Below are 461,373 nucleotides of genomic sequence, written 5' to 3'. Positions count from 1 at the left end.
AACTGCTGAACACCGGTCAGACCGACTTCGGCACCGGGAGCTACGCCAGCCGCTCGACCGCCACCGCGGGATCCGCCGTTCACCTCGCCGCCAAGGGCGTGGTGGAGCGGGCGCGCATGGTGGCAGCCGACGAGCTCGGCACCACGCCGGCGAAGCTGAACTTCGCCGGGGGAGCTTCACCGGCTCCAAGGGAGCGTCCATCGACCTGGCGACCATCGCCGGCCTCCTCGAACCAGCGCGGGCAGCCCGTCTCGGGGTGCCGCCCGGCCTTCGCGTCGAGGAACACTTTCACGTCGAGAAGGTCACCTATCCCTACGGGGTCCACACCGCAGAGGTGTCGGTCGACGTCGAGACGGGCGAGGTGACCGTCGAACGGCTGGTGCTCGGCTTCGACGTGGGTCGCGCCGTGAACCCGGCATTGGTCGAAGGCCAGCTCCACGGCGGTGCGATCCAGGCCGTGGGCGGCGCTCTCTTCGAGGAGTTCACCTATGACGACTCCGGCAACCCGCAGGCAGCAACGTTCATGGACTACCTGCTCCCGACCATGGCGGAGACACCGGAGATGGTCACCGTGATCTCCGAGGACAGCCCGGCGATGCACAACCCATTGGGTGTCAAGGGTGCGGGAGAGGGCGGGATCACCGGAGTCGCGGCGGCGATCGCCGGCGCCGTCGACGACGCGCTCGGGCGACCGGGGTTGGTGCGCCAAGTGCCAATCACACCGTCACGGCTTCGTGCCGCGCTCCAGGAGGGAACCCCCGATGCCTGACCTCGACGGACGGACGGTGGTGGTGACCGGTGCCGCGCGCGGCATCGGCGCCGAGTACGCCCGAGGCCTCGCCGACGCGGGAGCCGCCGTGGTGCTCCTCGACCTGGCCGACGCCACGCCGGTCGCCCAGGCCATCACCGACGGCGGCGGCCTCGCCGCCGCCTACACGTGCGATGTCACCGATCAGGAGTCGGTCGAGTCGGCGTTCGCCGACAGCGCCGAGCAGTTCGGGGGGATCGACGTGGTCGTCGAACAACGCCGCGATCTTCGCCGACCTCACTCCCCAACGGTTCTCCGACATCCCCGACGCGCGGAGTGGGACGCGGTGATGCGGGTGAACGTGCGCGGCGTGGCGACGTGCAGCGCTGCGGCGCTCGACTTCTTCGCCGAGCGGGGAAGAGGCAAGATCGTGAACATCGCGTCGGCAACGGCGTTCAAGGGTGTGCCCCTGATGGCGCACTACGTTGCCTCCAAGGGCGCCGTCATCGCCCTGACCCGGGCCCTCGCCCGCGAGCTGGGCGCCATGAACGTCACCGTCAACGCCATCGCACCCGGCCTCACCGAGAGCGACGCCTTCGTGGAGAACGAGGCGTGGTCCGAGGAGATGTGGACCAGCAACGTGGCGACGCGGTGCCTCCAGCGGCCACAGGCCCCCAGCGACCTCGTCGGCACCCTGGTGTTCCTGGCGTCCGGGGCGTCGGACTTCATCACCGGCCAGACCATCGTCGTCGACGGCGGCTCCGTCACCCACTGACCGACCACCTGCACTCGGCTGTGGCCGGTCGGCTATCCGAGACCGAGGAGTTTGGCGGGACCGACTCGGGTGATGTGGTCGAAGCCGTGGGCATCCTCGCCGGTGGCGACGAGAGCCTGACGGACGAGGTCGATCGGGTCGTCCACCAGCATGGGGAACGGGTAGTCGGTGCCCAGGACGAGGCGGTCGTGGCCCAGCCGGGCGATGCCGAAGGCCAATACACCGGGGTCGTGGACCACGGTGTCGTAGGTGAAGCAGTTCAGGATCTCGTCGGCGTTCTCCGCCCCCCGGCGGCTGGCCGCACCGGCGGCGACGGCGCGCACGGCCCGACCGGCGAGCATCGGCAGCGTGCCCCCGCAGTGGGCGAGGAGGATCTTGAGGTCGGGGTACCGGTCGAAGGTGCCGTCGAAGAACAGGCTGAGCGCGGCGACGGTGGTCTCGAACGGGTTCCCGCACACGTTGGTGAGGAAGTCCTTCGACAGGCGTTCGGCGCCGAGGACCCGGTGGGGGTGGATGAACAACGGCACCCGCAACTCGGTGGCCGCAGCGAAGAGCGGGTCGAGTCCGGCATCGTCGAGGTTGCGACCACCCACCTGGGTGGGGATCGACCCGCCGAGGAAGCCGAGCTCGGTGACGGTGCGCCGAAGCTCGGCCGCTGCGGCGCCTCCGTCGACCACGGGGAGGGCGGCGAACGCTCCGAAGCCCACGTTGCCCTCGATGTCGGCCGCCGTGGCGTCGTTCATCGCGGCGGTCCACCGCACGGCGTCGTCGCCTTCGAGGTCGTCGCCGGCCACGTCGAGCCACGGCGACAGGACCTGGAGGTGGATGCTCCGCTGGGCGTTCCACCCGGATCGGGTGACCAGATCGGTCAGCGGCGCAGGCACCGGACGGGACGGTCCGGCTGGAAACGACAACCGCCGCTCCTCGGCGTCGTAGCCCACCACGAGCCCGGAGTCGGCCCCGGCGCGGTCGAGCAGGGAAGGGGGAAGATAGTGCGCGTGCACATCGATCATGATCGAGATCGGCTCTCCGGGCTCACAGTGCGTCGCCCTGATAGGTCAGCTGGTAGACATCGGTGCGGCGATCCTCACGGGGTCGATGCCCTCGCCCCGATGCTGGGCGCGGCCGACGTCGTCGAGGTCGACGACGACGGAGGCGAGGAGTCCTCAGTTCCAGGAAGCGGCCCGAGAACACGGGTGCCATCGGGGTCGACGACCAGCGACGACCCGAGGAACTCGAGCCCCGAGTGGGCCCCGGCCGCAGAGGCGCAGGCGATCACGACCTGGTCGAGGTTGGCCTGCAGCACCGCGCCGTGGGCCTGAGGACACATGCCCTCGTCGTCCCACCGGCGCGAGTCGAATCCGGGCAGCCACGCGGTGGGGACTGGCGACGATCTCGGCCCCGCGGAGTGCCATGACCCGGGCCACCTCGGGGAAGCGCAGGTCGTAGCAGACGCACACCCCGATCCGCCCGTGGGGGGTGTCCACGACCGGCAGACCCTGATCGCCGGGCAGAAAGATCTGCTTCTCGCCGGCGAAGAGGTGCAGCTTGCGATACAGGGCGAGCACCCCATCGGGACCGACGGTGATCGCGGAGTTGAACAACCCCTCGGTGCCACGCTCACAGATCCCGCCCACGACGACCGAACCGGAAGCCTTGGCGAGTGCGGTCCACTCCTGCACGGTCGGGCCGTCGAGGGTCTCGGCCCCTGCGGCGAGGTGGTCGGCATCCTCGGTGTAACCGGGAATCGCCAGCTCGGGCAGGATGACGACATCGGCGCCGTCGTCGAGAGCGGCGGTGATCATCTCCCGCGAACGCCGGCGACTCCGCGGCGGGTCATCTGCCTCGACGCCGTACTGGGCGAGCGCGAGGCTGACCTCCCTAGTCACCTTCGATGACCTGCTCGATGGCGTTGAGCAGTCCCTGGTCGGCGGGGCACGGACCCCCCACGCTTTCGATGTGGGATCCCTGGTCGGCCTTCACGGCGTGGCGAACACCAGGGGGAACGTGCACGACGTCGCCCGCTCCGAACTCCACGACGAACCCGTTCGTCAGGTCCTCGACGGTGCCTTTGCCGTCGAGGACGAAGATCGTGTCCTCCGAAACGGAATGGGCGTGCGGGGTGTTCGCCTCGCCAGGGTGCATGTCGACGTAGTTCATGTTGGCGGTCTGGGCGCCGACACCCGGCCACACGACGAGGCGGGCGTCCTCGGCAATCATCGGCAGCATGGCGCTGGGCCGGTCACGGTGGAACACATTGATGGCCATCGGGATTCTCCAGTTCGGGTCGCGGGCAGGTCGGGTCAGGAGGTGAGGTGGGTGTACAGGGCGGGATCCGCCGGGCAGGGCCCGCCGACGATCTCAGCGCCGTCATCGCCGGCGGTGAACACGTAGCCGGTCTCGGGTTCGATGTGGACCATCGAGCCGATCTGCAGCTCGGACTGCTCGTCGGCATCCGCGTCCCAGACGCGGGCCGAGCCGTCCTTGAGGTAGTAGACCGCTTCGCCCGGATGGCGTTGCAGCATCGTCCGGGAGCCGGAGGCGAGGACGAACCGGTGCAGTGAGCGCTCGTGGGCACCCACGCCAGGCCACACGATCGCCGTCGCCTCCCCTTCTCCGTCGATGAGTGGCAACGAGGGCGGTCACCGGTTGGCTTGAGGATGCGAACCTGGGCGGATTCGGTCACGGAAGGCTCCGAAGTAGATGTCGTGGACGCCCGTCGGCCGGGCGAATTGGTTTCACTGAGAGTTGACAGTACTTCACGCCGGTTCAATTCGCATGGAGGCAGCGTCCACCGAAACCCCGCGGCGTGGCGAGGTGAGCGGGGAGGATGACGTGGGGGCCGCGACCGAGCGGTCGGCAGGCGGGCTCGGAGTCGTCTCGCTCCGAGCCTCCGAACTCAGCGGTCGAGGTTCACCCAGACCGCCGACGCACGGCTGGAACCGGTGTTGAGCAACCGGTGCGGCGTGGTCGAGTCATAAGCGATGGAATCCCCAGGAGCGAGCCGGTAGGTCTTGTCCTCCAGCTCGACGGTCAGCTCGCCCTCGAGCACGATCCCGTACTCGAGACCGGAGTGATGGACCGGCACCGCCGCGCTGGCCGTGCCGGGGAGGTACTCGTTGACCACGAGCTCGACCCCTCGGACGTTGTCGTTCTGGGCCACACGGCGCAGAACACCCGCAGCGGTCTCGAACCGGGGCTGCTCGTCGAGCCGGTGGACCGGTTCGACGGGCTGCTCCTCGTCGTCGATGTCGAAGAGTGCCGACATGTGCACGCGCAGTGCCGAGGCGATGGCGACGAGGGTGCCGATCGAGGGCGACGTTCGGCCCCGCTCCACCATGCTCAGCATCGAGGCACTCAGCCCCGTCTTCGCGGAGAGCATCTGCAGGGTCAGCTGGCGCTCCGACCGGAGCTTTCTGATCCTGCTGCCCACCGCGACGACGGTCTCGTCGGTGTCGAGCTCGATGGGCGACTCCGCGACGAGCGGGGGCACCTCGGTGTCTTGTGTCAACTCAACTCACGCTCCCGATTCGCCTCGTCGGTCGGGCACCTGTGCCACCGAGCGTAGTCCGACTGAGAACTGCTCCCCCGCCTCCGATGGAACGGCCATCCCCGGGCCGGTCTCCGTGGGGAAACCGGAGCACGGCCCGGGGACGACGTCACGACGGACCCGACCTCGTCTCGATCAGCAGTCGGTCGGCAGCTCGTTGGCCATGTCGATGATCTCCTGCTGATCGAAGTCATTGATCTCATCGAGCAGGTCGGCCCGCACAAAGGGAGTCATGTCGAAGGTCTCCTCGAGGAGATCGCCCTGGAAGAAGATCTCGACGTAGGTGTTCCAACCCTCGGCGTCGAGGAAGCCGAACTGATACGTGCCGTCGTCGTTCTCGGGAGCGGTCGTGATCTCGAGCACCGCAGCGAGCGAGTCGCGGCCCGCCTGCTCGTCGGTGAACTCCTCGGGGATCTCCTGCTTCAGCACACAGACCGCAGCGTCCTGGCTGGTGTAGGCGATGAGCTGGCCCTTGGCGGTGGCACGACCCATGGCGATCAGCAGCTCGTCGTCGTCCTGTGCGTCGGCACTGGCCAACAGGCCCTCGGCGGGGAGGGTGTCGAGGCTGTCCGGGGCGATCGAGCGGAGCTCGACCCCCGCCGCGGTGATGGCTGCGATGTCGGACTTCGCGGTGGAGAAGGCGTCGATGTCGCCGTTCTCCAACGAGAGCCGCACCGTCGGGGCATCGGTGCCGACAGCGATGATCCGGACGTCGGAGTCGGGGTCGAGGCCGACCTCGGCCAGCAGTGCCCGCACCAGCGGGATCTCGACCACCGCCGAGCGAGGAGACTCCGAGGGTGAGACCGTCGAGGTCGGCGATCTCCTGGAGATCGGAGTCCTCGGGCACCACCACGTCGAAGACCTCGCCGTAGGCGTAGGTGAAGAACGGGTACCGGTCGGCACCGCGCTCCATCACCGGGAGCATCGCACCCGGGACTCCCATGCCGACCGGCACGTTGCCGGCGGCGAGGAGCTGGGCGACGTCGGACGAGCCGCCCGTGCCCTGCAGGCTGACGTTGTAGCCCTCGTCCTCGTAGAAGCCGAGGTTCTTGGCGATGTGGTATCCGTAGCCGAAGCCGCTCGTGGTCGACAGCGCCACGTCGACGCTGGTGAGCGATCCCGAATCTCCGGAGTCGTCGTCGCCCGAGTCGTCGCCGCCCGAGTCTTCTGAACCGTTGTCGCCCGAATCCGACACGGTGGTGCCCGGCTCCTCGTTCGCTGAGTCTCCGTCGTCGTTGCCGCATGCGGCAGCGATGAGGGTGAGACAGGTCAGTGCGGCTACCAGCCGCGGCAACCTCTTCCAGTGGGTGCGCTGTGTCATTGACTACTTCCCTTCGGTTGTTGCTGTCGGTCCCCGAATGCCCGGGAATGACTGTGGGTGGTGAACGTCGTGTGCCGCGAAGGCACGGGTGGATCTGGCTAGGCGTGCTCGCCGTCGCTGCCCGGCTGCCAGTAGACGACCTTGCGCTCGACGGCGTTCGCCAGGAGGTAGAGCGCCAGACCGAAGAGCGAGAGCAGGCCCAGGTAGGCGAACACGTCGTCCATGCGGAGCTGGAACGACGCCACCTCGATCAGGTGGCCTGCTCCTTCGTCGGTGGCCTTCAGCTCGCCGACGATCACACCGATGAGGGCGAAGGTGAGCGCAGCCTTGAGGCCGGCGAAGATGGTCGGAAGCGCCACGAAGATGCGCAGGTGGAAAAAGATCTGCCACCGCGACGCCTGCATCGACTTCATCAACAGGATGGCGTTCTCCCCGACCTGGTTGAGCCCGGTGATGGTGTTGACCAGCACGGGGAAGAAGCAGATCGTGGCGGCGAGGGCGATCTTGGAGGACATCCCGAAGCCGAACCAGGCGATGAACACCGGCGCCAGCGCGATGCGGGCATCGACTGGAACAGGATGACCACCGGATAGAAGGCCTGGGAGAACCACGGCACCAGGGCGAATGAAGAGCCCGAGCAGCAGCCCGCTCACCGCTCCGATGGCGAAGCCGATGACGGTCGCCTGGAAGGTGACGTAGAAGTTCTCCCACACGAAGCCGGTCTGGACTGCCTCCCAGAACGCCGGGGCGATCTCGGTCGGCTTGGAGAGGATGATCTCGGGCCAGAAGCTGGGATCGAGGGCGCTCATCACCTCCCAGATGAGGGCGAGGGCCCCGAAGGTGAGGGCACTGAGGACCGTCTGCACGGCCATCGCCTTCCGGCGCTTCTTGCGCTTGGAGCGTTTGAGCGCATCGGCGCGTTCGCGCAGCTCGTCCCTCGGCTCGGCGGTGATGGGCGGGTCCGCGAGGTCAGTCATGGTTCCTTCCTCAGTTCAGGCCGAGAATCGAGCGGATGGACACGCACACGTCGTTGAACTCGCGTGTGCCTCGGAGCTTGGCTTCGCGGGGTCGGGGCAATCCGGGTCGGACCAGCTCGAGCACCCGACCGGGACGGGTCCCCATGACCACGACCGTGTCCGAGAGGAAGACCGCCTCGGCGATGTTGTGGGTCACGAAGAGCGTCGTCTTGTGCTCGTGCTCGGAGATGCGCGCCAACTCGCTGTTCAGGTACTCCCTGGTGAACTCGTCGAGCGCACCGAAGGGCTCGTCGAGCAGCATGAGCTGCGGGTCCGAGATCAGCAGCCGGCACAACGCGACGCGCTGCTGCATCCCTCCCGACAGCTGCGGTGGGTAGTGGTTCTCGAACCCCACGAGGCCGACGAGCTCGAGCACCTGCCGGACCCGATCCTCGCGGTCCTTGGACTTGTCCTTGCGGATGTCGAGCGGCAGGCAGATGTTCTCCACGACGTTCCGCCAGGGGAACAGAGTCGAGGTCTGCAGCATCAGCCCGATGTCGGCGTCGGGTCCGGTGATCTCCTCATCACGGAACCGCGTGCTGCCGCTGGTCTGGTCCAGCAGCCCCGACGTGATCTTCAGAAGGGTCGACTTCCCGCAGCCCGATGGGCCGACCAGGCTGACGAACTCTCCTGGCGCGATGTCGAAGGTGACATCTTGCAGGGCGACGAGCTCGTCATCGCCAGACCCGAAGATCTTTCCCACGTTCTCATAGCTCAGCCCGGCTGTGATGCGATCTTCTCCCGCGTTCATGGCTTCCTGTGTTCGCACAAGGCCCCCGGTCTGTGACGGATTCAACGTCAGTGAATGTTAGAGGAATTCATTGTGAATGAAAAGGGGTTCACCACAATCGACTGCGATCCTTCACACCGCGGAAACGTTCGCGGGCATCGTTACAGGCGGAACATGGGGTCGACATCCCCAGGAGCCCCGATGTCGAACGCCTCCATGAGGGTGGCGAGGAGCTCGTAGTAGCCGACCAGCGACGCCAGCTCGAACACGCCCCGCTCGCCCAGGTGCTCGACGGCAGCGGCAAAGGTCTCGTCACCCAGGTGGCGCGAGCCGACCAGCTCGGCGACGACGGACCAGGCGGCGAGCTCGGCCGGTTCGGACAGCTCGGGCCGAGCTCTGGCACGCACGGCGTCGACGACCGCGTCGTCCAGGCCGATGTGGCGACCCAGTCGCTCGTGGGCGTACCACTCGAACTCGCTCGAGCGGTGTGACGCCACGACGAGGATCGCGAGCTCGCGGACCCGGTCGCTGAGGCTCGACTGGAAGCGGATGGCCTCACCGAGGGCGGACACGGCGGCTCCGAGCGACGGCTCGATGAGCAGCGGTGCAAACGGACCGAGCAGCGAGCCGTCGGAGGCGGTGAGGTCGAAGACTCGGGGCCCCTGAGCCCGCTTGCCGCCGGCGATCGAGTCGTACAACGCTCGCTGCTCCGGATCGAGCTCGTCGGGAGTACGGGGTGTGATCCTGCTCATGCCGCGCTTCCTCCAGAGGCCATGGCGTGGTTGACCCCACACGGCCGCTATGAATTACTGGTGACGGATGCTTCACTCCCATTGAACTACAGACCGGAGCGACACGTGCGACCGACCCCCAGCGAGCACACAGCCGACCACCTGTTCGAACGGGCATCGCTTCGGATGGTCGGCGACGGCATGCCCGCCCCGACCTCGAACGCATGCGGACAGAGATCGACCGGTTCTCGATCTGGTTCGACCGGGTGGGCTGTCCTCGCCGAGGAGTACGAGGAGCGGGCCGGTGCCGCGCGAGACATGCGGCCATCGGGTCACCGCCGGCGACCTGTGGTGGCACGCCTCCTTGTCGTGGCAGTACGCGCAGTTCATGTGGTTCCACGATCCCGACCAGCGACGGTACGGCCAGCAGCGCAAGGTCGCCGCGTACCGAAGGGCCGCGCCCAACCTGGTGCCCGAAGCGCACCCGGCCGATGTTCCGTTCGGAAACGATGCCCTCCCCGCGTGGCTCCGGCGCCCACGACACGTGACGGGAACCGTCCCCGTCGTCATCCTGATCGGCGGGCTCGAGAGCACCAAAGAGGAGAGCCTCCGGTTCGAGAACCTCCTCCTCGAACGGGGCATGGCCACCCTCGCGTTCGACGGGCCCGGTCAGGGCGAGTTCGCCGCGGTGCAACCGCTGGACGACCGCTTCGACCGCGCGACGAGCGCCGTGGTGGACGCCCTGCTCGAGCGCGACGACATCGATCCGGCTCGCATCGCGGTCCTCGGCCGCAGCCTCGGAGGGTTCCTCGCGCCGCTCTCGGCCGCGCGGGACGAACGGCTGTGTGCTGCCGCCGCGTTCGGCGCGCTCTTCGACCTTCGGTTCTTCGACGACATCCCACCGGTCCCAGCGAGCGGGTTCCGACAGCTGACCGGTATCGACGCCGATGACGCGGCCGAGCAGGAGGTCCGCCGGATCATCGATCTCTCCGGCGACATCGCATCGTTGCGCTGCCCCCTCTATGTGCAGCACGGGGAACAGGACGCGCTCATCCCGGTGGAGCAGGCCCACCTCACCGCCGCGCAGGCCGTCAACGCGGACGTGACCCTCGCCATCGACCCGGACGGGGATCACTGCTCACACAACCGCCACCACATCGTCCGGCCACAGCTCGCCGACTGGTTGGCTGATCAGCTCGAGTCGCAGCTGATCGTCGACACCCTGAAGTACCGTCCCCCGGCGGGTCGGCGTTGCGGTCGTCGCCACACGCCATGGGCACCAGCGCTGCCGCACACAGGCAGAGCATTGGTCCGACTCGCATCGAGGGGACGTTAGCGGCAGTTCCGAAGCGGGCCGCCGGCGACCGGGCCGATCGAGACGGCCTCACCTGCTGGTTGATACCGTCCCCGTGTGCGCACCGCCGTCGTCCGCGGCCAAAGCGTCCCGGTCGTGGTGTGGCTGGGCTTCGCGGCGTTCATCGGGCTCGGCCTGCCCGAGGCCACCCTCGGGGTCACCTGGCCCTCGATCCGGGCCGAGATGGACCGTCCGCTCGCCGCGGTCGGCCTCCTGCTCGGGGCGATCACCGTCGGCTACCTGCCGACCAGCGCGCTGTCGGGCCGGCTCACCACCAGGTTCGGCGCCGGCTGGATGCTCGCCGGCGCGTCGGTGGCCTTCGCCGCGGCCATGGCGTCGTACGCGGTCGGGCCGACGCTGCACTTCCTCGTCGCCGGGTCGCTGCTGAGCGGGATCGCCGCGGGAATCATCGACCCCGGCGTCAACACCCACTTCGCGCTCCGCCACGGCACCAGGGCCATGAACCTGCTCCACGCCTCGTTCGGAATCGGGGCCACCTCGGGACCCTTCATCGCCACCGTCGTGATCGGCACGAACGGCTCGTGGCGCATCCCATACGTTGTCTACCTGGTGGTCCAGGTCGCCCTACTCAGTGGGTTCGTCGCGACCCGCCATCGCTGGACGGCTGCACCTCAAGAGGCCGCCGCCCCGACCGCCGCGCCTGCCGACCCCGAGGACACACCGACACCCATGCGGAAGACCCGTCCCCGCGCGGTGATCGGACTCTCCACCCTGGTCTTCTTCGTGTACACCGGCTTGGAGGTCGGGGGCGGGGTGCTGGCGTTCACCCTCCTCGCCGAGGGTCGCGGCGTGTCCGACACCGCCGCCGGCCTGTGGGCGACGGCGTTCTGGGCCGGTCTCACCGTCGGACGGGCCGCCCTGGGGATCGGCGGCGCCAGGCTGCGACCCGAGCACATCGTTCGGGGCGGCACCATGGCGGCGGTGGCGGCGACGGCGGTCATCACCGTCGATCCGGGCGGTGCGGGCGCCATCGGGTTCCCGCTGCTCGGCGTGGCTCTCGCCGGCATCTACCCCAGTCTCGTCCTGCTCACCCCCGGCAGGGTCGGCCCGGCGCGCACGCCCAACGTCATGGGGATCCAGTTCAGCGTCGCCGCCATCGGGGCATCCGGCATCCCCGCCGCGATCACGCTCCTCGCCGAGGGTCACCTGGAGCGGATCGGGATCGCGCTCTTGACCCTCGCCGTGGTGGTCACCCTCCTCGATCTGGCCCTCACCCACCTCACACCGATCCGGCCAACAGGCATGACCGCCGGTGACGCGGGGTAGTGGCCTCTGCCATGACCACGACCAACGACGTCCCTGCTTCGGGCCGTCCCGTCCCTTCGGGTAGGTTCAACCACATGGCAAAGAACGTGTTCGTCGTCGCGATGGACGACTTCAACCTGGCGACCATGAAGGGGTTGCGTGAGGCCCACCGGTACGACTTCCACTCGCTGATCCCCACCGGCGACGTGCTCAAGGCCGAGGAGTACGACTTCGACGCCTTGCTGGCCACCGGCGAAGCCGAGCTGCGGGCCTTCGACGGCCCGGTCGACGGGATCGTCACCTGGTGGGACTTCCCGTCCTCGGCCCTGGTACCGATCCTGGCCGAACGGTGGGACATCCCCGGTCCCGAGCTGCGCAGCATCCTCATGCTCGAGCACAAGTACTGGAGCCGGATCTGCCAGCGGGCGGTGGCCGCCGACCACGTACCCGCGTTCGCGGCCTTCGACCCCTTCGCCGACACCGCCCTCGACCAGATCCTCGAACGGGGCGTCGACTTCCCGTTCTGGATCAAGCCGGTGAAGTCGGTCGGCTCCTACCTCGGGTTCCACATCGGCGGTCCCGACGACTGGGACCCGGCGATCACCGCCATGCGCGAGGAGGTCAACCAGTTCGGCGATCCGTTCGCCCAGGCGCTCAGCCGGGTCGAGATGCCCCACGACGTGGAGGCGATCGGCGGCGTGGCCTGCCTCGCCGAGGCCATCATCAGCGGCTTCCAGTGCACCGTCGAGGGCTACGTCGCGCAGGGAGACGTCCACGTCTACGGCCTGGTCGACTCGCTCCGCGAACCGGGCTCGTCGACCTTCCGCTCGTACCAGTATCCATCACAGCTGCCCACGCCGATCCAGCGGCGCATGGAGCAGATCTCGGTCGACATCATCGAGTACACGGGCCTGGACTTCAGCTGCTTCAACATCGAGTTCTTCTACGACGAGAACCAGGGCCAAATCTGGATCCTCGAGGTCAACACCCGGCTGTCGCAGTCCCACTGCGATCTCTTCGCCAAGGTCGACGGCGCGTCGAGCCAGCGGGCCATGCTCGGCGTCTCCCAGGGGCGCAAACCACGCATGCTGGATCACGCCGGCGACTTCGCGGTGGCGGGCAAGTACTTCCTGCGGGCCTTCGAGGACGGTGTGGTCCAGGCCGTCCCCTCCGAGGACGACATCGCCGCGGTCATCGAGCGCTTCCCCGGCACACGGGTCGAGATCGATCCCAAACCGGGCACCCGCCTGTCGGAGATGGCGGTGCAGGAGACCTACAGCTACGAGCTCGGCCGGGTGTTCATCGGCGGCGACGACCACGACCAGCTCGAGCAGCGGTTCGCCCAGATCGCCGAGATGCTGCCCTTCGCCATCGAGGTGGTCGGCGCCTGACCACGGTGTGAGGCGCCTGCGGGTCGGCGAGCCCCGCCTCAGGAGTAGTTCACGGTTCTGAAACCGTTGCGCTCGAGCGGGCAGGCATACTGGTGGCACGGAAGATCCACTCCTCTACCCCTTGCCTGGCGCCGAGGATGTCGGGGTACCGCGCGGTCTCACCCGCTACCAGTCGCCGATCGAGTTCGACGCCCCGCCCGACGAACGCCGCATCGGGGTCGTGGTCCCGTTCGACTTCACCCTCGACTGGGAGTACTGGCGCTACCTGCCCGAAGGGGTGGTGCTGCACTTCACCCGCACTCCGCACCTGCTGCGCGACGAGGGCATGTACCTGGCCCGCTCCAGCGGCAAGCCGTCGGTGGTGGCCAGGGCTGCCCGCTCGTTGCGCACCCTCCACCCCCACGCGGTGCTCTATGCGTGCACCTCGGGCAGCTTCATCAAGGGGGTGCAGGGCGAGGCCGAGCTGCGCAAGGCGATGGCAGCCGAGGGCTACCCGAACGCGGTCACCGCGTCCGGCGCCGCCGTCCACGCTCTGGGGCTCAGCGGGGCGCTGCGGGTCGCCATCGTCACCCCCTACTCCGGTGCCCTCACCCGCCGCCTGGTCGACTTCGTGGCCGAGGCCGGGTTCGATGTGGTCGCCACCCACTACCTCGGGTTGCACCGGGGCATCGCCGCGGTCAGCCAGAACACCATCGTCGATCTCGTCCGCCAGACCGCGGGGTCAGGCGCGGATGCGGTGTTCGTGAGCTGCACCTCCCTGCGAACCTTCGGCAAGGTGGCCCAGCTCGAGGGCGAGCTGGGCGTCCCGGTGTTCACCTCCAACCAGGTGTCGCTGTGGGCCGCACTCGACGCGGCCGACGCTCTGGTCGGACGCCAAGCGGGCGACGGCGGGCCGTGGCTGATGGGCGACGGTGCTCCGCCGGCGCTGTCGACACGCATCCTGCTCGCCGCCTCCGGCGTGCTGCCCCTCGCCGACTCCTGAGCCCGGCTCACCGAGCCCGGGAACCACTCAGGCGGTGACCTCGGGGTTGGCCGGGGCGAGGTGGGCTTCGATCCTGGCTCCCGCGGCGTCGACGTCGCCGTCGGCCAGGGCGGCCAGCAGGCCCCGATGCTCGGTGACGACCTCGGCCGGGTCGCGGTGCTGGGCAGGAAGGGTCTGCAGACACAAGCGGGTCTCGACCAGCAAGGTGGCGTACATGCGGCGGAGACGGGGGCTGTCGGCGCCGGCCACCAGGGCCTCGTGGAAGCGCAGGTCGATGTCGGCCACGTCGCTCCACCGCCCGGTGGTGGCCGCCGCGTCCATCTCGTCGACCAGGGCCTGCAGGCCGTCCAGGGTGGCGGGATCGCCGCGGCGGGCGACCCGCGCGGCGGCGGCGCGCTCGATGGTGACCCGGGCGAGCGCGATGTCGGCCGCGTCGTCGGCGTCGAGGGTGGTGACGAAGACGCCCCGGTGGGGCGCGGCCTCGATGAGCCCCTCCTGCAGCAGCCGCTGGAACGCTTCACGGACCGGTCCTCGCGACACCGCCAGCCGGTCGGCGAGCTGGGCCTCGGTGAGCTGCATCCCGGGTTCGAAGGTGCCGTCCATGATCCGTGCGCGGATGGTCTCGGCGATGATGGTGGAGGTCGCTCGCCGGGCGACGGGTTCGAGGTTGTCGAGCGGCATCGGCTGGCTCCCGGATCCGGGCCGGTCGGCGTCGTGCCCACCCCCGATCGGTCTATTGTCAACAATCCTACCACCGACTAGGCTCGGTGGGGTGAGCTGGACGCGACCACAGATCGTCACGCTGGTGGCGCCGGACGACCCCGACCCGCCGGGACTCGAACCGCTCCACGACACCAGCGACGTGCAGGTGGTGCGCACCGGCGACGAGCTGGCCGCGGCGCTCGACGGGGCCGACATCCTCGCGGTCTACGACTTCCGCACCCCGCTGGTGGCCGAGATGGGCGATCGGGCCGGCGAGCTGCACTGGATCCACGCCGCCAGCGCCGGGGTCGACGCGGTGCTCACCGCCGCGGTCCTCGGCTCCGACACGGTGGTCACCAACGCCCAGGGCGTGTTCGACGACGCCATCGCCGAGTGGGTCCTCGGCGCGTTGCTCGTCTTCGCCAAGGACCTGCACACCACCCGCGACCTGCAGCGCCGGCACATGTGGCGCCACCGCGAATCCGAACGTCTGGCCGGCCGCAGCGTGCTCGTCGTCGGCGCCGGTTCGATCGGCAGCTCCATCGCCCGGCTGTGCCGCGCCGCGGGGATGACCGTCCGCGGCGTCGCCCGCCGTGGGCGACCCGACGACCCCGACTTCGAGGCCGTCGTCGCCATCGACTCGCTCCACACCGAGCTGGCAAGTGCCGACGACGTGGTGCTGGCCACACCGCTCACCGCCGAGACCCACCACCTGATCGACACCGATGCCCTGGCCGCCATGCGACCCGGTGCCCGCCTGGTGAACATCGGGCGCGGACCGGTGGTCGACCAGGACGCACTGCTCGACGCCCTGCGAAGCGGCCACGTCGACGCCGCCGCGCTCGACGTCTTCGAGACCGAGCCCCTTCCCGCCGATCATCCCTTCTGGGACCTGGACCAGGTGCTGGTGTCACCCCACATGTCCGGCGACGTCGTCGGCTGGGTAGGAGCACTCGGCGCCCAGTTCGTCGCCAACGTGCAACGGTGGCAGGCCGGCGAGCCCCTTCTCCACACCGTCGACAAGCACGCACTGTCAGGAGCCGCAACATGACCGAGATCGAGTGGATGGGGGCCGCCGAGCTCCTGGCCGCCTACGCCGACCGCAGCCTCTCACCGGTCGAGGTCGCCGACCACCTGCTGGATCGCATCAACCGCCTGGATGGCGCGACCAACGCCTGGTGCTTCCTCGATCCCGACACCACCCGCGCGCAGGCCAAGGCCTCCGAGCAGCGGTGGGCCGATGGATTCACCTCGCGGCCGACTCGACGGAGTGCCGGTCGCGGTCAAGGACATCTTCCTCACCGCCGGATGGCCGACGCTTCGGGGCTCGCTCACCATCGACCCCGATCAACCCTGGGAGCACGACGCGCCAGCGGTCGCCGCGCTCCGCCGCAACAACGCGGTGCTGCTCGGAAAGACCACCACCCCCGAGCTGGCGTGGAAGGGCGTGACCGACTCGCCCCTGTGCGGCATCACCCGCAACCCGTGGAACACCGGTCGCACCCCCGGCGGCTCCAGCGGTGGCAGCACGGCCGCGCTGGCCGCGGGCATGGTCCCACTCGCCCTCGGCACCGACGGCGGCGGTTCCATCCGCATCCCCGCCGCGTTCTCCGGCTGCACCGGCATCAAGCCCACCTGGGGTCGGGTGCCGCACTGGCCGGTCAGCCCCTACGGCGGACTCGCCCATGCCGGGCCGATGGCCCGCACCGTCGCCGACACCGCCCTGCTGCTCGATGCGCTCGCCGAACCCGACTTCCGCGACACCGCGGCCCTGATGCCCGACGGCATCGACCACCACGCCCGTCACACCGACCCGATCGACGGCGTCCGCATCGCCTTCAGTCCCGACCTCGGATACGAAGCGGTCCACCCCGAGATCGCCACTGCGGTCGCCGACGCGGTCCAGGTGCTCGCCGACGCCGGTGCCCACGTCGAGACCACCGACCCCGGCTTCGAGAACCCGCTCGACGCGTTCCTCGTCCTGTGGAACTCCGGTGCCGCCCAGGCCACCAAGGCAGACACCGAGCCGGACCGGGCCAAGCGCGATCCCCTCCTCCAGGAGATCTGCGCCGACGGTGCGCGCTACTCCGCGGTCGATTACATCGACGCGCTCGCGGTCCGCGGCCAGGTCGCCATCGCCATGGGCGAGCTCCACCAGCGCTACGACCTGTTGGTCACACCGACCATGCCCATCCCCGCGTTCGAAGCCGGGCGCGACGTGCCTGCGGACTGGAACGACCACCGTTGGCCCACCTGGTGCGGGTTCATGTACCCGTTCAACATGACCCAGCAGCCCGCCGCATCCGTGCCGTGCGGGTTCACCAGCGACGGGCTCCCCATCGGCCTCCAGATCATCGGGCCGCGAGGCGCCGACGCGCTGGTGCTGCGCGCCGCCCACGCCTACGAATCGGCCCGATCGGGCCAGCCGCCCCGCCCCACTCTCACCGACGCACCCAGGAAGTAGCACTGCCATGGACCAGACCCCCGTCACCATCGCCGGCACACCAACCACCACCGCCGAGTCGGTCGAGGTCCTCAACCCCTTCACCCAGGAGGTCATCGCCGAGGTTCCGCTCTGCGGTGAGGCCGAGGTGGAACGAGCATGCGAGCACGCGCGCCAGGTGCTGCACCGCGACGATCTTCCCCAGCACCGCCGGGCGGAGATCCTCGACGCGGCCTCCCGGCTGATCGCCGACCGGGCAGACGAGCTGGCCCGCACCATCGCCACCGAGGCGGGAAAACCGATCCGAACCGCCAAGGTCGAGGTGTCCCGCGCCGTCGACACCTTCGCCTTCGCGGCCACCGAGGCCCGCAAGCTCGGGGGCGAGGTGGTGCCGCTCGGTGCCTCGGCCAGCGGCGCCGGAAAGCTCGGGTTCGCGCTCCGGGTACCCGCCGGGGTGGTGGCTGCGATCTCGCCGTTCAACTTCCCCCTGAACCTGGTGGCGCACAAGTTGGCACCCGCCATCGCCGCCGGGTGCCCGGTGGTGCTCAAGCCCGCGCCCCAGACCCCGCTCACCGCCATCGCCCTGGTCCAGCTGCTCGTCGACGCCGGGTTGCCGAACGACTGGATCTCGGTGGTGACCGACCGCCGGGCCGAGGCGGGTGCGCCCCTGGTCGAGCACGACGTCCCCGCGGTGGTGACCTTCACCGGGTCGGTCCCCGTCGGTTGGGGCATCGCCGCGGCGGCGCCCCGCAAGCGGGTGCTGCTCGAGCTGGGATCGAACTCGCCGCTGATCGTCCAGCCCGACGCCGACGTGGCCGACGTGGCCAAGCGGGCGGTGCCGGCGTCGTTCGGGTTCGCCGGCCAGAGCTGCATCTCGGTGCAGCGCCTGCTGGTGCACCAGGACGTCCACGACGACCTCGTGGCCGCCATCGCCGCTGCCGCCGACGAGCTGGTGGTCGGCGATCCGCTCGACGAGGCGACCGATGTCGGCCCGCTGATCGCCGCCGGCGAGATCGACCGAGTCCAGTCGTGGGTCGACGCCGCCACCCAGGCCGGCGGCCGCGTCGTGACCGGCGGCGTGGTCGAGGACGGCGTGCTGCGGCCAACCGTGTTCGACGGTGTCGACACCAGCAGCGACCTGTGGCGCAAGGAGGTGTTCGGACCCGTCGTGGCGGTGCGGTCCTACGCCGATCTCGACGAGGCGATCGATCTGGCCAACGACAGCGAGTTCGGTCTGCATGCCGGGGTGTTCACCAACGAGTTGTCGGTGGCGTTGCGGGCGGCCCGCGAGCTCGACTTCGGTGGTGTGCTCATCAACGAGGTCCCCACCTGGCGCGGCGACCAGCAGCCCTACGGCGGGGTCCGCGACGCCGGCAACACCCGCGAGGGACCGGCTTATGCCATCGAGGAGATGACCACCCTTCGCTTCATCAGCCTCCAGGCCTGAGGTTCGGATCGGTGACCACGACGGAGCTCAGCCCGATTCGACCTTGCTGAACGCGTCGTCGAGCATCTCGAGGCCGAGCGACACCTCGGCCTCCTGAACGACCAGGGGCGGGATGAGCCGGAGCACCTGACCGGTCGCCCCGCAGGGCAGCAGCAGCAGTCCCGCCTCGGCGGCGGCCATCCGCACGTCCTGGACCGTCTCGCCCCCGCTACGGGCGCCGGCACCACGGAGCTCGAGCCCGATCATGAGGCCGCGCCCCCGCACGTCGGCGATCGACGGGTGGCGGGAGGCGAGGTCGCCGCACCCGGCGATGAGCTGGTCGCCACGCGCGGCGGCGTTGTCGACCAGGCCCTCCTCCTCGACCACGGCGAGGGTGGCGACCGCGGCCGCACAGGCCACCGGGTTGCCGCCGTAGGTACCACCCTGGGAGCCGGGGAACCCGGCCGACATCAGCTCGGGGGTGGAGACGATGGCCGACAGCGGCATGCCGCTGGCCAGCCCCTTGGCCGTGATCACGACATCGGGCCGCACCCCGGAGTGGTCCATGCCCCACATCCGGCCGGTGCGGCCGACGCCGGTCTGGACCTCGTCGGCGATGAGCAGGATCCCGTGGCGGTCGCAGCGCTCCCGCAGGCCCTCCATGAACGAGTCGGGGACCGGCACGTAGCCGCCCTCGCCGAGGACGGGCTCGATGATGATCGCCGCGGTCTCGGCCGGGGCGGTGGTGGTGAGCAGGATCTGGTCGAGCTCGCGGAGGCAGAAGGCGACGGTCTCCTCCTCGGACCAGCCGTAGCGGTAGGCGTAGGGGAACGGGGCGAGGACGACGCCGCCCATGAGGGGTTGCAACCCCGCACGGACCGCGAGCTTGGAGGTGGTGAGCGACGCGGCACCCATGGAGCGACCGTGGAAGCCACCCTGGAAGGCGACGATGTTGGGACGCCCGGTGGCGTGGCGCGCCAGGCGGACCGCAGACTCGACGGCCTCGCTCCCCGAGTTGGAGACGAACACCGAACCGGTACCGGGAAGCGCGGCACACAGCGCGTCGGTGAGCTCGTCGAGGCGGGGGTGCATGACGGTGGTGACCTGGCCGTGGATGAGCTGCCCGGCCTGGTGTTGGATCGCCTCGACCACCCGCGGGTGGCAGTGACCGGTGCTGGTGACCCCGATGCCGGCGGTGAAGTCGAGGTGGCGGCGGCCGTCGTCGTCGTAGAGCCACACGCCCTCGCCGCGCACGGCCTGGAGCGGGGTCGCCTGGGTGAGCAGCGGGGAGCGGGTCGCCATGGTGCGGTCCCTTCATGGTAGGATTGTCGACAATCTACCAATGATGTGGGTGGCAGACAAGGAGCCACGAAGGAGGGCGAAGGTGCCGAGGGAAGTAGAGGTGGTCCTGCCGGGGCGAGGTGTGGTGGCGGTGGCCCAACTGCTCGACCACGAGGCTCCCCGCACGGCCCAGGCGGTGTGGGACGCCCTGCCCCAGGGTGGCGAGATGTTCCACGCCAAGTACGCCCGCAACGAGCTGTACACCTTCGTCCCACCGTTCGCCCCGGCACCGATCGGTCTCGAGCACCCCACGGTCACCCCCATCCCCGGTGACCTCGTCTACTTCGAGTTCGGCGCCGGCATGTTGCCCGCAAGCACCTACGGCTACGCCGACCACGAGGGAACCGCAGGTGCCGACTCGATCATCGACTTGGCCGTGTTCTACGAGCGCAACAACCTGTTGCTCAACGGCGACATCGGTTGGGTGCCCGGCAACGTGTTCGGCACCGTCATCAGCGGATTGGACGAGCTGGCCGCCGCCGGCAACGCCATCTGGCGCGAAGGCACCATCGGCGAATCGCTGCAGTTCCGACGCCGGGACGGGTCTCTCCAGTCCTGACCGCCGGCATCGGATCAGTCGCGGTCGAACAACGACCCGAGCCGGTCTGCACCGCGGAGCGACGCCAACCCACCGGACAGGGCGAGGGCGTGCCACATGGTGACGATGTTGGCGGTGAGCACCGGCTTGGCCAACGCCGCTTCGAGCTGGGCGACCACCGCGGCCGAGTGCAGGGCGGTGTCGGGGACCAGGACGGCCTGAGCATCGGGGTGATCGCCGGCGGTGACGAAGTCGAGCACCCGGTCGGAGTCGAAGGTCCCGACCTCGGTGGCGGTGATGATGTCCTGTGCATCGGAGGCCACGACACCGATGCCGGCCTCGCCCAGGAACGACACGAACGCCGCGGTCACGTCGGCCGGATAGGTGGCGGCCACCGCGACCCGATCCACGCCGAGCGACCGGATGGCCTCGACGAAGGCGAACGAGGTGGAGGACGCGGGCACACCCATCTGCTCGGCCACCGGTTCGACCTGGGCACGGGCGCCCTCCAACCCGAACACGAAGCTGCCCGAGGTGCACGCCCAGATCACCACGTCGACGTCGTCGAGCTGGGCGGCGCCGTCAGCGAGACGCCCCGGACCGCCGAGGTCGAGCAGGGCGTCGAGCCGGTGGGCGTCCTCGCCGACCGAGGTGTGGACCACCTGCACGTGGGGCGAGGGATCGAGGCGCGCGGCCATGGTCGGATAGTCGTCCTCGGCCGAGTATCCCGGGTAGAGGAACCCCAGCCGCACCTGGCGATCGGTCGTGTCACTCACCGCGCCGACCCTACCGCCCGAGGTCGTGGCTCGGCCGGTGCATGACAGCGGGCGCGTGGCACCCTGGGGGCATGACCGACACCGCCGCGCGAACCAACCCGCCCCGCTTCCCGCCGGGCTTCGTGTGGGGTGCGGCGACCTCGTCGTATCAGATCGAGGGCGGTGCCGACGTCGACGGCAAGGGCGAGAGCATCTGGGACCGCTTCTGCGCCGAACCCGGCCGGATCGTCGACGGTACGTCGGGTGCCGATGGGGTCGACCACTACCACCGGTGGCCCGAGGACGTGACCCTCATGGCCGAGCTCGGCCTCGACGCCTACCGGTTCTCCATCTCGTGGCCGCGGGTGATCCCCAACGGCACCGGCACGGTGAACAAGGCGGGGCTCGACTTCTACGACCGCCTCGTCGACGCGCTGCTCGCCAAGGGGATCACCCCGCTGCCCACCCTCTACCACTGGGACCTCCCCCAGGCCCTGCAGGACGCCGGCGGGTGGCCGGTCCGCGACACGGCCTACGCCTTCGCCGACTATGCCGAGGTGGTGTCCCGACGCCTCGGCGACCGCGTCGGCACCTGGTTGACCCTCAACGAGCCGTTCGTCGCCGCCCACCTCGGCCACGTGCTCGGCATCCACGCTCCCGGTCACACCTCCGAGGCCGAGGGCTTCGCCGCCAGCCACCATCTGCTGCTGGCCCACGGGCTCGCGGTCGAACGGCTGCGCCAGACCGCACCCGAGTCGCGAGTGGGCATCGTGTTGAACTTCACCCCCGCGGTCCCCGGGACCGGCAGCGACGCCGACCGGGCCGAGGCCGAGCGCATCAACGACCGCGAGAACCGCTGGTACGTCGAACCGATCGCGGGAATGGGCTACCCGGAGCGGAGCGACCACCACCGCGGCTGGGACCGTCGTGAGGTGCTCGACGGCGACCTCGACATCATCAGCGCACCCATCGATGTGCTCGGGGTCAACTACTACACCCGCCACGTGGCCTTCACCAACCCGCCCGCCGACGACAGCTGGCGGCAACCGACGACCGAGATGGGATGGGAGATCCACCCGCCCACCTTCGGCGACCTGCTGATCGACCTCCACCAGTCCTACGGCTTCGACACCATGGTCGTCACCGAGAACGGGGCGGCCATGCCCGACACCGAGCGCCGCGACGGCTACGTGGACGACCAGGATCGCATCGACTTCCTGCACGACCACATCGCCCAGGTCCACCGGGCGATGGTCGAGGGTGCACCGATCGAGGGCTACCTGGTGTGGTCGCTGCTCGACAACTTCGAGTGGGCCGAGGGGTTCGCCAAGCGCTTCGGCATCGTCGAGGTCGACTTCGAGACCTACGAGCGACGGCTCAAGTCGAGCGCCTTCTGGTACGCCGACCTGCTGCGGACCGGCGTGCTCACCCGCTGACGCCGCTCAGGAGCTGTGCGGGGTGGCGCCGGCGTTGCCCGAACCCGTAGGGGCATCGGCCTCGAGGTGGATGACCTCGGAGGAGTCGAGGTCGAGCATCCGGTGACGATGGTGGATGGCCGCCGCGACGTCCTCGGGACCGTGTTCGCCAGCGGCGTCGACATCAGCCCGAGCTGCGGCCTCATGGATGTCGGCGCAGACGTCGATGCACACCGCACCGGTGATGCGGGCCACCAGTTGGTCGGGGGTGGGCTCGGCCACGGGCGAACCGGCACAGATCCGGGCGATCTCGACGTCGAGGGCCGCGTCCAGCCAGCCGGGCAGCATGGGCGGCTTGCCGCGCTCGATGACCGTGGCGGGAGTGAGCCCTGCGGGGAGATCGGCCGCGGTGCTGGCATCGTTCACGAGCTCGACGATGTCGGGAAGCAGCGCGGAGGCCGCTGCCCGCAGCAAGGTCAGACGTGCATGTCGGTATCGGCCCTCGGCCACCGAGTGGACCGCGACTTCGAGGATGGCCGCGGCCGAGCCCGGTGTGGGCTTGGTGGTCGCGGACATGGCTCCTCCTGATTCGACGGTGCGGATCGCCCGACGGCGCATCCACCACCACAGGATACCGCAGGTAGGTCGAACGGATCACGCGCCGCGCCCGAGCTGTCACCCATGGTGGTGGAACGACCCGTCGAGAGGCCCCGCTTCAGATCCCGTCCCCGGTGGCGAGCCGGCGGTAGGCCAGTTCCTTGGCCCGGCGGTCGTTGCGCCGGCGCTTCCAGAACGGCTGCTTCCACGGTTTGAAGGTGGCCCCGGTGCTGGGAGCGATGTCACGTTCGCCAGGTTCGATGCGAGATCGGGTGGCCTTGGGTTCGGGCAGGACGACGTCGTCGAGCTCGTCGACGGCCGACTCGTGCAACGTCTGATGCACGGCGTGGCGCTGCGCTCGGTGCTGGGCCTTGCGCAGCTCACGTGCCTCGGTGGCGAACGCGGCCTGGTCGGCCTTCCGCTGCCGGTGACGTGCTCCCATGGTCCCTACCTCCATGCCCGTGCTCGGTCGCGCGGGCCCTCGTCGACCAGTGGTCGAACGACCCGGCAACCCGGTAGCGACGATCGAGGCCACTGCGGGCCCCGGGAGGTTCGATGCCGACCCTATCGGCCCCGGGTTCGCCCCGCTGAGGATGCGGACTGAGCAGGGTGTTCGCGGTGCCGGGAGGAGGAGAGGGTCAGGTCAACGGATGCCGACGATGCGCGCACAGCTCCATGGGCCCCAACCCTGCTCTGCCCAGATGTCGGCCGCGACCCGCGCGTTCTCCAACGGCAGCAGCATCTGATCCCAGGAGTAGCCCAGGTTGGCGACCCGCTGACGGTGGACGGTGTTGATCTGGAACAGACCCCAGTTGCCACCACCGGGGCTGATGGCATCGTGGCGGAGGGTCGATTCGCAGTGGGCGACGCGGATCGCTTGGTCCTGTTGGACAGCGGTCGCACCCCGCTCGGCAAAGGCATAGCGGATGAAGTCCTCGGCGCCGCAGCCACTGAGCACGAGCGCCAGCAGCAGGGGAACGAGAGCGCGACGGACGCGCGACAGGGTGAACATGGGGGAAACTCCTCTCGGCTCGTCCTGAGGGCGCTTCGTGGCACACCCGGGTTCGGGAGGCGCCAGCAGGAACGAGGCGGCGGTGCAGCGATCATCGGGGGAGGCGATGTCGCCGACCCGGTGGACCACCGGGCGGGCTATGGGTACGCGCTCAGGGCGCCGTACACGACAGCGGTCAGTATGGTCGAGCCGAGAGCAAAACGCAATCTGATCGCAACACAACTGTCATGATTTCGGTCACAGCTCCACCGCCCGTCCCGAGGCAGCCGAACCGTTCAGCCCGAGGCGCGGGTGCGGTCGGCCTCGAGGACCGAGTCCCGCATCGGGTCGCGGTTGATCTCCGCGGCGAAGAACCGGTCGAAGGCCTCGACCATCATCTCGTCCTCATCGGCGGCCCAGGCGTCGGCGAAGCGCGACGACGGACTCGGCCCACGCGGCGAGGCACTGCCGCTGTCCGGCTCGGCCTCGTCGGTGTCCATACCCACCTCGGCGAGCTCGGTCCGCGGCGGCGGAGGGGGCAACAGACGAGCAGCGGGGTCGGCCACGGCCGGGGTGGCACCCACATCGAGAGCCGGCTGCTGGTCCGCGCCGGCCCGGAGCTGCACGGCCGCGACCTTCGAGTCCAGCTCGGCACGTATCTGTTCGAGGCCCATCGCCTCGGCGGCGACCGCCATGCGCAGGGCATCGAGCTCGGCCGCTTCCTCGGCCAGCGCCCTCCGCTCGGCCGCGACCTCGCGTGCTGCCTGCTCACGGGCCTCTTCGATGATGGCGCGACCCCGTGTCCGAGCATCGCCCAGCAAGCCGTTGACGGTCCGCTGGCCCAGTGCCAACAGGTGGGGAAGCGCTCCCTCGGCATCGACCGCGCGTCGCTCGGCCTCCTCGAGGCGGCGACGGAGCTCGACGAGCTCGTCGGCCCGGGTGCTGCGCTCGCCGAGGAGCCATCCGGCAGGCGAGGTGCCGGTGGCGCGGGCCGAGGGCCACCGTGGCGGTTCGACCGCTCGCGGGTGGTCGCCCTCGGAGTTCGACACCGCGCTCATACGGTGTCTCTTCGGCAGGTGTAGTGGCCAGGTTGAGTTCTTCGCAGTGCGCGCCACGTGTGGGGGAGCCTCCGTCTCTGATGGCCCCTACCCGCGCCACGTCACTCTAGATCAACCGTCTGGGGCGATGTTGGACACCCTCACGCGCCGCCGAACATCGTCATCCACTGCTCGACCGACGATGGGCGGAACACGAAGTTGTGCTGGCGGATCTCGCCCAAGGGAGCGGAGGGATCGGGCGAGTACAGGTGCCCCGGGTACAGCACGGTGTCGTCGGGGACCTTGGCCAGGCGCTGGGTGAGCGAGTAGTAGAGCTCGCGGGCGTCGCCGCCGGGCAGATCGGTGCGACCGCAGCCCTCGAGGAACAAGGTGTCGCCCGACACCAGCAGTCCGTCGACCAGGAAGCACTGGCTGCCCGGGGTGTGTCCGGGTGTGTGGATGAGCTCGATGGGCAGCTCGCCCACCGCCACCCGATCGCCGGACGCGTGCTGCACCAGATCGCTGGCCGACGCACCGGTCATCTTCATGACCCCGGCGGTCTCCGGCTCCTGGATGTGGACCGGTACCGGCCGGTGGGCGAGCAGCTCGGCCACCCCCTGGATGCCGTAGCCCATCATCGATCCACCGATGTGGTCGGGGTGGTAGTGGGTGACGAGGGCGCCAGTGAGGGTCATGCCGTCGGCGTCGACCAGGTTGCAGATGCCCTCGATGTCATAGGCCGGGTCGACCACGACGGCCTCGCCGGTCTCGGTGTCGCCGATCAGGTAGACGAAGTTGACCATCTGGGTGGCGAGCGGGTCGCCGACGGCGATGTCGCGCCCGGCGAGCAGCTGGCGGAAGTACACACGATCGTCCATGCCTCCCAGCCTACGGAACAGCCGGGCCGGCCACGTCCACGGCGGGCCTCACGCAGAGTCGCCTCCATCGGGGTCGTGGGAAGGGGGCCCCTCGTCCAGCTCGTCGCCGGCCCGCTCGTCGCCGGCTGCCACCTGGGCCGCACCCTCGGCCTCGGCCCTGGCCAGCACCTCGCGCAGTGGGCGACCGATGGCCCTGGCCGCCCTGGCGGCGTCGTCGTGTTCGACCTTGACCCTGCCGGGGCTGACCTTCACCCGGATCGGCTCTCCGTCGACCTCGACCTCGCCCTCGACCCTGGCCAGGGGCCAGCGCTCGATGCGGGTTCCCCGCACGCCGAGCGAGCCGGTACCCGCCACCATCGCCGTGGCCACCTGATCGACCAGCGCGGGATCGGCCAAGGCGCTCACCACGTGGCCCGGGCGGCCCTTCTTCATCACCACCGGGGTGATCCAGGCGTCGTGGGCACCGGCATCGAGCAGCGCGGCCACCGCCGCTGCCAGCACCTCGCCGGTGGCGTCGTCGAGGTTGGCCTCGAGCAGCACCACCGGCTGGCCCCGTTCGCGCACGACCGACCGGGTACCGATCACCACCTGGGTGAGGTTCGGCCGGTCCTCGAGCTCGCGGGTACCGGCACCGAACCCCGACGCGGCGACGGTCATGTCCGGCAGCGGTCCCCACTCGACCGCCAACGCGGCCACGATGGCAGCACCGGTGGGGGTGGTGAGCTCGTAGGGCAGATCGAGCCCCACGGTCGGAGCGCCCCGGAGCAGCTCGACCACCGCGGGCGGTGGGTTGGGCAGTACCCCGTGGGCGGCGCGGATCGTGCCCAGACCGTGGGCGACGGGACTGCAGGCCACCTCGTCGACACCGAGCACCTCGAGCGCGGCGCAGGTGCCGACGATGTCGATGATGGCGTCGACCGCGCCGACCTCGTGGAAGTGGACCTGCTCGGGCGGCTGGCGGTGGAGGCGACCCTCGGCCTCGGCCAGTGCCCAGAAGATGGCGTGGGCGCGATGGCGGACCCGATCGGGGAGCACGGCCTCGTCGAGCATGGCGGTGATGTGGGCCGCGGTGCGGACCACGTTGGTGGTCTCGGCGATGACATGGGCCTTGGTGCCCGCGATGCCGTTGCGCAGCACCGGTTCGGCCTCGAGCCGCCAGCCGCCGACGGGCAACGTCTCGCACAGGTCGCGCACCTCGTCGAGGTCAGCGCCGGCATCGAGCAACGACCCCAACGCCATGTCGCCCGCGATACCGCCGAAGCAGTGGAACCAGGCGATCGTTCGCTGCGGGCCGGGCGTGGTCACCGGCGATCAACGCCCTCGGTCGGCGGGCGCGGCCCGGGGAGCGCACGGGACACGGCCATGGCCGCCCCGAAGCCGTTGTCGATGCCGACCACGCTCACGCCCGCCGCGCAGCTGGCGAGCATGCCCAGCAGCGCGGTCACGCCTTCGAGCCCGGCGCCGTACCCGACGCTGGTGGGGACCGCCACGACCGGAGCGGCAACGATTCCCCCGACCACGCTGGCCAGAGCACCCTCCATGCCGGCGATGACCACCACGGCGTCGGCCTCGGTGAGCACGTCGACGTGGGCGAGCAGCCGGTGGATGCCCGCCACGCCAACATCGGTCAGACGCACGGGGTCGAACCCCAACGCCCCGAGGGTGGCGATGCACTCGTCGGCGACAGGCTGATCCGCGGTGCCGGCGGTGGCCACGACCACTCGGTCCGGGCGCAGCGCCGCCGGTCGCCACACCACGGTGCTGCGGTGCACCACGCCCGAGGGATGGGCGGCGAGCACCGCCTTGACCTGGTCGTCGTCGGCCCTGGTGAGCAGCACCGGACCCGTGTCGAGACCGTCCAGGAGCTCGCCGACGATCCCTGCACACACCTCGGGAGCCTTGCCCGGCGCGTAGACGGCTTCGACCACGCCCTGGCGCAGCGCGCGGTGGTGATCGACCTTGGCCACGCCGATGTCGACGAAGGGCAGACGGGCGAGTCGGGTGGCGGCGGCGGCGGGCGACAGCTCGCCTCGCTCGACCTCGTCGAGCAACTCTCTCAGAGCCTGGTGGTCCACCTCACTATCCTGTCGCCCCGTGACGCCTCCCGCTGCATCGCCATCGCCCTCACCGCCACTCGACGCCGCCACGGTGGCCTATCTGGGACCGGAGGCGACCTTCACCCAGCAGGCCTTGCTGTCCCAACCCGACCTGGCCGCGCTGTCGATGACGGCGATGCCCACCATCTCCGACGTGCTCGCGGCCACCGCCGGCGGTGTGGTCGACCTCGGGTTCGTGCCCATCGAGAACGCCATCGAGGGTTCGGTCACGGTCACCCTCGACACCCTCGCCTTCGAGGCCGACCTCTACATCCAGCGCGAGGTCGTCATCGACGTGTCGCTCAACCTGCTGGGGTTGCCCGACGCCGACCTGGAGTCCATCACCAGGGTCGCGTCCTACCAGGTGGCCACCGCCCAGTGCCGCAACTTCCTGCTCACCCGACTGCCCGGCGTGGTCACCGAGGCCGCCAACTCCACCGCGGAGGCGGCGCGGCTGGTGGCCGAGCACGAGGATCCCACGGAGGCGGCGGTCGGCACTGCGCTCGCCGCCGAGGTCTACGGCCTGAAGGTGCTGGCCGAGGAGATCGAGGACCACCCCGGCAACCAGACACGGTTCGTCGCGGTGTCGGCCCACGGGATCCCCGCCCCGACCGGCCACGATCGGACCTCGATCGTGATCTTCCAGCGGGCCGACCGTCCGGGGAGCCTGCTGTCGATCCTGCAGGAGTTCGCGGCGCGGGCGATCAACCTCACCAAGCTCGAGTCGCGCCCGACCAAGAAGGGGCTGGGCGACTACTGCTTCATCATCGACCTCGAGGGCCACATCGACGACGAGCTGGTGGCCGACTGCCTGCGCGATCTCAAGAGCAAGCAGGCCGAGGTCAAGTTCCTGGGCTCGTACCCGGCTGCCGGCGATCAGGGGGTCAGCGTTCGGCGTGACGCCGAGGCCGCCTGGCGCGACGCCGACGACTGGTTGCAACAGCTCAGGAGCCAGGTGCGGCGCTGAGACGGCCTGCCGGTGTCGGTGCTCGCGTTCGTCGTCCACGTCGCCGCCGTGGTCCTGGCGGTGACCGGGACCCGCAAGGTCGTCGATCCTGCCGGGATCGTCGCCGCGCTCGACGCGGCCGGGCTTCCCAGCGGTGAGGCGATCGGTCGGGGCCTCGGGCTCATCGAGGTCGGCGTCGGCGTCTGGGTGCTCGTTGGCGGTGGGTCGGTCTCCGCGGCAGCGATGGCACTGCTCTATGGCGGGTTCGTGGCCTTCATCATCGCCAACCGGGTCCGTGGGCTCGACGTGCCGTGCGGGTGCATCGGCACCTCCACCGCCCCTCCCGGCCGCTACCACGTGACGATCGATCTCGTGGCCGTCGTGGCCGCCTCCTGGGCGATGGCCGCTCCCGTCGGCCCGGCCGCCGACTGGGCCGACCACGGTGCGGTGGGCCTGCTCGCCCTGGTCGGGGTCGTCGTGTCCGCTGCCCTCGTCGCGGTGGGGCTCGAAGCGTCGGCTCGATCACACGGCCTGTGACCACCGGATCGGACGGGACCGTCTCGCTGCTCCCCCGAGTTCTCGGTGGTCGCGCTGCGCGCCTCGACCCGGTCTGACAGGACCAGAGGCCATGACGGTGGCAGAACGGTGGCAGAGGTGAACGATCGGCCGTGGTGGAGCTGGGCGGCGATCGGCGGCGCTGTGGGCGGAGTCGTATCGCTGTTCCTGCCCTGGCGGGTGGTGCTCGCCTTCGGCCGGGTCGAGCTCTCGGGCATCGAGATTGACGACGGGAGGTTCGCAGCCGGATGCCTGGCGATCGCCACATTCTTGTTGTTCCCCTTGATCCAGAAGGTCGAACCGGTCGACAACACTCGTGCGGTTGGCGCCATGCGGGCCAGTGGGGCGATGGCAGCGATCGCCGGGTATCACGGCTTCAACCTCGCCGTCGAGCAGTCGAACGAGTTCGCCGATCTGCATCGAGCAGGCGCGGGCGCCTGGCTCGCCTTGGCTGCCGGGGTCGCGCTGCTGGCAGCCGCTATCGGCGGTCGAGCACCGGCACCGACAGAGCCGCAGCCGTTCTAGATCTCTTCAGAGGTTCGCTGGTCAGGTGCGGCGAGTGGTCCGGCCGCGGAGCTGCCGTTCGAACTCTGCTGGAGGCAGTGGTCGGTTGAAGTGATAACCCTGGGCCATGTCGCAGCCGAGCTCGGCGAGGATCTGCGCGTGGGCGTGGGTCTCGACGCCTTCGGCGATGGTGACCAGACCCATGTCAGAGGCGAGGGAGACGACCGCAGCGACGATGGATCGGCCACGTTCATCGTCGACCAGCGCGGTGATGAACGATCGGTCGATCTTGACGGTGTTGACCGGGAACCTGTGAAGGTAGCGCAGCGACGACTCCCCGGTTCCGAAGTCGTCGATCGCGAGTCGCACGCCGACACCGCGGAGGCGCTGCAGGCCACGCACCGCGACGTCCAGGTCGTCGATGAGGGCGGTCTCGGTGACCTCGAGGTGGATCCACGCGGCCGGGATCCGGGAGCCGATCACGGTGTCGCGAACCTTGTTCTCGAGCCGGTCACCTTGCAGCTCTGTGCCAGACACGTTGATCGCCAGCTTGAATCCGGTGTCGGCGTCGATCAGACCGATGGAGCGCCACTCGCGGAGTTGGTGGCTGACCTCGTCGAGCATGAAGTCCGACACCAGGTGCGCGAGCCCGGCGTCTTCGATAAGGGGGATGAACTCGTCGGGGTACCTGGGTCCTCGATCGGGATCGGTCCAGCGCACCAGGGCTTCGGCGCCGACGATGCGGCGAGTGGAGAGATCCACGATCGGTTGGTACTGGACATGAAGGTGGCGGGCATCGAGCGCGTGTCGAAGGTCGCGGCGCATGACGGTCTTGGCTATCTGGCCGCGAATCGACGGTCGTGAGTGGATCGTCAGGAACGCGGCCAGTTCGCCAATGAGGATGAACGCACCTGCCCGCAGCCCCCAGTTGAGCGGTTCTTGGCTGGTGCCGGCAGCGACGTCGAGAGGTAGTAGGGGCCCCGCGGCGAACCCTGCAGCCAGGCCCGCGGCGAGGGCGCCCCAGGGACCGAAGCGGACGGCGGCGAGGATCACCGGCACATAGAAGATGTGGGGGGCCACGGTTTGGGAGCCACCGGCCCCGTAGCAGACGATCCATGCGAGCAGCACCATGAGCGCGACGAGGGTCACCCCTGTCAGGGTGGCGCGTTGCGCGGTGGATTCCAGCAGGTGACTCCTGATCGAGCCACCTTGCCCGCCCACCGAGTCGGGGGGCGTTGGGGGGTTCACACTGTGCCGGTCGGCACCAACGCCAACTGAATGAGCGAAGCCATCAAACTTACCGACCAGGATCCTGTCGACGGGTCACAGGGCGAAGCGCCGTTCGATGTGATCGGCGCCGCACCGCCATGGCGACGTTGCGACGTGTGCACCTGGACGGCAAGCAGCGCGCTCGTTCATACCTCGCTGGGGTGATGTCGCGGCCGATTCGCCGGCGGGTCTCTCCGGCGGTGGAGGGTGCCCGGTCGAGGCTTTGGTGTGTTGCCAGCGTTCGAGGACCTCGGCGACGGTGGTCGTGTCGTCGAGTGTGGACCCGGCCTGGTTGCGGCATTCGACGATGAACTCGGGGAGGGCTCGCTGGGCGTCACGTTTGGTGCCGCGGATGGTGCGGGCGCGTCGTCGCCCGTCGACATAGACCTGTAGCTGCCACTGACCGGGTCCGCGTTCGCGTATCGTGCCTGCCATGGCCTCGATCCGACGTCCAGACAGTGACACGGTGGCAGCGACGGTGGCAGCCCCCAGCTGTCAGAAACAATTCGTCGCCGGAAAGGTGTTCTGACCTGGTTTTTGTGGTCTTGGAGGGATGGCAGAGTGGACGATTGCGACGGTCTTGAAAACCGTTGAGGGGCAACCCTCCGGGGGTTCGAATCCCCCTCCCTCCGCTCGCATCTCGGCGCTGCTGCACTAGCATCGACGAGTCACACGGAGAGGTGCCGGAGTCTGGTCGAACGGGCCTCCCTGCTAAGGAGGTGCTGGGGGTAACCCTGGCCGTGGGTTCGAATCCCACCCTCTCCGCTCCGAGTCCACCCCCGGCCATCGGCCGGGGGTGGACCGCGTCCGGCACCCGTTCCGTGCACGGCATAGGCCAAACGGCCTAGAGTGGCGCCTCAACCGAACCCGGGTCGTTCGGACCACCTCATTCCTCAACTGACCCCACCCACTGACCGATGTACGCAGTACGGGGCGAACCGGAGGATGCTGGACATGGACAGCGAGCGCGACCACGCGATGGCAGGGACCGACGAGTCCTTCGTCGACGCGCTCGACGTACCAGATCTTCCCGACCTCGATGGCGCTGACCCCTTGGCCCCGGTCGATGCCGCGGCATCCAACGGCAGCCACCCCGCCGACCCATCCGATCCGGGCGACCACGAGTTGGTCTCCGCCGACCCCCTCGCCGACGAGGCTGCCGACGATGTGCCCGAGGCCTGGCGGGTCACCCGGCTCTCCTACGGGCGTCACCTGCGGGTCCTGCTGGTCGAGTCCGACACCGACCGGGCCGATGCCTTCACCCGCGCCGCGATCGAGAGCGTGCTCGACGTCGCGGTCGAGCCGGCCGACGGGGTCGACGAGGCGCTCTCCCGCCTCGAGCGCAGCACCGGCGCGCTCCTTCGGCGGCCGATGCCCGATGTCGCGGTCGTCGGGGTCGACATGCCCGAGGCCCACCGGCTGCTCGAGATCCTCCGCAGCGACACCCGGTTCGACTCGCTGCCGGTGATCGTTCTGGCCGAGACCGCGTCGCCCGAGGCGGAGCGACGCTCGTTCGCCCTCGGTGCCACCGCTCACCTGGTGGCGCCTCGCCGCGACTACGAACGGGTCGCGCTCATCCATGCGCTCCCCGACTTCATCCCCCGCGCCCGGGCCGTGCACGCCAGCCTCGAACACCGACGCTGACCCCTGCTCGCGGCTCAGCCCGACGGCAACCCGATGCCGGGGTCGATGAAGCGGTTGGTGACCAGGTCCTCCGGCGTGAGGTCGTGACCGATCTCCATCACCGGCACGGCGGTGTCGAGCACCCCCTGCACCCGCTCGAGGTCGAAGTCGCCCACGGTGTCGTCGGGCCCGTTGCCGACGATGCCGAGCGACCGCTGCTGGTCGACCGACCAGTCGGCCAGCTCTTCCTCGTAGACCCAACCATCGTCGTAGCGGTCGGCGAGATCGGAGATGACCGCGTTGGTGGCCGAGGGCTCGGTGGCGTAGTCGACGATGGCCTGCTGGATGGCGGGCACCAGCTGTTCGAGGCAGTCGGCGTGGTCCTCGATCGCGTCTGGTCGTGCCGCCAGAGCCTGGGCATAGACCTCCCAGCCGGTGTCGTGGATGAGCTGGAAGCGCACCGGGCGCCCCCACTCGTCGATGAGGCGCTCGTAGCTGTAGGGCTCAGCGGTGGCGAACCCCTGTTGAGCGATCGTGCCGTCGGCGGCGACGAACCGAGCCGGTGTGCCGGTGTAGCCGCCGTCGAGCTGATCGCGATCGACGATGCCGCTGCCGACCAGGTGATCGAGGTAGGCATCGGGTCCGAACACGTTGACCACCGTGTCGTCGGGAAGCTCCGCGATGGTGTCGACGTCATAGGTCTCGGGGTCCCACATGATCATCTGCGGGCTGATCTCGAGCGGGGCGACGACGGCAACCGTGGGGAACCGGCTGTTGGTCTGGATCGCCTCATCGGTGCCGACGAAGCCGAGAACGACGTCTCGATCGGCGTGCATCTGGGCGGCGACCTGCTGGAAACCGATGGCCGGGCCACCGACCCGGACCTGGAGGTCGACTCCCATGGGCTCGCCGCCGGAGACCATCGGTGCGGTCACCCTCATGGTGTCGGTCTCGATCCGGAGGTGGTCGCGGTCGAGCAGGTGGTAGACCGAGCCGTGCTCGGCTTCGGGGTACCAGTCGGTCTGGATCACCAGCGGGTCGGGACAGATGCCCGTGAGCGGCCCCTCGGCTCGATCGGACGGTGACGGATCGTCGTCGGTGCAGCCCACGGCCACGAGGGCGAGGACGGCCAGCACTCCCAGGGCGGTCAGACGCAAGAGGTGCCAAGAGACGGATGGGGGCAGGTTCATCGAAGGCTTGGGTCGACGGGACGGAACTCGTGGTGCCAGTGTCCCACCACCCGACGCTGGACCCAGCCCGCGAGCCAGAAGGCAGCGACACCGAGCAGCGACGCCACGATGATGGCCGCGATCAGCTCCTCGCTGCGAAGCCGTGCTCCGTACCGATCGATCAGCTGGCCCAACCCTGGCGGTCCCTGGCGGAAGAAGAAGTCGCCGACGATGGCGCCAACCACCGACAACCCCGACGAGATCCGCACCCCGACGAAGAACGATGGCAACGCGTGGGGCAACTGCAGCTTCCAGAGACGATCCCGCGGCGAAGCCCGGTGGAGCGAGAACAGATCGTGCAGCGGCGGGGGCACCGACAGCAGGCCGAAGAGGGTGTTGGCGATGATCGGGAACAGCGAGATGATCACACAGACCACGACGCGTGCACCGAAGCCGTATCCGAACCACAAGGCGATGAGGGGAACGATGGCCAGGATCGGAACCGCTTGGAGGGCCACGGCGTAGGGATAGAGCGAGCGCTCGACCCAGGGGGCGCGACTCATCAGCACTGCCACCCCGACGCCGATGGCCACGGCGAGAACGAGGCCGAGCGCCGCGACCTGAGCGGTCAACCACGCTCCCTCGATGATCTCGGAGAGGTTGTCCCGGTCGGCGAACCCCACGGCCACCACCTCGTGCGGCGCCCGGAGCAGGAACCGTCGGTGGGGCTCGAGTACCAGATAGGTGATGGTGTACCAGAGGCCGATGACGCCGACCAGCACCCCGAGAGGTGGCACCGTCCGGAGCTCCCGAATCGAACGGCGGCTCATCGGGCCCCCGTTTCGAGCGCTTGGTGGACCTGCCCGCAGAGCTGCGCGAACGCCGGGTCGAAGCGAAGCTCGGGATCCCGGGGATGGGTCCAGGGGACCTCGATCTCGGCCGCCACCCGCGCCGGGCGGACTGAGAGGACGAGAACTCTGGTGCCGAGGTAGACCGCTTCGGGGATCGAGTGGGTGACGAACACACCGGCAACCCCCAGCTCGGCGAACAGGCCCGACCACAGATCCTGGAGCTTGCCCCTGGTGATCTCGTCGACCGCGGCGAAGGGCTCGTCCAACAGGAACAGTCCGGCAGCAGAGGTGAGCGACTGCGCCAACGAGGCACGCATCCGCATGCCCACCGACATCTGCGAGGGAAGCAGCTGCTCGACGTCGTCCAGCCCGACCGCATCCAACGCCCACCGTGCGGTCGCCCGCCTCTTGGATCGGTCCACCCCGGCCAGCTCCCCAGCGAGCTCGACGTTGCCGAGCACCGAGCGCCACGGCAACAGGGCCGGCTCCTGGAACACGTGGGCCACCTGATCGACCCACCGCTGGACGGCGCCCTCGCTCGGCTCGTCGAGCCCCGAACAGAGTCGCAGCAAGGTGGTCTTTCCGCAGCCCGACGGCCCGACCACCGACACCAGCTCGGAGCGCGCGACGGTGAGGTCGAACCGGTCGAGCGCAACGGTGCCGTCGGGGAACCGGCGGGTAGCGGCATCCACGTGGAGCACCGGGGGCTGCGGTGAGCCCACCTGGTCAGACCTCGGAACGGTTCCGCCCCGCCTGCTTGGCGCGGTAGAGCTTGCGATCAGCCTCGGCGAAGAGATCATCCTCGTCCCATCCCTCACGCCACTGGGCGGCGCCGATGCTGACCGTGCACACGGGAGAGCATTCGACCTCGGCCACGACGATCGCCTCGGTGGCCGCCCTGATGCGTTCGGCGATCAGCGCTGCCTCGTCGAGGCCGGTCTCGGGCAACAGCAGGGCGAACTCCTCACCCCCCATCCGGGCGAATCGATCCGAGGAGCGCAGGAACCCCGAGCAGATCCGGGCGAACTCCACGAGCACGGCGTCGCCCGCCAGATGCCCCCACTCGTCGTTGATGGACTTGAAGTGGTCGAGGTCGAGCACCAACAGCGTGAGATCGTGGCGATAGCGGGCAGTGCGCTCGATCTCCTCGGGGACGGCCTCGAGGAAGCGGCGCCGGTTGAGTGCTCCGGTGAGATCGTCGGTCGATGCGAGGCGTTCCAACCTGGCGACGGCGCGGCGCTGGTCGGTGACGTCCTGGACGATGGCCAGGTCGAGGGGGCGGCTTCCCAGGTTCATCGGTGTGGAGTGGATCTCGACGGTGCGGACATCGCCGTCGGCCAGCAGCTGCTGCTCGTCGATGATCGTCGTGCTCCCACCGGTGCGGGCCTCTCTCACCAGCTCGGCGAGCTCGGCACGGCTGTGGACGGTCAGCTCGTGCAGGTCCATCCCTGCCATGTCGCGCCGCTCGTGGCCGTAGAAGCTGGTCGCCGCCTCGTTGGCGTCGACGATGCGCAGGCTCACCGGGTCGATGAGGTACATGATGGCGCTGCTGTTCTCGAACAGGTCCCGGAACATCGCCTCGCTCTCGACCAGGGTCCGGTCGCTGCGCTCGCGCTGGAACGCCACCCCGATGATCTCCGCCGCATGTTCGAGGTAGTCGCGCTCGTCGCTGGACAACCTGCGGTCAGGACCGGTGCCCACCGTGAGCGCGCCGAGCAGCCGCTCGCCGGGTTGGAGGGCCAGGGTCAGACCTTCGGTGATGGCGGGCTCGACACGGGTCAGTTCGGCCTGGATCGCCAAGCGGTCGTCGACGACCTCGACCGCCGAGCGGGTGGTGTTGAGGGCGTTGACCCAGTTGGGGACCTGGTCGAGCGCCACGCTCCTGACCGGCAGGTTTCGGGTCGCTTCTGCAGCCCGGCCCGTCACCCACCGGGCCCGCAGCGTCATGGAACCACCGTCGTGGACCACCTCGTGGACCGCGACCACATCGGCCCTCACCGCCGAACCGACGCTCTCGACGACGGTCTCGAGCGCCTCCGACAGCCCACCGGGAGGCAGGGCCTGGAGCAGGAGGGCGGCAGAGACCAGCGAGTGCGACCGCTGTACCACCCTCGCGGCATCGAGGTCGGCCGCGTGTCGCCAGTCGACGTTGCGGAGACTGAGCGCCACCCGGGTCGGTTCAAGCGGAGCGGAGACGATGGCGCCGGTGACCTCGACCCACGCCACCGACTGATCGAACCGGACCACCCGCAGCGACACCGGCGACCGGTCCTCGCCGTCGGCGACGGTGGCCAAGCGTTCGGCGGCGTCGACGCGGTCGGGTTCGTGCACCCACTCGGTGCCGACACGGCCGATGAGATCGCCAGGCCCAGCAGCACCGACGAGGTCGGCGGTGGCCTGGTTGGCGCTGGTGATGACCATGCGGTCATCGACGACGACGACTGGGTCCGACAACCGGTCGAGGATGGCGCTCGGGTCGTCAGCGAAGCTGCTCACGATGCACCGTTCTCCTCCGGCTGGGGTCGTAGCGGTTCAGGATCCGGGACAGCCTCGCACGCCGCAGAAGGGCGGGGGCGAACTGCCGTTCATCACGCTAGACGCGAACGACGACCACGCGGTGATAACGCGTGGTTCCGGGAGTCGGGAGGTTCCGGGACAGCTGACTCCTGCCCCGGAGCGTGGCGGTCAAACCGAGCGGTGGTCAGGGCCGGTATCGTGCACTACGAGTCACAGCGAACGAACGGGGCAGGATGAACATCAACGTTGATCGGAACGACGCCCAAGTGGTCGTGACCATCGAAGGCGAGCTCGACGCCCACAACTGTTCGGAACTGGGAAAAGCCGTCCTCGGCGCGACGGGCCACGACGCCCGTTCGGTGGTGATCGACGCCTCCGACCTCGGGTTCATCGACTCCTCGGCGATCTCCGAGCTGCTCCGCGTCCGCCAAGAGGTGGTCGACCGCGACGGCGAGCTGACGATCCGCAACGCCGGTTCGAGCGTGCGGAGGGTGCTGGAGATCACGGGGCTCCTCGAGACCTTCGGCGTCACCTGAGCCGCGTCGCCTGGCGATCAGTCGATGCGGCCCTCGCCCTTGGCCTCGGCGCCCCGCTCGGTGGCTTCCTTGTAGGCCTCGGCCACCTCGGGATCGGGATCGGTGCTCTCCGCGAGCCCCTCCTCCTTCGAGGTCGGCGGTCGGTCGGCACCGCCCTGCTGGTGGGCTTCCTCTTCTTCGACCGAACGGGTCGTGTCGTCGACGAGGTCATCGGCCGGATCAGACATCGTGTCGCTCCTGGTGGGTTGGGGGGTCGATCACTGTCGAACTACCCGCCACCCGCCGAGACAAACCAGGTGAGGTGGGCACGTGAAGCCGGACCGGCCAGACTGTGACCATCCCCGCCGCCGACTCCGCTTGCGAGAGGACCCACCGTGGCCGACAACACCGTGACCCTGCGCTTTCCTGCGTCCACCGAGCGGGTCCGACTGGCCCGCACCCTCGTCGCCACTCTCGGTGATGATCTGGGTTTCGACCTCGACGAGGTCGAGGACGTGCGGATCGCGGTCGACGAGCTGTGCTTCGTCCTGCTCGACCTGTGCTCGACCGGTAGCCACATCGAGCTGGTGGGGCGAAGCGACGGCGACAAGCTGGTGGTCGAAGGCAGCTGCGGTGTGGCCGATGGTGGGAGCGTCGATGTCGGGTCCCTGCCCGAGCTCACCGGCCAGATCCTCGCCACCGTCGTCGACGACTACGAGGTCGGCGTCGACGGATCGAGCGCCAAGTTCCGCTTCGCCAAGACGAAGTCGTGAGCGAGCCCACCTTCGACATCGACGCGGCGTTCGTGGAGTACCGCCGAACCGGGAGCCGGCGGCTGCGCAACCAGCTCATCGAAGCCCACCGCCATGTGGCCGAACGGGTCGCCCGCCGGTTTCCCAACCGCAGTTTGCCCTGGGATGACGTGTTCCAAGTGGCCCAGCTCGGGCTGTTGAAGGCGGTCGAGCGCTTCGACCCGGACCGCGGGTTCAAGTTCTCCACCTTCGCCGAGCCGACGATCAGCGGCGAGTTGAAGCGGCACTTCCGCGACCACCTCTGGGACGTCCGCGTCCCCCGACGAGCCCACGACCTGCAGCAGTCGGTGAAGCGGATCTCCGAGGAGCTCACCCACGAGCTCGGTCGGGCACCGACGATCAGCGAGATCGCCGACCGGCTCGACGTGCTTCCCGACGACGTGATGATGGCGATGGAAGCCGACTCGGCGCGACGGGCGGCGTCGTTGTCGGCACCGGTCGGCGACAGCGAGGGGGCCCCACTGTCCGATCAGCTCGGCAAAGCCGACCCGGCCCTGGAGCGGGCGGCGGATCGGGTCACCCTCGTCGACCTCGTCTCCCAACTGCCCGAGCGTGAGCGCGAGATGATCCGGCTGCGCTTCGAGCACAACCTGTCGCAGTCAGAGATCGGCGAGCGGCTGGGGGTGAGCCAGATGCACGTGTCGCGGCTGCTGCGGAGGACCCTGACCGACCTGCGGGCCCAGCTCGGCGGGTCGAGCTGACCGGCCGGCCTCGCCCCCGGTTGCGCTCGCTCAGCAGGGCTGGCCCTCGGGATCGACACAGCGCAGCGACAGCGCCCCGGTGTCGTTGAGCGCGGCGACCGCGGCGTCGTGCGACTCCCGCTCGTCGTGGTGCGCACCGACGACCACCCGACCGTCGTCGAGGTCGATGAGCGCCTGCTCCCAACCGGGGCTCGACGGCGTTCCTGCCACCGCCCCGGCGAATCCGCCGACGCTGGTGCCGGCTGCAGCACCGCCGGCGGCGACAGCCAACATCCCCGCCCCGAGCACCGTGCCCAATCCGGGGACGGCCACGGCGATGGCGGCACCGCCGAGGGCGCCGGCCACCGCTCCGATAGCGGCACCATGGCCGACATCGGAACCGACCTTTCCCAGCATCTCGCGATCGCGCTCCACGGTCGCCCCCATGGTCGACTCGTCACCCGCCGCGGCTCCGCCGGAGGTGTCGAGAGCCAGCGCCGAGATGCTGGCACCGTCGATCCCTGCGCGTTCGAGGGAGACGACCGCGTCACGGGCGCGTTGCGGGTCGTCGTAGGTGGCGAAGGCGTTCAGCTCCTTCAGGGGCGGGAGCTCACTGCGCTCGGGGGCCACCGGGTCCACCGCATCGGCACTGGTCTCCCCGGCAACGTCCTCGGCGACCCGCTCGGTGTCGCGCGTGGGTTCGGTGTCCGACACCGCTGCTCCTCCTCGGGCTCTGCTTCGGGCACCGTCTACCCTCGGGCGCGGCCTGAGAAACCTGGCGCGGGGCCGGTGGTCGCCTCAGCGCTCGAGGATGGAGCGGTCCACGTCGGGAAGGGCCTGGCGGTCGGTGATGACCGGTTCGAACAGGTCGCCGAGATCATCGACCCGGTCGAGCACCTCGTGGGCGGTGAACGACCAACGGGTGCCGGCGGCGGCCTGGTCGACCTCGTCCCAGGTGAGCGGCGTGGATGCGGTGGCGTGCTCGCGGCCGCGCAGCGAGTACACGGCGACGGTGGTCTTGTGCTGGTGGTTCTGGCTCCAGTCGATGAAGACCTTGTTCGTGCGGGCCTGCTTGGCCATGGTGGTCACGACCCGGTCGGGGTGCTGTTCCTCGAGCTCGGCGGCCAGGGTGAGCGCGTAGGCCCTGGTCCGCTCGTAGGTGGGTGTGGCTCGCTTGAGTCCGGCACGGGGTTCGCCGTTGAGGGGGACATAGAGCTGCAGACCCTTGGAGCCCGAGGTCTTGGCCACACCCGCCAGGTCGTCGCGCTCGAGCAGCTCGGCGAGCTCGAGCGCCACCCCGGCGCAGTCGGTGATGTCGGTGCCGGGACCAGGGTCGAGATCGAACACCAGGGCGGTGGGATGCTCGGCATCCGACGCCAGGTGCAGCGGGGCGTGCAGCTCGATGGCGGCCAGGTTCGCGGCCCAGGCCAGGCTCGGCGCGTCGGCAATGACGCAGTAGTCGATGCCGTCGTCGCGTCCCTCACCGGGACCCGGAGCGACCTCGACCCAGTCTGGGCGGTGCCTGGGGCAGCGCTTCTCGAAGAACGAGTCCTCGTCGACCCCGTCGGGGAACCGGCGCAGGGTGACGCCGCGCCCGTCCAAGTGGGGGACGAGCGCCGGGGCGATGCCGACGTAGTAGTCGATGAGGTCGCCCTTGGTGAACCCGCTGGCGGGATACAGCACCTTGTCGAGGTTGGACACGCTGAGCCGGCGTCCTTCGAAGGTGACCTCGGTGCGCTCGCTCACGGTGGGCCCCGGGGATCAGGCCGACTTGCGGGCGGGCGGGGAGGTCTTCCGCTTGGCCGTCGCGCCGGTCTGCTTCTTGGCAGGGGCCTTCTTGGCGGTCTGCTTCTTGGCCGGGGCCTTCTTGGCGGTCTGCTTCTTGGCCGGCGCCTTCTTGGCGGGCGACTTGGCCGTTGCCGACCGGGTGCCCTTGGCGGTCTCGCTGCCCTCGGCTGTGGAGGAGGGATGGCGACCCTTGGCCCGGCGGCGACCTTCGACGCTGGCCTCGAGGGCAGCCATGAGGTCGACGACCTCGCCGCCGGTGCCGGCGGTCTCACCGGTCGTGACCACCTCCTCGTCGCCGCTGGCCTTGCGGTCGATGAGGGCCAGGACCTGCTCTCGGTGGGTGTCGTGGTACTTGGTGGGGTCCCAGTCGGCGGCGAGCGATTCGATGAGCTGTTCGGCGAGCTTCTGCTCGCGCTCGGACACCTCGAAATCATCAAGGGCGTCGAAGCCGGGCAGTTCGGCGGGGTCGACCAGTTCGTCGGCCCAGTTCATCGTGGACATGACGAGGCGGCCGTCGACGGCGCGGACGGCGGCGAGCTGCTGGCGGGACCGCATCACGAACCGGGCGATGGCCACCTTGTTCGACTCGGCCATGGTCCGGGCCAGCAGGGCATAGGGCTTGGCGGTGCCCGGGTCGGGTGCCAGCCAGTAGGGCCGGTCGAAGTAGATCGGGTCGATGTCGGCAAGATCGACGAACTCCTCGATGTCGATGGTGTGCTCGGCCTTGGGGTCGAGCGCCTCCAGTTCGCTGTCGTCGACCAGGACGTACTCGCCGGGACCGAGCTGATAGCCCTTGGCGATGTCGCTGCGGGGCACCTCTGCCCCGTCGGTCTCCGAGACCAGCCGTTGGCGCACGCGGGACCCGCTGCGGCGGTCGATCTGGTTGAAGCGCACGGTCTTGGACGAGACGGCGGTGAACAGCTTCACCGGGATGCTGACCAGCCCGAAGCTGATCGCTCCACTCCACACGGCACGGGGCATCGGGGACCTCCTGGGGCCGGAGCCATGCAGCACACAGGCCACAGACCCATGACTCTCTACCCTGAGGGTTCGGGGTTCAACATCTTACTGTCGGCACGACTGCATAGGCCTTGAGCGACCGGGTAGGGCGCGACCATGACTGCTGCAACGGTTCCCTCACCGACCCCACAACCCGCACCCCCGCCGATCGATCCCCCGCCGACACGCCCCCCACCGCCGGTGGAGCCGCCGCCCGACCCGGGGCCGGAGCCGCCGACGCCAGGCCCGGGTCAGCCCGATCCCAACCCGCCCATCCCCGATCCCTCGCCGGTGTGACCAATCGGGCACCACCGCTGCCGGTCGGTTTCGCCGGTCACGGTCGGGGGTAGTCACCGATCATCCGAGACGACCCCCGAGCAAACCCCCGAGGACGGAAGTGATGTCGGACGGTGATCCACAGGGCACAGTGCCCGGTTCCGGGCGGGACCCGATGGACACTCCACTGCTGGCGGTGCTGCGCCGCTACGAAGCGGACGGCTACACCCAGCAGTTCAACAGCCGCGAGGGAGCGGTCATCCACTGCTACAGCTGCGGAGAGGACTTCGCGGCCGGGGAGTGCCGCCACGGACCGGTGCGCCGGCTCGAGGGCGCCTCCGACCCCGCCGACATGCTGGCCGTCGTCCCGGTCCGGTGTCCCGGCTGCGGGGCGCTTGGCGTCGTGATCGCCAACTACGGTCCCGAGTCCACCCTCGCCGATGCCGAGGTGCTGGCGGCACTCGACCGGGCTCCGCCGAACACCACGGTCGACGATGGGGCGGTTGGGTGAGTGCCACGATGCCCGCTCGTCCCCAGGGGCGCTCCTCACGCCTCCCCGCGGACCAGGTTCGGTTCCCGTTCGCGGGTCGACACCCGATGGCGGTGAGGTTCGACCAGCCGCTCGAGGTCAGGTTGGTGGCCTCGGTCGACGCGGTCCCGACCGCCCGGCACCGGGTGAGCCGGTGGCTGGCGCAAGCCCGGACCGACCGAGTGATGAACGATGAGCTGGCCTTGGTGGTCACCGAGCTGGTGACCAACGCCGTCGAGGCATCGCCGGGGCCCGACGCCACCATCGAGGTCCATGGGCACTTCGACCGTGGCCCCACCGTCGTGCTGCAGGTGAGCGACCACGGCCGCGGCTTCGACCTCGCTCGGTCCCTCGAGTTCCCCGCCGTCCGCGCCGTGCGGGGACGTGGTCTCCCCATCGTCGATGCGCTGACCGATGACCTCGTCGTCGAGCGCCGAGGCGACACCACTGTCGTCGAGATCACCCGCAACCTCGGCGTTTCCCGCCGCTGACGACCTCGTCGTCACATGACCCGTGGCCCCCGGCTCCGCCCGCCGGGGGTCACGGACTGTTCGTTGCGAGCCCTTTGTCAACCGGCCCGACTGCCGACCATGCGCCCAGGAGGAGCCAGCACATCGCTACGGTAGATAGCGCGGTGCAATGAGATGTGACAAGAGGAACCATGACCGAGCGTCGTATGGGGGAGAGGGTGTCCCCAACCGACCTGACCGTCTTGTGGTGCCCCCCAGGTACGAAGGTGGGTGCACGCAGAGCGAGCAAGCAGCCGCTCGTCGCGCGCGTCCTCGACATCTCCCAGACCGGTGCGCAGGTGGTCGCCCAGGCCGACGACCGCATCAAACGGGGCAGCCACCTGGTGGTGATCCTGGCCGAGGTGCCCTGCGACATCCGGGTTCGGTGGCAACGGCCGACCAACGTCGAGGAGGTCCTGGCCTACGGCATCGAGTTCCTGCGACCGTCGCCGGAGTTCGCCCAGGCGATCGTCGACGTGTTCCGCGAGTGCTACCGGCGCGACGGGCTGGAACTGCGCCCGCCACCGATCGCCCGCCAGCACGGCTGGTGACCCGAGCCCGTTGTGGGTGGGCGCCTGCGATGTCCTACACTGCCAGTTCCTGCGCTCGTAGCTCAGCTGGATAGAGCATCTGACTACGGATCAGAAGGTCGGGGGTTCGACTCCCTCCGAGCGCGCTGAAGTCCCAGGTCACAGACTCGTGACTTGGGACTTTTGCTTTTCTCAGCCTTCTTGGCACTCCGTTGGCACTCCGCCGGCCTAGGAGACTGCTGAGCAATCGGCGGGCAGTCGGGCTCGATTCGCGATGTCGGTTCGGGTCGGCTGGACTGGGGGGATGCAGGGATCGTCTGTTCCGGATCGTGAGCTGCTGGATGCAGCGGCGCTGTGTTCGCATCTGCTCGGTGAGGGGTCGGTGCACGCGTTCTTGGCCGAGCACCGTCACCGGTTGTTCCCCGATGAGATGTTCGCCGATCTGTTCCCGACCCGCCGTGGTCGCCCGTCGGTGCCCGCTGATGTGGTGGCGACGGTGATGGTGCTGCAGGCGTTGGAGGGCCGCTCGGACCGCGAAGCGTGCCGGGCGTTGCAGACCGACATCGCGTGGAAGGCAGCCACGGGGCTGGCGTTGACCGACGAGGCGTTCCATCCGACCGTGCTCACCCTGTGGCGTAACAAGCTGCGTGGGTCGGACGCGCCACAGCGGATCTTCGACGCGGTGAAGGTGGTGATCACCGAGTCGGGTGTGATCGCCAGCAAGCACCGTCGGGCGTTGGACTCCACGGTGCTCGACGACGCGGTGGCGCGTCAGGACACGATCACGATGATCGCTACCCAGATTCGCCGCGTCCGCAAACTCGTGCCCGAACTCGGGTCGGTGTGGGTGCGCGAGCACAACCTCGAAGGCGGACGGCCGCCCTGCGATTGGAACGATCCGGCCGATCGTGACCGGCTCGTTTCCGAGCTCGTCGACGACGCCAACGAACTGCTGTGGGCCGTCGAAGATCTCCAAGGCGAGGGCCTGGAGCTGACCGAAGCCCAAGCCGACGCCGTTGGCTTGTTGGCTCTGGTCGCGGGCCAAGACGTCGAACCCGGCGACGGGCCCGGCCGCTGGCGCATCGCCCAACGCACCGCTAGCGACCGGGTCATCTCCACGGTCGATCCCGAGGCGCGTCACGCGCACAAGACCCGCTCGTCCTACCGCGACGGCTACAAGGCCCACGTCGCCGCCGAGCCCGACACCGGGCTGATCACCGCATGCGACATCGGGCCCGGCAACGCCGCCGACACCGACGCCGCCCCCGATCTGGTCGCCGACGAACCAGCAGGCACCGAGGTCCTCGGCGACTCCGCCTACGGATCGGGCGAGTTCCGCGACCACCTCAAGACCCACGACATGACCGCGGTGATCAAGCCCCCACCGCTACGCCCCGCCACCGTGGGCGGCTACACCCTCGACGACTTCACCATCGACCTCGACGCCAGAACCGTGACCTGCCCCGAAGACATCACCGTGACCATCACGGCGTCGGGTTCGGCCCGATTCGGCACCCACTGCGCCACCTGCCCGGTCCGGGGCCGCTGCACCACCGCCACACGCGGGCGGGTCATCACACTGCACCCCCATCATCGGCTGCTCGCTGCCGCCCGAGCCCAGGCCGGCACCGACGACTTCGACACCGTCTACCGCAACACCGGCCGATGATCGAACGCAGCATTGCCTGGCTCGGTCAAGAACAACCACCGACGGCTCCGCTACCGAGGGATCCAACGCAACCAGCTCGGCTGGTCACTGCGATGCGCGGCGGTGAACCTCGAACGACTCCTCGCGCTCGGCCTCACCCACAACAGCGGCTGGACCATCGCCCCAACGACCTGAGCGCCGGTCCTGAGCCGCTCCAGGCTCCCAACGCACCCTCGCCGAGCGACCCGCCAGCTCATCGCCCCCCACCACACGGCTCAACCAACCGATCCAGCTCGACACCGCGCCCGAACCCAGCGTCGCTCCCGCCAGCACACCTGCCAAGCGCCGTTGCTCAGCAGACTCCTAGTGGTCCGTCGCGGATTTGGTCTGGGCGGTCAGAGCGGCTCGGCCTCGGCGGACCTTGGCAAGGATCTCCTCGGCGGGCTTCTTCCAGATGAACGGTTCGGGGTCGTCGTTCCAGTGCTCGACCCAGGTCTCGATCGCTTCGACGGGACCACGTCGACGCTGGTGAACGCGCCGGCGGGCGTAGCCGCCGTTCGGTCAACAGCTTGAACCCAGCCCTCGACCAGGTTCAGCCACGAACTGGAGGTGGGAGTGAAGTGCAGGTGCCGCCGGGCCCCCTTTGGGTGCGCCAGCCACTTTCGCGACCGGTGGAGCCTTGTGCCGCCGGACAGGTTGTCCAACACGACGTGGATCTCCAGGTCCGGTTCGACGTGAAGATCGATCCACTTGAAGAACGCCGACGCGTCGGTTGCCCTGTGCGACTTGCGCGTGTCGGTCAACACCTCGCCCGGTGCCGACGTTCGACGCGGCGAACAGATCGGTGGTCCCGTTGCGCTTGTAGTCATGGGTCGTCGTCTCGCCCCGGCCCACGCTTCATCGGCAACGACGGCTGGGTTCGGTCCAACGCCTGGCACTGGGTCTTCTCATCGAAGCTGAACACCACGGCCCGCTCGAGGCGGGTTCAGGTAGAGGCCGACGACGTCGACGAGTTTCTCCTCGAACCGAGGATCGTTGGAGATCTTGAACGTCTCGACCTTCCACGGCTTGAGCTCGTGGCTCCCGCCAGATCCGCGCAACCGAGTCCTTGCCGATCCCATGACGTGCTGCCCATCGACCTGGTCGTCCAGTGCGTCGACCCGTCATCGGGCTTGGCATGCAACGTGTCATGCACCACCGCTTCGACCGTGCCCTCCGGCAACCACGACTTGCGCCCCCGACCCCGGAGCGATCCGCCCCACACCCTCAACACCATGCTCAGCGAACCGGCGCCGCCGTGACCGCACCGAATCCGCCGTGGTCCCACACTGCCCAGCCACCTCATCGGTCGCTACACCCTCGGCCGCCATCAGCAACGCCCTCGCTTGCACGACCTTGCGATGCGGCAACGACGACGACCGAGCCATCCGCTCCAACACCTCGCGCTGCTCATCCGACATCGACAACGGCTCTGCAATCACGACCGGCATCGTCACACACTACCCATCCGAGCTATTTCAACGACGGACCACTAGTAGTGCCGAGGAGGCCGACATGCGAGGACACATCCAGCAACGAGGACCGAAGAGCTGGCGGATCAAGGCGTACCTGGGGCGCTCCGCTGATGGCAGGAAGCGGTACTCCCAGCGGACGATCACCGGGACGCGCCACGAGGCCGAGCGGGAGCTGTCCCGGTTGCTCGTCGAGGTCGACGAGGGTCGCCACGCCGCCGCGGCGCCGCTGACCTTCGGCGAGCTGCTCGACCGGTGGCTGACGGTGAAGCGCCTGGCGGTGGAGCCGTCGACGGTGACGTCGTATGAGTGGGTGGCCCGCAAGTACCTGCGGCCGGCGCTCGGCGAGCGGAAGCTGGCGTCGCTGCGGCCGATCGAGCTCGACACGCTCTACGCCGAGCTGCGTGGCTCGGGGCTGTCGGCCCGGACGGTGCGGATCTGTCACACCGTGGTGCGCCAGTCGCTCGAGCAGGCCCGCAAGTGGGGACTGATCGCCCGGTCGCCGGCGGTGGATGCGACGCCGCCGCCGCAGACCCGGAAGACGGTGACGCCGCCGACGGTCGACGAGGTGCTGCTGTTGCTCTCGGCTGCTCGGGAGGACGATCCCGAGTTCGGTGCGTACCTGTGGGTGCTCGCCGCCACCGGGTGCCGACGGGGTGAGGGCTGCGGGCTGCGCTGGTCGGACATCGACCTCGACGGGGAGGAGCTGGTGATCCGCCGGGCGATCGCCATGGCCAACGGCGTGCCGTACGAGAAGTCGACCAAGACCCATGCGTCGCGGCGGGTGTCGCTCGACGAGGCGACGGTGCTCGTTCTGCGGGAGCACCGTCGGCGGATGCTCGAGCGGGCGCTGGCGCTCGGCGTGCGCCTGGCCGACGACGCCTACGTGTTCGCCGACGTCGAGGGTCGGCCGTGGCGGCCCGGACGTGTGCACCAACCGGTTCGGCCGGCTCCGGGCCCAGCTCGGCCTCGACCGGGTGCGCCTGCACGACCTGCGCCACTTCGTCGCCACCGTGCTCGGCGACGGCGGCGTCCCGATCGCCACGATCAGCTCCCGCCTCGGCCACCGCGACACCGCCACGACGCTCAACATCTACACCCACGCCCTCCCCGCCACCGACCGAGTCGCCGCCACCTACCTCGGCGCCCTGCTCTCCCCGAATGCAGGCGCCTCCTGAGATATCTGCACCCACGCCGGGCCCTGCCCTTCAAGGACGCATCGAGGGCAGACAGTGCGACGAGCTTCGACACCCGATACGGGCGACGTCGGCTCCATGTCCCCCAACAGAGCGGTCAGCGGGCTCGCGCGCGTGCCAGCTCGTGGCGGCATCGGCGGAGACCTCTTCGGGAAGCTCTCTGCGCCGTTGGATTCGTTCCAATGCGCCTCTCGCTCGCACCGCCGAGTCAGCAATCTGTCGCAGGATCGAAGCCGTCCGCGGGTATTCCATCAGCGAGGGCGCCAGCATCAGTACGGAACCCGTTCGCGAGTACCTGCTCCTTTGCACCGCCGTCTTCAAGGCCACGAGACGTGACACCTCGGCTGTTGAGAATTCGGGTGAGGTAGCCTTCCTCCAACTTGTTGTTCGCCAGTCTCTCGATTAGATCGCGCACCTCCTTCGGTGGCTGAACCCCGTCGTCGCCGGGCTGGGAAGGCCGTCAGAATGTGCCCGATGTGTAAGAGTCCGGCGTCAAGCCGACCGGCCTCCGTTCAGCTTCGTGATGACTTCGTCGACCCACTCGCTCAGTCCGGCTTCGTCGATTCCGTCTGAACTCATGCCGGGAGGATGGTTCCAGTTCGCCAACAGCCTGTTACGCGTGCTCCTGTGCAATAGCTGGATCACTCGGCGCCCTCGTTGGCGCTGTCACCTTCGCCATCGCTCTCTTCGTCGTAATCGTCACGATGTGAGCGATACACCGTGCTAATCACCTCGACGAACAGGTCCTGGAGACTGGGCAAGCTCGACCTCGGCGAGCGACGGAATCGTCGGCTCGAAGCCCCAGTGCAGGCGGACTATGCGCCCACTCCAACTCGGCAACTCGCTCAGAACTCCCACGACCCTCCCGCTGATTCTCGAGCAGTTCGAACAGCGACTTGAATCCGTGGTTTCCGAGGACGGCAATTTCGTTTTCGTTAGGTTGCTCTCTCTGAGCAACACCTCAAGACCCTCGGCGACCAGCAGTGCATACCTCTCGGCGCTCTCCTCGTCGCCGCGGTAGATGTTGATCAAATCCAAGGCGACAGCGTGGCGTCCAACATCCATGAGCCGTCGTGCCGCCTGCTGGACATACTCGAAGTCGCCGCAGACCCGTACGGGGACGGAACTCCTGCCAGAAGGCTGTGGCGGTCGCGGCCCCCTCCGAAATCGTCCGCCCGCTCCCATGCCTTCGGGAAGTCGCTAGATGCGAGGAGTAGGAGTCCGCGCCGCGCCGGGGAGAGATCGGGCGCTGCAATCGAAGCCCTCCCAAGCCAGTCCCATCCCTCGTTGGCGAAACGCTGAGCGAGATATGACCAGGGGCAGCGAGCGATCGCTGGCCTCTGGCGGAACCCCAGTGACGTCACAAGCTGGTCGTCAAACGTTGGGTGTTTGTCGGCTAGGAGTCTGCTGAGCAACGGCGCTTGGCAGGTGTGCTGGCGGGAGCGACGCTGGGTTCGGGCGCGGTGTCGAGCTGGATCGGTTGGTTGAGCCGTGTGGTGGGGGGCGATGAGCTGGCGGGTCGCTCGGCGAGGGTGCGTTGCCCTGTCTGTCAGGGTGAGTTGAGACACCTGCGGTACCCGATCTTCTGACCCGACGGGGCGAGACAGGAACTCGAGAACCATGACCATGACCACTGCATCGTTGAACGGCCGCGCCCACACTGGGGGTGTGACTGACGATGACGACATCGATCCTGCGGCGACGTCCGACGCGGCGGAGGTTCACCGCCGGGTACAAGGCGGAGATCCTCGCCGAGTACGACTCGTGGCCGAAGGGCTCGGAGGAGCGCGGAGCGATCCTGCGCCGCGAGGGGCTGTACAGCTCGCACATCTCGGAGTGGCGCAAGCAGGCCGAGGCCGGCGCCCGGGCGGGTCTGGCGGCCAAGTCGAAGAAGCGCCGCTCAGCGGAGCAGATCGAGCTCGACAGGTTGCGTCGCCAGAACCAACGGTTGAGTTCGGAGCTGGCCAAGACCCAGACCGCGTTGGAGATCACGGGAAAAGTGCACGCGCTCTGGAGCAGCTCTCCGAGAGCGCGGACACCGAGACCAGGTCGAAGCCGTGACCGCCGAGCATCTGCCCGCCCTGGAGGAGGCCACGTCGACCAAGCGGGCGTGTGAGCTGTTGGGCGTCAACCGTTCCACGGTGCTGCGTCGCCGTCGGGCACCGGTCCATGGGCCTGCGCCACCGCGGCCGGCGCCGCCGAACAAGCTGTCCGAGCCCGAACAACAGCACGTGTTGTCGGTGCTTCGCTCGCCCAAGTACCGGGACCTCGCCCCGGCTCAGGTGTGGGCCCAGCTCCTCGACGACGGCATCTACCTGTGTTCGATCCGCACCATGTACCGGCTCCTCGCCGCCGCCGGGGAGAACCGCGAACGTCGCCGCCAACGCACCCACCCGGCCCGCAAGCGCCCCGAGCTCATCGCGACCGCACCGAATGAGGTGTGGTCATGGGATATCACCAAGCTCCCCGGCCCCGAACGCGGCGTCTACTACGAGCTGTTCGTGATCATCGACATCTACTCCCGCTACGTCGTCGGCTGGTGTGTCGCCGCCGCTGAGACCGGCGAACTCGCCGAAGCGTTCATCGCCGACGCCCTCGACCAACAAGGCATCGACCGCAACCAGCTCACCCTGCATGCCGACCGCGGCACCTCGATGACCTCCAAACCCGTCGCCCAGCTCCTCGTCGACCTCGGCGTCACCCGCTCCCACAGCCGCCCATCGGTCTCCAACGACAACCCCTACAGCGAAGCCCAGTTCAAGACCCTCAAGTACTGCCCCGCGTTCCCCACCCGGTTCGGATCCATCGCCGATGCCCGCTCGTTCTGCGCCGCGTTCTTCGATCACTACAACCACACCCACCGCCACGCCGGCATCGGCCTGCACACCCCCGCATCGGTCCACTACGGCACCGCCACCGAGATCCGCGCCGCCCGAGCCGCCACCCTCACCGCCGCCTACAACACCAACCCCGCCCGATTCCGCCACCGCCCACCCACACCACCCAAGCTTCCCGAGGCAGCGTGGATCAACGACCCCAACCGAGAAGCACTCATCCAATCCGCGTAAGAAGTTGTCTCATCCCCCTTGACACGTTCCGTTGGGAGCCTGGAGCGGCTCAGGACCGGCGCTCAGGTCGTTGGGGCGATGGTCCAGCCGCTGTTGTGGGTGAGGCCGAGCGCGAGGAGTCGTTTGAGGTTCACCGCCGCGCATCGCAGTGACCAGCCGAGCTGGTTGCGTTGGATCCCTCGGTAGCGGAGCCGTCGGTGGTTGTTCTTGACCAGCCAGGCAATGCTGCGTTCGATCATCGGCCGGTGTTGCCGGTAGACGGTGTCGAAGTCGTCGGTGCCGGCCTGGGCTCGGGCGGCAGCGAGCTGCCGATGATGGGGGTGCAGTTTGATGACCCGCCCGCGTGTGGCGGTGGTGCAGCGGCCCCGGACCGGGCAGGTGGTGCAGTGGGTGCCGAATCGGGCCGAACCGGAGGTGGTGATGGTGACGGTGATGTCTTCGGGACAGGTCACGGTTCTGGCGTCGAGGTCGATGGTGAAGTCGTCGAGGGTGTAGCCGCCCACGGTGGCGGGGCGTAGCGGTGGGGGCTTGATCACCGCGGTCATGTCGTGGGTCTTGAGGTGGTCGCGGAACTCGCCCGATCCGTAGGCGGAGTCGCCGAGGACCTCGGTGCCTGCTGGTTCATCCGCAACCAGATCGGGGGCGGCGTCGGTGTCGGCGGCGTTGCCGGGGCCCAGATCACACGCGGTGATGAGCCCGGTGTCGGGCTCGGCGGCGACGTGGGCCTTGTAGCCGTCGCGGTAGGACGACCGGGTCTTGTGCGCGTGGCGGGACTCGGGATCGACCGTCGAGATGACCCGGTCGGTGGCGGTGCCCCGGGTGATGCGCCACTGACCGGGCCGGTCGCCGGGTTCGACGTCTTGGCCCGCGACCAGGGCCAACAACGCCACCGCATCAGCCTGCTTCTCGGTGAGCTCGAGACCGTCTTCGACGAGGTCCTCGGCGGCCCACACCAACTCGTTGGCATCATCGACCAGCTCAGACACCAGGCGGTCGCGATCGGCGGGGTCGTCCCAGTCACACGGCGGCCGGCCCGGCTCCAAGTTGTGCTCGCGGACCCACACCGACCCGAGTTCGGGAACCAGCTTGCGGACCCGACGGATCTGGGTAGCGATCATCGTGATCGTGTCCTGGCGGGCCACCGCGTCATCCAGCACCGTTGAGTCCAACGCCCGGCGGGTCTTGCCAGCGAGAACCCTGGACTCGTCCATCAAGGTGGCGACCGCTTCAAAGATCCGCTTCGGTCGGTCCGACGCGTTCAACTTGTTGCGCCACAACACCAGCACCGTCGAGTGGAACGCTTCGTCGGTCAACGCCAGCCCTGTCGCCGCCTTCCACGCGATGTTCGTCTCGAGCTGGCGGACCGCCTCTCGATCTGACAGGCCCTCCAACGCCTGCAGCACCATCACCGTGGCAACCACATCCGCTGGCACCGACGGCCGACCCCGCTTCGTCGGGAACAGGTCCACGAACATCTCATCGGGGAACAACCGGTGACGGTGCTCAGCCAAGAACGCGTGCACCGACCCCTCACCGAGTAGATGCGAACACAGCGCCGCTGCATCCAGCAGCTCACGATCCAAGCGAGACGATCCCTGCATCCCCACAGTCCACCCGATCCGAACCAACATCGCGAATCGAGCCCCCTCGCCCCCGATTGCTCAGCAGACTCCTAGTGGTCCGTCGCGGATTTGGTCTGGGCGGTCAGAGCGCGCTCGGCCTCGGCCGGACCTTGGCAAGGATCTCCTCGGCGGGCTTCTTCCAGATGAACGGTTTGGGGTCGTCGTTCCAGTGCTCGACCCAGGTCTCGATCGCTTCGATGAAGCTCGTCGACGCTGGTGAACGTGCCGCGGCGTAGCCGCCGTTCGGTCAACAGCTTGAACCAGCCCTCGACCAGGTTCAGCCACGAACTGGAGGTGGGAGTGAAGTGCAGGTGCCACCGGGCCCGCTTTGGGTGCGCCAGCCACTTCGCGACCGGTGGAGCCTTGTGCGCGGACAGGTTGTCCAACACGACGTGGATCTCCAGGTCCGGTTCGACGTGAAGATCGATCTCACTTGAAGAACGCGCAACACATCGGTTGCCTTGTGCGACTGCGCGTGTCGGTCAACACCTCGCCGGTGCCGACGTTCAAGCGCGGCGAACAGATCGGTGGTCCCGTTGCGCTTGTAGTCATGGGTCATCGCTCTCGCCCCGACCACGCTTCATCGGCAACGACGGCTGGGTTCGGTCGCAACGCCTGGCACTGGGTCTTCTCCATCGAAGCTGAACACCACGGCCCGCTCAGGCGGGTTCAGGTAGAGGCCGACGACGTCGACGAGTTTCTCCTCGAACCGAGGATCGTTGGAGATCTTGAACGTGTCGACCTTCCACGGCTTGAGCTTGTGGTCCCGCCAGATCCGCGCAACCGAGTCCTTGCCGATCCCATGACGTGCTGCCATCGACCTGGTCGTCCAGTGCGTCGACCCGTCATCGGGCTTGGCATGCAACGTGTCATGCACCACCGCTTCGACCGTGCCCTCCGGCAACCACGACTTGCGCCCCGACCCGGAGCGATCCGCCCCACACCCTCAACACCATGCTCAGCGAACCGGCGCCGCCATGACCGCACCGAATCCGCCGTGGTCCCACACTGCCGAGCCACCTCATTGGTCGCTACACCCTCGGCCGCCATCAGCAACGCCCTCGCTTGCACGACCTTGCGATGCGGCAGACGACGACGACCGAGCCATCCGCTCCAACACCTCGCTGCTGCTCATCCGACATCGACAACGGGCTCTGCAATCACGACCGGCATCGTCACACACTACCCATCCGAGCTATTTCAACGACGGACCACTAGGGCGATCCCAACGCTCCATGGCTGCTTCAGACTGTCCGCCAGCTGCTGAACGCCTGCAATCCCTTCCTCATCGAGGATGCGCCCGACCGCTTCGAGCCTGTTGAGGCGAATGACCTCCTTGTACCGCTCGCGGTCGTCTGTCCACCTCGCCTACCGTCGAGGTCCGGATGGTTGTCCTCGAACAGCCAACGATCCTCTGATTCGCGAGCTGGTCGGGGCAAGCTGACCAACCAACTCCTCGACAGGTACAAGCTCTTCTGCGGACAACGCCCAATCGGCATGCGGAGAACGAACGGTGCTTTCCGGCAACAGACCGAAGCTTTGCCCAGAGCTGAATGCGCTCAGGTTCATCGAACACATCGTCGTCGACTGTCTTCATCTTGAGTTCAGCTAGCACCTTTGATCTGTCACCGGGTAGCACGTCTTCGATCTTGTCGATGAGTTCCAGCCAGCGTGACGCGGATCTCCTTGCATCCCCCACGCATCTCTCGATTACTGACGCCACGAATGACCAGTACGCACTGGGGAACACGCTGATCTTCGAGGGTTTCCAGTCTCGCATACCCCGGCCCGTGCGTCGGCGAATGGATACCATATGCGCTGCACGGTTCGCGGCATCCAGCATCCACGGCCACGCAACGTTCGGATGTCGACGGCGGATTCGCGTCGATGCGATCCGTAGCCGGCTGTCATCCGTCGCCGTGTTCTCTGGATGCCAGGGGCAGGAGATCGACGACAAGCTGTTGGCTGGTCGGTTGCTCAGCCCGGCCAACAGGGTCGATCTCCGTGAGCTGGGCTAGCAGCTCAATAGCGAGGCCCAGGTGCGCCGATGACCAAGCCGCTGTCTCCAAAGCCCACAGCAGGCCGGTGTGGGGGGAAGCCGCTGCCGAAGAGTGGATCACCATCGTCAGTGAAGATCTCTGCGAGCAAGGGTTCATCGCCAGAAAGCCCCGTCTGTACGCCTTCGAGGAATGCGTCGGGAGCGGCCTCCGCCAGGAGAGGAAGGAGTTCAGCGATAGACGCCCAGCGTTGCCCACTTTCATCGCTGTTCGCATCGGCCAGCAACTTCCGCACTACGCCAATAGCAAGATCCGTACCTGGTCCACCTCCCGCAGCCCGGACTGTTCCGCCGAACTCTCCGAGGAGTGCGAGCGTGCTTGCGAGGCCCCGGCGGAGACTGAGCTGAGCAGTTCCTCTGCTTACCGTCGAAGGCTGCGCGCCACCAACGCTCATTCTGCGGTAGCTCCAGCGCTGGATCGACCTCTCCCAGAACGGCAGCCACCACGGTAGTGAGGCGTTGCAAGTCCTGCGGGCTCACGGCACTGCTGAGCTGCACCCAGGCGTCGAGCGCATCGGTGAGGTGCCATGCCCCGTTTAGACGGGAAACGAGCGGGTCTGCTGTTCCGCTGAGCGCCTGTGCGTCTTCGACAAACTGCTCGTAGCCGGTTCCAGCAAGCTCCGCGAGCGCCTCTTGATCTCCGTCCCGTCCGTCCGCCCAGGCACCCGCTAGTGGTCCGTCGCGGATTTGGTCTGGGCGGTCAGAGCGGCTCGGCCTCGGCGGACCTTGGCAAGGATCTCCTCGGCGGGCTTCTTCCAGATGAACGGTTTGGGGTCGTCGTTCCAGTGCTCGACCCAGGTCTCGATCGCTTCGATGAGCTCGTCGACGCTGGTGAACGTGCCGCGGCGTAGCCGCCGTTCGGTCAACAGCTTGAACCAGCCCTCGACCAGGTTCAGCCACGAACTGGAGGTGGGAGTGAAGTGCAGGTGCCACCGGGCCCGCTTCTGGGTGCGCCAGCCACTTCGCGACCGGTGGAGCCTTGTGCGCGGACAGGTTGTCCAACACGACGTGGATCTCCAGGTCCGGTTCGACGTGAAGATCGATCCACTTGAAGAACGCCAACACATCGGTTGCCTTGTGCGACTTGCGCGTGTCGGTCAACACCTCGCCGGTGCCGACGTTCAACGCGGCGAACAGATCGGTGGTCCCGTTGCGCTTGTAGTCATGGGTCATCGTCTCGCCCCGACCACGCTTCATCGGCAACGACGGCTGGGTTCGGTCCAACGCCTGGCACTGGGTCTTCTCATCGAAGCTGAACACCACGGCCCGCTCAGGCGGGTTCAGGTAGAGGCCGACGACGTCGACGAGTTTCTCCTCGAACCGAGGATCGTTGGAGATCTTGAACGTGTCGACCTTCCACGGCTTGAGCTTGTCGTCCCGCCAGATCCGCTGCAACCGAGTCCTTGCCGATCCCATGACGTGCTGCCATCGACCTGGTCGTCCAGTGCGTCGACCCGTCATCGGGCTTGGCATGCAACGTGTCATGCACCACCGCTTCGACCGTGCCCTCCGGCAACCACGACTTGCGCCCCCGACCCGGAGCGATCCGCCCCACACCCTCAACACCATGCTCAGCGAACCGGCGCCGCCATGACCGCACCGAATCCGCCGTGGTCCCACACTGCCGAGCCACCTCATTGGTCGCTACACCCTCGGCCGCCATCAGCAACGCCCTCGCTTGCACGACCTTGCGATGCGGCAACGACGACGACCGAGCCATCCGCTCCAACACCTCGCGCTGCTCATCCGACATCGACAACGGCTCTGCAATCACGACCGGCATCGTCACACACTACCCATCCGAGCTATTTCAACGACGGACCACTCAGGAGGCAGGCCCGTGTCGCTCGCGACACTGGGTGACGAGACCACTCCGGATCACTCAGCGCCGTGCCCAACTCCAAGCCGACGGCGAAGTGCGGTCAGACTCCGACGGGCGAGGCGACCGTACTCATCCGCCTCCTGATCGTCTTCGACACCAAGGCGCTTCAGCGCGTCTCGACCGCCTGAAGCGTCGAGGAGTGCAAGACTCATGTCGGCGACGTCTGGGCGATCAACCGGTACGAGTACATGGTGCGGTGAGTCCGGTGGAACCTCGGTGGCGAACCGCGGGTCAAGCGGAACGAGCACGAGAGGTTGCGTCCCGTCCAGCGACCTTCGCCATGCAGTTATGTCGTCAACGAAGACAGTTCGGGCGATCATGTCGCCGTTTCCAGATCGCTCCTGGGCAACTGCAAAGCCGGCAAGGAATGCGCAGACTTCGTCGCGAGATAGTCCACCGATTGTTGTTACGAAGCCTCCACCACCGAGACGGTCGGCGATTGCCGTCGCCGTTGCCTCCCGTCCAGCAAGCACCACCTCCGCAGACAACTTCGGATCTGTCTGTCTCGACCAGGTGTCCCACCAGGTCGAGACAGTTCGGAGACCATACGGGTTCAACCCGTTCTGCTCTGAGAACCACGCCCACGTCGCCGGTGCGTCCTCTAGCCACGTCTCGATGTTGTCCAGGCCGTAGGCACGAACATCCTTCCAGTAGCCCTGACCACGCCTTTCCTCAGCCCAGTCCCCTTGCTTCTTCCACGTACGCAGCGAACCAGCTACATACACGTGCTCGGACGGCTGGGCGACGCCCGGATTCGCGGACCGTCTTTCGTAGTCGCGGTCGGCCTTGACGCCGACGCTCCTCTCCGTGGACAGCTCCCACAGAGAACGCCCCTTCGGAACCCAGGCCGATCCTTCGGTCGATGTGACGACGCCATCCCATCCCCCCGTTGAAACACCGTCGCCCGCCGGAATTCCCAGCTCGACGAGTCCTGGCGTCGTTTCGAGAATTAATCGCCGAATGAGCCGAGGGAACTCTCCCTCAGATTCTCGCCTGTCCGCCCATGCCCGCAGCGCTGCGCGATCCGTATAACCCGGACGGCTCATTTGTACTGCTCAGCGACCAGTGGACCGGGGCGCTCACCCAAACCCCGCCCGGTCAACGACCAAGTTGCCGAAACTGAGTCGGCGTGCGCACTGTTGTAGACCCCTCCATGGCTCCCACCGTACGCCGATGGGGCTACAGCGACGTCCCGAGTCGATGCCCCGCGCCAATCGCGTTTCGGGTCGTCCTCGCGATCGTGGTCAGCCGCTCAGGACCCCTCGGCCGCTCATCGGGTCCGTGGCACACCCGGTAAGGCCGCCGACCGGCGAGTACATCGACTCTGTTCGCTGGGGTGGCGCCGTCGTCAGAACGTCGAAATCCCAACGGAGCGTCGCCACCACGGCCTACCCACGCAACCTTCCCCGCGAACAAGGCCTGCCGCTTCCACGCCCCGCCGCAGACATAGCGCAGCAGGCCTCCTGCCGACTCCAGCTCGAAGCCGGCAGCCTTCCCTGCCACTCAGCGCGACCGCTCCAGAAGCACGATCCGGCGCGCACACATTTGCAGGTTCCCCTGCGGGGAACCTGTTGGGTATCCGGTTGGCGTAATCCGGTTCACCCACGGTGGTGGACTGCACGGACTGATGAGCCTGGACGGCACGGATTCCTGCGCGGGATCCGGCACCGATCGCGGCCTACAAGGACATGAGCAACGATCGCCCCCTCACCATCACCGTCGAGCAGGCCGCCCAGGTCCTCGGCGTCGGCCGGTCCACCGCCTACGAGCTCGTCCGCAGCGGCGACATCAAGTGCATCCGCCTCCGCCGCCGCATCATCGTCCCCGTCGCCTACCTCGCCGAGTCCCTCGGCGTCGATCGCGACGCCGTGTGGGCGACGCTCTCCACGGACTCCGCCGAGCCACCGACTCCTGCCGTTCGAGGCACGGCCACCAGCGCCACAGGACTGCGCGAGCGGACTAGCACGGGCGAGCCTGCCACCTTGTTCTGAAGCCGGGGTCCGAGGTGGCACGGCCATCAGGGACCCGACTGCTTCAGACGTCTACCGTTGCGCCGATAGGAGGAGGACACGGGCAAGGATCGCTCCTGTCCCCATCCTCCCGCCAAGGTGCTGTGAGCGGGCCCGTGACCCACTGTCACTGGGGGCGCGTCGAATGAGACTCCAGGCAATGTTCGTCGCTGGCCTGGAGACCGTACAGTTGAGTTCAGGAGGCTTCCGTGGCTGCGACCGCTGATCACATCAAAGCACTCGTCAAGAGCCACTCGTCTGGCGATGACGAGAGCTTCTACGCGGTCGCCCTTCAAGTCGCTGCCAAAGCGGCGCGACAGGGTCACCATCGACTCGCGGGCGACCTGAAGGACCTCGTTGACGGGGCGCGGCGGCAGTCCGGTGGCACGGTAGTAACCCCTATTGCCCAGCCCCGCGGTGAAATTGCCGAACTCGTGACGGCGTCCTTCCCGGAGGTAGGCCTCAAGGATCTGGTCGTCGCCACCGAGGTCCGGGCACAACTCGACCAGGTGCTGGCCGAGCAACGTCAGCGTCACACCCTGATGGAACAGGGCTTCCACCCCGTGCACCGTCTGCTACTTGAGGGACCTCCAGGTACAGGCAAGACGATGACCGCCGCGGTCCTTGCCCACGAACTCGACCTGCCGCTCATGACAATCCGGCTGGACTCGGCGTCGAGCAAGTACCTCGGCGAGACCGGAAGCAAGCTCCGGCTGCTGTTCGACGCAGCGGCTACGCCAACGTGCCGTCTATCTCTTCGACGAGTTCGACGCGCCTGGTGGCGACCGAGCGGGCAACGACGTCGGCGCAGGGCGCTGCCGGATCCTCAACTCGTTCCTCGTCTTCCTCGAGGAGGCCAGTCCGGAGAGCATCGTCGTTGCCGCCACGAACCATCGGGCCATCCTCGATCGAGCGTTGTTCCGCCGGTTCGACATGCGTCATCAACTACAGACAACCCACGCCGGAGGAGGCCATCACTGTCCTCAAGGCCAGACTCGGACCGATGGGCAAGGGAATGCGGTGGGCGTCCGTGCGGGAGTCGACCAACGGGATGAGCCACGCCGAGCTGGTCAAGGCTGCCGAGACAGCTGCCAAGCGAAGTCTCCTCGCAGGCGACGACCGAGTCGCGGCGGCGACGCTGGTCGAGACGCTCAGCGAGCGGAACAACGCGAGCAGTGCCTGAGCCAGGGGAACACCTCACCCACCTCCTCGTCGTCGGCCAGGTCGAAGACCGGGAGTTCACGCGGCAGGGTCGAGGCGATCGGAAGATCCGGGATGTCGAACGCCGTGCCCATGGCGAGGCGATGCAGCGCGAGGTGGAATCGGCATTGGCCGTGCAGGACCAAGCCCACGACGAAGGATCGCTGGAGGAACTCGAGGCCCTCGGGGTCATCGTCACCATCGAGGCGAGTCCGGGCTTCCCGCTCAGTCTCGATTCGCTCGAACAGATGAGCCGCCACCGCGATGCTCCTCGGCCAAGATGGCTGTTGCTCAGCGTCTCGCCCGAGACGGAGGACTCGCCGGAACGAGCCCTTGTCTGGATCAGCGACGAGTACCGGGAGACGTTCCTTCGACTCTTCGAGGACTACCTCGATAGCGAGAAGGACACGCCCGGTGGGAAGCCACGCAACCGGGCCCTCATCGCCAACATGGCACGTATCCGCGCAACTGTCCTCCGCGACCTCTGGCAATCTGACGGGGACCCACCCACTACGGGCTTGCACTGGTGGGAGATCTGGCTACGCCCGGAACCCGATGCCGTAGATCTTGCACAGGAGTACGCCACCCGAGTGCAGCTTCGGATCGCTCCGAATCACTTGCGGTTCGACCGGCGCCACGTCATCTGGCTCGAAGCGCGTTGGGACCAGCTACAACTCCTGCCGTTCACCGCAGTGCCGGTCACGGAGCTACGTCGCCCCCAGTTTGTCGACACCATCCAGGATCTCGACGTCGCCGAACAGATGGAGTGGACCGACGACCTCGCCGGACGGATCACGCCCGCGGCCGCAACCGCACCGGCCGTATGCCTGCTCGACACCGGTGTGAGACGCACGCACGTCCTGCTCGACGCGTCGCTCGCCGAGTCCGACATGCACTCGATCGTCGGAGAGCCGGCAGGCGACCTCCACGGCCATGGCACCCTCATGGCTGGGCTGGCCCTGATCGGACCACTCGACAACGCACTCCTCGGCAACGACACCACCGTGACGCTCCGCCACCGACTCGAGTCGGTGAAGTTCCTGCCCGATAGGAGCAAGCCGCCACACGATCCACTGGCCTACGGCATCGTGACCGCCGAAGCGGTCGCCCGTCCGGCGATCGCGCACGCACGGCGTCGCGTGTTCTGTATGCCGATCACGAACCCCGCAGACCGCAAGGGAGAGCCCTCGCTATGGTCAGCGGCGGTCGCACGCTCGCCGCAGGCAGCGACGTCGGCCGGGTCGGACTTTGGGATCGAGCTGCTTGGCCCGCCAGACCCCGACTGCCGCGGCTGCTCATCGTTTCGGCCGGCAACGTCCGAGACGGATTCGACCTGGAGTACAGGCAACTCGCCGACCTGTCCCCAATCGAGGATCCCGCCCAGTCCTGGAACGCGCTGACCGTCGGTGCCCACACGGAGCTGACGCAGGTGCCGTCAGATCCCGCCTACGCGGGTTGGAGCGCGGTAGCCGACGAAGGCGGAATCTCTCCCCACAGCCGCACGGGCGTGATCGCTGGAGGGTCGCAGTGGCCGATCAAACCTGACATCTGTATGGAAGGCGGAAACGTCCTCACCGATGGAGCAGGGGACTTCCATGCCAACCATCCACTGCACTCGCTGCGGACGACGGACCGGCCGCGATGAGCTCGGCGCTGAGCTCAGCGAACGCCAGCAAGTGCGGCGACCGCACAGGCGGCCCGTCTCGCTGCGCTTGCGATGGCCACCTACCCGTCCTACTGGCCAGAGACGATTCGCGGCCTTCTCGACTGCACCACGCCGAGTGGACCCCGCTCATGCGAGCAGAGATCGACGCCGAACCCGGCAAGAAGCAGCGAAGGTCGCTACTCAAACGCTACGGCTGGGGCGTCCCGGACGAACAGAGCGTCCTGAGTTCGACAACAAACGCCGTCACGATGGTGGCTCAAGACGAGTTTGTGCCGTTCACCGGCGACGACTACCGGATGCGGAACTTCCGGCTGCACCAGCTGCCGTGGCCATCCGATGTGCTCGCTGACCTCGGTGCCGCCGACGTCGAGCTGCGGGTGACGCTCTCATACTTCATCGAACCGTCTGCCGCCCGGCGCGGTTGGCGGCGCCGCTACGCCTATGCCTCGCATGGGCTGCGCTTCGAGCTGCGAGCGCCGAACGAGACCACCCCGGAGTTCGTGCGACGGGTAAACCGCGAAGCCGCCGTCGAGGAGGAGCGCGGCGCATCGTCTGCCAGCGGCTCGGACAACTGGATGATCGGACCGAACCAACGCAACCAAGGCTGCCTGCATCAGGACATCTGGTCGGGCTACGGAGCCCAGCTCGCCGGGACCGGTGGCGTACTCGCGGTCCATGCCGTCGGCGGTTGGTGGAAGAACAACCGGCGCAAGGATCGCATCGAACTGCCAGTCCGCTACGCCCTCATCGTTTCGCTACGCACGAAGGCAGAGGATGTCGACATCTACTCGCCCATCGCGACCGCGCTGTCGATTCCAACCGATGCTGTCGCCATCGAGATCTAACGGTTCCAGCTTCAGAGTGGATCTCGATCGCGGCTCCTCAGGTCCCGCACATCCCAGACGAACTGGTCCAGACGCGGTGGCTAGGGACTTTCCGCCTTTTCGACCCTTGCCACTCCGACGACGTAGACGGGCAGCCGATCAGCACCCACCTTCGTCGCGAAGATCAACGCGCAGACCTACCCGCCACCCGGCACTGAGCGACCCGCCTGGCGAACAAAGTACGGTGCGACGAACGAGACTCGACGGAGCCCACCTTGACCGCAACGAATCACCCCGACCTTGCCCACGCAGAGACGCTTTGGAAGGCGGCCGATGCCCTTCGGGGCCAGATCGATGCCGCTGAGTACAAGCACGTGGTCCTCGGCCTGCTCTTCCTGAAATACATCTCGGACTCGTTCGAGGCCCGGCGCGACGAACTCAAGGACGAGCTCGCGTCCGACGGGATTCCTGCTCCTCAGCTCGAAAGCCTGCTGGAGAACCGCGACGAGTACACCGCCGAGCGCGTCTTCTGGGTGCCGCCCGAGGCGCGCTGGCAGAATCTCCAAGACCAGGCCGCACGTGCCGACATCGCCACTCTGCTCGATGATGCCATCCTCGCCGTCGAGCGCGACAACCAGAGTCTCAAGGGCAAACTGCCGCGCGACTACGCCCGCCGTGGCATCGCGCCCGAGAAGATGAAGGGGCTGATCGACCTCGTCGCCGATGTCGGCTTCAAGGACGACCGCGCCAGGGCCCGGGACATGTTGGGCCGCGTGTACGAGTACTTCCTAGGCAAGTTCGCTCAGGCCGAGGGCAAGCTCGGCGGCGAGTTCTTCACCCCGCGCTCCATCGTACGGCTGCTGGTCGAGATGCTCGAACCCTACGAAGGCCGCGTGTACGACCCGTGCTGCGGTTCGGCCGGCATGTTCGTGCAGTCCGAACGCTTCGTGGAGGCCCACGGCGGACAGAAAACCGACATCTCGATCTTCGGCCAGGAATCGAACCCCACCACCTGGCGGCTGGCGCACATGAACCTCGCCATCCGCGGCATCGAGGCCAACCTCGGCGTCGCAGCCCGCCGACAGCTTCCTGCGCAACCTGCACCCCGACCTCAAGGCCGACTACATACTCGCCAATCCACCGTTCAATGTCTCGGACTGGTCGGGCAAACTCCTGGCCGACGACGTGCGCTGGCGCTACGGCACACCGCCGGTCGGCAACGCCAACTACGCATGGATCCAGCACTTCATCCACCACCTTGCACCGCCCAACGGACGCGGAGGGGGGGTAGCTGGTTTCGTCATGGCCAACGGGTCGCTCTCCACTGGTACCAGTGGAGAGGGTGAGATTCGCCGACGCGTCGTCGAGGCCGACCTTGTCGACTGCATCGTCGCGCTGCCAGCCCAGCTCTTCCTCACCACTGGCATCCCCGCATGCCTCTGGTTCCTCACCCGCGACAAGACAGGAGACAACCTCAAGCATGGGGGGCGCGACCGTCCGGGCGAAACCCTGTTCATCGATGCACGCAAGCTGGGGACCATGCAGACCCGGACGCTACGCATTCTCACCGGCGGCGACGACGGCGAGAGCATGCTGGCTGACGGCATGGGCGACCCGAAGCCCGACTCGGACCTCGGCCGGATCGTCTACGCCTTCCGCCAATGGCGCGGTGAACCTGCGCCGGACTGGTGGAATGAGTCGCGGCATGGCGCATGGACCTATCGCGACATCCCTGGTTTCTGCAAGGTCGAGACGATCGAGGGAATCGGCAAGCAGGGCTTCGTGCTCACCCCCGGCCGCTACGTTGGCGCCGAGGAGCAAGGAGATGACGGTGAGCCCTTCACCGAGAAGTACCCACGCCTACTGGCTGATCTGGAGGAGTGCTTCGGAGAGGGTGAGCGATTGATGGCGGCAGTGCGGGAGCAGTTGCTACGGGTCGGTGAGTGATGTCCCGCACCTGGCCGGTGTCGACGGTTGCAGAACTACAAGCCGCAGACGCGTTGCTCGTTGAGGATGGCAATCATGGTGAGTACCGGCCGCGCAGCCATGAGTTCGGAGTGGGCGAGCTATGCCTTCATCCGAGCTGCTGATATCGACAGTGGGCGAATCCTGTTCGACTCCGCTCAGCGGATCGACGACACGGCGAGGGAGCGCATTCAGGAAGGGAATCGGGCGCGGTGGCGATGTACTCTTCTCCCACAAGGGAACCGTCGGCAAGCTCGCTCTAGCCCCGCTCGACTCACCACCATTCGTCTGTTCACCTCAGACAACCTTCTGGCGTGCTCTAGACCCAAGTGTTCTTGATCACCGATACCTGTACTACTTCATGCAGTCGCCGGCATTTCGCGACCAGCGGCACGGCACGCTCCAACGAAACTGACATGGCTGCGTACATCAGCCTCACGGCACAGCGCGAACTAAAGATCGTCGTACCGCCGATTGAAGAGCAACAGGCCATCGCCGCCGTCCTCGGCTCGTTGGATGACAAGATCGACCAGAACAGGCGGCACGGCACTGGCACTGGATCGGCTAACGCGGGAGATCTTCGAGTCGTGGTTCGTGGACTTCGAGCCGATTAGGGCCAAGGCCGCTGGCGCCACCGCCTTCCCCCCTGCCACAGCCTGTCTTCGAAACCCTGCCCGGCAGTTTCGTCGAGTCCGACATCGGCCCCATCCCTGAAGGGTGGCGAGTTAAGGCGATCGGCAACGTCGTCCAAGTGAAGGGTGGTGGAACCCCGGCAACAAAGAACCCTGCCTACTGGGATGGCGGCGACCACTGCTGGGCTACGCCGAAGGACATGTCACGTCTTCAGCATCCAGTGCTACTGGACACCGAACGGCGCATCACCAGACCTGGGCGTCGACGCGATCAGCTCCGGCACCCTGCCAGCCGGATCGATCTGACCGTCATCTCGCTGCTCCTGTCGGCTACTTGGCGATCGCGGGCGTCCCAACAGCCGTCAATCAAGGTTTCATTGCGATGGTGTGCGACGGCCCACTTCCGCCCACCTACGTGTTCAGTTGGGCCTCCACCTCGATTGGCATGATCAAGGCGCATTCCAGCGGAACTACATTTCCTGAGATCAGCAAGAAGGTCTTCCGGCCATTGCCAATAGTCGTGCCGGACCCTGCGGTTGTGGCAGCCTATCGAGCAGTGGCCGACCCACTCTTCGAACTGCTGACGTCCACCGTGAGAGAGAGCGAGCAGTTGGTACGCTTGCGGGACTACGTCCTGCCTCGCCTCCTATCGGGCACGGCGAGAGTCCGACCATGAGCACCACGCCTGCTCGCGACCACTGGGATGCAGAAGCTCTCGAACCCGACCGAGCGCTCGTTGATCGCCGATTAGCTAGAGACGAGCAGGACTACCGTGAGTGGTGCGAGCTGTCTTACGGAACAGTCAAGGTGGGACAAGAGGAGTTCCACCCCGCCGACGTGCTCGACCAGCTTGCGCCAGACGCTGCACGACGCGGACGCGATGATGCAGCGGCGCAAGCAGGATCGGACCTCGAGCAGATCGTCGCCGAGCAGTTTCCTGCGCCCATCGCAGTTCCGTTCTACGGGTTCCTCGAGGGCACACGCCAACCTCACCAGAGGCTATATCGGCTTCGCGATTCATGGGAGTCCTTGATTCGCCTTCTGGCTGCACTTGCTCTCGCCGAAGCTGCTCGACATGGTGACGGCCGTCGCGCCGCTAGTGCTCCGTCAGGGGAAGGACCAAGGGTGGCGGGACTGCAGAACGAGGCCGACCTATGTTCGGACAGGTTGGCGACACGCATTGGTTCTCGTTGAGGGCGTGTTGCATCGGTCGAAGGAGGTGGGCGCAGATCTCCGAATCGCATCGCTTGTCCCCCTAGATGTTATTAGCGAAATTCGAAGGCTCAATGTCGTCCGAAACGGCTTCTCTCATGACGAACGAAGTCTGAGGCCCAATTGGCAGGCAACTATCGATGAAGCGTACCGAGTCTTGCGAGATGTATTGCTGGATCTTCGTGCCATGCAAAGCGTCGAGCTTCTGAAGGGTATACTTCGATCAAACCAGGGCCACAGGTGGAGGTTGAAAGACTAACGCGACACTCGCAAAGCCGACGCATTCAGGAGCTTCAGGTCGACTCCAGAAGCTATCGCCGTTGCCATGTCCGCTACGCCAATAGATGGCATGTCGAGGTACTTGCCCGGCTTGATGATCTCACATTGGATCTAAGCCCGTTCCTATATGCAGCGGATGATGAGTCTGGGCATCGGACCCGGGTTTTTCACTTCAAGCGCAAGTCCGCAGATGAATGGCAAGTAGAGTGTATAGCGGATTCGATGACACGATCATCGGCTGCCGATCATCATGAGCACTTGCTTGCACCATTCGTGGCTCTGCTAGAAGAAAGTCGGTCGGGCTCCTGATGGCAGCGTTGGACGAAGAGTTTGTCGAGGGACTTGCATCCGGCCAATTCGAGGCGATTGGGGCCGTTGCCCAGCGCGGTATTGAGATCGATGATGCAGGGGGCGTGGCAACGCTAGACGGAGAGCAGTGCTACGAGGCCGGCTCGCTTCGGCGCTCCATCGTCGCTCAATCCTGGGCTGCCTCGCACGACACCGTCGAGGGGTGGTACGCCTCCTGGCGCGCCCACCGCATCCCACACTGGCCCAGAACAACCGGTGGTTCCATACCCTGCTCATCGGATGGTGTCGAGGTCGAGTATCGCGACTCGAAGAGCGCGAGTCGCGTGGTGGTCGCGCCGCGCCTGGTCGACTTCGAAGAATCCTGAAGCGAATGAGACTGCTGGCGGTGCGGCCAGCTCACCATCGCTGGGCCATCGGGCAGGAGTCATCCGCCCGGACCTGACGGTGTACTTGAACGGTCTCCCGGTCGCTGTCATCGAGCTGAAGGACCCGACCGATACGCAGGCCGACCTCGGCGTCGCCGTCGACCAACTCGACCGCTACATGGCAGATCGGCGCCTGACCTGTTCGCCCCGAACCTGCTGTTGGCGGTCTCGGACGGGATGCTGACTCGCGTCGGATCACTCACCAGCGGACGCAGCCGATTCATGCCCTGGCGGCCTCTGAACGATGAGGGCGGGGGGGCGCCGACGATGGAGGCACTGATCCGCGGCTTGTTCGATCCAACGCACGCTGGTGGACTACCTGCGGAACTGCGTCACCTTCGAGGAGGACGAGCGGGCGAGATCGCCAAGAAGATCGCTGGCTACCACCAGTTCCGCGCCGTGCGTAGGGCACGGGCTGGCGTGCTGGCCAACCTGCGGCCACCGTCTGGTGAGGGCGACGGTCGCGGCGGCGTGATCTGGCATACCCAGGGCTCGGGCAAGTCGCTGACCATGCTGATGCTGGCAGGAGCGCTGATCCGCGAGCCGGGCCTCACCAACCCCACGGTGGTCATGGTCACCGACCGCAACGATCTCGACGATCAGCTGTTCGAGACGTTCGCCGCCGGTCGAGCGTTGCTTCGGCAGGCTCCTGTCCAGGCGGAGGACCGGGACCATCTGAAGGTGCTGCTCGACCGAGCTGCGGGCGGCGTGGTGTTCACGACGATTCAGAAGTTCACCGAAGCGCACGGCGTGATCTCGGATCGCTCCAACCTGGTGGTCATGGCCGACGAAGCACACCGAAGCCAGTACGGCTTCGTCGACGGTGGCGCGCGCTGGATGCGCGAGGCGCTGCCCAACGCCACCTTCGTGGGCTTTACCGGTACGCCGTTGGAGCTCGTCGACAAGAACACGGCTCACGTTTTCGGCGACTACGCGGACATCTATGACATCCGTCAGGCAGTCGAGGATGGCGCAACCCGACCGCTCTACTACGAGTCGCGCATCATCAAGCTGACGGTGGACGAGGAAGGCGCACGAGTCGCCGAGGAAGAGGTCGACCTCCTCGTCAAGGCTGACCGCAGTGGGGAACTAGCGGACGACGAGATCCGCGTGCGACTGGAGTCACTTGTCGGCGCCCAAGAGCGCCTCAGCCAGCTAGCAGCCTTCGTCGTCGAGCACTGGGAGGAGCGCCGTGCCGCGATGGAGGGCAAGGCCATGGTTGTCACCATGAGCCGCGACATCGCGGCGCGGCTCTACGAGGCTATCCGCAAGTTGCGTCCCGATTGGCACGATGCCGACGATGAAGGTGGCGCGATGAAGGTGGTCGTAACCGGGACCGGCGACGAGCCCGAGCCGTTGCGCAACCACGTTAGGACCAAGGCAGCACGCAAGCGGCTGGCAGAGCGATTCAAGGCTCCCGACGATGACCTTCGGTTCGTGATCGTCTGCGACATGTGGCTGACCGGTTTCGACTGCCCGCCCGCACACACCATGTATCTGGACAAGCCCCTCGCCGGACACAACCTGATGCAGGCGATCGCACGTGTGAACCGCGTCCATGGTGACAAGCCCGGCGGCCTGATCGTGGATCTGCTTGGACTGGCCGACCAGTTCGCTGACGCGCTGGACACCTACACCAAAGCCGGTGGCACGGGTGAGGCAATACGGCAGGTGCAGGACGAGGCGGTGCCCGCAATGCTGGCAGCCTTCGAGAAACTCCGCGGCTTCTTCCACGGATGCGACTACGAGCAGGCGCTCGATGCCCCTCCCGGCGAAGTCCTGCAGGTGTACCTACAAGCCGTCAACCACGTGTTCGGGCAGGATGACGGCTGGCAACGCCTGAGGACGCTAGTCAAGGAGCTGTCAACGGCCTTCGCTTTGGCGGTCCCACGTCCAGAAGCCGAATCGATCGCTCCGCACCTGGGCTTCTTCCAGCGTGTGGTTGCGATGATCCGGAAGCGGCTGGCCGACGACTCCAGCGACGGGTTGGGCGACGCTCGCCAGCGCGATATCGACGCTGCTGTCCGTCAAGTGATCGGCGGTGCGGTCGCCGCCGACGAGGTGATCGACCTGTTCGCCGTGGCCGGATTGCCCGAGGCGCGCCTCGACATTCTCAGTGACGAATTTCTCGGCCGGGTGTCGGCGCTCGACCAGAAGAACCTCGCCCTTGAGACCCTGCGCAAGCTCCTGAACGACCAGATCCGCATCACCGAGCGTACGAACCTGGTGCAGAGCAAGAAGTTCCGTGAAGCGCTCGAGAACGCCCTGCTGGAATACACGAACAAGGCGATCACCACCGCCGAGATGATCTCCCGGCTCATCGATCTGGCCAGGGAACTCCGCGACGCCCAAAAGCATGGCGAGGAGCTTGGGCTAAGCGCGGAAGAGACAGCGTTCTACGACGCTCTCGCCGACAACGGCTCAGCAGTCGAGGTCATGAAGAGCGATGAGCTGCGCTTGATGGCGAGGGAGCTGACAGAGATGGTCAAGGCGATGCCGAAGCTCGATTGGACCCAGCGCGAGTCCGTGAGGGCAAACCTGCGGCGCAGTGTTCGCCGGCTATTGGCCAAGTACGGCTATCCCCCGGACCTAGCGGAAGGCGCAACCCAGCTCGTGCTGCGGCAGGCAGAGCTGTCGGTGAGCTCCGAGGCGTCGTAGTGGCCCTCGCACGCGTTGCAGCGTCCGAATGGGCAATCCTCCTGGCAATCCACGAGCCGACACGGGGACGGATTCGACAGCACCCGCCGGACCACGAACCGCACCTGACCTGCGATAACGTGTCTTGACAACACCCGACGGACCGGTCGGATGGGCCTACGGATCAGAAGGTCGGGGGTTCGACTCCCTCCGAGCGCGCTGGCTCTCGTGCCCCGAAACCCCCTGCCCCGCAGGGGGTTTCTGCGTTGTGTGGACCTGCGGGCGGCGTCGGGGCGACCTGCCCAGCCAAGAGAGCGTCGAGCGGTGCGGGTACCACGACGGTGCGTGGGTCAGCTGAGGTGCTGGACAAGCCGCGGAACCTCGGTGGAGGCGATCATCCAGACCTGTCAACTGGATCAGATCACGGTCGTCGTCCCAGGCTTGCCTACCACCGCCCACGACCTCGGCGATCTGTCGGGCAGCTTCGAGAATGTCGGTGATCCGCTCGTCGTCTGCTCGGCTCACAGGTCCACGGCCTCGGCCAGGATCCTCCTGTCGCGGTCCTTGAGTCCGCCCGTGGACACAACGTCGACTCGATGATTCAGCAGTTGCTCCAGCTCCTCGGTGAGATGGAGCAGATCGAAGAGGGAGCTGCCAGGCTCGAAGTCGACGAGCAGGTCGATGTCGCTGTTCTCACCGGCGTCTCCGCGAGCGACGCTGCCGAAGACCCGAACACTTCGGCCGCGATGCCGAGCTGCAACCTCGAGGATGCGGTCGCGGTACGCGTGGACAAGCGCACCCAGCGGCGATGAGGTATCGACCACGGCCATGACGTGTCCAGGCTACTGCAGCTCAAGATCGGTCCCGCTGCGATCACCCGCCCCGAACCAAGGGGTGCTACATGTTCACCCTGGCGGTGGCACAATGAGCGGCGGCTTCGCGGGCCAACACGACGGCGGCGTTGGTCATCGACCGAGCGAGGTTGCGAACTCCTCGATCTCGCGAGCCACCTCGGTGGGGCGCTCGTGTGGCAGGAAATGACCCGCTCCTTCGAAGAGACGCAGGCGCCCGTTGGCGACGGTGGCGGTCCGTTCTCCCTGTGCAACCGGAAAGAACGGATCGTGGTCGCCCCACCCGACGAGTGTCGGCACGTCGATGCCTTCCAGCGCCTCGGCGACGGGTGCGTACAACTCGTCCAGGCGCGTGAGCGCACCGGAGAAGATCGCCGCGATGGTTCGTCGCTGGCGGCGATCGCCGAGGTACACCCCGGCATCGGGTGGCGTCGATCCGGGTCCGGTTCCCTGACGCAACATGAAACCAAGCGACGGTCCCGAGAACAACAATCGCGAGAAGAGACCTCCGATGACGGGTGCGGTGGTGAGCGACAGCGGGAACGGGATCCGCGTGTCCGGGAAGGTGTTGCCCGACAGCAATGACAGAGCGGAGACGAGGTCCGGGCGCGCGCCGGCGAGCAGGACACCCACGGGAGCGCCGAAGTCATGGCCGACCACAATGGCGCTACGCACACCGAGGTCATCGAGCAGGCCCTCCAGCGCGGTTGCCTGGGCCGCAGGCCCGACACTCTCGATCGTCGGCCTGTTCGGCCCGTCGCTCTTCCCGAATCCGACGAGGTCGGGCGTCACGACGTCGAACGAACCCCGGAGGCCGGCCTCGACTCGCTCCCATGCCAGACCTTGTCCCGGAATCCCATGCACCAACACGACCGTCGGGCCGTCGCCAGCTCGTCGGTAGGCCATCCCATTGCTCGCCCGCTGCATGTCGCCTCCTCCATCTACTAGTGATTCTATAGTAGAATGACGCCCATGGAGGCACGCAAGTCGTATGGCCAGTTCTGCGGTCTCGCACGGGCACTCGACCGAGTTGGAGATCGGTGGACGTTGCTCATCGTGCGCGAGTTGTTGCTCGGGGACCGAACCTTTCGCGAACTGGAGGACGCTCTTTCGAGGATCAGCCCATCGCTGCTCACGAAACGTCTCAGCGAACTCGTCGACGACGGGCTCGTCATACGCAACGACGCGCCTCGGCGCTCGAAGAACGTCGAATACGGCCTCACCGACGACGGCCGAGGTCTCGAACCGGTCATCATCGAGCTGATCCGTTGGGGAAGCAGGTGGATGTTGAGCGGCCCGGCAGACGATCGGGTCGACCCACGGTGGGCGCCCCTCGCGCTGCGGGCGTTGCTCGAAGGTCAACCTGCCCGTCGGGGCCGCGTCCACCTCGACATCGACGGCGTCCAAGTCACAGTCGGCAGCTCTGCTGGGCGGCGACAGGTCACCGCCGGCCATCACGGGCGCCAGGACGCCACCATCGCAGCACCGCTACCGGTCCTGCTCGCGGTTGCCGCAGACGCCCTGAGGCTTCAGGACTCCGGTGCTGCAATCTCGGGAGACGCCGCTGTCGCCCGCAACCTCGTCACCGGAGGTGGAGGTTCGCAAACCGGATGTGGCAAGCTCGGCGCGGCACACGCCAAGGGGGCAGCGATGTCCGAGCTCGTGGAGATGTTCGACCGGTCGACCGCACGGTTCGGCGACCACGTCCGAGCCGTGGCCGACCACCAGTGGTCGGCGCCGACGCCGTGTGAGGAGTGGGACGTCCACGCCCTGGTCAACCACCTGGTCGGCGAACAGCTCTGGGCACCGCACCTGATCTCCGGTTCGACGATCGACGAGGTCGGCGACCGCTACGACGGAGACCTGCTCGGCGACGATCCGGTCGCCGCCTGGGATGCCGCCGTGGATCCGTCGGTGGCCGCGTTCGCCCAGCCCGGGGCGCTCGAGCGCACGGTGCACCTCTCCTATGGCGACGACGCCTGCCGCGAGTACCTCCTACAGATGCTCACCGACGCCGCGGTGCACGGATGGGATCTGGCCCGGGCGATCGGCATCGACGCCACCATCGACGACGACATCGCCAGGCACCTGCTCGCCGCGTGGACCGAGCGGCAGGCCATGCTCCGGGGCAGCGGCGTGTTCGCCGAGCCGGTCCGCGTGGCCGACGACGCCGACGCCACCGCACGCCTGGTGGCGCTCCTCGGCCGTCGACCCTGAGGACCGCCTGGCGGCCCCACCGGCACAGCTTACGAATCAGAGCCCGAGGCGGACGGGAGTGCGAGGTCGACCATGAGCTCGTCGGCCACCGCTTCGAGGGCGGCCCGCACCTCGTCCAGGTCGGCGCCGGCGGGCAGGCTCAGCACGGCCCGGGCCTCGAAGATGGTCCCTCCCGCCATCGGGGCCTCCTGGGTGGAGGTGGAGAGCTCCTCGATGCTGACCCCGAGCGACGCCAGCACGCCCGAGATCTCCCGAACGATCCCCGGTCGGTCGCTCCCCACCAGCTCGAGCACCATCTCGGTGGCGCCCGCGAGCCGCCGCTCGCCTCCCTGCTCGGCGTGGACGTCGAGCAGCCCACGCGCCCTGAGCGTGGAGAGCGCCGCCACCAACGCCTCGGCGTGCTCGTCGGGAACGGTGACCAACACGATGCCGGCGAACTTGCCCGCCAGCTCGGCCATCCGGCTCTCCTCCCAGTTGCCGCCGTGCTCGGCGACGAGGTCGGACATGGCGGTCACGAGACCGGGGCGATCCTCACCGATCGCGGTGAGCACGAGGGTGGCCATCGCTGCAGGCTAACGCTGCTCGGCCGACCACTACGGCCTGGCCACCGAGGTCGGCACCGTCAGGCGGGCTTCCCCGGTTGCAGCGGGAGAACGACAACGTCGTCGGGCGCCGTGGTGCTGATGACCCGGCCCGGCACCCCACCGACGATCGAGTGGTCGGGCACCGGTTCGGTCACCACGGCACCGGCAGCGATGATCGACCGGCGGCCCACGTGGGCGCCGGGCAGGATCATGGCGCCGTGGCCGATCCAGCTGCCGGCGCCGATGCGCACCGGGCGGGGCGCCTGGGCCTGCTCGCCGATGGGGCGATCGGCGTCGACCCAGTCGTGGTTCTGGTCCGAGACGAACACGTCGTTGCCCATCCACACGTCGTCTTCGACCACGATGGTGCGGTGGGCGGTGATGGTGGCGCCGCGTCCGATCACGCAGCGGTCGCCAATGGTGAGCGTCGGTCCCGCCCAGGAGGGGTTCGGGGGCTGCAGGGGAAGCCCCGCCGACAGGGTCGAGTAGGCCCCGACCATGGTGTCGCTGCCGATTGAGATGCGGTCGTAGCCGAGGATCGACGCCGAGGGAAAGCAGACACAGCTGTTGGCGCCGAAGGCGTGGAACCGCCTGGCCCGCGGGTCGCCCGAGCGGATGGTGGCGAGCTGAGCCATCATCTCCCAGCCGCGGCGCAACACCTCGCCCGCCGTCCTGGCCAACCACCTCGGTCGCGCCCGCATCCCCGTCCCCCGTTCGTCGATCAGCCCCACCACGGTACCCGACCCCGCCCCGGCTCGGACCAGACGACCTGCTCGCGCCGCCGGTACCCTCGAGGTGCGGGCGGTCCCGGTCGGGCCTCGACTGCGGCCGGGGATCCAGACCGAGTTCGCGACCGGAAAGACACAAGGTGATGGAGAAGGACCCGAACAAGGGGTACGTGGCGCTTCTGGGCTGGACGCTCGGCGCGATCGACGCCGCCGAGCAGTTCGACCGACGCTACGTGGTGGTCGCCCCCGAATGGGCGCGCGAGTTCGCCGAGGCCAACGACATCCCCTATGTGCCCTGGGACTTCGAGCGGCTCAACGACCGGTCGATGGAGATCGCCGAGACGCTGGAGAAGATGGGCGTCGACGTCGCCATCCCCCTCTTCGAGGAGACGGTGGAGTGGGCGGGCGCCATCAACTCGGTGCTGAGCAAGAACCCCCGCCTGCACGGCCAAGCCGTGCTGTTCCGCGACAAGGCGCTGATGAAGCGGCGCGCCCAGCTCGGCGGCATCAGGGTCGGCATCTTCGAAGAGGCCCACGACCGCGGCGACGTCGTGCGCTTCCTGACCCGGGTGAACCAGACGTTGCTGAAGCTCGACGGCGATCCCAACGACCCGATCCACGTCAAGGCCTTCGACCAGGCCGGCTGCCTCGGCCACCGCGTCATCCGCACACCAGATGAGGTCGACCTCATCCCCGACACGGACTTCCCGGTCCTGATGGAGAGCCATCTCGACGGGTGGGAGTTCGCCGTCGAGGCCTGGATCCAGAACGGCAAGATCCGCTTCCTCAACATCTCGGAGTACGTGACCCTCGGCTACTCGGTGTTCGTGCCCGCATCACCCGAGCTCGAGGCCTGGCGCCCTCGCGTGGTCGAGGAGATCGAGAAGCTCATCAAGACCTTCGACATCGAGTTCGGCTTCATCCACCCCGAATACTTCGTGACCAGCGACGGCACCATGTACTTCGGCGAGGTCGCCTACCGGCCACCGGGCTTCAAGGTCTTCGAGCTGCTCGAACGGGTCTACGGCTTCAACGGCTACCAGGGACTGATCGTGTGCTTCGACCCCAAGACGACCGAGCAGGAGCTCGAGGCGTTCTTCCCCCGCGAGGTCGTCGACGCCGACGGCTTCGCCGGCTGCTTCGGGGTGTATCCCCGCCAGCGCGTCGTCAGCAGTCTCGAGATCCCCGAGGAGACCGAGAACCACCCCTACTTCGAGTCCCATGAGCTGACCTCGCCCCAGGAGTCGAAGGTCACCAAGCGCACCGCGTTCGGCACGCACTGGGGGCTCGTCTACTTCCGCGGCGACGACGCTGACACCATGAAGGAACTGCTGCACCACCAGGAAGAGCTCGACTTCTATGTGTGAACCCAGCCATGGCTGACCCACAGGGTGGCAACGACCACGCGGTGACCCTCGAGCGGCTGACCTCCATGTTCGGCGACGCGCTCGCGAAGCTGGAGCGCACCTCCGACTTCGCCAAGGTCACCGCGCTCGGCCCGATCCTCGACATCGGACACCGCCTGCTCGCTCGCCAGGGGGGTGCCCAGGTCCTCTACGACCACGTAGAGCGGATCGAAAGGGCAGGCGCGTTCGCGGGGACCGACTGGGACCACCCCGAGATGCTGCAGCCGCGTTTGGCGGCCGGAACCCTCGAACACGGCGAGCGAAGCTCGGCCACCCTCGAGATGCTGAGCGAGCTACGACTCCTCGCGCTGGCCCGTGGGGACACGTTCCACCTCAACCTCTCAGCAGAGAGCGCTCGACGCTTCCTCGCCCAGGTGCTCGCCCTCGAGCTCGACCAGCTCTTCGGTGCCGCGTCCGAAGCCGACCGCCAGGCGGGATCGCACGGCATGGCGCTTCGCAACCTCGTCGACTTCCTCGCCGAGGGGATCGGCTATGGCCACGTGCTCGACAGCCTCATCGCCGAGATCGAGCGCATTCTCGCCCAACGGCCGATCATGGTCGACCACGTCAAGGTGATGATCACCCGGGTCTCGGCCTACATCGCCGACGCCGAGGCCACCGCGCCCGCCTCCACCCTCGGCGTCAACCGGCTGGTCAGCGCCCTCTACGGCCCCACCTCGGGATGCCGCGAGGACCCCGGGGTCGATGTGTACCAGGCGCGGCTGGCCACCATGGACGACAGCACACTGTGGCAAGAAGCACGCGAGCTCGCCCTCGCCATGCACAGCACCGGACTGGTGTCGCCCTACCACGCCGCGTTCTTGCACCACGTGAACGGCGAGCGCGAGGACTTGGTCGGCCAGGCCCTGGGGTTGAGCAGGACCGGGGTCGAGGCGCTGTCGTGCTACAGCCCGCTGGTCACCAGGCTCATCGAGGCCGCCATCACCCCCGAGACGGTACAGACGGTCTACTCCCTGGCCCAGATGGTCGAGAGCGGCGTGCTGTTCGACCCCGCGGTCAGTCCGTCGCTGTGGGGACAGATCGGCCTGGTTCCCTCGCCTGCGACCGAGGCCACCCTGGCGCCGATCGCCGGCAACGAGTCGGTCTCGACCCTGCTCCTCGCGGGAGTCATCAACGTGCTGGGCCAACCGCTCGGGATCGGACAGGGCAACAACCCCACGTGCCAGGCGGCCAGGGCCATCTCGATGTGGGCGCTGGCCTCACCCGACTACCTGCTCCGCCTCGTCACCCGAGCCGCCCGCGACGACGAGATCAACATCTTCTTCGAGGGCCAACGGCTGTCCTCGGCCGAGCTCAGCGCTGGAATGTTCAACACACCGCTCACCGACGTCGATCCGGTCTCGATGGTCCTGGTCCCCCACCTCGACCGCATCTACATCGAGATGGGGCGGCGCTGCGCCGACCGGCAGGGCGACCCCCACTCCTGGATCAACCGGGAGATGCACGGGTGGTGGGTCGGGCGCGACACCGCGCTCGCGGTCGATCTCGCCACCGGCACGCTGACCGACTTCGACCACTTCGTGCGTCGCTTCTACGCGCTCCACCACCCGCTCCACAACCAGAACCGTCCGGTCGTCCATCCCCAACCCGCGGGCATCGCCGTGACCGACAGCCTGGGGCGGTTCATCGGATGGCACGCCATCTCGATCCTGCGGGTCGGACTCGATCCCTCCGAGATGATGCGGGTCTACTTCTTCAACCCCAACAACGACAGCGGCCAGGACTGGGGACACGACCTCGTCGTGTCCACCGAGGGCAACGGCGAACGCTTCGGCGAGTCGTCGCTGCCCATCGGCCAGTTCGCCTCGCGGTTGTACCTGTACCACTACGACCCGTGCGACCTGGGTGATGTGGCGACCGTGACCGCCGACGAGGTCGCCGAGGTCGAGGCCATGGCCCGCGCCACGTGGGCCGCCGACCGTTGAGCTTGGCGCGATCGAACTCCGCCAGGATCGTGGTGTTCGGGGCCACGGGCTACACCGGTCGTCTGGTCACCGCCACGCTGGTCGAGCAGGGAGCCCGACCCGTCATCGCCGGACGCCACCGAGACGCCCTCGCCCGGCTGGCCGACGACCACGGCGGTCTCGAGGCCCGCGTCGCCGACGCCGACGAACCCCGCTCGGTCCGGGCGCTGGTCGAACCGGGCGACGTGCTGGTCACCACCGTCGGGCCGTTCTCGCTGCTGGGCCACGCCGCGCTGGACGCCGCGATCGACGCCGGTGCCCACTACGTCGACTCCACCGGCGAGGCCGGGTTCATCCGCCACGTGATCGGCACCGCGGCATCGCGGGCCGAGGGCCGCGGCTCGGCGTTGCTGTGCGCCTTCGGCTTCGACTTCGTGCCCGGACACCTCGCGGCCGCGCTGGCCGTCGAGGCCGCGGGCGTGGGAGTGCACGAGTTGCAGATCGTCTACAGCGGGTTGCGAACCGGTCTGAGCAGCGGGACCCGCGCCTCGGCCCGGGCCCTCCTCGTCGATCGGACCCACAAGCTCGAGCACGGCCACGTGGTGGAACGTCCCACCGGACGCGACGTGACGACCGTCGAGCTCGACGGTCGTCACCAGCATCTGCTGCTGGCGGGCGGCACCGAACCGTTGACCGCCACCCGCCAGTGGCCGGGCACCGAGTCGGTGTCGGTCTGGCTCGACCTCGGCCCCGCGGCCTGGCTGGTCAAGGCGTCGTCGTTCGCGCTGCCGGCCCTCATGGCGATCCCTCCGGTCGGCGCACGGGCACGGCGCGTCGGTGGCCCGACCGGGACCGGCCCCAGCGCCGAGGAACGGGCACGATCCACCAGCACGGTCACCGCCCTCGCCCGCGACGCGACCGGTCGGGAGCTCGCCCGGGGTCGGGTGATCGGACCCAATCCCTACGACATCACCGCCACCACCCTCGCCGCCGGTGCGCTCGAACTGGCCACCCGAGGTGCGCCCCGGGCGGGGGCACTCGGACCGCTCGAGCTGTTCGGTCACCTCGACCTCCGCGACGCGGCGACCCGCCTCGGGCTCCGGCCGGGCTGATCGCTCCGCCGGATACGGTGGCACGATCGAGGAGGACGCGTTGACCACAGGTTCGACGATCGGAGACTCGGGTAGGCCACCCGAGAACGAAACCGAACCCTCTCCGCCGTGGCACGCACTCGATGTCGCCACCGTGGAGCGCGAGCTCACCACCGGCATCCATGGTCTCGACTCCGATGAGGTCGAACGTCGTCGCGCCCGCTTCGGTCCCAACGCCCTCGAGGAGGAGCCCCCCACGCCGCTGATCGTGGTCCTCCTCCGCCAGTTCACCAGCCCGCTCATCTACCTGCTGCTGGTCGCGACGGTGGTCACCCTCGCCCTGAGCGAGTACGTCGACGCGGCGGTGATCGCCACCGTCCTGGTCCTCAACGCCGTGATCGGCCTGACCCAGGAGCGCCACGCCGAGGGCGCGGTCCGGGCCCTCATGTCGCTGATCGTTCCCAAGGCGCGGGTGGTACGCGGTCACCACGAGCAGGAGATCGACAGCCGTCAGCTCGTCCCCGGCGACATGGTGCTCCTCGAACCCGGGAGCCGCGTCCCCGCCGACCTGCGCCTCACCCACACCAGCGGCCTGCAGATCGACGAGTCCCTCCTCACCGGTGAGTCGACGCCGGTCTCCAAGCGCCTCGACCCCGCCCCAGAGGACGCCCCGCTCAGCGACCGCACCTCGATGGCCTTCACCGGCTCGGTCGTCACCGCCGGCCGCGGCCGCGGCGCGGTCGTCGCCATCGGTCAGTCAACCGAGCTCGGCGCCATCGCCGGGATGATCCGCGACGAGGGGAACGAGCCCACCCCGCTGCAACGGCGCATGGCCGAGTTCGCGAAGGTCGTGGGGATCGCGGTCGGCATCGGCTCGGTCGTCGCCTTCGCCTCGGGCGTGGCCCTCGGCGCACCCACCGGCGAGATGTTCCTCACCGCGGTGGCTCTGGCCGTGGCCGCGATCCCCGAGGGCCTGCCGGTCGTGTTCACCATCACCCTCGCCCTCGGGGTCCGCCGGATGGCTCGTCGCAACGCCATCATCCGTCGCCTTCCCGCGGTCGAGACCCTCGGCAGCACCACGGTGATCGGCTCGGACAAGACCGGGACCCTGACCCAGAACCGCATGCAGGTCCAGGCGCTGTGGGCCGGCGGGCAGACCTACCGCGTCGTCGGGGACGAGGACCGATTCATCGTGACCGCCGGTGACCGCCCCGTCGACCTCGACCAGCACCCCACCCTCCGCACCACGTTGCTCGCCGGTGTCCTCGCCAACGAGGCGTCGGTCTACCTCTCCGACGACACCATCATCACCACCGGCGACCCGACCGAGGTGGGCTTGCTGCTGATCGCCTGGGCCAGCGGCATCGAAACCGAGGACGAGCGCGAGCAGTTTCCCTCCTTCGCCGAGATCCCCTTCGAACCCGAGCTCCGCTACTCGGCCAGTGTCCGCCGCCACGGCGAGGACCACGTGCTGTTCGTGAAGGGGGCGCCCGAGCAGGTGACCAGGATGTGCACCCACATCGACACCGGCGACGGTCACGAACCGCTCGATCCCGAGGCCGTGCACCTGGCAGCCGGCGCCATGGCCCAGCAGGGCCTGCGCGTGCTGGCGATGGCATCCAAGCGCCTGGCATCCAGGCTCGACGATGGCGAGGACCTCGGCGACCCCGAAGGGCTGGTCTTCCTCGGTCTCCAGGGGATGCACGATCCGCCGCGACCCGGCGTGCGCGAAGCGATCGCCCGCTGTCAGGAGGCGGGCATGCGGGTGATCATGATCACCGGCGACCACGCGGCCACCGCGCTCGCGATCGCCACCGACCTGGGCATCACCGACAACGAGGCGGTGATCGCCGGCACCGAGCTCGACGAGCTCAGCGACGAGGACCTCCGCGCCATCCTGCCGACCACCTCGGTCTTCGCCCGCATCGCGCCCGAGGGCAAGCTGCGGATCGTGCGGGCCTTGCAGGACCTCGACGAGGTGGTCGCGGTCACCGGCGACGGGGTGAACGACGCACCGGCACTGAAGGCCGCCGCCATCGGCATCGCCATGGGTCGCTCCGGAACCGACGTGGCGCGCGAGGCGTCGGACATGGTGCTCACCGACGACGACTTCGTCAGCATCACCGCGGCGGTCGAAGAGGGCAGGATCACCTTCGACAACCTCCGCAACGCCACCTTCTTCCTCATCTCCACCGGCGCGGCGACGATCCTCGCCATCGTGGCCGGAGTGTGGCTGCAGTGGCCGCTGCTGATGCTGCCCGCCCAGCTGCTGTGGCTGAACCTGGTCACCAACGGCCTCCAGGACGTGGCTCTGGCGTTCGAACCCGGCGAGCGCGACGTGCTCGCCCGATCCCCCCGCCCACAGCGCGAGGGGATCCTGTCGAAGGTGCTCTGGGAACGGGTCGCCGTCGTCGGGGTGCTGATGGCGGTCGGGGCCCTGATCATGTTCCGGTGGACCCTCGACCGCACCGATTCACTGCCCCAGGCCCAGACCGTGGCGCTGACCACCATGGTGGTGTTCATGGCGTTCCATGCCGGGAACTCGCGCTCGGCGCACCGATCGCTGCTGTCGATCAGCCCCATCTCGAACCCGTTCCTGTTCATCGCCACGATCGCCGCGCTCGGGGTGCACATCGCCGCGCTCTACCTGCCCCCCACCCAGTTCGTCCTCCGGGTCGAGCCCTTCGACCTCGACATCTGGTGGCGCATCGTCGCCACCGCGGCGACGGTGCTCGTCGCCGTGGAGGGACACAAGCGGCTCCGCCGATCGCGGACGACGCCGGAAGCGGGCAGGCCGGCTACGGAACGGGATGCTCCTCGGGACCCTGCCGGAGCGGCGGACCACCGGTGAGGCGATCGAGCGCAGCGACCAGGGGAGCGACGTCGCGGGTGAGCGGCACGACCGCGTCGGCATCGGAGGCACCCACCTCCAGGTCGTGAGCCCGCACCGACGACACGCAGACGGGCACCTCGGGGTTCTGAACCCGGTGCTGGTGCAGGATCTCACGGCCGGACTCGTCCATGACCAGCGACACCACGATGGCGTCGGCCCCATCGGCCAGCTCGCAGCGTCCGCCTTCGAGCAGGGGGCAGTGCCCGCCAGGCCCGTGGTGAGGGCCGGGACACGACAGCACCTGATAGCCGGCATCGGTGAGCTCCTGCTCGGCGTGCCAGCGCGCCCCGGGGACCTCGACGAGGATCCGGGGCCGTTCGTGATGGCCCGGCCAGGGAGGGACCCGGCCGCCGGTGCCGATCACCATCCGCACCGTGTTCCAGTCGGCGTGCTCCATGGTGGCGAACCCGCGCGCGTCGAGCAGGGCCAGCATGTCGCGGTTCTCGAGCAACACATCGGCCTCGAGGCTCGGCACTCCGTGCTCGGCCGCCGCTTCGACCAGCGCGTCGAGCACCCAGTGACCGAGCCAACCACGCCAGGCGGGATCCACGGTGATCGCCAGCTCACCGCTCCCGTCGGGTTGGACCACGTAGCCGGCATCGGCGATGACGGTGTCGGTGCCGTCCTCGTTCACCACCGCCACCATCCCGTAGCCGTTCTCGGTCGTGCGCCGGATCCACCGGTCGAGGAACTCGCGCGGGGGACGAGAGCCGGAGAAGAACCGCCGGCGCCGATCGGCGGGAGAGAGCCGCTCGTAGAGCTCGGCCAGACCGTCGTGATCGGCCTCGGTCACCCGCCGGGCGGTCAAGGTCCGACCACCCGGGAGCTCGACGACGCGTTCCACCACACCAGCGTGGCCGACCCACCCACCCCTCGCCAAGGGTCACTCGACCCTTCCCCGCAGGCCGGTGTGGGTTGTCAGGCCCCGCCGATCCCGAAGGTGCCACTGTCGACGATCGCCTTGCTGAAGGGCCTGACCAACGAACGCAGCCGATCACAGCCCTGCTCACCGAGATGCCGCCACGGCGCCATGGCCAGCTCGTCGGTGCGGTCCTCCAGCGCCTGACGGTGCTGTCGACCCGCGTCGGTGAGCTCGCCGTCGGGGGTCACCAGGCCACGCTCGGCCAGCACCGCGACCGCCGACGACCATGCGTCGGCACTCCAGCCCCGCGTGGCAGCCAGGGCAGACGCACCCACATCGCCCGACGCGGCGTGCATCACCAGTGCCTGACACCCGTCCAAACCCTCGGCGACCAGGCAGGCCACGTGACCGTCACCGCGGAACTCTCGCAACAGGGTGATCGCGTGCCAGAGCACCAGGTGGGGCGCGTCCGGCCAGTCGAGGGCTGCGTGCCCCCCGTACAACGGGCGACCATGGCTGTGGCACCCCTCGGACGCGTGGCGAGCCAGCTCGGCTGCCTCGGCCATCTCCGGCGAGTCGACCGACGCACCGAGCACGCCGCGCAGGGCCCGATCGACCGCCTGCACCCGTGCCTCGATCCAACGCGGCGGATCGCCGCGCTCCCATGCCAGCGGGATGGCGGCGTGCACCACCCGGGGATCGAAGTTGAAGAAGGTGGCCACCACGACCTCGGCCGGGACCGGACCCATCGCCGCGGCCCGCGAGGCGAAGTAGCTGCCCTGGCCTTCGAGACCGAACCCGGCGTAGGCCGAGGTCGTCTCGGGAGTGAAGTAGATGATGCCGTGGTAGGGCTCGAGCGTGCGCCACATCTTGCGGGCGACAACAGGTTCCATCGCCGCACCCTACGACGCGGACACACGATGCCGGACTGGGCGGGGCTACGACGACGGTCGGCCCCCTCCGGCGAAGGGCAGATCGACCCCGACACCGGGACCTTCGCCCCTGTCCCGGGCATCGATCCAGGCGTTCAACTGGGAGCACAGGAGGCATCGTCCGATGACCAGCCACCAGCCTCACGCGGAACCGACCGCGCACCCCGCACCCAACCTCGTCGACTACACGGCCGAACGAGCACGCTTCGACTGGGCGCAAGCGAGGGGCGACCTCGATGGCCTGCCTGGGGGAGCGGGCCTGAACATCGCCCACGAGGCCGTCGACCGACACCTGACCCACGACCGGGGCGACCGCGTCGCCATCCGCTGGCTGGGCAAGGGCGGCTCGCGTCGCGACCTCACCTACGGCGAACTGGCCGCCGCCAGCTCGCGGTGGGCCAACGCCCTCGACTCGCTGGGCGTCGAGGCCGGAGCCACCGTCTTCACACTGCTCGGGCGGGTACCGGACCTCTACGTGGCGGTGATCGGCGCGCTCAAGCACCGCAACGTGGTGAGCCCCCTGTTCTCGGTGTTCGGCCCCGAACCGATCCGCCAGCGCCTCGAGCTCGGCCACGGTCGGGTGCTGGTCACCACCCCGACGCTGTACCGCCGACGGATCCAGCCCATGCGCGACGAGCTTCCCGATCTCGAGCACGTCGTGGTGGTCGGCGACGACGACCCACCCGCGGGCACCATCGGGTTCGATGACCTGCTCGCCGCGGCCGAGGACCGGTTCACCATCCCCCCGACCGATCCCGAGGACCGATCGCTGCTCCACTTCACCAGCGGCACGACCGGCACCCCCAAGGGAGCCGTCCACGTGCACGGTGCGGTCGTCGCCCACCTCGTCACCAGCGCGTATGCCCTCGACCTCAAACCCGACGACGTGTACTGGTGCACCGCCGACCCGGGCTGGGTCACCGGGACCAGCTACGGCATCATCGCCCCGTTGCTCCACGGTGTCACCAGCATCGTCGACGAGAGCGACTTCGAGGCCGGACGCTGGTACGACATCCTCGACCGCGAGCGGGTCAACGTCTGGTACACCGCTCCCACCGCGGTCCGCATGCTGATGCGCGCCGGAACCGAGGAGCCGGCCCGGCGCGATCTCTCCGCGCTGCGCCTGGTGGCCAGCGTCGGCGAGCCGCTCAACCCCGAAGCGGTGACGTGGAGCGAGGCCAACCTCGGCCTGCCGATCCACGACAACTGGTGGCAGACCGAGACCGGCGGGATCATGATCGCCAACTACCGGTCGGTGCCCATCCGGCCCGGGTCGATGGGCCGACCGATACCCGGGATCCATGCCGCGCTGTTGGAGCGCGACGACCGCGGCCGGATCGTGATGCGCGAGGACGGCTCTCCCAGGCAGGTCACCGAGCCCGACCGGGAGGGTGAGCTGGCCATCCGGGCCGGCTGGCCGTCGATGTTCCGTGGCTACCTCGGCGAGGAGGACCGCTACGCCAAGTGCTTCGTCGGCGACTGGTATCGCAGCGGCGACCTCGCCCGGTGCGACGCCGACGGCTACTTCTGGTTCCTCGGCCGCGCCGACGACGTGATCAAGTCCGCGGGGCATCTCATCGGACCGTTCGAGGTCGAGAGCGCGCTCATCGAACACCCCGCGGTGTACCAGGCCGGCGTCATCGGCGTGCCCGACCCGATGGCCGGCGAGCTGGTCAAGGCCTTCGTCGCCCTCGCCCTCGGGTACGAGCCGAGCGAGGATCTCCGCCTCGATCTCATCGGCTTCGCCCGCAAGCGGCTGGGGGCCGCGGTGGCGCCGCGCGACATCGCCTTCGACCAGCACCTTCCCGTCACCAAGAGCGGCAAGATCATGCGGCGGGTGCTCAAGGCCCGCGAGCTCGGCGAGCCCGAGGGCGACCTGTCGACCATGGAGGAGACGAACCCGTGATCGTGGCCGACCCCCAGACCCGACTCGCCATGTTCGGCGACATGGTCCGTGTCCGGCGCTTCGAGGAGCGCTGCGCCGAGCTCTACACCGAGACCAAGATCCGTGGCTTCCTCCACCTCTACATCGGGGAGGAGGCCGTGGCGGTCGGTGTGCTCCACCACCTCGGCCCCGACGACGCGGTGGTGGGCACCTACCGCGAGCACGGCCACGCCCTCGTGCGTGGTGTGCCGGCCAACTCGATCATGGCCGAGATGTTCGGCCGCTACGAGGGCTGCAGCCGGGGTCGGGGTGGGTCGATGCACCTCTTCGATGCGGCCACCCGCTTCTACGGCGGCAACGCCATCGTCGGCGGCGGCCTGCCCCTCGCCGTGGGGCTGGCGCTGGCCGACAAGATGCAGGGGCGATCCAACGTGACCGCCTGCTTCTTCGGCGAGGGGGCGATGGCCGAAGGCGAGTTCCACGAGTCGATGAACCTGGCCGCCCTGTGGGACCTGCCGGTGCTGTTCGTGTGCGAGAACAACCTCTACGCCATGGGCACGGCGCTCGAACGCTCGGAGTCGGTCACCGACATGGCTCTCAAGGCCGCCGGCTACGCCATGCCATCGTGGGCGGTCGACGGGATGGATCTCGACGCGGTGTGGGACGCCGCCGGCCACGCCGTCCAGGCCATCCGAGCCGGGGGCGGGCCCCAGTTCCTCGAGATGCGCACCTACCGGTTCCGGGCCCACTCGATGTTCGACCCGGAGCGCTACCGCGACAAGGCCGAGGTGACCGGGTGGAAGGAACGGGACCCGATCGAGACCATGCGCGAGCGCCTCGCCGCCGGGGGCGTCCTCGACGACGAGGCCATGACGTCGATCGAGTCGGCCGCCACCGCCGAGGTCGACGAGGCCGTGGCCTTCGCCGATGCCGGCACCCTCGAACCGGTGGAGCAGCTGACCCGATGGGTGACCAGCGAGCCCGAGGAGGCACAGCCGTGACCGACGACGGGCAGGTGACCTACCGCGAGGCCATGCGGGCCGCACTGGGCGATGCCCTGCGCGAGGACGACCGGGTCTTTCTCATGGGCGAGGACGTCGGCATGTACGGCGGCACCTTCGCGGTCACGCTCGGACTGATCGAGGAGTTCGGACCGGAGCGGGTGCGCGACGCACCGTTGTCGGAGTCGGGGTTCGTCGGTGCCGGCATCGGTGCGGCGCTCGGCGGCATGCGCCCGGTGGTCGAGGTCATGACCGTCAACTTCGCGCTCTTGGCACTCGACCAGATCGTCAACACCGCGGCCTCGCTGCTGCACATGTCCGGCGGCCAGTTCAACGTGCCGATCGTGATCCGCATGACCACCGGCGCCGGCCGCCAGCTCGCGGCCCAGCACTCCCACAGCTTCGAGGGCTGGTTCGCCCACATCCCCGGCATCCGCGTCCTCGCCCCCGCCACCGTCGAGGACGCCCGCTGGATGCTCGGTCCCGCGCTCGACGACCCCGACCCGGTCATCATCGTCGAGCACGGCACCCTCTACGGGGCCAAGGGCGACCCGGGAACGGGGCCGGTCGACATCGATCGCGCCGCCATCCGCCGGCCGGGATCGGACCTCACCCTGATCACCTACGGGGGCACCCTCCCCACCACCATGGCCGCGGCCGATCGCCTGGCCGAAGAGGGGATCGACGCCGAGGTGGTCGATCTGCGGACCCTGCGCCCTCTCGATGACGCCACCTTCTGCGAGTCGGTGGCCCGCACCCACCGTGCAGTGGTGATCGATGAAGGGTGGCGCTCCGGCTCGCTGGCGGCGGAGATCTCCGCCCGCATCACCGAGCAGATCTTCTACGAGCTCGACGCTCCTGTGGGGCGGGTGTGCAGCGCCGAGGTGCCGATGCCATACGCCGCGCACCTCGAAGCTGCGGCCACCCCGACCGTGGAGGGGATCGTCGCGGCGAGCAAGCAGGTGGTGGGCCGAGATGGCTGAGTTCAAGATGCCGTCGCTCGGCGCGGACATGGACAGCGGCACCCTGCTCGAGTGGAAGGTGGCCGTCGGCGACACCGTCTCCAAAGGCGACATCGTCGCGGTGGTCGACACCGAGAAGTCCGACATCGAGGTGGAGACGTTCCACGGCGGGGTCGTCTCCGAGCTGCTGGTGGAGGAGGGCACCGAGGTCGAGGTCGGCACCCCGCTGGCGATCATCGACGACGGGGCGGCGACTGGGACACCGGCGACCGAGTCACCCACCACCGCCGAAGCACGCGAACCGGAACCGCAGCCAGAGCCGCAGCCAGAGCCGCAGCCGGAGGGGCCCGAGCCGGAACCCGGTCCGGAACCCGAGCCGGCCGGCCGGCCACCGACGGTGCACAGCCCGATCGTCCGCCACCTCGCCGAGGAGCGTGGCATCGACCTGGCCACCGTCACCGGCACCGGACCGGGAGGAGCGGTCACCCGCCGGGACCTCGATGCGGTGGCCCCGGCGACGACCCCGGCGACGACCCCGACGACAACCCCGACGACGACCCCGGCAGCCACCACGCCCACGGCGCCCACCGACCGGGTCCGGTCCTCCCCACTCGCCCGACGGCGGGCCGAGGAGCTGGGGGTCGACCTGACCACGATCACCGGGACGGGCCCGGGCGGGGCGATCACCGTCACCGACGTCGACGCCGCGGCGGGCGAGCTGCCAACGACCGAGGCACCTCCGGTGCCGTCGCACGCCACCGGGCAAGAGCAAGCGCCCCCCACCGGCGCACCCCGGGAGCGTGGTGATCGCAGCACGACGGTGCGGGCGGCCACGGGACGGCTCATGGCTCGCTCGAAGCGGGAGATCCCGCACTACTACCTGTCCCACACCATCGATCTGCACGACACCGTCGACTGGCTCGAGCGGACCAACCGCGACCGGGCCATCACCGAGCGGATCCTGCCCGCCGCGGTGCTGTTGCGGGCCGTGGTCGTCGCCCTGTCCGATCAGCCTCGCCTCAACGGGTGGTGGATCGACGACGAGTTGCAGGTCCGCGAATCGGTCGACCTCGGCGTGGGGGTCACCCTGCGCGGCGGAGGCCTCATCGCCCCGGTCGTGCCCGCCGCCGAGACGCTCGGCCTCGACGAGACGATGGACTCGCTCCGTGGCATCGTCGCCCGGGCCCGGTCGGGCCGCATCACCGGGACCGATCTCGGCGAGGCGACGATCACCGTCACCAACCTCGGCGACCAGGGTGTCGAATCGGTCTATGGGGTGATCGCCCCACCGCAGGTGGCAGTGGTCGGGTTCGGCGCGATCCGCGACCGGCCGTGGGCGGTCGGTGGCATGCTCACCGTGCGCCCGGTCGTGACCGCCACCTTGTCGGCCGATCATCGGGCGACCGACGGCCACGAGGGGGCCAGGTTCCTCGCCACCCTCGACCGTCTCCTGCACGAGCCGGAGACCCTCATCCACAGGGAGAAGCCGTGAACCACGACGAAGCCAGGACCGTCATCGCCACGGGTCTTCGGGGCATCGCCCCCGAGGCCGACCTGTCCGAGGTCGACGGATCCCAGCCGCTGCAGGACGAGCTCGACCTCGACTCGATGGACTTTCTCAACCTCATGGTGGCGATCCACGAGCAGACCGGCGTCGAGGTCCCCGAACGGGACTATCCCAAGGTCGCCCATCTCGACGGTCTGATCGACTACCTCGCCGACGCATCCTGAACCCTGCCCGCCACGAAACCGCGCGGATTCGTCGCGCTGAGCGCGACGGATCCGCGACATTTCCCCCGGGGGACGGCGGCGACTCCGCGGACGGCAGCGCTCGGCCCGACCCAGGCCGCCGTGGGATCATCTGGCCATGGTCTCTGAGCTCTTCGACGCCGATTCCTGGGACGAGGTCCCCGGGTTCGACTTCACCGACATCACCTACCACCGGGCGAAGGCCCATGGCACCGTACGCATCGCGTTCGACCGACCCGAGGTCCGCAACGCGTTTCGTCCCCACACCGTCGACGAGCTCTACCGGGCCTTCGACCATGCCCGACAGTGGAGCGACGTGGGCTGCGTCCTCTTCACCGGAAACGGGCCGTCGGCCAAGGACGGCGGCTGGGCGTTCTGCTCCGGCGGCGACCAGCGGGTCCGGGGCAAGTCCGGCTACCAGTACACCGACGACGCTCCCGGCGAACCGCCACCTGCGGCCCGGGCCGGTCGACTCCACATCCTCGAGGTGCAGCGCCTGATCCGCTTCATGCCCAAGGTCGTGATCTGCGTGGTGCCCGGCTGGGCGGCCGGCGGCGGTCACAGCCTGCACGTGGTCGCCGACCTCACCCTCGCCAGCGCCGAGCACGCCCGGTTCAAGCAGACCGATGCCGACGTGGCCAGCTTCGACGGTGGGTTCGGCTCGGCCTATCTGGCCCGCCAGGTCGGTCAGAAGTTCGCCCGCGAGATCTTCTTCCTCGGCGACGAGTACTCCGCCGACGACGCCCACCGCATGGGCATGGTGAACGCGGTGGTCCCCCACGCCGCGCTCGAGGCCACCGCCCTCGACTGGGCCCGCAAGGTCAACGCCAAGAGCCCCACTGCCCAACGCATGCTGAAGTACTCGTTCAACCTCATCGACGACGGGTTGGTGGGCCAGCAGCTCTTCGCCGGTGAAGCGACCCGCTTGGCCTACATGACCGACGAAGCGGAGGAGGGCCGCGACGCGTTCCTCACCAAGCGCGACCCCGACTGGTCAGGTTTCCCCTGGCACTACTGAACCTGCCCGTGGTGGCACCGCGATGACGTCGAGGTCGCGGGCGGCGACCACGTCGGGGTGCACCTCGGACGCCTCGGCGAGGAAGACCGACTCGTCGGGATGGCGCTGGGAGTAGTGGGCGAGCACCAGCCGGCGGGCGCCGGCCTCGCGGGCGATGGTGGCCGCTTGGCGGGCGGTGAGGTGGAAGTAGGCATCGGCCAGGTGGTCCTCGTCGGCGACGAAGGTCGACTCGAACACGACCAGGTCGGCCCCGGTGGCGAGCTCGACCGCGGCGTCGCACACCCGGGTGTCGAGCACGAACGCCACCACTTGACCCGGCCGTGGCACGCTCACCTCCTCGACGGTGATGGTCCTGCCACCAACGCTGATCCGGCCCTCGTGCTCGAGCTCGGCGACCATCGGGCCGTGGATCCCGGCCTCGTCCAGGCGATCGGGAAGGAACGTGCGGCCCGGCGCCTCCTCGATTCGGTAGCCGTAGGTCTCGATCGAGTGGTCCAACCGCCGGGCGGACAGGGTCCAGCGGTCGGTGGCGGCGATCTGGCCGTCGCCCGCGATCGGGCGCTCGATGATGTGGCCCCGGTCGTCGTAGACCGCCGCGTGGCGCATGCGCTCGACGAAGGGCTCGCCCGAGATGGGGTAGTGCAGCTCGATCGGGTGCTTCACCCGGTCCATCGAGACCCGTCCGAGGAACCCCGGCAGTCCGAGGCAGTGATCGCCGTGGAGGTGGGTGATGCAGACGTGGTCGATCTGGTTGGTGGTGACCCCGGCCCGCAGCATCTGGCGCTGGGTTCCCTCGCCGGGGTCGACCAGGAACGTGTCGGCATCCCACCGCAGCACGAACCCGACGTGGTTGCGGTCGCGGGTGGGGGTCTGGGCCGAGGTGCCGAGCACGACGAGCTGACGGGTCACCCTTCGAGGCTACGCTCGATGGTGGTCTCCCGATGCACCCGACCGAGGAACGACGCTCCGGCTCCATGACCCGAACCACAGCCCCGCTCCGCATCGTCCTCACCGGAGGCCCCGGCGGTGGCAAGACCACCGCGGCCGATCTGTTCAGTCGCGAGATCGGCGAGGAGATCGTCCTCGTCCCCGAGTCGGCCACCATCCTCTTCGCCGGGGGCTTCCCCCGCGTCTCCGAGTCCGACGCCCAGCGGTCGGTGCAGCGAGCCATCTTCGAGGTGCAACGCAGCCTCGAGGACGTGCAGTCCAAGCTCTTCCCCGACCGGGTGCTGCTCTGCGACCGGGGCACCGTCGACGGCGCCGCCTATTGGCCCGACGGCACCGACGACTTCTTCGAGGCGATGGACAGCACCCACGAGGCCGAGCTCGCCCGCTACGACGTGGTGCTGTTCTTCGAGACCGCAGCCACCGGCGGCTTGGCCTTCACCACCGGCAACCGCTACCGCACCGAGTCCGACGCCGAAGCGGTTCAGCTCGACCAGCGCCTGCGTGCCTTGTGGTCGCCCCATCCCCACTTCCACCTCGTGCCGCACAACCCCTCGTTCCTACGCAAGATCACCGTCGGGCTCTCGATCCTGGAGAGCGTCGTGGCCAACCATCGAGCAACGGCCAATCCATGACCACCATCCCTGACCGCCCGGAGGTCCCCGTCCTGACCTTCCTCGGGGCAGCCGAGACCGTCACCGGCAGCCGGTTCCTCGTCGACACCCCCGAGGCCAGGGTGCTGGTCGATTGCGGGATGTTCCAGGGTCTCAAGCGGCTCCGGCTCCGGAACTGGGAGCCCTTCCCGGTCGATCCCGGCACCATCGATGCGGTGGTCATCACCCACGCCCACGTCGACCACGTGGGGTTCCTGCCCGCCCTGGTGCGCGAGGGATTCACCGGACCGGTCCATGCGACGGCGGGCACCAGGGCCCTGGCCGGGATCGTGCTCCCCGACTCCGGCCGGCTACAGGAGGAGGAAGCGGCCTACGCCAACCGCAAGGGCTTCTCCAAGCACCGTCCCGCCCTGCCGCTGTTCACCGAGGCCGACGCCCAGGAGTCGCTCCGGTCGTTCCGGGACACCCCCTATGACGAGGAGACCGAGATCGCCCCCGGGGTCCACCTCACCCTGCAACCGGCCGGCCACATCCTGGGGTCGGCCACCGTCACCCTCCGCCTCGCCGCCGACGGTGGACGCCGGGTCGTGTTCACCGGTGATCTCGGCCGCCGCCATCATCCGCTGCTGCGGCCACCGGCGCCTCCAGGTCCGGCCGACGTGGTGGTGATGGAGTCGACCTACGGCAACCGCTCCCACGACGACGTGGGCGCCCTGGAGACCTTCGCCAACGCCATCGCCCGCACGGTCGGCCGGGGTGGCACCGTGCTCATCCCGGCGTTCGCGGTCGACCGCACCGAGGTGATCCTGCACTCGCTGCACCACCTCATGGCCAGCGGCGTCCTGCCCGACCTCACGGTCTATGTCGACTCCCCGATGGCGCTCGCCGCCCTCGGCGTCTACCGGAGCGCGATCGACGACGGCACGAGCGACGTCCGGCCCGAGGTCGCGGGACGCAGCGAACTGCTCGACGCGGGACGACTCGTCGAGGTCCACTCCCCCGACGAATCCAAGGCGCTGGCCGAGGTGACCGCACCGTCGATCATCGTGTCGGCATCGGGGATGGCCACCGGCGGGCGGGTCATCCACCATCTTCACCGGCTGCTGCCCGACAACCGCAACACGGTGATCCTCGCCGGCTTCCAGGCCCCCGGAACCCGTGGCCGGCTCCTGGCCGACGGCGCCAGCAAGGTGAAGATGCTTGGCCACCACGTGCCGGTCCGGGCAGAGGTGGTCGAGATCAACGCGTTCTCGGTCCATGCCGATCAGCACGAGCTGCGCGAGTGGTTGGCTGCGGTCGACGCGCCACCCGACACCGTCTACCTGGTCCACGGCGAACCAGCAGCCAGCGACGCCCTGCGCGCCGACATCGAGGCCGATCTGGGGTTCACCACGGTGGTGCCGTCCGACGGCGAGCGGGTGCGGCTGGACTGAACCGACCGCGCCGACCGGCGACCGCACCCGAGGTTGCGAGGCGCCAACAGCTCGTTAGCGTGGAAGGTCCGCAACGAAGGGACGGGTCCCATGCTTCAGTGCACCCAGGCCGCCGCCGCCACGCTCGATCAGGTCCGCGAGGAACAGGGCCTTCCCGAGAACTACGGCTTGCGAGTGTTCCCGGCCGAGTCCGAGCAGGGACAGGTCACCCTTGGCCTCGGCTTCGCCGAGGCCCCCGGCGAGGGCGATCAGGTCGCCGAGACCCACGGAACCAAGCTGTTCGTGGCTCCCGAGATCGCCGAGGAGCTGTCCGAGATGGCCCTCGACATCCAGCCCGATCCCACCCAGGACGGCAACGCCGAACCTCAGCTGGTGCTCCGGCGCGCCGAAGAGGCCTGAGCCGCCCCGGTCCGGGTGATCAGCGGCTGGCCCGAACCACGCCGGTCGCGGCCAGCGCAGCCAGCAGGCCCCACCCCGCCGACATCCACCATGCGACGGTGAACGACACGGCGTCGGCGACCACTCCGAAGAGGAACGGTCCGACCATCGCCCCGGTGAACATGCCGCGCTGCACCTGGCCGCTCGGTCGGCCCGACGCGGACGGGAACTGGCGCACCAACGCGAGGAACAACAGTCCCGGCCAGGCCCACCCCGCCCCGAAGGCGAGCGCCGCGCCGGCCACGAACCCCACCAGGGTCCCCGTCGACAACAACAGGTAGCCGACGGTCCCACCGAGGAGCAACAGCACCGTCGTCCGCGCCGGGTCGATCCGACGAGTGTCAGCAAGCGCCCCCCACCCGATGCGCACCACGATCAACAGCACGCCGCCACCGGTGAGCACCATCCGTCCCGTCGACGCCGTCAGCTGCGCGTCCTCGGCAGCGCGGACGAGAAACGACCCGATCGACGCGACCGCCGCCGCCCCCGCGAAGCCGGTCAGGGTCGCGGCCCGCACCACCGCGGCGTCGACGCCCGCTGCTGCGGTCTCGACGATCGCCGGCAGCGCGTCGGGGTTCTGCTGCGGTCGGTGGCGGCCACGGACATCGGGGACCAACAGCGCCCCCACGATCGCCACCAGCACCCCTGCCCCGTAGGCCCACCGCCAGCCGAGGGTGGCCACCAGCACCAGGCTGGCGACCCCGGCCAGGGTGGTGGACACGGCGATGGCCGACTGCTTGATCCCGAGGGCGACTCCCCGCCGCTCGGCGCGCACCCCTTCGGCGATGAGCACGTTCGCCCCCGGCTGGGCGATGGCGTTGCCGGGGGTCGCCAGCACCAAGCCCACCAGCAACAGGGCGTAGCTCGGAGCGCCGGCGAGCACGATCAGCCCGCCGGCCGAGAACGCGGTCCCGATGCGGAGCGCGACTCGGGGTCCCACACGGTCGGTGAACGAGCCACCTGAAGCGGTGAGCACCGCCGACACGGCGAAGGCGAGCGACACCGCGACGCCGAGTCCGGCATCGCCGAACCCGAGCGCGTCCTGAAGGTCCGGTGCCAGCGCCCCGGTGAGATGGATGGGCACGATCCCGGCCACCACTGTGACCAGAGCACCCGCGGTCGCCCGTCGACCTCCACGAAGCCGAGGCAGGCTCATCATCGGTTCTCGGTTCGAGCTGTGTTCACCGGCGATTCCTCATCTCGACGCCGGCGGGGGCGACACATCCACGAGTACATTCAACCGGCAACCATCTATGGTGTCACCGTGGGCGACCTCCCCTATCCCGAGTCCACCTACCGGACCATCGTCGAGACGGCGATCAGCCCCTACCTGACACTCACCCGTGACGGGGCCATCACCTGGGCCTCCGCGTCGATCACAGAGCTGCTCGGCCACGACCCCGACTCGCTCGTCGGCTCGCACGCGCTCGACCTCATCCACCCCGACTCGCACGGCGCCACGCTCGAGGCGTTGGAGCGAATCGGTGAGCTCACCCCCGACCGCGAGGCCGGATGGACCTCGTCGGGACTGGTCGTCGACCTCCTGGCCAGCGACGGTCAGCGCGTCTCCTGCGACGTGAGCGTCGCGACGCCGGCCCGAACCCAGCTCGAGAGCTTCGTCATCCAGCTCCGGCGCGCGGTCGGCGCGTCGGCCCTGCAGCAGACCATGACTGCCATGGCCGCCGGCGAGTCCTGCGAGACCGTCCTGTCGGTCGTGGCCGAGATGTTCGCCCAGGGGCTGGCCCACACCAACATTGAGATCCTCTACGAGTGGGATGGTGACCGGTTCCAGCGCCAGGTCGGGTCCCCCGACACCGTGATCGATCTCGACCAGGCAACCGGCGATGAGCCGTGGATTCGGGCGGCCCGCACCGGACGGAGCGAGCTGATCGAACCGATCGACACCCTCCACCCTCCCACGAAGGGTGTCGCCCAACAGCACCGACTGCTCGGCGGCGTCGCCCAACCGGTGCAGATCGACCTCATGGACCAGCCCGCCGCGGTGGTCGTCGCGTGGTGGGGATCGCTGGCCCGTAGCCCGATCTTCGAGTACCGGGTCCACCAAGCGGTCGACCTGGTCGGGCTGATCCTGCAGTGGCACCAGGGCCGTCGGGCGCTCGAGTGGGAAGCCAGCCACGACGCGCTCACGACCCTCACGAACCGCAGGGCGTTCGTCGAAGAGGTCGAGCACCGCATGACCGACGGGATCGCCGGTTCGGTGTTCTACCTCGACCTCGACGAGTTCAAAGCCGTCAACGACGAGCACGGTCACCTGATCGGCGACAAGATGCTGGCTGCGGCCGCTGAGCGGGTCCAAGCGTGCACCCGGCCGGGAGACATGGTGGCCAGGCTGGGCGGCGACGAGTTCGCCGTGTTCTGTCCCCACCTCGTCGATCCCGACGCGGCCTACGAGCTGGCCAATCGCTTCGTCGCCGCGCTGAGCCGTCCCTTCGCCGTGGAGGGCGTGACCGCGACCATCGGGGCGAGCGTGGGAATCGGGCTCGCCGGTGACGGCACCACCCTCGACCAGCTGCTGGCCACCGCCGATTCGAGGCTGCTGGAGGCCAAGTCCACGGGCAAGAACCAGGTCCGTGGACCGGTAGGATCGGCGGGCTGAAGCCCGCTGCGTTCGCCCTGCCCGCACACCCCTGGACCACTCCCCGGATGACCCTTCGCACCCACCTCGGCGGCTCGCTCTTCGCCGAGCATCTCACCGGCCGGCCGCCGACGGTGCTGGCCATGCACGGGTGGGGCCGGAACCGGAGCGACCTGCTCGGCGCGTTGGAGGGTCGCGAGGTGATCTCGCTGGACCTGCCCGGGTTCGGCGCGTCGCCCGTGCCGCCCGATCCGTGGGGAGCGACACGGTACGCCGACCTGGTCGCCGAGATGCTCCGCGAGCAGGACACCGGGCCGGTCCTGGTGCTCGGCCACAGCTTCGGGGGTCGGGTGGCGGTCCACCTGGCCGCCGACCACCCCGACCTGGTGAGCGGCGCGGTGCTCGTGGGTACGCCCCTGTGGCGGTCCACGTCACCGTCCAAAGGACCTCTCGCCTACCGGGTCGTGCGGCGGCTCCGCCGGATGCGGCTCGTTCCCGAACCGGTGCTCGACTCGATGCGCCGACGCCACGGCTCGGCCGACTACCGCACGGCGAGCGGCGTGATGCGCGACGTGCTCGTCACGGTGGTCAACGAGGACTACCGCGAGCAGCTGGCGGCGATCACTTGTCCGATCGGGTTCTGCTGGGGAGCAGACGACACCGCGGCCCCGGCGGCGCTGGCCACCGAGGCGGCCGGCATCGTCGCCAACTGCGTCACTCTCGACGTCGTGGACGGCGCCGGCCACGACGTGCATCGCAGCCATCCGCACCGGCTGACCGCGGTCATCGACGAGGTGGCCGCCGCGACCGGGGACGGCTCCTCATGACCTGGCTCGAGGCGCTCACCGCCGGCGCCGCGGTGGCATCGATCACCGTCGGCCTGCTGCGCTGGCTGCGAGTGTCCCAGCGCGAGCACTACATCGCCGGGTCCTGCTGGCAGACCGCGTGGCGCTGGGCTCGTCGCCGACCACCGAATCTGGTCCTCGGGTTCGTCGTCGACGCCGCGCTGGTCGCGATGATCGTCCTCACCGTGGCCGAGCAGCGAACCCCGATGCTCGTCGCCGCGCTGATCGCGGCGGTCGCCAGCGCCGCCTTCCCCTGGCCCATGCCGGTGCGGGGCACACCGCCGCTGCGGTTCACGCGCCGCGCCACCACCCTCGCCGCCACCGCCGTCGGGATCTCCGCCCTCGTCATCGTGCTCGTCGGCGTCGCGTCGACCTGGTTCACCGGACTCGCACTCGCCGCCGGGCTGACCTTCCTGGCCGTCGATGCTGCGGCCCGCATCGCGACACCGCTGGAGCGACGAGCCCTCGAGCAGCACCGCAGACGGGCCGAGTCGCGGCTGCGACAGATCGACCCATTCGTGATCGCCGTCACCGGCAGCTGGGGCAAGACCTCGACCAAGAACCACATCCGGGACCTGATCGCCGGCAGCGCCGAGGTGGTGGCGTCACCGGCGTCCTGGAACAACACCGCCGGGCTGTCCCGCACCGTCAACGAGCACCTCACCCCCACCACCGAGGTGATGATCGCCGAGATGGGCACCTACGGCCCGGGCGAGATCCGTGACATGTGCTCGTGGGTGAAGCCCCGCGTCGGGGTCATCTGCGCCATCGGTCCGATGCACCTCGAGCGGATGCGCACGATCGGAACCGTGGTCGCGGCCAAGTCCGAGATCCTCGACGGCGTCGACACCGCCGTCTTGTGGACCGACGACCCGAACCTGGCCGAGCTTGCCGATGGTCTGGACCCCACACGGGTGGTACGGGTCGGTACCCGCGGCACCGGGGACCTCGACGTGGAGGTCGAGCGCGAGGGCGACAGGATCGGTGTCTGGGCCGAGGGCGAGTCGCTCGGCTCGGTCCCGGCCGAGGGTGGCCCTCACCCCGGCAACCTGGGCTGCGCGGTCGCCGCCGCCCTCGCCTACGGCACCCCGCCGAGCGATGTGGCCCAGCGACTGGGTTCGCTGGTGAACCCCAGCCACCGGGCCACGGTCGGCACCAGCGACACCGGGGTGGTCGTCATCGACGACACCTTCAACTCCAACCCGGCGGGCGCCGCGTCCGCCATCGACCGGCTCGCCACCGCCGCGCCCGGCACACGGGTCGTGGCGACCCCCGGCATGGTCGAGCTCGGTCCGGTCCAGGACGAGGAGAACGAGCGCCTGGGCCAAGCGGTGGTCGAATCGGGCGCAACCCTGGTCGTGGTCGGCTGGACCAACCGCCGGGCCCTGCTCCGCGGTGGTGGCGCCGGCACCGTGCTGGTGGCCGACCGCGACGAGGCCCGGCTGTGGGTCCGGGAACACCTGGGCGCCGGCGACGGGGTGCTGTGGGAGAACGACCTCCCCGACCACTACCCCTGAATCGGGGGCACTTCCCGGGCGCCGGTAGCATCGACTTCATGACCACGATCGGAGTCGTGTTCGGTGGGCCGTCCCCCGAACACGACATCAGCATCCTCACCGGACTGCAGGCCGCCCGCGCCCTCCACGACGACGGCGCAGAGGTCGTCTGCCTCTACTGGACCAAGGCCGGCCAGTGGAAGCAGGTGCGGGCAACCACCGAGGCCGCAGCGTTCCTCGAACCGTCGATCGACGGCAGCGTCGATCTCGAGCTGCGGGTCCCGGGGGGCTTCGTCGAGCCCAAACGGCTCCGCGACACGCCCATCGGCGTCGACGTGGTGCTCAACTGCTGCCACGGTGGACCGGGCGAGGATGGAACGCTGGCCGGCATGCTCATGTTGGCCGGGCTGAAGGTCACCGGCCCCCGGCCTCAGACCGCCGCCCTCGCCATGGACAAGGTGGCCTCGGCCGCCGCGGCCCGAGCCGCTGGGATCCCCACCATCGACACCGCAGCGGTGACCGACGACGCCACCACCGAGCTGCCTCCCACGCCGTGGGTGGCCAAGCCCCGGTTCGGAGGCAGCTCGATCGGTGTGGAGGCAGGGGTCGAGGACCTCGACACGGTCCGGGCGCTCGGGCGCACCGGCGCCGGACGGGCGGGGATGGTGGTGCAACCGTTCCTGAAGGGGTGGATCGACCTCAACATCTCGGTGCGCACCCATCCCACCCTCGAGCTCTCCGAGATCGAGAGGCCCCTGCGGGCCGACGACACGGTCTATGACTACACGGGGAAGTACCTCACCGGCGGGCAGGGCATGGACGCCGCTCCCCGCGAGCTGCCCGCCGACATCCCCGACACCATCGCCGAGACGATCCGGTCCCACGCGCGGGCCCTGGTGCCGGTGCTCGACCTGTCCGGGGCGCCCCGCATCGACTTCCTCTGGGACGGCGGCGATCAGGTCGTGCTGTGCGAGGTCAACTCGATCCCCGGAGCGTGGGGCAACCACCTGTGGCAGGCCAGTGGCGTACCCCGACTGCGCCTGTACCGAGACCTCGTCGCCGAGGCCGAGGCAGCCAAGCCGGGGCTTTCCCAGTGGGCCGCCACCAGCGACGGCGCGGCGCTGCGGATGTCGGGGTCGATCGCCGCCAAGCTCACCTGATCGTCGTGGCCCTCCTCGACGCGCGCGCCTCTCGTTCGCCACCAACTCGCGAAGTAGCTTCGCCCGCATGAGCAACGGGACCGAGTGGCTCGAACGCCTGACCCTGGCCGAGAAGTGCGCGCTGGTGGCGGGAGCGAGCAACTGGCGGACCCCGGCGATCGAGCGGGTGGGCGTTCCCGCGGTGAAGATGACCGACGGCCCCAACGGCGCCCGAGGCGAAGGCAGCGTGGGTGAGTCGACGCCCGGAGTGCTGGTCCCGGTCGGCATCGCCCAGGGGGCCACCTGGGACCCGGGGCTGATCGGCGAGGTCGGCGACCTGCTCGGTCGAGAGACCCGGCGGCGTACCTCACACGTGCTGCTGGCCCCGGCGGTGAACCTGCACCGGTCACCGGTCGGTGGACGAACCTTCGAGTACTACTCGGAGGATCCCACCCTGACCGCCCGGCTCGCAGTCGGATACGTGCGCGGGGTGCAGTCCCACGGAGTGGCGGCCACGGTGAAGCACTTCGTGGCCAACGACACCGAGGTCGAGCGCCACACGGTCAACGTCGAGGTCGACCGGCGTGTCCTGCGGGAGCTGTACCTGGTGCCCTTCGAGGCGTGCGTCCGGGAGGCCGGTGCGTGGGCGGTCATGTCGGCCTACAACCAGCTCGGCGGTGAGTTCTGCGCGGCCAACGCCGGGCTGCTGCGCGGCATCCTCCGCGACGAGTGGGGATTCGATGGCGTGGTGATGTCGGACTGGTACGGCGCCCACGACACGGTGGGGTCGGCCACGGGTGGGCTCTCGATCGAGATGCCCGGTCCACCACGGATCTACGGCGACCAGCTGGTCGGCGCGGTGGAGCGGGGCGAGGTCGACGAGACCACCGTCGACGGGCTGGTGGCCGACGTGCTGGGCCTCATCGAGCGCACCCATGCCGACGAACGATGCGCCGACGACCCCGAGGAGTCGGTCGACGATGCCGACGAGCGGGCGCTGTGTCGCCGGGTGGCGGTGGCGGGCACGGTGCTGGCCCGAAACGTCGACGGGGCGCTGCCGCTCGAGGCCGGGACCGGCCTGTCGGTCGCGGTCATCGGTCCCAACGCGGCCGACACCCGCATCCAGGGCGGGGGCAGCTCGGCGCTGCGGCCGCTTCCCCACCAGTCGATCCTCGAGGCGCTGCGCGGCCGCTTCCCCGACCTGGCGCACGAGCGCGGCGTGACCATCGACAAGGGAACCCCGCTGGCACCGCTCGACCGCTTCATCGGCTCCGCCGGCGAGCCGGGGCTCGACCTGACGATCCACGAGGGCACCGGGCGCGACGGTGCGGTGCAGTACACGAGGCGTACCAACGGTCTCATCCGCTGGTTCGGGTCGATGCCCGACGGGGTCGTCACCCCGTGTCTGCTCTCGGTTCGGGGCGCCTATGTCCCTGAGGTGTCGGGCCCGCACGAGTTCGGCCTGATCGCCAGCGGCAATCCGGGTTGTCGGATCGGCGGGGTCGAGCTGGCCCGAGCGGGCGAGCGGCTGCCCGAAGGCGAGGCGTTCTACGGGATGGGCTCCTCCGAACAGATGAGGACCGTCGAGGCCACCGCCGGCACACCGATCCCGGTCGAACTCGAGCTCGAGATGGGTGGACCGTTCGCCGCGGTTCGCCTCGGAGTGCGACCTCCGGTGGACGAGACCATGTTCGACCGGGCGGTGCAGACCGCGGAGTCGGCCGACGCGGCGGTCGTGGTGGTGGGCACCAGCGAGGAGTGGGAGACCGAGGGTCACGATCGCACCACCATCGACCTGCCCGGCCGCCAGGACGAACTGGTCGGCGCGGTGGCGTCGGTGTGTGACCGCACGGTGGTGGTGGTGAACGCCGGGGCGCCGGTGGCGATGCCGTGGGTCGACGAGGTCGAGGCGGTGGTGCTCCCGTTCTACGGCGGCATGGAGATGGCCGGGGCCGTGGCCGACATCCTCGTCGGCCAGGCCGACCCGGGCGGGCGACTGCCGGTCACGTTCCCCCACCGGTTGGAGGATTCCCCGGCGTGGGAGCACTACGCGCCGGTCGACGGGGTGCAGCGCTACGGCGAGGGGCTGCACATGGGCTACCGGGGTCACGACCGCAGCAGCAGCATCGAACCGCTGTTCCCCTTCGGCCACGGGCTGTCCTACGGAGAGGCGCAGTGGGACGAGCCGTCAGTGTCGGCGGCGGCGATCGAGCCGGGTGGATCGGTGTCGGTGTCGGTGCCGGTCACCGCCGGTGCGGCGCGGGACGCCACGGTGGTGGTGCAAGGGTACGTGGCGCCGGTGGACCCACCCGTTGAACGTGAGGTGAAGGCGCTGCGCACCTGGGCCAAGTCGGTGGTGCCGGCAGGCACCACGACGACGGTGGAGCTGGTGTTCGGGCCAGAGGCGTTCCGCCGGTGGGACGACGTCGCCGGCGACTGGACGATCGACCCGGGCCACTACGACCTGGTCATCGCCGCGTCTGCCACCGACGTCCGTTCCACGGTGCGGTTGGAGCTCACCACACACTGATGCCGTGGGCGGGGGGCGAAGTCCGGGGCGCTCAGGTCTCCTCGTCGCTCGGCGGCACGGCCGACGCGTCGGGAGCGGGGCTGGCCGCGGCGGTGGGGGTCTCGTTTCCGGTGTCGCCGCCGGACCCGCCGTGGAGCAGGCCCAGGCGGTCGAGATGGCGATGGACGTCCTTGATGCCAAGGCCGATGAGGATGAAGACGATGCCCATGGCCACCGCCATCGCCGCCACGCCGTAGGCCACGATCGAGGTGAACAGCGACGCCCGTAGGAACGAGGCGTTCATCGCCGTGTCGCGGAGGGGATCTTCGCGGTCGAGCTCGGCATAGGTGAGGCCACCGGTGGATTCGAGGGCGTGCTTGTCGATGATGTCGGCCTGGCACCAGGCGGTGAACGGACCCCGCACGTCCCAGCCGCCCAGACAACCGTCGTCGGGGATCGTGATGTTCTGCTCATCGAGCTCGACGGTGACCAGCACGATCGTCGCCAGCCCCGCCACGATGAAGATCGAGCCGAGCACGATCGAAACGATCGAGGTCACCTTGCGCATATCCATTGCCACCCTCCAGGATCGTCGTCGACAGCGCGGTTGCCACCAGCACGCTAGACGATGATGCAGCCAAGATGACGGCCATCTGTCGAGGAGGTCCCCCGAAGTCGACCATCCGGAGTGGGAGGAGCGCGCTCGACGTCGTCCTGCAACAGTGGTGTCGTGGCCGAGCGGGAGAGCTTCGAGGAGGCGGTCGACCGGGTGCTCCGAGGACTCGAGCCCGGCGATCTGGTCACCTACGGCGAGGTGGCCGACGAGGCCGGCTTTCCCCGTCGGGCCCGAGCGGTGGGCCGGGTGCTGGCAGGAAGCGACGGCCGGTACCCGTGGTGGCGGGTCGTGACGAGCACAGGCCGCCTGGTCCCCGGTCTGGAGCTCACGCACGCCCGCAAGCTCATCGCCGAGGGCCACACGGTCGAGGACGGACGGGTGCGGCCGCGTCCACGTCCCGAGGAGGAGCGCTTCGGCCGCGACTACTTCGACCACTGGTACCGAGCCGAGGGGTTCGGCTCGCCGGCCCGCCTCCGCCGCAAGGTCGACTACGCCATCGCCGCCACCGAGTACCTGCTCGAGCGCCCGGTGCGCTCGGTGCTCGACGTCGGCTGCGGGGAGGGCGAGTGGCAACCGGCGCTGGCCCGCCGGCGCTCGGCTGCCACCTACCTCGGCGTGGATCCGAGCCGCTACGCCGTCGACCGGTTCGGTTCCCGCCGCAATCTGCGCTTGGGGCGCCTCGGCGACCTCGACCGGGTGCTGCCCGAGTGGGAGGGCCCCTTCGATCTGATCGCCTGTGTCGACGTGCTCGGCTACGCATCCGATCGCGAGGTGCAGCGGGGTCTCGGGGCCATCGCCGAGAACCTGGGCGGGGTGGCACTGATCGAGACCTACACCACCGACGACGACATCGTGGGCGACACCGAGCACTTCCGGTGGCGACGGACCTCGACCTACGAGCGGTGGTTCGACGCGGCCGGCCTGCACCGGGTGGGGCCACACCTCTATGTGGGCGAGGCGTTGCTGCCCACCCTCGTCAGCTTCGAACGACCCTCGAGCTGAGGACCGGTCACCAGCATCGACGATGTCGACGCACTGGTACGGGTCGCCGACCGCGCCATGTACGAGGCCAAGCACTCGGGCAAGAACCAGGTGAGCACCGGCACGGCGTGAGGACCGAGCGAGACACCCTGGGTGGCCCCTTGATCACGCGAACGAGCCGAGTACCCTGGAGCGACATCCGGGAGGGGACCATGGCCGATCAGGCACCCGTGTTGGGACGTGTCACCGGGACCGACACGCCCCCACCACCCATCGAGCGGGACGACGCCGCTCCACCACCAGCAGGCCGGCGTTTCGTGTTCCCCGCGGCGGTCCGGCATGCGGTGATCGCCTACGCCGCGCTCGGCGTTCCCCTCGTTGTCGTGGGACTGTGGGCACCCCTCCCGTCGCATCAGTACCTCCGGGCCATGTTCGGGCTGCACCTGGCGATGCTCGGACCGGGGGCACTGCTCGCCGCCGTAGCCGCCGTCCGAGCTCCGGCCAAGGACCGAGTCGTGCGCTTCCTGTGGGCCGGGACCATCGGTGTCGGTCTCGTCGTGGTGGCGAACGCGTTCGCCAGGATCGGGCCCGACACCCCGCCCCCAAGCATGGTGCGGGCGCTGATCCCGGTGCTCATCGCACTCGGTCTGCTCCTCGTGGCCAACACCTTGATGCTGCGGGCCCGATCGGGCCAGCGGGCGGCGCTGGTCGATGCCGTCGACCTCGTCATGGCCACCGTCGCCGTGAGCGTTCCCTTCGGGCTGGCGTTCGGGAACACGATCCTGACCTCACCGGTCCCGTGGTTCAGCGTCTCGGCCGCGATGTGGGCGGTCCTGGCCTGCCACGGCACCCTGGTGGCCCTGGTCATCCGGACACTCGTGGCTCCGGGTCACCGCCTGGTCGCCGATCTGGGGATCGCCTTCGGCGCCGCGGTGATCCTCAGCTCGACCGCCCAGGTGGTGCTCGGGGTGCACGACTTCGAGCTGCCCGCAGGACCGTTCCTCGCCTCGCACGCCGTTGCCTTGGCGGCGGCACTGATCTTCTTCGCCTTCACGACCAAGGACGCCTCGCCGGGGCTCGAACGACTCCCGGTCGGCGGACAGGTCCGTCGGAGCTCGGTCATCGCCATGGTGGTGCTCGGCTCGATCCCCATCACCGCCGCCATCGCCTGGTCACAACGCGACGTCGACTGGGTTCCCGCCACCGCGCTCGTGGCGGGCCTGGGGCTGCTCGCGCTCTCGAGCGTGCGCCACCTGCTCGCAGCCCGCGAAGCCATCCGGCTCCACGAACTGGTCGAGCAGAGTGCCGCACAGCGTGGGCGACTCCTGTCCGAGGTGATGGCACACATCGACCTCGACCGGCACCGGGCCGCCACCCACCTCCACCGACAGGCCGCCTCCCTGTACACCGCCATGGCCTCGTTCACCTCCGCGATCGACCACACGGCCGAGACCGACACCCCCGGCGCGGTGAGCTTCGCCGTCGAGCGGCTCCGTCGAGACCTCGGCCAGCGGGCCGACGGCTTCCGGCGCATCGCCGAAGCGATCAAGCCGCTCGAGCCAGGACATGCCGAGGCCCGGCGACTCGCGGTGCCGATGAGGGCCTACCTCGAGAACCTGTGCGGTGACGGTCCACGACCCGACCTCCAGGTCGACATCGACCCAGAGCTCACCCTCGACTGGACCACCGAGGCGGTCGTGCTCCGGATCGCTCAGGAGGCCACGCTCGACGCGCTCTGGACGGCCGGGGCCACGGCGGTCCACATCGCGGTGACCGCTGATCACGAAGCCATCCATCTCGAGATCACCGACAACGGCAGCCGCATCGACCCCTCGATCCCGATCCTCACCACGCTGAGGTCGCTGGCGGTGTTCATGGGTGGCGAGCTCACGATCGTCGACGAACCCACCGCCGGTCGGGTCGTCTCCACCGTCATCCCGTTCACCATGCGAGCCGTCGAGGAACCACGGATACCGTCACTGCGCCTGGTGGACGACACCTGACCAGGGTGTCGGTCAGGTCCGGTCGAACGCGGCGGTGGCGAAGTGGCAGCTCACCGACCACGCGACCTCCGGGATCGACCTCGCCACCGAGCGCAAGCTCGATGTTCGCCAGCACGCAACCGAGGATGCCGCTGCTGCTCGCGGTGAGCTCCTCTCCACCGGCACCGGTCTCGGCGACCAGACCGGCGATCTCAGAGCTCAGCAGACCACGAGCGGCAGCCGCGGTCGCCTCGACGGCCGGCTCGCCCGACGCCCAGACGTCGCGGAACAAGAAGCGGTAGGCGTCAGGCTCCTCCTGGAAGAACGCGAACATCGAGGCGATGAGGTGCTCCATGCGCCTGACCGCAGAGAACGGCACGCTCGCGGCGTAGCGCAACCGGCCGTGCAGCTCGTCGATCAGATCCTCGGTGACGGCGACGAACAGGTCGACCCTTCCGTTGGGGAAGTAGCGGTAGATCGACCCGCGGGAGATGTGGCCGGCGGCGGCCACCTCGGCCAGGCCCGCACCCGCGTAGCCGGTCTCGAGGAAGACGCCTCTCGCGGCCTTGACGATCTCCGCCCGGCGGTCGCTGGGACGAAGACGCCGACCCGGGGGGGTGACCGAGGGACCGTGGTCGATGTTCGCCGCCGCCTTCTCCGTTGCCATGGTCGCAGCCTCGGGGTCGGGTGCTGGTGATACTGACAGATCGATGATCACCTCACACCTTACTGACACCCGAGGGGGATTCCCAGGAACATCTGGGCTGCACCGACACCGCGTTCGGGTGCTAGAACTGTGCGACCGAGCTCAGCGAGTCTCCGGGGGGAAGACGATGGGTGTCGACACTGGCTCTGACGAACAGCTGCGCCGCGAGGTGCGCGACTGGCTCGACCAACACGGCATGGACGAGGTTCGCGGGATCTCGCCGATGATGTGGGGCGGCGGCCGCTCGCCCGAGAAGCAGGAGTGGGAAACGCGCCTGCTGGAGGGGCGCTGGATCTGCTCGCACTGGCCCGAGGAGTACGGCGGCCGCGGCCTCGACAGCTTCCAGAACGCGATCGTGGCCGACGAGTTCGCGGCGGCCGGGTACCCGCGGGTCACCCGCGGTATGGGCGAGTCGCTGGTGTCGCCCGCGATCATCGTGCACGGCACCGACGAGCAGAAGCAGGCGTTCCTGCCCCGCATCCTCGACGGCACCGACCGGTACTGCCAGGGCTTCTCCGAGCCCGGCGCCGGATCCGACCTGGCCGGGTTGCAGACCCGTGGCGTGATCGACGGCGACGAGGTGACCGTCACCGGCCAGAAGGTATGGACCTCCGGGGCGCAGTTCGCCACCATGATGTTCTGCCTCGCCCGCACCGACCCCGATGCACCCAAGCACCAGGGGATCTCCTACATCCTGATCCCCATGGCCGACAACGGCTTCGACATCAGGACCCTGCGACAGATGACCGGCGGCAGCGGGTTCAGCGAGGTGTTCATCGACGGCGCCCGGGCCCCGCTGTTCAACGTGATCGGAGGTGTGAACAACGGGTGGCGGGTGGCCAACACCACCCTGGGCAACGAGCGGCGCGGCGGGAGCAACCGCCACGTCGGGTTCATGCGCAGCTGGCAGCGGGTGGTCGATGAGGCCCGCGAGAACGGCAAGCTCACCGATCCGACGGTGCGCCAGCAGCTCGCCTGGGCCTACACCAAGATCGAGATCATCCGCTACCAGGCCGAACGGATGAACGAACTGGCGGCCGCCGGTCTCGAACCCGGGCCCGAGGCCTCCATCGGCAAGATGCTGTGGTCCGAGTACGCCCGCCGCTTCGGCGAGATCGCGATGGACGTCGCCGGGATGGATTCGCTGATCCGTCCCGACGGGGAGGGCTACCGCCAGAACGAGTGGATGGGCATGTTCCTCGGGGCCCGTTCTGGCACCATCTGGGGCGGCACCGCCGAGGTGCAGCGCAACATCGTCGGCGAACGTGCCCTCGGACTGCCCAAGGAGCCCGACGACGCGGCACGCAAGGCCGCCCCGACGACCGGGTGAGCGGCGGCTACCGGGGCCGGAAGCGGCGTAGACGCAACGAGTTCGCCACCACGCTGACCGACGAGAACGCCATCGCGGCACCGGCGATCATGGGATCGAGCAGACCGGCGGCAGCCACCGGGATCGCCAGGGTGTTGTAGCCGAAGGCCCAGAACAGGTTCGCCACGATGGTGCGGTAGGTGCGGCGCGACAGTGCGATCGCGGTGACCACACCTTCGAGGTCGCCGCGCATCAGGGTCAGGTCGGACGACTCGATGGCCACATCGGTGCCGGTGCCGATGGCGATGCCGAGGTCGGCCTGGACCAGCGCCGGCGCGTCGTTGACCCCGTCGCCCACCATGGCCACCACGTGACCGTCCGCCTGGAGCCGGGCGACCTCGGCCTGCTTGTCCTCGGGCAGCACCTCGGCGAGCACCCGGTCGATGCCGACCGAGTCGGCGATCGCCTGGGCGGTGCGGGCGTTGTCACCGGTGATCATCGCCACCTCGAGCCCCAGGGCGTGGAGCTGGTCGACCGTTGCGACCGCACCGTCCTTGAGGGTGTCCGCCACCGCGAGCACCCCACGAACCTCACCGTCCCACCCGGCGAACACGGCGGTGCGGCCCTCGCCTTCGAGCTCGTCGGCGGCGGCCTCGAGCGCGGAGGGGAGCGCCATGCCGGCGTCGAGGAGCAGGCTGCGCCGGCCGACCAGCACGGTGGCGTCGCCGACGGCCGCGCGGATGCCGTGGCCAGCGAGCGCCTCGAGCTCGGCGACGACCGGCAGCGCCCCGATCCGCTCGCGGGCCCCGGCGGCGATGGCCTGGCCGATCGGATGCTCGCTGTCGGCCTCGACCGCTCCCGCTCGCAGGAGGAGGTCGCGCTCGTCGCAACCCGGGGCCGGGACCACGTCGGTGAGGGTCATCTCTCCCCGGGTGAGGGTTCCGGTCTTGTCGAAGACGACCATGGTGACCCGTCGTGTCTGCTCCAGGACCTCGACCGACTTGATGAGGATGCCGAGCTGGGCCCCTCGGCCGGTACCGACCATGACGGCCATGGGTGTCGCCAGACCAAGGGCGCAGGGACAGGCGATGATGAGCACCGCCACCGACGCGGTGATCCCGTCGGCCACGTCGCCGCGAACCACGCCCCAGAACCCGAAGGTCAGCAGTCCGAGGCCGAGCACCGTCGGGACGAACACCGCCGAGATGCGATCCGCCAGACGCTGAGCACCGGACTTGCCGGTCTGGGCCTCCTCCACCAGTCGCACGATCTGGGCGAGCGCGGTCTCGCTCCCGACCGCCGTCGCCTCGATGGTGAGCACGCCGGAGGTGTTGATGGTGGCGCCGGCGACGGTCGCTCCCGGGAGCTTGTCGACCGGGACCGACTCGCCGGTGAGCATCGACTCGTCGACCGCGCTCGCTCCGTCGGTCACCACACCATCGACCGGGACCTTCTCACCCGGCCGCACCCGCACGACGTCGCCGACCACGACCTGGTCGACCGGCACCATGAGTTCACGCCCGTCGCGCACCACCCTGGCTTCCTTGGCACCCATCTCCAGCAGGGCGCGGATGGCCTGACCGGCCCGCCCCTTGGCCCGTGCTTCGAGATAGCGACCGAGGCTGATGAAGGTGATGATGACGACCGCGGCCTCGAAGTAGAGGTCGTGGCCGCCGACCGCGAGCTCGCGGAGACTGAACAGGTACGCCGACAGGGTCCCCATGGCGATGAGGGTGTCCATGTTCGCCGTCAGGTGGCGGGCGCGTCGGACCGCTCCGGTGAGGTACGGCCACCCCACCCAGAACTGGACCGGGGTCGCCACCGCCAGCATCGACCAGCGCAACCACGCCTGGTGCATGGCCTGGTCGTCGACGAGGTCATAGACCATGGTGGCGACCATGAACAGCGCGGCCGGCAGCGCCCACGCCACCCGCTTGCCCCACAGCTGACGCTGCTGGGCCTCGTCGGCCGGTACACCGTCGAGGTCGCCCGTGACCGACCCGTCGTGCCCAGGTGTCTCCGACACGACGTGGTAGCCCGCCTTCTCGATGGCGTCGTGCAGCTGGTCGAGATCGATGGCGTCGACCGCGGTGACCCGTGCCTTGCCGGTGGCGAAGTTGACGTCGGCCGAGCCCACACCCGCCTGACGCTCGAGCGCCCGCTGGACGCGAGCGGCACAGGATCCACACGTCATGCCCTCGACGTTGAGGTCGATCCGCTCGTCGTCGGTGGTCTGTCCGCTCACGTCTCCGGATGTCGTCGACACAGCTTGGCCTCCTTCCGCCCTTCCTGTGATATACCCTACCGGGGTATAATGCAAGACCAGGGGGCGAGACCACGGGAGGAACACGCATGCGCGGCTACACGATCAGTAAGGACGACTACCTCCGCCGATTGCGGCGGATCGAGGGCCAGGTCCGCGGGTTGCAACGCATGATCGAGGAGGACACCTACTGCATCGACGTCCTGACCCAGGTCAGTGCCACCACCAGGGCGCTCGAAGGCGTGGCGCTCGGCCTGCTCGACGAGCACATCCGTCACTGCGTGGCCAACGCCACCCGCGACGAGGATGCCGCCACCGCCGACGCCATGATCACCGAGGCCACCCGTGCCATCGAACGGCTGGTCAAGAGCTGACCCCGAAGCCACCAACTCCCCGGGCCAGGCCGACGGGCACTACCGTCTCCAGCACCGTGGGAGCGAACCGGAAGCACGACGACCCATGACCACACCGTCCGGACCCTGGCCGCTGACGGTCGTCGTGCCGACGCGCAACGAGGCCGAGAACGTCGAGCCCCTCCTCGCCCGCATGCCTGCGGTCGACAAGGTGGTCTTCGTCGACGACAGCGACGACGACACCGCTGAGGTCATCGCCCTGGCGGCCGCCGACGCTCCGGGCAAGGTCGAGCTGCTCCACCGACCCTTGGGGCACCGACAGGGAGGACTCTCGGGGGCGGTCGTCGCCGGTCTCGATCAGGTCGAGTCACCGTGGATGTGTGTCATGGACGGCGATCTCCAGCACCCACCCGAGGTCATCGACAAGATCATGCAGGTCGCCACCGACGACGTCGACCTCATCGTGGCCAGCCGCAAGAACTGGGACAGCATCAACGAGGGGCTGGGACCGCTCCGCAGCTTCGTGTCATGGGTGTTCGGCAGGGTCGCGGTGGTGCTCCTCCGCTCGCGCATCGGCACCTGCTCCGACCCGCTCAGTGGGTTCTTCGCCGTGCGCACCCGTGCCCTCGATCCCACCGCCCTCAACCCCACCGGGTTCAAGATCCTGCTCGAGATCCTCGTCACCCACCCGCACCTGCGCCGCGCCGAGGTCGGGTTCGCCTTCGCCCGACGCGGCGCCGGCGAGAGCAACGGTTCGGTGCGCGAAGCCGCCCGGTACCTGCGTCACGTGGTGCGCCTGCGCCGCCGCCTCCGCACCGAGGCCCGCCGCTCGGCCTGAGCCCGAACGCGACGAGGGGACGGAGCGCCAACAGCACCCCGCCCCTCGTCGGACCGATCAGCTCGGGCAGCAACCCGATGGGTCACGCCACGTCGGATGCCTCACTCGAAGGTGAAGTCCCCGACGTAGTCGGCCTCGTAGTCACGCTCGACCAGGTCGAGGCCCATCGGCGAATCGGGGTCCGGCCGGAAGAACGACGAGCTGGTCGGCGGCTGGCGCTCGTCGGCAGGACCGTACTCGTAGTCGCCGAACACCCCGTCGAAGGACAGGGTGCCGACGTTCTCCATCGCGTCCACCATGCCGTCACGGGACAGGTCGCCTCGAGCGACCGCTTCCTCGAGGATCTGGTGCATCGCCATGGCCTGCAGGTACCCGAAGTTGAAGTACAGGTCGGGCTCCTGCTCGGGAGCGTAGGTCTCCTTGATCCTCACCAGCTCGGCCATGCCCGGAACCGACTCGTCGCCGTAGTTCGTGCCCTCGGAGGCGAGGAAGAAGTTCTCCTGGAGGTATTCGAACCCGGCGAAGAGACCCAGCCAGCTGGGGGACTGACCCAGCACCGTCGGGTTGTAGTCGGTGTTCTCGGTGAGCACCGTGTTCAGCGGCGCCGTGTCGGTCGGGGTGGCGACGAAGAAGATCACGTCGCAGTCCCCGCCCTCCAGCTGGCCGATCTGGGACTCGAAGGTCTGGGCGGGACGGGTCGGCGACGGGGCCGGGTACTCGGCCTGGACGGCGATGTCGATGCCGAGGTTGTCGGCCGCGAACTCGACACCGGCGACACCGGTGTCGCCGTACTCGTCGTCCGACGCCAGGGTGCACAGCACCTGACCCTCGTTCTCGGGCTGGCTGAAGTACCAGTCGACGGCGTTGATCGCCTGCACCTGGTAGGGGCCACCGATCGGCATGAGGTTGGGCTCGCGGATCCACGCCGAGTCGAGCGACGCGGGGCCGGCGATGACGTTGTCCTCGATGAGATCGGGGAGTAGGGCGTTGACCACCGGCGTGCCGAGGATCTGGACGAACGCCACGACGTCGTCGCTGATGGCGGCGTAGCGCTGACCCGCGGTCGTGGGGTCATAGGCCGAGTCCTCGACGACCAGCTCGACCGGGTACTGCCCGGCGATCCCACCGAGCTCCTCGTTCAGGTAGTCGACATAGGCCTGGTTGCCGGCGGTGAGCGGGTTGCCGATGACCGCAACCGTCCCCGACGTCGGGGTCAGCACGCCGAGCCGGATGGTCTCGCCGTCGAACCCCGGTGCCGGCTCGGGGTCTCCCGGCGGCTCGGTGTCGTCGGTGTCATCGGTGTCGTCGGTGTCGTCACCGTTGTCGGCGGTGTCGGTCGGGGTGTCGTCGTCGGGCGGTGCCGCGTCGCCGTCATCGTCGTCGCGGCCGCCACAGGCGCCGAGCACCAGCATCGACGCCAGGAACACGGCCAAGAGCCGCCTCCATCGCTTCTGCATCATGTGTCTCCCTCCATGGTCATCATGGGTGTTGGGGTTGGGAACGGGTGAAACGGATCAGTACGAGAACGGCCAGGTGAGGAACCAGGCTTTGGCCCTGAACCACAGCGCGGCCAGGCCTCGGGGTTCGAAGAGCAGGAACCCGACGATGAAGGCACCGAAGAGGATCGCGTTGAGCTCGCCGACGCTCAGCCAGCCGGCGTCGGTGGGGCCGGTGCTCACGAGCGGGCCGAGCCAGTCCGAGCGGCTGTTCTGGTTGATCAGCTCCTCGGAGCCGACCACGAAGATCGAACCGACGATGGCCCCGAAGATCGTGCCGACCCCGCCGATGATGATGATCGCCACATAGGTGATCGACAGGAACAGGCCGAAGTCGTCGGCACCGGCGAAGCGGATCTGGAGCGCGCTGAGCACCCCGGCGACACACGCGAACGCGCTCGACCAGGCGAAGGCGCCGACCTTGGTGCGGGCGAGGTCGACGCCGATGATCTCGGCCGACAGGTCGCGGTCGCGTACCGCCTGCATCGCACGACCCATCCGGCTACGCACCAGGTTCTTGGCCAACAGCGCAGTGAGCGCCACCAGCGCCCACACCAGGAAGAACATGCTCTGCTCGCGGCTGTAGGTGGTGCCGAACAGCTCGAGCCCGCTGAAGTCGAGCGGTCCGATCGACATGTCGGCACCGCGGATCTGGGTGCCACGGTTGCCGCCGGTGACGCTGGTCCAGTTGTTGAAGATGTGGCGCCCCAGGAAGATGAGACCGAGGGTGACGATGACCAGATAGTGACCCCGCAGCCGCAGGGCGAAGGGGCCGATGACCACGCCGAGCCCGACCCCGATGAGCGCGGCCGCCGGCACATACACCAGGAACGGCCAACCCAGTTCCGCACCCAGGTACGCGGCGGTGTAGCTGCCGACCCCGATGAAGAACGCGTGGCCGAGGCTGACCTGGCCCGTGTAGCCGGTGAGCAGGTTGAGCCCGATCGCCCCGATGGCGAAGATACCGATGGTGGACAGGGTGCGCAGCCCCGCGTCGCTCACCTGCTGGCTGGGGAGCCAGAGGTAGAGGAACGCCAACAGGACGAGTCCGATGCGCGCCCACCGGTCGGGGAAGATCCGCAGGTCGTCGCGATAGTCGAGCACCAGGTTCCGGGAGGGACGCCCGCCCGACGGACCCCGACCGAACGGGGCGAGGACAGCTCGCATCAGACCCTCCTCACCTCGGGTGTCCCGAACAGGCCGTAGGGGCGCACCATCAAGATGATGATCATCACCACGTAGGGCACCACGATCTCGGGGCTGCGACCGGCCCACTCCATGTACTCGGGGGCCAGCAGCTGGGTGAGCTGTTGGACCAGCCCGATGATGATCCCACCGAGGACCGCCCCGAGCGGCGAGTCCATACCGCCGAGGATCATGGCAGGGAACGCGGCGAGCGCCAGAAGACCCAGTCCCGGTTGGAGGCTGCCGGTCCCGGTGGCGAAGGTGGTGCCGGCCAGGGCCGCGACCAATCCGGCGATGCCCCAGGTGACCCGGTAGACGGTCCGGGCGCTGATCCCCTGGGCGAGTGCCGCCTCGGGATCCATGGCGGTGGCCCGCATGGCCAGGCCCATCGACGAGTAGCGGAAGAACAGCAGGAACCCGCAGAGGACCACACCGGTGAAGCCCATGGCCCACAGGTCGCGGTGTGGGATCTGGATCCCGCCGGCCTCGACCACGCTACCGGTCCAGGGGTCGCCGAGATCGAGGTTGGCGGCCCCCCAGACGGCCGTGACGAGGTTGTCGATGATGAACAACAGGCCGATGGTCACCATGATCACGGTGAAGGGCGCCTCGCCCACGAGGCGTCGCAGCACGATCGCCTCGAGGACGATGCCCAGGAGGAACCCGAACACCATCGACAGGACGATCGACAGGTAGAAGTTGAGCTCCCAGGTCTGGAAGAACTGGTAGGTCATGTAGGCCCCCACCAGAACGAAGGCCCCGTTGGCGAAGTTGATCACCCCGGTGGCCCGGAACACCACAACGAAGCCGAGCGCGATCAGCGCGTACTTCGATCCGAGCGCGAGTCCACCGATGAGGTTCTGGACCAGATCGGTCCCGGTCACCGCCAACACTGGCGCGAGGGCGCTCACCGGTACATGCCCTCGATCAGCTCGGAGAAGTCGGTCTCGATCGCCCGGCGCTTCACCTTCTGGGTGGCGGTCACCTCACCATCCTCCTGGTCGAGCTCCTTGGGCAACAGGTCGAACGCCTTGATCGTCTCGACCTGGGCGAGCTCGGCGTTCACCTTCTCGACCCAGTCGGCGATGAGCTCCTTCACCTCGGGCTTGGTGGTGAGGTCGTGGTAGGTGGTGAAGGGGATGCGTCGACGGGTCGCCCAGTCGCCGACGGTGTCGAGCTCGATGCCGATGAGGGCGGTGAGGTACTTGCGCTGATCGCCGATGACGATCGCTTCGCGCACATAGGGCGAGGTCTTCAGCTTGTTCTCGATCTCGGACGGGCTGATGTTCTTGCCGCCGGCGGTGATGATGATGTCCTTCTTGCGATCGGTGATGCGGAGGAACCCGTCCTCGTCGAGCTCACCGATGTCGCCGGTGTGCAACCAACCCTCGGAATCGATGGTCTCGGCGGTGGCCTCGGGGTTGCGGTAGTAGCCGAGGAAGGTGCCCGGTCCGCGGGTGAGGATCTCACCGTCGTCGGCGATGCGCAGCTCGCACTCGGGAACCGGGGTCCCGACCATGCCGATGCGCACGTCGCCGTCGGGGATGATCGTGGCCTGGGCGGTGTTCTCGGTCTGTCCGTAGGCCTCACGGACCGGCACCCCCATCGCCCAGAAGAACTCGAGCACCTGCGACGAGATCGGCGCCGCACCGGACAGTGCCCCGCGCACGCGACTCATGCCGATCTTGGAGCGGAGGCTCCGGTAGAGGAAGATCCAGCCGAGGAAGTAGAGGACGCCGTCGGTCCAGGCGAGCTTCTTGCTGGTCCAGCGGCGGCGGGCGATGCGGGCACCGACCGACATCCACATGTCGTAGTTCTTGCGCTTGAGCCACCCGGCGTCGCCCATCTTGATCTGGATGAGCGCCATGAGCTTCTCCCACACCCGGGGAACCCCGAGGAAGAACGTCGGCTGCACCTCGGCCAGGTCCTGGGCGAAGGTCTCGGTGTTCTCCCCGAAGTTGACGACGTACCCGTTGGTGACCGCGTTGACCACCGAGATCAGCCGCTCGGCGATGTGGCACAGCGGCAGGTAGGACAGCACCTCGTCGTCCTCGCTGACCTCGAAGGCGGTGCCGGTGCCGCGTGCAGCGGCCATGAGGTTGTCGTGGCTGATCATCGCACCCTTGGGTGGGCCCGTGGTGCCCGAGGTGTAGACGATGATGGCGCACTGCCCCGGATCGAGCGCGGTGACCGCAGCGGTGAAGTCGTCCTGCTGGCCAGCGCCCATCGCCTCGAGGTCGTCGAGTGTCATCAGCCAGTCGTCGGACATGTCGAGCCCGCGCGGGTCCTTGACGACCACCTTGCGGAGGTCGGTCAGCTTCTCGCGCGCGGCGAGCACCTTGTCGACCTGTTCCTCGTCCTCGGCGATGAGCACGACCGATCCCGAGTGCGACAGCAGGTACTCGACCTCGGATTCGGGGCTGGTCGGGTAGATGCCGACCGAGATCGCGCCCACCCCCTGGATCCCCATGTCGGCGATGACCCAGGCCGGGCGGTTGTTGCTGTGGATCGCGACGCGATCGCCGGGCTCGACGCCGAGCGCTCGCAGACCCATGCCGACCGCAGCGGCCCGATCGGCGTACTCGGTCCAGGTGTAGGACCGCCACAGCCCGAGGTGCTTCTTGCGCAGCGCCGTGCGGGCGGGCTCGGCGGCGGCACGCGCCTGCAGGTGCCCCGGCAGCGTTGACGCGGTGGGAGCACCGCTCGAAGGAGTCGATGGGGCCGTGTCGAGCACACTCATTCGCTTCCTCCCAGGTAGGCCTCGATCACTTGCGGGTCGTTCTGGACTGCGTCGGGGGTGCCGGTCACGAGCGCGCTGCCGAAGTCGAGGGCCATGACCCGGTCGGCGATGTCCATCACGAAGGGCATGTCGTGTTCGACCAGGATCATGGAGAGCCCCAGGCGTCGACGGATGTCGAGGATGTAGCGGGCCATATCCTCGGTCTCCTCGTGGTTCATGCCCGCCACCGGCTCGTCGAGCAGCAGCACCTTGGGTTCCATGGCCAGGGCCCGACCGAGCTCGATGCGCTTCTGGATGCCGTAGGGCAACAGCCCGGCGGACGACCTTCGGAACGGCGTGAGCTCGAGGAGGTCGATGATCTCCTCGACCGCGGCGCGGTGACGAAGCTCGTCGCGCTTGGCGCGTCCCCACCAGAGCGCGCCGGATACGAACCCGGTCCGCATCAGGTGGTGACGTCCGAGCAAGAGGTTGTCGACGACGTCGAGGTGCTCGAACAACCCGAGGTTCTGGAACGTACGGCCGACACCCAGCCGAGCCGTGTGCTGGGGCTTCTGGCCGACCAGCTCGACACCGTCGAGCAGGATGGTTCCCCGCTGGGGCTCATAGACCGCCGAGAGGCAGTTGAAGATCGATGTCTTGCCCGCCCCGTTGGGACCGATCACCGCGAAGAGCTCACCGTCGAGCACGTCGAAGCTCACATCGGAGAGCGCGGTCACCCCACCGAAGCGCAGGGTGAGGTCCCGCACCTGCAACAGGACCCTCTGGTCGGTGTCCGGCTCGGTGGTGGCGGTGGTGTCCGGAGCGTGGCTCACGACCCCCATGACTTCCTCCGGCGGTAGGTCTTGACGTCGCGGAACGAGCGTCGGCCGGACTCACCGGCGCCGAGGTAGAACTCGCGGATGTCCTTGTCGGCGAGCAACTCCTGTCCGGGCCCATCCTTCACCACCCGTCCGTGTTCGAGGACGTAGCCGTGGTGGGCGATCCGCAGAGCCATGGTGGCGTTCTGCTCGACCAGCAGCACCGAGGTGCCCTGCTCGTTGACGTGCAGGATGATGTCGCGGATCTGGTCGACGATCTTGGGAGCGAGCCCGAGGCTGGGCTCGTCGAGCAGCAACAGGTCGGGCGAGGCCATGAGCGCCCGTCCGATGGCGAGCATCTGCTGCTCGCCACCCGACAGGTAGCCGGCGGTGGAGCGCAGCCGGTCGGCGAGAAGGGGAAACAGCTCGAGTACCCGCTCGCGGCTCGACTCGATGGCGGACCGATCGCGGGCCGCCATCGCCCCGGTGCGGAGGTTCTCGTCGACGGTGAGCTCGGCGAAGATGCGGCGGCCCTCCATGACCTGGGCGAGTCCCGCCTTCACCCGTGCGGCGGCGGCGGCCCGGGTGATGTCGTCCCCGAACAGCGAGATGGTGCCCTTGGTGATCCGCCCGTGATGGACGTCGAGCAGGCCGGTGATGGCCCGCAACAAGGTGGTCTTGCCCGCGCCGTTGGCACCGAGGATGGCCACGATCTGGCCCTCCGGCACCGAGAGGCTCACCCCTCGCAGGACCAGGACGACCTCGTTGTAGACGACCTCGACGTTGCTGACCCCGAGTGCGGTCCGGGTCGAGGTGACCGGTGTGTCTGTCATATTGCCCGTGCGCTCCTCGCCGACAGCTGGCTGGTCGTAGCTGCCTCCCCTGCTCGTCACCAGCCGATGGCGGGGTCTCTCATCGGCGATGACCTGGGCCACAGTAGACGATCTCACGGCCCACCGGCATCCGGCGCCCGCTCGATCGGACCAGACAGTAACAAAGGCCGCCACCGACCGCCGCACTGCGGGCGCGGCAGACGCCACCCGCGGGCCGGCGGAGCCCGCGGGTGACGTGCCGGCGCTACCCCCCGATGAACGCTGCTCGCCGGACCATCCGTTCGGAGAGCTCTCGGTACTCGGGCTCCTTCTCGAAGAGAGCCTCGTATTTCTCCATGGCCCGCTCGCGCTTGTGTGGGATGTACTCGGTCGGCCAGAGGCCCTCGTGGGGCCGGTAGTCCTTCAACACGTTGCGGGCGACGGTGACCTTGTGGACCTCGTCGACGCCGTCCATCACCGACATGGTGGGGGCGTTGGCCCACTGGGCCTGCAACGGCGTGAGGTTGGTGACCCCGAGCGAGCCCATGATGTGGATCGCCCGGTAGGTGACCTCGCGAAGCACCTTGGCCGCGGTGTACTTGGTGGCCGCGATCTGGGTGCGGGCCTCCTGGGTGCTCGAGTTGTCGATGACCCACGCCGTCTCGAGGATCAGCAGCCGCAGCATCTTGATCTGGGCGTAGGAGTCGGCGATCGCCTCCTGGACCATCTGGTGGTCGCCGATCACCTTGCCATGCGCTTCGCGGCTGAGCGCCCGCTCGCACATCATGTCGAAGGCCCGGTGGCACTGCGCGATCGACCGCATGGCGTGGTGGATGCGGCCGCCGCCGAGACGCCGCTGGGCCAGCACCTTGCCCGCGTTCTCGGGCCCGAGCAGGTGGTCGAGGGGCACGCGGACGTTGTCGTAGCGGATGTGGTTGTGCGCCAGTGGGCTGTTGGGCATGAACTCCACGCCGGGAGTCTCCCGGGGCACGATGAAGATGCCGTTCTTGCACATGACGAAGAGGATGTCGGCGGCCCGCCCGGCGCTGGTGAACCACTTCTCGCCGTTGATCACCCACTCGTCGCCGTCGCGCTCGGCGGTCGTGACGAACAGGTCGGGATCGGAGCCGCCCTGGGGCTCGGTCATCGAGTAGGCCGAGCGCATCTCCTGGTTCATGAGCGGGTACAGCCACCGCTGCTTCTGCTCCTCGGTGCCGTAGGCAGCGAGCAGCTCCATGTTCCCCGTGTCGGGCGCGGCGGTGCCGAAGATCGACGGGGCCGAGCCGTAGCGGCCGAGGATCTCGTTGATCAGCGCCAGCTTGAGCTGCCCGAACCCGGGACCGCCCAGGTCCTCGTCGAGGAACAGCGCCCAGAGGCCCTGGTCCTTCACCTGCTGCTTGAGCGGATCGGTCAGTGCCCGCATCTTGGGATCCCGCGAGCGCGCGGCCCCGGGGAAGACCAGGTCGAGCGGCTCGATCTCGTTCTTGCAGAAGTCGGCCACCCAGTCCAGCTTCTCCTGGAACTCGGGCTCGGTGGAGAAGTCCCACGCCATCGTTCGCTGCCCCCTCGACGTCGCCTCGACGCCCCCTCGTGTTCGTACGACCGCACTGTAGGTGGATGCAACTGCACCGCGCAACGGGTGCGTGCCATGATGACGGCATGCGGGATCGGATCGTCACCGCGGCCGAGGGTCTCTTCGCCGCCCACGGCATCGGCGCGGTGAGCCTGCGCGAGATCAACCGCGAGGCCGGAGCCAAGAGCGCGTCGGCGGTGCAGTACCACTTCGCCGACCGCGCCGGGGTGCTCAAGGCCATCCTCGCCAAACACCGCCCCGACATCGAGTCGCGTCGCCACGCGGTGCTCGACCACTGCGAGTCGGCGGGCGAGCTCGACCTGCGCACCCTCGCAGCGGCGCTGGTGCGGCCCCTCGCCTCGAAGCTGGCCGACGCCCATGGCGGACCCGAGTACCTGCAGATCAACGCCGAGCTGGTGAACCGACCCCGGCCCCTGGTCGACCCCCGCTCCTCGAACCCCGCCGACTCGATCGACCGTTGGCGGATGATCGTCGAGCCCCTGCTCGACCCCGAAGCGGTCCGCCTCCACCGCCGGTTCACCGCGATCCGCTTCACCGCCGCCGAACTGGGACGCCGCGCGGCCACCGCGCCCCACACCGACGACCGGCTCTTCGTCGAGCACCTGATCGACCTCACCACGGCGCTGCTGGCGGCGGAGGTCTCGGACGACACCCGGCTCCTCGCCGCCGACCGTGACGCGGCGGTCAGCGCACGATCTGGTCGATCTCGGCGAGCAGGTCGGGGGTGAGGTCGGCGAGCACTCGCTTGGCGCCCATGTTCTCGGTGACCTGGTCGGGGCTGCTGGCCCCGGTGATGACCGTCGACACGTTCGGGTTGGCCGCGCACCAGGCGATGGCGAGCTGTGAGAGCGAGCAGTCGAGGCGTTCGGCCACCGACCGCAGCTCGCGGACCCTGGCGTTGCGCTCGGGATCGGTGACCAGGTCGCGCAGCCACTCGTAGCCCGGCAACGACGCTCGGCTGTCCTCGGGAACGCCGTCGGCGTACTTGCCGGTGAGCAGACCCGAGGCGAGCGGGCTCCAGGTGGTGAGACCGAGCCCGATGTCGTCGTAGAGCCGGCGGTACTCGTGCTCGACCTTGGCCCGCTCGAAGAGGTGGTACTGCGGCTGCTCCATCACCGGCTTGTGGAGGTGGTGGCGCTCGGCGATCTCCCACGCCGCTCGGATCTCGTCGGCGGTCCACTCCGAGGTGCCCCAGTAGAGGGCCTTGCCCGAACTGATCATGTCGGACATGGCCCAAACGGTCTCTTCGACGGGAGTGTCGGGGTCGGCTCGGTGACAGAACACCAGGTCGACGAAGTCGAGCCCGAAGCGTTCGAGCGACCGGTCGATCGCCTGCGACAGATACTTGCGGTTCAAGGTGTTGGTCATGTTGACCGTGTCCTTGTGGAGTCCCCAGAAGAACTTGGTCGACACGATGTAGCTGTGACGCTCCCACCCCAGCTCGTCGATGGCCCGACCCATGATCCGCTCGGACTCGCCGCCCGCGTACGCTTCGGCGTTGTCGAAGAAGTTGACCCCCGCCTCACCGGCCGCGGCCAGACAGTCGCGGGCCAGACCCAGGTCGAGCTGGTCGCCGAAGGTGACCCAGGAGCCGAACGAGAAGGCGCTGACCGCCAGCCCCGATCGGCCGAGGCGCCGATAGGGCATCGTGGTGGGGTCGGTCATGGTTCCTCCTCGTCGGACTGGTCGACCCCCGACCCTAGATGTCACAGGCGGTCGGTAGCGTCGTGGTGATGCGAACGATCGCTGCTGACCTCGAGGCCACGTTCGTGGCCGGCACCCACAGCCGGGACGGCGCGCTCGCCCTGTGGGGCCCGGGGCTCGACGACCACGGCGATCGGATCGACCTGGTCGTGCCGGTCGGCCGCCAGGTGCGGCTCCGCTCGACCTCGGTCGAGCTCGTCCCTCTCCACGAGCTGGTCGACCACCTCGCGACGCTGCCCGGCAACGCCGAGGTCAGCGGATCGGTGCGCGCGTGGTCGGTGGCGGTACGGCTCGCCCTCGACCTCATGGCCAGGGGCCGGCTCCTGCCCACCATCGCCGACGACGACACCGACCAGTGGCGCCTCGGCCCGCTCGACCCCGCCGACCACGACCGCATCGAATCGCTGGCCGCCGCCCTGCCTCCGGCCGCCCACGCCGTGGCCGTCCCCGACACCTCGCCCCGCCAGATCCTCGCTCCCCACACGACGCTCGCCGCGTTCCTCGACGCGGTGGCCGACACCTTCGTGCGCACCGCTGCCGCGCCGATCGCGGCCGGGCACCAGGTCTTCGCCGACCCCGCGGCCCACGATGTCGGCGGGCAACGAGACTGGCTCGGCTCCACCATCACCGGGGCCGACGGCTCGATCACCGCCGCACTCCGGGTCGAGGTGCCCGACATCCCCGAACGTTCGGTCGACTGCGTGCTCGAGGTCCACAGCCGCTCCGACCCGGGCCTCGTGCTCTCGGCCGACGCCCTGTGGTCGGCACCGACGCCGGTCGCTGCCCGGTTCGGCCCCGACCCCGACCTGCAGCTCTTGGTCACCTTGCGGCGCGCCGCCCGGGTGTGGGGTCCCATCTCACGGTTGCTCGACCAGTCCCACCCCGACCGCCTCGTGCTCGACGACGAAGAGGCCACCGAGTTGTTCGGCCCGGTGGCCGACGACCTCGCCGCAGCGGGGCTGGTGGTCATGTGGCCCAGCGACGTGCTCCGCCCGCTCGACCTGCGTCCCGTGCTCACCACACCCCGACCGGCGTCGGTCACCCGCGGCGGGCTCAACCTCTCGACCCTCGCCGAGATGCGGTGGCGCGCCACCCTCGACGGCGAGGAGCTCACCGATGACGAGCTCGAGTTGCTGTCCCAGGCCAAGCGCCCCATGGTCCGCATCCGGGGTCAGTGGGTCCGGGCCGACCCCGAGCAGCTCCAGCGACTGCACGAGCGGCGCGAGGTCCGCACCGGCGACGCGCTCGCCGCCGCCCTGTCGGGCAGCTTCCTCGTCGACGGCCAACCGCTCGAGGCCGAGATCGAAGGACCCCTGGCCAACCTGGCCGAGCGGTTGCGGTCGCTCGACCAGCGTCCCGCGTTCGACGCCCCGCCCGGCCTCCACGCCGAGCTCCGGCCCTACCAGGAACGCGGTGTCGCCTGGTTGACCGAGATGGCCGATCTGGGCCTGGGCGGGGTGCTGGCCGACGACATGGGGCTGGGCAAGACGTTGCAGATCCTCGCGCTGCACCTGATCCGCAGCGGCACCGGGCCGACCCTCATCGTCTGTCCCACCACCCTGCTCGGCAACTGGCAGCGCGAGGCCGCCAGGTTCATCCCGGGGGTGACAGTCCGCCGCCACCACGGATCGTCGCGGTCGCTCGACGAGGTGACGACCGACGAGATCGTCGTGACCACCTACGGAGTCGTGCGCCGCGACGCCGAGGAACTGGCCGAGATCGGCTGGGGCCTGGTCGTGGCCGACGAGGCCCAGGCGGTCAAGAACCCCTACTCGCGCACGGCCCGCGCCCTGCGCACCATCGGGGCCCAGGCCCGAGTCGCCCTCACCGGCACCCCGGTCGAGAACCGCCTGTCCGACCTGTGGGCCCTGCTCGACTGGACCACCCCAGGGCTGCTGGGTTCACTCGAACTGTTCCAACGTCAGGTGGCCGTGCCCATCGAGCGCGACCGAGACGACACGGTCACCGAGCGGCTGGCCGACACGGTCCGCCCGTTCCTGCTGCGCCGCCGCAAGTCCGACCCCACCATCGCCCCCGAGCTTCCCGACAAGACCGAGACCGATCGCTTCGTCGGCCTCACCACCGAACAGGCCACGCTCTATCGCGCCGTGGTCGCCGAGTTGCTCGAGCAGGTGAACCACGCCGAGGGCATCACCCGCCACGGTGCGGTGCTCAAGCTGCTCACCTCGCTCAAGCAGATCTGCAACCACCCCGCCCACTACCTCGACCAGACCGAGCCCCTGAGGGGACGGTCGGGCAAGCTCGACGCGGCCACCGATCTGCTCGAGGTGATCTGCGCCGAAGGCGACTCGGCGCTGGTGTTCACCCAGTTCGTGGCCATGGGCCATCTCCTCGCCGAGCACCTGCGGTCGGTCGGCATCGAGTCGCAGTTCCTGCACGGATCGGTGCCGGTCGCCCGACGCGAGGCCATGGTCGATGCCTTCCAGGCGGGCGAGCCCAAGGTCCTCATCGTGTCGCTCAAGGCCGGCGGCACCGGGCTCAACCTCACCCGGGCCACCCATGTCATCCACTACGACCGCTGGTGGAACCCCGCTGTCGAGGACCAGGCCAGCGACCGGGCGTGGCGCATCGGCCAGGACCGCAACGTGCAGGTCCACCGGCTCGTGTGTGAAGGCACCCTCGAAGAGCGCATCGCCACCATGCTCGAGACCAAGCGTGACCTCGCCGAGTCGGTCACCGGCGGTGGCGAAGCGTGGGTGTCCGACCTGTCCGACACCGAGCTGGCGGCGCTGGTCGAACTGGGCGGGAGCGACGTCCTGTGACCGCCAGACGCCGCACGTTCGGCAACACGTGGTGGGGGCAGGCGTGGCTCGACGCGCTCGAAGGCCGCGCGGTGCACGATCCCAACCGCCTCCCACGGGGCCGGACCTACGCCCGTCAGGCCCGCGCCGACGATCTCATCATCGAGCCGAGCTGGGTGCGGGCCTGGGTTCAGGGCAGTCGGCCCGAGCCCTACGAGGTGGTGCTGCAGGTGCGGGCCTTCCGCGACGACGAGTGGGAGTGCGTGCTCGACGCCATCGCCGCCAAGGCCGGACATGCGGCGGCGCTACTCGACGGCGAGCTCGATCCAGGCGTCGTCGCGGACGCCGAGGCGGTCGAGGTCGACCTGCTCCCCCGCTCCGGCGACCTTCGCACCGCGTGCTCGTGTCCTGACTGGGCCGAGCCGTGCAAGCACGCGGCCGCCGTCTGCTACCTCATCGCCGACGCGCTCGACGACGACCCGTTCGTCCTGCTGCTGCTCCGCGGCCTCGACCGCGCCGCGATCATCGACGCGATCCGTGCCCGGCGCGCCGGCACCGACCCAGAGGTCTCCCACGGGCCACCCCGAGCCGAGGGCGTCGTCGCCCGCGAAGCCTGGCGCCGCGACCTCGGCCCGCTCCCCGACGTGCCCGCGCCGCCTCGAGACGGGCCCGGCAAGCCGGCGCCCTGGCCCAGCCCACCGCCCGCCGACGCAGGGTTCACCTCCGCCGGCCTGCGCTCGCTCGCCGAGGACGCTGCCCGCCGGGCCTGGGCGGTGCGGGTCGGGGTGGGCGACGACACCTCGGCGCTCGAGCTCGACCGCGGCACCGACCTGGCTCGACGAGCCGCGTGGGCATCGCCCGCCGAACATGCCCAACTCGCCGACCGTGGTGGTGTCACCGAAGCTGCCCTCGAAACATCGGCCACCGCGTGGCGAGCCGCGGGGGCAGCCGGGTTGCGGGTGCTCGACGAGCCGTCGTGGAACCCGCCCGTCGCCGAGATGGCCGCGGCCAAGGAACAGCTCGAGAGCCTCGGCGTGCCGCCCTCCACCATCCAGGTCCGCTCGAACCGCATCACCATCGCCGGGCACCAGCAGCTCCAACGCAGCCACGACGGGCGCTGGTACCTGTTCGTCAAGCAGAGCGGCCGGTGGGCGATGGCCTCCGGAGGAGCGACCGACCTCGACGATCTCCTCGACGCCACCGTCGACCTCGGCCCCACCGGCTGACCCACGCGGGGTGGATCCGGCCCGACCCGGTCACTCCAGCCGCAGGTCGATCCCGAGGATCGGCAACGCCAGCACCGGCAGCCACGAGGTGATCAACACGATGCTCACCAGGTTCAGCCGCAGGCCCATGCGCATCAGGTCGGGGATGCCAACGAACCCGCTTCCGAACACGATGGCGTTGGGCGGTGTGGCCACCGGCAACATGAATGCCAGGCTCGCCGCCACCGCGACCGGCACCGCGAGCACCAACGGGTGGACGCCCAGCCCCGGAGCGATAGCGGCGACGATCGGCACCAGCGCGGCAGCGGTGGCGGTGTTGCTCGTCATCTCGGTCATGAACACCACCCCGGTGGTGACGACCGCGATCAGCACGATCGGATGCACGTCGAGTCCCTGGACCTGGAGGCCGAGGAAGTCGTCGACCCCGGTTGCCGCGATCGCCGACGCCAGGCTCAGGCCTCCGCCGAACAGCAACAGGATGCCCCACGGAAGCTGGCGGGCCGTCTCCCAGTCGAGCACGCGGGTGTCGCCCTGATCGGCAGGGATCACAAAGAGGGCCACGCCCGCGATCACCGCGATCCCCGCGTCGCTCAACCCGCCAAGCGGCTGCGCGCCGAACACCGTCAGATCGACCAGCAGCGGGCGGAACACCCAGGACAGTGCCGTCAGGACGAAGACGATCAGCACGGCCCACTCGGCTCGCTGCATCGGCCCGATCGGAGCGACGGTGCGGTCGGTGAGCAGACCCGCCAGCCGATCGCGCTCGACATCGGGCGGGAACAGCACCCGGGTGAGCAGCAGCCAGGCGATGGGCAGGAACACCGCGACCAGCGGAACGCCGACGACCAGCCAGTCGACGAACGAGATCTCGAAGCCGAGCTCGTCTCGGGCGAACGACGCCAGGAACAGGTTCGGCGGGGTGCCGATCAGCGTGCCGACCCCTCCGATCGAGGCGCTCGCCGCGATGCCGAGCAGCAGCGACCGGGCGAAGCTGGTGCCGGACGCACCGGGACGGTCGATGAGCGACCCGCGTCCGCCCGGCACCGCCGCATCGACCACGCTCAAGGCGATCGGCAACATCATGGCCACGGTGGCGGTGTTCGAGACCCACATGCTGAACGTGGCGGTGAGGACCATGAACCCGCCCACCAGCATCCGGGGTTCGGTCCCGACGACCCGCAGAGCCAGAACGGCGATCCGGCGCTCGAGCCCCCATCGCTGCATGGCGAGCGCGAGCAGGAACCCGCCGAGGAAGAGGAAGATGAGGGGGTTGGCGTAGGGAGCGGTGGCATCGTCGACTCCGAACACGCCGAACAGCGGGAACAACGCGACGGGCAACAGCGCGGTGGCCGACACGTGGAGCGCCTCGGTCATCCACCAGATCGCCATGAGCACACCGATGGCCGCGGTGGCTCGTCCGGCGTGACCCAGCTCGACCACGGTGTCTCCCGACCCGGCGACATCGGGGATCACCAGGTACACCACCGCTGCCACCAGGGGCCCGAACACCAGAGCCCACCGGGAGGCAAGCTCGCGGAACCCGGTCTCGGCGACGGTGTCGTCGGCCATGGAGTCGCCGCTGGTGGTCACCGCACCATCGTGGCTCGCGCGCCGCGGTCGAGCCACCGCCGAAGGTCCCGACAGAAGGTGAACGGACCGCGACGACGCGGTGAACAGCCGCCTGCGTCCCGTCCGCTACGGTGCGCCTGGATGTGGCCCCTCGTCACTTGCCGGGACCACCCCTCCCAACCATGACCGACACTCCGGCCGCACGTCCCACGACCAGGGCACCGATCCCGACACCGGCACGTGCCGCGCTCGTCGTCGTCCTCATCTACATCTTCCTGGTGGGCGTCTCCTCGCTGGAGAACGGCATCAAGCTGTTGGGCGCCGATGTGCAGGAGACCTTGTTCTCCACGGTCACCAACCCGCTCGCCGGGCTCTTCATCGGCATCCTGGCCACGGTGATGGTCCAATCGTCGTCGGCGAGCACCTCGGTGATCGTCGGTCTCGTCGCGTCCGGAGCCGTCGGCGTCGACGCCGCGGTGCCGATGATCATGGGCGCCAACATCGGGACCACGGTCACCAACACCCTCGTTGCCCTGGGCCACGTGCGCCAGACCGTCGAGTTCCGGCGGGCACTGGCCGCAGCCACCGTCCACGACTTCTTCAACGTGATGGCCGTTGCCGTCCTGTTGCCCCTCGAGCTTGCCACCGGCGTGCTGGGACGGATCGCAGCAGGGATCAGCGAACAGCTCGTAGGTGCGTCGGGCACCGAGTGGCGCAGTCCGGTCAAGGAGCTCGTGTCCCACCCCGTCGCCTGGATCCAGGACGCAGGTGAGGCGATCGGGACGACCGGCAACGTGCTCGGCGTGCTCATGGTGGTGGTGGGGATCGCCGTCATCCTGGGGGCGCTCACCTTCATCACCAAGAACATGCGCCGGCTCGTCGCCGACCGCATCGAGCGGTCACTCAACGCCTTGCTGGGCAAGGGCGGAGGCCTGATGGCCATGGCGCTCGGGGTGATCATCACCATCGCCGTGCAGTCGTCGACCATCACCACCTCGATCATGGTGCCCCTCACCGCCGCCGGGGTCCTCACCCTGCGCAACGCCTACCCGATGACCCTCGGGGCCAACATCGGGACCACGGTCACCGCGCTGCTGGCCGCGATGGCCGCCAGTCGGCCGGAGGCGCTCACCATCGCCGTGGTCCACACCCTGTTCAACTGCACGGCGATCGCGTTGGTGTACCCGGTGCAGGTGGTCCGCGAGCTCCCGATCCGGGCTGCAGAGATCCTGGCCGACCTGGCCGCCGAGCGAAGGTCGTGGGCGTTCGCCTACGTGGTGGGTATGTTCATCGTGGTGCCGGTGATCGGCACCGCCCTCTTGAGGTGAAAGGTACCGTCATGGTCCTGTCGTTCTTCCGTCGAGGCGAATCGGGGATGGAGTCGGTCACCACCAAGGTGGTCCGTATGCTCTCCGATGCCCGCCACTCGTTCGATCTTGCCACCGCCACGCTCGTCGGCGGCGTCGACCCGGCAGACGTCCGCGACGAGATCTATGAGACCGACCAGCGGATCAACCGCACCGAGCAGGAGCTTCGACGCGAGTTGGTCGTGCACGTGAGCGTGCAGGGGCCCGACGACATCGGTGACGTGCTCGGCCACATCCTGCTCATCAAGAAGATCGAACGGATCGGTGACCAGGCCAAGAACATCTTCGACCTGGCAACCGAAGGGGTGTCGCTGGCCGATGCTCCCGATGCTGCCGGGTTCATCGAGGATCACCAGACGATCTCGAACATGATCGACGAGCTGGCAGCACTGCTCGCCGACCACAACGTGGAGCGGGTCGCGGAGTTCCGCACCACAGCCGATGCCATGCGGATCGAGCAGGAGCGCCACATCCGCATGCTGATGCACAGCGACGAACCCGGTCACTGGGCAGTGCCGCGAGCGGTGCTGCACCGCTACCTCAAGCGGATCGTGGCCAACCTCGCTGGGGTGGCCACCACCGTCAGCGAACCGGTCCAGTACCAGGACTACTACGACGAGGGTCGCACCGACATCACCGACGACTGATTCTCGGCCGGCCAAGAGGTGGCACGGGCCACTCCTAGCCGCTGTTGAGGAACCGTTCGTACGCGGGATTGGCGAGCTCGGGGCGGAACCGGTAGCCCAACGTGTCGAGGAACGAGTCGAACTCGACCCGCTCCGACGGTGGCACCTCGAACCCGGCGAGGACCCGGCCGAAGTCGGCACCGTGGTTGCGGTAGTGGAAGAGGCTGATGTTCCAGCGGCCGCCGAGGGTGTCGAGGAAGGTCAGCAGCGCCCCGGGGCGTTCCGGGAACTCGAAGCGGTAGAGCAGTTCGTCCGACACCTGAGGCGAGGTGCCACCCACCATGTGACGGACGTGGAGCTTGGCCATCTCGTCGTCGGACAGGTCGATCGTCTCGTACCCGGCGCTGCGCAGGGTGGTCGCCAGCGCGTCGGCATCGTCGCGGGACGTGATGCCGACGCCAACGAAGATGTGGGCGACCGAGCGGTCGTTGAGCCGGTAGTTGAACTCGGTGATGAGTCGCCGGCCGAGGGTGGCGCAGAACTCACCGAAGGCGCCCTTGCGCTCGGGGATCGTCACCGCGAACAGCGCTTCGCGAGCCTCGCCCAGCTCGGCCCGTTCCGCCACGAAGCGGAGTCGGTCGAAGTTCATGTTCGCCCCGCTGAGCACCGCCACCACGTCGACATCGGCGAGTCCCCTGTCCTCGATGTAGCGCTTCGCCCCCGCCACCCCCAGTGCACCTGCCGGTTCGACGATGCTGCGGGTGTCGTCGAAGACGTCCTTGATGGCCGCGCTGATCTCGTCGTTGGTGACGGTGACCATCTCATCGACCACCTCCTGCGCGAGGGGGAAGGTGTGCCGCCCCACGTCGCGCACCGCGACCCCGTCGGCGAAGATCCCCACCTGGTCGAGCCTCACGGGCGACCCCGCGGCCAGCGATCGGGTCATGGCATCGGCCTCGGTGGGTTCGACGCCGATCACCTTCACCTCGGGCATGACCACCTTCAAGTAGGCACCGATGCCGGCGATGAGGCCCCCGCCACCGACCGGGACGAACACCGAGTGCAGGTCGGGTGGGCGGCGGCGGACGATCTCGTCGCCGATGGTGCCCTGGCCGGCAATGACGAGTGGGTCGTCGAAGGGGTGGATGAACGCCTTCCCCGTGGACTCGACGAGCTCCTCACAGTACGCCTGGGCGTCGCTGAAGCTGTTGCCCACCAGCACAACCTCGGCCCCCAGCGCACGCACGGCATCGCTCTTGATCTCGGGCGTGGTCTCGGGCATGACGATGAGAGCGTGCAGACCGAGATGGCGGGCGGCGTAGGCGACCCCTTGCGCGTGGTTGCCGGCGCTCGAGGCGATGACACCCTTGGCGCGCTCGCCAGGTTCCAGGTTGGCCATCTTGTTGTACGCGCCGCGGAGCTTGAAGCTGAAGACCGGTTGCAGGTCCTCGCGCTTGAAGTGGACGCGGGCACCGAAGCGCCCGGACAGGCGTGGCGCAGGGTCGAGCGGGGTCTCGCCCGCCACCTCGTAGACCCTGCTGGTGAGGATGGCGCGGAGCACCTCGTCGAGCGATGTCCGAGCGCTGGAGGTCACCTGCTCAGCCGACCAGTGCCCTCACGTCGAACCCTGCCTGCACGATGAGCAGCACGAAGATGGCGCTTCCGACAGCGGAGTAGTGCCACCGCCACTTGTGATCGGCAGCAAAGAAGCGGCGCACCGCGAACGCGATGGCGATCATCGACACCAACCCCACGGTGAGTCCGAGCATCGGGCCGACGCCACCGCTGAGGTCGACGACCGGGCGGAGGATGGGCAACAGGACGTAGGTGATCAGACACCGAGTGGCCGAGATGGCGATCGACTTGCTGAACGCGCTCTGGGCGGCGAAGAGGCTGACCTTGGGAGCGTCGGGCGGCAGGAACAGCAGACGACGCGCCAACACGTCGGCATCGGAGCGTCGCACCGGCTCGAGGCCGGCTGCTGCGGTGGTGGTGGTGTCGACCGTCGTGTCCATCGGTTCCGAGGCTACAAGCTGGCCCGACGTCGGACCCAGCCGGACCTCGCCCGGCCTAGAGGGCTCCCGCCAGGCTTCCGCAGTCGAGGCTGGAGTACTGGCCGATGTCGTCGAAGCCGGCCGAGCCCGCATCACCGAACTCGGCGGTGAGCTCGACCCCGTCGTAGCTGTAGGGCGACTGGCTGATGAGGTATTCGCCCGTGTCGGGATCCTCGAGCTCGCCGGTGAACAGATCGAGGTCGGCAAGACCGTCGCAAGTGGCACCCGAGATCGCCCCGACGCTGGCGGTGACGGGGAACTCGAAGGCCATGCCGGACTCCTCGTCGAGCACCGGGGTGAGCCCACAGCCGTCGGACCGGTAGATGCCGACGATCGATCCCGAGGCCGGACCCGAGATCGCGACCCACGCCTCGTCCGCGCCGTCGTCGTCGAGATCGTGACCGCCCAGCGGCCGTGCGCCCATGCCCGAGGCCGAATCGATGGTCACCGCCGCGGTGCCGCCCGCCGCCCACTCGACGTGGAGCCACCAACTCCCGTCGTGGGGGTAGACCGACAGCGTGTCGGGGGCGCCGTCACCGTCACCGTCGTAGGCGACGGTGGCCTCGGTGACGTCGGTGACCCCACTGGGGATGGGGGCGTCATCGGGGCAGGCGTTCGGATCGGTGGTCGTGGTCGTCGACGAGCTGGTCGTGGTCGAGGACGAGCTGGTCGAGGTGGTGGTCGCGCCGGTGGTGGTCGTGGTGTCCGACGCCGACTCGGTGTCGTCGTCGCCACACCCGGCGAGGATCAGAACGGTCACCAGGAGTGCTGCACGGAGAGCCATGGGTCCACCGTAGTTCCCGATCTCGCAGCCACCGATCGATAGCGTTGCCATAGACTGGAGAGATGGTCGCCTACAAGACGCCGGAGTTCCACCCCGCGTTCGAGGAGTACTGCGAGGCCATCTTCGAGCTCCACGAGGATGCGGTCGATGTCATCCAGGCCCGGATCGCTGAGCGCCTCGAGGTCTCGAGGCCGGCTGTATCCGAGATGATCCACCGCATGCAGGACGAAGGCCTGGTCGAGGTCGATCGAGCCATCCGGCTCACCCCGGCCGGCGCCGAGCTGGCCGAGAGCGTGGTGCGCCGACACCGCCTGGCTGAACGGTTCCTGACCGACACGCTGGGCCTGTCGTGGGCCGAGGCCCATGCCGAGGCCGGCAAGTGGGAGCACGTGATCTCTCCGGCGGTCGAGACCGCCATGGACCGCTACCTCGGCGCACCAACCACCTGCCCCCACGGCAATCCCATCCCCGGATCGAGCTACGTGCTCGACCCCGACACCATCACCCTCGATGCGATCGAGCCCGGCCGCTCGTTCACGGTCCGACGCATCACCGAAGAGCTGGAGTTCACCGAGGGACTGCTGGAGTTCCTCGAGGAGTCGGCGGTGCAGCCGGGCAAGGTGGGCAAGGTGACCTCGACCGCCCCCGACGGCACCAGGACCGTCGAGATCGACGGCCGCCACGTCGGTCTCGGCGCCTTCTTGGGCGCCCGCATCCTCGTCACCCCCGAGGGTTGACCGGTCAGCGTCCCGACGGCACCTCGACCAACGGGTCGTGGTCGCGCTGGCCGACGGCGTGGAAGAAGCCGTTGCGGGTACCGACGAAGATCCGTCCCCGCCACACCGTCGGGGTCGACTCGACACATCCGCCGAGCGGCACCGCCCAGATCTGGGGCGGAGCGGCGGTGGTGTCGGACACGTCGAACCCTCGCAGCACCCCGCCCCGGCAGTCTCCCTGGATGAGCACGTTGTCGACCACCACCGGTGACTGCCAGATCGGGCCCCGCAGGAAGAACCGCCACCGCACCTCGCCGCTGTCGCGGTCGATGCCGTGCACCCAGCCGGCGTCGGTGGGGACGATGAGGATGTCGCGGTGGATCGCCGGAGTCGCCCACACTCCACTGCGTTCGGGGTCGTCGACCGACCACACCACCGGATCGTCGGGACGCCGAGGATCGAGCTTGAGGATCTGTCCGACCTCGGCCGAACGGTCGGTCGGTCGGTCGACCTCCACTGCGACATAGAGATAGCCCTCGTCGTCGATCACGATGGTGGCGTCGGTGTCGTCCCCGGTCCAGAAGCGGAAGACCCGCTCGGGGTCCCGGCCATCGTCGAGCCCACCGATGTCCCACCCCTGGACCAACCCGCCGGAGTTGGCGAAGTAGATCGTGTCGCCCGAGATCGCCGGTGAGCTCTCGATCGAGATGTTGTCGTGGCCGAGGTCGTCGAGCAACCGGTCGTCGAAGCCGGGAGCAACGAACACCAGCTCGGGGTCGACGGCGACCAGGCCCTCGGTGTCATAGCCGCGATTGAGCTTCCAGATGTACCAGTGGCTGTTCTCACCGACCTGGAACAGGTGGTCGTCGACGACCAAGGGAGCGGCGTCCCAGTCGTCGTTCCACACCGGGTCGACATCCTCGTACGCGTCGTAGGACCACAGCACCGTCGGTTCGTCCCGGTCAAAGGCCACCGCGTAGAGGTGGTCGTCGAGTGATCCGGTGTAGACGATGGGGTAGCCGTCGGGATCGACGGTGTCGGACCCCTTGAACAGGTCGCCGGCCTCGAAGCTGGGGATGATCTCCTCGCCGGTGTCGGCATCGAGGAAGTGCAGCTTGCGGTCGTAGGCCCCGAACACGACCCAGGTGCGACCGTCACGCTCGAACACCGACGGCTGGCCGGTCCATCCGGTGCCGCACCAGTCCCGTTCCTCGCCTTCGAGCAGCGACGACGAGCACATGGGTCGATCGGGATAGCGCCAGATCCGCACGGGGTCGGTCGGAACCGGGCCTCGGCCGTACCACGTGCGGGTGGGGTTGCCCCGGAAGGTGAGCAGGCCGTCGACGGTGTCGCCCCACGGGTGACCGGCCGACGCGGGGTCGACCCACATCGGCGAGGTGTCGTCGGGGGTGCTGGTCGGCCAGTCGGGAGGCTCGACAGCGGGGGTCGGGTCCGCAGGGGTGAGCACGGCCAGCGCCACACCGATCGCCACGACCAGGGTGGCGGCGACCCCCAGTCGTGTCAGGCCGTCGCGGGCCGGAGCTTGCAGTGGCACCGCACCAGTGTGGCAAGCGCGCGCTGCCGCGACGGACCGGGCGGCCCCGAGCGAGCCAACCCGAGCCGCAGAAGCCATGCTGGGGCCATGACCGGTGCCGGAGATGTCCTGTTCGCAAGTGTGCTGGCGATCGCCGGACTGATGCTGGTGGTGTGGGTGATCTCGGTCGTCGTGGGCGACGCCAGCATCGTCGATCTCATCTGGGGTCTCGGCTTCGTGATCGTGGCGTGGGTGACCGTCGCGGTCGGCGACGGTGACCAGACCCGCGCCCTGCTGATCGCCGGGCTCGTCACCGTGTGGGGGTTGCGCCTGTCGGGCTACCTGTCGTGGCGGAACCTCGGGTCGGGCGAGGACAAGCGATACCAGGCGATGCGCCGGAAGTGGGGCGCTCGGTTCGCGCTCGTGAGCCTCGTCACGGTCTTCCTCACCCAGGGCGTGCTCATGTTCGTCGTCTCGTTGCCGGTGCAGCTGTCGGGGACCGCGGCCGAACCGGCGGACCTGGGGGTGCTCGCCGCCATCGGGGTCGTGGTCTGGCTGGTCGGCTTCGGCTTCGAGTCCGTGGGCGATTCCCAGCTGGCGCGGTTCAAGGCCGATCCGGCCAACCAGGGCGAGGTCATGGACCGGGGGCTGTGGCGCTACACCCGGCACCCGAACTACTTCGGCGACTTCTGCGTGTGGTGGGGCATCTTCCTGGTGGCGGCCGAGACCGGCCCCGGCCGGTGGGGTGTCGTCGGCCCACTCGTGATGTCGGCGCTGCTGATGAAGTACTCGGGCGTCGGGGTGCTCGAGAAGTCGATCGGCAAGCGTCGCCCCGGCTACGAGGAGTACGCCCAGCGGACCTCGACGTTCTTCCCGATGCCGCCTCGCTCGTGATGCAGTCGAGATCCGCGACGCCCGCACGGGCGCGAGCCGGGGCGCCCGGCGGGGCCGGGTCGCTCCGTGCGGTCGAGGGGTCCGTGCGGTCGAGGCGGCGCGCTGAGGGGACGAGGGGACCCTTGTCAGTGCTCGGCCGCAGCCTGGCCGGTGTCACGGTGGTGGTCCTCCCCACGTGCTCGTGGCGGGGGACTGTTGTTGGGGTGGCGGGGGTCGTCGGGTGGGACGAAGGGGCGAATGCCCTTGCCGTGCACCAGGCGCCAGCCCTTGGTGGTCTTGAGGTGGTGGTGGTGGGCGCAGAGCCACTCCATCCAGCCCAACAGGGTGACCTGGGTTGGTGACCAGTCGATGCGGTGGTCTCGTTCGAGTCCGATCGTGCGATCGCACCCTTGGGCCCGGCACCGCGGATCGAGCCACTCCATCGCGGTCTGCTGATGGGCCGTGGGATCGCGCCCGAGATGGGCGACGGTGGCGACGTCGACGCCGTTGGTGACCACCGCTGCCAGGATCGGGTTGCCGGAGGCGACCATGTCACGCACCGCGGTGACCGGGACCGGGCCATAGCCGGGGATGTCGCAGGCCTCGCCGTCGGTGGGGTAGCCACGCAGCAGCGCGGCGAGGTCGACCCGCACGATGACCTTCTTGGGGTTGACCGCCGGGCGGAGCGGTTCGAGCACCCCGAGGGGCAGAGTCGGTTCGGTGGCGGGGCCCAGCACCGTCCCACCTGCCGCGGCACGACACATGTCGAGAAACCCATCGGCGTTGTGTTGATCGAAGGTCGGGCGCTCACCGTCGTCTGGCTCTGTGCCCGGCCGGACGAGGCGCTTGGCGAACGCGGCGACGACCGCCCAGGCCTCGGCCACGTCCTCGTTGCTGGATCGGAACCGGATCTCGGCCGAGCCGTCGCGGTTGGTGTGCTTCCAGGCGCCACGCTCAGAGCGGGCGCGACGATGACGTTCGGCCTCGTCGTCGGGTGCTGCAGCGGCCCGGATCCGCGCGCACTCCTCCTCGAGCTGGTTGATCCCCCGAGACCTGGCCAACCGCAACAGACGGCCCTCGGCGCGGCGATCGACCAACGCCGCCGAACACACCGCCGCGGCCTGGCGTACCGAGAGCTCACCACCTCGAAACGCATCGCCGGTGTCGGCCAAGGTGTCGGTGGCCGCAGTGACCTCGAGCGCGGTCTTGGCCACACCCAACCCCACCCCGGCGACCCGGCCCAGGTGATGGGCCTCGCTACGGTCCCCGCACCGGCGGAAGGCATCGGTCTCCCCCACCCGGCGAGTCGCACGACCCGCCAGCGCCCACGCCGCGTTGATGACTCCGACCGTCGCACCCAACAGATCTTCTGCCTGCCGCGCTGACAACGACGAGGGATCGAGCCCCGCCAGCTGCTCTTGCATCTCCTTCACCACGGCCGCATCTGTCATACACTCAAGTATGCGGACAGGCTGTGACACTGAACGGGGTGGGGTTTCGAGGCCCCGGAGCGCAGCCCCTCGATCAACCCGGTCCGAGGTCGATCGGCAGCTCGGCGAGGCCCCGGAGATTGATGCGACCGTTCCACACCGTCGGGGTGTCGACGAGCTCGGCATCGGGGAACCGGCGCACGAAGGTGCCGATGGCGACCTGCCCCTCGAGACGAGCGAGCGAGGCCCCGAGGCAGTAGTGCACCCCGCTCCCGAACGACACGTGCTGCCCGGCGTTGGGGCGGGTGAGGTCGAGCTGGTCGGCGTCGGGTCCGAACTTGGCGGGATCGCGGTTGGCCGCAGCGAGCATGCAGGCCATGAACGAGCCCGCTTCGATGCGGCGACCGTCGATCTCCATGTCGGCCATCGCGATCCGACGCGACAACTGGACCGGGGGATCGAAGCGCAGCAGCTCCTCGATGCCGTCCATGATCAGCTCGGGGTCGGCGGCGACACGGTCCCACTGGTCACGATGCCGGAGCAGCGCCCGGGTACCGTTGCCGATCAGGTTCACGGTGGTCTCGTGCCCGGCGATGAAGAGCAGCGACACCTGGGCGGCCAGCTCGGCGGGGGTGAGCCGGTCACCCTCGTCCTCGGCGCGGATGAGGTCGGTGAGCATGTCGTCAGCGGGGTGCTCGCGCTTCCAGGCGATGACCTCGTCGAGGTACCGGTCCATCTGCTCGGCAGCGTCGCCGGCAGCCCGGACCTCCTCGTCGGAGATCACCGGGTCGATCATCTTGACCATGGCGTTGGACCAGTCCCGGATCGTCACCATGTCGGCCTCGGGCATCCCGAGCATCTCCGAGATGACCCGGAACGGCAAGGGGAACGCGAGGTCGGCGATGAGGTCGATGCGACCAACCGGCGCGACGCGGTCGAGCGCCTCGTCGACCAGCTGCTGCACCCGGGGACGCAGCCCTTCGATCGCCCGGGGGGTGAACGCCTTGGAGACCAGTCGACGGAGGCGGTCGTGGTCCGGCGGGTCGAGACCCAGCATCGATCGCTCGTCGCGCACCAGGTCCCGATCGCGGGCGAGTTCGGCAACCTGGGCGGCGCGGGCGCTGTAGCCGATGTTGCGGTCGTCGACGCTCAGCGCCGGATCGCGGAGGACCCTGAACACGTCGTCGTACCGGAACAGCATCCAGTTCCCGTCGGGGGTCCGATGCACCGGATCGAGCTCGCGCAGACGGGCGAACTGGGCGTAGGGGTCGTCGAAGTAGCCCGGTTCGAACGGGTTGTACATCAGCTGCTCAGCGTCGGTCATCGGTCCCCCTCGGATCGCACGACGACCCCAGTCTCGCCGGGCGCCGGCCGGGTGCCAAGATGCTGCGATGAGCATCACCCCCGTAGACCCTGACCCGGTGGACCCTGCCGTCATGCACGCCGCCGTCGAGATCGCCCGCGAAGCCGGTGAGCTCACCCTCGAGCACTTCCGGTCGGGCGACCTCAGCGTCGACAGCAAGGCCGACGGCACACCGGTCACCGTTGCCGACCAGGCGGCCGAACGTCTCATCCGCGAACGGCTCGGAGCCCGGTTCCCAGACGACACCGTGCTCGGAGAGGAAGAGCCCGACCAGCACGGCACCAGCGCACGGCGATGGATCATCGATCCGATCGACGGCACCAAGGCCTTCACCCACGGGGTACCGCTGTACACCAACCTCTTGGCCCTCGAGGACGAGCACGGCTCAGCGGTCGGAGTCATCAACGTCCCGGCACTGGGTGAGACGGTGTGGGCCGGACGCGGCCTCGGCTGCTTCTGCAACGGTGAGCCGGCCCGGGTGTCCTCCACCACCGAGCCCTCCGGCGCGTGGGCGACCACCAGCGGGTTCGACTCGTGGTCCCCCGAGCTCTTCGCCCGGTTGAAGCACTCCGGCATGCATCTGCGCACGTGGGGCGACGGCTACGGCTACGTGCTGGTCGCCACCGGTCGCATCGATGCCATGATCGACCCCGCCGCGGCACTGTGGGATGTCGCTCCCATGCCGGTGATCATGTCCGAGGCCGGTGGCCGGTTCAGCGCGACCACCGGCGACCCGAGCCCCGACGCCGGGAGCGGCTTGGGCACCAACGGCGTGCTCCACGACCATCTCCTCGACCTCTTCGCTGAGCGACCCTCCTCCGACGACGTCTGACGACCCTCGGCCGGCCACGCCACCTCGGCCAAGGTTCAGTGCTGGTGGCCGGGATGGGGGTGCACCGGCGCATCGTCCTCGTGATGATGTGGCGCGTCGTCGAGCATCAACACGTTGCCTTCGAGCCGGATCAGCCGCTGGCGGTAGGCCTCGGCCAGATGGTCGGAGGTCAGGACCTCGGAGGGGGGTCCAGCAGCGACGATGCGGCCCGAGAGGAGCATGACCCGATCGGCGTGCGCGGCCTCACCCAGGTCGTGGGTGGTCATGACCACCGTCCGCCCGTCGTCGCGCTCCTCGCCCATCACCTCGAGGATCCTGCGCTGGGAGACCAGATCGAGGCCGGTGACCGGCTCGTCGAGCAACAACACCGGAGCCTCCTGCGCCAGACCCTGGGCGACGAGCACCCGCTGGCGCTGACCACCCGAGAGCTCACGCAGCTGACGTGAACCCAGGTCGGCCACCCCGAGCCGCTCCATCGACTGCTCGACGACACGACGATCCTGGGCGCGGAGCGGCCGGAGGGGCCCACGATGCGCGTAGCGGGCCATGTTCACCGCTTCGCGGACGGTGATCGGAAGGTGTTCGTGCACCCTCGTCGTCTGCATCACGTAGGCCACACGAGAGCTGCCGCTGTCGGCGGAACGACCACACACCTCGATGTGCCCCCGCACCGGCCGCAACAGGCCGGCGATGGCGTGCAGCAACGTCGACTTCCCCGACCCGTTCGGCCCGATGATCGAGGTGATCGACCTCCGCGCCAGCTCGAAGCTCGCCGAGGCCAGAGCCAGGTGGGTCCCGTGGGCCAGATCGATCCCGGAGGCGACGACCACCGCCGCGGCGTCGGTCTCGTCCTCGCATGGTGCGGTCACGAGTCCCACGCTACCTGCGAACGAGATCGACTCTCAGTTCTGGGAGCACCCCGAGCACCGTCGGGCGGTGTAGCGTCGGCGGGGCGATGAGCACCAACGCCCCGCCGATGACCGGTCTCACCCAGGCCGAGGTCGACGAGCGGACGCGAACCGGTCGGGTCAACACGGTGCCCGATGCTCCCAGTCGCACGCTCGGCGAGATCGTGCGGGCGAACGTCCTCACACCCGTGAACGCCATCATCGGCGTGATGTTCGTGATGATCATGATCGCGGCACCGGGTCCCGACGCCCTCTTCGCCGGGGTGGTGGTGAGCAACAGCACCATCGGCATCATCCAGGAGCTGCGCGCCAAGCGCGCCCTCGACCGGCTCGCCGTCTTGAACGCCCCCAAGGCACGCGTGGTGCGCGACAGCCAGGTCAGCGAGATCGGCATCTCGGCGGTTGTTGCTGACGAGGTCCTCGAACTGCAACCGGGCGACCAGATCATCGTCGACGGTGAAGTGCTGGTCAGCCACGGTCTCGAGTCGAACGAATCGCTGCTCACCGGCGAGTCCGACCCGATCCTCAAGGAGCCAGGCAGCCAGGTGATGTCGGGCAGCTTCGTCGCCGCCGGATCGGGGTACTACCGGGCAACCCGGATCGGTGGCGAGTCCTATGCCACGGCCCTCGCCGAGGAGGCCCGCCGGTTCAAGCTGGCCAACTCCGAGCTCCGCCGCGGCATCAACCTCATCCTGCGGTGGCTCACCTTCATCATCCCGCCCGTCTCGCTGATCCTCCTGCTCTCGCTGCTGTCTGCCGAGGACCGGTGGCAGGACGCGTTGCGGGGAACCGTCGCCGCCGCCGTGGCGATGGTGCCCGACGGACTGGTGCTGCTCACCAGCATCGCGTTCATCGTCGGCATCCTGAGCCTCGCCCGCAAGAAGGCCCTGGCCAAGGAGCTGGCGTCGGTCGAGCTGCTGGCCAGGGTCGACGTGTTGTGCCTCGACAAGACCGGCACCATCACCACCGGCGAGATCAGCTTCACCGACCTGGTCGTGCTGGCTCCCTCCAACGGCGACGGCAGCGACCTCTCGACGATCCGCGACGCCCTGGGGGCGGTCGCCGGTTCCGACCCCAACCCCAACGCCACGCTCGCTGCGATCACCCGGACGATCCCGGTTCCCGACGGCTGGGAGTCCGAGGTCGTCGTCCCCTTCTCGTCGGCCCGCAAGTGGGCGGCAACCGAGTTCGCCGAGCGGGGCACCTGGATCCTCGGGGCCCCCGACGTGATCGTCGATCGCTGCCACGACGACAAGGTCGTCGCACAAGTCCGGGACCAGGTCGACCACCACGCGGATGCCGGGCGACGCCTCGTGCTGCTGGCGCACAGCGACGCCCCGCTCCACGACGACCTCCCCGGCAGCGACGACCTCCCCGGCAGCATCGTCCCGGCCGCGCTGGTCCTGCTCGAGGACCAGATCCGTCCCGATGTCGGTGAGATCCTCGGCTACTTCGCGGCCCAGGACATCACCCTCAAGGTCATCTCCGGCGATCACCCCGCAACCGTGGCCGCGGTGTCCCAGCGCGCCGGGATCCCCGACGCGGTCGAGGCGATGGATGCACGCGACCTTCCCGAGGACCCCGACGAGCTGGGCGAGATGCTCGACCGCAACACCGTGTTCGGCCGGGTCACCCCCCACCAGAAGCGGGCAATGGTCGGAGCCCTGCAGCGCCGCGGGCACGTGGTCGCCATGACCGGCGACGGCGTGAACGACGTGCTCGCCCTCAAAGACGCCGACATGGGGATCGCCATGGGTGCGGGATCCACCTCCACCCGCGCGGTCGCCCAGCTCGTGCTGCTCGACAACGCCTTCGCCACCCTGCCCGTCGTGCTCGCCGAGGGGCGACGAGTGATCAACAACATCGAGCGGGTGGCCAACCTCTTCGTCGCCAAGGCCGCCTACGCCGTGCTCCTCGCCGCGCTGACCGGGTTGCTCTCGGTCCCGTTCCCCTTCCTGCCCCGCCACCTCACCCTGGTCGGCACCTTCAGCATCGGGGTCCCCGGCTTCTTTCTCGCCCTCGAGCCCAACTGGCGTCGGTCCCAGACGGGCTTCGTCTCCCGGGTGGTCCGCTTCGCGATCCCATCGGGGGTGGTGGCGGGGCTGGCGACCTTCGCCGTCTACGAGCTCACTCGTGGCGCCGCCGGCGTCGAGCTCGACGAGGCACGCACCCTCACGGTGTGCGCCCTGTTGGCGATGGGCCTCTACATCTTGTCGATGCTCACTCGTCCGCTGAACGCGTTCCGGATCGCGCTCCTCGCGGGCATGGGGGCGGGCTATCTGATCGCGCTGCTCTGGGCACCGGTGCAGGAGTTCTTCGCCCTGTTCCTGCCACCCGCCGGGCACTGGTGGCCCGCGGCGGCGATCGTGGCCGTCGGCATCGGGGTCCTCGAAGCCGGGCCTCGTCTGATCCCCTGGTGGACCTCACCGGCGATGTTCCGCACCGCCACCGACGGCAACCCTGCCGATCGATAGGCGCGGACGTTCCGTCACCCGGGGATCCCGACCTGCGAAACTATCCGGCGTGGAGCACGACGAGCTGATCGACCACCTCCGACGCGAGGGTGAGGTCCTGGGGGAGGTACCTCTCTCCGACGTCGACGTGCCCACCTGCCCCGGCTGGACGCTGCCCGACCTCGTCGCCCACGTGGCCAGGGTCCACCGCTGGCAGGAAGCGCAGCTGCGGGCGCCGTCAGCCGATGCGCTCCAGCAGGTCGAACGGGCTGACCCACCCCCCATCGACCAGCTCGACGACTGGTACCACACGGGCCTCGCCTCGCTGGTCGCAACCCTCGAGTCCACCGACCCCGACCATCTCACCGCCACCTGGTTCGGGCCGCGTCCCGCCCGGTTCTGGGCGCGCCGAGCGGCCCACGAGACCGCGATCCACCGTTGGGATGCCCAAGCTGCGGTCGACAGCCCCTCCGACCTCGATCCTGACCAGGCCATCGACGCCCTCGACGAGCTGCTCGAGGTCATCGCGCCGCGCCGGTTCAGCAACGACGACTGGTCCGGACCCGAGGCGTCGATCCACCTGCACGCCACCGACGTGGCCGGCGAGTGGCTCATCCGGATGGGCCCCGCCGGGATCAGCGTCACCCACGTTCACGAGAAGGGCGACGTCGCAGCACGAGGATCAGCAAGCAACCTGATGCTCATGATGGCGGGTCGAGTGCCTCCGGCCCGCCTCGAGCTCTTCGGCGATGGCGCCATGATCGACCGCTGGCACCGCATGGTACGGGTCTGACCGACCCCACCCCGACCCGGCCGGCCGAGGTGTCTTGTCGGGGCCGACCCGGGTCAGTTCCAGTGGGTCCCGACCGGCACCGCGGGCTCGGGTTCGATGTCGTAGGCGTCGACCATGTCGATGCGGTCCCGCCACGGGCTGGCGGTCGAGATGGCCTGGGCATACCCGGCCTTGCGGCGGGCCACCCTGCCGGTCACGGCGACATCGTCGGGTGCCTCGTTGCTGTATTGCGACTCGATGCCCTCGCGCAACATGTCGAGCGCCTCGGACCGCAGCTGCGAGATTCGCGATTCGGTCACCCCGAGGAACCGGGCCAGTTCCTGGGAGCTCTTGCCTTCGAGGAAGTAGCCCACGACCACGAGGCGCTGGCGTTCGGGCAACAGCTCGACGGCGTCACGGAGGTAGCCGAGCAGCTCACGGGTCTCCATCTCCTCGAGCGGCTCGATGCTGTTGGGGTCGCTCAAGACGTCGACCAGTGTCAGATCCTCGTCGGTGTCGTCGGTGACCTCGTGTTCGAGGGCCAGCACGACCGAGCGGAACATCCGGTCCTGCAAGCGGTCGAGCTCGGCCTTGGTGACACCCAGCTCCTCGGCCATCTCGGCGGCGTTGGGCACGCGCCCGAGCTGGCTGGCCAGCCGCTGCTCGACCGTCTCGAGCCGGCGGGCGAGGGTCCGCACCGAGCGCGGGGCCCAGTCGGCCGCCCGGACCGCGTCGAGGATGGCTCCGCGGATCCGCTGAGCGGCGAAGCGTTCGAACGGCACACCCCGGTCGTCGTCATAGCGACGGGCAGCTTCGACCAGTCCGAGGGCACCGGCCCGAGCCAGATCCTCGCGATCGACGTGTCGAGGGAAGTGCACTGCGACCTGAAAGACGATGTGCTTCACGAGCGGAAGGTGCTGCTCGATTCGCTGTGAGAGTTCTTGGGAGTCACCCATCGTGTATCGCCCTTCTCGTTCCGGTCAGCCGTGCACAACGTGGCCATGTGACTGAGGTCTCTCACCTAACTCCCTACGGGTGCCCTCCCACAAGGGCCGAACGAACTAGTTTTCGCCGCGCAGCGCCGGTTTTGGCCACCGTGAGCGCGATCTCGGTGCTCGAATGGTGCAGCGTGCTGCACAACCGGATCGGATCCGCGAGTCACCGGGGCCCACCCGGCAGCAGCGGTGCAGCTCGTCCGATCAGCTGGTGAGGCCCTCGAAGACCGCGGCGCGCACACCTCGGTGCGCCAGCTGGGAGAGGAACGGGACCGGTTCGATGAGCTCGGCGAGACCCGCCGCGCCGGGACGGACCATCGCACCGTCGAGAATCGAGGTCACCGTCACCGCCGCCACGGTTCCCGCCGCCACCGCCGGACGGTCCATCGCACCGAGGACCTTCACGTGCCGCTGGTCGTCGCGCCAGCCACGGATCTCGACCCGCAGGGCGCCGGGCCCACCTTCGGGGTGGGGACGGCGCAGCATCGGGAGCCGCGCGGTCAGCCGGTCGCGGCGCGTGGCCGCCATGCGGGCGGTGACCCTCGACACACCGGCGAAGGCGGGCGCCAGCAGGAGCGACTCGGGACGGGCCGCCCGATAGCAGTCCTTGCCGCCGATCGGGTCGGGGAACCAGCACAGCTCGCGTCCGGATCCGCCGCGGCGACGCACCCATCCGCCCTCGCGCCAGTCGATCGCCCAATCGCCGAGGGCACGGTGGTGCTGTCGGGCACACGCTGGACCTCCGGTACCCGACATGGCAACGTGCACCTCGTCGATCCCCGAGAAGTCGACCGCGGCATGACGAGCCAGCACACAGCTCAGTCCGGGGGAGAAGCCGGCACCGACCACCACCGAGCATCCACGCTCGCGGGCCTCGGCATCGAGGTCGAGCAGTCCGGTCACGTCGTCGATCGAGTCCGACACCGACACCACCGAGACGTCGCGAGCCAGCAGCTCGCGGGCCAGTTCGGTGTGGGTCCCCGCGCGGGTGGCGAGCACGACGACATCGGCGTCAGGTGGCGCGGCATAGGGCGGAAGCTCGGCGACCACTGAGGATCCGAGCGCTCGTGCGGTGGCCTCGACCCGGTCGGCGACGCGGTCACGGAGTCGTACCGTGGCGATCCCGTCGGAGGCGACGAGCTGGCGAGCAGCTCGCGACCCGACGGCGCCGAGGCCGATCACGGCGACAGTGTGGCCGGCCACGTCAGCGGAGGTCCGGGCCGGTGAGCTCGCGCCATCCGCCGTCGCGGACCGGGGTTCCACCGGTGCCTCGAAGGCGCAGGACGGCGGCGATGAGCCCAGCGACGCCCAGCGCCACCAGTGCCCGGCGGATCATGGTCACCACGGGTGTGTGCCTCCGGTTGGGTCAACTGGGCCCCGGGAGAGCCGGGACGGTGCGTGGGGCTAGCTGGAATCGAACCAGCGACCTCACCCTTATCAGGGGTGCGCTCTAACCGACTGAGCTATAGCCCCGCCAAACCGGCCACGGTAGTCGCTCCGGTCGCCGCGGAGCCACCTGGAACGGGCGCTGCGATCTCAGCGGTGCGTGGCCGACGGCTGCTCGTGGCGGGGCAGGACCCGGCGTGCAGACTCCTCCTCGACGACGGTGAACCGGATGCCGCCGGTGAGGTCGGCGATGAGGTTGAACACCACGGCGAGGATGGCGGTGACCGCGGTGGTGACGAAGGCCCCGATGAGACCACCCAACGCGAAGATCTGGAACAGCTGGTCGCCGTTGAACCGAAACTCCTCGAACGCCAGGAACTCGGCGATGAAGCTCTCGAGGCTGGCCACGGTGCCCGAACCGACCGCGACACCCCACAACAGCACCACCGCCACCATGGCCATCACCCACACACAGAGGTAAAAGAGCAGCGACACCTTCAGCACCGACCACGGGTCGATGCGTCGCACGATGCGATGCACCTTGCGGGCACGGACCTGACCCCGGGGTCGGACGAGACGCTGCAGCGGGGTCAAGGTGCTCGATCCCGTGCCGGCTCCGTCGTGATCTGCGGGGGTCACCTGCGGCTGGTCGCCCTGGCTCGATGCAGCGTCGGCGTCGGTAGGGGTCGACCACTCGGCATCGTCGGGCGCGACGGCGGGAACAGTGGCCGAGCCACGACCAGACGGGCTCGCGTCGCCAGGAGCAGTGCTGGTGCTGGTCGCACCGCCCGAGCTGGTGGCGTCCAGGTCGACCTCGGGTTCGTCTCCGGCGCCCGATCGCGCCCCGCCCGTGGAGCCGGTGCCGCGGCGTTCGCGTGCCCCAACTCGAGTCTGGTCTGCCATGGCACCAGCCTACGGGATCGCGCTCGTCGGCGAGCGCGCGGGACCAGCTGGGTGGGTGCCATCGGGACCGAGCATTCGGTGCCGGGTCGCCTCCGCACGGGCCCGAGCGGTGACCCGCCCGACCCGGACCTCGACCTCGACCTGATCGCCGTTGCGCAGAATCGACACCAGTTCGGCACCATTGGCCCGGGCCATCTCGGCCGCGGCCTCGTCGGTGTCGACAGCGGCGACCAACGCGGCGGCATCGGCGGCGGTGCGAGCCACCGTGCGGTCGGCCAGCACCCCACCGACCGCCACGATCAACGCTCCGACACCGGCGACCAGCATGATCGTGATCGCGATCAGTGGCGTGACCTGAGCCTGGTCACCGCTGGCGTAGCGACCCCTCCGTCGCCTCATCGTTGGGACTCCTCGTCGTGGTCGTGAACTGGCGAGGGGGAAGCGGCAGGGGATGTGGAGGCCAGGCTAGAGGACCGGCCCGACGCGAACCAGGGCTGGCGAACCAGGGCTCACGACGATGTCGGCTCGTCGCTCCCCGCGGCAGCGAGGGACTCCACCGGCTCGTCGGGGGGCACATCGGGATCGACATCGGCGGCGGTGATGGGTGCCACCGAGGCGACCCGCGCCCCCGCCTCGACGTTCATGACCCGCACGCCGGACGCGGAGCGACCCTGGAGCGAGATCCCGCCGACGATGGTGCGGATGAGGATGCCGTCGGAGCTGACGACCACCATCTGGTCGTCGTCGCCGGCGATGAAGGCGGCCACCACGTGGCCACGCTGCTCGGGAAGGCTGATCCCCCGCACACCCTGGGTGCCACGACCCTTGCGTGGGTACTGGTCGGGGGCGGTGCGCTTGCCGTACCCGGCGTCGGTGACGATCACGTAGTTGGCGTCGTCGCTGACGGCGCTGGCGGCCACCAGCTCGTCGCCGTCACGGAGGCGCATGCCCCTCACCCCGGCCGCGGTTCGCCCCATGGGCCGAACCTGTGACTCGGCGAAGCGAATCGTCTGGCCGAGCTTGGAGGTCATGATGATGTCCCCCTCACCATTGGTGGGGAACGCCGCCACCAGCTCGTCGCCATCACGGAGGCCCAGCGCGATGATGCCGGCCCGCAGCGACGAGTCGTAGTCGGCGAAGCGCGTCTTCTTCACCTGGCCCAGACGGGTGGCGAAGAACAGGAACCGGTTGGTCTCGTAGTCGCGGGTGTCGATGAGGGCCTGGATGTACTCGTCGGGCTGGAGCGGCAACAGGTTCACCAGCGCGGTGCCGCGTGCGGTGCGCTCCATCATCGGGATCTCGTGGGCCTTGAGGCGATAGACCCGTCCCCGATTCGAGAAGAACAGCAGGTAGGAGTGGGCCGTGGTGTGCAGGACGTGGCTGACGAAGTCGTCGTCTTTGAGCTTGGTGCCGGCCACTCCCCTGCCGCCCCGGCCCTGGGTTCGGAAGGCGTCGATCGACACGGTCTTGATGTAGCCCGCCTCGGTCAGGGTGACCACGATGTCGTCGTCGTCGATCAGATCTTCGATGTCGAGGTCACCGGGGTCGAACGCCAACTCGGACCGGCGCTCGGTCGCGTAGGTGTCGCGGATCTCGGCGAGCTCCTCGCGGATGACCGCTCGCAACTTGGCATCGTCGCCGAGGATGGTCTCGAGCTCGGTGATGGTCTCGCGCAGCTTCGCGAGCTCTTCGTCCAGCTCGGTTCGACCCAGGCGGGTGAGGCGCCCCAGGGTCATGTCGAGGATGTGGTTGGCCTGGATCTCGGTGAACTCGAACGGTTCGGCCATGAGTGCCTCGCGGGCAGCAGGCCGGTCTTCGGAGCCCCGGATGGTGGCGATGATCTGGTCGATCAGGTCGAGCGCCTTGATGAGGCCTTCGACGATGTGGGCTCGGTCGCGGGCCTTGCCCAACCGGAACTCGGATCGCCGGGTGACGACCTCGACCTGGTGGTCGACATAGGCGACCAGGGCGTCGCGCAGGTTGAGGGTGCGGGGCACACCGTCGACGAGGGCCACCATGTTGAACCCCAAGCTGGTCTGCAGGGGCGTGTGCTTGTAGAGGTTGTTGAGCACCACGTGGGCGGTGGCGTCGCGCTTGAGCTGAAAGACCAACCGGGTGACACCCTTGGCCGATTCGTTCACGATCGCCCTGATGCCCTCGAGCTCGCGACGCTCCACCATCTCGGCGGCCTTGGCCTCGATCGCCTCGACCGAGGTCTGATACGGAATGGCGGTGACCACGATGCGGGCACCACCCGACGACTCCTCGTCGATCTCGGCGACCGCGCGCAGCTTCACCGACCCGCGGCCGGTGCGGTAGGCGTCGACGCTGCCGGCCCGCCCGAGCAGCAGACAGCCCGTGGGGAAGTCGGGACCCTTGACGAAATCCATCAGCTCGTCGACGGTGGCATCGGGGTTGGCCAGCAGGTGTTGGGTGGCGTCGATGACCTCGCCCAGGTTGTGGGGCGGGATGTTGGTGGCCATACCCACCGCGATGCCCTGTCCGCCGTTGACCAACAGGTTGGGAAAGCGCGAGGGCAAGACGACGGGTTCTTCTTCGTTGCCGTCGAAGTTCGATGCCTTGTCGACGGTGTCCTCGTCGATGCCGGCGAGCATGTGCATCGCGATGCGGCTCAGTCGACACTCGGTGTAGCGCATGGCCGCGGCCTGATCGGAAGGCGAACCGAAGTTGCCGTGCGGATCGATGAGCGGATGGCGGAGGCTGAAGTGCTGTCCGAGACGCACCAGCGCGTCGTAGATGGCCTGGTCGCCGTGAGGGTGGTACTTGCCCATGACGTCGCCCACCACACGCGCGCACTTGACGAACGAGCGGGTGGGCAGCACGTTCTGCTCGTACATCCCCCACAGGATTCGGCGGTGGACCGGCTTCAGCCCGTCGCGTGCGTCGGGCAGCGCACGCGACACCAGCACCGACATCGCGTAGTCGAGGAACGACTGCTCCATCTCGCGCTGGATCTCGATCGGTTCGACCCCACCGGCAGCGATGGCGTCGATCGTCTCGTCGACGCTCAGCCCATCGGTGTCGGGCGCGTCGTCGGGAAGCTCGTCGGGAGCATCGGGGTCCTCGCCGGTGGCGTCGTCGGGAAGCTCGTCGTCAGCCATCAGATGTCGAGGAACCTCACGTCCTTGGCGTTGGTCTGGATGAAGTGCTTGCGCAGCTCGACGTCTTCGCCCATCAGCACCGCGAACACCTCGTCGGCGATGGCGGCCTGGTCGACGCCCACCTGCAGCAGGGTGCGCCCCTCAGGGTCCATGGTGGTGGCCCAGAGCTCGTCGGCATCCATCTCGCCGAGGCCCTTCAGTCGGGCGAAGTCGGCCTTGTGGTTGGGGAACTCGGAGAGGAACAGCGCCTTGGCGGGATCGTCTTTGAGGTAGACCTTCCGCTTCTGGACCTCGGTGCTGTAGAGGGGCGGCTGGGCGATGTAGACATGACCCCGTTCGACCAGCTCGCGCATCTGCCGGAAGAAGAACGTGAGCAAGAGCGTGCGGATGTGGCTGCCGTCGACATCGGCGTCGCAGAGGATCACGATCTTGTGGTACCGGATCTTGGAGATGTCGAACTCCTCGCCCACGCCGGCCCCGATGGCCTGGATGAGCGTGCCGATCTCGGTGTTGCGCAGCATCTTGTCGGGGCGAGCCCGCTCGACGTTGAGGATCTTGCCACGGATGGGGAGGATGGCCATGGTGCGGGGGTCGCGAGCATCCTTGGCCGACCCACCCGCGGAGTTGCCCTCGACGATGTAGAGCTCGGACTCCTCGGGGTTCCGCGACGAGCAGTCGGTGAGCTTGCCGGGCAGTCCGGCGCCGTCGAGCGCCGACTTGCGGCGGGTGGCGGCTTTGGCGGACTGAGCCGCGATGCGGGCACGGGCCGCCTGCACCGCCTTGGTGACCAACGCCTTGGCCTCGTTGGGGTTCTCCTCGAGCCACTCGGCGAGCTTCTCGTTGGTGGCGCGCTCGACGAGCGACCGGATGACGACGTTGCCGAGCTTCGACTTGGTCTGGCCCTCGAACTGCGGGTCCTGCAACCGGACGCTGATGATCGCGGTGAGCCCCTCGCGGATGTCCTCACCCTGGAGGTTCTCGTCCTTGTCCTTCAGGATCCCGCGGGCCTTGGCATAGCGGTTGACGGCATTGGTGAGGGCCTTGCGGAAGCCCTCTTCGTGCATGCCGCCCTCGGTGGTGTTGATCCCGTTGGCGAAGGAGTGCAACCCGTCGGTGTTGTAACCGGTGTTCCACTGGAACGCGACCTCGACCTCGTGGTTCTCCTCGATCCGTTCGTAGTAGCCGACCTTCTCGAACAGCGAGTCCTTGGTGGCGTTGACGTGGGCGACGAAGTCGACGATGCCGCCGTCGTAGCGGTAGACCACCGGCTCGATGTCGGGCGACTCGCGTCGGTCGGTGAAGCGGATCTCGAGACCCTTGTTGAGGAAGGCCATCATCTGGAACCGCTCGAGCAGGGTCTGGGCCCGGAACGAGGTGTCCTCGAAGATGGTGGGATCGGGCCAGAACCGCACGGTGGTGCCGGTCTTGCCACCGGGCGCGTCGCCGATGGGATGCATGGGAGACACGCGTTCGCCGCCGTTGACGAACTCGATGGAGTGTCGGATTCCGTCGCGGTCGATCTCGACCTCGAGGCGGCTGGACAGCGCGTTGACCACCGAGACGCCGACCCCGTGCAGCCCACCGGACACCTTGTAGCCGTCGCCGCCGAACTTGCCGCCGGCGTGCAGCACCGTGAGCACCACCTCGGCGGCGGTCATGTCGGGATACTTGTCGTGGCGGTCGACCGGGATTCCCCGTCCATCGTCTCGGACCTCGCATCCGCCGTCGGGCAACAGCGTGATGTCGATGCGCGAGCAGTGCCCGGCCATGGCCTCGTCGACCGCGTTGTCGACGACCTCGTACACGAGGTGGTGGAGCCCGGTGGGGCCGGTGGAGCCGATGTACATGCCGGGGCGTTTGCGGACCGCTTCCAGACCTTCGAGGACCTGGATGTCCTTCGCCCCGTACGAGTCAGTTTGCTGAGCCAACGAGCGCCTTTCGGGCGGGCGCGCGAAGCACGCCGCGGAGTAGAGGTGAATCCGGGCCTCCGGGTGAAAAACCGCTGGTCAGGCCGGAAAACACGATAGGACCAGCATACCAGCCACGGCCACCATCGGGGCTCATCTCGCCGGTCGTGGTCAGCGGCCGCGAACTCGCACCTCGAGCCGGGTCACGACCCCGTCTCCGAGTTGGTCGTTGAGCTTGGTGACCAGATCGGGTGCCATCCAGCGGAGCTGGCTCGCCCACCCGCCATCGGGCACCGCGACGGTCAAGACACCGTCCTCCAGCGACTCCGGTGAGGTGGCCCCACCGACGGCAGACCCCACGATGTCGGACCAGGATCCGAACAGCGCTCCCAGCGTCGCCGTGGGCGGTGCACCGAGCGAGTGCAGCACCCGGTCGAGCGGCGTCCCCAGGGGCACCGGCGGGTCGCCGTCAGGATCGGGAAGCGGTCGCCATGGCACACAACGATCATCGCACCCCGAGCCACCGGAGGCGGGGTCGGCTGCTCGCTCGACAACCCCTCGGCCGGTCTCTCACGACGGTCGAGCGGTACCCCCTTCAGTCGAGCGAGCGCAGCGATCCCTGCTCGACCAGGACGCGGTGCTCGGGGACGACGCCGGCGGGGAGCGTCCCCGCGGTGGTGAGCACCGTCTGTGCGATCGGGATCGCGTCGAGCAACGCCCGGCTGCGATGCGGGTCGAGCTCGGAGAACACGTCGTCGAGGATGAGCACCGGAGGTGCTCCAACGGCCTCGGCGACGAGGGTGTGGGCGCTCATCCGCATGGCGAAGGCCAACGAGCGCTGCTCGCCCTGCGAGGCGTGGGTGCGGGCGGGTAGCCCACCGATCGATAGCTGCAGCTCATCGCGGTGGGGGCCCACGGTGGTGATGCCGCGTCGTAGGTCGACATCGCGACTGGCGGCGAGCGCGGACCGGAGACCGTCGTCCAACCAGTCGGGTGCGTAGGTCACCCCCACCGCGATCTCGACACCTGCCACCACCTGGTAGGCACGGGTCAGGGTGGCGGCGATCGCATCCACGAGTTCGACCCGCGCCGCCCCCAACCGGTCGCCGGCCGATCCCAACCGTTCGTCCCACACGTCGAGGGTGGCAGCCACCTCGTCGGTCAGGCGCCCTCCTGCCTGACGCAACAAGGCGTTGCGCTGCTTCAGGGTCCGGTCGACATCGCTGCGGAGCTGGTCGTTTCGAGGGTGCAGCGCCACCAACACGTCGTCCAGGTAGCGGCGACGACCCGCGGGAGCTCCCTTGACCAGGTCGAGGTCATCCGGTGAGAAGACGCTCACCCGCAGTGCGCCGAGCAGGTCCTTGGCCCGGGCCAGGCGCTGGCGGTTGACCTGGATGCGGGTTCGTCCGGGGGCGGAGATCTCCGCCTCGATGAGCAGGTGCCGCTGGTCGCGTCGGGCCTCGGCCCGCACGATCGCGACCTCGGCGCCCACCCGCACCATGGCGTCGTTGGGCGCACCCCTGAACGAGCTGGTGGTGGCGAGGAAGCCGAGGGCCTCCACAAGGTTGGTCTTGCCCTCGCCGTTGGCCCCGACGATGGCGGTGGTGGTGGGCGCCAGGGTCAGTTCGGTGTCACGGTAGGACCGAAAATCGTTGAGCCACAGCTGATCGACCTGCACCCGTCGATCAGGAGACCCGGACCGGCATGAGCAGGTAGAGGAACCCCTCGTCCTCGTTCGAGCGCAACAACGCCGGCTTGAGCCCGTCGACGGTCTGGATCTTGATCTCGTCGCCCGATGTGGCCTCGATGCCGTCGAGCAGGTACTCAGGGTTGAACGCCACGGTGAGATCGTCACCGTCGTACTTGGCGGGCATGGCTTCTCGGGCCTCGCCCCGATCGGGGGTGATCGCCAACAACTCGAGCTGATCGGAGGTACTCACCAACCGGATCGGGGTCGGGGTGGACTGGACCATGAGCCCCACCCGGCGCACCGCTTCGAGGAGCGCGTCGTGGCCGACGGTGAGCTCGTTGGGTTGGCTCGTCGGGATCAGCCCTCGATAGTTGGGGTACTCGGCATCGATGAGCCGGGTGATCACCTGTGCCCGACCCACGGTGAACGACGCGGTGTTGTCATCGAGACGGACCTCGAGGGTCTCGGCGTCGCCGAGCAGGCGGACCAGCTCCGACAGCGCCCTGGCGGGAACGATGACCTGGGTCTCTCCGGTGAGCAGCGACAGTCCCGGGAGATCTCGCAGGGCCAGGCGATAGGAATCGGTCGCCACCAGTCGCAGGCCGTCGGCTTCGGCGGCGAGCAACACGCCGGTGAGCGCCACCGACCGGGTCTCGTCGCGGCTGGCTGCGCGAACCACTTGACGAACCGCACCGGCGAACTCGCTCGTCGGCACGCTGACGGGCTCGGCCTCGGCGCTCTGTTGCTGAGGGAAACCCTCGGGTGCAAGGAGTAGCACGCTGAAGGTGGCCGACCCGGCGACGATCTCGGCCTCTTCGTCGCCCACGCTGACCTGCACAGCACCGGCCTCGAGCGCCCGGACGATCTCCAGGGTGAGCTTCGCGGGCAGCACCACGACACCGTCGGCTTCACCGTTGACCTCGATGTCGACGGTGATCGTGAGCTCGAGATCGGTGCCGGTGAGCGAGAGACGATCGCCGGTGAGCTCAGCCCGGATGCCGGTGAGCGCGGTGAGGGTTCCGCCACGGGTGGACACCGCGCGGCCTGCCATGCCGAGCGCTTCGACCAACGCGTCACGCTCACATCGGAACTTCACGAGGTTGTCCCACTTTCTGTTTGAGAAGACGTGTCCATCTGGTTGGTGATGGTAGTAAGGGCTGTGGATTGTGGACGAACACCCGTTGTGGCTGCTCAGGAGGGGTGGGGCTGTCCCACCGGCGTCCCCAGCGGTCCCCAGGTGCGAGATGACACCGGTGTACTTCGGTGGACAAGGGATCGGTCGTCCACGGGGAGGGCGGGGTTGCCCCCAAGGTCGTCCCCGGGGTTGTCCACGGGGTTGGTGGTCGCTCGGTCAGTGTTCACTCGCCGCCTCTGATGGTCTGCATGAGCTCGGTGACCTGGTCATAGATCTGGCGACGCTCCTTCATCAACACCGAGATCTTGTCGACGGCGTGGATGACGGTGGTGTGGTCGCGGCCACCGAACTCGCGGGCGATGGCGGGGAAGCTGAGGTCGGTGAGCTCGCGGAACACGTACATGGCCACCTGGCGTGCGGTGACCAGTGGTCGGCGGCGGCTCTTGCCGATGATCTCGTCGATGGGATAGCCGAACATGTCGGCGGTGGCGTCGAGGATGAGCTGGGGGGTGATCACCCGCGGTTGGGTGTCACCGACGAGGTCGACGAGGACCTGCTCGGCGATGTCGGCCGAGAGCTGGACGTCGTTGAGGCTGGAGTAGGCCGCGACCCGGGTGAGGGCGCCCTCGAGCTCGCGGATGTTGTCCTTGATGTGGGTGGCGATGAACTCCAGCACGTCGGCTGGGATGGTGGCGGTCTCGCGCTCGGCCTTCTTGCGGACGATCGCCAACCGGGTCTCGAAGTCCGGCGGCTGGATGTCGGTGATGAGCCCCATCTTGAAGCGGCTACGGAGACGATCCTCGAGGGTGGACATCGCGTCGGGCGGACGGTCCGAGGACAGGACGATTTGGCGGTTGGCGTCGTGGAGCTGGTTGAAGGTGTGGAAGAGCTCTTCTTGGAGGCCTTCACGGCCTTCGATGAACTGGATGTCGTCGAGCAGGAGCACATCGATCTCGCGGTAGCGACGTTTGAAGTCGTTCGGGGTGTTGGTGCGGATCGCTTCGACGAACTGGTTGAGAAACGTCTCGGTCGCCACGTAGCGGACCGTGGAGCGGGGATAGACGTTGCGGACGTAGTGGGCGATGGCCTGGAGCAGGTGGGTCTTGCCCAAGCCGGCGTGGCCGTGGATGAACAACGGGTTGTAGGACCGGCCGGGCTGCTCGGCGACCGAGAGCGCAGCAGCGTGGGCGAAACGGTTGGACGCACCGATGACGAAGGCTTCGAAGCTGTACCGGGGCTCGGCGATGTCGAACACCGACGCCTCGGGTGTGCGGGCCGGCTGGGGGTCGACCTCGTCGAGCTGGTCGATGCCGTCGGTGCTGAGCGATTCGGCGAGCAGGCGGTCAGCGTCGACGCCGTTGAGCGAGGAGAGCGTGGCGTGGTCGGCGTCGCCGATGTCGGTGTGGACCTCGATGGCGAGGGCCACGTCGTCCGCACCCGCTTCGTACAGCGCGTCGCGGACGAGGGCGAGGTAGCGGCCCTCGATGCGGTCCTTGACGACGGTGCTCGGTACGGCGAGGGTGAGCACGCCGCTGTCGAGCTCGAGCGGGTGGGCGCCGTTGAACGAGGTGAGCCAGACCGCTTCGGACACCTGGGCCCTCAGGATGTCGGCACAAGCGTCCCAGAGCACATCTGCTTCTTGCACCAGCTCGACCGCCTCCCACGGAACCTCGGTTGGAGATCCACAACCCGATCCACAGCTGTGGATAACGCGTCGCGACTCTTGCACGGTGTGTGTTGGGGGCGTCCACCCAGAAGCGTCGGTGACGTTTCGGCGGTGAACCCGGTGTCCCAGACCGTCAAGGTTGAGGAACCTACCACCACCGTCCCGATGCGTGCACGGGAGTGTGGTTGGGTCGGTGTCATGGCTGCTCAATGCCTGTGAATTGCATTGCTGCAACTTGGCGCGGGTGGTTCGGGGGCCACCCCAGACGGCGGTGATGGGCGTTCGGGGCGCAGGGGGCGCTTGTTCAGGGGTGGTGCCGTAGTTGCCTCGGATGCGCCGGCACCTCTACTCTCACCCCAGGCGCGGTCGTAGCGCTGGGTGGTGCGCGCCTGATGGCTCGTCCGAGCACCAGGGTTCCATCCGACACCGCGACCCAGCCCCGTGATCATCTCCGGTGGTCCCTCGCGTGGGGCGACCGGTTCGCTGCGGGTTCAGCCCGCGGGCCGAGGAGGCAACTGCCGTGAAGCGTCCATACCAACCGAATGTGAGGAAGCGTGCCAAGCGGCACGGATTTCGCCACCGGATGTCTGACCGAGCGGGTCGGGCGATCATCAAGTCGCGCCGGCGCAAGGGCCGGGCACGGCTGTCGGCCTGATCCGGTCCGTCGGTGACCGCTCGACCTTTGCTGCGCTGCGCCGGCGAGGTCGGCGCGCCCGCAGCGGTCCCCTGTGGGTGAGGCATCTGCCGGGGTGCGGCGATGAGGCGGTCCGGGTCGGGTACGCCATCGGCCGCCAGGTGGGCAACGCGGTGGTCCGCAACCGCCTGCGACGGCGCCTCCGCGCCATCCTGCGGGAGATGGACCACGATGGTTCGATACCCCCAGGGGTATATCTGTTCGGCGTCGATCCGTCGGCGGCGGACGCGACCTTCGAGGAACTGAGAGCACGAATGCAGCGTGTGGTCAGCAAACTCCAACAGGTGCGGTCGTGAACACTGGCGCGCGCCCGATGCCGGCCCCTGCGGTGACGGCCGACCCCGGCCGAGTCGGCTCCGCCCGCCGCTCGGCGCCGACCCGGGCGCTGCTGGGGCTGGTCCGCACCTACCAACACCTCCGAGCGGGCCGCCCGTCGCCGTGCCGCTTCTTCCCGTCGTGTTCGAGCTACGCGCTCGAGGCGTTGGAAACCCACGGCGCGGGCCGGGGCACCTGGCTCGCGACCCGCCGCATCTGCCGTTGCCACCCGTGGGGCGGGCACGGCATCGATCTGGTCCCTGAACGGAAGGCTCCCTGATGTTCGACGCGTTCTTCCGCGCGATCGCGTTCCTCCTCGCCTGGTTCTACGAACTGCCGGTGGTCGGCGGCTCGTACGCCTGGGCGATCGCCCTGCTGACGTTGACGATCATGTTGCTCGTCACGCCGTTGAACGTGAAGGCGACACGGTCGATGATGACGATGTCGGCGATGGCGCCGGAGATGAAGAAGATCCAGCAGGAGTTCGCCGACGACCGCCAGAAGATGAACGAGGAGCTGCTGGCGTTCTATCGGGAGAACAAGATCAACCCGTTGGGGGGCTGCCTCCCGATGTTGATGCAGATCCCCTTCTTCATCGTGCTCTACCAGGTGGTCAGGGGCATCACCCGGCGGGCCTCCGAGGCCACCGTGGCTGCGAACGGGGTCCAGGTGCCCGAGGGCGGGTTCGTGCCCAAGTACCTCGACCAGTTCCCCGACACCGCCCTCTACAACGATCTCGCTGGTAGCGACTCGATGTTGTCGTGGGGTATCGACCTCTCCCGTTCGGCGTCGGACGCGCTGCAGGTGTCCTTCGGGACTGGCCTGCCCTACATGCTGCTCATCTTGTTGGTCGCCGGTTCGGCCTTCCTGCAGCAGAAGCAGATGTCGGTCCGCAACCCCAACACCGAGATGCCCCAGCAGCAGAAGATCCTGTTGCGGATGATGCCGGTGTTCTTCGGTTTCATCTCCTTCAGCTTCGTCGCTGGCCTCGTCATCTACTTCCTCGTGTCCAACACGTACCGGATCTTCCAGAACGCGGCCATCTCGATGAGTCTCTACGACATCAGCGGGACCCAGGCCCTGCTGGGTATCGGAACCACCAACCTCGCCACCGGCGGGGATCGCGCCGACGGTGGGGAGGGCGCGGGGGGCACCGACACCACGTCGGAGAAGAAGCCCGACAAGGCCGAGAAGCCCGACAAGGCCGAGAAGCCCGACAAGGCCGAGAAGCCCGGCAAGCCCGAGAAGCCCGGCAAGGCCGCTCCCCCGCCGGGCAAGGGACCGGGCAAATCGACCGACGACAAGGGCGGGCGCGGTGCAGGGGCGAAGCGAACCCGGTCATCGGCCAAGCACACCAAGCAACCGGGTCGAGCTCGGTCCGAGCGCAACCGCCGCGGCGGCGCCTCGCGGGGCACCGGCGCAGGGTCGAGCAACGGTAAGGCATCGAGGCCTTCATCGGGCCGGGTAACACCACCGAAGAGTGCGGGTGGCTCCGCCACGCCGCCGCGTCGCAAGAAGAAGAAGAGGTCCTGAGCTGTGGAGTGGGTAGAGACGACTGCCAAGACTGTCGAGCTGGCCAAGGAACTGGCACTCGACCAGTTGCACGTCGACGAGCATGATGCCGAGTTCGAGATCGTGGAGGAGCCGCGACCCGGGCTGTTCGGGCGCATGCGGGGTGAGGCCCGGGTCCGGGCCCGGGTCCGTCCCGTGCAGCCACGCCCGAAGGTCGATCGCCGGGAGCGCCGCCGCTCGGGGCGCAAGCAGCGTGGCAATGCGGGCAAGGCCGACGACTCCGCCGCGTCTTCGGACGCTGGTGAGACCGGGGATGGCGAATCCGGGTCCGCCCGGGACCGTGGCGGTCGCGACGATCGCGACGATCGCGGCGGCGATCGCGGCGGTGATCGCGGCGGTGATCGCCAGTCGACGGACCGGGGGGACCGGGCGCGGTCGCGATCGCGACGGGGCAAGGGCCGTCGGTCGGAGCACGAGCGCGAGCCCCAACCAACCAAGGGCCCTACGCCCACCACCGAGGAGCCGAATGTGAGCGAAGACGTGACAGTGGAAGAACAGGCCGACATCGTCCAGGGCTTCGTGGAAGGCCTGGTGGATGCGTTCGGATATGACGCCGAGGTGGCGCGGGAGAAGATCGACGACGACACCATCGAGGTTCGGGTGGACGGCGAGGACCTGGGTCTGCTCGTCGGGCCCCGAGGCAACACCCTGCAGGCCATCCACGAACTTTCCAGGACCGTGGTGCAGCGCACGGCGACCGGTACCCACGAGGGGCGGGTTCGGTTGGACGTTGCCGGATACCGTCAGCGCCGGCGCGAAGCGCTGGAGCGCTTCACCCAGAAGCTCGCCGACCAGGCTCGCACCTCGGGCACGGCCCAGGTCCTCGAGCCGATGTCCGCGGCCGACCGCAAGGTGGTCCACGACACGGTGAACGAGATCGACGGGGTCCACACCACCTCTGAAGGCGAGGATGCACGTCGCCACGTCGTGATCGTCCCCGACGAAGGCTGACCGGACGGGCCCGGGATCGGGACGGGTCGGGGGAGCATGGTCGGGTGACGGGATCCGACGGGTTGGTCGGCGTGCTCGAACGGGCCCGGGCGATCGGGCTGCTCGGACCGGGCTCGGTCGAGGTGCACGTGGCCCACGCGGAGGCACTGCTGGCGCTTCTGGGAGGGATCGGCGCCGCGCCGCGGGTGGCGCTCGATTTGGGCAGCGGTGGGGGCGTTCCCGGTTTGATCCTCGCGCTGGGCGTGCCATCGAGCCGCTGGACCTTGCTGGACGCCGCCGGTCGCCGCACGGCGTTCCTGGAGGCAGCAGTCCGCGAGCTCGAGGTGGGCGACCGGGTCCAGGTGGTGCGGGGCCGAGCCGAGGTGGTGGGCCGCGATCCCCAGCATCGAGGAGGGTACGACCTGGTGACCGCCCGGTCGTTCGGTCCGCCGGCGGTGACCGCCGAGTGTGCTGCGCCGCTGTTGCGGATCGGCGGGTGGCTCGCGGTGAGCGAGCCGCCGGAGCCGACAGCGGAACGCTGGCCAGCACAGGAACTGGCGGCGCTGGGTCTGGAGGTGGTGGCGCAGCAGTTATGGATGGTGGCACAGCAGCGGTCGGCGGCTCCCGAGCAGGTGCCTCGGCGGGATGGGATCCCCCGCAAGCGACCTCGGTGGTAGCTGTTTCACGTGAAACCGACGGAGGAGCACGTGGGACGCGAGCTGCGTTTCACGTGAAACACTCCGGATCCCGTGTGGGCCCGGCGGTGGGGTTGTTCCACGTGAAACACCACGATCCGGCGGCATGCTTGACCTGAGCTCGTTCAGCGGGAAGGATGAGAGGATCCTCGGACCGGCGAGCTCGCCGGTGGGACCGAGCCGGCCGACCCAGGAGACCCTCTATGCCCCGACCCCTGCCGCGGGTCATCGCCTTGGCGAACCAGAAGGGCGGGGTGGGTAAGACCACCACTGCTGTGAACCTCGGAGCCTGCCTCGCCGAGCTGGGCTACCGGACCCTCATCGTGGATCTCGATCCGCAGGGCAATGCCAGCACCGGCCTGGGGATCGACCCCCGATCGATCGAGATCTCGATGTACGACGTGCTCCTCCAAGGCACGCCGCTGGAGGACACCGTCGAAGCGTCGTCGGTGCGGAACCTCTTCGTGGCGCCGGCCAACCTCGATCTCGCTGGCGCCGAGATCGAGCTGGTTCCGGCGTTCAGTCGGGAGACCCGCCTTCGAGAGGCCATCAGCGCCATCCGTGACCAGTTCGACTACATCCTCATCGACTGTCCCCCATCGCTCGGTCTGCTGACCGTGAACGGGCTGGCCGCGGCCGAGGAGGTCATGGTCCCCATCCAGTGCGAGTACTACGCGTTGGAGGGACTGGGGCAGCTGCTCCGCAACGTTGACCTCGTGCAGAAGCGGCTCAACCCGGCGCTGGAGCTGTCGGGGATCGTCCTCGTGATGTATGACGCCCGCACCAAGCTCTCCGATCAGGTGGCGGCCGAGGTGCGAGAGCACTTCGGAGACACCGTGTTCCGTCAGATGGTGCCTCGGACAGTGCGCCTGTCGGAGGCACCGTCGTTCGGGCAGCCGATCATCGCGTTCGATCCCTCCTCACGAGGTGCGATCGCCTACCGTGAACTTGCCAAGGAGGTCAGTGGTGGCTCGGCGTAGCGGACTCGGGAAGGGCCTTGGTGCCCTGATCCCCAACGATGTTGTCCAGGACAGCGGTGCGACCCTGCGCGAGCTCCCCTTGGCGTCGATCGAACCCAACCGATACCAGCCCCGGGATTCGTTCGACGAGGAATCGCTGGTCACCCTCACCAGCTCGATCCGCGAACTGGGTGTGCTCCAACCCATCCTGGTGCGCCCGGTCGGCGACGAGCACTTCGAGCTGATCGCGGGGGAGCGGCGCTGGCGGGCAGCCAAGCGAGCCGGTCTGCCCACCATCCCCGCGGTGGTCCGCGAGGCCGACGACGAGGGTTCGCTCGAACGGGCCCTGGTCGAGAACCTGCACCGAGAGGATCTCAACGCCATCGAGGAGGCGGCGGCCTACCAGCAGCTCATCGACGAGTTCGAACTGACCCAGGACCAGGTCGCGTCCCGGGTCGGCAAGAGCCGTTCGGCGGTGGCCAATGCCTTGCGCCTCTTCCAGCTCCCTCCGGCGATCCAGAAGCTGATCATCGAGGGCCGGCTCTCGGCTGGTCACGCCCGGGCGCTGCTCGGGAGCCGGGACCGCACGTTCCAGGAGGGCCTGGCCCGCAAGGCGGCCGACGGCGCCATGACGGTTCGCGATGTCGAGGACGCGGTCAGGGCCAAGGGCGAGGGCGATGGTAGCGACGGCGACGGCTCGGACGCTCCTGCCCCATCGGGTGGGCGGCGGCTGCGGCCGCCGGGCTTGTTGGAGCTCGAGGACCTGCTGTCGGAACACCTCGACACCCGGGTGCGGGTCAGCATGGGCGCCAAGCGGGGCAAGGTGGTGGTCGAGTTCGCCACGCTCGAGGACCTGGAGCGGATCTACCGGGCCATGACCGAGCCACCCAAACCCACGGTCGAGGGTTGAGCCACTCCGGGAAGCTGAATCTCGACCTCTGCCTTATCCACAGCCTGTGGTCAACCCTGTGGGTTGTGCCTCAAGGATGGGTTGAGGCCGCTGTTCCCAACGGTGTGCACCCGGGGCCGGACGCGACTCGACCCCGGCATCGAGCCGGGGTCGAACGGGTCGGGTGGGTGATGGCGGAACGGAGCCGCCAGATCAGAGGTGGTCGGAGATCTCGGCGAGGATCTGGCTCTTGCCGCGAGCGCCGGTGAGGCGTGCCGCCGGCTCGCCGTCCTTGAAGAGGATCAGGGTGGGAATGCTCATGACCTCGAAGCGCCGGGCGATGCCGGGGTGCTCGTCGACGTTGAGCTTGCCGATGCGCAGCTTGCCCTCCTGCTCGGTGCCGAGCTCGTCGAGGATCGGAGCGATGACCTTGCACGGTCCGCACCACTCGGCCCAGAAGTCGACGAGGACGGGTTCGTCGGAGGCGCCGATCTCTTCGTCGAAGGTGGCCTCGGAGAGGGTGACTGATGCTGACATGGGGTGTGGTTCCTTCCGTCGGGCGAGGCGAGGTGCGTCGCTCGTGGTCAACAGTTGGGCGCGGGCCGACATTCCCGGGGACTGGCGGTCAGTGACCCTGGGCCTCGAGCCAGCGTTCGGCGTCGATCGCGGCCATGCACCCGGTCCCGGCGGCGGTGATCGCCTGGCGGTAGGTGTCGTCCTGGACGTCGCCGGCGGCGAAGACGCCGTCGACGTTGGTGAGGGTCGTACCCGGCTCGGTGATGAGGTACCCGTTCTCGGCCATGTCGAGCTGGCCGACGAACAGATCGGTGTTTGGCTTGTGCCCGATCGCCACGAACAGGCCCCTGAAGGGGTGGATGGTGCGTTCGCCGGTGGGGAGGTGCTCGATCTGGAGGCTCTCGAGGGTGGTCTCGCCGTTGATGCCCACCACCACCGAGTCCCACAGGAACTCGATCTTGTCGTTGGCGAATGCCCGTTCCTGCATGATCTTTGACGCTCGGAGCTCGTCGCGGCGGTGGATCACGGTGACCTTCGAGGCGAACCTGGTGAGGAACAGCGCCTCCTCCATGGCCGAGTCGCCACCGCCCACCACGGCGATCTCCATGTCGCGGAAGAAGAAGCCGTCGCAGGTGGCACAGGTGGATACCCCGTGGCCGATCAGGCGGTACTCGTCCTCGATCCCGAGCATGAGCGACTGGGCGCCGGTCGAGATGATCGCCGAGCGAGCCAGGAAGGTGGGCTCGGGTGTGTCAGGGTCGCCGATCCAGATCTCGAACGGTCGGGCCGAGAAATTGACCCGAGTCACCTTCTCGGTGAGGATCTCGGCCCCGAACCGCTGGGCCTGGGCCCGGAAGTCCGTCATCAGTTGGGGACCCATGACACCGTCGGGGAACCCGGGGTAGTTCTCGACGTCGGTGGTGAGCATGAGCTGGCCACCAGGCTGGTCGCTGGTGGATGACGGCTCGCCTTCGATGACCAGTGGTGCCAGGTTGGCCCGACCGGTGTAGATGGCTGCGGTCAGTCCGGCGGGGCCGGACCCGATGATGATGACGTCGCGGACGTCGGTGGGTGACATTGCTGCTCCGAACGAGGTGGGAAGGGCAAGGCTGGACGTACGAGAGGAACAACCCCGATACCCCGGGAGGTATTCCCCTCAGGTCGCGCGGACGGTGCGGCGCGACCAGCAGATGAAGCCGGCAAGGATGAACACGCCGCCGAGCAGCAGGTATGCCGACCACACCTCACCAGGAAGATAGGCGTCGAGCATGCGGATGGCGAGGATCACGACCAGCACGACGGCGGTGATGGCCACCACCGTGATGAGCAGCCCGTAGACGATCGCCCGGGCGACCTTGAGCAGCGGCTCGACGGCCCGGTCCCGGACCGTGCCCACGAGGTCGACCACCGCGTCGGTGGCTTGGGCCGGCCAGTCGCCGGTGAGTGCTGCCGCGGCTCCCGACGCCGTCGTGCGCGCCGCGGGTCCGGATCCCTCACCCGAGGTCTCCTCCCGTTCGGGCCTTGCCGCGGGCGCGGGAGGCGGCGCGCTGCCCCGGTCGGGTTCGGTCGCGGCCGGCTGGTCTGGCTGTCCGTTCTCAGACATGGCAGTGATCCTAACGGGCCCCAGCCGGGCGTGGCCCGGGCCGCGCCCGGGTGTCGGCATGAACAGGTTCGGTCAGGGGAGCTCGACCGGAGCGCACGTGCCCAGCTCGAGGGCGACGACGGTCGGTTCGCCCGCGGTGTCGATGCCGGTGATCGCGACGATGGCAGTGTCATCGATCAGTGCGTCGAAGGCCCCAAAGGGAGGTTGCAGCTCGGCGGGCCAGCCACCAGCGGGACCAGCCGGACACTCGGGGACCAGTTCGGCCAACTCGTCGTCGGCACCGAACGCGCTCGTGGCGGTGCTGGTCGTCGTCGAGGGGACCGCATCGGCGGTTCCCGGCTCGCTCAGCCTCTGTGACAGCGCGGCAGCGAGTTCGTCGACGGTGTCGAAGCTCCCCAACCACTGCCGAGCGCCCAGGTCGGCATCGTCGTCTCCAGCGTCGGCGCCCGGTGGGGCCGCCTCCTGCGCGGCGTCGGGGGCCGACCGGGCCCCGTCGTCGGCCAGCGATCCGGCGTCGTCGGCCGCTTCACCCCCGTCGGCCTCGGTCGTGTCGAGATCGGCGGTCGCGAAGTCGTCGTCTTCGTCGCCACCGCTGAGCAGGACCGGCACGACGGCGAGGGCGAGGAGCACGACCACCGCGGCCGAGCCGATGCCGACCCCGAGTCCACCCTGCCACCACCGTGGTGAGGTCCGCGGTATCGCCGGCGCGGCCCCCGCGTCGTCGATGGCCCGGTCGATCAGCCGGTGGGCGCTGAGCTCGTCGAGCGGCACGACCGGCTCAGCCACCGCCGCGCTGACCCCGCGCAGCTCTGTCAACCGACGTGCGAGCTCGGGGTCGTCGTCGACCCGCGCACGTTCGTCGGCGGTGGCCTCGCCGTCGAGCACGGCGGAGACGATCTCGTCGTCGGGAGAGGGGGGAAGGTCGGTCATGGTTCGGAGGTAGGACGCTGGTCGGTGGGGTGCTGGTTCCCGGTGTCTGCTCCGGCCAAGGTCCGGGCCAGCGCTGCTCGACCCCGCGCGATCCGGGACCGGACCGTGCCCGGTGGGATCTCGAGCACCTCGGCGATCTCTGCGTAGTCGAGCCCGAGCTGGTCCCGCAGCACCACGGGCGCTCGGAACTCCTCGGCCAGCTCCGAGAGGGCGTGGTCCAGCTCGGATCGTTCCACGACGGTCTCGGCCATCGACGGGCGTGAGTCGGCCCGGGCGGTGATGGCTTCGGCGGTGTGGGGTTCGAGACCGGTGGTCGGCCGGCGGCCGCGCCGCCGGAGCTCGTCGAGGCAGGCATTGGTGGCGACCCGGTAGCTCCAGGTCGAGAAGGCGCTGCGATGGTCGAAGCGCGGGAGGCCACGCACCACCGCGATCAACGCTTCCTGGGTGGCGTCGAGTGCATCGGCGTCGTTGCCCGCGAGGCGGCGACAGATCGCGTAGATGCGGTCCTGGTGGCGGCGCAGCAACCGATCCAACGCGCGCCGGTCGCCGGCCTTGGCCGCTTCGATCAGCGCTCGGTCGTCGGACGCGTCGGTGATCCACGTGACGCTAGTGGCGTCAGGTTCCCCGGACGGTGACGTCGGCGATCTCCATCTGCAGCGCGTCCGGGGGGCCTTCCCCGAGGTCGGTGATCCAGATGAGCACCGCACGAGCGGCCGCGGGTTCGACGTCGATCACCGCTTCGCCCTGCGGGACCCCCTCGCGGGACCCCACCGGCTCTTCCCAGCCCTCGAGACCCGTGGGCTGCTCGGTCTCGGACGAGACGTAGATCTCCGCCGCCCACGAGCTCGTGGGCGAGGTGATCTCGACCTGGTGGATCGTCGCCTCGCGGTCGAGGACCACGACCAGCCCTACTCCGTCCTTGTCGGCCCAGGTGGATACGTCGTAGAACTCGGTGCGCCAGGCGGTGTCGGGGTCGGGGTCGATCGCTCGCCCCGCCTCGGCATCGTTCTCGCCGTCGGCGCCGATGGGGTCGAAGGCCAGGGCCTGCGAGAGCGGTATCGGCTCCACGCTGTCACTGGTGCCTGCAGAGGAGGCCACGACCTCGCGGGCGCGGTCGAAGAGCTGCTTGCCGGTCTCGGTGCGGCCGATGAGCACGCCGGCCAGCGCCAGCGCCAGTCCGACGACCGCCACCAACGCGGCGGGCACCAGCCACCGGCGTTCGCTCCTGGCGAAGGAGTCGGGCTCTGCGGCCGCTGCCGCCAGGGGAGCCACGATGGTGTGGTCGGGTCCGGTTGCGCTGGTGACGTCGTCGGGCTCGGCGCCGAGGAGCGCGGCCCGGAACGCCTCGGCGGTGGGTGGTCGCTGGTCAGGATCGCGCGCGAGGGCTGACATGGTCACCGCGTCGAGCGCCTTGGGAACCGACGGGCGCACCTGGCGCGGACGTAGCGGATCGCGGTGAAGGCGGGCCAGCGCCATCGCCGCGTCGGAGTCTCCCTCGAAGGGCACCTTTCCGGTGAGGCACTCGTAGAGCACGACACCCAGGGAGTAGATGTCGGTGCGCGGATCGACGGGTCCACCCTCGACCTGTTCGGGTGCCAGGTACTTGGCGGTACCGATCATGGTGCCGGTGTGGGTGAGGTCGGCGCCGCCGGCCTTGGCGATCCCGAAGTCGGCCACCTTCACCCGGCGGTCGTCGCACAACAAGATGTTCGCCGGCTTCACGTCGCGGTGGACGATCCCGGCGGCGTGGGCGATCGCCAGCGCCTGGGCGACGCCGGTGGCGACGTCGATCGCGTCCTGGTTGTCGAGCGCCCCTCGTTGGTCGAGGAAGTCGCGGAGCGTGATGCCGTGCACGAGCTCCATGACGATCGCGTTGATCCCGTCGTCGGCCACAGTGTCGTAGATGGCCACGATCGACGGGTGCGTGAGTCGTGCGGCGGCCACCGCTTCGCGCCGGAACCGGTCGACCAGCACCTCGTCAGAAGCCAGGTGTGGGTGGAGGATCTTGACCGCCACCTCGCGCCCCAGCACCTGGTCGGTGGCCCGACGGACCTGGGCCATCCCCCCGGACGCGATGACCGACCCGATCACGTAGCGGCCGCCGAGCAGGCGTCCGTCGAGATCGGCCGAGGCGAACGGGGAAGGGGTCACGTGCTCGGGCACCGTCCCAACGGTACCGTGCGGTACCGATCTCTTTGGGGCGGCGGGGCCCACGGTGCGAGGTCGAGCGCCCTCAGTCTCCGGTGAGGAAGCAGGCGCCGATGACCCGGGGCCCTCCGTGAGCGCCGATGACCGCGCCGATCAGCCCGACCCGGATGTCGCTTCGGTCGTACCTCGGGGCCAACAGGTCGAGGAAGGCGTCGATGTCGGGAGCGTCGCCGTGCATGATGGCCAGGTCCTCCACCCGTTCATGGGCGAGCACCTGGTCGGCGAGCCATTGCATCGCCTTCTTGCGGGTCCGGGGCTTGCCCGCCTCCTCGACCTCGCCCGAGGAGATGTCGATGGCCGGCTTGACCGACAACATGGAGCCGAGCAGCGCCTGTGCGCCACCGATCCGGCCACCCTTCTTGAGGTTGTCGAGGGTGTCGAGCACGCCGATGACGTGGGTGCGGGGAACCATGGCTTCGACCAACGACACCACGTCGTCGGCCGAGGCGCCGTCACGGGCGGCGCGGGCGGCGCGCAGGACCTGGGTGCCGAGACCAGCGGTGATCGAGCGGGAGTCGATGGTGCGGATGTCGGCTCCGTCGATCGCGGCCGCTGCGGTCCGGGCCGATTGGATGGTGGCCGACAGCGACTCGGACAGGTTGATGCACACGATGGCGTCGGCGCCGTCGTCGAGCAGGCGGCGGAACACGGCGTCGAAGGCCCCCGGCGCCGGAGCAGCCGTCTCCGGCAGCTCGGGCGAGGTGGCCATGGTGGCGTAGAAGTCGGTGGCGCTCAGCTCGCTGCGATCGACGAACTCCTTGTCGCCGAAGCGGATGCTCAGTGGCACGATCTCGATCCCGAGCTCGTCGGCCTCGCTGGGGGCGAGGTCGGACGAGCTGTCGGTGACGATGCGGACTCCGGCCATGGTGGTCCTCCCCCGGGTTCGGTGTGGTCACGACCCTACCGCCGGGGGTCAGGTCGCCGCGGCGTCGCGGTGGGCGGCCCGTGCGCGTCGCGCGGTGCGGACCCACCAGACCCCCAGCACCAGGATTGCCGCGACCGAGATGGCCAACCCCAAGCCCGACACCGCCGCGGAGCGGATGGTGTAGCGGGCCGTCGCGAGCTCGGTGCGCCCGTCGGGGCTCTCGACCGTGATCTCGAGCGGGAACGCTCCCGAGGCCCGTGCCCTGACCTCGACCTCGACGGTGTTGGTCCCAGGAGGGAGCGGGATCTCGAGCTGCTCGCCGTCGATGAACTCCAGCTTGTCGCTGTCGAGTCGGATGGTCGCGACCGCGCCCCGCTCGCTGGCGTTGGTCAGGGTGAGTGGGATCGTGCCGGTCCGGGCGGGAAGGGTGATCGCCCGTCGCTCCGGCAGGCTGATGGCGTCGAGGAGGGTCTCCATCTCCACTGCGATGGTGAAGAAGTACTCGTCGCGGTCGCGCTCGCTGAGCGCTCGCGAGGGGACCACCGCCAGGAGGTCCTCGAAGCGGTTGGTGAGCTCGTCGCTGTCGGGGAACACCGAGGTGAAGGTGTCGAGTGACAGACGCGTGAGGTCGATGTCCCGGCGGAGGCCACCGAGGTCTCGTTGCGACGTGTCGGTGGCCAGGCGACCGGCGGCGTCTGTCCCGTCGCCGCTGCCGCCGGGGTCGGGCGGCGTGGCCCGCATCGCCTCGCTCGCCGTGACGGCATCGAGCAGGGGAGCATCGGCGAGTCCCGCGCTCAGGGTCTCGACGAACACCGGATCGATGGCGACCGGGTCGATCATCACCACCACCGGATGTGTCGGTCCGTCGTCGAAGGTGTCGATGGCGAGGTCGACCAGGAGACGTTGGGCATCGAGTCGGGGATCGCCCGTCGATCCCTGGTGCTGCTGCCGTAGCGGATCGGTGGCGAGGGCGGTGACCGTACCGGCAGGACCGGCCTCGAGGGTGAACGGCCCGCTGCGACCGCGGGACGGGTCGGCGAGCAGCGTGTGGTGGAGGATCACCTGGCTGATGCCGCGTTCGGCGATCGCGGCGAGACCGCCGGCGGTGAGGGATCGGTGGGCCACCCACAGATCGTCGTCGACCTCGACGCCGAGGCGGCTCTCGAGCGTGGCGGAACCGATCTCGAGCTGGCGGTCGAGGGCGGTGTCGAGTCCCGCGCGAGCGAACCCGGCGAGGTCGAGTTCGACGTAGGTCGTCGCCGGCAGTCCTCCGGCAGAGGCGAGCTCGGCGAGATCGCTGACGAGGATGTCGTCGAGCGACGCACCGGTGGCGCTGAGCGCGTCGACCGTCTCGGGTCTGGGAGCGACGAGGACAGGTTGGCCGGGGCCGGTGTTCAGGGCGGTGACGGTCGCGGTCCAGGCGGCCCTCACCGCGTCGTCGACGTGTGCGCTGCCGTCGGCGAGGTGCGAGGGATCAGCATCGAGCGGAGCGACGAGCACGACGCCGGTGGTCGCGTCGGGGAGCTCGCGGGGGAGCCGGACGATGTGGGTGACCATCCCCCCGAGGTAGGTGTGGTCGGTGTCGTAGACGGCGATGGCGACAGGGTGGATGCCGGCGGCGAAGATGGCCAGGCGCTCGGGCTCGTCGGGGTCTTGGGGTTCGGACCGGATGGGGATCCGCGCCGCGATCGTGGTCCCGTCGGAGGTGGGGTCGAGCTCGCTCACCGTGCCCAGCTCGATCGGCGGATCGGTCAAACGTCCACCGAGGCGTTCGCGGGAGAGGGTGTCCTCGAAGTCGGCCCGAATCCGTTCGCTGCGGAGCGGCTCGTGGACGGTTGCCTCGACGGTGGCGTCGTCGGGAACCTCGCCGTCGAGTTGGAAGCGCACGACGATCTCGCCGTCTGGATCGGCCCAGGTGGTCTGGTCGACCAAGGCCACCTGAACGGGTTCGTCGGGTTCGCTCTCGCGCTGGGCCCCCGACGGCGTGGCCGCGGCGAGCGACCAGAGCAGCGTGGTGATCGCGACGGCGACGGCCGCAGCGACGAGGGTGATCGACGCGCGCACTGGGGCAGGCAGTGGTCCGGTCGAGCTCACGCCGGCTCGAACCGGTAGGAGAGCACGGCCAGCCCATCGGGGCGTGGCGTGAAGCCGAGGTGTCGGTAGAGGCCGAGGGCGGCGGCGTTGGCCTCTTGGGTGTTCACCGTGACCGAGTGTGCACCGCGCCGCCGGAGCCACCGGAGCGAATCGACGACCAGTGCGGTGCCCCAGCCCCGTCCCTGCATCTCGGGACGCACGGCCAGCCGCTGCAGGTAGCCACGGGAGCCGGCCCGGCCCGTGATCGCGTAGCCGACGACCTCGGCCCCGGCGGTGATCCTCAGGCGGCTTGTAGGCGTGGCCCGGCGGGCGTCGTCGAACCGCAGCTGGTCGAGTTGCCAGAACGGCTCGAACGCGGCGGCGTCGACGTCGAGGATGGCCGCGAGGTCCCGCCGTCGTCCCCGACGCAACCGACATCCCACTGGTGTCTCCGGCAGGCGGTCGAGACCCCGGGCGAGCAGGTGCAGCCGCTCGTGGACCTCGAAGCCGGCATGCAGGTAGCCGTACTGCTCCTGCGGAGCGAGCGCGCTGGTGATGACCGACCGGTACCCGCGACGGTGGACGAGCTCGAGTCCATGGCGAACGGTCTGGGCCGTTGGGGGTCGACCCGCGACGGCGGGTGCGAGCTCGGCGATGGTCGGATCTCCCCGCCACGGCGCGAGCCGCAGATGGTCTGATCCCCACTGGAGGTGTTCGTAGTGGCGCATGTGCAGTTCGGGGACGGCGGCGGGCGGGCGCTCGGCGCGTCGGTTCGAGGATAGAGCGACACGTCCGGCGCGAGTGGTCAGCGTGGTGACAGGTAGCGTGAGCAGCGGTGACCATCCTCTTCGCGACCCATCCACGGTTCTACGAGCACGACACCGGGACCTGGCACCCCGAGCGCCCTGCTCGTCTCGACGCGGTGCTGGCCGGGCTCGCCCACCCGCTTCTCGACGAAGCGGTGGTGAGGTTCGAGCCGAGAGCCGCCACCCACGAGGAGATCGCGCGGGTTCATCCGAACGGCTACCTCGAGGCGCTGGAGCGGTTCTGTGCTGCGGGGGGAGGAAACATCGACGGTGACACGGTGGCGGTCACCGAGTCGTGGAACGCGGCGCTGTATGCGGCGGGAGCGGGGCTCGACGCGGTCGAGCGGCTCGACCGGGGCGAGGCCGACGCCGTGTTCTGCGCGGTCCGGCCCCCGGGGCACCACGCGACCCTCGATCGGGCCATGGGGTTCTGCCTGCTGTCCAACATCGCCATCACCGCGGCGGCGCTGGCCGACCGCGGCGAGCGCGTGCTGATCGTCGACTTCGACGCCCACCACGGGAACGGCACCCAGGCGGTGTTCGATGCCGATCCCCGGGTCCTGTACGTCTCGTTCCACGAATACCCGCTCTATCCCGGCACCGGTGATCTGCACGAGATCGGAACGGGTGAGGCCAAGGGGACCACGGTCAACTTCCCGCTTCCCAGGGGGACCACCGGCGATGTGATCCGCGCCGGGATCGAGGTGGTGGCGGCACCCAAGATCGCCGAGTTCGGCCCCACCTGGCTGTTGATGTCGGCCGGCTTCGACGCCCATCGCAGCGATCCGTTGACCTCGATGGGCCTGTCGGCGGGCGACTTCGCCGACATCACCGCCGATCTGCTGGCCTTCGCCCCGCCCGGACGCCGGATCGCGTTCCTCGAAGGAGGCTACGACCTCGCCGCCCTCACCGACTCGACCGCGGCCTGCGTGGCCGCGCTGGCCGGCGAGGTCCTGCATCCCGAGCGCCCCACCAGCGGCGGACCGGGGCGCAACGTGATCGACGACGTCGCCCTGGTGCACCTGGGCTGACCGGCCGAACAGGTGTCAGGGCCGGGATCGGCCTTCGTTTCCCGCGATGAGTCCCGGTAGTGTTGGCCCGCTGTGATCCCCCCACGCTGGCAACCGGTCCTCGACGAGTCACGCCCCGTCGCCGAGCGCTTCGCCGCTGCGGGCAAGCGGATCTACCTGGTCGGTGGCATCGTACGGGACCTGCTTCTCGGCAAGGAGCTGCGCGAGCCCGACTTCGACTTCACCACCGACGCCCGACCCGACGAGACCAAGCAGTTGCTCGCCGGGTTCGCGGACGCTGTCTGGGACCAGGGCGAACGGTTCGGCACCATCGGCGCCAAGGTCGGTGGACGCACCTTCGAGATCACCACCCACCGGGCCGAGGCGTACCGGCCCGACTCGCGCAAGCCGCAGGTTGAGTTCTCCGACGCCATCGAGGCCGACCTGTCGAGGCGCGACTTCACCGTCAACGCCATGGCGCTGTCGCTGCCCGAGCCCGAGCTGGTCGACCCCTACGGCGGTGCGAGCGACCTGGCCCAGAGCCGGTTGCGCACCCCGAGTGGCCCCCAGGTCTCCTTCAGCGACGATCCGCTCCGCATGATGCGCGCCGCGCGCTTCATCGCCGGTTACGGCCTCTCCCCGGAGGAGGGACTGGTCGAGGCCGTCGTCTCGATGCGCGATCGCCTCGAGATCGTCGCCGCCGAACGCATCCGTGACGAACTCGACAAGCTGCTGGTGGTCGACGATCCCTCTGCTGGGTTGTGGTTTCTCGTCGACACCGGTCTGGCCGACCTGTTCCTGCCCGAGCTGAGCGCCATGCGCCTGGAGCAGGACCCGATCCACCGCCACAAGGATGTGTTGGCCCACTCGATCGCGGTCACCGCCAAGACCCGGCCCGAACGGATCGTGCGCTTGGCGGCGCTGCTGCACGACATCGGCAAGCCCAGGACCCGATCCATCGGCGAGCACGGGGTCTCGTTCCACCACCACGAGGTCGTCGGTGCCCGTATGGCTCGCAAGCGGATGACCGCCCTGCGGTACTCCAACGGCGACATCGACGCGGTGGTTCGGCTGATCGAGCTGCACCTCCGATTCCACACCTACAAGATGGGATGGACCGACAGCGCGGTTCGTCGCTACGTGCGCGACGCGGGACCCGACCTCGACCGGCTGATCGAGCTCACCCGCTGTGATTGCACCACCCGCAACGAACGCAAGGCGAAGACCCTGGCGGCGCGGATGGACGAGCTCGAAGCCCGCATCGCCGAGCTGCAGGAGCAGGAGGAGCTGGCGTCGATCCGTCCTGATCTGGATGGTCGTCAGGTCATGGACCAGCTCGGCATCGGACCGGGCCCCGACGTGGGAAAGGCGATGAACTTCCTCCTCGACCTGCGGTTGGAGGAAGGAGCGCTGGGAGAGGACGAGGCCCGTCGCCGCCTGGACGAGTGGTGGGCGCAGCGCAAGGTCTGAGTGTCCGCACCCACGCGAGGTGGGGCTCGCCTCGCAGGGGGCTCAGCGGGTGGGGTCGAGCATCACCTTGAGCACGCCGTCTTCTCGCGCCTCGAACAGGCGGTAGGCGTCGGCGCCCCGCCCGTCGGTCAGATCCCCTGCTTGCGGGCCCGCACGATCAAGGTGGCGGGCACCCACCGCATCGTCTCGCTCCACAGCGCCGACCGATGGCCCGAGGCCGCGGGTTCGGGCTCGAGCAGCGCGTCGACACGGAAGTTGGTCCTGGCCAGGTTGGTGAACAGGTCGGTGATGGTGTGGGTGTGGTCGCGACCCGAGTGCTCGCCGCGCTCCCAGGTGCGGGGGGTCTGGTCCCAGTAGGCGCGCCGGATCCGCAGCGGTTCGTCGCTGGTGGGGTCGATCATCGAGAACGCGGGATGGGGGAGCGAGAACACGAGGTGGGCGTCCTGTCGCAACACCCGGTGCACCTGCCGGAACACCCGGGAGAGGTCGTCGACCCCGGCCAGCGAGTAGATGCTGACCGCCAGATCGATCGAGTCGGCCCGCACCGCGGCCAGGTCGGCCAGATCGTTGTTGAGCAGCTCGATCTTGGTGTCGGACCGCTCGAAGGCCCACTGGGACGCGGCGACGCGTTCGGCCGACGGCTCGACCACGATGACCCTCGCCCCCCGGTGCTGCAGTGCGATGGCGGTGTGGCCCTCGTGGGAGCCGAGTTGAAGGATCCGCTTGCCGGACAGGTCGCCCAGCAGGCGCAGATCGGTCTCGTCGAGGATGTCGGGCCCATAGACCACGCGGTCCTTGGGGAGCTCGGCCCCGATGGGGAAGGTGCGGGGGTGCTGAGGTTCGGTGGGAGAGGTGCTCATCGACGCTCCAGGTGGAGGTGGCTGCGGCATGGCATGCGGCGGTGCTGCGGTTGGTGTCAGTGTGCCGTGACCCGCGGGCCCTGACGTGGATGGCGATGGTTGGTTCCCGGCATGCTCCCGCACGCGTCGACGGTCGCCGCCTCGGTAGCCTCGTTGCTCATGGGTTTCTCGCCCCAATCCGTTCCTGGTGCCGACCACCAGGGCACGATCGACTACCGACTGGCGCGCCAGTCGGTGATCGACTCGTACCGCCGGGGGCGTTTGGCCCGCCACGAGGTGTGCGATGCCCACCCCGAGCTGCGTCGTGCCGCCGAGCAGGTGGCAGAGCCCACGTCGCTGGTGTGTCCCATCTGCGCGGACGTGAACGTCGTGCTGGTGTCCTATGTGTTCGGACCTCGCCTGCCCGCCCACGGCCGGTGCATCACCACCCGCTCCGAGCTGGTGGCCTTTGCCCGCAAGGCGCGTCGGGGCGGTTCGTTCACCTGCTACGTCGTCGAGGTCTGCCCCGGCTGCTGGTGGAACCACCTGGCTCGCACCTTCCTGCTGGGGCGCGCCGGTTGATCCTCGACCGGCTCCCCGGTCGGAGCCGCGCCAAGGGTTCCAAGCGTTCCAAGCGCCGGAGCTTCTTCTGGCGCCGGCGACGGTTCTTCTTCCTGCTCGGCCTGGCCGCGGTCGGTGGGATCGCCGGCGCGGGCTGGGTGGTGTCCCAGATCGAGCTGCCCGAAGCCGAGGTGCTGCTCGAGACCTCCTATGTCTGTGCCGGTGACGTGACCGAGGCCTGCGGTGCCGACAACGCCATCGCCGAGCTGAGCGGCCACCAGAACCGCACGTCGGTGTCGTTCGATCAGGTGCCGGACGTGCTCATCGACGCCGTGCTCGCCCAGGAGGACCGCACCTTCTTCGACCACAGCGGTGTCGACGTGGTCAGCATCGTCCGGGCGTTGTGGACCGACCTCCGGCACCAGACCCTCGCCCAGGGCGGTTCGACGGTCACCCAGCAGTACGTCAAGAACGTGTACCTCACCGACGACCGCACCCTGCTGCGCAAGGTTCGGGAGGCGGCCCTCGCCATCCGGCTCGAGCGCGAGGTGGGCAAGGAGGAGATCCTCGAGCGGTACCTCAACACCATCTACTTCGGCCGGGGCGCCTACGGGGTCGAAGCCGCGTCGCGGGCGTACTTCGGCAAGTCCGTCGACGACCTCACCCTGCCCGAGGCAGCGTTCATGGCCGGACTGATCCGGGCCCCCGAGACCGCAGATCCGTCACGCGACCTCACCGAGGCCGACCGCCGCCGGAACAACGCGCTGGTGCGCATGGTCGCCGACGGACACATCACCCAGGCCGAGATGGACGATGCCAACGCGGTGCCCCTCGAGGAGATCACCCTGCCGCGCTCGAGTCGCGAGGGGCTCGGCAATGTGCGCGGTTCCGAGTACGGCACCGAGTACTTCGTCGACCAGGTGCGCCAGCAGCTCATCGACGAGCTCGGCGCGGCCGCGGTCTACGGGGGAGGACTGCGGGTCTACACCACGCTCGACCCGGGACTGCAGGAGGCCGCCCATCGGTCGGTGACCGATGTGCTCGATCCGACCAATCCCGACGATCCCGCGGCCGCGCTGGTGACCCTCGACGACCAGAACCAGGTGGTTGCCATGGTCGGCGGCACCGACTTCGCGGAGTCGCAGGTCAACCTGGCCATGGGCCGCGCCGGCGGAGGCTCGGGTCGGGGACCGGGTTCGGCCTACAAGCCCTTCGCTCTGGCCCAGGCGCTGGTCGACGGGTGGGGGCTCGGCGACACGGTGCCCGCACCATCACAGGCGGTGTTCGAGGGAGCCGACGACGGCGGCGATTGGCGGGTGACCGGCGGCGGCTCGCCGGTCGGCCGTTGGAGCCTGGTCGATGCCACCCGGGTGTCGTCCAACACCGGGTTCGCCCACCTGATGCTCGAGCTCGGGCCGGCACGGGTCAACGAGCTGGCTAGGGGTCTCGGGATCACCCACCAGGTACCCGACGTGCCGTCGGTGGTGCTCGGGTCGGGTGAGGTGTCGGTGTTCGACATGGCCTCGGCCTATGCCAGCTTCCGCGATCAGGGCCGTCACACCCCACCGATCATGGTCGTGGAGGTGACCGACTCGTCGGGTCGCATCGTCTGGCGACCCGACCGGGCCGGCACACGGGTGCTCGCCCCCGAGGTCGCCGATCAGGTCACCTACGCGCTGACCCAGGTGGTGGCGGGTGGCACCGGTCGCAACGCGGCGGTCCCCGGGCAGTTCGTGGCCGGCAAGACCGGGACCACGACCAACAATCGCGACGCCTGGTTCGTCGGGTACACGTGCCGGTTGAGCACTGCGGTGTGGATGGGTCATCCGACCGCGGACGAGTCCGGCAACCCGCGCAACATGAGCAACTTCCGTGGGATCTCGGTGACCGGCGGTTCGTTCCCCGCCCAGATCTGGAGCGACTACATGACCGCGGCGACCGAGGGGTCCGAACCGTGCCCGTTCCCCGACGTGTCGGTGCCACCCGCCACCACCCCGACCACCGAGTTGCGGTGCCCGGTCGATGCGACCGACACCACCGACCCCGACACCCCGATCGAGCTGTGTCCCTCGACCACCGTCGAGGCCGACGACGAGGCCGACGACGACGGTGACGAGGATGGTGACGAGGATGGCGAGGCCACGACCACGACCTCGACGACCGAGCCCGACGGTGACGGATCGCCCCCCGACGAGATCCCCACCACCTCGACGACCACGACCTCCACCACCTCGACCACGACCTCCACGACGGTGGACGGCGACGGCTAGCACGCGGTGGGCACCGACCGCTAGCCTGGAGGGCACCGCCGACAGCCGCACGGGCGTTGGACGGGACAAGGAGGCTCGCATGAGCGCACTCACCGCTCCCCAGGTGCGTCGACGCAAGGTTCGCGCCGGCGCCGATCCGTTGGTGATGGTCACCGCCTACGACGCGCCGTCGGCCCGCATGGCCGACGAGGCGGGGGTCGACCTCATCCTCGTCGGCGACTCGGTCGCCATGGTCGTGCTCGGCTACGAGGACACCCTGGCGGTCACCGTCGACGACATGGTCCACCACGTGGGCGCCGTCGCCCGCGCCCGTCCGGGGCCGTTGGTCGTGGCCGATCTGCCGTGGATGAGCTACCACCTCGACGTCCACGACACCGTACGCAACGCCGCCACGCTGGTGCGGGCCGGAGCCCAGGCGGTCAAGCTCGAGGGCGGTCGCACGCGCGTGCCCCACATCGAGGCGATCGTCGACGCCGAGATCCCGGTCATGGGACATCTCGGCCTCACCCCCCAGTCGATGCACCAGATGGGCGGGTTCAAGGTGCAGGGCAAGACCAGCGAAGCCGCCCTGATGCTGGTGTCCGACGCCAAGGCGTTGGCGGCAGCGGGGTGCTTCGCCATCGTGCTCGAGGGCATTCCCGATTCGGTCGCCCGGATGGTCACCGACTCGGTCGACGTGCCCACCGTCGGCATCGGTGCCGGACCCGGCTGCGACGGCCAGGTGTTGGTCTTCCACGACGTGTTGGGCATCGAGGACCGGGTGACACCGAAGTTCGTGCGACGCTACGCAGACCTCAAGGCCCAGGGTGTCGCCGGGCTCACCGCCTTCGCCGACGACGTGCGTGCCGGGACGTTCCCGTCCGACGGCGAGAGCTACCACCTCTCTGCCGACGAAGCCGACGCGCTCGGGCTCTACGGAGGTGGCACCATCTCGGGGTGAGTCGCTACCGGTCGATCCTCCCGTTCCACCTCGTCCTCGTCACCCTGCTGGGGTTCGTCGCGCTGGCGGGCTGCGTCCCGACGGGCGAGCGCCCCGAGCTGGTCGATGAGCACCTCGACGAGTTGTCGCCCGCAGCATCACCCACCTGTCCGTCCCCGACCGACACCTTCGACCGGTTCAGCGCGGCCGAGATCACCGTGGTCGCCGCCGATGGATCTGGCACCCGGCGGTGTGTGCTCATCGCGGACACCGCCGAGCTACGGTCGCACGGGCTCATGGAGGTGACCGACCTGGCGGGCTACGACGGCATGCTCTTCTCGTTCCCCGGAACCGCCAGGGGATCGTTCTGGATGGGAAACACCGTGGTCCCGCTCTCGATCGCGTTCATCGACCAGGACGGCGGGGTCGTGTCGACCGCGGACATGGAGCCGTGTCCGGAGGCGGTCGACTGTCCCGATTACCCGCCCGAGGGCCCATACCGTTGGGCGCTGGAGGTCGAGCAGGGCCACCTCGACCAGTTCGGCCTCACCGATGGCGCACGACTCGATCCCGACACCCTCCCCCTGGCCCGCGACTCCGGTCCGCGACCCGACGAGGTGGAGACGGTTCCACGGTGACCCGCGACGCCACGAGCACGGGCGGCGGTGTCGAGATTATGGTCGGCGCAACGATCGGCTGAACACCTCGGGGGGTTGAGATGGTTCGCATCACTGCTGTTCGGCGGGTGCTCGCCGCCGTCGCGTGCATCGTGTTCGCCTCCGCGTGCGCCGGAGACGACACCGATGGCGACTCCGGAGCGACGGAGCAGGAGACCACCACCACGTCGCCGGAGGAGCGCGACGACGGGTCAGGGTCCGAGGCCGACGAGGGACCGTCCTATGGGGGTCGCATCGTGATCGGACTCGAGGGCGAGACCGGCAACTGGTTGCCGGGCACCGGACAGTTCGCCACGTCGGGGGTCAGCGTGGCGATGAGCATCTACGACCCGCTCATGGTGCTCACCGAGGACGGCACCCTCGAACCCAACCTCGCCGAGTCGCTCGAACCGAACGACGATCTCACCGAGTGGACCATGACGCTGCGCGACGGGGTGGTGTTCCACGACGGCTCACCGCTGGATGCCGGGGCGATCAAGTGGAACTTCGACACCTTGCACGCCGACCCGACGGCGGTGACCTACGGCTCGGTTCAGTCGGCTGGGATCGAAGCGGTCGAGGTGGTCGACGATCTGACCGTCGTGTGGCGTCTGGCCGACACCAATGCCGGCTTCCCCGACGTGTTGCGGACTTCTGTGGGGTGGCCGGTGTCGCCGACCGCGTACGAGGAGCGCGGTGCAGATGAGTTGGGCGAGCACCCGGTCGGGACCGGTCCGTTCCGCTTCGTCGAGTGGCGCCGCGACGATCGGTTCGTGGCCGAGCGCAACGAGGACTACTGGCGCACCGATCCCGCCGGCAACCAGCTTCCCTACCTCGACGAGGTGGAGTTCCGCCCGATCCCGGACGAGGACAGCCGGGTGCAGAGCCTCGCCGCCGACTCGGTGCAGGTGATCAGCACCCTGCGGGGCAGCTCGATCAAGGCGGTCATGGAGATGGTCGATGAGGGCGGGTTCGGAGGGAACCTCTTCGTCGGCAACACCTCGGGCGCGTCGATCTTCAACACCCTGGTGCCGCCGGTCGACGATGTGCGCATCCGCCGGGCGCTCGCCTACGCCGGCGACGCCGAGGCCGTTGCGGTGGTGTTGGGCGACGATGGGCTCGTGCCCACCACCACCACGTTCTTCTCGGTCGACAGTCCGTGGTTCTCCGAGACGGCCTCTGCGGCCTATCCGGGTGCCGACGGGCGTGACCTGGCAACCGCCCAGGAGCTGATCGAGCAGTACCGCTCCGATCCGGACCGCTCCGATGGTCGGGCTCCCGGTGATCCGATCGAGATCACCTACAGCTGTCCGCCCGATCCGAGCCTGGTCGAGATCGGTCAGCTCCTCCAGAGCCTGTGGGGTGAGGCCGGGGTCGAGGTCCACCTCGAGTCGGTCGAGCAGTCGACGCTGATCGCCAACGCCGTCGGCAGCGCCGACGAGGATCCGCCGTGGTCGGGCGACTACCAGGTGAACTGCTGGCGGGCCGGCGCGACCCTCGGTGACCCCCTCACCACCTTCCAGAACTTCTTCGGGCCGCCCGAGTCCACTCCCGGCAACTTCACCAACTTCAGCCACCCCGATATCGACGAGGCCATCGACCAGTTGCGAAGCGAGATCGACTTCGAGGCTCGGTACGCCGCGACCGAGCAGATCAATCTGGTGGCCAACGAGCACGTACCGCTCACCTGGGGTGTCGGCACGCCGACCTATGTCGGCTGGCGCGGCGACGTCCGGGGTCTGGCCGACTGGGTGACACCGTCGGGGACCCCCGGCAACGGCACCGCCGAGGGGCGGGTGATCGTCCATCAGGCATATCTGGTCGACGAGTAGCGCGGCTGCGGATTCGGTGTCTCACCCCCTGGGCATCATGGTGATGAGGTCATCGGCGCCGGGTTCCGGTAGCATCGTCCGGTCAATCGATGGCCCTGCTCCGTACCGTGCGGAGCCCCGGTGCAGCCGGGTCCACAGGGAGGTGATGCGCTCCAGATGAGAGCGTACGAACTCATGATCATCCTCGATGCCCAGCTCGAGGAGTCCACGATCCAAGGCGTGATCAACCGCGTCGGCGAGCTCGCCGCCGCCAGCGGCGGTGCGGTCGCCACCACCGACAAGTGGGGCGTCCGGCGCTTCGCCTACGAGATCAACCACCAGCACGAGGGGTTCTACGTCGTGCTCGAGATCGTCACCGAGGCCCAGAACCTCGACGACATCGACCGCTTCCTCCGTCTCGCGGACGAGACCATCCGCCACAAGATCCTTCGGCTTCCCGACAACGAAGCGACCCGTCGTGGGTTGCTCGGCGGCGAAGCCGCCCCGGCGAGCGCCGGGTAAGAGAACGGAGACCTCCGATGGCATTCGACAACACCCTGACGGTGGTGGGCAACATCACCCGCGATCCCGAACTGCGCTTCACCCCTGGTGGCATGGCCGTCGCCAGCTTCGGTCTGGCGTGGAACCGTCGCAAGCAGGATGGCGAGGACGAAGTGTCGTTCTTCGACGTCACCTGCTTTCGAGACCTGGCCGAGAACGTGGCCGAGTCGGTTCAGAAAGGGTCGCGGGTCATCATCTACGGCATGCTGCAGCAGCGGTCGTGGGAGACGCCCGACGGCGACAAGCGCTCCAAGGTGGAGATCATCGCCGACGAGGTCGCCCCCAGTCTCAAGTGGGCGACGGCGGCCGTGACCAAGAACGACAAGAAGGGCGACGGTGCCAACCGTGGTGGCGACGCCGGGTCGCGCCCGGTGCCCAACGAGGCGCCCGCCTACGACAGCGATGAGGAGCCGTTCTGATGGCGAAGTCGACCCCGAAGCGGGGCAAGAACAAGGACAACGCACGGCGCAGCAAGAAGAAGGTGAGTCTGCTCACCCAGGAGCGCGTCCAGTACGTCGACTACAAGGACGTCAACCTGTTGCGTCGCTTCCAGTCCGATCGGGCGAAGATCCGCGCCCGCCGGGTCACCGGCAACGACGCGCAGCAGCAGCGTGAGATCGCTCGGGCCGTCAAGAACGCCCGCGAGATGGCCCTGTTGCCCTACACCAGCAGGGTCACCACCCAGCGCGGCGGCAGGGGCGACCGTGGCGACCGTGGCGGACGGGCCGATGGTCCGCCGCCGCGTCCCTCTGCGCCGCCTCCGGGTTCGGCCGGCGAGGAAGAGCTCGAAGAGACCACCGAGGCCACCGGGGCACCCGAGGTCGTCGAGGAGCGCACCGGAGGTGACGACGAGTGAAGGTGATCCTGCGCTCCGATCTCGACGGTGTGGGCTTCAAGGGCGACATCTGCGAGGTCGCCGATGGCTATGCCCGCAACTTCCTGCTCCCCAAGGGCCTGGCACTCAAGGCCACCAAGGGGGCCGATTCCCAGGCTTCCACGATGCGCCGTTCCCGCGATGTCAAGGACGCCGCCGACCGAGCCGCCGCCCAGGAGGTGGCCAGCACGCTCGTGCCGACGGTCATCTACATCTCGGCCAAGTCCGGCTCCGAGGGTAAGCTGTTCGGCTCGGTCACCACGAGCGACGTCGCCGACGCGGTCACCGCCCAAGCCGGCATCGACCTCGACCGCCGGAAGCTGCACCTCGATGAGCCGATCAAGACCCTCGGTACCCACACGGTGGTGGCCAAGCTCCACTCCGAGGTCGAGTTCCCGATCACGGTCGAGGTCGCTCCCGAGTAGCACCATCTCCGGTCATCCACAGATCGGCCGGAGGTGTCCACAGCAGCGCCAGGCCATCCCCAGGGGAACTGCCCTCCTGAGGGCTGGTTCGGCGCGTCCACATGGCGTGGCGCCCACAGTGGCGCTGCACCATCCACCGATGCGGGTGCCGCCGCCCACAAGATGAGCGTGGTCGTCCACAGGACAGCCAGCGTTGTCCACCGGCTATCGGGTCTATCGATCCACAACCTCCATCACCGAGGATGGCGTTCTCATGGCGATGCCTGACGAAGCTCCCGTCCGACGCACGAGCAGCCGGACCCCACCACACAACCTCGAGGTCGAGGAGTCCTTGCTGGGCGCGATGCTGCTGTCGCGCGAGGCGATCGCCGACGCCGTCGAGTCGGTCCAGGTGGGGGACTTCTACAAGCCGTCGCACGGTCACATCTTCGAGGCCGTCACCGGGCTCTACTCGGCGGGAGAACCGGTCGATGTGGTCACGGTGGCCGCCGAGCTCCAACGCGTCGAGCTGCTCGACGCGGTGGGTGGATCGTCCAAGCTGTTGTCGATGCAGGCGGCCACCCCGGCGGTGTCCAACGCCAGCCGCTATGCCCGCATCATCGAGGAGCTGGCGTTGCTGCGTCGCCTGATCGGCGTCGCCGGCGAGATCGCCGAGCTCGGCTACGAGATCCCCGAAGACGTCACCAAGGTGGTCGACCTCGCCGAGTCCTTGGTGTTCGACGTCGCCCAGCGCCGGGTCACCGACACCCTTGCCCCCATCCGCGACCTGCTCAGCGAGCACCTCGACCGACTCGAGCTGCTCTACGAGCGGGGTGACGCCATCACCGGGCTGCCCAGTGGCTATCACGATCTCGACGACTTGCTCTCGGGGCTGCAACCCAGCGCGCTCTACGTCGTCGGTGCTCGCCCCGCCATGGGAAAGGCGCTGGCGCTCGACACCGCCATTCCCACACCCCAGGGGTGGACCACCATGGGTGACCTCGCCGTCGGCGACCGGGTCTTCGACGAATCGGGTGTCCCCACCACGATCACCTACTGCTCACCCGTGTTCACCGACCACGCCTGCTACGAGGTCCGCTTCGACGACGACTCGGTCCTGGTCGCCGATGCCGAGCACCAGTGGGAGGTCGAGGACCCTTCAGGCCAGCGGGTGGTGCTCACCACCAGCCAGCTGGTGGAGGCCGGTGCCGGCGACGGCGCCGGTCGGTGGGTCGTTCCGGTCGCCCAGCCGCTCGAGGGCCCCGAGCTCGAGTTGCCGGTCGATCCGTACGTGCTCGGTTGCTGGCTCAGCACCGGGCTTCCGCCCGACGTCGCCGGCGATCTCCACCATCACGACCTCGAGTTCTTCTCCGGAGAGTTCGAGCTCGCCGGGTACCGCAGTGGCGGTCGACGCCTGTCCGCCGAGCTGGGCCAGCTGGGTCTGTTGGGTGGCGCCCCTCGCCAGATCCCTGCCCGGTACCTGCGGGGGTCACCGAAGCAGCGTTTGGCGCTGCTGCAGGGGATCATGGACACCGATGGTGTGGTGGTGTCCGAGCGTGGCATCGTCGAGATGCACATCGTCGGTCCGACCCTCGCCGGTGAGGTGCACGAGCTGTTGTGTTCGCTCGGGCACCGACCCGACCCGGTCACCGCCACCCAGGTGAGCGACCGCGGTGCGGTCCTGTCCGCCCATCGGATCCGGTGGACGCCCCCAGACCCGGTGTTCCGGCTGCCGCGCAAGGCCGACCGGTTGGCCCAGGCTCCACCTCCCGAGCGTGCCCGGGCGGGGGTGCGTGCGGTCGTGTCCATCGATGCGGTGCCCAGCGTGGCGACACGCTGCATCACCGTCGACGCCCCATCGTCGTTGTACCTCGCCGGCCGCTCGATGATCCCCACCCACAACACCGCGTTCGCGCTGGGGATGGCCACCCACGCGGCACTCGACACTCACCGTCCCGTCATGTACTTCTCGTTGGAGATGAGCCAGATCGAGCTCACCCAGCGCGTCGTCTGCGCCGAGGCCCGGGTCGACTCTTCCCGTGTCCGCAACGGCAAGCTCGTCGAAGCCGACTGGAACAAGATCGCTCACGCCACCGGTCGGCTGGCCGAGGCCCCCATCTGGATCGACGACAACCCGAACGTCACCGTCATGGAGATCCGCTCCAAGGCCCGCCGCCTCAAGAGCCGGGTCGGCGACCTCGGGATGATCGTGGTCGACTACCTCCAGCTCATGACCGGACGATCCTCGGCCGAGAACCGACAGGTCGAGGTGTCGGAGATGAGCCGTCAGCTCAAGATCCTGGCTCGCGAGCTCGAAACCCCGGTGGTGGCGCTGTCGCAGCTGTCACGAGGCCTCGAGATGCGCCAGGACAAGCGGCCGGTGCTGGCCGACCTGCGCGAGTCCGGATCGATCGAACAGGACGCCGACGTCGTCATGTTCATCTACCGCGACGAGGTGTACCACGCCGACTCGGCCGACCGAGGCACGGCCGAGATCATCGTCGCCAAGCACCGCAACGGCCCCACCGGGATCACCCGGCTCGCGTTCCTCGACCACTACACGCGCTTTGCCAACATGGCCAAGGGCGTCTGAGGCCGAACCTGGCCTCACCGCCGGGTCGGGGTCAGAGCCCCGCCGGGTCGCCCATGGGGCCGAGGCCGCCCATCATGTCCCCGGCCAGCTCCTCGAGCAGCTCCGGTGGGATCGGCGTGTGATCGCCCGGCGCCTCGGGCGCCGACGGCGAGGGCGAGAGCCGGATCAGCACCGGCAGGCTCACGCCGTCGGGTGCCTCGGTGGACAGGGCGGCCAGGTCCATGCCGACCGAGCTGATCACCCCGTCGGTCACGACGACGTCGAACTCCCAGGTGGAGGCCATTCCCTCGCTCTGCATCTCCTCCACGAGCTCGTCGGGGTCGGTGCTGGTGTCGGTGAGGTCGAGTGCTTGGGCGGCCATGGGATTGCGGGCCAGCGCGGCCATGGTCGAGGCCACATCGACCTCGATCACGAACTGCTGTCCGCCGCGAGCGTCGCCGACGTGGGTCACCGCGGTGTTGGCCGACAGGATCTCCTCGATCACCGAGAGCATCTGCTCGTCGATCGTCTCGGTGTCGGAGGTGGCGTCGAACAGATCCGAGTACTCGGCGTCGTCGGGAACCTCCATGCTGATCCATCGTCCCTCGAGCAGGTCCTGCACGAAGCCGAGGCGAGGGTCCTCGGCGGCGATCATCGGGGCCATGCCGACGATCATCTCGAACTCGGAGGCGGCCTCGGGATCGATGTCGCCGATGAGGGCCAGGGCCGAGTCGAAGTCGATCCGCCCATAGAGCGTCGAGCCGATCACCCGCATCTCGGTCAGCGAGGTGTCGTCGAGGACCACGGCCATGGCGAAGTCCTCGCCGCTGGCAGAGGCCCGCAGCTCGGCGCCGGCCATCAGCTCCACCATGGTGTCGGTGGCCGGCTCGTCCGAGGGGAACGTGTCGTCCAGGGCTTCGAGGGCGGCGGCCAGCTCTGCGCCGTCGCCGTCGAAGGTGATCGTCATCTCGGTCGCGTCGGTGTCGATGGCGCTGAACGCGGCGAGCACCGCCTCCTCGGGGTCGTCGACACTGCCGCCGCCCGAGCCCGATTCCTCGCCGCACGCCGCGACCAGCATCACTCCGGCGATCAGGCACGCGGTCGTGGCCCGCAGGTGTCGTCCCAACATGGTCAGTTCTCCTTCGACGAGCCGCCCGGCGTTCGCCGTGCCGGTAGGAACCATACTGCCACCATCTCAGCCGGTGAGGGTCACCCTCAGTCGCCACACGGCCGCCGTTCCGATCGCCGCGGCGAATCCGAGCAGGACCGCCAGCTGGGGAACGATGTCGGCGACCGAACCACCGTGGCGGACCACCTCGGCGAAGGCATCGAGCGCCCAGTAGTGCGGGATCACCTTGGCGATGGTCACCATCGTGTCGCTGAACAGCTCGACGGGCAGCATGGCGCCGCCGAGGGCCGCGAGGCCGAGACCGGTGATCACGGCGATCCCGCTCGCCTGCTCATCGTTGTCGAACAGCGCTCCGCTGAGCATGGCGGCCGCGGCGCCCACGGTCGCGAAGGCGGCGAGGATCGTGGCCGAGGCGACGAGGCTCCCCCAATTCACGTCGAAGAGGACCACGGTGGCGACCATGATGTAGACGCCCTGGAGGACAGCGATGGCGAACCGGGCCACGCCCTCACCACCGATGATGGTGGACAGCGAGGTCGGGGTCGACAGCATGCGGGTGGTCACCCCCAGTCGGCGGCTCTGGATGATCGCTGCCGATCCGGTGAGCGAGGTGAGGAAGATGAACAGCACGAGCTGTGAGGCGGCGCCGATGTCGTAGCCGGTGACGTCCTCGGGGAAGAGCCGGTCACCGGTGGTGGTGGTCTCGACGGTGATCAGCTCGGTGATGGCGAGCTGATCACGGGCGACCTGCGCCGCCTGCTCGGCGTCTGCGCCCCGTTCGACGGCGGCGAGGAGGGAGTCCCGGTCGTCGTGGGGAACCACCTCGAGCTGCTCGTTCTCCTCGAGTCGGTCCACGAGCTCGTCGGCCAGCGATCCGGTACCGGCTACGACCCCGAGCTGGGGGGTGGGGGGCTCGCCGTACTGCACGCCGATGAGCAACACGAGGGCCAGCGGGAAGACGAAGACGAAGAAGAGGTTGAAGCGGTCACGGATGAAGCGGGTGAGGGCGGTTCCCACGATCGCGGTGATCCTCATGGCCGGAGCACCTTGCCTGCGAAGGCGAGGGCCGCGCTCCCGGTCACCACGGCCATCACCAGCAGCGCGACGGTCGCGGGGACGACGTCGGCCGGCCCGCCGGCGGCGAGCTCTTCGAGCCCGCGGAGGAACCACCGAACCGGGGTGAGCAGGGCCAAGCGGCCCCAGAGCGAATCCTGCTCGGGTGCCGCGAGTCCGAAGGCCCCGCCGAGCATCGCCATCGAGATGGCGACGATGGCCTGCAGGTTCCCGGCCTGCTCGGCGTTGCGGGCCAGTCCCCCGACGAGCGACATGATGCCGGTGGCCGCGAGGACCCCGGCGACGATCAGGGGGAGCACTCCGGCCGCTGGCCCCCAGTCGGCTCCCATGATCAGCGTGGAGGCGCTCACCAGCGCGATGAGCGCGACGATCCCGACGATGATCGTGGCGGAGGCCTTGCCGAACAAGATCGCGGCCCGAGATGCCGGCGAAATGAGCAGGCGGGGAAGGGTTCCGGACTCGCGCTCTTCGAGGATGCCGGTCACCGCCGTCCCCGCGACGAAGAAGGCGAAGAAGATCGCCATCCCCGCCACCATGGTGGTGCCGAAGTCGAGGCTGTCGGTGTCGCGCTCGATGACCTCGACCTGGGCGAGCGGTGCCGACATGGCCACCTGTGACGCGACCGTGGCGATGTCGTCGGCCGAGACAGCGCCGCTCATGGCCGCGGTGACCCCGGCGAGCCCGCTGGTGCTCACCCTGGTGGTGAAGGCGCGTGCGATCGACCCGGCCACGTCGGTGGCGATGGAGGCGTCGACGCTGCCGATCACCCGGATCTGGGCGTCGGTGCCGGTGGCGAGGGCGTCGGAGAGGCCGGCCGGGAGGACGAAGGCGGCCGAGACGTCGGTGTCGTCCACGGCCTCCCGGGCGGCGGCGGTGTCGCTGAAGCTGGTCACCTCGACGAGGCCGTTCTCCTCCAGCTCGGCGAGCAGATCGGAGAACCCGGTGGCGAGGTCTCCGCCGTCGAGGTCGACGACGCCGTAGTCGAAGGTGATGCGTTCGTCGGAGGGGTCGGCGCCGCCGAGGATGATGCTGAAGATGAATCCGAGGGCCAGCGGGGCGATGAAGGCAAGGATGAACAGCGACTTGTCGCGAGCTCGCTGACGCAGGTCCTTGGCGGCGATCAGCAGGGCGGTGGGCACGGCGTGCGGTCCTCAGTCCCGCAATGCTCGGCCGGTGAGGTGCAGGAACACCGCTTCGAGGTCGGGTTGGGTGATCTCGACGGAGGTCACGTTGAGACCGTTGGCGTCGGCCGCCTCGATGGCCCGGGCGACCACCTGGGCGGCGTCTCTTGCCAGGAGGGTGAACCCGGACTCGTTGATCGTCGTCTCGGCGACGCCGTCGATCCGGTCGAGCGCATCGACGGCCTGGTCGAGCGGCCCGGTGGCGGCGATGTGGATGCGGTCCTGCTCGCCGACGGAGGTGACGAGCTCGCGGCGGGTGCCCTCGGCCATGAGGCGGCCGTGGTCGATGATGCCGATTCTGTGGCAGAGCCGTTCGGCTTCCTCCATGTAGTGGGTGGTGTAGAGGACCGACATGCCCGCTCCGGAGAGCTGTTCGACCGAGTCGAGGATCGCGTTCCGCGACTGCGGATCGACGCCGACGGTCGGTTCGTCGAGGATGAGCAGGGTGGGGCGGTGCAGCAGGCCGATGCCGATGTTGAGGCGCCGCTTCATGCCGCCCGAGAACTCGTCGGCGCGGTCGTCGGCCCGGTCGGTCAGCCCGATGACCTCGAGCACTTCGTCGATGCGCCGCTTGGCGTCGGCTCGTCCCATGCCGTAGAGGCTGGCGAAGAAGCGCAGGTTCTCGCGGCAGGTGAGGTCGGGGTACACGGCGAGGTCTTGGGGGACCAGCCCGATGCGGGACCGCAGGCTGGTGGCCTTGGTGGTCATGACGTCGCCGCCGATGCGGATGGTGCCGCTGTTCGGCTGGAGCAGTCCGGCGATGATGGAGATGGTGGTCGACTTCCCGGCGCCGTGCCGGACGGCCGGGTGGACAGGGTGACCGAGCGCAGGGACGGGTAGCGTCGGCACGATGACAGATCGTCGGGCCCGCGTGGTCATGGGACTGCTGCTGGTGTCGTCGTTCGCCGCGACGGGGTTGCTCGGTGTCGCGTCGCCGGCGGGGGCCGGCGAGATCGAACCTGCCGGCGAGCAGGAGGCGGTGGTCATCGACATCTACTGGGGCGACGGCTGTCCGTTCTGCCACGACGCCATCGAGCATCTGACCGCCTTCGCCGAAGCGGAGGATGGTGTCGAGGTCCAGACCTTCGAGGTGTGGTTCGACGCCGAGAATCGGGCCCGTATGGAGCGGGTCGCCGATCAGCTCGGCGTCCGGGCCGACGCTGTTCCCCTCATCGTGGTGGGCAACCAGTCCTGGACCGGGTTCAACGGCGCGATCGGCCGGTCGATCGAGTCCGCGGTGCTCGAGCTCCGGGGCGACGTCCGGCCACCCGATGAGGTCCCGGCACCGGACGGGCCGTCGTCGTCGTCGGTGGTCGACGTGCCCCTCGTCGGCGACATGGATCTGAGCCGGTCGCTCCACCCTGCTGGCCACCGTTCTCATCGCCCTGGTCGACGGGTTCAACCCCTGCTCGCTGTGGGTCCTCACGGTCCTGCTCGCCCTGGTGCTGCACACGGGGTCGCGCCGGCGAGTGGTGGCCGTCGGCGGCACGTTCCTGGTGATCACCACCCTCATCTACGGACTGTTCATCGTCGGCGTCTACTCCACGCTCGGGCTGGTGGGGGCCATGGACGGAATCCGCCTCGTGGTCGCCGCCTTCGCCCTCACCTTCGGCCTGGTCAACATCAAGGACTTCCTCTGGTTCAAGAAGGGGGTCTCGCTGACCATCCCTGATGACCAGAAGCCCGGCATCTACCGGCGAGTCCGTGGCCTGGTCCGCCCCGGGGTCGGTCTGCCCGCGGCCCTCGCGGGCACCGTGGTGATGGCCGGGGGCATAGCGCTCATCGAGCTGCCCTGCACGGCTGGCTTCCCGGTGATCTGGAGCGACCTGGTCCGTTCCACCGACGTGTCCGGTGCCGAGTTCGCATCGCTGCTCGGCGTGTACCTGTCGATCTACCTGCTCGACGAGCTGGTCATCTTCGGTGCCGCGGTCTTCACCATGCGGGCGACCAAGCTGCAGGAGCGCCACGGCCGCATGCTCAAGCTGGTCGGTGGCATGGTGATGGTCGCCATCGCGGTGGCCATCGTGTTCTTCCCCGACGCGATGGAGAGCATCGGGGGCGTGCTGGCGGTGTTCGGTGTCGCTCTGGTGGCCAGCGGTGTGCTGGCCACCGCCGACGCGTCCGCAACGGCAGCGGTCGAGGCGCAGCTCGGGGCATCGATGATGATCTCGACGCGGCGGTTGAGGGCGCCGGCGTCGGGGAGGAAGTCGCCGTCGGCGTTGACGTCGGGGACTCGGAGTTGGGTGTCGCCGCGTCCGTCGACGTCGAGGGTCCAGCCGTCGATGCCGTTGTCGGTGGCCCAGGTGGCGAACCAGTCGCGGGTGGAGGTGGCTCGGGCCAGGGACAGCTGCTGGTTGGCGTCGGCGCTGCCCTGGCTGTCGGTGTGGCCGACGAAGGTGAGGGTGGCGTCGGGGAAGCTGTCGGCGAGCTGTTCGGCCAGTTCGGTCAGCGCGGCGTCGGCGTCGCTGCGCAGATCGGAGCTGCCGGTGTCGAAGAGCACGTCACCGGGGATGGGCACCGGGTCGCAGGCTTCGCGCTCGGGGGCCACCAGCTCCTCGGCCCCGGGCAGCCGCCACAGCTCCACCCCATCCCACCTGCCGATGAGGAGGTGGCCGTCGTCAGGGGTGAAGGTCCCGTCGATGTTCCAGTCGGTGACGTCGGGGTCGAAGACCTGCTCGATGGTGTGGAGCAGGTCACCGGTGGCGGTGTCCCAGACCTCGATCCCGAACTGGGTGATGATCGCGATCATCGACGCGTCGGAAGTGAAGGTGATGCCCCGGATCTCGCTGTCGATCGGGAACGAGTGCACCACCGTCTGGTCGGCCGCGTCGACGAGGTCGACGCGCCGTTCCCACTGCTCGCTCATCATGCGGGCATACGCTGTGCCATCGGGCGAGAAGCGGAACGGACGAGCGACGCCGCCGTAGCTGCAGGTGTCGGACGCCTCGAGCTCGTCGACCTCCGCTCCGGTCTCGACGTCGAACAACGTCACCACGCAGTCATAGTCCGCCGCCGCGATGGTGCCTCCATCGGGGTGGTACTCGAGCGAGACCACCCAATCGGCGTCAGGCCGTTCGATCGTGTCCAGCAGGGCTCCGTCGGGAATGCTCCAGAACTCGATCACTCCTGCCGACCGGGCATTCGTAGCGAGGACCTGCCCGTCGGGGGAGACCGCGATCCGGGACTCCCCTCCGGCGTCGAGCTGCAGCTGGTTGGTCGGCTCGGCCGTGTCGTAAAGGAGGACACCGCCACGGGTCGCCGCACCGGCCAACCAGCTGCCGTCCGGGGTGTAGCTGAGATCCTCAACGGTGTGGGGGTACTCGAGGACGTCGATCAGGTCGCCGTCGGCGAGGTGGTGGACGCGGGCCACCAGAAAGTGACCGGATGCGAACATGTCCCCGTCGGGTGAGACGGCGAGGGAGAGGGCCCGCTCGGGCGAGCCGTGCTCGTCGATGTAGGTGACCTTCCACACCAGTTCCACGTCCCCGTCAGGAGCGGAGGCCTCGGTGGTGGTCGTGGCCTCGGTGGTCGTGGGCGCGGCGGTGGTGGTGGTGGTCGTGGTGTCATTGAGCGCGTCGGTGTCGTCGTCGTTGCCGCACGAGGCGAGCAACCCCGCCGCCAGTGCCAGCGATGCGACGAACGCGGTCAGCCTCTTCGTGGTGGTCGGTGTACGCATCGTGTCGTCTCCTCAGGCGCAGCTCGGGGCGTCGATGATGATCTCGACGCGGCGGTTGAGGGCGCCGGCGTCGGGGAGGAAGTCGCCGTCGGCGTTGGTGTCGGGGACTCGGAGTTGGGTGTCGCCGCGTCCGTCGACGTCGAGGGTCCAGCCGTCGATGCCGTTGTCGGTGGCCCAGGTGGCGAACCAGTCCCGGGTCGAGGTGGCCCTGGCGAGCGACAGCTGCTGGTTGGCGTCGGCGCTGCCCCGGCTGTCGGTGTGGCCGACGAAGGTGAGGGTGGCGTCGGGGAAGCTGTCGGCGAGCTGTTCGGCCAGTTCGGTCAGCGCGGCATCGGCGTCGCTGCGCAGATCGGAGCTGCCGGTGTCGAAGAGCACGTCACCGGGGATGGGCACCGGGTCGCAGGCTTCGCGCTCGGGGGCCACCAGCTCCTCGGCCCCGGGCAGCCGCCACAGCTCGAGGCGACCGTCGTCCCAGCCGACCGCGACGTGTCCGCCGTCGACGGTGAATGCGATCGTGCTCGGTCGGGGGACGAGCCCGGCGGCGGCGATGTCCTGGTCGAAGGTGTAGAGGACCGACTGATCATCGACGTCGACGACGCTGGTCGCGAGTCGGGAGCCGACCGCGAGGATCGAACCGTCGGGGGAGAAGTCGAGGTCCCGGACCCGCTCGGGCACTGGCACGTCGAACGCGGCCTCGAACCCGTCGAGGCTCCAGAAGCGCACCACCGACTGACCGTCGTCGTCCTGCAGCGCACCGACCAGGTACTCGGCGTCGGGGGTGTAAGTGAGCATCGAGGTGGCGAGGCCGCACGATCCGTCCCCGGAGTACAGCTCGAGCTCGTGGATCACGTTGCCGGCCACGGTGTCCCATACTTCGACCGTGCAGTCGAAGCGGGTGACGGCGAGCTGGTCACCGTCTGGGTGCCAGTCCAGGCCGACCACGGCGCGCCCCATCGGCCCGCCGTCTGGCGCGGGGTCGGCCAGGGTTGCTTGCTCGGCGCCGTCGGGCAGTGACCACAGGATCACGTTCCCGTCGCGGGACCCGGTGGCGAGAGTTGCACCGTCGGGGTAGACTGCGGCGCGGTGGTTGTTGCCCGATCCCAGGCGCAGCATTTCATCACCGGTGGCGGGATCGTGGACCGAAACACCGCCTACCCCGAGTCCGACCGCCAGCTGGTCGCCGTCGGGTGTGAACGCGAGTGACTCGGCGGTGTGGTCGACGAGGAACACCTCGACCAGTTCGCCGTCGGCAACATGGCGGACGCGCACGGCCTGGAAGTGACCGGAGTAGAGCGTGTCACCGTCGAGTCCGACCATGAGGCTCGAGATGTTGTCCCGCTCGGCCGCTTCCTCGTCGGCCTCCACCACCCACACCAGCTCGACGTCACCGTCGGGGGCTTCGGTCGTGGTCGTCGTATCGCCCTCGGTGGTGGTAGGAGCAGCGGTGGTGGTCGTGGTGTCGTCGAGTGCTGCGTCGGTGTCGTCATCTCCGCCGCACGAGGCGAGCAGCCCGCCGGCGAGGGCGATGGCGGCGCCCAGGGCGAGCAGCTTGCGGGGGCTGGTCGGTGTGCTCATGAGAGCGCCCTTTCGCTGGATGCAGGCCGTGACGCCGTTGCCTGCCGTGGTAGATCCAGTGTCCGCCCCCACGCCATCGGCCAGTAGTGCCGAAGGTCCCGGCGCGGGGGTGGTATCCCCCCGGGTGGTTGGCCGAGATCGCCGGGTTTCCGACCGCTGACCTGGAGTGGCCGGGAACCTCAGGCCAAGGGGTGGTAGCCGGGGACCTCGAAGTGGGGTGTGTCGAGGTAGACCTTGGCCTCGGGTGACCCCGAGAACCGACCGTGGCTCCACCGGATCTCGACGTGGCCCCGCACATCGACGGGCCTCGCCGTCGACCGCTCGCGCACCTCGGCGTGCCATGCGACCTCGGGCTGGCCGGCCTCGCGGGCCTCGATCCGCAGGGTGACCAGCTCGAAGTCCTGCATCCAGTCCCACGCCGACGCGACCCGCAACCGCAGCGAGCTGGTGCGATCGCTGCCCAACACGAAGTAGGGGGCGTCGCCGATCCGGCAGAGCCGCCACAACATACGCAGCCGCTTGCGGTCCGAATCGAGCTGTTGTCGCCACCGGTGCGCCGACTCCGTGGCCACCGTGGCGGACAGCCCGAGCCAGCGGTCGTGGGCGGGGTCGGGGAGGCGTCGGGCGCGTAGCGCCTGCTTCATCTGGTCGCGGTCGCAGCGCTGGAGGTCGGTCACGGCGTCGGGGAGGCGCGCCTCGACCATGGGGCGAACCGAGTCGTAGAGCGCCTGGTACCCAGCGGGTGCGGTCTCGGCGAACCAGTCGCCGCTGCTGCGGTCCTCACCCACGAGCAGCCGGTCGAACAGCCGGGCCGGGCCGCAGTTCTGGGTGATGCGGGACAGGTACTTGCAGCTGACCTGGAACACGTGGTCGATCCGCAGGTCGGCGGGGACCACGTCGTCGCCCGGGGGCCGGTGGGGGCCCCGCCACTCGACCAGGCGTGGGGGTCGGAGTCGGAGGCCGTCGTCGGCCCACAGGAACGCTCGCCCGTTGGCGAACGCGGCCTCGAACGCGTCGGTGTGCTCGCCGCTGCGGTGTCGCTCGACCAACTGTTCCCATGTGTGGTCGGTGACGTGGCGGAGCTGGTGGGGCCGGTCGGCGAGCGCGCGGTCGAGTTCGGGTGCGAGGGTGCCGAGGGCGGTGGCCAGCTCGGTGATCTCGGTCAGGGCGCCGGGCATCCGGAATCGGCAGGCGTCAGTTGCTGGGGCTGCGGGCGAGGTCGGCCTCGGTCCAGAACCCGGGCAGGGGCGCGATGGTGTGTCCACCGCCGGCGTAGGTGGCCAGCCGGGTCCGATGGTCGTCGGACGAGAGGTCGATGATGTCGAAGCAGGCGGCGGGTCCGGCCGAGCGAAGTGCCTTGTCGCCTTCGCTGGATCGGCGGGGCAGCTGCGGGGAGAGCACGACGAGTGGTGTGTCGCCCCTCGGTTCGCGCAGGGCGTGGGCCCGGCCCAGGGTGCGCCACACGACGTCGTTGCGCAACAGACCGCCCCGGTGGGCCGTGTTGGTTCCGGCGACGTCGAACCACCAGCGCCGGCCCGACCGGTCGGTGGCGACGAAGCTGACGGCGGTGCCGGTGCGCGGCACCTTCTTGTTGGTGGCCTCGATGTGGAAGCCGGCGTCGGTGAGGGCCTGTTCGGCGAGCTTGGAGGCCGCAATGTCGTCGACCTCGGCGGGGATCGGCGCGTCGGGCGGCGAGGCGAGCACCTCGGCGACACGGCGGCGGGCGATGGCCACATAGTCCGGGTCGGTGTCGTAGCCGACGTAGCGGCGGTCGAGCGCAGCGGCGGCGACGAGGGCCGAGCCGCTGCCCATGAACGGGTCGAGGACGAGGTCGTCGGCGAAGGTGTAGAGCCGGATGAGCTGGGCGGGCAGCTCGACGGGGAATGGTGCGGGGTGGCCGACCCGGGTGGCGGACTCGGAGGCGATGTTCCACACGTCGAGGGTGGAGGCCATGAAGTCCTCGGTGCCGATGGTGGCGATGTGTGGCAGACCGCGGTCGCCACGTTGCTTCGCGGTGAGGGCCCGGTCGAACCGACCCTTGCTGGCGACGACGATCCGTTCGGTCAGGTCGCGCAGGACCGGGTTGGTGGGTGACCGGAACGACCCCCAGGCGCACGACCCGGTCGCCCCTTCGCCCTTCTGCCAGACGATCTCGCCCCGGAGCAGCAGACCGAGTCGGTCCTGGAGGATCGTGGCGACGTCGGCGGCGAGGTTGCGGTACGGGCGGCGGCCCAGGTTGGCGACGTTCACCGCGATGCGCCCACCAGGTTCGAGGACCCGGGTGCACTCGGCGAACACGTCGGCGAGGAGCTCGAGGTACTCGGCGTAGGAGGAGGGGATGCCGTCGCGCTGGAGCTCTTCCTCGTACTGCTTGCCGGCGAAGTAGGGGGGCGAGGTGACGACCAGGGCGACCGAGTTGTCGGGAAGGGTGTGCATGTCGCGAGCGTCGCCGAGCACGAACGGTTCCTCGACCGGCTTGGGGTCGAGGACCGTGTCGTCGTCGCTCAGCTCGGGGGGCCGGAAGCGTGCGTAGAAGCCGGATGAGTCGTGGCCCTCTCGGCGTGACACGCCGAAGTTCGACGTGGCGGTTCCCTTGGTGCGTGCCATCCCTGCGCCCTCCTCGGACCGAATCGTAGTCGGGGGGTAGGACAGCTCGCGCGTATGTTCGGGCGCTGCTTGACAGGCGAACACGTGTTCGATATGCTGGTGGGACTTCCCCATCGGAGCCGGTGCGGCTCCCTCCAGTCAGGTCGAGCGCGAAGGGCGCAGTTTCGATGGGTCGGTCCACGGTGGTGAGCCATGACAACGAGGCGGAGCACGGCGAGTGCGCCGAACCGATCGTGCTGTCGCCGGGAGCGGCTCGCTACGCGGCGATGTCGGCAGAGGAGCGATTGGTCGCGGTGCAACAGCTCGCCGCGGTCATGGCCGCCACCCACGCCGAGCTGCTCGACCTCGTCGCGGCGGTGAACGCCGAGCGCGACTGGGCCGACGACGGCGCCACCGCTGTCGCCCCGTGGCTGGTCGGCCAGATCGGGCTCGCTCGCTCCAACGCGAACCAGTGGGTCCGTGCCGCCGAGGCGCTCCAGGATCTTCCCGAGCTGCGCGGTGCCTACGCGGCCGGTGAGCTGTCGTGGGACCAGGTGCGGCCGGCCACGCGCTTCGTCACCCCCGACGATGACGCCGAGCAGGCGGCGAGGCTGCCGGGCCACTCGGCGGCACAGATCGCGTTGATGGCCCGTCAGGCCCGGCCCGTCTCCGACGATGAGGCGAACGACGCGCACGCCGCGCGGTCGTTTCGATGGCGGAGAGACCACCGCCGCGGCGGCTGGGTCTATGGCGGGTTCTTGCCCTTCGACCAGGGCGAGGCGGTCAACCAGGCGCTCGATTCGATCGCCGAGACCTGGGGTGCCGATCCCGATTCGGGGTCCTGGGCCCCGATCGCCACCCGCCGCGCCGACGCACTGCATGACCTCGCCACCCGCAAGCTCGGCTCGGCGTCGGCGCCGGATCGGGCCACGGTGGTCATCCATGCCGATGCTGTTGTGGTCGACGGCGAGACGCCGGGCAACGGGTTCATCGGCGACCTCGCGGTGTGTCACTCAGGGGTCATGCGCTCCATGTGCGACGCCCGAGTCGAGGTCGCCCTCCACGGCCCCGACGGCGCCACCGTCGGTGTCGCCCGGGCCAGCCAACAGGTCCCGTGGTGGCAGCGCCGCCAGGTACATGGACGCGACATCGTCTGCCGCGGGTTCGGCTGCGACCGCAAGATCCGCCAGATCCACCACATCCACCACTGGTCCAACGGCGGCGAGACCAACCTCGACAACCTGGTGGGTCTGTGCTGGGAACACCACCGCCTGGTCCACGAAGGCGGCTGGACCATCGAGGGCAACCCCAACGGCGAGATCACCTTCGTCAGCCCCGACGGCCGGCGTCGATTGCGCAGCCGGCCCCAGCCGCTTCACCCCAAGGTCCGTACCCAACTCCGACGCATCGCCGAGGACTGGGGCGCGACCACCGGGGCCGACGTCGGCGAGACCGACCGAGTCAGGTCGCGTGCGCCAGCGCGGAGGCCAGGGCGGTGGCCGCCGGATCGGTGACGGTGTCGGTCCGGCGGGCGAGGACGAGCAGGCGCTCGGCGATCGGCCGGACCCGGGCAGGTGTCATGGGGTTGCTTCCCGACTCGGCCTGGCTGACCGGCAGCACCGTCCAGCCCAGTCCCAGGGCGACCATCTCGCGGAGCACATCGGGCTGGTGCGACTCGGCCACCACCTCGAACGGCGCTCCCGCCCGGGCCACGGCGCGGGCGATCAGGGCCCGCGTCGTCGCCCCGATCGGAAACGTCACCCATGGTCCCCACTCGCGCGGTGGGCGTGTGGCCACCGCCTCGTCCGGCGCGTACACCCGCAGGGGTTCCACCAACAGCGGGTTCCAGGACAGGTCGTCGACCGCCGCTGGCGGTTCGACACAGACCACCAGATCGAGGTCGGCCCGGCGCAAGGCGGCGATCAAGGTGCCCGACGGGGCGACCGTGAGGCGCAGGTCGACCTCTGGGCGCTCGTGACGGAAGCGCCGCAGCACCTCGGGGAAGTGGTGGACCGCGGCGGCGTCGATCATGCCGAGCCGTAGCTGGCCGACTCGTCCCGCTCGCCGCTCGGCCACCCACCTGGCCAGGTCCTGGGTCCTGGCCACGACCGACTCGGCGTAGGCGAGCACCTCGCGGGCGTCGGAGGCGATCACCCGTCGGCGGCCGTGGCGCTCGAAGAGGGGAATGCCGATTCGGCGTTCCAGCTCGGCGAGTCCCTGTGACAGGGCGGAGGGACTGACCCCCGCCGCTGCTGCGGCGTCGGCCCAGGTGTCGCAGCGGCTCACCGCGACGAGGTACCCGAGCTGTTGTGTGCTCAGGTTGGGAAGCGAGTCGTCGATGCCGGCCACCGGTGCAGATTAGTTCAGTATCTCTTAACAGAGGTTGCACATGGTGCGCGAATGCTGATCTGATCATCGCCATGCCTGAACCTCGCTCCATCGCCCCCGCCGCCGGCAAGCTCGGCGTCCTCACCCCCGGACTTGGTGCCGTCGCCTCGACGTTCATCGCCGGGGTCCTCGACGCCCGCCAGAAGGGCATCGACCCCATCGGCTCGGTCAGCCAGATGGCCAGGGTCCGCCTCGGCGACCGTTCGGAGGGGCGCAACCCGCTCATCCGCGACTTCGTCCCCCTCGCCGGTCTCGACGATCTGGTCTTCGGCGGCTGGGACCCGATCTCGGCCAACGCCCTCGAGGCGGCCCGCACCGCGGGGGTGCTCGAGGAGCGTGACCTGGCTGCCATCTCCGCCGAGCTCGAAGGTGTTGTGGCCATGGACGCCGTGTTCGACCAGCGATGGGTCAGCCGCCTCGACGGCACGCGGGTCAAGCAGGCCGCGTCGAAGTGGGACCTGGCCGAGGCGGTGATGGCCGACATCGAGAAGTTCCGCGTCGACAACGGCTGCGACCGTCTGGTGATGGTGTGGTGCGCGTCGACCGAGGCCTTCCGCGAACCGACCGAGGTCCACCAGAGCCTTGAGGCCTTCGAGGCCGGCCTCAGGGCCAGCGACGACGAGATCTCGCCCAGCCAGATCTACACCTACGCTGCGCTGCAGTCCGGGGTGCCCTTCGCCAACGGAGCCCCCAACCTGTCCTGCGACCTGCCGTGCATGATCGAGCTGTCCGAGCGCAACCAGGTTCCCATCGGCGGCAAGGACTTCAAGACCGGCCAGACCCTCATGAAGACGATCCTCGCTCCCGGGTTCAAGGCGCGGATGCTCGGGCTCCGGGGCTGGTACTCCACCAACATCCTGGGCAACCGCGACGGCGAGGTGCTCGACGATCCCGAGAACTTCAAGTCGAAAGAGGTCTCCAAACTCGGCGTCCTCGACACGATCCTGCAGCCCGACGAGTACGAGGACCTCTACGGCAACATCGACCACGTGGTCCGCATCAACTACTACCCGCCCCGGGGCGACAACAAGGAGGGGTGGGACAACATCGACATCTACGGGTGGATGGGCTACCCCATGCAGATCAAGGTCAACTTCCTCTGCCGCGACTCGATCCTTGCCGCCCCGCTGGTGCTCGACCTGGCACTGTTCTTCGACCTGGCGGCACGGGCGGGCGAGTCCGGGGTGCAGGAATGGCTCTCCTTCTACTTCAAGTCGCCGCAGGCCGCCGATCCCGGGGTCGGACCCGAGCACGACATCTTCATCCAGCAGATCAAGCTGAAGAACACCCTCCGGGAGTGGATGGGAGAGGAGCCGGTCACCCACTCCGAGGCCTGACCGGTAACGTCGCCCCGACAGAGAGGGGAGACCACATGTCGGGAGCGCTCGACGACATCTGCGTGCTGGAGCTGGCCAACTGGGTCGCCGGTCCGAGCGCGGGGGCGATCATGGCCGACATGGGCGCCAACGTGTTCAAGGTGGAGCCGCTCGCGGGCGACTCGATGCGCAACCGTCTGCGGCAGCCGACCCTGCCCGACGACGCACCTCGCACCGACTTCCCGTTCCACCTCGACAACCGGGGGAAGCGCTCGATCGCCGTCGACTTGGCCGATCCCCGTGGAGGGGAGCTGGTGCACGACCTCACGGCCAAGGCCGACGTCGTGATCACCAACCTGTTGCCGGCCCGTCTCGACCGGTTCGGGTTGGGACCCGATCAGCTGCTCGCCGCGCGCCCCGCGCTGATCTATGCGCTGGTCACCGGCTACGGCAGCAGCGGTGACGACGCCGACAAGATCGGGTTCGACCTGACCGCCTTCTTCGGTCGTGGCGGCATCATGAGCCTGATCGGTGAGCCGGGCGATCCACCGCACGCCTTCCGGCCGGGCCAGGGCGACCACGTCACCGGGCTGGCGCTGCTGTCGGCGATCCTGGCCGCGCTGCGGGTTCGCGACCGCACCGGCGAAGGTCAAGTGGTCGAGACCGCGCTGATGCGTAGTGCGGCGTGGACCATCGGCTGCGACGTGTCGGTGGCCCTGGTCGACGGGCTCCATCCCAACCGGCGGGCGCGGAATCAGGCGATCAGCCCACTCATGACCCGGTTCCGCTGCGCCGACGGGGTGTGGGTGAACCTGGCCGCGTTCGACCCCACCTTGTGGGACCGGTTCTGCGAGGCGATCGGCCGGCCCGAGCTCGCCACCGACGAGCGCTACGCCACCCCGGTCGACCGGTTCCGCAACAACGAGGAGCTGATCGGTCTGCTCGACGAGGAGTTCGCGAGGCGACCCTTCGACGAGTGGGCACCCCGTCTCGATGCATCGGGGGTGATCTGGGCCAAGGTCTCCGACATGACCGACCTGGTCGATGATCCCCAGGCCGAGGCCATGGGGATGTACACCGAGATCGACCATCCCGTGGCCGGGCCGTTTCGCACCATGACCACACCCTTTTCGATGTCGGCGACCCCGCCGGAGGTCCGCGGCCCTGGTCCCGAGGTGGGTGAGCACACCCGTGAGGCCCTCATCGAGCTCGGTGTCGACCCCGACCGCATCGCGGGTCTGGTCGACGACGGTGTGGTGGGGGCCCCGGAGGGTCCGAACGAGTAGCGTCGGCCGCGATGGCAGCTTCGCTGGAGCCCCTGCCCGACGACTGGGACCGCTGCCTGGCCGTCGTCGCCCACCCCGACGACATCGAGTACGGGATCTCGATGGCTGTGGCCCACTGGACCGGTGAGGGCAAGCAGGTCGGCTACGTCCTGGCCACCAGCGGAGAGGCCGGCATCGACGGCGTCCCACCCGATGAAGCGGGCCCCCTGCGCGAGGTCGAGCAGCGCAACGCCGCCGCCCTGGTCGGAGTCGACCACGTCGAGTTCCTGGGGTTGGCCGACGGTGTGATCGAGTACGGGCTCGCGCTCCGACGCCTGCTGGCGGGGGTCATCCGCCGTCACCGCCCCGACATCATCGTGACGATCAACCACGGGCTGACCTTCGGCGGAGGGTCGGGCGACGCGATGCTGAACATGGCCGACCACCGCAATCTGGGGCTGGCCGTGCTGGACGCTGCCCGCGACGCCGGCAACCGCTGGGTGTTCACCGACCTGGTCGATCAGGGACTCGAACCCTGGAACGGTGTCCGCTGGGTCGCGGTCTCCGCCACCGGCACGCCGACCCATGCTGTCGACGTCACCGGGCACCTCGACACCGGAGTGGCATCGCTGCAAGCGCACCGCGCCTACCTCGACGGCCTCGGCGAGGCGGTCGACACCCGAGCCATGCTCGAGGGCTTCGCTCACGCCGGCGGTAAAGGCCTTGGTACCGAACTGGCGATCTCCTTCGAGCTCATCGGTGTCTGATCGGGCTTCTGGGTGCGGGTGCTGACCAACTAGCGTCGGCACGTGCTTCTCGACGATCTCGAAGCGGTGTTGCGGTCCCGTCGCGACGAGCCGCCCATTGGCTCCTACACGGCCGAGCTGTTGGCCGACCCCGAACGCATCCAGCGCAAGATCATGGAAGAGGCCTTCGAACTGTGCCTCGAGCTGGGTCGGTCCGAGCAGTCGCCGCAGCGCACCGCCGAGGAGGCCGCCGATGTCATCTACCACCTGCTCGTCGGATTGGTCTCGGCAGGGGTTCCGCTGTCCGATGTCATGACCGTGCTGGAGGATCGCCGCCGATGACCACCCGAGTCGGCCTGCCCTCACGGGGAAGGCTCCGCGACGAGTGCCTGACCCTGCTGGACCACGCCGGGTTCTCGACCACCATGTTCCGGGGCTCCGATGCGAGGGCCACCGTCGAGGGTCTCGAGTTCATCGAGATGCGCCCGCGTGATGCTGCCGCCTGGTTGCGGGCCGGTCAGCTCGCGGCCGCCTTCATCTCCACCGACATCGCCCTCGAGTTCGAGCTCGACGGGTGGCCGGCCGCCGACCTGGGTTTCGCCCGCTCCGACCTGGTGATGGCCGCTCGCGACGACGACCAGCGCCGCGACGTCGGCGACTTCGAGGGTGCGATCGTCGCGACCCACATGCCAGAGGTGACCCGACGGTGGTTCGCCGACCAAGGTGTCGAGGTCACCGTCGTACCGATGGGCGGAGCGCTCGAAGGGGTGTGCGCGGCCGGGATGGCCGACGCCATCGTCGACCTGCGCGAGACCGGGGCCAGCCTCGCTCGCAACCGCCTGCGGGTCGTCGCCGAGATGCAGAAGTGCCAAGCCCGGTTCGTCCGCTCCGTCGACGGAGCCGAGGCGCTGGCCGACCTCGAGCTGCGCATCGGCGCCGCGCTCGACGCGCGCCAGCGTCAGTACTTGCTGCTCCACCTGCCGCCCGAGCGCCTCGAGGAGCTGACGGCACTGTTCCCGGGGTTGGCTTCGCCCACCGTGTTGCCGCTGTCCGAGCGTGACGACCTGGTGGCCGCGCACCTGGTGGTGAAGCGCAGCGAGCTGTGGGCCAAGCTCGGGGCGCTGCGCGAGCTGGGTGCCACCGGCATCGTGGCGTTGCCGACCGACGCCGTCCTGCCCTAGTCGACGAGGTTCCGCCCCGGTGGGGGCACGCGGAGCCACGAGCGCACCTGACCTACGGTAGGCCCGGTGGAACCGTCCCCGAGCCGTCCCGCACGCTCACGGCGCGGCGTCGCGCCCATGGCGATCGCCGCGGTGGCCACGCTGGTGGCGGTGCTGGCTGTTGCCGTGCTCGCCGGTCGCTCCGGCAGCCTCGACGACGATCACGACATACCCCAGACCTGGGTGCCCGAGGTGTGGATCGACGGGGTGATCGTCACCCTGACGCTCCTGGGGCTGGTCGTGACCGTGTTGCTCATCATCTCCCACTTCCGGAATCGGGGGACCTCCGACCGGACGGTGGTGTCACAGCGGTTCCTCCTCGGCGCGGTGCTGATCGTGGTCGTCGCGCTGATCGCCAGGGAGTTCGCCGGCGAAGGCGAACCGCTCGAGCTGAACGCGGCCGAGCAGATGGCACCCGACCCACCGGTGGCCGAAGGAGGCGAAGAGGTCGAGTCACCCTCGGGTTGGCCGCTGCTCGCCGCGCTCGGGTTGGGAGCGGTCGCGGTGGGTGCGGTTCCGCTGATCGGCGTTCTCCTCGGCCGGCGTCGTGACGAGGACGAGGACGACACCGATGCGGTGATCGGCCAACGCCGGGATCGCCTCATCGGGCTGCTCGACTCCGCCATCGACGCGCTGCGCGGCCATCCCGATCCGAGGGAGGCGGTGATCGCCGCCTGGGCCCGCCTGGAGGACGCCTTCGTGCTCGCGGGGTTGGATCGCATGCCCTCGGACACGCCCATGCGCTATCTCGCTCGGGCCCTGCAGACCGTCGACGCGAGCGGTCCCGCGGTCGCCCGACTCACCCGCTCGTTCGAAGAGGCCATGTTCTCCACCCGCCCGGTCGACCGCACCGCCCAGCTGGACGCGGTCGACGCGCTGGTTGCCGTGCGCGACGAGCTCCACCTCGTGTCACGACAACGGCCGGCGAGGGTGTCCTGAGTGGGCTCTCTGATCCGCTCGCTCGCCACCTTCGTCATCGTGGGTGCAGGCATGGTGCTGATCATCGATCGGACCGTGAGCTCCGACGACCAACGGGAGCTGTCGGTGGTCGCAACCGTCCTCGTCCTCGCCGCGCTGGCGGTGCTCCAGCTGCTCATGAACGTCACCAGCTCCCACGAGGGGGTGTTGTCGCGAGTTCCGCCGCTGTGGGCCGGCGAGCCCCACGATCCTCCTGCCACGAGTGGTGTCGCCGCCCTCCGCGAGTGGGACGCCCTGTTGATCGCGGCGACCACCGGCGGCGACCGGGCCCGATCACGGCTGGGTCACCGGATCGAGCAGACGATCGCCGTCGACATCTCCGATCGCCTCCCCCGTGGTGATCCGACCGAAGACGAGGTGCTCGACGCCCTCGCAGACATCCTCGACGAACTGGAGCGCTCCGATGACCGATGAGCCGCAGCTGTCGCTGGCCGATCTCGCACGCCTGGGCGACGCCGTCACCGTCGAGGTCGAGCGGGCGATCATCGGCAAGCGCGACGCCATCCGGCTGGTCCTGGCCGGGTGGCTGGCCGACGGCCACGTGCTGATCGAGGATCTGCCGGGTCTGGCCAAGACGCTGCTCGCCCGGTCGCTGGCCCAGGTCACCGGCGTGGAGATGGCTCGCATCCAGTTCACCCCGGACCTGATGCCCGCCGATGTCACCGGGTCGTCGATCTGGGACCCCTCGCGGACCGAGTTCCAGTTCCGGCCGGGGCCGATCTTCGCCAACCTCGTGCTCGGCGACGAGATCAACCGGGCACCACCCAAGACCCAGGCAGCGATGCTCGAGGCGATGGCCGAGCGCCAGGTCAGCATCGACGGAACGACCCACCGACTGCCGGCGCCGTTCCTCGTCCTCGCCACCCAGAACCCGGTGGAGTTCGAGGGCACCTACCCGCTTGCCCGAGGCCCAGGTCGACCGGTTCCTGCTCCGGGTGGGCATCGGGTACCCCGATGAGCCGTCCGAGCGGGAGATCCTCCGGCGCCGCATCGGCCGCCGGACCGATGAGGTCGAGCTGTCCGAGGTCGTCGACCGCCCCACGTTGCTGGCGATGCAGCAGGCGATCGAGACGGTGCACGTGGCGGAGCCGATCATCGAGTACGTGACCGCCCTCGTCACCGCGACCCGGATCGACTCGCAGCTGCAGACCGGTGCCAGTCCCCGGGGGTCGCTCGCGCTGGTGAAGCTGGCCCGGGCCGTCGCCGGCCTCGATGGCCGCGACTACGTGACCCCCGACGACGTCCAGTCGATCGCGATCCCCGCGCTGGCGCACCGGGTCATCCTGCGTCCCGAGCTGTGGGTGCGCGGCGTCGCCGGAGACGAGGTGATCGCCAGGATCCTCGAGGTCGTGCCGACTCCGCGGGCCGAGGACCCGCTCGTCACCGGTCCCGAGCGAGCGTGAGCGCCGCGGCCACCCCGCGTCTGGTCGGTTCGATCCTGATCGGGGTGCCCGCGCTGTTCGCCGCTGCGGTGGTGCAACGTCCGGAGCCGGCGGTGGTCGCGTTCCCGTTCCTGGCCGTGGCGCTCGTCGCGCTGGTGGGGGCGCGTCCGCCGACGGTCGGCACCACCCTGGTCGTGTCCCCCGACCGGGTCCTGCAGGACGAACGGGTCACCCTCACCGCGACCCTGACCGGTGACGGTACTCGGGGCCGGGTCCAGGGGTTGTTGCAGGTGCCGAGCGGGCTCGACCTGGTCGACGACGCGCCGCGGTTCGAGGTCATGGTCGGCGTTGCTGCGGTGACGGTCACCCGCACCCTCCATGTGGCGCACTGGGGTGCGATCCCTCCGGTGCGGCTCGAGCTCACCGCCACCGACCGTGCGGGCATGTTCCGCCGACAGACCACGGCCGCCACGGCCCCGTTGCGGGCCATGCCCCGCGAGGCGACGTTGCGGAACCTGTTGTCGCCCCGATCGTTGCGGACGATTCCCGGGGTGCACCGATCCCGCCAGCGGGGCGACGGCATCGAGTTCGCCGACACCCGGCCGATGGTCGCCGGTGATCGGGCCCGTGACGTGAACTGGCGGATCTCGGCTCGGCACCAGGAGCTGTGGGTCGACGACCGCAATCCCGAGCGCAGCGGTGAGGTGGTGCTGTTCCTCGACACCTTCGTGACGGTCGGCGACCGCTACGCCAGCACGTTGCGCCGCAGCGTCGAGGTCGCCGGAGCCCTGGCTGCGCGCTACACATCGGCGAACGATCGGATCGGTCTGGTCGACCTCGGTGGCGTGATGCGCTGGGTGAAGCCCGGAGGAGGCACCGCCCAGCTCTACCGGGTGGTGGAGACGCTGATCGACACCGAGTTCTTTGCCACGGCGGCGAACAAGACGATCGACGTGTTGCCGGTGCGGGCACTGCCTCGCCAGGCGATGGTGATCGCCCTGTCGCCCCTCGTCGATCCCCAGGGGATCGACGCCATCGCCACGATGCGGGCCCGTGGGCTCGACGTCGCGGTGATCGAGGTCTCGCCCGAGGCGTTCGTGGAGCCTCCACCGGGCAGGCGGGGCGAGATCGCCGTGCGACTCTGGGAGCAGACTCGGGCGCGGACCCGCCGAGACCTGCGTGCCCGGGGGATCGCCGTGGCCACCTGGCACGACGGTGAGCCGCTCGACCCGGTGCTGGTCGCCCTCGGGGTCTTCCGCGAAGCCGTGTTGCGGGCGGCCCGATGAAGCGGTCCCACCTGCGGAACCCTCCTGTGGTCCTTGCCGGGGTGTCGATCCTTGCCGGGGCCGCCGCCGTTGCGGTCAACCTCGCCGTTGCCTCCGATGCCGGGGCCGCCGTGACCGCACAGGTCTCTTCCGTCGGTCTGGTGGCGTTGGCGGTCGGGCTCGTCGCCGGCCTCCCGGCGCTGGTCACCGGCGGGGTGCTCGGACTCGTGCTCGGCAGCGTCGTCGCGGTGTCGGACTCCGATGCGCTGTTCGATCTCCGGGTGGCCGCGGTGGTTCCACTGGTGTGGCTGGTGTTCGAGGTGGCCATGCGCTCGTGCGAGCTGCGCCCGGTGATCCGATCCACTCGCACCGTGGTCGCCGACTGGCTCGGTACCGTCGCCACCGTGGCGGCGGGAGCGGCGGCGCTCGCCCTCGTCACCAGCGTCGTGGTCGCGGCGGCGCCCTCGGGGGGACTCACCTTCCGCGTCCTGTCGATCGTGGCGGTGGTCGCGGTGGTGGTCGCGGTGGCGGCGGTCAACCTCGCTCGTCAGGTGTCTGGCCGGGCGACGACTCCTCGCCGATGAGCCGGTCGCGCTCGCGCCGCAGGTTGGCCCGGGCGGCGGCCTCGAAGCGTTCGAAGCCGGCGGTGGTGAGAAAGAGCCGGTCCCGTGCGAGCAGCGCGTCCACCACCTGCAGCCGCCCGAGCCGGAAGGCCTCGTCGTCCACCTGTGGATGCTCGGCCCGGACGCCCTCGCAATAGAGGTCGTAGGCGGCGGGCTCGGTGCCGAGCACGGCCAGATCGGCGTCGAGCAACAGTGCGGTCGTCGGGTCGTGGTCAGCGTCGGGGTCGAAGTGGCGCGCGGTTGCCCGCACCATGGTCGCCACGCGGTCGATCCGGTCCGGTGCCAGTTCCATGCCCGTCAGCTGGTCCTCGGCGAGGCGGGCGCTGGCCTGCTCGTCGTCGGCGCTGCCCTGGTAGATGGCGTCGTGGTACCAGGCGGCGAGCCGCACGGTGGCTGGTGCGGGTGGTTCGTCGGCGAGCTCGTCCACCGTGTGGAGCACCGCCAACAGGTGCGCCCGCCCGTGGTAGGCGCGGTGGGGCTCGCCGTAGCGGGCGATCAGTTCCGCCCCGATCTCGGTGGCCGGTTCGGTGGAAGCGCCCAGGTCGGCGACCAGTTCCCCCCATCGGCGCGCCAGCACCTCTTCGTGGCGAGGTGCCTCCGCAAACGAGCTCATGGGACCAGGATGGTCGATCCGGTGCCGGATCGTCCCCCTACGATGGCGGCGTGTCGTCGACCGCCCCCTTCTTGCTGTCACCGCACCTGGCCGAACGGGTGTGGGGTGGCGACCGCTTCGGGGCCGGGATCGGCGAGGCCTGGGACCTGTCGGTGCACCCGAACGGCCACTCGGTGGTCGCCAGCGGTCCCCATCGGGGCCGGTCGCTGGCCGAGGTCGTGGCCGAGCGTCCCGCCGACTTCGGGGGTCCCATCGACCTGCTGGCCAAGCGGCTCGACTGTGCGGCCAGGCTGTCGGTCCAGGTCCATCCACGCACCGGCGACCCCAAGACCGAGGCGTGGGTGGTGCTTGACGCCGAACCCGGCGCCGGCGTCTACCTCGGCTTCGCCGACGCCCCCGATCCCGAGGTGGTCCGCTCCGCCGCGCTGGACGGTTCGCTCGCCGACCTGCTGGCGTTCCGGGAGCTCGCGGTCGGCGATGCCGTGTTCGTCCCAGCCGGAACCGTGCACGCCATCGGCGGCGGCCTCACCCTCTTCGAGCTCCAGCAGTCCTCCGACACCACCTACCGGCTCTTCGACTGGGGCCGGACCGGCCGCGAGCTGCACCTCGACGAGGGGCTCGGCTGTGCCGACCTCGCTCCCGCTCCCGAGACTCGGGCACCGGCGCGGTCGTCCCATGGTGTGACCCGGCTCGTCGAGTGCCCCTACTTCAGCATCGAGCGGATCGACGCGTCGGGGCCGGTCACCGTCGAACCGGGACACCGGTGGACGGCACTGCACGTGGTGGCGGGCACCGCGCGCGCCGGTGGCCTCACCCTCTCCGAGGGAGACACGATGATGGTCCCGGCCTCGGCAGGCCCCGTCGAGCTGGACCCCGACGCCGGGTTCGTCGCCCTTCGCTACGGACCCCCGACGGCCGGATGACCGACTCCTCCTCCCGTTCCACGCCTGCTGCCGAGCCCGATCCGGCGCGTCTGAGCCGCATCCTCGAGGTCGTCTCGGACGTCTTCGCGATCGTGTCCGCCGAGTGCAGGATCGAGTGGATCAGCGCTGGAGTCCGTGAGATCTTCGGGCGCGAGCCCGACGAGATGGTCAACATGTTGGCCTACGACCTGTTCGCCAAGCAGGAGAACCGAGACCTGCACCGTCAGTACTTCGAGGGCGTGCTGGCCCAGCCCGGCAGGCACGGGCCGGTCGAGGTGACCCTGGCCCGCCCCGACGGACGGTTCCTCGAGCTCGAGCTGATGCTGGCCAACGAGCTGGATGACCCGGCCCTCGGCGGCGTCGTCGTAAGCGTGCTCGGCGTGCGGATCGCCATCGACGACTTCGGGACCGGACACGCCTCGCTCGACTACATCCGGCGGTTCGCCGTCGCCGACATCTTGAAGATCGACCGCACCTTCGTCGACGGGTTGGAGGACGAGTCCACCCACGACCGGGCGATCGTGGCCGCGGTGGTGGCGTTGGGGGGTTCGATCGGGTTCTCGGTGGTGGCCGAAGGGGTGGAGACCGTGGGCCAGCGCGACCTGCTGGTCGAGCTGGGGTGCGAGCTGGCCCAGGGGTTCTGGTTCTCCGAACCGCTTCGAGTCGAGGAGCTGGCTGCGATCAATGCGGTGGGAACGCTCCCGATCTTCTGAGGAGAGGTACCATAGGGGGTATGAAGTTCCCTGACGATGTGGCCGATGACGTCCGCCTCCGCCTCAGCCGGCTCGAGGGTCAGGTCCGTGGCATCCAGCGGATGCTCGACGAGGGACAGGACTGCCAGTCGGTGGTCACCCAGCTCGCGGCGGCCAAGGCCGCGCTCGATCGGGTGAGCTACCGGCTCGTCGCCGCGGGCATGCGGCACTGCGTGGTCGCCGATGGGGAGTCCGAGCTCGACGGCGACGACTCCGGCGACGACTCCGCCCACGGGGACCGCCTGGACGTCGACGCCATGGAGAAGCTGTTCCTCAAGCTCAGCTGATGCCGCTCACCTGAGGCCCGCATGGGTCGCCACCAGCTCGACGATGTGATCCCAGAAGGCCGGGGGGTAGTCGTGGCCCATCCCTTCGATCAGCTCGAATCGGGCCCCGGGGATCACCTCGGCGGTGCGGCGGCCGCCGCTCGGGTCGATGAGCCGGTCGCGGTCCCCGTGGATGACCAACGTTGGCACCTGCACCGAGCGCAAGGCGTCGCTGCGGCTGCCCGAGGCGTTCGCCGCGGCCAGCTGACGGGCGACGCCTTCGGGGTGGAAGCACCGCTGGTAGTCCTCGACGGCGGCCGCAGCGAGACGGTCGTGATCGATGTGGTCGGGTGACCCGTAGGTGTGGGCGGCCTCGATGGCTCGGGCGACGGCACCGTCGGGTCCGGGCTGGGCGGGGGTCATCAACAGCGCGTTGGCCTCGGGTGTCGCCCGACCGACCTCGGGATCTCCGGTGGTCGACATGACCGAGGTGAGCGACAGCAGCCGATCGGGGTGCTCGATCGCCAGGGTCTGGGCGATCATCCCTCCCATCGAGAGCCCCATCACGTGGGCGCGGTCGACCCCGCACGCGTCGAGCACCGCCAGCGCGTCGGCGGCCATGTCGCTCAGGGTGTAGGGAACCGGTGGCTCGTCGCCGGCGGCCACTGCCGCCCGCACCGCTCGCAGGTCCGGGATGACGCCCTCGAACTTGGTCGACAGCCCCACGTCGCGGTTGTCGAAGCGGACGACGTGGAACCCGGCGGCGACGAACCGTTCGCACCACTCGACGCGGTAGCGAATGCACTGGCTCCCCAACCCGTTGATGAGCAACAGCGTCGGATCGTCCGGGTCACCGAAGGACTCGTAGTAGAGCTCGACCGCACCGTTGGTCGTGGTTGGCATCTGCTTCCTCCTGGCTGACCGTCGGCGGTGGTTGACCACCACTATGGTCGGTGACGATGACCGACCCGGTTGCGGCCGACGAGGGCGACGAGGGCGACGAGGGCGACGACCACGGCGGAGGCGACGGCGAGCGCACCTTTGTCCTGATCGCGGTGGGCGTGCTGGCGGGTGTGGTGGCCGGGACCCTCGCCGCGTGGTGGCTGCAGACGCCACCGGATCGGACCGCTCCGGTGCCTGCCCTGGTCTCGCGACCCGAGATCGCGGCCGCGTCGCCCGAAGCCGCCGAGTCGTTCGTCGCGGCGTGGGAGCGAAGCCGGCGCGAGACCTACCTGGCCGTCTCGGCCTGGCACCGCGTCACCGACGTCGGAGCCGAGTCCCACCAGACCCGGGTGTTGGCCCAGCGGCCGCCCGACCGGGTGCTGAGCAGCGGTCGGACCCTCAGCGGCGAGGTGGGTGGCGTCCGCTACGAGTGCGACGAGCTGGCCGAGGACGAGGTGACGTGCCGCGAGCTCGACACCGGGTTCGACGAGGACGACTACGCGGCCTTGGTCGACGAGGAGGTCGCGGCGATGTGGACCTACGTGGAGGGCGACCAGCCGCTCTACCTGGTGAGCCGCGACGGCGACTGCTTCGAGCTGCGACTGGCGCGTGGGATGCACGCCCCGCCCTACGGTCGCCAGGCCCGCTTCTGCTTCGACCCGGAGTCCGGCGCGCCGAGCGAGATCCAGGTCGAGCGCGACGCGGGGACCGACACGGTGGAGCTGCTGTCGGTGACCTCGACGGTCACCGACGACGATCTCGAGGCCGTGGTGACGGGCAGCTACGAGGTGCCACCGTCGCCCGGCGAGGAGTGAGGTCGCGATGTCCTCCCGTCGGGTGGGCGGGGGCTCGTCGGATGGGAGGGGACGGAGGCCGCTCACTGGACTGCCGGCCGTGAGGCCGGTGGCGATGCATGCGGAGGAGTCGGCCTCCGTCCCGCTTCCCACTTGCGCCGGTGGGGGCGAATCCACCGACACCGGTGTCTTCGGCCCGTGACCCCGACGACTTGAGCGCGGCCCTCTTCCTCGTCACCGGTATCGTCGTCGCCGATGCTTCTCGGCGACGACCTCCTCGAGTGGATCCTGCTGGCACTCGGCGCCGCGCTGCTGGTCGGCAACGTCATGGCCCTCGTCCGCCCGCCACAGGAGCGACAGGAGGGCGATCTCGAGCGGGCACCGGTGCTGCGCACCGTCGCCTACGCGCTGATCGGCGCGGTCGCCGCGGTGTGGGCCCTGGCCTCGTTGCTGGTGGGCTGATCAACTACCCTCGCCGCCTGTGCACACCCGCCGTCTCGTACTCGCCCTGGCCGCGCTGGTGCTGATGGCGGCAGCATGCAGCAACGACGAACCCGACCGGGACGAGGATGGTCGCCTCACCAGCGCAGGCGACCTCTCGGTGTTCGACCTGGTGGAGGGCGACTGCGTGGTGCTCGACGAGTCGCTCGAGGCGGCGAACGAGACCTTGCCCGTGGTGCCCTGCGACCAGCCGCACCAGGGCGAGGTGTACGCGCTGGTCGACGTCGACGACATCGATGCCTATCCCGGCGAGCGCGAGCTGTCGGACCGGGCCGAGCTCGAGTGCATCAGCCGGTTCGCCGACTACGTGGGCGTCGACCTGGCCGACTCGACCCTGTACTACACCTACATGATCCCTTCGATCCGCGGGTGGCAGGAGGACGACGACCGCACCGTGGTGTGCATGGCGGTGGGGGCGGGCCAGACCCTGGAGGGCTCGGTCGAGGGTTCGTCGTCGTGATCCGGGGTTGTCCCGCCACGCCGCGACCGCGACCAGTAGCGTCGGCGAAGAGTCGCAGTCTGATGGGAGGTCGGCGATGAGCCTGCCGGTGACGATGGGTGCCCAGCTGCTCTGCAACCAGGGGGTTGCGCCCAGTGCGTTCATGGTCGTGGATCCGATGCGACCCACGATCGAGAAGAAGCCGGCCGGGGTCATCACCGACAACATCCCGATGACCAACATCATGCCGTTCGGCATGTGCCGGTCGCTGGCCAACCCGGCGGTGGCTGCCGCGACCAGCGCCGCGCTCGGGGTGCTCACCCCCCAGCCGTGCGTCCCGGTCACCACCGCGCCGTGGACGCCGGGGTCGACCATGGTCACCATCGGGGGCAAGCCGGCACTGACCGACTCGTCGATGGTGATGTGCAACTGGGCCGGCAAGATCGACGTGCTGCAGCCGGGTCCGGTGACCACCACCATCAAGTAGCGGCACCGCCGCTCACGGCGCGCACCGAGTAGGCCGAACGACTCATTCGGGGCGTGCTCGGCAAGGTCCCCTGAACTCGGAGGCGCAACTGGTATATATTCCGGGGCGACGGGCACTCGCGGGCAACCTCCGGGATCTGCAACAAGGTGTCACGTCATCTCGGAGGCAGGTTCGTTCCTTTCGTGGAGGGGGGATCCGGCTTCCTCAACCGGTTACCGACCAAGGAGTATGCAGGTGCCCACCTACCTGTCGCCCGGTGTCTACGTCGAAGAGGTGCCCTCCGGATCCCAGTCGCTGTCGCCAGGTGCGACAGCGGTCGCGGCATTCGTGGGGTTCACGGCGAAGGCGCCCGATGACGATCCCACCGACCCCGAGGGTCTCAAGCCCCGACTCGTGACGAACTGGACCCAGTTCGAGAGCCTCTATGGCGGTTTCGCCCCAGGTTGCATGCTGCCCCTGTCGGTGTACGGCTACTTCAACAACGGCGGCAGCCTCGCCTACATCGTGCGGGTCCCCAACGCCGAGCCGTCGGGCGAGCCCGCCCAGATGGCGCTGCCCGCCGCCGACCGTGCGCTCGGCCAGCCCATCGAGGTCACCTCGGTGGAGCCCGACGCCAGTCTCGACATCGTGATCGAGCCTGGACCCGAGCCCGACGACGACGACGATGACGCCGAGCCCACCTTCAACCTCACCGTGGTCGAGGGCGGTACCCCGGTCGAGACCTACGAGGGACTCACCCTCGGCAAGGGCGACAACTTCGCCGAGACCAAGGTCAACGAAGCATCCGAGCGGGTCAAGGTCGCGGTGAAGCTCGACGACGGCGTCGACCTGTCGTCGATGATGACCGCCCTCAAGCCCGGTACCTATCCGCTCGAGAAGGCTCCGCCCACACCGGTGCCGGTGTCGGGACGGTCCTTCGCCGGTTCCGAGACCGCACGCAGCGGCATCAACGGCCTGGTCATCGCCGACGACGTCACGATGGTGATGGTCCCCGACCTGGTCACCGCCGCCACCAAGGACGACGGCAGCGTCGACCTCAACATGTGGAAGTCGGTGCAGACCGCGCTCATCACCCACTGCGAGCTGCAGGCCAACCGCATGGCGGTGCTCGACGCACCTCCCGGGATGGGTGTCCAGGGCATCAAGGAGTGGCGCGAAGGCGTCGCCATGTACGACTCGGCCTTCGCCGCCATGTACTACCCCTGGATCAAGGTCGACAACCCCACGGCCAGCAACGGTGACACCGAGATCCTCGTGCCGCCGTCGGGCCACATGGCCGGCATCTGGGCCCGCACCGACGAGACCCGTGGCGTCTGGAAGGCTCCGGCCAACGAGATCGTGCGTGGTGCCCTCGACGTCGAGCGCCCCATCACGATGACCGAGCAGGGGATGCTGAACCCCGTCGGCATCAACTGCATCCGTCCCTTCGGCACCCGGGGCATCCGGGTCTGGGGCGGCCGCACCCTGTCCAGCGACAGCGACTGGCGATACATCAACGTGCGTCGGCTGTTCAACATGATCGAGACGACGATCATGGAGGGCACCCAGTTCGCGGTGTTCGAGCCCAACGACATGAAGCTCTGGCAGGGTGTGAAGCGCACCGTCGGTGCGTTCCTGCGTGGGCTGTGGCGCGATGGTGCGCTCTTCGGCGCCACCGCCGAGCAAGCGTTCTTCGTCAAGTGTGACGCCGAGACGAACCCGCCCGACTCCATCGAGGAGGGCAAGCTCGTCGTCGAGGTCGGCATCGCCCCGGTGCGCCCGGCCGAGTTCGTCATCTTCCGTATCAGCCAGCTCAAGGACAACGCCGCCTGATCGGCGTCGCGTGTAGGAGGGACAGACACCAATGCCCGATTATGATGAGTTTCTCGGCTCCAGCTTTGTGCTGGAGATCGAAGATGTCGAGGTCGCCCGGTTCACCGGTTGCTCCGGCCTCACCATCAACACCAACATCGTCGAGTTCAAAGAGACGCTCGGCACCGGAGAGATCGTCATCCGCAAGCGACCGGGTCACACCACCTACGAGGATATCGTCCTCAAGCGGGGCTTCTCGGCGAGCGCGGCGGTCACCGACTGGCACAAGCAGGTGCGCGACGGCGTCATCGAGCGCCACAACGGCTCGATCGTCATCTACGACTCGACCGGCACCGAGGTCGACCGCTGGAACTTCGAGTCCGGCTGGCCGTCCAACTGGTCGGCTTCGGATCTCGACGCCGGCACCGACGACGTGATGATCGAAGAGCTCACCATCACCCACGAGCGCCTCGAGCGCGCCCAGTAGCTGACCCATGGCCGCCTTGCAGACCGAGTTCAGCTTCACCCTGCCCAAGGGGTTCGTCGACAAGGAGGGCCAGCTGCATCGTCGCGGCACGATGCGGCTGGCGACGGCCCGGGACGAGATCGAACCGCTCCGCGACCCACGCGTCAGCGGTCCCGACGATCCGTTCCTGACCGTCATCGTGTTGGCGAGGGTGATCACCGAGCTCGGGTCGCTGTCGCAGGTGACGGCTCGCGAGATCGAGGGGCTCTTCGCCGCCGACCTCGCGTACCTGCAAGACGTCTACGGCATCATCAACTTCGGCAGCGATGCCGACATCGCGGCCTTCGTCGAAGCCGAGCGGGGTGCGTCGTCGACCCGGGCACCGGTCGACACACCCCCGCCGGCCGACGAAGGTGCCGACCAACCGCCCGACGATGCTCCACCGGTGTCGCGCCCACGTCGGGCCGCCATCGAAGAGGTGCCCACCACCGAGCGATGATGCAATACCCGCAGGAGGCGCTCTGGGACGAGCTCGCCTACCTGGCCTACCACCTGCACTGGGATCTCGAGACCCTGCTCGACCTCGAACACAGCGACCGGGCACGCCTGATCCGGTCGGTCGCCGACCTCAACCGACGAGCCTGGGAAGGGATCCGAAGCTATGCCGGATGATGCGTTCCTCGAGGACTCGCCCTACAGCGCGACCTTCATCGTCGAGGTCGATGGGCAGGCGGTCGGACGGTTCACCCGGGCCTCGGGGCTCGAGCTCACCGTCGCGGTCGAAGAGATCTCCGAGGGCGGCCAGAACGGGTTCGTCCACAAGCTGCCGGGTCGCATGAGCTGGCCGAACATCGTGCTCACCCGCGGAGTCACCCAGAACGACCGGTTCTTCTCGTGGGTGTCGGAGAGCTCGGGCGAGGGGTTCTCCAGCAACCGCAACGCACTCACCCGGTCGTCGGTGGCCATCACCATGACCAACACCCAGGGCAAGCGGTTGCGCACCTGGGAGCTCGAAGGTGCGTTCCCGGTCCGCTGGAAGGGCCCCGAGTTCGCGTCCGACTCCAGCGATCCGCTGGTCGAGGAGCTCGAGATCGCCCACCACGGCTTCAGGTCCTCCACGCTGGTATGAGCGACGACACCACTCCCTCCGCCGGCACCGCCGCCTCCGTCTCCGCCGACGCTGGCGGCCCCTCGCTCGGCCGCGACATCGGTCAACGGATGCGGCCGTTGCGGGCTCGCCGCTCGGGTGTGGTCGGGTCGACCCCCCACGCCGGGCCCGGCACGTTGGGCCGGCGCAGCAGCTCGTTCACCCTCAACTCCGGCCTGTCGTTGTCGTCGCGCCGCGAACTGGGGTTGGCGGTGCCCGACCTCCCGGTCGGCGGGTTGCCGGTTGCGCCCCCGGCCGAGTGGGACGAGTCGCTCTTCGCCCCCGAACGCCCCCGGACCGGCGACGCCACCCTCGATCACATCCTCGCCCAACGGATCCAGGCCGAGGCGGCCAGGCCCAAGCGCCCGGCGCCTCGTCGTGGTCTGTTGGCGGCCAGCTCGCGTCGCAGCACACGGGTCGGTCGCAACACCGGACCGGGAGCCTCGGCGCGTCGCCTCAGCCCCCGGTCGGCCCCGCCATCTCTCGACCACGAGGTCCGCCAGGCGGTGTCGGGGACCGGTGGCGGTGGGGGAGCGCGCCCGCGGGCTCCCCGCAGTGGTCCACAGCCGGCAGGTTCCCAACCCGGTGGCCGCGGAGGTTCGTCCCGAGCCCCCGGGGGCCGGACGGGGCGGCGCGCCAGGGGTCGCCTCGGGCGCCCCGTCCCCTGGCAGCAGCCCGACAGCGCCCGCCACTCGCCTGTCGCTGCGTCGGCGGCCGTTCCGCCCGCCGCTGCTGCTGCGGACACCACCAACCCGGCCGCGAACGCTGCCGGGCCAGCACCGTTCACCGCCGATGTCGTGGCCGTGCTTGCGGGCGAGGTCGTCGGGGTCGGTGCCGGTGGAGCCTCGGGCCTCGACCTGCCTCGCGGCACGGGGGTGTTGCCGCCCGGCCTCGCCGCGCCGAGCCGCGATCGCAGCGCCGGTCCCGCGTCACCGGCGGGCTCGACGGCGCGCATGGCCACCCGCCAGGAGTCCTCGCCCGACCTCGCGGCCCGACTGGCCGCCGCCGGTTCGCCTGCCGCCGACACCAGTTCCCTGCCGGTCGGCCCCGGTTCCATCGCCGGTCTGCCCGGACTGGGCTCCGGATCCGCCGACGTTGCCGGCACAGCTCGATCCGGGTCGGCCCCGGCGGCGCGACGCCCGGCTCCGACCACATCATCGGCTGCCGGTGCAACCCAGGCCACGCCATCTGGGGCCGCGGGCGGCACCGAACGTCACCGTGTCCCTGCCAGTTCTGGCCGGCCCGGTCGTCCCGGCCGTCGCACCGAACCGGCGCTGGCCGCGATGCTGCGCGCCGCGCCGCCCGCGCTCATGCTGTCCGCTCCGCCCGCACGCGGGTTCGCTCCGGGAGCAGGGTCGCCCGACGCTTGGGGGCGCGGCCGCCCCGGCGGGGCGACCGCTGGGGTGGCGTCGCCCGGTGTCGGGCCGGCCGGTCTCGCGTCGCCCAGCATCGGGCCGGCCGGTGTCCGCTCGCCAGGTCTCGCGTCGACGGTTCCCTCGTCGGATCTGCCGGTGTCGCCAGGTGGGTTCGTGGTCGGCGCCCCCGCGGGTGGCTCGTCGGCCTCGGTGGGCTCGCCCCCGGCGTCGGTGCCGGGTTCGGCCTCGGCTTCGGCTCGCTCCCCTTCGGAACCGCCCCGCTCGCGGGGCCTCGGAACCGTCGCGTCGATCACCACACCGCCTTTATCGACCCGGCTCAGCGCCGGACCACGAGTTCCTGCATCAGCCGCATCAGGTGGGTCGGCTTCCCGCGAGGCGCCACCTCGGGCCGACAGCGCTCGCCGAGCGGTTCGTCGACTTCCCGACCTGGGGTCGGTGGCACCATCGATGGTGGCCCCCGCCTCGTCCCCGGTCGCTGGTGGCTCCGGTCGCGCACCTGCCGGTGGCCCTGGTCGCGCCGCGGGGCTCCTCCCCGCCAGCGGTGGGGCTGGACCCGCCGACGCGTCGGTGGGCACTCGACCGGTCGGCAACGAGCCGGTCGCGCCGCCTGCCGCCGCTCCCACCGATCCGGGCGAGCGGTTCAGCCACGCCCTGGGAGGGCGCGATCGATCTGCACCGCGCCCGCTTCCCGAGCGCTTCACCCCCATGGCCCGGGCCATCGTGCCCCGGCCCGACCGGGTCCGGGTCTCCACCGATGGCGCCAGCCGCCGGGCACTCGCCTCGGTCGGAAAGCTGGCGGCCACCGCGGGCGATGTCGTCCACCTCGCCCGGCCGCTCGACGAGACTCCGCGGTCGGTCGACATCCTCGCCCACGAGCTGACCCATGTCGCCAATCCCTCGCCGCTCGTCCGCTTCTACGACGACCGCCGGGGCGGTGCCGAAGAGCGCCTGGCCGACAAGGTCGGCGAGGTCATGGCCAAGGCGCCGGTGGGTTCACCGCCGGCGTCGCCGCCCGCGGGCGGCGGGTCCGGCGCCGGTGGCTCCGGAGCGGGTAGCGCGGTCGCGGGCGGTGGCGCTGCGGGGGCCAACGGTTCGGGCGGAGGGGGCGCCGGCAGCGGAGGCGGCGATGTCGATTCCGGTGGCGCTGGTGGGTCCGGCCCATCGTCGGCATCGCCCGCAGGAACCCTCTTTCCCTCCGCTGGAGCCGGGGGAGGTTCCGGCGCTGAAGCCAACGGTTCACGCGGCCGCGGCGGTGGAGGTGGCGCGGGTCGAGGCAATGCCGCCCCCGATGTCGCAGCACCACAGATCGACATCGACCGACTGCTCGACGCCCTCGAAGCACGTGTGATCCGCGAGCTCGAGCGACGTGGCCGGCGCTGGCCGCGAGCCATGTGAGGATGTGAGGAGCCGACCATGCCCATCCAGAAGGCCTTTCTCGAGGCCGAGACCCGCCAACGCATCCCCTGTCTGTTCAACCCCGATGAGCTGTCGTTGACCCGCGGCAACGTGTGGAAGGGGTCGTCGCTGCCGGGAAAGGGTGTGCCGGTGCTCGACTACCAGGGCGCCACGTCGGGGTCGCTGACCCTCAACCTGGTCTTCGACACCACCCATGACGGCAGTCCCGTCACCGAGCACACCAACAAGCTGTTGCTGCTGATGGAGATCGACACGACCCTGCCCGGCTACGACGAGGAGTCGGGCAACGGCCGGCCACCGTGGGTGCAGTTCCACTGGGGCGACTTCCACTCGTTCAAGTCGGTCATCACCGACCTCTCGCTGACCTTCACCTACTTCTCCTCCGACGGTGTTCCGCTTCGGGCGAGGGTGCAGCTCTCGCTCGAGCAGTTCGAGCCCGACGACAACTGGGGCCGTCAGAACCCCACGTCGGGCACGCCCCACCCCCACCGAACCCACATCGTGCAGCCGGGCGAGACCCTCGACCGGATCGCAGCCAAGCACTACGGCACGTCCACGCCCTGGCGCGACATCGCGGCCGCCAACGGCATCGAAGACCCGCTGGCGTTGCGACCGGGCACGATGCTGGCCATCCCACAGCGCGTCGACGCGGCAGGAGGCACCTGATGGCGATCGAAGCAACCCTGGTCAACGCCCCCAAGGTCACCGTCGATGGCGGCCTGCTCGACCAGTCGTGGGCCCAGAACATGGTCTCGTTGTCGCTCGAGATCCAGTACCAGGTCCCGACCCGGTTGATCATGCGCTTCACCACGCCGGGTCTCGGCGAGCAGACCACCGAGTTCCCGTTCGCGCTCGACCACGAGGTCACCGTTGCGTTCCCGCAAGGGAGCGCGGGGAGTGGGGCATCGTTCGTCAAGACCTGTGGACGCCTGCACGTGACCGAGATCGGTGCCGAGCGCGACGGCTCCGACGCCGGAGAGTACGTGGTGGTCGCCCACGACGGCTCCTACCGGCTGACCCGGCGGCACGCGGTGAACACCTTCGTCAACATGAAAGCCTCCGACATCGTCGACAAGGTCGCCGGCGGGGCAGGACTGTCCACCGGCACCATCGATGCCACATCGGAGACCCTCCCCTACGTGCTGCAAGCCGACACCGACTTCGGGTTCATCACCAGCCTGGCGCGCCGCTGCGGCGTCGACTGGTGGGTCGACGACGACAAGTTCTATTTCACCCGGCCACCGTCGTCGCCGACCCCGGTGCAGGTGAGCTCCACCGACGATCTGTGGCGGTTCTCGGTGACCAACACGGCGGTGCCCAACCCCGAAGTGAAGGTCAGCGGGTGGGACCGTGACAACCAGACCATGGTCACCGGCACCGCCAAGTCCACCGCCCCACCGACCAACAACGTGCCGGGAACCTCCAGCGCCAAGAACGGGCTGAAGTCGGCCACCGCTCTGAACACCGCCAGCGTGCGCGCGGGTACCGACGCCGAGGCCACCGCGCTGGCCAAGGCCATCGTCACCAGCCAGGTCGCCTCGGCGGTCGAGGCTCAGGGAGAGCTGCGGGGAAACCCCGAGATCAAGCCCGGTGTGGTGGTCGAGGTGACCGGTGCGCTCCTCGGGGGCAAGTACCACGTCACCCGCGTCGAGCACCGGTACGGCTACGACGGCTACACCACCCGCTTCACCGCCGGTGACCGGGTCCCCACCGGGCTGGCCGACTTCTTGTCCGGGTCGGCGGTGCCCGAACACCTCGGCGCCCTGCAGAACCTGCCCCCGCTGATCCCGGCGACGGTCACCACCATCGGCACCGGCGAGGACCTGGGCCGGGTGAAGGTGAAGTTCCCCTACCTGTCCCAGGAGAACGAGAGCCACTGGGCCCGGGTGCTCTCGGCCGGTGGCGGGCCCGAGCGGGGCTTCTGGTTCCTGCCCGAGGTCGACGACGAGGTGCTCGTCGCCTTCGAGAGCGGTGACACCCGGTTCCCGGTCGTGATGGGCGGTCTCTACGGCAAGGTCAACACCCCCGAGAAGGATCTGATCGACAACGGCACGATCGCCAGCCGGTCGGTGCGGTCCCGCCTCGGTCACTACATGGACTTCGTCGACGGCGGCAGCGATCCGCACCACATCAAGATGGGTCTCGGCAAGAACGGCAAGCCCGGCACCGACTACATGCTGCGCATCGGCGAGGACCGGTTCGACATCGAGGTCCCGGAAGGCAAGCCGGTCTCGATCAAGGCCGGTGCCGCCCAGATCACCTTCGGCGACGACAAGTCGATCTCGATCACCGCCGATGCCATCAGCATCTCCGCCACCAACGAGTTGAGCCTCGAGGGGTCCAAGGTGTCGATCAAGGGCCAGCAGGAGGTGGCGCTCAGCCAGGGTGGTAACAAGGTGACCATGGGTTCCAGCGGACTCTCGGCCAAGGGCGCACCGACCACCTCCATCAAGGGCGGTCCCCAGGTGAGCATCGGGTGAGCGACGCGCACCCCGCCCCCCGCGACATCCGCTCGGAGTCCGACCCGCACCCCAGCGGCTTCATCGGGCGCGGCCTTCCGTTCCCGATGCGGGTCGACCACACGGGTTCGATCGCGCTCGCCGGCGGTCCGGCCGAGCTCGACAGCTCGATGCGGGTCATCATCTCCACCGCTCCGGGCGAACGCCTGATGCGCCCCGGCTTCGGGTGCCGGATCTGGGATCTGCTCTTCGAGCCGATCAACGGCAACACCCTGGGGCTCATGGCCTTCGCGGTGCGCGAGGCGATCGCCCAGTGGGAGACCCGGGTCGAGGTCGACCAGGTCGATGTCGTCCCCGATCCCGACCGCGAAGGCACGGTCGTCATCACCGTCGACTACCGCGTCCGGTCCACCAACGATCGCCGCAACCTGGTCTATCCGTTCTATGTGATTCCTCATGAGGAGGACTGAGTCATGGCCCTGCCGAGCCCCGATCTCGACGATCGACGGTTCCAGGATCTGGTCGACGAGGCCAAACGCCTGATCCCCCGCCACTGCCCGGAGTGGACCAACCACAACGTCTCGGATCCCGGTGTTGCGCTCATCGAGCTGTTCGCCTGGATGAGCGAGATGGTGCTGTACCGGCTCAACCAGGTTCCCGACCGGTACTACACCAAGTTCCTCGAGCTGGTCGGCGTCGAGCTGTTCCCACCGTCGGTGGCCCGGGCCGATCTCACCTTCTGGCTGTCGTCGATCACCGACGACGTCGTGCGCGTCCCCGCGGCCACCGAGGTCGCCACCACCCCCCAGGCCGACGGGTCGCAGGTCATCTTCAGCACCGAGCGCACGCTCGAGATCCGCCAGCCCGAGCTGGTGGCGTCGCTGACCGCAGGAGCCGACGAGGAGCAGTTCACCGATGTCTGGGACGCGTTGCGCTACGAGCGCGACACGGTCATGTGCTTCGGCTCCGAGCCCATGTCTCCCGGTGATGCCTTCTACCTGGGGTTCTCCACCACGCTGGCCGGCAACCTGTTGCGCCTCGACGTCGAGGCATCGATCGAAGGGATCGGGGTCGACCCCAGCCGGCCGCCGCTGGCGTGGGAGGTCTGGTCGGGCGAGGCCTGGATCCCGGCCAAGGTCCACGAGGACTCCACCGGCGGGCTCAACCGCGACGGCTTCGTCATCCTCGTGGTCCCGCTCGAGCACGCCCCGCTGACCCTCGGAGGCACCCGCGGCTACTGGCTGCGGGCCCGGTTGACCGTCGCCGCCGCCGACCAGCCCCAGTACCAGGCCTCGCCGCAGGTGCGGAGGATCCTGGCCGCCAGCCTCGGTGGGACGGTCCAGGCCGAGCACAGCCGCCGGGTCGAGTCCGAGCTGCTGGGCCGGAGCGACGGGTCACCTGGCCAGGTGTTCCGGGTCGCCAACCCACCGGTGCTGCCGCGCCAGACCGGTGAGCACATCGAGGTCCTCACCCCCGACGGGGTCGAGCAGTGGCAGGAGGTCGTCGACTTCGCCGACTCGGGTCCCGCCGACCGTCACATCACCTTCGACGGTGCCTCCGGCCAGGTGAAGTTCGGGCCGCGCATCCGCTATCCCGACGGTGGGGTCCGCCAGCACGGTGCGATCCCTCCCGAGGGGGCCGAGATCATCCTCGCCGCCTACCGAACCGGCGGCGGTGCCATCGGCAACGTCGGCAGCGGCACGCTGCGCCAGCTTCGCACCACGATCCCCTACATCGACCGGGTCACCAACCTGGTGCCCGCCCGGGGAGGCGCCGACGCCGAGTCGGTCGAGAACGCCAAGCAGCGCGGCCCCATGTCCCTGCGCACCGGGCAGCGGGCGGTCACCGCCAGGGACTTCGAGCGCCTCACCGTCGAGGCCTCGGCCGAGGTGGCCCGGGCGAGGTGCCTGCCGTCCTCAACGCCCGGTGGTCCGATCCGCATGCTGGTCGTGCCCCGCCTGGCCGCCCCGGTCGGCGAGCTCGATCTCGACGACTTCGCCCTGTCCAACGAACTGGTCGACCAGATCGGCACCCATCTCGACGAGCGTCGCCTGGTCGGCACCCGCGTCGAGATCGGCACGCCCTACTACCAGGGGGTCACGGTGGCGGCGTTGCTGCGATCGTTGCCCGGGCGTCCCGCCGGTCTGGTGCGCCAGCGTGCGCTCGACGCGCTCTACCGGTTCATCAACCCGCTCACCGGTGGCACCGACGACGAGGGTTGGCCCTTCGACACCGACCTCAACGCCGCCAGCGTCGCCCAGCTGATCGAGGCGATCGACGGTGTCGACCGGGTCGAGGAGATCCTGTTCTTCGAGTACGACCTGCGCACCGGCGTGCGCCACGGGACCGGTCGCGAGCTGATCCGACTCGACGACCAGTCGCTGTTCCTGTCCGCACACCACCAGGTGGTGGTGCGGTGAGGCGCGACGACTGGCTCCTCGCCCAGCTGCCCATGGGCCTGCTCGAGGACGACTTCTTCACCCGGTTCGTGCGCATCTTCCAGGATGTGGCGACCACCTATCTCGAAGATGTCGACAACCTCGAGCACCTGACCGATCCGACGGTGGCGCCCACCCCCTTCGTCCCCTATCTGGGGTCGTGGTTGGGGGTTCGCTCGATCGATTCGTCGCTGCCCGACCGACTCCAGCGTCGCATCGTGCAGGAGTCGAGCGCCATCCTCGCATGGCGGGGCACGCGCCGGGGTCTGGTCCGGTTCCTCGAGCTGGTGTGCGGCGGTCCGGTGCAGGTCACCGAGACCGGCGGCGTGTACCGTGAGGGCGAATCGCCCACCACTCCGGCCAGGATCGAGATCCGGGTGGAGTCGACCGGTTGGACCACGACGGAGGACTTCGTGGCTCTGGTGCTCGACGAGCTCCCTGCCAACATCCCCACCCAGATCTTCGTGAGCAACGAGCTGGTGTGGCCCGAGATGCCCCAGGCGGTGGGATCGTGAGCCAGTCCTACTACCCGTCGGACTCCCACGCCCCGACCGTCGAGATCACCTGCCCGAGCTGTGGCACGGTCAGCTACTTCGACCAGGTGCGACGCAACGCCCAGGAGTTCTGCCGGCGCTGCGACTTCCCGCTGTTCTGGGTCCGCTCCGGCGATCAGCCGGCGGGCGAGGGGGGCGACGACGAGTTCGGCCTGCGCCGCCTTCCGGGGGCCGGCGGTCGCCAGGTGGTGGCCTCGATCGGGTGCCCGCAGTGCAACGAGCCCAACCTGCACTCGGCCACCTTGTGCATCCGCTGTGGGGCCGACCTGCATCCACCGGCCATGCCGCCGCCGGCGCCGGTGATCGCCGCACCCGCGCCACCGCCGCCACCGCCCGAACCCGAGCCCGAGGTCGGCCCGATCTGGCCCTACCTGGTGGCGATGATCGGCATCCCTGTCGCCATCGCCCTGGTGTTCGTCGGCATCATCGGCTGACACGCGGCGGTGCCCGCTCAGCGGGCGAATGGTCGCGGCCCGGCCTCGCCGGTGCCCTGGGGCCGGTCCTAGGGTTGGATCTCGTCGAGCGTGACCGACACGAAGGTGGTCGATCCCCGCTCGATCGTGGCCTGGGTCTGCCCGTGGTAGACGCTGGAACCGTCGGGCTCGCAATCGCCGGAGGTCTCGTCGAACGCGGGCCAACAGACCTCGATGTCGTAGGTCCCCGTAGTCACGTTATCGATGGTCCGCGCGCTGTTGTTGGTGTCCTGGAGCGAGATCGGGTTGGCCTGCCCGGACAACTCGGGGACGAGCTTCACCTCGAAGGAGCTTCCTCCGCTCCCGCCGTTGGGATCGATCCGCAGCGCGCCGAAGGCGCGCACGTCGATGGTGAGCGTTCCGTTCGATCCGTGTGCAAGCGTGACGCCGTTTGCGGTGGCGGCGTCGTGGCCGTCGCCGGCCTGGACGGTGATGTCGTAGTCGCCTGGTGCCAACCCGTCGAGGTCGATCTCGCCGTTTGCAGTGCCGTCGGCGTCGCCCTCGTTGCCGTCGGTCACCAGCTCGGTGCCCTCTGGACCGACGTACTGGATGGTCGCCCCGTCGATGAGCGTGCTCGACGTCGCGTCTTCGCGGACTCGGACGGTGATGTCCGCGCCCTCCTCGATCAGCAGCGGGTCGCCGTTGGTGGCCACCTCCTCGGTGTCGCCCGAGCTGAGCGACGTGGTCGCGGTATCGACCGATCGGTAGCTGTCGTTGGGACCATGAGCGAGGATCTCGTAGCTGCGCGAGGATGCCGCGTCCATCGGTACGTACATTTCGAACTCGGCGAGTGAGGTGCTCGCGTCCACGCTGAAGGTGTAGCTCGCCGCGACCTCGTTGCCGGCCGTCTGATAGCGTGCCTCCACGGTCGAGCCGGTCAGTGAGGGATCGGTCGAGCCCTCGATCTTGACCCAACCGGTGACGAGCGCTTCTTCGATGGTGACCTCGGGGGTGGTGTCGGGGTTGTCGGCGATCTGGAGCTGATAGGGCTCGGTGGTGTCGAGGTGGCCGCCCTCGGCGTCGTCCTCGAGCACCTCGATGAGGTAGTGCCCGGGGACCACAGCGCTGAAGGTGACCTCACCGTCGATGTTGGTCGGGAGCGAACCCGTCGGCGACGGATAGCTCTGGTCGGTGGTGTTGTCCGCGGCCTGGGGGTCGTGGACCAGACGCACCTCCGCGCCCTCCAGGAGGCCGTCGACGGCGGATCGCACCGTGACGGTGACATCGTGTTGGATCGCGGTGAGGGTCTGGTCGATGATGATCGTCGGGTCGTCCTCGGAGGGACAGGTCGCGGGAAGCAGTTGGCCGAGGCACGCGGTGAACGTGTCGGAGGTCTCGGTCTGGTAGCCGTCGAGCCTGAACTCGACGGCGTAGTCGGTGCCGTCCTCGATGTCGGCGATGCTGTAGTTGCCGCTTCCGTCGGTGGTGTCGTCGAAGCCCGCCACCTCGTTGCTGTCCTGCAGGAGTTGAACGGCAACGCCGCTGCGATCGTCGAGGTCGGTGCTGCCCACCCTGAGGGTGACCGTGCCCTTGACGGTCATCTCCTGGCGGGCGAGCGGGATCGCACCCTCGCCGTCGCCGGTGAAGTCGCGGGTCTCGTCGGGTTGGACGTAGAACTCCTTGGCGACAGGAGCGTGGTTGGGGGCGTTGAGGTACAGCACGAAGCAGCCGGGCTCGAGCTCTCCGATCTCGTACACCGGCAGATCGCCGCTGCTGTCGGGCGTCACGTCGTCCTGGTCGGCGATCAGGGTGCCGCTACTCCCATCGCAGGCGGTGTCGGGGTCGTTGGCTCCGGGGTCGCCGCCGCCGGTCCGGTGAAGGGTGAACACCAGGCCGTCGGGCTCGTCCTGGGCGCCGGCGGTGCTCTCGACCGAGAACCGGACGGTGCCGGGCTTCACCGGCAGGTCGAGCGTCGGTGGGGTGATCGTTCGCTGCTCGCCCCAGCCGAGCGGGCCCCCGACGTCGGGGTTGCTGTTGTCGAGGGCGACCACCAGTTCCTCGTAGTCGTCGTTGGCGTCGGTGATGGTGATCACGGTGTCGGGCACCGAGGTTGGATCTCCGAAGTACTCCTTCGGTTCCAGCCCGTAGGCCACGAAGTCGCCGTCCTCGTCGGTCTGCACCTCGATCACCACGCTCCCGCCGTTCTGCTCGATCGACACGGTGGCGTTCTCGAGGGGGACCTCACCGCCCGAGGTCGACGTGCCACGCACTGTGCCCGAGATCGACGCCTGCCGGCGCAGGAGCAGATCCTGGGCGGTGGTCTCCTGGCCCACGCCCAGCGCGAGCTCGATCGTGTCCGCACCTCCGGTCAGCTCGTCGGTGTGGCCTTCCTTCTCCGCGATCAACCGGTAGGTGATCGGGTCGCCGGTCGGGCCCGTGTCGAGCTCGGCGAACGAGAAGCCCCCGAACTCGTTGCTGTCGACGGTGTCGACCTGTTCGATGACGTTGCCGCCGCCGTCGATGATCTCGAGGGTGACGGTGGCGTCGGCAAGCGGTGTCGGTGCGGTGAGATCGGTCGGGTCATCGAAGAACCGCGTGGTGCCGGAGATGCTTCCCTGTCGGTACAGGACCAGGCCAGGTTCGTTGACCGGTTGGTTGGGTGGGATGAAGATCTCGAAGGTGGCGGGAGTGAACGTCGCCCCCTGCGAGGCGTCGGTGTGGGTGATCTCGCCCTGGTAGGTGCCCGGGGCGAGAGAGCCGTGGTTGAACGTGGAGCTGAAGCTCCAGCCAGCGATCTCGGTTCCGGTTGAGCTCGGCGCGTATGGCCCCTCGTCGAACCCTGCGGGCCCGTCGGAGAACCGGAGTTCCATGTCGGCCGGGTCCGCGGGGTCTAGGAGGTCGGGGTCGGCGACACCATGTTCGAGGAGAGCGCTGATGTTCAGGAAGCCGTCCAACGGGGCGAGCTCGATATCGCCGAGGTTCTCGCCGACCGGTTGATCGCTCACCACCAGCGGGCCGTCGAAGTCGGGGTGGGTGATCGTCAGGTCGGCGTCGCCGAACACGGGGCCGAGCTCCCCGTCGTTGGGGAACGCGAACTGCCCGTTGGCGTCGGTGAGGTCGGATGGGAAGGCGCCCGAGACCGGGTCGCCGTTCTCGTCGTAGTCGCTCGCACCCTCGATCTGGACCACGGCACCTTGGATCGGGATGGTATTGCCGTCAGGTCCGGTATCGACCCAGACCACGCGGCCGGTGGTGGTCTCGCTCGGGAACATCGTCGCCCGCCGCTCGAGGATGTTGTTGAGGATGACCGAGAGCCCCGACAGCGTGACGGTGTTGTAGCCGTCGAGGGCGAGCGACGCGTTGTAGGTGTTCTGGGGGATCCCACGGATCTCGAGGGGGTGTTCGTCGGCGTCGTGGACGTGGTCGTCGTCGCCGTACGGGGGGTCGAGGGTGACGGTGTAGCCGTCGAGGGGCTGGGGCTCGAACGGCGGGTCGGGGTTCTCGGGCTCGACGACGTCGAGGCGGAGGATCCCGAGGCGGTCGATGTCGAGCTCGCGCTCGGGGTTGGGGTTGGTCTCATAGGCCAGGAGACCGGTGAAGTAGCTCGTGGCCAGGTAGTCGGGGTGATCGACGTCGATCCGGTAGCTGCCGTCGGTGAGCTCGACCGCCGATTCGGGGTTGCCGTCCTCGTCGGGGATGCGTGCCTCACCGTTCTGGTCGGTGACCGTCTCGAGCGGCTCGTGGCAGCCGGGTGCCTCGCTGTTGGGGCCGCACGGGGGACTGAGCCGGACGATCGCCACATCGGCCCCCTCGACCGGAGAGCCGGGGTCCTCGGCGTCGTTGCCGAGCACCGTGAAGTCGGCAACGATCAGCGGGCGCAGGGTGACCGAGATGCTGTTGGCCCCGTTCAGCGCCACCCGCGCGGAGGCGGTCGTCTCCTGGAAGCCGTCGCCGTTGATGTCGAGCGTGCGGGCCCCGGCCGGGATGTCGTCGAACACCGCGTTGATCGTGCCTTCACCCTCGGCGGTGGCCTCCATTCCGCTCGCGCGGTCGATGACGGTGACGTTCAGCTCGCCGGTGACGTCGGGGGCGGAGAGTGACACGGTCAGCGAGTTGTTGGGTTCGGGGGCGAGCGAGTCCTTGGGGGTGAGCGAGAGGTCGACCTCGCGCAGGGTGCCGGGGCCGAGGGTCACCAGGGTGGAGCCGGGGTGGTACTCGAACTCCTCGACCTCGATGACGTAGCTGCCGGGTTCGAGACCCACCATCTCGTAGGTGCCGTCGGGCGAGGTGGTGTTCTTGTAGGTGTTGTCCTCGCTGACCGCGGTGATCCCGGCGCCGCCGATGGGGTCGCCGGCGGAATTGGTGACCCGGCCGTAGACGATGCCGGTGCTGGCGATCATCTCGATCCCGACGTTGGCCTGCCCGCTGTTGAGCACCACGTCGCGGGTCTGGTTCAGGTAGCCGTCGCCCTCGATGGTGAGGGTGTAGGTGTCGGGCATGGGCAGGTCGGTGATGGAGAAGGTGCCGACGGGGCCCTCCGTGAGGCTCGTCGTGCTGCGGGTGACGTCGCCGTTGGTGGCGGTGACCGTGATGTCACCCAACGGCCCGGCGCTGGACCGGACGCTGCCGGTGATCGCCCCGACCCCCGGTTCGAGCCGCATCGACACCCCGTTGCGACTCTCGCCGCCACCGAGCCGCACCAGCGCGGTGGCGGTGCCGAAACCCTGCCGCGATGCGGTGATGAGGTAGGTGCCGGGGGTGGTCAACCCCTCGACTCCCCACGTGCCCACCGCACCGGTGGTGGGTGTGGTGGTGCTGAAGGTGACGTCTCCGTCGGTGACGGTGATCTCGGCGTCGCCGAGCGGACCGCCGGGGCCGCTGATGATCCCCGACAGCGCTCCGTCGCCTGCCACCAGCTCGGCGTCGAGGGTGATGGGCGATCCGTCCTCGGCCATCTCGACCACATATGCCTTGGTGGCGTAGCCGGGCTTGGAGAACCGGATCTCGTAGAAGCCGGGACCCCCCAGGCCGCTGGCGGCCCACCGGCCTTCGTCGTCGGTGCTGGTGCTGAGCTGGGCGGGCACGATCCGGTTGTGGATCACCCCACCACGGCGCCCGAACAGTTTGACCCCCGACGCTTGGGCGGTGCGCATGTTGGCCTGGAAGGTGGCGTCGTCGCTGATCTCGTCGACCAGTGAGACCGAGCGGATGCGCACCTGGACGCCTTCGGGTTCGCGCGCCTCCACCTGGCCGCTGGCCTCGATCCGCGAGCCGACCTGCACGTCGGTGGCGCCATCGCCCCCGCCTCCGTCGGCTCCGCCCCCGGCGCCGCCGCCCGTACCGTTCCCGCTGCCGCCACCCGCACCGCCACCGCCGTCCGCGTCGCCCGGTGCGTCGGTGACGTCGCCCGCCTGCTCGGCGGTCGTCTCCTCGGTCTCCTCCTGGACGACCACCTCGTCCCACACGAAGAACAGGGTGGACGCCCACACCGCCAGCACCGCGAGGATCGCGGTCCCCTTGAGCATGGCGGGATGGATCCTGGCGGACTGGCTGAAGCTGCCGTCGAGGGTGACCGCGTTTCCCGTACCCCGGGCGGTGACCGTGAACGGGGTGCGGCGCGGCCGGCCGAACCAGGGACGCTTGCCCTTGACCTTGGTCGAGACGGGAATGATGTGGCCGGGGTCGATCAGCGCTTCGGATCGGTCGAAGCTGATGTCGAGCTCTTCGCCCGGGGAGTGCGCGGCGAGCGACACGTGGATCGGTTCGAACCCGCGGTTGCGCAACGAGACCGTGGCCTGTCCGCCGCGGGAGCGACGGACCCCGCTGCCGCGGCTGCGGACCAGTGCCCTGGGGCTGAGGGCCGAACCGATCCGTCCCATCCGCTTGCCCCGCACGTTTCGGGGTTCGAGCACCGCGTGCAGGTCGGCGAGCGATCCCACCGAGACCACCAGGTCCGAGACCCGGCGCTGGTGCTGATCGGTCGAGGCGGCGCCGGTGGCGTCGAGGGGGACCGCCTCGACGCCCAAGAGGTGTTCGCCGGAGGGGAACCCCAACGGGAGGGTGACGGTGAGCTCGGTGGCGGTGTGGGCGCCCGGCTGGAGCAGCGGGGTGACCATGGTGGGCCCCGACCAGCCGGAGTCCGATCCGACGACGCGCACCTGGAACTGCCGGGGTTCGGCCAGGAGGTTGGTGACCTCGACCACGACCGTCACCGGCTCGCCAGGGGTCGAGTCGACTCGCTCGGGCCTGACCTCGATTCCTGATGTCATGCTCGCGCCCTCTCGCGGCTCATGCCGTGCCCTGTGGCACACCCCTGGAACGTGCCCCAGACTAGGCCACCGGCCAGGGATGTGGCCTGGGCCGATCGGCCCATCATCGCACCGGCCGGCCCGGGTTGCCGGTCACGGAATGTTGAAGTCGACGTCGTCGCGCTGCTCGCCTGCCAGCAGGGTGACGGTCTCGGTGCCGACCACCGTGCCTCCGGCGTTCAGGAACTCGACGATGTAGGTCTCGGGGGCGTTGAGACCGACGAAGACATACGAGCCGTCACCAGCGGTGATGGTGGTCTCGAGGATCTGGGTCGGGTAGGTCTCGACGAGGAAGATGCGCACCTGGAGCCCGGCGGTCCCGGTGCCGCCCACGGTGACGGTGCCACCCAGCGAGGCCTGGGGCGAGAGGACCGCGTCGAGGGTCTCGACCTCGCCGGCGGCGAGCGCGATGAGCACCGCCTGTGGCTGTGAGCCCGGTCGCTCGAAGGTGACGGTGTAGGTGCCCGCGGGCAGGTTGCGCAGCTCGTAGGCACCGGGGGGGTCGTGGGCGCTGACGGTCGTGGCACTGTCGTCACCGGAGGTGGCGGTGACCTGCACCCCGCCGAGGGCAACGCCGTTCTCGTCGGTGATCGTGCCGCGCAGCACGCCGTCGGCCCGGGTGAGGTTGGCGTCGACGCCGGTGCGCTCGTTGCCGGCGGTTGCGTCGAGCTGGACCGAGCGGGTCTGGGTCGCCAGCCCTTCCCGGGCGAAGGTGACCGTGTAGCCGCCCGGGACCGGGAGACCATCGAGGCGGTACGACCCGACGTCACCGGTGCTGAGCGAACGCGTGCTGTACTCGTTCTCGCCGTCGCTGACGCTGATCCGCACGCCCCCGACGGGTCCCTCACCGACGATGGCCACCGTCCCCGAGATCGACCCGGTGGCCTGGCGGAGCCGAACCTGCACCCCTTCGGCCTGTTCGCCTCCTGCGAGACGGACGGCGAAGGTCTCCGACCGATAGCCGTCGGCGCTGACCTGGATGGTGTAGGTGGCCGGTGTTGGCAGATCGCGCAGGGTGAAGCTCCCGATGCCGTCCTGGGTCAGGCTGGCACCCCGAACCTCGACCTCGCCCGAGGAGGCCACGATCTGGGCCCCACCGAGCGGTCCGTCGTCGTCGACGACGGACCCGGTGATCGATCCGTCACCGGTGCGCAGGCGCAGCTCGACCCCCTCGATCGTCTCGCCGGCGGCGATGTTGACCAGCCGCACCGCGGGCGCGAAGCCGGGCTTCTCCACCCGCAGGACGTAGGAGCTGGGAGCGGGGACCTCCTCGAGCATGAACTCGCCGGTGGCGTCGACCACTGCCGACATCACGATGGCGTCGACCTCGCCCTGGATCGCCTCGGCAGGCACCTGCAGGGTCACCACCGCACCCCCCGGGTCTTCGCCCAGGATCTGGCCGGTGATCGACCCCGGAACCCCGCCCAGCCGCACGTCGATGTCGCTGCTGGTCTCGCCCGCGACGACCTCGACGGTGTCGGCCTCGTCGAAGGTCAACGCCTCGGCGTGCCACATCTCGGTGAACCCCGCGCCGCGGAACCGTACCTTGTAGTCGCCCTCGGCCAGTCCGCCGAACTGGAAGGCACCGTCTTCCTCGGTGGCAGTGGAGGCGGTGAGCTGGTTGGGGTCGTCGGCGCTGAACAGGTCGACGGTGACGCCGCTGACCGGGGCGCCCGAGGTGAGCAAGGTGGCGGTGCCGCCGATGCCGCCCGGGTCGGTCACCGTCTCCTCGTCGGTCTCGCCGCGGACGACGTTCAACAACAGGTCGTCGTTGGCACGGCTGTGGTCCACCACCCGGCCCAGCGAGGCGGTGAGCACCACGGCGAACACGGTGGCGGCGAGCAACAGCCCGATCAGGCTGAGCCCGCCCCGCCCGATCCTCGCCCGCTGGACCAGCGTCCCGATCGCCGGGCTGACCAGCTCGTTCTCGATGGCGGTGACCCGGAAGGTGTGGGCGGTCGGGTTGCCGAACCACGCGCGGCTACCGCGCGCGACCGCCTGGACGAACCCTCGTTCGCCGGGGGCCAGGCGGGTGATGGTCGGGTGGAACGTGAACTCGAGGTGGTCCTCTTCGTCCTCGGCCTCGAGCTCGATCTCCAGTGGGGTGTTTCCCTCGTTGGAGACGGTCACGCCGAAGGTCCCGGTCTTGGTGCCGTACACCGAGGGCGGCTCGAGCTCGAGACGGCCCGTGGGCTCCTCGGGGGTCCGGATCTCGATCTCGACGATCTCGGTGACCGTCGGCTCGGTGAGCGAGGTGACCTCGATCCCGATCCGGCGAGTGCCCGCCGGCGCCTCGGGCGGGATGTCCAGCAGGACCTGGGCCGCCTCGGTGGTGTCGGGGAACAGCGACAGGCGGGGCGCGTCGATGCTCACCCAGGCGGGATCGAGGCCCAGCACCCGGACCCGGTAGGCGACGATGACCGATTCGTCGTTGTAGATCGACACCCCCAGGCCCGCGGGGCGACCCGGGTCGACGTCGAGCGAATCGGGGGTGACGTCAACGCGCATGACGGCTCATGGGGTCGGGGCGCTGGTGGAGACCGGTGACATGTTGGCAGTGATCGTCGTGTCCTCGCCAGGGTCGAGCACCACGAGCTCGGTGTGGGAGACGTAGCCGTCGAGCACGAAGGTGAGGGACCAGGCGCCTTCGGGGAGCCCGGACACCAGGAACTCACCGGGTGGTGACGACGCCGACAGGCTCTCCTTGGTGGTGGTGCCGTCGGTGATGGCGATCTCGACCCCACTCAGCGGATCGCCGGTGGTGTCGTCGACGACCTGCCCGGCGATCGAGCCCAGCGAAGCGTCGGAGCGTGACGTCGACACCGCTGGCCGACTGGTTCGAGCTCAGGTCGACGCTGACGGTCTCGGCCTGGTAGCCGTCGGCGGAGAAGGTCAGGGTGTAGCGCGCCGGCGTGGTGAGGCCGCTCAGCCGGTACGAGCCGACGTCGCCGGCGGTGAGCGAGGTGGTCGAGGCCTGCGACGGTCCGCCGGTGACGGTGACGGTGACATCACCGAGGCCCGAGCCGTCGGTGCTCACCTGTCCGCTGATGGTGCCGGTGCCGCCCTCCATGTCGACGGTGATCCCGCCGCGCGACTCGCCGGGTCCCAGCGCGATGGCGATGGTCTCGCTGCTGTAGCCGTCGAGCTCGAAGGTCAGGGTGTAGGTGCCAGGGGTCGGCAGCTCTTGGAGCTCGAACGATCCCACCACGCCGCTGGTCGGGGTCGCGGTCGTCCACTCCTCCTCGCCGGAGGTGGCGGTGATCGCGACCCCGCCGAGAGGTTGGCCGCCCGAGGTGACCGAGCCGCTGATCGAACCCTCGCCCGCGCTGAGCCGCACCGTGTTGGCGACCCCGATCTCGCCGCCGTCGATCCGCTCTTCGGCGGTGGCGGTCTGGTAGCCGGGGGCGGTGAAGGTCAGCTCATAGGTGGCGGGCGTGTCCAGGGGGGCGAGGCTGTAGGTGTTGGTCTCGTCGGTGGTGCCTTCGGCGACGACCGCGCCGACGGTGCCGTCAACCACGGCGCGGGCGGTCACGGTGACCGGCACCGAGGCGACCGCCTCGCCGATGTCGACCGATCCGACGATCCCGCCGGGTTCGCCGGTGATGGCCACGTCGACGCCGTCGAGGGTGTCGCCCACCGTGACCCGTACCGTCTGGGCGGCGGCTTCGCTGTCGGCGGCCGGGTACCAGACGTCCTCGAACCCGGGTGCGGTGAAGCGGAGGGTGTAGGTGCCGGCGACGAGTCCGACCAGCTCGTAGGCCCCTTCGTCGTCGGTCGCCGCCGCGGTGGCGAGCACCGGGCCGTCGCGGGTCTGGCGGATCGCTTCGACGGTGATGCGCCCCACCGGCTCGTCGGTGCTGGCCGCCACCACCGTGCCGCTGACCGCGCCACCGGTGGTCATCGGATCGACCCGAGCCGACGCCGCCCCGACGATCGGCTCCTCGGCGGCCAGCGCGTGGCCGATCGACTCGAGCGCGGTCCCTGGGAACTCCTTGGTCAGCGGCTCCGACGACAGCGAGGTGTTGATCGCGAACAGGAACAGCAGCGCCCACAGACCGATGATCGCGGCGAGGATGAGCACCGTGACCGGCCCCCGGCGGATACGGGGCAGCTGCGAGAAGGTGGCTTCGGCGTCGAGCTGGCGATCCGGTCCGAGTGCGGTGACCGTGATGCGCCGGTTGGCGTTCTGGCCGATGAAGGGACGTTTGCCGCGGACCCGCAGCAGCGACACGACCTCGTGGCCGGCGGGCAGTTCGACGAAGGGAGGCTCGAACTCGTGGGTGAGGGCGGACTCGAGATCTGACGCGATGAGGGTGAGGTCGATGGGCCGGTTTCCCCGGTTGGTGCACAGCACCTCGAACTCGCCCCGCTTGCCGCCGGTGAGCGAACGGGGCCGCACATCGATCGAGACGTCGTCGTCGACCGCCACCACCAGGTGGAGGTCGACGGTGACCACCTCGTCGGGGTGGATGGTCGAACGGATCTCGATCGGGATGACCTGGTCGCCGGCCGGGAACGACGGGGGGATCCGGATGACGAGACTGATCGTGCCTTCGGCGCCGGGGAACAGGGGCAGGCGGGACGGTTCGCTGCGCACGGCCGAGGGTGCGAACCCCACGACGTGGGCGGTGACGTCGTCGATGACGTCGGAGGTGTTCTGCACCGCGAGGACGACCCGACAGGTCTCCTTGGGGCGGGTCTCGATGAAGGGGGTCCGCAGCTCGACGCGCATTGTGGGGCAGTTACTCGAGCTCGAGACGCCCGTCGGCGGGGATCTCCGTGGTGAGAGGGGGTTCGGAATCGATCGTCAGCTCGTCGCCCGGTTCACCCGGTACCACGAAGTTTCCGGTCTCCTGGACGGTGGCCTTGCCCCGACGGGTGCGCACCGCTCGTCCGACGGCGTCGGGGTTGCTGGTTCGTCCGGTCACATAGGACCGTGACGACGATCGCGACGGATCGTTCTTGTCGCCCAGGCCGACGTCGACCTCGCTGGCCGGTTCGGCGACCTCGGTGAGGGTGGTGGCCACCCGGAAGGTCACGATGATGTCGAGCCCGGGCTTGAGCTGGCCGTCGATCGAGCTCCAGAAGTCGTTGGGCTTGAGGTCGGAGGTGGTGGTGAGCGACAGCTCGACCGGCCTGCGGTCGGGAAGCTCGAACCCGTCGGGAAGGAACTGGTTGGGGATCCACCGGTTCGACAGGATGCTCTGGGCCACGTTGCCGAGCAGCTGGTGCTCGTCGCGGTGCTCGCTCGACCAGGCGGTGACGAGGTAGCGCATCTCGAGGGCCCGGGGCGGGATGCGCCGGAACTTGTTGCCCTCGATCTCGACCTCTTCGAGCCCGGCCCGCTGCTGGGCGGCAGACCGGCGGATGTCCCACAGGAACAGGTTGACCGTCGGACGGGACAGCCGGGCGCTCCAGTCCTTGGCAGGCGCGTTGAAGGCGACGTCGACGTCGGTCGACGGAAGGGGCACCTCGGAGCGGAGGTACTGTTCGAGCGCGTGATCGATGAGGTGGAACATGGTGTGAACACCGCACGCACTGGTGGTCCACTCGAGTGGTACGCAGCGCCCGCAGCCCGCCGGATCGTACCAAGTACGGGCGACCCCGGTCGGTTCGCCTTCGCTGTGCCATGCTCGACCTGATCCAGAGGAGGTGGCGATGAGCCGCTTGGCCGACGCAGTGGTGCAGTTCCTCGAATCCCGGGACTGGCCCGTCGACGTCGACGACAGCATGATCCGCACCGTGGTCCGCACCGAGGAGCAGGCCTTCCCGTTGGCGGCGGTGGTGGTCGACTCGGTCGGCCAGATCGTCGTGTACTCGGTGCATCCCGACCCGGTCCCACCCGAACGTCGAGATGCGGTGGCCGAGCTGACCACCAGGGCCAACAGCCAGCTCACGGTGGGCAACCTCGAGCTCGAGCTCGACGCCGGCCAGGTGCGGTTCCGCACCGGGCTGGCGGTGGGGCAGAGCCCCATCACCGAAGAGATGGTCGAGCGGGTGATCTTCGACAACGCCGCCACCGCGGTGGCTTACTTCCCGCTGGTGTCGGCGGTGGTCGAGGGTCGACTCGCCCCCGCCGAGGCGGTGTCGCTGCTTGGCGACGACGGCGACTAGAGCGAACGGGAGCTACATCCCCTCGAAGGGGGTGCCCTTGAGCCGGTCGAGGACCGGTTTGGACGTGGGAGCGGTCTTGGTCGCGGTGCCGCCACCGCTGGGAGTCGGTGGGAGCGGCGGCATCGACGGTGGCGCGGGCCGGGGGATGGTGCGGTTGGGTTTGGCCGACTGGGGTGGCACCGGCGGCGGGGTCCGCTTCGCCGTCGGCTTTGGTCGTAGCGCCGGCTTGGTGGAACGGTCGGGCACGGCTGGCTTGGGCGAGGGGGTGGTGTCGCCGGTGCGGTGTCCCTTGCGCCAGGCCTGAGGGTTGTTGGTGTCCATCGCCTCCTGCATCTGGAAGTGGTGGCGTTGGGCATATGAACCGAAGCCGTCGGTGTTCTTGAAGTTCTTGCGGGCGTCGCGGTCCTCGCCGAGCGCGCTCTGGTAGGTGTTGCGGTCCCAGCCGTCGAGCACCTGGTCGTTGTCGACCATCCCCTGGACCTTGGCCTTGATCACCGCCAGCCGGTCGTAGGTGCTCTGCAGGTCGTCGTCGGAGAACGTGGCCCCTGGATGGTCGGGCCCACCCGAGGTGAGGATCTCCTTGATCGTGTCGTCGTCGAGCCCGAGCAGCTTGTCGGCCATGTCCTGGTCGATCTGGGCCGGCAATCCGAGGTACTTGCCCTCGGCGCCTTTCTCGAACTCCTCGTTCATGTCACCGTTCTGGAACTTGGCCGTGATGCCCCGACCGAAGGCCATGTCGTTGTCGATTCCCTTCACCTGCTTGGTGTCGGAGTCGACGAGGATGTTGCCGGCGTGGCGGTCGGTGTTGCCGATCAGGGCGTCGAACCATTGGAGGTGGTTCAGCTGCTGCTGGATCGCGGGGTCGCTGAGGTCCACCTCGTTGAGCTCGGCGCCGGACATTCCCATGTAGGAGACGTCGCTCTTCTTCTTGCCCTGGCGCTTCTTGTAGCCCTTGTCGACGGCCTGCTTATCCATGGTGGTGTCGATGCCATGGCCCCTCATTTGGTCGTAGTTGGCTTTGACGTCCTGGGTCTGGTCGGTGTCGAACACGTTGGAGGCCAGCGCGTCGCCCTTCGCCCCGGCCGACACCGCGCCGAACTGCTTCTTGTGCTTGTTCCCGTCGGCGTCTTTGACGCTGTGGGTGGCGTAGCGGGTCTCGGGGATGAGGTGACCGAGGCCCATGCCCTTGGCCAGGCTCGACGCGCCCACCGCGTAGCGGGCGGTGGTGTCCTCGGAGTCGCCCTTGAAGTAGCCCTCCCGGGAGCCGCCGATGCCTGTTCCCGACTTGTACTGGGTCTTGTACACCTGGTTGGCGGTGTCGTTGCCGAGTGACTTGGCGCCCTTGAGGTGCTTGTCGGTCAACACCTCGGGTTCCTTCAGCGGCTTGGACTTCTTCTTCTTGCCGAACAGTCCCATCGGGCGCTCCCACTCCTGGCCGGTCCGAGGAGTGTACCGACGCCCCGGTGGCCCGTGCTGGAGCGGGCCTACATGTCGTCGAAGGGGGTGCCCTTCAGCCGGTCGAGCACCGGCTTGGCCTTCGGGGCGGTCTTGGTGGCGGTGCCGCCGCCTCCGGGGGTCGGTGGCAGGGGCCGGGGGATGGTGCGGTTGGGCTTGGCCGACTGGGGCGGCACCGGCGGCGGGGTGGTCGGGGGTGCGGGCCGGGGGATGGTGCGGTTGGGCTTGGCCGATTGGGGTGGTGGCACCGGTCGGGGCGAGGGGCGGCTGCCCAGCGTGAGCCCGGATCGCTTGCGCTGCGGCGGCGAAGCGGACGGTTCCACCCATGTGGAAGCCGGCGTGGGCGTGGGCGTGGGGACCGGAGCGGTCGCCGGTGGCGCAGGGGTTGGTTGAGGGACGGGAAGACCCAACGAGCCGGGAGAGTCGGCGGCTCGATTGCCTTTCCTCCACCAGTCGGTGTCGGTTGGGTCGGCGGCCCGCTTCAGCGCTTTGTCGTGGCGCTGCACATAGCTGCGGGGGATCTCCCGCTTGAAGTTGCCGTAGTTGATCTCGGCATCCAGCGCCGCCTGGTAGGTGGTGTCGTCCCACTCCGAGACGACCTTGCCCTCGTCTTGGTGCTTGGCGATCTCGAGCTGGATGAGCGCCAAGCGCTGGTAGGTCTGTTGAAGCTCCTTCTCGCTCATCCCCGATCCCTCGGCGTCTTCGGGGTCGAGCATGGAGGCGATGGCCTCCGGCCTGAGACCGAGCAGCTTGCCCGCCGTATCCTCGTCGATCTGGTCGGGAAGGCCGAGGAACTTGCCGTCGCGACCCTTGCTGAAGTCCTCGTTCTCCTTGCCTGGGAGCTTGCTGTAGCGGCTCGTGGCCTGCATGCCGTTGCCGAAGGACAGGTCGTTGTCGATGCCGGACACCTCGCCCGTCTTGGGATCGACGAGGATGTTGGCGCCGTGGCGGTCTTCGTTGCCGATCAGGGCATCGAACCACTGCAACTGGTTGAGCTGTTTCTGGGTGTTCGGCTTCGAGAGGTCGACGTCGCCGTTCGTCTCGAAGCCACTGAGCTCGTAGGCCTTTCCGCCCTTGACCTTGACCCCGTCGGTGGAGCCGCCCTTGTGGCTCTCCTTGAGCGTGTCGAACACGGGGCTCATCAGCGGGCTGCCCTCGGCGGCCTTCGACACCGCCCCCTCGACCCCCTTCATCTTCTTGCCATGCATGTTCTTCACGTCGTGGGTGGCGTAGTGGGTCTCGGGGATGAGGTCTCCCCAGCCCATGCCCTGAGCCAGTCGTGACGCGCCGACGGCGTTCTTGGCCGGTGCCATGGTGGCGTCGGGCTTGAAGTAGCCGGACGTCTCGCCGTCCATGGCGTACTGGTCCTTGTAGTTGACCTTGAACACCTCGTTGGCCGAATCCTGGCCGATCGACTGGGCCTTGCCGCTCAGGTGCTGGTTGCCGAAGACCTCGGGGGCCGCGACCGGCGTGCTGGCCTTCTTCTTGTCCTTCTTGCCTCGTCCCATGCCGCTCCCCGGTCGTCGTGGCCGGGAAGCATAGATCGTCGGTCTCGTCGGTGCGGGGTCCAGCACGCGGTGGTGTGCCAGCATGAGGCCGTGCCGCGGTCCTCCAAGAGCTCGAGCCCCTCGTCGGAGCGCTCCGGTGGTCAGATGGATCCCGACGCGTTGTCCGACTCCCACTTCCAGGCTCGCATGCGGCTCGTGATCGACCGCTTGTCGAGGCTGGCCGAGGCCGACCCACCGGGATCGTTCCGACTCGATCTCGCCGCCGTCGACCAGGCGCTGGAGAAGGTGGAGGGCGAGATCGACGCCGCGCTCGACGACGGGGCGTCGACCCGCCTGGGTGCCATCCAGAGGTCGTTCGATCTCACCCATGCCGAGCTCGACGTGTTGCTGTTCGCGGTCGCCGCCGAGCTCGACACCGATGTACGGGAGCTGTGCGCACGGGCCCAGCCGGGTCTCACGACACCCACCGCCACGGTGGGGCTCGCCCTGGAGCTGGTCGGGCTCCCCGTCGACCAAGCAGGTCTGGTCGAGGTCCTGTCGGAGCGGTCGGCGCTGGTCCGGCACCACCTGGTGTCGATCGAACAGCCCGAGCTTCCCGTCGCGTTGCGCCCGCTGCGGGTCCCCGACCGGATGGTGCGGGCGTTGCAGGGGGTGGCCGGGGTCGACCCGCTCCTCCGCAGCCTCGAGACGCCCTTGGTGGCGGTGCCGGCGCCGGGCACCGATCAGATCGCCGAGGTGCTCAGTGCTGGGGTCCGCATCGTCTACATCCGTGAGCGGCCTGCGGTCTCGGGTCATGCCTACGCCGCGGCCGCGCTCGATCAGCTCGGCATCACCGCGGTGGGGTTCGACCTGCGCCGCGCGGGTCCCGACCACCACCCCTACGGGCTCGCTGCGGCGATCGCCCGGGAAGGCGGATTGCACGACGCGGCAGTCGTCGTCGGCCCCATCGAGACCATCACCAACCGAGACGTCGAGGCGCTGGTTCCGCTGCTCGACAACCCGTGGCCGGTGATCCTGGTCGGCTCGTCGGCCTGGGAGCCGTCGTGGAGCCGCATCGTTCCCTTCACCGTCGATGCCCAACGCCCGGAACCGGCAGCGCTGATCGAGCTGTGGGAGCGTACCCTGGCGGCCCGCGGCGTGGAGCTGGGCGAGGGCGTCGACGAGGTGGTCGCCGTGCTGCGACTCACTCCTGAACAGACCGTGCGGGCGGCGGTGGCTGCGCACCTGGCTGCGGCGGCCGACGCCGCGCCGGTCGACGGCACCCACGTCCGTCTCGGGGCCAGGACCCAGGCGGCCGGTCGTCTCGAACAGCTTGCCGAGCGGATCGCGCCGCGGAGCAGCTTTGACGACCTGGTGTTGCCGCAGAACCAGCTCGAGCAGGTCGCCCAGGTGGTCGAGCGAGGTCGTCACCGCGACCGGGTGCTCGATGAGTGGAAGATGCGCGGTCTCGGGTCGCGGGGCCGTGGCATCACCGCGCTGTTCGCCGGCGACTCGGGCACGGGAAAGACGCTGTCGGCCGAGGCGATCGCGGGCGAGCTGGGGGTCGACCTCTATGTCATCGACCTCTCCACCGTGGTCGACAAGTACGTCGGGGAGACCGAGAAGAACCTCAGCCGGGTGTTCGACGAGGCCGAGGGGATCAACGGCATCTTGTTCTTCGACGAAGCCGATGCGCTGTTCGGCAAGCGCTCCGAGACCAGCGGCGCCCATGACCGCTACGCCAACGTCGAGGTCGCCTATCTGCTCCAGCGCATGGAGCACTTCGACGGCATCGCCATCTTGGCGACCAACCTGCGGTCCAACATCGACGAGGCCTTCACCCGTCGCCTCGACATCATCGTGCACTTCACCATCCCCGACGTCGATCACCGCCTCACCCTGTGGCGGCGACACCTCCCCGAGACGCTTCCTCAGGACGAGGACCTCGACGTCGACTTCCTCGCCACCCGCTTCGAGCTGTCGGGTGGGGTCATCCGCAACGTCACCCTCACCGCGGCCTTCCGGGCGGCCCAGCGCGGCGACCGGGTGACCATGGCCGACCTGGTCAAGGCCTTGAGCGCCGAGTACTCGAAGATGGGCCGGCTGTTCGACACGTCGATGCTCGGGCCCCACGCCGGATTGCTCGACCCTGGTAACTGATCGGTAACCCGCTGGGAGGGGGCTCGACTCCCTGCTATCGTAAGTTCATTCTCGAGGCGCCTCGCGGGTGCCTCTCACCGGGGGGTACCAGTGTCTGTAGCAGCCGACAACACGAGCCGGGTCGGGCTCCCGAAGGGGCTCGCCAGCTCCGAGTGGGTGCGCCGGCCACGCCAAGCGCGCAGCGAGGAGACCCTCAACCGGTTTCTCGACGCCACCGCCGAGCTGCTCGCCGAGCGGCGCTTCGACGAGATCTCGGTCAACGACATCTGCGAGCGGGCCGGCCGCACCGTCGGATCGTTCTACGCCCGCTTCGACGACAAGTCGTGCGTGCTGCGGGTGCTGGTCGAACAGGTCGCGTCCCGCCTCCAGGCCGAAGCCGAGGCGTACTGGACCACGGCCACCTTCGCCGACACGCCACTGGTCGAGATCGTCGAGCGCACCGTCGACGCGGTGCTCAACGCCTACCGTCAAGCCGGCGCCGTGTTCCACGCGGCTGCGATCGCCGCACCCAACGACGAGGCGTTCCGCGACGCCCGCCTCGGTGTCTGGACCGCCTGCGCCGAGGGGTTCGCCGAGGTGCTGGTCGACCACCGCGACGAGCTGACCCACCCCGATCCCGAGCGGGCCGGTCAGCTCGCCATGACGGCGATGATCTCGATGGTCGACATCCGCATGATCTATGGGCCCGAGGTGCGTCCACGGTGCGGCCCCGACGACGACCTGCGTGCCGATCTCATCGTCCTGGTTCGATCGATCCTGCACCCCTGTCTGCCGGACTAGCGCCGGTTCCGCTCTCCAGCGGCGATCGCGCCGGCGATCTCGGCGGCGACCGCAGCGTTGTGTTCGGCCAGCGCCAGGTTGGCCGCCACCGACGCTCCGTCGGTGGCCGACGCGATCCGTCCGAGCACGAACGGGGTCACCGCGGCTCCGACGACCCCGGCCTCGGCCGCGTCGGCGAGGGCCTCGGCGGTGGCCAGCTCCAGCACCTCGGGGGCGATGGCGTCGGCTTCGGGCACCGGCACGGTGACCAGCAACCCGTGGGTGGCGCCGATGGAACGGGTTGCGTCCACCATGGCCGCGATCTCGCCGGGGGTGTCGGCGCGATGTGGGACGGGCAGTCCGCTGGTCCTGGTGGTGAACGCCGGGAACTGGTCGCTGCGCCAGCCCACCACCGGTACCCCGAGGCTCTCGAGGTGTTCGAGGGTCCGAGCGAGGTCGAGGAACGCCTTGGCCCCCGCGCAGACCGTCACCACCGGGAACGACTTGAGCGCGTCGAGGTCGGCGCTGACGTCGCCGGTGATGTGGGCGTCGCGGTGCACGCCGCCGATGCCGCCGGTGGTGAACACCGCGATCCCGGCTCGAGCGGCCAGCGCCAGCGCCGCCGAGACGGTGCTGGCCCCCACCTCCCATCTCTGCGCCACGGCGACGGGCAGATCGCGAGCGGCCACCTTTCGGGCCGGACCGAGGATGCGGTCGTGCTCGTCGGGCTCGATGCCCACCCGCGCCACCCCGTCGAGCACCGCGGTGATCGACGGCACCGCACCACCCTGGCGCACCGCCGCCAGGCAGCGATCGAGGGCTTCGGCGTTGGACGGCGACGGCAGCCCCAGGTGGGAGAAGATCGTGGATTCGAGCGCGACGACCGGCTGTTGGTCCCTCAGCGCATCGGCGACCTCGTCGTGGATGTGCAGCAAGCTGCTCACGCGTCGCTCCACGAGCTCGTGTCGGTCCGGTCCAGATCGGCCCCAGCGCGGCCGAGCACGCGGGTGGCCACTCGGTGGGCGGCGTCGATGGCGTCGGTCGGCGATGCGGCACCCTCGCGGGCGAGCAGCCAGCCCGCGGCGAACGCGTCGCCGGCACCGGTGGTGTCGACCACGGTCTCGACCGGTGGGACCATCACCGTGGTGGTCGCGCCGCGGTGATCGATCAGGTGGGTCTCGTGTCCGCCGTTGCGCACCACGGTCCAGGTCGCGGCGGGGGCCGGTGATCCCGGGCCCAGCCCGAGCATGCCGGCTTCGTCGCGGTTGGCGAACACGACCTCGGCGTGGGCTCGGTCGATCAGATCGAGCATCGTCCTGGTGCCCAGCTTGGAGATCACCGCGGTGGACGACGCGTCGATGCTGACCGGAACCTGCCGGTCGGTGGCGTGGGCGATGAGGCTGCCGGTGGAGGCGGCGAGCGGTTCGTCGGCGAAGCAGTAGGCGGGCACGTGGAGGGCAGTGGCACCGTCGAGCCATCCTGGGTCGGGATCCGAGAGGTCGCTGCAGGATCCACGGTCGGTGAAGAAGCTCCGATCGCCGTCGGGTGCGACCACCACCACCAGCGTGCCGGTCCGGCCTCCCCGTCGCACCGCCAGCTCGACCCCGTCGTCGGACATCTCGCCGAGAAGGCGGTCGCCGACGTGGTCGTCACCGACGTGGCCGATGAAGCGGGCCTGGCCACCACAGCGGGCGACCATGGTGGCCACGTTGGCCGCGCTGCCCCCGCGCCGGTGCACGATCGTGGCGGGGGTGTCCGACAACGGTTGATGGGCTCCGGTGACCCGGACCACGATGTCGTCGACCAGGTCGCCGATGGCGACGATCACGTCCGGGTCCAGCGCAGGGCGACCTCGACCCCCGCTTGGGCGAGCAACCGTTCGGTGAGGGGGAGCGGCAAGCCGACGACGTTGGTGTAGTCCCCCTCGATCCGCTCGACGAACACCGCGGCACGGCCCTGGATGGCATATGCCCCGGCTGCGTCGGCGGGCTCGCCGGTGGCGACGTAGGCGGCGATCTCACCCTTGTCGAGCTGGCGCATCGTGACCCTGGTGGTGGCCACGTCGGCGAAGCAGCGGTCGGTCGCATTGGACACCACGCACACCCCGGTGTGGACCTCGTGGGTCTGGCCGCTGAGGCGGTGCAGCATGGCGATCGCCTCGCCGATGTCGGCCGGTTTGCCGAGGATCTCTCCGTCGATGCAGACGACGGTGTCGGCGCCGATCACGGCCACGTGCTGGCCCTTGTGACGCTCGGCGACCGTTGTTGCCTTGTCGCGGGCCAGGCGGGTCACGGCCTCACATGGGGCAGTGTGGTCGCCGGCATCGAGCGTCTCGTCGATCGCGGCGGGGTCGATCGTGGGAGAGAGCCCGATCTGGCGCAGCAGTGCCGCCCTCCGCGGAGACGACGAGGCCAAGATGATGCGCCCGGTGCTCATGTGGGGGCCTCGCGGCAGGTGCGCATCGTGGCGGCGCTCGTGGTCATCGGGGTCAGGCTACCGGGGGTGGTCGGGACGTGATAGTGAGTGGTCCGTGGATCTGCAGGCGACGCTGGTGGAGCTGGAGCGGGCGGGATGGCAGTCCCTGGTCGACGGCACCGGCCGTGCCTACTTTCGCGATCGACTCGTCGACGATGCCGCGGTGCTGGTGCCGGGCAGCGGCGTGGTGGCCGGGCTGGCGACCGGTGCCGACGCGCTCGATCGGATCAGCGGTGCGAGCTGGGCCTGGTTCCGCATCCGGGCACCGAAGCTGGTGGTGCTGGCCGACACGGTGGCCGTGCTTGCCTACCGGGTCGTCGCTCGCCGTGACTTCGACGTCGAATACCAGGCCGTGGTGTCGAGCACCTATGTGACCGACGGGGCCGACTGGAAGCTGGCGATCCACCAGCAGACGCCGGTGTAGTCGACCCGTCACGTGGCCGCGTCGAAGTGTTCGAGGAACCAGTCGCGGGCGGACCCTGCGGCCGCCTCGAGCGTCCCTGGCTCCTCGAACAGGTGGGTGGCACCGGGGATGACCACCAACTCGACCCGGGCTTGCATCTGCTGTTGCGCCGAGCGGTTCAGGTCGAGCACCACCGTGTCGTCACCGCCGACGATGAGCAGGGTCGGTGCCCGGACCGCGCCCAGGTGGGGACCGGCCAGGTCCGGACGTCCGCCGCGGCTCACCACCGCCGCGATCTCGGTGTCCGCCTCCGCCGCTGCCTGTAGGGCCGCCGCCGCTCCGGTGCTGGCTCCGAAGTAGCCGATCGCCGGGCCATCGGGATCCAGGGTCGACCGCAGCCAGGTGGTCGCGGTCACCAGCCGGCCCGCCAGCAGATCGATGTCGAACACCGCTCGGCGGTCGGCCGCCTCGCGGTCGGTGAGCAGGTCGAACAGCAGGGTGCCGATGCCGGCGTCGTTCAGGACCGAGGCCACGTACTGGTTGCGGGGGCTGTGGCGGCTGCTCCCACTGCCGTGGGCGAAGACGACCACCCCGGTCGCCTCTGGCGGGACCGTGAGGTGACCCTCGAGGTCGACAGCACCGCAGGGGATCACCATCTCGTCGTCGAGCGACGCGGGTGCCCGAGCTTCGGTGTGCGCGTGACGGTCGATCTGGTTCGCGTTGTCGCTCAGGCAGGCTTCGACCTCTTCGTCGGAGGTCGCGTCGAACCGTCGGTACCAGCGGCCCACCGCCTGGAACGGTTCGGGCGTGGCCAGGGCGATCAACTCGTCGGCTTCGCCCGCGAAGGTCTCGGTCCAATCTCCGGGGGCCACGGGTACCGCCAGGACCACCCGCTTCGCCCCCGCTGCGCGGGCGACACGGCAGGCGGCGCGGGCGGTCGACCCGGTGGCGATCCCGTCGTCGACGAGCACCACGACCCGACCCTCGAGGGACAGGCGAGGGTGTGGACCCCGCAGCTTCTGAGCGCGCCGTTCCAGTTCGGCCCACTCGCGCTGTTCGACCGCGGCCCATTGGTCTTCGGCGACCCGCGCCATGCGGACCACCTCCTGGTTCACGACCCGCACGCCACCTTCGCCGATCGCCCCCATGGCCAATTCGGGCTGGCTGGGAACTCCGATCTTGCGCACGAGCAGCACGTCGAGCGGTGCGCCGAGGCGCGATGCCACCTCGGCGGCCACCGGAACCCCACCCCGGGGAAGACCGACCACGACCGGTTGCGGGTCCCGCAGATGTTCGACGCGCTGGGCCAGCTGTCTTCCTGCATCGAGTCGGTCTTCGAAGAGCATGGTCGTCGCCTCCCTACCCGAATCAGGGCCGGTCTACTCGGAGCACCGCCGCACCGGTGACCCGGTCGGCGGCGAGGTCCGCCAACGCCTCGTCGGCAGCCTCGAAGGGGTAGGCGGTGGTCTCGACCGCGATCGGCACCTGCGCCGCGATCCGCAGGAGCTCCTCGCCGTCGTGTCTGGTGTTGGCCGTCACGCTGCGCACCTGGCGCTCCTGGAACAGGTGGCGGTCGTACTGCAGCGGTGGGATGTCGCTGAGGTGGATCCCGGCGATCGCCAGGGTGCCTCCCCGGTCGAGGCCGGCAAGTGCGGTCGGGACCAGGTCGCCGACCGGAGCGAAGAGGATCGCCGCGTCGAGTGGTTGGGGAGGCGGGTCGTAGGCGCCCCCGACCGATGTGGCGCCGAGCCGCAGGGCCAGCTCCCGGGCATCGGCCGATCGGGTCATCACGTGCACCGTCGCCCCTTGCCAGATCGCGACCTGGGCGGCGAGGTGAGCAGAGCCGCCGAAGCCGTAGATGCCGAGGGTGCCACCTGCGGGGACCTCGGCCCGGCACAGGGCCCGGTAGCCGATGATGCCCGCGCACAGCAGCGGTGCCGCCTCCTCGTCGTCGAAGGCGTCGGGGATGGCGTAGGCGTAGCGCTCATCGATCACTGCGTGCTCGGCGTAGCCGCCGTCGGCGTCCCACCCGGTGAACCGTGGGTCGAGACACAGGTTCTCGTCGCCACGGCGGCAGAAGCGACACGTGCCGCAGGTCCGTCGGAGCCAGGCGATGCCGATGCGGTCGCCCAGGTGGAACCGCTCGGCCCGGTCGCCGACGCGGTCGACGACCCCGACGATCTCGTGGCCGGGGATCGCGCCCGGCAGGTGGGGTCTCAGGTCTCCCTCGGCCAGGTGAAGATCGGTTCGGCACACGCCACACGTCGACACCCGTACCCGGACCTCGCGGCCGACCGGCACCGGGGCCGAACGCTCCACCAGCGCGAGGGGGTGGTGGTCGACCGGTGCTGGGTTCCGGATGATCCACGTTCTCACTTCAACATTGGGCGCGCGTCGTGGTCGGCGGAGACAGGGGCGAAGGTCCCGTCGTGCTCAGCCCCGCACGAACTGTGAAGGGTTTCGCACCCATACGGTCAGAAATCGTTCACAGTTCCCCTGGGCCTGGGCTGATGGGGACGTGGCGGGCGATGAAGGCTGGTCGAACTAGGTCAAGATGATGATGAGGATGATGATGATCAGCAGGGTGCCGAGTCCGATGTACATCGTGCGCCTCCAGGGCTGGTGGTTCGATTCCGCCCCGTCCATCTCTACCCTGGCTCTCCCGATCTCATGCCACCCGTACCGATCGGGCCGGGCTCAGCCAGCGCCGGGTCGGGTGTCGTGGCCGCCGAAGCGGTTGCGCAGGGTGGCGATCGCCCGCATGGCGGGTGAGTCGTCCTGGCGGGACGCGAACCGGGCATAGAGCGATGCGGTGATCGCCGGAGCGGGGACGCCCCGGGCGACGGCCTCGTGCACCGTCCATCGTCCCTCGCCGGAGTCGTCGGCGTAGCCGCGCACCGACGACAGGGCGGGATCGGCGGCCAGCGCTGGGGCCAGCAGGTCGAGCAGCCACGATCGGACCACGCTGCCGTGGCGCCACACCTCGAAGGTGGCGGCGACATCGAGGTCGAGGTCGGTGGCGTCGAGCAGTTCGTACCCCTCGGCGAAGGCCTGCATCATGGCGTACTCGACCCCGTTGTGGATCATCTTGGCGTAGTGCCCGGCGCCGGCGGACCCCACGTGGGCGAACCCATCCTCGGTCACGAGGGCGTCGAGGACCGGTCGCAGGTGGGCGATGTCGTCGGCGTGGCCCCCGGCCATGATGCAGTAGCCCTCGGTGCGTCCCCAGATCCCGCCCGACACCCCCGCGTCGACGAACGCCACCTGATGTTCGCCGAGCAACTCGGCGTGCTGCTGTGAGTCGCGGTAGTTCGAGTTGCCGCCGTCGACCACGAGATCGCCCGGTGCGAGCACACCGGCCAGCGCCTGGATCGTCTCGGCGGTCGGTGGGCCCGCTGGGACCATGACCCAGACCACGCGCCGCTGTTCGCCGTCGAGGGCCTGGACCAGTGCGTCGATCGATCCGACGTCGCCCTTGGTGGGGTCGGTGTCGAACCCGACCACCTCGTGGCCGTGCTCGCCGAGGCGATCGGCCATGCTGGCGCCCATCCGTCCCAGTCCGACGAGTCCGATCCTCACGACGCATCTCTCCCTGCTCGGCTGCCTCGGCGGCCGGCGTTCCCCGGCGACTCCGGTGTTCGTGGCGTTCCGAACCAGTGTCGCACCCCGACGGTCAGCCCGAGCCGAGCGCGTCCCGGACGGCGTCGACCGTGCTGTCGATCCCGCCGGTCGGGGCGACGACGACGACGTCGGGCTCGTCGGCCCCGGGGGGTTCGAGCGTTGCGAGCTGGTCGTCGAGCAGGCCGGGCGGCATGAACTCGTGGTCCCGTTCATCGAGCCGGCGCACGAGCTCGTCGGGTTCGACCAGCAGGAGCACGAAGGTGACCGGCCCCGCAGCTCGCAAACGGTCGCGGTAGGCGCGTCGGAGGACCGACGCCGCGATCACAGTGGCTTCTCCCCGCTCGTGGGCGGCGGCGATCTCGCCGGCGAGCGCGTCGAGCCATGGTGCGCGCGTCCGGTCGTCGAGGGCGACGCCGCTGGCCATCCGCTCGACGTTCTCGGGCGGGTGCAACCGATCGCCCTCGACGAACCGGGCGCCGGTCCGGCTCGCCAGCTCGCGTCCGATGGTCGTCTTCCCGGCTCCGCTCACCCCCATCACGACCACGACCTCGTCAGGGTTCACGGGGATCGGACCTCGACGTCGGCCCACGCCACCCACGATGGGCTCGATTCGGTCGTGATCCGCACGCCGTCCACGTCGGTCAGCGGCGGGGTGAAGGTGGCCTCGAGCACGTCGAAGAACTCGGTATCCCCCTCGAAGCGGTGCACCTCGCTCCACGTTCCGGACCGATCTCGGGTCTCGATGAGGTGGACGGTGTCTCCCGGTGGGTGTTGATCGACCCGGAGGCGGATCGTGGCGATGGTCGACGGTTCGTCCAGGTCGATCTCGATCCGTTGGGGTGCGTGTGCTCCGGACACCCACGAGGTGCTGATGTCGCCGTCGACGGCCAGCGCCGGCGGGTTCTCGGGGAGGGCGGCGGAGGCACTCGCGGGGCGACCGAGGACCAGGTTGGGGTCGGCGAGGGTCGCGGTGCAGGGGTCTGGTTGGTTGACCGGCGCCAGCGCGTCGAGCACGCGTCCCCCGTCGTCGGTGAACCCCCAGGTGGCGTCGGACATGGGGAGACGCTCGTAGGCCCAGTAGAGCCATCCGTCGAACCCGACGGCGCACGAGTCGGCGATGTGGCGCTGCACGGCGAGGGCCGCCCGCTCGATGTCAGGGTACTGATCGATGAAGGGCCCGACCTCGCCCATCAGCACCGGGGTCGACTCATCCATTCCGAAGTTCTCGGCCTTGGCCTCGATGGTGATGTCGGTTCCCGGGTAGGAGTGGAAGTCGAAGAAGTCGAGAGCCGAGTCCTCGACCAGCGGGGCGGTGTCGACGTACCAGTCGCCGCCGATCATGGTCTCGTTGGGGAACTTCGGGGCGAAGAAGCCCATGGTCACCAACCCGTCAGGATCGTGGCGTCGGATCTCGTCGCTGACGTCGCGGATCATTGCCCTGGTGGCATCGGTGACCATCGCCCGCTTCTGGTCTGGGTCGGAGACGTCGTAGGTGCCGGTCGCGGTGGTGACCTCACCCGAGTCGAGCGACAGTGGCGGCTGTTCGGCGAAGAGCCAGTGCTCGTTCAGGATCGACCAGGCGAACACGGCGTCGAGCGGCGCCTGGCGCTCGACCAGGCCCTGCAGGAGGTCGCCCCAGTAGGTCACCATCTCGCGGTGGCCGGCTTCGGTGAGGAACGCGGTGTTTCGGTATCCGGGGAAGTGCTCGCTGTTCCCACGGTCGGAGCGCTCGGCATAGCCGCCACCATCGGGGAGGTCGTTGGCGGTGAGCAGCAGCACCAGGCCGTGCTCGTCGGCCAGCTCGAGCACCTCGGCCACCACGTCGAGGTACTCGGGGTTGAGCCCGGGGACTTCCCGGGAGATCGTGAGGCATCCTTCGCCGGTGTCACAACCGTCGAGGAACAGCCGGACCGTGTTGTAGCCCCGCTCGGCCAGGGCGGCGAAGTCCTCCGACATCTGCTCGCGGTCGAACACGTGGGTGACGAAGGTCGAGTCGCGGCCGTCGTGGAACCGGACCATGTTCACCCCGCGGGGGACGAAGACCTCGTCGGTGGTGCGGTCGACCCACTGGCCGTCGACGATCGTGATTCGATGCTCTGGTGGGTCCCAGGGCTCGGTGGGGCCGGTGGTGTCGGGCGCACCGGTCCCACGTGCCGCATCGGTCGAGGCAGTCTCGGTCCGCTCAAGGTCGTTCTCGCCGTCGGTGCACGCCAGGGCGACGAGCCCCACGCACGCGATCGCCAGCCATCGTCGCACGGGTCGAACCTAGCGGGTGGCGGTCAGGGCAGCCGCAGCGGCCTCAGCCGGCGACGGTGACCTCGTCGAGGTGCCAGACGGCGTCGTCGGGGCCGGCGACACCTGGCCAGCCGACCTCGACGTCGTAGGTGCCGGGGTCGAGGCCCGGGCAGCGCACCTCGTACTCGGAGTAGATGTACATCGGTCCGTCGGTCATGGTCGACTCGCCGCACACCTCGGTCGCGTCGCGCTGGTCGTAGAGGTGGACCTCGATGTGGCCCTCGAAGGGCTTGGCGTAGCCCTGGACGACCACGGTGCCGGATCCTTCGGCATCGACGGCCAGATCCAGCAGCAGGCCCTCCCAGAACGGGCCGCGCGGGGTCCGCTGGTAGGGCTCACCGCCGTAGCGCCCGACCGGATCGGGGTCCTCGGAGGTGCGCTCGCGGACGGTGATGTCCATGCGGTCGCCGTCGATGTCGACGTGGGCGCCGAGGTCCGAGCCGAGCTCGGGCGGGTGGTACATCACCACTGCCAGTCCGGTGTCGCGGTGGGCGAGGATCGCCCGCCAGATCCGGTCCTCGTCGAAGTGGTCGAAGTCGTAGAAGTCGGGGTCGACGGGGCCGGTCGGGATGCCAGTCGTGGTCGAACTCGACGACGGTGGTGTTGATCGCGGGGAACCGCTCGACGGTGACGTCGGGTGCGGCGCCCTCGAAGCCGACGGTCACGCCGGAGCAGGGGCCGACGACAGCGTCGAAGCTGGTCACCGCACCGGAGTCGCCCGGTCCGTCGACCTCCCAGGTGCCCTGGCGGTGCGGGTCGGCGCACGTCCCCGTGTCGCCACCTGCTGGTGCGACCCCGCCGTCGCCCGGGTCATCCCCCGAGTCGTCGCTCGAGTCATCCGTCGAGTCGTCGGACCCGGTCTCGTCTGCCTCGGTGGTGGTCGTCGTTCGGTCGGTCGTCGAGGTCGTCGAGGTGGTGGAGGAGGAGGTGGCGGCGGTGGTCGAGGTGGTGGAGGTAGTGGACCCAGCCGGCGTGGCGACCTCGTCGTCGCCGTCGTCGCTGAGGGCGCCACCCACGGCGATGCCGCCGAGGAGTGCGAACACTCCCACCACGGCGATGATCCCCCACAGTGCTGCTCGTCGCTGTCGGTCGTTCACGGTTCCCTCTCCCGGTCTCGGGTGCTGGTTCGTGAGGAACGAGCGCGCAACACGCGAATTGTGACAGAAACGTGGGCGAGTTCCCACAGGAACACCGACCGAGCAGGTTCAGTGGCGCGAGGCTGTCGGCACCGGTTCCGGCTGATGGCGAGGGAGGGAGACCAGGCGATGAAGTGGGCGAGGGCGACGCCATCGAGGGTGGCGACGGTGCTGGTCGCGGCGACGGTGCTGATGGCGGCGTGCACCGGCGACGACACGAGTGGGGGCCCGGACCCGGCCGCGGGGCGCGACGACCCGACGAGCACCACCGTTGATCGGGGTGTATCCGAGGTCGAACCCGACGAGGTGCGCTGGGGGGTGTGTCCCTTCCACGTGCCGGCGGGTGCCGAGATCGACTGCGGGATGTTCGACGTCCCGGCCGACTACGACGAGCCCGACGGCGAGACCGTGACCCTGCCGGTGGCGGTGGTGCGCTCCGCGCACGAGTCCCCGGCGGAGGACCCGATCGTCTACCTCTCCGGGGGGCCCGGGCAGTCGACCCTCGAGCCGGTGCCGATGACCTTCGGGTTCCTCTACGAACCCCTTGCAGAGTCCCGCGACGTGATCCTGGTCGACCAGCGTGGCACCGGGTTCGCCCGCCCGTCTCTCGCCTGCGACGAGTACGACGGCTGGGTCGAGGAGTCCCTCGGCTCTGGGCTCGACGCCGACGAACTGGCCGAGCAGGGCGTGGCGAGGCTCGAGGAGTGCCACGAGCGACTCGTCGGTCAGGGCGTCGACCTCTCTGACTACGACAGCGCCGCCTCGGCGGCCGATCTCGAGCTGCTCCGTCGGTCGCTCGGCCACGACGAGTGGAACCTCTACGGGATCTCCTACGGCACCCGGCTCGCGCAGACGATCCTGCGCGACCACCCCGAGGGGGTGCGGTCGGTGGTGCTCGACTCGGCCTACCCGCTGACCGCCGATCTCTACGAGGAGGCCCCGGCCAACGCGGCTCGGGCCGTCGACGAGCTGTTCGAGCTCTGCGAGGCCGACCTGGAATGCGCCGAGCGCCATCCGGACCTCGAGACGAGGTTCGCGGCGCTGGTGGACGACCTGGACGAGCGCCCGCTACCGGTCGAGATCGTCGACGCGTCGACCGGTGAGCGTGTCGAGGAGGTGCTCGACGGTGCGGGCCTGGTCGGGTTCGTCTTCCAGGCGCTGTACTCGACCGAGCTGGCCGCTCATCTGCCTGAGCTGATCGACGGGGTCGCCGCGGGCGAGACCGGGACGGTGGGAGTGCTGCTCGGCGCGCTGAGCCAGCAGTCCGACCAGGTCAGCATCGGGATGCAGCTCGCGGTGCAGTGTCGTGAGGAGATCGCCTTCGGAGATCCCGGTTCGGTCGAGTCAGCGGCTGCGGACCAGCCGCTCGTCGGGAGGTTCTTCGAGGCGGCGGCAACCCTCGGCCCCGGCGTGTTCGACGTCTGCGAGACCTGGGACGTGGGGGCGGCCCCCGAGGTCGAGAACGAGGCGGTGAGCAGCGATGTGCCCACGCTCGTCCTCGCCGGGTCGCTCGACCCGATCACCCCACCGGCGTGGGGGCGCACGGTGGCCGACCATCTCGAATCAGCGACCGTCGTCGAGCTCCCCGCCACCGGCCACGGTGTGCTCGCCTCCCGGGAGTGCGCCCTGGCGGTGGGCCTGGAGTTCTTCGATGATCCGGCAAGTGCCCCGGACACCGCCTGTGTCGATGCGGTGGAGGCGCCGCCGTTCACCGCAGGGGCGGTCGAGGTCGAGATGGTCCCGTTCAGGTCCGAGGAGCTCGGCGTCTCGGGTCTGCGTCCCGAGGGGTGGAGCGAGGTCGCGCCCGGGGCCTTCCAGGCATCGCCGCTGGTGTCGTTGCTGATCCAGCCGGTGCCGGGAGCGAGCACCGAGCAGCTGATGCAGCAGCTCGCGATCCGGCTCGGCCTGGACACACCGTCGGAGCCGGTGGGCCAGCAGCAGTCGGGTGGCCTGTCGTGGGACCTCTTCGAGCTCGAGGACCTCGGCCAGCGGTTCGACCTCGCGGTGGCCGAGCACGAGGGCGGGCTGTGGCTGGTCCAGCTGGTGTCGACTCCCGAGCGCCACGACGTCCACGCCGCTCAGGTGTTCGCGCCCGCCCTGGAGGCCGTCGAACCGGTGTCGTGACCCGAGTCGCCTCTGGGGCGTGCCCGTAGCCTCCGGTGCCGGGCTGACGATGACTGAAGTGATGGAACAGGGCTCTGGTACCGCTGCCCGGCTTCGCCCCTTCGTCGTGGGTGTCGCTGCGGTCGTCGCCGTAGCGCTGGGCGGGTCCGTCGCGCTTGCCGCGACAGGCGGTGACTCCGTGGACGTGTCCGTCGGCCCCCTGGGATCAGAACCCGGCCAGCAGGACCGGGAGGGACCGGAGATCGACGTTGCCTCCGATGCGGTGACGGTTCAGGAAGACGAGGTCGGTCCACCGGACCCACTTCCGGCTGAGAACGTCCGCCCGCAGACGGGTGGAGTTCCGGTCGATCCGTTCCCGGATGATCCGTGCCGTGGTCCGCCTCCGTTTGCCGGACAGGAGCCAGAGTCGGAGGAGGCCCGGGAGGCTGAGGCCGAGGCGTTCTCCGAGTGGCGCAACACGAACTGCCCGGACGATGACGATGACGGTGAGGGGCGAGGATCTGGCGAAGGTCCTGCCCGACGCGGTTCGGTCGATCCGTTCCCGGATGATCCGTGCCGTGGTCCGCCTCCGTTTGCCGGACAGGAGCCAGAGTCGGAGGAGGCCCGGGAGGCTGAGGCCGAGGCGTTCAGGGTTCAGCGCGAGGCATGCGAGGCGGGCGACACAGGCTCGAACTGAGCCAACGGCGGCTCATCCGGTCACGAGCTCGCTCCCGGCGCGTTCCAGAAGTCGCCGCTGGTGCATCTGTCTTTGATGTCGATGCCGAGGACGCCAAGGAGCGCTATCGGTGTCGTCGGTTCTTGCGCGACGATCCGTGCTTGCGCATGGCGGAAGGTCCGGCATCGAACAACTCGCGCAACCCACGCTCGATCTCGTGGGCAAGGATGATCCCGGCGGCTTCGCGGGCGATCGGCCTCAGCGAGCCGAGCGCGGTCTCGAGTTCGGGTCCTGCCGCCTGTCCGGGAAACCCAGACCCCGCCCGCTCGACGAACAGGTCGATCAGGTCGTCGACGGCGCGGGACATGCGTCGACGCAGCAGATCGGTGGCGCGACCCGTCACGTCGATGTCGATCCCTGCGTCGGAGAGCTGCAGCGCGAGGTCGAGAAGGGCAGGACTTCGGATCAGCCACCAACCCTCGGGCTGGCGTTCGATGAAGCCGGCCCGTTCGAGCCGACTCCGCAGTCCCGTCGGCCGCTCTCCGAGTTCGTCGCCCAACTCGTCGTCGCTGAGCACCCGCGGTCGATCCTCGGACCAAGGCCCTCTGAGGCTCTCGTCGAGTCCGAGCCAGTCGCCGACCGAGATGCCCGGACTCGCCCGCTGGCCGAGAAATTGACTGATCGCGCCCAGCGTGAGACCACGGTCCTGGAGTTCGGCGATCAGGCGCAGGCGGTCCAGGTGATCGTCGCCGTAGACCGCCTGGCGCCCTCGACGGTCGGGCCGGGGGAGGACATCGATGGATTGGTAGTAGCGGATCGTGCGGGCCGAGACGCCAGAGAGGGTAGATAGCTCGGTGAGTCCGTACTCGGGTGAGTCCTCGTCGGGATCCTCCACCGCATCAGTGAACCACAGGATGAGCGGAACGTGACAGCGATCACTGTCTGAATGAATTGACAGTAACTGCTGTCAAGATCATGATGGGTGGATGACAGACGCGGATCTTGACGCTGTCCCCGACGGGGAGATCCGCAAGCAGAGCGTTCGGATCCACGGGCACGACGTCACCTATCGGGTGGCAGGCGAGGGTCCCCTTGTCGTACTCATCCACGGGATCGCCGGGAGCTCCACGACATGGCGCGCCGTGATGCCGGCCCTGGCCGAGCACTACACGGTCATCGCGCCAGACCTTCTGGGCCACGGTGAGTCGGCGAAGCCCCGTGGTGACTACTCGCTCGGCGCCTACGCCAGCGGTATTCGCGATCTGCTCGCGGTGCTCGATCTGGGGGCTGCCACCGTGATCGGCCACTCACTCGGCGGTGGCATTGCCATGCAGTTCGCCTACCAGTTCCCCGAACGGGTCCAGCGTCTGGTGCTGGTCGCCTCGGGCGGATTGGGCAAGGAGGTCAGCCCGCTCATCAAGGCGGTGACACTCCCCGGCGCCGAATACGTCGTGCCCCTCCTGCTGCACCGCAAGATCCGCGAGCTCGGCGAGCGCCCGGGAGCATGGGCGCACCGCGTCGGCCTGCGCCCTACCGACACCATGTCCGAGATCTGGCGCGGCTACACGACCCTGACCGAACGACGTGGTCAGCAGGCGTTCATCCACACCGTGCGGTCGGTGATCGACATCGCGGGACAACGGGTGAGTGCCCACGACCGCCTCTATCTCGCCGAGGCGCTGCCGACCATGATCGTCTGGGGTGATCGGGACCGGATCATTCCCGTCGACCACGCCTACCTGACCGCTGAGGCCATCCCCAACGCCCGACTCGAGATACTCGAGGGCGCCGGACACTTCCTGCCGTGGCGCAACGCCGACCGGTTCCTTCCCCTGCTCGAGGACTTCCTCGACACGACGACACCAGTCCATGTGCCCGAGTCGGAGTGGCGGGATCGGCTCGTGTCCTCCCACGCATCTGACTCCGTGGTAGCAGCGGGCGCGTAGCATCACGGTTGCCCGCCCGGTGCTGGGGTCATGATCGCCGCCTCAGCGGTGGTCGGGTCGAGGAGTTGAAGGCCACGGTAACCGTGTTGCCGGCCTGGTTCGGGTAGAGCTTGAACTCGCCGGGCCGCTTGTCGGGGCGACCGCCGAGGATGAGGCGGTGCCAGTCGCGGAGCAGCTCGATGAACTCGTCGGATGAGCCCGACCGGCGCCGCAGAACGGCCTCGTCCGAAACGAGCTGGTACGTGCTCAGCACATCGTGGGCGTCTTCGGGACGGGCCGCAGGGATCTCGCCTTCGAACACGATGCGCTCGGCCTCATCGGGGGTGAACTCGGTGCCCTCGATGAAGTTGGAGAAGTACGCCTCCCAGAAGGGGAGGGTTGCCCGTCGCGTTGCGTCGGCGGGCAACGCGGGGTGGGTCGTGACCACATCGCGCAGATGGCTGGCGAGCAGCTCGAAGCGAAGGATTCGCCCTTGGTCGAACGGGACACCAGCGGAGCGAGCCTTCATCGCCGTCGACCCAGACGCGGAGTCCCGGGTGCCGAGCGCGGCGCCAACGAGCTCGTTGAGCGTCTCGACGCGAGCAGGTGACACATCGAGTGTGTCGGCGAGTGCTTCGGCGTCGTCGCGGTACTTGCTCGCCCGCTCTGCGCCTTCGACGGCGCAAATGTGGTCGATCCAGTCGGCAAGCTCGGCGCGTGACAAGGTTGCCGGGGGAAGGTCGGTTCGCTTCCGGGTGGCTCGAGTGTTGTCGAGGAGGGCGCGAGGACGCGACGCGAGATGCATGCTGGCTCCAATCGCGATGTCGCCTTCCATCGCTCCAGGTCCCTTGCGCGAGACGACGACGAGGCCGGGGAGTTCGAGGCGGCCCGCACGGCTGGACGCTATGAAGAGGTAGCCGTCGTGCGGTTGGGCCCACACAGCGGAGCGATCGGTGACAACCGCGTCCGGAAACCGTCGTCCCACGATCTCGCGCCACGACCGTCGGACCACGTCGCTAGGGTCGGCGCCGCCCTCGCAGGGTCCCGGACGCAATCCGGCCCATGTACCCGAGAAACCGGGGCTGGCCTGGGCCGATGATCTGAGACTCAGAGCGGATGACGGGAATCGAACCCGCATTCTCAGCTTGGGAAGCTGATGTTCTGCCATTGAACTACATCCGCGCGGTCAGCCGAGCGTAGTCCCTCGGTCCTCCGCTCGGCGATCCCGGAGGGTGAGCATGGCTCAGTGCCGGGTCTCGTCTCCGGACCGGTCCTCGTAGCGGTCGATGGGGAGGCTCGCCTCGTCGTCCTCCTCGCTGTCGTCGAACCACACCTGCTACCCACGTCCCGCGGGATCCATCCCCTCACCGCAGCCCTGCGTCGGCGTCACGGTGTTTGACCCGCCTTCGGGTGGGTAGCAGCCAAGGGTCACACCGTGCCGGGCGGAACCCGGATGCCAGGATCTGGAGGCCCTTCATGCGTGCAGGATCCATAGGAGCCAGCATCGTCCTCATCGCCGTCGGTGCCGTGATGACCTACGCCGTCACCGCCGAGGTCGAAGGCTTCGACGTCAACACCGCCGGTGTCATCTTGATGGTCGTCGGCTCCATCGGACTGGTGATCTCGCTGCTCTTGATCCTCGTCGGCGCCGACCGAGGGGGAGACACCCACACCGAGACCCGCGTGGTCGATCGGGACTGAGCCGTCTGACCCCTGGGTCTGCGGCTCCACCAACCGGGACGGGCCGGCCTCTCCCCACCGGCTCGTCCCGGTTCGCGTCCCGACTAGGGTCAGGCGCCGATGATCCTCTCCGACCGCACCATCCGCGAAGAGATCGACGCCGGGCGCATCGCCATCGACCCCTTCGACCCTGCATGCGTGCAGCCGTCCTCGGTCGATCTGCACCTCGACCGCTACTTCCGCGTGTTCCGCAACCACACCATGGGCCACATCGACGTCAAGGCCAACCTCGAGGAGCTCACCGAGCTGGTCGAGCTACCCGAGGGCGCCGAGCCGTTCATCCTCCACCCGGGCGAGTTCGTGCTCGGCTCCACGGCAGAGCGGGTGGCGGTCCCCGACGATCTCGTCGCTCGTCTCGAGGGCAAGTCCAGCCTCGGTCGGCTCGGGTTGCTGATCCACTCGACTGCCGGGTTCGTCGACGCCGGCTGGAACGGCCAGCTCACCCTCGAGTTGTCCAACGTCGCCAGCCTGCCCATCACCTTGTACCCGGGCATGAAGATCGGCCAGATCTCGTTCATCCGGATGACCACGCCCGCCGACCAGCCCTACGGCAGCGGCACGCTCGGCTCGAAGTACCAGGGCCAGATCGGCCCCCGGCCCAGCCGCTACTGGGAGAACTTCAACGAGGGCTGAGCGGGTCCAGCCGTCACGGGCCGCTGGAACCTGTCAACCTTTTTGGCCTCTCAGGCGTTTCCCTCATGCGCCAACCGAGGAGGCCCCATGTTCCGCCACCATCGCCACCTGTCCACCGCCGCACTGATCGTGCTCGCGCTCGGGTCGTTCGCAGCCTGCGGCGGCGACGATGATGATGAGGGTGTGTCTCCCGTCGACACCCCCTCTGAGACCACGGCTGATCCGGCCGACGTCGCTCCGCCCGAGGACGGCGACGACGAAGGCGCTGGCGGCGACGAGCAAGACGAAGGGAGCGAGTCCGATAGTGGTCTCGACCTCCCCGCGGCCTGTGACCTCCTCACCGACGAGGAGGTCGAAGCGGCCATCGGGACGGCCACGTCCGAGGGCGAGGACGATGTGGCGATCGATGGACTGTCCTACTCCCAGTGCTTCTGGGAGGATGCCGAGGGAAACCAGATGATCGGCGTGGGCGTGGTGGAGACAACCGATCGCTTCGACATGCATGTCGGCAACATGCCGAGCTACGAGGAGCTGCCCGGCCTCGGCGACGAGGCGATCGCATTCCCCGGAGTCTCGTCGGAGACCCGGGGAGCCACCGGCGGTCGGACGATCTCGATCAGCGTCGACGATCGCACCGTGACCGTCTCGCTCCGACTCGACGGCGAGACCCCGGTCGACGCGGTCACACCATTGGCCGAAGCTGTGCTCGCTCGCTTCTGAGCAAGGCGTCGTGGTGGAGAGGTCGAGGCCCTAGTCCTCGCGGGCTGCGTCGAGCATCGCCTGGCGGTAGTTGTAGCGCTCGAGGCGTGGCCGGGCCAGTACCTGGTCGATGCAGGACGCGATGTTGGCGGCTTCGGCGGGCATCACCACGAACCCGTCGATGCCCGCTTCCCACGCGAACATCTTGCGGTTCTTGTTCGACGCCAATAGCACCACCGCTGTGCGGCGCACGTGGGTGTGGTCGCTGTGGCGGATGGAGTCGAGCTGTTTGAGCGCTGTGCTCTCGGCGCCTTCGGTGCCGACGAGGACTGCGCAGCCATAGAGGGTGTCGCGCAGATGGGGGACGACGTCGGGCAGCGGCGCGGTGTCGGTCTCGAAGTCGAAGGTGGCCAGCACCCCGGCATAGACCTCACAGGCCGGCTCGTCGGTACCCGCGATCAGGAGCCGACGAGGGGTGGGACCCTCGTCGCTTCCCACCGATTCAGTTCTCCGCCTCTTCAGCAACGAGGCCTCCGAGTTTCTCGCCCGTCTCGATCGCTTCCAACAGGTGCATGGCGATGTCGCCGACCTGCACCTCGTCCTCGTCCTTTCCGGCGCCCTTCACGCCGTCGTCGATCATGATGTAGCAGAACGGGCAGGCGGTGGCGATGCGGCTGGCGCCGGTGGCGATGAGCTCCTCGGACCGGTCGTCGTTGACCTTGGTGCCGATCGTCTCCTCCATCCACATGCGGGCGCCGCCGGCGCCGCAGCACATGCCCGTGGTGCCGTTGCGCTCGGCTTCGACGATGCGGATGCCGCCCAACGAACCGATGACGTTGCGGGGCGACATGTAGACATCGTTGTGGCGGCCGAGGTAGCAGGAGTCGTGGTAGACGACCCGCTCGTCGAGGCGGGCGGTGGACATGTCGAGCTTGCCGGTGTCGATGAGCCACTCGAGGAACTGGCTGTGGTGCACGACCTCGTAGTGGCCACCGAGCTGGGGGTACTCGTTCATGAGGGTGTTGAAGCAGTGCGGGCACTGGGTGATGATCTTCTTCACGCCCATGCCGTCGAGGGTCTCGACGTTCTGCATGGCCAGCATCTGGAAGATGTACTCGTTGCCCGATCGGCGGGCGGGATCGCCGGTGCACATCTCGGAAGGGCCGAGGATGGCGAAGTCGACGCCGGCCCGCTGCATGAGCTTGGCCATCGCCTGGGACACCTTGCGGTTCTTGTCGTCGAACGATCCGGCGCAGCCGACCCAGTAGAGGTACTCGTGCTCGAAGGCGTCGGTCGGCTCGAGGACCTCGACCCCGTCGAGGCCCTTGGCCCAGTCGGCCCGTTCGGTCTGGCTCATGCCCCACGGGTTGCCCGAGTTCTCCATGCCCCGGTAGGCCGAGCCCAGCTCGGTGGGGAAGTTGGACTCCATGAGCGAGAGGTAGCGGCGCATGTCGAGGATCTTGTCGAGGATCTCGATGTTGACCGGGCAGATCTCGTCGCAGGCCTTGCAGCTGGTGCACGCCCACACCTCTTCGGGGGTGATGCGCTCGAACAGCGAGTCGGCTCCGATCGTGATCTCGCTGTCGACACCGATCGGGGGCGACACCTCGGGCGAGCCGGTGGCGGCCATGACCTCACCGGTCTTGAGGACGATCTCGCGGGGGTCGAGCGGCTTGCCGGTGGCCTGGGCGGGGCACACCGAGGTGCAGCGCCCGCACATGGTGCAGGCGTCGGTGTCGAGGAGCTGCTTCCAGGTGAAGTCCTCGACGGTGGCGGCACCGAAGCTCTCGAGCTCGGTCTCCATGAGGTTGGGCATGGCCTTCATGGCGCCCTTGGGCCGCTCGCGGTCCTTGAGGTACATGTTCAGCGGCGAGGTGAACATGTGGCGCAGCATCGTGACCGGGAGGATCACGAGGAAGGCGAAGAACGACGCCACGTGGATGATCCACTGCGACTGGTGCCAGCCGGCCAGGTTGGCGTTGTTCTCGACCAGGGCCGCGAGCGGGTAGCCGACGAACGACCAGCGCTCGTAGGTGGGGGAGCCCTCGAGGGCGATGCGGAACATCTCGGTGGTGAAGCCGGTGACCGCCAGCACGAAGAACACGCCGAGGATCACCGCGTGCTCGGGCTTGGTCTTGATGCGGATGCGGTAGGGGCGCTGCACGTACCGGCGGACGATCGCCCAGACGACACCGATGAGCAGCGTGAGCCCGGCGGCGTCGCCGACGAAGGAGTACGCCTGGTAGACGGTGCCGTGCAGGAACTTGAGGCTGTCGGGGGCCTGATAGTTGATCTCGAGGGTGGCGGTGACCGCCAGCAGCACCAGGAAGCTGAAGTAGATGAGCGAGTGCATGATCCCCGCTGCCGGGTCGCGCAGCAGGGTCTGCATGTAGACACCGGCGCGGAAGTCCTTGAGGCGCTGCCCGATGTTGGCCTTGGTGGTCGCCCGCTTGTCGGGGGCGCCCCGCTCCCAGTTCTTCGTCCGCTGCGAGAACAGGACCGCTCCGTAGACCAACAGGACCGGCACCAGCGTGTAGAACGCGAGCTTCACCCCGTCGGGGACGTTGATGAAGACCTGGCGCTGGATCTCGGAGTCGTCGCTGAAGTCGAAGACGACCGACGCGATGCCCGACAGCACGGTGACCGCCGCGATCGCGACTCCGATTCCGATGACGATCTGGTGGGGACGGATCCGGCGCTTCGCCGTCTCCTCCGGTGAGGTGTCGGTGGCGGTGCTCATCGGTGTCGACGGTAGTCGTTCGGGTGGGCACGATCGAAGTGTTCGCGTGACCTGACTGGTTGCTGTCGTTGTTCACGGTGACGAAACAACCGAGAAACCTTCGCTCCGTACCGTCGCCCCATGGACGTCGTACTCGTGCGGTGGCCCGACGAACGTGATCGTCGGGAACAGCTCCGTCGATCTGGGCAGCCTCGGCTGCTGGTGCTCGACGACAGCGCACCGCCACCAACCGAGCTCGATCTGCTCGAGGACTGGATCCGCCTTCCGGCCGACGACAGCGATGTCGCCGCCCGGGTGGCGTCGCTCGAGCAGCGGGCGGGAGAGCACCACGGCGAGGTGCCGTCGCTCGACGAGGACGGCGTCCTGCGGGCCAACCACCGGTGGGTGGCACTGCCACCGGTCGAGGCCCGGCTCACCAGCGCGCTGCTGGAGCGCTACGGAGCCGTCGTCAGCCGCGAGGCGCTCGCCCGAGCCGGATGGCCGGACGGGGCACCGGGGCGCAACGCCCTCGACGTGCACGTCCTTCGCCTCCGCCGTCGGGTGGACCCCCTGGGACTGGTGATCCGGACCGTGCGGTCGCGGGGATATGTGCTCGAGACCCCACCCCCGAGCCATCAGATTCCGTTCAGGAAGGGGTGAGCAAGGCGTAACACAGCGCACACAACGGCGAAACGGCGGCTCTCTACGGTCATCAACACGTCAGGCAAGACACCAACCGAGGTGTCGAGGAGGAGCAATGAGACCGAAACTGTTGGCGGGGATGGGAGTGGTGGGCGCTGCCCTGCTGCTCACTGCATCCCCGGCATTTGCCCAAGAGGCAGGTGACATTCCGCTCGACGACACCCAGATGATTCTCGACAACATCTTCGTGTTCATCTGCGCGGTGCTCGTCATCTTCATGCAGGCCGGCTTCGCGCTGGTCGAGGCTGGCCTCACATCGGCCAAGAACGTTGGCTCGATCCTCATGAAGAACATGATGGACTTCTGCCTGGGAGTCCTGCTGTTCGGACTGGTCGGCTATCACATCGCCTACAGCGGAGCGAGCTTCCTCGGCTTCGAATGGTTGTGGGGCAGCTACTCGGCACCGGGCACCACCGAGTACTCGCTGATGCTGCCGGTCGACTTCCTGTTCCAGGCCGCGTTCGCGGCGGTGGCTGCCACGATCGTCTCCGGTGCACTCGCCGGGCGCGTGAAGTTCAGCGGCTATCTCATCTACACCGCGGTGATCACCGCGGTGATCTACCCCGTCGTCGTCAACTGGCAGTGGGGCGGCGGCTGGCTCGCCGAGCAGGGCTTCGAGGACTTCGCCGGTTCGACCATCGTCCACTCGGTCGGTGGCTGGGCGGCGCTGGCCGCGGTGATCTTCTGTGGTCCACGGCTCGGCAAGTACGGGCCCGACGGCAAGCCGCGGGCCATCCCCGGCCACAACCTCGTGCTGGCCATCACCGGTGTGTTCATCCTCTTCGTCGGCTGGTTCGGCTTCAACCCCGGTTCCGAGCTTGCGGCCGATGTCGAGGTGCCCCGCATCGCCGTCAACACGATGATGGCTGCCGCCGGCGGTGGGTTCACCGCCTTGCTCACCAGCTGGTTCGTGTTCAAGAAGCCCGATGTCTCGATGGTCGGCAACGGCATTCTCGCCGGTCTGGTGGCCATCACCGCTGGTGCCGGTGCGCTCGACGGTTGGATGTCGACCGTCGCCGGTCTCATCGGTGGCGTGATCGTGGTCTTCTCGGTGCTCGGCTTCGAGAAGATCAAGATCGACGACCCGGTCGGTGCGATCTCGGTCCACGGCGTCGTCGGCGCCTGGGGCACGATCGCTGTCGGCCTGTTCGCCAACCCCAACGCCTCGTTCCTCGGTGGGGGCGAGGGGCCCGAGGGCCTGTTCTTCGGCGGTGGTGTCGACCTGCTCGTCACCCAGATCGTCGGCGTGGTCGCAGTCTTCGCCTTCGTCATGATCACCGCCGGTGTCCTCTTCGCCGCTCTCAAGGCTGCGGGTGTGCTCCGGGTGGCGCCCGAGCACGAGATCGAGGGCATCGACGTCACCGAGTTTGGTGCGCCGGGCTACGGTCCCGACGTGCTCGCCTCCCTCACCAGCCCGTCGGCACCGTAGGAGGGTCCTGACATGCAACTCATCACCGCAATCATCAAACCCCACATGCTCGACGAGGTGAAGACCGCTCTCCGTACCGCCGGAGTGCAAGGGATCACCGTGAGCGAGGTGAAGGGGTTCGGCCGCCAGGGCGGCCACACCGAGACCTATCGAGGTGCGGAGTACAAGGTCGACTTCGTGCCCAAGGTCAAGCTCGAGATCGTCGTCGACGATCCGGTCGTCGACTCGGTGGTCACCGCCATCACCGACGCCGCCCGGACCGACAAGATCGGCGACGGCAAGATCTGGGTCACCCCCGTCGGATCGCTCGTGCGGATCCGCACGGGAGAGATGGGGGTCGACGCGGTCTAGTCCACCCCAGCGATGACTAGAGGGGCACCGGTATCGACGCCGGTGTCCCTCTGCTGTGTCCCGGCGCGTGCTCGGAGGGGTCCGAGCACGCGCCGGCTCGGTTGTGCAGACTCGTGTCAACCCTTTCGGGTGTTCGGTCGTATTCAGGATGTGAGAACGACCATGCGGGCCCAGGCACAGTTCGAAGAGGTGTTCGACGAGTTCCTCTCCCGCGTCTTCCGGCTCGGTCAAGACGCACATGCACCGGGGCTCTACGGCGTCGCGCTCCGGCCTCGGAGCGGACTTCGACGGCCAGGTCGAGAATGTGGCCTCCGATGTCGGACCAGGCCTGGCCGTCCCCGACCCCCCGAGACGAGATGCTCTCCCCGGTGGTCGACAGGGAAGGAAGATCCGAATGATCAACCGATTGCTCCTCGGCCTCGCGGTCGGCGGCGTCGCCACTGTCGGAGCGGTCGGCGTCGGGCTCGGCTACTCGGACACCGTGTCGCTCGTTGCCGACGACGTGCCGGTTCCGGGTTCCGCAGGCTCGCTCACCTACTTCGGGTGCCCGAACGTCGGGCCGATGGGCGAGCTTCGTGATGGTGATCGCGTCTACCTGACCGGCCGCGACGGCTCGGGTGGATGGGTGCAGGTGCGCTCGCCGGAGCACAGGAACGAGCGGGTGTGGGTTCGGGGAGAGCACGTCGACCCCGACTCAGTGGTCGACCTCCCCGCCGAGGACTGCTCCTCGGAGCCCGGCGAGATGGCGTTGGTCGACCCCGATGCACCGACCACGACAACCTCGTCGGTCCCCGAGACCATCGCACCCGAGACCACCGAGCCGAGCGACGACACGCCGACCACGGCGCCCACGACGACGCAGCCTGGCCAGACCACCACGACGACGGCGCCCCGGCAACGACGACCTCGACCACCACCACGACGACCACGACGACGGCGCCCCCGGTCGCGCCGACGTTCGGATCGGTCCAGAGGTCACAGCCGGCGATCAAGGAGGACTTCAGCGACAACTGCGCCAATCTCACGGCGGTCACCAGCACGATCTCGACGTCGGTCTCCCACCCGTCGGGGGCGGTCACCGCCTGCACCGCTGTCCGTCGCCCGCGCATCGTGGGGCTTGCCACTGGTCCCGCCATCTGCCCGGCCCGCTACGTTCTGCCGCGGCCGGCGGGGTCCGGTCACCCTCGCCGAGCGCGAGCGGGACGACATCATCGAGCGGGCCTTCGATCCCGACACTGGTATCGACTCCGATGCCGAGGGCGACATCTACCTTCCGCCCACCGTCCCCTCGGGCGACGACACCAGCGGTCCGACGGGTAGCACCTTGGTCGAGGCCCCCGAGGACACCACCGGTCCGACGGGTAGCACGTTGGTCGACGGGGTGCTCCCCGAGGTCGATGTCGACGCCGTGCTGTTCGGTTCGCTCGGGATCGACTTCCCTCGCGACCGGTTCCGGTTCCTCGATCCGTGCGCCGACGAGCCCGACGACTCGTGCCCCGAGGGGGTCGGCGGCACCATCACTCTGCTCGGTGGCGGCGATCCGCCCGACCCGCTCGACATCTCGGCGCAGTTCTACACATCGGTCACGTCATCGCTCGAGCTGCGGTGCCCGAACCTCGGCGTGGACGACGACGGTGTCTACCGTCCGCTCTTCGCCAGCAACAACCCGGCCGACTTCACCATCCGCTACTGGGAGACCGGCGACCCGAGCACCGAGCGGACGATCAACATGAGCACGCCCGACGCCGAGGTCGACTGGTGGACCGATCGTCGTTCGGCGGGCGACGAGGTGTGGGCCAACCCCCATGGCGGCGTGCACAACTGCCCCGAGTTCGCCGACCTGGTGCCTGGCCGTCACATGGCGTTCGAGATCCACGGCATCGATCCGCTCGGCACCGAGGACACGGTGCGGGTCTTCATGGAGACGCCCGACGGCGTCGGCGGCGAGACCAACAGGCCCATCAAGTTCACCCCGCAGACCAGGCGAGACCGTCCCGACTACGGGCTGCTGTCGGTGCCCTACGACGACCGGACCGAGATGGTCTACATGGCGTCGATCCCGAAGAACGGTCCACGCGGCACCGATCTGAACTGCACCGACATCGAAGGCGACATCCTCGATGGCCGGCACCGAAGCGATGTGAGCTTGGTCGACATCCGCCACGGTGTGCTGGTCCGGGCTCGCGACAGCGAGCTCGACCCGTCGCTGAACCGGGTGTTGCTCGGCTCGCTGTATCCCGAGGAGGGCACCACCTATGAGCTGTGTGCATGGGTGGCAGAGGAGGCGGAGCGATCGTTCGACCGGCCGACAGTGGTCGAACGCGAGTCGTTCATCGTGCGGTCGCCGCGCCGGTTGCGCATCCGCATCTTCATCGGCGGCGGCCACCTCCACCAGGCTCTCGAGCCGTTGGACCTCCGCGTCGAAGCCGCCAACTGGGATTCCGGTCGTGGGTCGAGCTTCCCCCGCGAGGCGATGGGGGCCGGCCCGCTGGAGCTCGATCTCCCGGTCCTCATGACGGGAAGCGGGTCGATGAAGGTGCCGTCGACCACGCTGCTCGAGGTGACCGGGCCGACGGGAGCGACCGTGTTGACCGAGATCCCCACCCGTACCCAGTGCCCGTTGTTCTTCCCCATCGGCTGCCCCCGCGAGGGGACGTCCGAGTACGACATCCAGATCCCCGGGCGGGTGAGGAACACCGGTCTGTGCGGATCGAGCTTCGGTTCGTGCGACCCACCGTCGGAGCAGACCTACATCGGCAACCTCCGCATCCTCGTCGAACGGCACTCCGGCCCGGCCGGCCCACCGACGGGCGATCCCCTCGATGACGGGTGGCAGGTGCGACCCACCGGATCCTTCGCCGGGGCCGAGCCCGCCGAGCCGCCTGCCGACCCCCAGTTCGACTCCGCGGGGTCGTCGTTGGAGGCCATCCCCGGTGATCCTCCGGGGATGAGGGCCCAGCTCGAGTTCGATCGACCGGTGCGCATCGTCGAGGCCACGCCGTTCATGAACCTCATCGCCGATTGCGGTGCCGGTGACACCCAGTCGACGACCGACCACCGGTCGACGGTCACGCTCACCTGGGACGAGCTCTGCTACGAGGGCGCCTACTCCATCGGCTTCCTGGCGGTCGACGAGGAGGGCAACGAGATCGACCGCCGGACTCACATCGAGGGAGCGCCGACAGGCGACCCCGGTTGGGGATATCTCGTGCTCCCAGGGTTCGACATCGAGGAGTTCTCCGTCCAGGTCACCGTGCACCAGCTCGGCGACGGGATTCGGCCCCAGTCGTTGAGCCTCAGCGTCGGCGGAGTGCCGACCGGCCGGTTCATCGCCGCAGGGTTGCCGCCTCGGTGCACGACTGATGCGGTTCCGATCAGCAGCTACGGGCGGACGGTCAGGAACGACGGCGGGCGTCCCATCTCATGGGGTGACCCGGTGAACGTCTACCTGTCGATCAGCGGGCGCGGCGATCCACCTGAATGCGGGGCCGACCGGCTCCACGTGGCCGGGGAGATGCGGGCCAGCATCGAGCTGGCCGAGCTGCTCGCCGGTCCCGTGACCCTCGACTTCGGCGACACCGACATCGGCATCGAGCTTCACGTCACCGACGTGGTCCCAGGCTGACGAGGCAGCAGTGGCTGCCGGTCGGCTTGATCGGCTGCGGTCCTTCGGGGTGGACTAGGCCTCGAGCGAGTGCTTGTAGGCCCGCACCGCGATGGGGAAGCACACGACGATGATGCCGATCACCCACAGCGCGGTGTAGGTGCCCGGGTTCGAGATCGACCACGGGTCGTCGGGTTGGATCGGGGTGTTGGGGTTGCCGAACAGTTGGCGTGATGCATCGGCGAGGGTGGTGATCGGGTTCCACTCGGCCACCGTGCGCAGCACGCCGGGCATCGAGGCCACGGGGACGAAGGTGCTGGCGATGAAGGTGATGGGGAACAGGGCGACGAAGCCGACGCCCATGACACCTTCGGGGGTGGGAACGAAGCTGCCGAGCAGCACACCGATCCACACCATGGCGAAGGCGAAGGCGACCATCAGCGCGTAGGCGAGCACGGCGTCGAGCAGGCTGCCCCGGATGCGCCAGCCGACGAGGAACCCGACGATCGACATCAACAGGATCGGCAGGAGCCCCTTGATGAGGTTGGCGATGGCGTGGCCGCCGAGGACCGAACCGATGTTGATCGGCAGCGACCGGAACCGGTCGACCACCTGGTTCTTGCGGTCGTTGGCCAGGCTCATGGCCACACCGAAGGCGGTGAACACGAGCGTCTGGGCGAAGATGCCGCCCATCAGGAACTCGCGGTAGTCGCCGCCGCCGGGTACGTCGATCGCTCCACCGAACACGTAGGCGAAGAGCAGCACGAACATGATCGGTTGGATGGTGGCGTCGCTGAGCTGCTCGGGCTGGCGACGCATGTGCACCAGACCGCGCCGAGCGACGACCCACATGTCGTGGAGGGCCCCGCGGGGCGGGTGGAGCGCGCCCTCGCGGTCGTCGGCGAGGATGGCGTCGAGGTCGGGGGCGATCCGCTCGCCGGTGGTCGGGACGGTCACGACAGCACCTCCTGGGTGTCGGCGACCTCGGTGTCGGGGTCGATGGGCATGCCGGTGAGGGTGAGGAACACCTCGTCGAGGGTGGGCTGGTGCACGCCGAGGTCGTCGATGCCGATCCCGGCGTCGGCGAGCTCGGTGGCGGCGTGGGCCAGCGAGCGGGTGCCGTCGGTGGTGGGGGCGGTGGCCGCCCGGGTGGCGTGGTCGAGGACCGGGGTCGATCCGGTGGCTCGGGCGAGGATCGCCGCGGCGGGTTCGAGCTGGGCGGGGTCGGACACGACGAGGCCGATCTGGTCGCCGCCGACCTGGCGCTTGAGGCTGCGGGCGTCACCGCGGGCGATGACCGCGCCGTGGTCGACGACGAAGATGTCGTCGGCGAGGCGGTCGGCCTCCTCGAGGTACTGGGTGGTGAGCAGGATGGTGGCGCCTTGGGCCACCAGCTCGTCGAGCACCGCCCACAGGTCGGTGCGGGCTCGTGGGTCGAGCCCGGTGGTGGGCTCGTCGAGGAACAGGATCTGGGGATGGGCCACGAGGGTGGCGGCGATGTCGAGACGCCGGCGCATGCCGCCCGAGTAGCCGTCGACGGCACGGTCGGCCGCGTCCTCGAGGGTGAACTGTCGGAGCAGCTCGGCGGCGCGAGCCTTGGCTTCGCCCCGGCGGAGCTGGTGCAGCTCGCCGATCATGACGAGGTTCTCGCGACCGGTGAGGATGGGGTCGACGGTGGCGTCCTGGGCGGTGAGCCCGATGCGACGCCGCACCTCCTTGGGGTGGGTGGTCACGTCGAAGCCGGCGACGGTGGCGGTGCCCTCGTCGGGCTCGGTGAGGGTGGTGAGGATGCGCACGGCGGTGGTCTTGCCGGCGCCGTTGGGGCCGAGGATGGCGGTGATGGTGCCGGTGGGCACCTCGATGTCGACCCCACCGAGTGCGGTGGTGGGGCCGTAGCGCTTGACGAGGCCTCGTGCCTCGACGGCGTGTTGGGTCATGTGGGGTTCCTCTGGCGTGGCGTGGGGGATGTTCACTGTAGGGGGCGCCGCGTCGCACGTCGCCGAAGTTTCGACCGATCAGCGCGGCGCCGACCGAGAAATTCGAGCAGACTCGTGTCAACCCGGGGACGGGCCCCGGCGTGTACAGGACGTGACATCCACGGTGCGGGCGCAGACGGGGTTCGAGGAGGCCTTCGACGACCTGTTCCTCCGCGCCTTTCGCGTGGCCCGCCGCATCCTCGCCGATCCGGCGACCGCCGAGGACGTCGCCGCCGAGGCCATGGCCCGGGCGTTCGCCCACTGGCGCAAGATCGGCGACCAGCCCTGGCGCGAGGGATGGGTGGTGCGGGTCGCCACCAACCTGGCCCTCGACATCGCCCGCAGGCGCAGCCGTCTCGCCGACGTCGCGGTGCAGGAGGCGTCGGTCGAGGACGACGACGTGGCGGTGCGGGTGGCCCTGGTGGAGGCGATGGCCCGGCTCCCCAGGCGTCAGCGGGAGGTGGTGGCGTTGCGCCATCTGGCGGGGATGTCAGAGGCCGAGACGGCAGCGGCGCTGCGGGTGTCGGCCGGCTCGGTGAAGACCCACCTGTCGAGGGGTCTGGCCGCGTTGCGCAAGGGGCTGGGGCCCGATGCCCCGGTCCCGGTCGGGGAGGTGGCCGATGTCTGAGAACTGGCCGGCTCCCACTCCCCGGGACGAGATGCTGTCCCGGGTCGTGGTGCGAGGACGGAGGATCCGCATGGTCAATCGACTCTTGATCGGAGTCGCCGCGGCTGCTGCCACAGCCGCCGGGGTGGCCGGCCTGGCGCTCGGGGCGTCGGGGACGGTGTCGTTCGGCGGTGGTCCCGTCGGTGCCGCGGTAGCGGGTGACGGGGTCACCTACTTCGCCTGTCCCAACACCGGGGCGGTGGGCGAGCTGCACGACGGCGATCGCGTGTACCTCACCGGCCAGGACGACAGCGGCGACTGGGTGCAGGTGCGCTCCCCGCTGACCTCCACCAGCCGGGTGTGGATCCGTGGCGAGCTCGTCGATCCCGACGAGCAGATCGACCTGCCGGTCGCCACCTGCTCGGACGAGGTGGGCGAGCTGGCGCTGGTCGATCCCACGGTCACCACGACCACGACCGCCGAGCCGGTTGACGAGGAGCCCGACGAGGCAGACGGGTCGACGACGACCTCCACGGTCGCGCCGACCACCACCGCGACCACCGCACCGGCCACGACGACCACGGTCGCGCCGCCGCCGCCGACGACCACGACCGCACCGACCACCACCACGACGTCGACCACGACGACCACGACGGCGCCGACCACCACGACGACCACCGCCCCGGCCCCGGTGATCGGCCAGATCAGTGAGAGTCCGGGCACCATCCGTGAGGTCGACGCGATCGCTCCTTCGACGAACTGCTCGAGCAATCCGACCGACCCGACCACCTCGACCATCTCCCTGGGTGCGACCAATGCGTCGACGGCAACCATGAGCTGGTCGGTCGGTGGATCGTCCGGCTCGAAGTCGATGACCCAGCAGGGACAGGGCTTCTCCGCCGTGCTGGGACCCTTCGGGGAGTCGACGATCCCGTCGGGCAGCGCCACCATTCAGGTCACGATCGAGATCTCGGGGCCGGGTGGAACCGACACGGCCCAAACCAGCGTCCAGCTTCTCCACTCGACGACTGCCCTTCGGGTGATGACGATGAACCAACGCACGCTCATTCTTCTCTCGGTCGTTGCCGGGCTTGCGCTCTTCTCGGGCGGGCTGGTGCTCGGCAACGTGGTGCGCAGCGACGCCGGTGAGGACCCGGCGTCGCCGAACACCGTGCCGATCGCGACCGCCGCTCCCGTGCTGGCCGGCACCTCCCCGGGCGCCACCGAAGCCGCCCCCGACCCAGTGAGCCCGTACCAGCGCTCGGGCCACCAGATCCCGCTCGATCTCCCTTCGACAGGCGGCGATCCCGACGGGCCGGCGGACGCCTCCACCGCCGGCCCGTCCACCGGGTCCCCCGACGCGGCAGGCACCGAGGAGGGCGAGCCGTCGGCCCTGGCCGAGCGGATCTACGGCCCCGAGCGCGGCATCGACAGCGACGGGGAAGGTGAGATCTACGAGCCCCCGACCACGCCATCGGAGATGGCGGACGCCGACGACGCCGACCCCGACGGCGACGGTGCCGATCCCGGCGACGCCGAGGGCGCTGGGGACGGCTCCGACGGCGATCTCGTCGGGGTCGACCTCGAGGAGTTGCTCGCCGAGGAGTGGCCGGTGGACCTGCCCCGCCCGCGGCTCGAAGAGCCCCGGTTCAGCGATCCGTGTGCCGCGGCCGACGCCGACGAGGACGCCTGCCCGGCCGGGATGGGCGGCACGATCACCCTGCTCGACCACGGCGAGGGAACGCCTGATCCGCTGTCGATCAGCGCTCAGTTGTACGAGACCCTGAGCGTGAGCGGGGTCCTGCGCTGCGACGACCTCGGCATGGGCGACGACGGCATCTACCGGGCGGTGTTCGCCAGCAACAACCCCGCCGACTTCACGATTCGTCACTGGCCGAGCGGCTCGCCTGACGAGGCGCAGGAGCTCAGCTACCGCACCCCGGACTCCGAGCGCGACTGGTGGGCCGAGCGCCACCTCGCGGGGGAGCCCACGTGGGCGAACCCCCACGGTGGCGTGCAGAACTGCCCGGAGATACCGGGTCTGGCTCACCGTCACACCACCGTCGAGATCCACGGCGTCGATGACTTCGGCACCGAGGACACGGCGCGGATCTTCTTCACCCCACCGCGTGGCGGCTCGGGCGAGACGCCCCGCACGGTCACCTTCACCCCGCGTCGCGACCCGGTCCACGGCATCCTCGCCGCCCCGTACAAGAGCGACAGCGAGTCGGTGTACATGGCATCGATCCCCAAGAACGGGCCGCGGGGCTCCGAACGGTCCTGCACCGACATCGAGGCCGACATGCTCGACGGGCGGCACCGCAGCGACCTCAGCCTCGTCGACGTCCGCGACGGCACGCTCGCCCGTCGGCCAGGCGACGACTCCGACCCCGACTTCGACCGGGTGGCGGTCGGACGGGTCTTCCCCGAGGAGGGCACCACCTATGACCTGTGCGTGTGGATCACGGTGCCCGGCCCGCGGTCGTTCGACCGTCCGACCGTGATCGAGCGGGAGTCGTTCACCGTGCGGGCGCCGCGGGCCCTGCGGGTGCGGATCTGGGCGACGGGCGGGTTCGCCATCGGACCGCTCGACGCCTACAGCGTCCGTGTGGCCGCGACCAACTGGCGCGACGGCTACGGGCCCGGAAGAACGTTCCCCGACGATGATCTCCCCTCCGGCCCCTTCACCTTCGACGAACGGGTGCTGATGACCGGCAGCGGATCGAGCAAGGTCCCGGCGACCACCCTGTTGGAGATCACCGGCCCGTCGGGGTGGACCAGCACGATCGACGTGCCGACGCCGACCCGCTGTCCGATGCTCGGCTTCTTCGAGTGCCCCACCCCCGGATCCGACGAGTACCGGGTCCCGATCCCGCTCATGGACGGTCGTCTGAGCCTGGTGGTGGAACGCTACGCGGGGCCCGGTGGTCCACCCGACGGGAACCCGCTCGAGGACGGATGGCAGGTGAGGTCGCAAGGCGACTTCGATCCCGCCGAGCCGGAGGGATCAGCGGAGCTCCCCCGCATCGACGGGCACCGGTCCTTCCTCCGGACCCGTCCCGGCGAACCGGGCGAGGCGCCGGGAATGACCATGCGCCTGGAGTTCGACCGGCCCGTCCGGGTGGAGGCCACGCCCCACATGAACTTCGTGGGCGATTGTGGTGCCGGGGAGACCCAGACGACCGACGACTTCCGCTCCTCGGTGCAGATGTTCTGGGAGGAGCTGTGCTGGGGCGGCGCGTACTCGGTCGGCCTGCTCGCCGTCGACGAGGAGGGCAACGAGCTCGACCTGCGCGCCGAGGTCGACGGGACCCCCACCGGTGACGTCGGATGGGGGTACGTGGTGCTGCCGGGCTTCACGATCGAGGAGTTCACCGTCGGTGTGACCATCGACCGCCTGGGCGACGGGATCAGACCCCAGAGCATCGGCGGGACCGTCGGCGGGGTGTCGATCGGTGCCTTCGCCGCACCCGGTCGTGAGCCGAGGTGCCAGACCGACGTCGATCGCGGCCGCCAGACCAACACCGTTCCCAGCGACGGTGGTGTGCCCATCACCTGGAGGGACCCGGTCACGGTGTACCTGCAGGTGGCCGGTGCTGGCGACGGCCGCGACTGCGGGCTCGACGACGGCTACGTGGCGGTCACGCTCCGCCAGGAGGTGCCCCTTGACGAGCTCCTCGCGGGGCCGGTCACCTTGACCTACGACGAGGCCGACGCGCAGATCACCGTCGAGATCATCGACGTGGTCGCCGGCTGAGCGGTCCGGGCGGCGACGGGTGCCGCCCGGAACGGAACGGGTCAGCCCTGCTTGGCGCGCTTGGCGGCCCGGGCCCTGGCCGACTGTCCGGGCCGCTTGCCGCCGCGACCTTGCCCGTTGCCGCGCTGACCGCCGCCGTTGCCACCGCGCCCGCCACCGTTTCCGCCCTGGCCCTTGTTGGCCGAGCCTCTGCCGCCTTGGCGGTTGCGCTGGGGACGGTCGTCGGTGCGTTCGGGTGCGGGCTTGGGCGCGGCCCGGACCGGGCCGAGCACGTCGAGGTCGGGGGCACCGACGCCTTGGCGCAGGCCGAGGCTGCGCTGGATCTTGCGCACGTCGTTCACCTGCTCTGCGGGGACCAGTGACACGACCAGCCCGGTCCGCCCGGCGCGGCCGGTGCGGCCCGAGCGGTGGACGTAGTCCTTCTGGTCGGCAGGGACGTCGAAGTGCACCACACAGGCCACTTCGTCGACGTGGATGCCGCGGGCGGCGACGTCGGTGGCGACCAGCGCCTGCACCTTGCCGGAGGTGAACTGGGCCAGGGCCCGCTCGCGCTGGCCCTGTGACCGATCGCCGTGGATGGCGGCCGCGGAGACGCCTTCGCGGGCGAGCTGCTTGGCCAGGCGGTCGGCGCCGCGCCGGGTGCGGCAGAACACGATCGTCGGCCACTCGGCGGTGACGACCCGGGCGGTGACCCCGAGGCGTTCGGGGCGTTCGACCTTCCAGAACTCGTGGCGGTTCGACGGGGCGTCGTCGGCGACGACGTGCTCGTGGCGGGCGGGGTTGTGCTGGTAGCGCTTGATCAACACGTTGACGTCGCCGTCGAGAGTGGCCGAGAACAAGAGGGTCTGGCGGTCGTCGGGGGTGCGGTCGAGGAGGCGCTTGACCTCGGGGAGGAACCCCATGTCGGCCATGCGGTCGGCCTCGTCGAGCACCACCATGGTGGCGGCATCGAGATGGATCTCGCCCTGTTGCACCAGGTCGGCGAGGCGACCGGGGCAGGCGACGGCGATGTCGACGCCGTGGGCGAGGGCCTTGAGCTGCTTGCCGAAGCCGACACCGCCGAAGAAGGTGGCCACCGACGGGCCCTTCGGGCCGGCCAGGGCCGTGAGCTCCTCGGCCACCTGGGTGGCCAGCTCGCGGGTGGGGACCAGCACGAGGCCGCGGGGGTGGCGGGGCTTGGCCTGGGACACGCCGGCCACCAGCGGGATGCCGAAGGCGATGGTCTTGCCCGACCCGGTGGGGGCCCGGCCACAGATGTCGCGCCCGGCGAGGGCGTCGGCGAGGGTCGCGACCTGGATGGGGAAGGCGTCGGTGATGCCTCGCTGGGTGAGGCGGCCGGCGATGGCGTCGGGGACGCCGAGCTCGGCAAAGGTGGTGGCCGCGCCTGTGGGCGCGACGGCGGGGGAGGACAACAGATGACTCCAGAGATCGGGGGGCCGCCGGGCGGCGGCAGGGGTCTGGTTGGGGTGCGACATCCCAGGGGCACCTTCCCGATGGTGGCCAGGTGGCGACCGGTCCGCTTCGCCTGCGGGGGAAGGGTGGCCTCGGCCGGGGACTCCCGAACGTGACCCACCGGCAGGAGCCGGCGTCGCCCCGCCGATGTGGCGGGACCGCAGCACCCTACACGGTGGCTCCCCAGAACCCTCCCCGCCAGGATCGCCCGGAACCGACCCGGCGCCGCGTAGCCTTCGGTGAACCCCCCGGTTCGAGCCCCCCGATGGAGACGATGGACGATCCCACGGCCGCCATCGCGACCGTTGTGCTACTCGGTGTCGGCGCCCAGCTGATCGCCACGCGCCTGCGGATCCCGGCGATCCTGCTCCTGGTCGCCGCCGGGTTGGCGGCGGGTCCGTGGTTCGGGCTCATCGATCCCGACGAGCTGCTGGGCGACCTGCTGTTCCCGATCGTGTCGATGGGGGTCGGCCTGCTCCTGTTCGAGGGCGGTCTCGGGTTGCACCGCTCCGAGCTGGGGTCCTGGGGCGGTGTCCTGGTCCGTCTCCTGACCGTGGGGGTGGCGGTCACCGGCGTCATCGCGGCCGTGGCCGCGGTGACAGTGGGGGGTCTGCCGCTCGAGGTGGCGGTGGTGTTCGGGGCGATCATGACCGTCACCGGACCCACGGTGATCATCCCGCTGCTGCGCCAGTCGCGCTTGCGACCCCGTGTGGCCCGGGTGCTGCGCTGGGAGGCGATCTGGATCGATGCCATCGGCGCAACGCTCGCCATCGTCATGCTGGAGGTGGTGGTCGTCGCCGGGGACGGGCCGGTGCAGATCGCCGGCGAGGTGCTCCTCACCGCTGGGGTCGGCACCCTTCTCGGCCTCCTGGGTGCGTTGGCGCTCGCGTGGGTGCTCGGCCACCGCCTGGTTCCCGACCACATCCAGAACCCGGCGATCATCGCGACGGTGCTCGTCGCCTTCGCCGTCGCCAACCACCTGCGCGAGGAGGCGGGGCTGTTCGCGGCCACGGTGCTCGGGATCGCGCTGGCCAACCAGCGACGGGCACCGGTCCGTCACGTGCTGGCCTTCCAGGAGAGCCTCGGGGTGCTGCTCATCGGGGGGATCTTCATCGTGCTCGGTGCCCGGGTCGAGGCCGCCGACCTGCGTGACAACCTCGTTCCCGGCCTGTTGGTGCTGGTCGTGCTGGTGGCCGTCGCCCGCCCGGTTGCAGTGTGGGTGTCGACGTGGCGGTCGAGCCTGAGTCGAAGCGAGCGGCTGTATCTGGCCGGGGTGGCGCCCCGGGGGATCGTCGCGGCCGCGGTGTCGGCGTTGTTCGCGCTGAGGCTGCAGGACGCGGGGGTCGACGGCGCGAGCGACCTCACGGCCCTGACCTTCGTGGTGGTGGCGGGCTCGGTCGTCGTCTACGGGCTGGGGGCTGTTCCCCTGTCGCACCGGTTGCGGCTGAGCGTCCCCGAACCGACCGGTGTGGCGCTGGTGGGGGCGCCGTCCTGGGCGGTGCAGCTCGGCCGGTGCCTGCTCAGCGTCGAGGTTCCCGTGCTGGTGGTGACCACCGACGAGTCCGAGATCCGCGAGGCCCAGCAAGCCGACCTCCTCGTCTACAACGGGCGACTTGCCCACCGCGACCTGGCCGACACCGTCGAGGCGCTGGGTGTCGGTCTGGCGCTCGCGGTGTCGGACAAGGAGGAGCTCAACGCCTTCGGGGCTGAACGGTTCGTGGAGCTGATCGGCGGGGCCAACGTCTACGGTCTGCCGCGCAGCGCCGAGGAGCGGACCGAGAGCCACGGCGGTGTCGGTGGCGGCGAGGTCCGCGAGCTGGGCGACGGGCTGGTGGGGACCGATCTGGCGGCGTTGCTGGAGTCGGGTGCCACCGTTGAGGTCATCGACCGGTCGACGCTCGACGACCAGCGCGAGACGTTCTTCCCCCTCCTCACCGCCACCGACGGGGATGCCGCGGTCGTGAGGGGCAGTGTCCCGTCGAGCGCGAGGTGGGTGATCGGCTTCCGGTCGCCGGTCGAGGCGCCGTCGGGCCCGGGGTCGTCGTCGGACTGACCCCGCCCCCGTCCCCTGCCACCACCCGTCCCCTGCGGGAGCGGGAGGGGGAGGGAGAGTGGTGCGGGTCAGCCGGTCTGTTTGGCGACCGCCTCCGCCGCGGCGCGTGCGGCCTCGACGTCGCCCAGGTAGCGCTGGTGGAAGTGCTCGACGGGGTCGGGTGCCATGTCGGCGTCGAGCTGGTAGCGCACCGGGATCCCGGTGGGGATGTTGAGCTCGGAGATGTCGTCGTCGGAGATGTGGTCGAGGTGCTTCACCAGGGCTCGCAGGCTGTTGCCGTGGGCCACGACCAGCACGACGTTGCCGGCCCGCAGGTCGGCGACGATGGCGTCGTACCACCAGGGCAGCATCCGTTCGACCACGTCGGCGAGGCACTCGGTGGCCGGCAGCACGTCGGGAGCGAGCTTGCGGTAGCGGGGGTCGTCGGTGGGCTGGTACGGGTTGGAGGGGTCGAGCGGCGGGGGTGGCGTGTCGTAGCTGCGCCGCCAGATGTGCACCTGCTCGTCGCCGAACTGCTCGGCGGTCTCCTTCTTGTTCTTGCCGGTGAGGTCGCCGTAGTGGCGCTCGTTGAGCCGCCAGCTTCGCCGCACCGGGATCCAGGCCCGATCCATGGCGTCGAGGGTGAGGTTGGCGGTGCGGATGGCCCGCTTCTGCACCGAGGTGTGCACGATGTCGGGCAGGACTCCGGCCTCGACCATGGCCGGGCCCGCGGCCACCGCCTCGGCTTCGCCGGCCACGGTGAGGTCGACGTCGTGCCAGCCGGTGAACAGGTTCTCTTCGTTCCAGGTGCTCTGGCCGTGGCGGAGCAGGACCAAGGTGTGTGCCATGGGCCCCGATGGTAGGGGACCCGAGGGCTCCCCGGTAGCTGACAACGAGGCACTCAACTTTTCTCAACAATCTGCGTTGCCGGTGTGGTGACCGCCGTGATGGGTTGCTAGCATCGTTGTCAACGTTCCCCCCGAACACGAACGCAGCACTGTCCGCAACCCTCAGGGAGAGAGTCCCATGCCCAAGGCCGTCGGTATCGACCTCGGTACCACCAACTCTGTCGTCAGCGTCCTCGAAGCGGGCGATCCGGTCGTCATCCCCAACTCCGAGGGCAGCCGCACCACGCCGTCGGTCGTCGCCTTCTCCAAGGGCGGCGAGGTCCTCGTCGGTGAGGTCGCCAAGCGCCAGGCCATCACCAACCCCGATCGCACCATCCGCTCGGTCAAGCGCCACATGGGCACCGACTGGAAGACCGAGGTCGACGGCAAGGCCTACACGGCCCAGGAGATCTCGGCCCGCACCCTCCAGAAGCTCAAGCGCGACGCCGAGGCCTACCTCGGAGACTCGGTCGACCAGGCCGTCATCACCGTGCCCGCCTACTTCGACGACGCCCAGCGCACCGCCACCAAGGAGGCCGGCCAGATCGCCGGGCTCGAGGTGCTGCGCATCATCAACGAGCCCACCGCGGCCGCACTGGCCTACGGCCTCGACAAGGAGGGCGCCGACCAGACCATCCTGGTGTTCGACCTCGGTGGTGGCACCTTCGACGTCTCGGTCCTCGAGATCGGCGACGGCGTGTTCGAGGTCAAGTCGACCCACGGCGACACCAACCTCGGTGGCGACGACTGGGACGAGCGGGTCATCGACTGGCTGACCACCTCGTTCAAGAACGATCACGGTGTCGACCTCAGCAACGATCCGATGGCGCTTCAGCGTCTGAAGGAAGCGGCCGAGAAGGCCAAGATCGAGCTGTCGCAGGTGCAGCAGTCCCAGATCAACCTGCCCTTCATCACCGCCACCGATGCCGGCCCGCTCCACCTCGACTACCAGCTCAGCCGGGCCAAGTTCCAGGAGCTCACCGCCGATCTGCTCGAGCGCTGCAAGAGCCCGTTCGAGCAGGCCATCAAGGACGCGGGCCTCGAGAAGGGCCAGCTCGACCACGTCATCCTCGTCGGTGGCTCCACCCGCATGCCCGCGGTGACCGACCTCGTGGTCGAGATCGCCGGCAAGGAGGCCAACAAGTCGGTCAACCCCGACGAGGTGGTCGCCATCGGCGCCGCTGTCCAGGCCGGTGTGCTCAAGGGCGACGTCAAGGACGTGCTCCTGCTCGACGTCACACCGCTGAGCCTCGGCATCGAGACCAAGGGCGGGGTCATGCACAAGCTCATCGAGCGCAACACCACCATCCCCACCCGCCGCACCGAGGTGTACACCACCGCCGAAGACATGCAGCCTTCGGTCGAGATCCACGTGCTGCAGGGCGAGCGCGAGATGGCCCAGTTCAACAAGACCCTCGGCAAGTTCCAGCTCGTCGACCTGCCTCCTGCCCCGCGTGGCGTGCCCCAGATCGAGGTCACCTTCGACATCGACGCCAACGGCATCGTCCACGTGTCGGCCAAGGACCGGGCCACCAACAAGGAGCAGTCGATGACCATCACCGGGCAGTCCTCGCTCGACAAGGACTCCATCGACCAGATGGTCAAGGACGCCGAGGCTCATGCCGAGGAGGACCGCCGCCGTCGCGAGGAGGCCGAGGTTCGCAACAACGCCGACAGCCTCGTCTACCAGACCGAGAAGGTGCTGCGCGAGCAGGGCGAGAAGTTCTCCGGTGACGAGAAGTCCTCGGTCGAGTCCGCGCTCGAAGAGCTGAAGAAGGCGCTCGCCGGCGACGACGTCGAGGCGATCAAGACCTCGACCGAGACCCTCATGTCGGCGAGCCAGAGCTTCACCCAGCGGCTCTACGAGCAGGCTGCGGCCGAGCAGTCCGGCGAGGCCACCCCTCCGCCCGGCGGTGAGACCGCGAGCGACGACGACGTCGTCGACGCCGAGATCGTCGACGCCGAGGTCGTCGACGAGGACGAGCAGTCGTGACCGGGGCCCACCCGCCCGACGAGCACCGACCCGACCCGTCCGGGGACGAGGCGCCGGCGGCATCCGAACCCGATGCCGCCGGCGCCGATCCCGACCCGCCCACCGAGGCGTCCACCCGACCCGATCTCGGGGGGCTCGCCCCCGACGACCTCGAGTCGCTGGCCACCGAGACCTTCGACCGGCTCGACGGCGTCGTCGCCGAGCGCGACGACTACCTCGACCGTCTCCGCCGTCTCCAGGCCGACTTCGAGAACTACAAGAAGCGCAGCACCAAGGAGCACAAGGAGGCCGGCGAGCGCGCCACCGCCCGGCTGGCCGAGTCGCTGCTCCCGGTGCTCGACTCCTGCGACGCGGCGCTGGTGCACGGCGCCACCGCGGTCGAGCCGATCTTCGCCTCGCTGCTCGGCGTGCTCGAGAAGGAAGGTCTCCAGCGGCTCGATCCGCTCGACCTTCCCTTCGATCCCGAACACCACGAGGCCGTGCTCCACGAGCACGACGACGAGGCCGAGGCCCCCACCGTGGTCGAGGTGCTGCGTCCCGGTTACGTGTGGAAGCACAAGGTGCTGCGACCGGCGATGGTGAAGGTCAAGGGGTGAGCCCCCGGCCGGTGCCGGTGGCACCGCCGACCCAGAGAGGAGGTGAGAGGTGACCGCGCAGAGCGAATGGCTCGACAAGGACTACTACAAGGTGCTCGGCGTGTCCGAGACCGCGAGCCAGAAGGAGATCACCTCCGCCTACCGCAAGCTGGCCCGAGACCTGCACCCCGACGCCAACCCCGACGACCCCAAGGCCGAGGACCGCTTCAAGGAGGTCTCGGCGGCCTACCAGATCGTCGGCGACCCCGAGAAGCGCAAGGAGTACGACGAGTTCCGGCGCCTGGGCCCCATGGCCGGCGGTATGGGCGGCGCCGGCGGGCCAGGTGGGTCGTTCACCTTCACCGCCGACGATCTCGGCGACCTGTTCGGCGGGTTGTTCACCCGCGGCGGGCGCGGTGGTGGCGGTCGGGGCGCACGTGGCGCCGGTCCCCAGCGAGGCACCGACCTCGAGGCCGCGCTGCACCTCAGCTTCACCGACGCGGTCAAGGGTGTCACCACCGAGGTCCATCTCACCTCCGACGCCCCCTGTTCCACCTGTGCCGGCAGCGGCGCCAAGCCGGGTACGGCCCCGGTCACCTGTCCACGGTGTGGCGGGCGGGGCCTGCTCGACGACAATCAGGGCTTCTTCTCGTTCAGCCAGCCGTGCCCGAGCTGCGCCGGCCGGGGCCAGGTCGTCGAGGAGCCGTGCGGCACCTGCCGCGGCACCGGGGTCGAGCGCCGTCCCCGCCAGGTCAAGGTCCGCATCCCCGCCGGCGTCGACGACGGTCAGCGCATCCGGCTCAAGGGCCGCGGCGGTGCCGGCCGCAACGGCGGGCCGCCGGGCGATCTCTACGTGGTGGTGTCGGTGGCCGAGCACCCGATCTTCGGGCGGTCCGCCAAGCACCTCACCATCACCGTCCCCATCACCTATCCCGAAGCGGTGCTCGGTGCCGATATCCGGGTCCCCACCCTCGACGGCGACCCGGTCACGGTCCGGATCCCGCCCGGCACCCGATCGGGTCGCACGTTCCGGGTGCGTGGCCGTGGTGTCATCCCGGCGTCGGGCGCTCCTGGCGACCTGCTGGTCACCGTCGAGGTGGCGGTGCCGTCCAAGCTGTCGGCCGCCGAGCGCAAGCTCGTCGAGCAGCTGGCCGAGGTCGAACCCGAGGTCTCCCCCCGCGCCCACCTGGGAGTGTGACGACCAATGGCGTCGCGTGCTGACGATCCGGCTCGCCGCTCTCGTGTGGCCCGCGATCACGCCGTGTATGTCATCTCGGTCGCGGCCGAGCTCGCCGGGGTCCACCCCCAGACCCTGCGCATCTACGAGCGCAAGGGTCTGGTCGAGCCGGCCCGCACCGGTGGCGGGAGTCGCCGCTACAGCGACGACGACGTCGCCATGTTGCGCCGCATCCAGGACCTCACCAACGAGGGCCTCAACCTGGCGGGGGTCAAGCGGGTGCTGGAGATGGAGGCCGAGGTCGCCGGGTTGCGAGACGAGCTCGACCGGGTCCGCCGTGAGGCCGAGGACGCCATCGCCGCCGCCCACCGCCAGTACCGGCGCGACCTGGTTCCGGTGAACCAGGCGGTCGTGCTCTACGACAAGGGGCGGGCGGCTCGTCGACGCCGCGGGCCAGGCCGCTGACCAGGGGAGATGGTCCAAAGTTGACAACATCATTGATAGGTTTTTGTTCGCCTCGCAGATAGGCTGAGGACATGTCACTCGATCCCAACCGTTGGACGCTCAAGACCCAGGAGGCGGTCAACGCCGCCATCAATGCCGCCCGCTCCAACTCCAACCCCGAGGTCACCCCCGAGCATCTGCTGGTCGCGCTGCTGCAGCAGGAGGAAGGGGTGGTCATGCCCATCCTGTCCAAGGTGGGCAAGGCCCCGCTGTCGGTGCGCAACCAGGCCAACGATGCGGTGGCCAAGCTCCCCAAGGCCTACGGCAGCGAGGCCCGCATCTCGCGCACGTTCAACGAGGTGCTCACCGTCGCCGACCAGGCTCGCAGCGAGCTCGGCGACGAGTACATCTCCACCGAGCACCTCCTGTTGGCGCTGGCCGACCGCATCGAGGTGTCCCGCGAGGAGCTGCTCGGCGCGCTGCGCGACGTCCGCGGCAGCCACCAGGTCACCTCCCAGAACCCCGAGGACCAGTACCAGGCGCTCGAGAAGTACGGGCGCGACCTCACCGAGCTGGCCCGCCAGGGCAAGCTCGACCCCGTCATCGGCCGCGACGAGGAGATCCGCCGCACCATCCAGGTGCTGTCGCGGCGCACCAAGAACAACCCCGTGCTCATCGGCGAGCCCGGTGTCGGCAAGACCGCCATCGTCGAGGGTCTGGCCGGCCGCATCGTCGAGGGCGACGTCCCCGAGAGCCTGAAGAACAAGCAGCTGGTGTCGCTCGACCTGTCGTCGATGGTCGCCGGCGCCAAGTACCGCGGCGAGTTCGAGGAGCGGCTCAAGGCGGTGCTCAAGGAGATCGCCGACGCCGACGGCCAGGTCATCACCTTCATCGACGAGCTGCACACCATCGTCGGTGCCGGCGCGGCCGAAGGTGCCATGGACGCCGGCAACATGATCAAGCCCATGCTGGCCCGCGGCGAGCTGCGCATGATCGGTGCCACCACCCTCGACGAGTTCCGCAAGCACATCGAGAAGGACGCCGCGCTCGAGCGCCGCTTCCAGCAGGTGTTCGTCGGCGAGCCGTCGGTCGAGGCCACCATCGCCATCCTCCGTGGCCTCAAGGAGCGCTACGAGGTCCACCACGGCGTTCGCATCCAGGACGCGGCGCTCGTGGCCGCCGGTGTGCTCTCCGACCGCTACCTCACCGGGCGCTTCCTACCCGACAAGGCCATCGACCTCGTCGACGAGTCCGCCTCCAAGCTGCGCATCGAGATCGACTCGATGCCCACCGAGATCGACGTCGTCGACCGTCGCATCCGCCAGCTCGAGATCGAGCGGGTCGCCCTCGCGAAGGAGACCGACGAGGCCTCGGCCGAGCGGCTGGCATCGCTCGATGCCGAGCTGGCCGACCTGCGCGAGCAGAAGTCGGGCATGGTGGCCCACTGGCAGTCCGAGAAGGACGCCATCGACCGCATCCGCGACCTCAAGGAGCAGCTCGAGTCCCGGCGCTCCGAGGTCGAGCGCGAGTCCGACCTCGAGAAGGCGGCCGAGATCCGCTACGGCCAGCTCCCCGAGCTCGAGCGCCAGGTCGAGGAGGCCACCGCCGCGCTCACCGCACTGCAGACCGAGCAGAAGATGCTCAAGGAGGAGGTCGACGAGGAGGACATCGCCGAGGTCGTCAGCAACTGGACCGGCGTCCCCGTCACCCGGCTGATGGAGGGCGAGCTCGCCAAGCTGGTGCGCCTCGAGGAGGTGCTGCAGCAGCGGGTCGTCGGCCAGGACGACGCCGTGCACCTGGTGGCCAACGCGATCCGCCGCAGTCGCGCCGGCATCTCCGACCCCGACCGGCCCATCGGGTCGTTCCTGTTCCTCGGCCCCACCGGTGTCGGCAAGACCGAGCTGGCCCGCAGCCTGGCCGACTTCCTCTTCGACGACGAGCGGGCGATGGTCCGCATCGACATGTCCGAGTACATGGAGAAGCACTCGGTGAGCCGCCTCATCGGGGCGCCCCCCGGCTACGTCGGCTACGACGAGGGCGGCCAGCTCACCGAGGTGGTGCGGCGCCGGCCCTATGCGGTGGTGCTGCTCGACGAGATCGAGAAGGCCCACTCCGACGTGTTCAACGTGTTGTTGCAGCTGCTCGACGACGGTCGCCTCACCGACGGTCAGGGTCGCACGGTCGACTTCTCCAACGTCGTGCTGATCATGACGTCCAACCTGCCCGGCGATCCCCGCGACTTCTTCAAGCCCGAGTTCATCAACCGGGTCGACGACATCGTGCGGTTCCGCGAGCTCACCGAGGACGACCTGGGCCACATCGTCGAGATCCAGCTCGAGCGGTTGCGCAAGCGCCTCGCCGAGCGCCGCATCGAGCTCGAGGTCACCCCCGCGGCCGCCGGTCTCATCGCCCGCGAGGGCTACGACCCGGCCTTCGGTGCCCGACCGCTCAAGCGGGTCATCCAGCGTGAGCTGGGCGACCGTCTGGCCATGGCGTTGCTCGAGGGCCGGTTCAACGACGGCGACACCGTCAAGGTCGATGTCGACGGTGGCACCCTGACCCTTGCCTAGGTCCCCCCGACTGATAGGGTCTTGGGTGCAGGAGACTCCCGGCTGGGGGCTCTGAGCCGTACCTTCCGAACCGGATCCTCTGTCGTCAGGGTCCCCGTCCAGTCACCATGCTCCCCCAGTTGCTGGCGGAGCTGCCCGATCGGGCATTTGCCCGGCACCGTCAGTGCCGGGCCGCAACCGCATTCGGCCTCCCGTCCTCAGCCTGACTGGGGCGACGCCGACCCAGGTCACAACCACCAGCCAATCGGGCACCGCAGTCGTTGGCCGCTTGGCTCTTTTTCGAGTGCGAGGAGGGTTGCTGTGTCCCTCACCGACCTGAATGGCTCCCGCCGCAGCCGCATGATCGCGTCGTCGGAGATTCGCGAGCTGCTGCGTCTCACCCAGGGATCGGAGATCATCTCTCTCGCGGGCGGGCTTCCCGACCCCGATCTGTTTCCCACCGAGGCGATCGCCCGGGCCTCGGCCACGGTCGCGCTCGACCCTGGCCGGTTCCAGTACGGCCCGACCGAGGGCGACGATCGGTTGCGAGAGTGGATCGCCGAGCGCCACACCCGCCGGACCGGTTACCCGACCGACGCCAACCAGGTGATCGTCACCGCCGGTTCGCAGCAGGCACTCGACCTGGTCGCCCGCGTGCTCGCCGATGCCGGCGATCTGGTGGCGGTCGACGATCCCGGCTACATCGGTGCGCTCCAGGCGTTCTGCGGTGCCGAGCTCGAGCTCGCGGGCATCCCCGTCGACGCCGGGGGGCTCGATGTGGACCATCTCGCCTATCGGCTCGCCAACGGCATGGCACCGCAGTTCGTCTACACCGTGCCCACGTTCCAGAACCCCACCGGGACGACGCTGTCCGCCGAACGGCGCCGCGCGCTGGGCGAGCTGGCCGAGCACCATGGCTTCGTCCTCGTCGAGGACGACCCCTACGACGAGCTGAGCTTCGCCGGTTCGGCCCCTCCGCCGTTGGGCGCGTTCACCGACCGGGTCGTGTCGATCGGATCGTTCTCCAAGACGATCGCTCCTGGTCTGCGGGTGGGTTGGCTGATCGCTCCTCCCACGCTGGCCCCGGTGCTGTCCAAGGCCAAGCAGGCCCTCGACCTGCACACCTCGAGCGTCGGGCAGGCCATCGTCGCCGAGCTGGTGACCACACCGGGGTGGTTCGTCGCCCACATCGACCACGTCGCCGCGATCTACCACCAGCGGGCGGCGACTCTGCACGGTGCGCTGGTCGGCCGGTGGGGTGACACCATCGACTGTGCTCCTGCCGAGGGGGGCATGTTCCTCTGGGCCACGTTGCCCGAAGGCGCTGGGGTCGACACGCGCACCCTGCTGGCCCCGGCGTTGGCGGAGAACGTGGCGTTCGTCCCCGGCGGTGCGTTCGCGGTCGAGCGCGAGCTGGGCTCGAGCATGCGCCTCTCCTTCGCCACCGTCTCCGAGGCCGATCTCGTCGAGGGCGCAGACCGCCTTGCCCGGGTGGTCACCCAGGAGCTGTGGTCGCCGACGGTCGACGAACGGCCCGCGCTCGTGATCCCGGGCGTCGACGAGGTGGAGGACACGTCGCTGGTGAGCGTCGACGAGCGTCTGGTGTACGCCGACGAGGCCCGAGCGGTGAAGCTCCCCCGCCCCGAGGCGCTCTGAGCCCGGCTGCTGTCAGCCGGGCTCGGGTCTTTCGGGCCGCTCGGGTGCGTCGGGCGGCGACGTGTCGGTGGCGGTGATGGCGATCTCGGTGATCGCACGGGCGCCAACGCGGGTCACCTCGAAGCGCCAGTTGCCGATCTCCACCGTGTCGCCGGGTTGGTCCGGCAGGCGCTGGAGGTGGGCGAGGACGAGCCCCGCCACGGTGGTGTAGTCGCCGTCGGGCACGTCGATCCCCAGGTCGCCGAGGTCGTGGATCGGGAAGCGGCCGGGCACCACCACCACCCCACCGGGCCGGCGACGCACCGAGAGCACGTCGCGGTCGGTCTCGTCGTAGATCTCGCCGACGAGCTCTTCGACGAGGTCCTCGACGGTGACGATGCCCTCGGTGCCGCCGTGCTCGTTGATCACGATCGCCATCTGGAGGTGGCGTTGCTGCATCTCGCGCAGCGCGTCGAGGGCGAGGGCCGATTCAGGCAGGGCGAGCGGGGTGTAGGCGACCGATTCGACGCTGCGGTCGTCGTCGACGAGCAGGTCGCGGATGTGGACGATGCCGGTGACCTCGTCGAGCGCGCCGCCGCGGCCGACCGGGGCGCGTGCGTGCCCGGACGCGGCGAGCGCACCGAGCGCGTCGCGGCACGGCGCGTCGGCGTCGAGGACGAACACCTCGGTGCGGGGCTTGAGGATCTCGGCCAGTCTGCGGTCGGCGATCTCGAAGGCCCCGGAGATGATCCGGCGGTGCTGGGGCGAGAAGTCCACCTGCGACGCCACCAGGTCGCGCAGCTCCGCCTCGGTGATCTCCTCGCGCTCGCTGTGGGGGTCGCCGCCGAGGACGCGGACGACGAGGTTGGTCGAGTGCGACAGCAGCCAGATGACCGGTCGGGTCAGCTTGGCGAGCCCGGCGAGGGGCCGGGCCACGAGCAGGCCCCACCGCTCGGCCCGCTGCATGGCGAGGCGCTTGGGGGCGAGCTCGCCGACCACGAGGGTGGCGTAGGAGAGGATGACCGTCACGACCACGATCGAGGTGGGACGCGCCACATCGCCGAGGGGACCGAGCAGGTCCTCGATGGGTGCTGCGAGGGCAACCGCGGCCGAGGCCGAGGCGAGGAAGCCGGCGAGGGTGATGCCGATCTGGATCGTGGCCAGGAACCGGTTGGGGTCCCGCGCCAGTCGGGCCAGGGCCGCGCCCCGGGCCGAGCTGGTCTCCAGGCGCTGCAGCTGGCCTTCGCGCAGCGACACGAGGGCCAGCTCGGATCCGGCGAACACCGCGTTGACGAGCACGAGCACCCCGACCAGGCCGAGCTGGAGCCAGTAGCCGTTCACGGGTCGTTCCTTTCCGGCCGGTCGGTGGTGGCGGTCGCTGCCCGGCCTGGCGGCTCACGATATGGGCGGGGAGGGGTGGAGTGGGTGAGGTCCACGTTGGGTGGCGGCGTGAGCCCAGCCTCGACGAGGAGGGCGGCGTATCAACCACCGAAGGTGAAAACTTGATGGGTCGGACGGCTCATATCCATAGTTCCGCTGGACATCTGCCACGTAGCGTGGTTACCTGAGGGCCACGTCACCGCGCCACGACATAGCGGTGATTGGGGAAGTGACGATCCGTGGGCCGGTAGTTCTGGTCGCTGAGGCCCACGGGGAGCTAGAGCGAACCCGGCCCCTTCTTTCGAGGAGCCGGTGCATCCCCCGAGGCGGACCGGTTCCTCTGACGCCACGAAACAGAGGAGGCCACGTTCAATGAGTACGTCCCGCGCCCCTGGGTCCACGCGACCCCGGAGCAAGATCCTGAGCGGAGTCGGGCTCGTCCTGGCCCTGCTTGCCAGCCTGATCGCGTTCGCGCCCAGCGCATTCGCCCACCATGCAGAGATCACTGGCTCGGCCGAGTGCGACCCCGCTACGGGCGACTACATCGTTGACTGGGAGACCTCGTCGTGGAACCCCGGTGAGCCCTCCGGAATCCACGACGACATCCGGCCGAGGTACACCACCGATCCCGGCGCCGGTACGAACTGGAACAGCCTGAGCGGCTGGTCCAGTCCTGCGTTCGAGGGCGAGTTCACCGAGGAGGTTACTTCCTTCGGTGATTCGTTCACAGTGCCTGGCGACACGACCCACCTGCGGATCCGGTCTGTCGCCGTCGGCTCGTGGGCCAGCGGAAGTGGAGGCGACGACATCCGCATCACCGAGGTGTCCCTGGACGGTGACTGCAAGCAGGAGACCGCTCCGGTCGAGCCGACCGTGACCCCGTCCCAGCAGTGCGGCGTGGAGGGGACCTTCGAGATCCCCGATACCGAGGGCGTGCAGTACCTGCTCGACGGTGATCCGATCGAGGCGGGCATCTACGACGGTCCCGAATCGGGCACCCTCACCGCCGAGGCCGAGGCGGGCTACGAGCTGACGAATTCGCAGTGGTCGTTCCCGGTGGTCCTGCCCGCGGCCATCGACTGCACCGAGGCGACCCCGGTCGATCCGCAGGTGAGCGATGCGCCCCGATGCGACCTCCCCGGACAGGTGCACATCCTCTCCTCGCAGGGCGTCACCTACCTGCTCGACGGTGAGCCGATCGAGGCTGGCACCCATGACGGGCCGATCTCGGGAACTCTGACCGCCGTGGCGGACGAGGGCTTCGTGCTCGAGGACGAGAGCTGGAGCTACGAAATCGACGTCGCCGGCGTCGAGCCGTGCGACGACGCGGCTCCGGTGGCACCGGTTGTGAACCTGTCGGAGGCGTGTGAGGTCGAGGGCACGCTGGTGATCGACGACACCGAAGGTGTGACCTACTTCCTCGATGGCGACGAGATCGCTCCCGGGACCTATGACGGTCCACGCTCCGGCACTCTGACCGCCGTGGCGGACGAGGGCTACGAGCTCACCGAGGACGAGTGGAGCGAGGAGGTCGATCTTCCTGCCGCCGAGCCGTGCGACGACGCGGCTCCGGTGGCACCGGTTGTGAACCTGTCGGAGGCGTGTGAGGTCGAGGGCACGCTGGTGATCGACGACACCGAAGGTGTGACCTACTTCCTCAATGGCGACGAGATCGCTCCCGGGACCTATGACGGTCCACGCTCCGGCACTCTGACCGCCGTGGCGGACGAGGGCTACGAGCTCACCGAGGCCGAGTGGAGCGAGGAGGTCGATCTTCCTGCCGCCGAGGATTGCCCCCCGCCGCCCCCGCCCCCGGAGGACGATCCGGTGACCGCGGCTTCGGTCGACTACGTCTGTGACGCCGACGGCTCCGTGACGTTCTCGAGCACCGATGGTGCTTCGGACTTCGTCGTCGAGGTGGACGGCTCGGTCGTCTACGACCAGTCGCTCGAGGGCGAGGAGACCCTCCCGCTCACGATCGAGGGCACCACCAGCGTCATCGTCCGGGCCGACGGCGTCGTCCTGGTCAACGAGGACGTCGTGTTCGAGGCCTGCGACGACGGTGAGGTCGGGGGCATCGAAGAGGAAGCTCCCGAGGATGAGACCGTGGTCGAGGGCACCGACGAGGAGCCCCCGGCACCGGCTCCCGCCTCGCTGCCCCGCACCGGCATCTCCGCCGGCATCCTGGCCATGGTCGCCGCGCTGACCATGGGCTTCGGCGCCACCCTGCGTGCCGCCAGCCGCCGGCTCCGGTGATCTAGCAACCGATCATCTGAACGGCACGAGCGGAGGGTCCCCTTGGGGCCCTCCGCTCGTCGCGTGCGACGGCCTGGGTCCGACGGCCCATTTCGCATGGATTGGGACTCCCGGCTCATGCAGACGCGTTCGGTCATGCCAGTGCCGCAAGGTTCGCTGCGGCCCGTGAGGCGGGTGGGGTCCACGCTGGGTGGCGGCGTGAGTCCAGTCTCGACGCGAAGGGCGGCTTCTCGACCACCGATTGTGAGAACTTGATGGGTCGGACGACTCAGATCCACAGATTCTCTGGACATCTGCCACGTAGCGTGGTTACCTGAGTGCCACGTCACCGCGCCACGACATAGCGGTGACAGGGGAAGTGTCGATCCGTGGGCCGGTAGTTCTGGTCGCTGAGGCCCGCGGGGAGCTAGAGCGAACCCGGCCCCTTCTTTCGAGGAGCCGGTGCATCCCTGAGGCGGCTCGGCTCCTCTGACGCCACGCTACAGAGGAGGCCACGTTCATGAGTACGTTCCGCGCCCCCGGGTCCACGCGACCCCGGAGCAAGATCCTGAGCGGAGTCGGGCTCGTCCTGGCCCTGCTCGCCAGCCTGATTGCGTTCGCCCCCGCGGCATTTGCACACCACGCCAACCTGAGTGGCAGCTGGCAGTGCGACACGGACACGGGTGAGTACGTCGTCACCTGGACGATCCATCACCCCGACGAGTCGTGGAACGATCCCGTCGAGTCCTCCTACTCCGGTTGGCCGCCTCGCGCGACCGCCAAGGACATGGTGATCGATAGCACCGATCCGACCGTCTCGTTCAGCTCGACAACCCTTGCCCCTGGCGAGTCGGCAACCGCGACCCAACAGCTGGCCGGTTCGACCAGCGGCTGGCAGGAACTCGACGTGGATGTGCACTGGGAGTGGGAAGAGCGCGACTTTGGCGATCAGGACTACTACCCGGTTTCGGGCCACTATCGCACCGAGAGCGCCAAGGTCGAGCTCGACGGCGACTGCGACCAAGAGGTCATCCCTGAGGATCCCGAGGTGACGCTTTCGAAGGAGTGCGAGGTCCCGGACAAGCTGCACGTCCCCAATACCGAGGGTGTGACCTACTTGCTCGATGGTGATGACGTGAGCGGTGAGACCCTGGAGGGTCCGCTGTCCGGCACTCTGACCGCCGAGGCGGACGAGGGGTACGAGCTCACCGAGGAGTGGAGCTATCCCTTCGATCTCGGAGTCGGTGATCCTTGCCCCGAGGAGGTCACCCCTGAGGATCCCGAGGTGACGCTTTCGAAGGAGTGCGAGGTCCCCGACAAGCTGCACGTCCCCAATACCGAGGGCGTGATCTATCTCCTCGATGGTGATGACGTGAGCGGTGAGACCCTGGAGGGTCCGCTGTCCGGCACTCTGACCGCCGAGGCGGACGAGGGGTACGAGCTGACCGAGGAGTGGAGCTACCCCTTCGACCTCGGAGTCGGTGATCCCTGCCCCGAGGAGGTCACCCCGGTTGATCCTGAGGTGAACCAGTCCGAGCAGTGCGAGGTCGAGGGCACGCTGGTGATCCCTGATGTCGGAGGGGTGTTCTATCTGCTCGACACCGGCGAGGGACCCGAGAAGGTCGTGGGTGAGCTCACCGGTCCGATCAGCGGCACCCTGTCGGTCGAGGCCCAGGAAGGCCACGTCCTGGTGGGCGACGATGCCTTCCCGATGGAGATCGACATCGCTGCGGCCGAGGACTGCCCTCCGCCGCCTCCGCCCCCGGAGGACGATCCGGTGACCTCGGCGTCGCTGTCCTATGTCTGTGATGCCGACGGCACCGTGACGTTCTCGAGCACCGATGGTGCTTCGGACTTCGTGGTCGAGGTGGACGGCTCGGTCGTCTACGACCAGTCGCTCGAGGGCGAGGAGACCCTCCCGCTCACGATCGAGGGCACCACCAGCGTCATCGTTCGGGCCGACGGCGTCGTCTTGGTCAACGAGGACGTCGTGTTCGAGGCCTGCGACGACGGTGAGGTCGGGGGCATCGGTGAGGAAGCTCCCGGTGAGGAGACCGTGGTCGAGGGCACCGAGGAGGAGCCTCCGGCGTCGGCTCCCGCCTCGCTGCCCCGCACCGGCATCTCCGCCGGCATCCTGGCCATGGTCGCCGCGCTGACCATGGGCTTCGGCGCCACCCTGCGTGCCGCCAGCCGCCGGCTCCGGTGATCTAGCAACCGATCATCTGGACGAGCACGAGCGGAGGGTCCCCATGGGGCCCTCCGCTCGTCGCGTGCGACGGCGTGGGTCCGATGGCCCATTTCGCGCAGATTGGGACTCCCGGCTCATGCGGACGCACTCGGTGGCACGGATACTGCGCAGCGTGGTCAGGCCGGAACTGCGGTCTGACCAGAGCGGGAGGCAGCGATCCCACCGACTCTTTGGTCGCACACAGTCGGTGGGGGAGCCAGAGCGAACCCGGCCCGTATGCCACGCAAGCACTGGCCGGGTCCGTCGCGTTCGTGAGGTGCCCGGTCGAGCACGAGGAGACCGGAACATGCCCACCCCGAACCGAGGTCGCAGAGCGACGCTCTCGGCCATCATCACCCTGACCCTGTTCGCCGCCGCCCTCGCGGTCGCACCTGCCGCCACGGCTCAAGAGGCGCCGGAGGTCTGTACCGAGGACGTTCCCGCCCACGAGTGGCACGAGGTCCTCGAGGAGGAGACCACCGAGACCGAGTGGCGGTTCTTTCTCGATGGGCCGCCTCCTGGCGACGGCTGGTACGCGACTGGGGAGAGCGTCTTGGTCTTCCTCGAGTGGGAGCGCGTCGTGCCCGCCGAGTACGGCCCGCCGCAGTTCTTCGCGGTGGACGATCCGCCAGGTGACGGGTGGGAGCTCACCACCGATCCCGCCACCGACGGGACGGTGACGGTCGAGTACCCCTGTCCCGAGCAGCCCGCTGCGGAGGTCGAGGTCGCGACCGAGATCGACGTGGACTGCGATGCCGGCGAGAGCACCACGACCACCACCACCACCACCACCGAGTACGTGTGGAACCCCGACACCCAGGACTGGGAGCTCGGTGCACCGGTCGAGGATGTCCAGATCGAGACCGAGTCCTATGAGGGCGAGGAGTGCCCGCCCGAGCCCGAGGTGGTCGTCGAGACCAGCCACGGCCCGGTCGACTGCGAGGCCAGCACCCAGGAAGTCACCACGACGACGACCACGACCGAGTACGTGTGGAACCCCGACACCCAGGAGTGGGAGCCGGGCGATCCCGAGGTCGACGTGGCCACGGAGACAGTTCCGGTGATCGGAGCTCCCGAGTGCATCGACCCGTGCCTCGACGACCCGCAGCTGTGTGGACCTCCCGATCTGTGCGAGCTGAACCCCAGCCTCGAGGAGTGCCAAGAGGACGAAGGTGAGGGTGAAGAGGACGAGGGCCAGGAGGACGAAGGTGAAGAGGAGGACGAAGGTGAGGAGGACCAAGGCTCTGGCACCCCGACCATCACCGTGCCCCGTGACCCCGATGCCCCGGCGGATGAGGTGATCACCACGACCACGACCACCACAACGACCGAGCCCGACGACGAGGAGAGTGTGGTGCTCGGCACCGAGGTCGAGGCCGGTGCGGTCGAGCCCGAAGCTCCCAGCGGGGCTGCCAGCGATGGCGCCACCCTTCCCCGCACCGGTGCGAGCAGCCTGTCGTTGGCGCTCATGGCGCTCGGCATCCTCAGCGGCGGGTTCAGCTTCACCCAGTTCGCACGGCGCGGCGAGGGATAGCAGCACGCGGCCACCACGGCCGCACCAGATCCGGGGACGGGCGAACTCCCCGGTCTCCGGGAAGGGGGCAGCCAGGGTGCTGCCCCCTTCTCGCGTGCGCCCGCAAACGATTCCAGCCCCACCAGGCGGGGGCGGTACCATGTGACGTCACACCCGGCTGTTTCGAAAGAGAGATGCGCGTGCCAGCCACGGTTCTCGTCGGGTCCCAGTGGGGCGATGAGGGCAAGGGGAAGTTCACCGATCTCGTTGCCAAGGAGATGTCGATGGTCGTCCGCTACCAGGGCGGCCACAACGCGGGGCACACCATCGTCGTCGACGGTGAGTCCTTCGGCCTCCAGCTCGTCCCCAGCGGTGCCCTCTACGACCACATCGTCACCGTCATCGGCAACGGCGTCGTGGTCGATCCCAAGGTCCTGATCGCCGAGATGGACATGCTCGAGTCCAAGGGGATCAGCACGTCCAACCTCAAGCTCAGCGGCAACGCCCACCTGATCCTGCCCTACCACCAAGAGCTCGACATGTTGATCGAGCGTCGCCTGGGCCGCAACAAGCTGGGCACCACCAAGCGGGGCATCGGCCCGGCCTATGCCGACAAGTCGTCCCGGGTCGGCATCCGCGTCCAGGACCTGCTCGACCCCAAGATCTTCCGCGAGAAGCTCGAGCAGGTCCTCAAGGAGAAGAACTCGGTCCTGGCCAAGGTGTTCAACCGGCTGCCGGCCGATGCCGAGGCCATCGCCCACGACTACCTCGAGGTCTACCTGCCCCGACTCGAGCCCCACATCGCCGACACCGTCGGCCTGGTCCACGAGGCGCTCGAAGCCGGCCAGCACGTGCTGCTCGAAGGTGCCCAGGCCACCTTCCTCGACCTCGACCACGGCACCTATCCCTACGTCACCTCGTCCAACCCCGTCGCCGGCGGGGCCTGCACCGGGGCCGGCATCGGTCCCCGCCACATCGACCGGGTGATCGGCATCGGCAAGGCCTACGTCACCCGGGTCGGATCGGGACCGTTCCCCACCGAGCTGCTCGACGACCTCGGCGACACCATCGTCGAGAAGGGCCACGAGTACGGGGTCAACACCAAGCGCCGCCGCCGACCCGGCTGGTTCGACGCGGTGATGATGCGCCACGCCGTGCGCCTCAACTCCATGTCCGAGCTCGCCATCACCAAGCTCGACATCCTCGGGGGGCTCGGTCCGCTCAAGGTGTGCGTCGCCTACGACCACGAAGGCGAGCGCATCGAGGCGATGCCCTACCACCAGTCGGTGCTGCACAAGTGCACGCCGATCTACGAGGAGCTGCCCGGCTGGGACGAGGACATCAGCGGTGCCACCGAACGCCACCAGCTCCCCAAGACGACCCAGGCCTACCTCGACTTCCTGGAGGACCAGGTGGGGGTGCCCATCCGTCTGGTCGGGGTCGGTCCCGGCCGCGAGCAGTTCATCCACTACGCCGCCTGACCAGGAGGTCCCATGAAGGTCTGTGTCGTCGGCAACGGTGCTCGCGAGCACGTGCTGGCCGACGTGCTGGGCCGCACCGCCGAGGTCGTGGTCACCCCCGGCAACCCGCTCGTCCCCGGGTCCACCGACGCCCCGCCCGAGTCGATCGACGCCGACCTGTTCGTCGTCGGCCCCGAAGCACCGCTGGTCGACGGCCTGGCCGACCGGTTGCGGGCCCAGGGCAAGCTGGTGTTCGGGCCCGGCGCCGACGGCGCCCACCTCGAGGGCTCCAAGGCGTGGATGAAGGAGCTGGTCGCCGGCGCCGACGTCCCCACCGCCCGTCACCGCACCTTCGCCGACCGGGCCGGGGCCGAGGCGTTCCTCGACACCCTCGGCGACCTCTATGTCATCAAGACCGACGGGCTCGCCGCCGGCAAGGGCGTGCTCGTCACCGCCGACCGGGCCGAGGCGTCCGAGGCCGTTGCCGGCTACCTGTCGGGCGACCGCTTCGGCGACGCCGGGCGCACCGTGGTCATCGAGGAGGGCATGACCGGCCCCGAGCTGTCGCTGCTCGCCGTCTGCGACGGCCGGCGCGCGGTACCTCTCGCTCCCGCCCAGGACTACAAGCGGGCCTTCGACGACGACCGGGGGCCCAACACCGGCGGCATGGGCGCCTACTCACCGGTGCCGATCGTCGACGACGACCTGGTCGGCACCATCATGGATCGCTTCGTCGAACCGACCCTCGCCGTGCTCCGCGACCGTGGCATCGACTACCGGGGCGTGCTCTACGCGGGGCTCATGCTCACCCCCGAGGGACCCAAGCTGGTCGAGTACAACGTGCGCTTCGGTGACCCCGAGGCCCAGGTGGTGCTGCCCCGCTACGCCGGGGACCTCGCCGCCCTGCTGGCCGAGGCGGCGTCGGGCGAGCTGGCGACCGAACCCGCCTTCGTCGACGACGCCGCGGTCACCGTGGTCGCCGCCACCGAGGGCTATCCCACCTCACCCCGCACCGGTGACCGCATCGAGGGGATCGACCAGGCCGGGGCCATGGACGGCATCTCGATCTACGGTGCCGGGGTCGCTCGCGACGACGATGGGCACCTGATCACCGCCGGCGGCCGGGTCCTGTCGGTCACCGCGCTGGCGCCGACCCTCACCGAGGCGCGGGCCCGAGCCTACGACGCGGCCGACGCCATCTCCTGGCCCGGAAAGCACGCTCGCCGCGACATCGCCCTCGGCGCCGTTGCCGGGGCGGTCGTGGCGAGCGATGGGTGACGCGGTGAGCCTGGCCGAGCGGCCCGGCTCAGCTGGCCTGGCGCTCCGCGGGGCGCTCGATCGACCCGTCGTCGTTGATGGTGAACTCGAACTCGACCCCGGGGCCGCCCGGCGCCCCTGTGTTCGGCGAGTCGCTGACCGGCCTGGCGTCGTACAGCGCGTCGGTGGCGACCGAGCTGCGGGCCTTGGCGGCCAGCTTCTCGGCCCGCTTCTTGGCCTTCTCCTCGCGCTTGATCTCGCGCTTGGTCCGCACGACCGGGCGGGCTGCGGTCGATCGGATCCCCGCCGCGGTCAGCGCACAGTTCACACACAGCGGCGGCTTCTTCGGTCCGTGGGCGTACACGAGACAGTCGGCGCAGAAGTCGCCTCCGCAGTTGCGGCAGGTGGCGTCCTTGGCCTCGAAGACATGCTTGTCGCAGTGTCCGTCCATGGTGCTGGAACCTCAGATCGGTCGGGTGGAGCGCCATGTCGACGACGCTCGCCTTCTCTTCTGTTGTCGGCGGGGCCCCCAGCGCTCTTGATGGGCCGAATGGCACAATCGGAGCGACCCACGACAGGAGCGACCAGGTGGACGAGGTGATCCCCAACGTGTTGGCCGAGCGCTACGCCTCCGAGGCCATGCGCGCCATCTGGTCGCCGCGCAACAAGGTGGTGCTCGAGCGCCGCTTGTGGATCGCCGTGCTGCGGGCCCAGCGCGACCTCGGCGTCGAGGTGCCCGACGGGGTCATCGAGGACTACGAGGCCGTGGTCGACCAGGTCGACCTCGACTCGATCGACCGGCGCGAGTCGGTGACCAGACACGACGTGAAGGCGCGCATCGAGGAGTTCTGCGCGCTGGCCGGCCACGAGCACATCCACCGGGGCATGACCTCGCGCGACCTCACCGAGAACGTCGAGCAGCTCCAGGTGCGCCACGCGCTCACCCTGGTGCGCGACCGCCTGGTCACCACCGCCGTGCGTCTGGCCGAGCGGGCGACCGAGCACCGCGACACCGTCATCACCGGCCGCAGCCACAACGTGCCCGCCCAGGCCACCACCCTGGGCAAGCGGTTCGCCAACGCCGCCGAGGAGACCCTCGCCGCGCTCGACCGGGTCACCGACCTGCTGGCCCGCTACCCGTTGCGGGGCATCAAGGGCCCGGTCGGCACCCAACAGGACCAGATCGACGTGCTCGGCGACCCCGGCCTGGCCGTCGACCTCGAGTCGCGGGTCGCCACCCATCTGGGGTTCGAACAGGTGCTCACCGCCGTCGGCCAGGTCTATCCCCGTTCGCTCGATCTCGACGTGGTCTCGGCGCTGGTCCAGGCTGCCGCCGGACCGTCGTCGTTCGCCACCTCGATCCGGCTCATGGCCGGCCACGACCTGGTCACCGAGGGCTTCGCCGCCGGTCAGGTGGGCTCGTCGGCCATGCCGCACAAGATGAACACCCGGTCCTCCGAACGGGTCAACGGCCTGGCCGCCATCCTCTCGGGCCACCTCACCATGGTCTCGGCCCTGGCCGGCGACCAGTGGAACGAGGGCGACGTGTCGTGCTCGGTCGTGCGGCGGGTGGCGCTCCCCGACTCCTTCTACGCCCTCGACGGGCTGTTCGAGACCTTCCTCACCGTGCTCGACGACTTCGGCGCCTACCCGGCGGTCATCGAGGCCGAACTGGCCCGCAACCTGCCGTTCCTCGCCACCACCCGAGTCCTCACCGCCGCCGTCGACGCCGGGGTCGGGCGCGAGCACGCCCACGAGATCGTCAAGGAGCACGCGGTGGCCGCCGCCCTCGACCGGCGCGAGCGCCCCACCGAGGCCGCCGACCTGCTCGACCGCCTCGCCGCCGACGACCGGCTCGGGCTCGACGCCAGCACCGTCGCCAAGCTCGTCGCCGACCCGTTGTCGTTCACCGGTGCCGCCGGGACCCAGGTCGACGCCGTCGCCGATCGAGCCGCCCGCCTCGCCGCCGCCCACCCCGAGGCCGCGGCCTACCGCCCGGCACCGATCCGGTGACCACGATGCCGTCGCTCCCCGACCTGCCGCTGCCGCTGTTGCACGCGGGCAAGGTCCGGTCGGTGTACGACGCGGGTGACCGGAACCTGTTGCTGGTCGCCTCCGACCGCATCTCGGCCTTCGACGTCGTCATGGCCGAACCGATCCCCGACAAGGGGAGGGTGCTGACCGCCATGTCGGTCTTCTGGTTCGACGAGCTCGCCGACGTCGCGCCCAGCCACCTGGTGAGCACCTCGATCGACGACTTCCCCGCCGAGGCGCAGCGACCGGAGCTGGCCGGCCGGTCGATGCTGTGCCGGCGGGCCGACATGTTGCCGATCGAGTGCATCGTGCGCGGCTACCTGGCCGGCTCGGCCTGGAAGGAGTACCAGCGGCGGGGCACCGTCCACGGACGCCGACTCCCCGCCGGGCTCCGCGAGTCCGACCGGTTGCCCGAGCCGATCTTCACCCCTTCCACCAAGGCCGAGCTCGGCGACCACGACGAGAACATCAGCTTCGACCAGGCGATCGGCCTCGTCGGCGCCGAACGGGCCGAGGCGGCGCGGGCCATCTCGCTCGCCCTCTACGAGCGTGGCGCCGCCCTCGCGGCCGAGCGGGGCATCATCATCGCCGACACCAAGTTCGAGCTGGGCGTGGTCAGGGGCGAGCTGGTCGTGGCCGACGAGGTGCTCACCCCCGACTCGTCGCGCTTCTGGCCGGCCGACCAGTGGCAGCCCGGCACCACCCCACCTGCGTTCGACAAACAGCCCCTGCGCGACTGGCTCGAGACCCTCGACTGGGACAAGACCCCGCCCCCGCCGTCGCTCCCCCCCGAGATCGTCGCCGCCACCCGCACCCGCTACGTCGAGGCCTACGAGCGCATCAGCGGCCGCTCCCTCGCCGACTGGCCCGGTGCATCGACCGATGTGGGACGATGAAACCATGACGTTCGACGTGCAGATCGAGGTCCGTCTCCGTGCCGGTGTGGCCGACCCCGAAGGGGCCACCATCGAGCGTTCGCTCCCGGCCCTGGGGTTCGAGGGTGTGTCCGGGGTCCACGTGGGCAAGAGCATCCGCTTCACCCTCGACGCCGTCGATGAAGCATCGGCCAGGGCCGAGGTCACCGACATGTGCAACCGGTTCCTCACCAACCCGGTGATCGAGGACGCCAACATCACCGTCACCGCCGCGGCCACCGCATGAGTGCACGGGTCGGGGTCGTGCTGTTCCCGGGCTCGAACTGCGAGCTCGACGTCGTCGAAGCGGTCGGGATGCTCGGTGGCAGCGGCGAGATCCTCTGGCACGGCGACCGCTCCCTCGGCGGGGTCGATGCCGTGGTGGTCCCCGGCGGGTTTGCCCATGGCGACTACCTGCGCCCCGGCGCCATCGCCCGCTTCTCGCCCATCATGGATGCAGTATCGAACTTCGCCCGCGACGGTGGACCCGTCGTCGGGGTCTGCAACGGGTTTCAGGTCCTCACCGAGGCCGGAATGCTGCCCGGTGCGTTGCAGAAGAACCGAGGTCTCAAGTTTCTGTGCGGACCGTCACGGCTTCGGGTCGACTCGAGCGACTCGGTGCTCACGAGCGGAATCGAGCCGGGCACCGAGCTGGTCGTTCCCATCAACCACTTCGAGGGAAACTACACCTGTTCACCCGAAACCCTGGCCGAGCTGCACGGCGATGACCGAGTGGTGCTGCGCTATGTCGACAACCCCAACGGGTCGGTCGACGACATCGCGGGGATCTGCTCGGCCGGCCGCAACGTGGTCGGTCTCATGCCACACCCGGAGCGAGCCATGCTCGAGATCCTCGGCTCGGTCGACGGTCGGCGGCTGTTCGCGTCGCTGCTCGACGCCGCTGCCCACCCCCGAGCCGCCTGAGACAGCCGACCCGCGACCGGACCGGACAGCGGATGCGGGTCAGGTGCGGCCGCGGGTGATCCCGGCGTCGCGCAAGGTCGCCGCCGGCACACCGACGGCGCGGAACGCCTCATAGGAGATTGCCTTGCGTTCGGCATAGGGCTTGGCCGCCTTCACGAACTCGGATTCGAGCTCGGTGAGGTCGACCTTGTTGGTTCCGGCATCGAGCTCGGACTGCAGATTCATCCGTTCCTGGGTCAGTTCGAGACGCTTGACCGGATCGGCATCGGCCAGCTCCACATCGATGCGTTCGAGACGCTTCTTGATGGATTCGGGGGTGCGCTTGCGCCCTCTCTTGGGTTTGTGAGCTTCCAGCGCCTCCAGATAGCGACGAACTGCGCGCCCCTGTGCTCGTCCTTCTGCGAGAGCAGCTTTGTGCTCGTCGGTCATCTCCATCTTGCGCTTCTTGTTGGTAGGCATCACCCGATAGAAGACCACGAAACCGTGCGATGTTCAAGCCACCGATTCCACGGCCATAGAGCGATGAGCTGCAGGTAGGCGCCGGGCCATTGTCGGCGTCCACCGGCCCGGGCGGTCGCGGGTACCGTTCAGGACATGAGCGAGCCCCTTCACCGATCACTCGGGTTGACCGACGACGAAGCGGCCGAGATCGAGCGCATCCTCGGTCGGGTCCCCAACTCGCTCGAGCTGGCCATGTACGCCGTGATGTGGTCCGAGCACTGCTCGTACAAGTCGTCCCGGGTCCATCTCGGGCGTCTCCCCAGCGAGGGCGAGGCGGTGCTGGTGGGCCCCGGCGAGAACGCCGGTGTCGTCGATGTCGGCGACGGCATCGCGGTGGCGTTCCGCATCGAGAGCCACAACCACCCGTCGGCCATCGAGCCCTACCAGGGTGCGGCCACCGGTGTCGGCGGCATCCTGCGCGACATCTTCACCATGGGGGCGCGCCCCATCGCCTTGATGGACCCGCTCCGGTTCGGTCCCCTCGACGACGCCCGCAGCCGCTGGATCGCCGAAGGTGTGGTCAGCGGCATCTCCGGCTACGGCAACTCGGTCGGGGTCCCCACCGTCGGCGGCGAGACCGTCTTCGACCCCACCTACACCGGCAACCCCCTCGTCAACGTGCTGTGCCTGGGCATCCTCCCCGTCGAGCGACTCGTGCTCGGCCAGGCCACCGGGGCCGGCAACCTGGCGATCCTGCTCGGGAACTCCACCGGCCGCGACGGGATCGGCGGAGCCAGCGTGCTGGCCTCGGCCGGGTTCTCCGACACCGACGCCGACAAGCGGCCCAGCGTGCAGGTCGGCGACCCGTTCGAGGAGAAGCGCCTCATCGAGGCCTGCCTCGAACTGCTCGACTCGGGACTGGTCGTCGGCATCCAGGATCTCGGCGCGGCCGGCCTGTCGGGCGCGACCTCCGAGACCGCCTCCCGTGGAGGGATGGGAATGGACGTCGACCTGTCGGCCATCCCGATCCGAGAGGCCGACATGGAGCCCTTCGAGATCATGACCAGCGAGTCCCAGGAGCGCATGCTGGCCATCGTCGAACCGGCCAACGCCGATCGGGTGATGGCGATCTGCACCCGGTGGGAGATCCAGTCGAGCGTCATCGGCCGGGTCACCGACCCCGACCCCGACAGCGGCGGCACCGGGTGGCTCCGGATCCTCGACGGCTTCGAGGGTCCCGAGCTGGCGAAGATCCCCGCCTCCTCGCTGCACGACGCCGCCCCCAAGTACCACCGGCCCCTCGCTCCGCCCGCCGACCTCGACCAGCGCCGGGCCGACAGCCCGAGCCGCGTGCCGCCACCCGACGACGTGGGCACCGACCTGCTCGCCATGCTGGCCGACACCTCGTGGGTGTGGTCCCAGTACGACCACCAGCTGTTCCTCAACACCGTGGTCGCCCCCGGCGGCGATGCCGCGGTGCTCCGGCTCAAGCACCCCACCAGCGGCGACGACACCGGTCGGGGCCTCGCCCTCACCACCGACGGCAACCACCGCTGGTGCGCCGTCGACCCCCGGGCGGGCACGGCCAACACCGTGGCCGAATCGGTGCTCAACCTGGCCATGGTGGGGGCGCGACCGCTGGCGCTGGTCAACTGCCTCAACTTCGGCAACCCCGAGCACCCCGAGGTCATGTGGCAGCTCTCCGAAGCCGTCGACGGGATGGCCGAGGCCTGCGGTGCCTTCGGGATCCCGGTGGTGGGCGGCAACGTCAGCCTCTACAACGAGTCCAGCGGCACCAACATCGATCCCACCCCCATCCTCGGCGTGCTCGGCATCATCGACCTGCTCGACGCCCGACCGCCGGGCGTGGGCCTGGTCGAGGGCGGACGGATCGTCATGCTCGGCGAACCATCGTCCGAGCTGGCCGGCTCCCGCTGGGCCTTCGATCGCGGCCACCACGGCGGCACCCTCGCTGCGGTCCACACCGGCGCCCACGCCACGCTGGCATCGCTCGTGCACGACCTCGTCGCCGGGGGCCTGGTGCTCGGCGGCCACGACGTGTCCACCGGCGGGTTGGGCGTGGCCCTGACCGAGATGGCGGTGTCGTCGGGGGTCGGGTTCAACGTCGCCCGCATCGCCGATCACGCCGAGCTGTTCTCGGAGGCACCGTCACGAGCGGTGCTCTGTGTCGCCGCCGAGGACCTCACCACCGTCGAGTCCGCGGCGAACACGGCGGGGGTCCCGATCAGCCGTCTCGGTGTCGCCACCGGCGACCGTCTCAAGGTCAAGGATCTGCTCGACGTCGGCCTCGACGACGCCACCCGCGCCTGGCACGACCGGCTCCCCGAGGCGCTCGGATCGGGCACCACCCAGGGCTGATCGCCCGGGTTCACCGGTTGGGGCTCCGGACCCCTACGATGGGGGATGTGGCCGACCCCGACGCCGACCTCGACGCCGCTGCGGACGTCGACGACGACTCGCCGAAGGAGGCATGCGGGGTCTTCGGGGTGTACGCCCCCGGACAACCCGTCGCCCACCTGACCTACCTCGGCTTGTTCGCCCTGCAGCACCGTGGCCAGGAGTCGGCGGGCATGGCGGTGTCGGACCGCGACACGATCACCGTGGTCAAGGAGATGGGTCTGGTCTCCAACGCCTTCGACGAACGCACCCTGGCCGCGCTCTCCGGCGACCTGGCGATCGGACACACCCGCTACTCCACCACCGGCTCGAGCACCTGGCGCAACTCCCAGCCGTCGTTCCGCGACGTCGGCAGCCTCAGCTTCGCGCTGGGCCACAACGGCAACCTGGTCAACACCCGCGAGCTGGCCGACGAGGCCGGCATGTTGCCCGGAGCGGTGGCCAGCGACACCGACGTCATCGCCGAGCTGCTCGCCATCGAGCTCGGCAAGGAGGGCGCCTCCGCGTCGCTCGAGACCGCGCTGGCCGAGGTCCTGCCCCGCCTCGAGGGCGCGTTCTCGCTCACCCTGAGCGACGCCAGCCGGATCTACGGCGTCCGCGACCCCCACGGCTTCCGCCCGCTGTGCCTCGGTCGCCTCGACGACGGGGGGTGGGTGCTCGCCTCCGAGAGCCCCGCGCTCGACATCATCGGAGCCGCGTTCATCCGCGAGCTCGACCCCGGCGAGCTGGTCGTCATCGATGAGACCGGACCCCGTTCGGTCCACCCGTTCGGGGCCGAGCGCGTCGACCCCAAGCTCTGTCTGTTCGAGTTCGTGTACTTCTCGCGCCCCGATGCCCGGCTCTACGGTCGCAGCGTCCACCAGACCAGGGTCCACATGGGCCAGCAGCTCGCCGACCAGCTGCCGGTCGAGGCCGACATGGTCATGGGCGTGCCCGAGACCGCGCTGCCTGCCGCCGAGGGATATGCCCTGCGGGCCGGGATCCCCTATGGCCAGGGCCTGGTCAAGAACCGCTACATCGGCCGGACCTTCATCGCCCCCAGCCAGGAGATGCGGGCCCAGGCGGTGCGCATGAAGCTCAACCCGCTGCGCGAGAACATCGAGGGCAAGCGCGTGGTCGTCATCGACGACTCGGTCGTGCGGGGCACCACCACCCGCGCCATCGTCAAGATGCTGCGCGAGGCCGGCGCCACCGAGGTCCACCTGCGCATCTCGTCGCCGCCGTATCGCTGGCCGTGTTTCTACGGCATGGACACCGGCACTCGCGGCGAGCTGCTGGCGGCCAACCTGACCGTGGAGGAGATCCGCGACTATCTCGACGCCGACACCCTCGCCTACCTGTCGCTCGACCGTCTGATCACCGCCATCAACGACGCCGGACCGGCCCAAGCCGGCTTCTGCGACGCCTGCGTCACCGGCGACTACCCCACCGAGATCCCCGTCGACCTCGGCAAGGCCGTGCTCGAAGGCAACCTCGACGTCCCCGCCGACACTCGGGGCAAGCTCCACCGCGACGACCACATCCTGCCCGCCGACGAGGCCGGGGCCGCCAGCGCACGCCTGGGCAGGACCGCGAGTTGAGCACCAGCACCCCACCAACCGAACCTCCCGTCGAACCGGGCGAGACCTACGCCGGGGCCGGGGTCGACATCGCGGCCGGCGAGCTGGCGGTCGAGCGCATCAAGGACAAGGTCCGCTCCACCTTCCGCCCCGAGGTCGTCGGCGACATCGGCGGCTTCGGCGGGCTCTTCGAGTTCCCCCAACACCGGTTCCGCCACCCGGTCATGGTCTCGGCCACCGACGGCGTGGGCACCAAGGCGCTCATCGCCCAACAGCTCGGCCGCTTCGACAGCATCGGCGTCGACCTGGTGGCCATGTGCGTCGACGACATCGTCTGCCAAGGCGCCGAGCCCCTGTTCTTCCTCGACTACATCGCGGTGGGGCGACTCGATCCCGATCACATCGAGTCGCTCGTCGAAGGTGTGGCCGAGGGGTGCCGCACCGCCGGGTGCGCGCTCATCGGCGGCGAGATGGCCGAGCACCCCGGAGCCATGGAACCGGGCGAGTTCGACCTCGTCGGCTTCGCCGTCGGTGTGGCCGAGCGAGACCAGATCATCACCGGCGACCACGTCGCTCCCGGCGACCGTCTCATCGGCATCCCGTCGCCCAACCTGCGCTCCAACGGCTACTCGCTCGCCCGTCGGGTGCTGCTCGAGCACCAGGGTCGGTCCCTCGACGAGCCCGCGTGGGACGGCGCGCACCACAGTCTCGGCGACGAGCTGCTCGCCCCGTCGGTCATCTACGCCCCCGCCATCCGCGACCTGCTGCGTGTGGTCGACGTCCGCGGTGTTGCCCACATCACCGGAGGCGGCATCACCGGCAACCTGCCCCGAGCGCTGGGCACCGACAACGACGCGGTGATCGACCGCTCCACGTGGGAGACGCCCCCGATCTTCGGCGAGATCCAGCGCGCCGGCCGCGTTGCTCCCGACGAGATGGTGCGGACCTTCAACATGGGCCTCGGCATGGTGGTCGCCGTCCCCGCCGACGACGCGCACAAGACCCTCGACGTGTTGCGCACCGCCGGCCATCGCGCGGTCGAGATCGGCGACGTCGAGCACGGCGACGGTCAGGTCAGGTTCGTCTGAACCTCTCGGCAACGGCAGGTGGCGGGGGGTAGGTTCGGGTTCATGGCCGACTCCACTGGTGAAACCGATCCCCGAGCAGCACTGATCGAGCACCTGCTCGAGCACTCGGTCCGGCGTGGCGACTTCGTCCTCAAGTCGGGCAAGGCCACCAGCTGGTTCATCGATTCCAAACAGACTGCGTGTCGCCCCGACGGCATCCTCCTGGTCGCCGACGCCGTGCTCGCCTTGTTGCCACAGAGCATCACCGCCATCGGCGGCCTCACCGCGGGCGCCGATCCTGTGGCCTTCGGCGTGGCCGCGGTGGCCGCCACCAAGGGGCGCGAGCTGCGGTCGTTCAGCATCCGCAAGGAGGACAAGGACCACGGTGTCACCGGACGGCTGGCGGGAGCGCTCGAACCCGGCGACCACGTCGTCATCGTCGAGGACACCGTCACCCGCGGCTCGTCGCCGCTGGAGGCGGCCCGGGTCGTGCGAGAGCTGGGAGCCGAACCCGTCCTCATCATGCCGATCGTCGACCGGGGCGGCACCTGTGGCGACCTGGCCGCCGCCGAGGGGATCGAGTTCCTCCCGCTGGTGACCGCTCCCGACCTCGGGTTCTCCTACGAGGACTGACACCGCTATCGGTTGGGGCCGGAGGCGGCGCGGCCGGTACCGTTGCACGCCATGGCCAACACCGCTGCGTACTCGCTGAAGATCCGCGTCCGGCTCAACAACCGGCCCGGCGCGCTGGGTGAGCTCGCCACCGCGATCGGCGCAGCGGGAGCCAACATCGTCGGCCTCGAGGGCTTCGAGGCCAAGGCCAGGCACCTGGTCGAGGACATCGTGGTCAACTGCGGTGACGAGACCCATCAGGGGAAGGTGCTCGACGCCATCCGCGGGCTCGACAACATCGAGCTGATGGCGTGGGAGGACCGCACCTTCGCCATGCACGAGGGCGGCAAGATCGAGGTGCTGCCCCTCGCCCCGGTGCTCGACAACGAGGACCTGTCGATGGCCTACACGCCGGGCGTGGCCCGGGTCTGCACCGCCATCCACGACGACCCCCGTCGCTCCCACGACCTCACCATCCGTCAGAACACGGTCGCCATCGTCACCGACGGCACCGCGGTGCTCGGCCTCGGCGACATCGGGCCCGCCGCCGCCATGCCGGTCATGGAGGGCAAGGCGCTGCTGTTCAAGGCCTTCGCCGGGGTCGACGGCTTCCCCATCTGCCTCGACATCGACGACGCCGACGAGCTGGTCGAGACGGTCGAGCGGCTCGCGCCGACCTTCGGTGGCATCAACCTCGAAGACATCGCCGCGCCGCGCTGCTTCGAGGTCGAGGACCGGCTCAAGGCCAGCCTCGACATCCCGGTCTTCCACGACGACCAGCACGGCACCGCGGTGGTGGTGCTCGCCGCGCTCGAGAACGCCCTGCGGCTCACCGGCAACAGGATGGAGGACCTGCGGGTGGTCATCGCCGGTGTCGGCGCCGCCGGGGTCGCCATCGGCAAGATCCTGCTGTCGGCCGGGGTCGCCGAGGTGATCGGCACCGACCGCCAAGGGGCCATCTGGGAGGGTCGCGACAACCTCAACGTGGCCAAGCAGTGGTTCGCCGAGAACACCAACCCCGACCGTCGTACCGGCACCCTCGGCGAGATCATGGAGGGCACCGACGTCTTCGTCGGGGTCAGCGGTCCGGGACTGATCACCGCCGCCGACCTGCGGACCATGGCCCCCGACCCGATCGTGTTCGCCCTGGCCAACCCCGAACCCGAGATCCGTCCCGAGGCCGCCGACGGTCTGGCCCGGGTCATCGCCACGGGGCGCAGCGACTACCCCAACCAGATCAACAACGTGCTGGCGTTCCCCGGCATCTTCCGCGGCGCCCTCGACGCCCACGCCCACTCGATCACCGAGGGCATGAAGCTGGCGGCGGCCAAGGCCATCGCCGAGTCGGTCAGCGACGACGAGCTCGACACCGAGATGATCGTGCCGTCGGTGTTCGACCGCACCGTCGCCGTCGAGGTCGCCCGCGCCGTGGCCGCGGCCGCGATCGACGAGGACGTCGTCCGCAAGTAGTCGCCGGCCGGGAGCGAGAGCGGGACTCAGACTCGCTCTCTCGTTGCGCATCGCGACGAGCCCGGCGCAGGCTGGACACGTGGGAAACGACCACGCGCACCCCTCACCTTCGACCACGGCCCGGCTCGCCCCCGCCGGGGCGGTGCTGATCGCGCTCGCCGCCAACACCGTGCTGGCGGTGGCCCAGGTCGTCTTCGGGCTGCTGCTCGGATCGATCGCCCTGATCGCCGACAGCGTCCACCAGATCACCGACGTGGTCGGCCTGGGCATCGCGCTGGTCGCCATCCGCCTCGCCGCATGGGGGGTCACCCGCCGCAACACGTGGGGCTGGGGACGAGCCGACGTGCTCGGCGCCCTGTTCAGCGCGGTGTTGCTGTTGGGTTCGTCGGTGTGGATCGTGATCGAGGCGACCCGGCGCCTGCTGGAACCCGCCGAGGTCCACGGTTGGGGGGTCATCGTCCTGGCGGTCGTCGGCCTGGTGGTGAACTCGTCGTCGGCGATGCTCCTCGCCCGGGTCTCGGGAGGCCTCGCCACCCGCGCCGCGGTCGTTCACCTGGTGGGCGACGCCGCCGGCTCGGCCGGTGTGCTGGTGGCCGGTGCGGCGGTGCTGGTGGCCGACGCCGCCTGGGTCGACCCCGCGGTTGCTGTCGCCATCGCCCTGTGGGTGGCCTGGAGCGGCTGGCAGCTGCTGCGGTCCTCCACGCGGGTGCTCATGCATGTCGTGCCTCCCGAGGTCGAGACCGCCGACGTCGCCGACACCCTCGAATCGGTCGAGGGGGTGACCGCGGCCCACCACCTGCACCTGTGGGAGCACGTGCCCGGTGACCTCTCGCTCTCGGCCCACCTCGAGGTGGAGGGGACCATGGAGGTGCACGAGTCCCAGACCCTGCTCGACGAGGTTCGCCGGCGCCTCCACGACCGCCACGGGATCGACCACACCACCTTCGAGGTCGAGTGTCACCCCTGCGACGATCTCGTGCACGGCGAGACCCCCGACAGCGGTACCGTGTCCGAGAAGGACGAGCAGCCCACCTCGACCGGTGGCTCCGATCACCGATAGAGGTACGTGGAAGCAGTCGTCATCGCCGCCGCCGTGGTGTTCCTGGCCGAGTTGGGGGACAAGACCCAGCTCGTGGCAGCCAGTCTCGCCACCCGCCATCCGCCGCTGCTGGTGCTGGGCGGCATCGCCGTGGTGTTCGCCATCACCCAGGGCTTCGCCGCGCTCGCCGGCGGGCTCCTCGGTGCCGCCCTGCCCGAGACCGCCATCGGCATCGGCGCCGCGATCATCTTCTTCGGGTTCGCCGTCTGGACCTGGCGCGACATCGACGACGATGACGACGAGCTCCTCGGCACCGGCACCGGACCCGGGTTGCGGGCCCTGGTCACGATCATCGTCGCCATGACCGTGGCCGAGATGGGCGACAAGACCATGCTGGCCACCACCACCCTTGCCGCCGATGGCGACCCGCTCCTGACCTGGCTCGGTGGCACGGTGGGAGCCACCGCATCGTCGGGGCTGGGGGTCGTGGTCGGCGCCATGCTCGGCACCCGGCTGCCCGAGCGGACCACCAAGCGGATCGCCGCCGGGCTCTTCGCGGTGTTCGGGCTGCTGTTGCTCGTCGACGCCCTGCGCTGACCCGGTACCGTCGGGTCCATGCCGCTGCTCGGAACCGCCGTCCACCGAGTCGAGGACCCGCACCTGCTCACCGGTCAGGGTGCCTTCGTCGCCGACCTCGACCTTCCCGGTGTCCTCACCGTCGGCTACGTCACCTCCACCGTCGCCCACGGGCGCATCGTCGAGATCGACGTCGACGACGCCCGGTCGGCTCCGGGGGTGGTCGACGTGGTCACCGGCGCCGACCTCGACCTCGAGCCGCTTGCCCCCGCTGTTCCCGTTCGTCCCCGACACCATGGTCCGCCCCCTGCTGGCCACCGACACCGTCCGCTACGCCGGCGAGCCGGTGGTGGCCATCGTCGGCGAGTCGGCGGCCGCGGTGGCCGATGCCGCCGAAGCGGTCGTGGTCGACATCGAGCCGCTGCCGGCGGTGGTCAGCGCGGCCGACGCGCTCACCGATGAGGTGGTCCTGTTCCCCGCCGCCGGGACCAACCTCGCCGGCCGGCGCAGCGGTGGCGCCGACGAGGAGCTGCCCTTCGACGACTGCGAGGTCGTGGTCGAGGCCGTCTTCGAGAACCAGCGCCTGGCCCCGTGTCCGATCGAGACCAGGGTCGCGGCCGCCGAGTGGACCGCTGACGGGCGTCTGCTCTACCACGCGGCCTGCCAGGGGGCCCATCCGATCCGGGCCCAGCTCGCCTCCACCTACGGGCTCGATCCATCCGAGATCAGGGTCGTCACCCGCGACGTCGGGGGCAGCTTCGGGGCCAAGGCCAGGGCCTACCCCGAGGAGCTGCTGCTGCCGCTGCTGGCTCGCCGCGCCCGCCGTCCGGTGCGGTTCGTGCCCGATCGGTCGGCCGACATGGTCGGGCTCGGCCACTCGCGGGCCCAGCGCCAGACGGTTCGCATCGGCGGCGACCGCGACGGCACCATCCGTTGCCTCGACGCCCACATCCTCTCCGACGCCGGTGCCTATCCCGTGGTCGCTCCCAACATGATGAACAACACGGGCGTGCTGATGCCGGGCCCCTACCGGGTCGAGCACGTGCGGTACCGGGCCGACTGCGTCGTCACCAACACCACCCCGGTGGTCGCCTACCGCGGGGCCGGCCGTCCCGAATCCGGTGCCCTGGTGGACCGGGCGGTCGATCGATTCGCCGCCGAGATCGGCATGGACGCCGTCGAGGTGCGCGAGCGGAACCTGTTGCGACCCGACGAGTTCCCGTGGTCGAGTCCCACCGGCCTCACCTACGACTCCGGCGACTACCAGCAGGCCCTCGACCTGGTGCGGGCCGAGGTCGGCTACGACGCGCTGCGCTCCGAGCAGGCGCGCCGACGCGAGGCCGGCGACCGCCGGGCCCTGGGTGTCGGGTGGTCGGTCTTCGTCGACCGCACCGCAGGGGTCAAGGGCAGCGAGTACGGCTCGGTCGAGCTGCGCCCCGACGGCAGCTTCCTCGTGCTCACCGGATCGTCACCTTACGGGCAGGGCCACCACACGGCCTGGGCGATGCTGGTGGCCGACCGGACCGGCGTGTCCCTCGACCGCATCGAGGTGGTGCACGGCGACACCGATGTCGTGCCCCGAGGCGGGATCACCGGGGGCTCCCGGTCCGCCCAGAAGGCCGGCATGGCCGTCGCCGAGGCCACCGACGAGCTGGTCGACCAGGCCCGCCGGCGCGCAGCCGACCTGTTGGAGGCCGCCGCCGCCGATGTGGTGCTCGACGCCACCACCGGCAGCTTCCACGTGAGCGGTGCCCCCGGCGCCCGCTCGGTCGCCTGGACCGACGTCGCCGACGCCATCGCCGCCGACCCCGAGCCCGACCCGCTGCGGTGCGAGTCCGACTTCACCGGCGAGGGACCCACGTTCCCGTTCGGGGTCTACGCGGCCGTGGTCGAGGTCGACACCGAGACCGGCCGGGTCGATCTGCGACGGCTGGTCACCGTCGACGACGCGGGTACCGTGCTCAACCCCATGCTGGCGTTGGGTCAGGTGCACGGCGGGATCGCCCAGGGGATCGCCCAGGCGCTGTTCGAGGAGTTCACCTACGACGACGACGGCAACCCCCTCACCACCAACTTCGCCGACTACGGCATCCCCACCGCGGCCGACCTCCCCTGGTTCGAGTCACAGCTCACCGAGACGCCTTCGCCCAACAACCCGCTGGGGTTCAAGGGCATCGCCGAGTCGGGCACCATCGGCGCCCCGCCCGCGATCCAGAACGCCGTCGTCGACGCCGTGTCCCACCTCGGTGTCGGCCACATCGACATGCCCACCACCCCCGAACGTGTGTGGCGCGCCATCGCCATCGCTGCCCGCTGACCCCGCCGTCGCCTCCACCTGATCAGGCGGCGGCGCCGGGTGTCCACCCCCGGCGGTGGAGCATGGTCTCGACGTCGAACACGAACTGGTCGGGCCGAGCCAGCATCTTGCCCGTGTAGATGAGCAGCTCGTACCCCGCCAGGATGATCTGGTTCGCCCGGTGCAGATCGATCTGGATCTTCGACTCGTTGCGCAGATGGTCGACGCCGTAGACCTCGACCAGCGCGTTCTGGTCGGGCCATCCGAAGTCGACGGTCACCTCGACGCCGTCGGCGCACACGACGGGAACGAGCCGCTCGGGGATGGGCACCCGACCCGAGTCGAGGAGGATCTGGTAGGCGAGCTCCTCGGTGTCGCTGTCGCCGGCGATGGTGCCGTAGTGCTCGTGGATCAGTGCCCGGAGCACACCGAGCCCGGGGCGTCCCCGGCGGCTGTGGTCGAGCAGCGTGCGGAGCAGGTCCTCCCAGCGCAGGCTGTCGGTGCGCATGGCCCGCCACATCGCCGCCTTCGCCAGGGCGGGTGCGACCGCGCCCAGGTCGAGGATGGTGCGGGCGGGGCCGGTGGTGGGGATCCCGTTGCGGACCTGGACCTCGGCCAGCTCCAGATCGCGGCTGCGGTGGCACCTGACGCTTCTCTGCTTGGGGTTGCGTTCATAGGGGACGCTGACCTCGATGGGAGCGGTCGTGCGGGACGAGATGCCGAGCAGCTGTGCCGCGGTGCGGTGGGAGGCGATCGCCCCGTCGCCACAGGCGAGGATGGCGATCATCACCCGTTGTTCGAAGCTCCCGGGCACCCCGGTGATCGCGAGCACGCCGCGCGCTGGTGACCGCCAGACGCCTCGCTCGCAGCGCCGTCGCGCCATCTGCTTGGTACCACCGACGCTGAGAAGCTGGCGGAGCGTGAACACGCCGTGTTGCCGGCGGGCGAGCTTGGCCACCGCCGCATCGATCTGGGACATCGGGATCCCCCTGTTCGCACGATGCAGGGGGAGTGGATGGGGGTGACCGTACCGCTCGCGGGGCCGTCCGACCAGCCTGGCATGCCCTGGCCAGAACTGTGAATGTGAGGCAGCCACATCGGCCAGAATCCATTCACAGTTCGTGAGGGGACCGGGGCGGGTGCCAGTGTGGCGTGGGCGCGTCGATGCGGTCGAGCGACGAGGCGACGTGGCCGAACCGCTCGGTCGAGGCCTGCCAGTCCTGGCGGGCGTCGTCGATCTCGTCGCGGGTGCGGGCGACGAAGTTCCACCACATCAACAGGTCGTCGTCGAGTGGCGGGCCCCCGATGAGGATGACCCGGGCGTGCTCGTCGGTGGTGAGCTCGAGCTCGTCGCGCCCTTGGCCCAGATAGGCGAGCGCCCCCGCCATGACCTCGTCGTGGTCGATGGTGATGGACCCCTCGACCACGATGACGGCGTGTTCGAAGCCGGGGTCGAGCTCGGCCGCGACCGCCGACTCGAACACGAGGTCGGCGCCCACGAGCGGCGTGTCGGACCGGGCGGGCGAGGTCGCACCGGCGAACGAGCCCATGAGCACCGTGGCTCGCCCACCGCCGCCGAGCTCGGCCTGTGGCAATGAGGCGTGGTGCTCGAAGTCGGGCTCGGCGAAGCGGGAGCTGTCGGGCTGGGCGATCCACAACTGCACCCCGTGGAGCTCGCCGAACACGTCGTCGGGGGTCTCCTCGGCGTGGGACACGCCCCGCCCGGCGGTCATGAGGTTGAGCTGGCCGGGTCGGATGAGCTGTTCGGTGCCGAGACTGTCGCGGTGGAGCACCTCGCCATCGATGATCCAGGTCACGGTCTGGAGACCGATGTGTGGATGGGGCCCGACCGACATGGAGGCGACCTCGACGTCGGTCGGTCCGAAGTGGTCGGCGAAGCACCAGGAACCGACGGTTCGGCGGGCACGGCGGGGAAGCACCCGGGAGACCGGGAGCCCGCCGACCTCGGTGACGCGCCCTTCGATGACCTCGACACAGGGTGGGCGGGCCCCGTCGTGGGGAGTGTCGATGTCGGTGTCGTCGGTGCTGACCGGTCCGCTCATGCGGGTGCTCCTCGATGCGGAATGCCACCGCAGTATCGCAGCCGACGGTGCCACCTCCACCGGGTTCGGTCGTAGGCTTCGTCCATGCGAGCAGGGTCGGCTCCCGGGGGTGTGACCCCCCAGGCGGGCACCGCGGGGCGGCGTCGCCTGGCGGTTCGGGTCACCAAGGACGCCGAACGCCAGCTCCGGGGTGGTCACCCCTGGGTCTTCGACCGGTCGATCACCTCGGTGACCGATGGCGGTGTCCCCGGCGATCTGGCGGTGGTCTTCGACGCCAAGCGCCGGTTCCTGGCCATCGGCTTGTACGACCCGTCGTCGCCGATCCGGGTCCGGGTCCTTCACCAGGGCGAACCGACGCCGATCGACCGCGAGTGGTGGCACGCCCGTCTGCGCGACGCACTCGACCGGCGGGCCGAGCTGGTTGCGTCGGCCGACACCACCGGCTACCGCTGGGTCCACGGCGAGAACGACGCCTTGCCGGGGCTGGTGGTCGATCGCTACGGCCCCACGTCGGTGGTGAAGCTCTACAGCGCGGCGTGGTTCCCGCACCTGCCGGTGGTGGTCGAGTCGCTCGCCGAGCTGGTCGAGACCGAGTCGGTGGTGCTGCGCCTCGCCCGCAACGTGACGCCCCCGGACGACGGTCGAGGTGACCTGGCCGACGGGTCCGCCCTGGTCGGCTCACTGCCGGAGCACCCCGTCCGCTTCTTGGAGCACGGCTTGGCGTTCGAGGCCGATGTGGTGCGGGGGCAGAAGACCGGATTCTTCCTCGACCAGCGGGACAACCGGGCACGTGTGGGGGAGCTGGCTCGGGGTCGACGGGTCCTCGACCTGTTCTGTTGCACCGGTGGGTTCTCCGTGCACGCCGCCGCGGGTGGAGCCGCCGAGGTTCACAGCGTGGACATCAGCCCCGGCGCGATCGAGGCTGCCACCCGGAACATGGACGCCAACAGCGGTGTTACGGCCGTGGCCCGGTGCCGCCACGAGACCCTCGTCGGCGACGCCGCTGACCAGATGGTGGCCCTCGCCCGCTCGGGTGAGCGCTATGGGCTGGTGGTGCTCGACCCGCCCTCGTTGGCGTCGCGAGGGCCACAGCGGGCGGCGGCGCTCGGTGCGTACCGTCGCCTGGGCGAGCTGGCCACCGACCTGGTCGAACCTGGTGGCACGCTGGTGGCGGCCTCCTGCTCCAGTCGCATCGGTGCCGACGAGCATGCCGAGACGATCGCGGAGGCGGTGGCTCAACGGGGTCGCACCCTGACCGGGATCACCCGCACCGGGCACGCCGTGGACCACCCCGTCGGCTTCGCCGAGGGGGCCTATCTGAAGGCGGTCATCGCCACCGTCCCCTGAGCGCCGTCAGCGGCGCAGCGGGAGCGGCAACGGTCGAACTCGATGATGTTGACCGAGAACTGCTGTCTCCAGCCCTGCCCGGTCGGGGAACTGCTGGGCCCAATGGCCGCGGTGGTGCACGCCGTGCGCAGCACCCACGGTCTCGGGCTCAGAGCCCCAGCACCGCCCGGGCGATGAGGAAGTAGATGATCAGCCCGGTGGCGTCGACGAGGGTCGTGATGAACGGGGCGGACACGACCGCAGGGTCGACGCCCGCCTGCTTGGCGAAGAGCGGGAGCGCGGAGCCGGCGAGGGTGGCCCAGGTGCAGATGGTGACCAGGGTGAGCGAGACGATCGTGGCGATGTCGGGCTCCCACAGCAGGGCGACGGGGACGAACGCCGCGCCGCCGAGCATGGCGCCGAGCATGACGCCGACCCGTGTCTCGCGCCAGACGATCCGGGGAAGGTCGGACCACCGGACCTCGCCGACCGCCATGGCGCGGATGACCGCGGTGGACGCCTGGGCACCGGAGTTTCCCCCGGTGCCGATCAGGAGGGGGACGAACAGGGCCAGCACGGTGACCTGTTCGAGGGTTCCCTCGAAGCGCTCGAGCACGGTGACGGTGAGCCCGGCGCCGAGGATCAGCACCAGGAGCCAGGCGGCGCGGACCCGGGCCAGACCGAACGCCGACACCGCGAGATAGGGCTTGCGCAGGGGGCTGTGTCCGGCGGTGAGGGCGAAGTCCTCGGTGTCCTCGGTCTCGAGGATGGTCATGGCATCGTCGACGGTGATCACCCCGACGAGGCGAGCCTCGGAGTCGACGACGGGGAGGGCGATGGCGCCGACCTCGCGCATGAGCCGGGCGGCTTCCTCCCGATCGGTGTCGGTGGTGACCATGTGCACGTCGGTGTTCATGAGCTCGCCCACCTCGACGGTGGGTGAGGCGAGCACCAGGGACCGCAGCCCGGTGACGCCGATGAGATGCCGCTCGTCGTCGAGCACGGGCAGGGCGTAGATGGTCTCGGCGTCGGGGCCCTCGCGGCGGATCTTGGCCATGGCATCGCCGACCGACATGCTGGCCCGCAGCGACACGAACTCGGGGCTCATGTGCCGGCCGGCCGACTCCTCGGGGTAGCCCATGAGCACGGTGGTGAGCGAGCGCTCGTCCGAGCTGAGCTGGGTGAGGAGCCGCTTGGCCACCTTGGCCGGCATCTCGTCGAGCAGCCGGACCCGGTCGTCGGGGTCGAGCTCTTCCAGCAGGTGCCGGACCCGGTGGTCGAGCAACCCGTCGAGGACGAGCTGCTGGTGGTGGGGGTCGAGCGCCTCGAAGACCTCGAGCGCCCGATTGCGGGGGAGCAGGCGGAAGGTGATGCCCACGTGGGCCGGGTCGAGCCGGGTGAGCTCGTCGGCGATGTCGAGCGTGCCGTTCTCGTTCAACCACGCGGCGATGGCCGCGGTGTCGTCAGCTTCGACGAGTTCGTCGAGCGCGGGTGGGGTCATGGCGGTGTCTCCTGGTGGAGGCCTACCAGCGAGCGTGCCAGGTCAAGGAGTCGGGCGCGCCCACCGAGGCGAGGTCGGACACGGGGCGGGGCGCATCGCGCCCTGGGGTTGGGGCGGGTTCTCCACGGGTGTCTGGCTCACCTCCTCCACCGGTCGACGACGGGATGCACGCTCGTGTGCGCAGGGACAGTGTGGCGGCGCCGGCCGGGAGCCGCAACCGGTGTCGAGTGGGTGGCGGTCAGGCGACGGGCTCGTAGCCGGCCTCGACGATGGCGTCGCGCACGGCGGGCTCGTCGACGTTCGGCCCGGTGACATCGACCCGACCCTGGTCGAGGTCGACCGCGACGTCGTCGACCCCGTCGAGCTCGGTGACGGCGTCGGTCACGGCGCGGACGCAATGGTCGCAGGTCATCCCCTGCACGGTGACGGTCAGATCTGCCATCGGTCCTCCTCGATACCTGGTAGGGGTATCCAACCTAGCGGACCGAGGGCGGATCTTGTGTGGTGAGTCAGGGGCGGCGACGCGGTTGAACGAGCCCGTGCGGAGCCGCTCGTTCGTAAGCTGCGCCGGGTTCAGAGAGAGCCCAACGACGTCGACGAGCTTCTCCTCGAAGCGGGAATCCTGCTGGTCGTCTCCGTGAGGGCGTCTCACGCGCTCGTGGAGACGACCTCGAGCGACGCTTCCATGCCGGCCTCCCGGTGACCGGGAACCGAGCAGTACACGGTGTAGGTCCCAGGCTCGTTGATCGTGAACGATCCCGTCTCGGCTGTGTCGGCATCGGAGTGGACGATGTGCAGGTCCTCCGACGGAGGCGTTTCCTCTCCGTCACCGTGGTCGTCGTCATCAGCGTGGTCGTCGTCATCAGCGTGGTCGTCGTCACCTGAATCCATGTCCATCTCATCGTGGGCCTCGCCGGCATCGGCGGCATCCACGATGTTGAAGTCGTGCTCGACGCCCTCCGCGCTCAGCTCGACCGTGACCACCTCACCCGCCGGTACGACGAACTCGTCGGGCTCGAAGCTCAGGTCCACGGTGCCGGTCACCTCGATCGCGTTGGTCGCGTCGTCCCCGGCCTCGTCGTCTCCGCCACATGCGACCAGAAACGACCCGAGGACGACTGCGACAGCCATCTTCAGCACTTGGTTCATCTGAGGCTCCTTGGTCTTGTTCGGACTTTTGCCAGTGTCGCACATGCAGCGCCGTGATGGCCGGGGGAGTGCTCCCGAAGACGACGCCGGGCCAGCTCAGCGGTCATTTTCGTTGATCAGGAGTAGCCGCCGTTGACCGCAGTTCCCCGCCCGGTGTTGCGCGTATGTTGCACGCGGCCGGTCAGGAGGCGAGCACGGTGCGCTCGACGAGGGCCTGGTACTCCTCGATGGTGCCGTTCGCCTTCGCGACGAGGTCGACGACCTGTGCGACCGCAGGAGAGTCCTCGTCACCGGTGACGAGGAGGGCCCCGGGCACTATGAGGTCGGGCGATCGGGCCTCGTCGAGGAACGTCCAGACGAAGCCGGCCATGGTACCGGCGTCCCTGTTGCACGGCCCACCGAAACCGCCGCTGAAAACGCTGCCGGGCCAGCTCGGTGGGGAGCTGGCCCGGCGCTCTCGACGTGGTCGAGCCCGGCGTCGATCCGGGGACCTTCCGCTTTTCAGGCGGACGCTCTGCCTACTGAGCTACTCGACCCTGTTGTCCCCGCTGCCCCCTGGTGGGGGCGGCGAGGGTGGCGGTCCCGACGGGATTTGAACCCGCGACCTCTGGCTTGACAGGCCAGCGTGCACTCCAAACTGCACCACGGGACCTCGGTTCCCCCGACCAGCGAGGGAACAGTACCCCCAACGGGATTTGAACCCGTGTTACCTCCTTGAAAGGGAGGCGTCCTAGGCCGCTGGACGATGGGGGCTCGCTCTCGATGAGGGCTCCGTCACTCTAGCAGTGCGCCCGCGTCGGCCTGCCAATGCGGCAGGATTCAGAGCATGGACATCCTTCCCGCCCGTTCGCCGCGGGTGATCGCCCTGGCCCTGGTGGTGGTCGTCGCCGTGATCGGCGCGGTTGTGTGGTTCGTCGTGGTCGACCGGGGACCGGATCATCCCGACGCGTGGGACCCGGCGGTGGTCGACCTGGTCGACTTCGTCGAGTCCGAGCGTGGTCGCGGCTTCGCCCACCCGGTCCGGATCGACGTGGTCTCCGACGCCGGGTTCGCCGCCGCGGTGGGCGCGGATTCCGACGGGCTCACCGAGGACGAGCGGACCGGCATCGAGGCCATGCTCGACCTGGTGCGCTCGCTCGCACTCGTCACCGATGTCGCCGACGTTGATGCGGCGGTGGCCGAGGTCGCGACCGAGGTATTGGCCGATGACCGGATGGCGCGCTATCTGCCGGGCGAGGAGCGGATCGTCGTGCGCGACACGGGCGGTGACGGGTTCGACCTGGTGACCGAGGTCGAACTGGTCGCCGCCCTCGGGATGGCGCTGTCCGACCAACGCATCGGGCTCTCTGACGCGTCGATCTTCGATCGGTCGCGGAGTGCGGCTGGGGCCCTGGGGGTGGCTGTCGGAGCCGGCGATGTCATGGCCCTGCGCTATGTCGCCGAGCTCGATGCCGACGACGCGGCGGAGTGGGACGCCCATGCGGACGACCCGGGAGGGGATGGTCCGGTGGACCTGGTCGCCACGCTGGCCACGCTGCCCGAGACGTTGGGTGGCCCGCTGCTGGAGCTGGCGCTGGCCGATGCCAGCGCCGACGACGACGAGCGCGACCTGAACTGGAGCGTGGTCGACGCGCTGCTCACCGAACCGCCCCGCACCGAGCTGGAGCTGCTCGACCCCTGGATCGGGTTCGAGGGGTTCGAGCGGGTCGGGGTGCCGGCACCACCGGTGCCCGAGGACGCCGAGGTGCTCGCCGAGGGCCACATCGGAGCCGCGACCCTCTATGTGCTCATGGCGCTGCGCGTCGATGCCCTCGACGCGTTGGAAGCCGCCGGCGAGTGGGCCGGCGACACCCATGTCGTGACCCGCGAACCCGACGGCCGACGCTGCGTGATGCTCTCGGTGGTCGGGCGCGACGGGATCGGTTCGGACCTGTTCGAGGAGCAGCTGGAGGCGTGGGCGGCAGAGGCGCCGTCGGACGCGGACGCGTCGGTCGAACGCGAGGACCGGGTCGTCACGTTGCGGTCCTGCGAGGTGGAGTCGGGCGTCGACCCCGGGTTGGTGGTCGATCCCGGTGTCGCCGCGTCGGTGCCGGTGATCCGCACGCGGCTGCTGGCCGAGCTGCGCTTCGACGACGCCACCCGCGCCGAGGCCGAGTGCGTCGCCGATCTGGCGCTGGACGGTCTGGCGCTGCTGACCCCCGACGATGACGACGGCGACGACGAGGGCGGTGATCGTTTCGATGTGTTGCTGCGGGACTCGCTGCGGGCTTGCCGCCGGCGGTAGGGCGTGGGTTCAGGCGCCGCCCAGGGCACCGACGATGTCGTCCAACAAGATGGTGAGCACCTGGTAGAGCTGAGCGACCGGGAACCGTGGGTCGGCTTCGTCGATGTCGAGGTCGTCCTCCTCGTCGAGCCCCAGTGAGGTCCCGAGCACGAGCCGCAGCGCGTTGACGGTGGTCAGCCAGGCTCCGAGCTGCTCCTCGGTCAGCTCGTCGGCGTCGATGGTGTCGGCGATGAGGTCGATCCCCGCCTGGTGGCGATCGACGAGTTCGCCGCGGATCAGCGCCTGATAGCCGGCCTCGCGGTCGGGGTCGTCGGGGTAGGCGACGGGAAAGACCCGGCGGACCGCATCGTGGTCGCTCGTCAGCAGGTCTCGCAGCTCATCGCCCAGGTGCAGCAGCGCCTGGCGGACACCGTCGGGCAGGTCGAGGGTGAACCGTCCCTTGCGGTCGCGCGCGACCCAGGGTGTGCGGAAGAGTCGGCGCATCGCTCAGTCCTGCTGCATCGTGGCCCAGAGGCCGTGCTCGTGGAGGCGGAAGACGTCGATCTCGGCTTCTTCGCGGGTGCCGTTGGAGACCACCGCCCTGCCGTCGTGATGCACCTGCATCATGAGCCGGGTGGCCTTCTCGCGGCTGTAGCCGAAGAGCTTCTGGAACACGAAGGTCACATACGACATGAGGTTGATCGGGTCGTTCCAGACGATGACGACCCACGGTGGGTCCAGTTCGGTGTCGCCGCTGGTGACCGGGTCGTCCAGCTCGACGGGGGCGGTGGAGCTCATGGTGCGATCGGCGGGGTGAAGGGATCGACGGACGCATCCAGTGTCTCATCGGCGATGGGGCGCGCTGTCGGGTGCTCGTCGCGTCGCTCGTGTCGGCGGTGTTCGAGCACGAACCAGACGGTGGTGCCGAGCACCGCCATCGACCCGGCCACGTGCAGGAACACGGCCAGCTCCGGCACGCCGTTGAGGTACTGGTAGTAGCCGATCGCGCCCTGGACGATCACCGCCTGCAGGGTGGAGGTTGCCGCGCGCAGGAGTCGGTGGGCGCCCGGGTTCTTGCGCACCGCCTGGATCGTCGCGAGCAGCAGCGCGAGGAACACCAGCGACGTGACGGCGTGGATGCGGGCGACGGTGGGGACGTAGAAGCCGAGCCGTTCGACCTGTGCGTCGCCGCCGTGGGGGCCCGAGGCGGTGACCACGGTGCCGGTGAGCAGGACCGCGGCCAGCCCCCAGGCCAGGGCGACGTTGAGGCGGGCGCTGGTGGCCGACACCGCCGTCGACTGAACAGGATCGTCGCGGGTGGCGACGGTCGCCCGGTGGTGGAGGGTCACCGCGATCCAGATCAGCACCATCGACAACAGGAAGTGGGCCATGACCACCGGGGGCCACAGGTCGGTCCGCACGGTGATGCCACCGAGCACGATCTGTGCCGCGGTGACCGCGGTGATCCACCACACCAGGTCGAGCAGGTCTCGTCGGTAGGGAACGCGTCGCAGCGCGCCCCAGATCGCCAGCACCACCGTGGCGACCACCACGAACGAGACGCACCGGTTGATGAACTCGATCATCGGGTGCAGCTCGAGCGGTGCCACCAGACGGTCCTGCTCGCACCTCGGCCAGTCCGAGCAGCCGAGACCGGAGCCGGTGAGGCGCACGGCTGCACCCGACAAGACGATCAGGATCTGAGCGGCGAGGGCGGCCAGGGTGATCTTGCGGAACGAGATCGGAGACACCTGGCGCGGAGCCGAGTTCGGGTCGCGAGCCACCCCCCGATGCTACGGGCCGGCGGCCCCGGTGAGCCAGGCCGGCTTGGCCCCGGGAGAGGCGCCGCCGTAGCCTGCGGTGGTGCTCCGGACCGCGTCCCCATCGCTCCGCGCACGGCTCGCTGCCTACGTGGCGCTCACCAAGCCCAGGATCATCGAGCTGCTGCTCGTGACCACGGTCCCGACGATGGTGGTCGCCCAGCGCGGTCTGCCGTCGCTGTGGCTCGTCGTCGCCACCGTCGTCGGCGGCACCCTGGCCGCGGGTGGGGCGAACGCCATCAACATGTACGTCGATCGCGACATCGATGCGGTCATGGAGCGGACCAAGAACCGTCCGCTCGTCACCGGCATCATCGCTCCCCGCAGCGCCCTCGTGTTCGCCGTGGGCATCGAGATCGTGGCGTTCGTGTGGCTGTGGGCGCTCGTGAACCTGCTGAGCGCCGTGCTCGCGGTCAGTGCCTGCCTGTTCTATGTCTTCGTGTACACGCTGTGGCTCAAGCGCAGCTCCGAGCGCAACATCGTCATCGGTGGCGCGGCGGGCGCGGTGCCGGTCCTGGTCGGTTGGTCGGCGGTCACCAACTCGCTCGACTGGCCCCCGGTGGTGCTCTTCGCCGTCATCTTCTACTGGACCCCTCCTCACTTCTGGGCCCTGGCGGTCAAGTACAAGGACGACTACAGCGCGGCCAACGTTCCCATGCTGCCGTCGGTGGCCAGCCTGCGGACCACCTCGATCCGCATCATCGGCTACACCCTGGTGCTCTGGGCGCTCACGTTGCTGTTCTGGCCGGTGGCGGACATGGGCTTGATCTACGGAGGCAGCGCCGTGGTGCTCGGCGGGGCCTTCACCTGGTTCGCCGTCGAGCTGTACCGCCGGCCCGACACCCGCAACGCCATGCGGCTCTTCGGCTGGTCGATCACCTATGTCATGTTGCTGTTCGGCGCCATGACCCTCGACGTCTTCGTGGTGGTCCCCACGTGATCGGAGCGGTTCGCGGGGTGTCAGTTCGAAGCGGGGGAGCGGTCCTGTGTAATGTCCGGCTCCGTAGTTGTTCCCACTCTGACGAGGTGCTCTGTTCGTCGCGGGGGTCGCGGGTCGGTCCTGCGAGCCGCGTGGCCGGTGGAGCACCGCTCACCCCGTCGAGGCACGCGCATCAATGACGATCACCGAGACCGCACCAGAGGCCGAGGCGACCGAGGCCGCAGCAGGCCAGGCACGCCCCGACAGCGACCTGGCGTCGGTCGTCGCCACCGGTGATCACAAGCGCATCGGCCGGATGTTTCTCGGGGTGTCGCTCCTCGGGCTGGTCGCCACCCTCGTCACCGGCCTGGTGATCGACCTCGAACGCATCTCGGCCACCTCGTTCGAGATCGTCACCGCCAACTCGGTCGCCCAGGTCATGGGCTTTCACCGGTTGGGCCTGCTGCTCTTGTTCGCCCTGCCCGCCCTGTTGGGTCTGGCCATGGTGGTCGTCCCCCTCCAGGTGGGTGCGTCCACCCTCGCCTTCGGCCGGGCCGCCGCGCTCTCGCTGTGGGGATGGGTGCTCGGCGCCGGGTTGTGGATCGCCGGCTATCTCGTCGGCGGAGGGCCCGGCGGTTCCGATCTGGCGGGCACCGACCTGTGGATCCTGGCCACCGGCCTGCTCATCGTCTCGCTGCTGCTGGCCACGATCTGTGTGCTCACCACCATCCTCGGCCTGCGCACCACCGGCATGACGCTGCGCCGGGTACCCGCGTTCACGTTCTCGATGCTGGTTGCCGGCTCGATCTGGCTGCTCACCCTGCCGGTGGCGGTCGCCAACCTGGCCCTCATCTACCTCGACCATCGTCACGCCCAGGTGCTGTGGGGCGCCAACGACGCCATCCTCGGCCAGCTCAGCTGGGTGATGAGCCAGCCCCAGATCTATGCCGTGGCCATCCCGGTGCTGGGCATCGCCGCCGAACAGATCCCGGTGTTCGCCCAGGCCCGGCAGCGTTTCATCGACGTGCTCTTCGTCGCCCTCGGCCTGTTCGGGGTGCTGTCGATCGGTGCGTGGGCCCAGCCGATGCTGTTGCCCACCGACCTCTTCGACGAGCCGCTCTATGTCGGGTTCGGGATCCTGGCGATCCTGCCGGTGCTGATGGTGCTGGCCCTCGGCGGCGACACGATGCAGCAGGGCAAGGCCCGCCCCGCGGGTTCGCTGATCATGGCGCTGTGCGCCGGGCTCGTGCTGCTCGGCGCCACCGTCGCCGGGGCCCTGGCGGTGATCGAACCCCTCGAGCTCTTCGGAACCACCTGGCAGGTGGGCCAGATGCAGCTCACCGTCTTCGCCGTCGCCCTGGCGGTGTTCTCCGGTGTCTGGTACTGGGCTCCCAAGCTCTACGGGCGGGTGCTCACCGATGGAGCGGCCAAGCTCCTCGGCCCGTTGCTGTTCATCGGGGCGTTCGTGTCCACGGTCCCGCTGATGGTCGCCGGCGCGCTCGACCAGCTCGACGTGGTGCCCCCCGGTGAGGTCGACGATCCGATCACCGCGCTCAACTCGGCGGCCGCCGCCGGCACGGTCGTCGTCCTGCTCGCCGTGCTCGCGCTGACCGCGGCGATGCTGCGGGGCCGCGGGAGTGCCGACACCCCCGACGACCCGTGGGGCGGCCACACCCTCGAGTGGGCCACCACCTCGCCCCCGCCGATCGGCAACTTCGCCGAGGCACCGGTCGTGGAGGACGAGCGTCCCCTGTTCACCGAAGCCGCCGAGGAGGATGCGTCGCCATGACCGCCTTCGTCACCGACATCGTTCCGGCCGACCTGCCAGAGGCGCCGAGGGCCCGCCCCCGGGTGGTGCTCATCGGCACCGCACTGTCCATCGCCGCCATCGCGGCGATGTTCGTCGGCCTGTTCGCCGTGTACTTCACCATGCGCAGCGACACCATCGCCGGTGGCGGCGACTGGGTTCCCGGCGGTGCCGGCACCATCCCGCTCGCGCCGGCGTCGGTCATGTTCGTCACCCTGGTCATGACCTCGATCACCGTGCACTGGGCGGTGTGGGCCATCAGCCGCGACGATCGCGCCAACACCTGGCTGGCCCTCGGCCTCACCCTCATGCTCTCCGCCGCGTTCTTGAACCAGGCGGCGTTCCTGTACGGCCAGATGGGATGGGAGATCGCGGGCGACCTCGCGGTGCAAGCGGTGCTCATCTACGCCATCACCGGGGCTCAGATCCTCATGTTGGTGGTGGCCATGGTCTTCCTGGCCCTCATGGCGGTGCGGGCCATGGCCGGCGGCTACTCGTCTCGCGACAGCGAGGGTCTGGTCGCCGCATCGCTGTTCTGGCACGCCGCCGTCGTCGCCTATGCGGTCGTCTGGACCGCCATCTACCAGATCAAGTAAGGCACACGATGATCACACTCGGAGCCAAGCTCTACTTCGGACTCGCCGCCGCCGCCGTCGTCGCCGCCTTCGTGCTCGGGCTCGCCAGCGGGGGTACGCCGCTGGGGGTCATCAGCTTCGCGTGGTCCGGCCCGGTGGGCGACCAGTTCGGCTACACCGTTCTGGTCGGTCTCGCCGCCATCTCGTTCTTCCTCGCGATCGTGATCGTGGCGTTCCGCGACGCCGACGCCGAAGCGGTGGCCGAGGTGGCCGGAACCGAGACCCTGCCCGAGGTCGTGCCGCCCGCCCACCTGTCACCCTGGCCGATCGTCGCCGCGTTCGGTGTGGCCACGCTGCTGGTCGGCCTGGTGGTCGACCTCGTGCTGGCCGGCATCGGCATCGTGTTGCTGGCCGCAGCCGCCATCGAGTGGACCGTCGGCGCCTGGTCGGATCGGGCCACCGGTGACCCCGACGCCAACCGGGCGTTGCGCAACCGGCTCATGGCGCCGATCGAGACCCCCGCCGCTTCGGTGTTCGGGGTGTTCCTCTTCGTGTTCTTTGCTTCGCGGCTGCTGCTGTCGGTCTCCAAGTGGGGTGCCGTCGGCGTCTTCGGCGCCTCGGCGGTGGTCATCCTGGCGGTCGCCGCGTTCGTGGCCACCCGCCCGAGCCTCGACCGTTCGCTGGTCACCGGGGCGCTGCTGGTGGGAGGGCTGCTGCTCATCGGTGGCGGCATCGCCGGTCTGGCGGCCGGGGAGCGAGAATTTCACGATCTCGGCTCCGAGGGCGAGAATGGGCACGTCACCGAGACCGACGACACCGAGACCGACGACGCCGAGACCGACCCCGCTGACGACGACACCACCGCTGGAGACACCGAGGAATGAGCCTGCGCAGCGCTGATACCACTGCCCGTTCCCGGCGGTCGCCATGGTTCGTGCTCGGACTCGCCGGACTCGTGCTGGTGCTGGCCGGCTGTGCCTCGAACGCGCCGCTCGACACCTTCGCACCCGAGGGGCCCGAAGCCCGCACCATCATGGACCTCGTCCTCCCGGTGTTCCTCGTGGCCGCGGTCGTGTTCGTCCTGGTCGAGGGCGCCATCGTGGTCATCATGTGGAAGTTCCGGCAGCGCAAGAACGACGACGACCCCGACGGGCTCCCGCCCCAGGTGCACGGCAACACCCGCCTCGAGGTCGGCTGGACCGTCCTGCCCGCTGTCATCCTCGCCCCGATCGCGGTGCTCACCGTCCTCACCATCTTCGACCTCGAGGAGCGCGACGCCGACGCCGTGCCCGTCGAGGTCGTCGGCAACCAGTGGTGGTGGCAGTTCAACTACGACATCGACGAGGACGGTGAGCCCGACATCGTCACCGCCACCGAGATGGTCGTGCCGGCCGGTCGCCAGATCGACCTGTCCATCACCTCCAACGACGTGGTCCACAGCTTCTGGATCCCACGCCTCAACGGCAAGCGCGACGCGGTCCCCGGCCGGACCCACACCTGGAGCATCGAGGCCGACGAACCGGGATACTACTGGGGCCAGTGCACCGAGTTCTGCGGGTTGAGCCACGCCGAGATGCGCATGCGGGTCGTCGCCCTGCCTCCCGACCAGTACGACGAGTGGGTCCAGTCCCAGATGCAACCCGCTCCCGAGCCCCAGACCGCGAGCGAAGCGCGGGGCCGTGATCTGTTCGCCCAGCTGTGCTCGAGCTGTCATCGGAACGCGGGACTTCCCGAGGACGCCCAGCCGTCCGAGGACGATCACCCGCTGGTGGCCGGGGTCGCCCCCGACCTCACCCACTTCGCCTCGCGGCGGGCCTACGCCGGGGGCATCTTCGAGCTCTACAACGACGACATGACCGTGAACCGTGGCCAGCTCGAGGCATGGCTGCGCAACCCTCCAGCCGAGAAGGCCATGGCGCCGGGCGACAACCGCGGCATGCCGAACCTGGGCCTCACCGAGCCCCAGATCGACGATCTCGTCGACTACCTGCTGTCCACCTCCCCCGACGGACCGGTCTGGACCGGTCCGCGCAACGACTGACGGAGTCTGCATGGCCATCACCGAGGAACGACCCCTGGCGCTGCCTTCCGGTGGTCAGGTCCGGCCCGAGCCGGTCCTCGGCGTGTTCCGCCGTCCCACGACCACCACCGGCTGGCGAAGCTGGCTGACCACGGTCGACCACAAGAAGATCGGCATCATGTACGGCGCGGCAGCGCTGTTCTTCCTGATCGTCGGCGGCATCGAGGCGCTGCTCATCCGGATCCAGCTCGCGGCGCCCAACGGCACGTTCCTGTCGGCTGACGCCTACAACCAGCTGTTCACCATGCACGGCACCACCATGATCTTCCTCACGGTGATGCCCATCGGCGCGGCGTTCGCCAACTACCTCATCCCGTTGCAGATCGGCGCCCGCGACGTCGCGTTCCCCCGCATCAACGCCTTCAGCTTCTGGTCGTTCCTGATGGGCGGCATCTTCTTGAACACCTCGTGGTTCCTCGGGGGGGCTCCCGACGGAGGCTGGTTCAACTACGCCCCCAACTCCGGCGTGATCTTCTCGCCCACCAACGGGATCGACTTCTGGAACCTCGGGCTCATCATCGCCGGCTTCGCGTCGCTGGCCGGTGCGGTCAACCTCATCACCACCGTGATCAACATGCGGGCGCCGGGCATGTCGTTGATGAAGATGCCGATCTTCACGTGGATGGCGCTGGTCACCCAGTTCCTGTTGCTGTTCGCCATCCCGGTGCTCACCGTGGCCCAGGTGCTGTTGGCCATGGATCGGCTCTACGACGCCAACTTCTTCAACGTCGAGGCCGGCGCCGATCCGTTGCTGTGGCAGCACCTGTTCTGGATCTTCGGGCATCCCGAGGTCTACCTGATGATCCTCCCCGCGTTCGGCATCGTGTCCGAGATCCTGCCGGTGTTCTCCCGCAAGCCGATCTTCGGCTATCCGTTCATCGTGTTCTCGGGCATCGCCATCGGGTTCATGGGCTTCGGCGTGTGGGCCCACCACATGTTCTCCGCCGGTATCGGCCCGCTGTCGGTCGCCGCCTTCTCGCTGTCCACCATGTTCATCGCTGTGCCGACGGGCGTGAAGATCCTCAACTGGACCGCCACCATGTGGGGCGGAAAGCTGCGCTTCGACACCCCCATGCTGTTCGCCATCGGCCTGGTCACCATGTTCACCATCGGTGGCCTCTCGGGTGTCACCCACGCGGTCGCCCCCGCCGACACCCAGCAGACCGACACCTACTACATCGTCGCCCACTTCCACTACGTGCTCTTCGGCGGCGCCTTCTTCGGGTTCATGGGCGGCTTCTACTACTGGTGGCCCAAGGTGTTCGGCTACCGGCTCAGCGAGGCGTGGGGCAAGTTCAACTTCTGGACCCTGCTCATCGGCTTCAACGTCACGTTCGGTCCGATGCACATCCTGGGCCTGCAGGGCATGAGCCGCCGGGTGTATACCTACGACAGCGGCTACGGGTTCAGCTTCTGGAACATGGTCGCCACCATCGGTGCGTTCATCATCGCCCTGTCGGTGCTGAGCTTTGTGATCAACGTCTTCTACAGCAAGAAGAAGGCGTCGAGCCTGCCGCCGGTCGGGCCCGATCCGTGGGATTCGCGCACCATCGAGTGGATGGTGCCGTCGCCCACCCCCGAGCACAACTTCGACGAGGTCCCCACCGTGACCCAGCTCGACGAGTTCTGGCACCGCAAGTACGCCGAGGACGACGACGGTCGGGTCCGCCGGGTCGCCACCGGTGAGGAGGTCGCCCAGTCCGGTGACGGCACCGGGGTGCACCTGCCGTCGCCGTCGTACTGGCCGCTGGTCGTCACCGTGTCGTTCCCGATCATCGGCTACGGCCTCCTCTACACGCTGTGGCTCACCCTGGTGGGTGTGATCATCCTCCTGGTCGGTCTCTACGGCTGGGTCATCGAACCGCCCGACGACATCGACCAGCCCCACGGCCCCGACGACGATCACGACGACGACGAGCCCACCGCTGCCGAGGCATCCGACCAGGCCGGCACCGACGGCGCCGAGGACGACACCGAGGAGGCCGACGACGCCACCAGCGACGAGGCCACTGAGTCCGAGGAGGCCCCCGTTGGCTGATACGACCCTCACCGCCCCCGAGGCGGGCTACGACCCCGATCACCACATGGGCGAGCACGCCACCACCACCGGCATCTCCAACAACAAGTTGGCGATGTGGGTGTTCCTCGGCTCCGAGTGCATGCTCTTCGGCGGGCTGATCTCCACCTACCTGCTCTACAAGGATCGGGTCCCCGAGGGCGGCATCACCGGGCGGGGCGAGAACGGCGTGTTCGACATCCCGTTCACCTCGATCAGCTCGTTCGTGCTGTTGATGAGCTCGCTCACCATGGTGCTGGCCCTGTCGGCCATCCAGCGGGCCGACCACCGGGCGTTTCGGACCTGGGTGCTCACCACGGCACTGCTCGGGTCGACCTTCATCGCCGGTCAGGTCTATGAGTTCACCGCCTTCTACCGCGAGGGTCTCGGCTTCACCACCAGCATCTTCAGCTCGGCCTTCTACACCCTCACCGGGTTCCACGGTGTGCACGTCACCGTCGGCATCGTCATGTTGCTGTCGCTGTTCGTGCTCTCCATCCGCGGTCGCCTCGCGTCCTCACGAGCCGAGGCCGTCGAGATCGTCGGCCTGTACTGGCACTTCGTCGACATCGTGTGGATCCTCATCTTCACGATCGTCTACCTCATCCCTTAGGAGCCCCGATGTCTGCCGTCGACGCCCCCGCACCGGACGAGGTCCACGACACCGAGCACGAGGGACACGACCATCCCTCCGACAAGACCTACGTCAAGATCGCCATCATCCTGGCCATCCTGACCGCGGCCGAGATCGCCACCTATCCGGCCGAGGACGCGCTCGGCTCGGCGGTCATCCCGATCCTCCTCGTGCTGATGGTGGTCAAGTTCTGGTACGTGGCCGCGTTCTTCATGCACCTCAAGTTCGACACCCGCATGTTCAGCTGGATGTTCGTGTCCGGGATCGTGTTCGCGGTCGCGGTCTATGTCGTGACCCTGCTCACGTTCCACTTCTTCGTCTGAGGGCCTGAGCCCGACGGCTCACTCCCAGCGGAACCAGCGGGCGGCGGCGGCGGGCGCCACGACGGCCCACACCGCCAGCACCACCCACGCCGAGGCGCTCGCAGCCGTCCCGGTGTCGAACCCTGCCCTCAGCAGTTCGGCCAGGGCGGCGGTGGGCAACAGCGCGGCCGTGGCCGCGAGTGGATCGGGAAGCGACTCGAGCGGGATCACCAGATCGCCGAAGAGCAACAGCACCACGTAGACCCCGTTGGCGGCGGCGAGGGTGACCAGGCCGGGAAGGGTGCCGGCCATCGCCAGACCGAGCCCGGCGAAGGCGATGGTGGCCAGTCCCAGCCCTCCGAGCAGCGCGACGGGGTCGGCGTCGGGTCGCCAACCGAGCGCCACCGCCACACCCACCAGTGCCACGAACTGGATCGCCATCACCGCCAGCACGGCGGTGGTCTTGGCGGCGAGGAGTCGGGGACGTCCCAGCGGGGTGGCGCCGAGGCGCTTGAGCACCCCGTACTGGCGGTCGAACCCGGTGGCGATCGCGAGGCTGGTGAACGCGGTGGACAGCACGGCGAGGGCGAGCACCCCGGGGGCGAGGAAGTCGATCGGCTCGTCGGTGCCCGCGGGGACGGGCAGGACCTCGACCAGCGAGAAGAAGGCGAGGATGAGCACCGGGATGGCGAGGGTGAGCAGGAGCTGTTCGCCGTTGCGCAGGGTGAGGGCCAGCTCGATCCGGGTCTGGGCGGCGAGGGCCTTCACGGCTGATCCCCGGCGCCGGGTGTTGCGGTGTCGTCGGTGAGGCGGACGAACACGTCCTCGAGTCGCTGCCGTCCCGCCCGCAGGTCGGCCAGCGGCAGGTCGCGCTCGGCCAGCCACGCGGTGAGACGGGCGACGGTGGTCGGATCGCCCGGGTGCTCGACCAGGTACTCGCCTGGTGTCGGTTCGTGGACCGCGGCACCGAGGTGGCCGGCCAGGGTCGCGGTGTCGAGGCCGGGTGCGGCACCGAAGCGGAGCTCGGGTGGGCCACCGGCGTCGGTCAGCTCGACGGGGGTGCCGTCGGCGACCACCCGTCCGTGGTCGATGATGACGAGGTGGTCGGCCAGTGCCTCGGCTTCGCCCAGGTCGTGGGTGGTGAGCAGGACCGTGACCCCGCTGCTTCGCAGCTCGCGGACGAGGTCGTGCACCAGGCGACGGCCGGAGACATCGAGTCCGGCGGTGGGTTCGTCGAGGAACACCAGGTCCGGCCGGCCGACGAGGGCGAGGGCCAGTGAGAGGCGTTGCTGCTCGCCTCCCGACAGCGTTCGCCACGGCGCTCGGCGACGGTCGGCCAGACCCACCCGGGCGATCAGATCGTCGGGGTCGAGTGGAGCGTCGTAGTAGGCGGCGAACAGCCGGACCGCCTCGGCCACCCGGATCGCCCGGTAGACGCCGCCGGACTGGAGCATGACCCCGACTCGGGCGACCAGGGCCCGGTGGTCGGCGATCGGGTCGAGCCCCAGCACCCGGGCACGGCCCCCGTCGGGACGCCGGTAGCCCTCGAGCGTCTCGATGGTCGAGGTCTTGCCTGCCCCGTTGGGCCCGAGCACGGCGGTGACCGCACCGGTGGGGGCGTCGAAGGACACGTGGTCGACCGCGACCAGCTCGCCGTAGCGGATCACCAGGTCGTCGACCTCGATCGCAGCACCAGTCACAGGCGCCGAACCTAGTGGGCCACCGCTCCCTCACCCCAGCGCCCGCCTCCGCCCGCTCCCACGCGCCCGAACCTGCTTGCCCCCGCCCGGAACTGTGAAGACTTTCCAACCGCATCGGTGCGAAAGCGTTCACAGTTCGTGTGGGCGGGGTGGGGAGGGCAGAGACGCTGGGGCTCGGACGCTACCGTTGCCGGATGCTCGACATTCGCCAGATCCGCACCGAACCCGAGGCCACCAAGGCCGCGCTGGCTCGCCGGGGCGAGGACACGTCGTCGATCGACGAGCTGCTCGAGGTGGATGCACGGAGGCGGACCATGACCGCCGAGCGCGACGACCTGCGGGCCGAGGTCAACTCGCTGTCCAAGGAGGTCGGCGCGATGTTCCGCGACGGCCGCACCGAGGAGGCGGAGGCGCTCAAGGAGCAGAGCAAGGCCGCGGGCGAGCGCGAGAAGGTGCTCGATGCCGAGGTGAGCGAGCTCGACGCGGTCATCCGCGACCGGCTCCTGCGGATCCCCAACCTGCCGAGTCCCGAGGCGCCCGACGGCGCAAGCGAGGACGACAACGTCATCCTGCGCACCGAGGGCTACGACCCCGACGCCTATGGAGAGCACCAGCGGGTGCCGCACTGGGACATCGGTGAAGAGCTGGGTCTGCTCGACCCCGACCGGGCCACCCGCATCTCCGGGGCGATGTTCTCCATGTACCGCGGCCAAGGGGCGCGCCTGCTCCGTGCGCTGGTGCAGCTGTCGCTCGACCGCAACAGCGACGCGTACGAGGAGATCCGGCCACCGACCCTGGTTCGCACCGACACCATGGTCTCCACCGGTCACCTGCCCAAGTTCGCCGACGACGCCTACCACATCGAACGTGACGACCTGTGGGCCATTCCCACCGCCGAGGTGCCCCTCACCAGTCTCGGTCGCGACGAGATCCTCGACGAGGCCGAGCTTCCGATGCGGTTCATGGCCTACACCTCCTGCTTCCGCCGTGAGGCCGGCTCGGCTGGTCGCGACACGCGGGGCCTGCTGCGCTCGCACGAGTTCGACAAGGTCGAGTTGTTGGCCTACGCCGCGGGCGAGGAGCAGGGCAAGGCCTGCCAGGAGGATGTGCTGGCCCGCAGCGAGTCGATCCTGACCGACCTGGGCCTGGCTTACCGGGTCGTCGACCTGTGCGCCGGCGACCTCGGAGGCTCGGCGGCGCGCACCTGGGACCTCGAGGCCTACGCTCCCGGCTGCGACCTGTGGCTCGAGGTGTCGTCGGTGTCGTGGTTCGCCGACTACCAGGCGCGCCGGGCGAACACCCGCTACCGGCCAACCGACGGCGGAGCGCCCTTGGTGGCCCACACGGTCAACGGCTCGGCCATGGGGTGGCCCCGCACCTGGGCCGCGCTGGTCGAGACCCACCGCCGTCCCGACGCCAGCATCGCCGTTCCCGAGGTGCTGCGGCCCTACATGGGGGGCGCCGAGGTCATCGGGGCCCGCTGAGGCCGAAACCGGCCCGCGGTTTGTTATTGCCGCCCCGGTGGCTACCCTCGGGTGTCGTTACCCAGCGCCACGAGGCGCGTCACGCCACCGGGGCCACGTCGAGGACGTGGGGAGGCATCGTGAGCTCACAGGCCAGGCGAGTCGACCGACCGACACGAGCGTCTTCGGGTCGTTGAGGTGACGACCAGACCTGTCGCAGGGAACGACAGGACGTCGGCGATCCGTCTGGTGGGGGTCGAGAAGCGGTTCCCCAACGCGGCCGCGCCCGCGGTCACCGACCTCGACCTCGACATCGCCGAGGGCCAGCTCTGTGTGTTCGTCGGCCCGTCGGGGTGCGGCAAGACCACGACGTTGAAGATGATCAACCGGCTGATCGAGCCCAGCGCCGGTGAGATCCACGTGCTCGGCACCGAGATCGGTTCGATGAAGCGGCCACAGTTGCGGCGCCAGATCGGCTACGTCATTCAACAGATCGGCCTGTTCCCCCACAAGACCGTCGCCGACAACATCGCCACCGTTCCCCGCCTGCTGAGATGGGACCGCCAGCGGGTCAGCGACCGGGTCGACGAGCTGGTCGATCTGGTGGGCCTCGACCCGGAGATGCTGCGCCGGTACCCGGCCGAGCTGTCGGGCGGCCAGCAGCAGCGGGTCGGGGTGGCCAGGGCCCTGGCGGCCGACCCACCGATCCTGTTGATGGACGAGCCCTACAGCGCGGTCGATCCCATCGTGCGGGCCCGGTTGCAGGACGAGCTGCTGTTGCTGCAACAGCGGGTGCACAAGACGATCGTGTTGGTCACCCACGACATCGACGAGGCCATCAAGCTGGGCGACGAGGTCGTCATCTTCGAAACTGGCGGGGTCGTGGCCCAGGCCGGTGCTCCCGACGAGCTGCTGGCCAAGCCGGCGTCGGCGTTCGTCGAGTCGTTCCTCGGCAACGAGCGGGGTCTCAAGCGCCTGGCGCTGATGACGGTGGCCGACATCGACGTCGCTCCTGGTCTGATGGTCGATGCCGCTGCCCCGCCGTCGCAGGCGCTGGCGGTCATGTCCGCCGGCGCGGTCGATTGGGTGGGGGTGACCAGCGGCGACCACCTGCTCGGGTGGGTGTGGAGCCACGATCTCGATCACGTGGGCACCGTCGGCGATGCCCCGTTGCAGAGCTTCAACGCCCAGGTGGGGCCGTCGACGCCGTTGCGCCAGGTGCTGGAGGGGATCGTGACCTCCCGGACGCGGGTGGCGGTGGTGGTCGACGACACCGATCGCTATCTGGGCATGATCACCATCGACCAGCTCAGCGAGGGAGTCCGGTGACCGCCGCGGTGGTGGCCCAGGCCGAGCTCCGCGACCAGCTCGTGTCGTGGGACTGGATCAGCCGGCGCTACGACGAGATCTGGGATGCCACGGTGTCGCACCTGTGGTTGACGGTGTTCGCGGTGGGGGTCGGGTTCCTGATCTCGGTGGTGCTGTCGGCGGTGGCGTTGCGCTGGCGTCGCACCTACGCGCCGATCGCGTGGGTCACCGGGTTCCTCTACACGATCCCCAGCCTGGCGCTGTTCGCCTTCCTGGTGCCGCTGTTCGGGCTCGGGTTCGTCCCCGCCCAGGTGGCGCTGGTGAGCTACACGCTGCTCATCCTCATCCGCAACATCGTGGCGGGGGTCGATGGGGTGCCCGCGGCGGTGAAGGAGGCGGCCGACGGCATGGGCTATGGCGCGCTGCGTCGGTTCTTCGCGGTCGACCTGCGGCTGGCCACGCCGACGATCATCGCCGGGGTCCGCATCGCGATGGTCACCGTGGTCGGGCTCGTCACCATCACCGCGCTCATCGGCGAGGGGGGCTACGGCGTGTTCATCCTCGATGGTCTGCGCCGCACGTTCCCCACCCCGGTCATGCTGGGCATCACCCTGTCGGTGGTCCTGGCCGTCAGCATCGACCTGGTGTTGATCCTCGTCGAGCGGATGCTGACCCCGTGGGCGCGGCGGGGGGTCCGCTGATGGAGGCCCTCGGCGAGCTGTGGTCGTTCCTCACGACCGACGACAACTGGTGGGGCGAGCACGGCATCGCCAACCGCACCTGGGTGCACGTGAAGATCTCGGCGCTGTCGCTGCTGGTGGCGGCGCTGGTCGCGGGTCCGCCGGCGGTCGCGTTCGGACACCTCCGGCGCGGTGGCAGCGCGGTGGTCGGCATCGTCAACCTCGGCCGGGCGCTTCCCAGCTTCGGGATCCTCGCCCTGGTCCTGCCGCTGTCGATCCAGTTCGGGTTCGGTCTGGGGTTCTGGCCCACCGTGGTACCGCTGGTGCTGCTGGGCATCCCCCCGATCTTCGCCAACACCTTCACCGGCATCCGCTCGGCCGACCCGGGAGTGGTCGAGGCCGCCCGGGGCATGGGGCTGGCCCGTCGCCAGGTCCTCGCCCAGGTCGAGCTGCCCCTGGCGACGCCGCTGATCATCACCGGGCTGCGGGTCTCGGCGGTGCAGATCATCGCCACCGCCACCCTCGGGGCGCTGGTGGGTCTCTCGTCGTTGGGATCGTTCATCACCGAAGGCCTCGCCCGGTTCGACAACGGCCGGATGCTCACCGGTGGGCTCCTGGTGGCCCTGCTGGCCATCACCACCGAGGTGGCCTTCAGCGTCACCGAACGCGTGCTCACCCCCTGGGTGCGGGTGTCGGGTGGCGGCCGATCCCGCCGCCAACGCCTGCGTCGAGGCGATCCCGAACCCATCCCGGTCGACGAGGTGCCCAACTTCGGGCCCCTGTAGATCTCCACATCCACCCACGGCGCCAGAGGTGCCGGAAAGGAAGGCAACACATGCGCACCACCCACAGAACCTGGAGGCTGCTGATCGCGCTCCTCGGGCTGCTCGCCCTGGTGGCGGCGGCCTGCGGCAACGACGACGGCGACGCGGGTCCGGCCGACGACGTCGAGGTACCCGACGGGCCCACGATCGTGCTCGGCGCCCAGGACTTCGCCGAGAGCGAGGTCCTCGCCCAGGTCTACGGCCAGGCCCTGGATGCGGCGGGCTACCCCGTCGACTACCAGGCGTTGGGTGGCTTCCGCGAGATCGTGTTCGCATCGTTCGAGAGCGGTGACATCAACTTCACCGCCGAGTACGCGGCGTCGGCGCTCGAGTTCCTCAACGAGGGGGCGGGCGAGGCGACCAGCGACGTCGAGGAGACCGCAGAGCTGTTGCGCGGCTACCTCGAGGATGAGGGCCTCGTCGCGCTCGAGGCGTCACCGGCGGTCGACTCCAACTCGTTCGTGGTCACCCAGGAGACCGCGGAGGAGCACGATCTGTCGTCGGTCAGCGACCTCACCGAGGATCTGGTCCTCGGCGGTCCCCCGGACTGCCCCGAGAACCCGTTCTGCATCCCCGGTCTGCGCGACGTCTACGGCGTCGACCTCGAGGACGGGTTCGTGTCCCTCGACGGTGGCGGTCCGCTCACCGTGGAGGCACTCGCGGGCGGCGAGATCGACGTGGCCATCCTGTTCTCGACCAACCCCCAGATCGCCGAGGAGGGCTGGGTCGTCCTCGAGGACGACGAGGGTCTGATCAACGCCGACAACATCATCCCGGTGCTGACCGAGGAGCTGGTCGACACCTACGGCGACGACATGGCCACGCTGGTGAACTCGGTGTCGGCCGACCTCGACACCGCGCAGCTCACCGAGCTGAACCGCCAGTTCGAGATCGAGCTGCGCGACGCCGACGAGGTGGCCGCCGAGTGGCTCGAGGAGAACGGCTACCTGTAGGCCATGGATCTGACCACTCAACGCCGCGAGTACGAGACCGAAGGCATCGACGTCGACGACCTCGACCCCGATCCGCTGGTGCAGGTCGACCGCTGGCTCGAGGACGCGTATGCGTCGGGCACCGCCGAACCCACCGCCGCGGTGTTCGCCACCGCCAGCACCCACGGGCAACCGTCGGCGCGGACGGTGCTGTTGAAGGGGCTCACCGGCGGTGGGTTCGTGATCTACACCAACTACGACAGCCGAAAGGGACGGGAGGCGCTGACCAACCCGTGGGCGGCGCTCACCATCACCTGGGTCGAGCTGTCCCGCCAGGTCCGCATCGAGGGACTGGTCGAACAGGTCGACCCGGCCGAGTCCGACGCCTACTTCGCCACCCGTCCCCGCGGCGCCCAGCTGGGGGCGTGGGCATCGGCCCAGAGCCAGCCCATCGCCGACCGGGCCCAGCTCGAGCACCAGCTGGCCGAGGTCCACGAACGGTACGCGGGGCTCGATGTTCCCCGCCCGCCGCAGTGGGGCGGGCTTCGGGTGGTGCCCCACGAGGTCGAGCTGTGGCAGGGCCGCCTCGACCGGCTCCACGATCGGTTGGTCTATGTGCCCGTCGAGGGCGAGCCGCCGCTCGAACCCGGGCTGGCGACCCGGATCGAGCGCTGGGACCTGATCCGCCGCTCGCCCTGAACCGGGGCGGGCGGCGGGCGGGCTACCAGTCGGCGACCTGGGGCAGCACGTCGCGACCGACGAGGGCCAGGTGGTCGAGGTCGTCGAGGTCGAGCACCTGCAGGTAGACCCGTTCGGCACCGGCGTCGGCGTAGACGCGGAGTCGCTCGAGCACCTCGTCGGGGGTGCCGGCGGCGCCGTTCTCGCGCAGCTCGCCGACCTCGCGGCCGATCCGGGCCGCCCTGCGCTCGATCTCGGCCTCGGTCTGGCCGCAGCACAGGACCTGGGCGACCGACCATCTCATGGTGGCGGGGTCGCGGTCGATGGCCTCGCAGGCGGCGGTGACGCGGTCGCGCTGGGCGGCGAAGCGCTCGACGGGTGAGAACGGGAGGTTGAACTCGTCGGCGTAGCGGGCGGCCAGGCGGGGGGTCCTGGTCGGGCCGCCGCCGCCGACGATGACCGGTGGGCGGGGCGACTGCACCGGCTTGGGCAGCGCGGGCGAGTCGGTGAAGGTGTAGTGCCGGCCGTCCATCGTGAAGGTCTCGCCCTCGGGGGTGGCCCACATGCCGGTGATGGCCGCCAGCTGCTCGTCGAGGCGTTCGAAGCGCTCGCCCAACGGTGGGAAGGGGATGCCGTAGGCGGTGTGCTCGGCGTCGTACCAACCGGTGCCCAGACCCAACTCGACCCGGCCACCGCTCATCTGGTCGACCTGGGCGACCGAGATGGCGAGGGGGCCCGGCAGGCGGAACGTCATGGCGCTGACGAGGGTGCCGAGGCGGATGCGGCTGGTCTCGCGGGCGAGGCCGCCGAGGGTCACCCAGGCGTCGGTCGGACCGGGCAGTCCGGACACGTTGCCCATCTTCACGTAGTGGTCGGATCGGAAGAAGGCGTCGAAGCCGTGGTCCTCGGTGGCTTTGGCGACGGCCAGCAGCTGGTCGTAGGTGGCGCCTTGCTGTGGTTCGGTGAAGATGCGCAGGTCCATGGCCGGGAGCGTACCGGCGGGCCTACTGCTCGTCACCGCCGAAGGTGAGGTGGCGGCGGGTGCCGAGGTTCATCCGGTTGGCGACGATCGATGCGGGGAAGGTGCGGGCCCGGTCCGCCAGGGCGGTCACGCTGTCGTTGAAGTACCCCCGAGCGAGGGCGATGCGGTTCTCGCTGTCGACGAGCTGGTCGGACAGCTGGGCGAACAGCTCGTCGGCCTTCAGGTCGGGGTAGGACTCGGCGAGGCCGATCAGTGATCGTGCCGTGTCGGTCTGGCGGGCGGCGGTCTCGGTGGCGTGTTCGATGTCGGCCTCGTCGGGGAGCTCGTGGCCGGTGTCGGTCCAGGTGCCCGAGCGCAGTCCGGCGATTCGCTGCTGGGTGTCGGCTTCGAGCGAGGCGTAGGTGGACACACAGGTGACGAGCTGGGGGATGAGCTCGGCCCGGCGGTTGAGCTGGACCTCGATGAGGCTCCAGGCTCGCGACTCGCGCTCGCGCAGCCGGACGAGACCGTTGTAGACGAGCAGCAGGGTGTTGGCGGTGTTGGCCACCCCCACCAGGGCGACCCCGGCGATGGCGGGAAGGATCGCGTCGGCGACCCGGTCGGGGGTGGCCAGCACGACCGCGCCGGAACCGACGGCGATCGCGGCCAGCACGGCCATGGCGGCGCCGCGCCAGGCGAACCGGCGGGTCAGTGCCGCCTCGCCCATGGTGGTGATGTAGAGCGGGAAGCCCGGCTCGGCACGGATCTCGGCCCGGGTGCCGTCGTCGACCAGGTGGGCGTGGCCGAGCACGTAGACCTCGTCGCCGACGCGGATGGCGTCCTCACGCCGCTTGAACCGGCCGGTGGCGCCCTCGCCCCCGAGGCTGCGTCCGCTGTAGCCGATCATGCGGCGGGTGTCCTCGAAGACGGTGTCGACGATGCGGGTGCCGATGATCTCGGCGCTGCTGGGGTCGACCCCCACCGCTCCGGTGTCGTCGGCGACCTCGAAGAGCACGGCTCGCCGGTCGGAGCCGGCCCGGATCCACGAGCGCCGGCTGCGTTGCGAGTCGTTGCGTCGGCGGCGGATCTCCTGGAGCTCGACGTAGTCGTGGAACACGCACGGCTCCCGGCTGAACCGGGTGAGCAGGGGCCGGTCGGCGGTGGCGGTGCCCACCACCTCGTTGAACCCGATGAACACGCCCCGTGCCTTCGAGGTGGGGGTGTCGGTGATGAGGCGCCGCATCCGCTGGTCGGAGAACGACTGCCAGAGCAGGACCGCGCCCATGGCGGCGATGAGCGCCGCCATCAGCGCCGGCACGGGCCTACCTCACCGGGCGCGTCGGCGCCGGCTCGCTCGGTGTCTCGGTTGGTGTCTCGCTGCTGTCGCGGCTGGTGAACACGAGGATGAGCACGATGACGACCGCGGCCGCGAGCACCACGCCGATGCGGGTGGCGCCGATCGAGCTCACCCAGTTGGTGACGCTGGCGCTGGCGCTGGTGACCACGTCGACCGGACCCGACGGTGGGAGGTTGCGGGGGTCGGTGTACACCCGGTGCTCCCAGTAGCCGTAGTAGGCGAGGTAGACGCCGGCCAGGACGAGCAGGCCGCCCGAGACCCGGTTGATGTGGGGCTGGGCCCGCCGGAGCCGGGTGACCAGCGCGCCCCGCGCCCCGGCCAGGGCCATGGTGATCGCGCCGAGCAGCAGTCCCATGCCGGCGGCGTAGGTGAGGAACACCGCCACCCCGGAGGTGAGGCTGTTGGAGCCGAAGGTGCGGGTCATGATCGGCAGGAAGATCGGCAGCGTGCACGACAGCGAGGCCACCGCGTAGGACACGCCGAACAGGAACATCGACGGCAGCTCGCGGCTGGAGCCTCCGACCGACAGCCGGGGCAGCCGCAGCGAGAGCTGGAAGCCGCGGAGCATGGCGATGCCGAGCACGACGATGGCGACGCCGATGGCCATGGTGACCCACGGGAGCTGGCGGTTGATCGACAGCGACAGCTGGGTGATGGCCAGGCCGATGATCCCGAACACGGCGACGAACCCGGTGGTGACCGCCAGGGCGACCCCGAGGGCCCGCACCATGCTGGCCCGGCTGTCGGTCGGCGCGCCCTCGAGGCCGAGGAAGTAGGAGAGGTAGGCGGGGAGCAGGGCGAAGCCGCAAGGGTTGACCGCGGCGACCATGCCGACGGTGAAGGCGTAGGCGAAGTCGGCCTCGATCACGGCGCGACCACCCCGAACAGGGACTCGAGCCGGTCGCGGAGCTCGTCGGCGGTGAGGGCGCCGCCGTGCACGTCGACGACGGTGCCCGCGGCGTCGATGAAGACCGTGGTGGGCATGGCGACGGCGCCGAAGGCGGCGAAGACCGATCCGTCGGGGTCGCGCCCGGTGTCGTAGGTGATGCCGGTGCGCTCGATGAGGTCGAGCCCGTCCTCGCTGCGGTGGTCGGTGCTGATGCCGAGGAACGCCACGTCGGTGCCGACCTGTTGGTGCACGTCTTCGAAGTCGGGCATCTCGGCGACGCACGGCGGGCACCAGGCGGCGAAGAAGTTGACCACCAGCGGCCGGCCCACGTAGCTGCCGGTGTTGGCCTCGTCGCCGTCGAAGGTCTCGTAGTCGACCGCGACCGGTGCGCCGATGACCTCTTCGGCGGGGTCGCCGTCGGCGGGGGTCAGCTCGATCGGGGGGTTCGAGGCGTCCTGGCCGATCGTGTCGGGCTCGTCGTCGGTGCCGAGCAGCACCAGGACCCCCGCGGTGGCCGCGACGACGAGGGCGACGAGGGTGGCCGCCATGAGGTGTCGGACCGGGATGCCGGCGATGACGCGGGGCCGGTGGGCCTCGTCGCCAGGTGCGGTGTCAGGGTCGGGGCTGTCGGCAGGGTCGTTCACCGAGGCTCCACGGTACCGGGGCGCCGTTGGCGGGTCCCGTCGGGGTTCGTTCAGGCGCTCTGGAGGTGCTCGGGGATCGGCACCACGGGGAGCTGGTCCTCGGGGCGTGGGACCTTCGGTGGACGTCCCCGGCGCCGCTTGGTGGCCAGGATGCGACCGTTCAGGAACAGCTGGCCGCCCCAGACGCCCCATGGTTCGCGCCGGTCCAGGGCGCCCTCGAGGCACTGGGCGATGACCGGGCACTCCGAGCAGATGGTCTTGGCCCGGGCGATGTCCTGCAGCTCCTCGGAGAAGAACAGGTGGCCGAGCGATCCGTCACCGAAGCGGCACCGGGCGTCGGCCCACCAGGCGGCGGACTCGTCGGGAAGGCCGGGTTGTAAGTCGTCGAGGGTGGGTTCGGTGGTCATGTCGGTCCCCGGGGGATGCGTGGTGGTCGTGGGCGATGCTGCTGGGGTGGTCACGTCGGCGGCGGTGGAAAAGCAGAACGGCCGCCGGGTGAACCCGGCGGCCGTTCGGAGTGCTGCTCCTCGTGTGAGTGGTGACTCAGGGCGAGGACTCCTTCGGCCGCCAGGCCTTGTGCGCGGTGACGGTGGCAAAGATCGAGTCGTGAATGATCGACACGCGGTTGCCGGCACGCCACCCGCACGGGTACATACCGAGGTCGAGGCCACCGTTGGCACCGGCAGCGGCACCGGCGCGGCGACGCGCGACGCCGACGGGAGCCATGCGGCCTGCCGTGTGTGCGTCGAGCATCTGCTTCATCGTCGGTCCTCGGTGTTCGATCCTGGTCGAGACCAGTCGCGCAGCTCTGTGCGCCGAAGGTTCACGAAACCACGTCGCGGCGTGAGCGTCAATCGATTATTTCCGATCGGTGGACGAGGCCGGTAGCGTGCCGGGCGATGGAGACCCCCTTGGCCCCTCCGATCGGTCCTCCCGACGCCGACGATCAGGTGGTGCCGCTGCCGGCCAGTGGCCGCATCTTCGGCCACGATCGCAGGGTCCGCCTGGGAGATGTCTCACCCAACGGCCGGCTCCGTCTCGATGCGCTGGCCCGCTTCGTCCAGGACGTGTCCAACGACGACACCGTCGACGCCGGTCTGGCCGACGACATGGCGTGGGTGGTGCGGCGCACGGTGGTCGAGGTCCACGCCGAGGCCCGGTTGCGTGAGGATCTGGAGCTGGCGACGTTCTGTGGCGGCATCGGTGGCCGGTGGGCCGAGCGCCGGGTGTCGGTGCGTGGAGACCAGGGGGCCCACATCGAGACGGCCACGGTGTGGGTGCACCTCGACATGGCCACCGGTCGCCCGGTGGTGCTGCCCGAGCAGTTCCACGAGCTGTATGCCGAGGCGGCGGCCGGTCGCCGGGTGCGGGCCAAGCTGCGGCACGGCTCGCCCCCGCCCGGTCACCCCGGCGTCACCCGTGTGCCGTGGCCGCTGCGCTTCGTCGACTTCGATGTGATGGACCACGTCAACAATGCGGTGGCGTGGGCGGCGCTGGAGGAGGTGCGGGCCGGCCGGCGACACCTGCGGGCCCCGGTGCGGGCCGAGGTCGAGTACCGCGACGCCATCGAGCGCGACGACGCGGTGGAGCTGTTGGCCCAGGACCACGACGGCGGTGGCCTGTCGACGTGGTTGGTCGACGCCTCCGACCATGGCCGGGTGTTCACCAGCGGACGGGTGCTCACCCTGGCCGGATGATCCGGGGGGTTCAGCCGGCGCTGGTGCGGGTCATGCCGCGGATGAGGGCCAGCACCCCGATCGAGAAGAGGTGCCAGGGGCCCGTGGCGTCGTCGGGGACGCCGTCGGGGCTGTCGTGGTCGTCGGGCACCGCGTTCGGGTCGACCAGGCCCCGCAGGCAGAGCCCCTCGCCGAGGGCGATCGCCGACACGACGAGGTCCTTGATCGTGTGCGGTGGCACCATCTCGACGCCGAAGTGGTCGAACAGCTTGGTGTAGAGCTCGACGTGGTCGTCGGTGATCCGCTGGTAGCTCTCGCGACCGACGTCGATGAGCTCGGGCATGGAGGTGGTGGCCGCGAGCAGGCCGAGGTAGAGCGCGAACTCGGCGGGATCGGAGAGCAACTCGAAATCGGCTGCGGTGGCGGTCTGGATCATCCGCTCGAGGCTCCCGCCGTCGGTGGCGAGGGCGCTGGCCGCTGCGGTGTGGGCCAGCGCCGGGTTCGGAGATCAGCCGTTCCATGGCGTAGAGCGCGAGGTCGTGGTGGAAGCGGTCCTGGCCACCCATGCCGTCCTTGGTGCGCGAGCCGTTCCAGATCTGGTAGGCGGCTCCGGTGGTGAGCTCCACCCGCTTGGTCACATCGGCGACCCGCACCCCCCAGCCCACGTCGAGGCCCTGTTCGAGCATCATCTCGAACGCGGCCTCGAGGAGGATCTGGCGGGTGGTGTCCTTGTCTCGCCGTTGGGGGCTCACGTCGGCTCCTCGGGAGCTCAGTCGATGAGGTAGAGCAGGTCGGCCCCGTCGTCGCGCACCTTGGCCTCGCCGGTGAGCCGGAGGTGCTCGAGGTGGGCGTAGGTCTCGCTGTCGGCCATCTGACCCTGCGATCGGGGCGGGAACAGGTGGTCGGAGTACTGGGGGACCGTGGCCCACCCGTGCTCGGCGGAGGCGTCGCGAAGCTTCTGGAGCCGTTCCTCGTGGTGCTGGCGGATGGCGGTGGTCCGCTCGGCGAGGTTGGCGAACTCGAGGCCGTGGGCGGGCAGGACCGTTGCCGTGCCGTCGAGCTCGGCGACGCGCTCGAGGGAGCGGAAGAACTCGTGGAGGGGGTCGACGATGGGCCCGACCCCGGAGATGTGGGGGGTGATGGTGGGCAGCACGTGGTCGCCCGAGATGAGGATGCCGGCTTCGGGGTCGTAGAGGCACAGGTGGTCGTTGGTGTGGCCGGGGGTGTGCAACGACACCCACGACCTGCCGCCGAGCTCGAGCCGGTCGGCGTCTTCGACCCGGTGGGTGGGGCGCGGAACCGCACCCATGCGACCGCCCGCGAAGCGCATCATCCGGTACTGGAGGCGACGCCGCAGCGGTGGACGGCCGGGGCCACGGGGCCCGCCACGCAGACGTCCGGAGGTCTGCGCGCCCGAGATGGTGCCCCACGGCATGGGGCCGCCCCACGGTCCTCGGGCGGGGCCGGATCCTCCCACCGACTCGGTGTAGGTGCCGGTCTCGGCGTTCTTGGGTTCGGCGTCGTCGAGGCTGATCCCGTCGGGTTCCTCGTCGGGGTCGAAGAAGGTGCGGAAGTTGCGGTGGGTGATGACCCGGGCCTCGTTGCGGTCGAGCAGACGGCCGGCCTGTCCGAAGTGGTCGGGATGCGAGTGGGTGACGACCACGGTGTGGATCCGCTTGATCGGGACGTCGGCGCGGGCGAGGCGGGCCTTGAGCTGCTTCCACGACTGGGGACCGGGCAGACCCGGATCGACGACGGTCACGCCCCGTTCGTCGGGTAGCACGTAGCAGTTGACGTGTCCGAGACCCGGGAGGCTGATGGGCAGCTGCACCCGGATGATGCCGGGTGCCATCTCGACCGGCTCGTCCTGGGCCGGCTGGCGTTCCTCGCGCACCGACGTCGGCGAGGGCGGTCCCGCGTAGCGCTCATCGCTGCCGTGGCGGTGCCCGTGTGCGTGATGGTGAGGTGCCCCCATGAATGCCGATGCTAGGCGGGAGGGGGGCTGGTTCCCTCATCGGTGGCGGCCGGTTCGCCCTGTTCGGGTGCGACGAAGAGGTGCTCGCGGTAGTGCACGAGTTCGCCGATGCTCTCGCGGATATCGTCGAGCGCCCGGTGGCTGGTGGCCTTGTCGGGGGCCTTGCGGTGGATGCTGGGGTTCCACCGGCGGGCCAGCTCCTTGACGGTGGAGACGTCGACCGAGCGGTAGTGGAGGAACTCCTCGATCTCGGGGAGGTAGATGGCGAGGAAGCGGCGGTCGGTGCCGATGGAGTTGCCGCAGAGGGGCACGCTGCGGGGCTCGTCGATGTTGGCCTTGAGGAAGTCGAGGGTGGCGGCGCCGGCGTCGGCGAGGGAGATGGTCGAGGCCTTGATCTGTTCGAGCAGCCCACTGCGCTGGTGCATGTTGCGCACGTAGTCGTCCATGCGGGCGAGCTCGTCGTCGGTGGCGTGGACGACGAGGTCGGGGCCTTCGGCGACGATGTTGAGGTCGTCGTCGGTGAGGAGGGTGGCGATCTCGACGATGACGTGGCGTGCGGGGTCGAGTCCGGTCATCTCGAGGTCCATCCAGGCGAGCATCACCGCGAGGGTAGTGGCCGGTAGCGTTGCGTCGATGATTCAGGTTCCGGTCGTACGTCTCGACCCCGAGCTCACCCTCCCGGCCTACGCCCACGACGGCGACGCCGGGCTCGACCTCTACGCCCGCGAAGACGCGGTGGTGGCCGCCGGTGGTGGCCGGACGTTGATGCCGACGGGGGTGGCCATCGCCTTGCCGCAGGGCTATGCGGGGTTCGTGCTCCCCCGCAGCGGGCTGGCGTTGCGACACGGGATCACTGTGGCCAACGCGCCGGGCCTCATCGACTGCGGCTACCGGGGCGAGCTCCAGGTGGTGCTGCTCAACACCGACCCGGCCACCGACTTCCACGTGGTGCGTGGCCACCGCATCGCCCAGCTGGTGGTGCAGGCGGTCGAGGAGGTGGGCTGGGTGCCGGTGGCCGAGCTGCCCACCGACTCGGTCCGCGGCGAAGGCGGGTTCGGCCACTCCGGCCGCTGACGGTGCCGGTCCGGCGGTCGGGCTAGTCGTCGGTGGCGGTGCGGTGCTTCTTGGTGAAGGTGACCTGTCCGGCCGCCTCGTCGGTGTCCCAGGTGTCGACCAGCTCGGCGATGAGGGTCTCGAACCGTTCGCGCTCGGGGTTGTCGGGGGTCGTGGGGAAGCTCGCGGTGGCGGTCAGGGCCAGCAATCCGGGTTCGGTGCCGTAGCGGATGGTGATCCGGCCGTCGGGTCGGTCCGATCCGAGGAGGAAGATGAGGACCTCGTCGACCGCGAGGCGGAGGTCTTCGATCTCGCGGTAGGTGAAGCCGAGCCGCAGCGCCAGCGCCGCAACACCGATGCGGGCGATGCGGGCGTACTCGTGGCGCGCCGGAAGTGACAGGCGCACGTGATCGTCGCGTGGTGGGGCTGTTGGTGTGCTGTCGCTCACTGCTGGTGGTCCACGGCCATTTCTCCCAGCGTAGAGTCGCCGCATGGGTGACCGGATCGATATGCCGTGGACGGGCCAGCGCGAACCTCGTCGCGCCGCCGACAGCGCGCTGCCCAACTATGCCGATCTGCCCGCGGTGGACGGCGCGCCCGACGGTTCGTCGTGGGGGATGTGGGGCGACGGTGACCGGCTGGGGTGCCTCAACCTGTTGACCCACGAGCGCACGGTGGCGGCGTCGTCGCTGGTGGAGCGGGGTGAGGTGTTCGCCCTCAACGCCGATCTGGCGACCCCTGGTCCTCCGCTGTTCGGCCGGGCGGCGTTCCGCCACGAGGTCACCGGGGTCGACGACGGTCCCGGCCACGACGACGTGCTGCACGGCTGGAACACCCAGGGGTCGTCGCAGTGGGACGGGTTCCGCCATGTGCGTCACCCCGTGCACGGCTGGTACGGCGGCGCTCCCGAGGGGTTCCTCGGTGTCGATGCGTGGGCCGAACGGGGCCTGGTCGGTCGGGCGATCCTGGCCGACGTGGCCCGCTGGCGTGAGGATCAGGGACGCCCGTTGGCGATGGACGAGTCCGAGCCCATCAGCGCCGACGAGCTGATGGCGACCCTCGATGCCCAGGGGACGGTGCCCGAGGTGGGCGACGTGCTGCTGGTTCGCACCGGCTGGCTGGGGTGGTACGAGGGCCTCGATCAGGCTCGACGCGACGAGCTCGCCCAGGGGCACCGCAACCCCGGGCTGTCCCCCGAGGAGCGCACGGCCGAGTGCCTGTGGGACCTGCACGTGGCGGCGGTGGCGGCCGACAACCCGGCGCTGGAGGTGTGGCCGCCGGGCTCGGTGCACCCGGCCGACGAGCTGGCGGCCATCCGCGACGACCCCGCCCGCCGGCCCGAGATCTTCGTGCACCAGCGTCTGCTGCCGTTGCTCGGCATCCCCATCGGCGAGCTGTTCGTGCTCGATCCGCTGGCCGACGACTGCGTCGCCGAGCGCAGCTGGGAGGGGTTCTTCACCTCCGCCCCACTCAACCTGCGTCTCGGCGTGGCCAGCCCTCCCAACGCGGTGGTGATCCGGTGACGACCGGTCCTCTCACGACCGGCCCGTCCGATCCGGCCCCCGGCTTCGCCGAGCTCGGGTTGCGGCCCGAGATCCTCGACGCGCTCGCGGGGCTCGGCTACGAGGAGCCGACGCCGATCCAGCGTGAGGCCATCCCGGTCCTGCTGTCGGGCCGCGACCTCCTCGGTGGCGCGGCCACCGGCACCGGCAAGACCGCGGCCTTCGCCCTGCCGATCCTCGAGCAGCTGCCCCCGACGGGCGGACCGGTCGAGCTGGTGGCGATGGTGCTGGTGCCGACCCGCGAGCTGGCGGTGCAGGTGTCGGAGGCGATCTACAAGTACGGCCGCCAGCTCGGCGCCCAGGTCATGCCGGTGTACGGGGGCCAGCCCATCGGGCGCCAGATGGCGGCGCTCAACCGGGGCATGCACGTGGTGGTGGCCACCCCGGGCCGGGTGCTCGATCACCTCCAGCGGGGGAGCCTCTCGCTGGACACGCTGAAGGTGCTGGTGCTCGACGAGGCCGACGAGATGCTCGACATGGGTTTTGCCGACGAGCTCGACGCCATCCTCGCGGCGACGCCCACCGAGCGGCAGACGGTGCTGTTCTCGGCCACCCTGCCGCCTCGGATCGCGTCGATCGCCAGGCGGCACCTGCGCGACCCGGAGCGCATCCAGATCGACTCCACGCCGAGCGACGGTGACGACGCCCCCCTGGTCACCCAGCGGGCGTTCGTGGTGACCCGTGACCACAAGGCGGCGGCGCTGGGGCGGATCCTCGACGTCGAGTCGCCCACCGCGGCCATCGTGTTCTGCCGGACCCGCACCGAGGTCGACGAGCTGACCGAGACCCTCAACGGGCGGGGATATCGGGCCGAGGCGCTGCACGGCGGGATGGACCAGGCCCAGCGCGACCGGGTGATGAACCGGTTGCGGACCGGCACCGCCGATCTCATCGTGGCCACCGATGTGGCGGCCCGGGGCCTCGACATCGATCAGCTCACCCACGTGGTGAACTACGACGTCCCCGCGTCGGTCGATGCCTACGTGCACCGCATCGGCCGGGTCGGCCGCGCGGGCCGTGAGGGGGTGGCCATCACCCTGGCCGAGCCCCGCGAGCGTCGCCAGCTCCAGACCATCGAGCACCGCACCAGACAGACCATCCACCACGAGAAGGTGCCGACGGTCGCCGCGCTGCGGGCCCGGCAGATGGAGCGGACGATCGAGATGCTGCAGGATCGGCTGCCCGACGACGACCTCGACCGGTTCCGGGTCGTGGTCGAGACCCTGACCGACGACCACGATGTGATGGACGTGGCGCTGGCGGCGGTGAAGCTGATCCACGAGACGTCGGGCGCCGTCGACGACGAGGTCGAGATCCCCGAAGCCCACGCCGCCCCTCCTCGGCCGGGCAAGCGTGCCCAGCCCCAGCGTGGTCCGTCGCCGGGCACGGTCGGCCTCTACATCGGGCTGGGGCGCAGCTCCGGGGTACGTCCGGGCGACCTGGTCGGGGCGATCGCCAACGAGACCAGCCTGGGTGGCCGCGACATCGGCAACATCCGCATCACCGAACGCTTCGCCATCGTCGAGGTGCCCGAGGCCGCGGCCGACGAGGTCATCGCCGCGCTGGGCCGAACCACGATCAGGGGCCGCCGGGCCCAGGTCCGCCGCGACCGCGACCAGCAGCGGTAGGGATTGAGCGCTGTGCCTGAGCTGCCACCAGATCGCCAAGACCGACGAGCTCGGCCGGCTGTGAGCAGCGTCAGGAGGTGGATCAAGGGTTCGGTGAAACGATCGATCCGAACACTGGGCTACGAGGTTCGCCGCTCGCAGCTGCAACCGGTCCGAGACCTCAGCGATCTCGGGAACGATCCGATCACCGCGCAGTACCTTTGTGACCCAGCCCGGATCGATGCACCGATAGTCGACGGGCGGGGCCTCTGGTTCCATCCACTCACGGCCGAAAAGCACCCGTTCGTGGCTACAGCGCTCGAGCTCGCAGTTGGCAGGAATTTCGAGGGTCAGCCACGACGATGCCTGGACACGTTCTACGCCATGAGCCAGCCGGCGTCCTTCGCTGAGTGGACGGGAGTTGGTGAATCGAATCCGACTCTGGCGCAGACACCAGCGTGGGGCATTGCCATGCCCTGGGTGATGGACCGCTCCGTAGCTGAGCAGCAGTACGTCATGGCCGGCGTCTATTGGCGCGAGGCCTCACTTGCCGGGCAGGCGTTGCCGATCAGCGAGTTCTATCCGCTGGCTGGTCCTCTGTCGGAACAGGGCATACAGATCGAGTTGGACAGGTTGGCTTCCATTGTTGAGAGTCTCCAGACAAGCGGCTACGTGAACACCGATGCCGACGATGGGGACATCGAGGCGTGGTGGCTCACGACCTCCGGCCGTGACTGGACCTGGTGCATCGGCGTTGGGCAGCATCGGGCGGCTGCTGTCGCGGCGCTGGGAGCGGAGCATGTGCCGGTGCGGGTTCGCGGTATCGTGCGTCGGTCCGACGCGCGAGCCTGGCCGGGTGTGGTTCGGGGATACTTCACCGTTGCTGAAGCGGAGGCCCTGTTCGACCTGATCGTGTCGGGGGAGCTACCACCCCTCGCCCGGCAGTGGGCCGACACCTTCCAGGCACCCTGAATCCGCTCTCGCCGCGCTGGGCCGAACCACGATCAGGGGCCGCCGGGTCCAGGTCCGCCGCGACCGCGACCAACAGCGGTAGCGATGCGCGGGTGGGTCCCGATCCGGTTGCGCAGGTAGCGACTGGCCTTGCGCAACCAGCGGGCGATCAGTGCTCGGTTGGTCCGGGGGATGCCGGGCTTGCGGGCGTTCTTCAGCTGTCTCGTGAGGAAGATGTCGGATCGGAAGGGGAGCTGCCACCCGAGCTGTCGGTGGTACCGGAGCATGGTTCCCGGGTGTTCCCGAGCCTGTAGCTTGAACAACTCATCGGTGACGAGGTCGACCTCGAGGAACGCAGCGAGCAGTTCGGGGATGCTCGACACGCGGACCGCCACCACATGGGATCCCCAGGCGAGCTCGGTCGTGAACTCCTGGCGTGGCTCGCGACGGCGTCGCCAGGCCGCGCCACCGTGCTTGATCGTGTACCGGACCGCCGCGCCCACGATCGCCATCACGAGGTCGCCGGGGGTGGGTTGGAAGGGAGTGACGCGTCCGAGCTGCACCAGCATGCACTCGTCGGGCACCTGATCGAGCACCCGGTCGACGCGCCGGCGGAACCGTGGCGCGAGCAGCGTGTCGTCTTCGAGGAGCACCAGCCACTCGTGCTCGCTGCCGGGTCCTCCTTCGATCAGGTCACGCAACATCGAGACCCAGGTGGCGTTGAGGCCGAGCTCGCCGAGCTCCAGTTCGGAGCCGGGGAGCACCTTGCGGCCTTGCTCAGGTCCGAGCGCCTCGATCCGGCGGACATCGAGCCGGTGCAATCGTGCTTGCAGCTCGATCGATCGCCGCCGACCGGTCCGCTCGGGAAGGTTGAGGTAGACGTAGCTCGTCATGGCGGGGTCACCGTAGTTGAGGGCGAGGGAGGTGCCGGGCCCTACCGTGTGGTTCTGTGGCTCAGAGGATGAACGCACCGATCCCGGACTCCCGCCCGGTTGCCCGCGCCCATCACGGCGACGAGGTCGTCGATCCGTATGCCTGGCTGCGCGACCGCGACGATCCGGCGGTGGTCGCCCACCTCGAGGCCGAGAACGCCCACACCGAGGCGGCGATGGCCCACACGGGCGAGCTGCAGCAGCGGCTGTTCGACGAGATCCGGTCGCGGGTGCAGGAGACCGATCTGTCGGTGCCGGTCCACTCGAAGGGGTGGTGGTACTTCGGGCGCACGACCGAAGGCAGCCAGTACGGCCGGCACTGCCGGGTTCCGGCGGCGAGCGAGCGGTTGACCCTCGACGATCCGCCGCCGGCGATCGAGCCCGGTGTGGCCTGGCCGGGCGAGCAGGTCCTGTTGGACGAGAACGAGCTGGCGGGCGACAGCGACTACTTCGCCCTCGGTGCCTTCGACCTGAGCCTGGACCACCGGTGGCTCGCCTACGCGACCGACCACGACGGGTCGGAGAAGTACACGCTGCGGGTGCGCGACCTCACCACCGGCGACGACCTGCCCGACGAGGTCCCCGAGGTCACCTATGGCACGGCGTGGTCCGACGACGCCACCGTGCTGTTCTATGTGAAGCCCGACGCGGCGATGCGACCCCACCAGGTGTGGCGTCACGTGATCGGAACCCCGGCGAGCGACGACGTGCTGGTGCTCGACGAGCCCGACGAACACTTCTTCGTCTCGCTCGGACGCACCAAGGACGACCGGTTCATCGTGGTGCACCTGGGTTCGAAGGTGACCGACGAGGCCTGGGTGCTGGCCGGCGACGATCCCCACGGCGAGCTCCGGGTGGTGGCGCCCCGCGAGCACCGCGTGGAGTACTCGGTCGACCACCACGGCGACCGGTTCGTGATCCTCACCAACGCCGGCGATGCCGAGAACTTCTGTGTGGTGACCGCGCCCGACGACGGGGTCGGGAGGGACAGCTGGGAGGTGCTGGTCCCCCACGACCCCGACGTGAAGCTCGAGGGCCTCGACACCTTCGCCGACCACCTGGTGCTGCACGAGCGTGCCGGTGGGTTGACCCGGATCCGGGTGCGGCGCTTCTCCGACGGGACCGAGCACGTCATCGACCAGCCCGAGGCGGTGGGCACCGTGTCGGGGGCGGCCAACGCCGAGTTCGACACCACGGTGCTGCGCTACGGCTACACGTCGCTGGTGACGCCGTCGTCGATCTTCGATGTCGATCTGGTGACCGGCGAGCGGGTGCTGCGCAAGCAACAGCCGGTGCTGGGTGGCTACGACCCCGCCGACTACGCGACCGAGCGACTGTGGGCGACCGCCGCCGACGGCGTGGAGGTGCCGATCTCGCTCGTCCATCGCCGCGACCGTGCCACCGACCGCCCGGGTCCGGCGGTGCTCTACGGCTACGGCTCCTATGAGATGAGCATGGACCCGTGGTTCTCGTCGGCGCGGTTGAGCCTGCTCGACCGTGGGTTCGTGTTCGCCATCGCCCACGTACGTGGGGGCGGTGAGATGGGCCGGCGCTGGTACCTCGACGGCAAGGAGCTGGCCAAGCGCAACACCTTCGGTGACTTCGTCGCCGCGGCCCGTCACCTCGTCGAGGTGGGCCTGACCACGCCCGGCCAGCTCGGCATCCGGGGCGGGTCGGCCGGCGGCCTGCTCGTTGGCGCGGTGCTGAACCTGGCGCCCGACCTGTGCGGGGCGGCGGTGGCCGAGGTGCCTTTCGTCGACACGCTCAACACGATCCTCGACCCGACGCTGCCGCTGACCGTCACCGAGTGGGAGGAGTGGGGCGACCCGCTCCACGACCCCGACGTGTACGAGTACATGAAGTCGTACGCCCCCTACGAGAACGTGGCCCCGGTGGCCTATCCCGCCGTGCTCGCCACCGCGGGGCTGAACGATCCCCGGGTGTCGTACTGGGAGCCGGCCAAGTGGGTCGCCCGCCTGCGCGAGGTCACCACGGGCGACCGGCCCATCCTGCTCAAGACCGAGATGGGGGCCGGCCACGGCGGCCCGTCCGGCCGCTACGACGCCTGGCGCGACGAGGCGCTGGTGCTGGCGTTCCTCATCGACCAGCTGGCCTGACGCTGGACAGGAGCTCGTCGGCGCGCTCGGCGATCGGTTCACCGTCGATGAGGCCGAATCGAGGTGCCGGCCGGGTCACCAGCGCGGCGATCGCGTGGCGGATCACCTCGGCCTCGGACACGCCGCGACGCGTCGCCTCGCGTTCGACCGCGGCTTTGAGGTCGTCCGGGAGGTAGACGGTGGTCTTCTTGCCCATGTCATTCACCGTACCCTCGGTGGTCTTCATGGCGAACGACTTCGACGGGCCCGGGTGGCTGTTTGGCGGACGTGGTCGTCGAGTGGTTGGGGTCGGCTGGTGAGGCGGCGCCGCCCGCCGGGGCTGACGAAGGTGAGCTCGCCGTCGGGGTCGCCCTCGACGTTCCAGCCGCCTTCGTGGACCAGGCGGTGGTGGTACCAGCACAGGCCGCAGAGGTTGTCGGCGTTGGTCTCGCCGTCGTTGGTCCAGTGGACGATGTGGTGGATCTGGCGGATCTTGCGTTCGCAGCCGGGGAACCGGCAGGTGAGGTCGCGGGCGCCGATGTGGCGGGCCAACCAGGCGGGGATCTGCTGGCTGGCACGGGCGATGCCGACGGTGTCGCCGTCGGGGCCGTGCAACGCGACCTCGACCCGGGCGTGGCACAACGACCGCAACAGGCTGGTCTGGCAGATGGCGACGTCGGCGAGGAACCCGTTGCCTGCGACCTCGCCGTCGACGACCTTGGCGTCGGCGTGGATCACGACCGTGGCGCGGTCGGGGTCGGGATCGGCGCTGATGGCGCGGGTGGCGAGGTCGTGCAGGGCGTCGGCGCGGCGTCGACCGATCCGGTCCCACTCCCCCGTCGTCGGGTTGGGTCCGGCTCGCTCGGCGTGGCGGTCGATGGCGGCGTTGATGGCGGCGCCCTGGTCGAACGGCAGGAACCCCCGGTAGGTGAACCCGCCGCGACGGTGGTCGCGTCGCCACGACAGCTCGCGGTTGGCGTGCGCCTCGTTGGCCTCGGCGTCGGGGATGGGGCGCCGCTGGCGGGCCATGAGCGCGATCTGGTTCGCCGACAAGCCGGGGAGGGACGCGGCGAGCTCGTCGTCGTCGACGCTGGAGGCGAACTTGGTGGCGTGGCGCACCTGGTCCCACGACAGCGCACCCGCGGCGTAGGTGGCCCGCAGCGCCGGGAGGTCCTGGAGCGCGTCGGCGACCCGCACCCACTCGCGTGCGGTGGGGTTCGCCACCCCGACCTGGCCGATCAGCCACGGCACGACTCCGGTCGCGCCGTCGTCGACCCAGTCGCCGGCGACATCGGCAGCGCAGACCACGTCGAGCAGCTCGGCGTGGGTCGCGGCCAACAGGGCGGACAGCTGCGAGATCGTCTCGGCCCGACCAGCCGGCGACTGCTCCAGATACGCGGCGGCGTTCGCCGACACCACCCGCTCACCCTCGTTGGATTCGCAGATCCTGGGATCACCCATCGGGACGACTCCGCGCTCGACCGGACAAGAGGGAGCCTCGCCACCACCCGGCCCACATGGCCGGACGGGTCAGCTCCGATGGGGAAGTCCCACCACCATATCGAACACCAGTTCGAGTGTCAAGCCGATCGGGCAGGTTGTTTCGCGGCTCTGGCAGGATGCGGTCATGTCGAGCAACGGTCTGGCCCTGTCGGGGACGGGCGCCTACGTCACCGGCGGGGGCAGTTGCTTTGCGGCCGCCAGGGCCGCCGACGGCGCTGCGGTCATCCCTGCGTCACCGGCCACATCCGCGCCCCCCACATTGCCTGTCAGACCCCTATCCCCACCGGGCCACCTTCAGATTCGCATCACGACCACTTCCGCAAACGCGCCCACCCGACGACCCTTGGACTCCTGGAACGCATGGGCTAGTGGACGCCTCGGTCCTCGCCGGTCCAGTGCCGGTTGCGTAGCGCCTTTTTGTCAGGTTTGCCCAAGGCGGTGACCGCGATGGTGTCGACAACATGGATCGCCTTCGGCGCATGGACCGGTCCTTTGCGTTCCCGGACCAGGGCCCGTAGCGCCTCGACGTCGATGGTTTCACCCGGTCGTGAGGTGACGTAGGCGACGACTGCCTCGCCCCAGTGATCGTCGGGCACGCCGATCACCGCCGCTGTGGCCACCGAGGCATGGGTGGCCAGGACGTCCTCCACCTCGCGCGGGTAGACGTTGAAGCCGCCGGTCACGATCATGTCCTTCGCCCGGTCGACGATCGTCAGATACCCGTCCTCGTCGGCGACGGCGATGTCTCCCGTGTGGAGCCACCCGCCTTGTAGCGCCTCGGCCGTGGCCTCCTCGTTGTCGAGGTAACCGTCCATGACGAGCGGGCCCCGCACGCAGATCTCGCCTGGCGTTCCCCGCGCGACCTCGTTTCCGGCCGGGTCGAGCAGCACCACGTCGAGGCCGGCGAGCGGCTTCCCGCACGATGCCAGCCGGGCGGGATCGTCGGCGCGATGCTCGGTGGTACGCAGAGCGGTGATGGTGTTGGGCGCCTCGACCTGTCCGTACAGTTGCATCAATACGGGTCCGAAGCGAGCCATCGCCTCGGCCAGCCGGGCCGGTGCCGCTGGCGCTGCTCCGTAGATGATGTGCTGGAGGCTCGACAGGTCCCTCCGGTCGATGTCCGGGTGGTCGAGCAATGCGTAGAGCATGGTCGGTACCACGAACGTCGCAGTGATGTCGTTCTCCTCCACGGCTGCGAGGACCGCTCGGGCATCGAACCCGTCGTGGATGTGCACTTGGCCGCCGCGTAGGAGCACCGGGACGACCATGGCCCCGGTGGCGTGGGTGAGGGGTGCGATGGCGAGGAATCGCACCACCCGCGGCCAGTCCCATTCACCGACCATGAGCATCGCCGACCAAGCGAGCGCTCGGTGGGACCGAACGACGCCCTTCGGGCGGCCGGTCGTGCCGCCGCTGAAGGAGATCGACGCCTCGGCATCCACGCCGACTTCGGTCACGCTCAGCTCGGCATCGGGGAGTGCGGTTAGGTCGTCACCCGTGCCGCCGGGGCCGAGGTCGACGACGCGATGCACGGCCCCAGAGGCGACAAGCTCGGCGGCCCGATCCCCGAATCGCTGCGGGTCGACGACCAAGGCATCCGCTCCAAGACGCTCGAGTGCCACGCGGTGGTCGTCCGCCGATCCGAGTGGGTGCAATCCGGTGAAGGTGCAACCCGCCATGACCGCGCCGAGCTGGGCCGCGACGTAGTGAGCGCTGTTGGGGCTGAGTAGTGCGATACGGCTGCCTGGGCCGAGACCGAGGTCACGGTAAAGATCGGCCGCGGCCCCGACCCGGCGAGCTAGAGAGCGCCCGGTCCAGCGAAGGTCGCCGTCCACCACCGCGAGCCGTTCTGGGTTCCGCTGCAGCGCGGTCGCGGCAAGACGCTGGAAGCCGACATCGGCATGGCCCGCCGCGGTCATGTCGCTGACTCCACGACCATCGCGATGCCCTGGCCGACCCCGATGCACAGCGCGGCGAGCCCGTACCGGCCCTTGCGGCGGCGCAGCTCGTGCACCAGCGTTGTGAGGATGCGAGCGCCCGAGCAGCCCAGCGGATGCCCGAGTGCGATGGCCGCACCGTTCACGTTGACGCGCTCGGGGTCGAGGTCAGGCCATTCGTCGAGGCACGCCAGCACCTGCGCAGCGAAGGCTTCGTTGAGCTCCACCAGATCGATGTCCTTCCAGGTGAGCCCGGCGCGGGCGAGCGCCGCTGTCGCGGCGCCGACCGGTCCGGTGGCGAACAGGTGTGGGTCTGTTCCGATGACGGCGGTGGCCGCGATCCTTGCCATCGGTCGGGCCGCCGAACGTCGCACGCCTTCGTCGCTGGCCAGGAGCAGGGCAGCGGCACCATCGCTGAGAGGGCATGCGTTTCCTGCGGTGACGGTGCCACCGGGACGGAAGGCCGGTGGCAGGGCCGAGAGGCGACTCAACGCGGCGTCCTCTCGGACCGATTCGTCGCCACCGCAGGAGAAGCCGGGGACCGCGATCACCTCGTCGTCGAAGCGGCCACCGGTCCAGGCGGCCGATGCTCGTTGGTGACTCCTCAGCGCCCACTCGTCCTGGGACTCTCGGCTCAGGCCCTTGCGTTCGGCGACGATCTCGGCGCCTTCGCCGAGGGAGACGGTCCACTGCTCGGGATGGCGGGGGTTGACCATGCGCCAGCCGAGTGTCGTCGAGTGCAGGGTGGCGTCGGCGCGACCGTGACCATGGTCCGGTCGCAGCAGCACCCACGGCGCCCGCGTCATCGACTCGACGCCACCACCGATGCAGACGTTGGCGTCCCCGATGGCGATCGCCCGGTGGGCCTGAACGACCGCCTCGAGCCCAGATCCGCAGAGGCGGTTGACGGTTGTCCCGGGAACCGTCGTGGGGAAGCCGGCGAGGAGGGATGCCATACGAGCCACGTTGCGGTTGTCCTCGCCCGCACCGTTGGCGTCGCCGAGTATGACGTCGTCGACGGTGCTTGGATCGAGGCCCGGGTTGCGGGCAGCGAGCGCCGCGAGCGGTGCGGCGGCGAGGTCGTCCGGCCTGACGTCGGCGAGCTGCCCACCGTGTCGGCCGATCGGTGTGCGTACGGCGTCGACGATCCAGCTCCCAGCCACGATCACGGTCCCTCCGGAGGACCGAACGTGGCATCCACGCCGGCTTCGACCTCCAGGCCGAGCGCGTTGCCGAGGTAGGCGATCAGGTGGAACCAGCCGACCACAACGACGGCTTCGATCGCCCCTGGCGGGCTCACCGCCTCGCACAGTCGGTCCCAGGTGCCGGCCGCGACCGTGGAGGCGTCGTGGAGCTCGTCGGCCACCTGCAACAGGACAAGGTCCTCGGGGGTCTCCGCCGAGGTCGGTCCCTCCCATGCGAGCCGAATGTCCTTCATCGTGAGGCCGCGCTCGCGGGCTCGCCGTCGGTGGTGGGCCCATTCATAGGTCGCGCTGCATCGACGCGCGGTCCGGAGGACGAGCACTTCCCGCTGGCGTACGGTGAGCTCGCTGTCGGGCATCCGTCCCAAGCTGAGACCGAGGATCCGGCGGAGCACTTCGGGGTGGTTTGCCAGCACGGCGTGGAAGTCAGGCACCACCGCGAGCCCGGATCGCTCGATGCCGCCGCGGAGCAGCTCCGCGACGTCGTCGTCGTGGGGGCGCGTGACCGGTTCGATGCGCCGGGTCCTTTTCAAGTCCATACGCCGATGTTATAACTTCTGCCACGGACCACAAGGACCAGGGAGATGACATGCGAGCAGCGCGAAGGATTCTGTTGGCGTTGACTGTTGTTGTGTCCGTCGTCGGCTGCGGCAACGCCGCCGACGACGACGACGGCGCGGCCGCACCTGACACAGACCAGACAACGGCGTCGTCGGACGACGAGGCATCCACGGAGTGTGTGACTCAAGGAGTCACCGACGACAGCGTGCTGCTGGGCGGATCGATCCCGCAGTCGGGCCCTCTCGCCGTGACCGAGCCGATCAACGCCGGGCGTGAGGCCTACTTCGACATGGTGAACGAAGCGGGCGGCGTCAACGGTCGTACCATCGAGTGGAAGGCCTACGACGACCAGGGTGCGCCCGACCGCACGCTCGCCAACACCCGGCGGCTTGTCGAGGAGGACCGGGTGTTCCTGCTGACGGGGACCGTCGGGACGGTCCACGGACTCGGGGTGGTCGACTACGTCGAGGGTGCCAGAGTCCCGTTCCTGTTCCCCGTCTCCGGGTCGAGCGTGTGGTCGGATCCGCTGAAACCGCTGGTATTCGGCTATCAGCCCATCTACCCCGACGAGGCGAGGCTCTTCGCCAACCACATCGCGTCGGAGTTCGAGGGCCAGGCTGTCGGCGTGTTGGCGCAGGCCGACGACGCCGGCGACGAGTGGGTGGATCCTTTCGAGGACGAGCTCGAGGGTGCTGGCGCGGAGCTGGTGGCGATCGAGCGGTTCGACACCACGGCCCAGGATGTATCGGCCAACATCTCCAACCTGCAGAACGCCGGTGCGGAGGTGATCGCCACTTTCTCGCGGGTCGACATCCTGGCCAAGGCGCTGACAGAGGCGAGCAACCGCGGGTACGACCCGACCTTCATCGTGTCGAACATCGGGTTCAGCCGGCAGCTGTTCGACCTCGTCGACCCGGCGCTGGCCGAGGGCACCCAGGTTGCCGGGTACTTTCCGCAGCCCGACGAGGCGAGCGACGCGCTGAACGAGCATGAGCAGGCGCTCGGCAGCACTCCTGTCGACGACTTCACCATGCTCGGATGGTCCGCAGCCTCCACCATCGTCGAGGGCCTTGACCAAGCAGGTGAGGACCTGTCGTGTGGGTCGTTTCTCGCCGCCATGGAGTCCATGACCGGCTTCGACAACGGCCTGGCGCCGCCGGTGTCGTTCGACGCCGACGACCATCAAGCCATCGATGCGCAGCGCTTCTTCGAGGTCCAGGCTGGGGGGTTCGAGCCGATCACCGAGCTTCTCGACCCGTCCGGGTCGCCCCTCTCATGACGGTGGCGGAGGGGGCAGTGGCCGGCCTGATCGCCGGCTGGGCGTGCTTCGTCACCGGCCATTGGCTGGTGCTGCTGCGCCTGCCGGTGCTCGACCTCGCAGCGATGGGTCGCAGGTACCTGGACGCTCCGGTCGCCGGTTGGCTGTTCGGCTTGGTCCACCACCTTGTCAACTCTACGCTCCTCGGTGCGCTGTACGCCGCAGCCGTCATCTCGTGGAGGGAGGGCGGCGAGCCGTTGTCCCTCCCAGTGGGAACGGTGATGGGCGTGGCCTTCGGTGTCGTGGTGTGGGCGGTCGTCGCGATGAGCATGGTTCTGCCGGGGACGGGCCGAGGGTGGTTCGGCTCGAAGCTCGACAACCGCACGCCGCTGGCGGGCAACCTCCTGGTGCACCTGGTGTTCGGCGCCCTCGTCGGTACTATCGCTCGCTGATGCTGCAGTATCTGGTCTCCGGTGCAGCCACCGGGGCGCTCTACGGCGTCATCGCCGTGGGAATCGTGTTGATCTACCGGGCGTCCGGGGTGATCAACTTCGCCCACGGCGAGATCGCCACCATTTGCACGTTCACCGTCTGGGCGGTGTGGGACGCCGGTGTGCCGCTAGGGGCAGCCATCGCCGTGGGCCTGGTGCTGGCCGGTGCCATCGGCCCCGGCGTCGAGGGTCTCGTCATCTCCCGGCTGCGTAACAAGAGCCACATCAACGAGATCATGGCCACGGTGGCGCTGTTCCTCGCCCTCAACGGGTTGACCTTGGAGCTCTTCGGTCACGACCAACGCAGGTTCCCCCCCCTGGTTCACGGGGCCCCGATCGAGGTGTTCGATACGGTGATCACGCGGCAGGCGCTGCTGGCGATCGTTTTCACGACGGTTCTCGCCGCTGCGTTCGCCATCTTCTTTCGGCGTACGTCCGTTGGCATAGCGATGCGGGCGATCTCGGAGAACCGGGAGTCCGCCGAGCTTGTCGGCCTCCCCGTCCCGTGGATCGTGCGGGGTGCATGGCTGGCGGCCGCGGTGTTGGGAACGATCAGCGGTGTGCTTGTCGCCCCCATCGTGTTCCTCAACGTCGACATGATGATCGGGCTGCTCATCAAGGCATTCGCCGGCGCTGTCCTCGGGGGCCTCACCTCCATCTTCGGAGCGCTCGTCGGTGCCGTCGCGCTCGGCATCGGCGAAAGCCTCATCTCCGGCTACGTGTCGTCGCAACTGTCAACACCGTTCACCTTCTTCGTCCTCGTCGTGGCACTCGTCGTCCGGCCCCATGGTCTGTTCGGCCGGGCGGCGGAGGTGAAGCTCTGATGAGGTGGTCGAACGGGTTGATCCTCGCCGTGGTGCTCGTCGCGGCGGCGCTCGTCCCGACCGGGATGGGTGAGTACCGAAACTTCGTCCTGTGCCTCATCGGGGTGTACGCCCTCGGCGCCGTCGGACTGACCGTTCTCATCGGCCACGGCGGCATGATCTCACTGGGGCATGCCGGCTTCGCCGCCGTCGGCGCGTACACCGCCGCTCTGTTGATGATCCGCGCCGACGTGTCGTTCTGGATTGCCCTCCCGGCGAGTGGCGTCGTCGGCGGGATCGCCGGGCTGCTGCTCGGTTGGCCCATGCTGCGACTCGCCGGTCCGTACCTCGCCGTCGCCACGTTCGGGTTCTCGATCGTCGTCCCAGAGGTCGTGGGCAAGTGGTCGGCGTTCGAGATCGGTGATCCGGATCTTTTCGGCGGTGCCTTTGGGTTGAGCGCGCCGACACCAGCGCTCGGTAGCTTCGCCTTCGACTCCTCGCTGCGGTTCTGGTACGTCGTACTCGGCGTCCTGCTGATCGGGCTATTCGCCGCCCACCGGATCCTGCGATCGCGCTGGGGCAGCGCCCTGCGCGCGCACCGTGATTCGCCCGTGGCGGCGGCGGCCTTCGGCATCGACACGCGCCGGGTGCGGATTGTCGCCTTCGGTGTTGCTGGTGTCTATGCCGGCGTCGCCGGAGGTCTCTTGGCGCACCTGCTCGGCGTGCTCGGCCCGGGGACGTTCTCATTGACGATGTCGCTGACCTTTCTCACCGCGGTTGTTCTCGGAGGAATCACCTCGCCGGTGGGCGCACTGGCGGGAGCAGCGGCGGTCGTCCTGCTTCAGGAGGGACTCACCGGTCGCACCTCAAACCTCCAGCTCTGGTACGGAGTCGTGCTGCTGGTAGCTGTGGTCCTCACCCGCGACGGGATCGCCGGGGGTGCAACGTGGCTGTCGGATCGGATCGCGGCGTGGGGTGCTCGCTGGACGAAGGGCCGCCCCGGCCTACGCGAGGCAGGGAGCGGCCGTGCTCTACGTTGACGGCGTCACGAAATCCTTCGGAGGCGTGCGGGCGTTGGTCGATGTCTCGTTCCGGGCGGACCGCGGGCAGGTCACCGGCCTCATCGGTCCCAACGGGGCGGGCAAGTCGACGCTGTTGTCGTGCCTGAGCGGCTGGCTGCGGCCCGACAGCGGGAGCGTCCGCTTTGATGGCATGGAACTCGTGGGTGCATCCCCCCAGGAAGTGGCACGCGCCGGCGTGATCAGGTCGTTCCAGAACCTGCAGCTCTTCGATGCCCTCACTGTCGAGGAGAATCTCGCCATCGGGAGTTGGCGCCTGGGACGCACTGGGCTGCCGGGCGCGCTCGTGGGCTCACGCCGATCGAGGGACGAGCGTGAGCTGGTGGCGACCGCAGTCGAGAACGTGGCCGGGCGGCTCGGTATCACCGCGGTGCTCGGCACCGAGGCGGGCGCGCTCCCCTACGGCACGCGAAAGAAGGTGGAGTTGGCCCGGGCTCTGATGGCCGAGCCCGAGTTGCTGCTCCTCGACGAACCGGCGGCTGGTCTCGACGACCACGAACGGGACGAGCTTGGCGCCGTGGTGGCCGAGGTCGCGTCCAGCGTTGCTGTGGTCCTGGTCGAGCACGCCATCGAGCTCGTCCTGTCGCTCAGCGCCAACGTCGTCGTGCTCGACTTCGGTGCTGTCATCGCCTCGGGACCGCCGGCTGCGGTCCGGGACCACCCTCGCGTCGTCGAGGCCTACCTGGGAGCCCAGACGTGAGTGCACTTCTCGAGGTCCGGGGCCTCGACGTCCGCTACGGGCAGGTGCAGGCCGTCAGGGGCATCGACTTCTCCGTGGACGAAGGGACGGTGTTGGCGGTGCTCGGAGCCAACGGCGCCGGCAAGACGTCGACTGTCCGGGCCATCGCTGGCGCACTCCGACGACGCGGCGAGGTCACGTTCGCCGGGAAACCTGCGCCGCTGCGCGCCTGGCAGTGCCGGCGCGCCGGGATGGCCCACGTGCCTGAGGGGCGTCATGTCTTCGCGAACCTGACCGTCGCCGAGAACCTCCGCCTTGGTGGCTTCGGATTGCGAGCCAGGAACCTGTCGCCCATTTTCGATCTCCTTCCCCGACTCGCCGAGCGTCGCCGCCAGGTTGCCGGGACGTTGTCGGGCGGCGAGCAGCAGATGCTCGCGATCGGGAGGGCGCTCGTCGCCGAACCCCGCCTGCTGCTCCTGGATGAACCGACCCTCGGTCTGGCGCCGTCGCTCTGCGACGATGTGTTCGATCGGGTGTCCGCCATCCGGGAGGCAGGGGTCACGCTCGTCCTGGTCGAGCAGAAGACCGCCCGGGCGCTGCAGCTCGCAGACCAGGTAATCGTGCTCCGCGGTGGTCGCATCGTCGCCCATGGTCAGCCGGACCAGTTCTCGGACCCCGCGGTCCTAGCTGCTGCATATCTCACCGGCGAACTGCCGGATGTGAACGACGGAGACGGACCATGAAAATCGCCAACCTGGCCGGCCGAGCTGTGCTCCTCGGTTCCGACGGCGCCGCCGATCTCGAGCGGGCGAGCAACGGGAAGCTGCCTTCCGACCCCGTAGCTGTGCTCGAACGCTGGGACGAGACTCGCGAGTTGGTCGCAGACCTCGACGTGCAGGAGTGGGCGCCGTTCGATGAGACGGCGCTGGGCCCGCCGGTGCCGCGCCCGCGACAGTCGCTCGGCATCGGGCTCAACTATCGGGCTCACGCTGCTGAGTCGGGTTGGGCAATTCCTGAGATTCCGCTGCTGTTCTCGAAGCTGCCGGGCAGCCTCGTCGGTCCGTACGACGATGTGCTCTTGCCCAGCGACGCTTGCGACTGGGAGGTGGAGTTGGTGCTGGTCATCGGTCGGCTGGCCGAGCACGTCGGGGAGGAGACGGCGCTCGACTTCATCGCCGGGTACAGCATCGGCCAGGACATCTCCGAACGTCGGGTGCAGCGCTCGTCGCCCGGGCCGCAGCTGACGTTGGGCAAGTCCTACCGGACCTTTGGGCCATGTGGGCCGGCGATCACGACCCTCGACGAGCTCGACGATCCGGAGGATCTGGTCATCCGTTGTGAGGTCAACGGGGAGGAGGTGCAGGCTTCCAAGACGTCGGACCTCATCTTCGGCGTACGGGCGCTCATCGCCTTCCTCAGCGAGTGCATGCCGCTGTACCCGGGAGACTTGATCTTCACGGGCACGCCGGAGGGCGTGGGGTCGGCCCGGCGTCCGCCTCGCTACCTCGTGCCGGGGGACGTGATCACTAGCAGCATCGAGGGACTCGGGTGGATGCGCAACAGCTGCCAGGCCGCGCCCGGCAGCTGACCCTCGTTGGGTCGCTACGGGGTGTCGCCGATCAGGCGTGTGGCCAAGGCCCGGAGCGGGAGGAGCTCGAAGCGGTCATCGTCGAGGACCGCGGAGACGAACGACTCGACCACCTCCAGGCGATCAGCCGCCAGCGCCGAGGTCCGGGCGTGGACGATGGCCACCAGCGGCTCCGCCGACGCTGCTGCCGCAGCGAGACCGCGTCGGAGGGCAGCAGCGAAGTCCTCGGGCGCCGCTGGAGGGTCTTGGGCACCGAACCAGTGCCAGTCCACGTGGGGCCATTCGAACGGCAGGACTGCGATGCCCGTGTCATCGAGGTGAGCGCCTGCCGGATCGAGGCTCGAGTCATAGCGGAGGCCGAGGTCGGCGAGCACCTGCATGGTCGCCGCGCTGCGGTGGCCGCCGGGGGCGCGGAATCCCTGGATATCGGCTCCGCAGCCGGTCAGCGCATCGATGGCCCGGGTCAACAGTTCTCGCTCGGTATCAGCATCGAGGTCCTGCCACCGCTCGTGGACCCAACCGTGCACCGCGACCTCGTGGCCTGCGCCCAGCAACTCGGCGACGCGGTCGGGATGGTGGACACCGTTCCAACCCTCAACGAAGAAGGTCGACGTGACGCCGTGCCGGTTCAAGAGATCGAGGATGGCGGGATAACCCACCCGAAGGCCCGGCTCGTTGGCATCAGGAGCCGAAGCGGTACCCCGACCGACGTCGGCGGCGAGACCCATGTTGTCGAAGCTGAGGCACACGGGGACGGGCACGTCCAATATGTTATAGCATCGGCACGATACGAGAGGAGATCCCGTATGAACGCATCGGACAGCGGTGGCACAGGCGCACCCATCGGGGTGAACCACGTCGCCTACCAAACGATGGACGTGGAGGCGACCCATCGCTTCTACACCGAGGTCCTCCGTTGCCGGTTCGCCGGGGCGATCAGGAGCGATGGGGGAACCCTCACCAGCGGCGAGCGATCACCAGCATTTCTCCACGTCTTCTACGAGACCGAGCGCGGAGACTGCTTGGCGTTCTTCGCGCTCGAGGGCGAGTGGGAACGCCGAGATGACGGGCTTCCCGTCTTCACCCGTCACCTCGCACTCGGCGTGCATGATGCGGACGAGCTCGTCGAGTGGCGCCAGCATCTCGTCGACCACGGCGTGGCGGTTTCGGAGCCGGTCGACCACGACGGCATCTGGACGTCGATCTACTTCTTCGATCCGAACGGCGTAAGGCTCGAACTCACGCACCAGCGGCGAGCGCTGGGCGACGAGGACGCCGCCGAGGCCGAGGCTGCGCTGGAGGACTGGCTGGCATCGACGACCACATCGTCGTAGTGATCACGCCTCGGCCGGCGGGGCGAGGTGCTGGAGGTGTGCCAGCACGGACGCCTCGGTTCTGTGGAGGTGATCGTCGACCAACTGCACCAGGCGGTCGGCGTCGCGGTCGCTGGCGGCCCTGTACAGCTCTCGGTGGTGGCGCCCGGCACCGGGGGTCGGTGCCTGTTCCAGCCCGAGGTGGACGTATCGATCGGCTGCGCTCCAGAGGTGACGCAGCATCCGCTCGACGAGTGCTGAGCAGCCCGGTGCGATCAGCAGCCAGTGGAAGCTGTGGTGCGCATCAAAGAACGCTTCGCCGTGTGGGTCCTCCGCCCGCGTCCGCTCCAGCTCGGCGAGCGCATCTCGGACCCGCCCGACGTACTCGTCGTCGAAACTGCTGACTGCGGCGGCGGCGGCGCGGCACTCGAGGAACCGGCGCAGGTCGTAGATCTCGGCAAGCTCGGCGAGCGAGATGTCGGTCGCCACGGCGCCCCGCTGGGAGTGGTAGCGCAGCAATCCCTCACCTTCGAGACGGCGCATGGCTTCACGCACGGGGATGTGCGAGACGCCGAAGCGGGACGCGACGTCTTTGGCGAGGATGCGCTGACCCGGTTCGATCTCTCCCGTGACGATCATGCGCCGGAGTTCGCCACTCACCAGGTGGGCGCAACTCGCAGTCTCCGTGTCTTGCGTAGGTGACGTCACTGTGTCCGATGATACCGCTGGGCGCAATCATCGGGTCCATCGGGGGCGGCCATCATGCTCACGACGACCCCGTGAGCGCTGGCTCGGCGTGCGCGTTCGCCGACACCACCCGCTCACTGCCGTTGGATTCGCAGATGCTGCAGCTCCGATGGGGAAGTCCCACCACGAGAGCGAACACCAGTTCGAGTGTCAAGCCGTTCGGGCAGGTTTGTTCCCGGCTCTGGCAGGATGCGGTCATGTCGAGCAACGGTCTGGCCCTGTCGGGGACGGGCGCCTACGTCACCGGCGGGGGGAGCGGCATCGGGTTGGCGTGTGCCAGGGCGCTGCTGCGCGATGGCGCGTCGGTGACCCTCGTGGGACGTACCGAGGCGAAGCTGGTCGATGCGGTCGAGTCGTTGCGCGCCGACGCACCCGAGGGCGCCCAGGTCCAGCACGTGGTGGCCGACGTGGCCGACGAGGATGCCGTGCGCGACTCGGTCGCCGCCGCGGCCGAGGCCGAGGATGGGCTGCACCTGGCGGTTGCCGCTGCGGGCATCGGCGGTGTTGCTCCGGTGATCGCCACCCCGCTGGCCGACTGGCAGCGCATCCTCGACACCAACCTCACCGGCACGTTCCTCACGTTCAAGCACGCGGGGGCGGCCATCGCCCGCAGCGGCGGCGGGTCGATGTGTGCCATCTCGTCGATCGCCGGGTTGCGGACGCACCGCATGGGCGCGCCCTACAACGTGTCGAAGGCGGGCGTGGACATGCTGGTGCGCACCGCGGCCGACGAGCTCGGTCGGGCCAACGTGCGGGTCAACTCGGTCTGCCCCGGCCTGGTCGACACCGACCTGGCGGCGGGCCTGTTCGGCGTCGACGAGGTGCACCAGGACTATCTGGCGCAGATGCCGATCAGTCGCACCGGTGTGGTCGACGATGTCGCCGCCGCGGTCCGCTACCTCTGTGGCCCCGAGGCGACCTGGGTGACCGGCGTGTCGCTGCCGGTCGACGGCGGCCATCACCTGCGGGCCGGACCCGACTGGGACCCGATCGGTCGCCTGCTGCACGGCGACGACGCGGTCGATGGTCGGGTGGATCCGTAGTCGCGCGCCATCGTCGGGTCGATTCGTGGGCCGGAGGCTTTTCACCCTACCTACCGGTAGGTAGGGTGGTGGGCATGGATGACACCGCCCTGCTGGCCGAGCTCGAACCCGTGGCCGAGCGGTTGCTCGAGCGCCACCTCAGCTCCACCAAGATGTGGTACCCCCACACCCTGGTCCCGTGGAGCCGTGGACGGGACTTCGAGCCCGACTACGAGTGGGACCCGAACGACGCCGAGATCCCCCCGACGATCCGCGCCGCGCTCTATGTGAACCTGCTCACCGAGGACAACCTGCCCTACTACTTCCGCGACATCGACCGGATGTACGGCCACGGTGGTGGTGCGTGGGGCGAGTGGACCCGGCGCTGGACCGCCGAAGAGGGTCGCCACGCCATGGTCATCCGCGACTACCTCCACGTCACCAGGGCCATCGACCCGGTGTGGCTCGAGGACGGCCGCATGGCCCAGATGTCGACCGGTCAGGTGCCCCATCCTCCCACCGCGGCCCACGGCTTCACCTACGTCACGCTCCAGGAGCTGGCCACCCGCATCTCGCACCGCAACACCGGCAAGGTCATGACCGACAAGGCCGGCTACGACATCATGGCCAAGGTCGCCTCCGACGAGAACTTCCACTTCCTGTTCTACCGCGACATCACCAGCGCCGCGTTCGAGCTCGACCCGAGCACGGTGATGAAGGCGCTCGCCCACGAGGTCACCAACTTCGCCATGCCCGGCACCGGCATCCCCGGCTTCGCCGAGCACTCCAAGGCCATCGCCAAGGAGGGCATCTACGACCTGGTGTCGCACCACGAGCAGATCCTCGTCCCGGTCGTGCTGCGCCACTGGGACATCGAGCACGTCGAGGGGCTCGACGCCGAGGCCGAGGCGGCCCGCGACAAGCTGCTGGCCTACATCGAGAAGTCGGGCCGGGTGGCGGCCCGCCTCGCCGCCAAGCGTCAGGCCGACGCCGACTCCGAGCAGAAGACCGCGGTCTGACCGGTTGGTACCGTCCTCCCCGTGCAGACGGTCGAGGATCAGGACTCACAGCGGCTTGACGTCTACTGGGTGAACCAGTTCGCGGCGCCGCCCGATCAGCCGGGAGGATCCCGCCACTTCGAGTTCGCCCGCGAGCTGCGCCGCCGGGGGCACCGGGTGCGGATCCTGGCCAGCGATCTCAGCTACAAGACGGGCCGCTACTCCCGCCGCGCCGGTGCTCGGGACCTGCGGATGATCGACGAGCACGTCGACGGCGTCCCCTTCACCTGGCTCACGGTCGGCACCGGCCGGGCCGACGGGTGGCGGCGGGGCATCGGCATGGTCGTGTTCGGCCTCAACGCGCTGGTCGCACTGCTGCGGGCGCCGCGCAGCCGGGGTTCGACCGTGTTCGTGGGCTCGTCCCCGCAACTGCTCGCCGCCCTCGCGACCTGGTGCGCGGCGAGGCTGCGACGGGTGCCGTTCGTGTTCGAGGTGCGCGACCTGTGGCCCGAGTCCTACGTGGCGGTGTCGGGGCGAACCCGAGGCCCGGAGGTGTGGGTGATGGCTCGGATCGCCGATCTCCTCTACCGGCGGTCGGATGCGCTGATCGTGCTCGCCGCGGCCAACGCCGACCACGTCGTGGAACGGGGAGCGGCGGCGGACGCCGTGGTGCACGTGCCCAACGGGGTCGACGTCGAGGGGTTCCTCGACGGCGAGCCTGCGGTCGATCTGGCCGAGGAGGGCGTGGTCACCTTCGTCTACGCGGGTGCTCATGGGCCGGCGAACGACCTGGCCACCGTCGTGCGCTCCTGCGCCCTGCTGGAACGACGCGGGAGGGGCGACATCCGGGTGGTGCTGATCGGCGACGGGGTGGCGAAGGAGTCCCTCCTCCGGCTCGCGGCGTCGCTGCAGGTCGACAATCTCCGCTTCATCGATCCCATCCCGAAGTCGGCTGTCGGGCCGACGATCGCCACCGCGGACGCGGGCCTGATGGTGCTGGCCCCGGTGGAGCTGTTCGCGTCGGGGGTGAGCCCCAACAAGCTCTTCGACTACCTGGCGGCGGGGCTACCGGTGCTCACCAACGTGGCGGGGTTCGTCAGCGACGTGGTGGCCGAGGCGGGGGTTGGCATCAGCGTCGGTGGCGGTGATCCCGCGGCCCTGGCCGACGGGATGGAGATGCTCGCCGACGACCTCCCGGCCCACGCCGCGACACGCGGGCCTGCCTTCGTCCGGGAGCGCTACGACCGGCGGGTGCTGGCCGACCGGGTCGAGGAGCTGCTCACCGGGCTCGCATCACCTGCCTGATCGCGGCGGCGGAAGGCGCGGCGGGGTCGAGGTCGTCGAGGCGGGGCAGCGCGAGCGGAGCCCCGGTGGCATCGGTGACGAACGACGAGCACACCCGGCCTGACCCATCGGATGGGAGCAGGACGGGCGTGAGTGGGAGTCGGACCGCGTAGGTCGGTGCGTGCCAGCCCGATGCCGGATCGTCCTCGGTGGGGATGAGCGTCTCGGCCCCGAGCCCGTGGGCGAAGCTCGCCGACCATCCGGGCACCTCAGCTTCCGACCGGTCGTCGCCGAGGGAGACCCGTGTCGGGTCCGGCAGGTTCCAACGCACCGTCGTCGGGCGGCTCGACTGGTCGACCACGACGACGGTCCCCGCCCGGACCGCGACGAGGCGGTGGAGCTGGGTCCGGTCGGCCAGGTCGAGCCGGGCGACGATCGCGGCCAGGTCGCCGTCGCTGATGCGAAGCAGCACCCGGGCCTCGGACCAGCGTTGCCAGAAGAAGCGGCCTCGGCGGGTGGCCTGAGGCGCCGAGGACCGGGTGGGGAGGTTGTGGACCTGCTCAGAGGCGAGGGCGTTGTCCCATGGTGGCGGGGCGGTGTAGCGGTACGACCCGGGGTCGACCGCGACGGGTGTGCCGTCGAGCCAGATGTCGGTGTGCAGCTGGTCGGCGTGCGCTGGTCGCTTGGGGATCGGTCCGGCGCGGACGACGGCGTGGGTCGTGCCCCGGGTGAGCGGGTGGGTGGACACGGTCGGCGCCATCTGATGGGGGGTGGTCCCAGGGACAGGTTCGAGGCCGAACCAGGCCGGCTCCTCGTCCCACGGCCCGGGCCCGAACCCGCTCGGTTGACCGGTGGCCGCGGCCGCGTGGGCGACGACCGGACGGAGGTCGCCGATGTCGACAGGCGTGAGGGGAAACAGCTGGGCGCCGTCGTTGCCGCCGAGGTTGGGGACCCGCCCGTCGCTCGCCGGCGCGATCAGCGCCCGAAGGAACCCGACGCTGTCGCTCACGGCCTCGGGCACTCCTTCGGGCGGGTGCTCGCTGGTGGACCGGGACACGAAGAGGCACCAGAGGAGCACCTGAAGTGCCAGCCGCTGGTAGGTGGGTGACTGCTGGATGTAGCTGCCGTCGGGCCGGAACTGGTCGGTGACCGCCTCGGTGAGGGCACGGGCGGCATCGCTCCTGATCTTGTCGGCTCGTGGGATCTGTGGGGCGAGGACGGTCGCGGTCCACAGGAACCCCGCTTCGGAGATCGCGTGGTTGTTGCGCTGGGACATCGCGTAGCGAAGCGTCGGGTGCACCCGCCCGACCGAGGTGGCGACCAACTCGTCCACCGTCGATCGACGTTCGGGCGTGGTGTGCTCGCTGGGGTCGATCGCGAAGGTGAGGAACATGGTCGAGATGGCGCGCAGGGAGGTCTCCTGGCCACACATCCAGTGGGGCCCCCGGTAGGGAGGGTTGGCGGTGACGAAGTCCTCGACGACCTGCCAGATCAGCTCGGCGCAGGACTCGTCGCCGGTGGCGCACCAGCGACGGAGCGCGGGGTGGAGCCAACCGAGGCGGCTCAGCTCCCACACGTCCTTGATGTCGCCGAGCGTGGCGTCGGCATCGCTGATGGTCGACCAGTGCCCGCGCGGGTATCGGCGCCCGGTGACCGGCTGGCGATGCCAGTCGGGCGGGATCGTGGTGTCGAGCCGCGGGCCTCCGTACACCTCGACGGTGAGGCCGCCGGGCGGTGGGGGGCTGACCTCGGCGCCAGGTTCGATGGGGAGCCGGGTCAGCGGTGGTGGTGCACCGGCCAGGAGGCTGAGCCAGCGTTGTTCGGTGCGCTGCAGTCCGATGGTCCGCTTCCTGCCCTCGTAGGCGGCGCGGCGGACCAGGCCTTGGGCTCCCCAGGTCTTCCAGGCGGCGATGGCGAGGTCGCGGGTGTCGATCGCTCGGCCCATGTCGACTCAGCCGGTGTCGGCGGCGCGGAGCGCGACCTCGGCGACCTCGAGGATCTCGTCGAGGGGGATCGGTGCGGGCCCGCCGGAGCGGACGGCGGCGAGGAAGGCACCGATGCCGGCCCGGTGTCCCTTGTCGGGGCGCAGCAGCCGTGTGGGGAGGGTCCGGGGCCATCCGTAGGTCTTCAGCGAGCGGTGGTTGTCGTCGACCATCACCCGGCCGCCGCTGAACACCTCGACCCGTTCCTTGGGGTAGCGCTTGGAGCCGTTGGCGAAGTAGTTGACCGTCGCGATCGATCCGTCGGCGAAGCCGAGTGAGATGGTGGCGGTGTCGGGCGGTCCGGAGGTGTCGAGGAAGGTGGTCCGCACGTCGGTGATGGGTGCCCCGACGAGGAACCGGGCCAGGTCGATGAGGTGGCACGCCTCGCCGATGATCCGTCCACCGCCCACCTTCGGGTCGTGGGTCCAGTGGTCGGGTGGGAGCCGGCCGGCGTTCATGGTGAGCACGAGGGCCTTGGGTGCCTGCTGGCTGGACAGGAGCGCCTTCATCTTGGTGGGGATGGGGGCGAACCTCCGATTGAACCCCATGCCGAGGAGTGGCAGGCGACCCTGGGCGTCGAGCTCGGCGATGCAGCGACGGAGCGAGTCGAGCTCGACGGAGGAGATGGCGAGCGGCTTCTCGACGAAGGTGTGCTTGCCGGCGCGCAGGGCCCGTTCGACGTAGCGGGCGTGCGAGTCGTGGCGGGTGGCGATGACGACCGTGTCGATCCGGGGGTCGTCGAAGACGTCGTCGGGTTCGCTGCCGGCCTGCTCGGCCCCGTGACGTTCGGCGGCGAGGCTGGCCGAGGTCCCCCGAGCGGACACGATCGTTCTGAGGTGGCCACCGGCGTCGACGATCGCGGGGAGCAGCACCTGGGAGGCGAAGTTGCCTGCCCCGAGCACCCCGATGTTGCCAGCTCCGGGCCCGACCGTGGGCGACGAGATCTCGATCCGCGAGCGCAGCAGCGGGCTCTCGGGTTCCAGGTCGGGTTCGGGGTATCGCAGCACGATCCCGAGGGCGGACGGGTCCGACACCAGGGCGTCGTACGCGGCGGGTGCCTGGTCGAAGGGGTGCGTGTGGGTGATCAGGGGACCCACGTCGAGCCGCCCGGCAGCCATGAGGTCGATGACCGCTTCGAGGTTGCGGCCCGCGGTCCACCGCACGAGGCCGGGCGGGTAGTCGATGCCGTCCTCTTCGTAGAGGGGGTCGTAGCGGCCCGGCCCGTAGCTGGCCGACACCTGGAAGGTCAGCTCCTTCTCGTAGAAGTCGCTGCGCTGCAGCTCGAGGCCGGTCACCCCCACGAGCACGATGCGGCCCCGTTGGCGACACATCTGGGCGGCCTGGTGGACCGGTTCACTGGAGCTGGTGGTGGCGCAGATGAGCACTCCGTCGACTCCCATGCCTCGGGTCAGGTCGGTGGCGATGCCCACCACGTCGTGGCCCGGGTCGACGGCGCGGATGCCGAACCGCTCGGCGATGGCCCGCCGGGACGGATCGGGGTCGATGCCCAGCACGGTGCAGCCCTGAGCCGTGAGCAGCTGCACCGCGAGCAGACCGACGAGACCGAGGCCGCTGACCGCGAACCGTTCGCCTGCCGAGGGTTCGGCGAGACGCAGGCCCTGCATGGCGACCGAGGCGAGCGTGGCGAAGGCGGCGTGGTCGACCTCGAGCCCGTCGGGAAGCGGTGTGGTCAGGTTGGCCGGGACCAAGGCCAGCTCGGCGTGGGGTCCGGCGCCGGCCACCCGGTCGCCCACGTGGATCCCCTGCACGTCGGTGCCGACCTCGACCACGGTCCCGGCGCTGGAGTAGCCGAGCGAGACGGGGCGGGCGAGCTTCGATCTCACCGCTTGCAGCGTCGGCGCCACACCGTCGCTGCGGGCCTTGTCGATCACCTCGGCGACCCGATGGGGTTGGCTCCTGGCCTTGCCGAGCAGGCTCGCCCGTCCGAAGTCGGCCAGCATCCGCTCGGTGCCGGGGGAGATGACCGAGGCACCGGTGGCGACGAGCACGTCGGCTGGACCCGGGTTGGGTTTGGCCACCTCCTCGATCCAGGTCGTGCCGTGACCGAGATCCTGCAGGACTACACGTGGCACGGTCGCTCCCAGCCGCTCGACGATCCAGATGGCCATCGTAGGGGGTCGGTCGTTGGCGGGTCGCGCCTCGCGCCCGGCCGGTAGCCTGCTGGCGTGAGCGGCGACCGACATGGGCGAATCCTCCTGTCGCCTCCCGAGGTGGGCGAGGCGGAGGAGGAGGCGGTGCTGCGCGCCCTGCGGTCGGGTTGGATCGCTCCCGCCGGCCCCGAGCTCGACGCGTTCGAGCGCGAGCTTGCCGCTCGGTGCGGTCGTGATCATGCGGTGGCGCTGTCGTCGGGTACCGCCGCGCTCCACCTGATCCTGCTGGCTCTGGGGGTGGGGCCGGGAGACACGGTGCTGGTGTCGACGCTGACCTTCGTGGCCAGCGTGAACCCGATCCGCTACGTGGGAGCCGAGCCGGTGTTGATCGACGCCGAGCCGGACCGGTGGAACATCGATCCGTCACTCGTCGCCGACGAGCTGGCCGACCGTGGTCGCCGTGGCAGGCCGCCTGCCGCGGTCGTGGCGGTCGACCTCTACGGGCGGTGCTGCGACTACTCGGCCCTGGAGGCGGTCTGCGCGGAGCACGAGGTGCCGCTGGTGGTCGACGCGGCCGAGAGCCTCGGCGCGAACCACGAGGGGCCCGACGGTGTGGTGCGGCCGGCGGGCCAGGCAGGGGTGGCGGCGGTGCTGTCGTTCAACGGGAACAAGATCATCACCACCAGCGGCGGTGGCGCGGTCGTCACCGACGACGAGGCGCTCTCGGACCGGGTGCGGCACCTGGCGACCCAGGCGCGGGAGCCTGCCGCCCACTACGAGCACCGCGACCTCGGATACAACTACCGGCTGTCCAACCTGCTCGCTGCGCTGGGTCGAGCCCAGCTCTCCTCTCTCGATGAGCGGGTGGCGGGGCGGCGGAAGGTGGCCATGCGGTACGAGGAGTCGCTCGGTCCGCTCGACGGCGTGAGCTTTCCTGCCACCGATCCCGGTTGGAACGGGTGGCTCACGTGTCTGCTGCTCGACCCCCGGGCTGGCCTGCCCGACCCCGAGTCGGTTCGCTCGGAGCTTGACGCCACCGGCATCGAGGCGCGACGGGCGTGGAAGCCGATGCATCGACAGCCCCTGTACGCGGAGGCGGCCACGCGGCTGTCGGGGGTCGCCGACCAGGTGTTCGATCGTGGCCTGTGCCTGCCGAGCAGCCACGCGCTGAGCACCGCCGAGGTCGATCGGGTGATCGATGCGCTCACCGCGGCGCTCGGATAGCTTCGGCTGATGGACCAGCGACTGGTGCTGCTCGGCGGCGGAGGTCATGCCAGCACCGTGCTCGCCGCGATCGAAGCCGATCCCCGCGGCCGCGAAGTGCTCGGGGTGCTCGACGATTCCGAGACCCACCGCCACCGATTCGATGGTCGCGCGCCGGTGCTCGGCCCGATCGACCGCCTCGCCGACCTCGACCCCGATGTCGCGTGGATCGCGGCGGTGGGCTGGCCCGAGGCACGTCGGGCGCTGGTCGAGCGCGTGGCGGGGCTGGGGCGGGAGCCGATCACCGTCGTCCACCCCGACACCACGGTGGCCACCGGTGCCGACGTCGGGGCCGGATCGTTCCTGGGCGCGGGGGCCAGGGTGGGCCCGCTGGCGACGCTCGGCGACCACGTGTTCCTGGCCCACCAGGCGGTGGTGAGCCACGACACCCGGATCGGTGCGTTCAGCTCGCTCATGCCGGCGGCGACGGTGAGCGGCGACAGCGTCGTCGGCCTCGGGGTGATGATCGGGGCGGGGGCGACGGTGGTCGAAGGCGTCACGATCGGCGACGGTGCGGTGATCGGCGCCGGGGCCGTGGTCGTCGGCGACGTCCCCGCCGGAGCGACCGCGGTGGGGGTGCCCGCGAGGTTCTAGCCTTCGCCGGTCCCGTTCAGGAAGTCCAGGTCGATGTCGCGATACGCGGTCTCCTGGAGCTTCTCGACCGCCCACGGGAACAGGAACCTGGGAGCGAAGGGGCTGCAGGTCCATGCGGGGTCGAGATGCCGCTCGAAGGCGCGCTTGGGAGCGGTGATCCCGCGCTTGGCGAGCAGCACGAGGGTCACATAGGTGAGATATCCGGCGGACCGCACCACCCAACGGGCGGAGGCGTGACGGCGAACGCGTCCGCGGACCCAGGCGGAGAACTCGGCGTGGTCCTGGGGGTTCATCACCTTGGACAGGTATCGGAGCGTGCCGAACCGCAGGGTGTTCCCGGCGCCTCCTGGCTTGTGCATGCCGAAGCTGTCCCGAGGGAGGCCGCGCTCCTCGAGCATCCGTCTGGGGATGGGCCGGTCGTAGTCACCGCCGAGCGACCATGGCTCCATCTCCGTTGAGTTGGAGATCTCGACGATGTCTGGCTGGACCGCGGCGGTGAGGAAGCTGGGGCAAAAGCTGAGAAAGCCGGTGTGGATACGGAACTCGTTCTGGTTGGTGATCGGAAGCGGTGCGCGACGAAGCTCGCGAGTGGGGGATGCGTCGCGGCTCCACACGTTGTCGCCGTTGTACCCCGCGAAGGCGAGCGTGCCGCGCAGATGGTGGGAGATGCCGTTGAGGAAGATGCCTGCTCCCAGCTCTCCGCTGGCGAGGAAGAGCTCGGTGTCGCGGTAGGCGCGGTACTCGGTGTCGGTGACGGTGTGGACCGTGTCGTAGCCGAGATGGCGAAGGATCTCGTGGCCGGTGTCGCCGCGATGCGACCGGCTGGTCTCGAAGGTGATCGCCTCGAGGGCGCCGGCATCTCGGGCGAGCAGCGAGCACAGCGAGGAGTCGTAGCCGGCCGAGCAGAACGTGATGGGGCGGTAGGTCGTGGTGCGCTCGGTCGAGTCGGCGTTGGCGGTCACCTCGAGCGTGGTCTCGGTGAGGAACCGCCGGTAGGCCTCGTAGGTGGGCAGGTGCGGTGGATGGTCCTTGTCCTCCTCGCGCCACGATCCGGTGGGGTCGACGACCAGGTTCCGGTAGTAGTGCCGTCGTGCCGGTGGACCCTGCGCGAGCGGGATCTCGTGGCGGTACCGGTTCAGGCCGCGCCACACGCTGTGGGCCTCGGGCTCGTAGTCGAGGTAGCCCAGGTCGAGTCGGCCTCCGGAGGCGTGCAGGAGCAGGGGCAGCGAGTTGGAGAACCACCAGTGGTCGCCGATCTGGCGGCTGAAGGCGCACTCGGTGGTGTGGGCGGGGGCGACGACCACCGCGTCGTTGCCGTCGACGATGAGCCCGGTGCCGGTGAACGAGTACGACCTCCGGAAGTCCATGGCGCCGAAGTCGCCGGCCCACGCGCCTTCGAACAGGTGGTCGGGGGCGGTCTCGACCCAGGGGCCGACCAGCGCGGTCACGACGCCGCGGGAGCGGTCGAGGTGTGCCACCCACGCCAAGCGGGGGAGGGTGGGGTCGGTCTCGACCTCGAGGGTGAGGGTCACTCGTCGCTCCGGTCGGTGGGACGAGTGCCGGTGAACGGGGTCATGGTCACGGTTCCCGCGCCACTGATCCCGTCCCGGTGGACCACAGCGGCGACGGTCCGCCACATGATCCGCAGGTCGAGCAGGAGGCCACGGCTCTCGACGTAGCGCACGTCGAGCTCCAGGCGCTGCGGCCAGTCGAGACTGTTGCGGCCCTCGATCTGGGCGAGCCCGGTGATGCCGGGGCGCACCTCGAGGCGTCGACGCTGTCGATCGCTGTACAGCGGGATGTAGCGGACGTACAGGGGTCGGGGCCCGACCAGGCTCATGTCGCCGCGCAGCACGTTCCACAGCTGGGGGAGCTCGTCGAGGCTGGTGCTGCGGAGGAGCCGGCCGACTCGCGTGAGCCGTTCGGCGTCGGTACCGGCGCCTTCGCGCATGGTGCGGAACTTGAGCAGCTCGAAGGGAGCGCCGCTACGTCCCGCCCTCTCCTGTCGGAACAGGACGGGGCGACCCATGGTGACCCGGATGGCGATGGCCACGATGACCATGACCGGCCACAGCAGGACCAGGCCGATGACCGCGCCGACGACGTCGACTGCTCGCTTGGTCATCGCTGGGGCCTCGCGGCCAGCTCGAGATCACTGGAGGTCGTCTCGTCGAGCGTGAGCGTCCGGTCGCCGAGGTCGACCTCGAACCGCACCCGGTCGGGGTTGACCGTCGGCTGGCCGGCCCAGGTGAGCCGGTAGCGGTCCGGATCGACCTCGCCGCGCAGCGTCATCTCGATCTCGACCCTCCCCTGAGGCGGGACGTTCACGAACGTCGCGTGCGCGTCGACCCCCAGCTCGGGGAGGGTCTCGGCCTCCACCGTCTGACCGTCGACGCGCATCTCCACCAGGTCGTGCGGGGTGTACACCGATACCCACTGCCGGTTCGTGCCCCGTGGGTTCTCGTCGTCGTTGCCGAGGATGATGCCGGGAAGCTCGGGGTCGTCGACGGCGTCGTTGGTCAGCTCGATGCCGACGGTGGCGGTCAGCTCGCCGGTCGAGGCGTCGATCGTCGCCTCGTAGTCGATGTCGCGCTGGAGGAAGACGTCGATCTTGTTGGGGTTGGCGTTGGCGGTGCGGACGCTGAGCAGGTCCTGGCCGGGTTCGACGCGGGGGAACGCTCCATCGATGCCGAGCTCGGCGAGCACCGCAGCCTCGTCGGGGTGGGCGCTCCAGATCATCAACCGGTCGGTGTCCACGACCGGGGCGAACGCCGAGGTGATCCGCTGGGGGTCGAGCTCGACGCGGTCGAGCTGGTCGAACAGGCCGTCGAAGAGCGCGGTGAGCGCGTCGACGCGTTCGTCGACCAGGTACTGACCGTGGAGGAGGAACTCCTCGGTGTTCTCCCCGGTGAGCGGCTGGTCCAGCTCCGGCACCTCGACCGGGCCGACGACGGCGACCAGTGCCGCGATCGCTGCCGGGTCGGCGAGGATGACACCGTCGATCTCTGGGGTTCCGGCTTGTGGGAACAGCTCGGCGACGGCGCCGGCGACGGTGGGGAAGTCGGGTGAGGCGGTGAGGTTCTGGAAGAAGCGGGTCGGGTGGTAGCGGTCGTAGCGTTCGAGGAAGTCCGCTGGTCCCGACAGCGTGCGGTCGTCGCGATCGGGGTGGTTGGACAGCACCCGGATCCTGGCGTTGCGCTCGAGCGTGATCCGGCCACCGTCGGCCACCAGCAGCCCCCAGTTCCCGACGAATCCCCCGAGGCCCCGGGTCTCGGCCGGTGTGCTGAGCAAGAGCGCGTAGGTCCGGGGGCCGTCGATTCCGAGCATGGGAGGTGTGATCTCGGCGACCTGGAGGAGCGTGTCGGCGGTGGGGAGCGCGTCGGCGAGTGTCGACTCGAAGCCATCGATGCGTGAGGCCAGTGGCGGCAGCAACCAGGGTGAACGGACCTGTTCGATGGTGGCGAGCGCGGCGGCGATCTGCTCGCGGGCGTCGACGAGGTGGGGATGGGCGTCGGCGAGTGCCTCGATGTCGATCTGCGAACCGCTGATGGCGAGCTGGGTGGGGTCGGTGACGTCGCTGACCCGCAGTGCACTGTCGGCCAGGTCGGTTCCGGCGCGGGCCATCTGGGTGGTGGCGTCGAGGTTCGGTCCGACGACCGGAAGCGCCAGGGCGGGCCACAGCCACGGCTGGTTCAACCAACGGTGGCCGCCCGAGAGCGTGTCCTGGGCCTGACCGAACTGGTCGGCGGCCCCGTCGGGGTCGGCGTCGGCCGCAAGCCGGACCCCCGCCTGGGCGAGCTCGACCCCGCGCTCGAGGTCGCCGCGGACGACCAGCACGGTGAGCGCGGTGATGCCACCGAACAGCGCACCGACGGCGATGGCGATCAGTCCGGTCCGGTGGACGAGGCGACGTGTCGCATGCCCGGACGCGAGGTAAGCGGTGACCAGCACAGCGCCCACCCCTGCGGTCACCACCAGCGCGGTGGCGAGGTTGCCGATGAGCACCGGCTCGGCCCGGAGCGCGGCGTTGATCGCGAGTGCACCCGCGATCGCGCTTCCGATCTGGGGTCGCGGCAGGTCGACGAAGGCTGCCCCGAAGGCGATGACCAGCGCGACCGCGGCCAGCACCTGGGCCCAGCCGGTGGTGGTCGCTCCCGCCGCGCCGCACAGCGTCACCAGCGCGATGGGATGGGCCCGGGTCGCGGCCAGGGTGACGATGGCGGCGATGGCGGCGAGCCAGAACGCATCGCCGATGGATGTGGCGGTGGGCTCGACCGGTGCTAGCACCGCGGCGACTGCCCCCAGGCAGGCGACCACCATCGGTGTGGTGCGGGCACCGGGTCGGACTGGGCTCGAACGCGCCACACCGGCCTCGTCGAGGCCGGTGTGGGACTCGCCCTCGTGGGGCGTCAACGATGTGCTGGGATCAGCTGCCAGTGCTCACCTTGGCCGGGGTGCGGCGCACGGCGAGGAGGGCGATGCCGCCGGCGGCGACCAACACGATGGCCATCTGGGCCAGCGGGAGGCTGTCGTTGCCGGTGGCCGGCAGGGTGCCGGGATCGGTCGCGTCGCCCTCGCCTTCAATACCACTGGGGTCCTCGGTGGTGGTGGTGGGGGCCTCGGTCGTGGTGGTGACCACGTCTTCGGTGGTGGTGGTGGTCGCCTCGGTCGTGGTGGTGGTCTCGTCACCGTCGTAGTCGACCTGGGCGCCGGCGATGCCGAACGACAGCATCATGAACGCACCGACAGTTGCGAGAAGGGCGAGTGCTTTGCGCATTTAGGTTTCCTTGTCTCTTGCCTTCGGGCCTGCGGGTACGAGCTCCCGCCTGGGCGTGACACTAACCGACATGCAGGTCACTTGTCACTCTTTCGGCACAGATCGCGGTGGAGTTGAGGTTTCGGCCGAGACTGTCGCAGTGGATGGTGGGCCGCCATACTGTCGGTGACGACCTGACGAGAGGCGACAGCGTTGGCGGATGATCCCATCGAACACCCCCGCGAAGCGGGCCCGGACACCACGGTCGGTGGTGCGCGTGCCGGCTCGAATCGTGGGCCGGTCGGCCTGTTGGCGCGGGCCTGGCCTGCCATGCAGGCGGTCGCCGACTCGGTGGCGTGGGCGGTGGCGGTGTGGGTGGCGACCTGGTTGCGCTACGAGTTCGCGATCCCCGCCGACCGGTCCCGGGGGATCGTGGCCGCGGCGTTCGCCGCGGTCGCCCTGCATCTGCTCATCGCCCAGTTCACCCGCATCTACCGCCGCAGGTGGCGCTACGCGAGCTACGAGGAGGTCGTGGCGCTGGTGTGGACGGTGCTGGCAGCCGGGGTGCTGTTGGTCGTGGTCAACCGTCTGGTTCTCGACACCGCTGTCCCCACGTCGTCGTCGATGGGAGCGGGGGTGGGCGCGCTGGTGCTCATGGCGGCGGGTCGACTCGCATGGCGGGGGTTCGATGCCCGCCGTCGCCGGCCGAGCCGCCACGACGCCTCTCCGGTGCTGGTCTTCGGCGCGGGCGAGGCCGGTCGCCAGCTTGTCTCTCAGATGGTGAACGATCCTGCCAGCGCCTACGTGCCGGTGGGCCTGCTCGACGACGACCCGGCCAAGGCCAACCTGGTCGTGAACAAGGTCCCGGTGCGGGGGACCCGCCACGACCTCCAGCGGGTGGTCACCGATCTCGATGCCCAGATGCTCATCATCGCCGTGCCCAGCGTCGGCGGCGAGCTGGTCCGCGATCTCTACGACGAGGCGCTCGGGCTGGGCTTGGCGGTGCGGGTCCTGCCGTCGGTGCGCGAGCTGATCGACGGCGTGGCGCTGTCACAGGTTCGTGAGGTGTCCAACGCCGACCTGTTGGGCCGGGGCGGCATCACCACCGACATGGAGTCGATCGCCCACTACCTCACCGGCAGGCGGGTGCTGGTCACCGGTGCGGGTGGTTCGATCGGGTCCGAGTTGTGCCGTCAGCTCCGGCGGTTCGACCCTGCCGAGCTGGTGATGGTCGACCGCGACGAGTCGGGGTTGCACGGGGTGCAGATGTCGATCGAGGGCCGGGCCCTGCTCGACGATCCCACCTTGGTGGTGGCCGATGTCCGCGACCGCGACCGCATGGTCGAGGTGTTCGCCCGGTTCCGGCCCCAGGTGGTGTTCCACGCCGCGGCCCTCAAGCACCTGTCGTTGCTGGAGATGCACCCGGCCGAGGCGGTGAAGACCAACGTGGGCGGCACCCAGCTGCTGCTCGAGCTCAGCGCCGAGGTCGGCGTCGAGCGGTTCGTCAACATCTCCACCGACAAGGCGGCCAACCCCACCAGCGTGTTGGGCTACACCAAGCGAATCGCCGAGCGGCTCACCGCCGAGATGTCGCGGCGATCCGACGGTGTGTTCGTGTCGGTGCGCTTCGGCAACGTGTTGGGGTCGCGGGGGTCCATGCTCGGAGCCTTCGAGGCCCAGATCGAGGCGGGCGGCCCGGTCACGGTCACTCACCCCGAGGTCGCTCGCTACTTCATGACCACCGCCGAGGCGGTCGAGCTGGTCATCCAGGCGGGGGCGATCGGGCGCGACGGCGAGGTGCTGGTGCTCGACATGGGCGAAGCGGTGCGGATCGACGAGGTGGCCCGCCGGTTGATCGCGGCCTCGGATCGTCCGGTGCGCATCGTCTACACGGGCCTTCGTCCGGGCGAGAAGCTGCACGAGGATCTGTGGGCCGAGGGCGAGGTCGACGACCGCCCGTTCCATCCGCTGATCAGCCACGTCGAGGTGGCACCGATCGCCCCCGCACTGGTGAACGAGCTGTTGGCCACCCCGGCCGATGAGCTCGATGCCGTGCTGCGGCGGGGTCACCGGGCGCCGTGGGACTCGACGGACGCCACCATCGAGCCCGGTACCGGGCCCTGGGCTTGAGTCCCCGCTGCGGTCAGAGGTGCTCGACCCCTGGGCCTGGTGCCAGCCAGTGGCGGGTGTCGAGCACGTGCTGTGCTTCGCGGCCGACGAGCTCGGGGTCGAAGTCGCTGTGGTCGACCAGCACCAGGACCGAGTCGGCGGTTCGGATCTCGTCGGCGGTGAGCTCGACGCGGGTGACCCCGGGTGGGGTCTGGTCGCCGGCGACGTGGGGGTCGACGGCCCGGACCTCGGCGCCGAGGGCGACGAGCCGGCGGCAGATGGGTTGTGACGGTGACTCGCGGGCGTCGCCGGTGTCGCGCTTGTAGGACAGGCCGAGCACGAGGATCCGCCTGCCCTTGACCGACAGCTCCCGGTCGTTGAGGGCGGCGGTGAGTCGACGCACCACGTAGTCGGGCATGTGGTCGTTGATGTCGTTGGCCAGCTCGACGAACCGGAAGGCCTGACCCAGGCTCTGCTTCACCCGCCAGGACAGGTAGGACGGGTCGATCGGCAGGCAGTGGCCACCCACCCCTGGGCCCGGTGTGAACCGCATGAAGCCGAACGGCTTGGTCGATGCGGCGTCGATGGTGGCCCAGATGTCGATGCCGAGGTCGCCGGCGAACATGGCCAGTTCGTTGACCAGGGCGATGTTGACGTGGCGGAAGGTGTTCTCGAGCAGCTTGGCCAGCTCGGCCTCGCGGGTGGTGGGGACCGCGACGGTGGTCTCGACGATCCTGGAGAAGACGGCCTCGATGGCGGCGAGCGATGCGGCGTCGATGCCGGAGACGACCTTGGGGGTGTTCTCGAGGGTCCAGGTGGTGTTGCCGGGGTCGACCCGTTCGGGCGAGTAGCCGAGGTGGAAGTCGGCGCCGGCGACCAGGCCTGAGCCCGCCTCGAGGATGGGTCGGAGCAGCTCGTCGGTGGTGCCGGGCCAGGTGGTCGATTCGAGGATGACGGTCGCACCGGGGGTGAGGCGCGCGGCGAGGGTGCGGCCGGCCTCCTCGATGTGGCCGAGGTCGGGCTGGTGGTCGCGCAGCGGGGTGGGCACCGAGATCACGGCGACGTGGAAGTCGGCCAGGTCGTCGGGGTCACTGCTCGGCGTGTAGGTGCGGTCGGAGCGGACCGCGGCGAGGCGCTCGGAGGTGACGTCCTCGACGGGGCTGTCACCGCCGCGCAGCTGGTCGACGCGGTCCTTGTCGATGTCGAAGCCGACCACCTCGAAGCCGACCTCGGCGGCGCGCACCGCGAGAGGGATCCCCACATAGCCCTGGCCGATCACCACCAGCTTGGTCATCGGGTTCCTCCTCGGTGGTCGTGTGGGTCAGACAACGGTAGGTCGCCGCCAGTCCGGGTCGTGGAGCACGGCGTCGATCGCCTCGGCGCACCGGAGACCGGCCTTGCCGTCCCACAGGGCGGGGCGTCGTGGTGGCGGGGGGTCGGCTCGCACCTCGTGGTACGCGGCGAGGACCGTGGCCGGGTCGCGGCCGACGAGCCGGTTGGTGCCCTCGGTGAGGGTGATGGGCCGCTCGGTGTTGTCGCGAAGGGTGAGGCAGGGAACGCCCAGCACCGTTGTCTCCTCCTGGATCCCGCCGGAGTCGGTGAGCACGCAGGCGGCGTCGGCCAGCAGGGCGACGAAGTCGAGGTAGCCCTGGGGGTCGATCAGCTGCACCTCGGGGACCAGGGCGGCCGCGTCGAGCCGGGCGCGGGTACGGGGGTGGGCGGGGAACACCACGGGAAGGTCGCGGGCGATGTCGTTCAGCAGGCCGGTCAGCTCACCCAGCACCTCGGGATCGTCGACGTTGGACGGCCGGTGCAGGGTGACGACCACGTAGGCACCCGCCCGCAGGTCGAGCCTGGCCAACACATCGCTCGAACGGGCCCGGTCGAGGTTGGCGAGCAGGGTGTCGATCATCGTGTTGCCGGCGAGCACGATCTGGTCGTCGCGGTACCCCTCGTGGCGGAGGTTGTCGACCGCGTCGGGCGATGGGGCGAGCAGCAGGTCGCTGACCCGGTCGGTGACGACCCGGTTGACCTCCTCGGGCATCGACCAGTCGCGGCTGCGGAGCCCGGCCTCGACGTGGGCGACGACGCAGCCGGCCTTGGCTCCGACGAGGGCGGCGGCCATCGTCGAGTTGACGTCACCGGCGACCACGAGCGCGCCCGGGGCCAGCTCGTCGACGAGGGCTTCCATGCCGGTCATCACCGCCGCGGTCTGGGTGGCGTGGCTTCCGGAGCCCACCTCGAGCGAGTGGTCGGGGGTCCGCAGGCCGAGCTCGTCGAAGAACACGTCGCTCATGGCGGTGTCGTAGTGCTGTCCGGTGTGCACGAGCGCGGTGGTGAGGTCGAGGTCCTCGAGCGCGTCGAGCACCGGCTTGACCTTCATGAAGTTGGGCCGGGCACCGGCGACGATGAGCACATCGGCCATCACGGTGACGCTACCAACGGGGTGTCGTCGGGGCCCGCTCATCGCCGTGGCCCCGGAACCATAGGATGGGCGCCCCATGGATCCCAGCCCTCGGCGTCTCGTGGTCGCGTTCGTCCACGACGTGGTCCCCCACTATCGCGTTCCGCTCTTCAACGCCCTGAACGAGGCGCTGGACGGCGGTCTCACGGTGGTGTCCGAGCGCCCCCCGACTGACAGCCATCACGTCGATGGCACGGGTGACCTCGAGGCTTCGTTCGTCCCCACGCGCCGGTTCCGCCTCGACGGCGTGTGGTTCACTCCCCGGTCGTTGTGGTTCGCGGTGCGCGGTCGTTGCGATGTGATGGTCCTGCACTGGTATGCGCGGCATCTGGAGGTCCTGCCCATCCTCCTGATCGCCAAGGCTCGGGGCGTGCCGGTGCTGCTCTACGGGCACGGATTGGGGCGGTCGCGTTCACGGGTCGTTCGCCTGCTGCGCCGGATGCAGCTGTCCCTGTCCGCCGGTGCGATCGTCTACTCCCGTGGCGGGGCCGATCGTGTCCGGACCCTCGGGGTCGACCGTGAGGTGCACGTGATCGACAACACCACGGGAAGGCCACCCCCCGGTCCGGGAGACGTCCGGTCGGAGCCAGGTCGCCGGCTGGTGTACATCGGTCGTCTTCAGGGGCGCAAGCGTGTCGACCGCTTGATCGACGCTCTTGCGCTGCTCGGCGAGCGCGGGCTGGAGCTCTCGTTGACCGTCGTCGGCAACGGTCCTGAACGTGCCCGGCTCGTGGCACGGGCCGACCGCAGCGGCGTGGGTGGTCGCATCGAGTGGGTGGGAACGGTCACGGATTGGGGGGTCCTGCGGCCGATGGTGGCCGAGGCGGACTTCGTGGTCATCCCCGAGCACGCCGGACTGGCCGTGGTGGACGCGCTGAGCTGTGCCCGGCCGGTCATCACCGCCGACACGTCCGATCACCCTCCAGAGGCCGGGTTCGTGATCCACGGCGAGACCGGGTTGGTGTACTCGCCCGCGTCGGTCGACGGTCTCGCCCGTTGCATCGAGGAGGCGTACGAGCAGCCGGATCTGATCGAGCGCCTGTCGATGCGGGCAGGAGAGCTCTATCGGGATCGCCTGACGCTCGAGCGGGCGGTCGAACGGTTCATGGGGGTGTTGACCGGTGCAGCGGGCGGAACAGGTCGAAGGTGGCCCGACCGCCGGCCCGGTCCCTGAGGCCGAGAGCGACCGAGACCGTGGCGAAGATGAACACCGCACGGTTGCCGTTCAGGTCCGAGGAGAACATGGCGCTGGCGAGGACGACACAGAAGGGTGGGAGCAGCAGCCGACCCCAGGTCGCCCGGGCCTGCCAGGCGAACATCGCTGCTGCGCCGAGCAGCGCGAGGACGGCGGCCAAGGCGATGATCCCCGCTTCGGCACCGGTCTCGAGGAGCAGGTTGTGCGGGTACCGGCTCTGGAATCGTGCACCGGGTTCGAGGATGGAGACGAAGTCTCCGAGGCCGACGCCGAAGGGCTCGGAGGTGATCGAGTCCATGGTGGCCTCGTAGTAGGAACGTCGAGCATCGTCGAGTCGCATCCTCGTCATCCGCTCCACCGCGTCGCTCGGGGCCAGGGCGACGGCGATTCCCACGCTGCCCACCACGCCGATCGCCCACCACCAGAGCTGTTGCAGGCCACCTGGGCGTCGCTCGACCGACCACCAGATGGCGCCGATCGCCAGGAGGCCGACGACCAGTCCGAGCCCCGGGGCCCTGGTCGCGGTGGCGATCACCCAGTAGGCGCCGATGCCGGCCAGTGCGGCGAGTCCCGCTCGGTTCAGCCACGACGTTCGGAGCATCGCCAACACGGCGAGCACCGTGAGCAGGCTCGCGGCCCTTCCCATCAGCAGGGGGTTGAGGTCGAAGGCCCAGGCGCGGTGGTCCAGCACGTCGCGGGCGCCGGGCAGGACGAGCGCGAGGGTGCAGACGAGTCCGGTGAGCACCAGCAGTGTTCGGTTCAGGCGGGCGACCTGGTCGGTGGAGTCGACGAGGACGACCGCCGCGAGGCACAGCCCGAAGGTCACGAACACCAGCTCGGCCGACTTCTGGGCCGAGTAGCCCTCGAGGCTGGCCAGCGCGACGCCGGGGAGGAAGGTGGCTGCCAGCACGACGACGGGCACGACACCCAAGGGGAGCTGACCACGGTCGCCGATGACGAGGACGGCGGCGCACAGGGCGGCCAGCGGGAGGACCAGCGGGGTGAGTGCGGACGGTGGGCCGATCACGTGGTCGAGCACGGCGCGGAGCTGGAAGACCACGAGTCCGGCTCCGAGCGCGATCACCCCGATGGTTCGGATGTGGTCCCGTGGGTCCGGTGCCCCGAGGACTTCACCCATGTTCGGGAGTCCGGCCGTGCCGAGCTTCACGGGTAGGCTCGGGTGCTTCGGCCGGCCGAGGGATGAGGTGATCGTTGAGCCACGTGGGTCGTGTGCTGGAGGTCGCAGTCACAGGAGCCCCCACACTACGGCGACCACGTCTGGGCCTGGTGCCAGGACGGTGGCGCTGATGTGGTCGGTGTGGCTGAAGGTGCGCCCGTTCCTGGGTCGCCGCGGCAGGCTCGGTGCCGGGGCGCTCTCGCTGCTGTCGCTGGCGGCGGGGTTGCTCGAGGCGCTGCTGCTGGTGCTGGTGGTGACCTCGGCACTGACCGTGGCCGAGGGCGACGATGTGACATCGTTCGGCCTGCCGGTGTTCGGCACCGTCGAGGTCTCGACGGGTGTGGCGTTGGCGGCGGCCGCCCTGGCCGGACTGGCCGTGGTGGTGTTGCACGTGGTGGTCTCGCGCCTCACGGCCATGGTGGCGGGCGCGGTGCTGGCCGCGGCGCGGCGGCGACTGATCCGGGCGTTCGCCGAGAGCACCTGGGAGCGTCAGGATCAAGAGCGCGAGGGCGCGCTGCAGGAGGCGGCGACGACGCTGGCCGGCCAGACCGCTCAGCTCGTGCTGAACATCGCGTCGTTCGTGGCGGCGGTGCTGGGTCTTGGCGCCCTGCTGGCGGCGGCGCTGGTGGTCGATCCCCTGGCCACGCTGGCGGTGCTGTTGTTCGGCGCGGTGCTGCTCGCGATCCTGACCCCGCTGCGCCGGCTGACCCACAGCAGGGGCCGGCGGTTCGTCGAGCGCAACAGCGCCCTGGCTGAGCGCATCAGCCAGTGGGGCTCGCTCGCGATGGAGCATCGGGTGTTCGGCGTCGACGAGGTGCAGGCGAAGGGACTCGAGTCGGCGAACCGTGGGGTGCGCGAGGCGTTCGTCGACAGCCGGTTCGTCACCCGGCTGGGTACACACCTGTTTCGTGATCTCGCCGTCCTGATGCTGGTGGGAGCGGTGGTGGTCCTGCACGTCGGGGGCGACATCGATCTGGCGGCGGTGGGGTCGGTGGTGATCCTGATCGTGCGTTCGCTCGCCTACGCGCAGGGGGCGCAGGGCTCGGCGCAGGCTGCAGGACAGCTGGCACCGAACCTCGACCGCCTGCTCGATCGGATCCAGTCGTTGGAGCAGTCTCCGGTGGCCTTCGGCGACACCGTTCGCGACTCGTTCGGGCGGATCGAGCTCAACGACGTGGTGTATGCCTACGAACCCGATCGCCCGGCGGTCGAGGGGGTCTCGCTCACCCTCGAGGTCGGTGAGGCGGTGGGGATCATCGGCCCGTCCGGTGGAGGCAAGTCGACGTTGGTGCAGATCCTGCTCCGCCTGCGCCCACCGGTCCGAGGTTCGGTCACCGTCGACGGCCTCGACTACCGGGAGATCTCGTCGGGGTCGTGGAGCCGCCTGGTGGCGCTCGCTCCCCAGGAGCCGAAGCTGTTCGAGGGCACGGTTGCCGACAACATCGGCTTCTTCCGTGAAGGCATCGACCGCGAGCGCGTGGAACGGGCGGCTGCCGACGCCCACGTCGGCGACGACATCGAGCGACTGCCCCAGGGGTTCGACACCATGCTCGGCCCGCGGGGCGTTGGTCTGTCCGGTGGTCAGAAGCAGCGCATCGCGATCGCCCGGGCGCTGGCGGGAGACCCACAGCTGCTGGTGCTGGACGAACCGACCAGTGCCCTCGACGTGCGGTCCGAGCGCCTGCTCCAGCAGACGATCTCGTCGCTCCACGGGAGGGTGACGCTGGTGATCGTGGCGCACCGCGTCTCGACGTTGACGATCTGTGACCGTGTGGTCGCCATGGCCGATGGGAGGGTCGTGACCATCGGATCGCTGGACGAGGCGCTGGCTGCGGTCAGCTTCGACACCGACCTGGTCGAACCCACCCCGGCGGGTCCCCATGGCTGAGCCGGGGGCGAAGCCGTCGGTCCTGGTGTTCGTGGGGGTGTTCCCTCCCGTCTACGAGGCGAGCGGGCCGGCTCGATCGGTGGCGGCGTTGGTGCAGCGCCTCGGGGACGAGTTCGAGTTCCACGTCGTGACCGGCGCGTTCGCGGACCGGCCGGGTCCGCGCCCCGACGAGTGGATGGACTGGCACGGAGCCCGGGTCGTCTACGTGTCGAAGCGGCGTGGCGCGCTGCGGGCGGTGTTCGAGGACATCCGGGGAACCCACTACGACGTCTTGTACTTGAACAGCTTCTTCCACCGGCGCTTCACGTGGTGGGCGCTGCTGCTCCGGTCGTTGGGGTGGATTCGCGCCCGCAGGGTGGTGCTGGCGCCGCGGGGCGAGTTCTCGCCGGGCGCGCTCAGGATCCACTGGCGACGCAAGCAGCTGGGCGTCGTTGTCGCCCGGCTGTTGCTGCTGGCGCGTCGTGTCGAGTTCCAGGCATCGAACCCACACGAGGAACGCGACATCCGGGCCGTCTTCGGGTCCGGGGTGAGCGTCATCCACCAGGCGCAGGATCTCACCGGGCACCTGGAGGGGAGCGTTGCGACGACCGAGGTGCCGCCGAGCGCGGAGCGCGGCCTTCGGGTGGTGTTCCTCTCGCGCATCTCGCCGAAGAAGAACCTCGATGGCGCGATCCGCTCGGTGCTTCACTGCACCGAGCGGGTCACGTTGACCATCGCCGGGCCGGTGAGTGAGGAGGCCTACTGGCATCGATGTCGCGAGCTTCTGGCCGATGCGCCGTCGCACGTGAGCATCGAGTACGTGGGCGAGGTGGCTCCCGATGAGGTCGTCGACTTCTTCTCGCGCGCCGACGTGACCTTTCTGCCGACCCACGGGGAGAACTTCGGTCACGTCGTGGCCGAGTCGCTGATGGCGGGGACCCCGGTGCTGATCAGCGACCGGACTCCGTGGAGCGATGTGGAGGAGGCCGGCGCGGGTTGGGTCCGGTCTCCGGATGACCACCGAGGATTCGCCGCGGTGCTCGACAGCTACGCGTCGTCGCCCGCCGAGGATCGGCGTGCCCACCGTGTCGCGGCGCGAGCGCTGGTCGAGGAGCGCCTACTCTCGGGCGATGCCGAGGAGGCACACCGCCGTATGTTGCGAGGAGCGGATGTGAGCGCTGAGGGGGCGGGGGCCGAAGTCACCGAGCAAGGTGACGGCGATGCCCCGTTCGGCGAGCGCTGGTACCACCGTCTCCCACCCTGGGTCCAGGATCTGGCGATCACCGTCGAGGGGGCCAGGATCGTCCGGCGGCGCTACGGGAAGCCCTTTGCCGAGAGGCTGCGTGCCTACGAGGACCGGGCGAGCTGGAGCCGGCACGACTTCGAGCAGTACCGCGATGCGCGCCTGCGTTCGATGGCGGCCTATGCCGCCATGAACGTCCCGCACTACTCCACTGGCGCCTATCGGGGGCTGGACGAGATCGAGGGGCTGGACGATCTGTCACACTTTCCCGTCCTGAGTCGGGACGAGGTTCGCTCGCTCGGAGACCGCCTTCACCCGACGGAACCGATCCCCGGGCGCGCCGTGGCCTTGACCAGCGGCACGATGGGGTCGCCGTTGGAGGTTCCGATCTGTCCCTCGGCGGTGCAGGAGCAGTGGGCGGTGTGGTGGCGCTATCGCCGGTGGCACGGAATCGAGCGTGGGACCTGGTGCGGCCACTTCGGTTCGCGCCGGCTCACGAGGGGCGACCAGCGGGTGTGGCGGGTCGACCGCGCCCAGCGCCGGGTCATGTTCAGTGCCTTTCACACCAATCCCGCCCAGCTCGACGAGATGGTCGACGTGCTCGTCCGACGGCGACTTCCGTGGCTGCACGGCTTCCCCTCGGTGATCAGCCTCGTCGCCGCGAGGGTCATCGACCGCGGATTGACCGGTCGACTCGGTGTTCGCTGGGTCACGACCGGAGCCGAGAACATCCAGGCTCACCAGCGGGAGCTGATCCTGCAGGCGTTCGAGGTCGACCCGATCGAGCACTACGGGGCGGCCGAGAAGGTCGCCAATGCATCGCAGTGTCCCCTCGGTGCTCTGCACGTCGACGAGGATTTCGGCGCGCTCGAGGTCGTGGATGGCGAGGTCGTGGGCACGGCGCTGGCGAACCCTGCCTTTCCCCTGATCCGCTATCGCATGGGTGATGGTGCCGCGATCGGCGAGACGGAGTGTCGGTGTGGTCGTCCCGGCCGGATCCTGGAGGGTCTCGATGGTCGTCTCGACGACTACGTGGTGCTCGCCGATGGTGGTCGTCTTGGTCGCCTCGACCTTCCGTTCAAGGGGCTCGGCGGTGTCCGGATGGCACAGTTCGTGCAGCGGTCACCGGGGAGCGCCGAGCTGCTCGTCGTCCCCGAACCGGGCTTCGGCGAGTCGGACCGGGAGCGGCTGCGGCAGAGGGTGCTGTCCTACGCTGACGGAGGTCTCGACCTGACGATCACCGAGGTACCAGAGGTGACCAGGACCAAGGGCGGAAAGGTCCGGCTGGTGGTCAGCGAGCTGGTGTGAACGCAGGGTCCTCAAGCACTCGGTGTGGTGCCGCGGATGAGGGCCTCGGCGAGGGTCGTGGCGTTCTGGTCCCAGCTGAAGCGTTCGGTGGCGAGCTGTCGACCGGCCTGTCCCATGGCTGGTAGGTCGGTTTCGAGGGATTCGAGAAGCGCGGCGCGAAGCGAGGCGACGTCTCGGGGTTGGACGATCCAGCCGTGGACGCGGTGCTCGATCTCCTCGGCCATTCCACAGTCGGAGGTGCAGATGATAGGTGTGCCCGCGGCCAGTGCCTCGGCGTAGACGCTTCCGAACGCCTCGTCCCAGGAGGGGAGGACGAAGAGATCGGCCCACACCATCAACTGGATCAGGTCCTGCTGGCTCATGCGTGGCAGGACCTCGATCCGGTCGGTGAGTCCGAGGTCGTCGATCTCGTCGCTCAGGCTCCGCGGGGGCTCGCCGACGAGCATCAGATGCCACCGGAGGTCGTCGGGGAGGTCGGCGAGAGCGTGCAGCAGCACGCGGTGCCCCTTCTGGGGTTGGTAGGTACCCGCGCACAGCAGCGTGGTCCGGTCGGACCACTCCGCTGGCCGGGTGGCGGCGAGCTGTTCCGCAGTGGGCTGAGCCGCTCCGTTGCGGAGGTACTGGGTGGTGGTGCCCGGGAACATGTCATCGAGGCGGCGTTGCAGCACCGTCCCGGTCGTGAAGCGCGCCGTTGCCCCCTTGGTGGAGCGAGCTATCACTCGGCGCATCCGGGGCGAGGACTCCCACATCCGCACATCCGAACCCGAGTGCTCGATGAACACACGGGGGGTGCTGCACCGGATCGCAGCCCAGGGGATCGACCCGTGGAAGACGACCGCGTGGGGTGCGAATGAGTGGTGGTGGCGATCGAAGTGGTCCTGGACCGCGGCGCGGAACCACCGGGTGGCGAGCCCGGGGGCCAGTCGGGCGAGACGGGTGCGGACGATCGGGGCATGGCTGAACCAGACCCGGGGCGAGTGCACCCGGACCCCGTCGAACTCGTAGTGCTCGGGGTGCCGGCGCCAACGACGGGCACGTGGGGACAGACGCCCCAACCACCGCGGGGTTCGGGGGATCGGCTTGAGGATCTCGACCTCCCAACCCTGTCGCTGCAGCGCCTTGGCCTGATCGATGTTGTAGAGGCCGGTGGTGGGGGCACCGTCCCATGGGACCGCCAGGCTGCACAGCAGGAGCTTGCGCTGTCGGTCACCGATGGTTGGGGGGTCGGTCACGGTGTCATGGTGGCAGAGCGGTCATCGGGGCGGGGATACGGTGGCGCCGTGCTGTCGGTGGTCAAGCGTGCTGGTGTCGCGGTGGTGGCGATCCTTCTCCTGGTCGCGCTCGTGTTCCACCTCATCGACGCGTCGGTCTACCAGTCGGGGACCCTCGTGGAGCTTGCCCGGTACGGGTCGCTCGCCTTGCTGGTGCCCGTGGTGGCGCTCTCGGGTGGTCTGGCTGCTCGGGAGCGGAGGACGTGGTGGCCGTGGTTGCTGCTCGCCTCGCTGGTCCTGCTCGCCCTCCTGTCCGTGGCCTGGTCGATCCATCCCGATCGAACGCTGCGTCATGCTCTGTTGTTCGCGGTGGTGATTGTGGTGGTCGCGGTGCTCGGCAACCTGCGCTGGCCCAACCGGGAACGCCTCACCATCGACCTGTGGGTCGTCGTCGCGGTGTTCGGCGCGGCGGCGGTTGTGGGACTCGTGGCGTGGTTGGTCGGTGCGGAGTGGGCCGGCATGGCGTCGAACAGTCGGGTGTCGGGCATCTACGTGCATCCCAACGGGTCGGGGATGGTGGCGGCATTGGTGCTTCCGGTCGGGGTGGCGCTGGTGCCCCGGATCCCGTCGCTTCCCGGCCGGTCGTTGCATCTGGGCCTGCTCGCAGCGCTCGCCGCGAGCCTGGTCCTGTCGGGTTCTCGGACCAGCCTGGTGGCGCTGGTGGTCGCCGGCGTGGTGATGGTCCTGATGCGGGGCTGGCTGCGGAACTGGCGCATCGCGGTCCCGATCGGGCTGTGTGTGGGGATCGTCGTGTTGGTGGTGGTGTCGGGGCAGCTCGGGAGCATGTGGGAGCGAAGCACCGACCAGCTCTTCACCGGCCGCGAGGGGGCGTGGGCGACCCTGGTCGATGCATGGGAGGACGCGCCGGTGGCGGGCCACGGATACCGGAGCGCCGAGCTGATCCTCGAGGAGCGGCGGGGCGATCCGCACGAGTACTTCATCGGCACCGCCCACAACGGCTACCTGCAGGTTCTGGCCGAGTTGGGGGCGGCCGGGGCTCTGCTGGTGGTGGGCGTGATCGGTGCGGCGGCCCGGGCGGGGTGGCGATCGCGCCGTGATCCCATCGGGGTCGGTCTGGCCGGCTCGGTCGCGGCTGGGTTCACCATCCAGTTCGGCGAGTCGAGCCTGTTCGGCTTCGGCAACGAGTTCGCGCTGCCGTTCTGGCTCCTGGTGGGCGCGTTGCTGTCGATGTCGTCAGGTCCGGTCGTCGACCGTGCGCCACGACCGAGCCAGCTCTGAGGCCAAGGTGGGGCCGATCCAGTCGGTCCGACCGTCGTCGGAGTGCTGGAGGAGCAGGGCACATCCTTGCCGCTTGCCGCCTTCGGTGTCGGAGGGTGCCGACGGGTAGTGCCACCTCCAACGATCGCGGAGGTCGACGGGAACCTCGGATTCGGACAGGCAGCGACCCGGGCCGCGGTCCTCGAAGCGGTAGCCGGGGTCGTCGGGCACCCGGAAGTCGTCGATGAGCACCACGCTGCGGGTGAAGCGGGTGGAGATGATCTCGAGCTCATCGTGAAGGGGGATGTCGCCCTGCCAGTGCGCGTCGAGGTAGAAGAGCACGTCGTCGCGGGTCGGCTGGGTGTCTGCGTAGGTCCTCAGGAAGTGGTGGGACGCGGTGAGCGCGAGGTGGATGTCGTCGCGGCGTCCGAGGCGTCGTTGCGCGAAGGCGTGGAACCTGGGGTCGATCTCACAGGAGTGGATCTCGCAGTCGGCGATGTCGGCGAGGAAGAGGGTGGTGTCGCCTCGGTAGGTCCCGGTCTCGATGATCGCCGTGGGAGTCGTGGCGGCGACGAGCCGGCGGACGAGCGCCTGTCGAACCGGTTGTCCGTTCATGGGGCCGCCCCACCGCCAGAGCGATCCCCGTCGCTGCCAGTCGAGCCAGGCGGCGGTGGACGGGGCGAGGCGCGACAAGCGGCTGAGGGCCATCTCGATCGGGTCCAGACGCCGGTTCTTCATCGCGCTACTCGTCTGGTTCCAGGAGCGGGGTGGTGAAGGCCTCGACCGGGGCGGACCGAGGCCACTGCTCGATCGGGGCGAGCTGGTGGAGCTGGTCGAACCCGCGGGCGAGCGCCTCCTGGTTGGCGTCACAGGTCACGCCGATGCCGTGGTGGTCGACGAGGGCTTTCGAGCGGTTGCTCGCGCTGACCAGGATCGGCCGTTGGGCGGCGATGGCGGTGGCTAGCGTGCCGCTCGGCGACTCGCTGGCGCTGACGAGGACGACGCCGTCGGCGGCGGCGATGTAGGCCTCGAGCTCGGGGGTCGGCAGGTACCGGTCGTGGGTCTCGATCGTTGGGTCGTGGCGGGCGCGATCCTCGATCCCCGCCCGTTGGCGGGGGTGCTGGTTCCCTGCGAGCACCAGGAGCGGACGGACGCCGCGCCGGTGGTGCAGCGGTGACCGCTGCCAGGCGTCGAGGATGAGGGTCGGGTGCTTGTTGGCCCGCATCACCCCCGGAGCGAGGACGATGAAGGCGTCCGGGTCGAGCCCGAGCGTTCGCCGTGCCTCTGCTCTGGTCGGCCAGTGCGTGGTCGCCACGGGATCGGGGACTGGGGAGACCGATCCGAAGAGCGGGTGCGGCTGGCCGAAGCGCAGCGAGTCGGTGAGCTGTCGGATCGAGATCGGGGGTCGGGCCACGCGCACGAGTAGCGCCTTGGCCATGGCGACGGCCAGCGAGCGGAGCTGCCACGGGACGCCACGCGTCGGGGTCCGCATGAGCAGCACGCTGGTTCGGGTCCGCAGGCGGCGGGTGAGCGAGTGGAGGGCGAGGGGGGCCAGGGCGGCGTCGCCGTCGGGGAACACCACCAGGTCTTCGGTTCCCGCCAGCTCGCTCGCCCGCCGCACCGCGTGGGCGACGTTGCTGTCGGCCAGCAGCTCACGGTCGAGCGGGTCGAGGTCGCCGAGGTGGACCTGGTACTCGGGGGATGCGGTCGCGGCGTCGGGCAGGAGGACCGTGACCGGTCGGCCACGATCGAGGCTGGCCGATGCCAGCAGCCGCACGTAGTGAAGCCGGTGTCCGGTCCACCTGGTGACCACGATGTAGGTCCGACCGGTCGGGCGGTTCGGTCTCACCCGGCGCGCTCCGTCACCGCGGGGTCGAGAGGACCGCACCCAGGTGGCGGGCGACATCGGTCGCGTGGGGGTGTTCGACCATCGACCGGTGGTCACCGCCGACCTCGTGCACGGTGAGGTCCGGAGCGAGGGGCTGCCAGCGCGAGGCGGCACGGCTGTGGTGGGGTTGGATGATGGTCACTGGGAAGCGTGCGGGACCGGGTTGGTACGGGCGCAACGCCTTGGCGCGCACCCGGGCGCTGGCTCGATAGTCGGCCACGGTTCGGGCCGGTCGACGACCGGCGTGACGCATCGCTGTCCGGACACGCCACTCGTAGGCGGCTCGGCGCAGCACCGCGCGGGGTAGGGACGGGAGTGGGTGGGTTCGGGCCTTGGCGGCGAGCTTGGCGAGCCGGCGGCGCGGACGAGGGCCGCTGGGGCGGTTCGGTGCGGTGTCGAGCAGCACGACGTGGCATCGCTGTCCCTGGTCGGCCAGGCGCTCGCCGATGGCATAGGCGATGAGGCCGCCGGCCGAGTGCCCGGCGACGACCGCGGGGCCGTCGCCGATGCGGGGGATGATCTGGTCGACGGCGCGGTTCACGATCTGGTCGAGCGTGGTGTCGGGGCGGCTGGGGACGTGCATTCCCTGCGGTTCGAGCACCACGACCGGGTGTGTGCCCTCGAGCTCCTGGGCGAGGGAGCGGTACACGATCGCCGACTCGCCGCCCCCGGGGACGATGAACAGGGGCGTGCCGTCGCCCCGGTCGACGAGGGTGACCGCGGTGGAGGTCCGTTCGTGGGGCGCCTCGGCCACGGCGGCGGCGATGGCGGCGGGGGTGCGCAACTCGATCAGGTCGGCGATCTCGATCTCGCGCTCGCCCAGTTCGTCGAGCACCGAGACCAGCTCGAGCGCCTTGAGCGAGTCGAGTCCCAGCTTCCAGATGTCGTCGTCGGGGCCAACCTCCCGCTCGAGGATGCGGTGGGCCTGGCCGACCACGAACCACTCGTGGCCTCCCTGCGGGCGTCGTGTGGAGCGGTCCCGCCAGGGTGTTGGAGGCTCTTCGGCGAGCTTGCGACGGTCGACCTTGCCGCGATCGGTGAGTGGCAGGCGGTCGTGGCGGACCAGGATCGCCGGCCGGGTGTGGGCCGGCAGCTCGTCGATGAGCGCCTGGTAGGCGTCGCCGGCCCGCACCGGGTGACCGGGTTCGACGGCGACGTGGCCGACGAGGCGTGGATGCCCCGAGGAGCGGTCGGGCAGGACGACCGCGTCGGTGATCCCCGGGATCGACCGCAGGACTCCCTCGGCCTCGGCCGGTTCGACGAGCTGCCCGTAGATCTTCACCATCTCGTCGGCCCGGCCCCGGTGGACCAGGTCGCCGTCGGGGTTGCACGAGGCCAGATCGCCGCTGCGCCAGCAGCGAATCCCGTCCTCGTCGACGAAGAACCGTTGGGCGCTCAGTTCCGGCTCGCCCAGGTAGCCGAGCGCGACGTTGCCCCGGAGGACGATCTCCATCGGGTCGCCGGGGTCGTCGCCCCACGGGTGCAGGCGGAGCTTCTCCGGGTCGGCTGGGCGGCCCAGCGGCACCCGTCCGGTTCCGAGGGGTGTGTCGGGACCGATCAGGTAGCGGATCGCCGAGCCGGGAGCTTCCGAGGCGCCGTAGCCGGCGTCGATCGTCGCGTCGGGGCGAAGCACCTGACGGAGCGAGTGGACGTGTTCCCAGGTGAGGGCCTCGCCGTGGGTGGTGACCAGTCGAGCATGCTCCAGTCGTCGCCCCGCCGGCCATTGGGCCGCGGCGGCGATCGCCAGCGAGGGCACCAGCGCGACCGACTCGAACCCTTCGGTGTCGAACCACTCGAGGAGCTGAACGGGCTGGAGCTGTGTGGGGTCCTTCACCACCACGGTGCACCCGATCGACACCTCGATCAGGCGGGTGAGCCCGGCGGCGAACCCCAGCGGCGAGATCAGGGGCCGGGGACCCGGCAGGCCTCGTTCGGCCTGGCGGGTCTTGCGCCGTTCGTGGAGCGCGGCGAGGGTTCGCCAGCTGTGGATGACCCCCTTCGGTTGGCCGGTCGACCCCGAGGTGAAGAGCACCATGGCGGGATCGTCGGCTTCGACGGGTTGTGGTCCGACAGGGTCGTCGGTCTCGTCGGTGGCGCAGATCGTGCTGGTGTCCTCCGGCAGCAGCGAGGCCAGCTCGGGACGGGCCACGACCGCGAGCTCTGGGTGTGACAGGCGGGCCAGCAGATGCTCGATCCGGGCCGGGGGCACGTCGGCTTCGATGATGGCCGCCGCGTGGCCTGAGCGGATCAGGCCGTGGATCGCCATGACCGAGGCGGCCGAGCGGTCGACGACCACCGGAACGTACTCGCAGCCGGGACCGGCCTCGAGGACCCTCCGAGCGATCGTCCCGGCGATGGCGTCGAGTTCGGCGAAGCTCACCTGCCGGTCGTCGTCTCTCACCGAGACCCGGTCCGGTTCGATCGCGGTCGTCTGGGCGAGACCTTCACCGATCGGGTTGGTCACCTTGGCCGTTCGCTCCGTGTCGTGGGGGTTCGCGGCGGGGGTCGACGGTCGCGCCCAGCGGGTCGGACTGCCTCGCCGCCGGGTGGAAGCGTAGCATCGGGTGCCATTGCGCTCCCTGGGTGGCGGGCCGGGCGCAGCGGGCCTCGGCAGCTATGGTCGCGACGATGGTGCCCGAACGAGATCCTGGCGAGATCGAGCTGCGCGACTACCTGGTGGTGCTGATCCGCAGGTGGTGGGTGATCGTGGTGGCGGTGGTGCTGGTGGTGGCCGCCGCGGCACTGGCGACCTTCACCCAGCCGTCGCGCTACCGGGCCGAGGCCGAGGTGCTGCTCACCGAGCCCAGCTCGGCTGCGGTCCTCGGGGTCGACGTGTCAGAGGCGATGCCCGCCGTCGGCGACGAGGTGCGCACCGCCGGCTCCACCGAGGTCACCGACGAGGTGCGGGCGGTGGTCGGGTCCGAGCCGCAGCTCTCGGTCCGCTCCGACGAGGAGGCGCGCCTTCTGACCTTCAGCGCGGTGAGCGACTCTGCGGAGCGTGCCGCCGAGGCCGCAGGGCTGCACGCGCAGACCTTCATCGAGCACCGACGCGAGCTGTTGCTCGAGGAGTACCGGGGCGCGCTGGAGCGTCTCGAGGAGCGCGAGGCGGAGCTCACCTCCGAGCTGGACGAGATGCGCGACGAGCTGGCGGTGGCCGAGGCTGGCGTCGACCCCGAGAGCGCCAACCGCAGCTTCGAGCTCGACCGGGTCCGGGCCGATCACCACCGGCGGGCCCAGGCGGTGGAGGGCGAGCTGGCCGAGGTGGGCGCCCAGATCGATCGGCTGGCGCTGGTGGTCGAGTTCGTGCAGGACGGCGGGGCCGAGGTCGTCTCCGAGGCCGCGGTGCCGGGAGCCCCGTTCGAGCCCGCCACGTCTCGCAACCTCGCGCTCGCGGTCGTGGTCGGGCTCATGCTCGGTGTGGGGGCGGTCTTCGTCCTCGAGTACCTCGACCGCTCCCTCTGCACCCCGCGTGAGCTCGAGGCGGCGGCGATGGGTCTGCCGGTGCTGGCCACGATCCCGCGACTTGCTCGTTCGGGTGCGGGCGACGCATTGGCGCTGCGCGATGCGCCGCAGTCGGCCAGCGCCGACTCCTACCGGGTGCTGCGCGCCGCGTTGCGCAGCGCCTTGGGGCCCGAGGCGGGACACACCCTCGGGGTGGTGGGGGTCACGCCGGGCTGTGGGGCCAGCACCACCGCAGCCAACCTGGCCCTGGCGTGTGCTCGGTCCGGACAGCGGGTGGTGTTGGTGGATTGCGACATGCGCCAGCCACGCATCCACGAGCTGTTCGGTGTCGACGAGGCTCCGGGGTTCACCAGCGTGCTCGGTGGCGACGTGGGCCTCGAGTCCGCTGCCCATCGCCTTGCCGACCAGTCCGGGCTGGTGGTGATCACCGCCGGGGCTGCTCCGGAGGATCCCGCCGAGCTGTTGGCCGGAGCCCGGGCCAGCAGCCTCGTCGCCTCCGTTGCCGCCCAGGCCGACCTGGTGATCGTCGACCTTCCCCCTGCGCTGGCCGCGGCCGACGTGTTCGCCGCCGTTCCGTGGCTCGACGGGGTGGTCGTGGTCGTCGAGGCGGGCCGGACCCGTGACGACGAGGTGGCCGAGGTGGTCACCGAGATGGATCGGGCGGGGGCCCGCCTTCTTGGCACGGTGCTCAACCGGGGGAGCACTACCCGGGTGACCGGATACGGGTCTCGTCGAGTGGCGCCTGCTGGGCGCCGCCCGGACGGTCGGGAGCCGGCCGGCCCCGAGTGGGGTCCGCTGCCGGATCACGGCTCGGTCGACTCGTCGACCCACCAGTAGCGTTGAGCCCATGCACCCCGATCTGGAAGCGCTCGCGATGCTGGTCGGAACGTGGGAGGGACGCGGCCACGGCGAGTACCCCACCATCGACCCGTTCGACTACGACGAGCGGGTCCGGTTCGCCGACACCGGCAAGCGGTTCCTGGTGTACCAGCAGCGCACCACCGACTCGGTCACCGGCGACCCGCTCCACGTCGAGTCGGGGTACTGGCGGCCGTCGCCCCCGGACCGGGTCGAGGTCGTGGTGTCGCACCCGACCGGTCACGCCGAGGTGTCCGAGGGCTTCGTCAGCCCTGGCCGCATCGAGCTGCGCAGCGTTGCGGTGAACCACACCACCACCGCCAAGCGGGTCGATGCCGTCGAACGGATCATCACCGTCGACGGCGACACCCTGCGCTACGCGATGTGGATGGCCGCCGTGGGCGAGCCCCTCACCCAGCACCTGAGCGCCGAGCTGGCCCGGGTCGACGAATGACCGGTTGGCGCCGCGGCTCATGACCAATTGTCGCCAACACACCATCGTGCGTCCGAGCTGGCGGACCTCTTGTGGGCAGGACTCGTCTTGAAGATCGACCGCAAGACGCGCGACGAACTCGTCGGCGAGGTCGGCGTCGTCGAGGTTGTAGATGGCCCGGACAGCCTCCTGTCGGTCAACCGGCCCTCGTAGTGCCCCCGGGCAAATCCACCACCGGGCGGATCGAGGGGCGGATACTCGACCGAAGCAGGCCGAGAAGCTTCGTGCGGCCTGCCTCGTCGAGGCGTTCGTCGGCCTTGGTGAGCAGCCGCCGGCAGCGATACAGCGGATCGTCTTCGCGGCCCCGATGACACGTCGTGTCGTTGTGGACCCGGCGCCGGACCTCGTCGAGTCGAGGCGCTGGTTGGCGAGCTTGATCACAATGAAACGGATCGGCGACTTGGGTGGCGCCGGCCAGCATCGTATCGAACGCTAACCGCCACGGCCCCGACAGGTCCGGCACCGCCCAACAGACCGCGTCGCGCTATGCTTGGTCCTGATCCGACAGCCAGTCGCAGAGCCCCGCGGCGGAGCGCCCTTCGATCACATCGAGAAGCTGACCGGTCGCCACGTCGACGATCTGGGTGGACCACGCCTGGGTCCACAACCGCCCGAAGCGGGCGAAGGGCGCTTTGTCGACCCCGAGAGCTTCGATTTCGCCGACCCTGGTGTCATCGGCGTTGAGCAGAGCTTGACCGTATGCCGTGACTGCGTCGTTCACCGCGTGCCAGTCCGCGCCGAGTGCAGCGGCAACTTCGCTCACCGCTCGGCCACAACGACCAACCTGGAACGTCACCCTGTGTTGTGGCTGACTTGAAACCACCGGCTGGCCCGACCCGACAACCCCAACCCGGGAGCGGCGATGTTAGGGCCTTCATGGGTCCGCGACCCCACCCGACACCACCGTCTCGGACAGCACCACCGGTGCTTGCGCCACCGCAGGGTCACCGGCCACCGGTCGTGGAGCGCCTTCTTGAGCGCAAGGCCCGTAGGGGCCACCGCAGCGAACTCTCGGCTAGATGCGCTAGCCGTTCGCGACTGCCATCTCGCCGGACGAGCGCCCACGCTAAGCCACCAGCGGTTTGCACGAACAGACGTGGTGACCACGGTTCGTGGTGCAAGCCTTCGAAGGTGAATCGCCGTCGCATCAAGCGACCGGGTATGTGAATCCCTCTGAGATGGCTGGATGACCTGTTAGCTCCGTGCGAGATCACCATCCAGAGTGGGAGTCCGGCAATCTGGCGGACCGGTGCATGTTCGTATGCGAGATCATGGCTGAAGTCATATGCTGTCTGGATCGTGCCCGCTCCCTCCCAATCCGTGACACTCGTGAGGAAGTTGGATGCGATGTAGGGCCAGATGGCGATATAGCCGTCGCACCACATAGCGCCGATGAGCGGGTTGATCAACTCGAAGGGTCCCTCGCACTTGCGGGCGCACCGTTGGACGCTCTCAACGAACCGCTCGTGAAGCACGTCGTCAGAGTCCAGACGTGTTACCAGGACTCTTGCAGGTGATGTCCCCACGATTCGATCGACAGCGTCCTTTAGCGGGTTCTTCGCCTGTGGATCAGCCCACTCGAGCTGGGATCCGGCCCGAGTAGCCGCGTCCATGATCAGTTGGTCCGCCTGAGGAGCCGTTCGACAGGCGATCCACCACCACTCGAAGTCGCTTCTGGTCTGGTGTCGAACAGCCGGCGCTGTTTGCGCCAGGCAGACAGCGAGTCGTTCTTCGATCCATGCACGCTGGTTCCAGCGGGAGCCCATGGGCAGGTTCAGACGTGTGATGACGAGGTGTCGGGTGGCGGGACCACCTGCGGTGACCGCCGCTGGTCGGAGGTACTCGGTCAAATTCAATCACCCCGCCGTTGAGATGCCCTAGCCGGGATGCATGTTCGGGCAGCGCGCCGGCCTCTTGAACACAGAACCGCTCGACCGCTGATTCGATCCCCTGCCGCTCGGCATGGTGCAGTACCAGCACGGGTTCTCCAAGCTTGCGGAGCGAGCCGTCGGAGCTGGAGGCGTGCCACACCATCTGCTCGTTCGCGCTGGTCCCACTGGAGAGTGACTCTACTCGTGCCTTGTCGAGCTCGAAGCCGGCCACGTCGCATCAGGCTCCCACCGGGTACATGGCCAATGGGAGTCCCACGGCTCCTTTCCCCATTACCAAACATTTGGCTTCCAGGCTATTTCACCTTCTCGTAGGGGAGGTTGAGACGGTCCGCCTACTCGTAGCCCACAGTAGCTCCGATGCAGGTTCACCAGATTCGTGCGCCTTGGCATCAGCTGCCGATCGGTCTGGACGGCGGCGGAGGTGCCACACTGGTGTGTAGTGATGAACCTGATTCGGCCGACCGAGGAGGGAGCCTCGAATCCTCGATCTGGAACAAGCACGTGAGCCAGTCGGTCGTGTGGCTAGCGCAGGGGTTTCGGGAGTACCGGCGCGCCTTCCTCCACATGGTGCAAGCGCGCCTGGGGGAGGCTGGGGTCACATTCATCGCAGCGCACACTCACGCCGCGTTGCACACCAACCAGCCTGGGGAGCTGCGCGATACCTGCCCGTCAATGCCGCTTCGGGCCAAGCGTTGGCGACCGCTAGGTCGAGAGGTGCTCGTCTCAGCGTTCCCTCCAGAGTGGTTGAACGCTGACCTTGTCGTGTTGCCAGAGAGCATCGCCTATCCCACGGCCTGGTCGATCCTGGCCGCTCGGGCTGTTCGGAATCGACGCACAGCAATCTTCGGGCACGGGACCGACTTCGCCAAGCCGGGTCGAGACGACCTGGCAGAGAAGCTCAATCGGTGGCGGATGCGCCACCTGGATTGGTGGTTCGCCTACAACGAGCCGAGCGTTGATGCCGTGGTTGATCGTGGCATGCCCAAGGATCGGGTGACCTCGGTCCAGAACACGCTTGACACAGAGGGCCTCGCTACGGTTCGCGCCCAACTAACGAACGAGGAGCATCAGGCCCTCCGTTCGGAACTCGGCGTAGGTGCTGGACCGATTGGTCTTTTCATGGGGGCGCTATATCCGAACAAGCGGCCCGACCTTCTGATTGCGATCGCGCAACGCATAAGGACACGGCATCCAGGGTTCGCGCTCCTGATAGTCGGTGACGGAGAGTTGGCCACAACGGTCGAACAGGCGAGGGCAGCGCGCCCCTGGGTGGTGCGCGTGCCGGGGGATACGACTGAGGGGCGCGCACGGTACTGGGCGATCGCCGATGTTGCGCTTTACCCATCGGCGGCAGGATTGGCGATCAACGAAGCGTTGAGGCTCGGGGTTCCACCCGTCATCTCGTCACGGTTCCCCCACGGGCCAGAGGCGAGCTACGTGCAGCACGATGTGAGCGGGCTCATCGTCGACTCGAACGATCCACAGGTCATCGCTGATCAGGTCGCCGACCTCTTGTCCGATGCCGAGCGATCGAAGCGGTTGTCTGCCGGAGCGCGAGCGGTCGGATCTGAGTTGACGATCGACGAGATGGTCAAGCGGTTCTCCCACGGTGTGCTGGAGGCGTTGGAGCGGGCTCCTCATCGCGTCGAGGAGCGAGGCCAGCAATGAGCCAACGTATGGCGGTGCTGCTCACCTGTCACAACCGGCGCGAGAAGACCCTGGCCTGCCTGCGCTCGCTCCACGACGACCTGGACGGGCGGTTCGCCTTCGAGGTGTTCCTCACCGATGACGGCAGCACGGACGGAACGTCGGAGGCGGTGGTTGCCGAGTTCCCCGAGGTCCATGTGATCTCCGCCGACGGCAGTCTCTTCTGGTGTCGGGGCATGGAGCTCGCCTGGAAGCAGGCACTAACCGGCTCCTTCGACGCGTACCTGTGGGTCAACGATGACGTTGAGTTCCTCCCCGGTGCACTCGCCCGTCTGCTCGAACGGGTTGAGGAGCGCTTGGGCGAGGGCCGCGAGCCAGCCATCGTCGTCGGCTCGGTCGTCGATCCCGACACCGGGCAGTTGACCTATGGCGGATCGATCCTCACCAGCGGCTGGCACCCCGGTCGCATGAGCAAGGTCGAGCCCGATGATCACGACTTCGTCCCCGTCGACACCTTCAACGGCAATGTCGTGCTGGTCCCACACGCTGCGGTCGAACGGATCGGGATTCTCGATCCGGTGTTCTCCCACGCCACCGGTGACAACGACTACGGCCTCCGGGCTGCCGCGGCAGGGGTTCCCGTTCTCCTCGGCCCTGGCGCCGTCGGGGTCTGCAGCAGGAACCCACCGGCGACGCCATCACTGCGCACTCTCTTCGGCCGCAAGGGTCTCCCGATCCGGGACTGGTACGTCTACACCCGGCGCCATGGAGGTCGCCACCGATGGCCCGTTGCGTTCATCTCGCCCTACATCCGAGCACTTGTGACTCTCATCCGAGGTATGAGATGACCTCATCTGGAATTGCCCGTATTCACGGTTTGGATGTTGATGGTGCGCAGGACTAGGCGATCAACAGGCCTGTCGCCCACTTCCTTGATGCGGCTGGTTGCATGGAGTCGGTTGTCCCCTTTGCTCAGAACGTGGCTTCGCCTGCGGGGTGTTGAGGTAGGTAGCGACGCCAAGCTAATCGGCTTACCAATTGTGCAACTACATAGCCGGTCAAGCATCGTCATTGGGGACAAGGTTTCGATGATTTCTGTCGCGCACGCAACCGCTCTCGGCGTCTCTCGCCCCGTCATCCTTCGTACTATGGAAGTCGGCGCACAGATCAGCATCGGCGCGGGTACCGGGCTCAGTGGCGTGAGCCTTTGTTCGGTGCGGTCAATTGAGATCGGAAATAATTGCCTGATCGGTGCGGATGTAATGATTGCCGACACAGACTTTCACGCGATCTCTCCGATCCGCCATCGGCATGCGCCCAAGCCGCTGGGTTCGCTTAACGATAGGGTGCGCATTGGTAGCAATGTCTTCATCGGTGCTCGCTCAATTGTACTCAAGGGCGTCTCAATCGGAGATGATGCGGTTATCGGAGCGGGCTCGGTCGTGACGGGCGACGTACCCAGTGGCGCAATCGCTGCAGGTAGTCCAGCCAAAGTTGTGGGTACAGCATGGCCCGATTGAATCACGAGCTTTCGTCGGACAGCGGTTCCTCAGACAGTCGCTCTACCCCTCGACATATTGGCGTGGTAGCCCCAGTTGATCTCAATGTTCTCAGTCCCATGATCGACGGGCCGCGTGCCTCGACAGAGGGCTATGCGGCTCGTGTCACATCGGAGCTTGTCGTTGGTCTGCACGCTCAAGGATCGGAGGTGAGCGTCTACACGCTCTCGGCAGACCCTCGTGACCATTGCTCCATGAGCGGCGACCGACTACGAATCCATGTTCTGCCGATGAGGACTGAAGGCCGGGCGCGAGACTTCTTCCGAACTGAGATCGACTCGCTCATCGGGGCGATTCGAGCCGACCCTCCCGACGTCCTTCATGCGCACTGGACCTATGAATTTGCCCTCGCTGCGCTCCGAACGGAGATTCCAACAATCGTTACGGTGCGCGACTGGGGTCCCCAGATTCTGCGGTATCACCCCCACCCGTATCGTCTGGTGCGCTTGGCTATGCAGGCACGGGTCCTGAGGAGTGCCCCCCACCTCACCGCGAACTCTCCGTACATCGCTGGCAAGGTCAAGCATTGGTACCGCCGCGACGTACCTGTGATCCCCAACGGAGTCCAGGTGCCCGACGCATTGCCCGACCGCGAACCGCAACCGGCGCTCACCATCGGATCGGTCAACAACGGCTTCGGGGGTCGAAAGAACGTGGGAACGCTCATCAAGGCGTTCAGCCGGATCCGAGCGGAGTTGCCCGACTCCAGGCTCCGACTGGTCGGTTCAGGCTTTGAGCCCGACGGCAAGGCCCAACGATGGGCATTGGAGCGCAGCCTGGCCCACGGGGTCGAGTTCGTCGGGCCGCTCCCGTCGGACGAGATCCCTGGCTTCATGCGCTCGATCGAGCTGCTGGTGCACCCGTCGCTCGAGGAGTCGTTCGGGAGAACATTGATCGAGGCCATGGTCGAGGGGACGCTCGTCATTGGCGGCGAGCGGAGCGGAGCCGTCCCGTGGGTTCTAGGCAACGGCACCGCCGGAAGCCTCGTGGACGTGCGGTCCTCGCGAGCCATCGCCGACATGGTCCTCGCTATCGCAGCGGACGCGCCCGCCTGGCCGGCGATGCGGGCTCGAGCGTTCGACCGTGTAGCCCGCGAGTTCTCGATGGAGTCCGTCACCGAGGCCTACCTGGACATCTACCGATCGGTCCTCGGGGTATAGGCGGCGACCGTGGGGCGTCGAACGAGCTCCCCGTCCAGAGCGTCGGATCGTGTCCTGTTTCGCCGCCGTACCTGGTGGTCCCAGGCCGCGGCTGCGCCCAGCACGAGCCCGAGCACCGGCGTGGTGCCGTACGGCACGTAGTACACGAGGTGGCCCACCAGGAGGATGGCGAGGATTTGGCCGTGTGAGGGGACGGACCTCACACGGAGGTGGCGCCCGACGAACCAGAGGTAGGTGCCGAAGAGAGCGACCGCGCCGACGAGCCCCAGCCGGACCATGATCCGGATGTAGAGGTTGTGCGGCGACACCCCCCGGCCGCCATCGGGGGTGGTGAGCCACGGATAGCCGTACTCCGAGCCGAACACGCTCGCTACCGGGCCGCGGGCGGCGTGCTCGTCCCAGATCTGGCCCCACCGATCCTGGCGCCACTCCCAGTTGGTGAGATCGGTTGCCGCAGTGGACAGGGTGTCGTCGACGTCTCCGATGAGCGCCAGGTTGCCCACCATGAACACCAGCGCGGCAGCGAACGACACCCCGACGATGGCCACGCGCCGCCCGTTGGTCCCGCTGACCAACAGGAAGGTCAAACCGAGCATCACGACGGTCGCCACCCACACCGACCGGTGCCGAGTTAGCACCACCAGCACGAGCGAACCTGCCGTCGCCCAGATGACCCAGCGGCCAGGATGGCGCTGCAACCACAGCCACAGGCCCATCACCGTGGTGTGTGCGATCAGCACGGCTTGAGCGGCCACGATGGGACGATCGGCGGTGATGCTGTCGACGAGTGGTCCCGGCGTGAGGCTATCCGCGTTCACCAGCCACTGAACAATCGCGACTCCGCTCATCGCCAAACCGAGCTGGAAGACGCGCCACAGCGTCTCGCGGACCTCGGCGGTGGAGAAGGTCGAGCCGTAGAGAGCGGCGACGATGAACCACGTCTCCGGTCGGAACTCCATGTCGGCACCACCGACGCCGAACGTGGCTAGCGAGCGAACGATGCCCAACGCGACCACGGCGCCAACGACCAGCAACGTCAGCTGCTGCGGTCTCACCCACCGTGAGCGAACCACCGTGGCGAGCCCCAGGATGATGAACACCACGTCTCGTGGTGTCAGGTCCATCGGTCCGGCCGCCACCTCTGGCATCGCAATGAGGTAGCTCAGCCCCTCGGTCGCCAGCAGCAGGACGATCCCCAGTGGAGGCTGGCGGATGGCTACGACCGTGAGGCCGATGAACGGCCCGAGCGCAGCGATCAATCCCAGGAGCAGCAGCAAGCGATCCGGGTCCGCGAGCGCGCTCACCTGCCGGTCCTTTGCTCAGAGGCAGCTGGCCAGTTGCGGGTGGCGAGGGGTAGCTCCGCCGCGACGTCGACCTCGGGGAGGAACGCGGAGAGGTCAGGGCGAACCGGAGAAACCGGGACTCGGCGACTCGCCTGGACAGCTCGGATCGTATTGAGTGTCGACCTCACCCGAACCGGTTCGGTGTGACGTTCGAGCATCTCGTCTGCAGCGGCACGACCAAGCTCTTGCCATTCATCATCGGGCAACGAGACGAAGTGGCTGCACAGGTCGATCAGGGAGTCGATGTCGTCGCCAAGATGCCAGTGCTCGCCGTCGCGGAGGATCAAGCCGATTCCGTCGACACGAAGATCGACGAACGGGACCCCGGCGGCGATCTGGATGAAGGGACGGTTCGACAGGTAGTAGCGGTTGGTGCTGAAGGGAACACCGCCCACCACCACTTTGCCTCGTCGCGCGGCCCCCCACTGCTTGTTGAACGGCACCGGCCCCTGCCACCCGGGGACTCCCTCCCAACCATGGCCGAACACCCCCAGCCGGGCACCGAAGCGTGAAGCAAGCCCTCGGATCATGCGTTCGCGCCGACGGGCCATCCAATGATAGGGCTTGAGCAGGTTCCGGGACCGGTTGTTGCTACCGATGAACACCACATCGAAATCAGGTTGACCGAGTGGGACAGGCACTTGGAAACGCTCGGGGAACACACCATTGGGTTGCCACACCACGGGTGCGGTGGCGTGGCGTGCCAGTAGATCGCCGAGCGTGCCCATCGAGGTCGTGAGGACGAGGTCGGACATCTCGGCCGCTTGCAGGAGCATCTTGGGTGGGGCTGGACGGCCCAGGTATCCGTTCGTGAACGCATCGCCGTTCAGCGTCGTGATGAACAGGTTGGGTACCTGCTTTCGGAGCTGTTCAAGCCAGGGGCGGGGATCGCCGAGCATCTGCGTGTGGAAGTGGTGCAACACCAAGGTGTCGAGGTCGCCCTCGACCACCCGGTTGCAGATCTCACTCCACACCCGCGCTGGATCTGGCGGGACCTTGGTGTCGATCGCCAGGTGCTCGAAGTGCTGGATCTCTCCCTTCGCTGCGAGCTGCTCCCATCCCGCAACGATGCCCGGGTAGGCCTCGGGCCCCTGACCCCGGAACACCACCAGCACCCGCGATGCTGCTCGGGGTCGTGGCCGATCCCTGGCGATAGCCGAGTCCGCGTTCATCGGTCCCCGGCGACGAGTCGGGGTCGCTCCCTTACGTTGGCCGCGATGAACCGGGTGTTGCCAAGAACGTAGCGACCGGCGAGGCGCCGGGGTTCGTTGGCTAGACGCCAAGCCCACTCCAACCCCACTCGCTGCAGGGGGATCGGCGCCTGCTTCTTCGTTCCCGCGTGGAAGTCGAAGGCGGCGCCGACCGCGACGAGCGGGGCACTGATCCGGTCACGGAACCGGTCGACGAAACGGTCCTGCGCCGGCGTTCCGAGGCCCACCCAAACGACGTCGGGCGAGGTAGAGCTGATCCGCTTCGTGGCGGCCTCAGCCTCCGTGTCGGTGAGCTCACGATACGGTGGCGACTCCGCTCCGACGATGTTGGCCCCCGGCCAGCGCTCCTCGATCCGTGTAGTGAGCGACTCGAGGACGTTGGTCGAGCTTCCGAAGAGATAGTGCCTGAGCCCGAGGGCGCGACCACGGTCCAGCACGTTCGCCATCACGTCGGGGCCGTAGGCTCGACCGGAAAGCGGTATCCCCAGGCGTCGTGCGATCCAAACAAGGGGCATGCCATCGGGCAGGTTCAGGTCACCCCGGTCCAGCAGAGCAGCGAACATCGGCTCCTTCGACGCGATAGACAAGGTGTACGCATTGCACAAGTGAACCGCCGTTGGCGTGCCTGCTCTAGCAATGATTGCGTCCGCGGACGCGTTGGCGTCGAGCGCATCGATGCGGGCCGTACAGATCCGCATGTGCCGCGCCTGCCCTGTGCCGGACTCCAGTTCGTGGGTGGTGGCGCTCAGGTGGTCCACGACGTGCCACGACTGAGAAAGGTCGCCTGCACCATTCGGCGAATGGCAAAGTCCGGGTTGGATGTGCGCCAGTCCCTGACGATTCTCCGTTCGCCCCTTCGGTGCGTGTCGTCCATCAGCACAGCACAGGAGTCGGAGAGCTGTTCGAGGAGCTCAGGAAGCGCGGGCCATCGGTCGTGTGCAGTGTGCCGCTCGCCAGCGGTTGGGCCGTCCACGATCAAGAGGTCGATCGGGCCGGCTATCTCCGCTATCGCGTCACGTTCGTACCACCGGTTGATCCGGAACGGGCCGCTGCCGTATGGCCTCAGCGGTGCATGGATGCACTGTATGGCGAGCGTTGGGTCGATCTCCCTTGCCCGCGATCCAATGAATTCGAGCCACTCCGCGCTCTGATCGACGCTAGTGAGATGTAGATGAAGACCCAGCGAGCGGTTCAGTCCTGCAATCAGCAACGTGCTGACTCCGGCGCCGAGTTCCACGATTCGTCTTCGCTCATTCACGACGATGTTGTTGAGCAGCCGCTGGGCGGTCGTGGGCTGAAGCGCCGACCCAGACCAGGGCAAATACCCGGTTGGGATGGTGCTCAACGCCACGAGCGCGCGAATGTCCGCGGCTGCCTGAGCCGACTGGCGCCTACTCGCAAGGTGCTCTCGGAGTGCCGTATAGGCGCGGGCAGAGCTTCGGACCACCCGCTTCACACTGGGGACGCCCGGTACCGATGAGGCAGCTTCGCCGAGGATTCCGCTGCCCCTGAGATCCTGCTTGCCGCCCACGCAGCCCTCAGCTCACCAGCTCGGCGTCCGCTCCCCGCAAGGTAGCGGGGTCCTGGGCACAGAACCAGGCGTAGGTGTCCTCGATGCCGATGCGCAGGTCGATTCGGTGCTTCCAGCCCAGGTCGTGCAGCTTCGACACGTCGAGCAGCTTGCGGGGCGACCCGTCGGGCTTGGAGGTGTCCCACACCAGCTCGGCGTCAGGATGCACCACGTCGCGCATGCTCTCGGCCAGCTCGCGGATGGCGAGATCCTCGCCGGTGCCGACGTTGATGTGGGTGTTGCCGCTGTAGTGGTCCATCAGGAACAGGCAGGCGTCGGCCAGGTCGTCGACGTGGAGGAACTCGCGCTTGGGGCTCCCGGTGCCCCACACCTGCAGCTCGTTGACCCCAGCCAGCTTCGCCTCGTGGAACCGGCGCATCAGCGCCGGCAGTACGTGGCCGCCCTCGAGATCGAAGTTGTCGCCCGGGCCGTACAGGTTGGTGGGCATGGCCGAGATGAAGTCGTCGCCGTACTGGCTGCGGTAGCTCTCGCACAGCTTGATGCCGGCGATCTTGGCGATGGCATAGGCCTCGTTGGTGGGCTCCAACAGCCCGGTGAGCAGCGCGTCCTCGGTCATCGGCTGGGGTGCTTCACGCGGGTAGATGCACGAGCTGCCCAGGTACAACAGCTTGCGGGCGCCGAACTCGTGGGCGGCGTGGACCACCGTGGCGTGGATCATCAAGTTGTCGTAGATGAACTCGGCCGGACGGGTGGAGTTGGCCATGATGCCGCCGACGGTGCCCGCCACCAGGAACACGTACTCGGGCCGGTTGGCCCGGAACCAGTAGGTGACCGCCGCCTGGTCGCGCAGGTCGAGCTGGTCGCGGGTGGCGGTGAGGATGTTGGTGCAGCCCTCGGCCTCGAGGCGACGGACCACCGCTGACCCCACCAGGCCCCGGTGGCCCGCCACGAAGATCGGTGCGTCTCGGTCCATCATCATCGGCCTCCCGACGTCGTCATGGAGTATGCGTCGGCCTGCTGGGGCTCGATCTGAACCCAGGCGGGAAGATCGTCGAGTGTGACCGCCCGCCCGCCGGGCAGGTACTGGCGAACCGTCCGGCCCAGCACCCAGGCGTCGAAGCGGCCACTGGCGAGCTGCAGATAGGCCAGATCGTACTCCGGTGCATCGTGGATCAGCCCCGACACCGCCTCGGAGATCTGCCACAGCCCGGTGATGCCCGGCCGCACCGTGGTGCGTGCCGCGGCGAACTCGGGATCGAACTGCGCCGCGAGCCGCGGCATCTCCGGGCGTGGACCCACCAGGCTCATGTGGCCGGCCACCATCGACCAGAACTGGGGCAGCTCGTCGAGATGCAGGCCCCGCAACCACCGACCCCACGCCGGGATCTCCACCGCGACCAGCTCGTGCTTGTCGGCCGCGGTCGGCGCCTGCGGTGGCAGGGTGCGGATCTTCGGCACCGGGATGAGCTTGCCGCCAAGGCCCACGCGCCGCTGCACGAACAGCGGGTTGGCGCGGAACACCACCGCCGAGCCGACCAACAGCACCGCGATCAGCGGAGCCGTGGCCACCGAGGCGACCAGACCGACGGCGAGGTCGACCGAGCGCTGGCCCGGACGCCGCCTCGTCCTCTCGACCGGGGTCGACGCCCCTGCGTCGGTGGTGGATCGCACCACTGAGCCCCTCTCGCTCTACGACATCTGGGACCACCGTAGCCCCTGTGGATGTACGCCGGTTGCCGATCGCGTGGCACGGAGTGACATCCGCCCCAGGCTCGTGTGGGACAGGGCAAGGTTTCCAGCGTCCTGTTCGATTGGCTCCGCTAGCCTCCGGGTCCTCTAGCTTGAGGTGGAAGGGAAGGGTCCGGCGATCGGAGTCGATGAACTGGATGGTGTGAGTGGGAGCCCACCTGGTTGGCTCGTCGTGCTCGCAACGAGCCAGGACGAGATGATTCGGAGCAACGGGTACCGTGAGGTGCCCCAAGCGGCCAGCTGGTGTCGGCTGTTGGTCCGAGGCGGGGTCGACCTGTACACCGATGCGGAGACCGGAAGAACGGTCGTGCTCGCAGGCAGCCGGGCCGGGGGGCTCGACGCCCGAGCGATCGCGCTGTCGCTACAAGTCGTGGATCCTACGGCGGCTGAGTTGGGTCATACGTTGCGAACGAGGCTCACGGGGCACCTTGCAGGAATGGTCCTGTCGCGTGAGGGGCTCCTGTGCTTCGTCGATCACATGGGCTCGATCCCCGTCTACACCACGACCCTCGTCGGAAGTCGCGGGGACTGGTGCATCGGGACCCAGTTGGTGGATGTCGCCAGGGTCGCCGGGCGCGGGCGAGTGGACGAGACCTCGATCCGGGAGTTCGCAGAGCGCGGTGCCATCACCTCGCCACACACCGCCTACGAAGACGTCCAGCGCATGTGGCCGGGACGGATCCTGGAGCTTCCACCCGGTGACGCCGGGATGCCGGCAAACCTCGAAGGTCACTCCTACTGGCGGCCAACACGCAATGGGTCGATCACCACCGATGAGCTCGGTGACGTCGCCGATGCGACCCGCGACGCGATGGTGGAGAACCTGGATTGGTTGCTTGGGCACCACCCGCGGACCACGATCATGTTCAGCGGTGGTGAGGACTCGCGGGTGATCGGAGCGCTGGCCAGCGAGCGCGTTCCTGAAGATGGCGAGCTGAAGGCAGTGATATTTCTCGATGCCCTCAACCGCGAGTACCGGCTCGCGGACCTGGCTGCGCGACGGCTCAGCCTCCCACTCGCGATCCGCTACCGGGCCCCCGACCACTACACCCGAGCCCTCACAGAGCTTGTCGAGGACGTCGGACCCGGCGTGGATCTGGCGCATGCGCACTCGAGCGGGCTCTGTGAGAACCTCGAGGTCGATCTCTTTCTCGATGGCTTTGGCGCAGACATCCTGCTGAAGGCGGCGTACCTTCGCCAGCGGCAGCGCTCCTACCGCGGAGTGGCTCTGGGGCTCGCTCGTGCCAGGACTGACGCGGGCTTCGCCGACCCAGAGCTCGATTCGGCGGTGGCCGATCGAGTCGCCCGAAAGGCTGCGCTGATCGAGTCGATGCGGCCAGCGGAGGATCTGTCCTCCTGGCTGGAGATCTGGCCGCTCTCGGACAAGCCGGCGTACGGGTTCCTCGCTTCCAACCGCGCTCGACTCCGGTCGGCTTCCCCGTTCCTGATGGGGAACGTCGCGCAGTGCGTGTCGGTGGTTCCCGAGGTACAGAAGCTCAACCGGGTCTTCTTCCATCGCGCTTTCGGCCACGCCATGGGGCGCAGTGGGTGGGTGCCCCGGTCCGAAGGCCAGATTCCTCGCCTCGGACCTCGCGCGAACCTCCTTCCCGCCGCAGCCGTCGGCGCTGCCTTCGCCCTGCATCACAAGGTGCGTGGACATCGTCCCGGGGCACCGAGCCCAGGACCGTGGCAGACGGCCGAGGTGCGAACGCGAGCTGCCCTGACCCAGCTGGCCGTACTCCCTCGAGATGCTGTGGACCGGGCACAGGAACTCGCCGGATACACGGTGAAGCAGGACTCGCACCCGAGCAGAGTCCTGAGAGTCGCACAGATCGCAGTCGCTCTCGACCGGGCTCTGCTAACTGTGTGACTCGGCAGGCTTCTTTCGTCCGCCCAGCTTCTGCCGGGCCCGTTCGGCGAAGGTCCTGGCCCTGCGGTATCGGTGCAGCATGAACCGGCAGCCCCTCAGCATGAGGATGACCGGCTTGCTGAAGAAGGCGGACCCTGTCGCGGCGCCCTCCTGCCGGGCATCGACACATGGAACGCAGAAGCCGCATGGGCGTCCCGCGATCGGGTGGTGGCAGAACCATCGGAGCGACAAGATGTCCAGGAACCCCTCCCGCTCGGCGATGGCACCCATGTCGCGCTTCGACAGCGAGAGCAGCGGGAACGACCACGCGCCGAGCAGCTGGCGCACATCGGGGTCGGCGATCGTGGGATGAGCGGAGACCTGTCCGCCGAACGCGAGCTCGGTGAACGGGCGCGCGCTCTCCCACCGGTGCATCCCGATCTCGACGTCGTGCCAGCCGTTGGCGATGGCGACCGCGGCGAGCCACCGAAACTGGGTGCCGACGGTCACCCGTGCCGCGACCCGCTCGAAGGCCTCGCTCACGGTGTCGGGGACCTCGTAGTCGGTACGGACGTGCACCTCGGTGGGCGAGACGAGACCGCCCGCGCCTCGCTCGACGATCCGTTCGCGGATGCGCCTCATGGTCAACAGCTCGGTCCGTGTGCTCGGCCGGTCGGGGTCGATCACATAGATCGGCTGCACCTCGCGGCCCTCGACGAGACACAGCTGCAAGAGCCGGAAGGTCGAGTCCCACCCTCCGGTCCACAACAGCCTCACCGGTGCAACGTGCATGGGAGGCGAGGATAGCTGGGCGCCCGGAGGCCGCCGGCTGCCGCCGATGCTCCCCCTACTCGCCGTCGACGTGGCGGTACTCGGCGAAGGAGATCCCGAACAGGCCACAGACCCGCCCAACGGCCTGGGCAAGGGCACGGAGGGCGTGAACCGCTGACGCCCGGCCCTCGCGCCTGGTCAGGAGCAGGCGGCGGACGGCGTAGCGGCACTGACCCCCCGCCGCCCGCAGCGAGACGCGGGCGGCACCCGCCAGGCCTTCTGTGCGCCGCTGCTCCATCGCGAGACCGATGCCGACCCGAAACGATCTCCTCGCGAGCCACCGGGCCGTCGTGCGGTTCGCCGGCACGATCTCGCGGACGAGCGCCTGCTGTGACCACCGGATGGTGCCCCCTCGACTCGCCAGGTCGCGAAAGAGCCACCGGTCGGTGCCGCCGAAGAGCGGGCGTGTCTCGTCGAACCGGAGCCCGCGCTCCACCAGCGCGGCCCGCCGGACCAGCACGTTGTTCGTCGCCGCCCACGATCGAAGTTCGCCGTCGGCGAGGTCGGGCGGTTCGAAGAACCCGCCCCGGTGCACCCACTCGGGGGTGTGGTCAGGAAGCTCGTAGGCCACCGGACCGGTCGCCGCGTCCGCGTCGTAGCCAACGAGGGTGTCATACAGCGCCACCAGCCACCCGGGTTCGACCACCTCGTCGTCGTCCACGAACGCGATGAGGTCGAAGCCGCCGGTCTCGTCGAGCGCCCGGTTCCGGGCGAAGGGGATGCCCAGGCGCGGCTCGTGCACGTAGCGGACCGCCACGCCCAGCTCGAGGTCATCGAGGGTCCGACGCGCCCCACCTCCCGGGTCGTTGTCGACCACGAGCACCTCGACCTCGACACCGTGAGGGAGCTCGCACTCATCGAGCGACCGCAGCAACCTCGACAACCCGACCGGTCGTTCACGTGTGGCGACCGCGACCGCGATGGAGCGTGGTGCAGACGGGGCGGCGGTCACCAACCGCCCCACCGGGCTGGAGAGTCGCCGACACGCATGGGAGCGGAGGCTATCCGGGCGCTCGATGCTCCCGGCTCCAGATCGTTCTGGGGCGCGGCCAAACAGTCGGCGGCATCTGGGGCGTGTGAGCAGGCGGGGGTTGCGCTCAGCGTGCCCGTCCAGTCACGCCACGCAACCGGGGAGCATCTCTGTGGCCACCACCCGTCATCACCTCGTCGCCGCCGTCTCTACCCGGGCGAGACCACCACCATCGAGCTCGACCTGTTCGGCCACGCGCCGACCGACGGTTACCGGCTGGTGTGGGACGCCCAACCGGTGTTCCATCCCGACCGGCTGCAGATCGACGTGCGGCTGGGCGACCAGCCCCTGGTGGCGGTCGAGACCACCGGCAACCGCGACCTCGAGCTCACCGACGCCGGCGGCCGCCCCGGGTAGCGCCGCCCTCCAGCCAGTCCGGGCACCGCTACGACGAGTCGTCGTCCCGTCGTGATTCCGCCGCCACGATCTGGGCCGTCGACAGATGACGAACCGGGTCGATCGTCGGCCGGGATGGGACCTGGCGGCGGTGTGGTCCGCGTCGACGCCACGTGGACGTCGTCGACAGGGGGTGAGCCGAGCGTCGCTCGCCGATCGACACGGCACTTGCCGGGGCGGGCCGGGCGTACAGGAATCCCTGGCCGAGGGTGCATCCCAACCTCTGCAACACCTTCTGCTGGGCGAGCGTCTCGATCCCCTCGGCGATCACGAACAGGTCGAGGTCGGTGCCAAGCGACAGGATCGACCGGACGATCGCCGTGTCGTTGACGTTGCGGCCGACGCCGGCGACGAAGCTGCTGTCGATCTTGAGGGCGTGTATCGGGAAGCTCCGCAGGTAGGTGAGGCTGGCCCAGCCGGTTCCGAAGTCGTCGATCGCGATGTTCACGCCGAGGTCGGCCAGGCGGAAGAGCACCTCGCCGGCACGGTCGACCTCCTCGACGAGCGAGGTCTCGGTCACCTCGAGCCACAAGCGGCCGGCTTCGAGGCCCGATGACGCCAGCGCGGCGGTGGTGCGGTCGACGAACTCGGGGTGGGAGAGCTGCCGGGCCGACAGGTTGACCGTCACGTCGATCTCGTGACCCGCCCGCCGCCACTCGGCGGTCTGGATGCACGCCTTCTCGAGAACGACGCCGCCGAGCTCGACGATGGCTCCGCTGCGCTCAGCTGCGGGAATGAAGCTGTCCGGCGCCAGCAGGCCGCGCGTCGGGTGGTTCCAGCGGGCCAGTGCCTCCATGGCGAGCACCGAACCGTCGGCGAGAGCCACCACGGGCTGGAAGTACACCTCGAACTCGTCGTTCTCCAGTCCGAGACGGATCTCCTCGTCGTCGAGTGCGTCCTGAGCCTGGCGGGTTGTCGCCTCGGGCGGCATCGGACGATTGACCGACACGATGAGTACCGGGCCACCGTCGTCGTCTCGAAGCAAGGTGGTGGAGGCCAGAACCCCGATCGTCGAACCGTCTCTCGTGACCTGTTGGCTCTCACCTCGCCACCGTCCGCTGACCTCGAGGCCCTCCCACGTCGCGGCGAGCGCACCGGCATCGCCGGCCCACTGCAGGACGTCGAGCACGTGGCGTCCCAGCACCTCCTCCTCCCTCCAGCCGTAGAGCCGTTCGGCGGCGGTGTTCCAGCTGCGCACGTGGAAATGGAGATCGGTGATGATCACCGCGTCGGCCACCTCGCTCAAGACGCCGGTGACGAGACGTCGCAGCCGGGCCGACACGTCGGGCACGTGGGTGAACCGGAGGCGCTCGGCGCTGCTGCCCCTCCAGAGGCAAGGCTCCGACGCGACCTCGACCGAAGCCTGCGTGCCGTCGGTGTGTTCCAGATCGATCAGCTGAGTGCGCGGTCGCGGTTCGGGTGCGGTTGCCGCCATGCGCTGCCGAGCGGGCTCCATGTCACCCGGTGTGGCGAACTCGAAGATCTGGCGACCCGTCAGCTCGCCGGCAGCGTCGAACCCGAGGAGTGTGGCGGTGGCCTGGTCGGCCTTCACGATGCGGCCCTGGACATGGACGAGCGAGCCCGCAACCGGGCCCGGGCCGGCGCCACCGTCAGGATGGTCCTGGTCGGATCGCTCCAACCGGTACCCCGAGCCGCGGACGGTGCGCAGGATGCGTGGCCGGGAAGCGTCGTCTTCGACCTTGGTCCGAAGCTTGCGGATGTGGTCGGCCACCGTCCTCAGCGAGAGACCGGCGTCCGCACCCCACACCGCCCAGAGCAGGTGGGCCTTGCTGAAGGTGTGCCCCGGTCGCGCCGTGAGATAGGCGAGGAGGTCGAACTCCTTGTCGGTGAGGTCGAGACGTCGACCATCTACCTGCGCGTCGCGGGTCCGCAGGTCGACGACGACGGCACCGATGTGCAGCCGAGCGTCGTTGACGGGATCGACGAGCCTCCTGACCGCAAGGACGCGCGCCGCGAGCTGGCGCATCAGGAACGGTTTGACCACGTAGTCGTCGGCACCGTGCTCGAGCGCGGCGACGCGATCAGCGTCGGCCGGGGAATCGCTCATGACGATCACGTGGGCCACCGATCCGGAACCACGGAGCGTGTCGAGCACGTCGAGCCCAGAACCGTCGGGCAGCACCAGATCGACGATGACCACGAGGAACGATTGGCGACCGATCTCCTCTCGGGCCTCGCCGACCGACCCCGCTGTCCTCACCTCCACGCCTCGATCGCGCAGGTGACCCCGGAGGACACGTCGCATGCCGGGAACGCCCTCGACGATGAGCGCGCTCATCGCCTCGACTTCCCGCCGCCATCAACTCCTGCGATGTTCATCGTTCTGACCCCTACGTGGGACCCTTCCAGCCACCGGGGAGCCATGACCCTGGTCAGCGCCGACGCACGGCCGCCGCGAGCACCCTACCGGAGCGCAGCGTGTCACGTGCGCGCACCTTCGGCATCGACGACGACGGCGAGTTCATCACCCTGCTCTACCAGCACGCCCTCGGCCGTGATCCCGATCCTGGGGGCTACCACCACTGGCTCGATGCCCTGTCGAGCGGTCAGGTCACCCGCCAGCGCCTGGTGGTGCTCTTCGCCGACTCCGACGAGCTGAAGAACCGGATCAGCACCGCCCTCGGGCTCTGAGCTCCCGGTTGGCCCGTGCTCCCTGTACCGCCGACACAAAGGCCCCCTATCATGGAGCCCATGAAGCACAGCAGGCGATGGGAGCGCGACCAAGAGCGGATCGCTGAACGGCCGCTGCTGCGCGAACTCACTTTCGAGGAGTGGCGCGAGATGCTGAAGGACGCTGAGCCTCCCACCGAGGACGACGTCCCCTGGGAGTTCCCCCACAAGACGCCGCTTCGTCCCTCGCGTCGCGACCGATCTCCGGCGGTCACGTGTTTGACCCGGAGCGGTGGGTCCACCACCTGGAGTTCCACGAGGTCGAGTACATCCTCGCCGGAGACGACATCACCCCTGAGGTGCTGGTCGAACGAGAAGTCCTGACCTGGGAAACCGACCTCGGCCGCATCGACACCATGGTCGGCATTTCAGCCCCCGTCACCAGGTCCCGACATCGACTAGCCCAGGGCTAGACGCTCAGTCCGACGCCGTGGTGCGGTACTTGCGATACCGACGGTCGCCGGTCCGCCGTCCGCCCTGGTGGTGGGAAGCCTCCATCACTGTCGGGTGACAACGCGGGCGGCCGTGTCGACCAGTCTGGCCGCCCACTCGATGGCCTTCGACGCATCCGACCTGGCAACGTCGACGCTCTGATACTGGGACTTCGACTTGAGCCTGAGCAGACGACCCAATGCAGTGGCGGCACCTCCCAATGTCGAGTGGGCCGCCTTGAGCTCTGCCACTGCGTCAGCATGGGCGTCGGTCTTGTTGCTGCGGCCGGTCAGCGCGAGGCAGATAGCGTCCTTGGCGTTGATGCCGCTGGTCACCGCGGCGGACGCGGCGGCGTTGAACAGTTCGAGGTCGGCGCTGATCTCGGCCGCATCGAGGAACTCTTGCGCCTTGTTGAGATGGGCACGCGCTTCGCTCGTTGCGCTCATGGCTGCTCCAGTCGACGTGCTGAGCGGCCAGCCAGCGGTATGGCTTCGTGGCGAAGATCGCGAGCGAGACGTCCACCGTCATCGGCCAGCTGGTCGAGTTCCGATGTCGTGTACTCGATGACCGAGCAGGCGTTTCCACTGGAAGCGCGGACGACGGCGCCGAACGCCTCGACCTGGTCGATCCATGCCGGATCGTCGAGGTCGGCGGCGTCGCGGGCCACAACCAGGACGTCGATGTCGCTGTCCTCATCGCCGTCGCCGCGTGCCGCCGAACCGAAGAGCCACGCCTGAGCCGGTGATGGGTCCCACCCGGCAAGCTGCTCGCGCATCAGATCGATCAACCGTGTGCGCAGAGAAGCGAGCTCACCGATCGCCCCCGCCGCCAGGTGGTCGCGGTTGAGCCGATAGAGCTTGGCCGGCGGATGGTCCTCCACGAGCACGATGCCGGCGTCGGTCAGCGACCGAAGGGCCAGGTTCACTCCCTTCGCGCTCGCTCGGCCATTGGTCAGTTCGGCGACGCCCCGCCCGGTGAGGGGACGATCGGTCCTGGCCAGCACCGCGAGCACTTCGCCGCGCACACCGGGGACCACCGAGCGGATCGGCTGTGTCAGGTCCATGGGTTGCCTCCCGTCTCGTGTAGTAGTCTACCCATATGAGTAGTCTACTACCCAAGCTGGTCTCACGGGCAGCGCAGCACGAACCGGTGCGGTGACCAGCTACGTTGCCCGCAGCTGCGCGTCGATGCCGCTGACGATCAGGCGGAGCGCTCTGACGAATCGGTCGTGGGTCGACTGTGTGTCGTGTCCGTCGCCAGCGGGGTCGATCGCTCCGAGCGCGGCCGCTTGGTGGTGTTGTTGTTCGTCGGTCACGTAGCCGAGGACGAAGTGCAAGAGCACCGACGCCGCGATCTCCGCGTCGTCGAGCCCCAGGCCGCCGCCCGCCAGTTCGTCGGCGAACTGGCGGAACGGCTGGCGCGCGCCGAGGCGAAACGCGAAGGCGGTGGCGACCAGCTCCGCCCCGTCGGGATACCGGAGCAGTTCGTCGCGCAGCCGCGACGCCAACGCCTCGACCCGGGTCGACCAGTCCGCACTGGCAGGGACCGAGACGGGGGCGACGACTTGGTCGGCGACGGCGGCGAGCAACTGCTGTTTGTTGTCGAAGTGCCAGTACAGGGCGCTCTGCTGCACGCCCAGCTCGGTCGCGATCCGACGCATGGCGAGTGCATGCAGGCCGCCGTGGGCGAGCAGTTCGAGGGCGACGCCGACGACGTCTGCCGGCGTGATCCGGTCGGTCATCGCTCCATTGTTGACCGAACGCGCCCCGCAGCCTAACTTGAACGTCGTTCAATGAACGCTGTTCAGGAGGATGTTGATGACCGCTGCCACCACCACGACTGCTCCGGGCCGGCTGGTGCTCGCCGACCTGATCCCGGCCTCGCGGACCCGCGATGTCGCCCTTGTGCTCGGCAGCACCGCGTTCTTGATCGTCGCCGGCCAGGTCGCGGTGCCGCTGTGGTTCACGCCGGTACCGCTGTCGTTGGCGACCTTCGCCGTGCTGCTCAGCGGCGCCACGCTCGGACCGGTACGAGCGGCGCTCAGCACGACGCTGTACCTCGCGCTCGGCGTCATGGGTGCACCGATCTTCGCGTCGCAGACCTCGGGTTGGTCGTTCGCCTCGTTCGGCTACATCGTCGGCTACGTGCTGGCCGCGATCGCCGTCGGCGCGCTCGCCCGCCGACACGCTGACCGGTCGGTGCTCACGACGTTCGCGGCGGCGTGCCTCGGATCGCTGCTGATCTACGCCGCGGGGCTGCCATGGCTCATGGCGTTCCTCGATGTCGACCTCGCGACCGGCCTCGAGCTCGGCGTGTATCCCTTCCTCGCCGGTGACGCCATCAAAGCACTCGCCGCCGCCCTGCTGCTGCCGACCGCCTGGAAACTCGTCGACCGCAACGGGTAGCGCGGCCAGGGCCGTGCCGGACTCGGAGAAGGTGGTGGTGGCGGACGCCTCGAGGGGTATGAACCACCCCTGGACCAGCTCGCCGGCCCGAGTCTGTCGGCGAGAGGTGGGACGGTCCCCGCCCCCGCCGGGAGCGGGCGAACCCCATGTTCGAGCCGGGCGTGCTCGCCCGCGAGCTGGCTGCTCTCAACCTGCTCTAAATTCGACTTGAGAGCGGGGTGACTTCCGCCCGCTCGGTGTTGGCAAGGCACCCTTGGAAGTACCTGAATGTCATTCAACCCGAGGTTCCCAGTAGGCGCGAGGGTCTCGCTCGGACTTCCCGATCCAGGCAATGAGCCCCGCCTCCTCCATCGCTCGCAGCAGGCGGATCGTCACCGGCCGGGACACGCCGAGGGAATCCTGCACCTCGCCAGTGCTGGACCTGCCGCTGTCCCGGATGATCTGCATCGCCTGCCGCCAGCGAGCGGGAAGCCGAGCGTCGAGGGCCCTGTCAACTGGTGAGGCGCGGAGCGTCAGTCGGACGCTTCCCGCGGTCTGGTGGTACTCGGGGTCGGCGAGGCCGGCCAGCCGCATCTCCTCGAACATGCGGCGGATGCCCTCGCCGAGCTCCTGGCCGAAGCGAAGATCTGCGCACACGCGTGCGATCCGAGGATTGCGTGCGAAGCGCGTGAGCGCACGGGGGTCAGCGATGTCGACCACACCCGGGAAACGCCCTGGGCTCTCGAACTCGATGCGGTCGTCAAAGACAGTGACCCTGATGTGGTCCCCGGATGTCGAGTATGAGCGGTGCACGACGGCGTTTACGAGTCCCTCCATCCAGGCATCCTCGGGAACGATCCCGACGGGACCGAAACGGCCGTCGGCGCCGAGGGCTTGGCGGACAGGAAGCTGCTCCTTGATCACGCTGCGAGCCTCCGCCAACTGATGGGGGATAGGACCCTCGATGCGAATGTCGGAGAGCATCTGCTGGCGGGTGCCCGTTTCGGCGGTGGTCCCACGATGGCGGACGACGCGCACATGGGCGTGCGGCAACTGTGCCTGCGGCTGGATCCCGAAGAGGAGGATGCTGCCCACGGTGGTCCGGTCATCATCAAGGATCAGACCGCGTGCCTTCAGGAGCCGACGCTCGTCAGTCGCTCCGACGGCCTCGGCGTAGCTCTCGACCAAATGAGGATTCAGCTCGCCGTCCATGGGGGTGCGTTCATAGGCAGCCTGGCCGCGATCGAAGGTCAGCTCGCGTCGTTCATCGGAGCATCGAACGGTCAAGTCGACGGCGACCGTGGTCGGGGTGGTGACCTCGGGGCCACGCACCTCCGTGCCGGACTCGGCGTAGGTGGCCGACGCCTCCAAGGGCATGAACCATCCCTGGACCAGCTCGCCGGCCCGAGTCTGTCGGCGAGAGGTGGGACGGTCCTCGCCTCCGCCGGGAGCGGGCCGACACCCTGTTCGAGCCGGAGGGCGTCAACCTCGGAATGGCTTGCGCCCGACCGTCGCCGTGACGCGGCCGGCGACCGCACCGGGGAGCTGCCAGGCCGAGTCGAGCCCCCAGCGTGAGGTCAAGAAGCCGGGAAGGCGGGTGACCGCTTCGCGCCCGGACCAGGATCGGCGGTTGCGCACCCACTCCGCTCGCAGTCCGGCCGCCGGCCCCCGCCGGGCCACCAGGGCACGGTCCAACTGCCGGTGCCCGACGGTACCGCCCTCCGGCACCAGCGCACGGAGCTGGTCGGCATCGCCGACATCCACCACCTCGGAGAGGAACTCGAGCGCGCCCCGCACGAGCGGCTCGATCCGGAACCGTCGGCTGGTGGCAGCCACCCGCTCTGGGGTGAGGTCCGTCCCCCCGACCAGTGCAGCGACCAACACCATCCACCGCAGCGGAACCGGCGAACCCGGCGTCGGACCCTCTGAGCAGAGCGCGACCAGCGCATCGGCCGGGTCCAGGACCGGCACCGTCGCCTGCCCCACCGTGGCCGGGCGGGCCGCCTCCAGCAGTGGATCCAGCGACCGATGCGGTTCGTCCGGTTCGACCAACCAGACTCCGGCACGTGACAACAACCGGAGCTCGCCGCCGGCCGGGTCGCGCACCACCCGGGGCCGAACCCAGGGTGCGCCACGACCCCTCGTTGTCGACCAGCCCGCCCCGACCAGGGCGGCGGTGACGGGATCGACCTCCACGGCGGGGACGAGCAGCGTGAGCGGGTCGGACGGGAGCCAGCCCAGGTCGTCGCCGAGCGCCAGCTGAGCGTGCGGCGCCAGCGCCCAAGGTCGCGAGCCCGAGCCCAGCGCCTCGACGGCGCGGGCGAGGGTGGACAGCGCTCGCTGGTTGTTCACCCACGTGCGGCGGGAGATGCCCTTCAGCACCGGAAGGTCGCGGTGGCCGGGAGCTCCGTGGTGGAGCTGGCCCCAGACGGCGGACAGGAGCCGGTGCCGTTCGGGGACGTGATCGTCGGCGAGGGACACCGCGCCGGTGAAGCGCTCCCACTCCGAGAGGGTCCGATCCGGCGGGCCCAGCGCCGCCCGCACCAGGGACAGGTCGACCTCGTCGGGCCAGCCGGTGCCCAGCCGCCCCGGCCGTCTCACCCCTGCGCCCCGCGCCGGCGACGCAGATGCTCCGCAACCGCCGCGAGCCGTGCCGCCGAGGCGTCGCCACCGATCAGGGTGCTGTTGTTCGCGTGCAGACGCCGGCGGAGCAGCACCTCTGGATGGTGGCGCACCGCGGGCACCGCGTCGGCCAACCGCGAGCACCAGTCGAACCAGTCGGCCCCATCGACCTCACGGAAGGGTCCCGTCGCGTCGAACGCGGCGCGGGTGGCCAGCAGCCCTGACGCCATCCGGGTCGGGCCGGTGAGCGTGCGGGGGGCCCGGCCACGACGTGCGTCGGGGTCGAGGTCGGGGCTGAGGAACTCCTCCACCCCGCAGAACACCGCCACCGCCAGGCTCGGATCCTCGATCATCCCCAGCTGGCGCTCGGTCTTGGAACGGACCCACAGATCGTCGGCGTCGCACAATGCCAGCACCTCGCCGGTCGCCAAGGCGATGCCGGTGTTCCGGGCGGACCCCGCTCCCCGGGCTGGTTGCTCCACGACCGTCACGGTCTCGCCGAACGACCGGGCGAGCGGCACCGTCGCGTCGGTCGATCCGTCGTCGACGACGATCACCTCGTCGACCGGGCGGCTCTGGGTGGTGATGGACTCCAGCGTCTCGCCCAGGTAGCGCTCACCGTCGCGCACCGCGATGACCACGCTGACCCGCCAACGCGTCACCACTCCACACTGCCGCGGGTGAGCCTGCTGACCGCCGCGACCACCTCATCGGGGTTGGATCCGACCTCGAGGGTGGCTGTAGGCACCTGTCGCACCAGCCGGGACAAGGCCGAGAGGGTCGCGGCGCCGGTTCCGTGCAGCTGAAGGATCGTCGACGGCGCGAGGGCACCGAGCACCTGTCCCGGGCTCGCCGGCCGCAGCTCAGTGGTGCCGGTCGGACTCACCGTGATCGCGGCAACTGCCGCCACCGGAGCCGAGGTGACCAGGTTCACCCACGGCACCCGGTCCATCCTCACCACTGCCTTGGCTCCCTCGCCGACCGGATCGAGCAGGTAGCTGGCGAACGACCGGTCGCCGTCGAGGCTGTCGAGGTGGAGCTTCGCGGTGGAGAAGAGAGAGTGCACCCGCGGTGACGGGTGGCAGCTGACCACCGTGTGATCGTCATCGAGATAGCCCAAACCGGCGCGAGCAGCCGTCAGAGCGGTGGTCGACTTGCCCGACCCGCTGGGACCCGCGAGCAGGACCGCTCCGTCGGGACTGCCGACCGCGGCGGCGTGGATCATCGGACGGCCATGGAGCTCCAGCCACCACGCGAACAGCCGCCGCAACGGCGCCGCCCGCTCCCACCAGGTGATCTGGGCCATATCCTCCACGCAGCACCAGGCGAGCCCGGCCCGACGGTCGAAGGCGACCAGCATCTGGCTGTCGGGGTCGAAGTGGACCCGAACCTCACCCAGATCGCCGTGGTGCTTCAACCGCCCATCGTCGGTGAACAAGGCGGTGGGCAGCGATGGCCTCGGTGCATTGCTCGACCGAAGCTCCCACATCCGCAGCGTGAGGTTCGCCGTGTTCGTGGACCTTTCGTGGTGACCGAGAGCGGGCCAGATGCGATCCAGGAGGTAATCGCCCGCCGCGGTGGCACAGAAGGTGAGCCCCGCGATCGAGACCGCCCGGTCGAAGACCTCGGTGCCCGTCGACGCGGCCTCCCACGACCGCTGGAGCTCGGCTGTGAACCTCGTCGAGAGTTCGTCGGTCACTCGACGGGGGCAGGCTTGGGCCAGCCGGCCGCGGTGTCGACGTCGTGAACCGGGTCGAGGAGGATGAGGTCCTCCATGTCGGTGTAGCGCTCGACCCGGAGGTCTCCAGCATCAGCACCGGCCGGAGTGTCAGGCAACGGGTCGGGGGCGCGATCCTCTCCACGCTCGGCGAGCAACCCTTCGCTGCGGAGCTGGTCGAGGAACGCCTCGACAGCCTCCTCGGAGTCGGAGGCGGCATGGGTTGAGGCGCGCTCGGAGAGGATCGATGCCACTTCGGTGGGCGTTGCGCCGGCGGCCAGTGCCGACCAGACCCATGCCGCCCAGCCCGACATGCTGTAGTAGACGCCGGACGACATGTCGATGGCGATGACCTCTCCGTCGAGCTCCTCGGCCACGATCGACTGCGCGTTCAACTGGTACCTCTGGTGCAGCAAGCAAGACCCTCCCGCGACTCGTGGACGCCGATGCGTCCGCTTGCCCAATCGTAGGGCAGCACGAGAACCGTTGGTGCAGCGGACCCTCAGCTCGAGCGCCGGTGTCGGCGGATGAGGTCGAACATCTCCCAGCGGTAGTCGATGCCATAGATCAGGTTGTCGCCGGTCACACGCCGAACGAACAGCGGCTCATCGAGCTTGTGGACCCGGTGGCCGGCCGCCACCAGCCGGGCATGGAAGTCGGAGTCCTCGGCGACCGGTCGCGACTCGTCGAACCCCCCGAGCTCCTCGAAGAGGGGGCGGGCCAAGAGCATCGAGATCGTGTAGAAGGACGTCTCCCGATCGCCAGGGGGTCGAGTCGCGATCTCGACGGGGAGCTCGACACCCGGATCGATCTGGATCCGGCCGAGCCCGATCACCGCGCTGGCCGAGGGTGTCTCGCCCAGCACGTCGAGCTGGCGGCGGAGGCGTCCCGGGAGCATGAGGTCGTCGGAGTCCAAGAACGCGAGCCACGGTGCCGTGCAGGCGGCGACACCGGCGTTTCGCGCTGCCGCCGGGCCCCGGTTGGGTTGGTGCAGTGCCGTCACTCCCAGAACCTCGGCGAGTCGGTCGACCACCTCCGGGGTGTCGTCGGTCGAACCGTCGTCGACCACGATCACCTCGACCTCAACCCCTTCTTGGTCGAGGACGCTGTCGACCGCTTCGACGACCATCGCCGGCCGGTTGAACACCGGGATGACCACGCTGACCCGATCGAGGTTCATCCCCCCATTGTCGCGGACGGGCGATCGACGGTTCGGCGACTCGTGCCGTGACCGGTCGCTGAGCCGCTCAGCGACCGCGGCGCTCAGCGGCCGCGGAACGCCAGGGGTTCGACGTCGGGCCACAGGCGGCCCAGCAGGTTGGCCTCGCCGACGAGCTCGTCGTAGTCGCCGAAGGCGGGGTGGTCGTACCAGTGGGCGCCGGGGTTCCAGTCGAGGCGCAGCTCGTGGGCCCGACCCTGGGGCGACTGCTGATCGAAGCGGGTCCAGGTGGCCGAGGTGTCGGGCCGCACCCAGGTGAACCAGTCGGTGATCTGCTGGTCGGCCGGCACCGTGTCGCCACCGTTGGTGCGCTTGATGCCGCGCAGCCACAACCGGTCGTCGACCTCGCGGAACTCGCGGATCTCGACCGGCACCGTGCCCGACTGGTCGAAGCGGGTGACCCGGGCCTCGTGACGACCGAGCAGGCTGACCACGATCACCTGACCGCCGTCGCGGCGCACCGCGGCGTAGGCCCGGCCGCTGAGGTGCGCCAAGTGGGCATCGTCGTCGCCGACCGGATCGATCAGGCGCTGGCCGGCTGGGTCCCAGCCCCGCCCGTCGGCGCTGTAGCCGAGGAACGACGACGACAACAGGTCGATCGCGCCGTCGTCGGCAGCGGCGCGGTCGTCGCGGTTCCGGCGCAGGCCAAGGCGGGCGGCGATCGCCATCGGTGTGCTCCTCGTGGCTCGGTGTCGGAGGGGAAGAGTGGCGCCACTCTGGGTGGCTGGAGTCACCCTAGTAGGTCGAACGGCCCAGTGCCGGGATCGCCCGCCCGGGACCGCCCGGGTTCGCCCGGGACCACCTCCGATACCCTGACCCCCGTGGGACGGGGCCGCACCACCACCTATCTGACCCAGGTGTTCGACACCGCCGAGGGCACCGTGTCGCGCGCCCCGGCCAACCTCGCGGTGGAGGAACCCCTCGAGATCCGCCTCGACGACCACCTCGTCGCCACCACCATGCGCACGCCCGGCCACGACTTCGACCTCGCCGTCGGCTGGTGCCACGCCGAGGGCCTCCTCGCCGACGCCGCCGTCGACACCGTCCGCTACTGCGCCACCGGCTCGGCCGTCGACACCAAGTTCAACGTGGTGTCGGTCTCCACCGGCGGGCGGGCCCCCGAACCCGTCGCCCGCCTCGGCTCGATCTCCAGCTCCTGCGGCCTGTGCGGATCCACCGCCATCGACGACCTGGTCGACCGCATCGCCCCCCTGGCCTCGCCCACCGCCTTCTCCAGCCAGGTCCTCGCCGCCGTGCCCGACCGCGTGCGCGACGACCAGGACCTCTTCTCCGACACCGGTGCGGTGCACTGCGCCGCCGCCTTCGACACCGACGGGCACTCGGTGCTGGTGCGCGAGGACATCGGCCGCCACAACGCGGTCGACAAGATCGTCGGCCGCCTCGTCCTCGAGGGGACCGTCCCCGCCAACGGGCTGGGGCTGGCGGTCAGCGGCCGGGCCTCGTTCGAGATCGTCCAGAAGGCGTGGGCCGCCGGGTTCTCCACCGTCGTCGCCGTCAGCGCCCCCTCGGCCCTGGCCGTCGAGGTCGCCCGCCGGGCCGGCATCACCCTCGCCGGGTTCGCCCGGGGCGGCACCCTGCGCCTCTACGCCGGCTCGGCTCGACGGCGAGAACGCCGGATGAGGCGGTTCGCCCGATGAGGCGGCCCGACGGGCTCACCATCCGTCCCGAGCTGTGGGCCGGGCTCGCCCCCAACGGCATCGGCCAGCAGAAGCCCGACCACTACCGCGAGATGGCCGAGGTCGCCCTCGACAACCTCGCCCACCCCAAGCGGGCCCTCGACATCCTCCGCAAAGGGGTGTGCGACGGCTGCGCCCTCGGCGTCGCCGGGTTCCACGACTGGACCATCGACGGCGTGCACCTCTGCACCACCCGGCTGCGCCTGCTCGAGCTCAACACCGCCGACCCGCTCGACCCCGTCGTCCTCGCCGACGCCGAGGTCCTGCGCTCGCGCACCGGTGAGGAACTGCGGGGCTTCGGCCGGCTCGGCCACCCCATGCGCCGCCGCCGGGGCGACCGTGGCTTCCACCGCATCAGCTGGGACGAGGCCCTCGACGCGCTGGCCGGTGGCATCGCCGCCGCCGGAGGCGACCGCACCGCCCTCTACCTCACCAGCCGGGGCCTCACCAACGAGACCTACTACGTGGCCGGCAAGGCCGCCCGGGCCATGGGCATCGCCTCGGTCGACTCCGCCGCCCGGGTCTGTCACGCCCCCTCCACCCTCGGACTCAAGGCGTCGATCGGCGTGGCCGCCTCCACCTGCTCGCTCACCGACGTGATCGAGAGCGACCTGGTCGTGCTCTGGGGGTCGAACCCGGCCAACAACCAGCCGGTGTTCATGAAGTACCTCTACCAGGCCCGCCGGCGCGGATGCCGGGTCGTGGTCGTCAACCCCTACCTCGAACCCGGACTCGACCGCTACTGGGTGCCCTCCAGCCCCGAATCGGCCCTGTTCGGCACCAAGATGTGCGACCTGCACATCCCCGTGCGCCCCGGCGGCGACGTCGCCTTCGCCAACGCCGCCCTCAAGGTGCTGATCGAACGCGACGGCATCGACCGGGCCTTCATCGACGCCAGCACCGAAGGGTGGGACGAAACCGTCGCCGCCCTCGACGCCCAGCCCCTCGACGACCTCCTGGAGGCCGCAGGGCTCACCCGGGCCCACGTCGAATCCTTCGTCGACGAGTACGCCGCGGCCGACGCCGCCATCCTGCTGTGGTCGATGGGCATCACCCAGCACCGCGACTCGGTCGACGGGGTGCGGGCCATCGTGAACCTCGGCCTCGCCCGGGGCAACGTGGGCCGCGACGGTGCCGGGCTCATGCCCATCCGCGGCCACTCCGGTGTGCAGGGCGGCGCCGAGATGGGCGCCTACGCCACCTCGCTGCCCGGCGGCCACGACGTCACCGCCTCAAACGCAGCGTCGCTGGGGGAGCGGTGGGGGTTCCAGATCCCCGACCAGCCGGGACTCACCGCCCCCGAGATGGTCGACGCCGCCGCCGACGGCCGCCTCGACGTGCTGTGGATGTCGGGCGGCAACTTCCTCGACGTGCTGCCCGACCCCGCCCGGGTCGGCGACGCCCTCGAAGCGGTGCCGCTGCGGGTCCACCAGGACATCGTCGTGTCGTCGCAGATGCTGGTGCCCGGCGACGACGTGATCCTGCTCCCCGTCGCCACCCGCTACGAGCAGGAAGGCGGCGGCACCGAGACCACCACCGAACGACGGGTCGCCTTCTCCCCCGAGATCCTCCGCCCACCCGCCCAAGCCCGCTCCGAGTGGCGCCTCTTCGCCGACGTCGCCAACCGGGTGCGCCCCGACCTGCGCCCCCGCTTCTCGTGGCCCACCAACCAGGACCTGCGGGCCGAGATCGCCCGGATCGTACCCACCTACGCCGGCATCGAGACCCTGGCCGACACCGGCGACGCCATCCAGTGGGGCGGACGCCACCTCTGCGCCGGCGGCGAGTTCCCCACCCCCAGCGGAAGGGGCCGGTTCACCCCGCTCACCCCCACCCGCACCGAGCTGCCCGCCGGTCGCTTCGCCGTCGCCACCCGCCGGGGCAAGCAGTTCAACTCCATGATCCTGGCCGAGACCGATCCCCTCACCGGCGCCGCCCGCGACGCCGTCTACATCGACGAAGCCGACGCCGCCTCGCTCGGCCTCGCCGACGGCGACCCCGTGGTGCTCGAGAACGAGGTCGGGTCGATGGAGGGTCACCTGCGGGTCGTGCGCCTGCCCGAGCGCACTCTGCAGGTCCACTGGCCCGAGGGCAACGTGCTCATCGCCGCCGGCCCCGACGACCGCGAACCCGGCTCGAAGGTCCCCGACTACAACGCCGTGGTCACCCTTCGGGGCGCCTGACCGTCGAGGGTTGTCAGTCCCAGATCGCGCTTGCATAATGAAAGCATGCCGAACGTCCTCGTCCGAGATGTCCCCGACAACGTCCACGCCGAGCTGCAGCGACGAGCCGAGCGTGCTGGACAGTCGCTCCAGCAGTACCTCGCACGCGAGCTGCGTCGGATCGCCGCCCACCCCGACCTCGACGAGGTGCTCGACCGGATCGCCGATGAGCGCCACGGAGGTCGGATCGGCTTCGACCAGGCCGTGGCTGACCTCGAGTCGGCCCGCGGGCGAGAGTGATCGTCGTCGACGCGTCGGTGTTGGCCAACGCCATCGGCGACGACGGACTTGAAGGAACGCGGGCACGACAAGCATTGCGAGGCCATGACCTGGCTTCTCCCGGGCTCATCGACGTGGAGGTGCTGGCTGTGCTGCGCAAGCGCTGGCTCGCCGGTGACCTCGGAGAGGAGCGGTTCGGAGCCGCCGTCGACGACCTGCTCGCCGTGCCCGTCGCTCGCTATCCGATGCTCGCGCTCATGCTCCGAGCAGCCGAGCTGAAGGCCAATCTCAGTCCCTACGACGCCTCCTATGTCGCACTCGCCGAGACGTTGCGTTGCCCCCTGCTCACCAGTGACCGTCGCCTGGCCAGGGCTCCCGGTCCGCGTTGCGAGGTGCGAGTCGTAGACGGGTAGGCGACGTGGCTGGCCGACGGGAGCACCTGACTCGCTACGGTGAGGCCATGACCGTGCCGTCCTCCTCCGAGCCGCTGTCCCCGACCACCGGGCTGGGTGTCCTGCACCTGTTCCTCAAGGTCACCGCCAACACCCGCCGCGACGACATCATCACCGCCGTCGCCAAGGCGCAGGCCGACGGCGATCAGGTCGTGCCCGTCGCCGTGTTCGGCCACAAGGCCGACCTGGCGATCATGGCGTTGTCCGAGGACCTGTGGCGGCTGCGGGACCTGCAGACCGCCCTGGTGGGCTCGGGCCTCGAGCTGGCCGACTCGTACCTGTCGCTCACCGAGGTGTCCGAGTACGCCAAGGGCATGCCCGAGGAGATGCTCCAGGCCCGCCTGCACCCCCAGCTCCCACCCGAGGGCAAGCACGCCTGGTGCTTCTACCCCATGTCCAAGCGCCGGTGGGTCGGGGCGAACTGGTACACCCTCGACTACGACGAGCGCAAGGAGCTCATGTACGAGCACGGCGCGTCGGGCCGCACGTTCGCGGGACGGATCCTGCAGGTGGTCACCGGCTCGACCGGGCTCGACGACTTCGAGTGGGGCGTCACCCTCTTCGGCGTGCACCCCGATGATCTCAAAGAGGTCGTCTACACCATGCGCTACGACACCGCCTCGGCCCACTACGGCGAGTTCGGCGCCTTCTACACCGGCATGGTCGCTCCGCTCGACGAGGTGCTCGACCGCCTCGGCGTCGACGCCTGAACCGCCGAGAAACGGCCGAACAAAGGTCGAAGTACCCTCACCCTTCGTAGCGGCCGGGCGTATCATTACCACAGAGGGTGAACCAGGAGTTCACCCCCGCTGAGAGCACCCCGGAAGCGCCACGACTCCCGAGATGCACTCGGGGAAGCATCGATCCACAGGCTGGACTGGTCGCAGCGCCTGTGAGGAGCCAAGGCGAACCCGGCCCCGGGAACCACCCACCAGGGTGGCGGGCCAAGGGTTCGCCTTTCGTCCGTCACCCACGGGACGGAGGAGGCTCCGATGAGGACATCGACACGCTTCACACAGAGGATCGCACTGGTCGCAGTACTGGCGCTCGTCCTCGCACTCGCCCCCACAGGGGGCTTCGCCTCGGCCGACGAGGACTACAACACCTGCAAGGACCACCCGGCCTACGACCAGAACCACGAGGGCAACACCAGTGGTGACTGGGGCAGCATCACCTTCACGCCCGATGACGGTCCCTTGGTCCTCGACGTGAACGAGGGCTACGAGGTCTGGCTGTGCCTGAAGAAGGGTGATGAGTCGAGCGACATGGGCGTCGTCGAGGTCGGACCCTTCGAGGGTCCGCTCGAGGGCATCGAGGTCGACTACCCCGGAACCGTCCCTGAAGATGGCTTCAGCCACTACGGCGTCCGCTTCGCCGAGGTGACCACGACCACCACGGAGGCCACGACCACAACGACCGAGGCCACGACCACAACGACCGAGGCCACGACCACAACGACCGAGGCCACGACCACAACGACCGAGGCCACGACCACAACGACCGAGGCCACGACCACCACCGAGGCCACGACCACCACCGAGGCTCCGCCCACGACCGCCGGGCCCGACGAGATCATCACCGACGAGCCCGAAGAGGCAGTCGAGGGTATCGAGGTGGAGAAGACCACCACCTCCGACATCCCCGCTGAGGTGGCTGGAGAGGTCGTCGAGGCCCTGCCTCGCACCGGTGGGGAAACCACCGGAACCACCCTGGTCGCCATCGCCGCCCTGCTGACCGGTGCCGCACTGCTCGCCGCAGTCCGCCGCCGCCAGCTCGTCAGCTGACGATCAGCAACACCAACAACATCAGCAACACCAAGACCGGGCGGAGTGGGCCCCGAACCTGCTCCGCCCGGCAGCGTGTTTGCAGGCCTGGCTACTCTGTAGCAGCTTGTACCACCGAGCGGGCCCGATGTGCGGGTCCCCTGCGCATCCTCCACCGCCGAGCCGCCGCCCGTGCCACACCGCCTCCGCAACCAGCGCACAACCCAGGCGATCACGGCGGCGACCCTGCTGGGCCTGCTGTTGGCCACCGTCGGGTCGCTCGCGCTCTCGGTTCCCGCGGCCCACGCCCAGGAGACCGATCTGGATCCCGGCGCGCCTTCTCCCGAAGCCGACGCCGAGGAGGTCGAGATCCCCGAACCCGGCGAGCAGTCGGTCGGCGGTCGCCTCGAGGACCAGGAGCAGCTCCCCGTCACCGGGGTGACCATCACCGTCGAGACCGAGGACGGCGAACCGATCGGCACCGTCGAGAGCGACGAGGAAGGCATCTGGTCCGTCGCCGTCCCCGAACCGGGCCGGGTCTCGGTCACCATCGACACCGACACCCTGCCCGAGGGGGTGTCGCTGCAGAACCCCGACCGCAGCACCCTCACCCCCAACGTTCGCCCCGGATCGTCGGCCACCGTCATCTTCGCCATCGGCGAACGCCAGGTCGAGTTCGCCTCGCGCCTCGACCGGTTGAGCAACCTCACCGCCGAGGGCCTCAAGTTCGGGCTGATGATCGCCCTCGGCGCGCTCGGCCTGTCGATGGTCTACGGCGTCACCGGACTGGTGAACTTCGCCCACGGCGAGCTGCTGGCCTTCGGAGCCGTCGTCGCCTTCTGGCTCGAGCGCGGCTACGGGCCCTTCCCCACCATGCCGCTCGTGCTGGCTGCGGCGATCGCCGTGGTGCTGTCCGCGGGCTTCGCCGGGCTGTGGGAGGTCGGGATCTTCGGACCCGTCCGCCGTCGCCGCTCCGGCGACATCGCCGCCCTCGTCATCTCGATCGGTCTCGGTCTGGTGGTTCGCCACCTCTACCTCGTGCTCTACGGGAGCCGGCGCGACTTCTACCTCGACTTCCGCCTCCAGTCCTCGTGGAGCCTCGGGCCGGTGTCGCTCACCCCCAAGTCGTGGATCACCATGGCCGCGGCCACCGTTGTGCTCGTCGCCGTCGGCTGGGCCCTGAAGAACACCCGCATCGGCACCGCCATGCGCGCCGTGTCGGTCAACAAGGACCTGGCCGAGTCGAGCGGCATCGACGTCAGCCGGGTCGTGATCGTCACCTGGATCGTGGGCGGCGCGCTCGCCGGGCTCAGCGGGGTGTTCTTCGGCATCGCCGAGTCGATCCGGTGGAACATGGGTGACCACGTGCTGCTCATGCTGTTCTCGGCGGTGATCCTCGGCGGGCTCGGCACCGCCTACGGCGCCATGTTCGGCGGCCTGGTCGTCGGGCTGGTCACCCAGCTGTCCACCTACTGGTTCCCCGCCGAGCTGAAGCTGATGTTCGCCCTGCTGGTGCTGGTCATCATCTTGTTGGTGCGGCCCCAGGGCATCCTCGGGGTGCGGGAGCGGTTCGGCTGATGGACGACCTGGTCCGGGTCTTCGCCGACGCCCTGCGGGGAGCGCTGGGCCCCAACGCGGCCGCGTTCGCCATCGCCGCGGTTGGCCTCAACCTGCACTTCGGCTTCACCGGCCTGTTGAACTTCGGCCACGTCGCCTTCATGGCCATCGGCGCCTACACCATGGCCGCCGTGGTCGACTCGGGCTTCTCGCTGTGGCTCGGCATCCCCGCCGGCATGGTGGCCGCGGTCGTGCTCGGCCTCGTGCTCGGCGGCACCACCCTGCGGCTCCGCGTCGAGTACCTGGCCATCACCACCATCGCCGTGGGCGAGATCATCCGCATCTCGATCCGGTCGCGGGCGCTCGAAGGCGTCACCGGTGGCGTGTTCGGTCTGCAGGGCATCAGCACCGACTTCTTCGACCTCAACCCCATCTCGCCCGGCAACTACGGGTTCTGGCGGATCACCTTCGGCGAGCGCCAGCTCTGGGTCATGCTGGTCGGCTGGTCCGTCGCCCTCCTGTGCACCCTGGTGGTGTGGGCGCTCATGCGGGCCCCGTGGGGTCGGGTGGTCAAGGCCATCCGCGAAGACGAGGACGCGGCCAGGGCCCTGGGCAAGAACGCCTTCGTGATCAAGATCCAGAGCCTGTGCATCGGCGGCGTCATGGGCGCGCTGGCCGGGATGCTGCTCGCCATCGAAGCCTCCGCGGTCGATCCCAACAGCTACCTGCCCCAGCAGACGTTCTTCGTGTGGACCGTCATGATCCTCGGCGGTGCCGCCACCATCAAGGGGGCCATGGCCGGCGCGGTCATGTTCTGGTTCCTGTTGCTGTTTGCCGAAGGGTTGCTGCGCGAGGGCATCGATCAGGGGATCATCCCCGAGTGGCTGCTCACCAGCCAGCAGATGTTCGCCGTGCGCTTCGTGGTCACCGGGCTCCTGCTCATGGCCCTGATGATCTGGCGACCCCAGGGCGTGTTCGGCCGGCGCGAGGAGGTGATGGTCGGTGCACGTTGACGATCCCCAGCACCCCATGGCCACCATCGCTCCGGAACCGGGCGTGGCCAAGACCGACCCGATCCTCGTCGTCGACGACGTCTCGCGCTCCTTCGGTGGGCTCAAGGCGGTCGACGTCGACCACCTCGAGGTGCAGCGCGGGCTCATCACCTCGATGATCGGACCCAACGGCGCCGGCAAGACGACCCTGTTCAACCTGCTCACCGGCTTCGACACCGCCGACTCGGGCACCTGGTCGCTCGACGGCGACGCCGCTCCAAGGCAAGCCGCCCCACGCCATCGCCCGGCACGGCATGGTCCGCACCTTCCAGCTCACCAAGGCGCTGGCCAAGATGACCGTGCTCGACAACCTGTTGCTCGGCGCGTCCGGCCAGAACGGGGAGCGGCTCCGCGAGGCGCTCCTCCCGTTCCGGTGGCGACACCAGGAGGCCGAGGTCCACCAGCAGGCCGAGGCGCTGCTCGAGCGGTTCAACCTCACCCAGATGCGTCACGAGTACGCCGGCACCCTGTCGGGCGGACAGCGCAAGCTGCTGGAGATGGCCCGGGCCCTGATGGTGCGGCCCAAGGTCATCCTGCTCGACGAACCGATGGCCGGCGTCAACCCCGCCCTGGTCCAGTCGCTGCTCGGCCACGTGGCCGCGCTGCGCGACGAGGGCCTCACCGTCATCTTCATCGAGCACGACATGGACGTGGTCATGGGCATCAGCGACTGGGTGGTGTGTCTGGCCGAGGGTGCGGTGATCTCAGAGGGGTTGCCGCGCTCCGTCGGCAGCGACCCCAAGGTGATCGACGCCTACCTCGGCACCCACCTCGCGGAGCAGGACGTGCCCGTCGACGCCCCTGGGGTCGTGCCATCGGTCGCCGAGGAGGACGAGTCGTGACCAGCAGCGAGCCGGTGCTGGTGGCCACCGATGTCGTCGCCGGGTACCTGCCCGGCCTCGACATCCTCACCGGCACCAACTTCGAGCTCGGCGCCGGCGAGCTGGTCGGCATCATCGGGCCCAACGGCGCCGGCAAGTCCACGTTGGTCAAGGCCATGTTCGGGCTGGTGACGATCCGGTCGGGCTCGGTCCGGCTCCGTGGTGACGACATCACCAACCTCAAGGCCCACGCCCTGGTGGCCAAGGGCGTCGGATACGTCCCCCAGTCCGACAACGTGTTCCCCAACCTCACCATCGAGGAGAACCTCGAGATGGGGGTGTACCAGGATCCCAAGCGCTTCGACGAGCGGTTTGCGGTCGTCGCCGAGCTGTTCCCGCTGCTCGCCGACCGTCGACACCAGCGGGCCGGGCTGCTCTCGGGCGGCGAGCGCCAGATGCTGGCCATGGGACGGGCGCTGATGATGGAGCCGACGGTGCTGTTCCTCGACGAGCCGTCGGCGGGGCTGTCGCCGTCGAACCAGGACGAGGTGTTCCGCCGGGTGCGGCTGATCAACGAGTCCGGCGTGTCGATGGTGATGGTCGAACAGAACGCCCGTCGCTGCCTGCAGGTCGCCGACCGGGCCTACGTGCTCGACCAGGGTCGCAACGCCCACGAGGGCTCGGGCATCGATCTGTTGCACGACCCCAAGGTGATCGAGCTCTACCTCGGGACCCTCGCCCAGCAGGCCTGAGCCCGGACGCGGGCGGGGCCCGGCCTGGTGACCGGGCCCCGCTGTCGTGCTGGTGTCTCGACCGGTGTCGCTACTGGGCGACGACCTGGTCGACGAGCTGCAGCTCGCCGTTCTCGTCGTAGACGTTGACGTCATAGGAGGCGACCGATGGATCGCTGCCGTCCAGGTCGATGGGGCCCGATGCGCCCTGGTAGTCGATCTCCTCGCCGGCGTCGATCAGTTCGATGCACTCGGAGAAGGTCGAGCACTCGGTCCCCTCGGGTCCCGAGACCGATTCCATGTTGTCGCGGATCTCGGCGGGGTCGGCGGTGCCGGCCTGAGCGGTGGCGAGGGCGATGAGCACCGCGCAGTCATAGGACTGCGAGGAGAAGATCGCGTCGACATCGGGGGCGAACTCGCCGAACGCTTCGGGGAAGAACGCCGCACCCGTCTCGGGGTTGGCCGAGGGGGCGGTGCCGGTGATGCCCTCGGCGACACCCGGGTTCTCGGGGTCGATGCTCTCGCCCAGGTCGCCGGTGGCGAGCCCGTCGCCGGTGTAGAGCGACACCTCCGCGGGGCCGATGCCCTCCTCGATCATGGTCTGGATGATCTGGATCCCCTCCTCGAAGGCGATGAGGACGATGGCGTCGGGGCTCTCGCCGGCGATGGCCTGCACCTCGGCATCGAAGTTGGTGGCCCGGGGGTCGTACGAGTCGTTGTAGACCACGGTGGCGCCGCCATCCTCGAGGGTTTCGACGATGGCATCGCCGAACCCGACGCCGTAGTCGTCGGCCCGGACCAGCACGGCGACGTTGCTGTGGCCGTCGTTGAGCACGGTCTCGGCGAGCACGGGGCCCTGCAGATCGTCGCCGGGGGCGGTGCGGAAGTAGTAGCCGTCCTGGCCGGCGTTGCGCAGCGACGCCGCGGTGTTCGACGGCGAGCACTCGACGACACCGGACCCGGTGATCTTGTCGACCAGCTGGGTGGTGATGCCCGAGGCGGCCGCGCCGACGATGGCGTTGACCCCCACCGTGCCGAGCAGGCGGTCGACGGTGGTGTTGGCGACGCCGGGATCGGTGCCGCTGTCGCCGGGCTCGAGGACCACGTCGTTGCCGAGCACGCCGCCGGCGTCGTTGATGTCGCGAACGGCCATCTCCACTGCCTGGACCATGGGTGGGCCGAGGAAGGCGAGGTCGCCGGTCTCGGGCAACAGGGTGCCGATGGTGAGGGTCTCGGTGTCGAAGTCGACCTCGATGGGGTCGGTGTCGATGCCCGGTTCCTCGGTCCCGTCGTCGCCGTTGTCCGGTTCCTCGGTCCCGTCGTCGCCGTTGTCCGGTTCCTCGGTCCCGTCGTCGCCGTTGTCGTCGCCCGCGGCGTCGTCATCGTCGTTGCCGCAGGCCGCGGCAAGGAGCGAGAAGGCCATCAGGATGGCGAGCAGTCGCCACAACCGACTCGATGTGCGCATGAGTGAGTTCTCTTTCGTTCACCTATAGGTCAACCCACGATGGTTCGTGGATGCCCCGCAGAGTAACCCTCCTGTGGGAGCCGCTCAATCGATCTCGGCTCGCGACCTAACGCTGTACAGCTGGGCGGTGGGCGGTGGCCGCTCCGCGACGTGGGACCAAGGGCCCTACCGGTGTGGGCACTTGGCTCCTAACGTCGGGGACACGTGCCAGACAATCAACCGGAGAACCCTCGCCATGGCCATGCAGGTGAAGCCCATCCCCACCCTCGACGAGCGCATCAACGACATCCGCCTGCGCACCGCCGAGATCGTCAACAACGAGATCCTTCCCAACGAGGACCAGCTCTGGGCGGGTCGTCGCGGTCGGCCCACCGACGCCGAGCGCCGGGCGTCGTCCGAGGCGCGCGAGCACGTCAAGGCCAAGGTGTGGGAGGCCGGACTCTGGGCCCCGCACCTGCCCCAGGAGTACGGCGGCATGGGCCTCGACTTCCTCGCCCACGCCTACATGAACGAGATCCTCGCGTACTCGCCCGGCGCCGCATCGCTGTTCGGGGTGGTCGCTCCCAACTCGGGCAACCAGACGATCCTGGTGAAGTACGGCACCCAGGAGCAGAAGGACAAGTGGCTCATGCCCCTCATCGAGGGCGACATGGAGTCCGGGTTCTCGATGACCGAACCCCACAACCCCGGCTCCGACCCACGGTCGCTCGACACCAGCGCCCGTCTCGACGGCGACGAGTGGGTCATCAACGGCCACAAGTGGTTCACCTCCAACGGCATCGGCGCCGACTTCTTCATCGTCATGTGCCGGGTGGACGATCCCGAGGGGGCCGAGGGCCGCAGCGGCGACATGGTCCAGATCATCGTGCCCACCGCCACCAAGGGCGTCGACATCGTGCGGGGCATCGGGATCTGGGGTCGTCACGAGTCCGACCACTGCGAGGTCAAGTACAACGACGTGCGGGTGCCGGTCACCAACGCCCTCGGCAAGGTCGGCGAGGGCCACCAGGCCGCCCAGGACCGGTTGGGAGCGGGGCGGGTGTTCCACTGCATGAACTCGGTGGGCGCCATGTGGCGGGCCTTCGACCTCATGGTCGAGCGGGCCAACACCCGCCAGGTGCACGGTGGCCTGCTCAAGGACAAGCAGTTCGTCCAGGGCTTCATCGCCGACAGCTACATCGACGTGCAGTCCGCCCGCCTCATGACCATCGACTGCGCCGAGAAGGTCGACCGGGGGCTCCAGGGTGCCCGCACCGACATCTCGGCCATCAAGATCGCGGTGCCCGCCGCCTTCCACCGGGTGGTCGACCGGGCGATCCAGGTGTGGGGCGCGGCCGGGATCACCAACGACCTGCCCCTGGCCGGGATGTACCTCGGGGCCCGCACGCTGCGGCTGGCCGACGGGCCCGACGAGGTGCACCAGATCCTCATCGCCAAGAACGTCCTCAAGGGCTTCGAGGCCGACGGAGGGTGGGACTTCGGGAGCTGAGAGCCCGGGCGGGTGGCGGGGTCGGCGATGCACGCACCGTCCCACCTCTCGCCGACAATCCGCGTACGGGGTCGGCAGTTCGCTGTCACTGGCACCGGGGACACTGGGGCCATGTCGACCCTTCCACCACCACGACCGGCCAACTCTGTCAGCGGGTGGGATCTCCGCTCCCTCCTCACCCTCGCCCTGTTCGACGCCGGGCGGCCCCTCACCGTCGACGAGCTGGTGCGCTCGGTCACCGATCGTGGCCTGGTGGTCTGGGGCCGACCGAGCAAGGTGGTCTCCGACGCCATGCGGGCCGAGATGCACAAGGGCCGGGTCCGCCGGGTCGCCCGGGGTTGCGTACGTCGCCGACCGGATCTCGAGGTCCACCAAGTACCGTTTCCGCCAGCGGACCGCCCGCCTGCTGGCCCGTATCCGGCCCGCTGCCTGACCCGGCCCCGAGTTGTCGGTGCAAGGTGGGACGCTCCCCCCATGGGCCTCCCGAACCATTTCGGGGACCACCCCTTGTCACTCAGGGTGGCTCGCCGTATCCTTGCACACAGAGTGAACATAACCACTCTGAGAGAGCAGCACGGAGGTTTGCCACGGACCGCCGTTGATGCACTCGGGGAGGCTTTGAACCGCAGACAAGTCTGGTCGCAGCGTCTGCGTGGAGCCACAGCGAACCCGGCCCCGGGCACACCACAGGGTGCCGGGCTCCTTTTCGTCCGTCACCCGCCTGGACGGATCAAGGAGAACTCCCCCATGCACGCATCTCATCGCCGCAAGCGAGCCGGCGCACTCTCGTTCGCCATCTTCGGCATCTTCGCCCTCCTCGCCGCCATCGCCCCCGGGGTGGCCAATGCTGGCCACGGCGGATCGCACGCTGGCGGCGGCAACGACGACTGCCCCGCGGGCACGGTACTGCTGGCGAAGTTCGAGGTGAACGACGCCGGCAACTACGTTCTCGAGTCGGGAAGCGGCGTCACGATCTGGCACGATGCCGATGTCAGCGACCAGAGCGGTCGACCTGGATCTCCAGCGGTCCGACGTGCACTGTTGCGTGTGATCGTCGTCAAGGGCGGCACCGACAACGATCATCGTCGCACTTCGAACCGCCGCAGGACCTCGAGCGGATCCTTCACCAACTCCGGCCTGGAGGATGCCGGTGAGTCGGGCGGCCCACCTGGCATCTCCAACATCAAGTTCTGCGCCGAGGACGACACCACGGACGACACGACCGACGACACCACGGACGACACGACCGACGACACCACGGACGACACCACGGACGACACCACGGACGACACGACCGACGACACCACGGACGACACGACCGACGACACGACACGACGACGACGACCGACGACGACGACGGACGACACGACGACGGCACCACGGACGACACGACCGACGACACCGACGGACGACACGACCGACGACACGATCAGCCAGGACGAGGTCGATGAGAACGCCAGCGAGCGACGAGATCGTGGTCGGCGGCATCGTCGAGCAGCCCACTCAGCCGTCCACCACCGGTCGGCGCCCACCACGGCGGCGCCCGCCACGTCGATCCGCCTGCGACTTCGCCCACCTCGCTGCCGCGCACCGGAGTGGACAGCTCCCTGCTCGCCGGCATCGGCATCGCATCGCTGCTCGCTGGCGTGGCGCTGATGCGTTCGGGTCGCCGCGAAGAGCTCGCCTGAGCACAGAGCAGGCAACCAACTGAGATGACGTGAGGGGCGGGGCCTACGGGCCCCGCCCCGTGCGCGTTCGCAGTGGCAACACCGCCCGATAGGTTGTGCCGGCACGCAGCAAGCAGGCGAGCGAGGGGTGCACACCAGTGCTGCAGATGGACGCGGTGTCGGTCCGCCTCGGCGGACGGCAGGTGCTCGACGACGTGACGTTCAAGGTGCCGCCGGGTCGCGTCGTCGGCCTGCTCGGACCCAACGGAGCCGGCAAGACCACCAGCATGCGGGTCATGCTGGGAGTGATCGCCCCCGACGAAGGCCACGTGAGCTGGAACGGCCAAGAGGCGACACCGGCCGGCCGCGACCGCTGGGGCTACATGACCCAGGAACGCGGCCTCTACGTGAAGATGCGGGCTCGCGACCAGCTCATCTACATGGGGCGGCTCAAGGGCCTGTCCAAGGCCGACGCCGCCACCCGCACCGACGAGCTGCTCGCCGCGCTCAACCTCAGCGACCGGGCCGACGACAAGATCGAACGCCTCTCCGGCGGCATGCAACAACGCATCCAGCTCGCCGCGTCGCTGGTCCACGACCCCGACGTGCTCGTGCTCGACGAACCCTTCTCCGGCCTCGACCCCACCGCGGTCGACGAGCTGACCGAGGTCATCCGCAAGCAAGCCTCCGGCGGCCGCACCGTGGTGTTCTCCAGCCACCAGCTCGACCTGGTCGAAGACATCTGCGAGTCGATCATCCTCATCAACGAGGGCACCGTCGTCCTCGACGGCGAGCTGCGGACCCTCAAGCAACAGTCCGACGATCGCATCCTGCGCCTCTCCCTCGACGCCGTCGACCCCGGCTGGACCCAGCGACTCGACGGCGCCGCCGTCGTGTCCCACGACGCCAGCGAGACCCTGCTCAAGCTCGACCCCGGCACCGACCCACTGCGAGTGCTCGACCAGGCCCGGGCCGCGGGCACCGTCCACGACTTCGGGCTCGAGCTGCCACGACTCAGCCAGCTCTTCCGCGAGGCGGTGACGGCATGAACCACGTGCGTCTCGTCGCCGGACGCGACCTCATGGAGTCGTTCCGGGCCCGCTCCTACTGGTTCACCATCGGACTGTTCATGGTGATCGTCGCCGGCGGCATCATCATCCCCCGGCTCATCGACAGCGACACCACCTACCACCTCGGGCTCGCCGGCGACGTCCCCACCGGGCTCGAAGCCGACCTCGAGACCCTCGTCGCCGCCTTCGACGCCGAGCTCGAGCTCACCACCCACGACGACCGCGACGCCGCCACCACCGCCGTCGACGAGGGCGACGACTCGGTCGCGGTCGCCTTCGAACCCGACGAGACCTACCTCATCCGTCGCGACGACTCCTCCGAGACCCTCGTCGGCATCGTCAACCAGGCCGTCTCCTCGGCCTCGGTCCGCCAGGTCCTCGACGGCACCGGACTCGAAGACGAGACCATCGCCGCCGCGCTCGCCCCCACCCCACCCACCGAGGTTCGCGTCGACGACGAAGAGTCAGGGCGGGCAGGCGTCGCCTGGCTCACCGGGCTGGTGCTCTACCTCGCCATCTTCATGGGAGGCATGAGCGTCGCCCAGGGCGTCGCCATCGAGAAGTCGACCCGCATCGCCGAGGTGCTGGTCACCACCGTGCGCCCCGCGCACCTGCTGGCCGGCAAGGTGCTCGGCCTCGGCGTGTCGGTCCTCATCATCCTCTGCGCCGGAGCCATCCCCTTCGCCGCCGCCATCGCCGGCGGATGGGTCGACGTGCCCGACGCCGCCGCGCTCGACGTCGTCTCCGCCATCGGGTGGTTCGTCCTCGGATACGCCGTCTACGCGGTCGCCTTCGGGTCGCTCGGCGCGCTCGTCGACCGTCAGGAGGACCTCGGCACCGCGGTCGGGCCGCTCAGCGCCATCCTCGTGCTGTCCTACCTGGCCACCATCCAGGCCGCCGAAGACCCGGGCAGCACCATCGCCCGGGTGATCTCCATCATCCCCTTCAGCGCCCCCATGGTCATGCCGGTGCGGATCGGCGCCGGCGCCGCCAGCGGGCTCGAGATCGCCGCCGCGGTCGGCCTCGGCATCGCCACCGTGCTCGTCCTCGCCCGCGTCGGCGGTACGATCTACCGCAAGGCGCTGCTCCGGGGCGGACAACGCCTGAAGGTGCACGAACTGTTGCGGGCCTGACTCGTAACCTCCCCACCATGCGAACCCCTGCCGCGATCCGCCGGTCGAACCCCACCCGGGTGCGAACCCTGGGTGTGCTCGTCGCGCTCGCCCTGGTGGCCACCGTCGCCGGCGCCGCCCACCGCACCTCCGACGCCACCGCCCAACAAGGGGTGCAACCCCAGTTCGTCCGGGTCTACCCGGCCACCAACGCCGGCCTGCTCGGCAACGGGGTGAGCGCCTGGCAGCGGCAGGTTCCGGGCATCGCCGACGTCCGCATCCCCTCCACCATCGACGGGCAGATGCAACCCGCGCTGTGGCTTCCCCCCGAACAGCCCGGGCCCCGCCCCCTGCTGGTGGCGCTGCACTCGTGGAGCTCGCGCTATGACCAGACCGCCAGCATCCCCTACGCCCGCTGGGCGCGAGCCAACGGCTGGGCGATGATCCACCCCGACTTCCGGGGCATCTCCAACTCACCCGACGCCACCGGCTCGGACCTGGCCGTTCAGGACATCATCGACGCCATCGACTGGGCCGGCCGCCACGCCGACATCGACATGAACAACGTGTACACCATCGGCTTCTCCGGCGGCGGCATGATGTCGCTGCTCATGGCCGGACGCCACCCCGACCGCATCTCCGGAGCGGTGTCGTGGGTCCCGATCTACGACCTCGTCGAGTGGTACCGCTACAGCTCCCGGTTCAACTACATCACCCAGATCGAAGCCTCGTGCGGCGGCAACCCGCTCACCAACTCCTCGGCGCGCGACCAGTGCCGGCACCGCAGCCCCATCAACCACCTCGACCGCGCCCGCGACGCCGACGTCCCCGTCTACCTCGGCCACGGGCTGAGCGACACCCTGGTGCTGCCACAGCACGCGGTCTGGGCGTTCAACCACCTCGCCCGCCCCGAGGACCGCCTCACCTCGGCCGAGTCCGACGCCATCGCCCGCTGGACCCTGCCATCACACCTGCGGGGATCGCTCACCGCGCCCACCTACTTCCGTAGCCCCGACCCCACGCCGCTGTTCTCGCGCCGGTCGGGCAACGTGACCATGGTGCTGTTCAACGGTCGCCACAACGCCGTGTTCAACCCCGGACTCGAGTGGATGGTGCACCAGCGGGCGACGAGCGAACCGTCCGCCTCGGTCAGCGGTGCGGTCACCCGCCTCTACGCCGCATCGTTCGCCCGCGACCCCGACGCCGGCGGGCAGGGCTACTGGATCCGGTCCTACCTGCGCGGGCGCTCCCTCTCGAGCGTGGCCGAGCACTTCACCCGCTCGTCGGAGTTCCGCAACACCTACGGCGAGCTCGACGACGCCGGCTTCGTGCGCCAGCTCTACCGCAACGTCTTCGACCGCGAGGCCGACGGCGGCGGCCTGGCCTACTGGACCAACCTGCTCGGCAACGGCCACAGCCGCGGGTGGGTCATGATCGGGTTCTCCCAGTCGGGCGAGATGCGAGCGAGGACCGGGACCCAATGACCCGCAGGGCCGGGGGAGACGAGCTCTCCCGGCGCCAGATGCTCGGACTGGTCGGGGCCGGAGCGGTCGCCGTCGCCACCGGCGGCACCGTCGCCTGGCGGTTGAGCCGCTCCGGTGACCCGGTGTCGGTCACCTCGTCACCGTCGACCACGACCTCGACCACCGCGGTCGCGACCGATCCCGATCCAGCCGCCGAGACGACGACCACCACCGACGCGGGGCCGCCCCGGTTCGAGCCGTACCAGACGATCGACGACGAGGTCTTCACCGAAGCCAAGCTGACCGGGGTGCGGGTCGTCGAGGCGCTCATGACCTACCAGGCCGCCACCGAACCGACCGCCCCGGTCGACGCCGCACTCGACCTGGCCGTCGACGGCCTGCGCCCCGCCGACCTGCTGGCCGCCACCGAGGTGCTCTTCGTCGCCGACACCGACTCCGCCGCCCGGGTCGTGTACCCCCAGCTCGGAGGCCTGCACCCACACCGCAACCCCACCTCGGCGTCGGTCATGGTGGTCGTCGACCAGCACCTCCGGCGCGACCAGGTCGAGACCGTCGTCTCACGCTGTGTCGACGTGCGGGTCGTGCTCGACGGGCTCCAGTGGCGCCTCGCCGGCATCGAGGACACCTCGGGCCAGCCCGTCCCGGCGCCGTCGGAGCTCTCGCCCGACGCCCTGCGGGTGCTCGAGCACGACCACATCCAGATGCCCGACAGCATCCGCTGGGACATCCACGAGGGGATCGTCGACGACCGGATCCTCGCCGAGATGGCCGACCTGGCCGACCGGACCCCCATCGCCGCCGTCACCTGTGTGCGGGGACACCCCACCCACGTGTTCGGCACGCCGAACCTGAGCGCCCACGGCGTCGGCCGTGCCGTCGACATCTGGTCGGTCGGCGACGTGGCGGTCGTCCAACAGCGCCACGACACCGACTCGCTCGCTCACCGCGTCTGCCAGGACCTCTACGACACCGCCCGAATCGACCGCCTCGGCGCCCCCTGGGCCTTCGACCCGGTCGGTGGCTGGTCCTGGACCGATCCGGTGCACCAGGACCACCTGCACCTCGGCGTCAGCGCCTGATCAGTCGCCTCGGCTCACTCCCCGAAGTCGTAGCCTTCCGGGAAGTACTGCTCCAAGTGCTCGGTGATCTCGTCGGGATCGACATCGCCGGCCATGTCGGCGGGCAGGCAGGTGACCCCGCCCATTCCCTCGAAGCCCTCGACCCGTGGGATCTGCTCCTGGAGGAACGCCTCGGCCTCGCTGGTGTCGGCCCACTGACCGGTCATCTGCAGGTGCTCGAGCAGCTCCTGGTAGACGTCGCTCATCCCCTCGACCCGCACGAACCCCGGCGGGCACTCGAAGGGAACACCGGGGACGTTGCCGACCGGGAAGGGGAACGTCGTGGTGGTGACGACCTGGCAGAACCGGTCCTTCCACGCCTCGACCCGGTCAGCGGCCGCGGCGACCTCGGGATCGTCGAAGGCCTGATGGCCACGATCGCGGATCGCCTCGACCACGACCCGCACCTCGGCGGCGACCGCATCGGGCGCACCGCTGAGTGCCTCACCCAACCGCTGCTGGCCGGCAGAGGTGGCCATCTGCTGGTCGAACCCGACCGGATCCGCAGCCGCCTCGGCGGCGAAGTCGGTGTCGAGCGCACAGAAGCCGTGGCGGGCCGGATCGGGCAAGCCGCCCCCGCCGAACACCAAGGCCGCGATCGCCACCACGGCGATGAACGCGGCGGCAGCCCCTGCAAACGCCAATCTCCTCGACATATTCGGCACCCCCAATCGGGTGTTGGCCGACACACCGGTGCCAGCCCTTCTCCGGTCATCGTCTCACCCGTCGGGTGGCGGGGGCAGGGCCGTTCGACCTTGGCCACCGGGCCGAAGGGATCAGTCCCGGTCGTCGGGTTCGTTCAGGTGGGCCTCGACCGAGGCGACCTTGCTGGTGAGCCCGTCGGTCACCCCCGGCCGGTGGTCGACCTTGATCACCACGCTCACCCGGGGAGCGGACTCCGACACCGTGTCGACGCACGTCTTGATGAGGCCCATGACCTCGTCCCAGTCGCCCTCCACGTTGGTGAACATGGCGTTGGTCTCGTTGGGCAGGCCGCTGTCGCGCACCAGCCGGACCGCCTCGGCCACCGCTGCGCTGACCGACTCGTCGCCGCCGAGCGGGGTGATGGAGAACGCCGCGATCATCGCGTCATCGTCGCACGCCGCTCAGGGGTGTGGGTGGAGCTCGCGCTCCGATGCCGATGAGGTCGCGGCGTTCTCCGCGGGCACGAGACCGGCTCTCCGGCCGATCGACACCGCTTCGACGCTCGAGTGAGCGTCCAACTTCGACAACACGTTGGCGATGTGGGTCCGCACCGTGTTCACCGACAAGTACAGCTCCCGAGCGATTGCTGCCCGGTTGTGCCCGGCCATCATCCAACCCAGCACCTCGATCTCGCGTGACGACAGCTTCGCCACGCGCCGCTCCCACTCGTTGGCCTCGGGTTGCGATCTGTGCAGCGCCTCGACCAGGTGAGGGACCAGGTCGGGTGGCACGACCTTGTCGCCCCCGGCTGCTGCTGCCAGGGTCTGGAACACGACCGCCAGTGAGGCTGAGCGGTCGACCACCCCGCTCGCTCCCGCGCGGAACATCCGCACCGCCTCGTCAGGATCGTCGGGGCGAACGAGGGCCACGATCGCTGGACCCGGCGGCGTCTCAACCAGGCGGCGGATGAACCCAGGAACGTCGGTGCCGAAGGTGGTACCGATGAGCAGCGCATCGAAGCGGCCATCGGCGAGGTGGGCTGCGGCGTCGGCAAGGTTGGTGGCGGTCGCGCACAGCTCGATGTCGGGCCGTCCAGCGAGCCACGACGAGACAGCATCGGTGATCAGACGATCCCGGTCGACGATCAAGATGCGAAGCACCAACGCATTATGCCGCCATCCGGCGGAGATGGACAGGGCTTTACGTCACACCACAGCGCGAGCAATTCGCGTCGTTGCTGCAGTATGTTTCTCTTGGCGAGGGTGTGCCATGGACCTGTTGATTTGTAGTGATTCGAATCTGTTCATCGAATCGCTTGTCGCGCTCCTGGCCGCTGACGGGCACCGTGTGGTCGTCAGTGTCCATTCACTCGACGTGCTCGCCCAGGCACTTGGCGTGAACACCGTGGACGGCTGCATCATCGATGTCAGCGATTCGCTCGCCCCAGTGGACGAGCTTCGCGCCGCCTTGGACCGTTGTGAGGCGATGCCGATCGTGATCGCCCGCGTCGAGTGGGCGACATCAGTGGTGCTCCGGTGGGCGTCGGAGGCGCGAGTCGATCATGTCATGACCCATGCATCAGGGCGAGCTGAGCTGCTCAGAGCGCTCCAAACCCACCGACGCCGGCGGGGACCGGTCAACCTCATCGCTCCTGAACCGCTGGGTCTGACGCGCTTGTCGGCCAGGGAACAGCAGGTCCTGGCGATGCTCTCGTCGGGTGTCGCCACCGATGCGATCGCCGCCGATCTCGGCATCCAGTCGTCGACGGTTCGATCACATCTGCGGTCCATCTACTCCAAGCTCGGTGTTCGCTCTCGGGTCGCGGCGGTGGTCCTGGCCGAGTCGGTCGGGCTCGGCGGGGAGAGCCCGGCTCTCTGAATCGAATCTGACGCGCGACTGCGGTTGTGTATGCGCCCAATGACGTAGTCGAGATCATCCTGGTGAGGGTTGTTGGAACTCCCGCAAGGGCGCCTAATGAGCCGGTCACACGCCGCACAATGACCGGAGGCGGATAAAACCGTGCCACGACGCCCAATCCCAGACGACGGCCCCAATGCGCTGCACGACGAGCTCGTCGCTCTCCGTGAGGAGAATGCACGCCTCCGAGCCGAGCAGTATCGCCCTGTCAGCCCGAGCTCGGTCCCTCGATCGATCGCCGGGATGCTGGCGACCGCGGCCGATTCGAGTGTCGAGGCCAACGACCTGTCGGCCGCATGGCTCGAGCTCGAGTTGATGCGTCAGGGGCTCATCCAGGCCTCGATCGACCTTCAGACCCTCGCAGGCCAGCTCCACACCCAGCTCGTCGAGCTGGTCCCCGTCGCCGAGATCGACCGGCGGGTTCGGCCCGAGCGTCGCAGCACGACGCGGAGCACCAACAGCGACGCGGTGTCGGCATGAAGAACCGCCCCACTGGTCGAGCCCGGAAGACCGTCACCCTCATCGTGGCGGTCCTCGTCTTGCTGGCAGCGTTGCCGGCGACGTCGAGCCCCGCCCAGGCCGGGGGGCCGCGCGTCGACCTGATCGTGCTCGTCCTCGACGACGGCGGTCCCCAGGTCGACGCGCTCATCTCCGAGCTCGACCAGCGGGGCACCCCCCGCACCATCGTGGACCTGAACGATCCTGCCCGCCCGGCCATCGACGCCACCTTCCTCAGCGACGTCGCTGGTGAGCTCGAACGAGCCCGGTTCCAAGCGGTGATCCTCCCCTCCAACGAGGTCGTCGTGCTCGGTCAGGTGACCCAGGCCGAGATGGATGCACTCGACACCTACGAAGCCCACTTCGGGATCCGGCGCGCCTACGCCCGGGTGTGGGCCGGACCATCGGTCGGGCTGAACTGGACCCAGTACAACGGTCCGCTCGATGGAGCGGTGGCCACCGTGACCCCCGCCGGACTGGCCGGTCCCTTCGGCTACCTCGCCGGCTCGCTCACCGTCGACGCCTTCGCCTGGGGTTATCTCGCCACACCGCTCGACCCGCCTCCCGACGGCGAGACCTTCACCAGCCTGGTCGAGGTGCCGGTGCCCGGCGAAGGCTGGTCCGCCCCCCTCATCGGTGTGCACACCCTCGTCGGTCGGGAGCAACTGGTCGTGGCCATGGGGGCCAACCGCCATCAGGGCCACTTGCGGGCACTCGCCCCCGGGATCATCGACTGGGTCACCCGCGGCGTGAACCTCGGGTACGCCCGGAACTACCTGTCGGTCCACATCGACGACATCTTCATGTCCGATGCCCGCTGGAGCACCGTCGGGAACTGCACCCCAGAGGATGACTGCCCCCGCAACCCCGATGGATCCGAGATCTACCCGACCGAACCGATCCGGATGACCGCCGACGACCTGCTCGCCGTGCGCCAGTGGCAACAGGCCCAAGGGTTCGTCCTCGACTTCGCCTACAACGGCGCGGGCAGCGACGAGGCCTTCGCCACTCAGGTCCACGATCCGCTCAGCGAGTCGCTCCTGGCCAACCGCCACCGGTTCCGGTGGATCAACCACACCTACTCGCATCCGTTCATGGGGTGCCTCCAGGACTTCAGCGTCATCCCCTGGCAGTGCGTCGGTGGCACCGCGAATCCCCAGTACCTGGACGAGCCGACCATCGTCGAGGAGCTGGTCGGCAACATCGGTTGGGCCCAACGACGCCGCATCCCGTTCGACCCCAACGAGTTGGTTCCCGGCGAGCACTCGGGGCTCCGTGTCGAACCGCAGCAACCGGCGGACAACCCGAACTTCGTGTCCGCCCTCGGCGCCGCCGGAATCAGCTACGTCGCCTCCGATGCTTCCCGCGAACCCGAGCAGCGGTTCGTGGGGTCGGCCCTGACCGTTCCCCGCCATCCGATGAACATCTTCTACAACGTGGGCACCGAGGCAGAGGAGGTCGACGAGTACAACTGGATCTACACCTCGACCGAGGACGGCGGGAGCGGCATCTGCACCATCGATCCCCGCAGCACCTGCATCTCGCCGCTCGACTCCGCTTCGGGGTTCCAGAGCTACATCGTCCCGCTCGAGGCGGGCATCGCCCTGGGCCACGTGATGGGCAACGACCCCCGCCCGCACTACGCCCACCAGTCGAACCTGGCCGAGGACCGGATCCTGCTCCCCGTCCTCGACGAGCTCCTCGCCCGCTACCGGGGCATCTACGCACCCGACACGCCGATTGTCGCACCGACGATGACCCAGGCTGCCATCGCCCTCCGCCGTAGCGACGTGTGGGAGGACGCCCAGGCTGGTGTCACCGCCTACCTCCAGGACGGCACGGTCACCATCGAGTCGGCCAACGGCACGGTCCATGTGCCGTTGACCACCCCCACCGGATCAACCATCGGTGGCGTGAACCACGGAACGGCCTATGCGGGGCGCAGCTCTGGATGGGTCTCGGTCGGTGCCGGGTCACCGGTCACCGTGACCATCGCCGCGGAGTCCTGAGATGGGTCGATCACCCGGACAGCCCGGCACCGGTTCGCCCAGAGTGCTGCTCACCACCGAGGGCACCTACCCGTTCGTCGTGGGCGGGGTCAGCACCTGGTGCGCCCAGCTGATCGAGCACCTGCCCGACCTCGGCTGGAACATCTTCCCGATCGCACCCGGCACCACCATGATCCGGTCCGTGTTCGACGTGCCGGTGCGAGCCCGGCTCCTGCCCGGGGTGAGGGTGTGGAACGACCTGACCCCCCACCGGGTGGACGGCTGGGACCTCCGGCGTCGTCCCCTCGAGATGCTCGACCTACCGGCCGACCTTGCCGCCTCTCTGCTCGGGTGGGACAGCGATCCCGACGCGGCAATCGAGGTGCTGGTGGCGTTCCGTCGCCGACCCGAGAGCCTCGCCGTGTTCCGTGACCCGGGAGCGTGGCGCCGGTTCCGGTCCCGTCTGGTTGATCTCGTCACCGCCCAACCGGGCGAACCCGGCGAAACGCCGATGCTCGACCGCTGGACCACCCTCGATCTGTACCGGACTCTCGGCTGGGTCGCGGCCTGCGCCGCAGAGCCCACCCCACCGGTCGACGTGCACCTGGTCACCGCCGCGGGCTGGGCCGCCATCCCCGCAGTGGTCGATCGTGCCCTCACCGGCACGCCGATCGTTCTCGCCGAGCACGGTGTCTACGTCCGTGAGGCCTATCTCGCTGCCTGCCGGTCCGGCGCGCGGCCCGGACCCCGATGGGTCGCCACCCGCGTCGCCCGAGGACTGGCGCGCATCGGCTATCACGCCGCCGACGTCGTCGCCCCCGTCACCAGCTCCCACCTGCCCTGGGAGCAGGGCCTGGGAGTGCCGACCCAGCGCATCCGACCGGTGCCGAACGGCATCGGCATTGCCGACCACGAGCCGGCTCCCCCTCCCCGCAGCGGTCGAGTCGTCACCGTCGGGCGCATCGACCCGCTCAAGGACATCCACACCCTCATCGAGGTCGCCGCCGAGGTCGTGCGGCGGGTGCCCGAGGCCCGCTTCGTACACCACGGGCCGGTGTCGCCTGGCAGCGAGTCCTACGCCGCCAGCTGCTACCACGCCCACGCCCGTCTCGGCCTCGGCGACCGGTTCCGCTTCCTCGGCCCCACCCGCGCGCCGCTGACCGCCGTGTGCGATGGCGACATCGTCTTGTCGACTTCCATCTCCGAAGGCCTGCCCATCTCCCTGCTCGAGGCGATGTCGCAGGCCAGACCGGTCGTCGCCACTGCAGTGGGAGGCGTCGCCGACTCGATGGAGGGATGCGGGTTCATCACTCCACCAGGCGACGTCGATCGGCTCGCCGACGGGGTGACCGCCCTGATCCGGGATCCCGGCCTGGCGGACCTGCTCGGCCTCCGAGGCCGCCGTCGGGTCGCGGAACGCTACTCGCAGGCCACCTTCATCGAGCGATACCGCACCCTCCTCACCGAGGTCGCCAGCAGGGAGGCGGCGTGAACGCGTCGGGACTCGACCCCGAGCTCGCTCGTGTTCGTGCCGAGGCCCGTCTGGGGCGCCCCGTCCAGGACCCCCTCGAGCTGGCCGTCGTGCTCGAAGCGTGGTCGGGGGTTCGACCCCGGGTCGCGCTCGATGCCGGTGATCAGGTGTCCTACCGGCGTCACGACGTCGGGCCCGTCGTCGGGGTCCCGAGACGTCGGGATCGAATGCACCGTCACATCGCGTCGATCGTGCTCGCTGCGCTCACCATCGGGTGGATCCAACCCCTGGAGTCGGTCGTCGGGAGCGACCGACTGACCGCGACGGCCCGGATCGTCCTCCCGTTCTCGCTCGGAATCGTCGCGCTGTTGCACCGCCGCTACCTGGTGGCTCACCACGGCGTGGCCGTGATGCGCAACGACATCGCCTCCGTCGCCCTGATCGTGGCCGTGGCCGCCGTCGTCACCGGCGTCCTCGCCGGCGGGCTCATCGGGGGCGGCCTGCTGATCGCCCTCGTGGGGCTCGGTCTCATGGTCGAAGCACTGCCCGTGGCCACGATCGCAGCGGTGGGAGGCTCGCTCTCCGCCGTAGGACTCGGAGCAGATGCTGCCTACCCAGCGGTCGGAGTGCTGCTCGCCGTCGCCGGTCTGGCAGCGATGAGCCTTCATCACGCCGTTCCCAGTGCCCGACCGGCATTGCCGTGGCGGATCGTGATCGTGCCTGCCCTGGCGATGGCCGCCTTCGGAACGTTGGTCCTCCTGGCCACCCGCAGCACCGAGCACCTCGGGACGGAGTCCCTCATCGTCGCCGTGCTCCCCACGCTGGTGGCCCTGTCGGCCGCCACCATCCAGCTCGACCTGATCTGGACGCGGGTGCCGATCCTCCTCGGAGGTGAGGCGCTGTCAGACGGCCCGACCCTCCGCGGTCGTCAGTTCGTCGCCAGGCTGCTGGTCGTCACCTTCCTGACGTACCTGGGAGTCGTGGCCATCCTCATCCTGGCAGCGAGCACCATGGTGCCGGCGGTGGTCCCGGTGACGGTGGCAATGGTCGGCTTGGTCGGTCTGGTCGCGGTGGTGGCCGAGGCGACCGGTCATCCGGGAACGGGTCTGGCGGTGACCGGTGCAGGGGTGTTGGTGTGTGCCGTGGGGTTCGTCTGGGTGGCGCCACTCCTCGCCGTCGCCGGCGGCCTCGTCGCGTGTGCCGGGTTCGTCGAGGACCCCGACCAGATGTTCGCGGTCAGGTGGTGAACCGTGGATCACTCCGTGCTCGTGGCCTGCTGCCGCTGCTGGCGCTTCTCCTGTTGGTCGGTGCGGTGGTCACGATCGTGATCGCCATCGGCTCCACCCGTCCCTCGGACGGAGAACCCCGACCCTCCGCTCTGACCGAAGAAGTCTCGACCACAGGTGGCCTCGTGGTCGAGCACCCGGGTGCGACACCGACGAGTGCGGAATCCGTCCCCGCTCCATCGAGTGCTGCACCCGCGCCATCGGCTCCGGCGGGAGACCCGCCCGCTCACCCGCCGGGGTCCGATGGCGTCACCTCCTCGTCCTCGCCCGATCCGGCACCGGCGAGGGGCACCGACGCGACTGGCCGACCTCCTCCGCGATGGGTTCCCACCCCCGGCACCCCCTGGCAGTGGCAGCTGTCCGGCCTCATCGACCTCAGCATCGATGTGCCCATCTACGACCTCGACGGCTTCGACACCACGGCCTCGACCGTTGGAGAGCTCCACGCAAGAGGCAGGCGGGTCATCTGCTACGTGAGCGTCGGCGCATGGGAGGACTGGCGCTCCGACGCCGACGAGTTCCCCTCGTCGATCCTCGGGAACCCGAACGGCTGGCCGGGGGAGCGGTGGCTCGACATCCGTCGCATCGACCTGCTCGCCCCGATCATCGAGGCCCGCTTCGACCTCTGCGCCGACAAGGGGTTCGACGCCGTCGAGCCCGACAACATCGACGGGTACGTCAACGAGACCGGGTTCCCCCTCACCGCCGAGGACCAGCTCGTCTACAACCGCTGGCTGGCCAACATCGCCCACGAGCGAGGCCTGTCGATCGCCTTGAAGAACGATGTGGACCAGGTCGGCGAACTGGTGGACGTGTTCGACTTCGCCATCAACGAGGAGTGCGCCCGCTACGGCGAGTGCGGCCTGCTCCTGCCCTTCGTCCGGGCCGGCAAGGCGGTGCTCCACGTGGAGTACGACCTGTCGCCCGCCGAGTTCTGTCCCGTCACGGCTCCGCTGGGGTTCAGCTCCATGGCCAAAGACCGTGACCTCTCCGCCTGGAGGCAACCGTGTTGATGTCCCGCTGGTTTCGAGGCTGGTTCGTCGCCGCGTCCGCGTCATTGCTGCTCGCGGCGATGCTCGTCGTCGTGCCGGCGGTCGCCGTCGGTCCGGTCACGATCTCGGGTCGGGTGACGTCGGAGGAGACCGGTCTCGGCCTCGTCGGCATCTACGTGTACGCCGAGTCGCTCGACCACACCGCCGGCAGCGCGGCGTTCACCGACACCGAGGGCCACTACACCATGCCCGAGGTGCCAACGGGTCTGTTCACGGTCGGGTTCGTCGACTTCACCGACCTCTACGTGGAGGAGTACTGGCAGGACACGAACACCGCCGGCGATGCCGTGGTGGTCGAGGTCAGCAGCGTCCCCATCGGCGACGTGGACGCGTCGATGCGCCCGACCGGGTGGGAGCCACCGCCACCGACGACCACGACGACCTCGACGACCTCGACGACCTCGACGACCTCGACCACCTCGACCACCGAGGCGCCGACGACCACGACGACCTCGACCACCTCGACCACCGAGGCGCCGACGACCACGACCACGACGATGTCGCCTCCTTCGCCTCCATCGCCTCCTTCGGGCGGTGGCGGAGGGGGCGGTGCCGTCGGTGGCCGCTCCAACGAGCGTCCCGGCCCCCCGTGGGCCCGCGCCGGAGACCGCTCGGTGACGGTCTCCTGGGGGCCAGTACAGATCCAGTCATCGGCGAGCGGGAACATCCTCGTCCAAGCCGAACCCGGTGGTCGGACCTGTTCGACCACCGCGACCAGCTGTGTCGTCGGCGGGCTGATCAACGGCACCCCCTACCGCTTCCGGCTCATCGCGAACGGTCCATCAGGACAGAGCACCGCATCCGAACCGTCCCCGTGGACCCGACCACGCCCCGACCCGCTCCCCGACCCCGGTTTCGTCGACGTCGAACACCTGAGCCCGACCGGCCAAGCTGCTGCCTGGGCCCGCTACCACGACATCACGGTGGTCGACGACGTGTTCGGGACCCGGAACCCGGTGACCCGCCGTCAAGCCCTCAGCTTCCTGTGGCGTCTCGCGGACCGGCCACAGGTCGACGTCCCGCACGGATTCCTCGACGTGGGCCCGGCCGCTCCGTTCTCCCCCGAGCTGAGATGGGCACGTTCGGTCGGGATGCTCGACCAGCTCGCTCCCGGATCTCGATTCGAGCCGAACCAGCCGATCAGCAGGGCCGAGCTGGTCGTCCTGCTCTGGATGGCTGCCGGTGCGCCCGACGAACCGACCCACCACGGGTTCGTGGATGTGCCGAGCGGGGTGGCCTATGAGCCGGCCTTGCGGTGGGCTCGCGCGACCGGAGTCACACGGGGTTCTGGCCAATCGGGCATGTTCCTGCCCGACCACCGCATCGGTCGGGGCAACGTCGCTGTCGTGCTGCTGCGCCTGGCGAGCAACGCCGAGGCCTGGGCACCCGACGCCAACCCGCCATCGGCACGGGAGTTCTGAGCGTCGGGCGGCGAGTCGGTTCAGCCGACGGCGCTGCACCTGCGGCTCAACCGAAGGAG

The 461,373-nt window shown here is 69.3% G+C and carries 419 protein-coding genes, 8 tRNA genes and 7 pseudogenes (1 of these 434 only partly in view); 239 read left to right on the top strand and 195 right to left on the bottom strand.

Going from position 1 to position 461,373, the window contains the following annotated elements:
• A protein-coding gene (locus tag U5K29_04355; protein ID MDZ7677761.1) for a hypothetical protein crosses the window boundary here: on the bottom strand, positions 1-13 show its 5' end (the start). 122 nt of this gene lie to the left of the window's left edge; only the first 13 of its 135 coding nucleotides appear in the window; it begins with the start codon at positions 11-13; its stop codon lies off the left edge, out of view.
• Between the two features lie 57 nt (positions 14-70).
• On the opposite strand from U5K29_04355, the gene U5K29_04350 reads away from it, so the two are divergent.
• Positions 71-769 (top strand): molybdopterin cofactor-binding domain-containing protein, encoded by a 699-nt coding sequence (locus U5K29_04350; protein MDZ7677760.1) that lies wholly within the window; start codon positions 71-73, stop codon positions 767-769.
• Positions 762-1,523, top strand: coding sequence for an SDR family oxidoreductase (locus U5K29_04345; protein MDZ7677759.1), 762 nt, complete (start codon positions 762-764; stop codon positions 1,521-1,523). Before U5K29_04350 ends, U5K29_04345 begins: the two co-directional genes overlap by 8 nt.
• Positions 1,524-1,555: 32 nt before the next feature.
• On the opposite strand, the gene U5K29_04340 is transcribed toward U5K29_04345, so the two are convergent.
• The 9 genes from U5K29_04340 to U5K29_04300 all read right to left on the bottom strand — a co-directional run bounded on the left by U5K29_04340 (position 1,556) and on the right by U5K29_04300 (position 8,892).
• Positions 1,556-2,536, bottom strand: a complete 981-nt coding sequence (locus U5K29_04340; GenBank protein MDZ7677758.1) for an amidohydrolase family protein — start codon at positions 2,534-2,536, stop codon at positions 1,556-1,558.
• 153 nt (positions 2,537-2,689) lie between these two features.
• Positions 2,690-3,412, bottom strand: a complete 723-nt coding sequence (locus U5K29_04335; GenBank protein MDZ7677757.1) for a nitrilase-related carbon-nitrogen hydrolase — start codon at positions 3,410-3,412, stop codon at positions 2,690-2,692.
• Positions 3,405-3,791 (bottom strand): cupin domain-containing protein, encoded by a 387-nt coding sequence (locus U5K29_04330; protein MDZ7677756.1) that lies wholly within the window; start codon positions 3,789-3,791, stop codon positions 3,405-3,407. The genes U5K29_04335 and U5K29_04330 overlap by 8 nt, the downstream gene beginning before the upstream one ends.
• Before the next feature lie 35 nt (positions 3,792-3,826).
• Positions 3,827-4,105, bottom strand: a complete 279-nt coding sequence (locus U5K29_04325; protein ID MDZ7677755.1) for a hypothetical protein — start codon at positions 4,103-4,105, stop codon at positions 3,827-3,829.
• Between the two features lie 317 nt (positions 4,106-4,422).
• Positions 4,423-5,034 carry a cupin domain-containing protein gene (locus tag U5K29_04320; GenBank protein ID MDZ7677754.1) on the bottom strand — a complete coding sequence of 204 codons (612 nt, stop codon included), beginning with the start codon at positions 5,032-5,034 and terminating at the stop codon, positions 4,423-4,425.
• Between the two features lie 174 nt (positions 5,035-5,208).
• The gene (locus tag U5K29_04315; protein ID MDZ7677753.1) at positions 5,209-5,847 is read right to left on the bottom strand and encodes a hypothetical protein; all 639 of its coding nucleotides are present in this window, start codon (positions 5,845-5,847) and stop codon (positions 5,209-5,211) included.
• Positions 5,848-6,492: 645 nt separating this feature from the next.
• Positions 6,493-7,371, bottom strand: a complete 879-nt coding sequence (locus tag U5K29_04310; protein ID MDZ7677752.1) for an ABC transporter permease — start codon at positions 7,369-7,371, stop codon at positions 6,493-6,495.
• 10 nt (positions 7,372-7,381) lie between these two features.
• The gene (locus tag U5K29_04305) at positions 7,382-8,113 is read right to left on the bottom strand and encodes an ABC transporter ATP-binding protein (GenBank protein ID MDZ7677751.1); all 732 of its coding nucleotides are present in this window, start codon (positions 8,111-8,113) and stop codon (positions 7,382-7,384) included.
• Positions 8,114-8,301: 188 nt separating this feature from the next.
• Entirely contained in the window at positions 8,302-8,892 is a 591-nt protein-coding gene (locus U5K29_04300; protein ID MDZ7677750.1) for a carboxymuconolactone decarboxylase family protein, read from the bottom strand.
• Positions 8,893-9,175: 283 nt separating this feature from the next.
• On the opposite strand from U5K29_04300, the gene U5K29_04295 reads away from it, so the two are divergent.
• The 4 genes from U5K29_04295 (at position 9,176) to U5K29_04280 (ending at position 13,864) form a co-directional block, all read left to right on the top strand.
• Positions 9,176-10,207: a prolyl oligopeptidase family serine peptidase gene (locus tag U5K29_04295; GenBank protein ID MDZ7677749.1), complete on the top strand. Its 1,032-nt coding sequence runs from the start codon at positions 9,176-9,178 to the stop codon at positions 10,205-10,207.
• 75 nt (positions 10,208-10,282) lie between these two features.
• Positions 10,283-11,512: an MFS transporter gene (locus tag U5K29_04290; protein ID MDZ7677748.1), complete on the top strand. Its 1,230-nt coding sequence runs from the start codon at positions 10,283-10,285 to the stop codon at positions 11,510-11,512.
• 74 nt (positions 11,513-11,586) lie between these two features.
• Positions 11,587-12,882 (top strand): ATP-grasp domain-containing protein, encoded by a 1,296-nt coding sequence (locus U5K29_04285; protein ID MDZ7677747.1) that lies wholly within the window; start codon positions 11,587-11,589, stop codon positions 12,880-12,882.
• Positions 12,883-13,003: 121 nt separating this feature from the next.
• Entirely contained in the window at positions 13,004-13,864 is an 861-nt protein-coding gene (locus U5K29_04280) for a hypothetical protein (protein MDZ7677746.1), read from the top strand.
• Positions 13,865-13,891: 27 nt separating this feature from the next.
• Here the strand turns inward: U5K29_04280 and U5K29_04275 are convergent, their stop codons facing one another.
• Entirely contained in the window at positions 13,892-14,545 is a 654-nt protein-coding gene (locus U5K29_04275; protein ID MDZ7677745.1) for a GntR family transcriptional regulator, read from the bottom strand.
• 91 nt (positions 14,546-14,636) lie between these two features.
• Here U5K29_04275 and U5K29_04270 point away from each other — a divergent pair, with 91 nt between their 5' ends.
• The 3 genes from U5K29_04270 (at position 14,637) to U5K29_04260 (ending at position 18,456) form a co-directional block, all read left to right on the top strand.
• Positions 14,637-15,617 (top strand): D-2-hydroxyacid dehydrogenase, encoded by a 981-nt coding sequence (locus U5K29_04270; protein ID MDZ7677744.1) that lies wholly within the window; start codon positions 14,637-14,639, stop codon positions 15,615-15,617.
• A gap of 189 nt (positions 15,618-15,806) precedes the next feature.
• A complete protein-coding gene (locus tag U5K29_04265; protein ID MDZ7677743.1) occupies positions 15,807-17,030 on the top strand; it encodes an amidase in 1,224 nt (407 codons plus the stop codon).
• A gap of 7 nt (positions 17,031-17,037) precedes the next feature.
• The gene (locus tag U5K29_04260) at positions 17,038-18,456 is read left to right on the top strand and encodes an aldehyde dehydrogenase family protein (GenBank protein MDZ7677742.1); all 1,419 of its coding nucleotides are present in this window, start codon (positions 17,038-17,040) and stop codon (positions 18,454-18,456) included.
• 27 nt (positions 18,457-18,483) lie between these two features.
• Here the strand turns inward: U5K29_04260 and U5K29_04255 are convergent, their stop codons facing one another.
• Positions 18,484-19,737, bottom strand: a complete 1,254-nt coding sequence (locus tag U5K29_04255) for an aspartate aminotransferase family protein (GenBank protein MDZ7677741.1) — start codon at positions 19,735-19,737, stop codon at positions 18,484-18,486.
• An 82-nt stretch (positions 19,738-19,819) separates the two neighbouring features.
• On the opposite strand from U5K29_04255, the gene U5K29_04250 reads away from it, so the two are divergent.
• On the top strand, positions 19,820-20,335 hold the full coding sequence (locus tag U5K29_04250) for a DUF3830 family protein (protein MDZ7677740.1): 516 nt from the start codon (positions 19,820-19,822) through the stop codon (positions 20,333-20,335).
• 14 nt (positions 20,336-20,349) lie between these two features.
• On the opposite strand, the gene U5K29_04245 is transcribed toward U5K29_04250, so the two are convergent.
• Positions 20,350-21,090: a hypothetical protein gene (locus tag U5K29_04245; GenBank protein MDZ7677739.1), complete on the bottom strand. Its 741-nt coding sequence runs from the start codon at positions 21,088-21,090 to the stop codon at positions 20,350-20,352.
• Between the two features lie 71 nt (positions 21,091-21,161).
• Here U5K29_04245 and U5K29_04240 point away from each other — a divergent pair, with 71 nt between their 5' ends.
• Entirely contained in the window at positions 21,162-22,505 is a 1,344-nt protein-coding gene (locus U5K29_04240; protein ID MDZ7677738.1) for a GH1 family beta-glucosidase, read from the top strand.
• Positions 22,506-22,511: 6 nt separating this feature from the next.
• Here the strand turns inward: U5K29_04240 and U5K29_04235 are convergent, their stop codons facing one another.
• From U5K29_04235 to larB, 7 genes are all read right to left on the bottom strand, one after another.
• Positions 22,512-23,060: a hypothetical protein gene (locus U5K29_04235; GenBank protein ID MDZ7677737.1), complete on the bottom strand. Its 549-nt coding sequence runs from the start codon at positions 23,058-23,060 to the stop codon at positions 22,512-22,514.
• A gap of 139 nt (positions 23,061-23,199) precedes the next feature.
• Positions 23,200-23,523: a hypothetical protein gene (locus U5K29_04230; GenBank protein ID MDZ7677736.1), complete on the bottom strand. Its 324-nt coding sequence runs from the start codon at positions 23,521-23,523 to the stop codon at positions 23,200-23,202.
• 201 nt (positions 23,524-23,724) lie between these two features.
• Complete coding sequence (locus U5K29_04225; GenBank protein ID MDZ7677735.1) at positions 23,725-24,093, bottom strand: transglycosylase SLT domain-containing protein; 369 nt, start codon at positions 24,091-24,093, stop codon at positions 23,725-23,727.
• Between the two features lie 275 nt (positions 24,094-24,368).
• Positions 24,369-25,121 carry a hypothetical protein gene (locus U5K29_04220; protein MDZ7677734.1) on the bottom strand — a complete coding sequence of 251 codons (753 nt, stop codon included), beginning with the start codon at positions 25,119-25,121 and terminating at the stop codon, positions 24,369-24,371.
• Positions 25,122-25,270: 149 nt separating this feature from the next.
• Complete coding sequence (locus U5K29_04215; protein ID MDZ7677733.1) at positions 25,271-25,987, bottom strand: MBL fold metallo-hydrolase; 717 nt, start codon at positions 25,985-25,987, stop codon at positions 25,271-25,273.
• Between the two features lie 48 nt (positions 25,988-26,035).
• Positions 26,036-27,292, bottom strand: coding sequence for a nickel pincer cofactor biosynthesis protein LarC (gene larC, locus U5K29_04210; protein ID MDZ7677732.1), 1,257 nt, complete (start codon positions 27,290-27,292; stop codon positions 26,036-26,038).
• On the bottom strand, positions 27,289-28,062 hold the full coding sequence (gene larB / locus U5K29_04205) for a nickel pincer cofactor biosynthesis protein LarB (protein ID MDZ7677731.1): 774 nt from the start codon (positions 28,060-28,062) through the stop codon (positions 27,289-27,291). Before larB ends, larC begins: the two co-directional genes overlap by 4 nt.
• 19 nt (positions 28,063-28,081) lie before the next feature.
• On the opposite strand from larB, the gene pheA reads away from it, so the two are divergent.
• The 3 genes from pheA to U5K29_04190 all read left to right on the top strand — a co-directional run bounded on the left by pheA (position 28,082) and on the right by U5K29_04190 (position 30,109).
• Entirely contained in the window at positions 28,082-29,050 is a 969-nt protein-coding gene (pheA, locus tag U5K29_04200) for a prephenate dehydratase (GenBank protein MDZ7677730.1), read from the top strand.
• A gap of 12 nt (positions 29,051-29,062) precedes the next feature.
• A complete protein-coding gene (locus U5K29_04195) occupies positions 29,063-29,566 on the top strand; it encodes a hypothetical protein (GenBank protein MDZ7677729.1) in 504 nt (167 codons plus the stop codon).
• A 117-nt stretch (positions 29,567-29,683) separates the two neighbouring features.
• Entirely contained in the window at positions 29,684-30,109 is a 426-nt protein-coding gene (locus tag U5K29_04190; GenBank protein ID MDZ7677728.1) for a hypothetical protein, read from the top strand.
• A gap of 21 nt (positions 30,110-30,130) precedes the next feature.
• Here the strand turns inward: U5K29_04190 and U5K29_04185 are convergent, their stop codons facing one another.
• The gene (locus U5K29_04185) at positions 30,131-31,237 is read right to left on the bottom strand and encodes an EAL domain-containing protein (GenBank protein ID MDZ7677727.1); all 1,107 of its coding nucleotides are present in this window, start codon (positions 31,235-31,237) and stop codon (positions 30,131-30,133) included.
• A 129-nt stretch (positions 31,238-31,366) separates the two neighbouring features.
• Between U5K29_04185 and U5K29_04180 the strand changes: the two genes are divergently transcribed.
• The 4 genes from U5K29_04180 to U5K29_04165 all read left to right on the top strand — a co-directional run bounded on the left by U5K29_04180 (position 31,367) and on the right by U5K29_04165 (position 33,001).
• Entirely contained in the window at positions 31,367-31,522 is a 156-nt protein-coding gene (locus tag U5K29_04180; GenBank protein MDZ7677726.1) for a hypothetical protein, read from the top strand.
• Positions 31,523-31,904: 382 nt separating this feature from the next.
• Positions 31,905-31,989 (top strand) — tRNA-Ser (locus tag U5K29_04175).
• A gap of 42 nt (positions 31,990-32,031) precedes the next feature.
• Positions 32,032-32,122, top strand: a tRNA-Ser gene (locus U5K29_04170).
• A 189-nt stretch (positions 32,123-32,311) separates the two neighbouring features.
• Positions 32,312-33,001 (top strand): hypothetical protein, encoded by a 690-nt coding sequence (locus tag U5K29_04165; GenBank protein MDZ7677725.1) that lies wholly within the window; start codon positions 32,312-32,314, stop codon positions 32,999-33,001.
• Positions 33,002-33,015: 14 nt separating this feature from the next.
• Here U5K29_04165 and U5K29_04160 read toward each other — a convergent pair whose 3' ends face one another.
• The 4 genes from U5K29_04160 to U5K29_04145 are packed head-to-tail and all read right to left on the bottom strand — an operon-like array spanning position 33,016 to position 37,496.
• The gene (locus U5K29_04160; protein ID MDZ7677724.1) at positions 33,016-34,137 is read right to left on the bottom strand and encodes a hypothetical protein; all 1,122 of its coding nucleotides are present in this window, start codon (positions 34,135-34,137) and stop codon (positions 33,016-33,018) included.
• A 29-nt stretch (positions 34,138-34,166) separates the two neighbouring features.
• Positions 34,167-34,946: an ABC transporter permease gene (locus U5K29_04155; GenBank protein MDZ7677723.1), complete on the bottom strand. Its 780-nt coding sequence runs from the start codon at positions 34,944-34,946 to the stop codon at positions 34,167-34,169.
• A 29-nt stretch (positions 34,947-34,975) separates the two neighbouring features.
• Complete coding sequence (locus U5K29_04150; protein MDZ7677722.1) at positions 34,976-35,722, bottom strand: ABC transporter ATP-binding protein; 747 nt, start codon at positions 35,720-35,722, stop codon at positions 34,976-34,978.
• Between the two features lie 4 nt (positions 35,723-35,726).
• Entirely contained in the window at positions 35,727-37,496 is a 1,770-nt protein-coding gene (locus tag U5K29_04145; GenBank protein MDZ7677721.1) for a diguanylate cyclase, read from the bottom strand.
• 254 nt (positions 37,497-37,750) lie between these two features.
• On the opposite strand from U5K29_04145, the gene U5K29_04140 reads away from it, so the two are divergent.
• Positions 37,751-38,053: an STAS domain-containing protein gene (locus tag U5K29_04140; GenBank protein ID MDZ7677720.1), complete on the top strand. Its 303-nt coding sequence runs from the start codon at positions 37,751-37,753 to the stop codon at positions 38,051-38,053.
• 17 nt (positions 38,054-38,070) lie between these two features.
• On the opposite strand, the gene U5K29_04135 is transcribed toward U5K29_04140, so the two are convergent.
• Positions 38,071-38,280, bottom strand: coding sequence for a hypothetical protein (locus U5K29_04135; protein ID MDZ7677719.1), 210 nt, complete (start codon positions 38,278-38,280; stop codon positions 38,071-38,073).
• A gap of 147 nt (positions 38,281-38,427) precedes the next feature.
• On the opposite strand from U5K29_04135, the gene U5K29_04130 reads away from it, so the two are divergent.
• Both U5K29_04130 and U5K29_04125 read left to right on the top strand, forming a co-directional pair.
• Positions 38,428-38,805: a hypothetical protein gene (locus U5K29_04130; GenBank protein ID MDZ7677718.1), complete on the top strand. Its 378-nt coding sequence runs from the start codon at positions 38,428-38,430 to the stop codon at positions 38,803-38,805.
• Positions 38,802-39,545 carry a SigB/SigF/SigG family RNA polymerase sigma factor gene (locus tag U5K29_04125; GenBank protein MDZ7677717.1) on the top strand — a complete coding sequence of 248 codons (744 nt, stop codon included), beginning with the start codon at positions 38,802-38,804 and terminating at the stop codon, positions 39,543-39,545. The genes U5K29_04130 and U5K29_04125 overlap by 4 nt, the downstream gene beginning before the upstream one ends.
• A 30-nt stretch (positions 39,546-39,575) precedes the next feature.
• Here U5K29_04125 and U5K29_04120 read toward each other — a convergent pair whose 3' ends face one another.
• The 3 genes from U5K29_04120 to U5K29_04110 form a co-directional block, all read right to left on the bottom strand.
• On the bottom strand, positions 39,576-40,238 hold the full coding sequence (locus U5K29_04120; protein MDZ7677716.1) for a hypothetical protein: 663 nt from the start codon (positions 40,236-40,238) through the stop codon (positions 39,576-39,578).
• Between the two features lie 84 nt (positions 40,239-40,322).
• On the bottom strand, positions 40,323-41,270 hold the full coding sequence (ligD, locus tag U5K29_04115; GenBank protein ID MDZ7677715.1) for a non-homologous end-joining DNA ligase: 948 nt from the start codon (positions 41,268-41,270) through the stop codon (positions 40,323-40,325).
• A gap of 15 nt (positions 41,271-41,285) precedes the next feature.
• On the bottom strand, positions 41,286-42,293 hold the full coding sequence (locus U5K29_04110; protein ID MDZ7677714.1) for a Ku protein: 1,008 nt from the start codon (positions 42,291-42,293) through the stop codon (positions 41,286-41,288).
• Between the two features lie 469 nt (positions 42,294-42,762).
• On the opposite strand from U5K29_04110, the gene U5K29_04105 reads away from it, so the two are divergent.
• From U5K29_04105 to U5K29_04085, 5 genes and pseudogenes are all read left to right on the top strand, one after another.
• On the top strand, positions 42,763-43,098 hold the full coding sequence (locus U5K29_04105) for a hypothetical protein (protein MDZ7677713.1): 336 nt from the start codon (positions 42,763-42,765) through the stop codon (positions 43,096-43,098).
• 92 nt (positions 43,099-43,190) lie between these two features.
• On the top strand, positions 43,191-43,607 hold the full coding sequence (locus tag U5K29_04100; protein ID MDZ7677712.1) for an ATP-binding protein: 417 nt from the start codon (positions 43,191-43,193) through the stop codon (positions 43,605-43,607).
• A 245-nt stretch (positions 43,608-43,852) separates the two neighbouring features.
• Positions 43,853-44,176, top strand: a complete 324-nt coding sequence (locus U5K29_04095) for a PilZ domain-containing protein (protein ID MDZ7677711.1) — start codon at positions 43,853-43,855, stop codon at positions 44,174-44,176.
• A gap of 51 nt (positions 44,177-44,227) precedes the next feature.
• A tRNA-Arg gene (locus U5K29_04090) sits at positions 44,228-44,301 on the top strand.
• 128 nt (positions 44,302-44,429) lie between these two features.
• Positions 44,430-45,998 (top strand): annotated as a pseudogene (locus U5K29_04085) (IS1182 family transposase).
• 168 nt (positions 45,999-46,166) lie between these two features.
• Here U5K29_04085 and U5K29_04080 read toward each other — a convergent pair.
• Positions 46,167-47,293 (bottom strand): annotated as a pseudogene (locus tag U5K29_04080) (IS630 family transposase).
• A 462-nt stretch (positions 47,294-47,755) separates the two neighbouring features.
• Positions 47,756-48,079, bottom strand: a complete 324-nt coding sequence (locus U5K29_04075; protein ID MDZ7677710.1) for a hypothetical protein — start codon at positions 48,077-48,079, stop codon at positions 47,756-47,758.
• 161 nt (positions 48,080-48,240) lie between these two features.
• Between U5K29_04075 and U5K29_04070 the strand changes: the two genes are divergently transcribed.
• Positions 48,241-48,492 carry a tyrosine-type recombinase/integrase gene (locus U5K29_04070; protein ID MDZ7677709.1) on the top strand — a complete coding sequence of 84 codons (252 nt, stop codon included), beginning with the start codon at positions 48,241-48,243 and terminating at the stop codon, positions 48,490-48,492.
• A gap of 741 nt (positions 48,493-49,233) precedes the next feature.
• On the opposite strand, the gene U5K29_04065 is transcribed toward U5K29_04070, so the two are convergent.
• Positions 49,234-49,548 carry a hypothetical protein gene (locus tag U5K29_04065; GenBank protein ID MDZ7677708.1) on the bottom strand — a complete coding sequence of 105 codons (315 nt, stop codon included), beginning with the start codon at positions 49,546-49,548 and terminating at the stop codon, positions 49,234-49,236.
• A gap of 640 nt (positions 49,549-50,188) precedes the next feature.
• Between U5K29_04065 and U5K29_04060 the strand changes: the two genes are divergently transcribed.
• Both U5K29_04060 and U5K29_04055 read left to right on the top strand, forming a co-directional pair.
• Complete coding sequence (locus U5K29_04060; GenBank protein ID MDZ7677707.1) at positions 50,189-50,626, top strand: transposase; 438 nt, start codon at positions 50,189-50,191, stop codon at positions 50,624-50,626.
• Positions 50,568-51,578, top strand: coding sequence for an IS3 family transposase (locus tag U5K29_04055; GenBank protein ID MDZ7677706.1), 1,011 nt, complete (start codon positions 50,568-50,570; stop codon positions 51,576-51,578). Before U5K29_04060 ends, U5K29_04055 begins: the two co-directional genes overlap by 59 nt.
• Before the next feature lie 62 nt (positions 51,579-51,640).
• On the opposite strand, the gene U5K29_04050 is transcribed toward U5K29_04055, so the two are convergent.
• The 4 genes and pseudogenes from U5K29_04050 to U5K29_04035 form a co-directional block, all read right to left on the bottom strand.
• A complete protein-coding gene (locus U5K29_04050) occupies positions 51,641-53,179 on the bottom strand; it encodes an IS1182 family transposase (GenBank protein MDZ7677705.1) in 1,539 nt (512 codons plus the stop codon).
• A gap of 103 nt (positions 53,180-53,282) precedes the next feature.
• Positions 53,283-54,335 (bottom strand): annotated as a pseudogene (locus U5K29_04045) (IS630 family transposase).
• 1,589 nt (positions 54,336-55,924) lie between these two features.
• Positions 55,925-57,039, bottom strand: a pseudogene (locus U5K29_04040) (IS630 family transposase).
• Positions 57,040-57,134: 95 nt separating this feature from the next.
• Positions 57,135-58,184: a hypothetical protein gene (locus U5K29_04035; protein ID MDZ7677704.1), complete on the bottom strand. Its 1,050-nt coding sequence runs from the start codon at positions 58,182-58,184 to the stop codon at positions 57,135-57,137.
• 642 nt (positions 58,185-58,826) lie between these two features.
• Here U5K29_04035 and U5K29_04030 point away from each other — a divergent pair.
• A complete protein-coding gene (locus U5K29_04030; GenBank protein ID MDZ7677703.1) occupies positions 58,827-59,129 on the top strand; it encodes a helix-turn-helix domain-containing protein in 303 nt (100 codons plus the stop codon).
• Between the two features lie 26 nt (positions 59,130-59,155).
• Here U5K29_04030 and U5K29_04025 read toward each other — a convergent pair whose 3' ends face one another.
• Together U5K29_04025 and U5K29_04020 are read right to left on the bottom strand one after the other, a co-directional pair.
• Complete coding sequence (locus U5K29_04025) at positions 59,156-59,707, bottom strand: hypothetical protein (GenBank protein MDZ7677702.1); 552 nt, start codon at positions 59,705-59,707, stop codon at positions 59,156-59,158.
• 172 nt (positions 59,708-59,879) lie between these two features.
• A complete protein-coding gene (locus tag U5K29_04020) occupies positions 59,880-60,089 on the bottom strand; it encodes a hypothetical protein (GenBank protein MDZ7677701.1) in 210 nt (69 codons plus the stop codon).
• A 61-nt stretch (positions 60,090-60,150) separates the two neighbouring features.
• Between U5K29_04020 and U5K29_04015 the strand changes: the two genes are divergently transcribed.
• The 7 genes and pseudogenes from U5K29_04015 to U5K29_03985 all read left to right on the top strand — a co-directional run bounded on the left by U5K29_04015 (position 60,151) and on the right by U5K29_03985 (position 70,317).
• A complete protein-coding gene (locus tag U5K29_04015) occupies positions 60,151-60,330 on the top strand; it encodes a hypothetical protein (protein MDZ7677700.1) in 180 nt (59 codons plus the stop codon).
• Complete coding sequence (locus U5K29_04010) at positions 60,323-61,747, top strand: S8 family serine peptidase (GenBank protein ID MDZ7677699.1); 1,425 nt, start codon at positions 60,323-60,325, stop codon at positions 61,745-61,747. Before U5K29_04015 ends, U5K29_04010 begins: the two co-directional genes overlap by 8 nt.
• Positions 61,748-62,141: 394 nt before the next feature.
• Complete coding sequence (locus U5K29_04005) at positions 62,142-62,858, top strand: hypothetical protein (protein MDZ7677698.1); 717 nt, start codon at positions 62,142-62,144, stop codon at positions 62,856-62,858.
• 254 nt (positions 62,859-63,112) lie between these two features.
• Positions 63,113-63,886, top strand: a pseudogene (locus U5K29_04000) (class I SAM-dependent DNA methyltransferase).
• 40 nt (positions 63,887-63,926) lie between these two features.
• Entirely contained in the window at positions 63,927-64,784 is an 858-nt protein-coding gene (locus U5K29_03995; protein MDZ7677697.1) for an N-6 DNA methylase, read from the top strand.
• Positions 64,785-65,218: 434 nt separating this feature from the next.
• Positions 65,219-65,416, top strand: coding sequence for a restriction endonuclease subunit S (locus tag U5K29_03990; GenBank protein ID MDZ7677696.1), 198 nt, complete (start codon positions 65,219-65,221; stop codon positions 65,414-65,416).
• 2,219 nt (positions 65,417-67,635) lie between these two features.
• Positions 67,636-70,317, top strand: coding sequence for a type I restriction endonuclease subunit R (locus tag U5K29_03985; GenBank protein ID MDZ7677695.1), 2,682 nt, complete (start codon positions 67,636-67,638; stop codon positions 70,315-70,317).
• A gap of 500 nt (positions 70,318-70,817) precedes the next feature.
• Here the strand turns inward: U5K29_03985 and U5K29_03980 are convergent, their stop codons facing one another.
• Both U5K29_03980 and U5K29_03975 read right to left on the bottom strand, forming a co-directional pair.
• On the bottom strand, positions 70,818-71,126 hold the full coding sequence (locus U5K29_03980; GenBank protein MDZ7677694.1) for a nucleotidyltransferase family protein: 309 nt from the start codon (positions 71,124-71,126) through the stop codon (positions 70,818-70,820).
• 135 nt (positions 71,127-71,261) lie between these two features.
• Entirely contained in the window at positions 71,262-72,602 is a 1,341-nt protein-coding gene (locus U5K29_03975; protein ID MDZ7677693.1) for an alpha/beta hydrolase, read from the bottom strand.
• 195 nt (positions 72,603-72,797) lie between these two features.
• On the opposite strand from U5K29_03975, the gene U5K29_03970 reads away from it, so the two are divergent.
• Positions 72,798-73,364 (top strand): TIGR03086 family metal-binding protein, encoded by a 567-nt coding sequence (locus U5K29_03970; GenBank protein ID MDZ7677692.1) that lies wholly within the window; start codon positions 72,798-72,800, stop codon positions 73,362-73,364.
• Between the two features lie 29 nt (positions 73,365-73,393).
• On the opposite strand, the gene U5K29_03965 is transcribed toward U5K29_03970, so the two are convergent.
• Together U5K29_03965 and U5K29_03960 are read right to left on the bottom strand one after the other, a co-directional pair.
• A complete protein-coding gene (locus U5K29_03965) occupies positions 73,394-73,927 on the bottom strand; it encodes an ACT domain-containing protein (GenBank protein ID MDZ7677691.1) in 534 nt (177 codons plus the stop codon).
• A 59-nt stretch (positions 73,928-73,986) separates the two neighbouring features.
• Entirely contained in the window at positions 73,987-74,679 is a 693-nt protein-coding gene (locus U5K29_03960) for an acyltransferase (protein ID MDZ7677690.1), read from the bottom strand.
• A 140-nt stretch (positions 74,680-74,819) separates the two neighbouring features.
• On the opposite strand from U5K29_03960, the gene U5K29_03955 reads away from it, so the two are divergent.
• From U5K29_03955 to U5K29_03940, 4 genes are read left to right on the top strand one after another with little or no spacing between them, the layout of a single operon-like run.
• Positions 74,820-76,043 (top strand): hypothetical protein, encoded by a 1,224-nt coding sequence (locus tag U5K29_03955; GenBank protein ID MDZ7677689.1) that lies wholly within the window; start codon positions 74,820-74,822, stop codon positions 76,041-76,043.
• A gap of 8 nt (positions 76,044-76,051) precedes the next feature.
• The gene (locus U5K29_03950; protein ID MDZ7677688.1) at positions 76,052-78,028 is read left to right on the top strand and encodes a hypothetical protein; all 1,977 of its coding nucleotides are present in this window, start codon (positions 76,052-76,054) and stop codon (positions 78,026-78,028) included.
• 32 nt (positions 78,029-78,060) lie between these two features.
• Entirely contained in the window at positions 78,061-79,119 is a 1,059-nt protein-coding gene (locus U5K29_03945; GenBank protein MDZ7677687.1) for a saccharopine dehydrogenase NADP-binding domain-containing protein, read from the top strand.
• 40 nt (positions 79,120-79,159) lie between these two features.
• On the top strand, positions 79,160-81,949 hold the full coding sequence (locus U5K29_03940) for an HAD-IC family P-type ATPase (protein ID MDZ7677686.1): 2,790 nt from the start codon (positions 79,160-79,162) through the stop codon (positions 81,947-81,949).
• Here U5K29_03940 and U5K29_03935 read toward each other — a convergent pair.
• Together U5K29_03935 and U5K29_03930 are read right to left on the bottom strand one after the other, a co-directional pair.
• Complete coding sequence (locus U5K29_03935; protein MDZ7677685.1) at positions 81,897-82,835, bottom strand: GNAT family N-acetyltransferase; 939 nt, start codon at positions 82,833-82,835, stop codon at positions 81,897-81,899. The genes U5K29_03940 and U5K29_03935 overlap by 53 nt on opposite strands.
• Positions 82,836-82,909: 74 nt before the next feature.
• Positions 82,910-83,746 (bottom strand): hypothetical protein, encoded by an 837-nt coding sequence (locus U5K29_03930; protein ID MDZ7677684.1) that lies wholly within the window; start codon positions 83,744-83,746, stop codon positions 82,910-82,912.
• Between the two features lie 163 nt (positions 83,747-83,909).
• On the opposite strand from U5K29_03930, the gene acsA reads away from it, so the two are divergent.
• The 6 genes from acsA (at position 83,910) to U5K29_03900 (ending at position 90,400) form a co-directional block, all read left to right on the top strand.
• Positions 83,910-85,691, top strand: a complete 1,782-nt coding sequence (gene acsA, locus U5K29_03925; GenBank protein MDZ7677683.1) for an acetate--CoA ligase — start codon at positions 83,910-83,912, stop codon at positions 85,689-85,691.
• Entirely contained in the window at positions 85,688-86,671 is a 984-nt protein-coding gene (gene pdhA, locus U5K29_03920; protein MDZ7677682.1) for a pyruvate dehydrogenase (acetyl-transferring) E1 component subunit alpha, read from the top strand. Before acsA ends, pdhA begins: the two co-directional genes overlap by 4 nt.
• Positions 86,668-87,654 (top strand): alpha-ketoacid dehydrogenase subunit beta, encoded by a 987-nt coding sequence (locus U5K29_03915; protein ID MDZ7677681.1) that lies wholly within the window; start codon positions 86,668-86,670, stop codon positions 87,652-87,654. Before pdhA ends, U5K29_03915 begins: the two co-directional genes overlap by 4 nt.
• Positions 87,647-89,125, top strand: a complete 1,479-nt coding sequence (locus U5K29_03910; GenBank protein ID MDZ7677680.1) for a dihydrolipoamide acetyltransferase family protein — start codon at positions 87,647-87,649, stop codon at positions 89,123-89,125. The genes U5K29_03915 and U5K29_03910 overlap by 8 nt, the downstream gene beginning before the upstream one ends.
• The gene (locus tag U5K29_03905; protein MDZ7677679.1) at positions 89,122-89,364 is read left to right on the top strand and encodes an acyl carrier protein; all 243 of its coding nucleotides are present in this window, start codon (positions 89,122-89,124) and stop codon (positions 89,362-89,364) included. The genes U5K29_03910 and U5K29_03905 overlap by 4 nt, the downstream gene beginning before the upstream one ends.
• 136 nt (positions 89,365-89,500) lie before the next feature.
• Positions 89,501-90,400 carry a 1,4-dihydroxy-2-naphthoyl-CoA synthase gene (locus U5K29_03900; GenBank protein MDZ7677678.1) on the top strand — a complete coding sequence of 300 codons (900 nt, stop codon included), beginning with the start codon at positions 89,501-89,503 and terminating at the stop codon, positions 90,398-90,400.
• Here U5K29_03900 and U5K29_03895 read toward each other — a convergent pair.
• Positions 90,377-91,309, bottom strand: a complete 933-nt coding sequence (locus U5K29_03895) for a ribonuclease Z (GenBank protein MDZ7677677.1) — start codon at positions 91,307-91,309, stop codon at positions 90,377-90,379. The two genes, U5K29_03900 and U5K29_03895, sit on opposite strands and share 24 nt — an antisense overlap.
• Before the next feature lie 65 nt (positions 91,310-91,374).
• Here U5K29_03895 and U5K29_03890 point away from each other — a divergent pair, with 65 nt between their 5' ends.
• From U5K29_03890 to U5K29_03880, 3 genes are all read left to right on the top strand, one after another.
• On the top strand, positions 91,375-91,980 hold the full coding sequence (locus U5K29_03890; protein ID MDZ7677676.1) for an AAA family ATPase: 606 nt from the start codon (positions 91,375-91,377) through the stop codon (positions 91,978-91,980).
• Positions 91,977-93,392, top strand: a complete 1,416-nt coding sequence (locus tag U5K29_03885; protein MDZ7677675.1) for an MBL fold metallo-hydrolase — start codon at positions 91,977-91,979, stop codon at positions 93,390-93,392. The genes U5K29_03890 and U5K29_03885 overlap by 4 nt, the downstream gene beginning before the upstream one ends.
• 90 nt (positions 93,393-93,482) lie before the next feature.
• On the top strand, positions 93,483-93,791 hold the full coding sequence (locus tag U5K29_03880; GenBank protein MDZ7677674.1) for a hypothetical protein: 309 nt from the start codon (positions 93,483-93,485) through the stop codon (positions 93,789-93,791).
• A 19-nt stretch (positions 93,792-93,810) separates the two neighbouring features.
• Here U5K29_03880 and U5K29_03875 read toward each other — a convergent pair whose 3' ends face one another.
• Entirely contained in the window at positions 93,811-94,914 is a 1,104-nt protein-coding gene (locus U5K29_03875; protein ID MDZ7677673.1) for an MFS transporter, read from the bottom strand.
• A 180-nt stretch (positions 94,915-95,094) separates the two neighbouring features.
• On the opposite strand from U5K29_03875, the gene U5K29_03870 reads away from it, so the two are divergent.
• The 5 genes from U5K29_03870 (at position 95,095) to U5K29_03850 (ending at position 102,436) form a co-directional block, all read left to right on the top strand.
• Positions 95,095-96,447 carry a diguanylate cyclase gene (locus U5K29_03870; protein ID MDZ7677672.1) on the top strand — a complete coding sequence of 451 codons (1,353 nt, stop codon included), beginning with the start codon at positions 95,095-95,097 and terminating at the stop codon, positions 96,445-96,447.
• Between the two features lie 47 nt (positions 96,448-96,494).
• Positions 96,495-97,253 (top strand): alpha/beta hydrolase, encoded by a 759-nt coding sequence (locus tag U5K29_03865; protein MDZ7677671.1) that lies wholly within the window; start codon positions 96,495-96,497, stop codon positions 97,251-97,253.
• The gene (gene murF, locus U5K29_03860) at positions 97,250-98,788 is read left to right on the top strand and encodes a UDP-N-acetylmuramoyl-tripeptide--D-alanyl-D-alanine ligase (protein ID MDZ7677670.1); all 1,539 of its coding nucleotides are present in this window, start codon (positions 97,250-97,252) and stop codon (positions 98,786-98,788) included. The genes U5K29_03865 and murF overlap by 4 nt, the downstream gene beginning before the upstream one ends.
• Before the next feature lie 38 nt (positions 98,789-98,826).
• A complete protein-coding gene (locus U5K29_03855; GenBank protein ID MDZ7677669.1) occupies positions 98,827-99,927 on the top strand; it encodes a hypothetical protein in 1,101 nt (366 codons plus the stop codon).
• A gap of 67 nt (positions 99,928-99,994) precedes the next feature.
• Positions 99,995-102,436 (top strand): glycoside hydrolase family 3 C-terminal domain-containing protein, encoded by a 2,442-nt coding sequence (locus tag U5K29_03850; protein ID MDZ7677668.1) that lies wholly within the window; start codon positions 99,995-99,997, stop codon positions 102,434-102,436.
• A 31-nt stretch (positions 102,437-102,467) separates the two neighbouring features.
• On the opposite strand, the gene U5K29_03845 is transcribed toward U5K29_03850, so the two are convergent.
• Positions 102,468-102,989, bottom strand: a complete 522-nt coding sequence (locus U5K29_03845) for a hypothetical protein (protein MDZ7677667.1) — start codon at positions 102,987-102,989, stop codon at positions 102,468-102,470.
• A gap of 156 nt (positions 102,990-103,145) precedes the next feature.
• Here U5K29_03845 and U5K29_03840 point away from each other — a divergent pair, with 156 nt between their 5' ends.
• Positions 103,146-104,033 carry an MGMT family protein gene (locus U5K29_03840; GenBank protein ID MDZ7677666.1) on the top strand — a complete coding sequence of 296 codons (888 nt, stop codon included), beginning with the start codon at positions 103,146-103,148 and terminating at the stop codon, positions 104,031-104,033.
• 191 nt (positions 104,034-104,224) lie between these two features.
• Entirely contained in the window at positions 104,225-106,015 is a 1,791-nt protein-coding gene (locus U5K29_03835) for a hypothetical protein (protein ID MDZ7677665.1), read from the top strand.
• Here the strand turns inward: U5K29_03835 and U5K29_03830 are convergent.
• Entirely contained in the window at positions 105,954-106,661 is a 708-nt protein-coding gene (locus U5K29_03830; protein MDZ7677664.1) for a TetR/AcrR family transcriptional regulator, read from the bottom strand. The genes U5K29_03835 and U5K29_03830 overlap by 62 nt on opposite strands.
• A gap of 166 nt (positions 106,662-106,827) precedes the next feature.
• On the opposite strand from U5K29_03830, the gene U5K29_03825 reads away from it, so the two are divergent.
• A complete protein-coding gene (locus tag U5K29_03825; protein ID MDZ7677663.1) occupies positions 106,828-108,030 on the top strand; it encodes an acyl-CoA dehydrogenase family protein in 1,203 nt (400 codons plus the stop codon).
• 7 nt (positions 108,031-108,037) lie between these two features.
• On the opposite strand, the gene U5K29_03820 is transcribed toward U5K29_03825, so the two are convergent.
• Positions 108,038-110,275, bottom strand: a complete 2,238-nt coding sequence (locus tag U5K29_03820) for a heavy metal translocating P-type ATPase (GenBank protein MDZ7677662.1) — start codon at positions 110,273-110,275, stop codon at positions 108,038-108,040.
• Positions 110,276-110,361: 86 nt separating this feature from the next.
• On the opposite strand from U5K29_03820, the gene U5K29_03815 reads away from it, so the two are divergent.
• Both U5K29_03815 and U5K29_03810 read left to right on the top strand, forming a co-directional pair.
• A complete protein-coding gene (locus U5K29_03815; protein ID MDZ7677661.1) occupies positions 110,362-110,646 on the top strand; it encodes a metal-sensitive transcriptional regulator in 285 nt (94 codons plus the stop codon).
• A gap of 85 nt (positions 110,647-110,731) precedes the next feature.
• A complete protein-coding gene (locus U5K29_03810; GenBank protein ID MDZ7677660.1) occupies positions 110,732-111,463 on the top strand; it encodes a glycosyltransferase in 732 nt (243 codons plus the stop codon).
• Positions 111,464-111,564: 101 nt separating this feature from the next.
• Here the strand turns inward: U5K29_03810 and U5K29_03805 are convergent, their stop codons facing one another.
• The 7 genes from U5K29_03805 to U5K29_03775 form a co-directional block, all read right to left on the bottom strand.
• Positions 111,565-112,923 carry an ABC transporter substrate-binding protein gene (locus U5K29_03805; GenBank protein MDZ7677659.1) on the bottom strand — a complete coding sequence of 453 codons (1,359 nt, stop codon included), beginning with the start codon at positions 112,921-112,923 and terminating at the stop codon, positions 111,565-111,567.
• Between the two features lie 54 nt (positions 112,924-112,977).
• Entirely contained in the window at positions 112,978-114,126 is a 1,149-nt protein-coding gene (locus tag U5K29_03800; protein ID MDZ7677658.1) for a branched-chain amino acid ABC transporter permease, read from the bottom strand.
• Positions 114,126-115,055: a branched-chain amino acid ABC transporter permease gene (locus tag U5K29_03795; GenBank protein MDZ7677657.1), complete on the bottom strand. Its 930-nt coding sequence runs from the start codon at positions 115,053-115,055 to the stop codon at positions 114,126-114,128. The genes U5K29_03800 and U5K29_03795 overlap by 1 nt, the downstream gene beginning before the upstream one ends.
• A complete protein-coding gene (locus U5K29_03790; protein MDZ7677656.1) occupies positions 115,052-116,884 on the bottom strand; it encodes an AMP-binding protein in 1,833 nt (610 codons plus the stop codon). Before U5K29_03790 ends, U5K29_03795 begins: the two co-directional genes overlap by 4 nt.
• A complete protein-coding gene (locus tag U5K29_03785; GenBank protein ID MDZ7677655.1) occupies positions 116,881-117,696 on the bottom strand; it encodes an ABC transporter ATP-binding protein in 816 nt (271 codons plus the stop codon). The genes U5K29_03790 and U5K29_03785 overlap by 4 nt, the downstream gene beginning before the upstream one ends.
• Positions 117,693-118,514 carry an ABC transporter ATP-binding protein gene (locus tag U5K29_03780; GenBank protein MDZ7677654.1) on the bottom strand — a complete coding sequence of 274 codons (822 nt, stop codon included), beginning with the start codon at positions 118,512-118,514 and terminating at the stop codon, positions 117,693-117,695. The genes U5K29_03785 and U5K29_03780 overlap by 4 nt, the downstream gene beginning before the upstream one ends.
• A 244-nt stretch (positions 118,515-118,758) precedes the next feature.
• Entirely contained in the window at positions 118,759-120,045 is a 1,287-nt protein-coding gene (locus U5K29_03775) for an acyl-CoA dehydrogenase family protein (GenBank protein MDZ7677653.1), read from the bottom strand.
• 107 nt (positions 120,046-120,152) lie between these two features.
• On the opposite strand from U5K29_03775, the gene U5K29_03770 reads away from it, so the two are divergent.
• Positions 120,153-120,815 (top strand): helix-turn-helix domain-containing protein, encoded by a 663-nt coding sequence (locus U5K29_03770; GenBank protein ID MDZ7677652.1) that lies wholly within the window; start codon positions 120,153-120,155, stop codon positions 120,813-120,815.
• On the opposite strand, the gene U5K29_03765 is transcribed toward U5K29_03770, so the two are convergent.
• A complete protein-coding gene (locus U5K29_03765; protein MDZ7677651.1) occupies positions 120,772-121,752 on the bottom strand; it encodes an aldo/keto reductase in 981 nt (326 codons plus the stop codon). The two genes, U5K29_03770 and U5K29_03765, sit on opposite strands and share 44 nt — an antisense overlap.
• A gap of 68 nt (positions 121,753-121,820) precedes the next feature.
• Here U5K29_03765 and U5K29_03760 point away from each other — a divergent pair, with 68 nt between their 5' ends.
• Positions 121,821-124,574: a DEAD/DEAH box helicase gene (locus U5K29_03760; GenBank protein ID MDZ7677650.1), complete on the top strand. Its 2,754-nt coding sequence runs from the start codon at positions 121,821-121,823 to the stop codon at positions 124,572-124,574.
• Complete coding sequence (locus U5K29_03755) at positions 124,571-125,779, top strand: SWIM zinc finger family protein (protein ID MDZ7677649.1); 1,209 nt, start codon at positions 124,571-124,573, stop codon at positions 125,777-125,779. Before U5K29_03760 ends, U5K29_03755 begins: the two co-directional genes overlap by 4 nt.
• 30 nt (positions 125,780-125,809) lie before the next feature.
• Here U5K29_03755 and U5K29_03750 read toward each other — a convergent pair whose 3' ends face one another.
• Entirely contained in the window at positions 125,810-127,369 is a 1,560-nt protein-coding gene (locus tag U5K29_03750) for a DASS family sodium-coupled anion symporter (protein ID MDZ7677648.1), read from the bottom strand.
• A 161-nt stretch (positions 127,370-127,530) separates the two neighbouring features.
• On the opposite strand from U5K29_03750, the gene U5K29_03745 reads away from it, so the two are divergent.
• Positions 127,531-128,676 (top strand): Na/Pi symporter, encoded by a 1,146-nt coding sequence (locus U5K29_03745; protein ID MDZ7677647.1) that lies wholly within the window; start codon positions 127,531-127,533, stop codon positions 128,674-128,676.
• Positions 128,677-128,687: 11 nt separating this feature from the next.
• On the top strand, positions 128,688-129,362 hold the full coding sequence (locus tag U5K29_03740; GenBank protein ID MDZ7677646.1) for a PhoU domain-containing protein: 675 nt from the start codon (positions 128,688-128,690) through the stop codon (positions 129,360-129,362).
• A 34-nt stretch (positions 129,363-129,396) separates the two neighbouring features.
• Here U5K29_03740 and ilvA read toward each other — a convergent pair whose 3' ends face one another.
• From ilvA to U5K29_03725, 3 genes are read right to left on the bottom strand one after another with little or no spacing between them, the layout of a single operon-like run.
• Entirely contained in the window at positions 129,397-130,935 is a 1,539-nt protein-coding gene (ilvA, locus tag U5K29_03735; GenBank protein MDZ7677645.1) for a threonine ammonia-lyase, biosynthetic, read from the bottom strand.
• A 4-nt stretch (positions 130,936-130,939) separates the two neighbouring features.
• Complete coding sequence (locus U5K29_03730; protein ID MDZ7677644.1) at positions 130,940-131,356, bottom strand: hypothetical protein; 417 nt, start codon at positions 131,354-131,356, stop codon at positions 130,940-130,942.
• A gap of 55 nt (positions 131,357-131,411) precedes the next feature.
• Positions 131,412-132,179 carry a hypothetical protein gene (locus U5K29_03725; GenBank protein ID MDZ7677643.1) on the bottom strand — a complete coding sequence of 256 codons (768 nt, stop codon included), beginning with the start codon at positions 132,177-132,179 and terminating at the stop codon, positions 131,412-131,414.
• A gap of 62 nt (positions 132,180-132,241) precedes the next feature.
• Here U5K29_03725 and U5K29_03720 point away from each other — a divergent pair, with 62 nt between their 5' ends.
• Positions 132,242-132,916: a metal-dependent transcriptional regulator gene (locus U5K29_03720; GenBank protein ID MDZ7677642.1), complete on the top strand. Its 675-nt coding sequence runs from the start codon at positions 132,242-132,244 to the stop codon at positions 132,914-132,916.
• Between the two features lie 4 nt (positions 132,917-132,920).
• Here U5K29_03720 and U5K29_03715 read toward each other — a convergent pair whose 3' ends face one another.
• The gene (locus U5K29_03715) at positions 132,921-134,450 is read right to left on the bottom strand and encodes a PQQ-binding-like beta-propeller repeat protein (GenBank protein MDZ7677641.1); all 1,530 of its coding nucleotides are present in this window, start codon (positions 134,448-134,450) and stop codon (positions 132,921-132,923) included.
• Between the two features lie 87 nt (positions 134,451-134,537).
• On the opposite strand from U5K29_03715, the gene U5K29_03710 reads away from it, so the two are divergent.
• The gene (locus U5K29_03710; protein ID MDZ7677640.1) at positions 134,538-135,323 is read left to right on the top strand and encodes a DUF1295 domain-containing protein; all 786 of its coding nucleotides are present in this window, start codon (positions 134,538-134,540) and stop codon (positions 135,321-135,323) included.
• A gap of 125 nt (positions 135,324-135,448) precedes the next feature.
• On the opposite strand, the gene U5K29_03705 is transcribed toward U5K29_03710, so the two are convergent.
• Positions 135,449-136,753 carry a hypothetical protein gene (locus U5K29_03705; GenBank protein ID MDZ7677639.1) on the bottom strand — a complete coding sequence of 435 codons (1,305 nt, stop codon included), beginning with the start codon at positions 136,751-136,753 and terminating at the stop codon, positions 135,449-135,451.
• A gap of 73 nt (positions 136,754-136,826) precedes the next feature.
• A complete protein-coding gene (locus U5K29_03700) occupies positions 136,827-138,056 on the bottom strand; it encodes a cytochrome P450 (protein MDZ7677638.1) in 1,230 nt (409 codons plus the stop codon).
• A 97-nt stretch (positions 138,057-138,153) separates the two neighbouring features.
• On the opposite strand from U5K29_03700, the gene U5K29_03695 reads away from it, so the two are divergent.
• Entirely contained in the window at positions 138,154-138,927 is a 774-nt protein-coding gene (locus tag U5K29_03695) for an inositol monophosphatase family protein (GenBank protein ID MDZ7677637.1), read from the top strand.
• Positions 138,928-138,962: 35 nt separating this feature from the next.
• On the opposite strand, the gene aztA is transcribed toward U5K29_03695, so the two are convergent.
• Positions 138,963-139,796: a zinc ABC transporter ATP-binding protein AztA gene (gene aztA, locus U5K29_03690; protein ID MDZ7677636.1), complete on the bottom strand. Its 834-nt coding sequence runs from the start codon at positions 139,794-139,796 to the stop codon at positions 138,963-138,965.
• Between the two features lie 86 nt (positions 139,797-139,882).
• Between aztA and U5K29_03685 the strand changes: the two genes are divergently transcribed.
• Both U5K29_03685 and U5K29_03680 read left to right on the top strand, forming a co-directional pair.
• Positions 139,883-142,309 carry an HAD-IC family P-type ATPase gene (locus U5K29_03685; GenBank protein MDZ7677635.1) on the top strand — a complete coding sequence of 809 codons (2,427 nt, stop codon included), beginning with the start codon at positions 139,883-139,885 and terminating at the stop codon, positions 142,307-142,309.
• Positions 142,310-142,358: 49 nt separating this feature from the next.
• Positions 142,359-143,081 (top strand): maleylpyruvate isomerase family mycothiol-dependent enzyme, encoded by a 723-nt coding sequence (locus tag U5K29_03680; protein ID MDZ7677634.1) that lies wholly within the window; start codon positions 142,359-142,361, stop codon positions 143,079-143,081.
• A 53-nt stretch (positions 143,082-143,134) separates the two neighbouring features.
• On the opposite strand, the gene U5K29_03675 is transcribed toward U5K29_03680, so the two are convergent.
• From U5K29_03675 to dnaA, 12 genes are all read right to left on the bottom strand, one after another.
• A complete protein-coding gene (locus tag U5K29_03675) occupies positions 143,135-144,016 on the bottom strand; it encodes a FliA/WhiG family RNA polymerase sigma factor (protein ID MDZ7677633.1) in 882 nt (293 codons plus the stop codon).
• A 243-nt stretch (positions 144,017-144,259) separates the two neighbouring features.
• Positions 144,260-145,237: a Gfo/Idh/MocA family oxidoreductase gene (locus tag U5K29_03670; protein ID MDZ7677632.1), complete on the bottom strand. Its 978-nt coding sequence runs from the start codon at positions 145,235-145,237 to the stop codon at positions 144,260-144,262.
• A gap of 22 nt (positions 145,238-145,259) precedes the next feature.
• Positions 145,260-145,397: a hypothetical protein gene (locus U5K29_03665; protein ID MDZ7677631.1), complete on the bottom strand. Its 138-nt coding sequence runs from the start codon at positions 145,395-145,397 to the stop codon at positions 145,260-145,262.
• A gap of 57 nt (positions 145,398-145,454) precedes the next feature.
• Positions 145,455-145,528: transfer RNA gene (locus U5K29_03660), tRNA-Ile, on the bottom strand.
• A gap of 63 nt (positions 145,529-145,591) precedes the next feature.
• Positions 145,592-146,344, bottom strand: a complete 753-nt coding sequence (locus U5K29_03655) for a DUF3566 domain-containing protein (GenBank protein MDZ7677630.1) — start codon at positions 146,342-146,344, stop codon at positions 145,592-145,594.
• Positions 146,345-146,353: 9 nt separating this feature from the next.
• A complete protein-coding gene (locus U5K29_03650; GenBank protein ID MDZ7677629.1) occupies positions 146,354-146,743 on the bottom strand; it encodes a pilus assembly protein TadG-related protein in 390 nt (129 codons plus the stop codon).
• A gap of 110 nt (positions 146,744-146,853) precedes the next feature.
• Positions 146,854-149,466: a DNA gyrase subunit A gene (gene gyrA / locus U5K29_03645; GenBank protein MDZ7677628.1), complete on the bottom strand. Its 2,613-nt coding sequence runs from the start codon at positions 149,464-149,466 to the stop codon at positions 146,854-146,856.
• Positions 149,466-151,394, bottom strand: a complete 1,929-nt coding sequence (gyrB, locus tag U5K29_03640; protein MDZ7677627.1) for a DNA topoisomerase (ATP-hydrolyzing) subunit B — start codon at positions 151,392-151,394, stop codon at positions 149,466-149,468. Before gyrB ends, gyrA begins: the two co-directional genes overlap by 1 nt.
• Before the next feature lie 150 nt (positions 151,395-151,544).
• Complete coding sequence (locus U5K29_03635) at positions 151,545-151,871, bottom strand: DUF721 domain-containing protein (protein MDZ7677626.1); 327 nt, start codon at positions 151,869-151,871, stop codon at positions 151,545-151,547.
• Between the two features lie 97 nt (positions 151,872-151,968).
• Positions 151,969-153,051, bottom strand: coding sequence for a DNA replication/repair protein RecF (locus U5K29_03630; protein MDZ7677625.1), 1,083 nt, complete (start codon positions 153,049-153,051; stop codon positions 151,969-151,971).
• A 7-nt stretch (positions 153,052-153,058) separates the two neighbouring features.
• The gene (gene dnaN, locus U5K29_03625; GenBank protein MDZ7677624.1) at positions 153,059-154,159 is read right to left on the bottom strand and encodes a DNA polymerase III subunit beta; all 1,101 of its coding nucleotides are present in this window, start codon (positions 154,157-154,159) and stop codon (positions 153,059-153,061) included.
• A 262-nt stretch (positions 154,160-154,421) separates the two neighbouring features.
• Positions 154,422-155,843, bottom strand: a complete 1,422-nt coding sequence (dnaA, locus tag U5K29_03620) for a chromosomal replication initiator protein DnaA (protein ID MDZ7677623.1) — start codon at positions 155,841-155,843, stop codon at positions 154,422-154,424.
• A 541-nt stretch (positions 155,844-156,384) separates the two neighbouring features.
• Here dnaA and rpmH point away from each other — a divergent pair.
• From rpmH to U5K29_03580, 8 genes are all read left to right on the top strand, one after another.
• On the top strand, positions 156,385-156,519 hold the full coding sequence (gene rpmH / locus U5K29_03615; protein MDZ7677622.1) for a 50S ribosomal protein L34: 135 nt from the start codon (positions 156,385-156,387) through the stop codon (positions 156,517-156,519).
• The gene (gene rnpA / locus U5K29_03610; protein ID MDZ7677621.1) at positions 156,516-156,854 is read left to right on the top strand and encodes a ribonuclease P protein component; all 339 of its coding nucleotides are present in this window, start codon (positions 156,516-156,518) and stop codon (positions 156,852-156,854) included. The genes rpmH and rnpA overlap by 4 nt, the downstream gene beginning before the upstream one ends.
• A complete protein-coding gene (gene yidD, locus U5K29_03605) occupies positions 156,851-157,153 on the top strand; it encodes a membrane protein insertion efficiency factor YidD (protein MDZ7677620.1) in 303 nt (100 codons plus the stop codon). The genes rnpA and yidD overlap by 4 nt, the downstream gene beginning before the upstream one ends.
• Positions 157,153-158,406 carry a membrane protein insertase YidC gene (gene yidC / locus U5K29_03600; GenBank protein ID MDZ7677619.1) on the top strand — a complete coding sequence of 418 codons (1,254 nt, stop codon included), beginning with the start codon at positions 157,153-157,155 and terminating at the stop codon, positions 158,404-158,406. The genes yidD and yidC overlap by 1 nt, the downstream gene beginning before the upstream one ends.
• Before the next feature lie 3 nt (positions 158,407-158,409).
• Positions 158,410-159,396: an RNA-binding cell elongation regulator Jag/EloR gene (gene jag, locus U5K29_03595; GenBank protein MDZ7677618.1), complete on the top strand. Its 987-nt coding sequence runs from the start codon at positions 158,410-158,412 to the stop codon at positions 159,394-159,396.
• A 44-nt stretch (positions 159,397-159,440) separates the two neighbouring features.
• Positions 159,441-160,052 carry an RsmG family class I SAM-dependent methyltransferase gene (locus tag U5K29_03590; protein ID MDZ7677617.1) on the top strand — a complete coding sequence of 204 codons (612 nt, stop codon included), beginning with the start codon at positions 159,441-159,443 and terminating at the stop codon, positions 160,050-160,052.
• Between the two features lie 221 nt (positions 160,053-160,273).
• Positions 160,274-161,050, top strand: a complete 777-nt coding sequence (locus U5K29_03585) for an AAA family ATPase (protein MDZ7677616.1) — start codon at positions 160,274-160,276, stop codon at positions 161,048-161,050.
• On the top strand, positions 161,037-161,939 hold the full coding sequence (locus U5K29_03580) for a ParB/RepB/Spo0J family partition protein (protein MDZ7677615.1): 903 nt from the start codon (positions 161,037-161,039) through the stop codon (positions 161,937-161,939). The genes U5K29_03585 and U5K29_03580 overlap by 14 nt, the downstream gene beginning before the upstream one ends.
• A 192-nt stretch (positions 161,940-162,131) precedes the next feature.
• On the opposite strand, the gene trxA is transcribed toward U5K29_03580, so the two are convergent.
• From trxA to U5K29_03535, 9 genes are all read right to left on the bottom strand, one after another.
• Complete coding sequence (gene trxA / locus U5K29_03575) at positions 162,132-162,455, bottom strand: thioredoxin (GenBank protein MDZ7677614.1); 324 nt, start codon at positions 162,453-162,455, stop codon at positions 162,132-162,134.
• 88 nt (positions 162,456-162,543) lie between these two features.
• A complete protein-coding gene (gene trxB / locus U5K29_03570; GenBank protein ID MDZ7677613.1) occupies positions 162,544-163,512 on the bottom strand; it encodes a thioredoxin-disulfide reductase in 969 nt (322 codons plus the stop codon).
• A gap of 78 nt (positions 163,513-163,590) precedes the next feature.
• A complete protein-coding gene (locus tag U5K29_03565; protein MDZ7677612.1) occupies positions 163,591-164,037 on the bottom strand; it encodes a hypothetical protein in 447 nt (148 codons plus the stop codon).
• A gap of 72 nt (positions 164,038-164,109) precedes the next feature.
• Entirely contained in the window at positions 164,110-164,967 is an 858-nt protein-coding gene (locus U5K29_03560; protein MDZ7677611.1) for a hypothetical protein, read from the bottom strand.
• A complete protein-coding gene (locus tag U5K29_03555; protein ID MDZ7677610.1) occupies positions 164,964-165,674 on the bottom strand; it encodes a sigma-70 family RNA polymerase sigma factor in 711 nt (236 codons plus the stop codon). The genes U5K29_03560 and U5K29_03555 overlap by 4 nt, the downstream gene beginning before the upstream one ends.
• Entirely contained in the window at positions 165,583-167,130 is a 1,548-nt protein-coding gene (locus U5K29_03550) for a protein kinase (protein ID MDZ7677609.1), read from the bottom strand. Before U5K29_03550 ends, U5K29_03555 begins: the two co-directional genes overlap by 92 nt.
• Before the next feature lie 70 nt (positions 167,131-167,200).
• Positions 167,201-168,040, bottom strand: a complete 840-nt coding sequence (locus U5K29_03545) for a DegV family protein (GenBank protein MDZ7677608.1) — start codon at positions 168,038-168,040, stop codon at positions 167,201-167,203.
• A gap of 48 nt (positions 168,041-168,088) precedes the next feature.
• A complete protein-coding gene (locus tag U5K29_03540; GenBank protein ID MDZ7677607.1) occupies positions 168,089-170,134 on the bottom strand; it encodes a DUF6049 family protein in 2,046 nt (681 codons plus the stop codon).
• Positions 170,131-170,841, bottom strand: coding sequence for a GNAT family N-acetyltransferase (locus U5K29_03535; protein ID MDZ7677606.1), 711 nt, complete (start codon positions 170,839-170,841; stop codon positions 170,131-170,133). Before U5K29_03535 ends, U5K29_03540 begins: the two co-directional genes overlap by 4 nt.
• 107 nt (positions 170,842-170,948) lie before the next feature.
• Between U5K29_03535 and U5K29_03530 the strand changes: the two genes are divergently transcribed.
• Both U5K29_03530 and U5K29_03525 read left to right on the top strand, forming a co-directional pair.
• A complete protein-coding gene (locus U5K29_03530; protein MDZ7677605.1) occupies positions 170,949-171,950 on the top strand; it encodes a histone deacetylase in 1,002 nt (333 codons plus the stop codon).
• A 72-nt stretch (positions 171,951-172,022) separates the two neighbouring features.
• Positions 172,023-173,399 (top strand): CCA tRNA nucleotidyltransferase, encoded by a 1,377-nt coding sequence (locus U5K29_03525; GenBank protein MDZ7677604.1) that lies wholly within the window; start codon positions 172,023-172,025, stop codon positions 173,397-173,399.
• A gap of 128 nt (positions 173,400-173,527) precedes the next feature.
• On the opposite strand, the gene U5K29_03520 is transcribed toward U5K29_03525, so the two are convergent.
• Positions 173,528-174,259 (bottom strand): class I SAM-dependent methyltransferase, encoded by a 732-nt coding sequence (locus tag U5K29_03520; GenBank protein MDZ7677603.1) that lies wholly within the window; start codon positions 174,257-174,259, stop codon positions 173,528-173,530.
• Between the two features lie 159 nt (positions 174,260-174,418).
• Here U5K29_03520 and U5K29_03515 point away from each other — a divergent pair, with 159 nt between their 5' ends.
• From U5K29_03515 to dnaB, 10 genes and pseudogenes are all read left to right on the top strand, one after another.
• A complete protein-coding gene (locus U5K29_03515; protein ID MDZ7677602.1) occupies positions 174,419-174,820 on the top strand; it encodes a DUF5318 family protein in 402 nt (133 codons plus the stop codon).
• Positions 174,775-177,069, top strand: a complete 2,295-nt coding sequence (locus tag U5K29_03510; protein ID MDZ7677601.1) for a transglycosylase domain-containing protein — start codon at positions 174,775-174,777, stop codon at positions 177,067-177,069. Before U5K29_03515 ends, U5K29_03510 begins: the two co-directional genes overlap by 46 nt.
• Positions 177,070-177,148: 79 nt before the next feature.
• Positions 177,149-178,009, top strand: a complete 861-nt coding sequence (gene panB / locus U5K29_03505) for a 3-methyl-2-oxobutanoate hydroxymethyltransferase (GenBank protein MDZ7677600.1) — start codon at positions 177,149-177,151, stop codon at positions 178,007-178,009.
• Positions 178,006-178,626, top strand: coding sequence for a DUF192 domain-containing protein (locus tag U5K29_03500; GenBank protein ID MDZ7677599.1), 621 nt, complete (start codon positions 178,006-178,008; stop codon positions 178,624-178,626). The genes panB and U5K29_03500 overlap by 4 nt, the downstream gene beginning before the upstream one ends.
• 80 nt (positions 178,627-178,706) lie before the next feature.
• Positions 178,707-180,476 carry an ABC transporter substrate-binding protein gene (locus U5K29_03495; protein ID MDZ7677598.1) on the top strand — a complete coding sequence of 590 codons (1,770 nt, stop codon included), beginning with the start codon at positions 178,707-178,709 and terminating at the stop codon, positions 180,474-180,476.
• A 156-nt stretch (positions 180,477-180,632) separates the two neighbouring features.
• Positions 180,633-180,977 carry a 30S ribosomal protein S6 gene (gene rpsF / locus U5K29_03490; GenBank protein MDZ7677597.1) on the top strand — a complete coding sequence of 115 codons (345 nt, stop codon included), beginning with the start codon at positions 180,633-180,635 and terminating at the stop codon, positions 180,975-180,977.
• Positions 180,978-180,994: 17 nt separating this feature from the next.
• Positions 180,995-181,435, top strand: a complete 441-nt coding sequence (gene ssb, locus U5K29_03485) for a single-stranded DNA-binding protein (GenBank protein ID MDZ7677596.1) — start codon at positions 180,995-180,997, stop codon at positions 181,433-181,435.
• Positions 181,435-181,686: pseudogene (gene rpsR / locus U5K29_03480) on the top strand (30S ribosomal protein S18). Before ssb ends, rpsR begins: the two are co-directional and overlap by 1 nt.
• Before the next feature lie 182 nt (positions 181,687-181,868).
• Positions 181,869-182,315: a 50S ribosomal protein L9 gene (rplI, locus tag U5K29_03475; protein MDZ7677595.1), complete on the top strand. Its 447-nt coding sequence runs from the start codon at positions 181,869-181,871 to the stop codon at positions 182,313-182,315.
• Positions 182,316-182,568: 253 nt separating this feature from the next.
• Complete coding sequence (gene dnaB, locus U5K29_03470) at positions 182,569-184,887, top strand: replicative DNA helicase (GenBank protein MDZ7677594.1); 2,319 nt, start codon at positions 182,569-182,571, stop codon at positions 184,885-184,887.
• 31 nt (positions 184,888-184,918) lie between these two features.
• Here dnaB and U5K29_03465 read toward each other — a convergent pair whose 3' ends face one another.
• From U5K29_03465 to U5K29_03450, 4 genes are all read right to left on the bottom strand, one after another.
• Positions 184,919-185,995, bottom strand: a complete 1,077-nt coding sequence (locus tag U5K29_03465; protein MDZ7677593.1) for a hypothetical protein — start codon at positions 185,993-185,995, stop codon at positions 184,919-184,921.
• A gap of 66 nt (positions 185,996-186,061) precedes the next feature.
• On the bottom strand, positions 186,062-187,030 hold the full coding sequence (locus U5K29_03460; protein ID MDZ7677592.1) for an ABC transporter permease: 969 nt from the start codon (positions 187,028-187,030) through the stop codon (positions 186,062-186,064).
• On the bottom strand, positions 187,027-188,208 hold the full coding sequence (locus tag U5K29_03455; protein MDZ7677591.1) for an ABC transporter permease: 1,182 nt from the start codon (positions 188,206-188,208) through the stop codon (positions 187,027-187,029). The genes U5K29_03460 and U5K29_03455 overlap by 4 nt, the downstream gene beginning before the upstream one ends.
• A gap of 12 nt (positions 188,209-188,220) precedes the next feature.
• Positions 188,221-189,099, bottom strand: a complete 879-nt coding sequence (locus U5K29_03450; GenBank protein ID MDZ7677590.1) for an ATP-binding cassette domain-containing protein — start codon at positions 189,097-189,099, stop codon at positions 188,221-188,223.
• A 1-nt stretch (position 189,100) separates the two neighbouring features.
• On the opposite strand from U5K29_03450, the gene U5K29_03445 reads away from it, so the two are divergent.
• Positions 189,101-189,922: a glutaredoxin family protein gene (locus U5K29_03445; protein MDZ7677589.1), complete on the top strand. Its 822-nt coding sequence runs from the start codon at positions 189,101-189,103 to the stop codon at positions 189,920-189,922.
• 219 nt (positions 189,923-190,141) lie between these two features.
• Here the strand turns inward: U5K29_03445 and U5K29_03440 are convergent, their stop codons facing one another.
• The 4 genes from U5K29_03440 to U5K29_03425 all read right to left on the bottom strand — a co-directional run bounded on the left by U5K29_03440 (position 190,142) and on the right by U5K29_03425 (position 196,108).
• Positions 190,142-191,926: an OmpA family protein gene (locus U5K29_03440; GenBank protein ID MDZ7677588.1), complete on the bottom strand. Its 1,785-nt coding sequence runs from the start codon at positions 191,924-191,926 to the stop codon at positions 190,142-190,144.
• Positions 191,927-191,938: 12 nt separating this feature from the next.
• Complete coding sequence (locus tag U5K29_03435; protein ID MDZ7677587.1) at positions 191,939-193,501, bottom strand: OmpA family protein; 1,563 nt, start codon at positions 193,499-193,501, stop codon at positions 191,939-191,941.
• Between the two features lie 179 nt (positions 193,502-193,680).
• Complete coding sequence (locus U5K29_03430) at positions 193,681-194,679, bottom strand: hypothetical protein (GenBank protein ID MDZ7677586.1); 999 nt, start codon at positions 194,677-194,679, stop codon at positions 193,681-193,683.
• Between the two features lie 16 nt (positions 194,680-194,695).
• On the bottom strand, positions 194,696-196,108 hold the full coding sequence (locus U5K29_03425; GenBank protein MDZ7677585.1) for a site-specific DNA-methyltransferase: 1,413 nt from the start codon (positions 196,106-196,108) through the stop codon (positions 194,696-194,698).
• 185 nt (positions 196,109-196,293) lie between these two features.
• On the opposite strand from U5K29_03425, the gene U5K29_03420 reads away from it, so the two are divergent.
• Entirely contained in the window at positions 196,294-197,601 is a 1,308-nt protein-coding gene (locus U5K29_03420; GenBank protein ID MDZ7677584.1) for a DUF222 domain-containing protein, read from the top strand.
• Here the strand turns inward: U5K29_03420 and U5K29_03415 are convergent.
• On the bottom strand, positions 197,549-198,436 hold the full coding sequence (locus U5K29_03415; protein ID MDZ7677583.1) for a LysR family transcriptional regulator: 888 nt from the start codon (positions 198,434-198,436) through the stop codon (positions 197,549-197,551). The two genes, U5K29_03420 and U5K29_03415, sit on opposite strands and share 53 nt — an antisense overlap.
• A gap of 71 nt (positions 198,437-198,507) precedes the next feature.
• Between U5K29_03415 and U5K29_03410 the strand changes: the two genes are divergently transcribed.
• The 11 genes from U5K29_03410 to U5K29_03360 all read left to right on the top strand — a co-directional run bounded on the left by U5K29_03410 (position 198,508) and on the right by U5K29_03360 (position 207,231).
• On the top strand, positions 198,508-199,812 hold the full coding sequence (locus tag U5K29_03410; GenBank protein MDZ7677582.1) for an inositol-3-phosphate synthase: 1,305 nt from the start codon (positions 198,508-198,510) through the stop codon (positions 199,810-199,812).
• A gap of 35 nt (positions 199,813-199,847) precedes the next feature.
• Positions 199,848-201,077 carry a CoA transferase gene (locus U5K29_03405; GenBank protein MDZ7677581.1) on the top strand — a complete coding sequence of 410 codons (1,230 nt, stop codon included), beginning with the start codon at positions 199,848-199,850 and terminating at the stop codon, positions 201,075-201,077.
• Positions 201,078-201,088: 11 nt separating this feature from the next.
• A complete protein-coding gene (locus tag U5K29_03400) occupies positions 201,089-201,823 on the top strand; it encodes a PIG-L deacetylase family protein (GenBank protein ID MDZ7677580.1) in 735 nt (244 codons plus the stop codon).
• Positions 201,824-201,865: 42 nt separating this feature from the next.
• Positions 201,866-202,144: a phosphoribosyl-ATP diphosphatase gene (gene hisE / locus U5K29_03395; protein MDZ7677579.1), complete on the top strand. Its 279-nt coding sequence runs from the start codon at positions 201,866-201,868 to the stop codon at positions 202,142-202,144.
• Complete coding sequence (gene hisG / locus U5K29_03390) at positions 202,141-202,983, top strand: ATP phosphoribosyltransferase (protein ID MDZ7677578.1); 843 nt, start codon at positions 202,141-202,143, stop codon at positions 202,981-202,983. Before hisE ends, hisG begins: the two co-directional genes overlap by 4 nt.
• 66 nt (positions 202,984-203,049) lie before the next feature.
• The gene (locus tag U5K29_03385; protein MDZ7677577.1) at positions 203,050-203,961 is read left to right on the top strand and encodes a DUF4129 domain-containing protein; all 912 of its coding nucleotides are present in this window, start codon (positions 203,050-203,052) and stop codon (positions 203,959-203,961) included.
• The gene (locus U5K29_03380; GenBank protein ID MDZ7677576.1) at positions 203,962-204,414 is read left to right on the top strand and encodes a hypothetical protein; all 453 of its coding nucleotides are present in this window, start codon (positions 203,962-203,964) and stop codon (positions 204,412-204,414) included.
• A complete protein-coding gene (locus tag U5K29_03375; protein MDZ7677575.1) occupies positions 204,404-204,958 on the top strand; it encodes an AAA family ATPase in 555 nt (184 codons plus the stop codon). The genes U5K29_03380 and U5K29_03375 overlap by 11 nt, the downstream gene beginning before the upstream one ends.
• Entirely contained in the window at positions 204,900-205,403 is a 504-nt protein-coding gene (locus tag U5K29_03370; GenBank protein MDZ7677574.1) for a MoxR family ATPase, read from the top strand. Before U5K29_03375 ends, U5K29_03370 begins: the two co-directional genes overlap by 59 nt.
• A complete protein-coding gene (locus U5K29_03365; protein ID MDZ7677573.1) occupies positions 205,400-206,668 on the top strand; it encodes a DUF58 domain-containing protein in 1,269 nt (422 codons plus the stop codon). Before U5K29_03370 ends, U5K29_03365 begins: the two co-directional genes overlap by 4 nt.
• Positions 206,665-207,231 (top strand): hypothetical protein, encoded by a 567-nt coding sequence (locus U5K29_03360; protein ID MDZ7677572.1) that lies wholly within the window; start codon positions 206,665-206,667, stop codon positions 207,229-207,231. The genes U5K29_03365 and U5K29_03360 overlap by 4 nt, the downstream gene beginning before the upstream one ends.
• Here U5K29_03360 and U5K29_03355 read toward each other — a convergent pair.
• On the bottom strand, positions 207,182-207,883 hold the full coding sequence (locus U5K29_03355) for a hypothetical protein (protein MDZ7677571.1): 702 nt from the start codon (positions 207,881-207,883) through the stop codon (positions 207,182-207,184). The two genes, U5K29_03360 and U5K29_03355, sit on opposite strands and share 50 nt — an antisense overlap.
• Before the next feature lie 50 nt (positions 207,884-207,933).
• Here U5K29_03355 and U5K29_03350 point away from each other — a divergent pair, with 50 nt between their 5' ends.
• The 3 genes from U5K29_03350 to U5K29_03340 are packed head-to-tail and all read left to right on the top strand — an operon-like array spanning position 207,934 to position 209,845.
• Positions 207,934-208,806 carry a hypothetical protein gene (locus U5K29_03350; GenBank protein MDZ7677570.1) on the top strand — a complete coding sequence of 291 codons (873 nt, stop codon included), beginning with the start codon at positions 207,934-207,936 and terminating at the stop codon, positions 208,804-208,806.
• Positions 208,803-209,519, top strand: a complete 717-nt coding sequence (locus tag U5K29_03345; protein ID MDZ7677569.1) for an EAL domain-containing protein — start codon at positions 208,803-208,805, stop codon at positions 209,517-209,519. Before U5K29_03350 ends, U5K29_03345 begins: the two co-directional genes overlap by 4 nt.
• Positions 209,520-209,539: 20 nt before the next feature.
• Positions 209,540-209,845: a metal-sensitive transcriptional regulator gene (locus U5K29_03340; protein MDZ7677568.1), complete on the top strand. Its 306-nt coding sequence runs from the start codon at positions 209,540-209,542 to the stop codon at positions 209,843-209,845.
• 6 nt (positions 209,846-209,851) lie between these two features.
• On the opposite strand, the gene U5K29_03335 is transcribed toward U5K29_03340, so the two are convergent.
• Positions 209,852-210,727, bottom strand: coding sequence for an alpha/beta fold hydrolase (locus tag U5K29_03335; GenBank protein MDZ7677567.1), 876 nt, complete (start codon positions 210,725-210,727; stop codon positions 209,852-209,854).
• Between the two features lie 56 nt (positions 210,728-210,783).
• Between U5K29_03335 and U5K29_03330 the strand changes: the two genes are divergently transcribed.
• The 16 genes from U5K29_03330 to U5K29_03255 all read left to right on the top strand — a co-directional run bounded on the left by U5K29_03330 (position 210,784) and on the right by U5K29_03255 (position 225,068).
• Positions 210,784-211,581, top strand: coding sequence for a hypothetical protein (locus U5K29_03330; protein MDZ7677566.1), 798 nt, complete (start codon positions 210,784-210,786; stop codon positions 211,579-211,581).
• A 234-nt stretch (positions 211,582-211,815) separates the two neighbouring features.
• Positions 211,816-212,022, top strand: coding sequence for a hypothetical protein (locus tag U5K29_03325; protein ID MDZ7677565.1), 207 nt, complete (start codon positions 211,816-211,818; stop codon positions 212,020-212,022).
• Positions 212,023-212,041: 19 nt separating this feature from the next.
• Positions 212,042-212,521 (top strand): septum formation family protein, encoded by a 480-nt coding sequence (locus U5K29_03320; GenBank protein MDZ7677564.1) that lies wholly within the window; start codon positions 212,042-212,044, stop codon positions 212,519-212,521.
• 76 nt (positions 212,522-212,597) lie between these two features.
• Positions 212,598-212,987 (top strand): DUF4280 domain-containing protein, encoded by a 390-nt coding sequence (locus tag U5K29_03315; GenBank protein MDZ7677563.1) that lies wholly within the window; start codon positions 212,598-212,600, stop codon positions 212,985-212,987.
• A 234-nt stretch (positions 212,988-213,221) separates the two neighbouring features.
• Entirely contained in the window at positions 213,222-214,799 is a 1,578-nt protein-coding gene (locus tag U5K29_03310; GenBank protein ID MDZ7677562.1) for a phage tail sheath subtilisin-like domain-containing protein, read from the top strand.
• A gap of 31 nt (positions 214,800-214,830) precedes the next feature.
• Positions 214,831-215,265, top strand: coding sequence for a phage tail protein (locus U5K29_03305; protein ID MDZ7677561.1), 435 nt, complete (start codon positions 214,831-214,833; stop codon positions 215,263-215,265).
• Between the two features lie 7 nt (positions 215,266-215,272).
• Positions 215,273-215,743, top strand: coding sequence for a hypothetical protein (locus U5K29_03300; GenBank protein ID MDZ7677560.1), 471 nt, complete (start codon positions 215,273-215,275; stop codon positions 215,741-215,743).
• A complete protein-coding gene (locus tag U5K29_03295) occupies positions 215,740-215,916 on the top strand; it encodes a DUF6760 family protein (protein MDZ7677559.1) in 177 nt (58 codons plus the stop codon). Before U5K29_03300 ends, U5K29_03295 begins: the two co-directional genes overlap by 4 nt.
• Positions 215,906-216,373, top strand: a complete 468-nt coding sequence (locus U5K29_03290) for a phage tail protein (protein ID MDZ7677558.1) — start codon at positions 215,906-215,908, stop codon at positions 216,371-216,373. The genes U5K29_03295 and U5K29_03290 overlap by 11 nt, the downstream gene beginning before the upstream one ends.
• Positions 216,370-219,162 (top strand): DUF4157 domain-containing protein, encoded by a 2,793-nt coding sequence (locus U5K29_03285; protein ID MDZ7677557.1) that lies wholly within the window; start codon positions 216,370-216,372, stop codon positions 219,160-219,162. Before U5K29_03290 ends, U5K29_03285 begins: the two co-directional genes overlap by 4 nt.
• A gap of 18 nt (positions 219,163-219,180) precedes the next feature.
• Positions 219,181-219,849: a LysM peptidoglycan-binding domain-containing protein gene (locus U5K29_03280; GenBank protein MDZ7677556.1), complete on the top strand. Its 669-nt coding sequence runs from the start codon at positions 219,181-219,183 to the stop codon at positions 219,847-219,849.
• Complete coding sequence (locus U5K29_03275; protein ID MDZ7677555.1) at positions 219,849-221,663, top strand: phage baseplate assembly protein V; 1,815 nt, start codon at positions 219,849-219,851, stop codon at positions 221,661-221,663. The genes U5K29_03280 and U5K29_03275 overlap by 1 nt, the downstream gene beginning before the upstream one ends.
• The gene (locus U5K29_03270) at positions 221,660-222,112 is read left to right on the top strand and encodes a GPW/gp25 family protein (GenBank protein ID MDZ7677554.1); all 453 of its coding nucleotides are present in this window, start codon (positions 221,660-221,662) and stop codon (positions 222,110-222,112) included. The genes U5K29_03275 and U5K29_03270 overlap by 4 nt, the downstream gene beginning before the upstream one ends.
• A gap of 3 nt (positions 222,113-222,115) precedes the next feature.
• The gene (locus U5K29_03265; GenBank protein MDZ7677553.1) at positions 222,116-224,062 is read left to right on the top strand and encodes a putative baseplate assembly protein; all 1,947 of its coding nucleotides are present in this window, start codon (positions 222,116-222,118) and stop codon (positions 224,060-224,062) included.
• A complete protein-coding gene (locus U5K29_03260; GenBank protein ID MDZ7677552.1) occupies positions 224,059-224,595 on the top strand; it encodes a phage tail protein in 537 nt (178 codons plus the stop codon). The genes U5K29_03265 and U5K29_03260 overlap by 4 nt, the downstream gene beginning before the upstream one ends.
• Positions 224,592-225,068 carry a hypothetical protein gene (locus U5K29_03255; protein MDZ7677551.1) on the top strand — a complete coding sequence of 159 codons (477 nt, stop codon included), beginning with the start codon at positions 224,592-224,594 and terminating at the stop codon, positions 225,066-225,068. The genes U5K29_03260 and U5K29_03255 overlap by 4 nt, the downstream gene beginning before the upstream one ends.
• A 68-nt stretch (positions 225,069-225,136) precedes the next feature.
• On the opposite strand, the gene U5K29_03250 is transcribed toward U5K29_03255, so the two are convergent.
• The 5 genes from U5K29_03250 to U5K29_03230 all read right to left on the bottom strand — a co-directional run bounded on the left by U5K29_03250 (position 225,137) and on the right by U5K29_03230 (position 236,874).
• The gene (locus U5K29_03250; GenBank protein ID MDZ7677550.1) at positions 225,137-231,316 is read right to left on the bottom strand and encodes a carboxypeptidase regulatory-like domain-containing protein; all 6,180 of its coding nucleotides are present in this window, start codon (positions 231,314-231,316) and stop codon (positions 225,137-225,139) included.
• Between the two features lie 132 nt (positions 231,317-231,448).
• A complete protein-coding gene (locus U5K29_03245) occupies positions 231,449-233,863 on the bottom strand; it encodes a carboxypeptidase regulatory-like domain-containing protein (protein ID MDZ7677549.1) in 2,415 nt (804 codons plus the stop codon).
• Between the two features lie 6 nt (positions 233,864-233,869).
• Complete coding sequence (locus tag U5K29_03240) at positions 233,870-234,088, bottom strand: hypothetical protein (protein ID MDZ7677548.1); 219 nt, start codon at positions 234,086-234,088, stop codon at positions 233,870-233,872.
• Positions 234,027-236,087, bottom strand: a complete 2,061-nt coding sequence (locus tag U5K29_03235; protein MDZ7677547.1) for a carboxypeptidase-like regulatory domain-containing protein — start codon at positions 236,085-236,087, stop codon at positions 234,027-234,029. Before U5K29_03235 ends, U5K29_03240 begins: the two co-directional genes overlap by 62 nt.
• Positions 236,088-236,097: 10 nt before the next feature.
• Positions 236,098-236,874 (bottom strand): DUF4255 domain-containing protein, encoded by a 777-nt coding sequence (locus U5K29_03230; GenBank protein MDZ7677546.1) that lies wholly within the window; start codon positions 236,872-236,874, stop codon positions 236,098-236,100.
• A gap of 139 nt (positions 236,875-237,013) precedes the next feature.
• Here U5K29_03230 and U5K29_03225 point away from each other — a divergent pair, with 139 nt between their 5' ends.
• On the top strand, positions 237,014-237,469 hold the full coding sequence (locus U5K29_03225) for a YbjN domain-containing protein (protein ID MDZ7677545.1): 456 nt from the start codon (positions 237,014-237,016) through the stop codon (positions 237,467-237,469).
• Between the two features lie 12 nt (positions 237,470-237,481).
• Here U5K29_03225 and U5K29_03220 read toward each other — a convergent pair whose 3' ends face one another.
• Both U5K29_03220 and U5K29_03215 read right to left on the bottom strand, forming a co-directional pair.
• A complete protein-coding gene (locus tag U5K29_03220; GenBank protein MDZ7677544.1) occupies positions 237,482-238,885 on the bottom strand; it encodes a hypothetical protein in 1,404 nt (467 codons plus the stop codon).
• 68 nt (positions 238,886-238,953) lie between these two features.
• The gene (locus U5K29_03215) at positions 238,954-240,432 is read right to left on the bottom strand and encodes a hypothetical protein (protein ID MDZ7677543.1); all 1,479 of its coding nucleotides are present in this window, start codon (positions 240,430-240,432) and stop codon (positions 238,954-238,956) included.
• A 90-nt stretch (positions 240,433-240,522) separates the two neighbouring features.
• Here U5K29_03215 and U5K29_03210 point away from each other — a divergent pair, with 90 nt between their 5' ends.
• Together U5K29_03210 and U5K29_03205 are read left to right on the top strand one after the other, a co-directional pair.
• Positions 240,523-242,571: an ATP-binding protein gene (locus U5K29_03210; protein MDZ7677542.1), complete on the top strand. Its 2,049-nt coding sequence runs from the start codon at positions 240,523-240,525 to the stop codon at positions 242,569-242,571.
• A 90-nt stretch (positions 242,572-242,661) separates the two neighbouring features.
• Positions 242,662-243,351 (top strand): TetR/AcrR family transcriptional regulator, encoded by a 690-nt coding sequence (locus U5K29_03205; protein MDZ7677541.1) that lies wholly within the window; start codon positions 242,662-242,664, stop codon positions 243,349-243,351.
• Here the strand turns inward: U5K29_03205 and U5K29_03200 are convergent.
• Genes U5K29_03200 through U5K29_03190 form a run of 3 tightly spaced genes read right to left on the bottom strand, consistent with a single transcriptional unit; the run spans position 243,348 to position 245,766 of the window.
• Positions 243,348-244,274, bottom strand: coding sequence for a pseudouridine-5'-phosphate glycosidase (locus tag U5K29_03200; protein ID MDZ7677540.1), 927 nt, complete (start codon positions 244,272-244,274; stop codon positions 243,348-243,350). The genes U5K29_03205 and U5K29_03200 overlap by 4 nt on opposite strands.
• Positions 244,271-245,158 (bottom strand): PfkB family carbohydrate kinase, encoded by an 888-nt coding sequence (locus U5K29_03195; protein ID MDZ7677539.1) that lies wholly within the window; start codon positions 245,156-245,158, stop codon positions 244,271-244,273. Before U5K29_03195 ends, U5K29_03200 begins: the two co-directional genes overlap by 4 nt.
• The gene (locus tag U5K29_03190) at positions 245,155-245,766 is read right to left on the bottom strand and encodes a Maf family protein (GenBank protein ID MDZ7677538.1); all 612 of its coding nucleotides are present in this window, start codon (positions 245,764-245,766) and stop codon (positions 245,155-245,157) included. Before U5K29_03190 ends, U5K29_03195 begins: the two co-directional genes overlap by 4 nt.
• A gap of 94 nt (positions 245,767-245,860) precedes the next feature.
• On the opposite strand from U5K29_03190, the gene U5K29_03185 reads away from it, so the two are divergent.
• The gene (locus tag U5K29_03185; GenBank protein ID MDZ7677537.1) at positions 245,861-246,229 is read left to right on the top strand and encodes a hypothetical protein; all 369 of its coding nucleotides are present in this window, start codon (positions 245,861-245,863) and stop codon (positions 246,227-246,229) included.
• A gap of 8 nt (positions 246,230-246,237) precedes the next feature.
• Here U5K29_03185 and U5K29_03180 read toward each other — a convergent pair whose 3' ends face one another.
• From U5K29_03180 to U5K29_03155, 6 genes are all read right to left on the bottom strand, one after another.
• On the bottom strand, positions 246,238-247,554 hold the full coding sequence (locus U5K29_03180; protein ID MDZ7677536.1) for an alpha/beta family hydrolase: 1,317 nt from the start codon (positions 247,552-247,554) through the stop codon (positions 246,238-246,240).
• Positions 247,555-247,576: 22 nt separating this feature from the next.
• On the bottom strand, positions 247,577-248,584 hold the full coding sequence (locus tag U5K29_03175) for a zinc-dependent alcohol dehydrogenase family protein (protein ID MDZ7677535.1): 1,008 nt from the start codon (positions 248,582-248,584) through the stop codon (positions 247,577-247,579).
• 321 nt (positions 248,585-248,905) lie between these two features.
• The gene (gene gnd, locus U5K29_03170) at positions 248,906-249,787 is read right to left on the bottom strand and encodes a decarboxylating 6-phosphogluconate dehydrogenase (GenBank protein ID MDZ7677534.1); all 882 of its coding nucleotides are present in this window, start codon (positions 249,785-249,787) and stop codon (positions 248,906-248,908) included.
• A 94-nt stretch (positions 249,788-249,881) separates the two neighbouring features.
• Positions 249,882-250,391, bottom strand: a complete 510-nt coding sequence (locus tag U5K29_03165) for a gluconokinase, GntK/IdnK-type (GenBank protein MDZ7677533.1) — start codon at positions 250,389-250,391, stop codon at positions 249,882-249,884.
• Positions 250,388-252,085 (bottom strand): discoidin domain-containing protein, encoded by a 1,698-nt coding sequence (locus U5K29_03160; GenBank protein MDZ7677532.1) that lies wholly within the window; start codon positions 252,083-252,085, stop codon positions 250,388-250,390. Before U5K29_03160 ends, U5K29_03165 begins: the two co-directional genes overlap by 4 nt.
• A 43-nt stretch (positions 252,086-252,128) precedes the next feature.
• Positions 252,129-252,587, bottom strand: coding sequence for a hypothetical protein (locus U5K29_03155; GenBank protein ID MDZ7677531.1), 459 nt, complete (start codon positions 252,585-252,587; stop codon positions 252,129-252,131).
• Positions 252,588-252,997: 410 nt separating this feature from the next.
• On the opposite strand from U5K29_03155, the gene U5K29_03150 reads away from it, so the two are divergent.
• The 3 genes from U5K29_03150 (at position 252,998) to U5K29_03140 (ending at position 256,060) form a co-directional block, all read left to right on the top strand.
• Positions 252,998-253,285 (top strand): hypothetical protein, encoded by a 288-nt coding sequence (locus tag U5K29_03150; protein MDZ7677530.1) that lies wholly within the window; start codon positions 252,998-253,000, stop codon positions 253,283-253,285.
• A 104-nt stretch (positions 253,286-253,389) separates the two neighbouring features.
• Positions 253,390-255,384: an alpha/beta fold hydrolase gene (locus U5K29_03145; protein MDZ7677529.1), complete on the top strand. Its 1,995-nt coding sequence runs from the start codon at positions 253,390-253,392 to the stop codon at positions 255,382-255,384.
• 49 nt (positions 255,385-255,433) lie between these two features.
• A complete protein-coding gene (locus U5K29_03140) occupies positions 255,434-256,060 on the top strand; it encodes a hypothetical protein (protein MDZ7677528.1) in 627 nt (208 codons plus the stop codon).
• 103 nt (positions 256,061-256,163) lie between these two features.
• Here U5K29_03140 and U5K29_03135 read toward each other — a convergent pair whose 3' ends face one another.
• Positions 256,164-256,934: a MerR family transcriptional regulator gene (locus U5K29_03135; protein ID MDZ7677527.1), complete on the bottom strand. Its 771-nt coding sequence runs from the start codon at positions 256,932-256,934 to the stop codon at positions 256,164-256,166.
• Between the two features lie 91 nt (positions 256,935-257,025).
• Here U5K29_03135 and U5K29_03130 point away from each other — a divergent pair, with 91 nt between their 5' ends.
• A complete protein-coding gene (locus U5K29_03130; protein ID MDZ7677526.1) occupies positions 257,026-257,985 on the top strand; it encodes an alpha/beta fold hydrolase in 960 nt (319 codons plus the stop codon).
• Positions 257,986-258,013: 28 nt separating this feature from the next.
• On the opposite strand, the gene U5K29_03125 is transcribed toward U5K29_03130, so the two are convergent.
• Together U5K29_03125 and U5K29_03120 are read right to left on the bottom strand one after the other, a co-directional pair.
• Complete coding sequence (locus U5K29_03125) at positions 258,014-258,769, bottom strand: hypothetical protein (protein MDZ7677525.1); 756 nt, start codon at positions 258,767-258,769, stop codon at positions 258,014-258,016.
• Positions 258,770-259,075: 306 nt separating this feature from the next.
• Positions 259,076-259,146 (bottom strand) — tRNA-Gly (locus U5K29_03120).
• 294 nt (positions 259,147-259,440) lie between these two features.
• On the opposite strand from U5K29_03120, the gene U5K29_03115 reads away from it, so the two are divergent.
• From U5K29_03115 to U5K29_03105, 3 genes are all read left to right on the top strand, one after another.
• Positions 259,441-259,665, top strand: a complete 225-nt coding sequence (locus U5K29_03115; GenBank protein MDZ7677524.1) for a hypothetical protein — start codon at positions 259,441-259,443, stop codon at positions 259,663-259,665.
• Positions 259,666-259,764: 99 nt separating this feature from the next.
• Positions 259,765-260,337 carry a dCTP deaminase gene (gene dcd / locus U5K29_03110; GenBank protein ID MDZ7677523.1) on the top strand — a complete coding sequence of 191 codons (573 nt, stop codon included), beginning with the start codon at positions 259,765-259,767 and terminating at the stop codon, positions 260,335-260,337.
• 87 nt (positions 260,338-260,424) lie between these two features.
• Positions 260,425-261,057, top strand: coding sequence for a hypothetical protein (locus tag U5K29_03105; protein MDZ7677522.1), 633 nt, complete (start codon positions 260,425-260,427; stop codon positions 261,055-261,057).
• 30 nt (positions 261,058-261,087) lie between these two features.
• Here the strand turns inward: U5K29_03105 and U5K29_03100 are convergent, their stop codons facing one another.
• Positions 261,088-261,534 (bottom strand): hypothetical protein, encoded by a 447-nt coding sequence (locus U5K29_03100; GenBank protein MDZ7677521.1) that lies wholly within the window; start codon positions 261,532-261,534, stop codon positions 261,088-261,090.
• Positions 261,535-261,538: 4 nt separating this feature from the next.
• The gene (locus U5K29_03095) at positions 261,539-263,776 is read right to left on the bottom strand and encodes a heterodisulfide reductase-related iron-sulfur binding cluster (protein ID MDZ7677520.1); all 2,238 of its coding nucleotides are present in this window, start codon (positions 263,774-263,776) and stop codon (positions 261,539-261,541) included.
• Between the two features lie 120 nt (positions 263,777-263,896).
• Here U5K29_03095 and U5K29_03090 point away from each other — a divergent pair, with 120 nt between their 5' ends.
• From U5K29_03090 to U5K29_03075, 4 genes are all read left to right on the top strand, one after another.
• Complete coding sequence (locus U5K29_03090) at positions 263,897-264,415, top strand: winged helix-turn-helix domain-containing protein (GenBank protein ID MDZ7677519.1); 519 nt, start codon at positions 263,897-263,899, stop codon at positions 264,413-264,415.
• A 97-nt stretch (positions 264,416-264,512) separates the two neighbouring features.
• On the top strand, positions 264,513-265,886 hold the full coding sequence (gene amt, locus U5K29_03085; GenBank protein ID MDZ7677518.1) for an ammonium transporter: 1,374 nt from the start codon (positions 264,513-264,515) through the stop codon (positions 265,884-265,886).
• Positions 265,887-265,898: 12 nt separating this feature from the next.
• The gene (locus U5K29_03080; protein ID MDZ7677517.1) at positions 265,899-266,237 is read left to right on the top strand and encodes a P-II family nitrogen regulator; all 339 of its coding nucleotides are present in this window, start codon (positions 265,899-265,901) and stop codon (positions 266,235-266,237) included.
• A gap of 1,117 nt (positions 266,238-267,354) precedes the next feature.
• Positions 267,355-269,862: a hypothetical protein gene (locus tag U5K29_03075; GenBank protein ID MDZ7677516.1), complete on the top strand. Its 2,508-nt coding sequence runs from the start codon at positions 267,355-267,357 to the stop codon at positions 269,860-269,862.
• 54 nt (positions 269,863-269,916) lie between these two features.
• Here the strand turns inward: U5K29_03075 and U5K29_03070 are convergent, their stop codons facing one another.
• Together U5K29_03070 and U5K29_03065 are read right to left on the bottom strand one after the other, a co-directional pair.
• The gene (locus U5K29_03070) at positions 269,917-270,798 is read right to left on the bottom strand and encodes an ABC transporter permease (protein MDZ7677515.1); all 882 of its coding nucleotides are present in this window, start codon (positions 270,796-270,798) and stop codon (positions 269,917-269,919) included.
• Positions 270,795-271,778: an ATP-binding cassette domain-containing protein gene (locus U5K29_03065; GenBank protein MDZ7677514.1), complete on the bottom strand. Its 984-nt coding sequence runs from the start codon at positions 271,776-271,778 to the stop codon at positions 270,795-270,797. The genes U5K29_03070 and U5K29_03065 overlap by 4 nt, the downstream gene beginning before the upstream one ends.
• A 151-nt stretch (positions 271,779-271,929) precedes the next feature.
• On the opposite strand from U5K29_03065, the gene U5K29_03060 reads away from it, so the two are divergent.
• Both U5K29_03060 and U5K29_03055 read left to right on the top strand, forming a co-directional pair.
• Positions 271,930-272,445, top strand: coding sequence for a sigma-70 family RNA polymerase sigma factor (locus tag U5K29_03060; GenBank protein ID MDZ7677513.1), 516 nt, complete (start codon positions 271,930-271,932; stop codon positions 272,443-272,445).
• Positions 272,438-276,181: a hypothetical protein gene (locus U5K29_03055; protein ID MDZ7677512.1), complete on the top strand. Its 3,744-nt coding sequence runs from the start codon at positions 272,438-272,440 to the stop codon at positions 276,179-276,181. The genes U5K29_03060 and U5K29_03055 overlap by 8 nt, the downstream gene beginning before the upstream one ends.
• Before the next feature lie 41 nt (positions 276,182-276,222).
• On the opposite strand, the gene U5K29_03050 is transcribed toward U5K29_03055, so the two are convergent.
• Positions 276,223-277,656, bottom strand: coding sequence for a DEAD/DEAH box helicase (locus tag U5K29_03050; protein ID MDZ7677511.1), 1,434 nt, complete (start codon positions 277,654-277,656; stop codon positions 276,223-276,225).
• A 251-nt stretch (positions 277,657-277,907) separates the two neighbouring features.
• Between U5K29_03050 and U5K29_03045 the strand changes: the two genes are divergently transcribed.
• Complete coding sequence (locus tag U5K29_03045) at positions 277,908-279,686, top strand: cation:proton antiporter (GenBank protein MDZ7677510.1); 1,779 nt, start codon at positions 277,908-277,910, stop codon at positions 279,684-279,686.
• 68 nt (positions 279,687-279,754) lie between these two features.
• Here the strand turns inward: U5K29_03045 and U5K29_03040 are convergent, their stop codons facing one another.
• Positions 279,755-280,513 (bottom strand): phosphoglyceromutase, encoded by a 759-nt coding sequence (locus tag U5K29_03040; GenBank protein MDZ7677509.1) that lies wholly within the window; start codon positions 280,511-280,513, stop codon positions 279,755-279,757.
• A 178-nt stretch (positions 280,514-280,691) separates the two neighbouring features.
• Between U5K29_03040 and dnaK the strand changes: the two genes are divergently transcribed.
• The 6 genes from dnaK to U5K29_03010 all read left to right on the top strand — a co-directional run bounded on the left by dnaK (position 280,692) and on the right by U5K29_03010 (position 288,946).
• Positions 280,692-282,545, top strand: coding sequence for a molecular chaperone DnaK (gene dnaK, locus U5K29_03035; GenBank protein MDZ7677508.1), 1,854 nt, complete (start codon positions 280,692-280,694; stop codon positions 282,543-282,545).
• On the top strand, positions 282,542-283,141 hold the full coding sequence (locus tag U5K29_03030) for a nucleotide exchange factor GrpE (GenBank protein MDZ7677507.1): 600 nt from the start codon (positions 282,542-282,544) through the stop codon (positions 283,139-283,141). The genes dnaK and U5K29_03030 overlap by 4 nt, the downstream gene beginning before the upstream one ends.
• Before the next feature lie 49 nt (positions 283,142-283,190).
• Complete coding sequence (dnaJ, locus tag U5K29_03025) at positions 283,191-284,318, top strand: molecular chaperone DnaJ (protein ID MDZ7677506.1); 1,128 nt, start codon at positions 283,191-283,193, stop codon at positions 284,316-284,318.
• A 6-nt stretch (positions 284,319-284,324) separates the two neighbouring features.
• The gene (locus tag U5K29_03020; protein MDZ7677505.1) at positions 284,325-284,762 is read left to right on the top strand and encodes a helix-turn-helix transcriptional regulator; all 438 of its coding nucleotides are present in this window, start codon (positions 284,325-284,327) and stop codon (positions 284,760-284,762) included.
• Between the two features lie 71 nt (positions 284,763-284,833).
• On the top strand, positions 284,834-287,311 hold the full coding sequence (locus U5K29_03015) for an AAA family ATPase (GenBank protein MDZ7677504.1): 2,478 nt from the start codon (positions 284,834-284,836) through the stop codon (positions 287,309-287,311).
• A gap of 300 nt (positions 287,312-287,611) precedes the next feature.
• The gene (locus U5K29_03010; protein MDZ7677503.1) at positions 287,612-288,946 is read left to right on the top strand and encodes a PLP-dependent aminotransferase family protein; all 1,335 of its coding nucleotides are present in this window, start codon (positions 287,612-287,614) and stop codon (positions 288,944-288,946) included.
• 12 nt (positions 288,947-288,958) lie between these two features.
• Here U5K29_03010 and U5K29_03005 read toward each other — a convergent pair whose 3' ends face one another.
• Positions 288,959-290,266, bottom strand: a complete 1,308-nt coding sequence (locus U5K29_03005) for a hemolysin family protein (GenBank protein MDZ7677502.1) — start codon at positions 290,264-290,266, stop codon at positions 288,959-288,961.
• A 411-nt stretch (positions 290,267-290,677) separates the two neighbouring features.
• On the opposite strand from U5K29_03005, the gene U5K29_03000 reads away from it, so the two are divergent.
• The 5 genes from U5K29_03000 (at position 290,678) to purD (ending at position 299,018) form a co-directional block, all read left to right on the top strand.
• On the top strand, positions 290,678-292,561 hold the full coding sequence (locus U5K29_03000) for a hypothetical protein (protein ID MDZ7677501.1): 1,884 nt from the start codon (positions 290,678-290,680) through the stop codon (positions 292,559-292,561).
• Between the two features lie 499 nt (positions 292,562-293,060).
• Positions 293,061-294,746, top strand: coding sequence for a hypothetical protein (locus U5K29_02995; GenBank protein MDZ7677500.1), 1,686 nt, complete (start codon positions 293,061-293,063; stop codon positions 294,744-294,746).
• Positions 294,747-295,074: 328 nt separating this feature from the next.
• Positions 295,075-296,301, top strand: a complete 1,227-nt coding sequence (locus U5K29_02990; GenBank protein ID MDZ7677499.1) for a hypothetical protein — start codon at positions 295,075-295,077, stop codon at positions 296,299-296,301.
• Between the two features lie 179 nt (positions 296,302-296,480).
• Complete coding sequence (locus tag U5K29_02985; GenBank protein ID MDZ7677498.1) at positions 296,481-297,761, top strand: adenylosuccinate synthase; 1,281 nt, start codon at positions 296,481-296,483, stop codon at positions 297,759-297,761.
• A gap of 12 nt (positions 297,762-297,773) precedes the next feature.
• Complete coding sequence (purD, locus tag U5K29_02980; GenBank protein ID MDZ7677497.1) at positions 297,774-299,018, top strand: phosphoribosylamine--glycine ligase; 1,245 nt, start codon at positions 297,774-297,776, stop codon at positions 299,016-299,018.
• Between the two features lie 28 nt (positions 299,019-299,046).
• Here the strand turns inward: purD and U5K29_02975 are convergent, their stop codons facing one another.
• On the bottom strand, positions 299,047-299,448 hold the full coding sequence (locus U5K29_02975) for a hypothetical protein (GenBank protein MDZ7677496.1): 402 nt from the start codon (positions 299,446-299,448) through the stop codon (positions 299,047-299,049).
• Positions 299,449-299,585: 137 nt separating this feature from the next.
• Here U5K29_02975 and purB point away from each other — a divergent pair, with 137 nt between their 5' ends.
• Genes purB through purQ form a run of 4 tightly spaced genes read left to right on the top strand, consistent with a single transcriptional unit; the run spans position 299,586 to position 302,869 of the window.
• Positions 299,586-301,010 carry an adenylosuccinate lyase gene (purB, locus tag U5K29_02970; protein MDZ7677495.1) on the top strand — a complete coding sequence of 475 codons (1,425 nt, stop codon included), beginning with the start codon at positions 299,586-299,588 and terminating at the stop codon, positions 301,008-301,010.
• A 5-nt stretch (positions 301,011-301,015) separates the two neighbouring features.
• On the top strand, positions 301,016-301,927 hold the full coding sequence (locus U5K29_02965) for a phosphoribosylaminoimidazolesuccinocarboxamide synthase (GenBank protein MDZ7677494.1): 912 nt from the start codon (positions 301,016-301,018) through the stop codon (positions 301,925-301,927).
• A 4-nt stretch (positions 301,928-301,931) separates the two neighbouring features.
• Complete coding sequence (gene purS, locus U5K29_02960; GenBank protein ID MDZ7677493.1) at positions 301,932-302,192, top strand: phosphoribosylformylglycinamidine synthase subunit PurS; 261 nt, start codon at positions 301,932-301,934, stop codon at positions 302,190-302,192.
• Positions 302,189-302,869, top strand: a complete 681-nt coding sequence (gene purQ / locus U5K29_02955) for a phosphoribosylformylglycinamidine synthase subunit PurQ (GenBank protein MDZ7677492.1) — start codon at positions 302,189-302,191, stop codon at positions 302,867-302,869. The genes purS and purQ overlap by 4 nt, the downstream gene beginning before the upstream one ends.
• A 39-nt stretch (positions 302,870-302,908) precedes the next feature.
• Here purQ and U5K29_02950 read toward each other — a convergent pair whose 3' ends face one another.
• Positions 302,909-303,304, bottom strand: coding sequence for a hypothetical protein (locus tag U5K29_02950; GenBank protein ID MDZ7677491.1), 396 nt, complete (start codon positions 303,302-303,304; stop codon positions 302,909-302,911).
• Between the two features lie 159 nt (positions 303,305-303,463).
• On the opposite strand from U5K29_02950, the gene purL reads away from it, so the two are divergent.
• The 8 genes from purL to U5K29_02910 all read left to right on the top strand — a co-directional run bounded on the left by purL (position 303,464) and on the right by U5K29_02910 (position 314,368).
• Positions 303,464-305,689, top strand: a complete 2,226-nt coding sequence (purL, locus tag U5K29_02945) for a phosphoribosylformylglycinamidine synthase subunit PurL (protein MDZ7677490.1) — start codon at positions 303,464-303,466, stop codon at positions 305,687-305,689.
• A gap of 47 nt (positions 305,690-305,736) precedes the next feature.
• Positions 305,737-307,308, top strand: a complete 1,572-nt coding sequence (gene purF / locus U5K29_02940; GenBank protein ID MDZ7677489.1) for an amidophosphoribosyltransferase — start codon at positions 305,737-305,739, stop codon at positions 307,306-307,308.
• Entirely contained in the window at positions 307,305-308,375 is a 1,071-nt protein-coding gene (purM, locus tag U5K29_02935; GenBank protein ID MDZ7677488.1) for a phosphoribosylformylglycinamidine cyclo-ligase, read from the top strand. The genes purF and purM overlap by 4 nt, the downstream gene beginning before the upstream one ends.
• A 42-nt stretch (positions 308,376-308,417) precedes the next feature.
• The gene (pyrE, locus tag U5K29_02930) at positions 308,418-308,987 is read left to right on the top strand and encodes an orotate phosphoribosyltransferase (GenBank protein ID MDZ7677487.1); all 570 of its coding nucleotides are present in this window, start codon (positions 308,418-308,420) and stop codon (positions 308,985-308,987) included.
• A gap of 51 nt (positions 308,988-309,038) precedes the next feature.
• Entirely contained in the window at positions 309,039-310,436 is a 1,398-nt protein-coding gene (locus tag U5K29_02925) for an NAD-dependent malic enzyme (GenBank protein ID MDZ7677486.1), read from the top strand.
• A gap of 79 nt (positions 310,437-310,515) precedes the next feature.
• Positions 310,516-311,496: a cation diffusion facilitator family transporter gene (locus U5K29_02920; protein MDZ7677485.1), complete on the top strand. Its 981-nt coding sequence runs from the start codon at positions 310,516-310,518 to the stop codon at positions 311,494-311,496.
• Positions 311,497-311,502: 6 nt separating this feature from the next.
• On the top strand, positions 311,503-312,072 hold the full coding sequence (locus U5K29_02915) for a TMEM165/GDT1 family protein (protein ID MDZ7677484.1): 570 nt from the start codon (positions 311,503-311,505) through the stop codon (positions 312,070-312,072).
• Between the two features lie 241 nt (positions 312,073-312,313).
• Positions 312,314-314,368, top strand: coding sequence for a molybdopterin cofactor-binding domain-containing protein (locus tag U5K29_02910; protein MDZ7677483.1), 2,055 nt, complete (start codon positions 312,314-312,316; stop codon positions 314,366-314,368).
• A 22-nt stretch (positions 314,369-314,390) separates the two neighbouring features.
• Here U5K29_02910 and U5K29_02905 read toward each other — a convergent pair whose 3' ends face one another.
• Together U5K29_02905 and U5K29_02900 are read right to left on the bottom strand one after the other, a co-directional pair.
• Positions 314,391-315,326 carry a type IV toxin-antitoxin system AbiEi family antitoxin domain-containing protein gene (locus tag U5K29_02905; GenBank protein ID MDZ7677482.1) on the bottom strand — a complete coding sequence of 312 codons (936 nt, stop codon included), beginning with the start codon at positions 315,324-315,326 and terminating at the stop codon, positions 314,391-314,393.
• A gap of 133 nt (positions 315,327-315,459) precedes the next feature.
• On the bottom strand, positions 315,460-316,410 hold the full coding sequence (locus tag U5K29_02900; GenBank protein ID MDZ7677481.1) for a pirin family protein: 951 nt from the start codon (positions 316,408-316,410) through the stop codon (positions 315,460-315,462).
• Positions 316,411-316,494: 84 nt separating this feature from the next.
• On the opposite strand from U5K29_02900, the gene U5K29_02895 reads away from it, so the two are divergent.
• Positions 316,495-317,757 carry a class I SAM-dependent rRNA methyltransferase gene (locus tag U5K29_02895; protein ID MDZ7677480.1) on the top strand — a complete coding sequence of 421 codons (1,263 nt, stop codon included), beginning with the start codon at positions 316,495-316,497 and terminating at the stop codon, positions 317,755-317,757.
• A 148-nt stretch (positions 317,758-317,905) separates the two neighbouring features.
• On the opposite strand, the gene mgtE is transcribed toward U5K29_02895, so the two are convergent.
• The 7 genes from mgtE to U5K29_02860 all read right to left on the bottom strand — a co-directional run bounded on the left by mgtE (position 317,906) and on the right by U5K29_02860 (position 321,139).
• Positions 317,906-319,237 (bottom strand): magnesium transporter, encoded by a 1,332-nt coding sequence (gene mgtE, locus U5K29_02890; protein ID MDZ7677479.1) that lies wholly within the window; start codon positions 319,235-319,237, stop codon positions 317,906-317,908.
• 238 nt (positions 319,238-319,475) lie between these two features.
• On the bottom strand, positions 319,476-319,679 hold the full coding sequence (locus U5K29_02885; protein ID MDZ7677478.1) for a copper ion binding protein: 204 nt from the start codon (positions 319,677-319,679) through the stop codon (positions 319,476-319,478).
• Between the two features lie 206 nt (positions 319,680-319,885).
• Complete coding sequence (locus tag U5K29_02880; GenBank protein MDZ7677477.1) at positions 319,886-320,386, bottom strand: cupredoxin domain-containing protein; 501 nt, start codon at positions 320,384-320,386, stop codon at positions 319,886-319,888.
• Positions 320,387-320,567: 181 nt separating this feature from the next.
• Positions 320,568-320,756, bottom strand: a complete 189-nt coding sequence (locus U5K29_02875; GenBank protein MDZ7677476.1) for a hypothetical protein — start codon at positions 320,754-320,756, stop codon at positions 320,568-320,570.
• A 93-nt stretch (positions 320,757-320,849) separates the two neighbouring features.
• Positions 320,850-320,922 (bottom strand) — tRNA-Phe (locus tag U5K29_02870).
• Positions 320,923-320,960: 38 nt separating this feature from the next.
• A tRNA-Asp gene (locus tag U5K29_02865) sits at positions 320,961-321,038 on the bottom strand.
• A gap of 28 nt (positions 321,039-321,066) precedes the next feature.
• Positions 321,067-321,139 (bottom strand) — tRNA-Glu (locus tag U5K29_02860).
• 73 nt (positions 321,140-321,212) lie between these two features.
• Between U5K29_02860 and U5K29_02855 the strand changes: the two genes are divergently transcribed.
• A complete protein-coding gene (locus U5K29_02855) occupies positions 321,213-322,670 on the top strand; it encodes a hypothetical protein (protein ID MDZ7677475.1) in 1,458 nt (485 codons plus the stop codon).
• Positions 322,671-322,679: 9 nt separating this feature from the next.
• Here the strand turns inward: U5K29_02855 and U5K29_02850 are convergent, their stop codons facing one another.
• The 3 genes from U5K29_02850 to U5K29_02840 are packed head-to-tail and all read right to left on the bottom strand — an operon-like array spanning position 322,680 to position 324,433.
• Positions 322,680-323,153: a DUF2017 family protein gene (locus U5K29_02850; GenBank protein MDZ7677474.1), complete on the bottom strand. Its 474-nt coding sequence runs from the start codon at positions 323,151-323,153 to the stop codon at positions 322,680-322,682.
• A 3-nt stretch (positions 323,154-323,156) separates the two neighbouring features.
• A complete protein-coding gene (gene clpS / locus U5K29_02845) occupies positions 323,157-323,447 on the bottom strand; it encodes an ATP-dependent Clp protease adapter ClpS (GenBank protein MDZ7677473.1) in 291 nt (96 codons plus the stop codon).
• Positions 323,444-324,433, bottom strand: a complete 990-nt coding sequence (locus tag U5K29_02840) for a COX15/CtaA family protein (GenBank protein ID MDZ7677472.1) — start codon at positions 324,431-324,433, stop codon at positions 323,444-323,446. The genes clpS and U5K29_02840 overlap by 4 nt, the downstream gene beginning before the upstream one ends.
• Before the next feature lie 79 nt (positions 324,434-324,512).
• Between U5K29_02840 and U5K29_02835 the strand changes: the two genes are divergently transcribed.
• The 8 genes from U5K29_02835 (at position 324,513) to U5K29_02800 (ending at position 332,863) form a co-directional block, all read left to right on the top strand.
• Positions 324,513-325,409, top strand: coding sequence for a heme o synthase (locus tag U5K29_02835; GenBank protein ID MDZ7677471.1), 897 nt, complete (start codon positions 324,513-324,515; stop codon positions 325,407-325,409).
• 175 nt (positions 325,410-325,584) lie between these two features.
• Positions 325,585-327,177 carry a cbb3-type cytochrome c oxidase subunit I gene (locus tag U5K29_02830; protein ID MDZ7677470.1) on the top strand — a complete coding sequence of 531 codons (1,593 nt, stop codon included), beginning with the start codon at positions 325,585-325,587 and terminating at the stop codon, positions 327,175-327,177.
• Positions 327,174-327,791: a cytochrome c oxidase subunit 3 gene (locus U5K29_02825; GenBank protein MDZ7677469.1), complete on the top strand. Its 618-nt coding sequence runs from the start codon at positions 327,174-327,176 to the stop codon at positions 327,789-327,791. Before U5K29_02830 ends, U5K29_02825 begins: the two co-directional genes overlap by 4 nt.
• A gap of 8 nt (positions 327,792-327,799) precedes the next feature.
• Complete coding sequence (locus U5K29_02820; GenBank protein MDZ7677468.1) at positions 327,800-328,654, top strand: hypothetical protein; 855 nt, start codon at positions 327,800-327,802, stop codon at positions 328,652-328,654.
• Entirely contained in the window at positions 328,651-329,811 is a 1,161-nt protein-coding gene (coxB, locus tag U5K29_02815) for a cytochrome c oxidase subunit II (protein MDZ7677467.1), read from the top strand. Before U5K29_02820 ends, coxB begins: the two co-directional genes overlap by 4 nt.
• Positions 329,812-329,821: 10 nt before the next feature.
• Complete coding sequence (gene ctaD, locus U5K29_02810; GenBank protein MDZ7677466.1) at positions 329,822-331,888, top strand: cytochrome c oxidase subunit I; 2,067 nt, start codon at positions 329,822-329,824, stop codon at positions 331,886-331,888.
• A complete protein-coding gene (locus U5K29_02805; protein ID MDZ7677465.1) occupies positions 331,881-332,519 on the top strand; it encodes a heme-copper oxidase subunit III in 639 nt (212 codons plus the stop codon). Before ctaD ends, U5K29_02805 begins: the two co-directional genes overlap by 8 nt.
• Before the next feature lie 8 nt (positions 332,520-332,527).
• The gene (locus U5K29_02800; protein ID MDZ7677464.1) at positions 332,528-332,863 is read left to right on the top strand and encodes a cytochrome C oxidase subunit IV family protein; all 336 of its coding nucleotides are present in this window, start codon (positions 332,528-332,530) and stop codon (positions 332,861-332,863) included.
• A gap of 18 nt (positions 332,864-332,881) precedes the next feature.
• Here U5K29_02800 and U5K29_02795 read toward each other — a convergent pair whose 3' ends face one another.
• Together U5K29_02795 and U5K29_02790 are read right to left on the bottom strand one after the other, a co-directional pair.
• A complete protein-coding gene (locus U5K29_02795) occupies positions 332,882-333,610 on the bottom strand; it encodes an ABC transporter permease (GenBank protein MDZ7677463.1) in 729 nt (242 codons plus the stop codon).
• Positions 333,607-334,542 carry an ABC transporter ATP-binding protein gene (locus tag U5K29_02790; GenBank protein MDZ7677462.1) on the bottom strand — a complete coding sequence of 312 codons (936 nt, stop codon included), beginning with the start codon at positions 334,540-334,542 and terminating at the stop codon, positions 333,607-333,609. The genes U5K29_02795 and U5K29_02790 overlap by 4 nt, the downstream gene beginning before the upstream one ends.
• 194 nt (positions 334,543-334,736) lie before the next feature.
• Here U5K29_02790 and serS point away from each other — a divergent pair, with 194 nt between their 5' ends.
• From serS to pdxH, 6 genes are all read left to right on the top strand, one after another.
• Complete coding sequence (serS, locus tag U5K29_02785) at positions 334,737-336,026, top strand: serine--tRNA ligase (GenBank protein ID MDZ7677461.1); 1,290 nt, start codon at positions 334,737-334,739, stop codon at positions 336,024-336,026.
• 177 nt (positions 336,027-336,203) lie between these two features.
• Positions 336,204-337,334: an ABC transporter ATP-binding protein gene (locus tag U5K29_02780; GenBank protein ID MDZ7677460.1), complete on the top strand. Its 1,131-nt coding sequence runs from the start codon at positions 336,204-336,206 to the stop codon at positions 337,332-337,334.
• The gene (locus U5K29_02775) at positions 337,331-338,014 is read left to right on the top strand and encodes an ABC transporter permease (protein MDZ7677459.1); all 684 of its coding nucleotides are present in this window, start codon (positions 337,331-337,333) and stop codon (positions 338,012-338,014) included. Before U5K29_02780 ends, U5K29_02775 begins: the two co-directional genes overlap by 4 nt.
• The gene (locus U5K29_02770) at positions 337,990-338,778 is read left to right on the top strand and encodes an ABC transporter permease (GenBank protein ID MDZ7677458.1); all 789 of its coding nucleotides are present in this window, start codon (positions 337,990-337,992) and stop codon (positions 338,776-338,778) included. The genes U5K29_02775 and U5K29_02770 overlap by 25 nt, the downstream gene beginning before the upstream one ends.
• 50 nt (positions 338,779-338,828) lie before the next feature.
• Complete coding sequence (locus tag U5K29_02765; protein MDZ7677457.1) at positions 338,829-339,770, top strand: ABC transporter substrate-binding protein; 942 nt, start codon at positions 338,829-338,831, stop codon at positions 339,768-339,770.
• Between the two features lie 3 nt (positions 339,771-339,773).
• The gene (pdxH, locus tag U5K29_02760; protein MDZ7677456.1) at positions 339,774-340,448 is read left to right on the top strand and encodes a pyridoxamine 5'-phosphate oxidase; all 675 of its coding nucleotides are present in this window, start codon (positions 339,774-339,776) and stop codon (positions 340,446-340,448) included.
• A 22-nt stretch (positions 340,449-340,470) separates the two neighbouring features.
• Here the strand turns inward: pdxH and U5K29_02755 are convergent, their stop codons facing one another.
• From U5K29_02755 to U5K29_02730, 6 genes are all read right to left on the bottom strand, one after another.
• Positions 340,471-341,409, bottom strand: a complete 939-nt coding sequence (locus U5K29_02755) for an LLM class F420-dependent oxidoreductase (protein ID MDZ7677455.1) — start codon at positions 341,407-341,409, stop codon at positions 340,471-340,473.
• 22 nt (positions 341,410-341,431) lie between these two features.
• Positions 341,432-342,706, bottom strand: coding sequence for a LemA family protein (locus U5K29_02750; GenBank protein ID MDZ7677454.1), 1,275 nt, complete (start codon positions 342,704-342,706; stop codon positions 341,432-341,434).
• Between the two features lie 4 nt (positions 342,707-342,710).
• Entirely contained in the window at positions 342,711-343,613 is a 903-nt protein-coding gene (locus U5K29_02745) for a cytochrome c biogenesis CcdA family protein (protein ID MDZ7677453.1), read from the bottom strand.
• Complete coding sequence (locus U5K29_02740; GenBank protein MDZ7677452.1) at positions 343,610-344,278, bottom strand: TlpA disulfide reductase family protein; 669 nt, start codon at positions 344,276-344,278, stop codon at positions 343,610-343,612. The genes U5K29_02745 and U5K29_02740 overlap by 4 nt, the downstream gene beginning before the upstream one ends.
• 50 nt (positions 344,279-344,328) lie before the next feature.
• Positions 344,329-344,685: a WhiB family transcriptional regulator gene (locus U5K29_02735; GenBank protein MDZ7677451.1), complete on the bottom strand. Its 357-nt coding sequence runs from the start codon at positions 344,683-344,685 to the stop codon at positions 344,329-344,331.
• A gap of 136 nt (positions 344,686-344,821) precedes the next feature.
• Positions 344,822-345,040, bottom strand: a complete 219-nt coding sequence (locus U5K29_02730; GenBank protein MDZ7677450.1) for a hypothetical protein — start codon at positions 345,038-345,040, stop codon at positions 344,822-344,824.
• Positions 345,041-345,177: 137 nt separating this feature from the next.
• Between U5K29_02730 and U5K29_02725 the strand changes: the two genes are divergently transcribed.
• On the top strand, positions 345,178-345,975 hold the full coding sequence (locus U5K29_02725; GenBank protein MDZ7677449.1) for a thioesterase: 798 nt from the start codon (positions 345,178-345,180) through the stop codon (positions 345,973-345,975).
• 10 nt (positions 345,976-345,985) lie between these two features.
• Here U5K29_02725 and U5K29_02720 read toward each other — a convergent pair whose 3' ends face one another.
• The 3 genes from U5K29_02720 to orn form a co-directional block, all read right to left on the bottom strand.
• Complete coding sequence (locus U5K29_02720; GenBank protein MDZ7677448.1) at positions 345,986-346,390, bottom strand: hypothetical protein; 405 nt, start codon at positions 346,388-346,390, stop codon at positions 345,986-345,988.
• Positions 346,391-346,723: 333 nt separating this feature from the next.
• Positions 346,724-347,929 (bottom strand): MBL fold metallo-hydrolase, encoded by a 1,206-nt coding sequence (locus U5K29_02715; GenBank protein MDZ7677447.1) that lies wholly within the window; start codon positions 347,927-347,929, stop codon positions 346,724-346,726.
• 11 nt (positions 347,930-347,940) lie between these two features.
• Complete coding sequence (orn, locus tag U5K29_02710) at positions 347,941-348,528, bottom strand: oligoribonuclease (protein MDZ7677446.1); 588 nt, start codon at positions 348,526-348,528, stop codon at positions 347,941-347,943.
• Between the two features lie 34 nt (positions 348,529-348,562).
• Here orn and dut point away from each other — a divergent pair, with 34 nt between their 5' ends.
• Positions 348,563-349,003 (top strand): dUTP diphosphatase, encoded by a 441-nt coding sequence (dut, locus tag U5K29_02705; protein ID MDZ7677445.1) that lies wholly within the window; start codon positions 348,563-348,565, stop codon positions 349,001-349,003.
• A gap of 22 nt (positions 349,004-349,025) precedes the next feature.
• On the opposite strand, the gene U5K29_02700 is transcribed toward dut, so the two are convergent.
• Positions 349,026-349,430, bottom strand: a complete 405-nt coding sequence (locus U5K29_02700; GenBank protein ID MDZ7677444.1) for a hypothetical protein — start codon at positions 349,428-349,430, stop codon at positions 349,026-349,028.
• A 43-nt stretch (positions 349,431-349,473) separates the two neighbouring features.
• Between U5K29_02700 and U5K29_02695 the strand changes: the two genes are divergently transcribed.
• The 3 genes from U5K29_02695 (at position 349,474) to U5K29_02685 (ending at position 353,123) form a co-directional block, all read left to right on the top strand.
• Positions 349,474-350,505: a cyclase family protein gene (locus U5K29_02695; protein MDZ7677443.1), complete on the top strand. Its 1,032-nt coding sequence runs from the start codon at positions 349,474-349,476 to the stop codon at positions 350,503-350,505.
• Entirely contained in the window at positions 350,502-352,172 is a 1,671-nt protein-coding gene (locus tag U5K29_02690; GenBank protein MDZ7677442.1) for a DEAD/DEAH box helicase, read from the top strand. Before U5K29_02695 ends, U5K29_02690 begins: the two co-directional genes overlap by 4 nt.
• A gap of 93 nt (positions 352,173-352,265) precedes the next feature.
• Positions 352,266-353,123: a hypothetical protein gene (locus U5K29_02685; protein ID MDZ7677441.1), complete on the top strand. Its 858-nt coding sequence runs from the start codon at positions 352,266-352,268 to the stop codon at positions 353,121-353,123.
• A 32-nt stretch (positions 353,124-353,155) separates the two neighbouring features.
• Here the strand turns inward: U5K29_02685 and U5K29_02680 are convergent, their stop codons facing one another.
• Positions 353,156-353,995: a hypothetical protein gene (locus tag U5K29_02680; protein MDZ7677440.1), complete on the bottom strand. Its 840-nt coding sequence runs from the start codon at positions 353,993-353,995 to the stop codon at positions 353,156-353,158.
• 68 nt (positions 353,996-354,063) lie between these two features.
• On the opposite strand from U5K29_02680, the gene U5K29_02675 reads away from it, so the two are divergent.
• A complete protein-coding gene (locus U5K29_02675; protein ID MDZ7677439.1) occupies positions 354,064-356,151 on the top strand; it encodes a S9 family peptidase in 2,088 nt (695 codons plus the stop codon).
• On the opposite strand, the gene U5K29_02670 is transcribed toward U5K29_02675, so the two are convergent.
• The 5 genes from U5K29_02670 to U5K29_02650 all read right to left on the bottom strand — a co-directional run bounded on the left by U5K29_02670 (position 356,132) and on the right by U5K29_02650 (position 361,311).
• On the bottom strand, positions 356,132-356,347 hold the full coding sequence (locus tag U5K29_02670; protein MDZ7677438.1) for a CopG family transcriptional regulator: 216 nt from the start codon (positions 356,345-356,347) through the stop codon (positions 356,132-356,134). The two genes, U5K29_02675 and U5K29_02670, sit on opposite strands and share 20 nt — an antisense overlap.
• Before the next feature lie 26 nt (positions 356,348-356,373).
• The gene (locus tag U5K29_02665; GenBank protein MDZ7677437.1) at positions 356,374-357,591 is read right to left on the bottom strand and encodes a DUF222 domain-containing protein; all 1,218 of its coding nucleotides are present in this window, start codon (positions 357,589-357,591) and stop codon (positions 356,374-356,376) included.
• A gap of 407 nt (positions 357,592-357,998) precedes the next feature.
• On the bottom strand, positions 357,999-359,552 hold the full coding sequence (locus tag U5K29_02660; GenBank protein MDZ7677436.1) for an AMP-binding protein: 1,554 nt from the start codon (positions 359,550-359,552) through the stop codon (positions 357,999-358,001).
• On the bottom strand, positions 359,549-360,739 hold the full coding sequence (locus tag U5K29_02655) for a thiolase family protein (GenBank protein MDZ7677435.1): 1,191 nt from the start codon (positions 360,737-360,739) through the stop codon (positions 359,549-359,551). The genes U5K29_02660 and U5K29_02655 overlap by 4 nt, the downstream gene beginning before the upstream one ends.
• Complete coding sequence (locus U5K29_02650) at positions 360,736-361,311, bottom strand: carboxymuconolactone decarboxylase family protein (GenBank protein MDZ7677434.1); 576 nt, start codon at positions 361,309-361,311, stop codon at positions 360,736-360,738. Before U5K29_02650 ends, U5K29_02655 begins: the two co-directional genes overlap by 4 nt.
• 200 nt (positions 361,312-361,511) lie before the next feature.
• Here U5K29_02650 and U5K29_02645 point away from each other — a divergent pair, with 200 nt between their 5' ends.
• The 7 genes from U5K29_02645 to U5K29_02615 are packed head-to-tail and all read left to right on the top strand — an operon-like array spanning position 361,512 to position 367,231.
• A complete protein-coding gene (locus U5K29_02645; GenBank protein ID MDZ7677433.1) occupies positions 361,512-362,612 on the top strand; it encodes an ABC transporter substrate-binding protein in 1,101 nt (366 codons plus the stop codon).
• Positions 362,613-362,629: 17 nt separating this feature from the next.
• Entirely contained in the window at positions 362,630-363,043 is a 414-nt protein-coding gene (locus U5K29_02640) for a hypothetical protein (protein MDZ7677432.1), read from the top strand.
• Positions 363,043-363,906, top strand: a complete 864-nt coding sequence (locus U5K29_02635; GenBank protein ID MDZ7677431.1) for a branched-chain amino acid ABC transporter permease — start codon at positions 363,043-363,045, stop codon at positions 363,904-363,906. The genes U5K29_02640 and U5K29_02635 overlap by 1 nt, the downstream gene beginning before the upstream one ends.
• Positions 363,907-363,938: 32 nt before the next feature.
• A complete protein-coding gene (locus U5K29_02630; protein MDZ7677430.1) occupies positions 363,939-364,925 on the top strand; it encodes a branched-chain amino acid ABC transporter permease in 987 nt (328 codons plus the stop codon).
• On the top strand, positions 364,912-365,664 hold the full coding sequence (locus U5K29_02625) for an ABC transporter ATP-binding protein (GenBank protein MDZ7677429.1): 753 nt from the start codon (positions 364,912-364,914) through the stop codon (positions 365,662-365,664). The genes U5K29_02630 and U5K29_02625 overlap by 14 nt, the downstream gene beginning before the upstream one ends.
• Positions 365,661-366,386 carry an ABC transporter ATP-binding protein gene (locus U5K29_02620; protein MDZ7677428.1) on the top strand — a complete coding sequence of 242 codons (726 nt, stop codon included), beginning with the start codon at positions 365,661-365,663 and terminating at the stop codon, positions 366,384-366,386. Before U5K29_02625 ends, U5K29_02620 begins: the two co-directional genes overlap by 4 nt.
• The gene (locus tag U5K29_02615) at positions 366,383-367,231 is read left to right on the top strand and encodes a fumarylacetoacetate hydrolase family protein (protein ID MDZ7677427.1); all 849 of its coding nucleotides are present in this window, start codon (positions 366,383-366,385) and stop codon (positions 367,229-367,231) included. Before U5K29_02620 ends, U5K29_02615 begins: the two co-directional genes overlap by 4 nt.
• 14 nt (positions 367,232-367,245) lie before the next feature.
• Here U5K29_02615 and U5K29_02610 read toward each other — a convergent pair whose 3' ends face one another.
• Positions 367,246-367,992, bottom strand: a complete 747-nt coding sequence (locus tag U5K29_02610; protein ID MDZ7677426.1) for a polysaccharide deacetylase family protein — start codon at positions 367,990-367,992, stop codon at positions 367,246-367,248.
• Between the two features lie 45 nt (positions 367,993-368,037).
• Between U5K29_02610 and U5K29_02605 the strand changes: the two genes are divergently transcribed.
• The gene (locus U5K29_02605; protein ID MDZ7677425.1) at positions 368,038-368,565 is read left to right on the top strand and encodes a VOC family protein; all 528 of its coding nucleotides are present in this window, start codon (positions 368,038-368,040) and stop codon (positions 368,563-368,565) included.
• Between the two features lie 3 nt (positions 368,566-368,568).
• On the opposite strand, the gene U5K29_02600 is transcribed toward U5K29_02605, so the two are convergent.
• Positions 368,569-369,204 (bottom strand): GntR family transcriptional regulator, encoded by a 636-nt coding sequence (locus U5K29_02600; protein ID MDZ7677424.1) that lies wholly within the window; start codon positions 369,202-369,204, stop codon positions 368,569-368,571.
• Positions 369,205-369,488: 284 nt separating this feature from the next.
• On the opposite strand from U5K29_02600, the gene U5K29_02595 reads away from it, so the two are divergent.
• From U5K29_02595 to U5K29_02585, 3 genes are all read left to right on the top strand, one after another.
• A complete protein-coding gene (locus tag U5K29_02595; protein ID MDZ7677423.1) occupies positions 369,489-370,334 on the top strand; it encodes an SDR family oxidoreductase in 846 nt (281 codons plus the stop codon).
• A gap of 74 nt (positions 370,335-370,408) precedes the next feature.
• Positions 370,409-371,332 (top strand): acyl-ACP desaturase, encoded by a 924-nt coding sequence (locus U5K29_02590; GenBank protein ID MDZ7677422.1) that lies wholly within the window; start codon positions 370,409-370,411, stop codon positions 371,330-371,332.
• 21 nt (positions 371,333-371,353) lie between these two features.
• Entirely contained in the window at positions 371,354-372,616 is a 1,263-nt protein-coding gene (locus U5K29_02585) for a glycosyltransferase family 4 protein (GenBank protein ID MDZ7677421.1), read from the top strand.
• Here U5K29_02585 and U5K29_02580 read toward each other — a convergent pair.
• Together U5K29_02580 and U5K29_02575 are read right to left on the bottom strand one after the other, a co-directional pair.
• Positions 372,591-374,540 (bottom strand): heparinase II/III family protein, encoded by a 1,950-nt coding sequence (locus U5K29_02580; GenBank protein ID MDZ7677420.1) that lies wholly within the window; start codon positions 374,538-374,540, stop codon positions 372,591-372,593. The two genes, U5K29_02585 and U5K29_02580, sit on opposite strands and share 26 nt — an antisense overlap.
• A 6-nt stretch (positions 374,541-374,546) precedes the next feature.
• A complete protein-coding gene (locus U5K29_02575) occupies positions 374,547-376,781 on the bottom strand; it encodes a bi-domain-containing oxidoreductase (GenBank protein MDZ7677419.1) in 2,235 nt (744 codons plus the stop codon).
• Here U5K29_02575 and U5K29_02570 point away from each other — a divergent pair.
• Together U5K29_02570 and U5K29_02565 are read left to right on the top strand one after the other, a co-directional pair.
• A complete protein-coding gene (locus U5K29_02570; GenBank protein MDZ7677418.1) occupies positions 376,764-377,912 on the top strand; it encodes an aminotransferase class I/II-fold pyridoxal phosphate-dependent enzyme in 1,149 nt (382 codons plus the stop codon). The two genes, U5K29_02575 and U5K29_02570, sit on opposite strands and share 18 nt — an antisense overlap.
• A gap of 9 nt (positions 377,913-377,921) precedes the next feature.
• Positions 377,922-378,545: an acetyltransferase gene (locus U5K29_02565; protein MDZ7677417.1), complete on the top strand. Its 624-nt coding sequence runs from the start codon at positions 377,922-377,924 to the stop codon at positions 378,543-378,545.
• Here the strand turns inward: U5K29_02565 and U5K29_02560 are convergent.
• The 4 genes from U5K29_02560 to U5K29_02545 are packed head-to-tail and all read right to left on the bottom strand — an operon-like array spanning position 378,542 to position 383,322.
• Positions 378,542-380,077, bottom strand: a complete 1,536-nt coding sequence (locus tag U5K29_02560; protein ID MDZ7677416.1) for a hypothetical protein — start codon at positions 380,075-380,077, stop codon at positions 378,542-378,544. The two genes, U5K29_02565 and U5K29_02560, sit on opposite strands and share 4 nt — an antisense overlap.
• On the bottom strand, positions 380,074-380,670 hold the full coding sequence (locus U5K29_02555) for a sugar transferase (protein MDZ7677415.1): 597 nt from the start codon (positions 380,668-380,670) through the stop codon (positions 380,074-380,076). The genes U5K29_02560 and U5K29_02555 overlap by 4 nt, the downstream gene beginning before the upstream one ends.
• Entirely contained in the window at positions 380,667-382,958 is a 2,292-nt protein-coding gene (locus U5K29_02550; protein MDZ7677414.1) for a DUF4012 domain-containing protein, read from the bottom strand. The genes U5K29_02555 and U5K29_02550 overlap by 4 nt, the downstream gene beginning before the upstream one ends.
• A 13-nt stretch (positions 382,959-382,971) precedes the next feature.
• A complete protein-coding gene (locus U5K29_02545; protein ID MDZ7677413.1) occupies positions 382,972-383,322 on the bottom strand; it encodes an LPXTG cell wall anchor domain-containing protein in 351 nt (116 codons plus the stop codon).
• 192 nt (positions 383,323-383,514) lie between these two features.
• Between U5K29_02545 and U5K29_02540 the strand changes: the two genes are divergently transcribed.
• Positions 383,515-385,431 (top strand): nucleoside-diphosphate sugar epimerase/dehydratase, encoded by a 1,917-nt coding sequence (locus U5K29_02540; GenBank protein ID MDZ7677412.1) that lies wholly within the window; start codon positions 383,515-383,517, stop codon positions 385,429-385,431.
• Between the two features lie 13 nt (positions 385,432-385,444).
• Here the strand turns inward: U5K29_02540 and U5K29_02535 are convergent, their stop codons facing one another.
• Together U5K29_02535 and wecB are read right to left on the bottom strand one after the other, a co-directional pair.
• Complete coding sequence (locus U5K29_02535; protein MDZ7677411.1) at positions 385,445-386,704, bottom strand: nucleotide sugar dehydrogenase; 1,260 nt, start codon at positions 386,702-386,704, stop codon at positions 385,445-385,447.
• A 27-nt stretch (positions 386,705-386,731) separates the two neighbouring features.
• Positions 386,732-387,835 (bottom strand): UDP-N-acetylglucosamine 2-epimerase (non-hydrolyzing), encoded by a 1,104-nt coding sequence (gene wecB / locus U5K29_02530; GenBank protein ID MDZ7677410.1) that lies wholly within the window; start codon positions 387,833-387,835, stop codon positions 386,732-386,734.
• A 76-nt stretch (positions 387,836-387,911) separates the two neighbouring features.
• On the opposite strand from wecB, the gene U5K29_02525 reads away from it, so the two are divergent.
• Positions 387,912-389,048 (top strand): glycosyltransferase, encoded by a 1,137-nt coding sequence (locus tag U5K29_02525; protein ID MDZ7677409.1) that lies wholly within the window; start codon positions 387,912-387,914, stop codon positions 389,046-389,048.
• Here the strand turns inward: U5K29_02525 and U5K29_02520 are convergent.
• Entirely contained in the window at positions 388,978-390,207 is a 1,230-nt protein-coding gene (locus U5K29_02520) for an O-antigen ligase family protein (GenBank protein ID MDZ7677408.1), read from the bottom strand. The genes U5K29_02525 and U5K29_02520 overlap by 71 nt on opposite strands.
• Positions 390,208-390,376: 169 nt before the next feature.
• Here U5K29_02520 and U5K29_02515 point away from each other — a divergent pair, with 169 nt between their 5' ends.
• Positions 390,377-392,134 carry an ABC transporter ATP-binding protein gene (locus tag U5K29_02515; protein MDZ7677407.1) on the top strand — a complete coding sequence of 586 codons (1,758 nt, stop codon included), beginning with the start codon at positions 390,377-390,379 and terminating at the stop codon, positions 392,132-392,134.
• Positions 392,127-394,664: a glycosyltransferase gene (locus tag U5K29_02510; GenBank protein ID MDZ7677406.1), complete on the top strand. Its 2,538-nt coding sequence runs from the start codon at positions 392,127-392,129 to the stop codon at positions 394,662-394,664. The genes U5K29_02515 and U5K29_02510 overlap by 8 nt, the downstream gene beginning before the upstream one ends.
• A gap of 11 nt (positions 394,665-394,675) precedes the next feature.
• On the opposite strand, the gene U5K29_02505 is transcribed toward U5K29_02510, so the two are convergent.
• Positions 394,676-395,896 carry a glycosyltransferase family 4 protein gene (locus U5K29_02505; protein ID MDZ7677405.1) on the bottom strand — a complete coding sequence of 407 codons (1,221 nt, stop codon included), beginning with the start codon at positions 395,894-395,896 and terminating at the stop codon, positions 394,676-394,678.
• 48 nt (positions 395,897-395,944) lie between these two features.
• Between U5K29_02505 and U5K29_02500 the strand changes: the two genes are divergently transcribed.
• Positions 395,945-397,174, top strand: a complete 1,230-nt coding sequence (locus tag U5K29_02500; GenBank protein ID MDZ7677404.1) for an O-antigen ligase family protein — start codon at positions 395,945-395,947, stop codon at positions 397,172-397,174.
• On the opposite strand, the gene U5K29_02495 is transcribed toward U5K29_02500, so the two are convergent.
• Genes U5K29_02495 through U5K29_02485 form a run of 3 tightly spaced genes read right to left on the bottom strand, consistent with a single transcriptional unit; the run spans position 397,130 to position 401,505 of the window.
• On the bottom strand, positions 397,130-397,891 hold the full coding sequence (locus U5K29_02495) for a hypothetical protein (protein MDZ7677403.1): 762 nt from the start codon (positions 397,889-397,891) through the stop codon (positions 397,130-397,132). The two genes, U5K29_02500 and U5K29_02495, sit on opposite strands and share 45 nt — an antisense overlap.
• Positions 397,892-397,895: 4 nt before the next feature.
• Positions 397,896-399,002 carry a glycosyltransferase gene (locus U5K29_02490; protein MDZ7677402.1) on the bottom strand — a complete coding sequence of 369 codons (1,107 nt, stop codon included), beginning with the start codon at positions 399,000-399,002 and terminating at the stop codon, positions 397,896-397,898.
• 13 nt (positions 399,003-399,015) lie between these two features.
• Positions 399,016-401,505 (bottom strand): alpha/beta fold hydrolase, encoded by a 2,490-nt coding sequence (locus U5K29_02485; protein ID MDZ7677401.1) that lies wholly within the window; start codon positions 401,503-401,505, stop codon positions 399,016-399,018.
• Between the two features lie 164 nt (positions 401,506-401,669).
• Here U5K29_02485 and U5K29_02480 point away from each other — a divergent pair, with 164 nt between their 5' ends.
• Entirely contained in the window at positions 401,670-403,340 is a 1,671-nt protein-coding gene (locus U5K29_02480) for a Wzz/FepE/Etk N-terminal domain-containing protein (protein ID MDZ7677400.1), read from the top strand.
• A 10-nt stretch (positions 403,341-403,350) separates the two neighbouring features.
• On the top strand, positions 403,351-403,815 hold the full coding sequence (locus U5K29_02475) for an FABP family protein (GenBank protein MDZ7677399.1): 465 nt from the start codon (positions 403,351-403,353) through the stop codon (positions 403,813-403,815).
• A gap of 523 nt (positions 403,816-404,338) precedes the next feature.
• Here the strand turns inward: U5K29_02475 and U5K29_02470 are convergent.
• Positions 404,339-404,617 carry a hypothetical protein gene (locus U5K29_02470; GenBank protein MDZ7677398.1) on the bottom strand — a complete coding sequence of 93 codons (279 nt, stop codon included), beginning with the start codon at positions 404,615-404,617 and terminating at the stop codon, positions 404,339-404,341.
• A gap of 1,486 nt (positions 404,618-406,103) precedes the next feature.
• Here U5K29_02470 and U5K29_02465 point away from each other — a divergent pair.
• The 4 genes from U5K29_02465 to U5K29_02450 all read left to right on the top strand — a co-directional run bounded on the left by U5K29_02465 (position 406,104) and on the right by U5K29_02450 (position 410,112).
• Positions 406,104-407,414, top strand: a complete 1,311-nt coding sequence (locus U5K29_02465; protein MDZ7677397.1) for a glycosyltransferase — start codon at positions 406,104-406,106, stop codon at positions 407,412-407,414.
• Positions 407,411-408,241, top strand: coding sequence for a glycosyltransferase family 2 protein (locus U5K29_02460; GenBank protein MDZ7677396.1), 831 nt, complete (start codon positions 407,411-407,413; stop codon positions 408,239-408,241). The genes U5K29_02465 and U5K29_02460 overlap by 4 nt, the downstream gene beginning before the upstream one ends.
• Before the next feature lie 300 nt (positions 408,242-408,541).
• Positions 408,542-408,913, top strand: coding sequence for an acyltransferase (locus tag U5K29_02455; protein ID MDZ7677395.1), 372 nt, complete (start codon positions 408,542-408,544; stop codon positions 408,911-408,913).
• The gene (locus tag U5K29_02450) at positions 408,901-410,112 is read left to right on the top strand and encodes a glycosyltransferase family 4 protein (GenBank protein MDZ7677394.1); all 1,212 of its coding nucleotides are present in this window, start codon (positions 408,901-408,903) and stop codon (positions 410,110-410,112) included. The genes U5K29_02455 and U5K29_02450 overlap by 13 nt, the downstream gene beginning before the upstream one ends.
• Here the strand turns inward: U5K29_02450 and U5K29_02445 are convergent.
• The 6 genes from U5K29_02445 to U5K29_02420 are packed head-to-tail and all read right to left on the bottom strand — an operon-like array spanning position 410,088 to position 415,868.
• Positions 410,088-411,416: a hypothetical protein gene (locus U5K29_02445; protein MDZ7677393.1), complete on the bottom strand. Its 1,329-nt coding sequence runs from the start codon at positions 411,414-411,416 to the stop codon at positions 410,088-410,090. The two genes, U5K29_02450 and U5K29_02445, sit on opposite strands and share 25 nt — an antisense overlap.
• Entirely contained in the window at positions 411,413-412,570 is a 1,158-nt protein-coding gene (locus U5K29_02440) for a glycosyltransferase (GenBank protein MDZ7677392.1), read from the bottom strand. The genes U5K29_02445 and U5K29_02440 overlap by 4 nt, the downstream gene beginning before the upstream one ends.
• Positions 412,571-412,623: 53 nt before the next feature.
• Entirely contained in the window at positions 412,624-413,424 is an 801-nt protein-coding gene (locus U5K29_02435; protein MDZ7677391.1) for a WecB/TagA/CpsF family glycosyltransferase, read from the bottom strand.
• Positions 413,412-414,197: a class I SAM-dependent methyltransferase gene (locus U5K29_02430; GenBank protein ID MDZ7677390.1), complete on the bottom strand. Its 786-nt coding sequence runs from the start codon at positions 414,195-414,197 to the stop codon at positions 413,412-413,414. Before U5K29_02430 ends, U5K29_02435 begins: the two co-directional genes overlap by 13 nt.
• Positions 414,198-414,204: 7 nt before the next feature.
• Positions 414,205-415,176, bottom strand: a complete 972-nt coding sequence (locus U5K29_02425) for a GDP-L-fucose synthase (GenBank protein ID MDZ7677389.1) — start codon at positions 415,174-415,176, stop codon at positions 414,205-414,207.
• On the bottom strand, positions 415,173-415,868 hold the full coding sequence (locus U5K29_02420) for a sugar transferase (protein ID MDZ7677388.1): 696 nt from the start codon (positions 415,866-415,868) through the stop codon (positions 415,173-415,175). Before U5K29_02420 ends, U5K29_02425 begins: the two co-directional genes overlap by 4 nt.
• A gap of 514 nt (positions 415,869-416,382) precedes the next feature.
• On the opposite strand from U5K29_02420, the gene U5K29_02415 reads away from it, so the two are divergent.
• Positions 416,383-417,816, top strand: coding sequence for a hypothetical protein (locus tag U5K29_02415; GenBank protein MDZ7677387.1), 1,434 nt, complete (start codon positions 416,383-416,385; stop codon positions 417,814-417,816).
• Here the strand turns inward: U5K29_02415 and U5K29_02410 are convergent.
• Both U5K29_02410 and U5K29_02405 read right to left on the bottom strand, forming a co-directional pair.
• Positions 417,805-418,587 carry a hypothetical protein gene (locus U5K29_02410; GenBank protein MDZ7677386.1) on the bottom strand — a complete coding sequence of 261 codons (783 nt, stop codon included), beginning with the start codon at positions 418,585-418,587 and terminating at the stop codon, positions 417,805-417,807. The two genes, U5K29_02415 and U5K29_02410, sit on opposite strands and share 12 nt — an antisense overlap.
• 55 nt (positions 418,588-418,642) lie before the next feature.
• Positions 418,643-419,578, bottom strand: coding sequence for a glycosyltransferase family A protein (locus U5K29_02405; protein MDZ7677385.1), 936 nt, complete (start codon positions 419,576-419,578; stop codon positions 418,643-418,645).
• A gap of 36 nt (positions 419,579-419,614) precedes the next feature.
• Between U5K29_02405 and U5K29_02400 the strand changes: the two genes are divergently transcribed.
• A complete protein-coding gene (locus tag U5K29_02400; protein MDZ7677384.1) occupies positions 419,615-420,013 on the top strand; it encodes a hypothetical protein in 399 nt (132 codons plus the stop codon).
• 28 nt (positions 420,014-420,041) lie between these two features.
• Here the strand turns inward: U5K29_02400 and U5K29_02395 are convergent, their stop codons facing one another.
• Positions 420,042-422,351, bottom strand: a complete 2,310-nt coding sequence (locus U5K29_02395; protein ID MDZ7677383.1) for an EAL domain-containing protein — start codon at positions 422,349-422,351, stop codon at positions 420,042-420,044.
• A 140-nt stretch (positions 422,352-422,491) separates the two neighbouring features.
• Here U5K29_02395 and U5K29_02390 point away from each other — a divergent pair, with 140 nt between their 5' ends.
• Together U5K29_02390 and U5K29_02385 are read left to right on the top strand one after the other, a co-directional pair.
• Positions 422,492-422,704 carry a DUF4214 domain-containing protein gene (locus tag U5K29_02390; GenBank protein MDZ7677382.1) on the top strand — a complete coding sequence of 71 codons (213 nt, stop codon included), beginning with the start codon at positions 422,492-422,494 and terminating at the stop codon, positions 422,702-422,704.
• Between the two features lie 254 nt (positions 422,705-422,958).
• Positions 422,959-423,156, top strand: coding sequence for a hypothetical protein (locus U5K29_02385; GenBank protein ID MDZ7677381.1), 198 nt, complete (start codon positions 422,959-422,961; stop codon positions 423,154-423,156).
• Between the two features lie 84 nt (positions 423,157-423,240).
• Here U5K29_02385 and U5K29_02380 read toward each other — a convergent pair whose 3' ends face one another.
• The 3 genes from U5K29_02380 to U5K29_02370 form a co-directional block, all read right to left on the bottom strand.
• On the bottom strand, positions 423,241-423,621 hold the full coding sequence (locus U5K29_02380; GenBank protein ID MDZ7677380.1) for a HEPN domain-containing protein: 381 nt from the start codon (positions 423,619-423,621) through the stop codon (positions 423,241-423,243).
• The gene (locus tag U5K29_02375) at positions 423,618-424,238 is read right to left on the bottom strand and encodes a nucleotidyltransferase domain-containing protein (protein ID MDZ7677379.1); all 621 of its coding nucleotides are present in this window, start codon (positions 424,236-424,238) and stop codon (positions 423,618-423,620) included. The genes U5K29_02380 and U5K29_02375 overlap by 4 nt, the downstream gene beginning before the upstream one ends.
• A gap of 99 nt (positions 424,239-424,337) precedes the next feature.
• Positions 424,338-424,916, bottom strand: coding sequence for a TetR family transcriptional regulator (locus U5K29_02370; protein ID MDZ7677378.1), 579 nt, complete (start codon positions 424,914-424,916; stop codon positions 424,338-424,340).
• A 76-nt stretch (positions 424,917-424,992) separates the two neighbouring features.
• Between U5K29_02370 and U5K29_02365 the strand changes: the two genes are divergently transcribed.
• Positions 424,993-425,580, top strand: a complete 588-nt coding sequence (locus tag U5K29_02365; protein MDZ7677377.1) for a biotin transporter BioY — start codon at positions 424,993-424,995, stop codon at positions 425,578-425,580.
• 270 nt (positions 425,581-425,850) lie between these two features.
• Here the strand turns inward: U5K29_02365 and U5K29_02360 are convergent, their stop codons facing one another.
• From U5K29_02360 to U5K29_02330, 7 genes are all read right to left on the bottom strand, one after another.
• Complete coding sequence (locus U5K29_02360) at positions 425,851-426,771, bottom strand: ATP-binding protein (GenBank protein MDZ7677376.1); 921 nt, start codon at positions 426,769-426,771, stop codon at positions 425,851-425,853.
• A 270-nt stretch (positions 426,772-427,041) separates the two neighbouring features.
• Entirely contained in the window at positions 427,042-428,160 is a 1,119-nt protein-coding gene (locus U5K29_02355; GenBank protein ID MDZ7677375.1) for a hypothetical protein, read from the bottom strand.
• Complete coding sequence (locus U5K29_02350; protein MDZ7677374.1) at positions 428,157-428,843, bottom strand: glycosyltransferase family A protein; 687 nt, start codon at positions 428,841-428,843, stop codon at positions 428,157-428,159. Before U5K29_02350 ends, U5K29_02355 begins: the two co-directional genes overlap by 4 nt.
• Positions 428,840-429,880 (bottom strand): hypothetical protein, encoded by a 1,041-nt coding sequence (locus tag U5K29_02345; GenBank protein MDZ7677373.1) that lies wholly within the window; start codon positions 429,878-429,880, stop codon positions 428,840-428,842. Before U5K29_02345 ends, U5K29_02350 begins: the two co-directional genes overlap by 4 nt.
• Complete coding sequence (locus U5K29_02340) at positions 429,877-430,314, bottom strand: PqqD family protein (protein MDZ7677372.1); 438 nt, start codon at positions 430,312-430,314, stop codon at positions 429,877-429,879. The genes U5K29_02345 and U5K29_02340 overlap by 4 nt, the downstream gene beginning before the upstream one ends.
• 86 nt (positions 430,315-430,400) lie before the next feature.
• Entirely contained in the window at positions 430,401-431,078 is a 678-nt protein-coding gene (locus U5K29_02335) for a glycosyltransferase family A protein (protein MDZ7677371.1), read from the bottom strand.
• An 83-nt stretch (positions 431,079-431,161) separates the two neighbouring features.
• Entirely contained in the window at positions 431,162-431,785 is a 624-nt protein-coding gene (locus U5K29_02330) for a hypothetical protein (GenBank protein MDZ7677370.1), read from the bottom strand.
• Positions 431,786-431,938: 153 nt separating this feature from the next.
• Here U5K29_02330 and fdhD point away from each other — a divergent pair, with 153 nt between their 5' ends.
• The 11 genes and pseudogenes from fdhD (at position 431,939) to U5K29_02275 (ending at position 441,652) form a co-directional block, all read left to right on the top strand.
• Positions 431,939-432,775: a formate dehydrogenase accessory sulfurtransferase FdhD gene (gene fdhD, locus U5K29_02325; protein MDZ7677369.1), complete on the top strand. Its 837-nt coding sequence runs from the start codon at positions 431,939-431,941 to the stop codon at positions 432,773-432,775.
• On the top strand, positions 432,772-434,997 hold the full coding sequence (locus U5K29_02320) for a molybdopterin-dependent oxidoreductase (protein MDZ7677368.1): 2,226 nt from the start codon (positions 432,772-432,774) through the stop codon (positions 434,995-434,997). The genes fdhD and U5K29_02320 overlap by 4 nt, the downstream gene beginning before the upstream one ends.
• A gap of 45 nt (positions 434,998-435,042) precedes the next feature.
• Positions 435,043-435,276 (top strand): hypothetical protein, encoded by a 234-nt coding sequence (locus tag U5K29_02315; protein ID MDZ7677367.1) that lies wholly within the window; start codon positions 435,043-435,045, stop codon positions 435,274-435,276.
• Entirely contained in the window at positions 435,273-435,668 is a 396-nt protein-coding gene (locus tag U5K29_02310; protein MDZ7677366.1) for a type II toxin-antitoxin system VapC family toxin, read from the top strand. The genes U5K29_02315 and U5K29_02310 overlap by 4 nt, the downstream gene beginning before the upstream one ends.
• 47 nt (positions 435,669-435,715) lie before the next feature.
• On the top strand, positions 435,716-436,417 hold the full coding sequence (locus U5K29_02305; protein ID MDZ7677365.1) for a chlorite dismutase family protein: 702 nt from the start codon (positions 435,716-435,718) through the stop codon (positions 436,415-436,417).
• Positions 436,418-436,699: 282 nt separating this feature from the next.
• Positions 436,700-437,491, top strand: coding sequence for an LPXTG cell wall anchor domain-containing protein (locus tag U5K29_02300; protein ID MDZ7677364.1), 792 nt, complete (start codon positions 436,700-436,702; stop codon positions 437,489-437,491).
• 171 nt (positions 437,492-437,662) lie between these two features.
• Positions 437,663-439,048: a branched-chain amino acid ABC transporter permease gene (locus U5K29_02295; GenBank protein ID MDZ7677363.1), complete on the top strand. Its 1,386-nt coding sequence runs from the start codon at positions 437,663-437,665 to the stop codon at positions 439,046-439,048.
• Positions 439,048-440,040 carry a branched-chain amino acid ABC transporter permease gene (locus U5K29_02290; protein MDZ7677362.1) on the top strand — a complete coding sequence of 331 codons (993 nt, stop codon included), beginning with the start codon at positions 439,048-439,050 and terminating at the stop codon, positions 440,038-440,040. The genes U5K29_02295 and U5K29_02290 overlap by 1 nt, the downstream gene beginning before the upstream one ends.
• A gap of 16 nt (positions 440,041-440,056) precedes the next feature.
• Positions 440,057-440,245: pseudogene (locus tag U5K29_02285) on the top strand (ATP-binding cassette domain-containing protein).
• 88 nt (positions 440,246-440,333) lie between these two features.
• Positions 440,334-440,921: an ATP-binding cassette domain-containing protein gene (locus tag U5K29_02280; GenBank protein MDZ7677361.1), complete on the top strand. Its 588-nt coding sequence runs from the start codon at positions 440,334-440,336 to the stop codon at positions 440,919-440,921.
• Complete coding sequence (locus U5K29_02275) at positions 440,918-441,652, top strand: ABC transporter ATP-binding protein (protein ID MDZ7677360.1); 735 nt, start codon at positions 440,918-440,920, stop codon at positions 441,650-441,652. The genes U5K29_02280 and U5K29_02275 overlap by 4 nt, the downstream gene beginning before the upstream one ends.
• Before the next feature lie 70 nt (positions 441,653-441,722).
• Here U5K29_02275 and U5K29_02270 read toward each other — a convergent pair whose 3' ends face one another.
• Positions 441,723-443,096, bottom strand: coding sequence for an ABC transporter substrate-binding protein (locus U5K29_02270; protein MDZ7677359.1), 1,374 nt, complete (start codon positions 443,094-443,096; stop codon positions 441,723-441,725).
• 235 nt (positions 443,097-443,331) lie between these two features.
• Here U5K29_02270 and U5K29_02265 point away from each other — a divergent pair, with 235 nt between their 5' ends.
• The 6 genes from U5K29_02265 to U5K29_02240 all read left to right on the top strand — a co-directional run bounded on the left by U5K29_02265 (position 443,332) and on the right by U5K29_02240 (position 450,997).
• On the top strand, positions 443,332-444,585 hold the full coding sequence (locus U5K29_02265; protein ID MDZ7677358.1) for an acyl-CoA dehydrogenase family protein: 1,254 nt from the start codon (positions 443,332-443,334) through the stop codon (positions 444,583-444,585).
• A 474-nt stretch (positions 444,586-445,059) separates the two neighbouring features.
• Positions 445,060-446,241, top strand: a complete 1,182-nt coding sequence (locus U5K29_02260) for a hypothetical protein (GenBank protein ID MDZ7677357.1) — start codon at positions 445,060-445,062, stop codon at positions 446,239-446,241.
• Positions 446,242-446,419: 178 nt separating this feature from the next.
• Complete coding sequence (locus U5K29_02255) at positions 446,420-447,301, top strand: ATP-binding cassette domain-containing protein (GenBank protein MDZ7677356.1); 882 nt, start codon at positions 446,420-446,422, stop codon at positions 447,299-447,301.
• Positions 447,298-448,455, top strand: a complete 1,158-nt coding sequence (locus U5K29_02250) for an ABC transporter permease (protein ID MDZ7677355.1) — start codon at positions 447,298-447,300, stop codon at positions 448,453-448,455. The genes U5K29_02255 and U5K29_02250 overlap by 4 nt, the downstream gene beginning before the upstream one ends.
• Positions 448,456-448,472: 17 nt before the next feature.
• Entirely contained in the window at positions 448,473-449,918 is a 1,446-nt protein-coding gene (locus tag U5K29_02245; GenBank protein MDZ7677354.1) for an alpha/beta fold hydrolase, read from the top strand.
• Positions 449,915-450,997 carry a hypothetical protein gene (locus tag U5K29_02240; GenBank protein ID MDZ7677353.1) on the top strand — a complete coding sequence of 361 codons (1,083 nt, stop codon included), beginning with the start codon at positions 449,915-449,917 and terminating at the stop codon, positions 450,995-450,997. Before U5K29_02245 ends, U5K29_02240 begins: the two co-directional genes overlap by 4 nt.
• A 14-nt stretch (positions 450,998-451,011) precedes the next feature.
• On the opposite strand, the gene U5K29_02235 is transcribed toward U5K29_02240, so the two are convergent.
• The 3 genes from U5K29_02235 to U5K29_02225 all read right to left on the bottom strand — a co-directional run bounded on the left by U5K29_02235 (position 451,012) and on the right by U5K29_02225 (position 452,841).
• On the bottom strand, positions 451,012-451,680 hold the full coding sequence (locus U5K29_02235; protein MDZ7677352.1) for a hypothetical protein: 669 nt from the start codon (positions 451,678-451,680) through the stop codon (positions 451,012-451,014).
• A gap of 132 nt (positions 451,681-451,812) precedes the next feature.
• Positions 451,813-452,121 (bottom strand): MTH1187 family thiamine-binding protein, encoded by a 309-nt coding sequence (locus U5K29_02230; protein MDZ7677351.1) that lies wholly within the window; start codon positions 452,119-452,121, stop codon positions 451,813-451,815.
• A 21-nt stretch (positions 452,122-452,142) separates the two neighbouring features.
• Entirely contained in the window at positions 452,143-452,841 is a 699-nt protein-coding gene (locus tag U5K29_02225) for a response regulator transcription factor (GenBank protein MDZ7677350.1), read from the bottom strand.
• A 109-nt stretch (positions 452,842-452,950) separates the two neighbouring features.
• Here U5K29_02225 and U5K29_02220 point away from each other — a divergent pair, with 109 nt between their 5' ends.
• From U5K29_02220 to U5K29_02190, 7 genes are all read left to right on the top strand, one after another.
• A complete protein-coding gene (locus U5K29_02220) occupies positions 452,951-453,559 on the top strand; it encodes a LuxR C-terminal-related transcriptional regulator (GenBank protein ID MDZ7677349.1) in 609 nt (202 codons plus the stop codon).
• 141 nt (positions 453,560-453,700) lie between these two features.
• Positions 453,701-454,078: a hypothetical protein gene (locus U5K29_02215; protein ID MDZ7677348.1), complete on the top strand. Its 378-nt coding sequence runs from the start codon at positions 453,701-453,703 to the stop codon at positions 454,076-454,078.
• A complete protein-coding gene (locus U5K29_02210) occupies positions 454,075-456,105 on the top strand; it encodes a hypothetical protein (GenBank protein MDZ7677347.1) in 2,031 nt (676 codons plus the stop codon). The genes U5K29_02215 and U5K29_02210 overlap by 4 nt, the downstream gene beginning before the upstream one ends.
• A 1-nt stretch (position 456,106) precedes the next feature.
• Positions 456,107-457,576 carry a DUF3492 domain-containing protein gene (locus tag U5K29_02205; GenBank protein MDZ7677346.1) on the top strand — a complete coding sequence of 490 codons (1,470 nt, stop codon included), beginning with the start codon at positions 456,107-456,109 and terminating at the stop codon, positions 457,574-457,576.
• Positions 457,573-458,802, top strand: coding sequence for a hypothetical protein (locus U5K29_02200; GenBank protein ID MDZ7677345.1), 1,230 nt, complete (start codon positions 457,573-457,575; stop codon positions 458,800-458,802). Before U5K29_02205 ends, U5K29_02200 begins: the two co-directional genes overlap by 4 nt.
• Positions 458,691-459,854 carry an endo alpha-1,4 polygalactosaminidase gene (locus U5K29_02195; GenBank protein ID MDZ7677344.1) on the top strand — a complete coding sequence of 388 codons (1,164 nt, stop codon included), beginning with the start codon at positions 458,691-458,693 and terminating at the stop codon, positions 459,852-459,854. The genes U5K29_02200 and U5K29_02195 overlap by 112 nt, the downstream gene beginning before the upstream one ends.
• Positions 459,854-461,314: an S-layer homology domain-containing protein gene (locus tag U5K29_02190; GenBank protein ID MDZ7677343.1), complete on the top strand. Its 1,461-nt coding sequence runs from the start codon at positions 459,854-459,856 to the stop codon at positions 461,312-461,314. The genes U5K29_02195 and U5K29_02190 overlap by 1 nt, the downstream gene beginning before the upstream one ends.
• Positions 461,315-461,373: the final 59 nt, after the last annotated feature.

The organism is Acidimicrobiales bacterium (assembly GCA_034521975.1).
In the GTDB taxonomy this organism is placed as follows: domain Bacteria; phylum Actinomycetota; class Acidimicrobiia; order Acidimicrobiales; family SKKL01; genus SKKL01.
The sequence above is the reverse complement of the archived record's forward strand: the minus strand, read 5'-3'. Positions and strand labels throughout refer to the sequence as shown.

Coding starts and splice junctions, on each gene's coding strand:
- U5K29_04345 (MDZ7677759.1), top strand. CDS start 762: ATGCCTGACCTCGACGGACGGACGGTGGTGGTGACCGGTGCCGCGCGC.
- U5K29_04340 (MDZ7677758.1), bottom strand. CDS start 2,536: ATGATCGATGTGCACGCGCACTATCTTCCCCCTTCCCTGCTCGACCGC.
- U5K29_04330 (MDZ7677756.1), bottom strand. CDS start 3,791: ATGGCCATCAATGTGTTCCACCGTGACCGGCCCAGCGCCATGCTGCCG.
- U5K29_04310 (MDZ7677752.1), bottom strand. CDS start 7,371: ATGACTGACCTCGCGGACCCGCCCATCACCGCCGAGCCGAGGGACGAG.
- U5K29_04300 (MDZ7677750.1), bottom strand. CDS start 8,892: ATGAGCAGGATCACACCCCGTACTCCCGACGAGCTCGATCCGGAGCAG.
- U5K29_04285 (MDZ7677747.1), top strand. CDS start 11,587: ATGGCAAAGAACGTGTTCGTCGTCGCGATGGACGACTTCAACCTGGCG.
- U5K29_04275 (MDZ7677745.1), bottom strand. CDS start 14,545: ATGCCGCTCGACAACCTCGAACCCGTCGCCCGGCGAGCGACCTCCACC.
- U5K29_04265 (MDZ7677743.1), top strand. CDS start 15,807: ATGGATTCACCTCGCGGCCGACTCGACGGAGTGCCGGTCGCGGTCAAG.
- U5K29_04260 (MDZ7677742.1), top strand. CDS start 17,038: ATGGACCAGACCCCCGTCACCATCGCCGGCACACCAACCACCACCGCC.
- U5K29_04255 (MDZ7677741.1), bottom strand. CDS start 19,737: ATGGCGACCCGCTCCCCGCTGCTCACCCAGGCGACCCCGCTCCAGGCC.
- U5K29_04240 (MDZ7677738.1), top strand. CDS start 21,162: ATGACCGACACCGCCGCGCGAACCAACCCGCCCCGCTTCCCGCCGGGC.
- U5K29_04235 (MDZ7677737.1), bottom strand. CDS start 23,060: ATGTCCGCGACCACCAAGCCCACACCGGGCTCGGCCGCGGCCATCCTC.
- U5K29_04230 (MDZ7677736.1), bottom strand. CDS start 23,523: ATGGGAGCACGTCACCGGCAGCGGAAGGCCGACCAGGCCGCGTTCGCC.
- U5K29_04225 (MDZ7677735.1), bottom strand. CDS start 24,093: ATGTTCACCCTGTCGCGCGTCCGTCGCGCTCTCGTTCCCCTGCTGCTG.
- U5K29_04215 (MDZ7677733.1), bottom strand. CDS start 25,987: ATGGACGATCGTGTGTACTTCCGCCAGCTGCTCGCCGGGCGCGACATC.
- U5K29_04180 (MDZ7677726.1), top strand. CDS start 31,367: ATGAGCGAAGCCATCAAACTTACCGACCAGGATCCTGTCGACGGGTCA.
- U5K29_04165 (MDZ7677725.1), top strand. CDS start 32,312: ATGGACAGCGAGCGCGACCACGCGATGGCAGGGACCGACGAGTCCTTC.
- U5K29_04140 (MDZ7677720.1), top strand. CDS start 37,751: ATGAACATCAACGTTGATCGGAACGACGCCCAAGTGGTCGTGACCATC.
- U5K29_04135 (MDZ7677719.1), bottom strand. CDS start 38,280: ATGTCTGATCCGGCCGATGACCTCGTCGACGACACGACCCGTTCGGTC.
- U5K29_04110 (MDZ7677714.1), bottom strand. CDS start 42,293: ATGCCCCGTGCCGTGTGGAGTGGAGCGATCAGCTTCGGGCTGGTCAGC.
- U5K29_04105 (MDZ7677713.1), top strand. CDS start 42,763: ATGGACACTCCACTGCTGGCGGTGCTGCGCCGCTACGAAGCGGACGGC.
- U5K29_04060 (MDZ7677707.1), top strand. CDS start 50,189: ATGACGACATCGATCCTGCGGCGACGTCCGACGCGGCGGAGGTTCACC.
- U5K29_04050 (MDZ7677705.1), bottom strand. CDS start 53,179: ATGCAGGGATCGTCTCGCTTGGATCGTGAGCTGCTGGATGCAGCGGCG.
- U5K29_04035 (MDZ7677704.1), bottom strand. CDS start 58,184: ATGAGCCGTCCGGGTTATACGGATCGCGCAGCGCTGCGGGCATGGGCG.
- U5K29_04030 (MDZ7677703.1), top strand. CDS start 58,827: ATGAGCAACGATCGCCCCCTCACCATCACCGTCGAGCAGGCCGCCCAG.
- U5K29_04020 (MDZ7677701.1), bottom strand. CDS start 60,089: ATGACGCATGTCGAACCGGCGGAACAACGCTCGATCGAGGATGGCCCG.
- U5K29_04015 (MDZ7677700.1), top strand. CDS start 60,151: ATGGGCAAGGGAATGCGGTGGGCGTCCGTGCGGGAGTCGACCAACGGG.
- U5K29_04005 (MDZ7677698.1), top strand. CDS start 62,142: ATGCGAGCAGAGATCGACGCCGAACCCGGCAAGAAGCAGCGAAGGTCG.
- U5K29_03990 (MDZ7677696.1), top strand. CDS start 65,219: ATGGCTGCGTACATCAGCCTCACGGCACAGCGCGAACTAAAGATCGTC.
- U5K29_03980 (MDZ7677694.1), bottom strand. CDS start 71,126: ATGGCCGTGGTCGATACCTCATCGCCGCTGGGTGCGCTTGTCCACGCG.
- U5K29_03975 (MDZ7677693.1), bottom strand. CDS start 72,602: ATGGCCGGCGGTGACCTGTCGCCGCCCAGCAGAGCTGCCGACTGTGAC.
- U5K29_03970 (MDZ7677692.1), top strand. CDS start 72,798: ATGTCCGAGCTCGTGGAGATGTTCGACCGGTCGACCGCACGGTTCGGC.
- U5K29_03965 (MDZ7677691.1), bottom strand. CDS start 73,927: ATGGCCACCCTCGTGCTCACCGCGATCGGTGAGGATCGCCCCGGTCTC.
- U5K29_03955 (MDZ7677689.1), top strand. CDS start 74,820: ATGGAGAAGGACCCGAACAAGGGGTACGTGGCGCTTCTGGGCTGGACG.
- U5K29_03950 (MDZ7677688.1), top strand. CDS start 76,052: ATGGCTGACCCACAGGGTGGCAACGACCACGCGGTGACCCTCGAGCGG.
- U5K29_03930 (MDZ7677684.1), bottom strand. CDS start 83,746: ATGGAACCTGTTGTCGCCCGCAAGATGTGGCGCACGCTCGAGCCCTAC.
- acsA (MDZ7677683.1), top strand. CDS start 83,910: ATGACCAGCCACCAGCCTCACGCGGAACCGACCGCGCACCCCGCACCC.
- U5K29_03910 (MDZ7677680.1), top strand. CDS start 87,647: ATGGCTGAGTTCAAGATGCCGTCGCTCGGCGCGGACATGGACAGCGGC.
- U5K29_03900 (MDZ7677678.1), top strand. CDS start 89,501: ATGGTCTCTGAGCTCTTCGACGCCGATTCCTGGGACGAGGTCCCCGGG.
- U5K29_03890 (MDZ7677676.1), top strand. CDS start 91,375: ATGACCCGAACCACAGCCCCGCTCCGCATCGTCCTCACCGGAGGCCCC.
- U5K29_03885 (MDZ7677675.1), top strand. CDS start 91,977: ATGACCACCATCCCTGACCGCCCGGAGGTCCCCGTCCTGACCTTCCTC.
- U5K29_03880 (MDZ7677674.1), top strand. CDS start 93,483: ATGCTTCAGTGCACCCAGGCCGCCGCCGCCACGCTCGATCAGGTCCGC.
- U5K29_03865 (MDZ7677671.1), top strand. CDS start 96,495: ATGACCCTTCGCACCCACCTCGGCGGCTCGCTCTTCGCCGAGCATCTC.
- murF (MDZ7677670.1), top strand. CDS start 97,250: ATGACCTGGCTCGAGGCGCTCACCGCCGGCGCCGCGGTGGCATCGATC.
- U5K29_03855 (MDZ7677669.1), top strand. CDS start 98,827: ATGACCACGATCGGAGTCGTGTTCGGTGGGCCGTCCCCCGAACACGAC.
- U5K29_03850 (MDZ7677668.1), top strand. CDS start 99,995: ATGAGCAACGGGACCGAGTGGCTCGAACGCCTGACCCTGGCCGAGAAG.
- U5K29_03845 (MDZ7677667.1), bottom strand. CDS start 102,989: ATGGATATGCGCAAGGTGACCTCGATCGTTTCGATCGTGCTCGGCTCG.
- U5K29_03835 (MDZ7677665.1), top strand. CDS start 104,225: ATGGCCGATCAGGCACCCGTGTTGGGACGTGTCACCGGGACCGACACG.
- U5K29_03830 (MDZ7677664.1), bottom strand. CDS start 106,661: ATGGCAACGGAGAAGGCGGCGGCGAACATCGACCACGGTCCCTCGGTC.
- U5K29_03825 (MDZ7677663.1), top strand. CDS start 106,828: ATGGGTGTCGACACTGGCTCTGACGAACAGCTGCGCCGCGAGGTGCGC.
- U5K29_03815 (MDZ7677661.1), top strand. CDS start 110,362: ATGCGCGGCTACACGATCAGTAAGGACGACTACCTCCGCCGATTGCGG.
- U5K29_03810 (MDZ7677660.1), top strand. CDS start 110,732: ATGACCACACCGTCCGGACCCTGGCCGCTGACGGTCGTCGTGCCGACG.
- U5K29_03805 (MDZ7677659.1), bottom strand. CDS start 112,923: ATGATGCAGAAGCGATGGAGGCGGCTCTTGGCCGTGTTCCTGGCGTCG.
- U5K29_03800 (MDZ7677658.1), bottom strand. CDS start 114,126: ATGCGAGCTGTCCTCGCCCCGTTCGGTCGGGGTCCGTCGGGCGGGCGT.
- U5K29_03790 (MDZ7677656.1), bottom strand. CDS start 116,884: ATGAGTGTGCTCGACACGGCCCCATCGACTCCTTCGAGCGGTGCTCCC.
- U5K29_03780 (MDZ7677654.1), bottom strand. CDS start 118,514: ATGACAGACACACCGGTCACCTCGACCCGGACCGCACTCGGGGTCAGC.
- U5K29_03775 (MDZ7677653.1), bottom strand. CDS start 120,045: ATGGCGTGGGACTTCTCCACCGAGCCCGAGTTCCAGGAGAAGCTGGAC.
- U5K29_03770 (MDZ7677652.1), top strand. CDS start 120,153: ATGCGGGATCGGATCGTCACCGCGGCCGAGGGTCTCTTCGCCGCCCAC.
- U5K29_03765 (MDZ7677651.1), bottom strand. CDS start 121,752: ATGACCGACCCCACCACGATGCCCTATCGGCGCCTCGGCCGATCGGGG.
- U5K29_03760 (MDZ7677650.1), top strand. CDS start 121,821: ATGCGAACGATCGCTGCTGACCTCGAGGCCACGTTCGTGGCCGGCACC.
- U5K29_03745 (MDZ7677647.1), top strand. CDS start 127,531: ATGACCGACACTCCGGCCGCACGTCCCACGACCAGGGCACCGATCCCG.
- U5K29_03740 (MDZ7677646.1), top strand. CDS start 128,688: ATGGTCCTGTCGTTCTTCCGTCGAGGCGAATCGGGGATGGAGTCGGTC.
- U5K29_03730 (MDZ7677644.1), bottom strand. CDS start 131,356: ATGGACACGACGGTCGACACCACCACCACCGCAGCAGCCGGCCTCGAG.
- U5K29_03725 (MDZ7677643.1), bottom strand. CDS start 132,179: ATGGCTCTCCGTGCAGCACTCCTGGTGACCGTTCTGATCCTCGCCGGG.
- U5K29_03720 (MDZ7677642.1), top strand. CDS start 132,242: ATGGTCGCCTACAAGACGCCGGAGTTCCACCCCGCGTTCGAGGAGTAC.
- U5K29_03710 (MDZ7677640.1), top strand. CDS start 134,538: ATGACCGGTGCCGGAGATGTCCTGTTCGCAAGTGTGCTGGCGATCGCC.
- U5K29_03705 (MDZ7677639.1), bottom strand. CDS start 136,753: ATGACAGATGCGGCCGTGGTGAAGGAGATGCAAGAGCAGCTGGCGGGG.
- U5K29_03700 (MDZ7677638.1), bottom strand. CDS start 138,056: ATGACCGACGCTGAGCAGCTGATGTACAACCCGTTCGAACCGGGCTAC.
- U5K29_03685 (MDZ7677635.1), top strand. CDS start 139,883: ATGAGCACCAACGCCCCGCCGATGACCGGTCTCACCCAGGCCGAGGTC.
- U5K29_03675 (MDZ7677633.1), bottom strand. CDS start 144,016: ATGGGTGACTCCCAAGAACTCTCACAGCGAATCGAGCAGCACCTTCCG.
- U5K29_03655 (MDZ7677630.1), bottom strand. CDS start 146,344: ATGGCAGACCAGACTCGAGTTGGGGCACGCGAACGCCGCGGCACCGGC.
- U5K29_03650 (MDZ7677629.1), bottom strand. CDS start 146,743: ATGAGGCGACGGAGGGGTCGCTACGCCAGCGGTGACCAGGCTCAGGTC.
- gyrA (MDZ7677628.1), bottom strand. CDS start 149,466: ATGGCTGACGACGAGCTTCCCGACGACGCCACCGGCGAGGACCCCGAT.
- yidC (MDZ7677619.1), top strand. CDS start 157,153: ATGTTCGACGCGTTCTTCCGCGCGATCGCGTTCCTCCTCGCCTGGTTC.
- U5K29_03585 (MDZ7677616.1), top strand. CDS start 160,274: ATGCCCCGACCCCTGCCGCGGGTCATCGCCTTGGCGAACCAGAAGGGC.
- trxA (MDZ7677614.1), bottom strand. CDS start 162,455: ATGTCAGCATCAGTCACCCTCTCCGAGGCCACCTTCGACGAAGAGATC.
- trxB (MDZ7677613.1), bottom strand. CDS start 163,512: ATGTCACCCACCGACGTCCGCGACGTCATCATCATCGGGTCCGGCCCC.
- U5K29_03565 (MDZ7677612.1), bottom strand. CDS start 164,037: ATGTCTGAGAACGGACAGCCAGACCAGCCGGCCGCGACCGAACCCGAC.
- U5K29_03560 (MDZ7677611.1), bottom strand. CDS start 164,967: ATGACCGACCTTCCCCCCTCTCCCGACGACGAGATCGTCTCCGCCGTG.
- U5K29_03545 (MDZ7677608.1), bottom strand. CDS start 168,040: ATGGCCGGAGTCCGCATCGTCACCGACAGCTCGTCCGACCTCGCCCCC.
- U5K29_03535 (MDZ7677606.1), bottom strand. CDS start 170,841: ATGCGCCACTACGAACACCTCCAGTGGGGATCAGACCATCTGCGGCTC.
- U5K29_03520 (MDZ7677603.1), bottom strand. CDS start 174,259: ATGAGCACCTCTCCCACCGAACCTCAGCACCCCCGCACCTTCCCCATC.
- U5K29_03515 (MDZ7677602.1), top strand. CDS start 174,419: ATGGGTTTCTCGCCCCAATCCGTTCCTGGTGCCGACCACCAGGGCACG.
- panB (MDZ7677600.1), top strand. CDS start 177,149: ATGAGCGCACTCACCGCTCCCCAGGTGCGTCGACGCAAGGTTCGCGCC.
- U5K29_03495 (MDZ7677598.1), top strand. CDS start 178,707: ATGGTTCGCATCACTGCTGTTCGGCGGGTGCTCGCCGCCGTCGCGTGC.
- rpsF (MDZ7677597.1), top strand. CDS start 180,633: ATGAGAGCGTACGAACTCATGATCATCCTCGATGCCCAGCTCGAGGAG.
- ssb (MDZ7677596.1), top strand. CDS start 180,995: ATGGCATTCGACAACACCCTGACGGTGGTGGGCAACATCACCCGCGAT.
- dnaB (MDZ7677594.1), top strand. CDS start 182,569: ATGGCGATGCCTGACGAAGCTCCCGTCCGACGCACGAGCAGCCGGACC.
- U5K29_03465 (MDZ7677593.1), bottom strand. CDS start 185,995: ATGTTGGGACGACACCTGCGGGCCACGACCGCGTGCCTGATCGCCGGA.
- U5K29_03460 (MDZ7677592.1), bottom strand. CDS start 187,030: ATGAGGATCACCGCGATCGTGGGAACCGCCCTCACCCGCTTCATCCGT.
- U5K29_03445 (MDZ7677589.1), top strand. CDS start 189,101: ATGACAGATCGTCGGGCCCGCGTGGTCATGGGACTGCTGCTGGTGTCG.
- U5K29_03440 (MDZ7677588.1), bottom strand. CDS start 191,926: ATGCGTACACCGACCACCACGAAGAGGCTGACCGCGTTCGTCGCATCG.
- U5K29_03435 (MDZ7677587.1), bottom strand. CDS start 193,501: ATGAGCACACCGACCAGCCCCCGCAAGCTGCTCGCCCTGGGCGCCGCC.
- U5K29_03430 (MDZ7677586.1), bottom strand. CDS start 194,679: ATGCCCGGCGCCCTGACCGAGATCACCGAGCTGGCCACCGCCCTCGGC.
- U5K29_03425 (MDZ7677585.1), bottom strand. CDS start 196,108: ATGGCACGCACCAAGGGAACCGCCACGTCGAACTTCGGCGTGTCACGC.
- U5K29_03410 (MDZ7677582.1), top strand. CDS start 198,508: ATGCCTGAACCTCGCTCCATCGCCCCCGCCGCCGGCAAGCTCGGCGTC.
- U5K29_03405 (MDZ7677581.1), top strand. CDS start 199,848: ATGTCGGGAGCGCTCGACGACATCTGCGTGCTGGAGCTGGCCAACTGG.
- U5K29_03400 (MDZ7677580.1), top strand. CDS start 201,089: ATGGCAGCTTCGCTGGAGCCCCTGCCCGACGACTGGGACCGCTGCCTG.
- hisG (MDZ7677578.1), top strand. CDS start 202,141: ATGACCACCCGAGTCGGCCTGCCCTCACGGGGAAGGCTCCGCGACGAG.
- U5K29_03375 (MDZ7677575.1), top strand. CDS start 204,404: ATGACCGATGAGCCGCAGCTGTCGCTGGCCGATCTCGCACGCCTGGGC.
- U5K29_03360 (MDZ7677572.1), top strand. CDS start 206,665: ATGAAGCGGTCCCACCTGCGGAACCCTCCTGTGGTCCTTGCCGGGGTG.
- U5K29_03355 (MDZ7677571.1), bottom strand. CDS start 207,883: ATGAGCTCGTTTGCGGAGGCACCTCGCCACGAAGAGGTGCTGGCGCGC.
- U5K29_03345 (MDZ7677569.1), top strand. CDS start 208,803: ATGACCGACTCCTCCTCCCGTTCCACGCCTGCTGCCGAGCCCGATCCG.
- U5K29_03340 (MDZ7677568.1), top strand. CDS start 209,540: ATGAAGTTCCCTGACGATGTGGCCGATGACGTCCGCCTCCGCCTCAGC.
- U5K29_03335 (MDZ7677567.1), bottom strand. CDS start 210,727: ATGCCAACCACGACCAACGGTGCGGTCGAGCTCTACTACGAGTCCTTC.
- U5K29_03330 (MDZ7677566.1), top strand. CDS start 210,784: ATGACCGACCCGGTTGCGGCCGACGAGGGCGACGAGGGCGACGAGGGC.
- U5K29_03325 (MDZ7677565.1), top strand. CDS start 211,816: ATGCTTCTCGGCGACGACCTCCTCGAGTGGATCCTGCTGGCACTCGGC.
- U5K29_03315 (MDZ7677563.1), top strand. CDS start 212,598: ATGAGCCTGCCGGTGACGATGGGTGCCCAGCTGCTCTGCAACCAGGGG.
- U5K29_03305 (MDZ7677561.1), top strand. CDS start 214,831: ATGCCCGATTATGATGAGTTTCTCGGCTCCAGCTTTGTGCTGGAGATC.
- U5K29_03300 (MDZ7677560.1), top strand. CDS start 215,273: ATGGCCGCCTTGCAGACCGAGTTCAGCTTCACCCTGCCCAAGGGGTTC.
- U5K29_03295 (MDZ7677559.1), top strand. CDS start 215,740: ATGATGCAATACCCGCAGGAGGCGCTCTGGGACGAGCTCGCCTACCTG.
- U5K29_03290 (MDZ7677558.1), top strand. CDS start 215,906: ATGCCGGATGATGCGTTCCTCGAGGACTCGCCCTACAGCGCGACCTTC.
- U5K29_03285 (MDZ7677557.1), top strand. CDS start 216,370: ATGAGCGACGACACCACTCCCTCCGCCGGCACCGCCGCCTCCGTCTCC.
- U5K29_03280 (MDZ7677556.1), top strand. CDS start 219,181: ATGCCCATCCAGAAGGCCTTTCTCGAGGCCGAGACCCGCCAACGCATC.
- U5K29_03275 (MDZ7677555.1), top strand. CDS start 219,849: ATGGCGATCGAAGCAACCCTGGTCAACGCCCCCAAGGTCACCGTCGAT.
- U5K29_03265 (MDZ7677553.1), top strand. CDS start 222,116: ATGGCCCTGCCGAGCCCCGATCTCGACGATCGACGGTTCCAGGATCTG.
- U5K29_03250 (MDZ7677550.1), bottom strand. CDS start 231,316: ATGACATCAGGAATCGAGGTCAGGCCCGAGCGAGTCGACTCGACCCCT.
- U5K29_03245 (MDZ7677549.1), bottom strand. CDS start 233,863: ATGCGCGTTGACGTCACCCCCGATTCGCTCGACGTCGACCCGGGTCGC.
- U5K29_03235 (MDZ7677547.1), bottom strand. CDS start 236,087: ATGCGCGTCGAGCTGCGGACCCCCTTCATCGAGACCCGCCCCAAGGAG.
- U5K29_03230 (MDZ7677546.1), bottom strand. CDS start 236,874: ATGTTCCACCTCATCGATCACGCGCTCGAACAGTACCTCCGCTCCGAG.
- U5K29_03225 (MDZ7677545.1), top strand. CDS start 237,014: ATGAGCCGCTTGGCCGACGCAGTGGTGCAGTTCCTCGAATCCCGGGAC.
- U5K29_03220 (MDZ7677544.1), bottom strand. CDS start 238,885: ATGGGACTGTTCGGCAAGAAGAAGAAGTCCAAGCCGCTGAAGGAACCC.
- U5K29_03215 (MDZ7677543.1), bottom strand. CDS start 240,432: ATGGGACGAGGCAAGAAGGACAAGAAGAAGGCCAGCACGCCGGTCGCG.
- U5K29_03190 (MDZ7677538.1), bottom strand. CDS start 245,766: ATGAGCACCGGGCGCATCATCTTGGCCTCGTCGTCTCCGCGGAGGGCG.
- U5K29_03180 (MDZ7677536.1), bottom strand. CDS start 247,554: ATGCTCTTCGAAGACCGACTCGATGCAGGAAGACAGCTGGCCCAGCGC.
- U5K29_03155 (MDZ7677531.1), bottom strand. CDS start 252,587: ATGTACCACCCGCCCGAGCTCGGCTCGGACCTCGGCGCCCACGTCGAC.
- U5K29_03145 (MDZ7677529.1), top strand. CDS start 253,390: ATGAAGTGGGCGAGGGCGACGCCATCGAGGGTGGCGACGGTGCTGGTC.
- U5K29_03140 (MDZ7677528.1), top strand. CDS start 255,434: ATGACTGAAGTGATGGAACAGGGCTCTGGTACCGCTGCCCGGCTTCGC.
- U5K29_03130 (MDZ7677526.1), top strand. CDS start 257,026: ATGACAGACGCGGATCTTGACGCTGTCCCCGACGGGGAGATCCGCAAG.
- U5K29_03125 (MDZ7677525.1), bottom strand. CDS start 258,769: ATGCATCTCGCGTCGCGTCCTCGCGCCCTCCTCGACAACACTCGAGCC.
- U5K29_03115 (MDZ7677524.1), top strand. CDS start 259,441: ATGCGTGCAGGATCCATAGGAGCCAGCATCGTCCTCATCGCCGTCGGT.
- dcd (MDZ7677523.1), top strand. CDS start 259,765: ATGATCCTCTCCGACCGCACCATCCGCGAAGAGATCGACGCCGGGCGC.
- U5K29_03105 (MDZ7677522.1), top strand. CDS start 260,425: ATGTTCCGCCACCATCGCCACCTGTCCACCGCCGCACTGATCGTGCTC.
- U5K29_03095 (MDZ7677520.1), bottom strand. CDS start 263,776: ATGAGCACCGCCACCGACACCTCACCGGAGGAGACGGCGAAGCGCCGG.
- U5K29_03090 (MDZ7677519.1), top strand. CDS start 263,897: ATGGACGTCGTACTCGTGCGGTGGCCCGACGAACGTGATCGTCGGGAA.
- amt (MDZ7677518.1), top strand. CDS start 264,513: ATGAGACCGAAACTGTTGGCGGGGATGGGAGTGGTGGGCGCTGCCCTG.
- U5K29_03080 (MDZ7677517.1), top strand. CDS start 265,899: ATGCAACTCATCACCGCAATCATCAAACCCCACATGCTCGACGAGGTG.
- U5K29_03065 (MDZ7677514.1), bottom strand. CDS start 271,778: ATGACCCAACACGCCGTCGAGGCACGAGGCCTCGTCAAGCGCTACGGC.
- U5K29_03055 (MDZ7677512.1), top strand. CDS start 272,438: ATGTCTGAGAACTGGCCGGCTCCCACTCCCCGGGACGAGATGCTGTCC.
- U5K29_03050 (MDZ7677511.1), bottom strand. CDS start 277,656: ATGTCGCACCCCAACCAGACCCCTGCCGCCGCCCGGCGGCCCCCCGAT.
- U5K29_03045 (MDZ7677510.1), top strand. CDS start 277,908: ATGGACGATCCCACGGCCGCCATCGCGACCGTTGTGCTACTCGGTGTC.
- U5K29_03040 (MDZ7677509.1), bottom strand. CDS start 280,513: ATGGCACACACCTTGGTCCTGCTCCGCCACGGCCAGAGCACCTGGAAC.
- dnaK (MDZ7677508.1), top strand. CDS start 280,692: ATGCCCAAGGCCGTCGGTATCGACCTCGGTACCACCAACTCTGTCGTC.
- U5K29_03020 (MDZ7677505.1), top strand. CDS start 284,325: ATGGCGTCGCGTGCTGACGATCCGGCTCGCCGCTCTCGTGTGGCCCGC.
- U5K29_03015 (MDZ7677504.1), top strand. CDS start 284,834: ATGTCACTCGATCCCAACCGTTGGACGCTCAAGACCCAGGAGGCGGTC.
- U5K29_03000 (MDZ7677501.1), top strand. CDS start 290,678: ATGAGTACGTCCCGCGCCCCTGGGTCCACGCGACCCCGGAGCAAGATC.
- U5K29_02995 (MDZ7677500.1), top strand. CDS start 293,061: ATGAGTACGTTCCGCGCCCCCGGGTCCACGCGACCCCGGAGCAAGATC.
- U5K29_02990 (MDZ7677499.1), top strand. CDS start 295,075: ATGCCCACCCCGAACCGAGGTCGCAGAGCGACGCTCTCGGCCATCATC.
- purD (MDZ7677497.1), top strand. CDS start 297,774: ATGAAGGTCTGTGTCGTCGGCAACGGTGCTCGCGAGCACGTGCTGGCC.
- U5K29_02975 (MDZ7677496.1), bottom strand. CDS start 299,448: ATGGACGGACACTGCGACAAGCATGTCTTCGAGGCCAAGGACGCCACC.
- U5K29_02965 (MDZ7677494.1), top strand. CDS start 301,016: ATGCCGTCGCTCCCCGACCTGCCGCTGCCGCTGTTGCACGCGGGCAAG.
- purS (MDZ7677493.1), top strand. CDS start 301,932: ATGACGTTCGACGTGCAGATCGAGGTCCGTCTCCGTGCCGGTGTGGCC.
- purQ (MDZ7677492.1), top strand. CDS start 302,189: ATGAGTGCACGGGTCGGGGTCGTGCTGTTCCCGGGCTCGAACTGCGAG.
- U5K29_02950 (MDZ7677491.1), bottom strand. CDS start 303,304: ATGGAGATGACCGACGAGCACAAAGCTGCTCTCGCAGAAGGACGAGCA.
- purL (MDZ7677490.1), top strand. CDS start 303,464: ATGAGCGAGCCCCTTCACCGATCACTCGGGTTGACCGACGACGAAGCG.
- pyrE (MDZ7677487.1), top strand. CDS start 308,418: ATGGCCGACTCCACTGGTGAAACCGATCCCCGAGCAGCACTGATCGAG.
- U5K29_02925 (MDZ7677486.1), top strand. CDS start 309,039: ATGGCCAACACCGCTGCGTACTCGCTGAAGATCCGCGTCCGGCTCAAC.
- U5K29_02905 (MDZ7677482.1), bottom strand. CDS start 315,326: ATGTCCCAGATCGATGCGGCGGTGGCCAAGCTCGCCCGCCGGCAACAC.
- U5K29_02900 (MDZ7677481.1), bottom strand. CDS start 316,410: ATGAGCGGACCGGTCAGCACCGACGACACCGACATCGACACTCCCCAC.
- U5K29_02895 (MDZ7677480.1), top strand. CDS start 316,495: ATGCGAGCAGGGTCGGCTCCCGGGGGTGTGACCCCCCAGGCGGGCACC.
- mgtE (MDZ7677479.1), bottom strand. CDS start 319,237: ATGACCCCACCCGCGCTCGACGAACTCGTCGAAGCTGACGACACCGCG.
- U5K29_02885 (MDZ7677478.1), bottom strand. CDS start 319,679: ATGGCAGATCTGACCGTCACCGTGCAGGGGATGACCTGCGACCATTGC.
- U5K29_02880 (MDZ7677477.1), bottom strand. CDS start 320,386: ATGAACCAAGTGCTGAAGATGGCTGTCGCAGTCGTCCTCGGGTCGTTT.
- U5K29_02875 (MDZ7677476.1), bottom strand. CDS start 320,756: ATGGCCGGCTTCGTCTGGACGTTCCTCGACGAGGCCCGATCGCCCGAC.
- U5K29_02855 (MDZ7677475.1), top strand. CDS start 321,213: ATGGACATCCTTCCCGCCCGTTCGCCGCGGGTGATCGCCCTGGCCCTG.
- U5K29_02850 (MDZ7677474.1), bottom strand. CDS start 323,153: ATGCGCCGACTCTTCCGCACACCCTGGGTCGCGCGCGACCGCAAGGGA.
- clpS (MDZ7677473.1), bottom strand. CDS start 323,447: ATGAGCTCCACCGCCCCCGTCGAGCTGGACGACCCGGTCACCAGCGGC.
- U5K29_02830 (MDZ7677470.1), top strand. CDS start 325,585: ATGACGATCACCGAGACCGCACCAGAGGCCGAGGCGACCGAGGCCGCA.
- U5K29_02825 (MDZ7677469.1), top strand. CDS start 327,174: ATGACCGCCTTCGTCACCGACATCGTTCCGGCCGACCTGCCAGAGGCG.
- U5K29_02820 (MDZ7677468.1), top strand. CDS start 327,800: ATGATCACACTCGGAGCCAAGCTCTACTTCGGACTCGCCGCCGCCGCC.
- coxB (MDZ7677467.1), top strand. CDS start 328,651: ATGAGCCTGCGCAGCGCTGATACCACTGCCCGTTCCCGGCGGTCGCCA.
- ctaD (MDZ7677466.1), top strand. CDS start 329,822: ATGGCCATCACCGAGGAACGACCCCTGGCGCTGCCTTCCGGTGGTCAG.
- U5K29_02800 (MDZ7677464.1), top strand. CDS start 332,528: ATGTCTGCCGTCGACGCCCCCGCACCGGACGAGGTCCACGACACCGAG.
- serS (MDZ7677461.1), top strand. CDS start 334,737: ATGCTCGACATTCGCCAGATCCGCACCGAACCCGAGGCCACCAAGGCC.
- U5K29_02765 (MDZ7677457.1), top strand. CDS start 338,829: ATGCGCACCACCCACAGAACCTGGAGGCTGCTGATCGCGCTCCTCGGG.
- pdxH (MDZ7677456.1), top strand. CDS start 339,774: ATGGATCTGACCACTCAACGCCGCGAGTACGAGACCGAAGGCATCGAC.
- U5K29_02755 (MDZ7677455.1), bottom strand. CDS start 341,409: ATGGACCTGCGCATCTTCACCGAACCACAGCAAGGCGCCACCTACGAC.
- U5K29_02735 (MDZ7677451.1), bottom strand. CDS start 344,685: ATGACCACCGAACCCACCCTCGACGACTTACAACCCGGCCTTCCCGAC.
- U5K29_02730 (MDZ7677450.1), bottom strand. CDS start 345,040: ATGAAGCAGATGCTCGACGCACACACGGCAGGCCGCATGGCTCCCGTC.
- U5K29_02725 (MDZ7677449.1), top strand. CDS start 345,178: ATGGAGACCCCCTTGGCCCCTCCGATCGGTCCTCCCGACGCCGACGAT.
- U5K29_02720 (MDZ7677448.1), bottom strand. CDS start 346,390: ATGATCCAGACCGCCACCGCAGCCGATTTCGAGTTGCTCTCCGATCCC.
- U5K29_02715 (MDZ7677447.1), bottom strand. CDS start 347,929: ATGGGGGCACCTCACCATCACGCACACGGGCACCGCCACGGCAGCGAT.
- orn (MDZ7677446.1), bottom strand. CDS start 348,528: ATGCTCGCCTGGATGGACCTCGAGATGACCGGACTCGACCCCGCACGC.
- dut (MDZ7677445.1), top strand. CDS start 348,563: ATGATTCAGGTTCCGGTCGTACGTCTCGACCCCGAGCTCACCCTCCCG.
- U5K29_02695 (MDZ7677443.1), top strand. CDS start 349,474: ATGGGTGACCGGATCGATATGCCGTGGACGGGCCAGCGCGAACCTCGT.
- U5K29_02680 (MDZ7677440.1), bottom strand. CDS start 353,995: ATGACGAGCTACGTCTACCTCAACCTTCCCGAGCGGACCGGTCGGCGG.
- U5K29_02675 (MDZ7677439.1), top strand. CDS start 354,064: ATGAACGCACCGATCCCGGACTCCCGCCCGGTTGCCCGCGCCCATCAC.
- U5K29_02670 (MDZ7677438.1), bottom strand. CDS start 356,347: ATGGGCAAGAAGACCACCGTCTACCTCCCGGACGACCTCAAAGCCGCG.
- U5K29_02665 (MDZ7677437.1), bottom strand. CDS start 357,591: ATGGGTGATCCCAGGATCTGCGAATCCAACGAGGGTGAGCGGGTGGTG.
- U5K29_02660 (MDZ7677436.1), bottom strand. CDS start 359,552: ATGACCGCGGCGGGCCATGCCGATGTCGGCTTCCAGCGTCTTGCCGCG.
- U5K29_02650 (MDZ7677434.1), bottom strand. CDS start 361,311: ATGGACTTGAAAAGGACCCGGCGCATCGAACCGGTCACGCGCCCCCAC.
- U5K29_02635 (MDZ7677431.1), top strand. CDS start 363,043: ATGCTGCAGTATCTGGTCTCCGGTGCAGCCACCGGGGCGCTCTACGGC.
- U5K29_02615 (MDZ7677427.1), top strand. CDS start 366,383: ATGAAAATCGCCAACCTGGCCGGCCGAGCTGTGCTCCTCGGTTCCGAC.
- U5K29_02605 (MDZ7677425.1), top strand. CDS start 368,038: ATGAACGCATCGGACAGCGGTGGCACAGGCGCACCCATCGGGGTGAAC.
- U5K29_02595 (MDZ7677423.1), top strand. CDS start 369,489: ATGTCGAGCAACGGTCTGGCCCTGTCGGGGACGGGCGCCTACGTCACC.
- U5K29_02590 (MDZ7677422.1), top strand. CDS start 370,409: ATGGATGACACCGCCCTGCTGGCCGAGCTCGAACCCGTGGCCGAGCGG.
- U5K29_02580 (MDZ7677420.1), bottom strand. CDS start 374,540: ATGGGCCGAGCGATCGACACCCGCGACCTCGCCATCGCCGCCTGGAAG.
- U5K29_02575 (MDZ7677419.1), bottom strand. CDS start 376,781: ATGTCGGTCGCCGCTCACGCCAGCAGGCTACCGGCCGGGCGCGAGGCG.
- U5K29_02565 (MDZ7677417.1), top strand. CDS start 377,922: ATGGACCAGCGACTGGTGCTGCTCGGCGGCGGAGGTCATGCCAGCACC.
- U5K29_02555 (MDZ7677415.1), bottom strand. CDS start 380,670: ATGACCAAGCGAGCAGTCGACGTCGTCGGCGCGGTCATCGGCCTGGTC.
- U5K29_02545 (MDZ7677413.1), bottom strand. CDS start 383,322: ATGCGCAAAGCACTCGCCCTTCTCGCAACTGTCGGTGCGTTCATGATG.
- U5K29_02535 (MDZ7677411.1), bottom strand. CDS start 386,704: ATGACCAAGCTGGTGGTGATCGGCCAGGGCTATGTGGGGATCCCTCTC.
- wecB (MDZ7677410.1), bottom strand. CDS start 387,835: ATGGCCGATGTGCTCATCGTCGCCGGTGCCCGGCCCAACTTCATGAAG.
- U5K29_02525 (MDZ7677409.1), top strand. CDS start 387,912: ATGGATCCCAGCCCTCGGCGTCTCGTGGTCGCGTTCGTCCACGACGTG.
- U5K29_02520 (MDZ7677408.1), bottom strand. CDS start 390,207: ATGGGTGAAGTCCTCGGGGCACCGGACCCACGGGACCACATCCGAACC.
- U5K29_02515 (MDZ7677407.1), top strand. CDS start 390,377: ATGTGGTCGGTGTGGCTGAAGGTGCGCCCGTTCCTGGGTCGCCGCGGC.
- U5K29_02510 (MDZ7677406.1), top strand. CDS start 392,127: ATGGCTGAGCCGGGGGCGAAGCCGTCGGTCCTGGTGTTCGTGGGGGTG.
- U5K29_02495 (MDZ7677403.1), bottom strand. CDS start 397,891: ATGAAGAACCGGCGTCTGGACCCGATCGAGATGGCCCTCAGCCGCTTG.
- U5K29_02480 (MDZ7677400.1), top strand. CDS start 401,670: ATGGTGCCCGAACGAGATCCTGGCGAGATCGAGCTGCGCGACTACCTG.
- U5K29_02475 (MDZ7677399.1), top strand. CDS start 403,351: ATGCACCCCGATCTGGAAGCGCTCGCGATGCTGGTCGGAACGTGGGAG.
- U5K29_02465 (MDZ7677397.1), top strand. CDS start 406,104: ATGCAGGTTCACCAGATTCGTGCGCCTTGGCATCAGCTGCCGATCGGT.
- U5K29_02460 (MDZ7677396.1), top strand. CDS start 407,411: ATGAGCCAACGTATGGCGGTGCTGCTCACCTGTCACAACCGGCGCGAG.
- U5K29_02455 (MDZ7677395.1), top strand. CDS start 408,542: ATGGAAGTCGGCGCACAGATCAGCATCGGCGCGGGTACCGGGCTCAGT.
- U5K29_02450 (MDZ7677394.1), top strand. CDS start 408,901: ATGGCCCGATTGAATCACGAGCTTTCGTCGGACAGCGGTTCCTCAGAC.
- U5K29_02425 (MDZ7677389.1), bottom strand. CDS start 415,176: ATGATGATGGACCGAGACGCACCGATCTTCGTGGCGGGCCACCGGGGC.
- U5K29_02415 (MDZ7677387.1), top strand. CDS start 416,383: ATGGTCCTGTCGCGTGAGGGGCTCCTGTGCTTCGTCGATCACATGGGC.
- U5K29_02410 (MDZ7677386.1), bottom strand. CDS start 418,587: ATGCACGTTGCACCGGTGAGGCTGTTGTGGACCGGAGGGTGGGACTCG.
- U5K29_02400 (MDZ7677384.1), top strand. CDS start 419,615: ATGGGAGCGGAGGCTATCCGGGCGCTCGATGCTCCCGGCTCCAGATCG.
- U5K29_02395 (MDZ7677383.1), bottom strand. CDS start 422,351: ATGAGCGCGCTCATCGTCGAGGGCGTTCCCGGCATGCGACGTGTCCTC.
- U5K29_02380 (MDZ7677380.1), bottom strand. CDS start 423,621: ATGAGCGCAACGAGCGAAGCGCGTGCCCATCTCAACAAGGCGCAAGAG.
- U5K29_02375 (MDZ7677379.1), bottom strand. CDS start 424,238: ATGGACCTGACACAGCCGATCCGCTCGGTGGTCCCCGGTGTGCGCGGC.
- U5K29_02370 (MDZ7677378.1), bottom strand. CDS start 424,916: ATGACCGACCGGATCACGCCGGCAGACGTCGTCGGCGTCGCCCTCGAA.
- U5K29_02365 (MDZ7677377.1), top strand. CDS start 424,993: ATGACCGCTGCCACCACCACGACTGCTCCGGGCCGGCTGGTGCTCGCC.
- U5K29_02360 (MDZ7677376.1), bottom strand. CDS start 426,771: ATGGACGGCGAGCTGAATCCTCATTTGGTCGAGAGCTACGCCGAGGCC.
- U5K29_02335 (MDZ7677371.1), bottom strand. CDS start 431,078: ATGAACCTCGATCGGGTCAGCGTGGTCATCCCGGTGTTCAACCGGCCG.
- U5K29_02330 (MDZ7677370.1), bottom strand. CDS start 431,785: ATGGCGATCGCCGCCCGCCTTGGCCTGCGCCGGAACCGCGACGACCGC.
- U5K29_02320 (MDZ7677368.1), top strand. CDS start 432,772: ATGAGGCGGCCCGACGGGCTCACCATCCGTCCCGAGCTGTGGGCCGGG.
- U5K29_02315 (MDZ7677367.1), top strand. CDS start 435,043: ATGCCGAACGTCCTCGTCCGAGATGTCCCCGACAACGTCCACGCCGAG.
- U5K29_02305 (MDZ7677365.1), top strand. CDS start 435,716: ATGACCGTGCCGTCCTCCTCCGAGCCGCTGTCCCCGACCACCGGGCTG.
- U5K29_02300 (MDZ7677364.1), top strand. CDS start 436,700: ATGAGGACATCGACACGCTTCACACAGAGGATCGCACTGGTCGCAGTA.
- U5K29_02290 (MDZ7677362.1), top strand. CDS start 439,048: ATGGACGACCTGGTCCGGGTCTTCGCCGACGCCCTGCGGGGAGCGCTG.
- U5K29_02280 (MDZ7677361.1), top strand. CDS start 440,334: ATGGTCCGCACCTTCCAGCTCACCAAGGCGCTGGCCAAGATGACCGTG.
- U5K29_02270 (MDZ7677359.1), bottom strand. CDS start 443,096: ATGCGCACATCGAGTCGGTTGTGGCGACTGCTCGCCATCCTGATGGCC.
- U5K29_02265 (MDZ7677358.1), top strand. CDS start 443,332: ATGGCCATGCAGGTGAAGCCCATCCCCACCCTCGACGAGCGCATCAAC.
- U5K29_02260 (MDZ7677357.1), top strand. CDS start 445,060: ATGGGCCTCCCGAACCATTTCGGGGACCACCCCTTGTCACTCAGGGTG.
- U5K29_02255 (MDZ7677356.1), top strand. CDS start 446,420: ATGGACGCGGTGTCGGTCCGCCTCGGCGGACGGCAGGTGCTCGACGAC.
- U5K29_02250 (MDZ7677355.1), top strand. CDS start 447,298: ATGAACCACGTGCGTCTCGTCGCCGGACGCGACCTCATGGAGTCGTTC.
- U5K29_02245 (MDZ7677354.1), top strand. CDS start 448,473: ATGCGAACCCCTGCCGCGATCCGCCGGTCGAACCCCACCCGGGTGCGA.
- U5K29_02240 (MDZ7677353.1), top strand. CDS start 449,915: ATGACCCGCAGGGCCGGGGGAGACGAGCTCTCCCGGCGCCAGATGCTC.
- U5K29_02230 (MDZ7677351.1), bottom strand. CDS start 452,121: ATGATCGCGGCGTTCTCCATCACCCCGCTCGGCGGCGACGAGTCGGTC.
- U5K29_02220 (MDZ7677349.1), top strand. CDS start 452,951: ATGGACCTGTTGATTTGTAGTGATTCGAATCTGTTCATCGAATCGCTT.
- U5K29_02210 (MDZ7677347.1), top strand. CDS start 454,075: ATGAAGAACCGCCCCACTGGTCGAGCCCGGAAGACCGTCACCCTCATC.
- U5K29_02205 (MDZ7677346.1), top strand. CDS start 456,107: ATGGGTCGATCACCCGGACAGCCCGGCACCGGTTCGCCCAGAGTGCTG.
- U5K29_02190 (MDZ7677343.1), top strand. CDS start 459,854: ATGTCCCGCTGGTTTCGAGGCTGGTTCGTCGCCGCGTCCGCGTCATTG.